Origin of the sequence: Aurantibacter crassamenti (assembly GCF_016811105.1) — a bacterium.
GTDB lineage: Bacteria > Bacteroidota > Bacteroidia > Flavobacteriales > Flavobacteriaceae > Aurantibacter_A > Aurantibacter_A crassamenti.
This window is the reverse complement of the sequence record NZ_JAFBGM010000001.1, coordinates 1,838,153-2,299,525: the sequence shown is the minus strand read 5'-3', so window position 1 is coordinate 2,299,525 and position 461,373 is coordinate 1,838,153. Positions and strand designations below refer to the sequence as shown.

Below are 461,373 nucleotides of genomic sequence, written 5' to 3'. Positions count from 1 at the left end.
AAGCCACCATAAATTATTATAAACATCATAATAAGATATCCGAAAGCCCCACCTATAAATGCCTTTATCTCATTAATTCCTTTTAAATTTTTTTGTCCTTTAAATGTAGCTGTCTTCAGTTCAAAACGATTTTCCATTGTTGCAAAATCTTGAGCTGACACCCCTAATTCTTGCAGTCGATTTAAACGAAGCCTATCTTCAAAAACACCTTCTATTTTATCAAGTATATTCGTACTTGGTACATCTTTAGTATAAAAAAAAGATTGCGCTGCAAGTTCTTCTAAATTTGCACGATTTGGAATATGCAATAACCCAACATAACCTAACCCCGCTGCAGAGTCTTTAGCAGCTTCTAATGAAATGCTATTGAAATGTAAATATGAAGTACCTTCTGAACCTACAAAGTCATTAGTAAAATAATCGCTTTCATTTAAAACACCAACAACTTGTCTTTCATTATCGTTTATTTTAGTAAGGTAGGCAATCAACAAAACCATGCCCACCATTAAAATTGGACTCAAAAATGTCATCACTACAAACGACTTGTTTCTGACTTTAGCTAGATATTCACGCTTTATTATTAAGCCTAGTTTATGCATTGACCTCTTTATCTTGAATGTTCTTTATAAATATTTCATTAGCTGAAGGTATGGTCTCAACAAAACGATTGATATTGGCCTTACTAGACAAATAAGCAAGCATTTCTTTTGAATCATTACTAGGCAACTGTAGCGTAAAATCTAGTTGCCCTTCTGCTGCATCAAACTTTGCTAAACTAATTTCAAACTTATTGGATAACTCTTTTAACAAGGCTTCACCATGAGCAACTTCTAATCCTATTTGATAAATATTATTCTTATAAGCTTTTTTAATATCAGATAGTTTTCCGTCTAGAATTTTTTCAGAATTATTTAATAGCGCTATGTACTCACATAACTCTTCAACTGATTCCATTCTATGTGTAGAAAATATTATAGAGGCTCCTTTTTCTTTTAATAAGAGAATTTCATCTTTTATAATATTCGCATTGATTGGATCAAAACCACTAAATGGTTCATCAAAAATAAGCAGCTTTGGCTCATGAAGTACAGTAACAATAAACTGTATTTTTTGAGCCATTCCTTTAGAAAGCTCTTGTACTTTTTTGTTCCACCAATCGCCAATTTCTAATCTATCAAACCAATATTTCAGGCGCTTATTTGCATCTGCTTTACTTAACCCTTTTAGTTGTGCTAAATATAGTGCCTGCTCGCCCACTTTCATTTTTTTGTACAAACCCCGCTCTTCGGGCAAATACCCAATTTTAGATATGTGTTCAGCTTTTAACGGTTCACCATCAAAAAACACTTCACCAGAATCAGGAAATGTTATTTGATTGATTATTCTGATTAAAGTGGTTTTTCCAGCACCATTAGGCCCGAGTAGACCATAGATACTGTTTTTCGGAATTTCTAAAGAAACTTTGTTTAAGGCAAGATGTTTACCATACTGTTTGGTAACCTCTTTAGTAACCAAAATGTTGTTCATGTAGGCATTTTGTTCAAAGATATACAAATCGATTAAAAACTAATTCGGAAAATTCTTGTGAGTTGTTTGATTTGCTATGCAAAATATGCACTTTACTGTACTGCTTTCTATAAAATATCAACTAACTATCTTATAAAAAACAAAACCCATCCTTAAATAAAATCTAAGGATGGGAAAAAAATTGCTATGAAAAAGAAAATTATATCGGCGTAACCGATATAAAATCAAATATACGTTTTTTATTTAAACCACAACACGCTTTTCGTTTAAGAGAACATATCTTTGACCTTCTCAAAGAACGATTTATCCGATTTCTCGGGCTTTGGTTCAAAATTCTCGTTGTTCTGCATGCGTTCAAAAAATTCTTTTTGCTCTTTATTGAGCTCTTTTGGCGTCCAAACGTTAACATGAACTAATAAATCACCACTTCCGTAGCCATTTATGTTTGAAACTCCTTTACCTCTTAATCTTAGAATTTTTCCTGATTGAATACCTGACTCAAGCTTTATTCTTACTTTTCCGCCAACTGAATCTATTTCTTTTGAAGTACCTAAAACAGCTTCAGAAATACTTATATACAAATCAAAGTGCAAATTATCACCTTCTCTTTTTAGCGTTTCATGATCTACTGTTTCAATAGCAACTAGTAAATCGCCTGAAACACCATTACCTGGTGCCTCATTACCTTTACCTGAAACTTTTAACTGCATACCTTCTTCAACACCTGAAGGTATTTTTATAGAAACTGTTTCTTCTTCAACTACCAAACCTTGTGCATCGGCGTTGCTAGGTTTTTTATCAATCATTTGGCCGCTTCCACCGCAAGCACTACAGGTAGCTGCAGTTTGCATTCTACCTAAAATAGTGTTCGTGATTTTAGTCACTTGACCATTACCATTACATGTACTACACGTTTTATACGTTACACCAGCAGCTTGTTTTTTACGACGAACCTTTACTTTTTTCTCAACACCATTAGCTACTTCTTCTAATGTAAGCTTTACACGTATGCGCAAATTACTTCCTTTGACTCTTCTCTGACCACCGCCACCGAAACCGCCAAAACCACCAAAACCACCGCCGCCGAAAATGTCACCAAACTGGCTGAAAATGTCATCCATATTCATGCCACCGCCGCCAAAACCGCCGCCACCGCCGCCTTCGAAAGCAGAATGACCAAACTGATCGTATCTGGCCTTTTTATCAGGATCACTTAATACTTCATAAGCTTCTGCAGCCTTTTTAAACATCTCTTCTGCCTGAGAATCACCTGGGTTTTTATCAGGATGATATTGAATGGCCTTTTTTCGATATGCTTTCTTTATATCTGTAGCCGACGCATTTTTACTAATCCCTAATATTTCGTAGAAGTCTTCTTTCACTTTGTTGTTTTAAATCAAAATCAGCGTGTTGGCTTATTTACCAACTACTACTTTTGGATGTCTAATAATTTTATCGCCTAATTTGAAACCCTTTTCAATTACATCAATTACCTTGCCCTTCAACTTATTTTTTGGAGCAGGTATTTGAGTTATGGCATCATGTATTTCGGCATCAAAAGTATCACCTTGCTTCACTTTTACTTCTTCTAACCCTTTAGATTTTAAAGTCTCACGAAGTTTATTACTTATTAATTCAACTCCTTTAAAAGCTTCTTTATCTTCAGACTTCGCCAATTCTGGCAATGCACGATCAAAATCATCAACTACAGGTAACATTGCAACAATAACTTCTTGACCTGCTGTTTTAAAAAGCTCCATTCGCTCTTTAGATGTACGCTTTTTATAATTCTCAAATTCTGCAAAAAGGCGTAAAAACTTCTCCTTTTCTTTAGCTAAATCTTGACGTAGTTCATCTTCAATTGAAACTTCTTCTTGTTCATTTTCCGATACTTGCTCTTCATTTTCATGAAGTATTTCGTCTAATTCTTCTGTGCTATCTTTTTCGCTCATTGCGTGTATGTTTTTTTTACTATTTACGGATGGCAAAAGTACTGCCATTTCTTAAAAAATGTCAAAATGTCACGAAGTTTATTGAAAAAACAACCAATAATCATATTAGTAGCTGAAAAACCTCAACATCTCAATGAAATTTTACTTTAAAAATGTAAGTGTGACTTGGATTCAATCTTTACTATTGGCCTTAGAATATATAGCTTGTAGCGCTAGTGCAATATTAGAATGTACAAAATCAAAACCTTCTTCTTTAATTTTCTTAGCACTAACTCGCTGACTTGCTAATAAGAGATATGACATTTCACCCAATATCGTTTTTATGAAGAACTTAGGAATATTGGGTAATAGCAGTGGTCTTTTTAAAACAATTGCTATTTCTTTAATTAATTTTTTCTGTGATATAGGGTTTGGTGCCACTCCATTATAAACACCTGACAGTTTGTTTTTTGCAGCAAACATAAAAATGCGCGCTAGATCGGTAATATGGATCCAAGATTGCCATTGTTCACCTGAACCAAAAGCTGCTCCTACAAACATTTTAACAGGTTTCGCCATTTGAGGTAAAGCACCGCCCTCTGAAGCCAAAACTAGTCCGATACGCACTTTAGCTACTGACATATTAAAAGTGTTCAATCTATCAACTTCAGCTTCCCATTGCTGTACCACTTCACCTAAAAAGCTATCATCAATTTCTGCTGTATCTTCATCATAATACTTCTCTAATGAATTTGGATAAACACCAATAGCAGAGGCTGACACAAAGGTATCGATTTCTTCAAACTCACCTTTGTTTAGTGCATTGAATAAAGTACCTATAGAATTAATGCGGCTATTTAGAATTTGCTTTTTATTTGAAGGAGTCCATTTTTTTGAAATTGAGGCTCCAGCAAGATTTATTATTGCAGAAACACCTTCAAAACATGCACTATCTATTTCACCAGTATCGGGATTCCAATAAAAGCCTTTGTAATCTTTTTTTGAAACAATTTTACTCTTGCTTGTAGTTAGGTAATTCACAGCAATACCGCTATCATGACAAAGTCTTACTATTTCTTTGCCTACCAAACCCGTTGCGCCTGTAATCAAATACTTCATAGCACAAAGGTATTGGTTTGAATCAGGTAGCACCTAGACTTTAATTCCGATTTAACATATTTAAAATGAAATACTTGCAGTTCAATTTATTTCAATTTTTTGGCACGCAACATTTCGCGTTTTCCTGGTGGCCCAGGTAACCTTTCTACTTCAAAACCAACAGCCTGCATTGCCCTTCTAACACTGCCCTTAGCAGAATAAGTAACCAAAAAAGCATCAGTTTTCATGGCATCGTACATTTTTTTGAAGATAATCTCTGTCCAAAGCTCAGGCTGAACGCGAGCGCCAAATGCATCAAAATAAACAAGATCAAAAGCACTAACATCTTTAATGTCTAAAAAGTCTTCTTCTCTTTTTTTTAGGATAAAATCTTTAGATAATTCAATATCAGTTTCCCAAGCTGCATTATGCATTTTATTAAATTCTGATTGAAAATTAATAGCATCTAAACAAGAAATATAATTCAGTTGATCCAATTCATTTTTGACAACAGGAAACTTCTCAACACCCGTATACTTAACCTTAATATCATACTCTTTACTTCTAATTAAAGTAATTAATGCATTCAAACCTGTACCAAAACCTATTTCAAGAATTGAAATTTCTTGTTCTTTAAATAGTGAAAGTCCATTTTTGATAAAAACATGTTCAGCTTCTTGAACAGCACCATGTATAGAATGATATTGCTCATTCAAATCTTCTATTTGAATGGTTTTAGAACCATCTGAAGTGATTATTACTTTTCTATTCAACCTATTTATTTCTTTAGCAAAACTCCGTCAGCCAGAAAACCATAAGTTTTTTTAGCTGCTGTTATTTTAGCAATTTCTTCTTTTGATTTACCCCCATCTTCTGCATAATGCTTTTGTTCTGCAACACTCATTTCATTAACAAAGGCACTACCATTCACTATTACCTCTTTGCCGGTAATATCAAAAGGCATAAAAAAACCGTAGTTTTTAAATTTAACCATTGCTTCTTCACCATTGTCAAGTTCTAAACGCATCCAACATCCTTTTACTTTACACACATCTAGCACTTTAGCAGTAAACTTTGTTTTTAAGGAATCTGAAGTTTGAAGATTTGCGTATTCTTTTAACATGTCAATACTAGAAATTGTATTTGCCGCTTCTGTTTTTTCACCAAACGACTCATATAGTTTCTGTGTTTTAACTTCAGAATCAGATTTTGATTTAATTTCTTGAGATGTACAAAAATTTACAGCAAATAATAATGCAGTTAAAAGGCTAAATCGATACATATTTCATAAAAAATAGATTGATTGAACAAAATTCGTCAAATTTATCTGAAAATGCTGGGGCAGATGAGAGAAATAGTTAATTTTATTCTTTAAAAGTAATTTGAACATGAAGCCAAGTACACTTGACATAAAAATAGAAAAGGCTAAGAATTCTAAAATTAGCCAAGTTGATTTCAACAATCTTGCTTTTGGAAGCATTTTTTCTGACCATATGTTAGTCTGCGACTATAAAAATGGAGCTTGGGAATCGCCTAAAATTGTTCCTTACGGACCAATTACATTGCAACCTTCAGCAAAGATTTTTCATTATGGTCAATCTATTTTTGAAGGTATGAAAGCTTACAAAGATGTAGATGGTGCTATGTGGTTATTTCGACCGATTGACAACCATAAAAGATTTAATATTTCTGCAAGTCGTATGGCAATGCCTGAAATACCAGAATCACATTTCATGGAAGGCTTAAAAGCATTACTAAAGTTAGATGAAAAGTGGATTCCGGAAATAGATGGTAGTGCCATGTACATTAGACCGTTTATGTTTGCTTCTGGTGAAGGTTTTCATGCTTCACCAGCTGATGAATATAAATTTATCATTGCATTGGCTCCATCAGGTGCTTATTTTTCAGGTAGTGTTAAAGTACTGATTGAAGAAAAATATTCAAGATCAGCTAATGGTGGTGTTGGTTATGCAAAAACCGGTGGAAACTATGCTGGTCAATTTCATCCAACGCAGTTGGCAAAACTAAAAGGATATCAGCAAGTAGTATGGACAGATGATCATACACACGAAAATATAGAAGAGGCAGGCGCCATGAATATTTTTGTTAGAATTGGTGACACTCTTATAACGGGACCTACTAGTGATCGTATTTTAGACGGTATAACTAGAAAAAGCATACTTCAGATAGCTGAAGCAAATGCCATAAAAACTGAGGTACGAACCCTAACCGTTACTGAAATTGTTGAAGCTGCCAAGAATGGCACACTCAAAGAAATGTTTGGCGCAGGAACTGCAGCAGTAGTTTCTCCAATTTCAGCTTTTGGGTACAAAGGAGAAGATTATGATTTGCCTGAAATTGAAAATGGGTATGCCGATTTAATGAAAAAAACAATTACCGATATTCAATACAATAGAGCGGCGGACAATTATGGCTGGCGCTACGGAATTGACATTTAATCTTTGAACTGTAAACAGTTCAAAATCATTCAAACATCAAATATATAAAACACAAAACCCTGACGTTGCCGTCAGGGTTTCTATCATTGATGCAGCTATACTAAACACTAACCATTAACTATAAACATATAGCGTTATCAATGACCAATATTATTATTTTAAACTTTGTGTAATGCGAGTCATAGTAAAGACGACTACATTCTATTTTAATTACACTACACAACGATATTTAACACCAAATTTAACAAATGAAAAAAACACTTGTCTTTGGAGCCTCTTTAAAAACTGATCGCTATAGTAATTTAGCCGTAAATAAACTTGTAGGCCATAACATCGATACTGAAGCTTTTGGATTTAAAGCAGGTCAAATAGGGTCTGTACAAATAAAGACCAATTTAAGCGATTTTCAAAATATTCATACCGTAACATTATATATCAATTCAAGCCGTCAGCCTGAATACTACGGGGGTTTACTTAAATTGAAGCCAAAAAGAGTAATCTTTAATCCTGGTACTGAAAATCCTGAATTTTATAAAATACTAGAAAACAATGGCATAGAAGTAGAAGTTGCCTGTACGCTTGTGCTTTTAGCCACAAAACAATACTAACTTATCTTACGAGTTGTAATCCAATTAAAAAAAGTAAATTTTAACATTTAATTCGTCGTCCTAACAACGAAACAATCTAACTTTTTATCGAATTCGCTTCAATTTCATCAGCTGAAGCATCCCTCCGAATTAACCAAAGTCCAAGAAATGTAATCAAACCATTGATTGGCAGTAGCTCATATCCAAAAACATAACCTCCTAAACTCTCAGCCGGTATTTTACCCAAAGCGAATGTAATTAATACCGAAAGCAATGCTACCAACCACACGTATGTATCTTTCACTCTGTATTTTGTTAGAATACCAAATGCGAAAAGCCCTAAGAGTGGACCATAGGTATAACTTGCTGCTTTTAAAAGTCCATCTATTACATTAGTATCAAGTACATGTTTGAAAATTATTACCACAATTATGAGTAATACACTCATAAAAATATGAGTGCCTTTTCTAATGCTTTTTTGACTGGATTCAGATTTTTTATCAATAGCCAAAAAATCAACACAGAATGAAGTTGTCAACGAAGTTAAAGCACTATCAGCACTACTATAGGCTGCTGCAATAAGCCCTAGCATAAAGGTTGCACCTACTATTATTCCTAAATTACTATTAAGTGCTATTTCAGGAAAAAGCAAATCGGTTTTTGCTTGACCATCCATCATCGGAATAGCAATTCCAAATTTATCAGCATAAATAAATAAAAGCGCACCCAATAACATGAAAATAAACGTAACAACTACTAGCGTTAAGCTAAACGAAACCATATTCTTTTTAGCGTCACCTAGATTCTTGCAGGTAAGGTTCTTTTGCATCATATCTTGATCCAGACCTGTCATACATATGGTAATGAACATACCTCCGAAAAACGATTTGAAAAAATAATTTGGAGCGAAAAAGTCATCTGTAAAAAAGGTTTTACTGTACTGTTTAAGCTCATTTGATGCTAAAAATTCGCTGAAGCTATAATCCAATTCTTGTAAAATGAAATAGATTGAAAATCCAACCGATAGTAACATGAATAGGGTTTGCAAAGTATCTGTCCAAACAATTGTTTTAATTCCCCCTTTAAAAGTATAAATCCAAATTAGTAAAATTGAAATGGTAACTGTTACTTCAAAAGGCACACCTAATTCATCAAATACAAATTGTTGTAAAACAATAGCAACAAGAAACAAACGAAATGCTGCACCTAAAACTCGAGATACAAAAAAGGAAACAGCACCCACCTTATGACTCACCACTCCAAATCTTTGCGCTAAGTATTCATATATAGATGTCAGATTCCATTTATAATATATTGGTAATAATACATATGCCACAACAAAATAGCCAACCATATACCCCATTACAACTTGCATATAGCTGAATTGAGAATCAGCTACCCAACCCGGTACAGAAATAAATGTAACACCTGAAAGCGATGCCCCAACCATACCAAAAGCAACTAAATACCACGGAGATGATTTACCAGCCTTAAAAAAATCATCATTACTATCGTTCTTTCCTGTGAAATATGAGATTAAAATGAGAAGAAGAAAATAGCCTGCAATAAGGAAAAGTATACTAGTTGGAGTCATTCTAATTGGTTTGAAAATGCAAAATACGAAAACTAGCTCCATAATTTCACAAACAACTAAATATGCATTGATAACAAATTATCCTATTCTCTATATTTTAATTTCTTGCAAATACCTGCATATGGGAATTTTTACCCCAAAAAATAATTTAATGTAAATTTTATCCTACGATAAATTATTAAAATCACAATAATTTAACAAGTGAACTACAACGTTGTAGTAGAAATTGTATTAATTTCATTTCTTAAACAAATCACAAACTCAACTTAAAATTATCAATTATGAAGAACACATTTTTGAAGAGCATTTTACTAGCTGGCGCATTTTTATGTGTCGGGCTAGCGAAAGCGCAAACAGTAAATGGTAGTGTTTCAGACTCGTCCGGACCATTACCTGGTGCCAACGTACTTGTTAAAGGCACAACAAATGGAACACAAACTGATTTCGATGGAAATTACACCCTAAACGGTGTAGATAACAACTCTACTCTAGTCTTCAGCTATTTAGGTTACAAAACCAAAGAGATTAATGTTAACAATCAATCTAACGTTGATGTAACTCTAGAAGAAGATGCAGCTCAGTTAGAAGAAGTAGTATTAATTGGTTATGGTAGTCAAAGAAAATCTGATTTAACAGGTGCTGTTGGTCAAGTAGATGCAGAACAATTGCAAGAACGCCCAGCACAATCATTAAACCAAGCGTTAGCTGGAAAAGTGGCAGGTGTTCAGGTAAACACCAATTCGGGTAGACCAGGTGGAAAAACTAATGTGAGAATTAGAGGTTTTAGTTCTATCAACTCATCAAACAACCCACTATATGTTGTAGATGGAGTTCAATTACCTCAAGGTAATTTGGATCAGTTTAGTTCAGCTATTGATTATTTGAATCCTAATGACGTTGTATCTATTGAAGTTTTAAAAGATGCGTCTTCAACTGCAATTTATGGTGCTAGAGGTGCGAATGGTGTAATTTTAGTAACCACTAAAAGAGGCCGTTCTGGTGAAGGCAGAATTACATATAATGTTGAATACAATGTGAAGCAATTTGGACCTAATCGTGCTGAAGTACTTAACGCGGCGGAGTACAAAATGATTGAACAACTCTCTTGGGAAAATTCTCAAAAATTTGACCCAGACGGATGGGCAGCGGGTAATTTTGCACAATATGAGCCAAGTTTAAAAAGAGCCGACCCATTAATGGCAGCTTTGTTTGATTCAAATGGCGATGCTATTTATGATACAGATTGGTCAAAAGAAGTGCAACAACACAAATTATCTCAAAACCATCAAGTTGGATTTTCTGGTGGAAACGAAAGAACTACTTATTCAATTTCAGTTGGTATTAATGATGAACAAGGACTTCTTAAAAACACCTATTTAAAACGTTATTCTGGTCGATTCTCTATTGATGACCAAATTAAAGATTGGATGAAAGTCGGCGGATCTTTAAGTTATAATAGTCAAACTGAAAACTTAGCCGATACCAATGATCAAGTACCGCGAAGAATGGTAGAAGATTTTCCATTCTTACCAGTTAAATATGATGGTGGTGTAAAAGATGGCTTATTTGCTGACAACAGAGATTACCCTTACGCTGAAGGTACCAGAAACTCTGTGCACTGGCTAAATAGCAACCAATACATTTTAAATACACAAACTGCCTCTGGTAGTATCTTTTCTAACATCAATTTCACTAAAGATTTAGAAATGAGAACCGTAATTGGCACAAACGTTATCACACAAGAAAACAACGAGTTTCGTGACAGTACATTAGACAATAATGAAAGTGCACAAGCATCATCAAGTAGCGCCAAAGAAACATTTTGGTCTATTGAAAACTATTTAACATACAACAAAGAGATTAATGAGAACAATTCGTTTACTGCGCTCTTAGGTGTTTCATGGCAGCAATCAAATAGTTTCTTTGCGAATGCTTATTCTAGAAACTTTCCTACCGATTTCTTTGAATACAATAATTTAGGTGCTGGTACAGACAATCTATCTGTAGCCTCCTCAGCCTCAAGAGAGGCACTGAATTCTTATTTTGGTAGAATTAACTACAACTTACTAGGCAAGTATCTTTTCACAGTTACTGGTAGAGCCGATGGATCTTCAAAATTTGGAGACAATAACAAATTTTCGTTCTTTCCATCTGCAGCATTTGCTTGGAGAGTTTCTGACGAGAATTTTCTTGCAGAAAACGAGACAATATCAAACCTAAAGTTAAGAACTAGTTATGGGGTAACGGGCAACTCTGAAATACCTCCATATTCTTCACTTTCACTTTTAAGCTCAAATTATGCTACTATTTGGTCTGGCAATCGTGTTGGCGGTACTGGACTTAACCGTTTGGCTAACCCAGATTTAAAATGGGAGAAAACTGGGCAATATGATGTAGGTTTAGAATTAGGACTTTTCCAGAATCGAATCACCTTTGAAGCCGATTATTACTATCGTAAAACAACTGACATGCTTCTTGATGCACCAGTTCCGCAATCAAGTGGCTATACACTTATAAGAAGAAATGTTGGTTCTATGGAAAATAAAGGTTTTGAATTTTCTTTAACTACAAAGAATATTGCGACAGAAAATGTGACATGGAATTCAACCTTTAATATTTCAACTAACAGAAACAAAGTATTATCTCTCGCTACTCCATCTGACATTTTTGGTGTTGGTGGACCTGGCATTACTAATGAGACAAGTATTATTAGAGTTGGTGAACCAGTTGGCGCTTTTTGGGGACTTACACGTGAAGGCGTTTGGGGAACTGACGAAGCTGCTGAAGCTGCTAGTTTTGTTAGTTATAGAAACGGTCTAACTCTTTTACCTGGTGATATTAAATACAAGGATTTTAATGGTGATAAAATCATTAATGATGAAGATAGATCTATAATTGGTAATGGATATCCTGATGCTTCTGGAACGTTTACAAACTATGTTGCTTACAAAGGCATTGACCTAACATTAGAAATGCAGTATTCAATTGGTAATGATGTTATGGATATGAACTTACATGCCAGTGAAGACAGACAAGCACTTGCGAATAGCTACCGAACTGTACTTGACGCATGGACACCAGACAACCAAGACACAATGATTGCGCAAGTGCGTGATACACGTGCAGGTTATGTAACTAATGTAGATAGTCACTGGATAAAAGATGGTTCATTCTTAAGAGGACGAAACCTGATGCTAGGTTATACTTTTCAACCTCAGCTTTTAGAGAAGCTATACTTAAACAAACTAAGAATATATGCGTCAACGCAGAATTTCTTTTTGCTTGTTAATGATGAACTTATTGGTGACCCTGAGGTATCACCGATTAGAGGTGGGGCTAGCAACAATGTTTTCTCACAAGGCATGAAGTGGCATGAATATCCAAAATCAACCACATTTGTAGTAGGACTACAAGTAGGCTTATAATCCGTTAACTTTAAAGACAAACATCATGAAAATAAATATAAAACAAAATATATACAAGATTTTAAGCTGCACCGCGGTGCTACTGCTTACGGTTGGTTGTTCTGATTTTCTAGACGAAGAAGATCCGTCAAACTTAACTCCTGATAGTTTTTACACTACGGCAAAACATGCAGAGTCTGCAATAGCAGCAGTATATGCTGATGCTAGATTCGTAGGCAATGGTGCCGGAATATTTTCTTCTAACTGGCAATTTTTAATGGCGCCAACCGGTATTACTACTACTGAAACTGCGCAAAATTCAGATTTGAACAACCTCTATTCTCTTTCATATGATGCTAATACGTTGCATGTACGTAATTGGTGGCGTGGCATTTACAAGGTAATCGCAAATGCCAACTTGGTTTTAGAAAATGTGCCAGGTATTGAAATGGATGAAGCTGCAAAAGCAAAAGTTATAGGCGAAGCAAGATTCCTTCGTGCTTGGGCGTATTTCTATGCTGTACGACTTTGGGGTGATGTACCGCTAATTACACTTCCACAAAGTTCGACTTCTGAAGATTTTTTCCCAACAAGAACTGCACAGAGTGATGTTTATGCATTAATTGTTTCTGATTTATTAGAAGCTGAAAATGCAGGGCTTTCTTGGACTGATGAAAGTGGTAGAGTTTCACAAGCAGCGGTTAAAACTTTGCTTTCTAAAGTTTATTTAACAATGGCTGGTCAACCGTTAAATGAAACTGCACGCTATGCTGAGGCAGCTACCAAGGCCAAAGAGGTAATTGATAACGCCGGCACCATTCGTCTTTTTGATACTTATGGTGAATTACATGATGAAAACCTCAACAATACAGGTGAGCATATTTTTAGTCTTCAATACAATGATTTAGTTGCCGGGAACCCAATGGGAAATATGTTTCCTAATTTTCAACCGGTTACCTATCGCGGTCCTTCAGGTACTGGTAGCACCATACCAGATATCGATTTTTATAATTCTTTTGAAGCAGGTGATTTGCGTGCGGTAGATCGCGAAGGTTCATTTTATACAAGTTATTATAGAAATGGTAATGAGGAACTTTTTGACCTTGGAAAACCATACATATTCAAGCACTTCAATGTAACGGCTAATGGAACCCTTGGTGTTGCTGGTACAGCTAAAGACAATTTAAATCTATCTATTTTTAGGTATGCTGAAGTTTTATTGATTTATGCTGAAGCAGCTAACGAAGCTGGCAGCGGACCATCACAGGCTGCTTATGATGCTCTAAAAGCAATACGAGATAGAGCACAATTAGCTACAGCCGACTTAGGGACATTTAATCAGCAAACATTTAGAGAAGCCGTCTGGAAAGAAAGATGGCATGAACTATGTTTTGAAATGAAAATTTGGTTTGACATGGTACGCCTCAGAAAAGTTTACAATGTTACTTCAGATGGATTTGATGATTTTGTAGGCCACGTGAATCCAAGTTCAGATCAAGCACTTCAAGACAAACATTTATTGTTTCCTATTCCTGAACAAGAATTAATTAACAGTCCTAACCTAGGCACACAAAACCCTGGTTATTAATTTTTGATATAAATAAACTTTAATAGTATTGAAGGAGCCACTTTTAAAAAGTGGCTCCTTTATTTTTCCCAAAGTGTACTCAAATCATTCTAGGTTGAAGTTTTTTAATAGCTTTGCACCTATGGATTTTTCTTCAAAACTTCTTGAAAATGCAGTGCATGAAATGTCACAATTACCAGGCATTGGTAAACGCACCGCATTACGTCTTGTATTACATTTGCTAAAACAACCAGAAGACCGAACAGAAAACTTAGCAACAGCATTAGTTAGCCTACGAAGTCAAATTAAGTTTTGCGTTTCATGTCACAACATATCAGATGTTGAACTCTGTGAAATTTGCGCTAGTCCTAAAAGGGATGAAAGTCTTGTGTGTGTAGTAGAAGATATTAGAGATGTCATGGCCATTGAAAATACAGGTCAGTTTAGAGGGTTATATCATGTACTTGGTGGTAAAATTTCACCTATGGAGGGTATTGGTCCACAAGACCTAACCATTAGTTCTTTAATTACAAAAGCAAAAAAAGGCATCATTAAAGAGTTAATTTTCGCCTTGAGCTCAACCATGGAAGGTGACACAACCAATTTTTACATTTATAAGCAGCTTGATAATCTTGAAATTAGCACTTCCACAATTGCAAGAGGTGTTGCCGTTGGTGATGAACTCGAGTATGCTGATGAGGTTACATTAGGCCGCAGTATTATCAACAGAATTCCATTTGAAGGATCACTAAAAGCCAATTGAACAGTATTCAATTATTGCAATAAATTAAACGTTTCGCACGTTTTTTCTTTACTTTTACAAAACATTTATCAAGATTAGCGAGTAGCTTAAGAATATGTCAAAATTTGAACTGAAATTACCAAGAATGGGAGAAAGTGTTGCTGAGGCAACATTAACTACGTGGTTAAAAGAAATAGGCGATTCTATTGAAATGGATGAAGCTATTTTTGAAATTGCTACGGACAAGGTAGACTCTGAAGTACCTAGTGAGGTAGATGGAATTCTTGTTGAAAAATGTTTTGATATTGATGATGTAGTGAACGTAGGTGATGTTGTTGCCATCATAGAAGTAAATGGTGAAATGTCAGATGAACCAAGAGCTAACTTCAATAATCAAGATTCTGATAACCGGGAAGTGGTTACAGAATTAGAAAGCAACATTGAAAACATTAAAGAAACTACAACTCAAAGCACTCCTATCAAAACAGTGAGCGCTTCTGACCGATTCTATTCGCCCTTAGTAAAAAATATTGCGAAGCAAGAGGGTATTTCAATTGACGAATTAGATACAATTTCTGGTTCAGGTTCTGATGGTAGAGTAACCAAGAATGATATTTTAACGCATCTTGAAAATAGAAAAACTACTACTAACGAAGTAATTCAAGAAGAAAAAGAAACTCCAAAAGTAGAAGAAGTTATAAAAAAGGAGGCTCCTAAAGAACAACCAGCTGTAACAACACCTTCTAAAAAAACAGCACAAGCACATCAAATTAGTACTGTGCAAAATGTTGGTGGTGATGAAGTAATTGAAATGACACGCATGGGCAAGATGATTGCTAAACACATGGCGGAAAGTGTTTCTACTTCAGCACATGTGCAAAGCTTCATTGAGGTTGATGTTACCGATATAGTAAATTGGAGAAACAAAGTAAAAGATGCTTTTGAACAGCGCGAAGGTGAAAAACTGACCTTCACTCCCATTTTCATGGAAGCTATTGCGAAAGCATTGAAAAAATATCCGATGATGAATGTTTCACTTAACGGAGACAAAGTCATTAAGAAAAAAAACATCAATATAGGTATGGCAGCTGCCTTACCTGATGGAAATCTAATTGTACCTGTAATTAAAAATGCTGACCAATTAAATATGGTGGGTATGGCCAAAGTAGTTAACGATTTGGCTGTGAGGTCAAGAAATAATGCTTTGAAACCTGATGAAGTTCAAGATGGTACGTATACTGTTACCAATATAGGTTCATTTGGTAGCGTTTTTGGCACCCCAATTATAAATCAACCACAAGTTGGTATTTTAGCATTAGGTGCGATTCGAAAAATACCTGCAGTAATTGAAACTGATGAAGGTGATTTTATAGGCATTCGTCATAAAATGTTTCTCTCTCATAGTTATGACCATCGTGTGGTAAATGGTGCACTTGGCAGCATGTTTGTTAAAGCCGTTTCTGAATATTTAGAGGCTTGGGATGTGAATAGAGAAATTTAGATTGGATTTTCATCAATAGTATTAGGCTAAAACCCTACAGCTTTATTATATCAATAATTTTAAAGTGCTTCCACCCCTATTTTCACTATTAACATTCTTCTAACACTTAAACCGTATAGTAGGTCTTAACTTTAGCGCACCAAACTAATTTTGACCAAAAACTAAGAATGAAATTTTGCACTCCCCGCGCGAACCAAATTATTCTCGCGTTCCTCTTTATAGTTCCCAACATATTATTATCGCAAGAAGCAGTTAAAAAAGAAACCATACAATTATATACCGATTGTAGTTGCGAAAAAAATTACCTCAGACAAGAGATAACCTATGTCAATCATGTTAGAGATCAGGCGCAGGCCAATGTAATTCTATTCATTTACGACATTGCAAATGGTAGTGGAGGACGTACGTATAAATTGGAATTTGAAGGCACTGAAGATTATAAAGATATTTCAAACAAACTATCTTATGATTCTAATGCCAATATGACGGCCGACGATGTTAGAAAAGGGCTATTGAAAAAAGTAAAATCCGGACTACTCAAATATGTCATAGAATCAGATATGGCTGAGCATATTAAATATTCTATTGACAATAAAGGTATGGACAACCTTCAAGATATTGACTTTAAAGACCCATGGAACAATTGGATTTTTGAGGTTTTTGGACGTGCTAGGTTAAATAAAGAATCAAGTAGAGAATCCTTTTCATATGCTGTAGGGTTTGAAAGTGACCATGTCACTGAAAAATTGCGAATTCGTACTGATTTACAGTTAAACCAAGCCAACAGTGAATACGAACAAGATGACGAAATTTATACAAGTGAACGTTTTAGATATTCGGGTGATGGTAGTATTGTTAGAAGTATATCTGATCATTGGTCAACAGGTATTTTTGCTGGCGCCAGACATGACACCTTTACCAATTTAGATTTTAGATATTATTTCTCACCAGCTATAGAATACAATATATTTCCATACAATGAAGTACTTCGTAGAGAAATCGTTTTTGCTTATAAAATAGGATACTTTCATAGTGATTACATTGACCCAACTATTTACGATAAACTAGAAGAGGGTATTTTTAATCAATCTCTTGACGTACAAGTACGTTACCGACAACCTTGGGGTAATATTTATGCAAGGCTAATAGGTTCAACATTTTTGAATGATTTCACCAAGAACCGCATTCAATTATCAGGAAGTACTTCATTACGTTTATTTAAAGGCCTTGCAGTTAGCTTTTCTGGTAATTTTCAAATCATACGTGATCAAATAAATCTTCCGGCAGGCGATGCCTCTATTGAAGATGTATTATTACAGCAAAAACAAATAGCAACCGATTATCAGCTTGGATCTAGCATCGGCCTTAGTTATACTTTTGGCTCAGCATATAATAATATTATTAATACTAGACTGTAACTTATCGAACAATAAGCTTAAATAAAGCAAAGAATGTCTTCTATTTATGACGCTTTAATCGCTAAACATTATGCTGCGTATCGCCCTACACTGCATAGGCTTATTCTTGAAAAAAGTATTGAAAATAAAACTTACGCCTTTGGCCTAGATGTAGGTTGTGGCACTGGTAACTCAGCAATAGCCCTAAGCTTCTTTTGCAACAATGTAATTGGCATTGACCCTAGCAAAAGTATGATTGAAAAGGCAGAAACTCATTCGAAGGTTTCTTACCAACATTTTAATGGTAAAAATTTAAATTTTAAAGCCAATACTTTCGATATTTCTACTTTTGCTGGATCATTGTTTTACGCAAAATCGCAATTTTTATTAGATGAAATAATTCATATTTCAAAAGACAAGGCGCAAATAATAGTTTATGATTTTGAAATTTTATTGGATGACATTTTACAGCAATTTAATTTCGTAACTCCCAAAAACGAAACTTACAATCACCAAGCAGATTTTTCAGGACTACGAGCAAATGCTATTTCAATCATAAAAGAGGAAAAAGAAATTGTGCCATTTCAAATTACACCTGAAGATTTAGCTCATCTTCTTTTGTCCACAAAATCGCAACAACAGTTCTTTATTAAATTATTTAAAAAAGATAATCCACACCAAGATTTACGCAATAAGCTAAAGTCTATCTCTAACAATAATGATTTCAAAATTAATGCCCGTATCTTTTATAAAGTCTATACCGTAACAAAAAGTATAATAGAAGATATTAATAAATTCAAATCATAGATTTCATCAAACTTTTTGAAAAGCTATCTTTGTTAAAATAATTTTTCAGATGGAATTAAACCTCACCAGACCTATTTGCTTTTTCGACCTAGAAACTACTGGTACAAATGTCGCAAAAGACCGTATTGTAGAAATATCAATATTAAAGATATTTCCAAATGGCAATAAAGAGAGTAAGACTTGGTTAGTTAACCCAGAAATTGAAATTCCTGCAGAAGTTATTGCTATTCATGGCATTTCAAATGAAAAGGTTGTTAACGAGCCTACCTTTAAAACACTCTCTAAAGAGGTTTATAAGATGATTAAAGACTGCGATTTGGGAGGTTTTAATTCGGATCGTTTTGATATTCCGTTACTAGCTGAAGAAATGCTTAGAGCTAATGTTGATTTTGATATGAAAAACATGGCAGCGGTTGATGTGCAAACTATTTTTCATAAAATGGAAAAACGCACCTTAGTTGCCGCATATAAATTCTATTGCAATAAAGACTTAAATGATGCGCATAGTGCTGAGGCAGATACTTTAGCTACATATGAAGTTTTACTTTCGCAATTAGATCGGTATCCTGAATTGGAAAATAATGTCAAAAAATTAGCCGAATTTTCAAAGCATAAAAGATTCGCAGATTTTGCCGGTTTTATTAGCTATGATGATAATGATGTTGAAATTTTTTCCTTCGGAAAACACAAAGGAAAAAAAGTTCTTGATGTTCTTGAAAATGAACCTGGCTATTTTGGATGGATTCAAAATGCTGATTTTCCATTGTATACTAAAAAGGTACTAACCCAAATAAAGCTTAGCCAATTCAATAATAAATTAGGTTAAATGCGATTTCTTTTAGTTCCCCTATTACTAGTTGCACAATTAAGTGCACAAGAAGTTTTGTTTGAAGGCAATGTTTTAGATTCTAAAACCAAAGAACCTATACCCTATGTAAACTTAAGTTTTTTGAATACTTTAAAAGGGACTTCTACAGACGAAAAAGGTCATTTTTATATTGATATACCCAAAACGTTTTTAGAAAATAAAGTACACATTTCTTCTTTAGGTTATAAAGACACCATAATTACTGCCAAGAATTTATACGCGTCTAAAATCTTCAAACTGGTTGAAAAATCATTCGAATTAGACGAAGTTGTAGTTTCTAAATCTTTAGGCGATTCTTATGTATTGAACCCAATAAGCAGTTATAGCTTAACTGGCGGGTTTGCATCATCTGCTACACCATGGGTATTAGCATTGTATTTCCCTAACATTGGCTCACAAGCTAAAGTCATTGAGAATGTTACGGTGTTCATGCAAAAAAACCCGAAGTTCAATGATCACTCATCAAAATTTAGAATTCGAATTTATGATGTAGATCCAATTACCAAAGCACCTAATAAAGATTTGGTTCGCAAAAGTTTAGTGCTTGAATCTGAGTTAGATAAAGATTATGTATCGCTCGATTTATCTAGTTTGAATATAAAAATTCCAAAAGAGGGGGTCTATATTGGCCTCGAGTGGTTATTTATATCTAACAATTGGTTTCGTAATGTTTCAAAACATCCCATTACTAAAAAACAAATAGTTGAAGACCGATTTGCTCCAACCTTTAGTGGTGTTTATGTGAAAAATCAAAACTATAGAGCAATGGTTTATGGTATGGGAAAATGGACAGATTTCACTGTTAAATCAAAAAATGGTAGTGAAAATTTTGTTCCTGCAATTAGCTTAAAAATTAAAAAGAGTAATTAATTTAGTTATAGAATTAAACGCTTAAATATTCTTTAAATGAAACTTATTTGCATTGGTAGAAATTACACGGATCACATAAAAGAATTAGCCAATGAGCGTCCAAATGACCCTGTGGTCTTTATTAAACCTGACTCTGCTATACTACCCAAAGAACAAGACTTTTATATTCCTGAATTCACAAATGAGGTGCATCATGAAGTAGAAGTATTGGTGAAAATAAAAAAAGTGGGGAAACACATTGATGCGAAATTTGCAGCTTCATACTATGACGAAGTTAGTTTAGGTATTGATTTTACAGCTCGTGATTTACAAACTGAATTAAAAAGCAAAGGACTTCCCTGGGAAAAGGCCAAAGGTTTTGATGGCTCTGCTGTGGTGGGTAATTGGGTTGAAAAATCAAAATTTAGTGATTTAAATAATCTAGAATTCTCCTTAAAAAAAAATGATGTTGTAGTACAGCACGGTAACACCAGTTTGATGTTATGGAAAATTGATGAATTAATCGCTTATGTATCTACCTTTTTTATGTTAAAGAAAGGGGATATAATCTTTACCGGAACACCTGCCGGTGTTGGTAAGGTGGCGCCAAATGACTATCTTGCAGGCGAATTACAGGGGCAACAACTATTTTCTGTAAAAATAAAATAATGATCTACAGCTTAGACAAAATTAATGAGATGGCCGATGGCGATCAAGATTTTATTAATTCGGTGGTAACCGTTTTTTTAGAAGAAGTACCCCATGATCTTCAAGAATTAGAAAAGGCATTAGCCAATCAAGACCATGAAAAAGTGTATCAATTGGCTCATAAAATTAAGCCAAATGTTGACTTATTAGGCATGGAGCAAACTCGCGCAGCTGCCTTAGAGATTGAGACAATGGGCAAAAATGCGGCAAGTATTGCTGATATTGAAAAAGTTTTTCCAGCGCTCAAAACTGATATTATTCAAGTAATGTCAGAGCTTAAAAATGATTTCAATCTATAACACATGCTCGCAGAAATTATCACAATTGGCGATGAGATTCTCATTGGTCAAATTGTAGATACCAATTCAGCTTTCATTGGTAAAGAACTCAATAAAATTGGTGTTTCTGTCTATCAGATAACCTCAATACAAGATGACCGCACGCACATTCTTAACGCCCTGCGTGATGCGAAATCTAGAGCTCAAATTATTATTGTGACCGGAGGTCTAGGCCCTACCAAAGATGATATTACCAAACATACCTTCTGTGAATACTTTAATGATGAACTAATTGAGAACAAATCGGTTCTGAATCATGTTGAAGCAATATTTGCAAAGTATATAGATACACCCATATCAGATATCAATAGGCAACAGGCTCTTGTGCCCTCTAAAGCAACGGTTTTACACAATGCGAATGGTACTGCGCCAGGCATGTGGTTTAATGAAGACAGCACGGTCTATGTGTCTTTACCAGGAGTACCTTTTGAAATGAAATATCTGATTCAAAATGAGGTAATTCCGAAAATTGCACGTGAATTTGAACGACCATACATTTTACATAAAACTATTGTTACCTACGGACTAGGTGAAAGTGCCCTCGCTGACAGAATTGAAGCTTGGGAAAATAATTTACCACATTTTATAAAACTAGCCTACTTACCTAATTTAGGTAAAGTTCGTTTGCGCTTAAGTGCCAAAGGGCCTGATAAAAACTTAATAGCAGAGGCGATTGTGGTAGAAATAGAAAAACTCACCCAATTAATTGGTGATCTTATTTACGGTACAGAAAACGAAGAAACCTTAGAGCAAGTTGTAGGTCAATTATTGACAATGAAAAAGATGACCCTTGCTACCGCAGAAAGTTTTACTGGTGGAAGAATTGCAAAAAGCATTACATCTATGCCTGGCGCATCATCCTATTTCAGAGGCACTGTGGTAAGTTATGCAACCGAAACTAAAATTGATGTGCTCAATGTTGACCCTGAAATAATAAATAAGCATTCTGTAGTTAGCGCTGAAGTTGCAAAAGCTATGGTTGAAAGCGTTAAAAAACTAATGAAAAGTGACTATGCAATTGCCACTACTGGCAATGCTGGCCCAACCAAAGGTGACTCAGAAGCTGAGATAGGTACCGCTTTTATTGCAGTAGCGGGCCCCGAACGCACCATAATAGAGAAATTTATGATGGGTAGTCAACGTGAAAGAATCGTTGAAAAGTCTGTAAACAAGGCATTTGAGTTATTACAAAAAGAAATATTAAAATTCTAGATAAGAATTTTGCCATCCCGTAAAATTGGTATAAATTTGCAGCCTGTTTAAAGAAAAAGTTAGCATAATGTCTAAAGTTTGTGAAATTACTGGGAAAAGAGCGATGTTCGGAAACAATGTTTCCTTCTCTATCAATAAAACCAGAAGAAGATTCGACGTCAATCTTTCAAAGAAACGTTTTTTTATTCCTGAAGAGGACCGTTGGATAACCCTAAAGGTCTCTGCTAAGGCATTAAAAACTATAAATAAAAAAGGTATATCTGCTGTCTTGAAAGAGGCTCGCGCACAAGGAATACTTAAATAAGTCCTTTATTAATTAAGAAGCAATGGCAAAGAAAGGAAATAGGGTTCAAGTTATTTTAGAATGTACAGAGCATAAAAGCTCAGGGCAACCTGGTACTTCTCGTTACATAACTACAAAGAACAAAAAGAACACTCCTGAAAGAATTGAGTTAAAGAAATACAACTCTATTCTTAGAAAGATGACTGTTCATAAAGAAATTAAATAATACAATTTCTACTTAGGTAGAAATGACAATAAAATATATTAGTCATGGCAAAGAAGACGGTAGCAAGTTTACAGACAAGTTCAAAAAGATTGACCAAAGCCATTAAAATGGTTAAGTCACCAAAGTCCGGCGCTTACACTTTTGTTGAATCAGTAATGGTTCCTGAAAATGTAAACGATTGGCTTTCAAAGCACTAACAAACTAACTCAAACAGTACTAACCGCCTTAACTATTTAGTTAGGGCGGTTTTTTTATGTTTTCACTTCTTATTATAAAAAAATAAACTAGATTACACCTTTACAACCCCATTTCCGCTACCTCAGAATTATCTACCATTGCTTATCTTTGAAATCTGAACTTCTAAAGAACCAATGAGCTTATTCAAAAACATATTTTCTTCAAAGAAAAAAGAGACATTAGATAAAGGACTCGAAAAGTCGAAATCCTCGTTTTTTACAAAACTAGGCAAAGCCGTTGCTGGTAAGTCAAAAGTTGATGATGATGTACTTGATAATTTAGAAGAAGTTCTCGTTTCATCTGACGTAGGCGTAGACACCACATTAAAAATTATTGACCGAATTGAAGCTCGTGTTGCCAAAGACAAATACATGAGTACTGATGAGCTAAACAAAATTCTTAGAGAAGAAATTGCTGGCTTGCTTTCAGAAACAAATACGGGTAATGAAACTGAATTTGTTATTCCTGCAGACAAAAGACCCTATGTGATTATGGTAGTAGGTGTAAATGGCGCCGGAAAAACCACCACAATTGGCAAATTGGCAAGTCAATTTAAAAAACAAGGATTAAAAGTTGTTTTAGGTGCTGCAGATACATTTCGCGCTGCCGCTATAGACCAACTGCAAGTATGGGCAGACCGGGTAGATGTACCTATAATTAAGCAAAAAATGGGAAGCGACCCTGCATCTGTTGCTTTTGATACGCTTAGTTCTGCTGTAACGCAAAATGCTGATGTGGTAATTATTGATACCGCAGGTAGACTACATAATAAAATCAACTTAATGAATGAGTTGACAAAGGTGAAAAGAGTTATGCAGAAAGTTATTGATGACACACCGCATGAAGTTTTATTGGTATTAGATGGTTCTACAGGTCAAAATGCATTTGAACAAGCAAAACAATTCACCAAAGCGACTGAGGTAACAGCCTTGGCCGTTACTAAATTAGACGGAACAGCAAAAGGTGGTGTTGTAATTGGTATTTCTGACCAATTTCAAATTCCGGTAAAATATATTGGGGTTGGTGAAGGTATAGATGATCTTCAAGTATTTAATAAATTAGAATTTGTTGATTCTTTCTTTAAGATTTAAAAAATCAAAAGTGAAAAATTAATTAGTTAATTACCTCATTTATTTTCGACCAGAGTTCTTCATCAAAAGACGATAAAGCAAAATTAGCATCGTCTGCAGCATTCCCCATTCGTATTACTACTAAACTTTTACTTGGTACAATATAGATTTTTTGGTCATTTTTACCTAAGGCAGCATATGTGTCTGCGGGTGCTGTTGGTATCAGCAATCCATTAAACTCTAGCTGGGAACTTGGCAGATGATAGGTCGTTTTGCCATTTAGCCACCATAAGTAGCCATAAGCTTCATTAATGTTTTGCGATGTATTATGCGATTCTAACACAAACTCTTTTGAAACCAATTGCTGGTCTTCCCATTTTCCTTTAGCCTGAATTAGTAGTCCGAATCTAGCCATACTACGCGTATTGCTCCAATATACATTGAGATTGTTATTTGCAATCCAACTACCCGACATACCAATTTTGTCTTTTAATTTTATATCAAAATAGGAAGTCCAATCTTGATTGCTTGCGGCGGAAACAATATCTTGTAATTTAACGTAAACATTGTGATAGGCCCACCTGTCGCCTGCATCGGCTATATAGTGAAGGTTTTCAGATGATACATCATCCCCTAGAGTATCGTCTAAACCCGAGGTCATAGTTAGCAAATTTTTAGCTGTAATTAAGTTTTCTTCAGAAAGTGATGCACTTGTCCACCCTTCGCCTAAATAATCTGAGACCTTATTGTTTATGTCTATTATACCTTCATCTTGCGCAATACCTGTCACGGTTGCAGTTAGCGTTTTACCAGCACTAGCCCAATACCAAGGTTTTGTTGCAGAATAATCATTAAAATAATGCTCAACTACAATCTTGCCATTATAGAGCATGATAAAACTTTTTGTGTTTTTTTCTTCTAAAAAGTCAATTAATAATTGTGTATTACTTTCATCCCAACTTAACTCAGATGGAGAGATAGTTTCCCATTCATCTGATCCAATAGGCGGAAAATATATTTCTTCACTAATTTTTGTTTCCTCAATTTCTTTCTCCTCAACTGGTTCCATTTTATCACTAGAGCATCCTATAAAAAATAAAATACTAAAAGTGAAAAACAATATAAATCTATGGTTCATACAACGAGCTTTATCATTAGACTTCAAATAACTACAAGGGTTTAACGCTAAATATGAAGAAATATGTTTGAAACTCTACCAATTGCATTGGCATATTGTATTTTTGCCCTTGCTTACCGAATTAGCTGTACTTCATTTGCAATTATGAGAACAAAAACGCTTAAAAAGAATAAAATTAATGTAGTCACTTTAGGCTGCTCAAAAAACGTGTACGATTCAGAAGTGCTCATGGGCCAACTGAAAGCCAATGATAAAGACGTGGTACATGAAGAAGACGGCAATGTTGTGGTTATCAATACTTGTGGTTTCATAGCTAATGCGAAAGAAGAGAGCGTTAACACCATTCTAGAGTATGTTCAGAAAAAAGAAGCTGGTGAAGTGGATAAGGTTTTTGTTACTGGATGTTTAAGTGAGCGGTATAAACCCGACTTGCAAAAAGAAATACCTAATGTAGATGAGTATTTTGGCACAAGTGAATTACCAAATTTATTAAAAGCCTTAGGTGCCGATTATAAACATGAGCTTATTGGTGAGCGCTTGACTACCACACCAAAGAATTACGCCTATTTAAAAATAGCTGAAGGCTGTGATCGCCCTTGTTCTTTTTGCGCCATACCTATTATGCGCGGCAAGCACAAAAGTAAACCTATTGAAGAATTGGTAACCGAGGCTGAGAAATTAGCAGCAAAAGGCGTTAAAGAATTAATTTTAATTGCGCAAGATTTAACCTATTACGGTCTTGACATCTATAAAAAACGAAATCTTGCCGAACTACTTGAGGGCTTAGTTAAAGTAGAAGGTATTGAATGGATACGTTTGCATTATGCATTTCCGACAGGTTTTCCAATGGAGGTTCTTGAAGTGATGAAACGTGAGTCTAAAGTGTGTAATTATATAGATATTCCGTTACAACATATTGCAGATGCTATCTTAAAAAGTATGCGCCGTGGTACTACTCAAGCAAAAACCACAAAGCTTTTGCAAGACTTTAGAACTGCAGTGCCTAACATGGCCATTAGAACCACTTTAATAGTAGGCTACCCTGGTGAAACCGAAGAAGATTTTCAAACCTTAAAAAATTGGGTGGCTGAAATGCGTTTTGAACGTCTAGGTTGTTTTACTTATAGTCATGAAGAAAATACACACGCTTTTTCTTTAGAGGATGATGTTCCCGAAGATGTAAAGCAAGATCGTGCTAACGAAATCATGGAACTACAATCACAAATTTCTTGGGAGCTTAATCAAGAAAAAATTGGCCAGACTTTTCGCTGCATTATCGATCGTAAAGAAGGAAATCATTTCGTTGGGCGTACCGAATTCGATTCACCTGATGTTGACAATGAAGTTCTTATTGATGCTACAAAACATTATTTGAAGCATGGTGAATTTTACGATATTGAAATCACTGAAGCTGCGGATTTTGATTTATATGGAACACCTAAATTATAATTCTCCATTTAAATATAGATTAATAACATTCTCATTGCTAGTAGTTTAATTTAAAACTACATACCACTATTTAATTTATTATTTTAGAAGGGTATAATCTTACACTATTAGCATTATGAAATTTGGAAAAGCAATTTTTACAATACTCCTACCCTACATATTCATTGTAAGCTGCCAAGCACAGCATGATTTTAAAATTGAGATTATTGACGATGCTGCTCTTAATCTAATTGACCCAAATGCTGAAATAAAAGTGATAGGCGAAGGTTTTAAGTGGACCGAAGGCACACTATATATTGAAGACGGAGACTACCTTTTGTTTTCAGACATTCCAAATAATTCCGTATTTAAAATTGATGCAGACGGAAACCTATCAACGTATTTGAAGCCTTCAGGTTATTTAGGAAGTGATAGTTATGGGGAAGAACCTGGATCGAATGGACTTATTTTAAATGAGAAAAACGAATTAGTTTTATTACAACACGGTGAGCGCCGCGTTGCAAAAATGAAAAGCTCATTAAATGATCCGAAACCAGAATACGAATCTGTTGCTGACAACTATGAAGGCAAACGCTTTAACAGCCCCAATGATGGTATTTATGATAAAGCTGGAAACCTATACTTTACCGATCCACCTTATGGACTACCAAAACGGATGGATGATCCTACCAAAGAACTAGATTTTCAAGGGGTGTATTGCCTATTAAAATCAGGTAAATTAGTATTAATTGATAAATTAACTCGCCCGAATGGTATTGCTTTATCACCCGATGAAAGCAAATTATACGTAGCAGTTTCAGACCCCAAACATGCTGTATGGTATCAATACGACTTAACCTCAGCAGGCACTACAGAAAACAAGAAAATATTTCATGATGTTACTTCATTAATTGGCAAAGAAGGGCAACAAGGACTACCTGATGGAATGAAAATTCACAGCTCCGGTCATATTTTTGCCACTGGGCCAGGAGGCATTTTCATTTTTGACACAAATGGCAAAGCTTTAGCAAGAATACATACGGGTCAAGCTACAGCCAATTGTGCTTTTTCTTCAGATGAAAAAAGACTTTTCTTAGCCGCTGATGATTATGTTTTAGAAGTTGCTTTAAAATAAAATGCATTGTTTATTACTGTTGTAAAAAAGCCAACAAATCTGCCATTTCTTGATGACTTAAACTTGCCTCAAAACCTTCAATCATCATTGACGAACCAAGCGAAGTAAATTTCTCAATGTTTGATTTAAGAATTATTTCTTCCTTACCTCCAATCATTTTAAGTCCAATTTCTGTATCAGAGTCTAAAAAAACAAGTCCCGTTAAAATATTACCGTCTTTAGTTTTTATCTGATGATTTAGATATTTTGTATCAAAAGCTGCATTTGGATCTAAAATATCATAAAGCAATGACTCTTTACTTTTTCTATTTACTTCAGTTAATACAGGCCCCACTTCCATACCTTGATTACCATACTGATGACACTGTGCACATAAATTGGTAAATACAGATGCTCCGTTTGTACTATTGCCTTTTAATTCAAGTGAAGGTCTCATACTATCAATGGCATCTTTTCTTTTTACAACACCTGCATCTGAAAACAATTTTTTAGCTCGATCTTGAATTTCGCTTTCCGACCACATTAATAGTGTTCTTCTTCTTTCTAAATCTAGATTTAATTCACCTAAGCTTATTACATCATTTTCTAATGCAGTTAAAAGTACGTCGTGATTATATGATTTGTACAACAATATATTTATTGCTTTTTTTCGAACCATTGGTGATAAGCTTGGCCACATTTGAATTAACCTTTTACCGATGGTATGATTATCAGAATTAGACAACTGATTTATTGCTTCTTCCTGCAACAAAACTGGCTGATTATTTTCTAACAATTTATATAAAAACTCAGCTCTAGATTCAAACACATCAAGATCTAATAATTGTAGTTGCTCAAGTCGTTTTTCAACACTACTATTCTCATCAAAAATAGTTTGACTTGCTTTGCGCATGATTCCTTTAATCTTATTTGAAATTGAAATTCCAAATACTTTACGAAGTTTACCCGACGCTCTTAATAAAATAGGTTCATTTTCAGATTCAATTTCATTTAAGGCATTCGATACTATTTGCGAACTTGACACTTTTAATTTCAATGCTCTACCTCTTTTCCAACCATCAGCTAATGCTTCTAAAAGTGTTGCCATAGTATCAGCAGAAAGATCCGTAGTATTTAAAGTATTTATCAGGGCTGAAGTTGTTTCCACTTCCTGATCTTTAGCAATGTTCTCAAAAAGTAAGCTTAGTAATTCAATATTCTTAAAAGCATCATTTCGGTTAGCGCTAATCAAAAGTTCTTGCGCAAAATCAAAACCTTGCTGCTCTACAGCTGTAGCAATTGCAATAATAGCCCATTCATCTTGCTTTGTATTTGACAATAGCTTGGAAATACCTTTTGTAATGACATCCTCATAAATACTATAGTTTTCTTTATTCAAGGTGCTCAGACAAAGAATTGCATGCAATCGAACATGTGCATTTTGATCCTGCATTAAGTTGACGATCGCATCAACTAATGCTACTTCAGTATTTATTTTTCGTTCAGCAATTTTGATAGCATTTTCTCGAACCCCTGCCGAAGTATCATGTAAGGCATTTTTTAAGATTGATATTTCTAATGCACCTAAACCTTCTAATGACCAAAGGGAATGCAACCTAGAAAATTCATTTTTTGAATTATTAAATTGATTTTCTAATAAGACTTTAGCTTCATACATTTTATTCGTAACTAATAACTGTTGAGCCATGTTACGTGACCATTGATTTGAGCTACCTAATGCTGTCACTAAACTTTCAACATCATTTTTATTAAATTCATTCGCTATTGGTTGCCAATTATTTTTCGGAACTATTTTATAAATTCTTCCTTGATTTTTACCTGAATTTAAATCCATTTTTTCTTCCATCTCATCAGGTATCCACTCAGGGTGTTCAATCACTTCACGATGAATATCAACAACAAAAAGAGCTCCATCCGGCCCAATTGACATATTAACGGGCCGAAAAGACCTATCCGCAGATGCCAAAAATTCCACTTTTTCGCGATTTCGAGAGGTTTTAAATGTGCTACCTTCTGGTGATAAAATATCAAGATGAATTAAGTTCAACACACAATCAGCAACCAAAAGATTATTATTGAATATCTCTGGAAATGCGCCTCCTCCGTAATACGTTATTCCGCAAGAACCAGAAAAATAACCCGATTGCTCCGGGTGATTAACACGAGTTTCTTGTTCACCAATAGGGTAAATACGTGAAGACCCATTTTCTTCATGATCAGAAATATTTACTAAAGTGCGGTTAGAGCCAACTGTAAAATCCTTTAGATATTTATCTTCATAAACTAAATGAGATACATGTGTTAAGTTATGCGTTTCAAACATATGCCCCCAATTATCAAACGTCAATTTATAACCTCCTGAAGAGCGCCCAACTATTTTCATTTCTTCAGCCTCGATATCAAATTTTAAATCCATACCGCGAATATCAAGAACAGCATCTGAATCATTTTTAAAATAAGGTTTACCGGAGTTACCACCGTTGGCTGCATAAATCCAATTATCAAGACCGTAGGTTAAACCATTAAAATTATGCTGTAAGTTTGCGTTACTAAAACCACCCATAACTGGTAAACGTTCGTCAATTTTACCATCATTATTCGTGTCTTTAATAAAAAGCAAGTTGGGCGGAGAAGCCACTAAAAATCCTTCTTTATATGGCATAAATGAAGTTGCTACCCCTAAACTATCATCTAGCACTTTACGCTCATCAAATTTTCCATCACCATTCACATCAATCAACTCAACCAGCCTACTCTGCACATCACTAAAAGGATAACCTGGCATTTCTAAAACATAAGTGCGATTATTTTCATCAAATCGCATTTCAACTGGATCAAATACTAACGGTTCTGATGCTACCAATTCAAGTTTAAAATCAGGGTGAATTCGAAATTCTTCTAATTCATCAGAAGTATTTGAATTACAGCCAAAAAGAAAACTTAAAAAAAGTAATTCGCTACCAAAATATTTGAAAATGCGATTGAGTTTTTTCATTTTTTACGTTGTTCTTGTAAGAAGGCTGTTATATCACCAACAGGAGCGGTCCAAATTTTATTTTCAGGATTCTTTAGATATGGCAACAACTTTTTAAGCATTTCAACTTCAGTAGTTTGAATATTTTTATCACCAATATCGTGACCAGCTAACACAAGCCACAGTCCGTTAGATTTAGCATGGTTAATTAGTTCCATAATCTCTTCAAAGGATTTCCCATCCATTTCAACTCCGGTGAGTTGCGACAAATCACAGAATGCAGGATCATTGGGCACCTCATCTAACCAAGTTCTACCTGAATTAAATTGTTCCGCTATAACCGGCACATAGCTCATTGTTTTTTCTCCTCTTCCAACAAAGGTTTGTCCACAAGGATAGGCAAACACACTTGGTGTTACGCCCAACATTTCTTCCACTTTTTTATTCGCTTCTTTTAGTTCGTTTTGCATTTGAACTATAGAATATTCTTCCAAAGCTTGATCTCTAGCCCATAAAAAATTACCCGAGCAAGGATGATTCAATGAATGATTGCCTATTTCATGACCATTTTTAACAGCAGTTTTCCATCCCTCAATTTCCTCTACCGCTAGTGAAGGAACAATATAAAAAGTTGCTTTAATACCATATTCATCTAAAAGTGGTGTGCCAGTAACTACCTGACTACTTCTACCATCATCCCAAGTTAAACTTACCGCCATTGTATTGCCTTCAGGCCATTCGAAAGCATCGGAATTTTGAGCGGTAAAAATTATTGGAAATATCAATAACAGGGCAAGGACGTATAATTTCATAATTTGTGTTTAATTTGCTATTAAGTTACATAAAGCTGCTATAATCAACACAAGATTTATTTATAAAAACTGTAGCCTAACTTAGCCAAAAAAAATGATGCTAAGCTAAATGGCTAACAATTGAAAGCAATTCTATAATCGATAAAAAACAAAGTAAACTATCTCCAAAAAATCTGAACAGCATAAAAAAGTCCCGCCTAAATTCCAACAATTGAAATTTAAAGCGAGACCAACGTAAATTGTCTAGGCATTTACTTTCCTAACATCAAAAGCTCATTACATTTTATTTCAGTAATATATCTTTTCTCTCCTTCTTTAGTCTCATAAGACCGGTGGGTTAACTTGCCTTCGACTGCAACTTGCTTGCCTTTGATTAAATAATTCTCAACAATTTCTGCTGTCTTGCCCCAAGCAACAACATTATGCCACTGCGTGTCCTCAACTTTTTCGCCTTGCGCATTCTTATAAGAGTCGCTTGTTGCAACTGAAAATTTAGCGAGTTTAGTACCGCTTGAAAGTTTTACAATTTCTGGGTCTTGTCCTAGGTGTCCAATCAACTGTACTGAATTTTTAAGTGCGTTCATAATAAATAATTTAATGTTAAACAGTTAATACAATCAAGCTACTATAACTTGACGATGCAAACATACAATGCCTTTTAACAGTGATTCGGTTGTAAAATAATTACTTTCGTTTGTAAACGTTTGTATTCATTTAAACACGCTTGTTTAACCTTAGGTTGGGCATCTATATACAATGTGGGCAAGTTTATATAAGTGAAACAGAATACAAATCCGTTCTTAATTTTGTAATTTCGCAAACTTCTAACGCGATAAAAGACAAAGCAATTCCACATTCCAAACGCTTTACACTGGTAAACCCAGCTGAAAGTCCCATTTTTTATGGTTATGTTATTCTATTGATGGGTACAATAGGAATCTATTGCAGTATACCCGGGCAAACCATTGGTGTTTCTGTTTTTACGGATCCCGTAAAAGATGCATTAGGACTATCCAGAAATCAATTTAGTAATGCATACATGATTGGTACTATTGCTAGCTCCTTAGTTATTGGTCGTGCAGGCGTTTGGTTTGATAAATATGGCGCACGGTGGGTAGCTTTCTGTGCTGCAATAGTTTTGGCAGTGGCGCTCTTTTTATGTTCGTGGTCTGTACATATGAGTACTTTTTTTAAAGAAATATTGAATCAGGACACTTGGCTTATACCATTTACCATAATGACTTTGTTATTCTTCTTATTGCGTTTTGCAGGTCAAGGTGTTTTAACCATGGCGTCTCGAAATGTTATCATGATTTGGTTTGACAAAAACAGAGGAAAAGTCAATTCATTTAGTAGTGTTGCGCTTTCATTCGGATTTTCGTCCTCTCCGCTATGGATTAACTACCTCATCGAAAATGAAGGATGGCAAGGGGCCTGGCAGTTTTTAGGATTTAGCTTACTAGTCGCAAGTGTACTAATTTTCATTCTTTTTAAAAATAATCCAGAAGAGTTCGGACTTTTGCCTGATGGAGTCAAAGAGATATCAAAAGCTGAAGCCAAAATAGCAACAGATCGAAAACAGTTTACTTTAAAAGAAGCTAAATCTACTCGTGCCTTTTGGATGTATGCCCTTATGCTATCATTTAATAGTTTTTTTATAACAGGTTTAACTTTTCATATTGTTTCAATATTTAAAAGTGAAGGTTTTCCGAAAGAAGATGCTATTTCAATCTTTTTGCCAGCATCAGTTGTAGCTGTATCAATTTCTACACTAGCAAATTTTTTGAGCGACTATTTGCAATTACGCTTGTATTTATATCTTATGATTTGTGGTGGCATTGTGGCATCAATAGGATTTTTATATTTACCAACTGCTGCGGGTATTCCATTATTGGTTACTGGTTTTGGAATGATGAGCGGTTTCTTTGCTGTACTCAACACAATTGCTTGGCCCCGTTTTTATGGTCGCGAACATTTAGGCGCAATTACCGGTAAAGTAATGTCGTTTTTAATTTTAGCAAGCGCCTTAGCACCTAGTATTTTTAGCTTATGTTTTAGCACTTTTAATTCATACCAATTATTAGGTTGGTTGGGATTAGCCTTTTTAGTGTTCGTAGCATTTGGGTCACTTAAGGCTAGAAATCCACAGTAAAATATTGACTTTAAGAGTTTTCTTCTAGTAACTTTGGTTTCAATTGACCATAGATTTTGATTATATTTATTCTCATAAAGGTTAATTCAATTCAATCTTCATATGCTGTTTACGGCACATAGAACAACTCCTAATACCACAGAAGCCAACGAATGAAATGTATCTCTGACCCAAAAGTGAAATCTGTTTTTGATAAATATCCTGCAACGGTATTACCTCAAATGAATCGACTTAGAGCTTTAATATTAGAATCTGCATCAGAAATTGAAAGTCTGCAAACAATAGAAGAAACATTAAAATGGGGAGAACCTAGCTACTTAACCAAACACGGTAGTACCTTACGCATGGACTGGAAAGCAAAGAGTCCGGATCAATACGCAATGTATTTCAAATGCACATCAAAACTAGTTACTACCTTCAAGACCATATTTAAAGACAAATTTATATATGAAGGAACCAGAGCGATTGTTTTTAAATTAAATGACAAGGTACCAGAGAAGGAAATGAAACAGTGTATAAAAATGGCATTGACCTACCATAAAATTAAACAACTACCTTTATTAGGGTTTTAAACTTCATTTTTTTAATCATAAATCAATACTATGAAAACAATGACTTGCAATCAATTAGGCGGCGCTTGTGAAATGAAATTTCAGGCAGATACTTTTGAAGAAATTGCCGAAATGAGTAAAAAGCATGGAACCGAAATGTTTCTTTCAGGCGACGCTGCTCACCTAGCTGCAATGGGTGCTATGAAAGATTTAATGCAAAAACCAGGCGCAATGCAACAATGGTTTGCTGATAAAAAAGTAATTTTTGAAGCGCTTACTAACGACTAAATCAAGAAGTTTTCATGCTATTTTTTCTCTAAAATATTTTGAATATTAGGCTTAAAATAGTTCGGACCTTTTAAAACTTTACCATCTTCTCGGTAAATAGGTTTGCCGTCTGCACCTAATTTACTCATGTTGCTGCGTTGTATTTCTTCAAAAACTTCTTCAATTTTATATTGCATACCATGTTCAATAATGGTTCCGCATAAAATATAAAGCATATCCCCTAGCGCATCAGCAACCTCAACCATATCATTATTGGTAGCCGCTTCTAGATACTCTTTGTTCTCTTCATCCATCAAATTAAATCGAAGCATATTCTTGGCTTCTCCTAAATCGGCGATTTGAACTTCTGACATTCCTAAACCAAATGATTTATGAAACAATTTAACTGCGTCTATTTTACTTTTCATATTCTTAGTTTTTCAATTAGCTTTGCGTAAAAATATGGAATATGTTCAGCAAAGGGCAAATCATTTTCGCAGTGCTTTTTATAATTGTATTTGCAGTTGCCATTTGGTACGCATACAAGGGTGACGGTCAACTACATGCTAGAAATTACAAGGGTGTAAAATGGGTTGCACTTACCTTTATTATTTTTATAGGAACACTATTTGTGATCAAAAACCTGCTAAAATAGATTTGATCACTACACCATACTATTCCTACACCACAAAAATTAACAACTTCACAACAATTTAATAATATATCATCTAATTCATACGAAAAGCCTTTAATTTTGCGTTATCTATCAAAAGGGGCAAAAAATGATGACATTCTTTAGCATATTATTAGTATTGATTGCTGTAAACGCAGTTTTAATGATATTTAGCTTAAACAGCGTAGATTCAACAGAGAGAAAACCTGAAAAAGAAATAATGAATAACGTTATTTCTAAAGCGTATCGAGTGAACTTTACGTCTTCAAAGTATAAGGAGATTATTTAAAGTACACCTTCGTATTTTATATTAAAGTTTAAGGTAGTCACCTTTTTCTATATTTATTTTCCATTTCTATTTCTTATTAATTATCGTATTTTTCGCGAATGAAACAATTACTACTTGTTTTTTTAGGCGGAGGATTAGGTAGTGTATTGCGTTATTTAATAGCGAAAACTTTCAATGGTTATTTTCAACATTTCTTCTTAGGTACTTTTTTAGTAAATATATTAGGTTGTTTAATTATTGGTATTGTTTTAGGCATTAGTGCTAAAAATAATTACTTAAACCAAAACCACACCCTATTATTAGCAACCGGATTTTGCGGAGGCTTTACTACTTTCTCCACTTTTGCTTTTGAAAAACACACTTTATTAACCGCTGGTGAGTATTTAAACTTTTCTATTTACACTATCTCTAGCATTGCTGTTGGCATTCTTGCCGTTGTGCTTGGGCTTTGGCTTTCTAAGTTGACTTAGCCCCTACTCTTTCACCAAACTTTCTCTTTTTTTTAGCTGCTATAAGCTAATACCTTTCTTACAATTCAAATTTCATTCAAAAAAACTACTGATAATTTGTAAAATTTACAATTTTCACATCTTCACCCCATCATTTCACCCCCTTTAACTATATTTTTATCATATTATTTTATCGATACCCTCAAAATTAAGGGTATAATTATATTAATCTCATAAAAATTATACAGATACCCCTATTTTTTTAGGGTATGTTATTTATATCTATAATATTTGCCATAATTAAACTGAATATTTAACCAATGAGACCGTACCCGGTCTCTTTTAAAAACCTTTAAATAAAATGAAACAGATTGAAGCAATTATTAGAAAATCCAAATTTGACGATGTCAAGAAGGCATTGCATCAAATTGAGGTAAACTTTTTCAGTTACTGGGATGTAACTGGAGTAGGAAATGAAAAGCAAGGTCATGTTTATCGTGGCATCTCTTATAGCACTTCTGACATTCAACGCAGATACTTGTCTATTGTAGTATCTGATGAGTTTCTAGATAAAACAGTGGAAACACTACTTGAAGCTGCTTATACAGGTAACGTAGGTGATGGTAAAATCTTTGTTTCAGAGATTATTGAAGCTTATAGAATACGAACAAAAGAGAGCGGTCACGCCGGAATCAACTAAATTTTTAAACTGACTAAATTATTATAATTATGGACGCAGGATTATTTACAGCGAATAATGTATGGATGATGCTAGCAACAGCATTAGTTTTCTTCATGCATACGGGTTTTGCCTTTTTAGAAATTGGCTTAACCAGACAAAAGAATACAATTAACATACTTTTCAAGAACATCTTCATTATTACAGGTGGTCTTTTACTTTATTATGCTTGGGGATTTAACATGATGTACCCAGGTTTTGAAGATGGTGATGCAGGAATTTTCGGTTTTGCTGGTTTTGGAATAGCAGCCCCAGAAAATGGAATGACACCTGAATATGCAGATGGTGGTTATACGTGGTGGACAGACTTCCTTTTTCAAGGAATGTTCGCAGCTACAGCAGCAACAATTGTTTCAGGTGCTGTTGCAGAACGTATTAAAATTGGAGCCTTTATGATTTTCACTGTTGTGTACGTAGGATTGGTTTACCCAATTGTAGGCGCATGGAAATGGGGTGGTGGATTTTTAGATTCATGGGGATTCTATGATTTCGCAGGTTCAACTTTAGTACATTCAGTTGGTGGATGGGCTGCCTTAGTTGCTGTTGCTTTATTAGGTTCTAGAATTGGAAAATTCGGTGAAGACGGAAAACCAAAGGCAATACCAGGTCACAGCATACCTATGGCAACTGCAGGTGTTTTAATTCTATGGTTAGGCTGGTTTGGCTTTAACGGGGGATCAGTACTTTCAGCAGATCCAGAATTAACTTCATTAGTACTGGTAACTACAAGTTTAGCAGCTGCAGCAGGTGGTTTCGGAGCATTCTTGCTATCTACAGTGTTATATAAAAACTTGGATTTAACTATGTTCTTAAACGGAATCTTAGGTGGTTTGGTAGGTATAACAGCGGGTGCAGATTTAATGTCACCTAATGAAGCTGTTGTTATCGGTTTCCTTGCTGGTCTTATTATTGTAGGCGGTGTTGCCTTAGTAGACAAACTAAAATTAGATGATCCAGTTGGTGCTATTGCAGTACACTTAATTTGTGGTATCTGGGGAACTTTAGCTGTTGGTATTTTTGGAGCTAAAGCTGGTGGTGAGCAACTACTAACTCAATTTTACGGAGTAGTAATTGTTGGTGCATTCTGTGTAATCACCTCTCTAATTATTCTAGGCACACTTAAAGCCATTATGGGACTAAGAGTTTCAAAAGAAGAAGAAATTGAAGGTCTTGATATTCACGAACACGGAATGGATGCATACCCTGATTTCACAAATGACTAATTAATTTAAAATATAAAAAACGGAGCGTTTTGCAGAACGCTCCGTTAATAAAACTTTCAACAATCAATTTACCTACCAATAGTAGGCTCAATTAAACAATCACCCCTAAAGGGACAATTAAAATATAAATTATGAAAGCTATAACAAATATAAAGTTCTTAAAAAATATTTTTACACTAGCACTCGCACTTTGTGTTTCTACTGTAGTATTTGCTCAAGAAGATGAAGAATCAAAACCAGCACTTGAATTTAGTGGTAGTGTTGATGCCTACTACAGAACTGCTTTTAACGATGCAGGTTTAGCCTCAACCGATCCAGGAACAGCGTTTGCAAACCAAACTGGTTTTGCCTTAGGTATGGGTAATTTAATTGCTAGTTATGGTACTAGTAAAGTTGGTGCAGTGCTTGATTTAGTTGTAGGACCAAGAGGTGCCGGAGCAACTTTTAACTCTGACATCGTAGATGGTATTGTAAATCAGGCTTATGTTTACTGGAATGTTTCAGAAAGTACAACCTTAACAATGGGTCGTTTTAATACATTCTTAGGATATGAAGTAATCGCACCTCAAGCAAACTTTAACTACAGTACTTCTTATTTATTCTCTAGCGGACCTTTCTCTCATATGGGCCTTAAAGCAGATTTTGCTTTATCTGATGATTTTAGCTTAATGGTTGGTATAATGAATCCATGGGATACTAATGATATCACTACAACAGGCGAATATTCTGTAGGAGCTCAATTAGGTTTCTACGGACAATATTTAAACTTTTACTATGATAGTGGTAAAAATGGTGGTCTAGGTACTGAGATAGATTTTACAGGTGGATTTGATATCTCAGATTCATTCTTCTTAGGAATAAACGCTGCTTACGATACTAATAGTGCAGAAGATACTGGATTCTATGGTGTTGCACTTTACCCACAAATAGCTACTTCTGATGCTTTCTCTATTGGATTAAGAGGGGAATATTTTGCTGCAACTGTAAATGGTGGTGATGATTATGATGATATTACCGCTATTACACTTACAGGCAGCTACTCACTTGAGAATTTCATCTTAAAACCAGAATTTAGATTGGATAGTATTAAAGATGGCTTTACCGATAGCGACGGTGCTGCATCTGATAGTTTAGCTGCATTCACTTTAGCTGCTATATACTCTTTCTAAAATAGTTGGTTGATTATCTAGTTTGAGTTTTAAGTGACCCCGATGTTTTTAGAGGTATTTACATCGGGGTTTTACTTTTTCCCTTTTTTAAAATCCTTTACACCAGCTAATATTTTAGTATTTAAAGCATTAACGCTGGGAACAAGAGGACAAGAATATTTTTTATTATAAGCGCAATACGGATTATACGCCTTATTAAAATCTACTATCATTTGGTCTGAATTTGGCAATTTCAAATCAATGTATCTACCACCACCATATGTTTCTTCACTATTTGTTCTGTCAGTAAAAGGCAAAAACAAATAATCTTCAAAACCTTCTTTTTCTATCAACTCTTCATTTTGATATACTTCTAACTTATGGTTCTTACCATTAAGCGAAAATGATAATATTCCATACACCACCTCTTTAGAATTTCTACCTGTACTTGTTGGCATTAAAAAAGGTAGTGCCTCGGGCGTTCGGGTAAATTTTGCAGTAACTATATAATTCGTATCAGGCTCAAAAAAATCTAGACTCACGAAATCTTTTCGAAATCGATCTGGCAACGGAGATGTTTCTGGGTTTCGATATTCTTCATTTAGCTCTTTTTGAAAATTTAAAATATCAGCAATTGCATCGGTTTGGGGTTGAACAACCTCTTTTGCAGCAACATCATGATACTTTTTTTTCTGTTTGCAGCCAACAAACAGCGTGATTGACATACATACTATTAAACAATACTTATAAAAATCCATTAGAAAAGTTTAGCATCAAAAATACAATTAATCGCGTATTATTAGTTCATGCTTTTACTACTACCTGTTTATCATTACAAGCAAGAATCTATATGAAATGATTACCAAAACGCCTTTCAAAATAATTTTATTTTAGATAAAAAAAAGAATCAAACTATCAATACCTACTCTTGTATGATATCATATCTGGCTTCTTTCAAATATTTTGCAATTAGCTCATTAAACTCTGGCGTAATTCTAAATAAAGTTGTGTTTTCTAATGCGTATAGTTTTTCTTTATCTGAATACCCTTGTTTTAATAATTCTTCAAGATAAAAAAGTGCCGTATCATTATCGCTAACCTTTGCATTATATGAAATTACATTTAAATAACTTTCATAATCCTTAGGAGCTATAATAGTCTTGAGCATCCATAAAAAATTTAACGCCTCTTCATCTGTATTTCCCTCAGATTGCTTAATAATATATAAATTATCTTCAATCAAAGCATTCAAATATCCCTCAAGGCGAACACCCATATTTCGTTCAAAAATATTCGTGCTTTTTTCAAATTTACCAAGCTCTTCTTTTTGAAAAGCCCACCAGCCTAGGTTGTTATAATTATAAGTAAGAATATCTTCTTCAAGATAATAATCGTAATCATCTTTAATCAAGTTTTCTTTAAATATAACCGCATTTTTCATGCGATTATACACCTTATAATCTTTACTTCTTCGTAATGATTTCTGCGTTGCTTTTATCGTATCTACGTACCCAACATCTTTGTAAACCCGCAGCATTTGACTTAGCCTATGATCTGCAATCAACTTTTTATTTTGCGTAAGCAAACCACTAACTTCACCTAGGTTACTACTAAAAATTGAACTTATGAATTCGCTATTTGCAATAGTTTCATCCTTAGTCATCGCAGCCAGCGTAAAATACTCAAGTGCCTTAGAAAGGTATTCTGAAGATGGCCATTCATGTCCACCGTCAAAAACCAACAATTGATTCGGAAACTTCAATCTATTCAATAACTTTTCCGTCACCAACATATCAGGATAGTTGAAATCTTTATCACCTACAATGCCTATAAAATGGAATGGTTTTTTTGTAGACAGAACTTCAGTGTTTGCGACCGAGGCGCCACATGATAAAACTCCACTTATGTTATTGACAAATGTAGGTACTACAGAAGCTAATCTTGCGCCTTGCGAAAAACCAGCTGTATAACTTCTATTTCTTTTTATTGGTAAAATTTCAAACACAGAATTAAACATTCTGTTTGCTATTATTATATTTTTAGTAATGGAAAGACTATCTCTAATATCATTGGAAGCCGCTAAAATGTAACCATTTTTCTCAGCAGCAGGCGCTAATAACTTTAGTGCTTTTTCACCTTTACCGTCAGTGTCAAAAACGAAAACAACCGGCCAGCTTTTACTCATTTCAAATGCCCTGGGTAAATAAAGTGAAAAACTTTGAGGAATGGTATCCGTTACCATGACGGAATCTATTACTACACCTTTCTTTAAAACAAGTTGCTGACCTGTTACAGAAATAGAAACGGTCAATACAATTAAAAGTAAAATATTTTTCATATCAATTGAAACATCAAAAATCTAGCCAAATTATTACTGCTCAAACAGAGGCTTTATCATAAAAAATGCAAATACTCTTTATTGCAGCATACTACTCCCCTATCAAACCTATTTCTACCCCTTCAGAATAAGCAACTTTTACTGCATTTTCACTAAATGCTTTTTTAATCGCTTTATTACAAGCAAAAGTAACTTCCCAAAAATTATCAGGTAGTACATAAGGCCTCACTGTTAATTGTATGTTGTGCGAATCAAAGTTTATAATCCCTATTTCGGGTTTTGGATCTTCTAAAATTAGTGAAACACCATCTAAAGCTTTTTCGATGATATCTTTCACCCTTGAAAAACTTTCTTCATAAGGCATTGTTACCTCAAGCTCTAAACGAATCATTCCTTTCTCAGAAAAATTAGTGACTACTGTATCCGTTATTTTCGAATTCGGTATTATTAGAATTTTATTTCCTGGAGTCAATACATCTGTACTAAATATTCCTATTTCTTCTACTCTTCCGAATTTATCTTCTACCTGAATCCAATCATTAATCTTATAAGGTTTCAGGGTTAAAATTAGAATTCCTGAAGCAAAGTTACCCAAACTACCTTGTAACGCCATGCCCACTGCAAAACCTGCCGCCGCCAAAATAGCTACTAGACCTGTTAGGTCTGCCCCCAAAACAGAAGCAATAGCAAAAAGCACAGCTCCTTTTAAAATGATACTTACTGTTGAAGATAAAAATGGTCGTAGGGTTTCTGAAAAACCTGTACGTTCAAGTGCAGCACCAACCAACTGAACCAACTTTTTTACTATTCTAAAGCCAATCCATAAAATAAAACCAGCAATTATAATTCTAGGTAAATAAAAAACTGCTTTGTCTAATGCTATTTGAAAATACTCGTTTCCTTTGTCCAAAAAATCCACAACTTAAAGAATTTACTATTAAACCATTCTTGCTAAAAACTAAAAATTCTTTTAAATATACTTATTTATCCTTTTTGGATAGGAGCTCTTGATACAACTTCTGACAAAATAATATGTGTACGCGTTTCTCCATACTGTATTAGTTTATCAATGAATTTTTCAAGATGAAACTGATCCACAAACACTACCTCCATTATAATATTCTCATTACCAGTAATTCTATAGCAGTTTACAACCTCTTTTAATGAATCTACTAAGGCTAAAAAGGGTTTTAGTTTCCCCATAAAAGCCCTTACTGTAATTATTGCTCTTAGTGCGTGACCTGTTTTTGAATGAGACACTACTGCATGATACCCTGTTAAGATTTCAAGATCTTCTAATTTCTTTATTCGCTCAGCAACTGCCGGCGGAGTCAAGCCTACCTTTCGACCAATATTAGCAAAAGATTCTCTAGCATTTACCTGTAGGCATTCTAATATTTTCCAGTTTAAATCGTCAATCTTTTCTTTCAAAGCTAAAATTGTTAAATAGTTTACAATCAATAGCTAAATTACAAAATTGCTATTGATTCTAAACACACTAATCTGTTTTTGGTCGTAACTTTATAATAGAAATTGCTATTTATTATGCCATCACAAAATCTTAGAACCGTACCGGTTTACAGAAGGTCTCTTGCCCTATGCGAAATGAGCAGGGAGATTGCTTCGTATGTTTCTTTAAATAAAGATTTACTTAAACTTTATAAATCAAATAGCCTTAGAGATATCATTGCAGATTCTATTTTGACCGATGCCATATTAATTCCTCAAAAAATAGCATTGGCTGAAAATACCAGCTGCAGAACTGAACGTCTTAGAAACACGAGCTATATCAATATAATGATTCGTAACATTAATTCATATTGTAATGGGTTGGAACATGACGGTGTAAAAGAGAAAGAATATTTAAACTTACTTAGAGTAGAAGTTGCAACATTTAGAAGCTCTTTTAAAAAGTGGCGCAGGTCATTACTTAGCGATGATCGACTTTAAATTAGGTCTTGCTAAAGCAATTTCAAATATCATAAACACTTTATTTCTTCGTTTCATATTAATTATGTCATAATTTTGAGTGCTAATTAATTTCGGAATGAAAACAACAATACTTATTCATTGCCCAGACCAATCGGGTATCATCTGTGCAGTAACAGGCTTCATACATTCACATGGGGGTAATATCATATATCTTGACCAACATGTTGACAAGCAGTCAGGCGTGTTCTTTATGCGACTTGAAAGTGATTTCGCTGAATCAACCTCATTAGTAGCTTTTGAACAAGCATTTGATAGAGACTTAGCGCAGACCTACGCAATGGAATGGAATCTACATTCAGATGATGTACGCCCTAAAATGGCTATTTTCGTATCAAAGTACAATCACTGTCTTTATGACCTACTTAGCAGATACCGATCCGGTGAACTAAATGTTGAAATACCGTTTATAATTAGTAATCACACCGAACTAAGTGAGATAGCACAACAATTTGGAATCGATTTTCATCATATTCCAGTAACTGCTCAAACCAAAGAGAATGCTGAGCAAGAACAATTAAGACTTTTAAAAGAACATCAGGTTAATTTTGTTGTACTTGCACGTTACATGCAAATTATCACCCCAAACCTCATTGAAGAGTTTCCTAACAAAATTATTAATATTCACCACTCATTTTTACCCGCTTTTGCAGGCGCCAAACCATATCATGCAGCATTTGAACGTGGTGTAAAAATTATTGGTGCTACAAGCCATTATGTGACAGAAGATCTTGATGCAGGCCCAATTATAGAACAAGATGTCACCACTGTTTCTCACACGCATAGCATTAAAGATTTTATTGCTAAAGGCCGAGATTTAGAGAAAATCGTTTTATCAAGGGCGATTAAACTTCATATAAACCGAAAGACAATGGTCTACAACAATAAAACCATCATTTTTACGTAACCTAATATAAACCCGTTTAATTAGGTAAACATGAAAAAGAGTATCATAATATTTATTATCGCATTTCAATTGATTTCATGTGGTGAGCTACAACAAGTAATTAACCAATTACCGCAACAGGGCTTAGGAAACACTGAAATTGCAAATGGACTTAAAGAAGCGCTTGATTTAGGCATAGACAAACAAGTTAGAAAACTCACAAAAACAGACGGTTTTTACAAAAATGAACTTGTAAAAATCATGCTACCGAGCGAGCTACAAAAAGTAGACAAAACACTAAGAGATATCGGACTTAGCAATTTAGCTGATGAAGGATTAAAAGTAATTAATCGCGCAGCGGAAGATGCTGTAGGGCAAGCAACTCCCATTTTTGTTAACGCCGTAAAAGGTATCAACTTTAATGATGCTAAAAATATTCTTATGGGTGGTGATGGCGCTGCTACACAGTATCTAACAAACACTACTGAAACTGCACTATACGGCAAATTCAACCCAGTTATCAAATCTTCTTTTGACAAGGTGGGTGCCGATGACATTTGGGCTAATATTATAAATAAGTACAACAGCATACCACTTGTAAAAAAAGTAAACCCAGACCTTACTGATTATGTTACGCAAGAAGCTCTAAAAGGAGTATATAAAATGATTGCAATAGAAGAAAAAGAGATTCGCACAAAAGTATCTTCTAGAACTACAGATTTGCTGCAAAAGGTTTTTGCTCTTCAAGACAATTAAAATATACGTATATCATAGCATTCTTTTGCCCTACGCGCTGCAATAATAATATATATAGGCCGTTATTTAATAAAGAACAATGGTATAGTAAGCCATAAAAAAATTATTTGAGTTAGTATTTTTTGAGTTAGTTAGTTAAAACCGGTGGGAGCACCGGTTTTTTTATTTCAAATAGTTACACCAACAAAACTTTGTGCTGAAAATGAAGTAAAATTGAATGATTATTGAGGTTGTGAAACGTAACCAATTACTAGGTTATTAAAAAGCTGTGATTCTTCAACATTTACCACATGACCACAATGTTCTATAAGCAACAAACTTGCAGTAGCTGACTTTTGAACTAATTTTTTAACGGCAGGTAGAAAAAGATAATCTTCACCACCCATTACATATAAAGTTGGAATTTTAATATCCTTGTTTCTGAAAATTGAAAGCAAAGGATTCACTTCTGAAGACAACTTAAACCAACGTAGAAATTCATTTTGGTATAACTTTCTGGCTTCCTTAATAAGTAAGGTTCTAGATTCTTTATGATTGCTATACGGCATTATTGCAAAAAAGAACATTCTGTACAACCATAAATGCGGCACTATTGACTTAAAGGTTTTACCAACCCCCATTAAAACTTTCCATCGAAAATTAAGATTCATTACAGCTCCACCTAAAACCATACTCTGCACACGATCCGGAAATTTTTCTGCAATGTTACGAATCAATATAGTGCCTAAAGAGATTCCAATAAAATGAGATTTCTCAATTTTTTCATAGTCAATGACTTCAATAATATCATTCGTCAATGAGTCAAAAGTATAGGTATCTATTTTAGCATCGTCAAAATCTGGTTTTGAATCTCCATGACCACGCAAGTCCAACAAAAGAACATTAAAATTTTGTTTAAATGCCTTAACCTGTTTGAACCACACTGATGAACTACCCCCCGCACCATGTACAAAGGTTACCCAAGTGTCTGAAGTATCATGTTGATATGTCGTGTATTTAAGCATAGTGTTCTAGTCTATGAATCTAAACGATAGCTTCGCAATGTATTAAATCTTTTGACATACTCGACGAAATGCATCAATAATTAATGAACAAAGATTGTGGACTTTGAGCATATCATCATCTAAAGGTTAAAAAATTATCAAATGAACTAAATTTTAACCTGTATATCGATTAAATACATCCAAAAACTAGTTTCGCCCGTATATTTACAAAGTATAATATGACAACTATGGAAAAGCAATATTGCAAAGTAGGCGCAATTACCCCAATGACAACTGGTGAACAAGCTATTGCACTTTTAGAATATCAATATCAAATATTTTCAGACAGAGCTTCGTCTAATACAAACCTTAGTGAGTACTTCGAGCAAAAAGCGAAAAAAATTCAAAAGGTTTTAGAAAATTTGGTTTAAGCTTAATTGAAATAATTCTTCAATTCTGTTTCCATTTCTTGCTGTAGTTTTTCAGCATTCTTGGCAGCAGCTTCTGCAAAGTCTTCATTTTTAGATGCGTAAATAATTCCACGAGAAGAATTCACCAAAAGGCCAACGTCTTTGTTCATACCATAACGGCATACTTCAAAAAGATTACCACCTTGTGCACCTACACCTGGCACCAGTAAAAAACTATCAGGAACAATCTTACGAATTTCAGCAAGGTAACTAGCTTTAGTAGCACCTACAACATACATCAGGTTTTCACAGTTCTGATACGTTCTCGATACTTCAATTACCGTTTTATATAATTCTGTACCATTAACAATTTTGGTCTGAAAATCAAATGCACCATCATTTGACGTCAATGCTAACAAAATGGTATGCTTATCTGTAAATTCTAAAAAGGGCTCAACAGAATCACGACCCATATACGGTGCAATAGTAAGCGAATCAAAACCTAACTCTTCAAAAAATGCTTTTGCATATCTTGTTGATGTATTACCAATATCACCTCTTTTTGCATCAGCAATAGTAAATATCTCTGGATGCTTTTCATTTAAATATTCAATTGTTTTCTGCAAGGCAAGCCACCCCTTCATTCCGTAAGCTTCATAAAAAGCAATATTTGGCTTGTACGCCACACAAAGATGATGCGTAGCATCAATGATAGCTTTGTTAAATGCAAAAATGGGGTCTTCTTCTTGAAGTAAATGTGCAGGAATCTTTTCTAAATCAGTATCAAGCCCTATACAGAGAAAAGACTTTTTCTTATGAATTTGTTCTACTAATTGTTTGGTCGTCATTACGTAATATAGCTTTGAACTGCGTCAGTGGTTTGGTTAGGTCAAATTTTACAACCAATACAATTGGTTTGTAGCAATCCGAATTTTAATTAGAAAATTTCAGATGCTTCTTTCAATTTTTCAGTATTCTCTACAAGACTAAGCTCATCAATTATTCTTTGCACATCACCGTCGATTATATTTTGCAAATCATACAAAGTAAGACCGATACGGTGATCTGTTACCCTACCCTGCGGGTAATTGTATGTTCTAATTTTAGCAGAACGGTCACCACTACTTACTTGTGAGTTTCTCTTGGCTGCGTCTTCCTCTTGTTTCTTCGCTAGTTCTTGGTCATATAACCTTGATCGCAAAACACGAAATGCTTTGTCTTTGTTTTTATGTTGTGATTTTTGATCTTGACATTGGGCAACTAATCCTGTTGGAATATGGGTTAAACGAACCGCAGAGTATGTTGTATTTACTGATTGCCCACCCGGACCCGATGAACAGAAAAAATCTATACGAACATCTTTTGGATCAATCTGTACATCAAAATCTTCTGCTTCAGGTAACACCATTACAGTTGCAGCACTAGTATGCACTCTTCCTTGAGTTTCTGTTTGTGGAACTCTTTGAACACGATGTACCCCAGCCTCAAATTTTAGTGTACCATAAACATCTGTACCAGATACTTCAAATTGTATCTCTTTAAAACCACCACTAGTACCATCACTTAAATCAATAACATTTGTTTTCCAACCTTTTGATTCACAGTACTTTGTATACATTCGATATAAATCCCCAGCAAAAATACTAGCTTCATCACCACCCGTACCAGCACGAATTTCAACAACAACATCTTTAGCGTCTTCAGGGTCTTTAGGAATCAACATTAATTTTATTTCCTCCTCAAGTTTCGGAATACTAGATTTAGCTTCTTCTAGTTGCATTTTAGCCATTTCTACCATTTCAGCATCACTACCATCTGAAATAATTTCTTCAGCCTCTGCAATATTGTTTGTTAATTCAATGTACACTTCACGCTTGTCTATCAAATCTTTGAGATCCTTGTATTCTTTTGTTAATTGAACATAGCGTTTTTGATCTGATATTACATCAGGTTGAATAATAAGGTCAGAAACCTCATCAAAACGCTGCTTAACTACATTTAATTTATCTATCATCTAGGGAGAAATGTTGGACTGCGAATTTACGATTTTTGTAAGTATTTCTACTGAAGGTATTTTAGAATATTTAATCTACAACAAAAGTAGTACCTAAACTAACTATAAAAGCATTTAATCCATTGCTACGATTGTAATTAACAAGCCGCAAATCTATCGCCTTTAGACCAAAACCTAACAGTTTTGTACGTGTAAAAATATCTCGATACCGAAAACCTAATCCATATTGATGGGCATCATATTTTGAAAGATCATAATCTGATGTGTAAAATTCATAAGTAGAAAGCGCCTCTTCTTTTTCAAAAAAGTAGTCTGCTGCGGTTTGATTGTAAAAACGATATGTTGGATAAAGAGTGAAGGAATCACTCAATTTAATAGGAATCTCAATGCTAGCCGTATGTGAGCTTAAGCCCCAATCATCCGTATAAAACCGATAATACGTTCGTAAAACAATTGCGTCACTAACAAAATAATTTAATCTTGCACCGATAGGAAATTTCAAACGTGAATCAGGCAATCGCTCTACATCATCAGCTAACTGAAAATCTTGAATAAAAAAGTCAGCCGTGTCATTAAAATAAACGCGTTGAAATGGTGTGCTTAGCAAACCATTTTGGGCAACAACATCCATAAAAATTGACCCTTGCACCTTTTCACTTAAAATCTGTGAGAGGCCTAATGAAAGCGCAAATGAGTTGCGGTTTTCATTTTCAAAAGTACTAAATTGATTGGTATAGGTACCGTTACCCGTTATTCTGCTATCAAAAAATCCAGCTCGCAATTCAATCGGATATTGCGGATTCCATTTATCTAAATAAACTTTTCCCCTTAACGATAACTCCGTATTTTTTTCATTGAATAAACGCGTGTAACCAGCTCCAAATCCTAAAGAAAAATAATCATATTCTGAAGCGATATAGGCATTTACATTATAGGTTGAATTTCTATTATCTGAGCTGTGCTGATAGGTTGGATTAAAATGTGCTAAAACATCTTGTTGCGATGCACCCGATGAAGCACTAAACGGACTTGCTATTCTATTCACATCACCATCAAACGGATTCACATTACTAGATGAAGCCGAAGTATAAGCTGAAATTCCCGTATCAATTGTGAGAATATCATCTTCATTTAAAGGCAATTGCACAACAATACTTGAAGTTGCATCTGACAACTGCTCTGAACCTTCACCCCCTGTTACCGCCGCATTTTGACCATCTTGATTGTAATAACTAAAAAGCAAATCAATTTCAGCAGCCTCTAACACTCTTTTTTTATACCCCGTTGAATCTTGTTGGCAGAAGCCAAAAAAACTGCACGAAATCAACATTATACTAAGGATATTTTTCAAAAATCGAGTTGTTTATTGTTTATATAGGGCACACATAAAAAATATTAATTACATCCACAACCACCACCTGACCTACCACCATTAGCACCAGAGGCACCTTCTCTGTATATTTGAAAATTGGTTTCAAAGCGCTCACAGTTTTTTGCCGACAACTGCATCTCTTCATCATTCACATAGGCCTTTTCATATTCTTTTACTACCACACATGAAGTGAAAGAGAGAAGAAACAAGGCTAAAAGAATATAATATCTCATTATTTAAATTTAAAGCTAAATAATAATTCAACTTGCTTTTCACGGATTGGTTTCAAACAAAACTCCATCGCTCTTAAACATTTTATTTTTGTCATCAACAATTATCACCTCGGTATTTGCCAATTGATTAATTAACGAAAGTCCAGTTTCTGTGCCCATTACATAAACTGCTGTAGCCAGTGCATCACAAAGTTCTGCGTCTTTTGCAAAAATTGAAACACTATTAATACCAATAGTTGGGTAGCCTGTTCTAGGATCAATAATATGTGAATAACGCTTACCTTTAAAAGTTACAAATTTCTCATAATTGCCAGAAGTAGCAACCGAAGATTCTACAATTGGCAACCAAGAAAATATTCGCTCTTTATTTAAAGGATTAGCAATACCTATTAACCACTTTTCACCACTGGCTTTTGTGCCCCAGGTTGTCAAATCACCACCTGCATTTATAATACCAGCAATTACCTGTTTAGAAACTAGAAGACTTTTTGCCTTATCTGCCGCATAGCCTTTACCCATAGCCCCAAAAGAAATTTTCATCCCCTTTTGCTTTAAAAATACGGTCTGAGCTTTTGTATCTAAAATGATTTTCTCATGCCCAATTTTTGAAATTGAATTTTTAATCTGCTCCTTTGTGGGTATATCTTTCATACTACCATCAAACCTCCAAACCTTATCTAATGAAGAATACGAAATATCGAATGCACCATCAGTGAGATTAGATAATTGTTTGGCACGTTCAATTAAATTAAAAAGTTCTAAACTTACCTTAACAGGTTTTATACCTGCATTTTTATTTATCAGTGAAGTTTCTGAATCAGGATTCCATGCAGAAATTAATTTCTCAATTCGTGTAATTTCAGCAATGGCTTCTTCAATATTAATATGACCAAGTTCTTCATTTGTAGATACTACAGTAATCTCAAATCGGCTACCCATTAATTTGATGGATTTATGCGACGAGACATATTTTTGTTGGCTTTGTAGTCCAAAAAAGACAAAACACAGTAAAAGGGTCGTATAAAATCTCACTTAAGAAAAGAGTTTAAATGTGAAATGTATGCTGCAGGTTCAACTTTTTTATAACCTGTCTGCCCAAGTACTTTTTCTTTGTTACTAAGTATTACAACTAACGGAAAATGTCCATTTGGGTTATATGAATCAGCCAAGGCTTTATTTTGCTTCTCTAAATCTTTAGGCAATTTATTAGCTTTTTTTCTTGGAAAGTCAGCACGATAAAGAATATAATTCAATTTAGAATTAGCTATAAATTCTTCAGATTTCCAAATCTCTTTATCGAGTTTAATACAAGGTGCACACCAATCTGAACCAGAAAAAACCAATAGTAAGGGTTTATTTTGTTCATTCGCTTCAGCTAGAGCTGTTGCATAATTTGCTTGCCATTCTTGACAAAAACCATTTACAGAACAAATGGCAAAAACCAAAAAAGCGAAATAGTGTATTCTCATATAAGTTCTATCTGCAACTTTAAAAATTGCTTATTCAAAAATTCGTAATATTCCGTCTGATTCTTCTACCATATAAACCTTTAGCGCCTTTGCCGGATTGGCATCAACCTTATTTAAAGGAGTACCATCTTGTTCAAATCGCGAACCGTGTACATCACAATAAAAAATACCGCCGTCTATATTTTGAAAACGTACTTGATCATAACCTTGATGACTACAAATTTGACTAGCAGCAACAAAATTACCTTCTAAATTCTTTGCAATTACAACATCATTTTTTAAAATAAAGCCGCCCTCACTTGCCAAATTTGCTGCTTCTGTAGAATTCAAATCAACTGTAAAATCAACATTATTAGGCACTTCTTTTATTTCACCTTCAACGTCATCACTTTTTGAGCAACCTTGAACACACGGAAAAGTCAATGCAAAAGCTGCACCAACACCTAAACTTCTTAAAAATTCCTTTCTTTTCATAGCTTTGGGGTATATACTAAGAAAACGTCTGAATCGTGGTAATCGTATGCATTAATATGTAAACGTACCCTGTTCGCCAGTGATGGTAAGTTTTTTTACTGAAGATTCTTCAACTTTACCAATAATACGAGCATCAACACCAAAGCTCTTAGAGATTTCGATCAAATTATCTGCAATTTCTGGTTTTACATATAATTCCATTCGATGACCGCAATTGAAAACTTGGTACATTTCTTTCCAATCTGTATTTGACTGCTCTTGTATCAGCTTAAATAATGGCGGAATCGGAAATAAATTATCTTTTACGATATGAAGATTATCTATAAAATGTAAAATTTTAGTTTGAGCACCGCCGCTGCAATGCACCATACCATGAATTTCTTTGGATGAATACTTTTCAAGAATATTCTTAATTATCGGGGCATAGGTTCTAGTTGGTGATAACACCAATTTACCTGCATCAATAGGTGAATCTTCAACAGAATCGGTCAATTTCACACCTCCAGAATACACTAGTTCTTCTGGAACTGATGCATCAAAACTCTCTGGATATTTTTCAGCTAAGTATTTTGAAAAAACATCATGGCGTGCAGAAGTAAGTCCATTACTACCCATGCCGCCATTGTATTCTTTTTCATATTTCGCTTGACCAAATGAGGCCAAACCAACAATCACATCACCCGCTTCAATATTTGCGTTATCTATTACATCTTTTCTCTTAAGCCTAGCAGTAACGGTAGAATCAACTATTATTGTACGTACCAAATCACCAACATCTGCTGTTTCACCACCTGTAGAATGTATTGTCATACCATGTTCAGCTAGGTCAGCTATCAATTCTTCGGTACCATTAATAATCGCAGAAAGTACCTCACCTGGAATCAAATTTTTATTTCTACCAATAGTTGATGAAAGCATAATATTATCAACTGCCCCAACACAAATCAAATCATCAATATTCATGATTAGTGCATCCTGAGCTATACCTTTCCAGACTGATATATCACCCGTTTCCTTCCAATACATATAAGCCAAGGAAGATTTTGTGCCAGCACCATCAGCATGCATAACCAAACAATAATCTGCATCATTAGTTAGATAATCAGGTACTATTTTACAAAAAGCCTTCGGAAACAAGCCTTTGTCAATATTTTTGATGGCATTATGCACATCTTCTTTTGAAGCTGAAACTCCTCTTTGACTATATCTTTCGCTGGTTGAAGAACTCATTTAATATTGTTTGTGGCAAAAATAGTGGAATCCTAGAAATTATAGTTTCGTTCAATAGCGAATAATTAAAAAACTATGAACTATTTGATTAACACTAACCATTTTATGATTAAATAAAAAAAGCCACCAACAATCAATTGAAAGTGGTGGCTCTTCTACACTATGGTTGGTAGTATTTTTTATTCCCAATTAGGCATAAAGGCACTTGTAAAAAGTGGTTTCTTATTATCAAGACCATTATTCTCTTCTGTTTTATAAATTCGTTTTTCTGAAACACCATCATTCGAAGTATTTACAAAAATGATAGAACCTTCATCTGGTGCATACTTCGCATCCAAATCATTAGTGCCTGAAGCCTTATCAGTATCAATTTCTGTAGCAGTATTGGCTGCTAAATCATATTCGAAAATTCGCGAATCTAATTGCCTATACCCTGTATTTTCAGCAGCTGACATATCTCTTGTATATAGTACTCGAGTAGCATCTGCAGAAAAATCTACACCTCCTAAAGCCCCTGAAACACCTGAAATAACAACCTCTACCTCAGCATCTGTAATTACATTTATCACCGCTATTTTTGCGTTATAACCATTAATATCATTGGTTTTTAAAACCACCAATTCGTTGGTTGGATTCACGGCAATTTCAGAAATAAATGCGCTCCCAGTTTGATATACTTCTTCAAGACCTGATCCATCTACATTTATTGAATACAGCTTATTAAAATTAGAATAATACAATTTAGCACCATCAGCATACCAAGTAAATTCTAACTCATCGTTTCTAAAGCCTGCAACCGGAACAGTGCTTGTAACCTGATTCAAACCAGTACCATCAGAATTCATAGTAAAAATATGAGTCTCTGCCCCTATTGTTCTTAAAAACGCAATCTTGTTTATAGTTGTATTTTTTATGGGTCGGTAACTGTTTAGATTAGAACTTGTCAACTGTACTTCATTTTGGTCTAAATCTTCATCATCATCACCAAGAGATTCACCACCTGAGAATATAACATTGTTGCCACCGATTTCCCTAACATACAAATATCTATTATCATTTGTATTATTGGTTACAAAACCACCCAATTCACTTTGAACAGGTGTATTCACCCCATCATCAGCAGAAACCTGCCAAAAATAATTACTACCTACAGCTAAATTCTCAACTAAAAAGGTTGTGTCTTTTATTTCATTATATGTAGTTATTTCATTGGTTGCACCGTTTCTTAACTCAATAGAATAATTAATTACATCAGCATCATTTTTTGAAGATGACCACAAAAATTGTGCTTGTGTTCCAATATTCTCATCTCCATCCTTCGGAAATAATAATTGTGGGGAAAGTGGAGCCAAATTACTGGCATTTATTGAATCTAATTCAAAAACTATGGCAACCGACTTACCTTCAATAATATTAGCAGCTTCAAACGCCGTTTGAAATTCTGTCAATTCAGCTTGAAAAGAATATTCACCAATTTGTATATTTTCAATTACGAAATTACCTTGTTCATCACTAAAAACAGTTGTTGAAACTGGCGATGATGAAATTTTCACATTTGCTAAAGGTGTATTATCACCTTTGGTAACGACTTTACCTGTTAAGGTACCAAAAACATTATCTTCAATAGGCTCTTCCGAACAAGATGTTACTAATAACACCATGCTTGCAGCCAAAAAACAGTTTAGAATATAATTTTTCATTTTTTATCTTTTAGCGATGAATTATCGTTTATTTGGGATTATAAAATCTGAAGGTGCTCGATCATCTATACTTTCAATTTCTTGCACTTCGTCTTTTTTTAACTTGTTTCGGCCGCCAAATTTATATTTAAGACCTAAGCCAAAATTGTAATAATAATCATCTCGCTTACCGCTGATGACGCCATCTAATTCATCTGAAAAAGCAAAATTACTTTCAGCAAACAATCGCACATCAATATTTCTAGAGGCTTTATAATTAAGACCAATGCCTGCTTGTAACTTTGGTGCTGAAATTTTAGTTGGCTTGGTAGCATCAATATGTCTTATGTCAAAAATCATACCTCCACCTCCATAAATAAAAGGTGAAAGATTATCATAGGGTAATAGATTCATCTCTAAATTCACTTGTGCTGACATGTGCTCTCTTTCAAAAGAACTTCCACCTTTAAAATTTAAATAATCGGCACTAAGCGCTAAACTATATTTAGGGCTTAAGGTTCTCAAGTATCCGACATTAAAACCTGCGGATAAAGTCTTATTACCGAGATCTCCATTTAAAACAGATGCAGCACCATTAACAGTAACAGCGTTTTTGGTGTCATCTACTGCCTGCACTCTATCATATAACAAATGTGATTCTTCAAATTCTTTTTGTGCTTTGTAGGCATCCATCAATTTTTTATTTGTTAGCCCACCTTCTTTTGATGTCCATAATCCAGCTTCAATACCTTCAATTATTAAGGCTTCAAGAGCTTTTTCTATTGCATCTTTCATTGCTAATTGAACCGGTTCATTTTTTGTAAAACCTGTTTCTGCTTCTAAAAGTCTTTGAAAACTTACATATCTAAATAGACTTGCATCAACTGATTGTGATAATATAGTTTTAGAGACATATACAGTCTTAAGTATTTTACCATTACTTGTTGATACTGCTCTTAGGTATATTGATATTCTGTCTTGTCGGTATTTGGTAGAAGCACCTGCACCGAAATATCGTGCACCTGCCCCTCCTGTAATTATATTGGTATCATAAGAAACAATACCTCCTTCTAAAAGTATACCAGCATATAATAACGGAGGTAAATTAGGTTGTGGCGAATTTGTACTTCTACCAAACTCTTCCCGAGTTGAACGTATAATATTACGTTCATTTAATAAATTACCTAGATTTTCACGTTCTATTGGTGTAAACCATTTAGAATCTTCTAATGCCTGAATAAGCATGGTAGTTGCTCCTTGGGAAACCGCTGTACTAAACGTACTACCTCCTTCTTGAGCTTTATATTGACCAGTTTGATCCTTAAAATTATAAACACCTACAACTAGTTCTTGGTAGGGTTCAGGTAAATCTCTTAAAACTTGAGTTTTAGAGGTTAACTCACCTATTCTAGCATCTTGTGGGGCATATGGCTGATTCAAATAAGCGCCACATCCTGTTAAAACAAGAGCGAGAAAGAGTATTGAAATACTTAAAATTCTTTGAAACATGGGGCAGATTTAAATTAGTTTGGGACGATTATTTGTGTCTGTTCACCTGTGATTGTATCTAAGATGTTTATAACCAGACCTTCACCTGATTCAAAGATTTCTAAGGCTAAATCGCCCACATTAAATGATCCTTCTTGCAGCTCTTCACCCAGTTGTGAACTAAACACATTTCTAGAAAGACTACTTAACAATTGATTATTCAAATTTTCTTGAAAACGTTCCAAATCCGTCTGCTCTTCTCGAGCATTTGCAGGGTCTTTAAATGAATTTTGCGATTCAGCAGAACTTAGCAACCATTGATAGTTAAAAGTATTACCACCAAATGCTGGGTTTACGGGAGTATACACCATCTGTTGTGCAAAGCTGTAGCTAGACACGGTTAATGCAAGAATAAATAATAATCGCTTCATAGGTAACTTGATTAATATCTTGTAATTTGATTTGCGTTGTTTTTCAACCTTTGGAGATATGCATTTACACGGTAAATAGAATTATCTGCCATTGATTTTAAATATTGAGTTCTAGGGTTTACAAAAAACTGTACTACTATTTCGTCCTCAACAAGGACAACAATTTGTGTGTTACTACCAATTGCCAAACGTTCTTCAATTTTTACAATTTTATCTGCATTTATATTGTTACTTAAATACAAAGAATAAAACATATCATAAAAATCATTACCCGCTTTTGTTTTTGTATCTTCTATAACCATACCTCTTAATATAAAACCGTCTTCTTTAGACTCTTTTACATCTATATTTGTTGTTGGTCGGTTTAAATTTTTTACTTCATCATCTTCACCTTCAATACCGTTTAATACTTTACGATCCTTGCTAATAATTTTATCATTTTCATAGACCAGTAAAAGAATTATTGTTCGATCACGTTCATTTACATTAATACTTGTATTTGAGAGATTTTTTTTAACCCCTGGCTCTAATATAAATCGTCCTTCTTGTTTATTTGTATTCTTATTATTTCCTGATTTAATTACCGATAACACATAGCGTAAACTTTTGTTTATCTCTGTTTTATTATGGGCTGAACCTGTAATATTAATGATACTATTATCTTGAATATCAAGATCTATTGCTGCTGAAACTTCTGTATTATAGATTTGCGAAAATGTCACCATTGGGAGACATACGAGGCAAATAAAAACTATAAAAGAATATTTCATTTTATATTTTTTTAAATCAATTGAAATTTCGAATGGTGATTGATTTTGCATTTCCTTGTAAATTCAATTGTATTTTTTCTGTCAAAGTATTACTTCCGAATATCACAACTCCTTGGTTATTTCCATCTTGGATAATATTACGTTCCAAGTTTAAACCTGAGGTGTTGCCGTACTCTAGTAAGAAATTGTTATTTCCATTTTGAAGTACATTCTGATTAAGCGTTTTTGCGGCTACATTAATGTCAGCACTATTTGAATTTCCATTTTGCACGAGATTAATTTCACTATAACCTGACTGCGAGTGAATTGATGAATTATTATTTGAACCTATTTGTTGAATGTACACGGAATTTGCTGTGGCTTGTGGCAAATTTGATTGCACTTTCGAAACCGATTGTAAATTTTCAAGACCTACATCGCTTACTAATGAAGATCCAACGTCTTCTGCAACTTCTATTTGAGCATAAAGCGTATTAAAGCCCATAAAAAGTAGCGCTATAAGAATATATTTTATTTTGATATGATGAACACTCATAATTTGGTTCGCTTTATAAGATTAAATTTCGTAAACATTCTGACCGTTTTAAAAAATAATGGTTCAACGTGTCAGTTAATCGCCTACCTGCTATTTATCAATACTTTAACTTCTAAATTAAAGTGATAATCTAATAAATGGGATGACGATTAAATCGCCACCCCATTAGAATTTCAAAAAATTGAGGGAAAATCAATTTTAATGTACATATTAGTTGGTTTGCATAACACTCATTGAGTTACCATTTCCATTTTGCATAAGATTAGATGTATGATTATTTCCCGATTGCATTAAAGTAAAATTATTACCATCTCCATTTTGTGCGAATGTACTTTTATGACCGTCGCCTAATTGAGAAATAACTGACGTATTATCACTTCCATTTTGAGTTAATAAACTATTATTTCCTAAACCATCTTGCGTAACCATAGCGGAGTTTCCACTACCAGTCATTTGCGTCAAGTTACTAACATTACCTATACCAGTTTGAGTTACCGTTGCCGTACCCATATCGGCCGATTGTAAGATGTTACTTGTATTTAAACCACCACCTTGTACTACAGTAGCTCCATTTCCTGAACCAGTTTGATCTATATCACTAATACCTTGAACAGCCTGGGTAACCGAAGCAGTATTATGATTACCAGTTTGTTCAATATCACTAAGATTTAATAATCCATCTTGGTCTACTGTTGCTGTATTAAAATGACCCGGCTGTGTAATAACACTTCCATTAGCGCCATCTTGTGTAACCGTGGCGGTATTATTATTTCCTCCTTGATCTATTATACTACTATTTGCACCAATTTGAGCAACTGTTGCTGTATTTACATGTCCAGATTGATCGATAAAACTACCTACATTTAGTGGACTAAAATCATTAAATTCAGACTGCGTAACTGTTGCAGTATTTCGGTTTCCTGTTTGATCAATATCACTCAGATTACCACCAGCTCCAAAAAATGTATCACCAGTTTGCGTAACTGTTGCAGTATTTTGATGCCCAAGTTGATCGATATCGCTTACATCTGAATCACCTGCAGTTTGTGTAACTGTTGCCATATTAACATTCCCTGTTTGAAGAATGTCACTTTTATTTCTGTTACCGTCTTGATTAACAGTAGCTTCATTTCGAATACCACTTTGAACAATATCACTATCTGCTCTTCGGCCTGCTTGAGTTACATTAGCTTTATTCAAATTATTTGTTTGGGTAATATCACTATCTGCTCTATCACCAGACTGTACTACCGTTGCATTATTTTTAAAGCCATTTTGATTAATGTTGCTATCAGCTCTTGTACCCGTTTGATGTACATCGGCAACATCTCCATCTCCATTTTGATTTATTATACTATAAGAGCTACTACCATCTTGAAAAACATTAGCATCGTTATTGTCACCACTTTGATTAATTATAATTTCACCTGTGGCATTACTATTCCATTGTTCTGCTTCAGCCTTATTATGATTACCTGATTGCGTGATTCTCGTGTCATCATTATCACCATCTTGATCTACTTTTGCCCAGTTATCATCACCAGTTACTCTAACAGTAGCATAGTTTCCATTTCCACCTGGAGTATGTTGTCTAATTTCGGCATAGTTTCGGTTGGCTCCATCCCCGGAATCACCTATACTAATAAAACCTTCGTTACTATCTCCGTTTTGTTCTACCCATGTTTCGTTATCATCACCATAAATATTAATTGCATGAGGTGGAGTAAAATGTTCAGCACCCCCATGTAAATTATTATTATTTGTACCTTTTTGCTCAACGGTAGCTTCATTTCCATCTCCAGCAATACGAACTATAGAATTATTTTTAGTCCCTTCGCTTTGCGTAATATTTACAGTATTGCCATCCGACCTACCAGGGCCAGCAATTTCAATTACAGAATTTTGATCCGTATCACCTTGTGTAACATTTGTTGTATTATTATCACCCCAAAGTCTTATAACTGAACGCTGTTCATTACCCGATTGACTGACTTCTCCTAAATTTCCGCTGCCATTTTGACTGACATTATTGTCGTTATCTTGGGCCAAGACTACTGAGCCCATCATTAGCGCCGAAGCGCAAAAAATAATTTTCTTGTTCATAATACTACTGGTTTAAAGGTTATAAATTAATTGTTTACATTATTAATTGATATACAGAATTCTGCGAACAACTATTTGCAACATTCTGCTTAAACCATGGCACACGAAAATATAGTTCTTAAGATATGTGGGGTATCAAAGAATATTAACTACTATAAAAATGTTGGGGGAAGAAAATTTAAAAAATGCACTACAAGGATTTCGTAATGCAACAATACGAGTTACTAAGCTAGTTGTATTTTAACATTTGAATTTTAAATTCTAGGTGAAATGCACCCTTTATCGATGAACGGTAAAATAGACCGCTAAAAATTATAAAATTGATATTTTGAGACGATTGTTTTTATCGTTCTACTAAAAATTTATACCGTTAAAATGCGAAAATGCATATTTAATAGTCAATTGAAGCTATTAAACTCTACGATTTTATAAGCGATACTTTATTTTGACACTTAAAACTTACCATACAAACCGAAGCCAAAGACAGCTCTTCTTGGCACATTATTACCAGAAATGGCGGTAGTGTAGTTGGCTAGCACACCTATTTTATCAGTTGCTTCAAAAATAAACTTTAAGCCATAGGCAGCATATTCTTGATCATTAACATAAAAACCAGTAACTAAATTATTAGCAGGTAAAATAACTTCACCATTCTCAAAAGATGAAGAAAGATTAAAAAAGCCTATCGTCCAAAATCGATTGAAAGGTTTGGCTCCAAGTTCGGCATCAAGCACATAACTTGAACTGTAGTCATTAAAACGAACATCAACACCTGTGGAACCTTGGGCGTAAAAACGACCAAAACTTCTACCTACATTAATTTTTGGTGATAGTGTATAGGTGTCATATCCACTGCGTAAACCTGATTCTTCAAAAAACGAACCTGTTTTTAAGCCAATATTTAATTGCCCTGATACGACCCAAGCGCTTTGAAGCAAACTATGCTTTATTCCTATGGTTATATTGCCTAAAGCAGTTTCAGAACCTTCTGCCGTCAATGGTGAAGTAGCAGAATCAACTAAACCTTCTGCTTTTATCATTTTAATGGGCAGACTAAAAACAAAAGTAGTTTTATCGCTTACCCCATATTCTGCATATAATTGTAGCGTATTATCGGTGAGCTTTCGCTCAGATTGATATCCTGGGTCACCATAAATACCAGAATATCCACCAATACTATAATAAGACAATTGGGTATACACTTCATTTTTCGACTTGGTCCAAGCGCCTTGTGAAAAAAGAGTTGCTGTAAATAGTAATGCTGTTAGTAGGGTAATATTTCTCATCTACTTAATTTTTTGACTATTTAGTATACATATAGTTATGAACCTTACAACATGTTACATATATATTGTTCCTATCGTCTTCGTATTAATTTGCAAACAACAATTCTTGATACTTAGTTAGTGGCCACAAACGATCATCCATAAGTCGTTCTAATCGATCTGAATGATAACGTATTTTATCAAAATATGGCTTTACCTGTTGGCAATATGCAATTGCTTTTTTGTGCGTATCTGTAATAGCGTTTGCAGTTTTTCTGGCCTCAATCATCTCATCACATTCTTTTTTAAGTCCTGTGATATGTTCAACAAGGCCCTCCAAAATGGTGTTTTGCGCTGCTGTCATTTTTTTATACTCGGCACCATAAATATTTTTGAGACCTGAAATGTTCGCCACTAATTGACTTTGATATTCTATACAAGAAGGCAATACATGATTATTGACCAATTCATTAAGCACTCTTCCTTCAATTTGAATATGCAATATATAATCTTCTAAGTCAACCTCTTGTCTTGCTTTTAACTCAACCTCACTTAAAACCTTCATTGTTTTAAAGAGCTCTAAACTTTCTTTAGAAGTCATTACAGCTAAGGCTTCTGGTGTATTTGTGTTATTGCTTAGATTTCGTTTTTTTGCCTCTTTCTCCCAATTAATACTATAACCGTCACCATCAAAACGAATTCTTTTTGAAGTCTTTATATATTCGCGAAGCACATTAAATACAGCCTCATCTTTCTTTAGTTTCTTCTTATTTACCAATACATCAACCTCCTTTTTAAAATCTCTAAGCTGCTTAGCAACTATGGTATTTAAAACTGTCATTGGTTTAGCGCAATTGGTTTTTGAACCAACGCCGCGCATCTCAAATTTGTTTCCTGTAAATGCGAATGCTGAAGTCCGATTTCGATCGGTATTGTCTAATAAAATTTCAGGAATTTTACCAACCACATTTAATTTTAATTCTGTTTTTTCTTCTGGGGATAATTTACCTTTCGTCACCCCTTCCAACTCATCTAGAACATTGCTCAATTGTTCACCAATAAATATTGATATTATTGCCGGCGGTGCTTCATGAGCCCCCAAACGATGATCATTACTTGCCGAAGCAATTGATGAACGCAATAATTCTTCATAAATGTCAACTGCTTTAATAGTGTTAACAAAGAAAGTCAAGAATTGTAAATTTTTCATTGGTGTAGAACCCGGACTCAATAAATTAACGCCCGTATCAGTAGCTAGTGACCAATTATTGTGTTTGCCAGATCCATTAACACCGTCAAATGGTTTTTCATGAAAAAGCACCTTAAAATTGTGACGGTCGGCTATTTTATCCATAACATCCATCAACAATAGATTGTGATCAATAGCTAAATTTGCTTCCTCAAAAACGGGAGCTAATTCAAACTGGTTTGGTGCTACTTCATTGTGCCGCGTCTTTACAGGTATTCCTAAACTTGTACATTCCTGTTCTAAATCCATCATAAAACTCAATGCTCTAGAAGGAATTACGCCAAAATAGTGATCATCTAATTGTTGCCCTTTTGCAGCTTGATTACCCAACAATGTTCGGCCGGTCAACATGATATCTGGTCGTGAGAAAGCCAAGGCCTTATCAATCAAAAAATATTCTTGCTCCCACCCCAAAGTCGCATTCACCTTGGTTACATTTTTATCAAAATACTTTGCCACTGCAGTGGCGGCGTCGTCTACTGCATTCAGCGCCCGTAAAAGCGGTGCTTTGTTATCTAAAGCCTCACCGGTATATGAAACAAAAATAGTGGGTATACATAAGGTTGTACCATAAACAAATGCAGGTGATGTAGGATCCCATGCAGTGTATCCCCTCGCTTCAAAGGTGTTTCTAATACCACCATTCGGAAAACTTGAAGCGTCAGGTTCTTGTTGTACCAATTGACCTCCACCAAATTTTTCTAATGCTCTACCATCGGGCAACAAATCAAAAAAAGCATCATGCTTTTCGGCAGTTGAACCTGTTAAGGGCTGAAACCAGTGTGTATAATGTGTTGCGCCCATACTAATAGCCCAACCTTTCATGGCCTCAGCTACTTGATCAGCAATTTTTCTATCAATCTTTGAACCTGAAATAATAGCACCATTCACACTTTCAAGTGCGTCTTTGGTAAGATGTTGCAACATGCGTTCTTCATTAAACACATATTTAGCAAAAAGTTCTGAACGTCTACCTTGTTCTTCAACTTGTACAGGTTTTCTATTTCTACTTTCAATAACAGCCTGGAATCGCATTTTCGACATAAGACAATAAATTATAGCCTGTAAAAATACCCATTATGTTATTTATAAAAAAAAGTTATTCTAATTATTATACCCACAATAAAAGAGGGGGTTATAAACAAAATGTCAATTTTTTCAACATTTACCCCTCTAGTATTAGGCTCATTCACAAAATATTATATTTTTGTTCCTCGTTCAAATTTAGTAACAACAAAACTTAAGAATTATGAGCAAAACAAAATTGGAGTACATCTGGCTAGATGGATATTTCCCAACGCAAAATATGCGTAGTAAAACAAAAGTTGTAAATGACTTTGGAGGAAAATTAGAAGATTGCGATATGTGGTCTTTCGATGGTAGTTCAACAAGACAAGCCGAAGGTGGATCTTCTGACTGTTTATTAAAGCCTGTTGCTATTTATCCAGATCCTGCACGCCGGGATGCTTACTTAGTAATGACCGAGGTTTTAAATGCTGATGGTTCTCCACATGTCTCTAACGGTAGAGCATCAATTGATGATGATGATAATGATTTCTGGTTCGGTTTCGAACAAGAATACTTTATTATGGATACAGCTACACAACTTCCTTTAGGTTTCCCTATTGGTGGCTACCCTGCACCTCAGGGAATGTACTACTGTTCGGTAGGTGGAAAAAATACACATGGAAGAGATATCGTAGAAGAGCACGCTGATCTTTGTATTGATGCTGGATTAAATTTTGAAGGAATCAACCAAGAGGTTGCTTCTGGACAATGGGAATTTCAATTATTCGCGAAAGGCGCTAAAAAAGCTGGAGACGAAATTTGGATTGCTAGATACCTTTTAGATAGATTAACTGAACAACACGGTTACTACATTGAATACCATCCAAAACCATTAGGTAAGGATATGGACTGGAATGGTTCTGGTATGCATGCGAACTTCTCAAATGAAGTATTAAGAACATGTGGTTCTCAAGAGATTTATGAAAAAATATGTGAAGCTTTCCGCCCAGTAGTGAAAGAACACATTGCTGTTTACGGTGAATTTAATGATCAACGTTTAACTGGTCTTCACGAAACTGCTGCAATTACTGACTTTAGCTTTGGTATTTCTGATAGAGGTGCGTCAATTCGTATTCCTATTATTACTGTAGAGCAAGGTTGGAAAGGTTGGTTAGAAGATCGTAGACCGGCTTCTAACGGTGATCCGTACAAGATTGCAGGTAGAATTATCAAAACAGTTAAATCTGCTAAGCTTTAGGTTCAAATTAATTGTTGATTAAATAAAAAACGGCTGAACATTTATGTTCGGCCGTTTTTGTTTTCTTCCACCTTGTGCTTGGTAATTGCACTAGGCGAATAACTATATTTAAATACCTTAATATGCATCATAGAGAACTACCACTCTCGATAACAAAAAGAATGGTTTATGTGATTGTTAAGTATACAAATGCGACATAAAGAGTAATTAACACTAACCCATCTCGCCAACCCAATCTTCTTCCGGTAGGTATAAATACCAGAGGTAAAATCAAAAAGGAGATGCCTAACATCCAAAAAATATCATTGCTCAATAACCGGTCGTCTACCACACGAATAGGTGTTATAATTGAAGTAATTCCGAGAACAGCTAAGAGATTAAAAATGTTCGAACCAATTAAATTTCCTAAAGAAATAGCTTTTTCCTTCTTGATAACCGCGATTATTGAAGCTGCCAATTCTGGAATACTGGTACCAATAGAAACCACAGTAACGGCAATAACACGTTCGCTAACGCCATACAAAGTAGCCAAACCTACAGCACCATTAATAAGTAATTCTGAACCTCCCCAAAGGGCCGTTCCACCAAGTCCTAAAAACAAGACCAACTTATATAAAGGTAAGGGCATATCATCTTCAGGAGCTTCATCTTCAACAGCCTGTTTTTGAAATCGCAACAGATAAACTAAGAAAAGAAATAAAGACACCACCATAATAATACCCTCGTATTGTTGCAATTCTCCATCGAAGTAAATAAAACCAAAGAAAAGTAACGATGCTGCCATCATAACTGGCCAATCAGTTGTGTAAAAAGTTTTACGAACATCAATACTACCTAAAAGAATGGTTATCGCCAATACCAAACCTAGATTGGCAATATTAGATCCAACAACATTACCCAATGCCAAATCTGGAAAACCATCTAAAGCTGCTTTTATACTAACTATTAGTTCTGGAGCAGAAGTAGCAAAAGACACTACCGTCATACCAATAACTATTTTAGGAATATTTAATCTTAGCGAAAGTGCTACGGCAGATTTCAAAAGCCAATTTCCACCTGCAATTAAAAGTGCAAGGCCAAGAACAATAAACAAAAGATTCTGCATTACTAAATTTTTAGTAAAGATAAAGTAGAACATTGAAATGCAACTTGACTTAGATGTGCTTTATACTTTTTTTTAGTTCTTTAAATTTTAATTCCTATTAATTCAAAATCTATTCTGAAATAATGAAAACGTATAAAAAATATCTTTTTTGAATGAAAAGCTCCTTGTGTATAGATAAAACTCAAAAAAGAGCTCTACAATTGTTTTAATTTGATACTTTATTCAATATTTTAATACCTATTTATAACTTTAATGTAGACATTAAATTATATTTTAATATACAACTCATCTTTTTAGTTACATAATCGTATTCAATTGCACAACTTTAACAGATTTTCCTTGCAAATAATATCTTCCGCGAAGTATCTTATTTAGATAATCGATTATAGAGTACTATTTACTCACCCCTTAAATGGGTACAACCTAAAACCATTCAATATGATTGTACTTGCTAAATTTCTTCTGTATTTGCTATTATTACTGATCATAATGGTAGCGTAAGTAGCTTCATATAGGCCTATATTAAAAGAGCTGCCCAATGGCAGCTCTTTCTACTTATATTTGTAAAAATCATTAGAAATGAAAAAGTCTTTCTTTCAGTTTTTGGCGAAGGTTAACAAAATACTATTACCCTCTCTTTCAAAAAAAAGAGTGGACCTTTCAAAAGCATCTAAGTTTCAATTAGCTCTTATCGGATGGCGCTACTTTGTTACTACAAATGCGCTAGATTAATAATGCAGTATTGATTTTGTTTCGTAAGATTTCAATTTCGTTCTTCCCTGTAGAAAATCAAGTTCTATTAAAAAATTACATTGCACTACAATTCCGCCCAATTGTTCAACCAATTTACAGGTCGCTTCGGCCGTACCACCAGTAGCTAATACATCATCATGTACTAAAACAGCATCGCCTTTTTGAATGGCATCAACATGTATTTGTAAAGTATCCTTACCATATTCTAGTCCATAACTTTCACTAATTGTTTTGCTCGGTAGTTTGCCTTCCTTTCGAACCGGCACGAAACCTGCATTCAATTTTAGCGCTAACATTGGTGCAAAAAAGAAGCCACGGCTCTCCATCCCCACAACTTTATCAATTTTTTTATCTTGAATGAAATTCAGAAGCTCATTTAAAGCATATTGAAAAGCCTCAGAATTATTTAACATTGGCGTAATGTCTTTAAAAACAATACCCGCAGTCGGAAAATCTTTAATATCTCGTATGTAGTCTTCTAGATTCATCGATTATGGCCTGTGAATTTTGTAGTAAATGTAAAAAGAAATATATTTGCACCCCTTTAAAAAGGGAAATAACGGCCTCGTGGCGCAACTGAATAGCGCACTTGATTACGGCTCAAGAGGTTACTGGTTTGAATCCAGTCGAGGTCACATAAAGTTTAAAGTCCATTCTAGTTTTAGAATGGACTTTTTTTTACATTAATATGTCAGATTGAGCATTCATATTTTAAATTAATAGACCAATACTAAATTTAGTAGCACAGCTTATGAAATGATACTTCTTCTGCACTCCGATTTGTATAGGCAGTTCATAAACTTAATTAACTTTTGCCAAAAAAACCCACTTCATCCCCCTGAATATATAGGTTCAATAATAAAATCAGTTTTTCAATGAAAGTAAGTCAATTTCTATTTGAGCGTTGTTTTAAGGTTTTTAAAGAATATTTTGCGCTGCAATCAATTACAAATATATATTTGAAAAACTATTACAGATCTTTAGATGACCTGTCACCAATATAGCTACTAATACTGGTTGTAAAATATCAATTCTAAGAACTAAAATCATTAATTAAATGTCATTCTCGAACTTTAAAAGGTCTAGTATAATTATGCCGCTGTCCCTTTTATTTCATTTGACGATTATTAATTGCACCTTATATTTTTTTACTCCTGAAACTTATTTTCACTTAAAAAGTATTTTATTCTATAATATAACTTGGCTATTAATCACTTTAGAATTTGATTTTTACACTATCCTCAGAAAAGAAAAGTTTCAAACCAATGTTAGAAAAGTACTTCATGTGTATATTAGCTTTGGATTATTCTACTTTGTTTATTTCGTTTTCAATCCAGAATTTAACATATCTATACAGCATCAACTATATGTCTTTTTACTTATCTGCCTCGAGTTGGTAATATACAGGTGGTGTTTCTTTTGGTTCAGAGGAAAATACCGTATTGAAGGAGGTAACTCGGTTAAAGTAGTAGTTATTGGTCTAGATAAAAATCTAAAAAAAATACGAAAGGTTTTTGATGACCAAAATCTAGGATATCGCTATAAAGGATTTTTTGATGATAATATTGTTGATAGCCCCACGTACCTAGGCAAAGTAGCAGACTGTTTTCTTTATATTTTAGAAAATGACATTGATGAAATTTACTGTATTGCATCTAAGTTTTCTAAAAATGAACTACAAAACCTCATTAGTTTTGCTGACAATAATTTAATTAAAATAAAAATCATACCGGATAATAAAAACATCTTTACGCGTGCTATGACGATTGAAATGTATGATGAAATTCCGGTTTTAAATATTAGAAAAGTCCCATTAGACACAAGCTACGCAAAGATTTCGAAACGAATATTTGATATCATCTTTTCTTCACTTATTATAATTTTTATTTTATCATGGCTTACTCCAATATTATTTGTTTTAGTAAAATTAGAATCTCCAGGACCACTTTTCTTTAGACAAAAACGACATGGCTTAAAACGGCAAGCCTTTTGGTGCTATAAATTTAGGTCCATGACCAGCTCTTTAGATGCAAACACTAAAATGACAACCAAAAATGATCTTCGTGTAACCAAAATCGGAGCTATTCTTCGAAAAACCAGTATTGATGAATTACCACAATTTTTCAATGTTTTTATAGGCACAATGAGTGTCGTAGGCCCACGACCTCATATGGAATTCCATACCCTTGGCTACGAAACAAGCATCGACAAATATCTAGTTCGTCACTTTGTAAAACCTGGCATCACTGGGCTGGCTCAAATAAGAGGCTATAGAGGTGAAATCACAGTGCCTTCAGACATCATTAATAGAATTCGATTAGACATCTTTTATGTTGAAAAATGGTCAATTTTTCTAGATTTGAAAATAATTTTTCTAACCGTTTATAATACTATTGCTGGTGATGACAACGCATACTAATTTTCAGTATTTAGATTAATTCATGGTTAGAACGAAAATAGTTTTAAATTGATTAATTAATACATTTTATCATTCTTTTGAAATAAACTTGCCGTCTTCAGACACGCTTAAGGTTTTATTAGTAAACGGACTTACTACTGAAAGATTCCAACCCGTGGAATGCTGCTCAAAAACAGGTTTGACAATTTCACCATCTACCTCCCACTCCGCTGTTATTTCTTGCATTTGTTTTTTGCTGATTGGGGCATTTTTAGTCGACCATAATTTTCTTGCCACAGCATACAAACGCCATTTCAATTTCTCTTCTTGGGGTATTTCAAATGTTTCATTTCCATTTTCTGAAAAATACACATAACCCCAATGTTCGGGTTCATGCATGTTGATAACGCCTTGCGGTGACCACACCCAATTATACTCTCGCAGATATTTACCTTCAGCATCTTTCTTTCTCGAATACCGACCATCAATCAAATCAAAATCCCAATTCACTCTTGAAAAATTAATGCGCCAAAATTTACCGCTCGGCACTTCATTAGTCTTGTCTGCTTCTAAAAGTGCTTTCCAAGGCATTGCGATTTCTACACTCCAACTAGTATCGCTATCATTCGCATTATTTAATGTGCCATTTATATGCACTGCTGATTTTAATCCATGAATATCCCAACCATCAATCACTTTAGGGCCATTACGATACGGTTTGGTAAGCCATAAATCCCAAACGGTATTCAAGGCATTCATTTCAAATTCTAAATAATTATGGGTATCCCCGTCTGGGTCAATGAACACTTCAAAATCGTTGTTATAAAAAATGACCGTATCTCGCTCTTTTAACGTTCCCCACACATGTGGCTCATTCATTTCTACATAAAAATATAAGTTTGAATCGTCCCAAGACATTTTCATCCGCGTGTCATACTTCGGCGTTTTAACACCTTCAATATCAATAAATTTTGATGTAAATTGAGCTGTCTGCCAAGTTGCTTCTGTAGCCTTACCATCAATATGAATAACGTCATTTGCCTTTTGAGCAACATAACTTCTTGGCGGTTCTTGTGCCACAATCAATGTGAAAAAAGATTGTAAGGTTAAGACAACAAATAGGACAAAGTAAGCTGGTAATTTAGTTTTAGGCATGGGATGATTTTAGTTAAATATAGCTAGAATTGTTTTTATGCTTTAGCCAAATTTTACAATTATCTTTATAACAAATTAAATTTATGGAATTTCTATTAAAACCATGGCCTTGGTATGTGTCCGGTCCATTAATTGCCCTTATAATGTTTGTGCTGATTTATTTCGGAAAGACCTTTGGTATGTCTTCAAACCTTAGAACTTTATGTACTATTGGTGGTGCAGGGAAATTTTCGGATTTCTTTAGGTTTGACTGGAAAGCACAACGTTGGAATTTAACTGTTGTGCTTGGCGCAATTATTGGCGGCTATATTGCAGTTAATTTTCTTTCTGATGGGTCCACTATGAACCTTAGCCCTGAAACAATTGTTGACTTACAAGCTTTTGGTTTTTCAAACATTGGAGAATCACTGTTACCAACTGAAGTTTACGGAATGGAAAATATTGCTACCCTTAAAGGAATGTCGATTTTAATAGTGGCTGGTTTTCTTGTTGGTTTTGGAACTCGCTATGCTGGCGGATGTACCTCTGGACACGCTATTACCGGCTTAAGTAATTTACAGCTACCTTCTTTAATTGCCGTAATTGGCTTTTTCATTGGTGGCTTATTGATGACTCATTTTCTTTTACCTCTTATCTTTTAATTATGAAGTTTTTAAAATTTTTATTGGTCGGTATATTTTTCGGAATTGTTCTTGTAAAATCAGAGGCTGTTTCATGGTATCGAATATTTGAAATGTTTAAATTTCAATCATTTCACATGTATGGTATTATTGGTTCTGCAGTTGGACTTGGAATATTATTTATTTGGGGATTGAAAAAATTCAACATCAAAAGTATTGATGGTAATGCTATTAATCTTCCTCCGAAAAACAAAAGTGTCACACGTTATTTGGTAGGTGGCGCCATATTCGGACTTGGTTGGGCTCTAGCAGGTGCTTGCCCAGGCCCAATGTATATTCTTTTAGGAACAGGTGTGTATAGTATGTTGATTGTAATTGCTGCCGCTATGTTAGGCACATTTGTTTACGGATTACTGCGTGATAAGCTTCCGCATTAATTTATACAATTTCTGCGCTTAAACCGGCCTTTAATAATCGACTACATCTCGGTTTTAAGTCATCATATTCACCAGTCTTAACTGTACATTTTCCTTTGTAGTGCACAATGAGGGAGCATTGTTCGGCTTGCTCTGGTGAATGTTCACAAACATCAACCAAAGTATCAATGACATGGTCAAAAGTATTGACGTCATCATTAAAAAGTACTATTTCATTTTGTTTTACGGTCTCTTCTTCTACTAGAACCTCTTCTAGAATTCTTTCATTCGTATCCATAAATAAATTTTCAACTAATATATAAATTTCTAAAAAATAGCTTCTTAAATTTATACAAAATTACAACGGAAATACTTTTTGAAATATTGTTTAATTCTAGTTTTTTAGAAATGTAGCAGCCACCCAATCACCATTTTGCAGGTTATTCTGAAATGTAAAACCTGATTTACTACAAGTATCAGTAATCATTGGAATGTCATCAGCATAAAATCCGCTTAAAAAGAGAAAACCTCCAGATTTGATAGCGTTAGCATAGGTTGGTATATCTTGTAGCAAGATATTTCTATTGATATTAGCCAAAATAATATCATATGTATTTGCAGTTTTGAGTAAACGTGCATCACCTTCTAAAACTGTAATATTTTTACAATCATTTCGGTCTACATTTTCTAGTGCATTTAAATAACACCAGTTATCGATATCAATTGCATCAATTTTTGTGGCGCCACGCATTTCAGCCAGAATAGCAAGCACCCCTGTACCACTACCCATATCTAAAACCGACTTCTCACTAAAATCATTCTCAAGAACATAGCGCAACATCATTTGCGTTGTTTCATGATGCCCCGTACCAAAACTCATTTTGGGTTCAATTACAATATCATATTCAAAGTCTAATTTCTCATGAAATGGTGCTCTAACGCGACATCGATTCTCAACTTGAATGGGTTGAAAGTTGGTTTCCCAAGTAACGTTCCAGTTTTCTTGTTCTATTTCTTTGAACTCGAATGATATCTGGAATTCAGAATTTTCAAGAATAGTAATTTCTTCTAAAATGTCATCTGACCAATCGGCTTTTTTAATATATGCCAAGAGTCCGTTTTCTTGTTCAACAAAACTCTCAAAATTACGTTCACCAAGTTCAGCAATCAAAATTTCAGCACCTGGCTGAACAGGATGTATTGCAAAAGTATACTCTATATAGTTTAAATTAGACACCGCTTTTTTTCTAGAATTAATAGTGAACTTATGTGTTTAATAAATGAAAACACCTCCTCTTGAAAAAGAGGAGGTGTTTTAATATTTTCAAGAATTATATTGCTTTTACAATAGCCATAAAGTCATCTGCGTTTAAAGATGCACCACCAATTAAGCCACCATCAACATCTGGTTTTGAGAATATTTCAGCTGCGTTAGCTGGCTTTACGCTTCCACCATACAGAATGGAAACATTATCAGCAATAGTCGCATCATACTTATCTGAAATAGCCTTTCTAATAAAAGCATGCATTTCTTGTGCTTGCTCTGGTGAAGCAGTTTCACCAGTACCAATTGCCCATACAGGCTCATAAGCTAAAACAATATTTTTCCATGCATCAGCTTCTAAATTAAAAAGCCCTTTGGTTAATTGATCAGCTACAATATTAAAATGATTATCAGATTTTCTGTCTTCTAATTCTTCGCCAAAACAAAATACTACACGTAAATTTTTAGCAAGAGCAGCAACAACTTTTTTCGCCAATACATCGTCTGTTTCACCAAAAATAGAACGACGTTCTGAGTGACCTAAAATTACAGTCTCAATACCAATACCCAAAAGCATATCAGCAGATACTTCACCAGTATAAGCACCACTTTCTGCAAAGTGCATATTCTGAGCAATAGGCTCTATAACTGATGATTCTAGCATCATAAATGCTCTAGGAAGATTTACAAAACTTGGTGCAACCATAATTTCAGCCTCTGTGTCTGGCACTTTAGCTTCGAGTTCACCTAACAAGATTTCCATCTCGTGATAGGTCTTGTTCATTTTCCAATTACCTGCTACTATTTTACTTCTCATCTTTTTGTATTTATTATTTTCTGAGGATTTTCATTTATAAATAAGTCAACTTTAAGTACACTGTAAATTTTACTGGTAGTTATTATTTAGCTATTCAAAAGTCAAATCATCTAAATCATTATAATGCACTTTTTGTTTAATTGTACCTTTTTCTAGAACTAATACTCCCGGATTACTTCTTACTATGGTTTTTAAGGTAGTTTCATCAGTATAATAGAAGTCAAAATCTAGCTGATATTTTTTCTTCAATTCAGCAGTTTGCGCCTCATTAGAGGCAGACATTCCAATAACTTTATACCCGTTTTTGATTGCCGTATCAGTCACTTCTTTTACTTCTAAAAAAGCTTGCAAATTACTCTTTCTTAAGTCATATGCAATTATCATAACCAATTTAGGTTCTTGCAATAAAGTAGCGGCAAAATCTTCACCATTCTGCTCCACCGTAAAATCATGCACAGGTGGCTCATAGCCTTTCTGTACTTCAGTAGTTTCAACATCTATAAACTCACCATCTACTGTTGGATAATCACCTTGGGTAACTATAATTTGCTCTTCACCATTTACCTTAAAACGCCAGGCATAATCGAAAATGGATTCTGGCGCATTTTCTGGAACTGTCATTCCTTCTGCTATATTCGCGTCAATCTTATAAGGTCTAAAATCAATTACTGGTAAATGTTTCAATACATAATTGGCATACAGGGCACAAGCAAGTAATGAAACCACCATCACAATCCGTTCTAGATTAAATGGAAATAACGGCTTAATATATTTTTTACCTACAAAGAGAATCAAAATAAGTACTAGTAAAATAATGTCTTTTGTAAATGACTCCCATGGCGTTAATTTAATGGCATCTCCAAAACATCCGCAATCGGTTACTTTATTAAAATAGGCCGAATAAAAAGTAAGAAATGTAAAAAAGATTATCATTAATAGTAAGCTCCAAACCGTAAGTTTAGCTCTATATCCTATTAATAACATAACGCCTAGCAGTACTTCTACAATGACAACTAGCAATGAAATTACCAGTGCATAATCCATCAAAATTGGTAGATTTAATACGCCTTGGCTAAAATATTCTTCTAATTTAAATGAAAAGCCTACTGGATCATTTAGTTTTATAAAGCCACTAATTATGAATAATACACCTACTATTATTCTTGAAAATGACACTAAATACTTCATGCTTTATTCGAATTTTCTTCTAAGTGAATCAAGGCAAAAATAGCATAATTAACCATGTCTTGATAGTTGGCATCAATACCTTCACTTACCAATGTTTTGCCTTTATTATCTTCTATCTGTTTAACACGCAATAATTTTTGAATAATTAAGTCGGTTAAAGAACTTACACGCATATCACGCCATGCTTCACCATAATCGTGATTTTTGTTTTGCATGAGTTCTTTGGTTGCATTGGTATGCTTATCATATAATTCAACAGCTTGTTCTGTGGATAAATCAGGGTCGTCAGCAACACCTAATTCCATTTGGATCAAAGCCATTAAAGAATAGTTTATAATACCTATGAATTCTGATTGCTGCCCTTCGTCAACCTTTTGAACTTCATTTTCTTGTAGTCCACGAATTCGTTTTGCCTTGATAAATATTTGATCGGTTAGCGAAGGAAGGCGTAAAATTCGCCATGCGCTACCGTAATCTTTCATCTTTTTTTGGAACAGTTCTCTACAGGTCTTTATTACCGCATCATATTGTTCCGAAGTGTACTGCATCTACTATATAATTTTCCGTAAATTTCGCTTAAAATATTGGAATCATCAAAGTCATGTACCGATAACTCTTGGTATTAACAGAAATGTAACCTAAAAAGCCCAAATATAAATATTCAATGACCATTAATTGCAAGCAAGAACTTATTAATCTCAGTTCACCTAAAGTTATGGGTATTTTGAACCTTACTCCTGATTCTTTTTATGACGGAGGAAAGCATTCTGACCCTAAATCAATTTTACTACATACCGAAAAAATGCTTACCGAAGGTGCCACATTTATTGATTTAGGCGCATATAGCTCAAGACCTGGTGCCGATGATATTTCTATTGATGAAGAGTTGAATAGAATGTTGCCCATTGTTGCATTGTTACTTAAAGAATTTCCGGAAGTTATTCTATCTATAGATACCTTTAGAAGTATAGTTGCTGAACGATGCTTAGAAATAGGAGCAGCGCTTATTAATGATATTTCTGCAGGTATGTTAGATGCCAAAATGATGCAAGTTGTTGCAAAATATAAAGTGCCTTACATTATGATGCATATGCGAGGTACACCGAAAACAATGCGTGAACTAACCGATTATAATGATATTAGTATTGAAATTCGAAAGTACTTCTCTGAACGAATAAACTTAGCCAGAGAATTAGGTATCAACGATATAATCATTGACCCTGGCTTCGGATTTTCTAAAACAAGACCTCAAAATTTTGAATTATTACAACATTTAAATCTTTTAAAAACCTTTGACGTGCCAATATTAGCAGGACTTAGCCGAAAATCAATGATTTTTAAAACGCTAAACATAAATGCTGTGTCTGCACTAAACGGAACAACTGCATTAAACATGTTAGCCTTAGACAAAGGCGCTAATATTCTTAGAGTTCATGATGTAAAAGAAGCGATAGAATGCGTGCATTTATATGAAGAATTAATTGGTGCTACTGCATAACCCTTTTTTTTCTAATTTTACAAAAACACTACGGATTGGATTTTTTGAATTTTATCGATTTTAAGATTACCGACTTCATCGACATAATTCTAGTCGCTATCTTACTCTATTATGTTTACAAATTGGTTCGCGGCTCGGTTGCAATCAATATTTTTATCGGAATTGTTATTGTTTGGGGGTTCTGGAAATTGACAGAATTACTTGGCATGCAAATGATAAGTAGTCTTGTTGGTCAATTTATGCAAGTAGGACTTATTGCCTTGATAATTGTTTTTCAACAAGAAATAAGAAAGTTTTTGTTGATGATTGGATCTACAAATTTTTCAAACAAGCGTAATTTCATAAAGCACTTCAAATTTTTAAGACAAAAAGAGGGCTTAACAAGCGACCTTAATTTACGAGGTTTATTAAAAGCATGTGAGCGAATGAGTGAATCTAAAACCGGAGCGCTATTGGTTATTGAAAGAACGAACTCTTTAGAATTTGTAAAAAATTCAGGTGACCAAATGAATATTGAGGTGACCCAACCAATTATTGAAAGTATCTTCTATAAAAATAGTCCACTACATGATGGTGCAGCTATTATAGCAGACAATTTCATTGTAGCTACACGGGTAGTTTTACCTGTGGGGAATGATCGCAATATTCCTTTAAAATATGGCCTACGGCATAGAGCAGCTCTTAGCATCTCTGAGAAAACTGATGCACTTGCTTTAGTTGTAAGTGAGGAAACTGGTAAAATTTCTTATGTTAAGAATGGAGGATTTGTTGATTACAAAGACATTGATGAATTGACAGAAATAATGAAAGAAGATTTAATTTAATCAAACAACTTCATCTACTAAAAATTGAGCTTCGTAGAGGTTTCTGTAATAACCACCTTTCTTTAATAATTCTTGATGTGTACCGGTTTCGACAATTAGACCAGCATCCATAACCAAAATTTTATCTGCCTTTTTTATCGTAGCTAAACGGTGTGCAATTATAATTGAGGTACGCCCTTCTGTAATTTTATCTGTTGCACTCTGTATTAATTGTTCTGAATAAGTATCTACCGAAGAGGTAGCTTCATCTAAGACTAAAATACTTGGGTTACTCACATATGCCCGTAAAAAAGCAATCAACTGACGCTGACCACTACTCAACATTGTACCACGCTCTTTTACATTGTATTGATAACCGCCAGGTAAACTTGAAATAAATTCATCTACCCCTATTTGCTTAGCTGCTGCTTCAATTTCAGCAATACTTATTTCTTTATTTTTTAATGAAATATTATTTGCAATGGTATCTGCAAACAGAAAAACATCTTGTAAAACAACTGCTATTTTACCTCGCAGGGATCCCAATTTATAATCATTAATAGCAACGTCATCAATAAAAATACTGCCCGAATCAATTTCATAAAACCTATTCAACAAATTGATAATAGTTGATTTACCAGCACCTGTAGCACCAACTATTGCAACCGTTTCACCTGCTTTTACATCAAAAGAAATACCATGAAGTACTTCTTCATCTGCTACATAACTGAAATGTACATTTGAAAACTTAATATCACCTTTCACTTCATCTTTTACAACAGTACCTAAGTCATCAATACGACTATCAGTATCTAAAATATCAAATACACGATTGGCCGCAACCATACCCATTTGCAAGGTGTTAAATTTATCAGCTATCTGCCGTAATGGCCTGAACAACATATTAATCAAAAAGAAAAAGGTAATTATAGTACCGGCATATGTCTTATCAAGGTTATCTACGCTTTGCAAAATTCCAAACCAAACTACTAAACCAATAGCCAAGGCATTTACAATCTCAGCTATCGGAAAAAATATAGAGTTGTACCAAACCGTTTTCAACCAGGCGTTTTGATGTTTTTCATTAATAGTCCTAAATTTTTCTTTTTCAATTTCTTCACGGGTAAAAAGTTGTACTATCTTCATTCCGGTTATGCGTTCTTGCACAAAAGAATTCAAATTAGATACCTGCGCACGCACTTCTTTAAAGGCTACCTTCATGGCCTTTTGAAAAACTCTAGTTGCGTATAAGATTACGGGAAGCAACCCAAAAACAATTAATGCCAACTTCCAATTCAACCATAACATAACCCCTGCTGCAGCTAACATTTTTAACATATCTGCTGCAATAACAAAGAAACCTTGACTAAAAATTTCACCAATACGCTGCATATCTGCTACTGCCCTAGTCACTAAAACACCCAATGATGAAGAATCAAAATATTTCATTTTGAAACCAAGCATCTTTTGAAAAAGTGAAACACGAACATCCTTAATTACTGATTCACCTAACCAATTTGCGTAATAGTTAAAACCTAGCTGCGAAATTACTTCTGCCACTAAAAGCCCAAACATCATTAGCGTCAATTTCAATAACACGCTAGCATCTTTAGTTTTGATGCCTTCATTGACAATATCACCCGCAAAAACCGCTGTAAGAATTGCAAAAATTGAAATTAACACTGCAGTAATAGCTACAAACCAAAAAATTAAGCGATAGGGTTTTGTAAGCGCAACCAACCTTTTGAAAAGGTTAAAATCAAATGCATTTCCAGTTTTATCTTCACTCATTAAATACTAGCTGTTTATTATTTTGGAAGGATATTTTATAGCCACCAAATATAACCCTTTTGCAGGCACTGAAGCCCCTGCTTTAGAGCGATTCTTACTTTCTAAGATATTTTTAACATCATCTAAATTCCATTTACCTAATCCAACTTCCAATAAGGTTCCTACAATAGCACGTACCATATTTCGTAAAAATCGATCCGCTGTAATAGTGAATACCAAGCGGTCATCAACCATTCTCCATTCTGCTTTTTTGAGGTCACACAAATACGTATGTACTTCTGTTTTTGATTTTGAAAAACATTCGAAATCAGAATAGCTCAGCATCAAAGTTGCCGCGTCATTCATCTTATCAACGGCTAGTGACCTATTTACATAATGCGCCTCATCTGTATAAAACGGATTCTTTTGCTGTACAAGCCAATATTCATAGGTGCGTTCTGTAGCATTAAAACGTGCGTGTGAATCATGTGGAACATCAAAAATGCACTTTACTGCAATATCTTCTGGCAATAAAGAATTTAATCGGAATACTAAATCGTCAGAATTTTCAATTTCATCACTATCAAAATGTGCAAACATCTGCTTGGCATGAACCCCAGCATCTGTTCTACCGGCTGCTACCAAAGAAATCTCTTGCCCCATAATGGTGCTAAAGGCTTCTTCAAGAACCCGCTGCACTGTTATTGCATTCGGCTGAACTTGCCAACCATGGTAGGCTTTACCGAAGTATGAAAACTCAATGAAATATCTCAAACCGATTCTTTAGCTTTGTGCATGCAAAGATAATCAAGTTATAAGTTAAGAATGACCAAAATACTTTTACTATCAGATACCCACGGACATATTGACGACAAGATTTTAAAGTATGCGGCTCAAGCAGATGAAATATGGCATGCGGGCGATATTGGCTCTTTAGAAGTCACTGACAAATTACAAGCTATCAAACCGCTTAAAGCGGTTTATGGTAATATTGACAACCATATTATTCAAAAAGAATTTCCATTAAATAATCGTTTTTTTTGCGAGCAGGTTGATGTGCTAATCACACACATAGGGGGTTATCCTCCAAAATACAATGAGCGAACCAGAAATGAAATACGGCAGAATCCGCCTAAACTATTTATTTGCGGCCATTCTCATATTTTAAAAGTAATGCGCGACAAAAAATTAGATGTACTACATATGAATCCTGGGGCTTGCGGTAAACATGGCTTCCACCAAATACGCACAATGCTACGATTTGAAATTGATGGTGCTGATATTAAAAATTTAGAGGTAATAGAACTAGGAAAACGAGGATAAGAAAAAGCCGATACAATAGCTAAACTATCGTATCGGCTTTTCTTGCCCCACAGTTACACTTTTACAAGTGCAATATTCTTATTTACTAACTTGTCTATTCAATTCTCTATTTTGTCTTTGTCTATAGCGTAATATATCTAAGTAACGTAATGCTTCGCTATTTCTATAATCTGAATATGATTTTGAAGCATATTCTACAGCTTTATCTAGGTCACCATTAATTTCATTGCTAATCGCCATATTGTAATAGGCTCTACCCGCAACTTTTTCATCATGGTTGTTTAGTTCACTTTCCCACAATTTAGCAGCGCCATCCCAGTCACCTGTTTGCGCTCTTCTTTTAGCTACAACAAAATTATCAGTGCCTTTCACAAAATAATTACGAGTCACTCTTCTGCTATAAGGTCTTATTCTTCTAGCGTAAGCATTACCAATATTCTTACTGTGCTCAACAACAGCTTCCTTTCTGTTAATTACAGTTTTAACTGCTTCAATTGGGTTAATTCCTTTACCAACACCTACAATATTCTCATTAAAACTATATTCATCTAGAATTAGCTTGCTTTTTGGGTCATATACCCTCCAACCATTTTTAATAAGTGTTCTAAGTGTTACCTCATGACCAGGTATCGGTAGTTTTATACCCAAACTATTCGGATATTCAATAGTTGTTAATTTATAATCAACTTTAGTATCTGTATCATAATATGCTAATGAAAAAATAACATCAACAGCATATTTATCACAAAGCGCCTCTACTTGGCTCCAAGTTAAAGTTGCTGGCAACACGCCTACTCCTTTTTGTAATTCAGTTTCATTTTCAATGTTCACTATATTTTCAAAACGTCCTTCAGCAATAAGTTCATCCTGCAAAGCTACTACGGCTGCCTCTGCACCATGCTTATCAAGGTTTTTTCCTTCTACGGATAGAATTTTGTCGATTTGATCAATTGTTTTGTGACCTTCAGAAGGTAGACTTCTATTGATTATTCCAATATTTTGAACATCATTCGGAATCGGAACTGGCGCAGGTTGCACCGCATTCATTGTTAATTGATTGGTAGATACGCACGATGTTGATACGGATAATACACAAAAAGATACGGCTAAATAAAGTAGATTTTTCATGGTTAAGTTTGGTTAAGTCTAACGAATCAGAATTACAATTTAGATTATAGGTGATTAGTAAAACTCAAAAATTGCTAAAATATTGTGATTCAAGGGTTTCAATAAATGCAAAAAACCCTGATGTTTCCATCAGGGTTTCTTCGCACTAATACTACTAAGATGTTTGGTTTAACGTAAACGATCAACAGATTTTACAAGATCCTCATCCTTTTTGATGGCTCTATTGGCAAGAACCAGAAAAACGATAGAAACAATAGGAATAAGCATCCCAATACCCTTCTCAGAAATGTTACTTTCTCCGGATATGTTTAGTGACCGGTAAACGAAAAATCCCAGTAAAAAAAAATTTAATATTATATTCAATCTGTTCGCTACAAATTGATTTTTTCTATTTTTATAAAGGAACACTGTACTTATGGCTAAAACAGCTGAAGCGATAAAGGTAATTAAAATAAAAGGCTCATTTTGAGCAAATACCTCTTTAGCTTGAGCATCAATCCATAGACTAAACAGAAACGGTAAAGCAGCACCTAATAGTGCCACAATAAGTAAATAAACCGTCTGAATTCTTTGAATCATAGCCTTAAAACTGTTTTGAACAGCAAAAATACGTGTCTTTTTAAAATTTATCGACTAATTATTTAAAATAATTCGTATCATTGTGTCGTTATTAGTTATAGTACTTGCCTTTAGGGAAATCAATCCCAATCAATACCCAAATAACAATACACTTCATAACTTCTTTATTTAGTATAATTTATTTACCAACTTCATGTTTGAAATTTCAGATTTAAAAGCTAAAAAGCTGCCTGAATTACAGGAAATAGCAAAAGGATTGAATGTTCCAAAATTCAAAACCTTAAAAAAATTAGATTTAGTATATCAAATACTAGACCTTCAAGCCACAAATCCTAAAGCTGCTGCTGAAATATTACCAGCAATAGAAAAGAAAGAGGAAAAACCACGACCGAAAAGGGTGGTTAAACCTGCACAAATCAAAAAGCCTATTGCGGCTAAACCAACTCAAGAAGTTAAAAAACCGCAAGGCCCTACTGTTGATAAGGTAGAAAAGTCTCAAAAAACTAGCGATTCTATTGAAAGCAAAAGACAGCAACCCAATAGGCCTAATCCTAGAAAGGATATTCAAAAAAACACTCCTGTTCATAAAAATCAGAACAACAAAAATCCACGTCATCAGAATCAAAAACAACCTCACGATAAGAGCAATTTTGATAAAGAGCTGAAAAACCGCTACAAGCAACCTGAATTTGAATTCGACAGTATTATTGAAAGTGAAGGTGTCTTAGACATAATGCAAGATGGTTACGGTTTTCTAAGATCATCTGATTATAATTATTTATCATCACCTGATGATATTTATGTATCACAATCTCAAATTCGTCTTTTCGGTTTGAAAAATGGTGATACTGTTTTAGGAAATGTTCGTCCACCAAAAGAAGGTGAGAAATATTTTCCACTTATTAAGGTGATAAAAATTAATGGTATTGATCCTCAAGTGGTACGTGACCGTGTTGCTTTTGAGCATTTGACACCATTATTTCCACAAGAAAAATTTAATCTTGCAGATCGCCAGAGCGATATCTCTACTCGAATTATTGATATGTTTTCGCCTATAGGTAAAGGTCAGAGAGGCATGATTGTCTCGCAACCTAAGACTGGTAAAACCATGTTATTGAAAAGTGTTGCAAATGCAATTGCAGCAAATCACCCTGAAGTATATTTAATTGTATTGCTAATTGATGAAAGACCTGAAGAGGTTACCGACATGCAACGTAATGTTCGTGGTGAGGTAGTTGCCTCTACTTTTGACAAAGAGGCTTCAGAACACGTTCGTATTGCTAACATCGTATTAGAAAAAGCAAAACGACTAGTAGAATGTGGTCATGATGTCGTAATTCTATTAGATTCTATTACAAGATTGGCTAGAGCATATAACACAGTACAACCAGCGTCTGGTAAAGTATTAAGTGGTGGTGTTGATGCTAATGCATTGCACAAGCCTAAAAGATTCTTTGGTGCTGCTAGAAACATTGAAAATGGTGGTTCATTATCAATTATTGCTACTGCATTAACTGAAACAGGTTCTAAAATGGACGAGGTTATCTTTGAAGAATTCAAAGGTACTGGTAACATGGAACTACAATTAGATCGTAAAATATCAAACCGTAGAATATTCCCTGCAATTGACTTGACTTCTTCAAGTACACGTAGAGATGATCTATTATTGGATGAAAACACGATTCAACGTCTTTGGATATTGCGTAAGTATTTAGCAGATATGAACCCTGTTGAAGCAATGGAATTCATTGAACAGCGCATCAAACAAACTAGAACGAATGAAGAGTTTTTGATGACTATGAATCAATAAGCTTTTCAACTTTAAATAAAAAAAATCCAATGATTAATTTCATTGGATTTTTTTTATTCCATAATTCCATTTTATCGATTTACTAAAGAATAATTATCCTTTGAAAATATTATATGCTATTTTAGTATATAATAAATGTGTTCCCCCATTAATGGTTTAGTTTTTTTAACGCTTAAAACTTAATGTATTATGAGGCACACAAAAAGATTATTTTCTTCTCTATCTCTAGTAGTACTTATTGGTTTTACCTTATATAATTGTAAAAATGAAAAAGGTCAAACACCCGAAGTTAAAGACAATCAAAAGGATTCTATCACTAAACAACCAGATGAAATTATTGACATAAATATTGCCAGAGAACACTATCTAACTTATGAAAATCGCAGGGTTAATTTAATTCAGAAATATGAAGATTCTATAAATAGAAGTGATAAGCGTTGGATAAATCAAAATATACAACAGGATGCAAATGACCCGAATGGAAAAGGTTTTGACGTTGCTAGATATGTCTACTGGGATTATAAAACCATAAAAAACTATCTAAATTATATTGAAAAAGAAGCTGCTGAAGCGAATGTTGAAATTTCAACACTGCGTTTTTATTTCTCTAATAACAAGGCCGATGAAAAATCAGCTATACACCCTCGGCAAAATTCTATAATGATATCACCAACATTGAAAGCAAATAATAGAGATTTCATTTTTGCAATTGATGATAGCAATTTAAAAAGTATTAAACCACAATTACTAACAGATGATTTCGAACTAATATTTGGCAACAATGAAAGTAACGGAAACACCAATCTATATGAAAATAGTAAGGCCCATGCTTCATTTTTACCGAATACGTCAACTGCAAATAACAACACTATACCAAATGCAATGTTTGTTGCAAAAAGTTTAACCTTAAACAAGGGAAATAGTGCTCCGCCTCCACATCATTAAAACCTATACTATTAATTGAATACTGCTGTGTGTTAGAACTACTAAAAAATAATTTTTTTATTGTGCTCTATGCCCTTACTTGGGTACTTTCAATTATTAAACTACCAAAGTACTTTGATTCAACACTAAAGTATTTTCCTATTATAATAGGTTATACAATGTGTACTGAAATTCTAGGAGCATTAATTTACAATTTTCCGGATTTCACTCTTTTTTCCGAAGAAAAATACACTTCTTATACGTTATTAATATATAATATATATGATTTAATCTTCTTTTCATTTTTCTTTTATGTCTATTGGAAATCAATATCTAATGCACAATTTAAAAATGTACTTAAGTATGGGGCATTAGCATTTATCTTAAGTCTAACGATAAATGCAATCTTTCTGAACCCAATGCTATATGAACTTTGGTATGCTTACATAATTGGCTCTACAATTCTAATTACGGCCAGCATCACATATTTGCGCGAACAATGGTCAAAAGTAAATCGCACACACCTTACAACAAATTTACTTTTATGGATAAGTTTAGGTTTGCTGATTTTTCATTTAGGTTATACCCCTATCACTATTTATAAAAACCTCAACTTAGATATAACTTTAGCCAATTATAACAACTTAAGAACTATACACATCAGTCTTATTGTACTAATGTATACTTGTTTCATGATTGGCCTATTGAAAATGAGAAGATTTAAACTTTAATTATACGCAACAAAAAAGCCTCAACGTAAACGCTGAAGCTTTTTAATTTTGTAATAGAATAAACTATAAAGCAGCAATATGCTTTGCTAATTTACTTTTCAAGTTAGCTGCCTTATTAGCATGAATCACATTGCGTTTTGCAAGTCTATCAATCATACTAGAAACTTCAGGAAACAATTTCTCAGCATCCTCTTTCTTCTCTGTACCACGTAACTTCTTAATAGCACTACGTGTTGTCTTGTGCTGATATCTGTTACGTAGACGTACAGCTTCGTTTCTGCGTATTCTCTTTAATGCCGATTTGTGATTTGCCATTCTACTTTACTATTTTTTATACTCAATATGAGTGTTTGTAGTCCGTAGGGGAATCGAACCCCTGTTACCAGGATGAAAACCTGGCGTCCTAACCCCTAGACGAACGGACCATTATTTGCGCAATTGCGGATGCAAAAATACAATTATTTTTTACTATCACAAGTACTAGACAAAAAAATTAATAAGCTTTTGCAAATAAAACTCTTTTTGTTGATAATTTGCCTGTTACCATACACACTCCTTCTTCCTCTTTAACATCTAAAGGAATACAGCGAATAGTAGCTTTTGTCTCAGTTTGAATGCGTTCTTCTGTCTCATTTGTACCATCCCAATGTGCAGAAATAAATCCACCTTTTTCTTCTAAAACTTTTTTAAATTCTTCATAAGAATTCACTTCAGTCACGTTTTCTTTACGAAAATCGAATGCTTTTTGGTAAATATTCCTCTGAATATCTTCCATTAAAAACTCAATTTTAGCAATTACCTCATCTGCTGCAACAGTCTCTTTTACTAAAGTATCACGCCTAGCTACCTCATAAGTTCCATTATCCATATCACGCTGTCCAATTGCCAAACGAACTGGTACACCTTTCAATTCATATTCATTGAACTTGAATCCTGGTTTGTGCGTATCACGATTGTCAAATTTTACAGAAATACCTTTTGCACGCAATTCTTTTACAAGTGGCGCTACTTTTTCTGAAATAGCATCTAATTGATCCAGCCCTCTGTAGATTGGTACAATTACCACTTGAATTGGGGCTAGTTTTGGTGGCAAAACAAGTCCGTTATCATCACTATGCGTCATTATTAAGGCACCCATCAGACGTGTTGAAACGCCCCATGAAGTCGCCCAAACATACTCTTTCTTACCTTCTTTATTTGCAAATTTTACATCAAAAGCTTTAGCGAAATTTTGACCTAAAAAATGCGATGTACCAGCTTGTAACGCCTTGCCATCTTGCATTAATGCTTCAATACAATACGTTTCAATTGCACCTGCAAAACGCTCGTTTTCAGTTTTTACACCTTGAATTACCGGCATTGCCATATGGTTTTCAGCAAACTCAGCATATACTTTTAACATCTGCTCTGCTTCATCAATTGCTTCTTTTTCAGTAGCATGAGCCGTATGACCTTCTTGCCATAGAAATTCTGCTGTTCTCAAAAATAATCGTGTACGCATTTCCCATCGTACTACGTTTGCCCATTGATTAATTAAAAGGGGTAAATCTCGGTATGATTGTATCCATCTACGGTATGTATCCCAAATAATAGTCTCAGAAGTTGGCCTAACAATTAGTTCCTCCTCAAGTTTGGCTTCTGGATCTACTATGATTTCGCCATTCTCGTCATTTTTAAGACGATAATGTGTTACCACAGCACATTCTTTAGCAAAACCTTCAACATGGCTAGCTTCTTTGCTTAAATATGATTTTGGTATAAATAGCGGAAAATAGGCATTCTCATGACCTGTTTCCTTAAACATTTTATCTAATGCTGCTTGCATTTTTTCCCAAATTGCGTATCCGTAAGGCTTAATGACCATACAGCCTCTAACCCCCGAATTTTCGGCTAAATCGGCCTTTACAACCAATTCATTATACCATTTGGAATAGTCTTCTTCTCGCTTAGTTAAATTTTTGCTCATTAACAGTACTTTGGCACAAAACTTGTGTTATTGATAGAAAATAGTTGGGTAAAACTAGTTATTTTTAGTATGTTCAACAATAAATTCTATAGCTATGATTAATTCTCTACCCCTCAAAAAATTTCGCACAGCGACCCTTATGGGTTTAGTGGGTATTTTAATTACCTCTTGCGGATCATATCAACAAGCTACTTATTATGACAATGATGGCATTTATGCAGATAATGCAGACCGGCCAGTAAGGACAGAAAAAAGTACACCAAATCAACAAAAAGCAGTTGAAGATAAAGATGTTTATTCTGATTATTTCGCTTTACAATCAAATCAATATGAGAATGTAATGGACGGTGAAATTTTCACAGATGTTGATTCTTATTCGAGTGTTGAGAATGATAGTATTCCGAATAGTAATTTAACTGATTATTATAATAGTGATAATGATTATGCTTCTTATGGTGGTTGGGGAGATAATGCCACAAGCGTAAATATTAATGTTTATGACAATAGCTGGGGATACGGATGGAGTTCACCTTGGTTGTGGAATGGATATGGCTACGGTGGTTACGGTTGGGGAGGCTATGGTTATGGCTGGAACCGATGGAATAGATGGAACAACTTTGGCTGGGGTGGATACTATGGCTATGGTGGATACGGTTATGGCTATGTAGGTACATGGTGCCCTCCATTTGGGTATTATAATGGGTACAATAATTATAATTACGGAAGACGATATGCTTATAACAATGCTAGGTATGGAAGAACTTATGCTTACAACAACAGCAGAAGAGGTGTTTACCGTAATACAAATACCATTACTGGAAACTCATCAACAGCTTTACGTGGGCGTTCAAATGTAACAACTTCTAGAGCTAACTCTGCTAGATATAGAAGTACAACAGCACGTTCAACTTCATCTAGAAATGTTGCTACAAGAAGCTCAAGATCATCAACTAGCGCAAGCAGAAATGTTGGTGTAGACCAAAACCGCTCATATAGAACAAGTAGAAGTACTCGTGCTACACCTAGATACAATACCAGCTCAAGAAGTAGTGGTACGTATAACAGAAGTACAACACCAAGAAGCACAACTTCAAGAAGTAGCTCAACTGCAACAAGAAGCAGAAGTACTACTCCAAGATCCTCTGCATCTAGAAGTTCAGGGTCTAGCTCAAGAAGTAGCGGTACATACAGAAGTTCTGGCTCTAGTTCACGTGCAAGTTCTGCACCAAGAAGCTCTAGTAGCCCTAGCAGGTCATCATCATCAGGTTCTAGTAGATCTTCAAGTTCACGAAGTAGCGGAAGAAGATAAGAGAAATTTGGCCCTAAATTATTCAAGAACGTTTTTTAAATAATACCCAATGAAAAGATATTTGACTTTCATCGCAATAATGTTATGTGCAATTGGCAGCGCTCAAAACTTAAATGATGTTTTAAGATATAGCTCTGAGAACCTACAAGGTTCAGCACGGTTTCAAAGTATGAGTGGAGCATTTGGCGCCTTAGGCGGCGATTTGTCTGCATTAAATGTAAACCCTGCAGGAGCCGCAGTCTTTAACAACAGCCTATTTGGTTTTTCAGGCACAAATTATAATAGAAATAATGAGGCTACATATTTTAACGGATTTGCTAGCACTAAATTAAACTCGCTAGAATTTAATCAAATAGGTGGAGTTATTGTTTTTAAAACCAATAGCGAATCTCCATGGAGAAAATTAACCTTAGCGGTTAACTACGATCTTGCTGAAAATTATGATAATGAAATTTTCATAGCAGGTAATAGCTCAGAAGGTATAGATAATTATTTCTTAGATTTTGCTCAAGGTGCTCCATTTGGCTCAATACTTTTAAGAGAAAATGAATACCTAGAAGATGCTTATTTAGATATTGGTGCACAACAAAGTTATGCTGACCAACAAGCTTTTTTAGGATATTATGGAGGAATTATTAATCCGGTTGACGAAACTGATGACAACAATACTGCATATACGAGTAATTCAAATTACACCTCTGTTAATCAAGAGCTTGTACGACAAACCTCTGGTTATAATAGTAAATTCGTAGTTAATGGTGCAACTCAATACGGAGAGAACCTTTACATAGGTGCATCTTTAAATTTTCACACCATTCTTTATAATCGTTATGATGAATTCACTGAAGATGGATACGATGCTGGTTCACCAACTCAATTTACCACCTTTGATAATTTTTTACACACTGAAGGAAATGGTTTTTCATTTAGCATAGGTGCTATAGGCAAATTGAACGATTTAATTCGACTTGGTGCTAGTTACCAATCACCAACTTGGTATCGATTAACTGATGATTTTGCGCAGAAAATAAATTCAACAGATGCAGTTTCTGATATCAACTTTATAAATTATGATATTGTTAATCTTTTTGAAGCCTACAATGTTAAAACACCAGGTAAACTTACCGGAAGTCTCGCATTTATTTTCGGAAAAAATGGCCTTTTAAGCCTTGACTACGGCTACCAAGATTTATCAAGTGCAAAAATAAAACCTACATCAGACCCTAACTTTGCCACAGTTAATAACGATATTGGAAACAATCTTAGCCAAGTCTCTTCAATTCGATTGGGCGGAGAATATCGTATTCAAAGATTCAGTCTGCGTGCAGGATACCGTTATGAGCAGAGTCCGTTTGCTGATGGCAGAACTATTGGTGATTTAAATGGTTATTCAGGTGGACTTGGAATAAATTTCAGAAAAAGCAGATTAGACCTTTCTCTTAATCGTACCGAGCAAGAAGTAAGTGAATCTCTTTTTGATACTGGTATTACAACACCAGCCATTCTTAACAAGATAAATACAAATGTAACTGTGGGGTACACTGTTAACTTTTAAAAATAGTAGTACATAAATTAAAAAGGGCCAGTATGAACTGGCCCTTTTTAGTTTATCGTTTTAATGTAAAATGAGCCTGAACTGTTTTTGCAACAATCACAGCGTCATCTGAGCGATCATATTCTAATCTAAACCAATAATCTGATGACGGCATACGGGCACCGTTATAAGTGCCATCCCAATTAGCATTCACAGCCAATTGTTCTAGAAGCTTGCCATATCGATCAAAAATATATACTGAAGGATTTGTCAACATCTCAATTCCTTTTACATTCCAAGTATCATTCACCCCATCACTATTTGGCGTAAAGAACTTAGGATATCCAACAATTAAAAATTCAATAGGTTCTGTAATACCACAACCATTCTTGTCATTAATAATTACCGTGTTTATTCCTGGAGGTATGTCATTGAAAATTGGCTCATCTTGAAACTCTCCATCATTAATGGCATATTCGTAATCACTATTACCAGCAACAATAAATTCTACACTATATACATCATGAATATCGCTTGTAATTAAATCATCAATAACACGTACTTCATCAAGAATTGGTTCACCGTGAAAGGTTATCAAAATACCTCCATCGTCTGCTACTGTTGGTGGTGTGCCAGAAGCTGTAGTTATTTCAGCAAAATATCTACCTGTATTTGGACTAGTAACTACATATTCAGCTCCAAAAGCACCTGTTCCCGTTAATGTATCATCAATTGTTCCATCGTCGTCATAGTCAACCGTCCATTCTACATTAGAAATATCAGCTCCGGCTGGTGAGTTTAATGCACTTAAAGTTATATCTGGATCACCTTCGCATGCTACTATATCTAAGCCCAAAAATTCATCCCGAAGAGTACAGTCTAAAGCACTATTCGAATCTGCCTCAACAGAACTTCCTGTGAACGTCAACATAAAATGTTCTGGTTCATCATCAAAGTTTGTGTTGAAATTATTAATAAGAATATAATAGATTTCACCCGCTTCTACATCAAGCCACTCGTCATATGTATTTTGACTTTGTGGTATACTTGGCGCTCCTGCTTGCCCATTTTCAGGATTTACACCTATACCCGTAAAATTGGTATTGTTTACTTCATAATTACATCTAATGGGTATTGCTGTACCACTGCTGATATCGCCGCAATCAACATCGGGTCCGTAAACTGCAAAATCCCATTCTGCTGCTGAAGTACCACCACTTAAAGCTATTGATTCAATATCAAAACCAACTTGACCACCTGTTCCGGCACGAAAAACATACCAAGATGTATTGTGCTCAATATTAGCGTTGCTAAGACTTCCTTTTTCTAAACAACCTGTTTCAGTTATAACTTCAGGATCAAAATCATCAATATCTCCACCACCATCTGCCATACCCATAATAGGTGCATCGGCACATACAGGTATTGCACTTCGGCAATCTGGAGAATTAGGTGAGCTTTGAGCGCTAATACTAAAAGTAAAGAATAGACACGCGAATAGGGCAATGACAAGTATACGCATAAGTGGGGCTATTGGTGTAACTGCAATCATAAGTAATAACTCTTATGAGGGGGATTTAGTATGTATTCGACGGAAAAACATTACAGTTTATCGATAAGCCAATATGCCACAATACATAAGAAGATATATTTTTTTGTTATTGATTTTTAACCATATCCATAAAATGAGAAAACAATCTTATGAGCAATGGTATTCAGACAGACACTTTTCACTACCAACTCATATTTTTAAAGAGGAATAATATGAACATAATTAAAAATAGTTAACATCGATTTAAGTTGTCTTAGCTTTAAAACAAGGCATAAAGTTCCATATTATACATATCTTTGCGTTTCGTTTAAGCCCTTGTTGGATGAAAATTGACAATACATTGAAAGAGCAATTTGAAGAAATAGGAGATGATCATGTTTCCTCATCAGAAGACACGCCATTGCGTGCAGATGCATTTGTTTTAACAGATGATGAAAAAATAGAAAGAATTCGCGAAAATATTCGTGAAGTGATGCTAACGCTAGGTTTAGACTTAGATGATGATAGCTTGCAAGGCACACCGAATAGGGTTGCAAAAATGTTTGTAAAGGAAATATTTGGTGGGCTCGACCCAAAAAGAAAACCAAAATCTTCTACGTTTGACAACAAATACAAATATGGCGAGATGTTGGTTGAAAAAAACATCACTCTGTATTCTACTTGCGAACATCATTTACTCCCTATTGTTGGCAAAGCGCATATCGCATATATATCTAACGGTACAGTGGTAGGCCTTTCAAAAATGAACCGCGTTGTAGATTATTTTGCAAAAAGACCACAAGTTCAAGAGCGTCTAAATATTCAAATTGTAAAAGAATTACAAAAAGTATTAAACACAGAAGATGTTGCATGTGTTATTGATGCCAAACATTTATGTGTAAATTCACGTGGAATTCGAGATATTGATAGCAGTACCGTTACTGCTGAATATGGCGGTAAGTTTAAAGAAGAAAGTACAAGACGAGAATTCTTAGACTATATCAACCTAGAAACAAACTACTAATTGTTCAAGATAAAATGAATTTATACGAAGAGCAATCGTTAAAAATTTACAATTCACTTTCCGGAAAAAAAGAAATCTTTAAACCTTTAAGCGAAGGCCACATTGGCATGTATGTATGCGGCCCCACGGTATACAGCAACGTGCATTTAGGCAATTGTAGAACTTTCATGTCTTTTGATATGATTTTCAGATATCTTAAGCATTTAGGGTACAAAGTGCGCTATGTGAGAAATATTACTGATGCAGGCCACTTGGTTGATGATGCTGAAGACGGCGAAGATAAAATTGCTAAAAAAGCACGCTTAGAGAAAATTGAACCCATGGAGGTTGTTCAACGCTACACCGTTGATTTTCACAACATACTTGAAAGATTTAATTTCTTACCACCAAGTATTGAACCTACTGCAACTGGGCACATTATTGAACAAATAGAAATCATCAAAGACATTCTTGAAAAAGGATATGCCTACGAGACAAATGGCTCGGTATATTTTGATGTGAAAAAATTCAATGAAACCCACGAGTATGGTAAATTGAGTGGTCGTAAATTAGAAGACATGATTGCCAATACGCGTGAGCTTACGGCACAAGATGATAAAAAAAGCCCACAAGATTTTGCCTTGTGGAAAAAAGCAGAACCGCAACACATTATGCGTTGGCCTTCACCTTGGGGTGATGGTTTCCCTGGCTGGCATTTAGAGTGTACAGCAATGAGCACCAAATACCTCGGTGAAACTTTTGATATTCACGGTGGCGGAATGGATTTGAAATTTCCGCATCACGAATGTGAAATTGCGCAGGCTGAAGCCTGTAATGGTCATTCTCCTGTTAAGTATTGGCTACATGCTAACATGCTTACCATGAACGGTAAAAAGATGGCTAAATCAACAGGTAATAACATATTACCTGGCGAAATTTTTACAGGCGAAAACAGTATTTTGAGTAAAGCTTTTGCTCCTTCTGTTGTTCGATTTTTTATGATGCAAGCGCATTATACCAGTATTCTTGATTTGAGTAATGACGCATTATTAGCTTCTGAAAAAGGATATTTTAAATTAATGGATGCAGTTGATGCAATTGACAACCTTCCAACAGGAAAAACATCTGATTTTGACGTACAGGCATGGCAGCAGAAATGTTATGACGCCATGAATGATGATTTCAACACACCTATTTTAATTGCGCAATTATTTGATGCTGTAAAACATATTAATTCAATTAAAGAAGGTAGAGAAAGTATTTCCCTTGACGATAAAAAGCTTTTGCAAAAAACAATGTTAGCTTTTGTTTTTGATGTAATAGGCCTTGAAAGTAATCAAGACACAAATGCTAATTCTGATAAGTTATCTGGTGTAGTTGAACTTTTAATTGAATTACGTGATGAAGCCAGAGCAAATAAGGATTTTGCTACGTCTGACAAAATACGAGATCAATTAATCGAACTCGGTATTCAACTAAAAGATAGTAAAGAAGGCACTTCGTTTAGCATTTTGTAATTTGAATTACAATTTTAAGTGCGATTAAAACGCAATTCAAATGTGCATTTAAATTAGTTATACATTTATTGAAAGTAGTTTTATACAAATGAAAAAAATACTGATAGCACCTTTTATTTTTCTTGTTAAGTTCTATCAGTATGCTATTTCACCCTACACTCCAGCAACTTGTCGCTACTCCCCTACCTGCTCACAATACACGCTTGAGGCCTTAAAAAAACATGGCTTGTTCAAAGGTGGATGGTTAGCATTAAAACGAATATTTAGTTGTCACCCATGGGGCGGAAAAGGCTATGATCCGGTGCCCTGAAAAGTCGGCCCTAATCATTTTATAATTCAACTTATTCATTTTAAAAGCGTTGACAAATACTATTCCCAAGATACTACCATTTCACCACTAACGTCGTTTACCTCAAAATACTCACCAAAAGCAGGATCTCCTTCTTTAAATTCAATACTTCCTTCACGCCATGGATAATGGGCATTATTATAAAAATTTATTTTATTTTTATCAATTCGTTTATCTGGGTACACCCTAACCGTAGCATTTTTTAATCCGGTAACTTTTAACCTTCTCGTGATACCTAGTTGTTCAGTTGTCATTTCTTTGCAAGAAACTACACCTGTTTCTTGTTTTACAAAAACTCGGCATTCTCTATGCCAAGAAGTAGGGAAAGTATATGTTGCATGTCCTTTATCCAATCTTGTATCATAACCCAACATTAGTGGGGCACCCTGCGGGAATTTAAAAGCTTGTTTCACCGTAGTATTTGGACTGTACCCTGAAAAGTAATAGGCATTATCGTTTCTAGCAATACAAAGCATAGGGTCTTTAATACCTGGATGCTCTTTCTTTATTTGTATTGAATAATCAAATTGTGCCATAACATCCCTTAACATTTTTGGGCCAACAAAATACGTATTCGGATCATCTGCCCTTAATAATCGACCTCCTTCAAAATGAGATGAATTTGTACCTCTTACATATGCTAAGGAACCCCCATTCCAACTAGGATCTTTGCGTATCCATACCACATCACGGGATTGATTTTCTTGTCTATACGACACCAATAGGTTTGTAAATGGGTCCGAGGGCTTAGCAACCTTGGTACCTACACCTCCTCCTGAAAATAGGGATGCATGATTAATTTTTAATGGATAGGGAGAATTAAGTTCATCTTGATTGTATGACTTTACTATTCGAAAATCACCTTCAAGAGGAGTTACACTTTCTAAGTTAAGCAACTGCTTAAATTCGATACTTGCAAAATCGGAAGGTCCATAAAATATTGCCTTTCCTCCATTGCGTATGTATTCTATCCAAAATTTTTCAGCTAAACTACCTTTATCAGGAATTATTGACAATAATATAGATTCATTAAAAAGATCAGGTTTACTTTCATTAACCTTAACTAAGTTAGTAGCAGTTATAACCGTATTTAGAGGAAGCCCGCTATTTATGGCTTGTCTAATAAACCAATCACCATAGTACATTTCAGATAATCGATTCGATTGATTTTTAGCCCAATCATGATATTCATCAAATGGATATACCCATACGAGGGGTCCAGGTTTAGTTGGTGCATCCTCACGAGCATCAAGAATATGCGGTATGACTTCATTGGGTACTTTGTCAGGCATATTACCAAAAGAATCGTCAATGGTTAAAAAGTTAAGATGTGTTGGCAATGCCATATGCCCTTCTTTGTCAATACGTGCTACCGCCATTGGCAAATAGATATCATGAGGTTCTCGACCGTATCTATCTAGCCATGGACTGTTCATCCACCAAGGATCATGGGTGTAATAACGAAACAAATAACGATTATCGGGTAGATCAGCAATTCGTGACATATAACCCATAAGTTCTAACCCAAAATCGCCATCCAAGGCAGCCCAAGGTGAATTTGGCGGTGGTAAAATGTTGAAACCTCCATGATAAATAGCACGAAGATCAACCCCATCTTTAGCCAAATCTACCCCCGTGGCAATATTTGTACCACGCGTCTCAATGCGATACTTTGGACATTCTTCTCTAAAAAGCCTCCAAAAATCAAGTATCTTCTTTTGAGTACCCTTTAATTTCTCAACCTGAAACCCTGATCCCGAAAAAATAGTTCCTGTTGACGACCATGGTTCCATGCCAAAACCGAAACCATTACTTAACCACAAATAGTCATAACCTAAGTCGGTTAAAAAATGTTGGCTTTGTCTTCCAAAAAAAGTACCAAAAGGTGTATTGTCGGGTATTCCTTCCGGAAATCCAGCATAAGCTTCCGAATCAGCTTTTAGTACGGCATAAGAGGAAACAAAAGTTTTTTCTCCCATTGCACCTCCCTGAACAATTTCTGGATGTTTTTGATATTTAAATGGAGATTTCGCAAATTCGGGCCCTGGATCAAAAGTGGCACCCACACGGATAGTTTTATTTGTAAATTCTTCTCCTACACTTTTTAGAACCTTTATAATTTCCTTTAGGTCACCATAGGTAAATTCAGGGGCATCATCCATATATACATATGCACGTTCATGTATAGAAAGTTCTTCTGGACCAGAACCTACTTCATGCTTTGTATTAGGATTACCAATATATTTTGCCCATTCTAACGGCTGATTCATTTCACCTTTATAATCAAGTATTTCTGAACCATCTGCTGTCCATAACATAATTGATATTGTATCAGTATGCTTTAACAAAGATGACCATTGCGAATACATTGTATATGCAACTTTACTATAATACTTTCTGTCTTTCTTTTTAAAGGGTTTTAAGGATGCCTCTAAGGTTATATTATTAAATTTTTTGATTCCTGAATCATCTGGAAGTGCTTCAAAGCTTGATGTTTTTTTAGAAGGACTACTACAACCTATAAAAAGTATTAATAATAGTATTCCTAATGGGTATTTAAAATTTTTATAAAAATTTGTCATAAAGTACTTTTTAATGATTTAACCAAAAAGGAGACATTGGTATTTCCTCCGAGTAATATAGATAACAATTGGGATTATCTAACCATGCATATCGCGCTTCTAATGGTCTCGCAACCTTCTCAGTTGTTAAATAAATTTCATTCTTACGTATTTTAGCCCTTGCTTCTGTAAATTCCCCATCCGATCCTGTCAATTCGAAACCACATAAATTATCATTAGGAAATGGTCTTAAATTGCTAATATCTTTATCAAATCGTATTATAAAAGTATCACCGTTTACATGATGAGACATATACTTAGGTGATTCTATTATCACATTATTTTTATATACTTTTGAAAGAGCCTGAAGCGCCAATCGATAGCCAAAATCTTGTTTGTTGGCTGGATGAACATCAAAAGGGTCACCAATATCATATGAAACAACCATAGAGGTGTTTGGTAGATTAAGTGCTTTTGACTGTGCTAAACGTAAAGCAGCTCTAGTATTGGATATACCAGGATTTTGCCACGAAGGTTCGTAATTTGGTAATTGTACAAAAATAAATGGCGCATCGGCAACTTTCCATCTATTCCTCCATCCTTTTATTAAAGCCGGAAACGCCATTTTATAATATTCAGATCGTCCCACATCAGAACTTCCTTGATGCCATAAAAACCCTCGAATTGCATAAGGTATTATTGGAGCTACCATTCCATTAAAAAGATATGAAGTTGATCCGGAATGAACCTTTGCTAAATCATTAATAGTTTCCTTTGGTGACAAAATTTGCCACTTTTCGGATAGGTTTAATTGCTGAATTCCATCTAAACTTTTTAGATAAAATTCCTGACCCTCAACTTTTGGTATTCCCCAAGGTTGTGCAATACGTACTAGTATGATATTTTTCCCTTTCTGAAGTAGATTGGATGAAAATTCCGCCTGAACTCTTTTTGGATATAAAAAATAATCAATCTCTTTACCATTCAAATAAACATGAGCCTGACGATTCAAATAGCCCAATGACAAACACCACTTAGAACTTTGCTCAGGATTAGAAACCACTATCTCCTTTCTTAACCAAATCCATTTTTTTGAAATACTCCCTAATCCTGTAATGTGATTAATTGAATCCCAACGCTTTTCATCGTTAATGGAACTCGAAAATTTAGATGCTTGTTCTAATCCAGAATTACTTACCATCATTCTTGAGGCAATATACTGTTTCCATGCATTATCAGCTTGTGCTACCCATTTATCTTCATTATATTCCAATGGTATTTTGGGCAGTACTATGGAATTTTCAAAACTCTGCAAACTCTGCCTATCCATCCACGGGGATATAGCCGTACCCCCCCACGAACTGTGTATAATGCCTATAGGCACATTAAGAGATTTATAAAGTTCCTTCGCAAAAAACCATGCAGTAGCGGAAAAATTAGGAAGTGTATTTTCCGAAGGAAGTTCCCAATTACCACTTCTGAGATTATCCAACTCAACTGGAGATGGTAACTTAGGTACATTGAACATCCGTATCTGTGGATAGTCTGAGTCTTTTAACTCTTGTTCAAAATTTTTAATTTCTGAACGGGGAATCCATGGCCAACCTCCCATTGGATGCTCCATATTAGACTGACCCGATGCAAACCAAACCTCCCCTATCATTATATCTCGTAATATAATCGTATCTGAATCCGACTCAATCTTCATTTGATATGGCCCGCCTGCAGACATTGAAGGAATCTTCAGCATCCACTTGTTTGATGTATTGGTTACTGTCGTTACCGCTTTGGAATTTATTCTAACAGTAATAATTTCACCTGGGTTTGCAAACCCCCAAACAGGAATTTCCACGTCCCTTTGCAAAACCATATGATTAGTAAAAATCTTTCCAGGCCTTATTTGGGCATTGACATTTATGCTGGTTACTAGAAACATGCAGCATAAAAAAAGTACTATTTGATATATATCAAATTTCATCTTTAAAAAATAAAACTTCATTAATGTAAGTGTGTCCGATATCTTTTAATTGTAACAGGCCCTAAAAGACCCGAAACCTTTAATGGTACATCCTTCCATGGAATTAAATTTTTATTTGCTTTAACTATATTAGTTTGGGTAAAAGATTCACCAGTAACTGCATCACCAGTCAGTCTATTGGACCATGTATTAGCCACCTCTATGGTAATCTTATTATCACCCTCAAGAATAGTATTAGTGATATCAAATCGATGCGGTTGAGTCCAGGTTATGCCCAATGATTTGTCATTTAACCATACCTCACCTATTTCAGCTAATTGACCTAGATCCAAATAAACTCTTCCTTTATCCTTTGACTTTTTAAATTCAAATGTATTATGGTACTTGGCAATACCAGAGAAGTATTTAATACCCTCATTCTTAGCTTCCGTCCAGGAAATTAGTTCTGGAAAAACAGCTGTTTTAGGTGCACCCCAATTTTCTGTAAACTCTACATTCCACTTACCAGATAAATTGGTAATATTAGGGTGGTTCTCTACTTCTATCAAATCATTGTCTGAATTTTCCAAGGCAAAATTTCCTTTATCTAGAAAAACAATGCCATCCTCTGTATAGTGTATTTTTGGAAGATTTTCAGATTCAAAAATCCTTTTGTATTGAGCATCAACATTTCCATCCTTGAAAACAATAAAATATGAATCATGAGGAGCAAATGTAATAGGCAATGTAATTCTATCTTTTTGTTGGTCGTAAATGGAAATTGAATTGACATCACCAGATACAGGATTCCAGATTTCAGGTACTTTGCCCAATTGTCGGAAAGAGCAATTTCTAGTAACCCATTGGTCAGTAGTATTTCGCACAAAATAAAAATCAACATCTTTCTTTTTATAATGTATATAATCTAAAGGGGCTTTCCTCTGATCCACATGATTGTCTAAATAATCAAAATCTGGAATAACTCCGAGTGACCTTAAAACCTGTAATGGCGTACTTTTTGCATCTATTATTCCTTTACTATCTTCTTGATTCTTGACTGTATTTACCCATAAACTATTAACTTTAGCTTTTAATGATTCTAAGGTGTTTTTATTTACTAAACCGATAACATCCAAAGGTTTTTCACCTACTATAACAGCACCCATTTTCGCCAATACTTCTAACTTTTTTAAGGTTGGAGGGCTCAATTTATCATCAGAAATGTACAATAAGCTATAAGACCCAACACCTGGAAGTACCAGTTTTCCATTTTCAACAGTAAGTTCCTTCAATAGAATTTCTGTATTGATTACCTCATAATCATATCCCTTTCCGATTGAAAATGGCGTGTTTTTTGGCATTACCAGATTAGGTATTTCTTCTCCATAATAATACAATACATCGGCAACAAAATCGGTATGCTGTAGTACAGAAGATACTCTGGCCAAATAATCATTAAAGGGTTTTACCTTTGGCCACCAAACCCTTTTATCATTATAATGGGTACCTGCCAAATAAGCTATTCCAGGAAAACCATACTCACTAGGATTATGGGTAAATCCATGAATTACGAGCCTATTCATACCCTCGGCAAAAGCTCGATCAGCAAAAGGTTTCATCAAGGCAGGCGACTCCTGCCAATCCTTATAACTGGTAAATGCTTCTTCTTCAACCCATCCTTTTTTATAAATATGAGAAGCCGCCGCAATTTCCTTTACTAGCCACACCATATCAACGCTATCTTTATTCATATATGGCCGTTCATACCAAAACTCACCTCGGGGTACATCTAATGCCCCTAGAGCTTTCAAAGTTTCGACTGGAATATGGTGCATATGACCGGGGCCTCCCGACTCAGAACATAGTTTTATGCCGTATTGATTACATATTTCTTTGGCTTTTCCATAATGGTTTTTGATCATTAATTCGGAAAAAGTCTCAGCATAATCATGATTAAATTTCTTAAGTAATATCGAATCAAAAATCTCTGGAGCAAAAAGGCTTGGAAGAAACTTATGTACATCGTAACCATTCACGTGTTTAAAACCTTGAGGAAAAGATTCAGTCCATGCAAATTCCTTTGCCTCATAACTAGCTAAATACAAATATTTTAGCGCAGAATCACTTAAATCATTCACAAGTGGTTTTAATCTATCTATAAAATATTGAATATGCATTTGGGTAGCTACAGAATCAAAATGATCTATTATAGGTCCTTTAGAATTATCACTTGGCACTGCTAATTGTTCCCCTGAATTTGAACTTATAAATCGATAAACATCCCAGTCACCATCTTTAGGTTCCCAATCAAGAATTTCATTTTTCGGATTGAAATACTTAGTAAGGTTTAAAATTGCAGTAGTATCAATTATATCCCTAGCTTCCGAAGGAACTGCAATTACTGATATTTCATTATAGTATTTGGGTTTTCCGTTTCTTGCGTACTCAATAATTCTTGGATTACCATTCTTATCCGGAGAAATGACAGGAAATGGGAGTGATATTTTACTTGATTTATCGGACCTTATTTCGGTCATGGAATAGTATATAGTCTTTGCTGCATGTTTTGGATTTACCCAATTTCCCCCTGCGTTCCAGCTACTAGATAAACTTATTCCAACTTCAAGATTTAATTTCTCGGCTTCATTTAAAGCAAACTTTAAAGATTTTAAAGACTCTTCTCCCATAAAACTTGGACCAGCAGGAACCATATTATTAGGATTACCAATAGGCCTCACTCCAATATCAAAAATATCCACTCCAGCCAAACCTGCATGCTTAATAGCCCTTAGTTCTGTGTACATTCGTAAAGTGTCCACATGTCCATTAAGCCACCACCAATACACTTTGGCACGTGCCGAATCATTCGGTTTTTCAAAACCATTTTTTAATAAATTATAGGTGCTATTTGCAACAGATTTTTTGCTCTTTTGATTACAAGAAAATAGGCTTATTACACATACAAATAGTACTAGAAAAACTATTATTTTATAAAACCGCACCCAAACGATAACAGAACCTACATTATTAAAATTTCTATTTTTCATTATCTATTTATTCAAGATTAATGCCCTAATTCTATATTGAAATTTCTTCCATACAAAACACCTCTTTTAATTGAGTTACAACTGGATTGTTTTTCGGGTGTACCACCATTAAATCAGCCATATAATCCCACCATCTTTGCATCAAATCAAGGTTTTGATGATTTTCAATTGAATCGCACTGCATTTCTTGATAAGCAAATAATGCATGTGTCTCTTCATCTACCCAGATACGATATGAATTAATTCGCTGCTTTTTAAATTGCTCCACTAATTCTGGCCATATTAGATCGTGTCTTTTTTTATATTCTACTATGCAACCTGGTTTTAATTTCATCTTAAATGCCCTGTATTTCATTTAGGATTACTTTATAGTGTTCATAAATATTAATTTTACTGGCCCCTTAAGTCCTGAACTCAACAACGGAACATCCTTCCATGGAACCTTGATTTTATTGAGTCCATTTATACTAGTAGCTTTAATATTAGTATTAGTAAAATTCTTCCCTGTTACAGCATCACCTTTTAGGCGATTTGACCACGTATTTGAAACTTCAATTTCTAATAAATTCTCTCCAGCTTTTAACACTTGAGTAACATCGAAACGAAAAGGTTTTGTCCAAGTGATACCTAAATTCTGACCATTTAACCACACTTCCCCCACATTAGTCAAATCACCTAAATCCAAAAATATTCTTTGGTTATCAGCCGTACTCGAATTTATTTCATAGGGGAAAGTTTTAACGTACTTTGCGGTTCCAGAGAAGTACTTTATGCCTTCCACATCAGATTCGGACCAAGGAATTAAATCTGGTAAAACTATTCTTTCTGGTGCATCTTGTACTTTTGGAAAAAATAATTCCCAAGCTCCAACCAAAGATTGTTCTTTTATGCGGTTGGAAATATCTATATTCTTTTCACCAACCTTAGTATTAAAATCACCTTGAGTCATAATTAAAGTTCCTTCTTTAGAATACTTTAAAATAGGTGGATCCTGCTCATGTGATGAAATACTAGAGTAACTAGCTTTAGAATTTCCTTTTGATAAAACAATGAAAGCAGAACCATAAGGTGGTAGCGTCAACGGCAAACGAATTCCGTTTTCAGTATTCTCATATATAGATACACTATTAATATTACCCGTTACAGGATCCCAGATTTCAGGAATTTTATCTTTTTGACGAAAAGTACAATTCCTAGAAACCCATTTGTCAGTTGTATTGCGGACAAAATAATAGTCTGAATCTTTCTTCGAATAATGAATATAATCTAGTACATTGAATGTGTCATCAGCATAAGAAAAATCGGGGGAAACATCCATTAACTTTAGTAATTGATCTACAGAGATTCCACTAAAAACTTTATTTTTTATTGTCAATGCAGTAGAAGTAGTATTACTTAAATCAACCCACAATGCATCAATTTCTGAATTGATAGCTTTTGGAGATAATATTGCCTTTCTCTTAATTACACTTTTGGGCTTCTCAGAAATAATTTTAGCGCCCATTTTGGCAAGCTGTTTTAACTTAAGCAGAATCTCTGGCATCATCTCTTGTTCAGGTGCTAATGCCAAGACCTTAAATTTTGCTCCAGTAGGCAAAATTAACTGCCCATCTACCACAGTAGTTTTCATCAATATCTCGCTATTGACTACCTCGTAATCGTAACCAGGCCCTGCATAAAATCGACTATTTTTTGAACCTGCAAAATTAGGAACAGCACTTCCATAGAAGTACAATACATCTGCTTTGAAATCGGTTTTTTGAAGCACATTTGATATTCTTGACAGATATTGGTTAAAGGGCTTTACCTTGGGCCACCATACTCGTTTATCATTATAATGGGTTCCAGCATGGTACACCCATCCTGGGTTACCAGACCCTCTGGGATTGTGAGTGCTACCATGAACAACTACCCTATTCATCCCCTCACAAAAAGCTCTATCACCCATAGGCTTCATTTCATAAGGACCCTCCTGCCAATGTTGAAAAGATGTAAAAGCCTCTTCCTCTACTACTCCATTTCCATAAATATGTGATGCAGACGAGACTTCTTTTACTACTCTAAGTATATCTATTCCTTCATCATTCATACGAGTGTGATTTATCCAATACTCACCTCTAGGGAGGTCCATTACTCCTAATGATTTTAATGGTTCTACAGGAACATTATGAAGTGGAAATCCTGGACCACCAGATTCTGAATTAATTTTAAGGCCATGTGCATTTGAAATTTCCTTTGCTTTTCTGTAGAAATTATCAATCATTAACTCAGAAAGTGTATATTGAAAATCACGTTTGATATTTTCAGGAAAAGGTCCTTCCAAATCGCGATCATTAAAAAGCACTGGTAAGTATTTATTTATTTCGTAACCATTTAACGATTTAAACTTTTGAGGAAGTAATTCTGTCCACACATTACCTAAAGCCTCGTAACTAGCTAAATACAAGCTTTTTAAAGATGAATTTGAAAAATCATTACCTAAAATGGTTTTTAACTTATTTATAATGTAGTTAAAATGAAAGGCTGTTGCATCAGCATCAAAATGATCAATTATAGGTCCGTGTGAATTTTTACTAGGTAATTTTAAATTTTCTCCCGAATTAGCACAGACATAGCGATAAATTTCATATTCCCCTCTAGGTGCCTCCCAATTTAAGCGTTCAGTTTTTGGATCAAAAAAGGCAGTAATATCAATTACCTTTTCAACCGTTTCTTTTTTAGAGGTACAATTTTTTGGAACCGCCAATACTGCGATTTCCTTATAATAAACAGGCTTACCTTGTTTGTTTCGTTTAATATTTATTTCCTGTTGATCTTCTTCTAATATTATTTTTCCCTTTTCCATAGTTCTTACCAACTTTGGAAATGGCAATTTTACACCCTTTTTATTAAAATTAATCTTCGAAAAATATATCGATTTTGCAGCGTACTCTGGAGTAATCCAAGTTCCTCCAGCATTCCAACTACTAGCCATATTTAACCCTACTTCCATTTCCAATTTCTTGGCTTCGTCCAATGCTATTTTTACCGCCCTAAGAAAATCATCCTCCATGAAAGTAATCTCCCCAGCTGGTACTTTTGAATCTTCTGGCCCCCTATTTGGAACGCCTATTTCAAAAATGTCAAAACCTGAAAGACCAGCTTTTTTCATGGAATTAATCTCTTCTTTTATACGAATTGTATCAATATTTCCATTTATCCACCACCAATAGGTTTTAGGCCAAGCTTTCATTGGAGGATTTGCAAATTCTTGTTTGAGATTATTTGATTTACTGTTTTGAGCATACAGCATATGCATACTGCTTGAGATGAAAAGAGCAAATAATATTAAACTAAGATGTTTGAACATAAATTCTTATTTAAAAATTCTTATTACTTAATTTCTATATTTTAATATCCGCAGAAAACACTTTTTACTATACAAAGAATATTATAAAATGGACAATATAAAATCGTCTTTTGTGTCTCTACCCCATTCCTCCAAGGAATCTTGGCATTTTTTCACAACTGATGCTAGTAAAGGTTCATCTACTAAATTTTGCATTTCACCTGGATCATTTCCTATATGAAATAATTGTTCTTCCCCTGTACTATATATTGAATATTTATAGGGACCCAATCGTATCATTCGGCCTTTTCTGGATTTGTCTTTTACAAAATCCGCAAGTTCGACTACCGTATAATCCCTCCATTTAGGTTTATTTTGGCTGGCCAATTTGAGAAGACTGCTACCAGAAAATTTATGAGCTACTTCTATTCCTGAATAATCTAATAGTGTCGGTAAAATATCAATTTGCGATACTGAATTTTGACAATCCACCATTCCTTTATTTTTCATTTCGGGCCAAGACACAATTATTGGAACAGTGGCTGATTCTTCATAAAAACTGAGTTTTGCCGCCCATTTATGAGCTGCTGCACCATCGCCATGGTCTGATGTAAAGACAATCATTGTATTTTCCCAATATCCATTATCCTTTAATGATTGGAGAACTTTTCCAATCTCAACATCAACCATCTCGGTAAGCTTATGATATGCATTTAGATAACCTTTCCATTCTATAGAATCGAATTCCTGATTAGCAAACATAGTTTCAACCCCGTATTCTTTATGGTGTTTTCTTTTTTCCGAAATAAACTTCGGTTCACCTTTTTCTATACCATGATTATGCGGTAAAGGTGGTAGAATATCAATAAAATTAGGGTTTTGTCCAATAATTGGCGCCAACTTTGTTTTATGTCCATAATATCTTATTTCCAGTAAAGAATCATTCTTTGAAGTCCATCCATCCTTCCGTGGATACATACAAATATCATGTGGATTGTGATAACTTATTGTTAAGAAGAGTGGTTTTTCTTTATTATAATTTTCTAAATAAGAAACTACGGCCTTTGTAAGTGGGGGATCAGTTTTAGACCCTAAACCATGATGTTGCTCACTAGAGTTCCAAAACGGGAGAACGGTATAGTCTTGAATACTTTCATTTTTTTCACCATTACTTTGAGGATATGGCTCTGGCAAATGCCATTTTCCAGCCCATACTGGTTCATAACCATTTTGTCGAAATATCCGTCCTGAATTTGGAATGCTCGTATTTACTGATTGCCCATTCCACTCAACGCCAGTTTGATGCGGCATTTTACCCGTTATTATACTACTTCTCGCAGGACCACATACGGGAGAGGTACAATATGCTTGTTCAAATCTAATTCCGTTAGCCGCTATCTCATCCATTGCGGGCGTGTTTAAATATGGATTCCCTGATGCACTCAACATTTTTGCATGTTGTTGATCGGTCATTATTACAACTATATTTGGTTTTTTAGCTTGGTTAAAAACCCTAGTTTGAGACCAAACGGTTGTAATTGAAGTAATAACTAAAAAACCTACATAACAACACTTTTTAAAATACATAATGAACCGATTTAGTTTAAACATATACTTTTAATATTATGCCCGCCTCTATAAAAAATTATAGAAACGAGCATAAGAACTAATCTAAAAACAACTACTAAAACAACTAATTTAATATCCTGGATTCTGTTTCAGATTTGGGTCTATATCCATTTCTCGTTGTGGCAATGGCATTAACAATTCATCTTGGGTGACAGAAAAGTTAGTGCCTATTTTTTGAAAATATGAATTGAGTACATCCAATGACCTGCCAGTACGCACTAAATCAAACCAACGATGTCCTTCACTTAGAAATTCAACACGACGTTCCTTTTCTAAGGCTAATGCAAATTCTTCTTTTGAGAGTCCACTTAAATCGTCTAATCCCGCACGGTCTCTTATCGCATTTATAAAAGGATAACCTTCACCAGTTCTATCTAACTCATTTAAGCATTCTGCATACATTAGCAGTACATCCGCATATCGCAATGGTGTAAAATTAATACCTCCGTCTTCTGCTAAGCCAACAGTAAAATCAACAAATTTTAATCCATATTGAAGCTGTTCATAAGTACCGTCTAATAATAAAAGTGAATCCTTAATAGATAGCTCCCTTCTTAAATCACCATCTTCATAACTATCTCGCACATCTAAAGTAGGTACTATGATTCCTGATCCATTCATATTTCCGGGGAAAATAGCAGCGTTAAAACTAGGCGGTGTAAATAGTCTGGAAAAATCATTTCCTTCACCAATGTTTCCTGAAGTATATTTTATTTCAAAAATAGATTCTTGTAGTTCATCATTATTATTTGAAAACATACTTCCATAATCATCTTGAAGATCGTAACTACCGGAATCAATAACCAATTTTAAAGTTGCAAGTGCTTCAGTAAAATTATTCTGTGTAAGGTAAACTTTACCTAACAATGCCTCTGCTGCACCAGAAGATGCCCTAGATTTGCTTAACTCCACTCCTTGAAGCAATGTACTTGCTTGCTCCAAATCAGAAATAATTAAACTGTATATTTCCGAAATTGGACGTCTGGTCATATCAAATGTCGCAATTTCATCAGGACTATTGAATACGCCTTCTATTAAAGGTAAATCTCCAAATAGTCTAACAAGGTTAAAGTAGTTATAGGCGCGAAGAAAATATGATTCACCCTGATATTGTCTTTTTAAAGACTCATCTATTTCGAGATTTTCAATTTTCTCTATAACAGTATTACACCGAACAATTGTTTTAAAACTTAAGTTCCAAACAGAGTTTATCTCAGTATTCGCCGATGTAAGCCTCATTTCATCGCATTCGAATTCTGAAGCAGTAGGAGAGGTCCATTGTACATATGCATTATCCGTAGTAAGCTCTGTAAGTTTCAGTAATGATGCATTATAAATATTTTGCAGTTCAGAATAATTTCCTAGTATGGCAGTCTCAAAATCTGCTTCAGTTTGATAGAATGAAGCTTCATTAGCCAAATATTCTGGTTCTAACTCGAGAAAATCAGTACAAGAACTTAAAACAGTCAGCAATGCTATTAATGTGATTCTATATATTTTCATGATTTCTATTTTTTTTGATTAAAAAGACAATTTTAGTCCCACAGTAATGGTTCGAGCAAGTGGATAAGTGAAGTAATCAATTCCTGAACTTGCAACATTGCTTCCTGAGGTGCTTGATTCAGGGTCATAGCCTGGATAATCAGTAAATGTAAATAGGTTTGCTACATCTGCATATAATGCTAACTTACTAAGTCCGATTGCTTTAGTAGCATTCGATGGAAAATCATAAGAAAGATTAACATTTTTTATCCTGGTAAACGAAGAATCAAACAAAAAGTGTGAACTGGTACCAAAACCATTTGCATAATTACTCCGAATAGCTCTAGGTTGAAATCCATTACCGGGTTGCGTTTCCGATACCCACCTACCTAAAGATATATCGGCAATTTGATTTTGTACACCAGCACTGTTTAAGACCGAAGATCCGCCCTGAAAATAGGTTGATGCACCTTGAGAACCAACTAGAGAAATTCCTAAACTAAGATTTTTATATGTAAACCTATTATCAAAACCCCAAGTGAAATCTGGAAAAGGACTTCCAACAATTTTTCGGTCATCACTATCTATTGTACCGTCGTTATTAACATCTTCAAAACGAAGGTCGCCTGCTTGAGTTTCTGGGTGTTGTAAAGCAGCCCCTTGAACCTCAGCAGCATTAGCAAAAACTCCTATTGCATTAAGCATATAAAAACTAGAAATAGACTCACCTACTTCGGTAATCTGATACGCATTATTTGAAATACGCCCATTTTCAGTTGCCAATTTCAGAACTTTATTTTGGTTAGCACTAAAGGTTGCACTACTTGTCCATGAAAAATCTCCCGCTTGAACGTTAACAGTATTAAGACCAAATTCTATACCTTTATTCTCAATATCTCCGATGTTTTGAGTAGCACTTTGAAAGCCGGTTGCTGAAGGCAATTGAACAGCGAGTAATAGGTCAGTTTTTAAATCCTTGTAGGCATCAACGTTAATTGAAATTCGGTTATCAAACATTCCCAAATCTAAACCGATATTGGTCTGCTTAGATTTTTCCCAAGTGAGATTATCATTTGAAAGTGTACTAGGTACTAAACCAGGAACCTGGTTCCCATTTGCAACATAATTTGATTGTGCTAATAAACCTATATGATTGTAATTACCAATTTGATTATTTCCTGATATTCCATAGCTAACCCGTAGTTTTAAATTATTTATGAAGTTTACGGAATCCATAAAATCCTCTTCAGAAATGTTATAACCTGCAGATACGGATGGAAATGCTCCCCATTTATTGTTTCCACCAAATCTCGAACTTCCATCTTTTCGAACTGTGGCCGTTAACAAATATTTACTATCATATGAATAGTTTAGTCGCCCCATAAACGAAAGTAATGACCATTCTGAGATAATTTGCCCCCCTGCATTAACAATACCTGCAGAGATATAAGGTACATTTTCAGTTGGAAAATCAGATGCACCGACAGAAAGTCTTTCAAATCTGTCTTTTTGCACAGTAAATCCACCTAATACATCAAAAAAGTGCTTATCATCAAATGATTTTTTGTAATTCAAAGTATTCTCATTAAGCCAATTGATGGAATTAGTTCTATTTGCTCCTGCATTTGCAGGATAATTTAGGGTAGTGAAATTTGGAATTTTAGATGACCTCCAAATATCTATTTGACCAGCAGTGTAATTTAAACCTATACTTGTTTTAAAAGTAAGACCATCGAGCAACTTATATTCTAAGTAATTGTTCCATAAAATATTAGCGGTCCTTCTTTTGTCGGAGAAGCCACTAAGTAAATCAAGTGGATTTGCTAACCATCCTAAACCATCTGTTACATCGGCTTGATTAAAATAGGGTTGACCAGCATCATCATAAACTGGAATAGTTGGTGATGCTGCTAATGCCGCCATTATAAGACCTCCAGTACCATAGTGGCCCTCACTATTAGGAAAACGACCGTAACTATATGAACCTGTCAAAGATGTTCCAATTTTAATTTTATCTGAAATATTAGAATCAATATTGGTTCGAACATTAAAACGCTTGAAACTTGATGTTTCAATAATGCCCTCTTGATCAAAATAGCCACCTGCAATAAAAAACCGTGTTTTATCATTTCCATTATTAAAAGACACTTGATAGTTACGAACAGGGGCAACCCGATAAATTACATCTTGCCAATCAGTATCCGTAGCAATGGATGATGGGTTTCTAAATTCTGGTCTAACCTGACGTGAGCCAGCTCGTAATTCATTTGGATCACTTGCAGATCCCCCAGCAAATACATGTGCATTATCTCTACCTTGTGCCACATATTCTGCATATTGCTGACTGTTCAACATATCAAGTTTATGACCTATGGATTGCATCCCTAAAGAAACTTCAGCACTTATTTCTGATTTTCCTGCCTTACCTCTTTTTGTGGTAATTATTACAACTCCATTCGCCCCTCTTGAGCCATAAATTGCAGTGGCCGAAGCATCTTTTAAAATTTCAATTGATTCAATATCCGATGGGTTGATTGAACCTAACGGATTGATTCGTTGTTGTGTATTATTTGCAATACCTGCTGATGAATACAGATTTCCACCGTAAGATCCAAAATCAGAATTACCACTGCTTCCTACAGGAAAACCATCAATAACATATAAAGGTTCATTTCCTCCAGTAATAGAACTCATGCCACGAACTAAAATATTTACATTTCCTCCTGGCGCTCCTGAGGTTTGTGAAATTTGGACTCCAGCAACCTTACCTTGAAGCATCTGATCAAAACTTGCTATAGAGGGTTGATTAACATCATCCATAGCTACTCTTGTGATGGAACCTGTGAGATCCTTCTTTCGTTGCGTACCGTAACCTACAACGACAACTTCGTCTAGTTTGCTTACATCCTCCTCAAGAATAATATTCAAATTATTCTGCCCATCAACAATTACTTCTTTTGTGATAAAACCCATATATGAGAACACTAAAATGACTTCCGTTGAACTAGCAGAAATTGAAAAATTTCCATCAAAATCTGTCACAACACCATTGACCGTATTCTTTTCCAGAACGTTTACGCCTGGAATAGGTGTACCAATGGCATCCACAACATTTCCAGATATAGTTGATTGTACTTCAACCTTTTCATCTTCGTTTAAGCTCTCTACATTGAATGCCAATACTTGCATTACATTAAAAATGAGAAGAAAGAGAACCATGAGACCAGGTTTAAAAAACCTCCCTCGTGCATTTAAATTTTTCATAAGGTTCATATTAATTATAGTTAGTTAATAATTGGGTTATTCTTGTGAAACGATTACTGATTCTATATTTAAATAATTTGCAATTTTTGCAATACTCTTAGCATGTTTACCGATACCCAAAGCAAAATGATGAGTAGGGCCTTCGGCCATCCACTTGTAAAGAAAAGAACGAACATCGGGTTTAAAATGACCTCGTGTATTTGTGTTTCCGGTTGGAGGAATTGCTCCCTTAACCGATTGCCCTTCGGCTATAATAAATTTGAATTTTCCATCAAAAGTTGAATTTATTGAGAGCATTGTGATGGGCCCCTCCTTTATTTTAAATTCTACTCCCGCTCCATTACCAGGTTTTCCGTGATATTTTTTAAGACTCCGTAGAATTGGTTTTCCTTCAGCGATTGATATATTGTGAGGTCCGTCATGGCCAACTAACACAAAATCTTCATTAAAATCTATTGGATGGAACTCAGCAAAACTTCCACCAATGCCCAATCTATCCATTATCAACATCGCTATCAATGTCTTCAAATCAGATTCACCACACATTGGAAAACCATTAGAGGTAAGTATCGAATTACCAACAATTAAATTGGACATAACGGTCCTTAATTCACTGTCTTTAGGTCCATCATAATAATAAGCTAAGCCATCTATATCTCGCTCAATTACAAACTTTTCTAACGCAATACTTACTTTTGCTGCAACACGAAGATCTTCATCCCTGAGTTTCATAGAAATTGGATCTGATACTGGATCGGGGGTAGCAAAAAAATCTAAAATTAATTTCTCCTTTGCTTTAATTTCTTCCTCTGTTACTGTATCATAGCAAGACATTATTTCATTGGCTTCACATTGCACTACATGCGACCCAAATATGGAAGTTAGCATTGTAGCATCCGTGTGCATATCTAACATTGCATTTAAAGGATGACCAATATGCCCTAGGTGAACATTTTTAAGGTCATGTAAAACTTTAGCAATTCGACAATACTCCTCAATTTTTTCATCAACATGACTATCATCGTAAAGAGTTCCGATAATCATTTCGGGCACCTTCTTACCCATACGAGCTGCAACACCTGCAAATTCAGGTACAGCGCAGACATCGTCATTTACTAATTGCATATAAGTAGATGCTTTCGAATAATCTAATGCCTTACGCGGTTGCAATGCCACAATTACTATTGGAATTGAAAGGGTTTTAACGATAATTCCAAAAGTACCTGATGTTGCATAGGTTAACATATTGCAAAATATTAGGTCTAAATTGGCAGCTTGTATTTCCTTCAATTTTTGATAGGCCTTTTTTGGGTTATCTATCATACCAAAATCAATTACTTCACATTCGTTATTACTCAGCTTATCTAGGAATACTTTATGTTTCCCCATAAGCTCATCTAAAAGTCCTTCGAACTGTCTCCAATAGACATCGTATCCAACTCCAAAAACTCCTATACGTTGCGGTTCTTTTTTAATATTTAATTTCATATAAAAATCTATTAACGCTTATTTATAATTTCTTAACGCACTATCTTAATTTATTCAAAAAAAAATTATATACTTGGCAAATATTTTAACTGCCTAATTTTAGGCATCATAATCAAAAACAATATAAAGGCAATAGGATACATAAGGCCAGAATAAATCCACATTGGATCATACGAATAATTTTCAATTATTTTACCCATCAATGGATTTACTATTACTGAGGACAATGCTCCTGCCGTTCCTGACAATCCAATAACTGTTGAGGTAATTGTTTTGCCAAAAGTATCGCTAATTGTTGTTATGTAATTGGTTATCCAAAGTCCGTGTGCAAAAAATGCTATTACCATAATTAAAATAACCAATTCTTCTGTTGGTACATATTTAACAAATAATGCTGACAACGTGAGAATAGCAGCTACCCCCATTATTCCCTTTCGAGCCCAATCAAGACTTCCGGTTTTCCTATATATTTTGTCTGAAAAGTAGCCTCCTAACATATTTGACACTCCTAAAGCCAAAAATGGAATCCAAAAAAGTTCACCAATCTTTTCTAAATCAACACCTCTTGAATCACTTAAATACTTAGGAATCCAAAACATATAGTAGTAAAAAATTGGATCTAATATGAACCGTATAAGTATAAAAATCCAAACTTCTTTTATTTGTAAAATTTTGCCCACAGCCTTGAAAGTATGAGACCAAGATTTCACTTCTTTTTCTTTTAAAACAGCAACATACTCTTCCTTCTTCTTTGGTATTAAAAACCACACTACCGCCCATATTAAACCAAATACTCCAGTCACTAAAAATACACCTCGCCAACCTATTGAGGCCATTAAGTATACGCATAATGGTGGTGCTACAACGGCACCTAAAGCAGCCCCACCTATAGCAATTCCATTAGCTAAAGCTTGTTTTTTCTTTGGCACCCATTCTACAACAGCTTTTATAGCACCAGGAAAAGCACCGCCCTCTCCTAACCCTAGAAAGAATCTAAAAATTCCAAAATGAAAAACATTCGTTGCTATACTATGCAAAGCCGTTGCCAATGACCAAATACCTACTGAAAAACCAAGCCCCTTGCGACTTCCAAAACGATCGATTAATATCCCTCCTAAAGTGAACATTATAGCGTAACTAATCAAAAACCCAGTATTTATAAAACCATAGTCGGTATCAGAAATTGGAAAGTCTTCCTTAATTTTGATAATAGATACGGAAAGCACCTGACGATCTAAAAAACTTAACGCCGTTGCTATAAATACCATAAAAACGATAATCCAAGGAAGATATTTAGAACTATTTTTCATCTTAACGCACTAAGTTATATTTTCATCAAATATATACGAATTTTATTAATAAACAAATTAATCCAATATTTTTACATTAAATTCATAATTACAGTCAAATGAAAAGCGGAATTCCCAAATACAAAAGTATTAGCAAAGAAATAATTCAGAAAATAGAATCTGGCGAATTTCAACCTGGCGATAAGGTACCGTCTGAAAATGAATTAATAGATATGTACGAAGTAAGCAATACTACTGCTAGAAAAAGCTTATTGGAGGTAGAGTTAGAAGGTTGGGCCAAGCGAATAAAAGGTAAAGGGACATTTGTTTTAAATCGTTCTGAGGATAGACATATTACACGTGTACTTGGTCCTTTTCACGCTGTAAAAGAAAGTTTCAATGAAAATTTAATACGGGAAGGGTTTACTCCACGAAACGTTGTATTAGAAAAAACAATTTTGGATGATGGCATCTCATCAAACATTAATAATCACCATTATATCATTAAAGGCCCTGTATTAAAAATACATAGATTGCGCTATGCTGATGACATTTTATTAAAAGATGAAGTAAGATATATCTCCCTTACTCTTTGTCCGAAAATAAACATGCACGATTTAGACAATCGTTCATTAATTTCTATGTATGAGAACATTTACGATTTACAACTAAAAAATGTAGAACGCACATTAGGTAATACAATTATCTACCCTCTTGATCAAAAATATTATTTTGAAAATGAAATTCCAATGGCAGTTTTTGTTTTAGATGGAGCTATATTTTGTAATGACGGTGAAATTGTAGAAATGGAACAATCTTATTATAGAGGCGACAAATATAAATTTAGTATCGTGGCTAAACCTCAATTTTCAATCAACAAAAATTAGTTTAGACATGCAACAATCAAAAATTGCAGATAATCGAATTCCAATTGAAAATCTATATAGAAAGTGTTGAATATGTAATTGACGTCACTCAAATACTATTTTCTACTAACCACATAATGATGACTAATTCATATCTTAGCCTTTCAAAACAAATACTATGCTTTTTTTAGGTATTACTTGGAACCCAAGCGACACAATTTTCTCCATTGGCCCACTTCAAATAAAATATTATAACCTTCTCTGGATTACAGCTTTTGCCCTTGGTTGGGCATTAATGAAAAAGATTTTTCAAAGCGAAAATAAATCGATGGAGAAACTAGATTCGCTTTTTATTCATACGGTAATTGCCACAATGTTAGGCGCACGTTTAGGCCACGTGTTCTTTTATGATTGGCCGTATTATAAAAATCACTTATTAGAGATTTTACTTCCGATTCGTGAAGGTTCTGACGGATTTGAATTCACTGGCTTTACTGGTTTAGCAAGTCATGGTGCAGCAATTGGAATTATAATTGGTATGATGCTATTTATTCGAAAATGGCCAGAATTTACATTATTAGGTATACTGGACCGAGTAGTTATACCAGTTTCTATTGGCGCTGTTTGTATTCGTGTTGGTAATTTTTTCAATTCTGAAATTAATGGTAAACCTGTTGATGAATCATTTGCATTTGCCACAAAGTTCATTAGAGATACCGATGATATGCATCCGTCAAAAGTATTAAGCGTTACAAAGCAAGATAATTTGAACGCTGCCTATAAAGCATTAGAAACTGACCCTCAATATTCAGAATATATAGCGGCAATGCCTTTTAGACATCCTGCACAATTATATGAAGCATTTTGCTACATTTTTGTTTTTCTAATTCTATGGTACTTATTCTGGAAAACCGATAAAAAAGAAAAAGCCGGATTTTTATTCGGAACTTTTCTTGTACTACTTTGGACGATTCGTTTCTTTGTTGAATACGTTAAAAAAAGCCAAGGTGGTTTTGAAGAATCACTTGGTATTTTATCAACCGGTCAATGGTTAAGCGTACCGTTTATTATCATTGGTTTGTACTTTATGTTACGACCTAAAAAAACAGCTTAAATCTTACTATTATGTTTAAGATGAATCGTTTTCAATATTTGTTTTTTGGACTTATCACTTTGCTATTCATACAAACTTCCTGTAAAGACAAACAAAAAAATAGTATTAAAACACAAGAAGTAACTTTTACTAAAGAAGGAGAATTAAGCATATTTAAAAAGGAAAATGACTCACTACTAGCGACGCTAAACATTGAGTTTGCAGAAAATGAATACGAAACACAAACGGGGTTAATGTATCGTAAGGGCATGGAAGACAATCAAGGCATGCTTTTTATTTTTCCAAATGAAACCATGCATTCGTTCTACATGAAAAACACTGAATTTCCGATAGATATTATTTTCATCAAAGCTGATTCTACTATTGGAAGTTTTCAAGAAAATGCAGAACCATTTAATGAAAACGGACTTTCATCTCAAGTTCCTATACAATATGTTTTAGAAGTAAATGCTGGGCTATCTGAGAAATGGTTATTAGAGGTTGGTGATAAAATTGAATTTAGCAAAAACTAAAATTTGACTGTTAAAGTAAATGAACTGAATATACCCACACTAAAAGGTCATTCAATTGCTTTATGCCAGTTTATTCCAGAAAAAAGCATTGATAAGACGCTGGTAATTTCTTCTGCCACAGGTGTGCTTCAAAAATATTATTCCAGATTTGCAACCTTTTTTTCGGAGCAGGGTTTTACCGTTTACACTTTTGATTATTACGGCATAGGTAAATCGGACTCATCTACTAAATCGCTCAAACAAAACTCATTTAACCTAAAAAGTTGGGGGAAAAATGATCAAGCAGCGGTTGTGTTGCATGCGAAAAACCAAAACAAAAATGCAGAACTAATTTTAATCACTCATAGTATTGGTGGCCAAATTATGGGTTTTAATCCCAACTATCATTGTATTGATAAAATAATAATGGTCGCTTCGCAAAGTGGGTATTGGAAATATTTCAGCGGTATTCATCTTCCGAAAATGTATTTACTTTGGAATCTTATAATTCCCGTATTGACGCCTATTTTTGGCTATTTTCCTGCTAAACATCTAGGCCTTTTTGAAAATCTTCCTAAAAACATGGTTTATGAATGGGCTAAATGGGGACGTCAAAAAGATTATATGATGCATTTTCATAATGCGGATGAATACTATTTCGATAAAATAAAATCGCCGTTGCTTGCATTAAGTTTTACTGATGATAATTACGCACCAAAAAACACGGTTGATTGGCTAACCAAACAATATTCTAATGCAAAATCAGAAAGGATACATTTTGAAAAAGCTATAAATTCGGACATGGTTAAGCATTTTGGTTTTTTCAAAAATAAATTCAAAATCCCACTTTGGGAAATGACCTTAAAATGGATTCTTGATGGAACAATACCGCATGAATAAATTGTTGCTTTTTGGTGAAACTACTGAACGTTTAACTTTTAGAAAGTTTAACCTTTCAGATTTTGATACATGGCTACCGTTTCACGAAGACCCCCGTTCATCACAACACTGGAACGGATTACCTAAAGCCCCCAAACAAGCTTGCACCGAGCAATTTAATCGTCTTTTTGAACGGTATGATTCTAATTTAGGAGGAATGAATGCTTTGGTTGATAAAACTACTGGTGAACTAATTGGAATGGCCGGACTACTTGTACAAACCGTTGATGAAATACAAGAATTAGAAATTGGCTACTCCATACTTCCTAAGTTCTGGAAAGAAGGATTTGCATCTGAAGCTGCAATGAAATGTAAAACACATGCTTTTGAAAATCATTTAACTAATTCTTTAATTTCTATCATCCATATTGATAATATCCCCTCGCAGAAAGTTGCCAAACACACTGGAATGGAATTAGATAAAACCACGACTTATAAAAATAACCCAGTGCATATTTTTAGAGTTTCAATATAAAAATGATCGTCTTACAATTAAAAATTCAAAATTTTTTTGGTTTTAAGTTTATCCGAATAATCGAAACAAATACATCCAAATCACTTGACCATGAACAATTTAATAGCAGCTTTTTTGACTAAAGAAAAATGATTTATTATATTTAGACAAATTATTTGCACAATGCGAAAATTTTTGCACACAACCACTAACTATTGATTTATAAACCATGAATAAATTAAAACTATTTACGCTACTTTGTATCACTGGTATTTTTTTAATCAGTTGCAATCAATCTGCAAAAAAAACGTCAGCTGAAACAAATGAGCAGGGTGAGACAGCACCAGATAGTCTTACTTTACAAGCTATGACCAATTATGAGAACCTATGTAGTAGTTGTCATGGCAGCAACATTTTATCGTTTGCTGGGCATCGTTGGAAGCATGGAAAAGTAGGAGATAGTATTTTTAAATCTATAAAACATGGTTACGAAGGCACTGAAATGATAGCTTGGGAAAACGTTCTATCTGATGATCAAATTACCAATCTGACCAATTATATCCTTAAAGAAATTGAAAATGTTGAGCGCTACGGTGTTCAGGAAGAACAAGGATTAGTATCAGATACTATTCAAACCGAATTATTGACAATTAAATTAGATACCATTGTTTCAGGAATGGTGCAACCTTGGGGAATGGTGTTTCTTCCTTCAGGAGATTTATTGGTTACTGAACAATCTGGTGAATTGTATCGCGTAGATAAAACATCAAAAAAGATACCAGTTACAGGTTTACCAAAATCAAAATACAGAGGACAAGGTGGTTTGTTGGATTTGGAATTGCATCCAGATTTTGAGAACAATAATTGGCTTTATGTTAGTTATTCTGATTACGTAGTTAAAGGCAAAGACACACTCGCAGGTACAGCACTAAGTAGGTTTAAATTTGCTAACGATAAGTTGACCAATGAGGAGAAACTCTTTGAAGGACATCCGTACAGTGATGCGGGATCACATTTCGCTGGTAGAATTGAATTTGATAATGACGGTTATTTATTTCTATCTGTTGGTGACCGCCGTAAGGAGAATGAAAATCCACAATTTTTAACCAACTATAATGGAAAAATTCACCGTATGATGGATGATGGAAAAATTCCATCTGATAACCCGTTTGTTGGTCAAGATTCAGTAATGCAAACGATATATAGTTATGGACATAGAAATCCGCAAGGTTTAGCGCTTAATCCTGAAACCAATAAGATATGGGCACATGAACATGGTCCACGAGGTGGTGATGAAGTAAACATTATAGAGCCCGGTAATAATTATGGCTGGCCAGTAATCTCTTATGGAATTGAATACGACGGTACAAGATTTACCCAATTGGAAGAAAAAGAAGGAATGGAACAACCCATTTTATATTGGGTACCTTCAATTGCACCATGTGGGGCAGCTTTTGTAACAACGGATAAATATCCTGGTTGGGAAGGTGACTTCTTGGCTGGTTCGCTACGATTTAAGTACCTCAACCGTTGTATTGTTGAAGGAAATAAAATAGTTAGAGAAGAGCCTTTGTTTAAAGGCATTGGGCGTGTTAGAAATGTTCGTGTCGGACCTGATGGTTATATTTATGTTGCTGTTGAAGAACCTGGATATATTTTTAGATTGATGCCTATTTAAAAAAGGTTCAACGAAATAGTTTCATGCGGTAACCCAATTCTATAAATGAATGATTCTACCCTCTTCAGCAGATTGGTATGCCGCATATATTACATTTACGCAATCAACAGCAAGATCAATTCCAGAAAGTGGTTCACGGTTTTCCTGAATAGCATGAATAAAATCTTGTATTTCTTGAGCAAAACCGCGAAACCAATCTTCATCACAACTTGGGCGGTTCCACCCTGCTTTGGTCTCTAGTTTTTCTGTAAAATTCTCACTTGCGAATGTATTTGGATCTACCGCATAGGTCTCAATAACATCATTTGCTGTCATGTTGGCTTTTATAACACCATCTGTCATATAAGCGGTTACGCGGGTGTTGAGTCCACCCAGCCCTACATCACTGACAAGTACCGTTGCTCTAGACCCATCATCAAAGCGAATTACAACATTGGCCCAGTCTTCAACATCCACAGGGTTCGAACTAATCCATTTATGCGCATTTGCCTTTTGTGCTCGCTCAGAAGCTTTAGTGTGAATAAGATCCGCTGTATCTGCTACTACAGAAACGGGTAGAATACTTTTGCCATTTCGCTGCTGCCCTTCCCATTGTTTTAGATAAAGGCACGCACCAACTGAATGTGCTCCCATTCTGAGCAAAGCACCACCACCCATATATTTCCACTCTTTTGAAAACACCGAATTAGAACCCGAATGGTTTTCTTCTGCCCGCAATTCTAAAACTGATCCTTTTGAGGCTGCTATTAAATTTCGCATTTTAACAATTGGTGGCGCATAAACCCAATTCTCGGCATAACAAAATCGCACATTATTGTCTCTAACTGCATTACGAACAGCCTCGGCATTTTTACTTGCTCCTGTTCTCATTTTAGAGCGAGCAACATGTAAACCGATAGGTTCAGGATCTCCTGGCTCTCCGAAATAACCGGTTAAAGGTTTCTCCATGATAATGTGCTTACCTGCTTCTGCGGCCTTAATAGCGATATCATGATGGGTTGCAGGAGGCGTACAAATGTCAATAACATCTATATCCTCTCGTTCTAGTAATTTTTCTAACTCGTTCGTAGAAAAGGGAATGTTTTTATCACGAGCAAACGCTTCTGCGCTTTCAAGTGTTAAAGAACAAACACCTCTAATTTCAACTAAACCAGGAGTCAAATTCATATAATTTCCATGATGCATACGTGCACCATACCGTGCCCCTACTATTCCTATTCCAAGTGTTTTTGCCATTTGATAAAATGCGATTAATAATTGTATTGTTATGTCAGATAGAATTATTTTTAATTCGACATAATTTACAATTTCTAAGAAACAAAAAGGAATGATTTTAAGTCTAATTTAATTCCAAGTGCTTTTAATTTTTCCTTTGGGTTTTTATTAAAAACATGGGTTGATTTTCATGTACGTCACTAACTTCAATTGGCGAAACTGCTGCAAATTCGGCTTGTATAGATATTTCATCATAATAAAATATTTTAACTCCTCCGTGTAATTCGAAACGGTCTTTACTTATTATTTTCCCTTTGCCAAAATTTGATGCTTTTTTATTTATGGCTGTGAAAATCATACAGCCATTATCAGTGAGTTGATTGTAACAATCTTGAATTAATTTTACTCTTTCTTCGGCTTCTAATAAATGAATTAATGCGTGACAAAATATTCCGTCGTATAATTTATTATCAAAAGGCATATTTGTAACAGAACCATGATGTATGACCATACCGGTTCCATAATGTTTTCTTGCAAGGGAAATAGCTGTTTTTGAAATTTCAATTCCATTTACATTGATTCCATTATCAGTAAAAACTTGTGCATTTCTACCATACCCAATTCCGGGAATAAGAATATTATTAATCCCTTTTTTTACAAAATAATCTTTTGCTAAAACGGCAGATTTCGAGGGAATAAATCCCCACATTTCTTTTTTCTCCTTAAAGCTTTTTTCCCAAAATTCTTCCATGATTTTATTGTTCACACACAAATTTTATCTTTCATTATTTGGCACATTACTGCTTCTTTTTGCACAATTTTTATAACTTCAGAAGTATTTATTTGTAATCCCTCTATCCGCAAAACTGTATGCCCGCATGGAAAAGGCAATCCTGTTTCATCCAAATCAAAGTTAATTTTCAAGTCTTCGAATTCTTTTTTAATGCAATTAATAATACGTTTTGCTTGACGTTTATTGCTAATCGTGGTTATAAATACTTCTACCATTCTTTAGTATTAAAACTGTTCATTAGTTAATTCCATATTAACCATAGCACCAGCAATATTTCCTTGTGCTACTGCATTGGCTACAGATCGCATTTTAATAGTATTATCACCACAAGCAAAAACACCTTCAACTGTAGTTTTACTAAAGACATCAACAGCGATATAGCCAGGTTCCGTTAATTCACATCCGAGCAACTCGGGAATATCTAAATGTTGTTTAAACGGAATTGATGCATACAAGGCTGAAAAATTTTCTATGCTATTATCTTGTAAAATGACATTTTTAATTTTTCCATTTACATGTACTATTTCCAAAATATCTTTTTCAATAATTGTTATGTTATACTTTTTGAGTTTTAGCAATTGCTCTTCATTAAATTCAGCTTTTCCTAAAGTTAAAATGGTAAGGTCCTTGGTTAAGTTATTCACCAATGAAGCTAAATGAATAGCTTTGTCACCATTAGCAATTATTCCTGTTTTTTTGTTTCGAATTTCGTAACCATGACAATATGGACAATGTACAACCGAAATACCCCAACATTCTGAAAAACCTTTAATTCCCGGCATGATATCCGTAACACCTGTCGCAAAAATTAACTTTTGTGCACTAAACTCTTTACCTAATTTCGTACGAATGTTAAAGCGATTTTCTACTTTTTTTCCACTAATTGCCACATCTTTTAGCAATTTAACCGTTTCATACTTGAGAACTTCAGATTTTGCTATTGCGGCTATTTCATCTGGTTTTACACCATCGTTTGTAATGAAATTATGAGATTTTGGTGTTTGGCGATTACACGGTAATCCGCTGTCTATAATTAGAACATTACGTAATGAACGCCCTAAAGCCATAGCAGCAGATAGGCCGGCATAACTCCCACCTATAATTATTACCTCAAAATCTATAGTATTTTTCATAGTATTCCAATTTATTAAACGCAACATTGTCGCAATAGACTTGTGACAAATGTAGTATCTTTTTTTATTAATGCAATAAAGTCGCAATAAATATTTAACTTTGTTGAAATGAAAAGAAGAAATACCCCAACAAAAGAAGCTGTACTTTCTGTTTTGAATGCATCTACCAAAGCAATGAGCCAAGATGCTATTGAAAAGAAAATTGATGTAGAAATTAACAGAGCAACAATTTACAGGGTATTAAATCGATTTTGTGAGGATGGTGTATTGCATAGAATTGTAGCAGATGACGGTAAACAATATTTTGCTTTATGCATTAAGTGTGACGAAAACCAAAAACCCTTACATCATTTTCATTTTCGTTGTACCAACTGTGATACCATAGAATGCTTACCAGTGCCCGTCCATTTTTCTATTCCAAAAAATTATCATGTAGAAAGTGTCAATTGCGTACTTACCGGTTTATGTAAAGATTGTACATAAGTCGATTCTTACTTTTTTACTTGATTCCAAAGATTTAGACTTCATTTCTTGATTCAAGTCAATGATTTTATTTCAGGTTCTGCAAGACCTTTGTAAAAGAGGCTACAAACGTAAAAATTAGTATAATGAACAAATCTGAAAAATTCTGGAATTCCCTATCAAAGAATTATGATAAAAAAGCGAAAGACCAGACTTATGATCAAATTTTAAAACGTAGTCCAAAATATTTAAATCCGGATGATATAGTTCTTGACTTTGCCTGCGCCACAGGACTGTATTCAATAGCGTTCGCTAATCATGTGAAAAAAATTGAAGCTTTTGACACTTCGTCAAAGATGATTGGTATCGCGAAAGATAAACTTCAGACTTCTGGTATTGAAAACGTCAACTTTTCACAAACTACCCTTTTTGATGAATATTATAAAGAAGGCACTTTTGACACAATTTTTGCATTCAATATTCTACTCTATTTTGAAGACGTAGAAAAAGTACTATATCGAATGAACTCACTTTTAAAACCTGGTGGTACTATTATTACTTCTACAGCTTGTTTAAAAGAAAAGAAATCAATAATTGCTGTTTTTTCAAGTAGTGTAATATTTGTTTTAAAAAAATTACGAATACTACCCTATTTAAAGTTTATAGGTATTGATGAACTGAAAAACTCCATTACGAATAGCGGATTTAACATTATAGATTCCGAAATTTTGATTGAAAAACCTGCTATAGAATACTATATTGTCGCAAAGAAAAATTAATAGACTAGCTCTTACTGCTGAATTATTCTTTTACGAATACGACTTAGCGTTTCGGGTTTAACACCAAGATAACTCGCCAATTGATACTGTGGCACTCGATTAATCAAATCTGGCCTTTCTTTTAAAACATATAGATATTTTTCTTCTGGGGTTTTACCAACAAACTTTTCAAAATCATCTACTTTTTCGCCCATCATTTTTTCAAATTCGACACGACAAATTGCTTCAAATCTTGGAAATCGTTTGTACAATGCTTTTTCTTTTTCGGTATTCAAAACGGCAACTGTAGTTTTTTCTGAACAAACAAAAGAATGATTTGAAGGTTTTTGATTTGACAAACTATTAAAGTTGGCAACCGAATGTCCCTCGGTAAAAAAATCAGTAGTACGATCTTCCCCATCACTATTGGTTGAATACTTTCGCACACAACCTTTAATTACAAAATAGGAGTCTTTGGCTACTTGACCTTGTTGCAATAAAAAATGACCCTTATCAAACGACCTAATCGGGAAACTTTCTTCAATTGCTAAAGCTTCTTCTTCCGATAGCTTTGTCAATTGATTCATTTGTGCTACTAAAATATTAGTCATTATATTTTTTTATAGGCCTATATCAAGCTGTGAAATAAAGCACACCCCACCTAGATTTTATGCTAGTTAATTTAATCAATCTCTATCAAAATGATCATTAAAATAAACAAAATGATATTTAATAGCATTTGCCCAATACTCCCAATTATGCGACCCTGGGCGTTCTATATAATCGTGAGCTATATTTCTCTCCACTAATTTTTCGTGTAAATTTTTATTTACATGATAAAAGAAATCATCATAACCACAATCGAAAATTATATTTAAATCCCCGTTTAATAAGTACACCATATTAATTACTGTGTTTTCTTCCCAAACTTCTTTATGCTCAGCATACGTACCTAAGCGCTTTGCAATATCCCAATTATTAGGAAAAGGTCGAATATCAACCCCACCACTCATACTACCTGCTGAACCCCAAACATCTTGATGTTTAAAAGCCAGGTAAAATGCCCCATGGCCACCCATACTTAAGCCTGTAATTGCACGTCCTTTTTTATCAGCTATGGTGTTATACTTTTTATCTACGCTTTCAACTAACTCTTTTGAAACGTAGGTTTCGTATTGTATTTTAGAGTCAATGGGACTATCAAAATACCAACTTGTTACATCACCATCAGGGCAAACAATTATCATATCATACTCATTTGCGTAAGCCTGAATTTCCGGAACTTTTGCAAACCAATCTGTGTAGTTACCACTAGCACCATGCAGCAGATATAAAACTGGTTTTTCCGCTTTTTCTTTCGAATAATTATCAGGCGAAATAACCAAGTTCGGAATGGTTTTGTTCATGGCTTTGCTAAAAACCATAAGCGTGTCAATTTGAGCACGAGCTGTAGTTATACATAATGCACTTATAAAAAGATATGCTACAGTTACTTTTAAGTTATTCATTATGAAGTTTATTATTGATTTGTAAAACAAAAATAAATAGGGTTTATATAATGCTGTGAAAAATAGCTTTATATAAACCCCATAAAAAAAATTAATTAAAAATTATTGCAGTGACTACACCTCTTTTAATTCCCTTAAAATATGTTCAATACTCTTTTTTGCATCACCAAAAAGCATCTTCGTATTGTCTTTGAAAAATAATGGATTTTGAATACCCGCATACCCAGGATTCATACTTCTTTTTAGCACCACCACATTCTTAGTTTTAGCCAAATTTAAAATAGGCATTCCGTAAATTTTACTAGCAGGATCATCTAATGCCGATGGGTTTACTACATCATTTGCGCCTACGATAATAGCTACATCTGTAGTGTCAAGATAATTGTTGGCATCATCAAGATCTAGTAACTTGTCATAAGAAACATTTGCCTCTGCAAGTAATACATTCATGTGGCCCGGCATTCTACCTGCAACAGGATGAATTGCATACTTAAATTCAACATCTTTATCTTCTAATACTTCTTCTACTTCTTTTAATATCTTTTGCGCTTGAGCTACTGCCATTCCGTAACCGGGCACCACACATACTCTTTGTGAGTAGGCCAATTGCACTGCTAAATCGGCTGCTGTCACTTCTTTAGCATTTCCATGTACTTGTTTTTCTTCACCTTTTGAAGAAGAGAAATTACCAAAAATTACACTCAATAATGGTCGGTTCATGGCCTTACACATTAACAAGGTTAAAATAATACCAGATGACCCTACCAATACGCCGCCAAGAAGCATTAATTTATTATCTGTAATTATACCCGAAACGGCTGCTGTGATTCCTGTTAAAGAGTTCAAAGTTGAAATTACTACAGGCATATCTGCACCTCCAATTGGCGCAACAAACACCACTCCGTATATAAACGAAATCACAAGAAATGCAATTAATTCTGGAGTGGAAAGCACACCGAGGTACGAGAAATAGAATATAGCTCCGAGGGTAACGATAAGTAGTAGAATATTTACAACAGTGCTAAATGGTATTTTTAAATGTTCATCTTTTAGTTTCCCACTTAATTTTCCATAAGCAATCATACTACCGCTAAATGCGACTAGCCCTAGAAAGAGATTGAATAAAACAACTCCTAAATCTGAACCTTCACCTTTTGATCCATTATTTATTAACCAAACTAATGAAATAAGTCCGGCAGATAATCCACCAAACCCATTGAACAATGAAACCATTTCTGGCATTGCTGTCATTGCCACTTTTCGGGCAGAAATAATTCCGATAATGGCCCCTACCAAAATTCCAATACCGATAAACAAGTAATTATTGTTCTGTGTTTCTAGCGGATAAATTAGTGCAACCACAACGCCTAAAGCCAATGCAATTGCTGCTAATGTATTTCCTCTACTTGCAGAATCTGGATGTGATAATTTTCGAAGACCAATTATTAATAAAACCGCCGCGATAAATAAGATAAAATCAAGTACTACCATTGCTCTTTTATTTTTTCTTTTTCTTGTTGAACATTTCCAACATTCTACCTGTTACAGCAAAACCACCTACTAAGTTTATGGTTCCTAATACAATACCAACTGTTGCTAGTATCAATGCGAAATAATTGGTAGGCTCGGTAACACGAATTAATAATATTGCACCAATCAATACCACGCCACTAATTGCATTTGAACCTGACATTAATGGGGTGTGTAATACCGTTGGAATTTTAGATATCACTTCAAAACCAAGAAATATGGCAAAAGTCAAGAGATATATTATCTCAATGTTCTGCTCTATAAAAGAAATAATTGCTTCCATTTTCTATTTTTAAATTTGTCTAGCTATACAAGAAGAAGTAAAAATTTCATCTTCTTCTAAATCCGTTCTTAATTGTAATTCACTAGTTGAGATATACTTTAAAAAGTTAAATACATTGTTCGCAAAAAGCGTACTTGCATCAACAGCTGCTGCATCAGAAAGATTTGAATCACCAACAATTTGTACGTAATTGGCGGTTACAACCGTTTTATTATTTTCTGAGTACTCACAATTTCCACCAGCATCAGCAGCTAAATCAACTATTACACTACCTCTACGCATAGTGTCTACCATTTCTTTGGTAACAATAACAGGTGCTTTTGTACCTCTAACAGTAGCTGTACATATTACAATATCTGAATGTGAAATAGCATCAAACATCATTTGCCGTTGTTTATCTATATACTCTTGACTTTGCACAGCCCCATAACCTTGATCTGTTGCTTGGTTTGCTCCTTCAACTTTTAAGAACTTACCACCTAAACTTTTAACTTCGTCTTCGGTTTCAATTCTAGTATCAATGGCTTCAACAATTGCACCTAATCTTTTTGCTGTAGCAATGGCTTGTAAACCAGCTACACCAGCGCCAATAACAAAAACTTTAGCTGGTTTAATACTTCCAGCTGAAGTAATCATCATTTGTAAATATCTTGGCAACAAATCAGCTGCACGAAGTACTGCTTTATAACCTGCTATTGATGACATTGAAGACAAGACATCCATAGACTGTGCTATTGAAGACCTTGGTATCATATCAAGACTAAAGGCCCAAACATTTTGAGCTTTTAGTTTGTCTGCAACATTTTTATAAATATAAGGCTTGAAATGCGAGATGTAAATTTGACCTTTACGAAGTTGCTTCATCTCTTCGTCTGATAAAGAGGTGTATGAAATTAAGATATCAGCTTTTTCAAATACTTCACTTCGCGAACAAATTGATGCTCCTTCAGCTTCAAAATCTGCATTTGCGATATATGAATTGCGTCCTGCTTTGTGCTCTACCACTACAACATAGCCATTCGCAATGAACTTTTTTACCACCGCAGGCACTAGCCCTACCTTACTTCCAACAATTTCTTTTAAAACTCCAATTGTCATATTATCGTTTTTAATTGAGCAAATGCAAAATAACCTAAATTATACGATGCTACCTTTCATAATGCTGTAACAATTTAACCTTATCCCTTATTTTTTGTGATATTATTTTACCCTGACTATTTTGAATAAATTTGAAAAGGCTAATTAAGCACAGAAACCATAAATTACTTTATTCAATTTTTACATGAGCAAAAAGGAACATTGGGCCATCTTTATTGATAATAATTCTGATAAAAATAATTTTATCGCTTGCATACTAAATAATGAGCCACCAAAAGGATTTCATATTTTAGAGCAAACCGAAGGGGCCTTATTTTCAAAATTAGCTTTAGCCAAATTAATTGATCTTGAAGATCGTCACGGAAATAAATTAGTCACCAGTTCTACAACACAGGCTTTAAAAACAATGTCTAGCGGAGAACAAAAAAAAGCATTACTAGCACACATATTAGCGAGTAAACCCGATTATATTATTTTAGATAATCCGTTTGACAATCTAGATGTAAGTTCTCAAGCTGATTTAAAATCAACGTTAACTGCAATTAGTAATACGGTTTCGCTGGTGCAAATTATTAGTAGAAAAGCCGATTTACTTCCTTTTATTGAAACCTACTTTAAACTTGAGGCTAAAGATTTACTTCAACTAGACACTTTACAAATCTCAAATTCTGACACAACTTCGATTTCAAAAAGCATCCCCCCTCCTATCCATTCAATCGATTATGAAGCAAAAACACTTATTGAATTAAAAGATGTACATGTTTCATATCTAGACAAACAAATTCTAAAAAATATAAACTGGAAAATACAGAAGGGTGATTTCTGGGAGCTAAAAGGAAATAATGGAACTGGTAAAACAACCATACTTTCAATGATTACAGGTGAGAACCCAAAAGGTTATGGTCAAGAACTTTTCATTTTTGGTACAAAAAAAGGTAGTGGAGAAAGCGTTTGGGATATTAAAAAGAAAATCGGCTACTTCACCCCTTCAATGACCGATAAGTTCACAGGCTACCATTCTGTTGAAAATATGATTATCAGCGGTTTAAACGATTCAATAGGGCTTTATACGAAACCTACTGAGGTACAATTGCGTACCGCAAAACAATGGTTAGAGCTTATTGACATGTGGGATCTTAGAAATGCCTTATTCCATGATTTAAGTATGGGGCAAAAAAGATTAATCATGTGCGCTAGAGCCATGATAAAACACCCAATACTATTAATTTTCGATGAGCCAACTGCTGGACTCGATGATAAAAGTGCATCACTATTTGTACGTTTGGTAAACAAATTTTCAAATGAAAGTGAAACTGCAATAATCTTTGTTTCACATAGAACAGAGCCAGATTTAAATCCGGATTTTATCTATGAGCTTACTAAAACCAAAAATGGATCAACAGGAAGCAAAACAAAAAAGGTCCGCTAATTAGCGGACCTTTTTTTTATTTTAATATAAAATTATTTTAGTCTTCTTTCTCACCTTGAAATGACTTACTCAAGGTATCAAACATTGTTGGTGTCGCAATAAACAATGAAGAATAAGTACCTATAAGAACACCAATTATCATTGCGAACATAAAGCCTCTTAATGATTCACCACCAAAAACAAAGATTGCCAACAACACAACTAATGTAGTTAATGATGTATTCAAAGTACGACTCAATGTACTATTCAATGCTAGGTTTATATTGGTTCCGCCTCGCCAGCCTTTTTCATCAACTATCTCACGTATACGGTCAAATACAACCACGGTATCATTCAATGAATACCCAATTACAGTCAAAATTGCTGCTATGAATGCTTGATCAATTTCCATATTGAAAGGCATGATTTTTCCGAATATTGAGAACACACCCAATACCACCAGAACATCATGAAAAACTGCAGCCACAGCACCCAATGAAAATTGCCATTTTCTAAATCTAAATAAGATGTATAAGAATACTACAGCCAACGAACCAATTATTGCTAAGAATGCATTCTTTTTAATATCATCAGCAATTGTAGGCCCAACCTTCATAGATTGCATAATACCAACAACTTTATCATCAGCACCAACAACAAAATCATCAAATGACATTCCGTCTGGTAAATATTTTTGTAATGAAGTGAATAATTTGTTCTGAATTTCATCATCTACTTCAATACCTTCAACATCTACTTTATAAGGTGTAGTTACTTTTATTTGATTTGCATCACCAAAAGTTTTCACTTGAGTACCACTACCAAATACAGTATTTAACTCTGAAGCTATTTCAGAAGGGTTAACTACTTTCTCAAAACGTATTTGATATGAACGACCACCAATAAAATCAACACCTTGTTGTAATCCGTTTGTAGCCAAAGAGATTATACCAACTATAACCAAAATAGCAGAGAAGATATAGGCAATCTTACGTTTACCCAAGAAATTAATATTGATATTCTTGAATAGGCCTTTAGTCAAACTAGTACTAAAATCTAATCTTCTTTCTCTACTACTTAAATACCAATCTACTAACAACCTTGTAATAAAAATTGCTGTAAATAATGAAGTAAGTATACCTATTAATAAGGTTGTAGCGAATCCTTTAATTGGGCCAGTACCAAAGATGAAAAGTATAACTGCAGTAAGACCTGTAGTAATGTTTGCATCTAAGATTGAAGATAATGCATTACTAAAACCATCTTGAACGGCTTCACGTTTGCCTTTACCTTTATCTAGTTCTTCTTTAATTCTTTCAAAAATAAGAACGTTCGCATCTACTGACATACCAATAGTTAAAACAATACCAGCTATACCAGGTAATGTTAATACTGCTCCTAAACTAGTCAGTACTCCAAAAATTAATAGAATGTTGAATAGTAATGCAATGTCAGCGAAAATACCGGCTTTTCCATAATAGAAAATCATCCATAACAATACAAATGCCATTGCAATCATAAATGACATAAATCCGCTATTGATTGCTTCTTGACCCAAAGATGGCCCAACAATTTCTGACTGAATAATTTCAGCAGATGCTGGAAGTTTACCAGCACGTAAAACGTTGGCAATATCTTTTGTCTCTGTAATTGTAAAATTAGGACCCGTAATACGCGTACTACCTCCTGAGATCGGACCTGATGAAACACCCGGTGCAGTATATACTTTGTTATCTAATACAATTGCAATACCCGTTTGGTTATTGAATGCATCACCTGTTAGATTCTCCCATTCTTTAGCTCCTCTAACATTCATGTTAACGCTAATAGCAGGCTTGCTATATTCATCAAAAATATCACTTGCATCTGAAACAACATCACCACTCATTCTCGGCACACCATCTCTGCTTGACTTCACTGCAAAAAGTCTAACACGTTCTGCATTCTCTTCTGCTGGTCTTTCCCAGAAAAATTTCGTGAATTGTATTTCTGTTGGTAACAACCTTCTTACTTCAGGCATTCTTAAATAAGCACCAACCTCAGCTGTATCTTTTACTGCAGCAGAACCAACTGCATACCCTAGTGGTGCAGGTTCAAATTTGCTTAATAACGGATTGAATTCATTTGCTATGTCTAATGAATCTTGTGCAACATCAGATAACAATGAATCAATTTCTGATTCTGTTTTAGATATTGTTTCCTCAGCTTTTTGAGCTGGTTCTAAAATATCTTTAAGTTTCAAGTTTGCATCATAAAAGAATTTCATGACATTTTGGTTTCCTGATTCGTAGGTTTCCCAAAATTCTAATTGCGCAGTACTTGATAATAAATCTTGTGCTCTTGCTATATCTCTTGCTCCTGGTAGTTCAACTAAGATTCTACCTGAGTTACCTTCACGTTGAATGTTTGGTTGTGTTACACCAAAACCATCAATACGCTCACGTAATACTTCAAAAGCAGATTCTACAGACTCATCAACCTTAGTTCTAATTATTCTTTTCACAGAATCATCGGAAGCCTCATCCATACTACCAATTTCATCGCTTAAACCTTTGGTGAAAAAGATATCTGGTGAAGCTAGTTTAGAATCCCCTTTGATATTATCCCAAGCATCAAAAAATAAATCGAGATAAGTATCATCACTATTTTTAGATGCTATATCAGCATCTGCTAATGCTTTATTGAATACAGGGTTCTTTGTATTATTAGCAAGACCTTTTAATATGTCTTTTACAGAAATTTGTAGCGTTACATTGATACCACCTTTAAGGTCAAGACCTTTATTTAGTTCTTTTTTCTTGGCATCATTATAATCAGTATAACCAAAAATTGAATTATCTCCAATAGAATCAAGATAAGTAGCTTCCAAGGCTTCCCTTCTGGCCACATAACCATCTTCGCTTTCTGAAATTCTACTACTGGCAAAAATTGTTGCCTCTTTTTCTACTTTATTTGTAACAAACGTATAGGATAGTTGGTAGATACTAACTAATCCGAACAAGAAAGCAAAAAGCTTTATAAGTCCCTTATTTTGCATTATTTAGGTAAATTAATTGGTTTTTTTCCTTACAGCCTGCAAATATATGGTTTTACTAAACGATTAGACAACTTTATTAAAATATATTAGCAAAGCAAAAGGGCGCACCGTTTATCGGTTACGCCCTATTAACATTAATTTTATTTGTATTTATTATAGTTCTAGCAGACCATTTGTCTTAGAAACACCTTCAGCACTTTCTTTCATTTTAGCCTTCTCAGCATCGGTTAAAGGGATATCAACAATCTGCTCAATTCCATTTCTACCTAATAAAACAGGTACACCAATACAAATGTCATTTAAACCATATTCACCTTCTAAAAAGGTTGAACATGGAAACATTTTTTTCTGATCACAAGCAATTGCCTGAACAAGTCCTGATACAGCTGCTCCTGGCGCATACCATGCACTTGTACCTAGAAGACCTGTAAGTGTTGCACCACCTACTTTAGTGTCTTCTGCAACTTGCGTTAAACGTTCTTCAGATAAAAATTCAGAAACTCTGATACTATTTCTTGTAGCATGAGAAGTTAATGGAACCATACCCTTATCACTATGACCACCAATCACCATACCATCTACATCTGAAATTGGTGACTCTAATGCTTCAGCTAAACGGTACTTGAAACGAGCGCTATCTAAAGCACCGCCCATACCTATTATCTTATGCTTCGCTAAATTTGTTGTTTTATGTACCAAGTATGTCATAGTATCCATGGGATTACTAACAACTATAAGGATAACATTTGGTGAATGCTTTATTAAATTAGACGAAACAGTTTTTACAATACCTGCATTTATTCCTATCAGCTCTTCACGAGTCATTCCTGGTTTTCTTGGAATTCCTGAAGTTATAACCGCAATATCACTATTGGCTGTTTTAGCGTAGTCTCCTGTTGTACCCGTAATCTTGGTATCAAAACTATTTAAAGATGCCGTTTGCATTAAATCCATTGCTTTACCTTCAGCATATCCTTCTTTGATATCTAACAAAACAACTTCAGATGCAAAATTCTTAATTGCTATATATTCTGCACAACTTGCGCCAACTGCTCCGGCGCCAACTACGGTAACTTTCATACTTTTTTAATTTTAAAGTGAATCTATATTTAATTCGGAGCACAAAAATACTGATTTTAAAAGAACCTTGTATTTTATAGATTCATTAATCGGATAAAATAGTCAATTCAACGATCGTTAAAGTGCAACCTTGTCTAAAAAAAAGGGTTTTCATCGAAATTCGTCAATCATATCGAGAAAATGATACCGTACATCGAACGACATGAATATTAACTATAGTGATTTCGTTTTATATATGTCCCTATTTTGAAACCTACTTATTATGAAACGTTTATATTCTTTATTAGCCATACTAGCCATCATCTTTGTAGCAAACTGTACACGAATACCTGAAAATAATAATCCAATAATCGGAGTCTGGAATGACAACAGCATTTCACTAGCCGATAAAAGTAGCGAAACAACACATCATGAATGGATTTTCAACGATGCATATCTAGGCAGATTTCAAAGCTACAATGAGAACAAAATAAGTTTTAAAACAGATTTTAAATGGTCAGTAAAAGATGATGTTTATACCATATCATATCCTGGCACTGATTTACCTTCACATACGGTAAGCATGAAAGGATCCACAGAAGGCGATATGTTAGCACTTCAAGATGGAATCCCTTTGGCCATTAGAGAAGAACAATTGTAACCTACAATTCGTAACCCTTTTTAACCCTTAAATTACCCCCGATGTTCTTTACCAGTGAGCATTGGGGTTTTGTTTTATCCAATTAAACTAAGACAACTCCCTAATTAAAAACACCTATAACAATAGTAGTAATCATGGTTACGGCTTAAATAATTATACAAACTACTTTTTAGCTTATACAATCATATAAATACACATTTCAGGTTCACACTAATTGAACTTGCAATCTTGATGAAGTTTAACTTAGGTTGAAATTTTCATTTGCATAAAAGATAACTACATTGATGCATTAAAATCACTTTAATTGTAATTGAAAGTATCGGCCATCATATTCTAATCAACTTCTTTGTGACAATATTTTTCTACATCAATTTATGACCACTGTAAATTCTTCATTTAAATTATTGTTTTAACTACTAATTTATCTACTTCGGATTTAAAAAATACAAGAACCAAAAAGCACAGTGTATTTCATCGAATCGTTAATCGATAAAAACCACCAGAACAACGATCGATAAAATGCAACATTGTTAAAAAAATATGACATACATCGAAGATGGTCTTAAAAGTAGGTCACACATCGAAACGCACAAATAATTGATACAATTGTTCCGTTTTATATATGTCGCCTAACCCCGAAACCTACTTATTATGAAACGTTTAAACTCTTTATTAGCCTTACTAGTAGTAGTCTTAACAATGAGTTGTTCTGACATACCGGAAAACGATAATCCTATAATTGGAATATGGAATGATAAGAGTGTAGCTTCTGCTGCCAAAAGCGATGATTCAACTCATCATGAATGGGTTTTTAACGATGCTTACCTTGGTAGATATCAAAGTTACACGAACAACGTATTAAGCTTTAAAACTGATTTTAGATGGTCTGTAGAAGACGATGTATACACCATAACATATCCTGGAACAGATATGCCTACCACAACGGTTAGCATGAAAGGATCGCTACAGGGTGATATGCTTGAATTTCAAAACGGAAGTCTTTTGGCCATAAGAGAATAATTGTAACCTACAATTCGATACCCCCATTTCTTACCCTAATTAAAAACCCTGAACTTTGCATTGCGAAGCTTCAGGGTTTTATTTTTCAACTGATAATTTGCATATAAAATAGCAATACTAAAAAACCCCAGTGTTAAACTGAGGTTTCTAAAAAAGTATGTTCAATTATTATACATCAATATTTGCATAAACTGCATTCTTCTCAATGAACTCTCTACGAGGTGGCACTTCATCACCCATCAACATAGAAAACACACGATCAGCTTCAGTTGCATTATCTATTGTAATTTGACGTAATGTTCTAAACTCAGGATTCATGGTAGTATCCCATAATTGTTCCGCGTTCATTTCACCCAAACCTTTATAACGTTGTATACTTACACCTCCGCTATAACTTGCTGCTATCTCATCACGTTCTTCATCACTCCAAGCATAACGTTTTTTCTGCCCTTTCTTAACTAAATATAAAGGTGGTGTTGCTATATAGATATGACCACTATCAATCAATTCTTTCATATATCGGAAAAAGAAGGTCAAAATTAGTGTCTCAATATGACTACCATCAACATCGGCATCACACATGATAACTACTTTATGGTAACGTAGTTTTTCAATATTCAAAGCCTTACTATCTTCATCTGTTCCGATAAAAACACCAAGGGCTGTATAAATATTTTTTATTTCTTCGTTATCAAAAACACGATGCGGCATCGCCTTTTCAACATTCAAAATCTTACCACGTAATGGAAGTATTGCTTGAAAATTTCTATCACGACCCTGCTTGGCCGTACCACCTGCCGAATCACCCTCAACTAAAAATACCTCACAGTTTACAGGATCTTGATCAGAACAGTCAGATAATTTTCCTGGCAAACCACCAATACTCATTACTGTTTTACGCTGCACCATTTCACGCGCCTTAGTAGCTGCATGTCTAGCTTGTGCCGCAAGAATCACTTTTTGAACAATTACTTTTGCATCGTCTGGATTCTCCTCTAAATAGTTCGTCAACATTTCAGAAACAGATTGACTTACTGCTGCAGAAACTTCACGGTTACCCAATTTTGTTTTCGTCTGACCTTCGAATTGAGGTTCAGCAACCTTCACCGAAACAATTGCGGTTAATCCTTCACGGAAATCATCTCCTTGAATTTCAAATTTTAATTTATCAAGCATTCCTGAAGCATCAGCATACTTTTTCAAAGTACCTGTTAACCCACGACGAAAACCTGAAAGGTGTGTTCCTCCTTCATGTGTATTAATATTATTTACATAGGAATGCAAGTTCTCAGTATACGAAGTGTTATACACCATGGCAACCTCAACAGGAATACCATTTTTCTCGCCTTCCATTGAAATCACATTCTGAATCAACTGCTCACGATTGCCGTCTAAAAACTTAACAAACTCTTTTAAGCCTTCATCAGAATAAAATGTTTCAGATAAATAACCAGACTCACTTTCTTCATCTTTTTGGCGTTTATCCATTATACTAATGGTAACACCTTTATTTAAATACGAAAGTTCACGCATTCTATTCGAAAGCGTTTCATAGCTATATTCTATAGTTTGGGTAAAAATAGATGTATCAGGTAAAAAAGTAACCTCAGTACCTCTTTCTTCAGTTTCACCAATACTCTTTACAGGGTATAGCGCTTTACCTTTAGAATATTCCTGCTCCCAGATTTTACCATCTTTATAAACAGTTGCTCTTAAATGTTGTGATAATGCATTAACACATGAAACACCAACACCGTGTAAACCACCAGAAACCTTATAGGAATCTTTATCAAATTTACCACCAGCACCAATCTTGGTCATTACTACTTGTAGTGCCGAAACTCCTTCTTTCTTGTGAAGTCCTACCGGAATACCCCTACCATTATCTCTAGTAGTTACAGAATTATCTTCGTTTATAATGACACTAATAGCATCACAATGGCCACCCATTGCCTCATCAATAGAGTTATCAACTACTTCGTAAACCAAATGGTGTAGTCCTCTAACACCAACATCACCAATATACATCGATGGACGCATACGTACATGCTCCATACCCTCCAGCGCCTGAATACTATCTGCTGAATACTCCTTCATTGATGCACCTTCTTTCTTTAATGCATCTAGAGGATTTTCCTTTTCTTGATCTTCGTTTTTGGCTTCTTCGCTCATAAATTATCAGGTTGTATTTACTTCAAATTTTGCAATCTTACAAATATATGGAATACCCTATGACATATAGTCTTTTCACGTTTTTTAAACATTGAAGTTATTAACAACTATTGTGGAAAATTCAATACCTTAAAAAGCACCGTTTTTTGAAGAAAAAATATAATCCTTAATTATTTCATACCTAAAGTTAAAACCCTGCTAATTAGCAGGGTTTTTAAACAATCTTAGTAAGTTTAATTACTATTTTTTATATGAATCTGAATGCACATTCATAATTGCTCTACCAGAAGGTTCGTTCATATTTTTAAACGCCTCATCCCATTCTAAAGCAATTTTAGTACTGCAGGCAACACTTGGTTCTTGTGGCACACTTAAGGCAGCCGTATCACTTGGAAAATGCCCTTCAAAGATTGAACGGTAATAAAATTCTTCTTTGTTTTGTGGTGTCTGAATTGGAAATCTAAATTTAGCATTAGCCAATTGCTCATCGCTAACTTCTTTTTCAACAACTTCTTTCAATGTATCAATCCAGTCATAACCAACACCATCACTAAACTGTTCTTTTTGTCTCCAAGCTACACTTTCAGGTAACATATCTTCAAAAGCCTTACGAACAACCCATTTCTCCATTCGCTCACCATTAATCATCTTATCTTGTGGGTTGATGCGCATTGCAACATCCATAAACTCTTTGTCTAAGAATGGTACACGACCTTCAATTCCCCATGCCATTAAACTTTTGTTTGCACGTAAACAATCATACATATGTAACTTGTCAAGTTTACGAACAGTTTCTTCATGAAATTCTCTCGCGTTTGGTGCTTTATGAAAGTATAAATAACCACCAAAGATCTCATCAGCACCTTCACCAGAAAGCACCATTTTTATACCCATCGATTTAATAACACGTGCCATTAAATACATTGGTGTAGAAGAACGAATGGTCGTAATATCATAGGTTTCAATATTGTAAATCACATCTTTTACAGCATCTAACCCTTCTTGAATTGTGAACTTAATTTCATGATGAATTGTACCAATAAAATCAGCAACTTTTTTTGCTGCTGCTAAATCTGGAGAACCTTCTAAACCAACTGAAAACGAATGCAATTGTGGGTACCACGCATCTGATGTATCATCAGATTCTATTCGCTTTTGCGCATATTTTTTAGCAATAGCAGAGGTTACCGAAGAATCTAATCCACCAGAAAGTAAAACTCCATAAGGTACATCAGACATTAGCTGTCTATGCACAGCTGCTTCTAATGCTTCTTTAACTTCTTGAATACTTGTTTCGTTATCTTTTACTGCATCATAATCGCTCCAATCACGTTTGTACCATTGCACAAACTTTCCATCTTTACTTGACATATAATGTCCTGGAGGAAATAATTCTATTTTACTACAAACACCCTCTAAAACTTTCAATTCAGATGCTACATAAAAAGTTCCGTTTTGGTCCCATCCGATGTATAAAGGAATAATGCCCATATGATCACGTGCAATAAAATACTCATCTTTTTCAGCATCATAAATTGCAAAACCAAATATGCCATTCATTTCATCAATAAAATCAACACCTTTTTCTTGGTACAATGCTAAAATAACTTCGCAATCTGAAGCTGTCTGAAAATCATATTTACCTTCAAATTGTTTTCTTAAATCACGGTGGTTATAAATTTCACCATTTGCTGCTAAAATCAATTTTCCATCAGGACTCAATAATGGTTGCTTACCAGACGCTGGATCAACAATTGCCAAACGTTCATGTGCTAATATGGCTTTATCATTTGAATAAATACCACTCCAATCCGGACCACGATGCCGAATTTTCTTAGACATTTCTAATATTTGAGGTCTTAAAACCTCAGCTTCTTGCTTCAAATCGAAAGCACATACAATTCCGCACATAATCTAAAAGTTATCTAATTTAAAGTCAAAGATGCGCCATATAATTAAATATTGAAACACAAAAATTCATATAGGTTACAAATTGTAATCATAAGATTGATTTTTAATACATATACATACTTATCACTCACCCATTGACATTACATTATAGCATTCTGTAAGTTGGGTATATTTAAACGACTTTATAGTTGTAGATAAAATATTACGAATTAGTTTTAACTTTGCTAAACTTGGGATAAATCCAAGAAAAAAAATAGACACATTATGAAAAACTTACTTACCATCGCTTTTATGGCGATTACATTAGCATTTTCAACACAAGCGAATGCACAAAGCTTTAACGGACTAGACAAGAGTCCGGCTGACATTGAGACTTTCCCTTCGGGCCATAAAAACCTTGATAAGTCAATAAAAGTTGTCTACAGCAGACCACAACTGAAAGGACGTTCTGTTTCTGAATTAGCGAAAGCTGGCGAAGTATGGCGTACTGGTGCTAATGAAGCTGTTGAAATTACTTTTTACAAAGAAGCTACTATTAGTGGAACTAAAATTGCTGCAGGTACATATTCTTTATTTTCAATTCCTGGTGATGCAGATTGGACAATTATTTTAAATAAAAGTTTAAACCAATGGGGAGCTTATAGCTATGATAAGTCAGCTGATGTTGTACGCGCAAAGGCAATTAAAAGTACAAGTGGCGAATCTCTAGAAGCATTTTCAATAGTTTTTGAAGAAGCAGTAGGCGGTACAAATTTAATTTTAGGTTGGGGTACAACTAGAGTGAGCTTACCTATTAAAATTTAACATTAGATAGATTCTAATAAAAAAACCGTTCACTTCTGTGAACGGTTTTTTTTATATCTAAAACTTTTACTTTAATAAAAGCGAATCAAAATTCTTTTATTACAAACTATATCATTCGCGTACCCGCAAGCGTAAAAGGTCCTTGTTCTGAAGTGCCTGACCCAGTTAATTTATCTCCATCAACAAGTACTTTTACTTCAACACGTGAACCCTCAATATATAACGCAAACTTTACCTCATCATCTTTTACCTCAACATCTACAGTAGTTAAAGTACCACCTGGTAATTCAATATTTACAACATAAGCTCCACTGGCTTTTGTTATATGCATAACACCTTTTGAATATGCTGGATCTACATCTGGTACGCTATAGGCCCAAGTACCAAGAACAGCATCATTAAGTTCAAATGCAACTTTATTAGACTCAACATTAGAACTCGCTTGTAGCGTGTTCACGCAAAAGACCAAAGAAAAAAATGTGAATACCAAAGAAGTAAATTTTAATAATTTCATTTCTCAAAATTTAAGTTTAACTCAAACACTATGTTTGCGCCTAACAAATGTAGGCTTTTTGTTAAATTGACCAAACATCATTACACCAAATAGGAAATGTCACTTGTCTTGCTTAAGTTTATTCCAATTAAAACTAGAACAAAAATGAAATCAACAAAAAAAATATTCAGAATCTTTTTAATAATTATGCTCACAACGGTTAGTAATTCGTATGCGCAAGACGCACAAAGAGAATTTTATCAACTAAAAATTTACTCTTTTGACAATGCAGAGCAAATAAAAGCTACAGATACCTACCTTGAAAATGCATACCTACCTGCTTTAAAAGAAATTGGAATTTCTTCAATTGGTGTATTCAAAGAAAGAGACTCTGTTATTAGTAAAACCTATGTATTAATTCCATTTAATTCTATGGATGATTTTCTTTCGTTAAATTCTAAGTTAGACGCTAATGCACTGCATACAACTAAAGGAAGTGCATATTTACAAGCACCACATGACAAACCAACATACCAAAGAATAGAATCAATACTTTTAAAAGCATTTATTGATATGCCTAAAATGGCCGAACCGAATTTAGATGGTCCACGTGAAGATCGCGTATATGAAATGAGAAGCTATGAGTCTGCAACAGAAAAATTACACGTAAATAAAGTAGACATGTTTAATGCAGGTGGAGAGGTTCCATTATTTGATGACCTTGGCTTTAATGCTGTTTTTTATGGGTCGGTTATTTCAGGACCCAACATGCCAAACTTAATGTACATGACTACCCATAAAAACAAAGAAGCCCAAACAGCAAATTGGAAGTCTTTTGTAGATTCACCAGTCTGGGCAAAGCTTAAAGTTAGACCTGAGTATCAAAATAATGTTTCAAAAAACACGAAATATATGTTGTACCCAACGGAATACTCAGACTATTAAAAAGTAGGATTAGTTAGTTCTTTTCTTTTGAAATGATGAATTCAACACGCCGGTTTAATTGGCGATTTGTTTCATTGTTGTTATCCATCAGAGGCACTTCACTACCGTAACCTTGCCATGAAATTCGATCCTTTGAGATACCAGCAGTAATTAGATATTCAGCTACTGCTGCAGCTCGTTCATGGGAAAGCTGTTTATTGTACATTGGTTTTCCGACATTATCCGTATGTCCATGTATTGCAATAGACAACATGGCGTTTGCCTCTAAATGTTGGACTACTTTTTGAAGTTCAATTTTAGATGGTGCTAATAGCACTGATTTATCAAACTCAAAAAGCACGTTTTTAAAAACATAGCTTTTATCAAGTTCTATGTTTTTGGTTTCTTTTCCATTAGAAATTGCTACAAGTGCAGATTCAGATAATGGCGGTTCTTGTAATGCAACCGAAACCATATCTATATAATAATAAGCGCCTTGATTCGCGTTACGCTTGGTTCTAAACATTCGCGTGCGCTTATTACTTTTAAAGTTACCAATGACGATATATTTCTCAGCACCTTTCGCTTTAAATTGGGTATGAACTAAAATCCAATCTTTAGTATCTGAATAGAAATTACTGTAGCCAATTTCTAGATAATTATATTCATAACCTTCTTGCTTATACAAATGCATTTTAGACAACTCTTTCTTAATCGGCACATCTAATTTCTTATTTGAAAACAATACTCCAAATTCTTTAATTGCAAAATCTGAACGTTCGGCTAAACTTACATAAAATGACACCCTATAGTTTTTGCCTTTTACTAATTGCTGATCTAATTCTACCTGAAGATATTCTCTATAATCTTCTGGTGCATACAGATATAATCCGGCGTATCCTTTACCAAAATTTGAAGGTTGAGATCCGTTAAAATTTTCAGGGGTACCCATAGCCGTGCTACAAGAATTAAAATAGTCTGTAGAGCCTATTGTTGGGGCTGACCAATCATGAAGGTCATCTTTTAAATTTCCGAGCTTTACTGGGCATTTATCATAAAATTCAAAACTGGGGTTTTTAACCAAGTTTTGACTCACAACAAGTTGGCACAGTAAAATGCAAAAGCCTGTGACAATATGTTTTCTTGAAGAAATAATCTATTAGCGGTTTTTAACAATCTTAAAAATAGCAATTTACAGTGCAACAACAACCTCATTACCAAATATTTACAATATGCAAGCGCAATTAATCCAAACTATCGATATAATCTTCAATTAGTGAAATACCCTCCGTATGTTTAATTGTTGTACCGGTATAAGGCATAGAAAAATTCGGAAAACCACTATTTATTCGTTCTATAATATCAGCCTTCTTTGCACTAATATTTGTATTTGTATAGGGTGTTTCAAATCTAAAATCGAGCGTTTCTACCACGGGGTTTCCATTAAAACCACCTGGTTGATGACAATGTGCACAATTAACCTCCATATATGCTCTGGCTCTATTTTCAACTGTTTCGGAGGTGCTTTCCCAATCTGGTAAAACTGCAATTTGATTAACTGCAGGGGCTCCTGTCAACATATTCTTGTCAACAAAATATTCTATTTGATTTTTACCCAAATATTCAAAATTCATATTTCGCGACTTCGGACCAATAGGAAAAGTTGTACCATTATTATTGTGACATTGAATACAGGCTGTCATATTCGGCACTTCATAAGCAACACTTTCCCACTCACCTTCTGTGTTTTTATAGTCTACCAAGACCACTTTCACATCATCAGATTCCTCTAAAATAGCTTCTGTTTGAGCATCATTCCAAATATATTCACCCATCACCCAACTACCATTCTTTTTAATTAAAACTCTAGTTTCAATTATCTTCTTCCCTATAGTTGCATCTCTCTCATCATTTAAATAATAAAAGGTTTTAGTAATAACCGTGTTATCCGGAAACGCTAACAAACCTTCGCCGTTATAGGTCATTTTGGCGTTTTTAGGAAGCGAAATTGAGCGCAACTTATAGGCGTAATCGGTGTACAAAGGTGTGATTAAACTATATTCATGTGCCGTTCTATTGAATTTTAAATCTTCAAGCGGACCATCAAATACTTTTAATTCTGATAAATTAGGTAATAATTCAGCAACTGCGTATTCGCGATCATCAACATATGGGTCAGTCGAGTTTAACACCTCATCACCGTTGATTACTCCGTCGCCATCACAGTCTGCTGCAGCCCAATTTGCATTTGTAGCATTGTATTCATCATAATCGGCATCGTGCACTGGGTCACAAGGATTATTTTTATCTGTGCCATCTGCAATTTCTTCAGAATCTAATAAACCATCACCATCAGTATCTAAATCATCAATATAAGGATCTGTACCGTTGGTAACTTCTGCACCATTGGTAACACCATCATTATCACAATCAGCAGCGGCCCATATTGAATTTGAAGCACTAAATGCTGTGTAACCGGAGTTACGAATCGGGTCACAAGCATTATTCTTATCTGTGCCGTCTGTAATCTCTTTGCTATCTAAAATACCATCACCATCAGTATCAACTTCAGGCACAGGATTTGTTGTTGGACTATCAGATGAACATGATAGTAGCCCAATAAAAACGAACAACAATAAAATTTTGAAATTCTTAGATTCAAACATTGTAGAAAATTTTCTTTTATATAGCATTTCAAAAATACCCAAAAGCCTATTAATAAACCAGTAGAACAGGCTAACTGTCATCTATTAACGATAAACGAAGTTTATAATTTCAGTAAAGTCATTATACATTCAAATATGCATTTGTCTCAGTAAGAATAAACCACTAAAAATCAAACTTATAGGTTGCTCCACCTAAGATTTGGAGCCCTTGAACTTGATAATTGGCCCATCTTTGATAATTGTTATTGGCAATGTTTGCTGCCTTTACAAAAATTGACAACTGCTTATTTAAACGATAACCTATATGTGCATTCGCATCAAAATAACCATCTAACTCAATTATCTCTGAAGCAAATAAATTCGCCGGTGTACTTGGCACGGCTACAGATGAAATATCGCTACGCTTACCAACATAGAATAGATTAGCACCCATATACCATTTTTCACCAATTTGATAATCCATAAAAAGACTTCCTGTTAAATCAGGCAAATTCCAAGCTGGGTTATCTGTTTCTGTGTTATATGAATAGTATTCGGCATTTATGCCTAAGGCGAAATTTCGATTTACATCTACATTCAACTCCCCAAAAACACCAAAGGTTTTTACATCATCATAAAAAACATCAAAAGAATTTCCAAAAACATATGGCCCTTCGCCTCTAGAGGCATTTGAAGGATTTAACTTAAACAATGGCAATCTGTTTTCAGCTTTATAAGACCCTTTAATATTGTAACTTAAATTAGCAAATAACTGGCCTTTTAAACCAACATAAGCATCATACTGTTGATCTGTTGGCTGCATAGATAAAGTTGGCGACACAAACGGATTTTCATCAATGAAACCGTAATATGAATTTTGACGTAAATCACCAACAATACCACCGTAAGCAATCGCAACATCATCTAACAAACGATACGATGCAGTTACATCAGGATAAATATGAAAACTACCATCACTATTTTCTAAGTCCATTCCGTAAATAAATTTTGCCCCTAATCTTAAAGTCAAATTATCTCGCAAAATTTTTAAATTCGGATTTAAACCAACTTGTAAATTGTTGTATTTTATTTCAGGTGTATTATCCGTATTATTTAAACTAGCATTTTCAAACTTACCGTTCACCCAATCTACTTTTGCCCCTAAACTCAATTCTTCATCAGTAATTGGAAAGTCAAAAACTGGTTCAAAAACTACTCTATTTTCTCCTGATTTATAACTATCCCAAAAACGACGATATAATAATTCGCCACTTTTGAAAAAAGAATCGGCCATATTGAGTTTGGTACTTACCTCACCCATAAAATAATTCTGACGCGCGTCTTTTTCATCTACAGTTACCAAATCTAGTGCGCCTTCAGGTGTACCATACCAGTTGTATAATTGATGTTGAAAACCCACATTAGCAACCCAGTCAAAATCACGATCACGTTGTGAATACGACGCATCTAATTTTGAATCTGAAAATTTATTATCAAAGAATACATCGTCAAAATCACCGCGTGACGAATTATGAGTTAACCCCAAATCTAAACGGTCTTCACGACCTATTGCTCTACTTGTATAAAAATCGGCTAACACATTTCCCGGATTACCCGCACCTACTGAGGCATAAGAATTAAATAGAATTGGCGGTGGAGTTTTTTTAACTGTAGCAGCTTTACCTTTTGCGGGTGTAAATGTTGATGCAACCGGAACAGAAAAAATAGTATAGTCTATTTTCTTTTTTTGAAGCACAATTGAATCGTTCATTTCAGGTAACGATTTTATCTTAAATGCATCCGAAATTGTAGGCGTATAGGCCTTTGTTACCGTTACTGTTTCAGTGCCTAGACCTTCTTCGTCTTCACCCTCATCTTCTTGTGCATGCACGCCTAAACCCAAGAAAAAAACTGGAATAAAAAATATAAATATATGCTTGTACATAGTTGTTCTCAATTTCATTGTATTCTAGTTACCATTCGGATTAACTGAAGAATTGCTTTGCGCTTCTTTCGCCTTTATTATCGTCAACTCACTTTTTGCTTCAGAAACAATTTCTGGGTATTGCGTAAAATTAGAAGTGACATTTTCAAGAATATAAGTGGCTTGATATGCATCACCTAAGGCATAAAAATTCTTAGCCATGAGCACCAGTCCTTTTCCGCCCCATTCTTTATAACTGGCATAATCTTTAGCTAGTTTTTGCACAGAAACATTTGACCCTTCGTGGTCTTGTGAATTGAATTTAAAGTAGGCATCATAATACAAAGCCTCGGCCGCCAGACTACCTGTGGCAATTTTCATCACTTCTTGGTACGCACTTTTAGCTCTCGCTTCATCATTGGTTGCAATTGCTGATCGAGCAATAAAAATTTGAGCATCACTTTTAATACGATTGTCAATTGCTGATGTAGCTAAAACTTTCTCAGCATACGCCATGGTTTGACCATAATTTTTCTGCTGATAATAACCCTTCATCAAATTGCTCTGCGCAAATATTTTATTCTGCTGAATGTTTGCCTGATTTTCTAAGCGCTGCAAATATGGTAATGCCGTAGCATAATCTTTATCTCCAATATAAATTTCACATACTCTTGTTAGTGCTTGTTCGGTGTACTCACCCACCCCATTATCCGCTACAAATTTATAATGCGGTAAGGCTTTTTCTTTTTGTGATTTTCCAAAATACAATTGCGCCAAATTGAAGTTCGCATTTATATTATGAGACCCGTTCGGAAACTCTTTTAAATATTTCTCGTAGCTTCTAATTGCTGCATCTTGATTTCCATCACGTAATTGCTTTTCTGCAGATTCATACGTTGCATTATCTAATTCAGAATCAGTAACCTCTACAAAATCTAAATCTCTAACCCACGCAGCATATTCATCTACACGACCCGTATCAACATAAATTAACTTAGCTGTTGCAACGGCTTGTATCGCTTCTTGTGTTTTTGGAAATTGGCTTACAACCGATTTAAATCGTTCTAATGCATTTTCATTCTTGCCTGAGTTATAATACACCAAACCTTGACGCATCATCGCTTGAGGTACTAAAGAACTACCGCTGTATTCATTAATAAGACGACCATACGCTTGCAAACCTTGATTTTCTTGTCCTGCCGTTATATAGGTATTTCCTAGTTCATAAAGCGCATCGTCTTTTAAAGTAGAATTAGAATAGGTTGACACAAAATTGGTCAACTCTTGAATTTTAGTCTCTTGCCTACCAACAAAACCATAGCTAATCGCTTTATGGTATGCTGCATAGTCTTTTTCAGGACCTGTTAACTCCAAGGCTTTGTTATAGGTTTCTATGGCCGGCCAATATTTGCTGGTTACAAAATAACTATCACCCATTCGCAAGTACGTGTCATACAATTTATGAGTATCATTTGTACCTGATCCAGCATAACTATTATAACTCGCTATTGCTTGCCCATAATCTTTCAACTTAAAATAAGTATAAGCAAGATTATAATCCAATTCATTTTGCTCTGTAGTTCTTGATGCCTGCGGACTTGATTGAAAACGCTTAAAACCCGCTAAGGCATCATCAAATCGATTTAACATATAATCAGATTCCGCTTTCCAATAATTTGTTCTAGCTGTAAACAATGCATCCTCTGCACTATCTAATGACTTTTGAAAAGTGGCAGATGCACCATCATAATCAGCATCGACAAAAAGTTCAACTCCTCTGTAAAAAGCAACTTTTTGATAGGTAGCTTTACTTGCATAGTTTCTGTTCTTCTCAAGTAAATCCATAGCGCCTTGAAAGTTTTTTGATGTGATATATGAATCAACCAAAAGGCTCTGCATTTCTTGGGTATTTTTTCCGTTCGGATATTTTTCTAAATAATCTGAAATAACTTGAGGTACGGGTTCATATGCATTACCAATTTCGTAACTCAAACGTGCGTAATTCGAGTAGGCATCTTCTTGGATCTCTGCACTGAAATCCATTTGCGAAGCATTTCGAAAAGCATTTAACGCTTCCTGCTTTTTATCTAATTTCAAATAACATTCAGCTAAGTGGTAGTATGCATTTTGCGAAACACTATTTGTGCCGCCAATAATCTTATTGAATTGTTGCTCGGCACCTGCGTAATCGCCTTGTTTATAATGGGCATATCCTAATAAATAATAATCCGTATTACTCCATTTACCTCGTTTGCCTTTGTATTCTTCTAAATACGGAATAGCATTATCATATTGCTTTAAATTGAAATAACTCTCACCAATAATTTTATTTAGTTCAGAAACCTCTTTGCGGTCTGCCTTAGGCAAATACCCTTTCGCAAGTGATATCGCTTCTTCAAACTTACCAAGCTTAAAATTCATATCAGCTTGGTAATAACTCATTTTTTGTTCGAGAATTTCTGGGTCAGTAATTTCATCAAAACGTTCATTCGCCCCTTCATAATCGTCTTCTTGATATGAAATATAGCCTAAGTAATATTTTGCTTGTGATCCGTACGTTTGAGAATCAACAACTTTATTTAAATATTTTTCTGCTTCTTTTGTTTTCTTAGAAGAATACAATGAATAGCCGTAATTGAAATTAAAGCGTTCCATCTCACCTCTTGAAAGTGCACCTTGATCTACACGGTTATACCATTTTAAGGCATACGGATATTTGCCCGTCTCAAAATAATATTCTGCCACATCAGCAAAAGCATTGTTCCGTTTTGTTGAAGTTGGGTATTGTTCAACAAAATCTTCCATCAAACGATCCGCGCCCAATTGATTGAGACGCACAGCAGCATTTGCTTCATAATATGCACTATTGGCTTTTGTTTCGCCATCTTGCGCAGTATTCTTTACTTTTTGAAATAAAGTTTGCGCAGCTTGATACTGTTCATTGTTGTACAATGACAAAGCATCTTGATACATCTTTTGATTGTGAGTGTAGATTTTGGTCTCTTGGGCATTCCCTATAAAAACCATCCCCGAGAAAACGAAGATTAAAGCAGTTATTTTTTGTAGCATAGTGTTCTGACTAACCTTGTATTAATTTTAATAACGTCAAATATTGTACCTAAGTATATTTACAAATGCTTTTCGCTGTTGAAAATGCACTACCAGCACTGCAATAATCGCCTATAAAACATGCTAATTCAATTGTGTTCAACACATTAACTTGCACTAATGACGCATTCACACTACAAAGGAAAAATATTTATGATTCGGATGGAAGGGTGTTCAGTTATAACTTATTACTTTTATATCAACAAAGTTCAGTGATTTTGCTTGAAAGAAACACTTTTCAAAAAAGCAATATTACCATAATACACAAACCTAAACAATGTCTGAAGTAATTCTTGAACTCAAAGATGTAGCAGTTTTTCAAAAGGAAAGCCTTGTACTCAACAACATCAGCCTTCACGTCAACAAAGGTGATTTTGTTTATCTCATCGGTAAAACCGGAAGTGGTAAAAGTAGTTTCATGAAAACGCTCTATGGTGACTTGCCGTTGCAACAAGGTACAGGAAGTATTGTTGATTTTGACCTGACAAAACTAAGAGAAAAAGACATTCCTTTTTTACGTAGAAAATTAGGTATTGTTTTTCAAGATTTTAAATTATTACCAGACCGAAATATTTACAATAATCTACTTTTCGTATTAAAAGCAACAGGCTGGAAAGACAGCAAAGCCATCGACAATAAAATTAAAGAAGTTCTTGAAAAAGTTGGAATGCAAACCAAAGGTTTTAAATTTCCGCATCAAGTTTCGGGTGGTGAACAACAACGTGTTGCTATTGCTCGCGCCTTACTTAATGACCCTGAATTAATTATAGCCGATGAGCCTACCGGAAATCTTGATCCACAAACTAGTGTTGAAGTCATGAAAGTACTGCAAGATATCAACAAAGCAGGCCGAACAATTTTAATGGCAACTCATGATTATGCTTTGATTTTAAAATTTCCTTCTAAGACTTTAAAGTTAGATGGAAATCAAGTTTTTGAAGTAATTCAAAGAGCGGGTAGATAGTTTTATTAGGGTTTAAAAATGTTTTTTTAACCAATAATTATCGTGAAGCACCACCATCAATAGTTAAACAGATTCCTGACACATAACGTGCCTCATCAGAAGCTAAATAGAGATAGCCATATGCAATATCAATGGGCTGCGCTACTGATTGTAATGGAATACTTTTTTTTATTTGATCTAAGTGCGCTTCGGGAATTTCTTTTACCATTTCTGTCATGGTAAACCCTGGTGCAATTGCATTTGCAGTAATTCCGAATTTCCCCAATTCAATCGCCCAAGTTTTAGACATTGCAATAACACCCGCCTTTGTTGCCGCATAATTTGTCTGACCGAAATTACCTCGTAAACCAACGTTTGAAGCAGCACTGACAATTCTACCATACTTTTTATTTTTCATATAACCAGCTACAGCCTGTGTACAAATAAATACCCCTTTTAGATTAACTTCAATTACAGCATCCCACTCCGTTTCACTCATCTTCTCTAGTGTTCGATCACGAGTGATGCCTGCATTATTTATTAAAATATCAATCGTACCATATTTGGCGAAAATCTCTGAAAAAAGCTTTTCTACAGCCGATTTGTTTGTTACTGAAATATTATGGTATTGCGCACTACCATTTGCAGCATTAATTTTGTCTGCAACTGCTTGCCCATCAGCTAAAAGATCTATAATAATTACCGTTGCACCTTCTCTTGCAAAAAGCTCAGAAACAGCTTGGCCTATTCCTCTAGCGCCGCCTGTTACAATTGCAATTTTATCTTTTAATCTCATGAAGTTTTTTGAATTTTAAGTTAGCGGGAAACTATTTGCAAGATACTTTAATGCATTTTAATTGCCTACTAACCTTTAAAATCTTCGGCGCTGACCTGAATATTGCATGGCCTCTCCTTTTCCAAAACCATAGCTAAAACCTAATGCAACAAAAGTACCGCGCATACCCCTACTATATACTTCAGAATCATTTTGAGCAATGAGACTTTCATTTATTCGTGATGCAAACAAATCACGAACACTCAAATTTAATACTGCTTTACCTTTCATTATGTTTTTACGAACCCCCATATCCATAAAGAGGAAATCACTTCGTACGCCTTGTACTGTTTTTACTTCAGATTGATAACTACCCGTTGTCTCCACTTCAAAATCAGCTGGCAACTTAAATTTAGCCATTAATTTTGATGTCCATTGATCGCCATTAAAATCAAAAACAGTACTCTCAAAAGTTCCTTCACGTACAAACTGACTCCAATTAAAATCACCATTTAAAGTCATCCATTTAGCGGGACTATATTTACCATTGAATTCAATACCCGTTGTATTATTTTCTCCAATATTTTCTGGTCGTACCGTATTCACATTGCTTTCAATAATTGAGATACGTTCTATAACATCTGTTGTATATCTGTGATACACACCGAAATTTAAAGAAGCTTTTCCTAAAATGTAAATGCTGTTTATCTCGTAAGAATCGGTAAATTCAGGTTGCAAATCTGGATTACCCTGACGGATATTAAAATTATTTCTAATATTGAAAAACGGATTTAGATCCCACATTCTAGGTCTGTAAACTCGTTTAGAATAACCAGCTTGTATAGACACTTTATCACTGAACTTATAAGACGTGTGGGCACTTGGGAAAAAATTTGTGTAATCACGATTATTCTCTTGATTTGTGTTTGCCAGTAACGTATTCAAACTGGTTTGTTCTAATCGTAAACCTGCCATTACACCCCATTTTTCACCTTCATAAGAACCTGTACCATAAAGGCCTAACACATTTTGTTTAAACTCAAATACATTGGTTAAACCTGGATCTAAAACAAAATTAATTCCTTCTAAATTGCTAACCTCAAAATCGTTTGCCACATCATTCAACACATATTGAGCGCCAGATTCTAATTTCCAATTTTCTAAAAATGGTTTTGTATAATCTAGCTTAAACGTGTAAACCGCCTCTTTAAAATCAGTTCGGGTTTTTTGTTGCGAATCATCATAATCACCACTTACTCGCGTATTAAAAAACTCTGAAGACTGATCTTTTGCAAAAAAGCTACCCAATGAGCTGAATACTAAATTGTGATCTTCATCACCTTCAAAATCTTTTTTATACTGTAGTTCAAATTGTAATTTAGGATTGGTGGCCTCAGTTATTTCATTTCGTTGCCATTCAGAAACTATTTGGTTGGCACCTGCAATTTCACTAAAATTTGTTGTGGAAGGTTGATCCTCTTTTTCCATGGCAAAATTACCAGACAAGGTTAACACATTGGTGTCATCAATATAATAATCAGTACCCAAAACAATATTATAGTAGGTTTCATTTCTATATTCTGTTCCGGTTGAAACTATAGTTGTATCACTCACCAAATCAACATTTCTGTTAATTTTATCTTGTGGTAATTCGCGAATACCAAAACCTATTTGCGTGAACAAATTGAACTTTTCACTTCTACGGTTCAAACTCACTCCAATACTATGTGCATCTGGCGCCCCTGTATTTACAGACACAGATCCATTGAAACCTTTACGTTGTTCTTTTTTAATAACGATATTAATGATTCCTGATGTTCCTTCAGCATCATATTTCGCAGACGGATTGGTAATTACCTCTACCCTATCAATCATATCAGCAGTAATGGTACCCAATGTATTGCCTTGCTCACTAGCAATAACTGAAGGTTTTCCATTTATAAGTATTTGTACCCCTTGACTGCCACGTAAACTTATCTCGCCTTCAATATTTACATTTACTGATGGTACATTGTTCAATACTTCCATTGCACTTGCACCTGTTGAACTCAAATCTTTACCTACGTTAAAAACTCTTTTGTCTAATTTGAATTCTGTTCGCGATATTTCACCTTGAACAACAACTTCTTGTAATTGTTCAGCATCCTCTTTCAAAACTACATTTCCTAAATCAATGGTACTGTTTTGAGCAGGTGGTTGCGCAAAAGTCATTGTTTGAAAACCTAAAAAACTGACTTCTATATAAAAATTATCTGCTTCAGTTTCAAATGTAAAACTACCATCTTCAAGTGTGGTGGTGCCATCAATTGGCTTCTTAGTTTCAGCATCTGCAATTAAAACAGTTGCAAACCCTATAGGCTGTTGATTTAGTTCTTCAAGCACAACACCTTTAATTGTGGTACTTGATTGTGCAAAAACATACCCAAAATTTAATAGTAAAAATGTGAACAGAAATAAATTACACACTTTATTTTTCATAACATTCCGATTTTCATTTGATTCTATAAAATTTAGCATTTTAACTCATATTGTCATTTCATATTCTTTAAACGACATAGGTTATCATGCAAACGACATATCTTTTTTGTTCTGACGTTTACCTGTATAAACTTGTCGATGGCAGTATTTTAATTTACTACTTGTTTTAAAATCCTATTTTTATAATATGGTGCCCAAAAAATTTTCATTAAATAGCCTTTCAAAAGAAGTCATTTTTCAGGTAATACTGAACATTGTCTTGTTTTTGTTTTTTTCATTTGACAGAAATGAACCTCAAATTCCCGAATTCAAAATAGTTGCTTTTTTGAATTACGCCTTAGGGGCATTGATTATTAATTTTGTGCTTTTACCGCACTTTTTTTATAGAAAAAAATACTTCTTTTTTTTCTTATATGTTGCCATAATGGTAGCTATAATTATTGCTGTTGAAGAATTAATTCTTGAACGCATTTATTACCCCGACACACGTGGTCAACATTTTCCTGGAGTAATTTATAGCCTATTAGATGTTATGCCTGTTATTACAATTTTAGCTGGGTTTAAATTTGCTTGGGATGCATCAAAAAAACAATTGGAAGTGGAGGAGTTACGTCTGTCTATTCGAGATAGTGAATTACAGTTTTTAAAGTCACAGATTAATCCGCACTTCTTATTCAATAATCTAAACAATCTTTATTCGTACGCGATTATGCAATCGCCAAAAACACCATCAATAATTCTTGAACTTTCATCAGTGTTGCGTTACATGTTATATGATTGCAAAGAAAAATACGTAGCCTTGTCTAAAGAAATAGAACATCTGAAGAATTTCACCAAACTGAATGAATTGCAAATTGAAGAACGTGGCACCGTAACAATAAACACATCAACTACCGAAACTGGTTTTAAAATAGCCCCATTAATTTTAAATGTTTTTATTGAAAATGCTTTCAAACACAGCACAGCAAGTCAATCAAAAGACATTAATATTAAAATAGACTTAACTGTAAATGATGCAGGTATTCTAGATTTTAAGTGCAACAACACTTTTCAACCAGTAGGAAATACAGATAGTCTATCAAAAGGTATTGGTCTACAAAATGTAAAAAAACGATTGCAACTTTTATACCCTGATGCACATGAATTACAAATTAGCGAAAGTGAAAACAATTACGGCGTATCTTTAAAAATGCAATTAAAAACAGTTTAAAAAATGATAGACTGTATTATCATAGAAGACCAACCACCAGCTCAAAGAGTACTCCAAAAGTATATCGGTGACATGGATAACATGAACTTGAAAGCCACATTTGCTGATGCTATTCAAGGTTTGGCTTTTTTAAAAACAGAATCAGTTGATTTAATTTTTTTAGATATTCATCTTCCAAAAATATCAGGAATAGATTTTCTAAAAAGTTTAAATAACAGACCTAATGTAATTTTAACTACGGCCTTTTCTGAGTATGCTTTAGAAAGCTATGAATATGCTGTTTTAGATTATCTTTTAAAGCCTTTTTCTTTTGAACGTTTTGTTCAAGCTGTATCTAAAGTCACTATTTCTCAAACTGAATTATCACAAAAAGAAAAAGAGCTGAATAGTACTGATTCAACAGACATTATATTTATTAAATCAGGATATGAACATATTAAAATCAATATAAGTGATATTCTTTTTATTCAATCTGATGCTGATTACACAGAAATTTTCACTGTTGAAAAAAAGCATCTTTCGCAAGAACCACTTCGTCATTGGGAAGGAATTTTAGATTCTAAAAAATTTATTCGCATTCATAAATCATACATTATTAATATTGCTCGAATTGAAAAAATATCAGGTAACCTTGTTCGCTTAAATGAAAAAACAGCCCTACCAATTGGCCGTGCATTTAAAGAAGATTTTATGAAACGTGTTCTACATTAACTTTTACAAAAAACTAGGCTATGAAAAATTTAAAAAAAGAAGATATTCAACAAGAAGTATTTGATTTATATGATGATTATGCGCACAATCGTGTAAGCAGAAGACTTTTTTTAGACAAACTATCTACTTATGCTGTAGGTGGATTAACGGTTTCATCTTTACTTAGTTTTATATCGCCTGATTACGTCAAAAAAATACAAATTCAACAAGACGACACGCGTTTAAAATCTGAATATATTAATTATGATTCACCTGCTGGTGGAGGCACTATAAAAGGACTTCTTTCAAGACCCGCATCGGCTACTGAAAAACTTCCAGGTATTATCGTAGTACATGAAAACAGAGGTTTAAATCCGCATATTGAAGATGTTGGCAGAAGAGCCGGTTTGGCTGGTTTTATTTCTTTAGCCCCCGATGCTTTAACTCCATTGGGTGGATACCCTGGAAACGATGATGATGGCCGTGAATTGCAACGAAAAAGAGATAGAAACGAAATGTTAACCGACTTCAAAGCTGCTTTTGAATATCTAAAAAAGCATCCGGAGTGTTCTGGAAAAGTAGGTGTGGTAGGATTTTGTTTTGGTGGATGGATTTCGAATATGATGGCGGTTGAGGTGTCAGAATTAGGTGCTGCAGTGCCTTTCTACGGTGGTCAACCAACTGAAAATATTGCTCAAATAAATGCACCACTCATGCTGCATTTCGGAGAATTAGATAAACGTGTCAACGAAGGTTGGCCCGCTTATGAAACTGCTTTAAAAGCAAATGGAAAAGAATATGAAGCTTTTATTTACGAAAATGCAAACCATGGTTTTCATAATGACACCACGCCAAGGTATGATCGTGAAGCGGCAGAATTAGCATGGAATAGAACTATAGACTTCTTTGAGAAGCATTTGAAGTAATAAGTACTAATTCTATTTTGGCAAGTGATGAATAAGGGATGTTGCCTACTGGTTTTATTATCTTCAGTTATAAAATCAGCCACAACTATTAAAACACAAATATTATTCCAGCAATACTTGTTTGTTAAAGGCCTTTTGTAACTTTAAGATGTAGATACTTTTCAACATAGCCATGTCAGCACAAGAAATACAGCATTCTGATTATCGAATACGCAAACTTATCGGCGCTTTGGGCTTAGCACTACCCTTTCTACTTCCGTTGACAGAAGGCCAATTTTTATCGTCGATAAGCCATTATTACTACCTCTCTTTTTCATCATTATTATTCATCATAATCTTATCTAGTTTTGGTTTGTTTTTAATTTCATACAGAGGTTATAAAGTAGATGCAACAGAAAAAATAAGCGATGATATGCTCACTAATATTGGTGGAATTGCAGCATTGATTGTTGTGTTTTTTCCCACCTATTGCTCAAGCAGTGAAAGTATACCAATTAATGATTTGTGCGTTTCAAATAGCTACCCTCTTTTAGGTCATAATGACAAAACAACAAATACGATTCATTTAATAAGCGCAGCAGTTTTTATTTTTACAATGGGATGGATGTCAAAATTCAAATTCACTAGAGGAAACAATACTACAAACAATAAAATTTACGCGATTTGTGGTAACATTGTATGGGGCACTTTAGTTCTTTTATTCATGCTTTTTATTGCTGATTTAATACAAGATGGCTTTAAAATTACCAAATACGATGTTTATATTTTAGAAACTATTGCAGTAGTACCATTTGCAGTTTCATGGCTAATAAAAGGAAAAACCATGGAACATATTAAAGAACTATTCATTAAATAATTTGAACTCAAAAGCCATTGAAAACTTCACTAATAAGATTACTATTATTTATTTTTTCTATTGCCCTAATGAGTTGCAGCAATGAACCAGAAAAAACTGTTAGACCAAATATTCTTTTTATAGCCGTTGATGATTTACGTGCAGAACTTGGGACTTATGGCAAAGATTATGTGATTTCACCAAATATAGATGCCTTGGCGTCAGAAGGATCACTTTTTATGAATCACTATGTACAAGTACCTACTTGTGGTGCTTCTAGACATTCTTTATTAACAGGTTATCGCCCGTGGAAGCCCATTCATTTATCAAATAATGCTATTGAAAAAGAGCTTTCAGATAAACCTATAGATTCGTTACCAGAAACATTCATTCATCGCTTTAAACAAGAAGGTTATCATACGGTCGGAATAGGAAAAATTAGTCATTCGGCAGATGGATTTGTTTATGACTATGAAGCTACGCCGTCAAAAAAAAGAGAATTACCACAAAGCTGGACTGAACTTCTCTTCAACGCAGGAAAATGGAAAACGGGTTGGAATGCCTTTTTCGCATATGCAAATGGTGAAAATAGACAAAGTTTAAAAAAGCAAGTAAAACCCTATGAAGCTGGTGAAGTAGATGATGAAGGATACCCTGACGGACTCACTACAAATCTAGCGATAGCAAAACTTCGCGAACTCAAAAATCAAAATAAACCATTTTTTATGGGTGTTGGCTTTTTCAAACCGCACTTACCGTTTAATGCGCCAAAAAAATATTGGGATTTATACAATCGAGATTCACTACTTATAAGTGACAACCCTAATATTCCAGAACATATAAATTTAAAGAGTTTACATGAAAGTGGAGAGTTTAATCAATATGCCTTAGGCGATGAAAAAGCTAGTCTCTCAAAATCTGTATCTGAAGCATATGCTCGAAAATTAAAACATGCCTACTTAGCTTCAATTAGCTATATCGATGCACAGATAGGAAAGCTTACTCAAGAGTTAAAGGCTACTGGTCTTGATAAAAATACCATCATCGTGCTTTGGGGTGATCATGGATGGCACCTAGGCGACCAACGTGTATGGGGTAAGCATACGTTATTTGAAAATGCATTGAAAAGTACCTTAATAGTGAAATCTCCATACTTGACACACAAGAATAAAAGGGTTAATCAAATTGTAGAATCCGTAGACATTTATCCAACTTTATTAGAATTAGCGAATATCCCTTTAGAGCAAAAATTAGATGGAGATAGTTTCTTAAAATCAATGGACGAAAAAGATAAAGAGGATGTTGCTTATAGCTATTTTAAACAAGGCATTTCACTGCGTACCAAGGATTATAGACTTACTAAATATTATAGCAATGACAACCCTAGAATTGAGTTGTATGACCATAGACAAACTGACAAAGAACACATAAATATAGCAGCTGAAAATCTTGATATTGTGGAAAAATTACTCCCCCTTTTAGAACAGGGAAATGCAGGGCTATACAGCGAAAATTAGAGTCTATCCATCTTTACTTAAATTCTCACAAAAGTTTTTCTTATTTTGCAGTTCTTAACATAAAAATAACAATGGTTGTACTCGGTATTGATATTGGTGGCTCTGGCATGAAAGGGGCTTTAGTAGACTCAGAAACAGGCAAAATGTTGACCGAACGGCATCGAATACCTACTCCTCCATCAAGAAAACCTAAAGAAATGGCAAAGGTTGTGGCTGAAATAGTCAAACATTTTGACCATAAAGGTCCAGTTGGAGTTGGTTTTCCAACGGTTATTAAAAATGGCATTTGCATGTCTCCGGGTAATCTACATAAAAAGTGGCTTGATGTTAATGTAAAAGAATTATTTAGTACCGCTACAGGTTTAGACGTAACTGTAGTAAATGATGCTGATGCCGCTGGTTTTGCTACGGTAAACTACGGAATTGGCAAAGGCAAACAAGGCCTGGTTCTTATGATTACTATTGGAACTGGTTTGGGTAGTGGAGCTTTCTTTAATGGTGAATTAATTCCGAATTTTGAACTTGGGCAAATTCCATATAAAAAACACAAAAAAATAGAACTCTGGGCCGCTGATTCGGCGAAAACCAGAGACGGACTTACCTATAAACAATGGGGCAAACGTTTTAATAAATTTTTGAAGTATGTAGAATTAATTATTTCGCCTGATTTAATTATTCTAGGTGGTGGTATATCTAAAAACTTTAAGGAATTTAAAGAATACATTACAATTGACACCACAGTAGTACCCGCAGAATTACGAAATTCCGCAGGCATAGTAGGCGCCGCAGCTGCTGCCATACATAAAAATTTAAAAGATATTTAATATACTTTCAAACAACTCTAAATTAAAAAAACCTGAACTTTTGTTCAGGTTTTTTTATGAGGCAACTATACTTCAATTATTTGCTAATAATTTTTGCTCCCTCTGGTGCTTCAAAATAACCATCTTTTAAGTTCTGAACATATTTAATATCAGTTATTTCAATTTTAGTTATATACTCGCCTTGTTGTTGGTTTTCTAATGTCCAATGAGTTTTAAGTCCGTTAGGCAATAACACTCCACTTACATTTACTAATTCACCGACCTCCATAAATTTCTCTGGATTGTGTCCTCCATCCTTAAAATACTTTGGATAAGAAACTATATATCTAGTTGCTGTTAACAAATGACTTTCTTTATCGAATTGTAAAATATAATAATCATCAGGTGCATCACCAGTTCCCGCTTCAAAAGTTACTTTTACCACATCATTAACTTTGCCTTTATAGCTTGTTTCTGGTAATAATTCTAAATTAACACCTTCACCATCGAGAATAAAAGGGTGTCCAAATAGATATAATGGTGTTAAGGCCCAAAACTTGGTATCGTAAGCAAACGCCGTAGAATCTTTTGCTTGCACCCAAGCTGTAGATCCATCCCATCCAAATTTTGCATCCTTATCAGTTGTACTTGTATGCAAAGCTCTGTTATTCCATACATCAACAACTTGATAACTATCACGAACTGTACTGCCATCTAATGGTTGATAGTTAAAGCGAAAAGATAAAGCTCCGTTGCTATACCATTTATACAGCCCTCCATGGGCCTCCATTGCCTGCCAGACGATTTTACCCGCTTCACTACCTGCTAACCTTTCTTTTGCTTTTGCAACTCTGTTAGCAACCCAAGAATCAGGAACTATTTCTTTTGTTTCTAAGGTTATTTCTGTTTTCTTTTCAGTAGTTTTTGATTCATTTTTACAGCCTACAATAAAAAGTAATGCTATTAAACTAACTGCTTTTATTATTATTTTCATAAGCTCACATTTTAATTAAGCGTGGGTAGTCGGAACATAAACATTCTCATTACATAACAAAGCAAAAAAAAACCTGAACATATGTTCAGGTTTTTTGTCTTACGCTATTTTATTTCGCTTTCGATCTACTTCAGTTAAATAAATCTTACGTAGCCTTAAATGTTTAGGCGTTACTTCAACGTATTCATCTTTTTGAATGTATTCTAATGCTTCTTCCAAAGAAAACTTAATTGCCGGAACAATTTTAGCTTTATCATCTGCTCCTGAAGAACGTACGTTTGAAAGCTTCTTAGTTTTAGTGATATTAATTGTCATATCATCACCACGTGAATTCTCGCCAATTACTTGACCTTCATAAATATCTTCACCTGGATCAACAAAAAACTTACCACGATCCTGTAATTTATCAATAGAATAAGGAATTGCTTTTCCTTTTTCCATAGATACCAAAGAACCGTTTTGACGTTGTGGAATATCACCTTTCATTGGCTGATACTCTAAAAAGCGGTGTGCCATAATTGCTTCACCAGCAGTTGCTGTTAACAATTGATTACGTAAACCAATGATACCACGAGAAGGAATTAAAAATTCACAAATCATACGATCACCTTTGGCTTCCATACTCGTCATCTCCCCTTTTCGTATTGATACCATTTCTACAGCTTTACCAGAAACAGTTTCTGGTAAATCTATAGTTAATGATTCAATTGGCTCACATTTAACCCCATCAACTTCTTTGATAATAACTTGAGGTTGACCAATTTGCAATTCGTACCCTTCACGACGCATGGTCTCAATTAATACAGATAAGTGTAAAACACCACGGCCGAATACTAAAAACTTATCAGCACTATCAGTTTCATTAAGACGCAAGGCTAAATTCTTTTCAAGTTCACGCTCTAAACGCTCTTTAATATGTCTTGAAGTAACAAATTTACCATCTTGACCAAAAAACGGACTATCATTAATAGTAAACAACATACTCATTGTTGGTTCATCAATAGCAATTGTTTTTAAACCTTCTGGGTTTTCTAAATCTGCTACTGTATCGCCAATTTCAAATCCTTCAATACCTGTTATAGCACAAATATCTCCGGTTGTCACTTCTTTTACTTTTAGTCTTCCCAAACCTTCAAATATAAAAAGCTCTTTTATTTTTGATTTTACAATACTACCATCCCTTTTAACCAAAGAAATTTGTTGCCCTTCTTTTAAACCACCTCTAATTAATCTTCCGATAGCTATTCTTCCAGTAAACGAAGAGAAATCTAAAGAAGTAATTAACATTTGAGTGTTGCCTTCTGTAGGCTCAAAAGTTGGAATATGCTCAACAACCATATCTAATAATGGCTCAATATTATCTGTAATATTATCCCATTCAGTACTCATCCAATTATTTTTTGCCGAACCATAAACGGTAGGGAAATCTAATTGCCATTCTTCAGCACCTAATTCAAACATCAAATCAAAAACCTTTTCATGAACTTCTTCAGGAGTACAGTTTTCTTTATCTACCTTATTGATTACCACACAAGGTTTCAAGCCTAAATCAATCGCTTTTTGCAGTACAAAACGCGTTTGTGGCATTGGACCTTCAAAGGCATCAACCAACAATAAAACTCCATCAGCCATATTCAATACACGCTCAACCTCACCACCAAAATCGGCGTGACCAGGTGTATCGATAATGTTAATCTTGGTATCTTTATAAACCACAGAAACGTTTTTAGAAGTAATTGTAATTCCTCTTTCACGTTCTAAATCGTTATTATCCAAAATCAAATCTCCAGTGTTTTGATTTTCACGAAACAACTGGCAATGGTACATAATCTTATCAACCAATGTGGTTTTACCGTGGTCAACGTGGGCAATAATGGCAATATTCTTTGTTACAGACATAAGTTCTAATTTCAGCGTGCAAAGATACTGCTAATTTTAAAGCATTGGCACAATCTCATACAAATTTTATTTGATTGATTTTGAGAAGGTTGTCATACTATATTCAATCAAAAGTTGGCTTTCTAGATTTTCTTTTAGTTGGCACCCAACCAAAGCTGAAATTTAACAAAGTACCATATCCGTCCAAAACGCCATCACCTCTATAGTAACCTGCCCCTAGTTCAATATTAAAATTAAAGCCTTTTTCGTAGGTACGTTGAATACCATAAACCCCGCCGTAAAATGCCATAGCAAAATCATCTGCCCCTTGTAGATTGTTTGAAATTTGCAAGGGTGCCCAAAAAACACTGCGCGCAGCTGAAATATAATTACCAGAATTACCACTTACATTTTTCCGCATATCTATTCTTCTAGTTAGATTATGATAATATCTCAGCCTTGTGTGCCAAGCAAAACCAAATGAATAACCCTCAGTATAATATGCAAGCGATGGTCCAAAACTTGTTGATGCAGTTACATTTTTAAAAAGTCCTAATTCATAACTAATACCCGGTCCAACAAGGTTTAGCTTAAATTGATGTCGTTCTAAATTTATAAGGCCTGAGCCTTGTTCATTGAGTTTACGTACTTGTCCGCTAGTCAAAATAGGTATTGAAATAAGTAAACATAGGAGTAGATTTTTGGCCATGATTTTTGATTTACTTTTCTAAATCTAAAAAGTAACATTGTGTTTAATGCTATCTTTATGCAAAATTTAAGATATGGACCTTTCTAAAATTCATCAACTCAAACATACCGATGGTGACAACTTTTTTCTGCTTTCAGGCCCTTGTGCCATAGAAGGAGAAGATATGGCACTTCGAATTGCAGAAAAGATAGTTACGATTACCGATAAACTTCAAATACCATACATTTTTAAAGGAAGTTTTAAAAAAGCAAACCGTAGTCGTGTAGATTCGTTTACAGGCATAGGTGATGAAAAAGCCTTGAAAATACTTCGTAAGGTTTCAGAGACTTTCAAGATTCCTACAGTTACCGACATTCATAAAGAATCTGATGCAGAATTGGCCGCAGAATATGTTGATGTTTTACAGATTCCTGCTTTTTTAGTTCGTCAGACAGATTTGGTGGTTGCAGCAGCAAATACTGGTAAAGTTGTAAATCTGAAAAAAGGACAATTCATGAGCCCTGAAAGTATGCAACATGCAGTAACTAAAGTCACCGACTCTGACAACCAACACGTGTGGATAACAGATAGAGGTACGATGTTCGGATATCAAGATATGGTGGTGGATTTCAGAGGAATACCCACAATGCAGCAGTTTGCACCCGTTGTTTTAGATGTCACCCATTCTCTGCAACAACCCAATCAAACATCTGGTGTCACTGGCGGAAGACCTGCCTTAATTAATACCATTGCTCGCGCAGGTATTGCAGCTGGTGTTGATGGCATTTTTATGGAAACTCATTTCGATCCGGCCAATGCGAAGAGTGACGGTGCTAATATGCTTCCGCTCGACCAATTAGAAAAACTTTTGACCAATTTGGTTGCTCTCAGAAAGACGGTCAACGAATTTTAATTATTTTACAGTCTTATTAAAAAAGAAGTAAATGAAACGCAGGTTATTTTTTAAAAATGCGGCTTCCGCATCAATCGGATTAGGGCTAACTAGTTGTACAACAAACGAAAAATCTGTTCAGCCTTCCGCAAAAGACCTCGAATTTTGTGTTACAATTGAAGATAATGTGCTCAACTTTTTTTCAGAGGACATAAAGGAATCTATTAAAATTGTTCATATTGCCGATACGCACCTCTTTAGAGATGATGAGCGGGGTGAACCCTATAAGAAGTATAGTCAACGTATGGCTAAAGCTTACAATCAAACTAGTCATTTTAAAACAGGTGAATCGATTAATCCTGAATTAGGATTTGAAGCAGCCTTAAATTTCGCTGTAGAAGCAGAGGCTGATTTAATCACATTGATAGGCGACATATTTAGCTTTCCGTCTGAAGCTGCAATTGAATGGGTACAGGCAAAATTGAAAGCTATTAATATTCCTTATGTATATGTGGCTGGCAATCACGACTGGCATTATGAGGGTATGGAAGGAAGTTTAGAAGACTTAAGAGACCAATGGATTGAAAATAGACTTTTACCGTTGTATCAAGGTGAAAACCCACTAATGACATTTCGAGATGTAAAAGGAGTTCGGTTTGTTATTATTGATAATTCTACTTATCAAATCAATGATGACCAATTGGCTTTTTTTAATGAACAAGTGGCTAGTGGCATCCCCCTTATTCTGCTAGTACATATACCTTTGTACGTTCCTGGGAAATCAATCTATTATGGATGTGGATCACCACATTGGGGAGCAGCGATAGATGCAAATTTCGAAATAGAAGGACGACAAAAATGGCCAGAATCAGGACATACAGAAACAACCTTTAACTTTCATAAGGCTGTGTTTTCAGCCCCAAACCTTATGAGTGTATTTGCTGGCCATATACATCGTTTTTCAATGGAATCACTAAAAGGAAAACCTCAAATTATCACCGATGATAATGCCAGTGGTGGTTATTTAGATGTCAATTTTCTACCCCTAAACCCGAAAGATAAATCGCTTATGTTTTAGCGTTAAAATAAAATTTTACATCATTTTATTAATGATTGTATTATTTAAGTCGCTGTTTATCATCCAATAATTTCTTACGAAGTAGTTCATAAGGCAAGTCTTGTACTGTAAAACCTTGATCTATTGATAATGCAGCAGCAGTTGCCGCAGATTGCCCTAACACCATAAAAACGGGTTCCATGCGAATAGATCCGAAGCCAATATGTGTCGCACTCAAACAAATAGGCACAATCAAATTACTACATTCTTCCTTTTTTGGAACAATAGATCTATAACTTATAGGATAAGGATCAAAACCATGCGCTTCAACATTTCCCTCGTTTTGCACATAACCATTTGCATCTACATAGCGTTGAACATGGTGAGAATCCATGCCATAGGCGCCTAAACCAACAGCATCTTCAGCAACTTCTATTGCTTCACAGTTTTTTTGTGTCATCACATAATTGCTAATCATACGCCTAGCTTCACGAATATATAATTGCTGTTGCCAGCCATCAGCACTTTCGAATTCGTCTTTTGTGGTACCCCAGGTCGAAACCTCATCACGAACTTCCTTTGGAATTCTTGGATGATAGGCCAATGACCACATTAAGCCCATTTGATAGTTCTTATGGTCTTGTACAATCTTCTCGCGTTCTTCATAAGTACCTTCGGCATATTCATAATTCCTACCTATAAAATCAGTAGAAAATCCAAATCTATTATTAGTGTCGGTTTTTCTATTGGGCATATCAGAATTAATCCAAGGGACAATAGCATTTCCAGTATACATATCTTTTACAGCTCCTTTTCTTGCCTCATAATTTCTAAATAGTAATTCATAATTTAATTCATCATAATTTTCAGGTTTTTGAAAAGGAATTCGATTTTCAGGATGATTGGTAATACACATTCTAAAACAATACGCCTGAATTTTTGTATCACCTTCGCCATCAACTCCGGGTTTCTCATTAATGTTTGGCAAAAGGCCACTTTTTGGGTCACCCTTTATTACATAGGGATCTACGCGGTCAATAAAATTATGATTATATGCATTTGCAGATATAGTACCAGCTAATGTTCTGCTTATTTTATTTGCTTGTACACCGTTTAATGATTCACCATATTGCGCATTACTTTCTCTACCAATTGTATAATTTACACCCGCTGCCGCCATTAAATCACCTTCATATGTTGCGTCTATAAAAGCTTTTCCGATAAAGACTTTCCCGCTTTCCATTGTGATTGATTTAATTGCTCCATTTTGCATTTCAACCCCTGATACCCTATTCAATCTTTCGTTATACACTACTTTAACTCCTTCTTTCATCAGCATATCCATATATACTTTTAGGGCGGCGGATGGTTCAAATGTCCACATAGTAGCTTCGTTGTTTTCTGTACGAGTTTGACCCCCGTCTTTGTATTCAGATTTTTGCTGCCACTTCCAATTTTCAGGATTATCATAATACTTTTTGATGTTTTCATAAAACTCGCGCGAAATACCACCAATAGCCTGTTTATTACCGATATCTGTTTGCCCTAATCCGCCTGTAGTTAAACCCCCAATTCTGTTCGAAGGTTCAATTAGTAACACAGATTTCCCCATACGACTCACTTGAATTGCAGCTGAAATACCAGCCGAAGTACCCCCGTATATTACAATGTCAGCTTTATTCTTTTTAAGTATTAACTCTGAATTAGTATTGAAGCTCATTAAGACTATTGACATTACAAATACTAATGCAACAATCAGTTTGTGGTTTAATTTCATAGTATATCTATAATTTGGTTTGAATTTATTTCTTTGTGAGATTGTATTGATAAAGATTGCAACTAATGGTGTAAACAAACTTAACTTAATCATTGTTTATAATTCAACTTTAATACGCAAAATAACTTCAACTCTAATATGGAAATCGGAATAGAAATAATTAATACAGACTTTCTCAACTTAGTCCCTAATCACAGGTATAAATTCATTTCCAAAATAATTTCTAGTTTTAGTAAATTCTCAGTTTTATAACGCAGTTAATTTCACCTATTCTATAGCCATATTTTACTCAAGCTATAGCAAAACAACAAAGTAATTACAATAATCTTAATAAATCTAAGTTGATGGTTAAACAATAAGTATGATTCAATGACCAAGCGATTATTAGCAATTATTATATTGTATTCATGTGTCAATTTTAATATCACATCTCAAATGCCCAATACTTTTGGGCAGCTTACTGATAAGGAAAAGCATCTAACAACCTATGATAAAGACCTTGATGCAAATGCCATTTTTCTATATGAGAGAGGCGATAATTATTTTAAGGTTGTTGATAATTCTATAAGACTTATTAAAGAGTATCATGTAAAAATCAAAATACTTGACGAGGAAGGTTTTGATTGGGGTACAGTTGAAATTCCGTTATATCATCACGGTAGTAGTAGAGAAAAAGTAAGTAAGATAAAAGCTGTGACTCATAATGATAATAAGCAATTTAATCTCTTACCTAGTGAAATTTTTACCGAAGAACAATCTGATCGTTGGATAATTAAAAAATTTACTTTCCCTAAACTACAAGTAGGGAGTATACTTGAATATTCTTATACTATTGAAACCCCTTATGCTTATAACTTCGAAGGTTGGAAATTTCAAGCTTCCATACCAAAAATCTATAGTGAATTCAATGCGAAAATTCCAGGGAATTGGAATTATAATAGAGCCCTTATTGGGAAGCTTAAACTTGACACCAATGACTCACAAATAAAAAAAGACTGTTTTCACATTGATGGCTTAGCTAAAAGTGCAGATTGTGAAGTGCTGAAATATTCTATGGTGGATATTCCCGCATTTAAAGAGGAGAAGGGGTTTATGTTGGCGTCAAAAAATTATCAATCTAGAATCGATTTTGAATTATCAGAATACAATCGTTTTGACGGTACTTCAGATAAATTCACAAAGACTTGGAAAGATGTAGATTATGAATTTAGATCAGATAAAGATATTGGTAGACAGCTTACTAAAAAAGGCTTCTTCGAAAGAAACGTTCCTGAAGAATTATTAACTGAAGGTACAGATCTTGAAAAAGCAAATAACATTTACAAGTTTATTCAACAACATTATAATTGGAATGGCAAGTATTCGACCTATGGAAAAGCACGTGTAAAAAATGCTTTTGAAAATAGAAAAGGTAATGCCTGGGAAATTAATATGTCACTAATTAACTTATTGAATTCTGCGGATATACCAGCTAAATTAATGCTTATTTCAACAAGAGAACTTGGCTTACCTAAAAAAGTTCACCCTGTAATGAGTGATTTTAATTATATACTAGCTCATGTTAAAATCGATGAAAACATATACCTATTAGATGCTACAGAGAAATCAACACCTTTCGGCATGCTACCTTTTAGAGCATTAAACCTTTATGGGAGAGTGATGGATTTCAAAAATGAAAGCTATTGGTCAAATATAATTCCTGAACAAAAAAACACTATTCAAATTCGATGTCAAATAACATTTAATTCAAAAACTTTAAAACCAGAAGGTGTATTGGATTTTAATAATACTGGTTATTTTGCTGTAAACAAATGGGAGTCCATCAATGCCGCTTCAAATGAAGATTATTTAGATGGTATAAAAAATTCTGCTATAAATGGATTTACAATTTTAGACTATAATCTTGCAACAGATAAGTCTAATGATAAAAAAGTTTCTGAACGAATAAAATTTGAAATTGAAAATCCCTTAAAGGGCGATAAGGTATATTTTAATCCTTTCTTAATATCCTTCTTCAAATCAAATCCTTTTAAATTAGAAACAAGAGATTACCCAATTGATTTTGGCTATCCTAAAAGTTATAAATACCAAATAATTATAAAGCCTCCCTCAGGGTATAAGATAGGCCAAATTCCTAAAAGCGCATTGATTAAATTTGATGATTCTATTATTGAATTAAAATATCTATCTAGTCAAAATGAGAAACAATTAATTATAAAATTCCAACTAAACTTAACGGGCACTCAATTTGCTCCAGAAGATTATAACGCCATTAAACAACTATTTAGTAAAGCGGTTGAATTTCAAAATAAATCTATTGTAGTGTTTGAAAAGGAATAAAGCAAACCAATAAAATTGGTACTTTAGCTCAAAATAATTCGTTTTATGCACTTCAACAAACTGGCTGTATTTCTAAGTATATTCATTCTTGCCGCATGTACTACTAAAAAAGAATCTCCGAAAAAGGACAAACAAAAACCGAACATTGTTTTTATTATGTCAGATGATCATGCGTATCAAGCAATTAGCGCATATGACGACAAACTTATTAAGACTCCGAATATTGATCGCATAGCAAACGAAGGCATGCTATTTACCAATGCTACTGTTACCAATTCCATTTGCGCGCCGTCAAGGGCTGTAATACTTACTGGTAAGCATAGTCATATAAATGGTAAAATTGATAACCGCTCCCCTTTTGATACTACTAATGTTACTTTTCCGCAGCTACTGCAAAAAGCAGGTTATCAAACTGCCATGTTTGGTAAATTGCATTTTGGAAATAACCCAAAAGGTTTTGATGAATTTAAAATTTTACCTGGACAGGGTGATTATTACAATCCAAAGTTTATTACTACTAAAGGGGATACTACTATAACTGGTTATGTTACCGATATTATTACTGACCTAGCTATAGATTGGTTTGATAATCGTAGAGACACTGAAAAACCATTTATGTTAATGTATCTTCATAAAGCTCCACACAGAACTTGGATGCCAGCTGAACGACACTACAAAGAGTTTACAAAAAAGACATTTCCATTACCCAAAACACTTTTTGAAAATTACGTAACACGAGAAACTACAGCTGCACCCGCAGAAATGAATCTTTTAAAACACATGCAATTAAGCTATGATTTAAAGTTGACTGATAGCGTTGCAAAACAATTAGATATCAAGAACTGGAATGCAATAGGAAACCGAATTGGTAGACTAAATCCAGAACAAATAGTAGCATGGGATGCCATCTACGACCCAATTAATGCAGACTTTGCTAAACGTTTTCCAGAAATGAATGATAGCACATTAATGGTTTGGAAATATCAACGCTATATGCAAGATTATCTCGGAACTATTGCTGCGGTTGACGAAAATGTTGGGCGTTTACTTAATTATTTAGACGAAAAAAATCTTAGTGAAAATACACTTGTTGTTTACACTTCTGATCAAGGTTTTTACTTAGGAGAACACGGTTGGTTCGATAAACGTTTTATGTATGACGAATCTTTTAAAACCCCTTTATTGATTAAATGGCCCAACGTAATAACTGCTGGAACCACTGAGCAAGAAATGGTGCAAAATCTAGATTTCGCACAGACATTTTTGGAAGTTGCAGGAGTTACAGCACCTAAAGACATGCAAGGTGAAAGCCTTGTACCACTATTGAAGGGTAACAAAGAAAAATGGGATAGAGAAGGAGTTTATTATCACTATTACGAGTACCCAGGAGAACATGCGGTAAAACGGCATTATGGGCTTGCGACTAAAGAATATAAATTAATCCACTTTTATTATGATGTTGATGTTTGGGAACTTTACGACCGCAAAAAAGACGGTTCGGAATTAAACAATGTTTATAATGACCCAGCATATGCAGATGTGGTAAAATCTATGAAAACAAAACTAGATCTGGTTAGAGAAAAGTATAAAGATTCGGATTCCCTTAGCAATCAATATATCGAATTGTATAAAGAAAACGGGTGGATAAAATAATGAGTAGTGTAAAATAAAAATGCAAAAACAAAACGCTATTAGTTATTTGTAGAATTTTTTGTTGCGCACTAAAAAAGCCTCCTGCAAAATTTCGATTAAGATTTTATCATTAATTTCTTCTAAAGATTTATAACGTAATGACTTCATCATTTTTCTACCAGCTATGGTCATATATTCCACATTTTTGGTCAAATGTGCTGCATTCCAAAATCCCACATCAACATAATCTTTAGATTGATTAAGATAACAAAAAGGTTTTCCTTCAATATAATAAAATGGAATTCGATATTTGTATTTCAAATCTACCTCGAAAATTGTCATTTCAATTACGGATTGTAAATGCAATAACATACCTCTAAAAGGTTCAGATTGGTTTAATATGTATGCTTCAGAAGGATTCAAACTATTATTTAAGTCAGCAAATTACAAAATTGGTCAATGTAATTGTTTTAAAAATCGATGACCTCATATTACTTTTGCTGAAATATACCCCTAAGTTTTAAAACAGAATCTTTCTCATATTTTTTGAATTGGTGGTATTATTTTTTATCAAAAAAGTTAGCATAACCACTATCATCATCATTAATAAGTCCATCCCCATTAATATCAATACCTGTTAGTGGCCAACCATAAGAAAACGCTCCGTTAGCAAGGTTAATCTTTGTCAATCTAGAAACATAAGCACTTCCTAATTCATTGGTGTAATTACTGGTACCATCTATACTATGATTATAAGTCGCTTCATATTCAGCCAAAATAATACTATTATCCACATCGTTATATGTCCATTTTCCTTTTTGACCTATCACATTATCATAAGCAACAGAATTTGATTCGCAGGTATCATAAGCTGCTTGATAATTCATTCCTACAATTGATTCATCTGAATTAAATTCATAGGTGCCATCCGCTTTAAATTCATATGAGCGACCATTTATGGTAGTACAATATGAGAAATCTAATGTGCCTCCGTTAGCACAAGCAAGCGAATCATCTGTACAATCTTCAACGCCAACTGCCGTAACGATGGTGTCCCCTTCTGGAGGATAACTCTCATGCTTTGTATAGTCCCAAACACCTGTGAAATCAGTACTATTTCCCCATTCAACAACAGTCATACAAATCTGCTGTGCATCACTTATATTACCATTAGCATCGTATACAGAAATATAATAACATATCTCACCATCTGTAATTTCACTGCTAAAATCGACATCTAAAAGGGCATAAGAAAACTTAGCTGACTGCATTGCGTATTTTTCAATCCTATTTTTGGCATACTTATTTGAAACACCACTTTTAGCAAACTGATCATTATCTGCAAGGTTTACATCATAATGATTGCTTGCTGAAGAAAAAGCACTTACACCATCAGAATTTGTAACCACACCAAATTCTATATAAGCCCCAACAACATCTGCATCAGAATCGACAAACAAAGGAAGTTCAAAACCTTCATCTAAAAGTGCAATATTTCCATTAGTTGGTTCAACTGGATGTAAAGTTATGGTACCTTTTTGACTTGGTGCAATACCCTCCGCTTTGGTACTTCCTTTTATAATTACCTGGTTCGATAATTCTTCGGCAATTACATGATTATTACCAACACTATCATCATTTTCATCGTCATCATCTTTTACGGTTTCCTTTTCTTCCATTTCTGGTTGTACTACGCTATCATCCGTCTCACTACATGAACTAATAAATAATTGAATACATAATAACAATATAATAGATAAACTAAACTGGTTTTTCATAAGAATAAATTTCTTTGTTGATTAACTAAATTGGTTACTTTCAAAGCAAACCCAAACAAGAATACAATAATCATATACATTATAAAATACCCATTAGTGGGTATTTTATAATTTGATACCAATTAAACTAGGTCATTTTAGTGTAAAATTTAAAACTATAGTAAACCAACTACAGAAATAATTGTTTAATTACTTAAATAGCTCATTTTAATAAACATTTTAAAATATGCAACGGCATATAAAATATCCATTTTTTGATATCTTTAAACAAAACCAACTATCATGAAAAAACTATTTTGTATTTGCTTTTCTATCTTCTCATTTTATTTAATTTCTGCTCAAGAACATTCGCACAGCAACGGGCATGCACTTTTTTATCCTAATATTGATGGCTATGTTTCTTTAAAAACTGATTTTCATATTCACACAGTCTTTTCTGACGGCAATGTTTGGCCAACGATTCGGGTTCAAGAAGCGCTTCGTGAAAATCTCGATGCTATTTCTTTAACTGATCATTTAGAATATCAACCTCATAAAGATGATATACCACACCCAGATAGAAACCGCTCATATGAAATTGCATTAGCTGAAGCTAAAGAACATGACTTATTAATTGTTCGAGGTTCAGAAATTACTCGTTCGGCCCCTGTCGGCCACAACAATGCCATTTTTATTGAAAATGCCAACCCATTATTGACAGACAAAGCAGAGAAAGCTTTTTCGGAAGCTAAAAAACAAAATGCATTTGTTTTTTGGAACCACCCAGCATGGCACCGTCAAACCCCAAAAGGAAACCCTATTTTAAGTAACTTTCAAAAAGAACGAATTAAAAAAGGTGAGCTACACGGTATTGAAGTTATAAACCAATACGATTATTCAAAAGAATCTTTGGCTCTTGCACTTGAACAAAACTTAACCATAATGGGTACGAGTGATGTTCACGGACTTATTGATTGGGATTATACCGAGAAAGGAAACAATAGACCTATCACCCTAGTATTTGCCAAAGAAAAAAGCTTGAATAGTATGCAAGAAGCTTTATTTGCAGGAAGAACCGTTGCCGTTTATAACTCTCTATTGATTGGTAAAGCTGAATTCTTGAATCCATTACTAAAGGCAAGTATAAAAGTGCATTCTGCTACTTATCTCAAAGAAACACAGGTGCTAGCCATTGAGATAGAAAATATTAGCAGCAGTGATTTATTATTTGAAAATTCAATGCCATTTTCTTTTTATAGCAAGTCGCCTATATTTAATGTGGCTGCCGGAACAAAAGAAACGCTGCAGATAAAAACGCTAACTGAACTTACAGAACTAAACCTACGACTTACTGCGTTAGGTGCATATACTGCACCTGAAGAACACCCAGTTATTGAGTGGAAAGTTACTATTAGTGAATAATAATAATTTTTATTCGTATTCTAGTAAAAACGACTTTTTGACAGTTAAAAAATAGCTGCCAATAGCCTATTTATGGCTATTTTCGGCACTTTTAATATTCTGAATAACTAGCACTATTTTGGTATGAATTTTGTATAATTACTACTAAATAGTAGAGGTACACAAGCTATATAGCTAAGGTATATCGTCGTGGGGTCGAATACTGCTTGAATTGTGTACCTTTGCTATCTTTTTTTATTGATGATTGCGTTAGGGATAGTAGCGACATCTTTTTTGTTTTCTTTCGACATCACTCGAGATTACAACAAAAAAATACAGCGAATAGCCCGCTCGAACGCCATTAAAAAGTTCATTAACATTTTGGGGCCGACTGGTTTTGACAGCGAGACCAATGGCATTGTAAGCATGTCGAGCGCTGAGAAACAGCTCGTTAATATCATTTTTCACACTTTTAATTGGCGATAATAACTACGCTCTTGCCGCTTAATCTGAATTATAGTAAGATTAGCCTCGTCTCTACTAGGTAGAGAAGCGAGATGTTCGTGAATAGCCTCTGTCGACAGCGATTCAATTACGAGCACCATAAATGTCGATATAAGGCTACTAGTTCTTTGATAGTAGCACCAAAATCTTAAGAAGATAAGCGTTTGTTAGGCCGTTTCCGGTCAGGCTTGCGTCGAAAATTAAGCGGAAACTAAACATGTAGAAAGCACTGGCGTTGCTTGTTTGGACGGGAGTTCGATTCTCCCCGGCTCCACTAATACTCACAAATGTATTGTAGACAAAATCCCATCAAGTTAGCTTGTTGGGATTTTTTGTTTAGCGTTGATATTTATTTTTGCTACAACCCCTACCCTCTAACAAAAACCATACAATGTTGCCAAGGTAGATTGTCTATGTTTTTCTCCAATTTCATACCTGCTGCTTTCATTTCTTTAACTGCTTGTTTTTCGGTCATCTTATGCAGCTTTTTAATGGGTACATTTTCGTCTTCACCTCGATACTCAATAAGGTAAATTTTTCCATCAACATGAAGGGCTTTTTTTATGGAAGTAATCATTTCAAAAGGATAATCGAACTCGTGATACACATCAACCAAAAGTACCTTTGCAACAGCATTTTCCGGAAGATTTACACTGCGCTCACTACCTTTTATGATTTTAATATTTTTATGATTTCCGTTTTCTTTTTTACGCTCGAGTTCAGCTAACATTTCATCTTGAATGTCAACCGCATAAATTAGTCCACTAGTTATACTCGGTGCCATTTGAAATACATGATACCCTGAACCTGCACCAATATCAGCTATAGTATCATCTGCTTCAATATTTAAATTACCAAGCAATTTAGACGTGTTTTCTTCAGCTTCACGCTTGGGCCGATCAAGCCATGCCATACCTTGAAAACCCATCACATGTGAAATCTCGCGACCGAGATACCATTTTCCAGTACCATTTGGGTCACCCAGTTTGTAGGTATATTTCTCGTTTGTTACACCTTCTTGTCCCACACATTGAAACACTGAAATCAACAAAACAATAATTATCGGTACGAAACTAAATTTTTTCATTTGCTACATCAATTTTGTGCCTTGTATCATAATTGAAGATTTAATTGATTGCTCTTTTAAATGCAAGAATTTTTTTCGCTCTTCATCATTTTTGAAATTATCAAAATCGGCTTGCGAATCAAATTCCACCAAATGAATTTCATAAGGCTTCTCAATATTTCTTTCAATTACTGAATCATTTTGAGGTCGTATTCTTAGTGTTAGCCTACCGTTATATTTTAAAATTGTTGGAATAGCCATCTCCTCAAATTGATGAAAAACTTCTTCTTGTCCTTCAATTATATAAATCAATTGTGTAATGTAAATCATAGCTTTTTATATGGATAATTATCTTCCAACGGATTCAACTTTAGCTTTTTAACTTTATTAAATTACAGTAATTTAAGAACATTATCTCTTCAAAATATGACTCCTATTTTTTATTGATTTTTTTACAAGCTTTCATCATAACATCTTAAGCCGTATTTTAGAGTACTCAGTTCATTTTAGGTACTAATAGCATAAATTCTTCCTTACAACAATTACGTTCAAAAAAACAAAACAAGCCTTAATACCACCAAACAAAACGATGCAGTTAAAAATCAAATATAACATCTTAAAAAAGTACTTCAGTATTTCTAAGCAATTGTTAATTATACTTCTCTTGGCTTCCTGTAAGAGTGAGTCGCTATATGAAGGTCCACTGAGTCCCGAAGAATCTATAAAAACTTTTCAGTTTGCCGATAATTTTAAAGCAGAAATTTTCGCAGCCGAACCATTAGTTATCGACCCTGTCGCCATGCAATATGATGGCGATGGCAATGCTTATGTTGTGGGTATGTTAGACGCTTATAAGCCCGATGCGGTAAAAGGAAAAGGTGAAATTGTTCTACTAAAAGACACCAACGATGACGGCCAGGCAGACACCTCTACAGTTTTTATTGACGGTCTTAGAGAGGCTACTAGCATACTGCCATGGAAAGGTGGTCTGTTGGTTTGTGCCGCACCAAACATCACCTATTATAAAGATACTGACGGAGATGGTCGCTCTGATTTTAAAGAGATTCTTTTCACAGGTTTTTTTAATAAAAATGAAGAGGCACAAATTACCAACCTTCGTTTTGGCGTTGATAATTGGATCTATGCAAATAATGCTGGGCAGGCCGGTGAGATTAGTTTTAGCCGAAAGCCAAATGCGCCAAAGCTAAATATTCAAGGTGCCGATTTTCGTTTTCGTTTGGATCGAAATCAATTTGAACGTAGTACCGGTCCTGGTCAATTTGGACTTGCCATTGACGATTGGGGGCACCGATTTTTCACCGCAAATTCATTACACATTCGTGAGGTGGTTGTACCCATGAGATATCTGGAAAGAAATCCGTTTCTGCCATCCTCAGCTAAACTTTCAAATCAAAATATTTCCGACCATGACCCACTTATGAACCAGTTGAGTGAAACACCCTATTGGAGACAAGAACGTACAAATCGACGCAACAAAAATTATCAAGAAAATAATCTTGACCGTGTAGAATATGCACGTGATCATTTTACAGGAGCTTCGGGTGGCACCTACTATGGTGGTGATAAGTTTTCCAAAACCTACTACGGAAATATTTTCACTGGTGATGTTGCGGGTAATCTTGTGCACCGTGATATTCTTGAAGTTGTTGATAGTGTTCCTTATAGTGCTGCTAAACGTGGAGCTAATGAAAAAGACAACGAATTTATGGCGACTACAGATTCATGGTTTCGTCCTTCAAATTTATCGGTGGGGCCTGACGGATATTTATATCTGATGGATATGTACAGACAACATATTGAAACACCAATGTCGATACCAGAAGACTTACAGGAAACCATGGACTTTGATGCTGGTAACACCTATGGTCGTATTTACAGAATAGTTCCCACAGATGCAGCGCCATATAAAGCAGTGTATCCGAATCTTACAAAAGCAACATCTTCTGCCTTGGTTAAAACCTTAACGCATGAAAATCGGTGGTGGAATCGTACAGCACAACGACTGCTGTTAGAACGCCAAGATAAAAGTGTGGTACCTGAAGTGAAAACTTTATTCGCCCAAAATGAGAATCCAAAGGTTAGATTAAACGCGCTATATGTTTTAGAAGGAATGGATGCTTTGGATGCTACCATAGTGAATACAGCATTGCAAGATTCATCGTCAGGCGTGCGTGAAAATGCAGCCATACTTGCCGAACGATTTCCAGAATGTTTAGCACAGTTGCAAGAACTAATTTCTGATACTTCAATTCGAGTGGCTTTTCAAGCAACCTTAAGTTTAGGTGAATTTAAGGATGCCTCCGTAATTAACACACTAACAAAAACATTGCAATTACACGGACAAAGTTCATGGTTTAGAACGGCAGTTTTAAGTTCAGAAGTTGGGTCTAGTGTTGATCTAATAAAAACTTTAGACAAGAATTCATTTTTTAAAGAAACCGCCTCGTGGAAACTCGATTTTTTTGAAACTTGTTCGCAGATAATCGGAGCTCGCAATACAAAAAATGAGGTTTCAACTATATTAAATATGTTAAGCAAACCTACCCTTTCAAATTCAATTGAATGGCAGTCCGTTGGAATCAAGGGATTGGTAAAAGGTCTCAAAAATTCAAAGGATATTGATGATTCAATACAAGAAAAACTAAAAATCATTGCAGCAAAAGCTGATAGTAATCCTTCGCAAGCACTTGAAGACTTAAAAGATTTGTATGCGAATTAAATAGTAATTTATAATCGGTAAACGCGTAAAAATAGTGGCTGCAAAAAAAGTAGGTGTAGCCACACAAAAAATTAATTTTAAATGACCAACAACCAACATTCAAGAAGAAAATTTATTACTACATGTTTTAGCACCGGTAGTTTATTTTTCGGTGGATTATTATTTCTAAACTGTCGCGATAAAAAGGAATCTGCAAATAAAGAAAGTGAAATCACCAAAGAAAGTACTTCTGAAGATCCTTGCAATGACCTACTAGATATTAGTGACGCTGAAATTAAAAAGCGTGAAAGTTTAGGGTATGTTTTGCAATCGGCAGTGCCTGATAATTCGTGTCAAAACTGCGCACTTTACATTCCACCGAAGCCAGATAAAAAATGTGGCGGATGCCTCTTATTTAAAGGACCCGTTTATGCCGAGGGTCACTGTGTGCAGTGGGCTGCTGTAACTTCTTAATTAAAAAAAATGTAATCTCCTCCCCTATTAAATTCGTTTATATGTCCACATCTAAAAAAGGTTTTTCTCGTCGTAAATTTATTGCTGGCACTAGTTTGTTTGCGCTCGGCACCTCTTTAAAATTAAATGCAATTACCGAAGTTTCAAGTATTAAAAAAGAACCGATAATTGATATTCATCAGCATACGCATTACGTGCAACGTACCGATGAACAATTGCTTGCACATCAAAAAGCAATGGGTATTACCACGACCATACTTTTACCTGCCGGGCGACCTGTAAATTCCCCAGCGACACACCAAGGCGTGGCCAATGGCCTTCAAGCTGAGGCTGGTGGAAATGCGGAGTGTTACTTATTTGCAAGACAACACAAAAAAGCATTCCGATTTGGTGCATGTGCTGTTCCAGATATGAAAGATGCCCTTTATGAATTAGAGAAATATTTAAAGTTAGGTGCGGTAGTTATCGGTGAATTAAAATTTGGAGTGGCCTGTGATTCGCCAGAAATGCAAAAAATTTACCAATTGGCTCAAAATTATAATGTGCCAGTTCTTATGCATTGGCAGCATGAAATGTACAATTATGGCTTTGATCATTTTTATAAGATGTTGGAGAAATATCCGAAAGTAAATTTCATTGGGCACGCACAAACTTGGTGGGCTAATATTGATAAAGACCATACGGATCAATCCATTTTATATCCTAAAACGGGAGTAACTGCAGGGGGAATTACAGATCGCTACCTCAGCGATTACCCAAACATGTATGGTGATCTTTCAGCGGGCTCAGGTCTCAATGCTCTAAAACGTGATGAAGCCCATGCAAAAGTATTCTTAGAGAAGCATCAAGACAAATTACTATATGGTAGTGATTGTGCAGACCCCACGGGTTCAGATCCTCAAAGTTGTTCCGGCACATTAGATATTGCTGAAATTCGCAGATTGGTTTCAAAACCCACGGAACGAAAAATATTATACGAGAACTCGAAAAAATTATTCCGTTTGTAAACTTATTTATCAAGACCTAAGAAAAGTAAATACTGGTTGAACATTACAAGAGAATTGAGTAACTTTTCAAAAAATTAAAACAAACCAACTTATGACTAAAAGAACATCACTTGCCACTTTGGTATTTATATCCGCATTCGGATTTTCACAAACCGTAGTAGCGCAAGATGCTCACAATCACGACCACACTCATCATGCACATGAACATGCCGATTTAGCGCTCAATCATGAGCATGAGAATATACAATCTGATAATTACAAGGGGCCCGCAAAACTAGTAACTGGTCAAGGCGAATTCATTTTTTCTTATGACGAAGCTTTAACCGCTGCTTTTCCGAAAGCTGCTCATGAATTTGAACCAAAAATGCACGGGGGTTTTAATGAAGATCCCGAAACTGGAATTGTGTATACCGGAATACCAGGCTACGGACTTTGTTCAATTAGTTCAGACCTTACCCAATGGAATGTTATTGGTACAGATGCACGCTTAAAAGACAACATACATGGTATTGTATTCTTTGTGCATAAAGGCACAAAATACCTTGCAGTAGCGCAAAATGGAAAAAGAGTTCTGGTACTTACTCTAGATGGTACTATTGTTAGTGAAATAGTTAAGCCTACCGGAAACGAATTTAAATTTGCACCCGCTAATGATTTTTTTGGCTCGAAGGATAGTGATTTTGGTGTAACTGATGTTACTTATTTAAAAGGCACAATTTACGTTGCTCATGGTTACTCAGCTGGTGATTTTGTGATGACAATAAAAGAAAAAAAAGGTGTTTGGAGCTGGGGCAAACTTGCCTGGGGTGGCAAAGGTGATGCGCCCGGCCAATTTAAAACAGCACATGGTGTATATGCTCATGACAATCATGTTTTGGTTGCCAACCGAGCAGCAGGTCAAGTAGTGAAATTTACCAAGAAAGGTAAGTTTGTAGAAACGTTTAATGATATTCCAGCTGAAAGTTTGGTTTGTAATGTCTCTTACAAATCGGAACATTTTTTCTTAAACGCATTGAGCGCAATTGGCGAACAGAAATCGGCTCCTATTTATGTACATACGGGTGAAAAACTAGTATCAACAGTTATACCTGGTAATTTAGATATTCCGGTATTAACAAATATTCACCAAGTATGGCCTCATTTTGTTGAAGATAGTAATGGAACAAAACAACTTTATTTACTGGTACATGGTTGGAACAAAGGTAAGTTTGCAGTGTTGCGATTAGAGTAATAATTAAGAAAAAGTAGAACTTAAGACCTGTAGAATTAATTGCCCATTTTTCAACCCCTTAATGTGAATTGACATGCTAGGTGGATTTATTTAAAGTAGTGTTTCAAATTTAAAATACTATAATTATTATTTAAATCCGCTTGGCTGCAACTCCATTTAAGGTTGGTAGAAACCATCAATTTTTAGATATCTTAAATACTGTTGTATCCGTTAGTGTTTTCATAAATGCAATAATATCCTTAATCTCTTGCTTAGATAAATCTAAAGGTACATCTGATAAAGTTTGATTCGCTACTTCCAAACCCATTCCTGCACCACCACCTAGATTGTAAAACTCTAAAACTTCTTCTAAGGTCGCGAATAGACCATTGTGCATATACGGCGCAGTTAAATCTATATTTCTAACTGAAACGGTTTTAAAGGAATTTTTAAAATACGGGTGATGATCAATACTCAATCCATTTGCAAAACGCCCTAAATCTGTATCTAGCTTTGGGTTAATAGTATCAAAACCCTGTGTGATTCCTAAAACTTCTGATTCTGATTCTAAATAAAAAGGTGGAATTGTACCATTAAATATTGGTGCAAAATGACAACTACCACATGCTCCTTTACCCATAAACAAATTAAAACCCCGTTTTGCATTCTCAGGATACTCGCTTGTTTCATTACGAACATAGGTATCGAATGGGCTATTTATAGAAATTAAAGAGTTTACATACGCTGCGATTGCGTTACTTATAGAACGCTCATTAATATCCTGTTTTTGAATACCGCCATAAGCTTCTTTAAATAATTTCACATAATTAGAATCTCTATTTAACTTTCCAATTATAGCGTCAAAATTTGTATTAAACTCCAATTCATCATCAATAACATGTGTTACTTGTTTTTCTAGATTAAACTCTCGCATGTCCCAAAAATACCTTGTGGAGTATCCTGCATTAATTACAGTTGGAGAATTTCTGGCAGTAGTAAATCCTTCTTGATTTGACTTGCTTTTTGGTAAGCCATCTGTAAAACCTTTGCTAGGATTATGACAGCTTATACAAGACATTTCCTTATTGTTCGAAAGTTGCGAATCTTCAAATAACAACTTACCTAATTGTATGGTTTTAGGGTTATCTAATGGTAGATAAACTAATTCTGAATAAAAATTAGTTTTGAGAAAATCAGGATCAAAAATATTCTTAGCCAGATAATTTTTCGCATGTTTTTTATAGGGTTCTAACTTAATCTTAATTAAGTTTTGAAACTCCAACAAACCCGCATACAAAGGGTTAACTACTTCGGTTAAAAAAACCAATCTATCAAAACTATTAAAATCGGTATTGGATGTTAATAGTTTTTTTCCCTTTATAAATAGTTTTTTTACGGACTCGAATTTAGAACTCGCCTCTGGAGTCAGACCTTCTTCAAAGAATAAAAAAGCAGTTTCCATACTTTGCAAACTCACAAAACTTTCTTCCAATGCATTAACAGAACCTGGTGTATCAAAACCAGTAACGCCTAAAGTAAAAATCCGTACCATTCCCGACCGAATACACTCAATAATCTGACTAGATTTTAAATGTAAGGGCAAGTGAATATTTGAAATAAAACTTACGCGATTTTCGAGTTCATTCGCCAACATTTTTATGTGTTGAAAATTCTCTTTTGAAGCGTCTTCAAAAACCGCTTCATCTAAGGCTTGTAATCCGCAAGGTTCAATTATTTTTTCTGCTTGAAAATACTCGCTTACTTTTGGTAGCGGTGCGCCATTAATATAAGTTCCATTATAAGAGGTTTCATAATAGTCAAAAATAAACTCTAGCTTTTTATAAGCCAATCTCGTTTTTTTAACTTGTTCTTTAAGTTTTAGTTGGTCCGTAAAGGTTGTAGTATTAACAAGAACCGCTAATACTTCTACCTCTTCTTGAAACTTGTGAAAATTGCTTTCATATAATGCCGCTACATTTTCAGTAATAGATTGATTCTGTTTTGGTAAAGTTTTATACCTACCAGACAACAGCAAAAAGCTAATTAAAATAGATCCTAATAAAATGCTTGCTTTTTTCATTTAGAACTAGAATGCTATTTTACTTTATCAAGCTTTTCGCGTATCTATGGTACCCTTCCCCTATTAGAAATCATTCAAATAGAACTAAAAAAAAGGATTATTTTAATTGTGATATACCTTCTAATTATTCAATTATCACAGATTCTGTATAGGTGTTTTTGTTGGTGATAATTTCAACAACATAGGTTCCTTTTGTCATCTTAGCAACATCAACAACTGCTTTTCTGCTCTTTTTTACTTTTTTTCCAATGTTGTTATAGAACTTAACTTTCTTTAGACGCTCATTAGTATTTACTATAATACTCACCAAACCATTATCGGAATTATAAGAAAGTACATCACTTTTATGCGTAACTGCTTTAGATTTCAGCGCGATACCTTTTTTATTGATGGTGAAATAATCATCAACCTTATCATTTTCTCTTATAAACTTTACAGTCAGATTTTGTCCTCCTAATCCATCGTCTTCAACTTCCATAACACAAGACCCTAATTTGTTTAACGATACAGACATGGCTTGATGATCTAAATCTCCACCAGATATTTTACCAGCAGATCCCGTAGTTATATACACAGCACCTTCTGTAGTTTCATTAGTTTTCTGGTATATTCCATCGCCTTCTGCTTTACCATCGCCACTACCAGTTGCTCCAACCGTATGACCGCCGCTTGTAATTTCATCAGGGTTAAATGTGTTGGCAAATCCATAATGACCGTTCAAAAAATAGGAACGTTCATAAGAATGACTATGACCGTTTAAAATAAGATCTACGCCGTTATCCTCCATCATTGGCATAAAATTATTTCGCATTTCAATAAGTCGATCTTCTGTATCAGAATCGTGAGAACCTTTAGTGTAAATTGGATGATGAAATAATGTTACAATCCAATCTTGAGTTGTGTTCTGAATATCGGTTTGTGTCCAATTGTACATGGCGCCCCCTATATCGCGACTTGTATGGTGAGAGTCTAATATTATAAAATGAATATTGGCATAATCAAATGAATAATAAGCTTCTGTACCCGATGCAGTTCCACCAGCTTCTGCAGCCGTTGGGAAAGTAAAAATATCATAATATGGACCAGACTGTTTAGCTGAATCAGCCGTCTTTCCATCATGGTTTCCTAAGCAAGACCAGGCTACAGATTTTTTGAACATATCATCGTAAATATCAAAAAAGGCATTTTGATACTCTACATCTGTCCCTGTACTATAAGCGTTATCACCTAAAAACAACATCATATCTGTTTTACCAGTATTCTCTGAAGCAGCATCAACATATTTGTAATACGCATCTCGTACATTTCGCTGATTATTGTTTGCAGTACCTGCATCACCTAAAATCCATGCACGTACAAATTGTTTGGTACCGGCAGTAGGTGCAGTAATTATGTACATATCACCAGAAACACTTTCAGATAGTACTTTTGATTTGTTACCAATATTGAAATAGTATTTTGTATTTGGTTCTAAACCGGACACAGTAACTTCGTGTTCTGTAGTTAAAGTTGTATTTGTTTCATTTTTAGACAGTGAACTTAATTGCGTACCGTAATTTACTACGGACTCTGTGCCAACATCGGTTCTCCATTTTACAACTACACTAGTTGGCGTGCCACTTTGCAAATAAGGACCTCTTTCTACTGCTATTGAATTAGTTTCTTTCGGTAGATTAACATAATTAATCGCAGCATTCAACTCTTCAATAGCGACTTGATTACTAGCAGTTTGTGAAAATGAAAGCGTAGTAGACAGTATCAATAACAAAAGGACACTTTTTTTAATCATAATTTCTGGTTGTTTAAACTTTCTAAATTCTTTATTTGGTCTTTCAATTCTATTATTGACGTCATATGTTGATATTTTGAGTCTAGATTAGCTATTGCACTTGTTGCTAATTTCAAAGCTATCTTCGCTTCAAAAGGCTTATCAATTTCTGATAGATACTTTGCCTTTTTATAATACCAAAACTCTTTTCGTTTGTATTGAAGGATAAAATAATTATACTGTTCTATTGCATTTTCAACTTGACCAAATTCTTTTAAAAACTCTAATTTTTTAAGTTGAAGCGATAATGTATTGGGCCCTAGTTCTTGCAAACCAAATTCAATAACATCTAAAGCGCCCTCATAATTTTTGTTATTCTCGGCAAGTATAATATTCGCGTATTCCAATATATCTTCTGGCCTTACGTCAATCATATTATTCATAACATAGCGATAAGCCTTAATCGACTTTTCGTATGCTTTAAGTTTGAACAATATTTTAGCTTCTAACTTTTTTGCTATTACATCAATACTATCAACATCTAAATAAATTTCTATTTGTGCTAATGCATTACAGTAATCTTCAGTTAAATAATGAATCTCAGCCATCCTAAGTTTTAGATCTTTATTGGAATTTCCTAAAGATTCAGATTTAACATAATCTGCTAAGGCTTCTTCATAATCTACATGTTGTTGATATAAAAACCCTCTTTCATAGTAAAGTCTATAGTTATTAGGGTTCTCTAATATCTCTATCGTTTTTATTAAAATTCGCTCAGATAAATTACCATGTGAAAACATTTGAACCGATAGAAACAAAAATGCAATAACAATTAATTTTCTATTCATTACGAAAACACCAAAGTTTAGATATGTCACCTTTAAAAGTATTGAAGATTCGATTATTGAATAAAAACAAATGTACCCAATATTGCAGTAATAGACAGTCTCACAAGTGATTTAGAATCTTAAATAAAGTATAAAAAAATGTTAACTAATCTAACCTTTGTCCATCTTTTAACAACACTTCTTTTAACTTTTTACTAGTTAATTTCAGTATACCCCACAAAAAAAGAACGGTTCTAGAACCGTTCTTCTCAAGGTTTATAGTATAACTAATGGTTACTTTTTACGCCAAAAAATACGATTTAGTTCAAATGTTTTTTTGGTAAAGGCCAAACTTGCCAAATTGAAGAATTCCCCCGAATATCCCTTCCCAGCAAGCCGGCCTATTTTATCCAGTTATAAGTGCATGAAACTAATTTCTTGAAACAAACCTAAAACCATTAAAAAAGAATCCCTTACGGAAAACCGTAAGGGATTAAAAATTTTTTGATTGCAAAATTGCAACTACATATTTGATATGTATTTTTATTCAAAACATACCGTTTAAGTCATAATATTTGTGTTCAATTGTACAGAATCATTTGTATTCTAAACAAAATCTGACTTAAAAATTAGTGCTTCACCAACAAAATTTCGAATTACATTGTTGATAAACTGATGAAATCAGCCCTAATTTCACAATAAATGCGATAAAACATGCCCCAATTGGTTAATGTTAACATAAATTTTCACTATATACCAATAATTAAATTCAATTTGTTATATTCCGCCAGTAAACGCAATAGCATTAATTTTATAATAAAATGGAATTACTTAAAGAAGCACTTGAGCTCGAGAATATGAAGATGAGCAATATGTCAACCAGTGATAGAGTTGTCGCTTCAAGAGCGGCGAAAAGATTGATTCTAGAAATCAATGAAATCTATAAGGAAACGAAAGATCCGGAACTTATGGATATTATGAAAAGATTGACCGAAAAAAAGAAAAAAATAGAAAAAAGGCTAAAGGGTAGACCGGCGGCATAACATTTTTTTCGTCAAACTACATTTGATACCCTCAAATTTTGATTCGTCAAAGTTTGAGGGTATTTTATTTCAACAAAACAACAATATTCTCATTACCAACAACTTACATTGTACTATTTATTTCAAATTAAGAAAATTCTTATAACGTGAATACCGAATAAATACCCAATAGTGGGTATTGTTTTTACATGAATCATCTGCTAATTTTAATTCAAACTTTAAACTAGTATGAATTCATCCATTAAAAACAAAATAAACCAGTTGTTGGCGGGTATAAATTCAAATGAATTGAGATTAATTCAGCAAGATTTTGGTCTAACTGAAACAGAATTATATTATTTACTTAGTCTTAGTATTCGCTATAGACAAAACTCAAACTTTATTCTAAATAAACTAGGGCTAAAATAGTCTTGTTAAATTTATAGGACCCTTTATGTAAGTGTAGCTGTAGCTCGGGGGAAATACAGTTATATGAAGTAAGGGGTTCATATTTTTAGATTCTACAAACTATATCGATTTTAGAACCAAATCATCGATGTAAAACAATGCTACTGGTATTAATCTACACTATTAGGCGTTTACCGTATTTTTTAAGAAGAAGACAGAATTCTGCGGAAATTTGTTGAAAATATATGGTTTGAAGACAGTTATAATAAAGATTAAGAAAGAATTTGATAAAGCCGACACGCTAGCCTTAATCAGCTGCTTAGTTATTTCTATTACGGTTTTCTTTATAATGAAGGTACTAGGTAATCCGTACGGTTTCTAACACAATAAATAACACAACTATAATTGTAAGAGTGCCGTTAAGCATTTCTTTTCGGCACTCTTTTTTTTAAAAATCAGTTTGAAAAACCTTTTTCATTGGCATCCATTTTTCGCCTGGTTTGGCAAAGGGTAAGGCCTGTTGATACTTCCACATCAGTTCTTCCCATTTTTCATTGTCAGCATATTTAGCATCAATAATTGCTTTTTTCTCAAAAGAAAAATCATCATCAGCTTCAATAATCATAAACATTCGATTGCCCACCCTATAAATTTGCATTTCCTGTATACCTGATTCTTTTATACTAGTTAATATATCAGGCCAAACATCTCTATGATACTCTTCATATTTTTCAATAAGCTCTGGGTTATCTTTTAAATCTAGTGCCAAGCATTGTCTCTGCATAATGTTCAATTTTAATATATTAATCTTCTGTAATTACTCCAATTTCAGCGTATGAAGTTTTAAAGTCCGCTACCTGTCCTGAAATTTCATGACTAGCGCCAGGATCTACCTTCACGCCTCTTAATTTAATAAATCTAGCTTTTGTACTTTTAAATTCAACGCGCTGCTCAAGGCGACTGTTTACTATATTCGAGAATTCTCCTTTTGCAGCTAACTTCCAATTCTTACCATTAGTGCTGGTAAAAAATTCATAGTTGGTAATTATTCCTGTTGGATATCTATCTTGATTTGGCCAATACGTGAAGCCTTTTATTGAATATGTATCTCCTAAATCAATGGAAACATCTTGCGGGGTTTTTACGTTTGAATCCGTTGCCCAATAGGTATTTGGGTCTTCATCAAATAACAAATGTGCTTTACGCAAATCTCCTGTTGTTGAAGTGAGTACTTTCCATGGTTCTTTTGGAATATCATAATAAGTAGTTACTGGTTCAGTCTGCATTTGACTTTGTGAATCATACGCAATGACTTTTAAAGTGGTGGGAGAATTTACCAAGAAAGACGCTTCATACTTTGTAGAATTCTCAGAAGGAATACTACCATCGGTCGTATAATATACTTCAACTTCTTCATCTGGCACTGAAATAGTCACCATACCTTTTACATCTCTTGAAATTTTAGGAGCGACCAAAAAATTTGGAGCTCTATATAATTCAAGATTTGAAATAACTAATGGGCCTTTTGCCATTTTGAAATCAACTCTAACCTTTGTTGCCTTTATAGTTTCAAATTGTAAAATTCTTCGAAATCCTATGGTAGTCTGCCCGTCAATTTCAATCCACTGATCGTCGACCTCAGCCTCAACTATAAAATTTTCTACACGCTGCCCTAAAGGAATGTACTCTTGCAATAACAGCCGATTTATTTCTGTAGGTGTATCAAATGCAATAGTAAGAGTGCCACTCACTACCCCATCATCAGTAGCCCAATAGGTTTCCGGATTTCCGTCAATGGCATTTTCCGCTGCATAGTTTGAACTATTTCCACGGACATTTGAAGCACTAATCTTAGCTCCTGATGTTGTAAGTTCTTTGGCAAAATCTTTATCAATCTGCGTTTTTAGTGTCATTAATTGTTCTACATCTTTTTCATGAACTAAACCACGACTATCCACAGGTAGATTCAATAAAAAATTTCCGTTTCTACCGATTGATTCATAATAGGTACGCACCAAACGTTCTAATGATTTTACCTGATGATCTTCTCTTGAATGATAATACCAACCTGGGCGAATTGAAGTATTTACTTCTGCAGGAAGCCAATGTGTTCCGTCTTCATGTCCTGATCGTAGTTCAACGTACCTAGGCCAACCTGGGAATATTTCATCACGTTTCATAATGCTCCAGTTTGTTTCATTGGCCCAGCCTTCTTCTGTGCCTACCCAACGAATATCAGGACCACCATCACTAAAAATTACTGCATTTGGTTGTAGTTCTCGTACAATGGCATGGGTTTTATCCCATTCATAATAGGTTTTATTATCAATTTTGCGAGTTTCATTTGCACCGCCATAATACCCTGAACCACCATTTGCACCATCAAACCAAACTTCAAAAACATCGCCATAGTTCGTTAAAAGCTCTCGCAATTGCGCATGAAAATCTGCTACATACTCCGGTTCTCCATAATTAGAAGCATTCCGATCCCAGGGTGAAAGATATATTCCTAATTTTAAACCATACTCTTTGCAAGCTTCTGACAAATCTTTAATTAAATCTCCATTGCCATCCTTCCACGGTGAATTTTTCACCGAATGTTCAGTGGTTTTTGTAGGCCATAAGCAAAAGCCATCATGGTGTTTGGCGGTTATAATAATGCCAGTCATGCCCGCTTCTTTTGCAACCTTCGCCCATTGTCGCGTATCTAACTCGGTGGGGTTAAATTGCTCTGGTTTTTCACCTCCTGTACCCCACTCCATATCTGTGAATGTGTTCATATTAAAATGAACAAATGCATAGTATTTCATATCGTGCCAAGCCAACTGTCTTTCAGATGGCAATGGCCCTACTGGTTTTGGAGGCTCTACTTGTTTACATGAAAAAAATAAAATGAAAATAAAAAGTAATGGCACTCTTAAAAGAATCGCTTTCATATGTACTTTATAATTTTCTAAATGTGATTGTATATTCATTAATTGTATTTTATTGTTTTGCTTTTATTTGCTCGGCTCTTTCTTCCCAAACTTTCATATCTCTTACACGCCAATGCTCTTGGCCTTTGGCATACGTTCTTTTTTTATTAAACTCCAATCCTTTTTGAATCTCTTCCAAGGCCATAGTATACAAATGCATTTTATCATAAACACCTTGTTTTATATTTCTTCCCCAAAGTTCATTTCCTCCTAGATCAATCATTTTCTGAGCTAAAACAAGCGCGTCGTTATATCTTATATTTTTCATATCTAGATACCAAGCAGCCATTCCATACGCATCAACATCTTTAGACTTTCCTGTCAATAATTGTTCATCAATATATTTTAAAGTTTTAGTGTCAATACCTGTATGAATATCAAAATTAATTGAAATATCAGCCCATGATATATATACTTTTGCATTGTTCGGCACAAGATCAATATCAATAGTAAGTGCCTCATAAAAGCGAGCAGACTTTTCTGGTATTACAACAAAACGAGCTATATCTTTCTCAAGACTATAATTACCACTACCGTTTAATGTAGTATCAGAATTAATAATAACTACCCATTCCTTTTCATTCGGAATCGTAAATAAAGAATATGTACCTGGCTCTATTGGCTGATTACCCACTAGTACTGATTTATCAAAACTGATTTTAGTACATTTTCCAGCTCCCGTACGCCAAACTTTATTCCATGGCACCAATCCTCCATAAATCTTTCGTCCTCTTACAGAAGGTCTTTCGTATTCAACCTCTACTTTGGTATCTCCTACTATTTGTGTGATGCTTCCTTTTGGACTTGGTGAAGGAAATTCAAACTGTGCCAGTATCAAATTAGGAGTAATACATACCAAAATAACCAACAATAACTTCAACTCTTTTTTCATAAGACTCAATTTAGCGAATCAAATACCAAGAATATGATTTCGCAGGAATATTTACATTAATATCCATTTCAAAATTACGATTAAGCTGATGTGGTATTTCCAATCCACCATTTTCAGAAACTAAGGCTTCTTGTGTCAACCCTGTATAATATAATGGAATCTTAATTTGTTCTTTTATTGGTTGTTGGGTAGGATTAAAAAGTAACACAAACCCTTTGTTCTTTAATTTCGAATCAACATGCATAAAACCATCCCAAGAACGTCCATCAGGCCTGCGCAGATGAATTATATCTGCATTTAGTATTTGCCTATATTTTTTGTAGTGTTTTATCTGCTCAATCACCAAGGCTTTTGTAGCATTGGTATCATAAAGTCGTGGACCTCGATAACATGCCTGTACCCCTGCCCCATAATTCTGAACCATGTGTGCTTCATAAGCATCTTGATGTTCTGATAGTGGTTCTAAAGTTGCCTCTGCCCCTCCACCATGATACTCAGTAAGTGGCACAAAGGTCCAAGACATAGATGGTGTTTTATTCCAAGTACCATCATAGATATTTTGTCTTCCTAAAATTATTTGTTGATCTCTAGGCAATGACCAGTTTACCTCACGATATCCAATTCCGCATTTATTAGATCCTTGAAGAAAATAAAAATCAGGTGCATTTAAATAAATGTCTTTCTCTTTTAACCAATGATAAAAATTTCTACTCATTGACCACTGTACCCATTGTGAATCTTCATAACCTTTATGAAATGCGTGAGTTGTTGAAGCACAAAAATCACCAGGATATGGACCATCATGTTCTAATAAATCAAAACCAGTTTTAGTAAAAAATACTTTTAATTTTTCAAGATAATCATGCCCCCATTGACTTGCTAAACAGGGTGCATTGTTAAATTTGGTACCACCTGGCAAACCAGTTTCTTTATTAATTACATCAACTTCAGCACTAATACTTCTACTTGAAAAAAGCGAATAACCTCCTAACTCAATTCCCTTTTTATGCGCATAATCAGCTAATTTTTTAAATTTTTTAATATTAGTTGCGGTAGTATCCTCCATATTCAAACCGCTACCAAAACTCAAAATTACCATTTCATAACCTGTTTCAACACATTGATCAATAGCCGTTTTTACAGCTTTCGGGTCTGTCGTTGTTAAATGCATGAAAATAGGATTCTCACTTGACCATGGTGCCAATACCCTATACATTTTACGAATACCTAAAGCATTACGTTCTCTATTATATTCATTTTGTAACAACTCATAGGTTCTGAAACTTTTAAAATTTTCCCCTTTAGCAATTGATTGATTGGGGCCACCTTGAAGTTTTGATTCTAAAAGACATTGAGTTTCCATTTTCCAATTCACTTGTGAAGTGTATTCCGGATCTTCAACCCAATGTGTAGTTTGGTCTGCTTGGTCTGAAGTAAATCCACCAAAAGCATAATCACTTTCAACGTGTATATTAGGGCGCAACCACTGATCTGGTGTTTCAACAGGGTTTTGTAATTCAGGAAAAGCTAGAATTTCACTTTTAAATCGATTTAAAACCATTTCAACATTACCCTGATTTGCTATCGTTATTCGTTTAGAAATGAGTGGCAATCCATCATAAATTTCATAATGTACGAATACGAGCACGCCTTTTAATTCTTTTGCGGGATGCACAAATTTCAAGGTCAGTTCTTTTCCTTTTGGTGTTGTTGCTTCAGCTGTGTTCCATCTCTTTTTAGAATTCCATTTCAATTGTTGCGTGATATCTTTTATCTCATACGATTCAAAGCGAAAAGAAGTAGGATCTACTTTTAAATCATCAATCCATTCTTGCAAAAGATATCCGTGCTCTTTGAGGCCAACTAAGCCACCAACTGCATATATCTTATCATTAATAGTAACCTCAGCTTCTGGTTTTATACTTCGAATATAAGTTTCGCCGGTTACTAGATTTTTATATTCTGTGGTTGCCGCATTGGGTTCAATAGTAATTTGCCTAAATGTAAGGCCATTGGTAAGAATCAGATTTTTACCTTCTAATGTTACCGAAGAAGTATAGCCAGTGTTATCAATTAGCCAATCTTTCAGCTCTATTGTTTGACCATAAACGGAGAAACTGGCAATCAAAAAAATAGCAAAAAAATGAATATTCCTCATTCGCTTTCTGGTATCAAAATTTCTGTTTTCAAGCTATCTTTATTAACAGAATTCAATGCCTCATCAGGATAGGGAACTACTAAACCTGTATCTCGTTTTGAAGGCATTTGCGCTTCTACTTCTCTTAAATAATCAGATAAAATTTTTGCCAATTCTTTAGCTTTTTCTGGCTGTTCTTCTATCAAATTTTTCGTTTCACCAATATCTACATTCAAATCAAAGAGTTCCATTTTTGAATCTATATGGTAGTAAATGAATTTCATGCCACCGTTTCTTACAGCACTAGTTGCACCAACACCTGGCCCAGAAGGACCCCATTCATTTGGGTAATGCCAAAACAATGATCTACCAGTATCTTTCAACTCCCCTTCAAGTACTGAAACAAAACTTTTTCCGTCAATTTTCTGCACCGTTTCTGTATTCTCAATTTGAGCCATTTCTAAAATAGTAGGATAGAAATCTTCTATAATTACACGAGCATCACTCATAGAATTTGGTGCTACAATTTCTGGCCATTTCACCAACATTGGTTCGCGAATTCCACCCTCATATACTGACCCCTTTCCACTATTCAGTGGTTTATTATGTGTATGTGGCTCTCCTGCTCTTGAATGCGCACTAAGCCCTCCATTGTCTGACATGAAGAGAATTATAGTATTGTCCGCAATTTCTTTTTCTTCTAGATAGTCCATGATATCTCCAAGACTTTTATCCATACCCTCAACCATACTTGCGTACTTGGCTTCAACTGAATCTAAACCTTTTTCTAAATACTTCTCATAATATCTTGGGTCTTCAGTTATTGGCGTATGCACTGCATAATGCGCCATATACAAAAAGAAAGGTCTTTGCGTGACCACAGCAGAATCCATGGCAACAAGTGCCTCTTTTGTAATCGCTTCTGTTAGATAAATATCTTCACCATAATATTTTTCTAAACCAGGAACAGCCCAATTTTCTTTTCCCTTTTTTCCATTTCCAAAATTCTCTATCCCTAAATAACTCTCTGGGGCACCTGCAGCATGACCAGCTATATTCACATCAAAGCCTAGGTTTTTTGGATCAGCACCTGGCGTATCCATTGCTCCGAAATGTGCCTTACCCGCATGTATTGTAAAATAACCTTCATCATGCAGTAGTTGTGGTAAGGGACTCGCATAAACCGATCTTGGAATTCCAGTAACTGGACTTAGTCCATTTACATTCCATTCTGGAAATTTGAGAATTTTATGATTTGCCTCCATGGGCTGAATTGAGTCTTTTTTAAGTGTCCAATTGGTAACTCTATGTCGGGCAGCATTCATACCCGTCATTAAACTAACCCTACTTGGTGAGCACACGGGAGTTGCATAGGCTTGGGTAAATTTCATTCCCTCTAATGCAAGCCTTTCCATATTTGGAGTTTCATATATATCATTGAAATCAGTACGCTCTACATGAAAAGCTACCGATGTATCTTGCCACCCCATGTCATCAACCAAAAACAAAACGATATTAGGAGGAGCCTGTGTAATCTCATCGGGTTCACAACCACATAAAATAAGGATTACAAATAATTTCAGATAGGTTTGGTAATATTTCATTTAGAATGGCTTGGGTCAAATTTAAGCTTCAAACTATTAATTATGTTAGATTTTAACTTTTATCATTCAAGATTTATCTCCCAGTCATCAGTTCGGAACGCACTTGCAGGAAGACCTTCATTATTGAATAGATTTGGCAAAGCGGTATCGGTAAAAGCAAATCTCACAGCAATAGGCTTTTTGACTTTTGAAGACCGCAATACTACATTTTCACCTTCAATTTTCGCCTTTGCTTCATAAAATACCTTATCAGCACCTGCCACGTAAAACTCTTTTAGATTTTTTCCTTTCTTCATCAATCCTGATTTAGAATAATCAAATAGCAATGTGACTTTATTTTTATTCACTTCCATTTTACTGAAGATAGGTCCGCTATAAACAATATCCTCTTGACCATAGTTTTTTGCTAGAGCCCAGAGCGCTAATCGCTGACCAACATCTTGTTTATTTATTGGGTGGATATCTTTTAAGTTACCGATATCGTTTGTTACTACCATACCCGTTTTTGGCACTTTCAACATTGTTTGTAATTGCGCATCGCGCACAATAGCTGCTGCCACATTTAAAACAGAATCATATTCATACGGTGCAATTTGTGTGAAATAAAAAGGCAATTCTTTATCCCATTTTTCTCGCCAGTTAGAAATAAGTAACGGAAATGACTTATAATATGAAAATGGATTAGCTCTATTTGATTCGCCTTGATACCAAATAAAACCAGCAATATTGAATTTTGTAATAGGATTAATCATTGCATTAAAAGATACGCCCGGTTCTTTTGGCCACCATTCATATTCTTTCAATTTACTTGCAGCCTTTTTTAATTCATTATCCTTTAAGATTTTATCTTTCTCAATCCAGACTTCAACAGGAGTGCCCCCCCAACTAGAGGTTATTAAACCGATTGGCACTTCTAAGTTTTCTAATAATTTTCTTCCGAAGAAATACGCTACAGCACTAGACTTTCTCATAGTTTCAGGGGTGCATACTACCCATTCACCTTCTAAATCATCTTGTGGTGTATTTGACTTTTTTCGCAACACAGAAAAAAAGCGAATATTAGGATAGTCTGCTTTTGCAATTTCTTCGTCTGCATTTACAAGTCCCGCATCGGGCGTCCATTCCATATTCGATTGCCCAGAACCCAACCAAACTTCACCAATTAATATGTTTTTAATAACTACTTCTTCATGACCACTTACCGTCAAAGTATAAGTACCACCCCCCTTTGGTGTAGCAATTTTTGTAGACCATGAACCTTGGTGTGCTTTTATCTCGATCGGAGTGTTATTCCATGAAGCAGTAATTGTTATCGTTTCATTTGTCTGTGTGGTCCAACCCCAAATATTAACTTCTGCATTTTGTTGCAAAACCATGTTGTCTGACAAAATTGAAGGCATCCATAATTTACCAAAACAAATTTGCGCGGTAAAAAAGCAAAGAAGTATCAATATATTCTTCATAATAGCATGTATTGGTTTGGTTGTTATTTATGTAAGCAATTTCTAAAATCGAGTTGTGAAAACCAAGTTTACTGATGGGCTTTATTTAATTTCTTTATTCATCGTTAAAAACCGCCAATTGTTTCCATTCTTTATTGTCAAAATTCGCATCGTTTTGTTGCTGTAAACCTTCGGTGCTTCTTCCGTTATTAATTGTAGCATGAAGTAACTCTTTCAACTCAGCTACAACTTCAGGTTTATCTAAATACAGATTCTTTTCTTCTTTTGGATCTACACTCAAATCAAACAACTGCACTTGAGGTAATTGCGCAATATCTTTATCATTTGGTTTAGGATAACTCCAACCCCCGGACCCGGCAGCCATCACCAATTTAAACTGCCCTTTTCTAATGGCAAAACTGCCATTAATTGAACTATGAATAGTAGTCTCTCTCATGAAAGCTACAGCAGTATCATTTGAAAATAATGGAATCATTGAAAAACTATCCTCTCCTTCATTAGCATTTAAATCTGAACCTACAATTTGAGCACATGTTGCAAAAAAATCAGTGGTGCAAATGGTCTTATCGGAACTTCTACCAGCCTTAATTTTTGCAGGCCATTTAACGATAAAAGGTACTCGGTGACCACCTTCATATATATCGGCTTTGTGACCTCTATACATCGCACTAGGATCGTGCCCTTTTTCTGCTAAAACATCGAAATCAGCCTGTGGTGAACAGCCATTATCACTCGTAAAAACTACAAGCGTATTATCAGCAATCCCTTTCTCTTCAAGAAGCGCCGTTAACTTACCCATATAATCATCAATTTGCATAACAAAATCTGCATACGGATTCAAGTCACTTTTACCCAACCATTCTTCTGTTGGTAGTATAGGTGTATGCGGAGAAGGCAATGCTAAATAGAGAAAAAATGGTTTATCAGTAGCTGCCTGATTTTGAATAAAGTTAAACGACTTTCTGAAAAAATTTGGCGTAACATCATCATGAATAAAATCATCGCCTGTTGGCCCTTCACGCCACCATGTGTATTTTCCTGTATCAACCGTAACCTTCTTTGGAATTGTAGTTGGTGTGCCATTTTCTACATACACATACGGCGCCATATCTAAGGAACCTGAATGCCCATACGAATATTCAAAACCTAAATCTTTTGGTCCATTTTTTATTCGTTTTGAAAAATCAATATTTTCATAATCTGTGGGGTTCCATCCTGTACCACCAACACTATCTCCTTGTTTTAGAGCCCAGTCCCAGCCCAAATGCCACTTACCAATAAAACCCGTTGTATACCCAGATTTCTTTAACAATGAAGCTACCGTAGCTCTATTATTTGGAATTAAAGCTTTTGAAACCCCCGTCAGTACTCCTTCTTTTAAAGAGCTTCGCCAATTGTATCGCCCCGTTAAAATACCATAGCGTGTTGGGGTACATACTGCTGACGATGTATGTGCGTCAGTAAATTTCATTCCTTCTGAAGCAAGAAGGTCTATATGTGGTGTTGGTATTTTACTCTCCGTATTAAAAGTATTAATATCTCCATAACCTAAATCATCAGTTAGCACATATATAATGTTCGGAAGTTTTATCGGCTCCTCCGGATTAATCTCTTTTACCGTTTCTTTACAGCTAAAAAAAGCTAGTAAAGCAATAAATGTAAACAGTTTTAAAAAGTTAGTTGCGTTTTTTTTATTCATTATTAAAAAGTACTATCAAAAATTATTTTTCGGTTTGCGGTGGTTACACTCTCTTCTTTAGGGACTCCAATTCTATACTTAACAAAGACCTTTTTGTTATTTTATTAGGTGTTAAAATATCAGTTCAACCTGATTCAAAACAAACTTAATATAAACTTCATTCAAATATCTGTAAAAAGTATACCAGTATCATACGAAATCATTTGAATTACAATTGAGAAAAACTTCGCTATCAACACAACCTCTTTACTTTTTATGGAATTTTTCAATACTAACTTGAATAGCACAAATTCAAGATATCGGTAATGCTGTCAAACCTTTAACAAGATTTAAGTATTCAAAAAGCATATCACACTTCAAACCCTGGTTTTATAATGCTTTTGTAAGAAAAGTAAAATTCCGCAAAATCAGGCCTATCATATTATTAAATGTACATTTTTTTAACATAAAATCTATAAAATGCAAAAATAGTATCAATATCTGTATAATTTTTATTGGATTTACTTAAAAAGTAAAATTAGATTTGGAAGACTCAATTGAGAGAATTAGACTACTCTCATTCAACCACTTAAACTATAACACTATGAAATTAAAACCAATCCATTGCCTATTTGGCAAAAACTTACAACTCTTGTTGTTTGCCCTTGCGGTATCACAGATTTGTTCGGCAAATGTTCCTTTGAAAGCAAAGGTCAATTCAATCAAGATTTCAGTTGAATCTATTCAAGACTTAACAATTACAGGTACAATACTTGACCAAGACGGCGTGCCATTGCCAGGTGCAAGTGTTGTTGAAAAAGGTACAACAAATGGTACTCAAACAGATTTTGATGGTAATTTTTCACTACTAGTAGGAGACGACAATGCTATATTACTAATCTCTTACATTGGTTATTCTTCACAAGAAGTTTCCGTAAACGGTCAAACAAATATTAATGTCAACTTAGAACAAAGTGCTTCAAACCTAGATGAAGTAGTTGTAGTTGGATATGGTACCCAAATAAAAAGACAGGTAACTGGATCGGTACAAACTATTGAGGCTGCCGACTTAGCTGATTTACCTGTATCTCAAGTTACTCAAAAGCTTCAGGGTAAATTGGCCGGGGTACAAATCAATCAAACTACAGGTAAACCCGGTCAAGGAATGTCGGTAAGAATTCGTGGACAATTATCTGTATCTGGGGGCAGTGACCCATTATATGTTATTGATGGTTTTCCAATATCAGGAGGCATAAACTCTTTGAATCCTGATGAAATAGAAGATATCACTATTCTTAAAGATGCTGCTTCAACATCTTTATACGGTTCTAGAGCTGCAAACGGTGTTGTTCTGATAACTACTAAAAATGGCACACCGGGTGAGACCCATGTCAGTTTCAACACATCAACTGGTATTCAGCAGGTGCCACAACGTGGAAGAATTGATATGATGGATGCTGTTGAGTTCGCGCAATTCAAAAAAGAATATTATGAAGATCAGGGCGATCCTGTACCAGAAATCTTTCAAGATCCTTCGCAATACATTGGTAAGAATAATGATTGGTACGGAGCTCTATTAAGAACCGCACCTGTTCAAAACTACAACCTCACGATTACTTCAAATAAAGAAAATCTTCGCACTGCAGTAGTTGCTGGTTTCTTTAAACAAGAAGGTGTTGTTCTTAATTCAGATTACGAGCGTTATTCACTTCGTGCGAACTTAGATTATGATATATCAGATAGAGTTCGAGTCGGATTTAATATTGCGCCTTCCTTTATAAAAGATAATACCCCGCGTAGTGATGGCGATAGAGGAACTGGTATTCTCTTTAATGCACTACACACATGGCCAGTAATGCCAATTTACAACCCTGATGGAACTCGAACTACATTTAATCGTTTTCCTGCAGATACCGGTAATATCTTTTCTTATGCAAACTGGTTAACATCCGCAGAACAAATCAAAAACGAAACTAAAGATGTGAACATTCTGTCAAATGCATTTTTAGAGTATGAGCCAATTGATGGACTAACGATTAAGACCAGTTTAAACGCTGAAATTTATAATCGTGAATATGAATTTTTCAGTCCGTCAACGGCGACCTACAGAATAAACCGACCGATACCTACCGATGCTGAAGCTATTTGGGAAGATCGAAATGATTTCTCATATCTAAATGAAAACTTAGCTACATACACTAAAAGCTTTGGAGATCATAATGTTTCACTTTTAGGAGGATTCACTTATCAAAAGTTCAGAAGAGATATTAGCAGAGTTCAAGCAAACACTTTTTCTGATGATCGTTTACCCACCATACAAGGAGCAGCAAATATAGATAGAGGCAACACCTATGATAGAGTGCAAGAATGGAGTTTAGTCTCTTTTCTTTCTCGATTCACTTATAACTATCAAGGTAAATATTTACTTACTGCTGCCATTCGTCGTGATGGTTCGTCAAGATTCGGTGCAGATAATCGCTGGGGTAACTTTCCTTCAGTATCTGCAGGGTGGATTGCTTCTGACGAAACCTTCATGGAAAACTATGATGCAATATCAATGTTAAAATTGAGAGCAAGTTTTGGGGTAACTGGTAATAATAATATCGGTAATTATACGCAATATGCCTTAATTGATAATACCGTGAATGCAGTTTTTGATGATGCATTAGCACCAGGTTCTGCTGTAAATTCACTTTCGAATTCAAACCTAGGCTGGGAGACCACCAAACAATTTGATATAGGTTTAGACTTAAGCCTTTTCAACGACAGAGTCTCATTTGTTTATGACTACTATACCAAAAACACTACAAACTTATTGTACAATGTTCAAGTACCTCGAGAATCTGGTTTTTCAGAATTCAGTGATAATATTGGTGAAATTAAATTCTGGGGACATGAGTTTGCTTTAAATACCGTTAACACAACAGGCAAATTCAAATGGACCACCAGTGCAAATATTTCATTTAACCGCAATGAAGTAGTATCATTAGCAGAAGGCATTGATAGAGTATATGGATTATTTCACATCACCAAAGTAGGTGAGCCTTTCGGACAATTTTATGGCCATATTGCAGACGGAGTTTACTTAAACCAACAAGATTTAGATAGTTCCCCTCAAGTACCTGGGCGTTCTACAGTTGGTAGTATTAAATTGTTAGACCTAAATGGTGATGGTACAATTACTCGTGGTGGTGATGAAGATGATCGTGCTATTATGGGCAATCCGTTTCCAGATTTCACCTATGGCATCACAAATACAATTAAATACGGAAACTTTGACTTTTCTATTATAGGTACTGGCTCACAAGGCAATCAAGTTTTAATTCGTCATTTATATAGTACAGCGAATCTTGATGGTGTATTCAATTTAGTAGATGGTGTTAAATATCGTTTTAGATCAGAAGAAAACCCAGGCTTAGGATTCTATGGTACCACAGTAGGCGGTGGAAATGTAACAGGTATTGAACGTGACTGGATGAATAGTCGTTTTGTAGCGGATGCTTCGTATTTCAATATTCGAAATATCACATTGGGTTACACATTACCAGGTGTTAAAAAGTTTTTCGAATCTGCTAGAATTTATGGTTCTATTCAAAATGTTCACATATTCACAAAATATTGGGGCGGACCAAACCCTGAAATTAGTGGCGAACGTGACGGTGATGGAGATGGTGGAAATTTAAGTCAAGGTGTGGATTTCTCTGGATATCCAGTACCACGTATATTCAGTCTTGGATTGAACCTTAACTTTTAACTGAAGTTCTATAAAATGAATTATCCTATAAAAAATAATAAAATGAAAAAAATAATATTAATTCTAGCGGTACTAGGATTCACAATGATTAGTTGTGAAGACGAATTGACCATTTTTCCAGAAGACTCTCTGAGTGTTCCCACGTTTTATAAAACAGAAGTAGATTTTGAACAAGCTGTGAATGGAGCATATGTTCCTTTACGAGGAATCAATGACCGTTCAAAAGCGTTCTTAGCAGAGATGCATTCTGACAATACCTATTATGCACGTAACACTGCTTTTGGGGCAACAGAACAGCAAGAAGATATTGCAGATTTTGCAATACCTACAGACAATGGCATTACCACAAATAGTCATGTTAGCAACGTTTATGTTAGCAATTATGAAATAATTGCACGTGCTAATCAAATATTGGCAACAATTGATGAAGCGGAGTTTGATGATGCTGCAAAAAGCAACTTGAAAGGTCAGGCATTGTTTTTAAGAGCCTATGCATATTTTGATTTGGTGCAATTTTTCGGAAGTGTTCCATTACACTTGGTTCCAGTTTTATCTCGTGAAGATGCTGCATTGCCGTTGTCAAGTTCTGAAGATATATATGCGCAAATTATTGAAGATGCTCAAGGAGCAATACAGTTACTTCCTTTAAAATCACAACAAGAACCAGGCAGAGCTACTTCTGGTGCGGCAAGAACATTATTAGGCAATGTACATATCGTTCGCCAAGAATGGGGAGAAGCTGAAATTCAATTACAAGCCGTTGTAGATAGCCAAGAATATGATTTAATGCCTAACTATGAAGATGCCTTTTCTGGCAACAGTGATAACAAAAACAATATGGAATCTGTTTTTGAGGTACAATACAAAGAAGGCCCTGAAGGATTGAACGGTAATTTTCTTTACAATTTCTTACCAAGACCTATGACCGCTGATGAGGTAGGTTTGGTTACGGGTACATCAAACCCACAGCCTTTAAATGGTGAAGGCAACAACATACCAACACCTGACATTATTGCGGCCTATGAAGCTGGCGATTTAAGAAAAGACGCTTCTATTTTATATGTTACTGCTAGTGAGAGTTTTTGGAGAGATGGTGTATATCCTATTATTAAAAAGTATGTTGAACCGCATGCTTTAAATGGTAATCACGGTATGAACTGGCCCATATATCGCTATTCAGAAGTTTTATTGTTCTTAGCAGAAGCTCTTGAAGAACAAGGCAAAGCAGGGGCAGAAGCACATTTAAGTACGGTACGTACACGTGCTGGGTTAGGTGCTTATTCAGGTGATTTAGGCGAAGCAATTTTTAATGAACGCAGAGTAGAACTTGCTTTTGAAAACAAGCGCTGGCTAGATTTAGTTAGAACTGGTAGAGCTGTAGAGGTTATTACAGCCTATGGTAACAGAATAAAAGCAACACCAAATGATTATTATTACCCTGAAGGTGCTGCACCAAGAAGTAATGCCTTCTCAAACATAAGTTTGACGTACGGTCTTCCTGCATCAGAATCATCTTTGAACCCAAATTTTTAACTAGATAAATTAAGGTGTAAAAAAACCAAACCACCTTGCCAAATTAGTTGTTGTATTGAGTTAATTGAGTTAAATCCGAAGGACTTGTTCTTCGGATTTTTTTTTGAGAACTAATACTCAACATTGAAAACATAAAAGTTGATTTTAATAGGATTGAATTGGAAGGCTTAAAAAAGACAAGAACTTATTAACTTTAGCATTCCAAATAAAGCATGTATTCAATAATTGACATAGAAACAACCGGAAACGGAGTTGAAGGTAATCGAATAACAGAAATTTCAATCTTCAAATATGACGGTCATACCATTGTAGACGAATTCACCTCACTGGTAAACCCTGAAATGCCCATCCCCTATTTTATAACAGGTCTAACGGGTATTGATGACGATATGGTGCGCAATGCACCTAAATTAGCCGAGCTTATTCCTAAAATAGTTGAGATTACAAATGATACCATATTTGTAGCTCACAGTGTCAATTTTGATTATAATGTCATCAAAAATGAATTCAAAAACTTAGGTCATGAATTTGTAAAAAAGAAACTTTGTACAGTTCGACTATCCAGAAAACTCTTCCCAGGGTATACCTCTTACAGTTTAGGCAAACTTTGTACAGCATTAAACATACCTTTAAAAGATCGTCACCGCGCTAGAGGTGATGCGCATGCAACTGTACTTTTATTTGAAAAACTATTACGTGCTGAAGGTGCAACAGCCGTATTTAAAACTTTTCTAAATTCAAAGTCACAAGAGGCTACCTTGCCTCCATTACTTTCAAGAAATGTGTATGACGATTTACCAACAAAGCCAGGTATATACTTTTTCAAAGATTCAAAAGGAAAAATTATTTATATCGGGAAAGCCATTAATATTAAGAAGCGAATTTCAAGTCATTTCTATGATAAATCTGAGAAAGAAATAAAACTTTGTCGCGAAATTGCTCATATCGATTTTGAACTTTCAGGAAGTGAAATTTTAGCTCTTTTGATGGAATCAGCAGCTATAAAACATTACTTTCCGAAATACAATTCAGCACAAAAAAGGAAATCACAGCAATACGGCATTTTCACTTATGAAGACCAAAATGGCATCAAACATTTAGCACCAAACAAATTAAAAGCAATGCCGAATGCCTTAGCAACATTTTATAGCATTTCAGAATGTAGAAATTATTTAGAAAACGTTTGTCGTGATTTTAATTTATGTCCAAAATATTGTCATCTTCAAGAAGGTGTTAGTACATGTTCTCACTACAGTATTGTTAATTGTGAAGGCATTTGTCGTGGAAAAGAGAATGCTTTAGACTACAATTTAAAAGTTGAGAATGCAATCGCTTTCATGCAAACAAAAAAAGAGAATTTCTTTATCAAAGAAAAAGGTAGAACACTTGATGAAGATGCAATCATTTTAATTAAAGATGGCATTTATAACGGCTATGCATTTATTGAAAAACAAAGTGCAATTACTACTATAAATGACCTTGAACATCACATCAAATTACAAAGTGACACTATTGAGGTGCAACAAATTATATACTCTTATTTAAATAAAAACAGCAATAATGTTTACTCTTATCAAGATGGAGTTATTGTTTCATAGGACGCCTTTTAAGCATCAGAATAATAAAGAAAAACCACAAGAATACCAGTACAATTCCACCAACTGAATACATCCAAATTAAATTCAACGTTCTCTTTTTATAGTATTTAAAAAATCAAACTTTTTGTGTAATTATTTAGACGGTTTAGTTTGTCAAAATAAAACATATAAAAGTCTTCACTTATAAAGACGATATAAGATCAATTGTGTTACACTTTGTTGTGAAAATTATAATGTAGTAGGACAAACAAATTCAGTTACCGCAGCACCTTCATTCTTTAATGCACCAAAACCACCTTCGATATTAACTAAATTATGAAAGCCTCTACTTTTCAAAATGGAAGCAGCAATTACCGAACGGTAACCCCCAGCACAATGCACATAAAACGAATCATCTTCTGGCAATTCAGAAAGATGTTCATTTAATGAGCTCAAGGGCGCATTATTGGCATCAACAACATGTTCAGAAGCATATTCACTTTCTTTTCGAACATCAAAAACAAGATGTTTATCTAATTTAATTTTAGCTGTGGCCTCTGTAGCCGTAACTGACTTAATTGTATCAAAATCTTTACCGGCATTTTTCCAAGCTTCAAATCCGCCATTGAGATATCCGATAGTACCATCAAAACCAACCCGAGATAAACGTGTTATTGCTTCTTTTTCTGTTCCTTTAGGTGCAATCAATAAAAGTGGTTGGGCAACATCGCCAATTAGAGCGCCCACCCATGGTGCAAAATCACCATTTAAGCCGATAAAAATAGATCTTGGTACATGGCCTTTAACAAAATCATCTTGATGCCGTACGTCTAATATCAATGCTCCTGTTTCATTTGCAGCAGTTTCAAAAGCGTCGGGCGATAAAGCGGTAGTACCTCTATCTAAAACATCAGCAATATCTTCATAACCTTCTTTATTCATTTTCACATTCAAAGGAAAATATTGTGGTGGCGGTAATAAACCATCCGTAACTTCTTTTACAAATTCTTCTTTGGTCATATCAGCACGTAACGCATAATTCATTTGCTTCTGATTGCCTAAGGTATCAACAGTCTCTTTCATCATGTTTTTACCACATGCCGATCCAGCACCATGCGCAGGGTATACAATTACATCATCAGCCAGTGTCATAATTTTTTCACGAAGACTATCGAATAATATTCCAGCCAAGTCTTCTTTGGTCATATCAGCAGCCTTTTGAGCTAAATCTGGTCGACCTACATCACCTAAAAACAATGTATCACCCGAAAATATCGCATGATCTTTTCCATTTGCATCTCTAAGTAAATACGTAGTACTTTCCATCGTATGCCCAGGAGTATGTAAAGCTATAATCACAATATTGCCCAGTTTAAATTCTTGTCCATCTGTAGCGATGGTAGCATCAAAAGTTGGGTTCGCATTAGGTCCAAAAATTATTGGCGCTCCTGTTTCTTTAGAAAGCGTAACATGACCACTAACAAAATCAGCATGAAAATGTGTCTCAAAAATATACTTGATTTTTGCATTGTTCTTCTTTGCCCTGTTTACATAAGTTGTGACTTCACGTAGCGGATCTATAATAGCAACCTCACCATCACTTTCAATATAATAAGCACCTTGTGCTAGACAACCCGTATAAATTTGCTCAATAACCATGACCTAATATTTTAATTATATACTCAAAATTAATTTATACTGCTTTTAAAAAAGCTGATATAAATCATTTTAGATTTTTTTGATATGCTACTGTACTACGAAACTGTTTAAACGCTTCAGGGTCATCAAAACAAGCAACGGCCTCTTTAGTTCTTACAAAGAGAAAATCTTTTTGCAAGGCATCTATAATACCACTGCTAAAAATTATATCTCTTGTTGGCCCAATTGCACCAGCTATAATAAACTGCAACCCCCTAGCATGTATTTCATCAATAACCTTTATCAACATAGCCGAAGCACTAGAATCAATATAATGTATTGCTTCTGCATTTAAGATTACACCCTTTAATCGATCACCCTTTGCATCAATAAACTTAAACAGCTCTTCTCTAAAAAAGTTCTTATTGCCAAAATACAATTGCGAATCAAACCGAACGATTAATAAATCATCACGAACAATGATTTCATCTTCAAAACGATTTACATTCTTGTAATAGTCGGAATCTTTTATATTTCCTAACGCTACAAAATGCGGTTTTGAAGTTCTATATACCATTAACAAAAGTGAGATGAGTACGCCAGTTAATATTCCTTCCGGAATCCCAATAAACAGGGTTATTAAAAAGGTTAGGAGTAATAAGGCAAATTCATCTTTGCGGTTTTTCCATAATTTCTTAGGATAACTCACGTCTAACAAACCAAATACTGAAACCATGATAATAGCACCAAGAATAGCCTTTGGTAGATAATAAAATAAAGGTGCCAAAAAGAATAAGGTAATGACCACCAAAATCATACTAAAAAAGCCGGAAAAATTTGTTTTACCTCCGGCCTCACCACTAATAGCTGATCTTGAAAAACTTCCTGTAACCGGATATGATTGAAAAAATGATCCCAACATATTTGAGGCACCTAATGCAACAAGTTCTTGATTGGCATCAATAGTATTTTCATTTTTCTTTTCTTCTAATGCTGTGCCGATTGAGATAGCTTCTAAGTAACCTACCAATGCGATGGTCAAAGCAATTGGCCACATTGTGAGAAAATTATTAAAACTAATTTGTGGCACTTTAAAAGATGGTAAACCTGTGGGAATTTCACCAACTATTTTTACATTGTTTGCATCTAAATGAAGAAAATGTACCGCTAATGTTCCTAAAACAACAGCAAATAATATCGCTGGAATTTTTTTACTCCATTTCTTTAAAAGCACAATTAGTAATATACCTGCAAGGCCAATAGTTAAATCATATAAATTTAGTTCACCAATTTTGCTAAATACATTACTAACTAATTGAATAAACTGCGGACTATTTTGCACATCAACCCCTAGTAAGTGCTTAACTTGGCTAAAGATAATAATTAACGCAGCGCCAGAAGTAAAACCACTAATAACAGGTTTTGATAGAAAATTAACCAAAAAACCCATTCGTAAAAAACCCAATAATAATTGAATTACACCTACTGCAAAAGCTAAAAAAATGGCCATTGCAATATAATTCTCTATTCCTGTGATAGCCAACGCTCCTAAACTTGCAGCTACCAAAAGTGAATCCATTGCTACTGGGCCAATTGCCAACTGCCTAGATGTTCCTAAAAAAGTATAGACAAACAACGGAAATAACGCAGCATATAGCCCGTATACTGGTGGCAAACCAGCAATCATAGCATAAGCCATTGCTTGCGGAATAAGTACGATTGCAACGGTTAAACCAGCGGACAGATCTTTTCTGAAAAATGTCCAATTATAGTTTGGAATCCATTGCAGAAATGGAAAGAATTTTTGCATTACTCAAATTTAGTGATAATCTTCTGACCGAACCTTTTGACCCTTAAATTGTGTCACAACACTTTTTCGAAACAGACACTATTGTCAACCCCAATATATTGACCATAATTATCAATAATAGTATAATTATTCTTCTTGTATAATGCAATTGCTTCAGGTTGACGTATACCAGTTTCTAAAATGCATTTTGTAAAACCCAATTCTTTCGCCCACAATTCTAACTCTTTTAATACTTTAGAAGCCAAACCTAAACCACGATATTCGAGCAGTGTGTACATTCGTTTTACCTCCATTGATGTGGCATCATATTTTTTAATTGCTCCACACGCAACAGCTGTTTTTTCATAATAAAAAATCACCGCATATTTAATAGAATCAATCTTATTAAATTGATTATAAAATGAGTGGTCTTCGCCGTCGCGTTCTGCTAGCTCAGCATCAAGTTTTGCAACCAATTTTACAAAGGTAGTGTCAGATGAATTTGATCTTTGAATAGTCTCCATTAATGATCTAGGTATCAAGTATTAAATAGGATGCATAAACTCTGAATTTGCATATTTCTAATTTAGAAATTTCAGTTTATCATCTCCTATTTTATTACGTGGATTAAAAAATAATCGTCGCAAAAAAATTCATGTTTCGTATTTAAAAACAAGTGATAAAAACGATGCCATTTATCTTTAACAAAGTTAAATATTTACATCTTACAAATTGTTATCACCTAATATTTCGACTGTTTCAATTGTAACATTACCTGAAACCAAAGCAGCATATTCAAATAAAAAAACCGCTATACATTTGTTGTCTTTATCTCATTTAATTCATCAGCTAAAAAATGAATTTTTTATCTTTCAAATGACATCATCACATCGAATAACAACAGATCAATTAGATCTTTTAGTAAGGGCTTTTAGTGATCTAAGTTTCAAGTAGTAACTAAATACTATAACTTTTATTTATACACTTAAAAGCTAAAAAACAAACTTGATTTTTAGATACAAATTGCTTCTACACAAACTACTTTCACTCCTGATTAATTATAGCTTATCGCAATCATAAATAATTAAAACTAGTGTGAGCATAATTTTAATTTTAGAATAATTATTTACTTAAAAAACGTGGTTACTACTTATTCATTGATATCTAACTTATTTATCAATAACTTAAAAAGCAACTAATTTTCATCAAAAAAAATGGCACTGTCTTTTATATTTAAAAGCCTTAAGTGAAAACATTATCAATTAAGAAATTTTAAAGAATAATCTTTTTGCATAAAGAGAAATTACAGCCTTAATATTCATAAGTTAAACAGGATCAACTAGATCTTTGAGTAGCCTTATTTAACGATCTAGCTTTCAATAAGTAATTGCAATTTAAAACTAGAAACACATTGTTTAAATCTAGAAATTCAATTTGTATTTTAGTACCACCAACAGTTTATAATCAACGCTAAAATTATCGTGTTAATCACATCTGTGGGCATTAAATAATTTTAAGAACAATCCATTTTTATGATTTGAAATATTTGACTTTGTAAAGAAAATATTTTAAATAACTTGACTAAATAACTCACTAAAAAAACGCTCATTTTTAATTTAAGCTAATGCGGTTTTTTAAAAAGTACATTGCAAACGTTTTGATTAAAATCAATTGATTTGTCAGCCAATAAATAATACAATATTTTCAAACCCATTACGCCAAATCTTCACTAATTTCTTAGGATCAATTAAATCTTTGAGTAGCCGCAATTAACGATCTAGTTTTCAGGTAACAAATAGACTTTAAAAACCTTTGGTGAATCGTTTAAAATTTGAAATCCTTTATGCAATTTATCAGCATTTACCGCATAAGGATAAAATGAAATTGGCTCTATACAAATCATATTTGACACTTCTGTCCAGAGCATAAAATTGCCGAAACCTTCGGTTTTTATCACCAGATTTTTTTTGTCTTTTAATACGACTTTTTCGCAATCAGAAACTTGATAAGCACGATTACCTACCGCCAAAACATCCTCTAGTGAAATACTTTTATTTTCATTTTCGACAGTCGGACTTTCACTGTGTAATTTAAATGCCGGATGATACCCCAACATAAAAGGCATTCCTTTTTCACCGTCTATGGTAAAGCTTATTTCTAATCCGTTTTCAGAAAGTGTAAACTGCTTTTGAAATGTAAAATTATAAGGCCAAGACAAATCTTTAACTGCAGATTTTTCAGGAAATTTAGAATTCTGAACAGCTGTATTCGCTATATACGTTTTTACATAATTCGCTGAAGTTTCGCTAAGTGATTTCAACTCATACTCTAGCTCACGCAACAAACCATGTTGATCTTGAACGGCATAGCCTCTTTCCGTTTTTACTTGAAAATCAGCTTCACTTGTAGGGCCAATTATGGGAAACATTTCTGTATCGGAATTTCGCCATCCGGGACTACCCTTTTGATGAATGAATTCATGACCATTTACTACATAACTAACCAACTCGCCACTTTCAATATTTACTCTTGAATTGTTTAATACTAATTTTTCCATCTTACTATTAATTTATATTCCCACCAACTGTGAGTCCGCTCGGCACTGCTTCTGGTATTTCTTTATCAAATTCCTCATCATTCAGTGTGTTTAAGAACGAAATTATTAATGACATTTCTTTTACTGATAATTTCAATTCATGAACTAACGGGTCAAACTTCTCTGCCGGTACATCCGCATTTCTTTCTTTACCATTTGCTATATCCTCATAAAACTCTAGCACCCTCTTTAAAGTTGTTAAACTACCGTTATGCATATATGGCGCCGTAAATCTGAGATTACGCAAACTGGGTGTTCTAAATGCAAAAGTATCTTGAATGCCCTTATCAATTTCAGATAGTTTATTATTTCTGGGTACACCTAAAACATGGGGTAGATAATCAGAAAACATTGGTCCGTTATGACAATTAATGCATCCAACAGATTTGAATAGCTCGAAACCATCTTTCTCTGAAATATGAATTGCATCTTTATCACCACGCATATATTTATCGAATCGAGAATTATTAGCTACTAAGGTTCGCTCAAAAGCAGCAATAGCCTTAGATAAGTTAGCTATTGTAATTGCATTTACACTATCAAAAGCTGTATCAAATAGTTCGCGATATTCTGGTATCGATTTTAACCGATCGATAACAACATTCAAAATTTTATCTTCTGAAAAGTTATTGCCGCGCATTTCTTCTAATGCCCTAATAGGCTCTAGAGCTTGCATCTCTAGGCTTTTCACTCTTTCATCCCAAAACATAGATGCCTTCTCTGGGTCATATCTATTATTCACATCTATACCATTGAACGCCGAATTAAGAATAGTTTGCGCATTTCTTTTTACAAAAGGAATATCATTGGGACTTTTAAACCTCCTTCTAGAACCTAAACCGCTCGCATTTGGCCCAATGGACAGATCTAGAAACTCTGCATAACCCGTATTTGGATGATGACACGTAACACAGGCTACATCTTTATCACCTGAAAGAATTGGATCATAAAAAAGAAGCTTACCTAATGCTGCTTTTTCATCTGAAAATTCATTTTTATCAGGAGATTTCACCAATAAAGGCAGGGCTGAAACACGATTTAATAGTGCTATTTTTCTTTTTTTAAGCGCCGCTTCATCTGATGCTTTTTCATTAGCATTTTTACAGCCAATTATTAAAAAAGCAATGGATACGCCTATTATAAATCGAATCTTAAACATTTGAAACTCTTCCTTTACCTTAGTTTAAGGTATAAATCATTTTTGAAAATTCAATAAAACTATCATCAACGTTGCATACAATACAAAGATTAAGCCTTATAGCAACTTCATTTTGTTGAATGGTATTATTTCAAATGATTGAAACCTATTCAAACTTTATGGACTTTACCGGTGAAATTTTTGAGATAATTAATGAAGGAATCACCAACATTAAAAAGCAAAGTATTAAAACACCTAAATTTAAAAGTAGTACAGTTGTGATATCTATATGCACTGGCACATAATCGATATAATATTCTTCTGGGTTTGGAAACTTAATCCATTTGAATTGTTGCTGCAGTAGCAAAAGGCTCAGTCCAATTAAATTACCCCAAAATAGTCCAATACCAATTAAATAGGTTGCATTGTACAAAAAGACCTTTCTAACCATCAAATTAGAAGCTCCCATAGCCTTTAAAATACCAATCATTTGAGTGCGTTCTAAAATCAAGACTAAAAGCGCTGTAATCATATTAATACCGCCTACAATGATCATTATACCAATAATCATAGCAATATTAAAGTCGAAGAGACTCATCCATTCAAATGTATCAAAATACTTGGTTTTTATATTTTGAGCGTCTAATTCTGATACGGTTTGCCCGTAAATCTCTTTACTTTTTTCATCAATGTCATCAAAATTTTCTAGAAAGACTTCAAAATTTCCTATTTGATCTGCCTCCCATTTATTCATTCGCTGAACATGCCGAATATCTGTGAAGAAATAAGTGCCATCAAATTCTTCAAACCTACTATCATAAAGACCTACAATTTTGAACTTTCGTTGATTGGGGCTAGACAAATCGTCTTCCTTAGGAAAAAATGCAAAAAATGAATCACCAACATCTAGCTTTAATCTATTTGCCATGAGCCTTGATAAAAGCACCTCATCATTTAATTTTCCGGAATAATCTGGTAAGCGACCACTTACAACAAATTCATCAAATAAACTCCAATCATAATCAGTTCCCACACCTTTAGCAATTGTACCTTCAAAAGTTTCTTCGGTTCTAATTATCCCTCCTTTTGTTGCAACGGCCTGCACATGAGAAATACCTTTAATATTCTTAAACTCAGGATAAAATTCTTGGTTCAAAGAAACAGGAGAAACTGAGATATCAGAATTATTATTGTCGTAATTTTGAATTTGTATATGGCCATTGAAGGCGGTAAGTTTTTCACGTATTTTATGCTTGAGACCTACCCCAGTAGCGATAGCCATCAACATCATAATAATACTAATGGCAATCGCGATTATTGCGATTTTTATTATTGTAGCGGATATACTAATTTTATGCTCCGTACCAGTAATAAGCCTTTTAGCGATAAAGAATTCTAAATTCAAAAGATGCCGGTTTTTTCCAATTTCAAAAATACAGTTTTATTATGGGTTTTGATTCCCATAATCATAGTCAGTTCATGTGGTAATCAAAGCAAAACGCAAAACACCAAAACTGATTCTGTAAAAGTAAAAAGTGAGTTAACGCAATCGCGCATAATTGTTGGGGCTAATAATTTAAATGCATACTTGCCGCAATTGAAAGGTCAGCGTGTGGCAATTGTAGCCAACCAGACTAGTGTTATTTTTAATAAAAACAGCCAATACACACATTTAGTTGATTCGTTACTAGCACATCATGTAAATATAAAAAAGGTTTTTGCACCAGAGCATGGTTTTAGAGGCGCTGCGGATGCTGGTGAGCACGTAAAAGATGGAATTGATGCAAAAACTGGCCTGCCTATTATATCACTTTACGGAAAAAACAGAAAACCAACTCCATCACAATTAGCAAATGTTGATGTCGTTATTTTTGATATTCAAGATGTAGGGGTACGCTTCTACACTTACATTGCTACATTACAATTGGTAATGGAAGCCTGTGCAGAAAGTAAAAGAAAAATCATTGTTCTTGACAGACCTAACCCTAATGGTCATTATATTGATGGCCCTTCTATGGAAACCGAAAATCAAGGGTTTTTAGGTATGACTAACATTCCGTTGGTTTATGGAATGACAATTGGTGAATATGCCAATATGCTCAATGGCGAAGGTTGGCTTTCTGGATCAAAACATGTTAACCTGACAATTGTTCCTTTAGACAAATACAACCATTTGTCTGAATACGAAGCACCTATTAGACCTTCACCGAATTTACCAAATGCTACAGCTATTAACCTCTACCCCAGCTTAGGTTTATTTGAAGGAACCAATATAAATGCCGGCCGTGGCACCGAATTTCAATTTCAGCGTTATGGCGCCTCATTTCTTGATAAATCACAATACAGTTTTGTCTATTTTCCAAAGCCAAATTTCGGATCTAAAACCCCAAAAGAAAATGGTAAAAAATGCTATGGAAAAGATTTATCTAAAACACCAAGAATTTCTGAAGTATCTTTAAAATGGATAATTGATGCTTATGCGAATTGCACTGATAAATCTTTATTTTTTAATACTTCTGGTTTCACAAAACATGCCGGCACAGAATTACTTCAAAAGCAAATAGAAGATGGACTTTCTGAAGATGAAATAAAAGCAACATGGCAAGAAGATTTGGAAGCTTTTAAATTGATTCGAGAAAAGTATTTACTATACGATTAAAACAAATACTATTTTTCTACACTAGTAGTCGGCTTTCTGTATTTATGAAAGGGCTGCTTTAATAACACGGTAAGCTTACTGTTCTCATCTTCATTAGGAAAAGTATCTACCCCATAGACAATGTCTTTCGTATCTAATTTCATAAATGTACCTAACAATCGATCCCAGATTGAAAAAATGTTACCGTAATTTGAATCGGTATAGGGCAACATATTATGATGATGCACCTTGTGCATATCTGGTGATACAATCACCCAACTTAAAATTTCATCAACTTTTTTAGGCAGACTAATATTTGCATGACCAAACTGCGTTGCTACTAGTGATAAGGATTGATATAGCATAATTACCCCCATAGGCGCACCTACTAAAAACACACCAAAAAGCGTGAAAGCGTAGCGAATTAAACTTTCTAGAGGATGATGCCTATTAGCTGTGGTTGTATCTACCTTATGATCTGTATGATGCACTAAATGCACCATCCACAAAGGTTTGACATTATGCTCTACAAAATGCGCTAAATATGCTCCAATAAAATCAAGCAACATAACGCCAAGAATTGCATACATCCAAATTGACATTTCTGGTAGCCAATTAATTATTCCGAAATCATTAGCAATTGCCCAGTCACTTGTTTTCAACAACAAAAATGCCAGTAAGAAATTAATTAGAACTGTGGTAAAGGTGAAAAACAAATTAGGCCAAGCATGTTTCCATTTTTTATAGTTGAATTTATAGAGTGGCACTAAGCCTTCCAGAATCCAAAAAAAAGTGAGTCCACCCACTAAAATTAAACTTCTGTGCGCTGACGGAATATTTTCAAAGTAATTTAAAAGAACTTCCATATTTCAAATATAATCAACTTCGCAATTAGATGTACCCCAACTATTTTACATCCAAGATTATGGTTTTATGGCTTTTTTCATAGCCTCAACAATATTATATGCAGCGGGACAAATTGCCACATTCTTTAGGGTAAGATTACTTATTTGCTGAAATTTTTTTCGATCCGTATGCGGAAACTCTCTACATGCTTTTGGCCGAACATCGTAAATACTACAATAATTCTGCGCATCTAAAAAACTACAGGGCACGCTCTGCAGCACATAATCGTTCTCTTCATCTACGCGCAAATAGGTCTCAATAAACCGCTGTGGTTTCAAACGTAAGTATTTGGCAATTCGCTCAATATCAGCATTGGTAAAAAGTGGCCCGGTAGTTTTACAACAGTTTGCACAATCAAGACAATCAGTTCGTTGAAATTCAGATTCATGCAAATCTTGCATTACATAATCTAAATTTTTAGGCGGCTTCTTCTTTAATTTAGAGAAGAACTTTTTATTCTCAGTATGTTTTTCTTTTGCCTTTTTTGCAAGATCTTTTAGTTGCTTATTCACTCTTCAATAGACTTACTGCGGTTTCATATAAATCACGGCTCCAGTTTTCAGAGGCGGTTGCAATCTCTGCAGATAATGATTGTTGCTTTTCAATAATTTTTTGTCCAACCGCCGTATTGTAGTATGAATTCAACTCTTTTTTCTGAGAATCACTCATTTTCGTTCGATCTTGCATTAACTGTTTACCCGTATCCGTTTCATAAAAATTAATCATTTGCGCAAAATCTTCATCTGTAAAATTCGATTTATATATTGGCACTAAAAACGATTTCATATCAGCTATTGCTTCGGCTTTATTCTCCTTTAAATACCGCCAACCTTCAGCATTTTTTTCTGTCTCAGGATACTGTTTACCTAACATTAACAACAATTGATCATAGGCATAGTCATATTGATTTAGACTACCATTTGCCTTCAAATATGTTGCCGCCAAAGATTTATCTAAACTATCTTGAGAAGATACCATTAAACCTACAAGCATAAAAAGTCCTAAAAATAAGCGCTTTACCTTTTTCATAATGAGATGTGGTTTAAAAATGCCACATTTGCATGCAAAGTACAAATAATTATGACTACCGATGTTTTTGGCAAAGCCTTGCTTGATTATCATTCAAGTAATTATCCTGAAGATATTACCACACATTCTTCATTAGATGAAGAAGATGTAATACCGCTACCTTATCTCTTTAGAGATTTTAAAAACATGCCCAAAATAGAACAATTAGCACTTGAAAATTGTAGGGGTAAAGTGCTAGATATTGGCTGCGGATCAGGCAGTCACAGTCTATATTTACAGAAAAACGGTATATCTGTAACAGCTTTAGATATTAGCGAAGGTGCCATTGAAGTTAGCAAAGCCCGTGGTGTAACGAATACTATTTTATCTAACGTAATGAATTATTCATCTGATAAATTCGATACGCTTTTGCTTTTAATGAATGGTATTGGCATTGTTGGTGAATTACCAAAATTGGATGCCTTTTTGAACCATGCAAGACAATTATTGACTAAAGATGGGTATATTTTACTAGATTCTAGCGATATTATATTCATGTACGAAACCGAAAATGGTGATTATGATATCTCAGATGTAGAAAATTATTATGGAGAAGTAGAGTTTACAATGTCATATCATGGAGAAAAAAGTAAACCCTTCAAATGGTTATATGTAGATTTTGACACTTTAAATGCATCAGCAGAGCGTAATGGTTTTCATTGTGAACTGTTATTTGAAGGCGAACATTTCGACTATTTGGCTAAGTTATACCCCACCACATAATAGTGGGCATGAAAATTGCGTTCTTAATTAAAAGCAAATGATTGATATGCGAAAAATTGGTTTTTACTTGCTAACTCTTGGTTTACTTATACTTACCAACTGTTCTAAGAATTCTGACAATGACTCTGAATCTCAAAAAGTAGATAAATCATTAAATCTAAAGACCACAGGCGACTCTGCAAATGACATTCTTTCGAATGACACTTATACAAAACTTCTTATAGAAATTGGATATGTCACTGACTTTAAGCCAACTACAGAATCAATATCAAACTTTACTGAATTTTTAAAAGAATACACCTTTAAAGAAAATATTGAAGTTAAATATAAAGAATTGCCTTCACCCGAGAAAGATTCTTTGTCTTTAGAAGAAATATCGGAGCTTGAAATGGAGAATAGAACAGCATATACTAGTGGTGAAACTTTGGCTATCTACATTTATTTTAGTGACGCACCATCTGCTGAAGATAATGAAGACGAAGATTTAGTTACACTTGGTGCGGTTTATAGAAATACTTCTATGATAATTCATGAAGCTACGGTGAGAAGATTGTCTGCACGTAGTTTCTCTATAACTACGGCTGACATTGAATCTGCTACAATGAATCATGAATTTGGGCATTTATTCGGATTAGTAGACCTGGGAACTCCTCAAGTAAATGACCATAACGATCCTGAATCTGAAAACCATTGTATTGTAGAAGGATGTTTAATGCGTGCTGAATTACAATTTGGCAGATCTTCAAAGAAAGGCCAATTGGCCGCTTCTAAAGCCTCAAATTTAAGTGGACTAAAATCTGGGTGCTCTTTAAGTGGTAATTCGGTGCTACAGCTCTTATCAAATAAATCAGCGAAAGGTTCGGCTACCGTGCCCCTTGATACAGAATGTATGCTTGACCTACAAGCAAATGGTGGTCGTTAATTTAAATTAACAAGTTCCGTGTTTATCACTTTGACAATTACATCAAAGTAGGTTTAAACAAGCAATTATTTAAGGGATATTCAAGTACTTATGCGTTTGTAATGATACTTTCCATTTCGGATTCTTCATTACATAATCAACAATTAAAGGAACAACTTTATCACGCACACTCCATTCGGGTTGTAGATATAATATACAATCTTCGTTCACTAAAGCAGCTTGCTCTTCAGCAAAAATTAAATCATGTTTATTGTAAACTATGGCTTTTAGCTCATGTGCTGCTGCATGTACGGCAAGTGTTGGTAATTTATTTTTCTTTGGAGATAGACAAATCCAATCCCAAATACCAGTCAATTCATAGGCACCTGAAGTCTCTATATGCGTTTGTAAGCCTTTTTCTTTAAGTGCTTGAGTTAACGGAAGCATATTCCACATTAAAGGTTCTCCCCCTGTTACCACAATGGTATCAGAATAGTTTGAAGCATTTTCAACAATACTATTGATCGCTGTTGGCGGGTGCAAATCAGCATTCCAGCTTTCTTTTACATCACACCAATGACATCCAACGTCACAACCACCAATACGAATAAAATATGCCGCTGTACCTTTATGAAAGCCCTCACCCTGAATGGTATAGAATTCTTCCATTAGCGGAAGCATTCTACCCTCATTCACCAATACCATTGCCTCTTCTTTTACCATCGTGCAAAGATAATGCATTCATTTACAGAAATAGTTTGGTTGTAATTGAAAAGATAAGAAGCGTATATTTAAATCTAATTCAAAAATGTAGGTCTCTAATTTTATAATAGATACTGTACAATTTTAGTATATTCCATGTCGTAAATAACAAACTTACAATCGATTAACCTCAAAATTATACATCATAAGTATTTCTAAACCGATGAAAAAAATATCCGCAATACCTCTTTTACTCATTCTATTATGCTTTTTCACCTCAGCAATACAATCTCAAAAAAACACAGAATGGCCTAAGGATATGCCATGGTGGAAAGCAAATAACTTAAGACTCATACAAACCAATTTACCTGCTTATGAGGCCGAATTAAATGTGGATTCACTTATAACTGATTTGCAAAGTTTTTCAGCTAATGTGCTTTTAATAAACGCTGGAGGCATCATGGCGTTTTACCCCACTAAGTTAGACTTTCAGTATACCAACCCGTACATGCAAAAAAATATGTTGCAAGATGTGATTACAAAATGTCATGCAATCGATATTAAAGTTATTGTGCGTTTTGATTTTAGTAGAGCTCACGAAAGTATTTTCAAAGAACACCCAGACTGGTTCTATATATCACCCAAAGGTGAGCGAATCATTAATGATGATATGTACGTTATTTCTATTAACGCCCCGTATCTTCAAGAAAAATCAATAAAAATTGTTGAAGAAGTCATTGACACCTACCCTATTGATGGTCTGTTTATTAATATGCCAGGCTATGCGACTAAAAATAATTACGAAGGCACTTACCATGGAATTGATCAAAATGAATATGATAAAAAACGGTTTTCAGATTATAGTGGCGGATTAACATTACCAACTGAAGAAAATACTGATGATTCTGTTTTTCAAAAATATCTCGAATTCAAAGATTTCACTGGTATAGATTGGCGCAAAAGAATGCATGCAATGGTTAAATCTAAAAGTGACCAGATTGCAATTTGTACCTATAGAGATAAATATGTAGATATTATTAGGCACGAATCACATCCGGAAGGACTGCCATATTGGCCATACAGCGCAAGTGACAATGTTAACAATGTTGTGAATTCGTACCCTAATCATATAACTAGTAACGCTAGTATTCAGCAGATTTCATTTCAATCTCGCTATAATGCCGTAGAACCTGAAGAAGTTGCCATAAGATTATATGAGAATATTGCAAATGGCTCCGGTTTGGATATTAGTACGATGGGCGATTTTAGAGATTATGAAGATGAACGAAACTATGAGATTATTCGTGAGGTCTATGCACATCATAAAAAATATGAACCTTATTATGGAAACTATCTTTCAGTATCTGAAATAGCTGTTATTTCCCCAGGGTATTGGCCGGGCGGAGAACCCATGCAAGAATACCGTGGAATTCAATTAATGTTGAATGAAGCTCATATTTCATATGATATTATTGAAGACACGCAAATTGAACATCTCAAGGAAAAGATTAAGAATTACAAAGTCATAATTCTACCGGAAATAACCAAATTATCAAATGAAGCACTTAAAGTAATTACGGAAGCAGTAGCCCAAGGCACCAACTTAATCGCCACGAACAAAAGTCTTACTCAAAATGAAGACGCGTTGCTAAATCTGTTTGGTGCTAAAGCATTAAATAGTAACAATGATGGCAGCGGAAACTATTTAACACCCGCCGATAAATCGCTCTTTAAAAGCTTTACCAAACAGTCTATGCTTTTCTGGAAATTTAATCTCGGATTATATGATTTTTCTGCCGCGGATAAAACCTATTTATCTATTCTCTCAAAAGGAAGGCCCGGGCCACCTGAAAAAATAGGAGGTCATGACTTTACTGGCAATAATGCTATGGCGGTAAAAAATCATCCGAATAGTAAAACTGCGATACTCCCAATAAATCTCGGAAAAATCTATTATCTACATGGGTACGAACAACATAAAAACATTCTATTAGATATAATTGACTACTTACACCCTAATGTTTCAAATCTTTTAGAAACAAATGCGCATCCTCGTGTAGAGACAATTTTGCAGCAATACATATTGAATACGCCAGAAAATAGAAACAAAAAAGTTGCCGATGGCATGCTACTTCATCTTGTAAATATAACTGGCTATAGTGGCAATACGTATTTTGAACCTCTGCCGGTATCTAATATTGATTTTAAGTTAAAGTGTGATTTTAAGCCCACTAGAATATTTTCAATGGCTAGTGAAAAACCGATATCATATGATTATACAGATGGGTATTTAAGCTTTTCAGTAAAAGAACTTAATCAATATGACGGAATAGTTATTGAAAAATAAGTGTTGTTTCAACCATTAAACTTTATTTATCATTTAACCATTGAAGGTAATTCTGATAAATTCTGTCTCAGCTTAATATGAGTCTAGGTTTCTTGTTATATTAAAAATGCCCTATTTTTATCAAAAATATACAAATGAGTACCAAGGAAGATTTCTTTGCCCACATTGAAAAAGGATACACCACCAAAGGTGACTTTATTACAATGGGTGCAGCAATGTTAGACGGAGCAGCTGTAAATAAGGCTTTTGTCAAAATTCCGTTAAAGACCTTAAATCGTCATGGATTAATTGCTGGTGCTACTGGTACGGGTAAAACCAAAACCCTACAAGTCTTAGCTGAGAATCTTTCTGAAAAAGGAATACCTGTTTTATTAATGGACCTTAAAGGTGACCTTAGTGGCCTTGCTCAACCGAGTCCGGGGCATGCTAAGATTGACGAACGTCATGAGCAAATTGGCTTACCTTTTGAAGCAAAAAATTTTCCTATTGAAATATTATCGCTTTCTGAGCAAGATGGTGTAAAACTACGTGCTACGGTTTCTGAATTCGGACCTACTCTATTATCGCGAATTTTAGACCTTACGGAAACGCAAGAAGGTATTGTGGCTGTTGTTTTTAAATACTGTGATGATAATAAATTACCACTTCTTGATTTAAAAGATTTCAAGAAGGTTTTGCAATATGCAACTGGCGCTGGCAAAGCAGAATTCACTAAAGATTATGGTAGAATTTCAACCGCTTCAACCGGCACCATTTTAAGAAAAATAATTGAACTTGAACAACAAGGTGCTGAAATGTTTTTCGGTGAAAAATCATTTGAAGTTGATGATTTAACTCGAATTGACGAAAATGGTAGAGGGTATATCAATATTTTGCGACTTACTGATATACAAGACCGGCCAAAGCTCTTCTCTACTTTTATGTTAAGCTTATTGGCAGAGATATATTCTAGTTTCCCAGAACAAGGTGATAGTGATAAACCTGAATTAATTCTTTTTATTGATGAAGCTCATTTAATATTTAAAGAAGCTTCAAAAGCGCTTTTAGATCAAATTGAAAGTATTGTAAAACTTATACGCTCAAAAGGTATCGGACTTTATTTCGTAACTCAAAATCCAACAGATGTACCTAACGAAGTACTTGCCCAATTAGGTTTAAAAGTACAACATGCATTACGAGCATTTACTGCTAGAGATCGAAAAGCAATAAAATTAACTGCTGAAAATTATCCTGAATCTGAGTTTTATAATACTAAAGAAGTACTGACATCTTTAGGTATTGGTGAGGCGCTAATTTCTGCGTTAGATGAAAAGGGTCGCCCTACTCCACTGGCTGCAACTTTATTACGAGCACCAATGAGTCGTATGGATGTTTTAACTGATAGCGAATTAAGATCAGTGATTAAAAATTCAAAATTGGTATCAAAATATAATGACGTTATTGACCGTGAAAGTGCGTATGAAATTTTAAATGAAAAAATAGAAATAGCAGAAAAAACAGCAGCCAAAGAAAAAACAAAAACAACGCGTAGAAGTACTTCTACAAGAAAGAGTACCCGACAAAACCCGATTATAAAAGTATTAACTAGCGCCACTTTTATTAGGGGAGTATTGGGCGTTCTTAAAAAAGTTATGCGATAAAGCCATTACAGTTTTAACGCTTCAATAAAATTCTAGAATGAAAAACATTAAGTTTCTGTCTATAATCTTAATCATCTTTGCAATTATTAATTGTAAAGAAAAAAGAGATACCACTTTTCTAATACGCCATGATAGTATCGGAAAATTAAATAAAACTAGCCTGGCTCGCGATATTGATGTAATTTTTGATCAAGATTCTGTGGTAAAAGATACGGTCGCTTTAAAATTTGGCAACGGGGCTCAAAAAATAAAAATTTACGAAAAAGGTGGTAAGCATTTGTTAACACTAACACCAACAAATGATTCTATTCCGATGATAGAAAATGTGCGCGTTGAAGATGCACGTTACAAAACCGATAAAGGCGTTGGTTTGTTAAGTACTTTTAAAGAAATAAAAGATAGTTACACTGTTAAAAAAGTTATCACATCAAGAAATAATGTACTCGTGTTGATAAAAGAAAGTGACACCTATTTTACCATTGACAAAAAGGAACTTCCATCAAGTCTTCGTTATGCCACGAGCACAAATATTGAGGCCGTTCAAATACCAGATAATGCAAAAATCAAATATTTAATGATTGGCTGGAATTAAACCTAACTAATTAGCTTTTGCTTCTTTTCTTCTGTCCATTACTACGTCACTGTATTGCGTAATCCACTCTGTAAGTTCTATTAATTTTTGCAGATATGCATGTCCGAAATCGGTTAACTTATACTCGACCCGAATAGGAACTTCAGGGTACATTGTGCGTTCAAGATATCCGTCGGTCTCTAAATTTTTCAATCGTTCACTCAATACCTTATTTGAAATTCCAAAGACATACTTTTTAAGTTTATTGAAACGTAAGACTTGCGAGTATCCTAAATTTAGAATTATTAATATACTCCATTTATCTGATGCTAAAGCCATTACATCACGTATTGGGCAATACTCTTCAGTTCTTAAATCAATATGACCAAACATATTTTTTATCTTTTTTTTGGCTGCAACCTTCTGATTTTCAGTAATAGTTTCCATATGCTTACCTTGTGCGTTTTTTGATACCAAATAAATTGTCAAAAAAGAATATTAAATTTGGTTTCATTAAAAGAGTAAGTTACTAAAAGTAACCATATTATAAAAATGAAAAAAACACTCAATCGAATTCTTCCAAAAGCCTACGGCTATTACTTTAATTTTCTAGCTCTTATTTCAAGTGAAACAGCTGCAAAAAAAGCTTTTAAATTATTCTGTACACCAAGAAAGGGTAGAGTTTTAGCGCATCAAAAAAACTTTTTAGATTCTGCAAAATCAGAAATAATTGAAGCAGATAGTGTACAATTTCAAACTTACCATTGGGAAGGTAAAAAAGAAACAGTTCTTTTACTACATGGCTGGGAAAGCAACAGCTTTCGTTGGAGAAATCTAATTTCTATTTTACAGAAAGAAGATTTCAATATTATTGCTGTAGATGCACCTGCGCATGGTTATTCTACTAGCAAGACTTTCACTGCAGTTTTATATGCAACTGGTATAACACCCATAGTTGAAAAATACAAACCCAAACATATTCTAGCGCACTCAATTGGTGGAATGAGTGCACTTTATTATCATTCTCAAGCAGATGAGAACGGTATCGAAAAAATAGTGACATTAGGCAGTCCCTCAGAATTTTCGCCTTTCATAAAAGGCTATCAAGACTTTCTTGGGCTGAATTCAAGAGTAATGAAAGCAATGGATAAACATTTTTTCAACCTATTTGGTTTTCATATGAACGAATTTTCTACGGCAAAATTCGCTAATAACTTTAAAATAAAAGGACTACTAATTCACGATATTCAAGACAAAGTAACTGCCGTAAGTGGTTCTGAAAAAGTTCATGAAAGTTGGAAAAACAGTACATTAATAAAAACTACAGGACTAGGGCATTCATTACATCAAGATGAAGTTAGCGATAAAATAATCGCCTTTTTAAAGTCATAAGAAAAAGGTAATTTTATTTCAAAATATTTCAGATGAAAGAAGTTACCCCATTTCATATCGCTATACCAGTATATAATTTAGCTGAATGTAGAGAATTTTATCGTGATGTACTCAATTGCGAGGAAGGCAGAAGTAGTGACCACTGGGTAGATTTTAATCTATTTGGGCACCAATTGGTCATTCACTATAAGCCCAAATTAAAAAACGAAGTAACACATAGAAACCCGGTTGATGGACATAATGTACCCGTACCACATTACGGCGTAGTTTTACCTTGGGATACTTTTCAAAAATTTGCAAAAGAGCTTAAGTCAAAAGGCATAAAATTCGTTATTGAACCCTACATACGTTTTGAGGGTCAAGTTGGCGAGCAGGCTACAATGTTTTTCTTAGACCCCGCTGGAAACGCACTAGAATTCAAAGCTTTTAAGGATATTGAACAATTGTTTGCCAAATAACTTAAGTTGCAAATAGCCTGTTAGTGTTTTAAGGATATTGTTTTACCCGTCTTGGCACTTTCTCTTGCAGCTTCTAATATTTCCATTGCTACAATATTATTTTTTAAGGAATATAAGTTGTCTTGTGGTAAAGTAATTTCTTTACGTACAACAGCAGCCAAAACCGAAAATGGATCCGCATAAGGCGCTGGACGCTCTTCTAATACTTCATGCTGTTCTTTATCTTTTTTATTAATTCTGTACCGCAAGTTGTGGCGATCTTCACTTATGATATAACCTGTTTTACCATAGACCTCCATATCTTTTCTACCCATTGGCCAGTTCCATGAGGCCTGAATGATGCCTTGCATTTTAGGATACGTTACAACAATAGTTGCTTCATCATCAACTTTAGGATAAATATCAGGCTTAATGGTTTGAGTGATTGCAGTTACACTTAGAGGGCGTTCGTTATTCATCAACCATGTTATTAAATTAGCACCGTAACAACCAAAATCCATAAGTGCTCCACCACCGTTCAATACTGGATCGGTAAGCCATTCTAAAAACTCTTTATTAACTCCAATTTCTTTGGGGCCTTCATGACCATCATGAACCACAATTTTTCGTAACTCACCTATTTCTCCTTTCTTAACCATATCATAAGCTTTATGATTGGTAGGATACCATGTTGTTTCATAATTTGTGAGTAAATGAATATTGTGCTTTTCTGCTAAGGCTTTCATTTTTTGCGCATGTTCTAAGCTGACGGCTAATGGTTTTTCTACCATAACATGAATTCCTAGCGGAGCAAAAAACTCTACTACAGGTAAATGCTCATATATAGACCCAAAAGCTGTTACCGCTTCTGGCTTTTTTGCGGCAACTAATTCTTCCATAGTAGTATAAACCATATCCATAGAAAAACCATGATTGGTTGCAAATCGATTTGATAATTCTTTATTTGGCTCAACAATACCTACAATCTCAATATCATTCAAATGGGGTCTACTCCACAGCCAATTTACATGCGAATGTGACAAACCAATAACACCAATTTTCAAAGGCTCTTTTTCTTGCCCAACCATAGGATTACTATAACAAAATGAAAAAATAAAAAGAAAAGTAAACAAGGTATTTTTCATTCGGATAATTGTTTTAAGTTGATTAAACGAGATATAAATTTGAATACAACTTCTATACATCGTTATAAAAGTCACCTTTAATTCTGATGAAATGTTTGGGAAACAAAATCTAAAACTTTAGGAAGTGACGCTCGCCAATATGACCAGCTGTGCCCTCCATCACGAACACGGTACTCATGTGGAATTTTCTTTTTAGCCATTGCAATATGCACCAAACTATTTCCTTCAAAAAGAAAATCATCATCACCACAATCGATATACCATTTTACAGATTTAATGTCTTCAACAGGCACGCTATTTATTAAATTGAGCGCATTATTTCTTTCAAAATAAGCTTTCATATCAGCGTTTGAGAGCTTCTCTTTTCTGCGCTCAAATTGAGATTTCAAATCTTCTAATGTAAGAGCACCAACATAAGCACTTAAAGGACACGCAGATGAAAATAATTCGGGATGATGAAGCGCATACATGAATGAGCCCCCGCCGCCCATTGACAACCCAGCCACTGCTCTATATCTTTTTTCACCCTTAATTCGATACTTTTTTTCTACATGAGGCATAAACTCTTTGAAGAAAAAATCTTCATACAACCAATCACCTTGATTAAAATACCCCATTTTTCCGGTGTCGGCATCAGGCATAATAATAATCATTGAAGTAGCAGTTCCATTTTTGATCGCCTCATCTGTAATTCTTAAAACTTCACCAAACTGAACCCAACCTGTATGGTTATCTGTGGCGCCATGCAATAAATAAAGTACTGGATAGCTTCGCTCTGAAGTTTCATAATCTGGCGGAAGATATACAGCATAATTTCGCTCCATATCTAATATTTTACTAGACATTGATAGGTTATCAAACACCTTTCCGGTTTGAGCAAATACTGTGAATGAAATACAAAGAAGAATTAAACTAACACAATTTCTAATCATGATGTACACTATTTATTTTAGTTGATTAAACAAGATAAGAAAAAGGATACGTTTAAATTTATTCACATCATTTTTTAAAATTTAAACATGTTGATCTATCAATATGGCATTGCCATCTGGATCCATCACTATAAAATTTGCAGGCCCTTTAGAACTCTCATCAGCCTCAGTCGCTAACTTCACACCGTGATTCTTTATATCTTTTTGAATATCACGAATGTCATCAAAAGATGCTAAAGTATTTGCATTCTGGTCCCAACCTGGGTTAAAAGTCAAAATATTATTCTCAAACATTCCTTGAAAAAGTCCAATTAAAGAATCTTCATTTTTCATTATTAAATAATTCTTTTCCACATCTCCTGCAAAAACTCCAAAACCTAACTTCTCATAAAAATCTTTTGAAATGCTTAAATCTTTTACAGCAAGGCTAATTGAAAATGCTCCTAGTTTCATATTCAGTTTTTTTAATGTTCAACACTTAAATTTAACCAAATAATTTATAATTATTTATATGTGAGGTGCTATGAACATTGTCATGATGATGATTTCTAACTACATCGTTTTACGCTAATATTGATGACAATATTTTATTCTTCGCCAATTTGCACTTTATAAAATTTCCAAGCTTCATGAGCCACCTCTCTACCTAATTGCAAACCTGCTACATTATCTGCCTGAATATGATAACCTCCTAATACCCTAGAAATTCCTGCCATTTCTGCCGTTTTAGTAAATGTGGGAAACTTTAAAGTAATAGTATCACCTAACACATCTGGTTCTGTCATTGCACCCGCTACTAAGATGGCTTCTGAGCCAAACTTTTCACTGCCAGTCCATAACTTTAATGCTTCAGCGCACCCTCCACTAATGGTACTATGTCCGGATGTATAACTTGGAAAAGGTGGACAAAGAAATATGGCCGGAGAATAAGGTCTCCATTGTGAACCATCCATTTCAATCATTCCAACGCCTTCACCACCCCAACCTTTAATTTTTTTACCAGCAAAATATTCGTGGATTAAGGCAAATGGTCTTGCGAAGTCATAGTACATTTTTGAATCCCATGAAGCTATAAACGCATCCATTGCAACCACTTGATTGTAAAAATACATTTTCACATCTTGATCAAGTGAATGATTATCTCTTCGAGAAACATCTTGAGCAAATTTTAACCAATGACCTGCTTGTTGAACTGATTGTGGCCCATCACGCATAAATTCTACTAAAGCTTTCTGATAATCTGTTAAATTGGCTTGCATTTCAACAACTTCTTTTACCTCTTCTTCTAGTTGCTTTGAACCGATTAAAGGTGGCGGACCTGGGCGAAATTGATCACCTGATTTTAAGGCTATTGGTTTCACCTTATCCCAAAATGGCGTTAAACAACCAGGAGCAAATTTACCCCCCATACCATCTGAAAAATATTTTGGTTGCCATCGATTTAAATCAACATTTTCATCTACAGAATTTACCGGCTCATAGCCCACATAGTTAAAATATGGTTCACCATTAGACCCCTCTTCTTCGGCGTACTGATTTGCGCCATCACCCCTTCTAGCTTCAATGATAGCTTTAGCTGCCAAGTTTCCAATACCTTCAGGTGTATTTGGGTCTAGCGATTCGTTCATAGGATCTAAACCCAATTCTTTCATAAAACTTGCGAACAGCTCTTTGTCTGAATAATAATATTCACTCATTGTTCTAAAAGCTGCATAACTAATAGCAATTTCTTTATTTGCCAACGTGTGTTCATCAATTGGTCTACGATTTGTATTGTTTAGATACACAGGTATTGCTTTCTCATCATACCTTGACCATGCATCAAAAATTGAGACAAAAATTAAACCTAGATAACGTGAAGTAATTGTAGGTCTGGGCTTAAACTTTTCGGTATCATTAGCAGTCGCAGTTAAGGCCATTTCACCCCATTTATATGCAACGTTCTCAATACCTAATGGTTCTATAATTTTTATGGTGCTTTTTTGCACCGACTTGTTTTGGCCTTGCTTGCAGCCAACAAATAACAATACTGTTAAAAAAAATAATACTGTTTTTTTCATGGTAATCAACTTGATTGGTTTGGTTTGGTTTGGTTTGGTTTGGTTTAAAAAATATATCCTACTTTTTGAAAGAATAACAAAAATACGAAATTGACAATGTATGTTTTATTAGAGTTTTAACGAAGCTCGGAACCCTCTGGCTGCATAATAAGACTCAGCACCATTATGATACACAAATACAGTATCGAATCTAAAATCGCCAAAAATTGCGCCACCTAGATTTCTTATTTTATCTGGTGTTTTTAACCAACTTGATGTTTTAGTATCAAAGTTTTCAATCATTTGCAACCCTCGATATTCAGCTTCAGTAGTGATAGTTACACCCATGGCCTTTGCCATATCTACGACATTATTTTTTGGTTTGAATTTTTTTCTAGATTCTAATGCTGCTTTATCATAGCACAAACTCCGACGCCCGGCTGGACTCTCTTTTGAACAATCATAAAAAAACAAATCTTCAAGCGAATTTTCTAGTATTACAATATCTGGTTCGCCTCCTGTTTTTTCCATCTCATTTAGAGACCACAAAGATTCTGTATTTGCTTCTAACTTTTTAAGTACAGAAGTCCAATTTAATCCTTCATGGCGATGCATATTTTGCGCAAATCTTACTTTTAATTTGGAAAGAATTTCTTGCGTTTGTTCTGAAGTTAGTTTTTTATTCATGAGCACCATTTAACGCGGCCATCTAATCAAGAGTTGATAGCTATTATCGAAAATAAATAATAATGAGGCTAAAAAATATTGCATCCAATTCTAAAAAAACTGAAGACTGGGTTTTCAATTATAGAATATCATAAAAAAAGGTAACTATAAATAGTTACCCGCCTTAGTCAAATGTTCATAATAATTTAAAGAGCTAATGCCCCTGCTACTGCAACAGTATAATCGTTCTCAACAGAACTACCACTTACCCAATTATTGCAAGCATTTATACTTTTCAATTCACAAAAAACGCAACGAATATTTTTAAGCAAAACCGCCATTTGCACCAATAATTTGTCCGGTAATCCAATGTGAATCATCACTAACTAAAAACAATATAATTTTTGCAATATCTTCTGGCTCTCCAATTCTATTAAAGGCAGACATTGATGCTAATCTATTTATTACTTCTTCACTTTTACCTTGCTTAAAAAGCTCGGTATTTACAGGACCTGGCGCAATACAATTCACGCTTATTTTTCTTGAACCTACTTCTTTTGCAAAAACTCTTGTTAATTGATCTACCGCAGCTTTGGTTGCAGAATAAGTTCCATATGAAGGCAACATTACACGAGTAGTAGTACTTGAAAAATTAATGATTTTACCACCCTCACTTAAAAGCGTAGCCGCCTCGCGCATTGTATTGAAAACTCCTTTTACATTAATATCAAATATTCTACTGAAATCTTCGTCTGTTGTGTCTTTAACAAGCTTGTAAATCGCAATTCCGGCGTTATTAATTAAAACATCAATTCGGCCAAATACAGAAATAGCTTCTGAAAATAATCGTTTCACGTCTGTAGGTTTACTTACATCAGCTTGTATTGCAATTGCCTTACCACCATTTTTTAAAATTGCACTCACAACCCCTTCTGCTGCTTCGGTATTGCCTGCATAATTTACAATAACTTTTGCCCCATTACTTGCTAATGTAATAGCAAGCTGAGCTCCAATACCTCTTGAAGAACCTGTTATCAATATTACTTTACTCATTATTGTTTTGAAGAAAATTTGTTTACAAACTTAAAGACTGTTTTGATATTTAGCTAATACTGCATGAATATAAATACAATCCACTTATAGAAACCCTACTTTGAAAATAATACTACTTGCTTCTTCTTGCCTGGCTTCAAATACGCTAATTCTAATTTTTTTTTAAACTCAACTTTATGTGATTGAATAGGCCTATTTCCTTGCACATAATACCATTCAGCTAATTTTTCAATTACACGATACTATTTACATAAGAAAAACACCTTAATTCCGTTATTAATTAACATGTAATATTCTCAACTTACTAAACCTCAACATTATGAAAAAGATTTTAGTAGTCAGTTTAATTTTTGCTTCAACATTAATTATGAGTAGTTGTGATTATGATGACAGTGAAGATATAGATGTACTTACGCCAAATGATAATCCTGAGAGCATAATTGAAAATCCAACTCTAAAAATAGACAAAACCCGCAAATATGCGGGTTTTATTATTTTTCAATTAAACTATTTCATATTCTATTTATTGCGGTGACGCTCTCTTGCTAATAACGTATTTTTCAACAACATTGCAATTGTCATTGGCCCTACCCCACCTGGTACTGGAGTAATATACGATGCCTTCTTACTTACATTTTCAAAGTCAACATCACCAGTAATATAATAACCGCGTTCTCTTGTTTCGTCAGGAACTCTAGTAATACCCACATCTATAATAACAACATCATCTTTTACCATTTCTGCCTTTAGAAATCCTGGCACACCTAATGCTGAAATAATAATATCAGCCTGTGTTGTAATTTGACTGATGTTTTTTGTGCGACTATGGGTTAAAGTAACTGTAGAATTTCCTGGGAAGCTTTTTCGACCCATTAAAATACTCATCGGCCTACCAACTATATGACTACGACCAATTACTACAGTATGTTTTCCTTGGGTTTCTACATTATAACGTTCTAGCAATTCTAAAATACCAAATGGCGTAGCAGGTATAAATGTACTCATATCTAAAGCCATTTTACCGAAGTTCATTGGGTGAAAACCGTCAACATCTTTATCAGGGTCTACCGCCATTAAAACGCGCTGCGTATCTATTTGAGGAGGCAATGGAAGCTGTACAATAAATCCATCAATATTAGGATCAGCATTTAGCTCATGAATCTTTTTTAATAATTCTTGCTCAGATGTAGTATTTGGCAAACGTACCATTGTTGATTCAAAACCTACACGCTCACATGACCGTACTTTACTACCAACATAGGTTAAACTTGCACCATCATTACCCACTATTACTGCTGCTAGGTGAGGCACCTTTTCGCCTCGCTCTTTCATTTGAGCTACTTCAGCTGCAATCTCTTCTTTTATTTGATTCGATATTTTTTTACCGTCTAAGATTTCCATACAAACTTTATTGGTGCTAAAAATTGATATGGATTTAAAAAACACACCAATCTAAATAATTTATCTTTTCTTGCTTTTATAAAGCAACTCTTTTTCTTTTAAAACTAAATAAATAAAATTAGCGCATTCCGTTCATGCCGCCCATCATCTGCATCATCTTTTTACCACCGCCACCTTGCATCATTTTCATCATTTTACTCATCTGATCAAACTGCTTCAACAATTGATTGACGTCTTGCACCTCACGACCACTACCTTTTGCAATTCGCTTTTTACGACTTACATCTAATTTTGATGGATTTGCACGCTCATCTGGGGTCATTGAATGAATTATTGCTTCTATATGCTTGAATGCATCATCATCAATATCTAATCCTTTTAAAGCTTTACCAGCACCAGGAATCATACCCATTAAGTCTTTTAGATTCCCCATTTTCTTGATCTGTTGAATCTGGCTTAAGAAATCATCAAAACCGAATTTATTTTTGGCAATTTTCTTCTGAATCTTTCGCGCTTCCTCTTCATCAAACTGGTCTTGTGCTCGTTCAACAAGTGAAATAACATCACCCATACCAAGAATACGATCAGCCATACGATCGGGATGAAAGACATCTATAGCCTCCATCTTCTCGCCGGTACCAATAAATTTAATTGGCTTATCAACTACTGACTTAATTGAAATTGCCGCACCACCACGAGTATCACCATCCAACTTTGTTAAAATAACACCGTCAAAATTCAAGATATCATTAAAAGCTTTTGCCGTATTTACAGCATCTTGCCCAGTCATTGAGTCAACAACAAACAGCGTTTCTTGTGGCTCTATTGCTTTATGAATGTCTGAAATTTCAGCCATCATCATTTCATCAACTGCTAATCGACCTGCGGTATCAACAATTACAACATTGAACCCTTCAGCCTTTGCTTTAGCAATACCAGCTTTAGCAATTGCTACTGGATCACTATTATCGCGATCTGAATATACCTCAACACTAATTTGCTCACCTACAACATGTAATTGATCAATAGCAGCAGGCCTGTACACATCACAAGCCACCAATAAAGGTTTCTTAGATTTCTTCGTTTTAAGATAATTGGCCAATTTACCAGAAAAAGTGGTTTTACCAGAACCTTGAAGACCAGACATTAAAATAATCGAAGGATTACCTGAAAGATTAATTCCTTCTGTCTCTCCACCCATCAATTCAGTCAATTCGTCTTTAACGATTTTGACCATTAATTGACCTGGTTGCAATGTAGTTAGTACATCTTGACCTAATGCTTTCTCTTTTACCCTATTGGTAAATTCTTTTGCAATTTTAAAATTGACATCGGCATCAAGTAAGGCTCTACGAACCTCTTTTGTTGTTTCTGCTACATTTATCTCGGTAATCTGCCCATGCCCTTTGAGTACATGTAAGGCTTTATCGAGTTTTTCGCTTAAATTATCAAACATTGTCTTGTTACATTTTGAAGAAAGACAAATTTAACAATAACTCAGAGAAACTTAGGTAAATATCAACTAAAAAAGCACGTGTATCATACACGTGCTTTTCATTAGTGTGGGGCAATAAGTAGGGTTCCGGTTTTATTTACTTTTCGAATGTGAGTAAAATTACTTCCGCATCTTCACTATTCGTATGTTCCAATTCTATCTTAGTATCCGTATATTTTTTCACCTGCCAATCTTCACTCAATTTTTCTAACAATTCTGAAGATGAAAAATGTATTTTAAAATTGACTTCATCAGTTTCATCATCGGTACTAACGGTTTTAATCTGCCAAGCACCAGAAAGTGAACTATTACCATCTGTAGCGCCTAATGTTCCACCCTCATTAAAATTAAAAGTGTACGCCTCAAAATCACTTGTTTGATCATTCACTGAATCAAAATAGTATGAAAGCTTCCAATCACCAGCCATTACAACTGCTTTAATATCTATAATGTCAGCTGATGTGACTTTTTCTTCTTTTATGTCTTCATTCTTTTCACAAGAATTTGACACAAGTAATAGCGCTATAATAGCAACTAGGTTAAGTTTTATTTTACTCATTTGTGCGTTATTTGGGTTAAACGAAAAATGGTTTTACTAAAGGTCTATTTTACTGCTGAAGTTCTAATATGCTTATTGTTCCATCTTTATTATATGTTTTTAATTCAAGGTAATTAGAAGAATAATTTACGATCTCCCAGGCAGCAGTTAGTTCTGTGTATGTACTTTCTTTACCAAAATTCAAGTAAATCATTAATTGGTGTTCAGAATTTCGTAATACTCGCCAAATACCCGAATTAGCTACCGATGTTTGACCTATAGAAATTGATAATTGATTACTCTCTAAAAAATCAATTAAATCACCTTCAAAACGAGCAGTTAACTCTTGTTGATTGTTGGTATAACTGTACACATGCCAATACTCATTTAACATAGCATCTCTAACTTCCAACACGTTATCGTCATCAATATTTTCTTCACAAACGCGTTGCAATATAAGTTCATAATCTACTTGTTCAGTTTCAAAATGTAATCGAGCTTCATCAATATTTTTTATGGGCCACTGATAACTTACACTTGGCTCATCAGCAATCACAATGACCAAACTCATTTTATCATAAGTATCTATGATAACTTTCCATGTTCCCTCAGAATTACTAATTCCGTTGTTTAATGCTACCGTTCCATCCGCGTTAAAGCGAAACTTATATCCAAATAACTTATTGTTTATTTGATTTTCAGCAGTTACTCTATTGATAACCCACTCGCATTGCAAAAGCACTTCCCTCAATGGATTTGAAACAGGTACTTCTAAATCACAATCCGTTACTAGTATCACCTTACTGTGATCTTCTGTAAAGAATTTAATCTTGCCCTGCTTAATCTCATATACAGACCATACCTTGTTGAAATCATGAAAATCATCAAAGTGAATTGATACTTGTAAATTATAGTCTACAACGCTTGAATTCCATTCGCCTTCTACAACATTACCAGCTTTATCTGTAGCTTTTATCGTACCATTAATATAAAACACAAGAGTATATTCTTTATACTGTGCTATTTGATTTTCAGCATTCTTCTCAAATTCATGAATTGTCCAAGGGCATTTGACCAAAAGCTCATCTAGGCTTTCTTTAGTAAAATCATCATCATTATGATCATTGTCATCGTCTTCATCACAACTATCTATAGCACTCGTAATAGTTGCAGTTAATTCTTCAAGTGTATTTACAACTTCTATTGTGCCGTCATACATTACAAATGAAATTGGAAATTCTATACTCAGCCTATCATTGTCACCCATACCAGCCAAAAACCGACTAAGTTCAAAATCACTCTGAAGCATATAGCTCTGAAGTGTTTGTACGTTAGTTTCAAATTTATAAAAGGTAACTGGGTAAACTATATCAAGGCATTCAATGTTATCATCAGCTCCACCTTCTACACATTGTTTGGTGGCAGTTTGTAAATCTTCGTTGTTATTTATCGTTACTTCAACATAATCACTCATGGTGATTGTCACCGGAAACATAATTTCAAGATAATCTTCATCAGTGTCAACAGCGTCAAAACTCTCTTCAATTTGCTGAAGATTCTCTTGAGAGTCTATTGTAAATTCAATTCCGTTTATTGCAACACGATATGGAAAATTAATATCAAAACAACTGGATTTGTCAATGATATTATCCCACGATCCATCATTTGATACGGTACGGGCTATAAGGTTTGTGGTCGAAGAACTTACGGACATAGAATTTTGTTCTTCCGCTGGTGGCTCTATATGATTTTCTTTTTGACAAGAGGCAAATGCAAGCACAAGGACTAATATGCCGAAGTACAAAACACTTTTAAAAATCTCTCTCATAGCCATTTAGAATATGTGGATTCCCTCTTAAAACAATACGGATTGAAAATACCCTACCCGTATTTCGAATATTTTAAAATATCTTTGGTAAAAACCAAACTATTGAAAACCGAATCAAATACCAATATATGTAATGAATCTGTATTTAATTCAGTATTCAAAAGTAATTCTAAAACGGTTTTTAACTTTATATATTATAAATTCGGAAACGAAGAAAAGGCTAACGATGCCGTACAAGAGGCTTTTGTAAAGTTATGGGAAAACTGTGCAAAAGTTACGCCCGAAAAAGCTAAATCATTTTTATATACGGTTGCTAACAACTTATACCTTAATGTTCTTAAAGCTGAAAAGGTACGATTGAAATATGCTGACAAGTCTTTAAAATCAACCAATGAGTCTCCTGAATTTATTATGGAGGGCAATGAATTCAAAGAAAAACTTGAAAATGCATTAAATGCCTTACCTGAAAATCAACGCACAACTTTTCTTTTAAACAGAATTGATGGTAAAAAATATGCCGAAATAGCTGAAATGGAAGGTGTTAGCGTCAAGGCTATAGAAAAACGCATTCACTTAGCACTCAAATCATTACGAGAAAAAATAGATGGTATTTAGCTTTTATATGCTGTTAAACAATGTTTTTGCGCTACTAGTAGTTCATAGTAACGAGAAGCTATTAAGAAAAAAGTAGGGTTTTTACTGAATTAGGTGTTATTAAATTATAAAGCTTGAAATAATGCAAGAAAATCACTTAGCAAAATGGCTTAACAATGAGCTTTCTGAAGAAGAGTTAATAGTTTTCAGGCAATCTGAAGAATATAAGTCTTATCAGAAAATTGTTGCTGCCACTGATAACTTAAAATCACCCGATTTTAACGTGGACAAAGCTTTGCTTGACTTTCAGAGTAGAACAAAGGCTACTGAGCCAAAAGTTATCGCCATGCGTCCTTATAAGAAATTCTTTAAGGTAGCAGCTGCCATTGCTCTACTTTTGGCTGCTTCTTATTTTTATGTAAATACTCTTGGCCAGAATATAACAACCCAATTTGCAGAGAATAAAGAGATAACATTACCTGATAATTCAGAAATAGTATTAAATGCCGATTCTAATATTTCATATGATGAAAAGAATTGGAATCAAAAAAGAAACATCAACCTTGATGGTGAAGCCTTTTTTAAAGTAGCGAAAGGCGAAAAATTTACTGTAGCTACCGATAACGGCTCGGTTACCGTTTTAGGAACACAATTTAATGTTGAAAATAGAGCAGGATATTTTGAAGTATCTTGTTATGAAGGCTTGGTAAGTGTAATTTATGACGGCAAAGAAACAAAGTTACCTGCCGGAAATTCATTTTTAGCCATAAATGGTAAAATCACTAATCTTGATGCTATTAAAAATGGTCATCCTTCGTGGATAGATAAAGAAAGTACATTCAAGAGTATTCCGTTGAAATATGTGCTAGATGAATTTGAAAGACAACATAATATCACCGTAAAAACTCAAGACATTAATTTAGATCAGTTATTTACAGGCACCTTTAGCAATACCGATATAAATCTAGCGTTACAAAGCATAAGCGTTCCTTCGCAATTAAAGATTAAATTAGAAGGGACAAAAGTGCTCTTCTATGCCGAAAACATGCCGTAATTATAGTATCGGAAGACTACTTGCGCTATTGGCATTATTATTCGTACAATTTGCCATTGGGCAAGAAGTAGCAGCATCAAAAGTTTACCTCACCACGTATTTACAGAAGTTAGAGAATCAATTTAATATTAAGTTCTCGTATGCAGACGCGAATATTCAGTCAGTAGAAATTATTGAGCCAACTGAAATAAACCTTGGGCCTATACTCAAGAGCCTGCAGAATCAAACACAAATATCTATTCAAAAACTCAATGAACGCTACTATGCATTACGCAGAAGTAGTCTAATAGACATCTGTGCTACTGTACTTGACAACTTTGAACAAAACACAGTGATGGGCGCCACCGTAGAGGTTTTAGAAAATAACCAAACAACTGTTACAGATTTAGAAGGTAATTTTGCATTTACCAATATTCCTAGAACTGCAGTACTTCAAATTAAACATATTGGCTTTAAAACACTATTCGTTACTGCTGAAGAATTAATGAATCAACAAGAGTGCACCAAATTACTACTCGCTGTAACGTACCAGCAACTTGAAGAGGTAGTTGTATACAAATTTCTTACTACGGGTATAAAAAGGCAATTTGATGCTAGTATCAATATAAATCCTGTAAAATTCGGAATTCTTCCAGGTCAAATAGAACCCGATGTACTTCAAACTATTCAAGCATTACCTGGTATTAAAAGTATAGACGAAACAGTTTCTGATATCAATATACGTGGAGGAACTAATGATCAAAATCTTATTTTGTGGAATGGCATAAAAATGTATCAATCGGGTCACTTCTTCGGGTTAATTTCTGCTTTCAATCCTTATTTAACTGACAAAGTTAACGTTATAAAAAATGGATCCAGTGCAGCTTATGGTGGTGGTGTTAGCGGTATTATTGATATGCATACAATTAACAGAATTGAAGAACAATTCACGGGTGGTGCTGGTATAAATCTTATTAATGCCGATGTTTTTGGACAGCTTCCTATATCAGACAAATTAGCCATTCAATTTTCAGCCCGTAGATCATTAACCGATTTTTTTGACACCGGCACTTATGGTCGTTTTCGTGATCGAGTTTTTCAAGATAGTGATGCTATTGAAAGTGATGAGAACTTTTATTTCTATGATTTTACTGCTAAAGTTATTTATGATATAAATGAAAATCAAAAATTAAGATTTAGTCTTATAAACACAAATAATAGGCTTGATTATTCTGAAACGAATAATATGAATACGACTAACACAAATAGCGTTTTAGACCAATACAATCTATCATTTGGCGCAAATCTTGAAAGCAAATGGACGGATAAATTCACGACCAACTTAAATATTTATCAATCGCAATATAAATTAAATGCTAGAAATACCGCCATAAACAATGGCATGCAACAGCTTTTACAAAACAATAAAGTTCTCGAAAACACTCTAAAACTAGAATCAAAATACAAGCTTAAGTCAAACGTATTATGGAGTAATGGGTATGAGTTTAATGAAACTGGAATTCTTAATGAGACCTTTGTAAATCAGCCACTCTTTGAAAGTTCAATACTAGATGTGCTTGAAAAACATGCCCTATTCAGTGAAGTTACCTTTAGCTCTAAAGACAAAAAATGTTTTACAAATGTTGGGGCTCGAATAAATTATTTCAACAATATTGACACTTTCTCCGAAACAATAATTGAACCTAGATTAAATATGAATTATTCTTTTGCTAATAATTTTAAAATTGAGGTTCAAGGTGAATTTAAAAGTCAAGCAATAAATCAGGTAATTGATTTAGAACAAAATTTTTTCGGAATTGAAAAAAGACGATGGATACTTTCTGATGGCACTACCCTACCTGTAACAAAAAGCAAACAGGGATCAATTGGTTTGAATTATGACGAAGAGAATCTTTATGTAGGTCTTGAAGCTTTTTACAAACAAGTTGACGGAATTAGTACTTCTACACAAGGTTTTCAAAATCAAAATCAATTCAATGGTCAACTTGGTAAATATGATATAAAAGGAGCTGAATTTCTTATAAATAAAAGAGCCCAAGATTATAGTGCATGGTTAAGTTATACGTATAACATTAATGATTATACTTTTGATGGTGTGGTACCACCTAAATTTCCGAACAACCTAGATGTACGGCACAATTTAACTTTAGCTGGATCTTATACGCTACACAATTTAAAAATGAGTTTAGGTATTAACTATAGAAGCGGCAAACCCTTTACACAACCAGATGCTGACAACCCAATTGATAGCACGTTTTTTCCGGCAAGTATAAATTATCAACCAGCCAACAGTAATAGGCTTCCAACGTATTTCAGGGCTGATGCTTCTGCTATTTATAATTTTAAATCGAACAGAAATTTTAAATCATCTCTTGGCATTTCGGTCATAAATTTCACGAATCGTTTAAATGTATTAGACTCATATTATAGAATTGATGACGCTGGTGAAATTGAAACCATTAAAAGCACCTCACTTGGCTTAACGCCAAATCTTAACTTCAGAATATCCTTTTAGGAGGAATTACAATTGGTGCTTGCTGAAAATCAAAATTCAACATGCGTTGAATAACTTCATAAAGTTCTGGAAAATCATTCAAGAATACCTTAGGGGTTTCAACATAGCTTTCTACTGCAACCGAAAAAAACTCTTGTAGATTGGTTAAACCATAGGCTCTAAAATACTCAGAGGCTGCTATCTTTTTCTGAAAATCTTCTTGCGCAAATAGTTCTTTAATTTTTTTCAATCCTACTCTGAACCTTCGAGCTTCCCAAGTATTCTTTTTTACCATCTCAAAACATAAGGCATGGGCAAATTCATGCATTGCTAAATTGATATTATCATCTGGAATACTAAATCCTTTTAGAATGGTATCCGCAGAAAAAATAACCGATTTAAAGCCCGGATTATATTCACCTAAATGATGCCTTTTGTTTATTCTAGAATAATATTTTGAAGGATAAATAATGACTCGCAATACAGATTGTGTCATTCGATAATTTTTCAATCCAAGCATCATAAAAACAGCCGAAGCACTTAATAATAACCGCAGCTCATCTTGTTTTGCAACATCGCCATAAAACACAAATTTCTTTCTACTTCTAAACCAAATAATACGTTGATCACATTTTTCTTTGATTTTTTGAGGGAGTTTATGATAAATAGGAAAGGCGTTACCGAGAAAATTTTTCTCTGTAATAGTCAGTTTTTTTAATCGGATAAAAGGGTTTATATGATATAGACCCAACGCATAATATATGATATAGCAGAGATAGCCAAAAATATAAATACAGAAAAGGACACCAATATATTTAGGAATCACCATGCAACCTAAACTACTTAAATGAATTAAAATTGCTTACATAATTCATATGCTGTACAAATTACTTATGCAAAATCTGTCCTTTTTTCTCTAATGTAGTTTTTAGTTTTTGATAGTCTATTTCTTGAACTGGTAAATTATTATCAATTGCCAAAACTGCGGCCGCTGCGGCTGACTGTCCTAATATCATAAATACGGGTTCCATACGCATTGACCCAAAAGCAATATGACTAGATGAAACACATACAGGAACTAATAAATTTTCACATTCCTCTTTTTTAGGCACAAGCGAACCATACGAAATTTCATAAGGACCACTTGTATTCACACCAATATCACCTTCGTTCTGCACAAAACCATCTTCTTTTATATAACGTTGAACATTATGAGAATCCATAGTATAAGAGCCCATACCTACTGAATTTGGTGTCGGACGCTTTTTCAATAATTCATTTTCTGTCATTACATGTTTACCAATCATTCTGCGGGCTTCTCTAACATAAATTTGATGTGGCCAATTACCATTATCTGTAAACTCATCTTTTGCAAGACCCCATTTTTGCATTTCAGATTGAATATCATTTGGAATTCTTGGGTCATTTGCAACAAACCAATAAAAGCCTTTTTGATAGTCTTCATGCTCCTGAATGATTTCTTTTCTTCGTTCATATGAGGCTTCCGGATAATCATAGTTCATTCCAATATTATCACTGCTCAGCGGACCATGATTATTGGTATCTGTTTTGTAATTCGGAATGCCATCAAATTTCTCAAAGAAATCTTTTCGCCCGGTTGCTAATGACCTCGCCAATAATTCATATTGTAAAGGATCATAATTTTCGGGCTTCGGAAACGGCAGCCTGTTTGCATCATGGTTGGTCATACACGTTCTAAAACAATAGGCTTGAATTTTATTATCTCCACTATGCTTAGCACCTGGAGCTTCTGCAGAAACTCTTGGCAGAACACCACTTGAAGGATCGCCTGGAACTACATAAGGTGAGATATCAGATAAAAACCAATGTTTATGATGTAATACTCCTGTTTGAACACCATTCCATTCTTCACCATAAACATCACGCCCTTCTCTACCAACATGATAACTTACACCAGCCGTAGCCATTAAATCACCTTCATAAGTGGCATCTAAAAACATTTTTCCGGAATATGTTTTGCCGCTCAAAGTTGTAATTGAAATGATTTTTCCATTTTTGATTACTACACCATTTTCGCGATTTAACCATTCATCTCGGTCAACTTGAATTTTAAATTCTTTGATATAATCTTCGAAAATATTCTCGGCAACATGTGGTTCAAATATCCACATGGTTCGGCTTTCACCATCCATTGCTCTTGTTCCTTGACCCTTATTGCCATAAGCCTCTTTTGCTTGCCAATTCCATGCTTCTTTTTCATCGTAATGCATAAAAACACGATGGTAAAAGTCTCTTGACAAGCCACCAATCACACTTTTATCACCAGTATCTGTCCATCCCAAGCCTCCAGAAGTTAGGCCACCCAAATGTTTATCTGGAGAAACTACAATTACAGACTTCCCTGATTGCTTTGCCTCTACTGCCGCTATTACAGCAGCAGAAGTACCACCATAAATAATTATATCTGCGGATGATTCAGTTTGCGTGTTTTGACTTTGTAATGAATTTGGAAGTGCTAATAAAATTGTCAGCACTAGTATGCGTATGGGTGTAGTTATTTTCATAGTTCGAATATAATAAATATAAGAACCGGCAATGTAATTATCAGCAAATGAATTTGCTGAGACTTTGTGATGCTAAATGAGGCTAAATTAAAAAGTACAACGCACTACACACCTACATTCTTTCAGGCACTTCAATACCCAATAGTTTAAATGCTGATTCAATGACTTCACTTACCTTTTTTGATAGTTGTATGCGTAAGACTTTTTTCTGCTCATCAGTTTCACCTAAAATAGAAACCTGCTGGTAAAATGAATTAAATTCTTTTACTAAATCGTAGGTATAATTTGCAATTAAAGCAGGACTAAAATTCTCTGCAGCTAACTGAATAGTATCTGGGAATATTTGAATCTGCTTTATCAATTCTTTCTCTTTAGGATGTAATTCTAAGGCATGGTCTAATGCCATTGAAAGATTAACATTGGTTGTACTAGCTTTTCTTAAAATCGATTGAATTCTAGCATAGGTATATTGAATAAATGGCCCTGTATTGCCTTGAAAATCTACAGACTCTTCCGGATTAAAAAGAATTCGTTTTTTAGGATCAACTTTTAAAATGTAGTATTTCAAAGCACCAAGACCTATCATTTTATAAAGCCCATGTTTTTCACTATCAGAATAGTCTTCTAGTTTACCTAGTTCCTCCGAAATTTTAGCCGCAGTCGCTGTCATTTCTTCCATTAAATCATCAGCATCAACTACAGTACCTTCTCTACTCTTCATCTTTCCACTAGGTAAATCCACCATTCCGTAGCTCAAATGATGTAAATTTTTAGACCATGAAAACCCTAGTTTTTTCAGTATTAAAAACAAAACTTTAAAATGATAGTCTTGTTCATTGCCCACGGTATAAACCATACCCTTAACATCAGGGTAATCCTTTACTCGCTGAATTGCAGTACCAATATCTTGGGTCATATAAACTGCGGTACCATCAGAACGTAATACAATTTTTTCATCAAGGCCTTCATCGGTAAGGTCTATCCAAACACTACCATCATCTTTTTTAAAGAAAACTTCATTTTTAAGCCCTTCAGCAACAAAATCTTTTCCTAATAAATAGGTATTACTTTCATAATACAAGTTATCAAAATCAACCCCTAAATCTTTATAGGTTTGTTCAAAACCATCGTAAACCCAGGAGTTCATCGTTTTCCATAGTGTCACTATTTCTTCGTCACCGGCTTCCCACTTAAGTAGCATTTGTTGCGCTTCCAATAACAATGGTGCTTCTTTTTCCGCTACTTCTTTATCAACGCCACTTTCTACGAGTTTAGCAATTTCTGCTTTGTAGGCTTTATCAAAAGCTACATAATAATTTCCTACTAACTTGTCACCTTTTAAACCGGTATTCTCTGGTGTTTCACCTTTTCCAAACTTCTGCCAAGCCAGCATACTTTTACAAATATGAATGCCTCGGTCATTTATAATTTGTGTTTTATATACTTTTTTACCCGCTGCTTTAAGAATTTCTGAAACTGAATATCCTAAGAGGTTGTTTCTAATATGCCCTAAATGCAAAGGTTTGTTAGTATTGGGCGAAGAATATTCTACCATCACAGCACCTGGATCGCTATCAGCGACAAATCCGAAATCAGTTTGATCTTTAATTGTATGAAAGAAATTAAGATAAAAGGATTCACTTATAACCAAATTCAAAAAGCCTTTGATAACATTAAAACTGGTTACCTCAGCAAGTTCATTTACAAGGTATTCGCCTATTTGATTTCCAATTTGAACAGGATTTCCTTTCAATACCCGTAACATCGGAAAAACTACTACAGTTATATCTCCTTCAAAATCTTTACGTGTAGGCTGAAATTCTACTGAAGGTAATTCAGTATTAAAAATGGAAAAAACAGCTTCTTTGACTTTGGATTCTAAAACGGCTTGAATGCTCATTAACTATAGATTTATCGGCTGCAAAACTAATCATTTTTACCCTTTTATCACCAATATTATGGGCAATAGCTACTGTTTGATGAATAATTAATTTTTAGGTAAAAAGACCTCAGCCATCATACAACGTGCACTGCCACCGCCACAAGTTTCAATTGTATCTAAAGAGCTATGCAGTATTTTACTATGTTTTTCTATTGATTTAATTTGGGCTGCATCTAAACTTTCGTAGGCAGCTGAACTCATTACCATAAAACGATGACCATTTTCACCAAGTACTTGCAGCATATTCCCGGCAAAATGGTGCATCTGTTCTTCAGTAATACTAATTATTTCTTTTCCATCTCTTTTAAAGTGTTCGATTACATTTTTTCGTTCTTGTTTATCGTCGATGGACTCCGAACAAATAACAGCAAAAGTTTCACCCATTGCCATCATCACATTAGTATGGTAGATAGGCAAACGTTTTCCGCTTACGGTCTGGTTAGCAGTAAATACTACAGGAAAACAATCAAAATCTTCACAGAATTCAATAAACAATTCTTCATTTGCACGTTCAGATAATGCACAATATGCTTTTTGATTTACTCTATCTAATAATATACTACCAGTACCCTCTAAGTATACTTCTACCTCTTCAGCAGAGGTGTAATCAATAACATCGTTTATTACAAAACCCTTTTCTTCTAGAATATTAAAAATATCTTCACGGCGTTCTTTTCTTCTATTTTCAGCAAACATAGGATACACTGCTACTATACCATTATCATGAAATGAAATCCAATTATTGGGGAAAATTGAATCGGGCGTATCTGGTTCAAGATTATCATCAACTACTATAACATTAACACCATTGTTACACAACACTTTAACAAAAGCATCAAATTCAATTTGTGCCTTTGCATTGATTTCTGCATTTTTCAGGTCTAAATCTTCTTGAAAATAATTATTCACTGCCGTTTGTTCGTTCATACGAAAACTGACAGGCCGAATCATTAATATTGAATTTGTTATTTGCATTTCTTTATAAATTTATTCTCTTACCAAAGGCAAAGTACTACAGCGTAACAAACCTTCTTGCTTTGAAATTTCTGCATAAGGAATTTCTTCAACGGTAAAGCCTTGTGCTCGTAGCCAGGTGTTTAATCTGGTGAAATTTTGTTCAGAAACCACTACTTCTGGTGAAATTGAAAATACATTGCTAAACATTTGATACATTTCATCTGCGTCAATTTCAAAGATATTTTCTTTTCCAAAAAAATCAACCAACCATTGATATTCTTCTTCAACTAGAAATCCGTTCTTATGTAAAATGGCTTTTCCTTTTCCTAAAGGTTGAAAACAACAATCTAAATGCAGTGCATTTTCTCGGGCATTTATAGATTTTCGCAGTTCAAAAGATTTTATTTTTTTATCAGGAAATATATCAGCTATAAAATCAACAGCTGCTTTGTTGGTGCGCGCGGTAATCCAATCTGAATAATCTGCAGCAGTATACGTACCTATAAATATAAAGTCATTCCATGGCATTACATCGCCTCCTTCTACGTGAACCTCTTCTGGTGGTCGAATTATATCTTCTGATGGAATTTTATCTAACACATGTAGAATTGCTTCTATTTCTTCTTCTCGGTCTGGAAGGATATTTGCTAATATTAATTTTTGTCCAATTACAAAAGCGATATCACGCGAGAAAATCTGATTGCAATTTTCTAAAGTATCCGGTCTATAAACCATAACTCCGTATTTCTTGAAAACTTTATCAAATGCATCCATTTCAAGAATCATATCAGCTTCTTTTGGATAGGTCCCGGCTAATATATGTTCTAGAGACTTTGGGTCATACGCTTCTTTTGCAGTTGGAGTTGGACCACAACTTTTAGCCGTACCTAAGAGTACTGTCTTTAACCTAGAAATTTCATCATTAATATTCAAATGCAACATACAATTGCTTTTTTCAATAGTACTACTAAATAAAAAAGCCCTCTTTTTTCAAAAGGGCTCTTATTGTTTTATTTAAAGGTAGCAATCTACCGTTGGTCAAGATTAACAAACGGACGAAGATTTTCACCAATATAAACTTGTCTAGGTCTACCTATTGGTTCATTTCTAAGACGCATTTCTCTCCATTGTGCTATCCAACCTGGTAAACGACCTAATGCAAACATTACTGTAAACATTTCAGTTGGTATGCCCAGTGCTCTATAAATTACTCCAGAATAGAAATCTACATTTGGATACAATTTTCTCTGTACAAAATATGGATCTTCTAAAGCTTCTTTTTCAAGACCTTTAGCTACTTCTAAAATTGGATCTTCTATACCTAAATCTGCTAATATTTCATCGGCAGCTTTTTTAATAATTTTTGCTCGCGGATCAAAGTTTTTATAAACTCTATGACCAAAGCCCATTAATCGGAAAGGATCAGATTTATCTTTTGCCTTAGCCATATATTTCTTAGTGTCACCACCATCAGCTACAATTGCCTCTAACATTTCTAGAACTGCCTGATTAGCACCACCATGTAATGGCCCCCAAAGTGCAGATATACCTGCAGAAAGTGAAGCAAAAAGTCCGGCATGAGATGAACCAACTATTCTAACAGTTGAAGTAGAACAATTTTGCTCATGATCAGCATGCAATATCAATAATTGATCAAGTGCGTTGATAATAACATCATTTTTCACATATTCTTTGCTAGGCTTTTTGAACATCATTTTATGAATGTTCTCAACATAACCTAAACTATCATCGCCATAATCTAACGGAAGTCCTTTTTTCTTCCGCATAGTCCATGCTACAAGTACTGGAAATTTGGCCAAAATACGAACAATTGCACCATACATCTCATCTTTAGATGTTACGTTTACCGAAACTGGATTAAATGCAATCAAGGCACTTGTTAAAGAAGATAATACGCCCATTGGGTGTGCAGACTTTGGAAAAGCATCCAAAATCTTTTTCATTTCTTCATCAACATTTGATTCATTTTTAATGTCAATATGAAATGCTTCTAGCTGCTCTTTATTTGGCAACTCTCCAAAAATCAATAAATAACATACCTCTAAAAAATCTGCTTTCTCAGCTAATTCTTCAATTGAATAACCACGATACCTTAAAATACCCTTTTCTCCGTCTAAGAAAGTAATTTCACTTTCACAACTTCCTGTATTTTTATACCCAGGATCAATAGTAATCATCCCCCCTGTAGCACCCCTTAAGGTCTTAATATCTATAGCAAGTTCATCTTCAGTTCCCTTTATTACAGGAAACTCGTATTTATCGCCGTTGTATTCTAATGTAGCTTTATCTGACATTCTTTTGATTTCTTATTATTTAACCAACCGTAAAGTTACGGAAAACGTCTAATCTTAACAATTAACGCATTCTATTTATTTAACAATATGCCACACAAATACCAAAGTTTTGAGTATTAAGCAACAAAACACTAATCATTCATTTGGTATAAGCGCTCATAGTACTCGTCAACCGATTTTTGCCATGTAAATCGCATGGCTTTAGCATTCTTTTGAATTTTTTGCCATTGCGGTTTATCATTTGCATATATATCAATTGCCAAACCAAATACTTCAACCATATTTCTGATTTTATCATCATACGTTTCACCATCAAAACTGAATCCGGTTTCAAGATGGCTCACAGTATCTTTTAATCCACCTGTATTATGAACTAAACATGGGTTTCCATTACGCATTGCCAACATTTGACTTATACCGCATGGCTCAAAAAGACTTGGCATAAAATAAAGGTCAGACTCTAAGTAAATGGAGTCTATCAAATCTTCTGACTGGCCATTCGTAAAAATAAAATTCTTATGCTCATAACTTAGCTCTCTAAAAGTTTCTTCGTAATCTGGAGCTCCTGTACCTAAAAGCATAAAAATACCATCAATTTCTTCTAGCTTTTTTAAAATTTCAACGAAAGCTTCAGGTGAACGTTTAACGAAATAAAATTTTTGTTCTGTAAGCCTAGCAACACTTGAAGCTATAAATTTTGGTCGATTTCCTTTAACATACTCCATCACCTTCTCACCTGTATGCGCTAGAAAATCTGATTTATACTTTTTATCTTCATCTTGCAACCATTTAAAAAGTGCAGAAACAGTATTTCTGTACAGAAGTCCTTTTTCGGCTGCGCGAATGTTTTTATAATTTGATCCATTTAATATTCCGAACAAACGATTTTCATCATCCGCTTTTTTCAAATCATCTTCTAGACCCTCACCCCCAATGAATTCTGGCGGTCTGCTTGGCAATAGCACATCAATTTTATACGAAGGGGAAACTGTATGTACAGCGTCTGCCAATCGAATACCTACAGCCATTAAGTTAATACAATCATTATATCGATAATCCATCAATCTTCCCGCTTCATATGATACAGTCGGAAACCAATTCTGAATTGAAGCATAATTATTTTCAAAAGGACGTATACCTTGAATCGCTAAATTATGTATAGAATAAACATATCGATATTGCTGCAATGATTTGTACGTAGGAATGTATTCTTTGATAAACAACAGTAAACTTGAATGCCAATCGTGCATATGCACAATATTCAGTTCACCAAAGGCATTTTTTTTCATAGCCTCAGCAACTGCAGCACAGAAAATAGTAAACTTCAAGAAATCAGTATAAAAGGGTTCTTCTGGATCGTCATGATATATGTGTCCAATTTCGCCAGCTTCAATTTCAGGATGGTGAATCACATAATGCTTTAGATTTTCAAACTCCTTTTTAGGTGTTACTTCATAAAGTTCCGCAAAATACACGGTATCTCTAAGTTCAAATTTAAGTGTAGATAATAAGACTCCATCTTGATGCAATCGTGAATAAGATGGAACTACAACATGAACCTTATCTCCTCTATTTGCAATTTCTCTGGGCACATCACGAACAACATCACCCATTCCACCGGCTTTACATTTTTCAAGAGCATCATTTTCTGCAGCAACAAATAGAAAGTTGTTCATATATTGGAAGGAGTTAGCTAGTTCATTTTCATATTTAATTAATCTATAAAAAGGTAGGCAAAGTTTTAAAACCTCACAAAAAAAAAGCCCTTCAAACCTAATATTTATAGGCTGAAGGGCTTTTCTACTGAAAATTTGATTTTTTACTTAATCTTAAAAGCCTTTTCTTGAGGATAATAAGCCATACTACCTAACTCTTCTTCAATTCTTAAGAGCTGATTGTATTTTGCCATACGATCTGATCGTGAGGCAGAACCCGTTTTTATTTGTCCTGTATTTAAAGCCACTGCTAAATCTGCAATAGTATTATCTTCTGTTTCACCTGATCTATGACTCATTACTGAAGTATATCCTGCATTTTTTGCCATATTTACAGCAGCAATGGTTTCAGTTAAAGTACCAATTTGATTCACTTTAATCAAAATTGAATTGGCGATACCATTTTCAATTCCTCTTGAAAGCCTTTCTACATTTGTAACAAAAAGGTCATCACCTACAAGTTGTACCTTATCACCAATTTTATCAGTTAGTGCTTTCCAACCGTCCCAGTCATTTTCATCCATACCATCTTCTATTGAGATAATTGGATACTTTTGACTTAAATCAGCCAAGTACTGTGCTTGTTCTTCAGAAGTTCTTACTACTCCTTTATCACCTTCAAATTTCGTGTAATCGTATTTACCATCTACAAAAAATTCAGCCGCAGCACAATCTAAAGCTATCATTACATCATCACCTAGTTTGTAACCAGCTTTATCAACTGCTTTTGCAATAGTATCTAAAGCATCTTCAGTACCACCTGCTAAGTTCGGAGCAAAACCACCTTCATCACCAACAGCAGTACTAAGGCCTCTATCATGAAGTACCTTTTTTAGGTTATGAAATATTTCAGTTCCCATTTGCATAGCATGGCTGAAATTTTTAGCCTTTACAGGCATAACCATAAATTCTTGAAATGCAATTGGAGCATCTGAATGTGATCCACCATTGATGATATTCATCATTGGTACTGGTAATGTATTTGCACTTACCCCACCAACGTACTTATACAATGACTGTCCTAATTCATTAGCAGCTGCCTTAGCTACCGCTAATGACACGCCTAAAATAGCATTAGCACCTAGTTTCGATTTATTTGGCGTTCCATCTAAATCAATCATAGTTTGATCAATAAGATTTTGATCAAATACTAACATACCTAATATTTCTTCAGCAATTAATGTGTTCACATTATCTACCGCTTTCATAACTCCCTTACCCATAAAGGCATCCCCACCGTCGCGTAATTCAACAGCTTCATGCTCTCCAGTTGAAGCTCCAGAAGGAACCGCAGCTCTACCCATCACACCATTTTCTGTAACAACATCCACTTCAACAGTTGGGTTACCTCTAGAATCTAAAATTTGTCTTGCATGTACGCTAAGAATGATACTCATATATAATGTTTTAAGTTGTTTTTTTGTAAAATCAAATATACAAAAGACTGACTTTAAAGTCTACGGTCTTTTAATGATATTAGATGGAATAACGATTTCTTAACTATGAAACCTTTTCTGTTGCGGTTTTCTTAATTAAATCATAGAATTGATCGAAAAGATATTCGGCATCATGCGGACCAGGACTTGCTTCTGGATGATATTGCACAGAAAATACATTCTTATCTTTCATGCGAATACCTGCTACAGTTTGATCATTTAAATGAACATGTGTTATCTCTAGGTTAGCATTTGCCTCAGTCTCTTCTTTATTTATTGCAAAACCATGGTTTTGAGAAGTTATTTCACCTTTACCAGTCAGCAAATTCTTAACCGGATGATTAATACCTCTATGACCGTTATGCATTTTATATGTTGATACGCCATTCGCTAATGCAATTACTTGATGACCTAAACAAATACCAAAAAGCGGATTACCACTGGCTATAATATCTTTAGCTGTATTTATTGCATCTGATAAAGGTTCTGGATCACCAGGGCCATTTGAGATAAAATAACCATCTGGCTGCCATGCGCTCAACTCTTCAAAAGTTGCATTATACGGAAACACTTTTATGTATGTATCTCTCTTAGCTAAATTTCTTAGTATATTTTTTTTAATTCCAATGTCTAATGCTGATATACGATATGTAGCATTTTCATCTCCATAATAATATGGTTCTTTGGTTGAAACTTTTGATGCTAGCTCCAGACCTTCCATACTAGGCACTTCAGCGAGCTTCTTTTTTAATGCCGAAACATTTTCAACGTCAGTTGAAATTACCGCATTCATTGCTCCATTATCACGAATATAATTTACCAAAGCTCTGGTATCGACATCTGAAATACTAAATAGATTATTCTTATTTAAAAAATCTTCTAGGCTTGTATCTGCATCAGGTCTTGAATAATTATAACTAAAATTTTTACAAATTAAACCTGCGATTTTAACACCGTCTGATTCTATCTCATTGGCATTTGTACCATAATTACCAATATGCGCATTTGTAGTGACCATAAGTTGGCCAAAATAAGATGGGTCTGTAAATATCTCTTGATACCCAGTCATACCTGTATTAAAGCAAACTTCGCCAAAGGCAGTTCCTTCTTTATCTCCTACAGCCTTACCATGGAAAATTGTACCATCGGCTAACAATAATATCGCTCTTCTTTTAGACTTGTACTTCATCTGATTAAATTATTATTCTCAGTTCTTATTGGTGTTCTATTTACTTAAATACAAATTAAAAAATACATTCATTTATATATTTTTCATCTTGCTACCTAATGCGCCACAAAATAATATAAAAAAAGGATAAACTATTAAGTTTATCCTTTTACAAATATTATAAGTAATCAACATACTATTCTTCTGAATCGTCTGATTTAGTTTCAACAGCAACAGGTGGTGTTTCTGTTTTCTCTCCACTACCTCTTCTACTTCTTCTAGTAGTTTTCTTCTTAGGCTTACCTGCATTGTAAAGTTCATTGAAATCTACAAGCTCAATCATTGCCATATCAGCGTTATCACCCAATCTGTTACCCAACTTTATAATACGAGTGTAACCTCCTGGTCTATCACCAACTTTTTCAGAAACTGCTCCGAATAACTCACCAATAGCATACTTATCTCTAAGATACCTAAAAACGATACGTCTATTATGTGTACCTTTTTCTGCAGACTGATTATTTTCAGCTTTTGATTTCGTAATCAATGGCTCAATAAATTGCTTTAAAGCTTTAGCCTTTGCAACTGTAGTATTGATACGTTTGTGCTCAATTAAGGAACAGGCCATATTAGCCAACATCGCTTTTCTATGCGCTGTCTGTCTTCCTAAATGATTTATCTTTTTACCGTGTCTCATTATTTTATGCTATGTATTTCTCCAACTGAGGGCATATCCCTTCCTGTAAGAAATATCAGTTAATCTTTATCTAATTTATATTTTGCTAAGTCCATTCCAAAATTAAGTCCCTTGTTAATAACAAGTTCTTCTAATTCAGTTAATGATTTCTTACCAAAGTTTCTGAACTTCATTAAATCATTCTTGTTGAAAGAAACTAAATCACCTAAAGTGTCAACCTCAGCTGCTTTCAAACAATTCAATGCTCTAACCGAAAGGTCCATGTCTACCAATTTGGTTTTCAACAATTGACGCATGTGTAATGATTCTTCATCATATGTTTCAGTCTGTGCAATTTCATCTGCTTCAAGCGTAATACGCTCATCAGAAAACAACATAAAGTGATGAATCAATACTTTAGCACCTTCAGTTAATGCATCTTTTGGATGAATTGAACCATCAGTAACTATTTCAAAAACTAATTTTTCATAATCAGTTTTTTGCTCTACTCTAAAGTTTTCAATGCTATATTTAACATTTTTTATTGGAGTAAAGATTGAGTCAATTGCTATTGTACCAAGTGGAGCACCTGATTTTTTATTCTCTTCTGCTGGCACATAACCTCTACCTTTATCAATCACTATTTCCATATTGATGCTAACTTTAGCATCCATATTGCAAATAACTAGGTCTGGGTTTAATACCTGGTAACCAGAAATGAATTTTTGAAAATCACCAGCTGTAAATTGCTCTTTTCCACTTACGGAAATAGCTACAGTTTCAGCTTCTGAATCTTCTATTTGTTTCTTAAAACGAACTTGTTTTAAGTTTAAAATAATTTCGGTAACATCTTCAACAACACCTGGAATAACAGAGAACTCATGTTCTACATTGTCAATTCTTACCGATGTTATGGCGTGGCCTTCTAAAGATGAAAGCAATACCCTTCTTAATGCGTTCCCGACGGTCAATCCATAACCAGGCTCTAACGGACGAAACTCAAATTTCCCTTCGAAATCTGAAGAATCGATCATTATTACTTTATCGGGTTTCTGAAAATTAAATAATGCCATGTGAATCAGTGTTCTTATTAATTATTTAGAGTAAAGCTCGACGATTAGTTGTTCCTTGATATTCTCAGGAATTTGTATTCTTTCAGGAATAGTAACAAAAGTACCTTCCATTTTTTCTGAATTCCAAGTTATCCATTCGTACACACTGCTATTAGCAGAAAGTGAGTCTTGAATTGATTGTACAGATTTTGATTTCTCACGAACACCTACAACATCACCAGGTTTTAAAGAGTAAGAAGGTATGTTTACCAATTCTCCGTTTACTGTGATATGTCTATGTGAAACCAATTGTCTTGCACCACTTCTTGTTGGTGAAACACCCATTCTGTAAACAACGTTATCTAAACGTGATTCACATAATTGGAGAAGAACCTCACCGGTTACTCCTAAACTTCTGTTTGCCTTAGCAAATAAATTACGGAATTGCTTTTCTAAAATACCGTAACTGTATTTTGCTTTTTGCTTCTCCATTAACTGAACAGAATATTCAGATTTTTTACCACGGCGTCTTGCGTTACCATGTTGTCCTGGAGGATAATTTTTCTTTTCAAAGGACTTGTCGTCCCCAAAAATCGCTTCGCCAAATTTACGTGCGATTTTACTTTTTGGTCCTGTATATCTTGCCATCTTCTTTTTATTAGAGGTGTGATTATGAATTAAGGCTTATCCTTCGATAATCGTCATAACACCTCAGTGAATGAATTAATTAATATGTACTTAAACTCTTCTTCTCTTTGGAGGTCTACATCCGTTGTGAGGCATAGGTGTAACATCGATAATTTCAGTTACTTCAATACCTGTATTATGAAGTGTACGTATTGCAGACTCACGACCATTTCCTGGTCCCTTAACGTAAACTTTCACTTTCTTTAGTCCTGCTTCTTGCGCTACTTTAGCACAATCTTCTGCAGCAACTTGGGCAGCATACGGAGTGTTCTTTTTAGAACCTCTGAAGCCTAATTTACCTGCTGAAGACCAAGAAATAACATCGCCCTTTTTATTGGTCAATGAAATTATAATATTATTGAAAGAGGCTGTTATGTGAGCCTCACCAACACTGTCAACAATTACTTTACGTTTCTTCGCTGACTTTGTACTTGCTTTTGCCATATTTTTTAGTTTCTAGCTGTTAGTTGTTAGTATTAGAATCCTAGACTTTTACATTTCAAACAGATTCAATCTAACTACTAAATACTAATGACTTTAATTATTTAGTTGCTTTCTTTTTATTTGCAACAGTTTTTCTCTTTCCTTTTCTCGTTCTAGAGTTGTTCTTTGTACGTTGACCTCTCAACGGAAGACTTGATCTATGACGTATACCACGGTAACAACCAATATCCATCAAACGTTTGATGTTTATTTGCGTTTCTGAACGTAGTTCACCTTCTATTGTAAAAGTAGAAACGGCTTCACGAATTCGACCGATTTCATCATCATTCCAATCCGACACCTTAGTATCTTCATCTACTTTTGCAATGCTTAAAATTTCTTTAGCTCTACTGTTACCAATACCGAAGATATAGGTAAGGGCGATTACGCCACGCTTTTGTTTGGGTATATCTATACCTGCAATTCTTGCCATAATTATCCTTGTCTTTGTTTAAATCTAGGATTCTTTTTGTTGATAACGTACAATCTGCCTTTTCTGCGCACTATTTTGCACTCGGCACTTCTCTTTTTTATGGATGCTCTTACTTTCATTGTAATCCGTTCTAATATCTATAAGTAATTCTCGCCTTTGTTAAATCATAGGGGCTCATCTCAAGCTTAACCTTATCACCAGGAAGTAATTTGATATAATGCATTCGCATTTTACCAGAAATATGAGCTGTCACTACGTGACCGTTTTCCAACTCTACTCGAAACATTGCATTTGACAATGCTTCAATTATACTTCCATCTTGTTCTATTGCTGCTTGTTTAGCCATCTATAATTATGCTACTTTTCTGTTCTTACCTGTTTTCATTAATCCGTCATAATGCCTATTCAACAAATAAGCATTTACCTGCTGTACTGTATCTATAGCCACACCTACTAAAATTAATAGTGATGTACCACCATAAAATAATGCCCAACCTGCCTGCACATCTAACACCTTAACAATTACTGCTGGTAATACCGCCAATAATGCTAAGAATATAGAGCCTGGCAAGGTAATTAATGACATAATTTTGTCTAAATAATCACCGGTTTCTTTCCCTGGACGAATACCTGGAATAAAACCACCGCTTCTTTTTAAATCATCGGCCATTTTATTAGTAGGTACTGTAATCGCTGTATAGAAAAAAGTAAATACTATAATTAAAAAACCGAATAAAATATTATATGCCCAACCAAATATATCAGCAAATTGAACTTCAATCCATTGACCTACCGTGGTATCATTAAACATGCTACCTAACATACTTGGTACAAACATTATTGCCTGTGCAAATATAATAGGCATTACACCAGAAGCGTTCAATTTTAACGGAATAAATTGTCTAGATCCCATTACATTCTTTTCATAACCTCCAGAAGCTGTTCTTCTAGCATACTGTACTGGTATCTGACGCATTGCCATTACCAAAAGTACACAAGCCAAAATAACTAAGAACCATATAATGACTTCTACTAAAACCATCATCGGTCCGCCAACGCCATTCCATCTTGTTACTGCTTCTTGTACAAATGATTGCGGCATAGAAGCAATAATACCTATCATGATTAATAATGATATACCATTACCAATACCTTTATCTGTAATTTTTTCACCTAACCACATTGCAAATACACAACCTGACACTAAAATAATTACTGCTGGAATCATGAAATCTAAACCACGACCCATTAAGAAAGCAGAATCAGGAACTCCAAATGCAGAAAGACCAAATAAGTATGTTGGTGCCTGTACAATACAAATACCAATCGTTAACCATCTAGTAATCTGACTTTTTGTTTTTCTTCCACTTTCACCTTCTTTATCTAATTTTTGCAGATAAGGAATAGCTATACTCATCAATTGCACAACAATTGAAGCAGAAATATAAGGCATAATACCTAATGCAAATACTGAAGCATTAGCAAATGCACCACCAGTAAAGGCATTTAATAGACCAAAGATACCTTGATCAGTTCCTGTACCGTCAACCAATCCACCTAATTGACTAGAGTCAATACCTGGCAATACGATTTGACAGCCAAAACGATATACCAAAAGAAGCCCAAGAGTCATAAGAATTCTATTTCTTAGCTCCTCAATCTTCCACATATTAGATATTGTCTCGAAAAATTTCTTCATGGTGTCTGGGTATGCTTATAAATTTATTGCTTCTCCGCCAGCTTTTTCAATAGCTGCTTTCGCTGTGGCAGTAAACTTATGTACTGAAATTTTTAAGGAAGCTTTTAATTCACCACCTCCTAATATTTTCACCAAGTCGTTTTTACGAGCTAACCTATTTTCAATTAAAGTATCAAAAGTGATAGTATCTTTTACTACTTTATTATCAACAAGCTCTTGTAATTTATCAAGGTTTATACCCTTGTATTCTTTACGATTAATGTTGGTAAAACCAAATTTAGGAACACGTCTTTGCAATGGCATTTGCCCACCTTCAAATCCGATTTTCTTAGAATAACCAGACCTAGATTTTGCACCTTTGTGCCCTCTAGCGGCAGTTCCACCTTTACCAGAACCTTGTCCTCTTCCTAATCGTTTACCTGCTCTATTGGTAGATCCCTCTGCGGGTTGTAGATTATTTAAATCCATTTACTTATATATCTTAAGCTTCCTCTGTGGAAACCAAATGTTTAACTGTGTTTATCATTCCAAGTACACTAGGCGTATCATCGTGTTCTACCACTTGACCTATTCTATGCAACCCTAATGCCTCTAATGTCCGTTTCTGGTTTTGAGGCCTCTTAATGTTACTTTTTACTTGCTTTACTTTAATCTTAGCCATCTTAATTCGAATTTAGTAATTGGTATTTTGCAGTTATATTAAACAACCTTTCAACACTATTTACCTAGTACATTGTACTATTTATTATCCTTTATAAACTTTATCTAAAGAAATATTACGTTGCTTTGCAACAGTACCCGCATCTCTCAATTGTAATAAAGCATCAAATGTAGCTTTAACAACATTGTGCGGATTAGACGATCCTTGAGACTTTGAAAGTACATCTTGCACTCCTACAGCTTCTAATACCGCTCTTACTGCACCACCTGCAATTACACCTGTACCATGAGAAGCTGGTTTAAAGAAAACTCTTGCTCCTCCAAATTTACCTTTCTGCTCATGAGGTACGGTTCCTTTATTTAAAGGTATGCGAATCAAATTCTTTTTAGCATCTTCTATTGCTTTTGCAATTGCCGTTGCTACTTCTTTTGATTTACCAAGACCGTGACCTACTACACCATTCTCATCACCAACAACAACTATTGCCGAAAATCCGAAGGCACGTCCACCTTTTGTAACTTTAGTAACCCTTTGAACACCAACTAAACGATCTTTTAAATCTAGACCTCCTGGCTTAACGGTTTCTACGTTTTTGTATTTCTGGTACATATATTCTTTAAAATTTAAGTCCTGCTTCTCTTGCGCCGTCAGCTAATGATTTCACTCGACCATGATATAGATTTCCACCTCTATCAAAAGCTACTTTATCAATACCTGCTTTAGTTGCTTTTTCAGCTATTGCTTTACCAACCATAGCTGCTATTTCACTTTTAGTGCCTTTGGCTTTCGCCAATTCTTTATCTCTTGAAGATGCAGCAGCAATAGTAACACCACTGTTATCATCTATAACTTGAGCATAAATTGCACTGTTGCTTCTAAATATAGAAAGACGTGGTCTTTCTGCAGTTCCAACAGAAACTTTTCTAATTCTTCTTCGTATTCTGAGTTTTCTTTCAGACGTTGATAATCCCATGTCTATATATTATTAGGCTGACTTACCAGCTTTTCTTCTTAATTCTTCACCAACAAACTTGATACCTTTTCCTTTGTAAGGTTCTGGTTTACGGAATGATCTAATTTTCGCTGCTACCTGACCCACTAATTGTTTGTCAAAAGATGTTAGCTTTACAATAGGATTCTTTCCTTTTTCAGATACAGTTTCAATCTTTACTTCTGGAGCAATATCTAAAACTATATTATGCGAAAAGCCTAATGCTAGATCTAATTTCTGTCCTTGATTACTAGCTCTATAACCTACACCAACCAATTCTAATTCTTTGGACCATCCTTTAGAAACACCTTCCAACATATTGGAAACCAAGGAACGATATAAACCGTGTCTTGCTTTGCTTTCTTTAGAATCTGAAGGACGAGTTACCCATACTTGAGCATCTTCTACTTTCACTTCAACCGCTGAATATTCTTGTGTAAGTTCTCCCAATTTCCCTTTAACAGAAATCACACCATCTTTAACTTCGACGGTAACTCCCTCGGGAATTGCAACTGGATTATTACCTATTCTAGACATTTTCTAATACTTCTTTATTCGATTAATATACGTAACACAGCACTTCGCCGCCTACATTTTCTGCCTTTGCCTGCTTGCTTGTCATTACTCCATGAGAAGTAGAAACAATTGCCACACCTAAACCATTCAAGACTCTTGGCAAATCTTCTGAAGCAGCATATTTACGAAGACCTGGTTTACTAACACGTTGTAATTTTTTAATTACAGCTTCTTTTGTAAACTTGTCATATTTCAAAGCAATCTTAATTGAACCTTGAACTTTATTTTCTTCGAATTTATAACTTAAGATATAACCTTGATCGAATAATATCTTGGTAATTTCTTTCTTTAAATTCGATGCAGGTATTTCAACAACTCTATGACCAGCGCGACTAGCGTTGCGTATTCTTGTTAAATAATCTGCTATAGTATCTGTTACCATTTATATATATTGCGGTGACGGTTTTCAGCACAATTGCTAAACCTGAAACCAGTTAATGTTTTTACCAACTTGCTTTTTTAACTCCGGGTATTAACCCTTTGTTTGCCATTTCACGGAACATCACCCTTGAGATACCAAAATTTCTCATGTATCCTCTAGGTCTTCCAGTCAATTTACATCTATTACGCATACGCACTGGAGATGCATTTTTTGGTAACTTCTGTAATGCTTCGTAATCTCCAGCTTCTTTCAAAGCTTTCCTTTTCTCAGCATAAATTGCTACCGTTTTTGCCCTTTTTCTTTCACGGGCTTTCATTGACTCCTTAGCCATATTAGTTCTTTTTAAAAGGTAAACCTAATTCGGTTAATAATGATTTTGCTTCTTTATCGGTATCAGCCGAAGTCACAAAAGTAATATCCATTCCGTTAATTCTATTGATTCTATCAATATTTATCTCAGGAAATATAATTTGTTCAGTAACACCAAGACTATAGTTGCCACGACCATCAAAACCACTTGCTTTGATGCCTTGAAAATCTCTTACACGAGGTAGTGCACTTGTAACCAATCTATCTAAAAATTCATACATGCGCTCACCTCTTAAAGTAACCTTCGCACCTATTGGCATGCCCTTACGCAATTTGAATGCCGCAACATCTTTCTTAGAAATTGTTGCTACTGCACGTTGACCAGTAATATTAGTCAACTCTTCAACCGCATGGTCAATTAATTTCTTATCTGCAACTGCTGCACCTATACCACGACTAACAACTATCTTTTGCAGTTTTGGTACTTGCATAACATTGCTATACCCAAACTCTTGTTTCAACGAATCAACGATTCGCTCGGTATACTCTTTTTTTAATCTTGTTACGTAGGACATAATTAAATTACTTCTTTCGATTTCTTGGAAACACGTACTTTTTTACCGTCTCTCTCTTCATATCCAACTCTAGTAGTATTACCATCTTTATCAAGTAATGACAAGTTAGAAATATGAATAGGTGCTTCTTTTTTTACAATACCACCTTGAGGATTTTTTGCACTAGGCTTTTCATGTTTAGATACCATATTAGCACCTTCAACAATTGCCTTATTTTTTATTTTGTCGACACTGACAACCTTGCCTTCAGTTCCTTTATGGTCACCTGCAACAATCTTTACAACGTCTCCTGTTTTTATCTTTAATTTCATCGCTTTCAATTTTTAAAGTACCTCAGGTGCTAATGAAACAATTTTCATAAACTGCTTATCACGCAATTCTCTAGCCACTGGTCCGAAAACACGAGTACCTCTCATTTCACCAGTCGGATTTAACAATACACAAGCATTGTCATCAAATCTGATATAAGAACCATCTGGTCTTCTAACTTCCTTTTTGGTTCTTACAACGACAGCAGTTGAAACTGCGCCCTTTTTGATACCACCGTTCGGAGTCGCCTCCTTTACAGTAACAACAATTTTATCACCAATAGAAGCATATCTTCTTTTAGTACCTCCAAGAACACGAATGGTTAAAACCTCTTTCGCTCCTGTATTGTCCGCTACCTTTAATCTTGATTCTTGCTGTAACATAATTATTTAGCTCTTTCCAAAATTTCAACTAACCTCCAGCATTTGTTCTTGCTAATAGGTCGGGTCTCCATAATTTTTACGGTATCACCTTCTTTACAATCGTTCTTTTCATCATGCGCAACATATTTCTTTGTGCGCAATACGAACTTACCGTACATTGGGTGCTTAACTCTCTTTACTTCTGCAACTACAATAGATTTCTCCATTTTGTCACTTGTAACGACACCAATTCTCTCTTTTCTTAAATTTCTTTTTTCCATAAAGCAGAACCAGTTATTGGTTATCCCTTTTAGTTAATTCCGTTGCCAATCTAGCCACAGTTCTTCTTACCTGTCTAATCTGAAGTGGATTTTCTAAAGGTGTGACTGAATGAGCCAACTTTAAATCCGCATATTGCTTTCTATACTCGGCTATCTTTTCAGATAGTACTTCGACCGACATTTCTTTTATCTCTGATTGTTTCATCTCAATTCAAAATTAATCTTGGATCGAATAATCCCTAGCTATAATAAATTTCGTTTTAACAGGTAACTTCTGTGCAGCCAACCTGAGGGCTTCTTTTGCTATATCAATTGGCACACCTGCAATTTCAAACATCACTCTTCCTGGCTTGACCACTGCAACGAAATATTCAGGAGCACCTTTACCTTTACCCATACGTACTTCTAATGGCTTCTTGGTAATAGGCTTGTCTGGAAATATCTTAATCCAAAGTTGCCCTTCTCTTTTCATATATCTTGTCGCTGCGATACGCGCTGCTTCTATTTGACGTGAAGTCAAAAAAGCTGCATCCAAAGACTTGATGCCGAACATACCATTCGAAAGCTGGTGACCCCTGCCGGAGATGCCTTTCATACGGCCCTTCTGCATTTTTCTGAACTTCGTTCTCTTCGGTTGTAACATTACTCTGTTGCTTTAAAATTACTTTCTACGACGTGGTTGTTGTTTTCTACCACCATCTTGCTTTCCTCCTTTTCCTGATTGGCCTTTTTGCATGCCTACCAATGGAGATAATTCTCTTTTTCCATATACTTCACCTTTCATAATCCAAACCTTAATACCAAGGCGACCATATGTTGTGTGAGCTTCATGAAGGGCATAATCAATATCTGCTCTAAAAGTAGATAATGGAATACGACCATCTTTATATGTTTCTGAACGTGCCATTTCAGCACCATTCAAACGACCTGATATTTGAATTTTTATTCCCTCAGAGTTCATACGCATTGCCGCAGCAATTGCCATTTTAATAGCTCTTCGAAAAGAAATTCTGCTTTCAATTTGACGTGCAACACTTGCTGCAACCAAATTAGCATCAACTTCTGGTCTTTTTATTTCGTAAATATTAATCTGTACTTCTTTACCAGTAATTTTCTTAAGCTCTTCTTTAAGCTTATCTACTTCTTGACCACCTTTACCAATGATGATACCAGGTCTTGCAGTAGTAACAGTAACTGTGATAAGTTTAAGAGTTCTTTCAATAATCACTCTTGACACACTAGCTTTTGCAAGTCTTGCGTGAATATATTTTCTAATCTTATCATCTTCAGCAAGCTTGTCGCCGTAATCATCGCCACCGTACCAGTTGGATTCCCAACCTCTGATAATGCCTAGACGGTTTCCTATCGGATTTGTTTTCTGTCCCATTCTAACTTGCTGTGTTATTATTTGAACCAAGAATCAAAGTAACATGGTTCGAACGTTTTCTAATTCTATGTGCTCTTCCTTGAGGTGCTGGTCGTAGTCTTTTTAACATACTACCACTATCAACACGTATTTCTTTTACAAATAAATCTGCTTCTTCAACATTAGCATCTTCATTTTTAGCTTGCCAATTCGCAATTGCTGAAAGTAAAAGTTTTTCTACTTTTCTAGAAGCTTCTTTTGAATTAAACTTTAATATAGCTAAAGCCTTTTCAACTTGAACACCTCTTATTAAATCTGCTACCAATCGCATTTTTCTTGGCGATGTTGGACAGTTATTTAATTTTGCAAAAGCAACTTGCTTTTTCTCAGCCTTGATTCTTTCGGCCATTTCTCTTTTTCGAACTCCCATAGCTTACTTCTTTCCTTTATTCTTAGCCCCTGCATGTCCTCTAAAAGAACGTGTAGGCGAAAATTCTCCTAATTTATGACCAACCATATTCTCAGTAACATAAACCGGAACAAACTGTCTTCCATTATGAACCGCAATTGTCATCCCAACAAAATCAGGAGTTATCATTGAAGCTCTAGACCAAGTTTTGATTACTGACTTCTTGCCAGAACTCGCAGCTTGCTGTATTTTCTTCTCTAAACTATAGTGAACGTAAGGTCCTTTCTTTAATGAACGTGCCATTTCTTTCTAATTTTATTTCTTTCTACGTTCTATGATATACTTGTTTGTGCTCTTAGTCTTAGACCTTGTACGATACCCTTTAGCAGGTATACCATTTCTTGATCTTGGATGACCACCTGAAGCTCTACCTTCACCACCACCCATTGGGTGATCGACTGGGTTCATTGCAACTGGTCTAGTTCTTGGTCTTCTACCCAACCATCTACTTCTACCAGCTTTACCAGACACAAGTAATTGATGATCAGAGTTACTAACAGCTCCTATAGTTGCTAAACAATTAACAAGAATTAATCTTGTTTCACCAGATGGCATTTTTACAGTTGCAAACTTACCATCTCTCGCCATTAATTGAGCAAAAGTACCTGCACTTCTAGCCATAACAGCTCCTTGACCAGGTCGTAATTCAATACATGATATAATTGTTCCTAATGGAATGGCACTTAATGGTAATGCATTACCTATTTCAGGAGTAGCTTTTTCGCCAGATTTCAACTCTTGACCTACTTGTAGACCATTTTGAGCAATAACGTAGCGCTTTTCACCATCACTATATTCTAACAAAGCAATAAATGCAGTTCTGTTAGGATCATATTGAATTGATTTCACAGTTCCAGCAACATTATGCTTTTCCCTTTTGAAATCGATAACACGATATCTTCTCTTATGCCCACCACCTCTATGGCGCATGGTCATTTTTCCTTGACTGTTCCTACCACCAGACTTTTTTAACGGAGCAAGCAAGCTTTTCTCCGGCTTATCAGTAGTAATGGCGTCAAAACCATTTACTACTCTAAAACGCTGTCCTGGGGTTATCGGTTTTAATTTTCTAACTGACATTCTTAATGCTATAGATTACTGTAAAAATCGATTATATCACCTTCAACTACATCAACGATAGCTTTTTTATAGCTATTCGTTTTTCCATGCTGAACACCTGATCGAGTAAAACGTGTTTTACGTTTTGGTCCGTAAATCATGGTTCTAACTTTCTGAACAGAAACTCCGTATGTAGCTTCTACTTCTTCCTTGATTTGTATTTTGTTAGCCTTAAGCTCAACAACGAAACCATAACGATTGAACAACTCACTATCAGCGGTCATTTTTTCAGTTATAATTGGTTTTATTAATACACTCATGATTTACTATTTATTTAAATTCGCGATAAGACCTTCAACCGCTCCTTCACAAAGGATTATATTATTCGCGTTCATAATCTTGTAAGTACTTATTTCTGAGCTAGTTACAACCTCTGAACGGGTCAAATTACGCGAAGACAAATATACACTATTATTTGAATCACCCAACACCACAAGAGATTTTTTATTTTCTAATCCCAAAGACTTTAAAACTTGCATAAAATCCTTCGTTTTTGGAGACTCAAAACTAAAGTCCTCAACAACTAAAATAGCCTTGTCTTTTGACTTCATACTCAATGCTGATTTACGAGCAAGACGCTTAACATTCTTGTTCAACTTTTGAGTATAATCTTTAGGTCTAGGGCCAAATATTCGACCACCACCTCTAAAGATAGGCGACTTAATACTACCAGCTCTTGCTGTACCAGTACCTTTTTGCTTTTTAATCTTACGAGTACTACCCGCAATCTCTCCACGTTCCTTTGCCTTATGTGTACCCTGTCTTTGATGTGCTAAAAATTGCTTAACATCTAAATAAACAGCATGCTCATTTGGCTCTATTGCGAAAACATCGTCAGAAAGGTCTGCCTTTCTACCTGTTTCTTTTCCTTTAATATCTAAAACCGCTACCTTCATTATTTCTCAATGGTTACGTAAGCATTCTTATGACCAGGTACACAACCTTTCACTACGATAAGGTTTTTCTCAGGCACTACTTTCAAAACTTTAAGGTTCTGAACGGTAACTCTATCATTACCCATTCTACCTGCCATTTTCATTCCTTTAAAAACTCTTGCAGGATATGAAGCTGCACCAATAGAACCCGGAGCTCTTAATCTGTTATGTTGACCGTGTGTTGCTTGACCTACACCAGCAAAGCCATGACGTTTTACAACACCTTGAAAACCTTTACCTTTTGATGTACCAATAACATCAACAAATTCACCTTCTGCAAATAGGTCTACATTTATTGTATCACCTAATTTGTGTTCCCCATCAAAACCTTTGAATTCAACGACTTTTTTCTTGGGAGAAGAACCAGCTTTTTTATAATGACCCATTTCGGCCTTATTAGCTCGTTTCTCTGCCTTGTCATCGAAACCAAGTTGAAGAGCACTATACCCATCAACTTCTTCAGTTCTGACTTGGGTAACTACACATGGCCCGGCTTCAATAACGGTGCAAGGAATATTTTTCCCATTCTCGTCGAAGATGCTGGTCATGCCTACTTTTTTTCCTATTAACCCAGACATTTGATTTAAATTTTAGACTTGAGATTTCAATTTTAAAACCCCTCCTCTGTTTATACTCTTTTTTTTACCTAACTCATTTGACAAAAAAAACAGGGTCAAAAATTATTCTACCCTGAATATATTTTTGTTTCCGTTTTTCCATTGCACGCAGCTCTGGACATGTCTATTCCCACTCTCGTGGAAACATATTAACTATACTTTTATCTCAACTTCAACTCCACTAGGAAGTTCAAGTTTCATTAGAGCATCAATAGTCTTTGATGAAGAACTATAAATATCAAGAAGTCTTTTGTAAGAACTTAATTGAAATTGCTCTCTTGATTTCTTATTCACGTGAGGTGAACGCAAAACCGTAAATATCTTTTTATGTGTAGGCAACGGAATTGGTCCTGTTACAACTGCACCGGTTGTCTTAACCGTTTTTACGATTTTCTCAGCAGACTTATCTACTAAATTGTAATCGTAAGATTTTAACTTTATTCTAATTTTCTGACTCATCTTCTAAAAATTAAGCTGTTATGCCCTTTGCTGCCTTTATTACTTCTTCTGAAATATTTGATGGAGTTTCAGCATAGTGTGAAAATTCCATTGTTGATGTTGCTCTACCTGAAGACAAAGTTCTCAAGGAAGTAACATAACCAAACATTTCTGAAAGTGGAACAGTACCTTTAACAACTTTAGCACCTGCTCTATCACTCATATCACTAATAGTACCTCTTCTTCTATTCAAGTCACCTACAATATCACCCATATTTTCTTCTGGAGTGATAACTTCTAACTTCATGATTGGCTCCATAATTACAGCACCAGCAGCTTTTCCAGCGGCTTTGTACCCCATTTTAGCAGCTAATTCGAAAGAAAGTGCATCTGAATCCACAGGGTGGAAAGATCCATCTTTCAATACTACTTTCATAGTATCCATTTCAAATCCAGCCAAAGGACCATTCATCATTGCTGCAGCAAATCCTTTTTCTACAGATGGAATAAATTCTTTAGGAATACGACCACCTTTAATTTGATCAACAAATTGCAATCCTTCACCTTCGAAATCATCATCAGCAGGACTCATTTCAAATACAATATCACCGAACTTACCACGACCACCAGATTGCTTTTTATAAGTTTCTCTGTGTGCAGCCATTTTAGTTAACGCTTCTTTATATTCTACTTGAGGCTCACCTTGGTTCACTTCAACTTTGAATTCACGTCTTAAACGGTCAACAATAATATCTAAGTGAAGCTCACCCATACCAGAAATAATAGTCTGACCTGAAGCTTCATCTGTTTTTACTTGGAAGGTAGGATCTTCTTCAGCTAATTTAGCTAAAGCCATTCCCAATTTATCTACATCAACCTTAGTTTTAGGCTCTACAGCAATACCAATTACCGGATCAGGAAAGTCCATACTCTCTAGAACGATAGGATGCTTTTCAGCAGACATTGTATCACCAGTTTTAATATCCTTAAAACCTACAGCTGCACCAATATCACCTGCTTCGATAAAATCGATAGCATTTTGTTTATTTGAATGCATTTGATAGATACGAGAAATACGCTCTTTCTTACCTGAACGATTGTTCAATATATAAGAACCAGCATCTAAACGACCAGAATATGTTCTAAAGAAAGCTAAACGACCAACAAAAGGATCGGTAGCAATTTTAAATGCTAAAGCAGCAAATGGTTCCTTAACACTAGGCTTACGAGATTCTTGCTCACCTGTTTCTGGATTTGTACCTATAATCGCCTCTTTATCTACAGGCGAAGGTAAATATCTACATACAGCATCTAACAAGAACTGTACACCTTTATTTTTAAAAGAAGAACCACATATCATTGGAATGATTGCTCGATCCATCACAGCAGCTCTTAAAGCAGCATGTACTTCTTCTTCAGTAATAGAATCTTCATCTTCGAAGAATTTCTCCATCAATTCCTCATCATATTCCGCAACAGCCTCTATCAAAGCAGCTCTATACTCACGTACTTCAGCTTTCATTTCTTCAGGAATATCAATCACGTCAAAAGTGGCACCAAAACCTTCTTCATGCCAAACAATTGCTCTGTTTTTTGCCAAATCAACGATGCCTCTAAAATCAGCTTCATCACCAATTGGCAAAACAATTGGCACCGCATTAGAACCTAACATCTCTTTGACCTGCTTACAAACCATTAAGAAGTTAGAACCCTGACGGTCCATTTTATTTACAAAACCAATTCTTGGAACTTTATAATTATCAGCAAGCCTCCAGTTAGTTTCTGACTGAGGCTCAACACCATCAACAGCACTAAACAAGAAAACCAACCCATCAAGAACACGCAAAGATCTATTTACCTCAACAGTAAAATCTACGTGACCCGGAGTGTCAATAATATTAAAATGATACCCTTTTGCATCTGCAGTAGGCTGACCATTTTCCATTGGAAATTGCCATTCACAAGTTGTTGCCGCAGAAGTAATTGTAATACCACGTTCTTGCTCTTGCTCCATCCAGTCCATAGTAGCAGCACCATCATGAACCTCACCTATCTTATGACTTACACCCGTATAAAATAATATACGCTCGGTAGTTGTGGTTTTTCCAGCATCAATATGCGCCGCAATACCTATGTTTCGTGTAAATTTTAAATCTCTTGCCATTACTGATTAAAATCTAAAGTGAGAAAATGCTTTATTTGCTTCTGCCATCTTGTGCGTATCAACTCTTTTCTTGACCGCAGCACCCTCTTCCTTAGAAGCCGCTAATACTTCAGCTGCCAATTTCTGAGCCATACCTTTTTCGTTACGTTTTCTTGAATAGCTAATCAACCATTTCATAGCTGTAGAAATCTTACGATCAGGACGAATCTGCATTGGAATCTGAAAAGTAGCACCACCAACTCTACGACTGCGCACTTCAACATGCGGCATTACGTTTGAAAGTGCATCTTTCCAAAGCTCTAATGAAGACTTCTCTTCATCAGTCTTTTTCTCTTCTACGATATCCATCGCATCATAGAATACACTAAAAGCTACGGATTTCTTTCCATCCCACATCATCATATTCACAAAACGCGTAACCAGCTGATCATCAAATCTTGGATCTGGTAAAATTGGCCTCTTTTTTGCCTGCTTTTTTCTCATGGTATATATATAAGGTATAAGATGAAATTATTCATCTTTTAACTTTCTCTATTTTTTTGGACGCTTAGCACCGTATTTTGATCTACGTTGTGTTCTTCCTGCAACACCAGCTGTATCTAGCGCTCCTCTAACAATGTGATATCTCACACCTGGTAAATCTTTTACTCTACCACCACGCACCAAAACAATTGAGTGCTCTTGAAGGTTGTGACCCTCTCCTGGAATATAAGCATTCACTTCTTTACCATTTGTCAACCTTACCCTTGCAACTTTACGCATTGCTGAGTTCGGCTTCTTTGGAGTAGTAGTGTAAACACGTGTACAAACCCCTCTACGTTGTGGACATGATTCTAAGGCTGCCGACTTACTTTTCTTCGTAATTGTCGACCTTCCTTTTCTTACTAATTGTGATATCGTTGGCATACTAAATTGTATATGTATAAAACTTACCCTCATTTAAGGGACGGCAAATGTAATACTATTTCATAATAATTCAAATCCTAAACGAGTAATTTTATTTTTTTTTCTCAAACCCATGAAAAACCCCTAAAAAACAGCAATAAACAAACAATCATATAAAATGCATGCATAATAAATGCGATTATTTAAAAAATACACCCAAAAAACCGCAATCAAATTAATTTTATTCAACCAGTAGATTCTAATTTTGCATTATTACTGTATTTTTAATCATTTAATTGAACTATTCGTATTCTATCACAAAAAAGATCAAGAAAGTTGTATTAACACCACCATCTCTTAAAGTTTTATTAATATTATTTTGGTTTATTAACATGAATATGTGATTTTTGCGCTTAGCTAATTCAAATAAATATAACAATGAAAACAAAATTTAAAGGAATTTTAACAATTCTATTGGCTTTGGTTGTGCATTTTTCTTATGCGCAAGACAAGTCAATAACTGGTGTGGTTAGTGACCAAGATGGCGTACCATTACCAGGAGTAAACATTCTTGTTCAAGGTACTACAAATGGTACTCAGACAGATTTTGATGGAAATTACACCATCAACGGTTCTACAGGTCAAGTACTTGTGTTCTCGTATATCGGTCAAAAAACTGAGTTACGTACCATTGGCGCTTCGAATACTGTAAACGTACAAATGAGCGATGATGCTGAAGCACTTGAGGAGGTTGTAGTTACAGCTTTTGGTACTGGTGACAGAAATGCGAAGGCAACAGTTTATGCCAACCAAACTGTTAAATCAGAAGACTTACTTTCTGTACCAAACAAAAATGCATTAGAAGCATTAAGAGGAAAAGCAGCAGGTGTAAATCTTTCTACTGCTTCAGGTTCTGTTGGCGCTTCTACAAGAATTGTATTAAGAGGTTCAGGTTCGCTTACTGGAGACAACAATGCCTTAATTGTTATTGATGGTGTTGCAATTGATAACACTTCTACTTCTGGAGGTTCTGATTCAGCAACGACAGGGTATTCCGATTTTGGTAATAGATTCAATGACGTCAATCCTGACGATATAGCATCTGTAACTATTTTAAAAGGTCCTTCAGCAACTTCACTTTATGGGTCACGTGGTGCTTCAGGTGTTGTTCTTATTACTACCAAAACAGGTAAAGGCAAGAAGATGCAGGTAAATTACAATGGTTCCACCTCAATGGAAACAGCGATTATTAATTTACAACGCCAAAGTAAATTTGGACAAGGATATGACAACTTACATTTAGATTCTGGAGAAAACTGGTCTTGGGGGCCTGCTTTTGATGGTGTTGTAAGACCATGGACTTCGCCAATTGATGCTGATGGGGATGGATCATTAGAAGCTTTAACAAGACCATACAGTGCAGTACGTAATCAATTGAAAGATTTTTTCAACACTGGTTTTACTGTTACACAAAATGTAAACATATCAGGTTCTAATGATGGATTTAGTTATTATGTTTCTTTGGGTAATACCGATCAAACAGGTATACTTGATAATACTTCTTATAAAAGAAACAATATTTCTTTTAACGCCTCTGCAAAACTAAGCGATAGGCTTAAGTCCGATTTTAAAGTTAGTTATGCTAATGTTCAACAAAATACAGCGCAAGAAGGAGCTCGGGCTTTTGAAGGAAACAACGCCTTTGCAATGGCAACTCAATCTCCGGTAAACATCCCATTTACCGAATTACGAGACTATAATAGCCCATATCATGATCTTAATGGATACTGGGGATCATATTCCTCTGTAAACCCATATTATATCTTAAACGAATATGGAAATGAGGGAGACATCGACAACTTTTTGGCGAATGCCTCTTTAACTTATAACTTTTTAGATAACTTATCTTTAACAGGTCGATTTGGTGCCAATATTGTTAATACACAAACCGATATATGGACGCCAACTTATACAAGAGGTGAACAATTGGTTTGGGCCGACGACTTAGAAATTACAACCCGAAATGGACGGCATAATTCTTTAGGAGAATACATTAACTCCAATACTCAAGTAGAAAATCTTGATGCTACAGTAATGTTTAATTATGATACGGAGTTTACTGAAGACCTAAAATTAACGGCTACAGCAGGATATAATTTCTTTCAAAGAAGTACTGAGCGCTTAACAGGTAGTACAGTAGGTGGATTAGTGGTTCCTGACACATATAATTTATCAAACAGTAGTCAGCAGCCTACTTCAAGTATGCGTAGAACTAAGTATAGAATTTTCGGAGTTTTAGGTAATGCTACTCTTGGATATAAAGATGCTGCGTTTTTAGAATTATCTGCAAGAAATGACTGGTCGTCTACGCTTCCTACAGCAAACAATTCCTTTTTATATGGTGCGGTTGGTACTTCTGTAGTGGTAACGGATTTATTTAATATAGAAAATAACGTTTTAAATTATGCCAAACTAAGAGGTAGTTATGGTACATCTGGTAAGGATGCTGATTTATACCTACTAAACTCTTACTTTTTGGGTAATCCACAAATAGTAGATTTAGGTGATTTTGCACTAAACTTACCAAAAGATGGTGTTCCTGGATTTACAATTGGAAACAGAATTGGGAACCCGGGATTAAAACCTGAACTAACCACTACTTATGAAGTTGGTGCAGATTTAGGATTTTTTAAAAATAGAGTTAGTTTAGCTTATACCTATTATCATTCAATTCACGATGATCAATTGGTTACAATAAGCCTACCACGGTCAACAGGTTACACTCAGACTGTAAGTAATATTGGTAGAATGGAGAACAAAGGACATGAATTAGCATTTACTTTAAAACCAATTAACGGTTTGGTTGACGGTTTAGATTTTGAATTGTTTGGAGCTTTTTCTACTAACGATAATGAGGTTATTACAATTACAGATGATATCGATGAATTAAACATTGGTACTTTTGGTTTTGCTGCAGGTACTACAGTTAATATGGTTGCCAAAGAAGGATTGCCATATGGTTCTTTTAAAGGAAATGACTTTAAGTACAATGATCAAGGTCAAGTTATTGTTGATGGTAATACTGGTTTTCCTGTATATACTGATGATGATGTAATTCTAGGAAATAACCAACCTGATTATTTGCTAAATTTTGGTGCCAATGTAAACTACAAAGGATTTGGGTTTAGGGTTTTATTTGATAAGAAAAAAGGAGGCCTTTTTGCCTCACACACAAAGTATCAAACAGATTTTAATGGAACTAACGTAAACACTACAATCTATAATAGAGAACCTTATATTATTCCAAATTCAGTTGTTGATAATGGTGATGGTACTTTCTCTGAAAATACCGTTCAAATTACCGAGCAAGATTATTTTACTAATTATGATGCGCCAGTTTCAATACATTTAATTGATGCTAGTTTCTTAAAATTAAGAGAGGTAGAATTGAGTTATACCTTTAATAATGCATTCCTAAAAGATACTTTCTTTACTAATGCAAGAGTATCTTTATTTGGTAAGAACCTTATGTATTGGTTTGCTGACAGTAACAAATATGCTGATTCAGAAGTTAACGGAATTAGCACTAGTTCAAATGGCAGTGTTAGTACTACAGGTAATGCTCAAGGTATTGAAACAACTCAAACACCTTCTTCAAGAAGTTTAGGACTAAGCTTACAATTGTCATTTTAATAAAAAAAATAATACGATGAAGAACATAAAAAACATATTTCTTATTCTATTATTAACCCTAAGCTTTTCATGTAGTGATAGTTTAGAAGAAGTTAATATAGACCCGAATACTTTTCCATCTGCTGGTGACGCACAAGTTTTGAGTTCCGCTATTGCATTTATGGGATATATTGTTGAACAAGATTTAAATTATAGTGAATCTTTCGTTTGGAGCCAATACTATACATGGGGTATAGGAGTATCAATTGGAAATGAAGAACGTTTCGTTTCTGCTAGTGGTGATTTTAATGGTTACTGGCAGCGAGCATATGCGAATTCACTTACTGATTTAAATTCAATTACTAAAAACAGTAGTTCTGCCGCATATAGAGGTATAGCGAATGTTTTAAAAGCCCACTTATTTCAAGGTTTAGTTGATCATTTTGGTGATATTCCATTTACAGAAGCCATTTCTGGTGCAATTGAAGATGGCTCAAATTTAACACCTAATTCAGATTCAGCTGAGTCAACTATATATCCAGGATTAGTTACAATGTTGGATGAAGCGCTTGCAGATTTAGCCTTAGCAGAATCAGGGACAGTTGGAGAAGATGACTTTATTTATCAAGGTGATATAGCAAAATGGACAAAATTTGCCAATTCATTGAAATTGAGAATCTTAATGAGAACTTCTGAAGTAAACCCTCAAGGAGCTGCCATACAAGCCTTAATTAATAGTGGCACTTTTATTGAAACTGTCAATGATATGCCTTTCATTCCATTTTCTGGAGTTTCTGGTGATCAAAATCCAATGTTTGCGAGAGCTGAATTTGGTGTAGGTATGTTTTACTTTGCTAGTAACGCATCGCTAAACCTACTTCAATCACTTAATGACCCTAGAGCTGATGTATTATACACCAAAGCGACTACAGGGGTTTCTGAAGGCGCTTTACGCGGAATAGATCAGGGAACTATAGATGATGAGCCATTTACTGCTCCAGCGTCTGATTATAGTATGGCTTCTGAATATGCTTATGGAGAAACAAAACCAGCTATTTTAATGAGTCCTTGGGAAGTTTGGTTCTTAAGAGCTGAGGCGGATGCACGTTATAATACAAGTGATAACGCAGAGGCAGCATTCTCTACAGCTATTGAATTAAACTTTAACTACATGGAAGTTGCAGACCCTGCTACTTATATTAGCACCTTAGATTTTGCTAGTGCTGCCACATTGGACGCTCAACTTGACCTTATAGGTATTCAAAAATGGATATCTCTAAATGGGACACAAGAAGATGAGGGATGGATTGAATCGCGAAGATTTGACAGACCTTCAAGCAGACTATTTACTGATGGAATTTTTCAAACGCCTCCATTATCTGTATTACCTAGTGGAACATTTCCTTCTGCGTGGTTATACCCAGAGTCTGAAAGAAGTTTAAATCCAAATGCATCACCACAAAGAAGCATTACAGATGCCATTTTTTGGGATAATTAAAAAAAAAGAAAAGATGAAAAAATATAAATTAATAGTATGTACGTTCTCAATCTTTGGATTGTTATTAACTAGTTGTGACCCTAGTGTAGAGGCTCCTGGTGCAGATGATGCATCAGTGGTAACCTACTTACCTCTAATTACCTTAGTAGGCGAAGATGTTGTTCTTGACTGTAATGCAACTTCATATTCAGACCCTGGTGCTGCGGCATCAGCTGCGGGAGCGCCTATAGAATTAGTAACAAAAGTAAGTGGCAAATATTTCGGAGGAACATCAGTAGATGGTACCGACAGTTACTCTGTTGCCTATAGTGCTTTTAATGTTGATGGAATTCCAGCTACTGGGTTTAGATCAGTTTTATGGCCTGAATGTAATGGTGATTTAGTTACAAGTATAGCCGGGATGTATACGGGTACCGTTGCAAGAGACGGAAGCACTCCTGATGGTTACTCAGATAATGGTCCATTTATCATTAAGGACTTAGGTGATGATAGATACGCAATATCTGATGCTCAAGGTGGTTGGTATGAATATGGTAGAGCTATTGGTGTGTCATATGCCACACCTGGCATGGTACTTAAAGCCAATAATATTGCGGCAAATGATTTTACTAGTGAAGGTACTGTTACTACAAATACTTTTGGCGGAGATAATACTTTTGTTAGCTTAATTGTAGATCCAGTTGCTAAGACCTTAACCCTTACCGTTGATTGGAGTTTTGGCTATACATTTGAAACTGTCTTTACTCAAACAGATATTTACTACTAATTAAAAAAACTTAAAAAATGAATTATAATATAATTTTAAAGAAATTAAGCTACTTATTTCTAAGTTTTGCTTTAATAAGTTCTTTTGTATCCTGTGAAAAAGTTGAATCTGTTCCAGATGAGAGTGATATCGCTATTGGTGCATTAACTGGAACTTGGGTGGTTAATATAGATGTAGATGGTGAAACTGCTGCTGAAGACATTTTAATTACCACCTATAATACTGCAGCCAATTCTACAGATTCGATGTGGTTAGATGATTTAGAGCATTATTATGGATTAAAGGCCAAAGTAAATCTTGACTTTAATTCCATGACTTTTTCTGGCACAGATTTAGACGAACTTCATTTTGAAGTGAAGGTTAACATAACAGAAGGCACAATAACAAAGGGTGGTGCAACTACTCCAAGTGGTGAAGTGGTAGATAGTATTTCTTTTAATGCTGAATTTTCAGATAGTCCAGGTGTAATTTTTAAACATTACGGATATAAAAGCACCGCTAAAATAATCGATTTACCTTAACTTATTAGGTCAAAATTATTCCCATAAACCACCCTTAATCAGGGTGGTTTTTTTATTTACCTTTACCCCATGCAAACAACCGATCAAATCTATGGTATAAGAGCCATAATAGAAGCTATAAATGCTGAAAAACCAATTGACAAAGTCTTTCTTCAAAGAGGACTTAGTGGTGATATAGCTAAAGAACTTGAAGGCTTAGTGCGTAAAAATGGCATAAACATGTCGTATGTGCCAATTGAAAAACTAAACCGACTAACTAAAAACAATCATCAAGGGGCTGTTGCGAATATTTCGCCAATTGATTTCCATGATTTTGAAACCCTGATTGAACAAGTACTAAATTCAAAAGAAGCTCCACTCCTACTCTTACTTGATCAAGTCTCTGACGTTCGTAATTTTGGTGCAATTATTAGAACTGCCGAATGTACCGGGGTAGATGCTATAATTATTCCCAAGCATGGTGCAGCTCCTGTTACAGCAGACACTGTTAAAACTTCTGCTGGGGCTGTTTTTAAAGTTCCAATTGCTAAAGTTGACCATATTAAAGATGCTGTATATTTTTTACAAGCGTCTGGCATCAAAGTAATAGCCGCTACTGAAAAAACAGACAAAACTATTTACGAGTTACGCTTAAAAGAATCTTGTGCCATTGTTATGGGCGCTGAAGGAAAAGGTATTTCACCTTCAACTTTAAAAGCTGTTGATGAGAAAGCCAAGCTACCGCTACTGGGCGAAATTGCTTCTTTAAATGTTTCTGTTGCGTGCGCTGTTTTCTTATATGAAACGGTACGTCAACGTCAGACTTAATAAAGTTAGGGTTATATCTATCTTCTGACGAAGGCTATTTATTAAAGGTTTTCATCACTGGAATCTTTTTTTAGATGATATGTTATTTTAATTACATCCACATCATCGACAATATTTTCTTCGGGGGCTTTTTCGATGAAATTTCCATTTTCATCGAAATGTTGTAAAAACAAATCTTCCTCTTCATTATAATCATCTTTTTCCCAAGCATATTTTTTGGCAGATGGAATTTGCGTTCTAAGAAAAATGGCGAAAACAAAACCTACAACAAATCCACCCAAATGACCTTCCCAAGAAATACCTTCTTTTATCGGAAATATATACCAAAGTAAGCTTCCATAGATAAAAACAACAACTAGTGAAAGTGCAACTAAACGATAATACTTTGTAAATATGCCTTTGAAGAATATGAAACTAACCAATAAATAAATCACACCACTAGCACCAATGTGATACGAAGGCCTACCAATTACCCAAGTAAATAGACCTGATAATAAAACACCCAATACCAAAACTTTCAAGGCATGTTCGCGATAAAAATAAAACAACGAAGCTAACAATACGGCTAACGGAATGGTATTATTATATAAATGTTCTATTGAACCATGTATAAAAGGACTAAACAAAACTCCTTGAAGCCCACTTATTCTTCTTGGGTATATGCCATGATCATTTAAATTAATTTTAAAATTGATTTCTACCCAAAAAACAATCCATATCATTAGTATCGCCAGCATTGGCGCGAAAACGACTGAATTAGTGTATTTAAAATAATGGTGTTCTGACATAGTTAATTTCTAGCAATAAACCTTCCAATGTAATAGTAACTGATAAATTGTCACTTCTTATGCAAATTAAATGCACTCATTAAAGCACTATTTATATCTTTAAATTAGCGATTATAAGTTTCTTTTAACCAAGAACGTCAATTTCTGCAATTATCTTACTTTTATATCATGAATCAACCGTTAGCGGAAAGAGTACGACCCAAAACATTAGAAGATTATATTAGTCAAAATCACTTGGTGGGCGAAAAAGGCTCGTTGACTACTCAAATTAAAAAAGGGTTGATTCCTTCTTTAATTCTGTGGGGACCACCGGGTACTGGCAAAACTACCTTAGCCAATATTATTGCCAATGAAAGCAATCGCCCTTTCTATATTTTAAGTGCTATTAGCAGTGGAGTTAAAGATGTAAGAGAAGTAATTGAAAAAGCAAAACAAAGCGGTGGCTTGTTTACTACAAAAAACCCGATTTTGTTTATTGATGAAATTCATAGGTTCAGCAAATCGCAACAGGATTCACTATTAGGAGCAGTTGAAAAAGGTTGGGTAACACTTATTGGGGCTACAACCGAGAATCCAAGTTTTGAGGTGATACCTGCCCTACTCTCGCGTTGTCAAGTATATATTCTGAACCCGTTTGGTAAAGATGATTTAGAAGCTTTATTACATCGTGCTATTGAACAGGATGATGTTCTAAAATCGAAAAAAATAAACCTAAAAGAAACCGAAGCACTTTTGAGACTTTCTGGCGGCGACGGTAGAAAATTGTTAAACATTTTTGAACTTGTTGTTTCTTCTGAAGATAAAAAGACAATCAATATAACGGATAAACTTGTTCTTAGTAAAGTGCAACAGAATACTGTACTTTATGATAAAACAGGAGAACAGCATTATGATATTATCTCTGCTTTTATAAAATCAATTAGAGGAAGTGACCCAAATGGAGCAGTTTATTGGTTGGCTAGAATGATAGAAGGTGGTGAAGATGTGAAATTTATAGCACGAAGAATGTTGATTTCTGCCTCTGAAGATATTGGCTTAGCTAACCCTACAGCTTTAATAATGGCAAACACCACATTTCAAGCTGTAAGCACAATTGGCTACCCAGAAGCACGTATAGTTTTAAGTCAGTGTGCAATATATTTGGCGACTTCTGCCAAAAGTAATGCGAGTTATATGGCTGTGGGAAAAGCACAACAGGTTGTAAAACAAACTGGTGATTTATCAGTGCCTTTACATCTTAGAAATGCACCCACTAAATTAATGAAAGACCTTGGTTATGGTAAAGAATACCAGTATGCACATGATTATGCGAACAATTTTGTAGCTAGTGAGTTTCTACCTGACGAAATAACAGGAACTTCTTTTTATACACCTGGCAAGAATCAACGAGAGAACGCAATTAAAGAGTTTCTTAATAATCGATGGAAAGATAAATACGACAACTAGAATTTAATATTCAATTCTTCTCGAATCAAATTCTCACCTTCATATCGCTCAAAATACCATTTTCCGTTTTCAGAATAAACTACTCCATTTGCTGCATTTCCATATGCTAAATAATGATTAGCTTTTGAAGTTTTCAAAATTTTCATAAGAATTTTTGGCGTACTATCAACCAATTGAAAACCATTTGAAATTTCTTGAGCATACAAAACCGATTTATTTTGCTTCTCATTAACAACCGGTAAGCTTTTTTGTGCTTGAGCAGCTTTAGACGTTGAAACTTGTTCAACAGTGGCCTTTTCATTCTTGGCCATCGTAACATTAGAATCAACAGGTTCAACACTTTTATAGGTTTGTTTTGTTCTTGTAGCTTCTTCAATAAGCACACTTTTATCTTGATCCTTTGTATCCATTTTAGGATTTTTAGGCTCCTTTAATTCCTTAACATCATTCTTAAAACTAACGGTTATTGGTTCGTTGGTTTGACCTTCATATTTATAATTCATAGTATCAAACGAGGTCATGGCATCGGTTATAGCTTCTGAATAGCTTATCTTATAATCTTTGTCTTTGCTCTTACCTACTTTAGACACAAATACTTCTTGTCTATTACAGTCGTTTAAAACTACAGTTGTCTTAGTACTAAACAAAGAAGAATCTTCTTTAAGCTTCATAAATAATGCTGAACACTGATTGTTCGCCAAATCTTCTGGCATGGCATCTTCCCAAACAGTTGTAAATCCTTTTTTTGTAAAAAGATACTTAACCAAAGTGTTAGTTTGATACTGATTCTCTTTTTTGAAATCTTCAAACTTTTTTGGTATTACAATGTACTTGTATTTATTAAGGCTCGTTTGCGCCATAGCCAGATTACTACTTCCGAAAAGAAAAACCGCTAAAACTATGTATGCTACTTTTGTTGATTTAAACATCTATCTTTTTTAATTTATGTATTGCAACACTATCCAAAAATATTTTGAAACACTATTGCTATCTTATACCTAAGCATGCAAAAGATATACCAAAAAGATAGGTTGAAGAAAAACTATTTCTTCCCCCAAGATATAATATTTAATCCGAATTGAAAAGATTGGTAATTGCTATTAGCTAAATTCTGATAACCAAGAAGATTATCTGCTAAAACATAAAAGTTTACAGGGCCTGCTTGTAGATTTAATCCTAGACCGATATTTGTAAATGAAAATTTATCGACAGTATATGATGTTTTTAAAGCTAACACACTACCTATTCTACGTTGATAAAATACAGATAATGCAGTTTGCGGACCTCTAGGTCTATTTACAGCGTATAAATGACCACCAACACTATTCGCATATCGTGTACCCTTATTACTACTAGAGGCATACGGACCACAATCGCAATTCGCTCCAGTGGCCATTTGTTCTCCCCAATTGTATCTTAAAGAAGCATTTAATTTTGTAGGGCGAAACATGATATAACTATCATCACTTTCTTCAAACGGAATCAATTCTTCTACTTCATCAATTAATTCATCCCAGAAGTCTTGATCTGGATCTGATAACGCATCTGGTAAAATCACTTCAACACCCTCTACAGTAGCTTTGCCCTTTAAAGAATAACGTTTTACATCATTAGAATGATTGATAAATCCAAGATCTAGAAGACTTGCTGTAAAAACTGTTTGATCATTAATATTATATGTAAACCCAAGATCTACACCAAGACCTAGGTTTCCTCCAAAAAAAGCTCGTTTTGTAATTGTACTGGCAATTGTACCATCTCTTTCGGCATCACGTAGTGCAGGCAAGCCTGAAATACGCCATTCCATATCAGAATCTAATGTACTTGAATAAAAATTGTTAACTCCTTCATTGGTTACAAAATAACCTTTATTACGAGTAGAATTAAAATCGAAAATACTAGAATAGACTTTTGCTCTTACCCCTATTGTTAGCTTATTACTGATTCGTTTATTTAGACCGATATGAAAAACATTAAGTAATTCACCTCTGGTTTTTAAATCACTTAAATCAAATCGTTGATTCAAATTATCACCATTGCCTTCAAAGCCCAATATTGCTAAATCACGAAACCAATAACCGATAGCATCACCTTCTGTATAAATACCTAAGGAATAAAAATTATCTTCATTTTTACCTCTGAAGCCTACATTAAGATATTCAATTTGAAAATTACCACTAAGCTCATCAGCGGTTGACATACCATAAATTATCTCTCTTGTAAATTTCTCTGTAAAATCAAGACCATCATCAGCAAATACATCATTAGCAGCTATACCACTAGATCCAGCCTGAAAAGAAATATTTGTTAGCGGAATACCCGTGTACCACTTAAAATCGACATCAACCCCAGGGTTTACCATCAACGACTGTGGTATTTCATTAAAATCATAGAGCAACTGTCTATTCTGACCTTGTGCAAATGCACCTATCAATAAAATTGCAGCTATTAAAATATCTGTTTTTCTCATTTAACCGAGAGTGTAAATTTTCCGCTTGATTTGATTGTTACTTTAGGGTCTGGCAGACTTGAGGTACTTGAAGTATCACCATTTACATTTTCGGCTGTTACCCGTATTGCAGAAGTATTTCTAAGTATATCTAAACTTCTACCTGTACCGCCATACGGAATTTCTCTTAAAACTGGCTCCACAGGGGGCGCTGGTGTAATAGTAAAGAATTCAGTATCTAAAACGTTGCCACCATCGTCTATAAACTCAACAGTAATATTTAAATCTTTACTGGTCGTATTTTCAACTAAGTAAGTAACGACTCCGTCAATTACTCTATCAGCAAAAAAGGCATCTGAAAACCCATCAAAATTAAAGTCTTGCGTGTAAAAATTAGCAGCAACCGCCCTGTTAATAATACTTTCAGGGGCTTCAACATACAAAATACTTCCTTCTAAAACTGGTTCAATTTGTAAATCGTCAAATTGATCAAAGTTCAACTCTTCAACGCATGATTGAAGTGAAACTAAAATTAACAATCCAAATAAAAAATAGCAAAGCTTTTTCCCCATCTAAGAACTACACTTCTAAAAATCTAAATGATTCTGGTTATACGTAGTATAACTCTATAAATAAGATTTTATTTCATGTAAATGGTCGATGATTGGGCATATTTTATGCTGTGGTTGTTTATGCGAATTAATATGTAACGTATGAAAACCTGCAGCATTTGCCCCCATTATATCGGCTTCTAGATTATCACCAATCATTAGTGCCTTGAATGATTGCACATTAGCTCTTTTTAACGCTAAATCAAATATAAGTTGATTGGGTTTCTTTACACCTGCCATTTCTGAATCAATAATCTCATTAAAATAGTTGAGTATATTTGAGTTTCGCATCTTTTTGTGCTGAACCTCATGAAAACCATTAGTTATGATATGTAGGCGATACTTTGGTTGTAAATACTCTAATATTTCAGTGGTACCAGGCAAAAGATGATTAAAAGAAGAGAGGTGCTCAATATACGCTTTAGACAATATATTAATAGTATTATCTGAAACCTCAGCCCCCAATTTATCAAAAACAGTTTTTAATCGTTGATATCTCAAATCACTTTTACTGATTCTTTCTTCTCTATACAATTTCCAAAAAGCGAGATTCTGAGGAATATATACTGAAAGAAACGCGTCTAAATCAATATCGATATTTGTCTCTTTAAATATCTTACTAAAAGTTAAGGCCGAGTTTTTATCAAAATCCCATAACGTATGATCTAGATCGAAAAAGATATCCGTTACTTTGTTTCTAAACATTCTGCGAACTTATTACGGATTCATAAAAAGTAAGCCAATTTACTTTGTTTTCCCCACCCAACAGTTCATTAGAAAAAATAGTAATAAAGTCACCTTTTACTTTTTTCACTTCACTAGCCAATTCAGTAATAACCTTTATCATTTCACTACTTTGGTCAAAGTTAACTAGGGAATAATCATGAACTGCAAATGAATGTACACGTATGGGTTGTTGAATTTCAAGATTAATATCATAGAAGAAAAAAGGAGTACATGTACCAGCTCTAAAACCTACTTCGTGTGTATAGCCCATGGTATAATCATCACTAAATTCCGCTTTCACTAAATTTCTATAAGTCATCGGAATATCTACTCTATTGTAACGCATTCTAGAGGAATTCACTGGTCTATTTATTACGGATTCAAGTCTTGTTTTTTCACGCTTTAATAAGTCAGTATTGGCAAATGAACTATATGAAGCAGCCAATGAAACGGTACTGTAATCTGCCATTGACTTTATTAAGAATTTAAATTTATTATTGGTAGGAGCTACATTTTTATCAAAAGTAGAGTAGTCTGCAAATTGAAAAAAGAACATACTTTTTGTTTGATGCTTCTTATGTATTTCAACTAAAGTAGTGAAATTATCGTAAGGATCTTTCTGTCCAAAAACTACTCCTAATCGATTAAAAACTCGCCGTAATTTTAAGGTGCCTAAATCCATAATAAAAGCAGCGCCCCCCCTTACCACACCTCTGTAAGCATAACTATGAGAAGTAGTGACATCAATCACAGAAGTATATTTAAACTCTTTTGCTTTGTGTTGTAAATCAGGAAAACGAGTTTTAAGTTCTTGCAACAATCTTGAAACCCAAATATCTACAACGGGTTGTTTCAGAAATCCGTTTTTGAAGGCTACGCTTTCTTTTGGAGGAAACCTACCATGAATATCTTTTACATGAGGAATATATTCTTCATATCGACTCAACAAATAGAAACTGGCTGAGAAAATATCAAAAGGCATGTCACTACGTTCACCTGCTCTAAAAAAACAGGGAATTCCATTCCAATCCGCACAATTAATTTCTATATCATTTATTCCTTGTTGAAATAATAAATCATTACTTCTAATAAAGAATTCATTTTGCAGTGGCTGCTTGGTATACGTAATTTTAGGCCCAGAATGCTTAATAAAATCTTCTACTTTAATCGTAAATAAAACTTCAATACCTAGCATTCTGCTAAATACATGCTTCATTATATAAGTGAATCTTGGTGTTATTTTGTGCGTATATACAAGTAGCATATTTATCTAGCTAGAAATGTTCAGTAATTTAGGTAAGCAACAATACAATTACGAAGGTATTTATTTTACTTTCAATGGATCACCACTACTTGACTCTTTTTACAAAAGACCTTCATCAGCAAAGCTATAATAGTCTTTTTGCGTAACGATTATATGGTCAAGAACTTTTAGGTCTAATGCAATAGCTGCCGATTGTAATTTTAAGGTTACCTCTTTATCAGCATTACTCGGTTTTAATGTGCCTGAAGGATGATTATGAGATAAAATCAGTGCTACTGCACCCAATTCTAATGCTTTTTTCATCACAATGCGAACATCTACTAATGTACCTGTAAGGCCACCCTTACTTAATTGAGATATATGCAAAACCTTATTCGCGTTGTTTAAATATAATATCCAAAATTCTTCATGCTCTAATTCACCAATAATCGGACTTAAAATTTCGAAAGCATCTTTGCTACTCGTAATTTTTGATATTTCTAGAACGGACTCACCTCTTCTGCGCCTTCCCATTTCTAATGCGGCTGCAATTGTTACTGCTTTGGCCTCACCAATACCTTTAAATTTCATTAATTGTTTGGGAGAAAGTTTACCTAGCTCATTAAGGTTATTATGAACAGATGCCAAAATGCGTTTTGAAAGTTCAACAGCACTTTCATTTCTACTACCTGAACCAATTAATATTGCAATTAATTCAGCATCTGAAAGTACTGAACGCCCTTTTTGCACCAATTTTTCTCTAGGCTTGTCAGCATCAGACCAGTTTTTTATTGAAAAAGATGTTGACTTTTCTTGCATTCTTAAAAATAGTAATTTATCACTTGCACTCGAAATGCATTTTGAAAATTACTGTTTTAGCAGAATAATTAATACCTGTTAGCATCGAAAAATTAATCTTCTATTAATTCTTTTATTTGCTGTAAATCAAGTCCTCCATAATTACCAGAGCTCATTAATAAAAGCACAGCGTTTTCATAACCTTGACTAAAAACAAAATCTTTAAAAGCTGCAGACTCTGTAAATATTTTTAAATCGGTTCTTTGAAATGCTTCTGAAATTTGTGTTGGCGTGACCTCCTTTAATTTCTTAATTTTAACTGATTCTGGCAAGTAAAATACTGAAGCAACATCTGCCGGATCAAGAGCACCTTTATAATCTTTTAAAAACTCAGGATTAAAACTGCTATACGTATGTAATTCTAGACAGGCAATTACTTTTCTATCTGGGTATTGTTCTTTTACAGCTCTTGTTGTGGCAGCAACTTTACTTGGCGAATGCGCAAAATCTTTGTAGACAACGCAAGTATCATTCTCTGCTATTTTTTCAAGTCTTTTTGATGCTCCTGTAAATGTTGCAATGGCTTCATAAAAATCATTTTCATCTACACCCATATTTTGACAAATCCATTTGGCACCCGCAAGATTGCTTAAATTATGCTTACCAAACACCTCAATTGGCATAGGACCTTCTGGAGTTTCTAAAAGTGTTTGTCCATCTTCAACTGTATATTGAGGAGTTTCATATGGCAATTTTCGAATAGCATTCTCTGAAGCTTCAACAACTTTTTTAACTTCTGGGTCTTCTACATTATATGTAATGCTTCCGCCTTTTATTATACTATCGGTAAAAATTGAAAACTGTTCTACATAATTTTCAAAAGTTGGAAATACATTAATATGGTCCCAAGCTATTCCGCTTAACAAAGCTATATTTGGTTTGTATAAATGAAACTTTGGTCGTCTGTCAATTGGTGATGATAAATACTCATCACCTTCTAGAACTATAAAATCATTCTCTTCAGTTAAATGCACCATACGCTCAAAACCATCCAACTGCGCACCAACCATAAAATCTACCTCACGATTATGATAATTTAAGACATGCAATATCATTGATGTAATGGTTGTTTTTCCATGACTACCACCAATTACAACACGCGTTTTATTTTTTGATTGTTCATATAAAAACTCAGGATATGAATATATTGTTATCCCCAGCTCTTGTGCTTTCAATAACTCCGAATTATCTGGCTTCGCATGCATACCTAAAATAACAGCATCTAACTTTGAATGTATTTTTTCTGGATACCAACCAAACGCTTCGGGCAACAAACCCTTTTCAGCCAATCTACTTTTTGAAGGTTCAAAAATCACATCATCACTACCTGTAATACTATAACCTTTATGCTCAAGTGCTAATGCTAAGTTGTGCATGGCACTACCGCCAATAGCAATAAAATGAATATTCATTATTGAATTTTAAGCTACAAATATAATCATTGAATTATATGTTTTCAGCTTGTCTGTTTTTCATTTTTGTAGGAAAAATCCGTTTAAATGTGTGATTATTTCGATGAAATGTCTGTTTTTGATCAATTTTAACATAAATCGTAGGATTCACCTCACCTTTTAAACGTTTCACAACATTATTTGTAAACACCAATACAAGGCGCATACTTTTGTTCGTTCGTATGCTGTAATTGAAGGCTTTAAACAAAAAACAATGACCTACCAGAATTTTAATAAAAGAATACTTGTTCTGTCGGTATTTCTATTTTTCTTGAGTTTTACTCAGGTGAATGCACAATGTGCTGGTGCTGATAATTCAGTAACAGTATGTAATAAAGAGCAAGATACAGACAATAGAACCTATGACCTATTTGCAGCTTTAGGGGGTACGCCTCTTGCTGGAGGTACATGGACAGCACTTGCAGGATCAAACTCCACAGCTTTAAATGAAGCTACTGGTGAAGTAGATTTATGGCAAATTTATATTGCAGGAACACATCAATTTCAATATGACAATCCACTTTGTGGAGAATCTGCTATTGTTACTTTATCGTTAGGGGGATATCCTGGACAAGATAATATAGATGGTGGAGCCAATGCTTGTAATAATGAAAATGATGTTAACCTATATAGCTTCTTAGGAAGTAATCAAGATGGTCAAGTTCAAGATATTAATGGTGTTTGGTCTGAAGATGCGCCTACAGGTGCATTAACAGATAATACTTTTGATGCCACCCAAGTTACACCTGGTGAGTATACATTTAGATATACCAGTATGGCTGTTGGTTCTTGCCCTGCGCGTGAAGCGGTTGTTATTCTTGAAGTACATAGAGTACCTGTTGTAGGCACCCCTGAGACTTTAATTTTCTGTTCTGAGGATGACTTTTCGGGATTTACCAATTTTAATCTACACAACTTACTAGTTGGTGAAGATATGAATGGTACATGGAGTCAAAATGATGTTGACCTTCCGAATCAGTTTGTTGATATTCAAGATATTTATAACACCTCAGGAGCAGGGGTTTATACCTATGAATATTCCATTGTACCGACTAATCTTGTTTGTGACATTGCAACAGTTTCGGCAACAATTAGAATTAGAAATACATTTGTGGCATCTGTTTCTGGTGCTGATTACTGTATTGGCTCACCTTATATTGTAAATGTTAATTATAATGAACTTTTACTACCAAATGGTTCATATGACATAGATTACACAGTTACAGGAAGTACTGGCAATTACGACTTAACAGCATCTGCAGCCGATTTAAATGGTGGCTCTGGAAGTTTTACCATGACATTACCTAGTGATGTACCAGTAAATGAAACTTTAGATTTAGTAGTAACCGGAATTACAGACTCATCAGGTGCTGAAATTTGTGATTTGGTAAATACTCCACAAACTACTTTTAGCATCATTGATGTTGATGGTCCACCTTCAATCACTGCTGAAGCCAATCAAACTTTTTGTACAAACGATTATACAGCACCCGGACCTACACTTGCTGATATTCAAAGCACAACAACAGGTAACGTTGCCTTCTTTGAAACAGAAAACAGCACAGATCAATTACCAGACACCACTGCACTAATTGATGGTGAAGATTATTTTTTAAGTAGTACAGATTCAACCAACAGCTGTATTGTTGCTACTAGAGTTCAAGTAACGGTGGCATTAATAACACCAACTGACCCAACTACCTCTGATTCAAGTCCAATTTTTTGTGGATCTGATAATCCAACTATTGCCGACTTACCGGTTGATGCCCCAAATGGCGAAACTGTACTATGGTATGATGCAGCCTCAGGAGGAACAGAATTAGCAGCCACTACTGCATTAACAACTAGCACTAGTTATTTCGCTACATATACATATTCAAGCGGTTGTGAAAGTACAAATCGTGTTGAAGTAACTCCAACCGTAGTTGCAGTAGAATCAGCTTCGCTACAATTTACTTCATTAGCGTTATGTGCGTTAGATCAACCTAGTGTTGCACAATTAAGAGAAATAGAAAATTCAACTGATTTTGATGTGCAATGGTATGATCAACCACAAGATGGTACACCCTTGGCCGATTCAGAGCTTCTTGTTTCGTTAACAACATATTACGCAGAAACCTCTGATCCTGATACCGGTTGTAGCCTACCAGATAGAGTAGCAGTTACCGTTGATTTATCAAATTGTGATCCTGTGGCCTATGACTTTTTTATTCCAGACGGATTTTCCCCAAATGGAGACGGACGAAATGACACATACTTTATTCCGAATATCGAACTTATTTTTCCTCAGTTCACATTTGAAATACTCAACCGTTACGGAACTTCTGTTTTCAAAGGAGATATTGACAACCCAGCGTGGGATGGCGACCAAGGTAGTGGTGAAGCACCTAACGGTATTTACTATTACATCGTAAACTATAACAAAGATGGCTTCGAACCTATTCAAGGTCGATTGTATTTAAACCGCTAACCACACCAATCATTTACTTCAGTTAAGATGAAAAAAACAATATACATAAGCATTTTCTTGTTCTGCGTTCAGTTTGCGCTACGTGCACAACAAGATCCACAATACACGCAGTACATGTACAACATGAGCGTAGTTAATCCTGCCTATACCACAAACGATTTAGGACGGTTGAATTTTGGTACTCTTTACCGTTCACAATGGGTGAGCGCTGTAGGTGGGCCATCTACCCTTACATTTTTCGCACATGTACCTGTTAGCGAAAAAATTGAAACCGGTATTTCATTAATTTCTGATAAAATTGGTGATGGTGCTGTAAAAGAGAACAATCTGTATATCGACTTTGCCTATATTTTAAAGTTAGACGATGTAAGTAATCTGTCACTAGGTCTTAAAGCAGGTGTAACAAATTTTGAAACTGATTTTAGTGGATTCAGACTTCCTGAACTACAAGATGACCCTAACTTTAATGAAAACATAAATACCAGTTTACCAAACATCGGTATTGGTGCTTTCTATAATAGAGAGAATTTTTACGCAGGTCTATCTATTCCTAATTTGCTATCCTCTAAATATATAGATTCTGAAAATGGAGTTAGCATGCTTGGATCTGAAGTGATGCATGTATTTGCAACAGCAGGTTATGTTTTTGAGGTAAGTGATAACCTAAAAGTTAAGCCATCGGTAATGTCTAAAATTGTAAAAGGTTCACCGCTTACAGTTGATGGCTCTTTGAATGTATTATTTAACAATCGTTTTGAAGTTGGCGCATCATACAGACTTGAAGATTCTGTTAGCGCAATGTTTAATATGACGGTTTTACCATCACTTCGTATAGGTTATGCCTATGATTATACCTTATCGAACCTAAGTGACTTTAGCGCGGGTTCACATGAAATATTTATTCTTTTTGACCTTGATTTATTAGGTCTTAACAAGGGTTATGACAAATCTCCAAGATTCTACTAGACAACAAGTTATGAAAAAAATAATATATACAATTCTGTTTCTCATTTGTGCTCAAACATCATTTGCACAAGATGATTTGAAACGTGCCAATACTTATTTTGAGCGTGCATATTACACTGATGCTATTCCTCTTTATGAAGAATTAGCAAAGACAAATAAAAGCTCAGTAGTAGTAAAAAACTTGGCTGACAGTTATTACAATACCTATCAACTGCCTAATGCTGCAAAATGGTATTCATATCTAACTTCAGTTTATGGTGATAATTTAGATGAAAGCTACTTCTTTAAGTATAGCCAAACGCTTAAAGCTATTGGTGAATATGCAGAAGCAACTGAGGTTCTTATGGACTATTATGCATCTAAAAATGATACGGAGCAAGTAAAAATATTAGAAGGGCAACTTAAGCATTTAGAAAATGTTGATGCAATTGGCGATCGTTTTACATTAACTAACGTTGCACTGAATACTCCTAATTCTGAATTCGGAGCATTGAGAGTAGATGATAACGTAGTTTATGCAGCAGCCAAAAAATCTAAAATTCCTTTGAGTGCAAAAAAATATCGATGGAATAATCAAAACTACCTAGATATGTATTCGCACCCAATTAGCGAGTTGACTTTAGGTGACAGTATTAGTACAGATTACTCTTCTACCATTAATACAAAAATGCACGAAGCTACTTTTGCTATTACTAAGGATAGAAAAACCATCTATTTCACACGAAATAATTATTTAAAAGGAAAAAGAGGTACAGACGGTGATAAAATTTCTAGACTAAAAATTTATAAGGCTACTTGGAAAGATGATAAATGGCAAGATTTTACAGAACTACCCTTTAACGGAGATGATTTCTCTACCGAACACCCAGCTTTAGACCCATCTGAAAGCACATTATATTTTGCTTCAGATAGACCAGGCGGACATGGTTCTTTAGATTTATATTCTGTAGCTATAAATGAAGTTGGAGAATTTGGTGAACCACAAAATTTAGGAAAAGATATTAATACATCTCGAAAAGAACAGTTTCCGTTTGTTGATGAATCGAACAACTTATATTTTTCATCAAACGGTCATGCAGGTTTCGGATTATTAGATGTTTTTGTTTCAAAAAAACAAAACGGCACATTCCAAAAACCGGATAATGTAGGTAAGCCATTAAACACAGGTTATGATGACTTTTCATATGCCATGGATGCGAATTCAAAAGAAGGGTTCTTTGCATCTAACAGGCCTGACGGAAAAGGTAGTGATGATATTTATCGTTTCTTAGAAACTAAACCATTAGTCATAGAAGACTGTAAACAATACATTGCAGGTGTAATTACTGATAAGACTACTAAAGAAATAATTCCTTTTGCTGAACTAAATCTATTAGATAGTACTGGTGAAATTATTGAAACGCAAACAGCTTCTGAAAATGCAGAATTCAAATTTACGGTAACCTGCGAAACAGAGTATACGGTAGTAGGTAGAAAAACGAACTACAAGGAAAACTTAAAAAAGGTAACTACAGATAATGAAAGAAGCAGTACTAAAGATGGTTCTTTAGAATTATTGACATTTGCTGAAATAGACCGACAAGAGGCTATTAATATTGGCAAAGCCAAAGAAGAAGAAAAACGACTTGCAGCTTTAGCAGAAGAAGAAAAAATTAAAGAAGCTGAAATTAAAAAGCAAGAAGAAATTAAAGCGAAAGAAAGAGCTGAGCAAGAACGTAAAAATCGTATCGAGCAAGCAATTGCTAATGAACCACTTATTGAGAGAGATGGTGATAGAATAATTATCAAAGCAGAGCCAAAAATTTACTTTGATTATGACCTATGGTACATACGTCTTAAATCAAAAGAAACGCTAGATAAAATAGTAACTATCTTGGAAAAACATAAAGGTATTCAACTTGAAATTGGCACGCATACTGATATTCGTGGTAACAATGATTACAACCAAGAACTTTCTCAAAAACGTTCAAATTCTGTTTATGAATATTTAGTAGAAAGCGGAGTTGACAAAAAACGCTTAAAAGCTAAAGGCTATGGTGAAACACAAACCATTGTAAAATGTGCAACAGAAGAAGCGTGTATTGAAGAACAACATGAAATTAACAGACGTTGTGAGTTTGTAATTGTTGATTGGAAATAAAAACTTAATTAAGCCCAAACTACACCATTTTATATATTGTTAGTAACAAGACCCCAACGGTTATATAACCGTTGGGGTCTTTTCATTGCTCAGTATTCTGATTACCTTCGTGAAAAACCATTCTCAGAAAAAAATCTGATGGTTCTGTTGCAATCAAAAACTGTTCAAAAATCTCTCGACCTCACGCGATGAGACAAATCGAAACGCTATGAAGATAATTTTAAAAGGAAAAAAAGCATTAGTTGGTGGAAGTAGTGGTGGTATTGGTAAAGCAATAGCACAACAATTAGCAGAAAGTGGTGCAAGTGTTACACTCATGTCACGAAATGAAAATAAACTTCAAAAAATACTATCTGAATTACCTACTGACCAAGGCCAAAAGCATAATTACCTACTAGTAGATTTTTCTAATTTTGAAGCATATAAAAAGATAATTTCCAATTTTTTCGAGTCTAATTCAGTTGATATTTTAATAAATAATACTCAAGGACCTGCCGCAGGTAGTGCTTTAGAAAAAAATATTGACGATTACCAACAAGCTTTTAACCTTTTATTCAAAACAGTTGTTTTTACAACTGAATTAGCCCTTAAACAAATGCAAAAAAACAACTGGGGAAGAATAATTAATGTTGCTTCTGTTTCTGTAAAAGAACCACTTTCTTATTTAGCCTTATCAAATTCTATTCGGGCCGCTGTGGTAACTTGGGCTAAATCATTAGCTAATGATGTCGGTAAAAATCAAATAACCGTTAACAGTATACTTACCGGGTATTTTGACACTGAACGTATAACACAACTAAATGCTAAAAAAGCAGAGCAATTAGGAATTTCTCAAAATGAAGTCCGCTCAGAAATGGAATCTAGAGTGCCGGTTCAACGCATTGGAGACCCTAATGAATACGGATATTTAGCTACTTTTTTAGCATCTGAAAAAGCTGCATATATCACGGGAGTTCAAATTCCTATTGATGGCGGATTATTAAAATCACTTTAAAAGCTCATTTATCCTTTTTCCTAACCCAAAATAGCACTTCACTCATTTTTAATTGTTTGAAGTGAATTATGGAATCATCTTTGCCTTTACCTTTGTAATTGAACTCAGCTGATTCATTTAGAACATTCTACTTTTTGGGCTGAATTCGTATTAAATAAATAAAAGATGAAAAATGCTGTATTGCTTATAACCATAATTCTATTTGCACAATTAACTATGGCTCAAGAAAATAGCGAAACTTATACTTCTCTTTGGAATCCAGTTGAAAAACTTGAAAATGAAGAATTAACAACGTCTGCACTTAAAATTGTTAGAACAATTGCTACTAAGGCGAAAGAAGAAAAAAATGGTCCGCAAATAATTAAAGCCTTACTGCACCAATCAAAATATGTACTTATTTTAGAAGAAGATGCACGATTAAAAATTGTAAATGATTTTAAAACAGAAATTGATAAAGCTGAGTTTCCAACCAAAAATATTTTAGAAAGCTATTTGGCAAATTTATATTGGGACTTTTTTCAAGACAATCAATATCAATTTTATAACCGTACCAAAACTGAAACTAAAGTTGACCAAGATGATTTTCGCACCTGGGATTTAAACACCCTATTTCAAGAAATTAAAATTCATTTTGATGCCTCACTTAAAAACGAAGAGGGCCTACGAGATATAGCATCGTCAACTTTTGATGTTATTTTAAACAAACATAAAGGCTCTGAAATTTACCGTCCATCGCTGTTAGATTTATTATCACATTCGGCCCTTGAATTTTATCAAACCAATGAAACAAATATCACTCGCCCTGCTGATAAATTCGAAATAGATAATCCACAGCTACTTTGTGAAGCATTTCAGTTTACAAAACTTGAAATTGACACTACTGATCAAACCTCAACGCAACGGAAAGCGCTACAAATATACCAGCAGCTTTTACAACATCATATAGACGATTCAAAAAATGAAGCCCTTATTTATATTGACATTGAGCGATTAAAATTTATTTATGAAAACGCTGTTTTTGAAAATAAAAATGAACTTTATTTTGAAGTTTTAACCAATTCAGTTGAAGCATTAAAACAAAATGAAAATGCGGCGCTGTATCAATATGAAATAGCTTGGTTGTATAAAAATATGGGGCAATCTTATAATCCAACTGGTGACATATCAAATCGTTGGAAATTAAAAGAAGCGCTAGAAATTTGCGAATCTGTTTTAGAAAAATATCCTGAAAGTAAGAGTGCTGATAAATGTAAATCGTTAAAATCTCAAATCTTAGCAGAGACTTTACGATTAAAAAATGAGCAACATATTCCGGTAAATACGCCTTCCCGCTTATTGGTACATTACAAAAATCACAATCTTTTACAATTGTCGGCTAGAAAAATTTCGCAGGATCAACTTGAAAAATTAGATGACATTTGGGAACATCCGAAGAAATTAGCATTCCTTAAAAAGTTACCTATCATAAAAGAATGGGAGGCTCCATTAAAAAATGAAAAAGACTATCAAGAACATAGTACTGAAATTATCTTACCTGCCCTGCCAAATGACCAGTACGTTATTTTGGCAATGCCCAAAGAAAACAAATATGGCACTTTTGCTTATAGTCCGGTTCAAGTAACCGACTTTGCATTGGTTGAGACTAGAACAGCCACTCACCAAAACTTTCAGGTTATTGATAGAAACAATGGCTCGCCAATTTCAGGAGCCAATTTAAAATTCCGTTATCAAGTTCGACATGACGGAGCTCATAAAAACAAAACTTTTATAAGTGATAAAATGGGAATGGTTTCTATCCCTTTAACCAAAGAAAACTGGAACGATCTAAGTATTCATATAAATCATAAAAAAGAAACAGCATATTATAATGACTTTTATGTAAGTAAAAAGTATAAACAAGGAAAATTTACGAGTGATTATAAGGCCTTTATTTTCACGGATCGAAGTATTTATCGCCCTGGCCAACCCTTATTTTTTAAAGGAATTGCAATTAAAAGAGAATTGGGTAAGTCAACCGTTTTAGAAAATGCCAGGGTAAATGTGATTTTGAAAGATGTTAACTATCAAGAGGTTTCATCACAGCAGTTCGAGACTAATGAATATGGTTCGTTTTCAGGAGAATTTATTTTACCATCAAACGGTCTTACAGGAAACTTTTCTATTCAAATAAATTCAAAGAAACTTGCTTTGTCAGGTGCTACAAATTTCTCAGTTGAAGAATATAAACGACCAAAATTTGAAACTTCTTTTGAACCCATTACTGATACGTTTAAGGTTAATGATAGTGTAACCGTTAATGGAATTGCAACCGCGTACGCCGGTAGTTCTATTACAGATGCGAATGTGGTGTACAGAGTAAAACGAGTAGTTTACTTCCCGCGTTGGTACTATTGGTCTAGGCCCTATTTTAATAGTACGCCGCAAGAAATTGCCCATGGAGAAACAAAAACAGATGCTTCAGGGAAATATGAAATTAACTTTAAGGCATTACCTGAGAATAATAGCAAAGCCAAAGATTTACCAACTTTCAGCTATGAGGTAACGGCAGACGTTACTGATATAAATGGAGAAACGCACAGCACTACAACAACTGTTCGCGTCGGTTACCATACCATGACTGCAAATATGTATTTACCTGACCCACTTGATAAAGAGGCAGAAACTATTGATTTATCAGTTTCAACTAGCAACCTCAACGGACAATCGGTGCCTGCAAAAGGTAGTTTAAAAATGTACAAATTAACGCCTCCAGAAAATGTATTGCGCAGTAGACCTTGGGTAGCACCAGATTACCAAGGTTTTTCAAAAGAGGAATTTAAAAATATTTATCCGCATGATGCATATTCAAATGAACATGACTACGCCCAATGGAAAAAAGGAAATTTGGTTTGGGAATCAACTTTTGATACGGGTGAATCAACGGAAGTAAATTTGGGTAACCTGAAAAAATGGATGTCTGGTAAATATGTCATTGAACTTGAAACGAAAGATAAGTTTGGCCTAGACGTAAAAGATATAATTTACACTACCCTATTTAGTCATAACGACAAGAAACTTGCTGACAACCAACTTTTTCAAATCAAGACTGATAAGCAGAGTTATGCCATTGGAGATAAAGTTGAGATAACACTTTTAAGTAGCGTTAAAGATTTAGACATTACTGTTTTTGTTGAAAAAAATCATAATATAATAGACACTAAACTGATTCATCTTAATAATGATTCTAAAACTTTTAGTGTACCCATTACAACCGATGATTTAGGCGGATTTTCAATCAATTATAGTTATTCTGCTTTTAATGAATATCACTCAGGTAGCCAAAATATCGCTGTGCCATATCCTCAAAAAAATCTTGAAATAGAAACTTTAACTTTTCGTGATAAGTTAAAACCAGGTACTGATGAATCATGGTCGTTTAAGATAAAAGGTTCGAAAGGTGAAAAAGTAGCCGCTGAATTATTGGCGAGTATGTACGATGCTTCTTTAGATGCTTTTAGAGGACACTACTGGGGGTTCAATCCTATTTACCGACCAACATATTACGCATCAACATACAGCAATGCACAACGCAGTTTTGGCACTGCTTCATTTAGTGTATACTACGATACTAACGGAATACAGAGTTATACCCAGCAGCGTTTTGATTCTTTCAATTGGTTTTATTTTTATTTTAATAGTGGTCATAATTTCGGAGGATTTAGAGAAAGTGCTGTTGCCTACAAGAGAATGGCTGCTAACGCACCAGAATCTGAAATGATTATGGAAGACAATGCATCTTTAGATGAAGTTGTTATTACCGGATATGGTTCTAAAAAAAAGAAAAGCATTACCGCCGCAGCTACTGAAGTTTCTGAAGAATCCTTGGAAAATAACAAAGAATCAGATGACAATTCTGAGGAAGTCCAGATTCGTAAAAACTTGCAAGAAACTGCCTTTTTCTTTCCGCAGTTACAAACGGACAAAGATGGAAACATTAGCTTCAATTTTACAACTCCAGAAGCATTAACCAAATGGAATTTGCAATTGTTGGCGCATACCAAAGATTTACAAAGCATCTATACCACAAAGCAAACAGTCACTCAAAAAGAATTGATGTTTATACCCAATGCGCCACGTTTTCTTAGAGAAGGGGATGAAATTGTAATCAGCTCCAAAGTTGCCAATCTTACCGATATGAATTTATCAGGTATTGCATCACTTGAATTGATCGATGTAGTAACAGGAAAAGATGTTACAAAAAAACTATTGATTTCTCCCCCTTCGGGAGAGATGCCAAAGGCTGAAGGTAACTTTCAAGTAGATTCTTTAAGCAATACTCAAGTTTCTTGGCGATTGAAGATTCCCGAGAATTTGCAGGCCCTACAATACAAAGTAATTGCGAAAGCAGGAGACTTTAGTGACGGAGAGCAGAATTTATTACCTGTTTTGACCAATAGAATGTTGGTCACAGAAACCCTGCCGATGTGGGTACGCAGTAATCAAGCTAAAACTTTTATACTAGACAAACTGAAGAACAACTCGTCAACTTCGCTAAAACATCATAAGTTGACTCTAGAAATGACTAGCAACCCTGCATGGTATGCGGTGCAGGCACTCCCCTATTTAATTGAGTACCCACACGATTGTAATGAGCAAATGTTTTCTAGATATTATGCAAATACTTTAGCAAGCCATATTGCTAATTCAAATCCGCGTATTCAAGAGGTATTTGATCAATGGCGAAATTCAGATGCACTTTTGAGTAACCTTGAAAAAAATCAAGAATTGAAATCATTGTTGATTCAAGAAACGCCGTGGTTACGCGATGCCCAGTCTGAAACCGAACAGAAAAAACGAATCGCACTTTTGTTCAATTTAGACAAAATGAAAAACGAAAGAGCGAATGCTTTGCGAAAGTTGCAAAACAATCAAAAGTCTTCTGGTGCTTGGCCTTGGTTTAGCGGCGGACCTGATAATCGTTTTATCACGCAGCATATCATTGCTGGTTTCGGACATTTGAAAAAACTATCTGTTACATCAAATGATGCAGAAACGCAACAAATGATCAAAAAAGCAATTGCTTATTTAGATGCTCAATTTGTTGATGAATACAATAGAATGAAGCGATATACTTCTAATTTAAAAAACGATCATTTAAGCCAAACACAAATTCACTATTTATACATGCGTAGTTTCTTTGCAGATGTACCTTCTAGCAAAAATGTCAAAGAAATAACATCCTACTACAATGATCAGGCTCAGAAATACTGGATGAACCGTGGTTTATATTCTAAAGGAATGCTAGCATTAATCCTCCATAGAAATGAGGATGTAAAAACAGCTTCAAAAATACTGAGGTCTTTGAAAGAGAATAGTATTACATCGGAAGAATTGGGCATGTATTGGAAGGAAAATACCGCTTCATGGTATTGGTATCAAGCACCAATTGAAACTCAGGCTTTGATGATTGAAGCTTTTGGAGAAATTGAAAACGATATTAATACGATTGACAATCTGAAAATTTGGTTACTGAAGAATAAACAAACCAATCAGTGGAGTACTACCAAAGCTACAACCGAAGCAGTTTATGCTCTATTGCTACAAGGCAGCGATTGGCTTTCCGTTTCTGATGCTGTAGCAGTTCTAGTAGGTGGTGAAAAAATTGAACCTTCCAAATTAGAAAATGTAAAAATAGAAGCAGGTACTGGGTACTACAAAACCGCATGGAATGGCTCTGAAATTACACCCAAAATGGCAGAAGTTCAGATTACAAAAAAAGGAGAAGGTATTGCATGGGGCGCTATGTACTGGCAATATTTTGAGGACTTAGACAAGATAACATCTGCAGAAACTCCATTAAAGTTGAAGAAAAAACTTTTCTTAAAAAAGAATACCGATACAGGTGAAGAATTAGCTGAAATTACTAAAAGCACAGATTTAAAAGTTGGTGATTTGGTTCGGGTGCGCATTGAATTAAAATCGGATCGTGATATGGAATTTATTCATATGAAAGATATGCGTGCTGCTGGCTTTGAACCCACCAACGTAATTTCGACGTACAAATGGCAAGATGGTCTTGGCTATTATGAAAACACAAAAGATGCAAGCACCAATTTCTTTATTGACTTTTTACCTAAAGGCGTGTATGTTTTTGAATATGATATACGGGTAAACAATGCTGGTGAATTTAGCAATGGCATAACTACTATTCAAAGTATGTATGCACCTGAATTCTCAAGTCATTCAGAAGGTGTTCGCGTTGAAGTTGACTAAATTTTTTGTTTCATATTTATCAAATTAACTAGTTAACTCATTGAAAGTATACATAGCCTAATTTCACTTTTTATTTACTGGTTTATAACTATAGTTTAGAGCTATAATCATAAACCAAATAATATGAAAAATGCAATACAGATTTCAATTGAAAAACCTTGTACAAAAAAATTTAATAATTTTAGTATAACAAAAAAGGGAGGATTTTGCAACGCTTGTAAAAAAGAAGTAATTGATTTTACTACAATGAACGAGTTTGAATTAATCAAAGTACTGACTGATGGTTCCGATAAAATTTGTGGTAAATTCAAATCTTCGCAACTCAAAAATTATGAAAAAAACGCACTAACTATGATACATACCAATTCAATATCAAAGCGCTTTGGCATCATGGGCCTTTCATTATTTGCATTTTGTGCTACTTCTAATTCACAAGCACAAGAATTAGCAAGTTTAGAAACAACCGTTCAAACTGAGATTCGTATTGATAATAGGCTCACCACAACTGAAACAATTGTCATAGACCAACACACAATCACCGGTACCGTACTTGACGAAGAAAACGTACCACTACCCGGTGTAAATGTTGTTTTGAAAGGCACTTCGGAAGGAGTCATTACAGACATTGATGGTAAATTTGAATTCCCATCGGCTTTAGACGTTGGCGACATTTTAATTTTCAGCTATATCGGTTATGAAACGAAACAGTACAAAGTAACTGAGAGTAATTCAGAAACAGTAGACATCAAAATTACTTTTGATTCATATGACGTAGAGCTTATGGGTGAAGTTGTAATTGATGGCCCTTATAAAACAAAACGTGGCATTTTTCATAAGTTGACTTCGGCCTTCAAAAAATGAGAATTGCCTTCACAATTCTATTTTTAATCAGTTCGTTGGCATACTGTCAGCGAACTGATTTTGATACCGCAAATTTTAATAAAGCAGATAGTATTGCGCAACTATATTATGGCGAAAGTTTAAAAAACTTTCCAATTCTTAGCCATAAACTTACCAAAGATTTAAAATTAGATGTTGAAAAATTCAGGTCAATTTACACTTGGGTTTGTATGAATATTGAAAATGATTACAGCTCTTACTTAAGAACCACTAAAAAGCGTAAAAAGCTAGCTAAAGATAGAGATGCATTGCTTGAGTGGAATAAAAACCATGTACCCAAAGTTTTAAACAAATTAGTAAAAGAACGAAAAACAGCCTGTACTGGGTATGCCTTTTTATTACGGGAATTAGCAGATTTAGCAGGCCTTAATTGTAAAATTATAGATGGTTTTGGCCGTACAGCCACTTTAACTTTAGACGCAAATAGTTTACCAAATCACTCATGGAATGCCATTGAATTAAACGGCAAATGGTATTTATGTGACCCTACTTGGTCTGCTGGCAGAATTATATTAGAGGAGGATGGACCACAATTTGAAAGCAATTATTTTGATGGCTACTTTTTGGCGGACCCTCGCGTATTTGTTAAAAATCATTATCCGCTAGAGTTAAAATGGACACTTTTAAATAAACCACCAAGTTTTAACGAATACATAAAAGGACCCATAGTCTACAAAGAAGCTTTCAACCCTCAGATTATTCCACTAACACCAGAGCATATGAGGTTTGAAACTGTTAAGAATAAGACTGTAGTATTTACAATAGAATCAATTGATGGAGAAATTGCTGATAATGTTCAGCTGCAAATTGATGCTGGTAATGGAAATAGAAGTACAATTCCGAAGATAACAACCGAACAGAACAAACTACTTCTAGATCATGTTTTTACCAAAACAGGTGTCTTTGATGTACATATACAAGTAGCAGACGCTATTATTGCGACTTATGTTGTAAAAGTAAAGCGAAAATAAGGCCAAGTTCAATTCTTTCTTAAAGTACGTTACAATTATACATTTATTCTTTTTTTTTACTACATTTAAAATGTAATCAACTCAAAACCTTACTGTTATGAACACAAAACTATTTATGGTACTAAGAATTATTTTCGGTGTTTTATTAGTAATCTTTGGATCCGAAAAATTTTTTCATTTTATGCCTCAACCAGAAGTTGCTTTTTCAGATGCCGTACTTAATTACATGGGCGCATTAATGAATACTAATACAATATACCTCGTTGGCCTTGTTGAATTAGTTGCTGGTTTAACGCTAATCTTTAATAAGTTTGCAGCGTTACTAATGATAATTTTGATGAGCGTTTCAATAAATGCTGTACTATTTCATGCAACTATATCACCAGGTGACATTTACGGAGCTATAGTTCTACTATTATTAAATATTGTAATGTTATTTGGTTATAAAAACCAGTACAAAGAATTGCTTTATTAAAAAATATAGGAGATTGTTTTCTTAACGGAAAACGTTTTTATTTGCTTGATTTCGGGGGATATTTTGAAAGCATTTTATCAACCAATTCAGCTAAATTTTCTTCTCGAATAGCCGGAGGAACATTTTCTTTATACGTATTTTGACAATTCGCCTGCCAAAAAAGCTGGTCTCTTTTTGCATCAACAAAATCAAAACGAATTTTTCGTTGCAGCTTATTTTGCCCAACTGGTATACCGACTGAAACGCCGCCACCTATATTTCTTCCGCCACTACCAACCCCTACTCCAATTGAAGAATTCTGTGGTGCTTGAAATGATTCACTTGTAATATTGATTAAAAAATCAGGCTCCTCTGAATATACCATACCTTTAATTTGCAAGGTTATATCCATAATATTGAGCAACCGTTTTTCATCAAGTTCACTTAAACCAGTATTTAAATCAGAATAGTAGTTATATGTAGTATAGTTTGTGAAATCGGTATCCTTATCAAAATCATAGTTCACCTTAGTAGCCCCACACGAAGTGCAAAGAACTAAAAGGAAGAAACTAAGTATAAGTCGCATCACATCTTTTTATACCACAAATCCCCTTTAAATATGGGACAAAGTAGTTATTGATAGTAGGTAAAAATAATGAAAAAAGGAACCTGAATAGGTATATTAAGCTTTAATTCGATGAATTGTTCAACATAGCCCAAAGCCTATCTTTCAATTCAGTTATACCTTTCTGTGCTACTGATGAGATAAACATATATGGTACGTTCTTCAATTCTTTATCTAATTCAACCCGAATCTCTTGTATCAATTCATCATCTAACATATCACTTTTAGAAATGACAACAAGCCGTTCTTTATCTAGTAATTCAGGGTTATAGCGCCGTAATTCGCTTAAAAGAATATTATACTCTTTACCAATATCATCACTATCAGCAGGCACCATAAACAAAAGGGTTGCATTACGTTCAATATGACGTAAAAAATAATACCCAAGACCTTTACCTTCGGCAGCTCCTTCGATAATACCTGGAATATCGGCCATTACAAAACTTTGAAAATCTCGGCACTGAACAATACCTAAATTTGGTTTCAAAGTTGTAAACTCATAATCGGCAATTTTTGGTTTTGCTGTGGTAACAACAGAAAGTAATGTTGATTTTCCTGCATTGGGAAAACCTACTAAGCCCACATCAGCTAATACTTTCAACTCTAATATTACTTCAACTTCTTGACCAGCAACACCTGATTGTGCATATCGGGGAGTTTGATTTGTAGAAGTTTTAAAATGCCAATTCCCTCGGCCTCCCATTCCGCCTTCAATCAATACTCTTTCTTCACCATGCTCGGTAATCTCAAACATAACCTCTTCTGTTTCCGCATTTTTGAAGACAGTACCTAACGGCACATCCAAATAAACATCCTCACCATCAGATCCAGAACTGCGCTGTTTTGATCCATGACCTCCATGACCTGCTTTAAAATGTCTTTTGAATTTAAACCCTACTAAAGTCCAAAGATTTTGATTGCCACGAATAATTATATGACCTCCTCTACCACCATCGCCGCCATCTGGACCGCCTTTGGTAATGAATTTTTCGCGATGTAAATGCACAGAGCCTTTACCCCCATTACCAGATTCAGCACGAATTCTAACGTAATCAACAAAATTACCTTCGGTCATTGAAAAAATTTATGGTTTAACGCGAATTATATATTCGAAAATCTATTCGTACCCGATTCAAATACTATAGCTCTTCTATAACTTTACCTAAGCGCATGGTAATTTCATCAATAGCACCAATACCATTGACACTGTGAAACTTACCCTGTGCTCCGTAAAAATCTTTTAGTGGAGCTGTTTTTTGATTGTATTCATCAAAACGATTACGAATCTTACTTTCATCTTGATCGTCACTACGACCACTTACCTTACCGCGCTCTAAAAGTCTTTGAATTAAGATTTCATCATTTGCCTCTAAAGCGATAGTGGCATTAATTCTCATTTCTTTAGTAGATAAGAACTTGTCTAAAGCCTCAGCTTGTGCAGTTGTTCTAGGGAAACCGTCAAAAATGAATCCGCTGGCATCAGGATTACTATCTACTGCATCTTCAAGCATTTTAATTGTAACCTCATCGGGTACCAAATCACCTTTATCAATATATGATTTTGCCAACTTACCTAAATCAGTATCATTCTTCATATTATAACGAAACAAATCTCCTGTAGAAATATGTTTTAAGTTATACTTTTCTTTTAAAAATTCAGCTTGAGTGCCTTTACCTGCGCCCGGTTTACCGAATAGTACTAAATTAATCATATGTTTATGGTTTAGCTGGTATACTTCTTTTAAATTACGCCCCAGTTCATTATAATCGAGTCCGTAACCTACAATAAATTTATCAGGTATTTCAATACCTACGTAATCAATTGCATATTCACCATTGTAAATTTCTGACTTATAAAAAAGGCTAGCAATTTTAAATTCTTTCACATTAATGTTTGAGAACATGTGAATTAATTCTTGAAGTGTGCGACCAGTATCAATAATATCTTCTAAAATAATCACACTTCTACCTTCAATATTCTCAGAAACGTCTAATAAAGTTTCAACAATACCAGTAGAGGTTAAACCGCCATATGAGCTCATTTTCACAAATGAAACCTCACATGGGTGCTGGTATGCCTTTAAAAAATCAGCAACGAACATAAATGCACCATTAAGCACACCAACAAAAATTGGAGTCTCATCTTTATAATCAAGCGCAATTTTATCAGCAAGTTCTTGTACAGCTGTCAAGATTTGCGCTTCGCTTATAAAAGGTTTAAAATATTGATCGTGGAGCTTTATCACTGCATATTTTTATAGGACGGCTAATATACTGAAGTGAATTAAACTATTCATGTTCTAGCATGAATTAAATTATGTTTTGAAGGCCTTTTTTGATAAGATACCTATGGTTTTGCGAAATCGGTGTATTTTTGTGGTATCACCTTCAAATAAGGCGAAGTAATTGACAATGGAATACTTTTCTTCAGATTTTACCTTAGGAATATTAGGCGGAGGTCAGCTCGGCAAAATGATGTTGTATGAAACCCGTAAATGGGATATACGTACCAAAGTAATGGATTCTTCAGAAGAAGCGCCATGTAAAATAGCATGTGACCAATTTGTTATTGGAAATCTTTTAGATTTTGATGATGTATATAATTTTGGGCAAGATGTTGATGTGATCACTATTGAAATTGAGAATGTAAACTTAAATGCCTTAGAAAAATTAGAATCTGAAGGTAAAAAAGTATACCCCCCTACAAAGGCTTTGCGTATCATTCAGAATAAAGCAAAGCAAAAATTATTTTATATTGATAACAATATTCCGACTGCTGATTTTCAAAGATTTGCCTACAAAAGTGAAATTGAAGACAGTATACTTAATGGAGGATTGAAGCTGCCGTTTATATGGAAAGTAGCCCAATTTGGTTATGACGGTCAAGGGGTGAAAGTAATTCGAAAAATTGAAGATCTTGAGGCTTTGCCACCCAATGAATGTATTGCTGAAGAAATGATAAATTTCAAAAATGAGCTTGCAGTTATTGTTTCTAGAAGTGCTAGTGGTGAAGTAAAAACATACCCCGTAGTTGAAATGGAATTTCACCCGGAAGCTAATCAAGTAGAATATGTTATTTGTCCGGCTCGAATTTCTGATGAAGTAGCCCAAAAAGCACAAGAGATTGCGCTTAAAGTTTCGCAAAAAATTCAACAAGTGGGTTTATTGGCTGTTGAAATGTTTCAGACGCAGGATGACAAAATATTAGTAAATGAAGTAGCTCCAAGACCGCACAACAGCGGGCACTATAGTATTGAGGCTAGTTATACCAATCAATTTGAACAGCATATTAGAGCTATTTTAGATTTACCGTTAGGTAATACGGCTAGTAAAGTTGCAGGTATTATGGTAAATCTTGTTGGCGCTGAAGGTCATACTGGTAATGTAGTGTATGAAAATCTTGATGCTATACTAAAGATGGATGGTGTTACGCCCCATATTTATGGCAAAAAACAAACTAGACCGTTTCGTAAAATGGGTCATGTCACTATTGTAAATCAAGATATTGACGAAGCACGTCGTGTTGCACAAGAAGTAAAAGAAAGAATTAAAGTAATTAGCAAATAATATGAGTAAAGTAGCTGTAGTAATGGGAAGCACTAGCGACCTACCGGTAATGCAAGATGCCATAGATATCTTAAAAGGTTTTGACATTGAAGTTGATGTTGATATTGTTTCAGCACATCGTACACCTGAAAAACTTTTTGATTTTAGCAAAAATGCACATACAAATGGTTATTCGGTAATAATTGCAGGTGCCGGTGGTGCAGCACACTTACCAGGTATGGTTGCGTCAATGTCGCCTTTACCTGTAATCGGTGTTCCTGTTAAAAGCAGTAATTCTATTGATGGTTGGGATTCTATCCTGTCTATTCTTCAAATGCCAGGTGGCGTTCCTGTAGCAACAGTTGCCCTTAACGGAGCTAAAAATGCAGGTATTCTCGCTGCTCAAATTATTGGCAGCTCAGACAAATGCGTGCTTGACAAAATTATTCTCTACAAAGAAGGTCTAAAGCAGAAAGTAATTGAAGGCGCAAAATCAGTAAACAATAAATAGACATGAAAAAATTCATGCTATTATTTACAATACTAATATTCTCTTGTCAATCTAGCCATGATGTTGAAGAAATAAAACTTACAAAACCTACCATGGTCAGTATTGCTCCAGATAGTGTTGCCATTAAAAAATTACAAGAAAAGTGGGGTGACGAGGAATTTCCGGTGTTTATAAACGATGTTATGTGGTATGATAGTGAGTTAATGATGTTGGTAGATAGTCTTGATATCAAACAAATTAACAGTGAGAAAAGAAAGATAAAGCTTATTGGAGGAGAAAACCATTGGCAGATTGACATGGATACGACCGAACTAAAATGGCTATACATATATTTTGATGGTACAGAATTTTTAGAGCGAGATGCCATTACCATGAGAGAATTACTAAGCAGCAACTAAAATCTTAACGTAAACTTTAAAATGCAAAATCCACTTCTTATACCTTTTGATCAGGCACCATTCTCTAAAATAAAAAACGAACATTTCAAGCCTGCTTTTCTAAAAGCTATGGATGATGCACGTGCTGAAATAGATGCAATCACTTCAAATTCTAACGCACCTACTTTTGAAAACACGATTGAAGCACTAGAATTTTCAGGACAGCAATTAGATAGAGTTTCAAGTGTATTTTTTAATCTGAACTCTGCAGAAACTAATGAAGAGATACAAAAAATTGCTCAAGAAGTTTCACCGCTACTTTCTGAATTCGGAAATGACATCACATTAAATGAAGCTTTATTTGCTAGAATAAAATCAGTGTACCAACAAAAAGACACTTTAGATTTAACGGTTGAACAGCAAACATTACTTGATAAACGCTATAAAAGTTTTAGCAGAAACGGCGCTAATCTTTCTGAAGACAAAAAGAACAGATTACGCGAAATAGATGCCGAACTTTCAAAATTAAAATTAAAATTTGGTGAAAACGTACTTGCTGAAACCAACAAGTATGAAATGCACTTAACCGATGAAAATGATGTTGAGGGTTTGCCTGATGGCGCAAAAGAAATGGCGGCTCAACTAGCCAAGGCAAAAGAAAAAAATGGCTGGTTAATCACCTTAGATTACCCTAGTTATGTTCCTTTTATGAAATATGCTACCAATCGCAAGTTGCGAAAAGAACTTTCTTTAGCATTTGGCAGCAAAGCATTCAAAGGTGATGAATTTGATAATCAAGAAATTGTTTTAAAACTTGCCAAATTACGTTTTGAACGAGCCAACCTTCTAGGCTATAAAACTCATGCCAATTTTGTTCTAGAAGAACGCATGGCTGAAACTCCAGAGAAAGTACAATCATTTTTAAATGAGTTACTTGAAAAGGCAAAACCAGCTGCAGAAAAAGAATACAAACAACTTGAAGATTTTGCTAAAGATTTAGATGGAATAGACACACTTCAAAAATGGGATGGCAGCTATTATTCCGAAAAGTTAAAACAGAAATTGTTCAATTTAAACGATGAACAATTAAAACCTTATTTCAAATTAGAGAATGTTATCTCAGGTGTTTTTACAGTTGCTGAGAAGTTATTCGGACTACAATTTGAGGAGGTTTTTGATGTAGACAAATATCATGAAGAAGTAAAAACCTTCCGGGTTTATGACGCTGATAAAAACTTTATTTCGTTGTTCTACGCTGATTTTCATCCGCGAAGCGGAAAACGTGGTGGAGCTTGGATGACTTCCTTTAAATCACAATGGAAAAAAGATGGTAAAAACGTAAGACCGCATATTTCAAATGTTTGCAATTTCACGCCCTCCACAGAAACAAAACCTTCATTATTAACTTTTAATGAGGTGACAACATTGTTTCATGAATTCGGACACGGACTACATGGCATGCTAGCAGATACCACCTACCCTAGTCTTTCTGGCACTTCTGTTTATTGGGATTTTGTTGAGTTGCCTTCGCAGGTTATGGAGAATTGGTGTTATGAAAAAGAAGCCTTAGAATTGTTCGCCAAACATTACGAAACAGGTGAAGTAATACCTATGGATCTCGTACAGAAAATAAAAGAATCTGCAACTTTTCAAGAAGGTATGGCTACGCTACGCCAATTAAGTTTTGGTCTTTTAGATATGTCTTGGCATGGTACTGACCCAACCAATATTTCAGATGTTAAAAAATATGAAGACGAGGCTTTTCAGGGTACTAGTTTATTTCCTGAAACACCAGAAACTTGTATGAGTACTGCATTTGCTCATATTTTTCAAGGTGGATATTCGTCTGGCTATTACAGTTACAAATGGGCTGAAGTACTTGATGCTGATGCTTTTGCATACTTCAAAGAAAAAGGAATTTTCAACAAAGAGGTGGCCACTAAATTCAAAGAAAATGTACTTTCAAAAGGTGGCACTGAAAACCCTATGGTTTTATACAAAAGATTTAGAGGGGCTGAGCCTAAAGTAGAAGCACTACTAGAAAGAGCAGGGTTACTAAATTCAAGTAAATAGCTTAAATAGAAAATAGTAGTCTTTTTCTCCACACAACTTTAATATATTTGTAATATATTATATACGAATAACGCTGTCTCTTTCTTACGGAGAAACAATTGCTTTGTTATATATGTACTAATTATACGTATTCGTAAAATGAGTAATAAAGACTCCAATAATTTTAAGCCTAACGAACTTCTAGAAAAAACGCATAGAATATCAGACATAGGTATTTTTGAGTTATCGGTAGTAACTGGAGAAATTTATTGGAATGATGTATTAAAAGAAATTCATGAAGTAGATCAAGACTTTGTTCCAACTTTAGAAAACGCATTTGATTTTTTAGAAAATCAAAAAGCAAAGATTCTAATAGAAGAAATATATGCTAAAGGCATAAAAGAAGGTAAGTCCTTTAATTTTGATCACGAGATAATTACAGCCAAAGGCAATAAAAGATATTTACGTACATACTGTCAACCTGTTTATAAAGACGGGACTTTAACAACCATTTTTGGAAGCTCTATTAATATCACTTCTCGTAAAGATTCAGAACTTGTATTAGTTCAAAAAAACAAACTATTATCTATTGCTGAGCAAATGACCAATATTGGTTATTGGGAATGGAATGCTATTACTGATGTGGAGATATGGTCAGACAATCTTTATAAAATATTTGGTCGTGCTAAAGGTGGCAAAATAACCTCCAACACCTACGAAGAATACATACACCCAGAAGATAAAGACTATGTGGTAAAACATTTTTCATCAGCTATACAAAATAAAAACTATCCTAGTCTAACACATCGAATTATTGTAGACCAGGTAATTATTAAAACTGTTCGATCATTTGGTGAAGTAATTTGTGATGAACAAGGTGAGGTTGTCAAGATGTTTGGCACTTGCCAAGACATTACTGAAAGCAATAGCAGGGAGCTTGAGCTGTTAGAAAAAAATCAGCAATTGGCACTTGCAGAAAAAATGACATTGGTAGGAAATTGGCAATGGAACCCCATAGCAAATGAGGTACTATGGTCTGATAATCTATATAACATATATGGAGTTGCTAAAAATGAATTAATAACATTTGAAACATATATTAATTATGTTCATGAAGAGGATAGGAATGAAGTAATTTCCAAACTTAATGCGGGCATGCAAGATGGAAATTTTCGTAATTCTACTTATAAAATACAATTGAGAGATGGCACCATAAAAACCATTAAAACAGTTGGAAAAATAATCACCAATGAAAATGGTGATGTGCTAAAAATGTTTGGCACTTGTCAAGATATTACTGAAAGTAAAAATATTGAGCTTGAGTTGTTGCAAAAGAATAAACTGATGTCTATTTCAGAAGCAATGGCGCAAATTGGCTTTTGGCAATGGAAACCAGAAAAAAATGAATTCACTTGGTCCGACAACCTTTATAAAATGTTTGGTTTTGAGGTAGGAGCTAAAATAAGCCTAAAGTTATTATCAACTCGCATACACCCCGAAGATTTAGACATGGCAGAGCATTACAGGTCTAAAATAATTGAAACAAAGACATTTGAGAATTTCTATTATCGAATAATATTAGAAGATGGCACCATCTACAACCATTATATCGTGGGGCAAGTCGCAACTGATAATAACGGCCAAATAATCGAGGTAATGGGTTCAACACAAGATGTTAGTGAAATCAAAAAAAGAGAATCCGAATTATTAGAAAAAAATCACCAATTAAGCAATGCCGAGGAAATGGCAAAGATTGGAAATTGGAAATGGAATGCTATTAAAGATGAATTTATATGGTCAGAAAATTTATATAGAATCTTAGGTTTTGAAATGGGCACAAAAATGAGTCTAAAATTATTGTCCACTCGAGTACATCCAGACGATAAAGAAAAAATAAGTGCAATTACAAAAGAAATTCTTAAAACTAAAAAGCTCAACAAATTTACGTATCGTATGATTTCAGATGATGGCACAATCAAAACTTTTGAAGTGATTGGTTATGTAATTACTGATCAAAATGGTCACGTAACTGAACTAGTTGGCACGACGCAAGATGTTACAGAAATTAAAAGAAGAGAAACTGAGATACTAACAAAAAACGAACAATTAAGTATAGCAGAAGAAATTGCAATGATTGGTAACTGGGAATGGGATTTAACTAACAACTCATTAATATGGTCAGACAACTTATATAAAATATTTGATTTCGAGTATGTCATCCCAATGACTCATGATTTATATTTAGAGCGAATACCTCTTGAAGACCAAGAAATTATTCTCCAAAACACGGTGGAAAGCATTAAAAAAAAGAAATTTAATAAAATTAGCCATCGCATAAAAAAAAGAGATGGATCCATCATTTTCGTTGAACATTCCGGAAAAATAAAAACTAATGATAATGGTGAAGTAATTAAAGTATTAGGGACTACTCAAGATATTACCGAACAAAGAAATGCTGAATTAAAAATCATAAATGCAAATATTGAACTAGAAAATTCCGCCAAAAAACTAAAAATTCAAAACGATCAACTCGCTGAATTTAATCATATCACTTCGCATAATTTACGATCACCAGTTAGTAATTTAAATGCATTAATAAACATCTATCAAGATGAAACTAGTGAGATAGAAAAAGCAATATTATTTGAAAAGTTTGAAATTGTAATAGACCACCTTACATTAACTTTAAATACGCTTGTTGAATCATTGAGAATAAAGAGTAATCAATCAATTGAAAAAGAAAAAATTTCGTTTGAAGAAATTCTTAAGAAAACCGAAGAAATATTAGTTGCTGATATAATGCAATCAGAAGCAACCATAGAAGGAAATTTCTCAAATGCCCCTGAAATTATTTATAATAAAATTTACATAGAAAGTATTTTTCTAAATTTAATAGGGAATGCCATTAAGTATAAATCAGAAGATCGAGCACCTAAAATTAGGGTGACAACGGAAAATTTAAATGGAAAAATAATACTAAAATTTAAGGATAACGGTTTGGGCATTGATTTAAAGAATAATGGTCATAAACTATTTGGATTAAATAAAGTTTTTCATAGCCATCCTGATGCAAAAGGATTTGGATTATTTATCACTAAAGCCCAAGTAGAAACAATGGGCGGAACAATATCAGCTGAAAGTGAAGTAAATAAAGGCACTACATTTACTTTGAACCTTAACTAAAATTAATATGCGCAATAATTTAAATTTATGCTTGGTAGATGATGATGATATTTTTCAATTTACCATACAGATTAATCTAAAATCATTGAATGCTACAAACAATATTATTGCGTTTAAAAATGGCGCAGAAGCATTTGATTTTATACTGTCTAATATTGAGAATGAAAATAATCTGCCAGACATTATTTTTCTAGATATTGATATGCCGGTAATGGATGGCTTTCGGTTCATAGAAGAATATATAAAGATTAAGCCACAAATAGAAAAAAATATAGTTATTTACATGGTATCTTCTTCGGTGGACCCTGTGGATATTGAAAGAGTAAAAAAAATATCTGAAATTTCTGATTACATCATAAAACCAATTAATAAACAGCTTCTAAAGATTATCCTCCAAGAAAATTAACAGATGGGTTGATTATAAATTTTCTATTTCCTGATAAGCATGTTTAGAATAACTGGAAATTCCGAAAAACCACATAACTAACTATTAAACTATTCTTTTTCTTTCAAAGCGTCATAACCACCTTCCAAATTAATCACATTAGTGAATCCCAATGATTTTAGTTTTTCTTGGGCTTTAGCACTTCTACCTCCCATTTTACAGTACAAATAAATAGGCTCATCCTTAGATACCGAATCGAATTGAGTTTTAAAATCAACATCAAACCAATTAATATTCAACGCATTATCTATATGACCAGCAGTATACTCTTCAGGAGTTCGTACGTCAACTAATATCCCGTTTTTGATATCATTTTGTGAAAATTCTGTGATAGGTTTTGTTTTACTTTGAGAACAGCCTATTAGCATAAGAAAGAAAAACGGAAGAGATAATATATACTTCATAAATAACTGATTTTATCAAAGATAGAAAATTATGCCAGCAATAAAATATGAATACCAGAACGAAAATATGAAGCTAATTAAATCTAATTCTATTACTTTTGGTGGTGACAATAAACAAATGCCAACAAATCAATTATTTCCTGAGACTTGGGTCGATTCTTATGCCGACTACCTTTTCAACTATGCTGTTGGTAGGGTGAGTGACGCTGAAATAGCAAAAGATTTAGTGCAAGAAACCTTTTTCGCTGGTTTAAAATCGGCCAAAAACTATAAAGGGGATGCCGCTGAACGCACGTGGTTAATTGCAATTCTCAAACGAAAAGTAATTGATCACTATCGTAAAATAAATTCTAAAAAAGGCAAAGCAGAGGTTCGTATGAACTACAATGCCTCTTCTGATTCAGAAGGAGATTGGCTTGAAGAACAGGTAGCTGACCCATTTAGCAATTTTGAGAATGATGCTATTGAAAATGAAGAACTTGGACTTGCAATACATGATTGTGTTTCTAAACTTCCTAAAAAACAATCTATGGTTTTCAAAATGAAAACTATTCAAGGCATGAGTACTGAAGACATTTGTAATGAACTTGACATTAACCCGTCTAATTTGTGGGTAATGATTCACAGAGCGCGTACTGCGCTAGTGGGTTGTTTAAATCAAAACTGGTTTGAATTATGACATCTTGTGAAAAAGCAGCAGTAATTTGCAACAAAGCACAATATAATGAAGCATCTTTTTTAGATAAATTAAAGCTTCGATTTCATTTATTTGCTTGTAAAAATTGTACAGTGCATTCTGAAAAGAATGCCAAATTGACTTCTATTTGTGAAAAAGCTAAACTTCGAAGTCTTTCAGAGCAAGAAAAAGTTCTTATGAAAGAATTCTTAAAAAAAGAAAGCTAAAAAATTTCCCTTAACACCCAGGCTATTGCCAACCAAAAGATAGGTAAAGATTCTACCCAAAATGATGCATAATACTTACTTCGAGTTTTAGAAGTAATTAGTACAGCTAGAATTAATGAAAGACTAAGACTGATCTTAACCAGTATCTCAATTAACTGCAGATTGTCTTTAAAAAATGTCAACATTAAAATAATCACCACCAAAACCACTCCTATTTTTTTAGTATTTCTCACGCCATAACGCTGTGGAACCGTTTTCAATTCAGGTGGATCGTAACGAAGATCTCGAATTTCAAATGGTAACAATAAAACGAGAACCATTAAAAATCGTTGTATTGTTTCAATTTCAACATCCCAATTAATATTAGATTCTATTTGAAAAATTGGCAGTAAAACTGTAGCACCAGACCAAACTAATGCTACAACAACAATTTTAAATCCGCTTAAACTTCTTAAATTCTTGGCATGAGGCAACACCGGAATTGCATAGAGCCCTGTTAAAATAGAAAGAACTATTAGCCCAATCCAAGTATCATAATTTAAATAATAAGCATGAAAACAGGCTAAACCTAGTGCTATAATACTTAAAAACTGAATATTTTTATGGTACCTGTTGGCTACTAAAATATACTTCTCGGCTTCCAACCCATACTTCACAAAATTATAACTAGCGATTGACCCAAAAAACAGAAAAAGTGCAAGGTCAATATCAATAGATATATTCAACATATACCCTGACAACCAGACTAAAGAATATACCGATAAAGCCACATGAATACTGGCATCAAGGTAGAAATCAAAAATACGTCTGAAAACATTCACAGTATAAAAGTAACTAAACTGTTAATAAGCTATGGTTTTAGTTAAAAACTTTGTCTTATAGGTATCGAAAACCCACCAAGTTTAATTTGATTAATACCTATTTTTGTTCTCTTTCTTTTTTAATATAACTATGAGAACAGATTTGTTTGCCCTCCGTCATATTGGCATTAGCGAAAACGATTATCAAAAAATGTTTGATAAAATTGGGGTAGCTAATCTTGACCAATTAATTTCTGAGACTATTCCTAATGACATAAGGCTCAAAGCGAAATTAGATTTACCACCTGCACTAAGTGAAAATGAATATTTAGTTCATCTACAAAATTTAGCTAAAAAGAATTCTGTTTTTAAAAGTTACATCGGTTTAGGATATCATGAAAGCCTTACCCCCTCTGTTATTAAAAGAAATATACTTGAGAACCCAGGTTGGTACACCGCTTACACGCCTTATCAAGCTGAAATTGCACAAGGTAGACTAGAGGCATTACTTAACTTTCAAACCATGGTCTGTGATCTTACAGGAATGGAGTTAGCAAATGCATCGCTTTTAGATGAAAGTACAGCCGCAGCCGAAGCCATGGCGCTGCTTTTTGATGTACGTTCTCGTGAGCAAAAGAAAGGTAATGTGATGAAATTCTTTGTTTCTGAAGAAGTTCTACCACAAACACTTTCAGTTCTACAAACACGATCTACACCTTTACATATTGAATTGGTCATTGGCAATCATGAAAATTTTGATTTCTCAACTGACTTTTTTGGTGCCCTATTACAATATCCCGGCAAACATGGTCAAGTGCATGACTATACAGATTTTGTTCGCAATGCTAATGAACACGGTATAAAAGTGGCAGTGGCTGCAGATATTTTAAGTTTGGTGATGTTAAAAGCACCAGGCGAATTTGGAGTAGATGTAGTGGTTGGCACAACCCAAAGGTTTGGAATTCCATTAGGTTATGGCGGACCACATGCTGCATTTTTCGCCACTAAGGAAGCTTACAAAAGAAGTATTCCTGGGCGTATTATTGGATTAACTAAAGATATTGAAGGCAAGCCCGCTTTACGCATGGCCCTTCAGACACGTGAACAACATATTAAACGTGATAAAGCCACTTCAAATATATGCACTGCCCAAGTACTATTAGCTGTTATGGCCGGCATGTACGCTGTTTATCACGGCCCTAAAGGATTACAATATATTGCAGAGCAAGTACATGCTAAAGCCAAATACTTACGTTTAATTTTAAGTGAAATCGGAATTGAACAGATAAATTCAAATTATTTTGATACACTTAAGTTACGAGTTAAAAATGCTCCTGAACTTTTAGTTAAGGCACAAGATCAGGGCATCAATTTAAATTTTATTTCTGAAAATGAGATTTCAATCGCTATTAATGAGGCAACTACAATTGATGACATCAAAATACTAGGGTCACTATTTGGTGCTTCAAATGAAAATGTTTCGTTTTCTTCTGAGGATCACGAAAGTATAGGGTACAATCTTAAAAGAAACACGCCATTTTTAGAAGATACTGTTTTCAATTCCTATCATTCTGAAACCGAAATGATGCGGTATATTAAAAGATTAGAACGCAAAGATTTAGCACTTAATCATTCAATGATTTCATTAGGCAGTTGCACTATGAAATTGAACGCGGCATCTGAAATGCTTCCTTTAAGTTGGGCTGAATGGGGAAATATTCACCCATTTGCGCTAGTTGAACAAGCTGAGGGATATCAAATTATTCTTAAAGAGCTAGAAAACCAACTGAGTGTTATTACAGGTTTTGCTGCTACTTCATTACAACCCAATTCAGGTGCGCAAGGTGAATATGCAGGACTTATGACAATTCGAGCGTTTCATGCTGCGAATGGTGAAGACCACAGAAACATTTGTCTTATTCCGGCTTCAGCTCATGGTACCAATCCGGCTTCAGCTGTAATGGCAGGCATGAAGGTAGTTGTGACTAAAACTGATGATAAAGGCAATATAGACGTTTCAGATTTAGAAGAAAAAGCAATACTACATAAAGAAAATTTGGCAGCTTTAATGGTTACATACCCATCAACACATGGTGTATTTGAATCTTCCATAAAACAAATTACAAAACTAATTCACGACAATGGTGGCCAAGTTTATATGGATGGTGCCAACATGAATGCACAAGTTGGCTTAACAAACCCTGCTACAATTGGTGCAGATGTTTGCCATTTAAATTTACATAAGACTTTTGCTATTCCACATGGTGGTGGAGGCCCTGGTGTTGGGCCAATTTGTGTTGCTAAACAGTTAGCACCTTTTCTTCCTGGAAATCCTGTTATCAAAACTGGTGGAGCTAATGCTATCAGTGCTATTTCTGGGGCTCCTTGGGGTAGTTCTTTGGTTTGTTTGATATCCTACGGATATATTAAAATGCTTGGAGAAGCTGGTTTAACCCAATCAACTAAAATAGCCATCTTAAACGCAAACTATATTAAAGAACGATTGAACGGTAAATTTGATGTGCTTTATTCTGGTGAACAAGGTAGAGCAGCACACGAAATGATTGTTGATTGCAGACCTTTTAAAATGAATGGCATTGAAGTGACAGATATTGCCAAAAGATTAATGGATTATGGTTTTCATGCACCTACAGTTTCATTTCCGGTCGCGGGCACGCTTATGATAGAACCAACTGAGAGTGAGAGTTTGGCAGAGCTTGATCGCTTTTGTGATGCTATGTTGGCTATTCGAGAAGAAATTGACGAAACCACATCAGATAGTCCAAACAATGTTTTAAAAAATGCACCGCACACATTAGAAATGCTTACAAAAGACGAATGGCAGTTTCCGTATAGTAGACAAAAAGCAGCTTTTCCTTTAGAATATATTGCTAACAACAAGTTTTGGCCGTCTGTAAGGCGCGTAGATGATGCCTATGGCGACCGTAATCTTATTTGTACTTGCACGCCTATTGAAGCTTACGCCGAGGCTTAAAAATAAGCTTGAACACTTATAAATAAAGGCTCTTGACAATTTCAAGAGCCTTTTTATTTTAATTCATTTTAAAATAAGAACATGCTGAACATCATAAGATTTGATTGGTCTAAAAACAAAAAAATTGTGATTTTACTACCTTGACATTACTAGACCAAAAATTAGTTCCTCATGAATATCGGTATCTCAGGTACAGGTTGTTATATTCCGAGCCAGATTACGGAAAATGATCATTTTTCCGAAAATGAATTTCTAAATTCTGATGGCTCAGCATTAAAGCATTCCAATGAAGTAATCATTCATAAATTCAAATCAATTACTGGTATCGCAAAAAGGCGATATGTTGATAATAATTTAAACACTTCTGATATTGCTTCAATTGCTGCTGAAAAAGCTATTGAAGATTCGGGTATCAATAAAGAAGATCTTGATTATGTCATTTTTGCGCACAACTTTGGAGATGTTTCTTATGGAAAATCACAAGGAGACACACTACCCAGCTTAGCATCTCGTGTTAAACATAACCTCAAAATTAAAAATCCGAGATGTGTTGCTTATGATATGCTTTTTGGTTGCCCAGGCTGGATTGAAGGTGTTATTCAAGCCAATGCCTTTATCAAAAGTGGTATAGCCAAAAAATGTTTGGTTATCGGTGCTGAAACTCTTTCAAGAGTTGTAGATAACTATGATCGTGATTCTATGATATATTCTGATGGAGCGGGCGCCACAATAATTGAGGCTTCTGAAAATGGGGGTAAAATTCTTGCCCATGCATCTGAAACACATGCAAACGGGGAAGCTTATTATTTGTTCTTTGGAAATTCTTACAACAATGAACTTGAGGAAGATCGCCGATATATAAAAATGTATGGTAGAAAAATCTACGAATTTGCTTTAACTGTTGTACCTCAAGCAATGAAAAATTGTCTTTTAAAAAGCGGACAAGAAATCACGGCAGTAAAGAAAATTTTCATTCATCAAGCAAATGAAAAAATGGATGAGGCAATTGTAAAACGGTTTTATGAACTTTTCAATATGGATATGCCTGATGGAATTATGCCAATGAACATTCATGAAATGGGAAATAGCTCAGTTGCAACCATTCCTACATTATATGACATGGTACGTAACGGAAAAATAGCTAATCAATCGATAGAAAAAGGAGATGTTGTTATCTTTGCAAGTGTTGGCGCTGGCATGAATGTAAACGCCATCGTTTACCAAGTTTGACACTATTCAATCTATGTACGAAAAAACATTTCCGAATAAGCGCTTTCAGCATACATTAACTTTTCTTCAAAAACACATTACTACAGAAGAAACTATTTTAGATTTAGGTGTTACCAATCCGTTTTCTAAAATAATGACAGAACAAGGGTATTCTGTAGAAAACACCAATGGAGAAGATCTTGATTTAGCCTTTGAAAGTGTTATAAACTCAAATGCAAAAGTTGTTACAGCTTTTGAGATATTTGAACACCTAATCGCTCCTTTTAATGTTTTAAGAGAAATCAAAGCTGATAAATTGGTTGCAAGCATCCCTTTAAAACTATGGTTTTCGCCAGCTTATAAAAGCAAAACTGACCCATGGGATAGACATTATCATGAATTTGAAGATTGGCAATTTGATTGGCTACTTGAAAAAGCAGGATGGGAAATTAAAGACAGCGCTAAGTGGACGAATCCTGTCAAAAAAATAGGCATAAGACCATTACTACGTAGTTTCACCCCTAGATATTACATTGTTTATGCTGAAAAAATACAGGTACAAGAATCCAATTCAAAATAATATTATTTCTTAATTACTGAATTCAAGATTTCATTTTTGACAAACTAGTAATGAACTATTATATAATAATTCCGGCGCATAACGAAGAGGTTTTTTTAGCAGATGCATTGAATTCTATATTGCGACAAACATTGTTACCCAAAAAAGTAATTATTGTAAATGACAATTCTACTGATGGCACTGAAACTATCATAGACCAGTTTATTGCCAACCATTCTATTTTCAATAAACTAAACACACAATCTTCTACTGAACACATGCCAGGTAGTAAAGTGATAAATGCGTTCAAAAAAGGCTTAGAGCAAGTAGATGATAACTATGAATTTATTGTAAAATTTGATGCAGATATAATATTGCCGGAAAACTATTTTGAGAAAATAGCGTACATTTTTCGAGGAAACCCTAGAGTAGGTATTGCCGGCGGATTTGTTTATGAAGAAGATTCAAATAATGAATGGAAATTAAATCACCCTATGAATAAGGATCATGTTCGCGGTGCATTTAAAGCCTACACCAAAAATTGTTTTAGCGCCATAGGCGGATTAAAAAACGCTATGGGTTGGGATACGCTTGATGAGCTGTTAGCACGTTATCATGGCTTTCACATATTCACTGATGACTCACTCAAAGTAAAGCATTTAAGACCCACAGGAAAGGCTTATAACGCAAAAGCCAAATTACTTCAAGGAGAAGCCATGTACACTATGGGTTATGGGTATTGGATTACTTTTATAGCCTCATTAAAAATGGCTTGGAAATTAAAAAAGTATACCGCCTTCTTTGACAACATGGAAGGTTTTTATAATGCAAGATCAGCGAACAAACCTTTTCTTGTCACTAAAGACGAAGCCAAGTTTATACGTAAATATCGTTGGAATAATATAAAACGTAAAGTGTTTTAAGACATAAAGCATAAAAAAATGCCACTCAGAGAGTGGCATTTTTTTATGCTTTAATTTTATGCTGGATATTATATCCCTAATTCAGCTTTTACATCAACCAAAAGGTTTTTACCATTAGCTACAATTAGTCCACCACCTTGTTGGGCATCAATTACATAATCAAAACCTTGTGCAGCAGCTACCTTCTCAATTGCAGCTTTCGCCTTATCAGAGATAGGTGCAAAAAGCTCAGCTTGTTTCTTCTGAAGCTCTCTTTGAGCAGCTTGATTTGCTTCTTGAATATTCTTTTGAACACCTTGAAGTTCAATAGCTCTTTTTTCATTCTCTTCTTTAGATTTAGAAGCAGATTCATTTTGATACAAAGTTGCTTTATTTTGAAATTCTACCATTGAACTTTCAATATCTGCATTGTATGTCTCTGAAAGCTTTTTTAATTCGGCTTCAGCACTCTTCATTTCTGGCATTGACGTTAATAATAGAGTTACATCAATATGCGCTACTTTACTTTGTGCATTAACGAATCCGGTTGCTGCGATGAATAATACTAGCGCTACCGCTATTTTTTTTACTTGTTTCATTTGAGTATACTATTTTGAGTGTTAATTATTTGTGGTTAATTATTTTTTAAATTCAACTATCGTCTCGACTTTCAGAATCAGAATCATCCTTTTTTCTATCTTCTTCTTTCGCCTTTTTCTCTGCTGCTCTTTCTTCTAACAGCTTCTTTCTTCTTTCTTCATATGCTTTCTTACGTTCTTCACGTAATTTTATTTGATCAGCTCTCTTTTCATCTGCCGACTTAGCTCTTGCTTCTTGCGCTTGCTTTGCCTTTTCTTGTCGTTCTAGAAGCGCATCACTTATTCTTTCTTCAGCTGCCTCACTATCAAATTCTTCTAAACGACTTTTCTCTGCTTTTTTATTTGGTTTGCTAACCTTTCTTGTACGTGCTATTCCTCTAAGGATTAAATCACTAATATCGTGCCTTTTTTCAGAATACAACATTACGACATCCGCAGATTTATCAAAAATAAAATCGTATTTTTTATTTGCTCCAATCTTCTGCACCTCATTAAAGACTTGATCTTGAATCGGCTGTATTAACATTCTCTTCTGAAGCACTAAGTCACCTTGTGGTCCAAAACGATCTTGTTGATATTCTACCATTTCTTTTTCAGCAATAGCAATATCTTCTTCGCGCTCTGAAATTAACTCATCTGTTAATAATACACGCTCAGCCATCAAATCTTTTTTCATTTGATCAACAGCACTTAGCTTTTGCTCTACCTCTACTTTCCACTTCTGAACCTTATTTTCTAATTGTTCAGTTGCGTCACGGTACTCTTCTACATTTTCTAAAATGTATTCCATGTCTACATATGCAATTCGAACTCCACGTGCTTGAGCAATGGCATTCGATGAAAACAGCACTATAGCCAAAAGTAAAAGAACGTTTGATTTTGTCTTCATTTCTTAATCGTTTTAAACTATAGAAAATATCGTGCCAAATTTACTAAAACTTTTAAAATGAGTCGTTTAGCTATTGACATGATTAATTTTCTGAACTAAATTTATTTGTTTAGAACTGTTGACCAATGATGAAGTGCGTTTGTAATCCACTTGGGCCGCTAGCACCAGGAGCAAGACTTTCGTCAAACCCGTAGCCAAAATCAATACCCAATAGACCAAACGCTGGCATAAAAATGCGAAGCCCCACACCAGCCGACCGTTTTAGTTCAAACGGATTAAATTCTTGAAAATTGTTGAAACCACGCCCACCCTCTAAAAAAGCTAGTCCGTAAATGGAAGCAGATGGCTTTAAAGTAAGTGGATATCTCAACTCTAATGAAAATTTATTGTAAACAATTGCACCTTCTTGATTACCAGTAATAGGATCTACAGGCGTCAATGCTTGGTTTTCATAACCTCTTAGCTGTACTACATCTCTACCATCTAAAGTAAAGTTTCCTAAACCATCACCACCAACAAAGAAACGTTCAAAAGGCACATTGCCTATATCATGATTGTATGCTCCTAAGAATCCAAACTCTACGTTTGTACGCATTACCAAATCACCAACTAACGTAGTATACCAATCGCCTTTAAACTTTATTTTATAGTACTCTAACCATTTAAAGCGCTCTTCTTCTAATCCTTCACGTTGTGTATTTAACACACTAAGTAATGGATCTGCTGGGTCAATAGCACTTCTTTCTGAAATTTCAGTTAACAAATCGGTACTTTCTTTTGTAATTGCACCAAAGTCTTTGTTACTGAACAAAGAATACGGCGGAGTCACTTTAGCTGTAAATTCAAAATTAGAGCCTCCTCTAGGGAATATACGCCCACCTTCTTGTGAGTTTCTTGAAAGTCCAAAAGTATAGGTGAAAGAATTTGACCTACCGTTACCAAAACTAAAGAGACCTATATTATAATCATCAAAATCATACAATTGATAACCAACTGAATGCGATATCGTGAAGTAATCATCTGGCCATTGAACTCTTTTAGCCAAACCTAAGGTAATACCAGTTATAGAAAAACCACGATCTGGATCCCTTTCTATACTTCCATTAGAATTATAAGATGCTGCAAACTGTTTTGTCTGTGAGGCATTAATACTAAATCGTACCGGTTTTTTACCACCAAACCAAGGTTCTGCAAAATTCAGACTATAAATACGATAGGTTCTACTTGCCTGCAAACGCAAAGCAAAGGTTTGACCATCACCCATTGGCACAGGCTTATACTCTTCACCCTTGAAAAGGTTTTTCATTGAAAAGTTACTAAATGAAAGCCCTAGCGTACCAATGAATCCACCACCACCGTAGCCACCTTGCAATTCAATTTGACTTGAACCCGCTTCAATTAAACCATACTTAATATCAACAGTACCTTCATTCGGCTGTGCATTTAATACATCTGGTTTAATTTGCTCAGCATCAAAATAACCCAATTGTCCTAATTCTCGAATACTTCTAATGATATTCGACTTATTATATTTTTGACCCGGTCTTGTACGTAATTCTCTAAAAATTACATGATCATTTGTTCTATCATTTCCTTCAACTGTAACATGATTTAAAAAGGTTTCTTTTCCCTCAATAATTCGTATTTCAAAGTTAATAGTATCATTAGCAGCAGAGATTTCTACTGGATTGATACTCGAAAACAAATACCCATTATTTTGATAAAGGTTGGTAATATCAGCTGCATCCGGACTAGAATCATCAGCAATACGCTTTCTTAATTCAACCCCATTATAGGTTTGCCCTTTTTTAATGCCCAACACCTGGCCTAACTGCCGGTCAGTATAAACACTGTTACCAACAAAATTAATATCACCGAAGTAGTATTTATTTCCTTCTTCTACTTTAATCTTTATAGCAATATTATTCTCATCTATTTTAATTAATGAATCAGAAATTACTCGTGCATCACGATACCCATTCTCGGCAAATTTATCAATCAATAGACCTAAATCATTTTGATAATCTTCTTCAATGTATTTTGATTTTTTCCAAACACGATAAAACAACTTCTGTTTGGTTTTTTTCATTGATTTACGAAGCTTTTTTGCAACAAGTTGCTCATTGCCTTCAAACTCAATACTCTTGATTTTTACTTTATCACCTTTATCAACGTTAATAACCATTTTCTGGGTATTGGAATCAATGGTATCTTTAGCAGTAATAATGTTAACCTTAGTATTTAAGTATCCTAACTTTTTATACTTGTTTTGAAGATAGTTTTTAGTATTGGCAATAAGACTTTCAGTAATCTTTTTTCCCTTTTTTAAATCTGTATCTTCTAATATCTTTTCTACTTTTCTTGGTTTTACACCGTTAACAGTAATTGCCGAGAGTGTTGGTCGCTCTTTAATTTCAAGCTCTAAGAAGATTTTATCATCCTTAATATTGGTAATATAAAAATCAATGGCACTAAAAAGCTCAAGCCCCCATAATTTACTAATTATAGCACTAATCTGATCACCAGGCACCGTTATTGGTTGCCCAACTCGTAGACCAGTATATGTTTTTACGGTTTGTTCATTATAACTCTGTAGGCCTGTGACTTCAAGCCCTCCTAGTATATACTTTTTACCTTCATCATACGAGGCTTCTTGCGCCTCAATACCCGAAACGGTAAAAAATATTAGAAGTGAGAATAATAGTTCAAAAAGATTGAACCTTTTTGAGTAGTTAATTGAGTTGTTCGCTAGTTTTTCCAAATCTTCGTTCTCTATTCTGGTAATTCTTAATGGCTTCCGCTAAATGATGCTCATTAAAATTGGGCCAAAATACATCAATAAAATATAATTCTGCGTAGGCTATCTGCCAAAGTAAAAAATTGCTTATCCTATGTTCCCCACTGGTACGGATAAGCAAGTCTACGTCAGGCAAATTTTGCGTGTAAAGATGAGTATTAATAATGGTTTCATCAATATTTTCAGGTGAAATTATATTATTTTTAACTTTGATTGCAATCTGCTTCATAGCATTTGTCAGCTCTTCTCGTGAGCCATAACTAAGTGCCAAAGTAAGCGTGAGACCCGTATTCTTCTGTGTTTTTAAAATAGTCTCCTCTAATTCTTTTTGTGCTTTTTGGGGCAAAGATGCAATATTGCCGATTGTATTCAATCTGACATTATTTTTGTTAAAAGTTTTAAGTTCTTTTCTTAATGAAGAAACCAAAAGTCGCATTAGCGTATCAACTTCAAGTTTAGGTCTGTTCCAGTTTTCTGTTGAAAAAGTATATAAAGTGAGGTACTCTAGACCTAGTTTAACGCAATTCTCTACCGTAGAACGTACTGTTTTTACGCCATTCTCGTGACCGAATACACGTAATTTTCCACGTTCTTTAGCCCAGCGGCCATTTCCATCCATAATAATGGCTAAGTGACGAGGCAACTTTTCTTTATCTATATCTTCGATGGTGGTCATACCTTGGAAATTCTTACTCAAAACAATCTTGACATGGTTTTCTGCCGAAGGTGTAAGTTAATGTTAATCCAGAGAAAACATACCAGTCATCACTAAAAATATTACCAAAATCAACATCTAATTGATTACTAATCAATTTTGATTTAGAGGGGTTACTTGCATCTAAATTATCAGTAAAAGTATACCGAGCTCCTATTTCTACCCCTAATATAAAAAATTGATTTAATCTGTACTTAGCGCCAACTGTCATTGGTATTGCGAATGATCCGTCAGTTTGATTAAAGTTAATTAACTGACCTGCATCAAAATAATTAAAATCATATCTAAAATATGTAACACCTGTATATAAATAAGGTGTAAACGCATGACCTAACTTATGCAAATTGTATTCTACAAAATTAAATTCTAAACCCAAAGAGGCTTCAGTTATGGCATTTTTTACCACATAACCGCGTTGCCTACGAGAAGCAATACTAGATTTGTTATCATCTGCCGTGAATTTACCATGTACAACACTAGCTCGCCATGCATAGCGCTTACTTTTATTCCACTTAAATAGACCGCCATATGCAATACCAGATGGTAAAATAAAATTAGTGCGACCAACATCTCCAATATTATTAGCACCACCTAAAAACGCCCCAACCTCATAGGTTTGTGCTGAGATTTGGCTAACCAACAAAACAAAAATTACAACGATTAATCGTTTCATGTAACTCAAAAATTTACAAACAAAACAATTGCTATTACTCTAAATAGAATTGTTTCATTCATGTTCTCAAATGATAAACAGGTTTTGATCTCATTTATTGTTGTGACCACGTTCAATTACGGCGATCTTCACCCCATAACAATTTATTACGTAATGTTTTCAAAAAGCTCTCAGAAGTGTATTCAATCATCTTAATTGTGAAGTCGGCTCGCTTCACTATTATTTCTTGTTCATTTTCAATGGAAGCCAATCTAGAATCTAATGATACTAAATGATTCTCTTCTCTACCTGAAACCTTTAATCGAATAACAGTATCGTCAGAAATTACAAGTGGTCTTGCATTTAAATTATGTGGTGCTATGGGCGTTAACACTAATGATTTAGCTGAAGGCACAATAACCGGACCTCCACAACTTAGCGAATATCCTGTAGAACCCGTAGGCGTAGATATTATTAAACCATCTGCCCAATACGAAGTTAAATACTCATCATTCAAATGTGTTTCAATAGTAATCATTGAAGTGGTATCTTTTCGACTGACACTTACCTCATTTAGGGCAAAATTCATTGTTTTAAACTCGGGTATTTCAAAATCTGCTGTAACTTCTACTAAACTGCGTTCAACTACCCTATATGAATTACTAAGAAATTCTGTAACAACCTTTCGCACTTCCTCTTTCTTGAAAGTTGAAAGAAAACCCAACCTACCCGTATTTACTCCAACAATCGGAATACCTAAATCACGCACAAATGTAGTCGCACGTAAAATAGTACCATCTCCTCCAAAGCTAACAAACATATCAAACGAACTGTCTAAGCCTTCTTCTGTGGTAAATGTTTTATATTGTAATGCAGTATTTCTGGTTGATAAAATTGACTGAAAGTCTTCTTCTACAAAAACCACAGCATTCTCTTTTTTAAGTTCAAGCAACAATTCTTCGACAGCATCTAAGGCGTCATCTTGATTGGTTAAACCATATATGGCAACTTTCACGTGATTCGATTTAAACGTTTAAATACTTCTCTAGGTAGTCTGACCGTTGTTTAAGATCCTCAATGAATTGGTCATCATGATTTCCGAATAATACATTATAGTTATAACGTCTAAACGTCTGCAGCACTTCATTGAGATCCGTGGTGCCAATTTTTAAAGTTATTTGAATCACATCATTGCGAATATCTGTAATAAATGCACCAATTACCCTAGTATTATTACTTTCTACAATCTGGGCAATCTCACTAAAAGAATAATCTTTTATACCGCTAGCTAAAACTATAATACCACCTGGTTCAGTGAAAAAAGGAGTATTAATAAAAAAAGCACAGATATCAGTTAAATCATAATAACCTAATACTTCATTCTGTTCATTAAGAATAGGAATCAAATTAGCTTCATTTCTAGCAAAAGTCTCTAAAACATCGAGCCAATTGGTTTCTTTTCTAACAAAAAAAGATTCCATATTATAACGATAGTCTGCAAGCTTTTTATCCGCTTCAAAATCATGAACATCCTCATCACTCAAAACACCTAAAAATTGATTTTTTTCAGTAACAGCCACATGAGAATATGTACTATCATGAAAGAAATCAACGATTTTAGAAATCGAGTCTTCCACCGCAAAAACGGCAATGTCATTAATGATATGGGTTCGTAAAGGCATAACTAAAATTATTGTTGCAAATTACTAATTAATATAACAAAAGGCGTGCCTAATTCGTAATTTTGCCACATCAATAATAGGATAACGTATTTATGACAAAACTTAGTGTTAACGTAAACAAAATAGCCACGCTTCGCAATTCGAGGGGTGGTAATGTGCCAAATTTACTAAAGGTTGCAGCTGATATTGAGTCTTTTGGGGGTCAAGGCATCACCATTCATCCGCGCCCTGACGAGCGCCATATTCGTTATCAAGATGCTAGAGATCTAAAGAAAATAGTCACTACAGAATTTAATATTGAAGGTAACCCAAATCAGAAATTTATTGATTTGGTTTTAGAAGTAAATCCTACGCAAGTTACTTTGGTGCCTGACGCTGTTGATGCTATTACCTCAAATGCTGGCTGGGATACTAGAAAACATGCTGATTTTCTAACCGAGGTAATTGCTACTTTTAGAGCAAAAGGAATTCGAACATCAATCTTTGTTGACCCTGACACTAAAATGGTTGAAGGTGCTGCCAAAACTGGAACTGATAGAATTGAACTTTATACTGAAAGTTTTGCTGAAGAATTTGCTAAAGGCAATAAATTAGCAATTACACCTTTTGTTAAAGCCGCTAAAACCGCTTCTAAATTTGGCGTCGGCATAAACGCAGGGCATGATCTAAATTTAGATAACATAAAATTCTTTAAAGAAAACATACCAAACCTGCTAGAGGTTTCTATTGGTCATGCGCTAATATCTGAATCTCTTTATCTAGGATTAGATAATGTTATAAATATGTATTTAAATCGATTGAAGTAATGGAAATACTGCATTCTAAAATTATAGGAGAAGGCAAACCATTGATAATCTTACATGGTTTTCTAGGGATGTCTGACAACTGGAAAACACTTGGATCTAAATATGCCGAAGAAGGATTTCAGGTGCATTTAGTTGACCAACGCAATCACGGTAAAAGCTTTTGGTCAGACGAATTCAACTATGAAATTTTAGCAGCAGATATTGTAGATTATATGACACACCACCAAATTGAAAAGGCTTATATAATTGGCCATTCAATGGGAGGTAAAACCGCAATGCAATTGGCCTGTGTAAATTCTGAAAGAGTCGAAAAATTAATTGTTGCTGATATAGCGCCAAAATTTTATCCGCCACACCATCAGAATATAATTGACGCACTTAACCAATTAAATTTATCAGCGATAGACTCGCGATCACAAGCTGAAGCTGAATTAGAAAAGCATTTAAGTGAGTACGGTGTACGGCAATTTTTATTAAAAAACCTCTATTGGGTTGAAAAAGTTAAATTGGGCTGGCGCTTTAATTTGAAAGTGCTTTCAAATCGCATGGAAGAAGTTGGTGAAAACATTGAGTCTGGGTCAATTTTTGAAGGTCCAACGCTGTTTTTAAAAGGGGAACGATCTGAATATGTTATTGCATCTGACGAAACTGTTATTAAAAATCATTTCCCGAAGGCTACAATTGAAACCATAGCTAAAGCAGGTCATTGGCTGCACGCAGAGAATCCGAGTGAATTTTTCACAAAATCACTATCTTTTCTAAAAGCATAAACAGTATATTTAAAACACGTATAAAATTATAACATCATGAATTTAATATTAAGAGTATTACTAAGTGCCGTGGCAGTGGTTGTCTTATCTAAAATTTTACCAGGTGTAGGCGTAGACAGCTATCTTACGGCTATAATTGTAGCCATAGTGCTTGGTCTGCTAAATTTTATTGTAAAACCCATATTGGTAATTCTAACTTTACCAGTCACTATTATTACGCTTGGCCTTTTCTTATTAATTGTAAACGCTTGTATAATTCTATTGGCTGATTACTTTGTTGAAGGATTCAACGTTTCCAATATTTGGTGGGCCTTAATTTTTAGTTTGCTTTTGAGTCTTTTCCAATCAATTCTTTTTTCTTTCCTTAAAAAGGATAAAAAGCAATAAATATTGATGAAAGACATTGGCAACTAGCCTCTTAAAAACTTGTCGTACTTAAGAAAATATACTAATTTTGCATCCCGCTAAAAATGGGATTTAGGAAAAAAAGATATATGAATATTACGAAAGAACAGGTCGACGATTTGAACGCCATAGTTAAAGTGGCCATCACTAAAGACGATTACCAAGAGAATGTCGAGAAAATATTAAAAGATTATAGAAAGCAGGCTAATATACCTGGTTTTAGAAAAGGCCAAGTACCTATAGGCCTTATAAAGAAACAATACGGCAAGGCTGTTTTAGTTGATGAAGTCAATAAATTATTACAAGACAACCTCAACAAATATCTTACCGAAGAAAAACTTGATGTTTTAGGAAACCCTTTACCAAAACAACAAGATAATTTTGATTGGGACAAAGAAGAGTTCGACTTTGAGTTTGAATTAGGTCTTGCTCCTAGTTTTGAGGTGTCATTACAGACAAAGAAGCCTATTACAAGTTATAAAATAGTCGCTGATCAAAAGATGATTGACGAGCAAGTTGAGCGTATTCAAAAACAATACGGTAAGCTTGTAAGTAAAAAAGAAGTTAGCAAAGTAGATGAAATCAGCGGCCTTTTCAAAAATGAAGCTGAAGAAATTGAAAACAGATTTGTTATTGAGCTTGACAAGGTTAAGAGTAAAAAAGCAACAGATGCGCTTGTAGGCAAAAAAGTTGGTGATGTTGTTACTTTAAGCACTAAAGGACTTTTCAAAGAAGATCATTTACTTACACATGCGTTAGGTGTTTCAGCTGAAAAAGGTGAAGGCTTAAACATTGATGTTGAATTTGAAATTCAAGAAATCAACGAACGCGAACCAGCAAATCTAGACCAAGAATTGTTTGATAAACTCTTCGGAAAAGACACTGTAAAGTCTGAAGAAGAATTGAAAGCTAAAATCAAAGAAGATTCAGAAAAGCAGTTTGAACAACAAGCAGACCAAAAGCTTTTGAATGACATTACTGAATATTTTATTGAAAATACAAAGTTTGATCTTCCGGTTGAATTCTTGACTAAGTGGATTAAAATGACTGGGGAGAATCCGTTAACTGAAGATGAAGCAAGCGAAGAGTTTCAAAAATCTGAAAAAGGCTTACGTTATCAATTAATTGAAGGCAAAATCATTCAAGAGAACGAAATTCAAGTTCAGTTTGAAGAGCTTAAAGAGTTTGCTAAAGGTTTCATCAAATCACAAATGGCGCAATATGGGCAATTGAACCCAGAAGAAGCTGAATTAGATTCAATTGCAGCTAGAGTGATGGGCAACCAAGATGAAGTAAAACGCCTTTCTGAGCAGCTAATGAGTCAAAAACTACTTACTTTATATAAAGAAAAAGTTAATTTAAAGACGAAAGAACTTACATATGACAAGTTTGTAAGTGAAGTTTACGGATCTTAAATTCAGTTTATCGAATTAATAAGTCCTTCGCCCTTAATTACACGCTTTTGAGTACAGCTGAAACAGCGATCTTATTATAAATTAGTATCTTTATCGTGCCGAACTTTATGCTTCGGCACCTTTTTTTATTTAAATATCACTCAAATATTACATGGACTACGGAAAAGAATTTAAAAATTACGCCATAAATCATCAGGGCATCAGCAGTACCCATTATGATAAAATAATGAGTAGCATGTACCCGGTGAATATGACACCTAATATTATAGAAGAACGGCAAATGAATGTTATTGCCATGGATGTTTACTCAAGATTGATGATGGATCGCATTATTTTTCTTGGTACTGGCATTAATGACCAAGTTGCAAACATTGTTCAAGCACAATTATTGTTTTTAGCTAGTGTAGATGCTACTAAAGACATACAAATTTACATCAATTCACCTGGCGGTAGTGTTTATGCTGGTTTGGGCATTTATGACACTATGCAATTTATTAGTCCAGATGTGGCTACTATTTGTACAGGAATGGCTGCCTCAATGGGTGCAGTTTTACTTTGTGCTGGCGAAAAGGGCAAGCGTAGCGGATTGAAACATTCACGTGTAATGATTCACCAGCCTATGGGTGGTGCGCAAGGTCAGGCTAGTGATATAGAAATTACCGCAAGGGAAATTCTTAAGTTGAAAGATGAATTATATGAAATCATCGCTGAACATTCTGGCCAGACTATTAAAAAAGTACATGATGATAGTGATCGAGATTACTGGATGAAAGCTGATGAAGCTAAGAAATACGGTATGATTGACGAAATATTAGTTAGAGAGAAGGAATAAGTTAGTATGGCAAAGGAAAATTTAGAATGTTCGTTCTGCGGAAGGAAAAAACCAGAGACCAATCTTTTAATAGCTGGTCTAGATGCTCATATCTGCGATAGATGTATTGAGCAGGCACATGGTATAGTGGCGGAGGAATCAAAGCAGTCGAAAACGAATGATCTGTCTTCCGAATTAATACTAAAGAAGCCTAAAGAAATTAAAGGATTTCTTGACACTTTCATTATTGGCCAAGAGCGAACTAAGAAAGTGATGTCTGTGGCGGTTTACAATCATTACAAAAGACTATTACAATCAAGTTCTAATGATGATGACGTAGAAATTCAGAAAAGTAACATCATTATGGTGGGGCAAACCGGTACTGGTAAAACCCTAATGGCTAAGACTATTGCACGTATGTTAAATGTGCCCTTAGCTATAGTTGATGCTACGGTTTTAACCGAAGCTGGTTATGTAGGTGAAGATGTTGAAAGTATTTTAACTCGCCTATTACAAGCTGCAGATTACAATCTTGAGAAAACCGAAAGAGGTATCGTTTTTATTGATGAAATTGATAAAATTGCACGTAAAAGCGACAACCCATCAATAACTAGAGATGTTTCTGGTGAAGGTGTTCAACAAGGTCTTTTGAAATTACTAGAAGGTACTACGGTTAATGTTCCACCTAAAGGAGGAAGAAAGCATCCTGATCAAAAATTCATAGAAGTTAATACTGAGAATATTCTCTTTATTGCTGGTGGAGCTTTTGACGGAATAGAACGTGCAATATCTAAAAGATTGAATCTACAGTCAATAGGATATAGCGCTACTAAAGCCGAAGAGAACCTAGACGAAGCTAACATTTTACAATATATTATTCCTAAGGATTTAAAAGACTTCGGATTGATTCCTGAGATAATAGGAAGGCTTCCTGTCTTAACTCATATGAATCCGTTAGACGAGAAAACTTTGCGCGCCATTCTTACTGAACCTAAGAATGCCATTATAAAGCAATATGAAAAGCTATTCGCAATGGATGGCATAACCTTTTCTATTACTGATCAGGCATTAGATTATATTGTTAAAAAGGCTATTGAATATAAGTTAGGCGCAAGAGGGCTTCGTTCATTATGCGAGGCTATTTTCACTGACGCAATGTTTGAAATGCCTACTAGTGGTGAAAAAGAATTTAAAGTAAGTAAGCCTTATGCTGAAAGCAAATTGAATTATGAAACCATCAAAAAACTGAAGGCAGTTTCATAATACATTACATAAATACAGTCCATAAAAAAACCTCGGAATTGCTTCCGAGGTTTTTTTTATATCATTTTTTGTAGCCAAACTCTAGACTACTTTTCTTTCTTTAAATTTTACTTGAGTAACATTGGTCAATAAATCTTGACACACTTTACTGATAATTTTTTCATCAGTATACAACTCATGACCAAAATTTGGAATCACTTCTAACTCCGCGCCAACCTTTTGTGCCCAAGACTCTTTTGGCATAAATGAATCATTACCTCCAAAAATTATATTCATCGGACATTCTGGTTTTGCTTCTTCTTCACGAATTCGTGTTGGAGAAACAGTGTACAATGATTTCATTGGCAAACCTCTTAAACCGGCTCTCCACGCAATTGTTCCACCTGTACTAAAAGCTAAATAATGAGATGCTTTTCTTTCTTTACGAATTAAATGTGCTACAGCAGTATCAATACCTCCATCTACAAATGCTTGATGCAAGTTTTCTTTATCATTTACTGCTAAATCTATATGTGCTAACTGTTGCACATCATAGAAAACAATATCATAATACTGTTGAAGATACCCCAAGTAAGAGGTAATCCATAATCCTTTTTTCACTCCCCACATATCCGATAAGACGACTAGTCTCTCTGCCATAATTTTGTTGTTTTTGTGTGTATAATAAGATTTAGATTGGCAAATTGAACATTAAACGCATGAATTCAGCATTTATTTGTTCATCGGATGTAAAACTTCGACATAGGCCTCTTTTGCACCTAAATATCTTAATGGTAAGTTAAAAAAGTAAATCTTAACCGTTCATTTTCAGCAATTCTTCAATGTAATCTCGTCTGTTAGACAAGCGTGGAATTTTGTGTTGACCTCCTAATTTATCATTTGACTTTAACCAATCATAGAATAAATTTTCACGTGCAACATGAACGCTAGGTAAGTTGAGTGTTATATTATTATAACGTTTGGCCTCGTAGTCAGAATTCAGAGATTTTAATGCATTATCTAAAAGTTCGGTGAAGTAATCTAGATCTTCTGGTGGTCTTCTGAATTCTATAATCCATTCGTGTGCTCCCTTTTCTTTGCCCACCATAAATATTGGCCCTGCTGTATAATCTTTAATTTCAGCACCAGTTTTTTTACAAATACTCTTTAACGCCTCTTCAGCATTTTCTATAATTAATTCTTCGCCAAATACATTAATATGGTGTTTTGTACGCCCCGTTACTTTTATTCGATACGGATTTGTAGAGGTAAAACGTATGGTGTCACCTATTTTATATCGCCATAAACCTGAATTGGTGGTAATTATTATTGCATAGTTCTTACCAATTTTAACTTCCCACAACGGAATAGCTTGCTGCCCTTCCGTTCCGTATTCATCCATAGGAATAAATTCATAGAAAATACCATAATCTAACATCAACAATAAATCATTCGCACCATTACGATCTTGAATTGCAAAAAACCCCTCAGAAGCATTATATATTTCGTAGTACTGAAAACTCTTTCTCGGTAGTAGTTTTTTATACTGCTCTTTATACGGGTTGAAACTTACACCGCCATGAAAATATACCTCTAGATTTTCCCAAACTTGAAAAAGATGATCCTTACCTGTTTCTTGAATTACATCATTCAGCAAAACGAGCATCCAAGAAGGCACACCAGCTAAACTAGTTACATTCTCTTGTTTGCTTTCATGAATGATAGCTTTGAGCTTATGTTCCCACTCACTCATTAATGAAACCTTATTACTAGGTGTGCTACTAAATTCTGCCCACAAGGGCATGTTATCAATTAGTATGGCAGACAAATCTCCGAATAACGAACCATTATCTTCATAGAGCTCTTTACTACCCCCTAAACGCAAGCTCTTACCCGTAAACAATTGAGAATTTTCGTTATTGTTCAAATACAAGCATAACAAATCTTTACCAGATTTATAATGACAATCTTCTAATGCTTCAGCACTAACCGGGATAAATTTGCTTTTCGCATTAGTAGTTCCGCTACTTTTTGCAAACCATTTAATAGAAGTAGGCCAAAAAATATTCTGTTCGCCGCGTCTTGTTCTTTCTATAATAGGTTCTATTTCTTCATATGATTGAATAGGTACTCGCTCTTGAAAAGTCTGATAATTACCTATAGATTCAAATTCATACCTTTTACCAACCTCTGTATCTTCAGCAATTTCTAACAACTGCCGCAATACTTCTTCTTGTACTTCTTCAGGATATTTTAAAAATAACTCTATCTGGTGATAGCGTTTTTTCAAAAGCCAAGAAGCAATAGAATTGAATAATGGTATTGACATTTTTAGGTATATTTAGCCTTCTAAATTAATGTATTAAACTATCATTTTCAAGTAACAATATAACGCATGCAATACGAGGGAGTTCTACGAAAAATGCAAACTGAAATCGGAAACCCGATTCAATATTTTATGATTTTTGAGAACGATTTCTTGAATGTAAATCAAATACTTGACAAACAACTACAAATTGATTTTATTAAATATCAATGTTTAAGTTGCGGTAAAGACAAACCAATATACCGACAAGGATTTTGCCAAAGTTGTTTTTTCGAAACCCCTGCGGCAGGTGATTGGATTATGCGACCTGAACTTAGCACAGCCCATCTAAATAAAGAAGATCGAAATCTTGAATATGAGAAAAAAGCGCAGTTACAACCTCACATTGTTTACTTAGCAAACTCAAGCAATGTAAAAGTTGGAGTTACTCGAAAAGCTCAAGTACCCACTAGATGGATTGATCAAGGTGCACATGAAGCAATTGAAATTGTTGAAGTACCGAATCGGTATTTGGCCGGCATTACAGAAGTTTCATTGAAAGACCATGTTGGAGATAAAACCAATTGGCGTAAAATGCTCACAAATAATGTAGATGATGAGAATCTAGTGGAATGGCGAGCCAAACTAAAACAATATATACCAGCCGAAGCACAAGAATATTTTATAGAAAACAATACTGAAACAAATTTAGATTTTCCGGTACTTCAATACCCAGAAAAAGTTAAGAGCCTCAACCTAACAAAAACACCAAATTTCTCAGGAGTATTAAAAGGTATTAAAGGACAGTATTTGATATTTGAAGACAATACAGTCTTTAATGTGCGCGGTAGCGAAGGTTATTATGTTGGACTTTCAATTAGTTAGTCCCTTCTTTTTTCTTTTTACCTAAAAAACCACCTAGAATATCTTTTGCCTTTTCTTTAACCGCTTCCTTTTGCTCTTCTTTTTTCTCAGTTGCCTCGGTAGAATCAGCTTTAGTTTCAGTAGTTTCTTTGTCTTTATTACCACCTAGTATTCCTGATAAAACCTCTTTTGCACTTTCTTCTTTAGATTTATTTTCAGCAGGTGCTTCACTATCATCTTTATTTGAACCTAGAACACCTTTCAACAAATCTTTAGCTTTGTCTTTTCCTTTATTAATTAATTTCTGTTTCTCAATCTCTACTAGTTTTGAGGTCAGACTTTTTACGCCACCTGTTAAATCTGTTGTTACATCAGGACTCGCATAATTACCTCCAATATTGGCAGTAACAGGAATGGTCAAGTCTTTCAATGAACTATCATCAATTTTTGCTATTAGGCTATTAATTTCACTACCTAAATATTTTGCTGGCACCTCAATTGAAGCCGCATAATTTAATTTTTGATCAAATGTGTGACTACCCGATACATTCATATTTATATCTTGATATTTTACAGTAAAAGGCTTCACCTTTACTTCACCATTTTCAAAAGTTAATGCTGTTTTCAACCCTTTTAAATCTAAATTCTCTGGTTTTAGAAAACTTAACTTCTCCCCTATTTTGCTTAAAAAAGCTGCTTTTTTAGGATCCAATTCTGATTGTAATAACTCTGCCAAAACGTCTCCGGAAATGGTTGCCATATCTGGCGTAAAATCATCATTTAATTTACCTGAAATTTCAATTTCAGAATCTAATGCTCCACGCAAAATACCAGCAACTGGGGCTAAAGTTTTAAATAAATCAAATGAATCAAAAGTTTCACTGATTTTAAAATTCTTAATGTCAAGTTTCATTCCAAAATCAGGAATCTCATTTTTTGTAGACACTTTTCCGTTAAAACCCATTTTTCCATCAAACATTGAAGAGGTCATATTTTTTAACGTTGCGGTTTCATCTTTAATTAACAAACTTCCTTTTACATTTTTTAAGGTAAGATTATCATATAAAACCGTTGCTGCACTTGCATTAATCGTACAATCTAAAAAAGAAGGAATTTTCAACGATTCTTCACCACTAGCAACAGGTTCAGAATTTGTTTCACCGATAGTATCTTTCGCTTCTACTACATCCGCAGTCATAAAATCATTTAATGAAAAAGTATTTGAATTTAAATCAAAATCACCTTTTACCTTTTCATCATTAAACATAAAACCCAACAAATTATCTATAGTACCTGTGGCGTTAAAATCTGTCTTACCAGTACTACCTTGTAATTCATTTAAAACAACTTTATTTGGTGTAAAAGTCAATTTTGTAGCGGCAATCTTTACCGGATTTGCCATTTCTTCAGAATTGTATTCAAAGTCTTTTAAACTAAAGATGCCGTCAATTTTAGTGTTTTCATATTTCTTTTTTTCAATTGACGCCATATCAAAATTGGCGTCAATATCAGCATCTAATAATCCTTTTAAACCTAAATCTGCTGGTACCGGATATGCTTTTGAAATATTAGCTAAATTCATTTTACCATCAACCTGAGCGTCAACTTTCATATTACCCGTTAAGTCTCTAAGTTTTGACACCATGTTGAACTTATCTTCGTCAATCATAAATGAAAGCTTATTGATATCAACATACGTATCTGCACTAATACCAGTTGCATTATTTACCGCAACATCAATAAAAATATTACGAACCGTTTTAGGTAAATCGGGATATTTAAATGAAGCATTATTGGAATTTACCTTGATGTTAAATTTAGGAATGTGTGTTTCATCAACTATTCCTTTAAACTCACCAGCTAAGATAAAATCACCCGTTGTCTTTATATTATCAAGGCTTTTAGAGTATTCTTCAGGAATAACTGCTAAAAAGTTTTTAAACTCTGATGATGCAGTTTTAAAGTTGATATCTATCTCTTGGTTCGTATCATTGATTTGTACAAAACCGTCAAAAACCAATGGTAATTGATTTACTAATGCTTCATTTTTCAGAAATGAAAATCTCATTTTTTCTAAATCAACACCAATAAGAGCATCTAATGAAAGCTTATGATTTTTTAAATAATAGGTACTATCCATACCAAATGAAACAAGTGCCGTAGTTTTGGTATTTAATTCTGATGTAGCTAATGAAAGATCACCTGTACCAGAATGATTTAACTCAGATATCATTAAGTTTATATCTGAACTTCTATCATCATACAGAATCTTCGAATTTTGAATACTGTATTCATCCATTGCTAGTGTAAAACTAGATTCAGAAGTGGTACTAGTTGTCTCAGCCTCGGTACCGGTATTTTTAGCAATGTCATAATTAGCATGCTCTTCTGCATCAACCTTGATATTTACGTTTGCGCCGTCAACAAAAAATCGGTCAATTTTAATAGGTTCATCAGATTCTTTAAAAAATTGACTTATACCTAGTTTTAATTCAACTTCATTGGCAGCAAAAAGTGTATCACCTTCAAATGGCGCCTTATTAATTAAAGACACTTTTTCAAGTGTAACAGTTGCATTCGGAAAATTGCTAAACAAACTTAAATCTGCATCAGTAAAATCAAGGGTTGCGTTGACATTTTCATTGACTTTATTTTTTATAATATCGTCAATTTTACCTTGTAGAAAAAAAGGTGCAGCAACAATTAGAATTACTAACAATAGTAGAACAACACCAAATATCTTAAAAACCTTCTTCATGTAATTGATTTTAGGGCAATTATATAACTTAAAAAGGTGGACAATATTTCAACCAAAAGGTTAAGAATTCACTAAACTTCTAGTAATAATTCTTCTCCAATTTTTAGTCCGAACCTTTTTCTCATAAGATATACGAAGAAATAGAGTAAAGGGGTGTCAAGAAATGCTATAAATATCTTAAAAAGGAACCCAGATACCACCAAACCAAAGAATAGGTGCCATGGCAGTACTTTAAATATGCATAATAATCCAACTACAACGAATGTGTCAATAAATTGAGAAAGAAAGGTTGAGAAATTATTACGCAACCAAAGGTGCTTACCCTTGGTTAATTTTTTCCAAAAATGATAAATTGCAATGTCTATATATTGAGCGGCAAGATACGCTAGCATTGACGCTAACACGGCCAATGGCGATAGTGAAAACACTTGACTAAATATTTCATTACTTAATGGCGAAGACTCAATAGCTGGAGCCACATCGGCTACCAAAATAATACCCATGGAAAAAAAAGAAGCAAAAATTCCTGCAGTAACAATCTCATTCGCTTTTTTCTTACCGTAAATTTCAGAAATTAAATCAGTGATTAAAAACGTGATAGGATACGGTAATACACCCACAGAAATCTCAAAAAGTGAAACACCAAATACCTCAACATCACCAAAGGGATTCCAATAAAAGAACTTTTGAAAAATTAAATTTGAAACCACTAAAGACGTAATAAACAGTGCCCCCAGATACAAATAGATCCGATATGCTAGTTTTTTATCCTTAAGGCTCAGTTTCTCAGTCAATCTATGTTTATTTTATTTCTAGTACAAATGGCATTCTTGCCTGAACGCCTTTTTGTTGCATTACTGATTTAAACTGTTTCAAAATAGAATACGCTTCAACACCTACTTCTTCTTCTATAAATTCTTGTTTTACTTTAGCACTTGCCCCTCCAAAATCTTCCATAAAGCGCTCTAAACCACTTTTGTATTTTGGGTACTTTCGAATACCATATTCTTCTAGGTTACTCATTTTTGCCGCTTCAGCGATTGCATCATTGAGATTACCAAGTTCATCTACAAGACCTAATTTTTTGGCGTCTACCCCACTCCAAACTCTACCTTGTGCCATACTATCAGCTTTAGCCATTGTAATATTTCTACCTTTTGCTACGCGTGACAAAAAAGTTTCATAAGATTCCTCTACACCCTCTTGAAATCTTTTTCGAAATACATCGGTCATTGGCTCAAACACTGAATAATCAACAGAGTTTTTATTTGTACCAACTTGCTCTGCATTAACACCAATATCTTTTGCCAACCCTGTAACATTAGGTATAGTACCATAAACACCAATAGATCCAGTTATAGTCGTTGGTTCTGCGTATATTTTATCAGCACCACAAGCAATATAATACCCCCCAGATGCAGCCATATCTCCCATAGAAACAATAACTGGTTTCTTTTCTTTTGTCAATTCTATTTCACGCCAAATAATATCTGATGTCAAAGCACTGCCACCTGGTGAATTTACACGAAGCACTATGGCCTTTACTTTATCGTCTTCTCTTGCCTTAATAATTGCTTCGTTAATTATACCTTGTCCGATTACATCAGGGCCACCTTCACCATAGAGTATTTCACCTTGTGCAAAAATTACGGCAATTTTATTATCGCCTTTACGCGTTATTTTCGAATTTGAACGCACCACATAATCTTCTAAAAGAACCGAATTTAAATCATCATTTTCTTTCAAATCAAGAGTTTCACGCAGTTTTGCTTCATATTCATCATAAAACAATGTATCATCAATCAAGCCTGATGCTTTTGCGTATTCCGTAGTTCTTCCTCCTAAAGTATCTGCAATAATATTCAGGTTTTCAGTACTAATATTTCGACCAACTGAAATATCTTGTAGCATTGAGTTCCATAATGAACTTATTAATTCTTTAATTTGAGTACGATTGGCATCACTCATTTCATTTGACAAAAATGGTTCTACAGCACTTTTGTATTTTCCATGCCGAATAACCTCCATTTTAATGCCTGATTTTTCTTGTAAGTCTTTGTAAAAAAGCACCTCAGAAGACAATCCTTTAAAATCTAAAACACCAACCGGATTCAAATATATTTTATCTGCAACACTGGCCAGGTAATAATCTTTCTGCATATAAAAATCAGCATATGCATAAATAAACTTACCACTTTCTTTAAAATCTTCAAGTGCTTTACGAATGGCTTGTGTTTGGGCAAGACCGGCTAAAATAAAATTATTTTGAATACTAATTCCTTTAATGTCTTTATCACTTTTCGCTACTTCTATGGCATGTAAAATTTCATCAAGACCTTGTGATTCTTCAAAAATTCCTGAGAAAGGATCTACATCATTATTACCTGTATAATCGCTTATGGGTCTATTTAATTGTAATTCTAAAATGGAATTATTTTTGATACTAACATTTTGCTCAGTATTACCCAAAATGGCTGCAAAAATGAAGAACATAATAAAGACAATTCCGAATGCAATAAGGCATCCAAAAATTGCCGCTAATAGATTTCTCAGAAAATTCATAGATTCTTTATTATTAGCTGCCAAAGATAACTATTGTGAAATTCTTTTTAATTAATTTGGTTTTCTATTATGGATGATACAAATACAGTTTATCTCTCATTAGGAAGTAATCTTGGTGACAAATTGAGCATGCTTCAAGAGGCTATTTATCGCATTGATAAACAGGTTGGTAAAATAAGTGCGGTATCACCAGTGTACCAAAGTGCGGCTTGGGGTTTTGAAAGCGATGATTTTTTTAATATCTGCTTGGCCGTCTCTAGTAAACTGACAGCACCTAGATTGCTAAAACAATTAATGGACATTGAATCTTCATTAGGTAGAAGTCGAACTGACGGAAAAGGATATTCTGCCCGATGTATTGATATTGACATTCTATACTATAATAGAATGATACTTAACAGTGAGCAACTCACCCTACCCCACCCTAGTTTACAAGATAGGAGATTTGTTCTTCGACCATTATCTGATATTGCGCCGCAATTTTATCATCCGATTTTAAAGAAAGATTCACGTAACTTATTGCAAGAATGTAAGGATGAAATTATACCAAAGAAAACCAATTTGGTGCTTTTCAAAAATAGAACAGAACTTTTTTCGCAGTTGCAATTTCTTGCAATAGAAGGAAACATTGGAGCTGGAAAAACTACACTTGCGAAAAGAATTGCTAAAGATTTTAATGCCAAACTAATTCTAGAACGTTTTGCAGACAACCCCTTCTTGCCAAAATTCTATGAAGATCAAAGCCGTTATGCTTTTCCGTTAGAGATGTCTTTTTTAGCAGATCGCTATCAGCAATTCATTGATGACACCACGCAATTAGATCTTTTTAAAAAATTTATGGTCAGTGATTATGACATTTATAAATCTCTAATTTTTGCAAAAATAACCTTGCAAGAAGTAGAATTTTCATTGTATCGTAAAATTTTTGATTTTATGTATCGAGAGGTTAAAAAACCCGATGTATATGTTTTTCTTTATCAAAATACGGATCGCCTTTTAGATAATATAAAAAAAAGAGGCCGTGATTATGAACAAGAAATTTCGTTTGAATACCTTGATAAAATTAATAGAGGGTATTTAGATTACATAAAAAGTCAGCCAAGTCAAAATAGTCTGATTATAGATGTAACCGATTTAGACTTTGTTGAAAATGAAAAAGATTATGAAACGGTAATGAATCAGATACAACAATATGTCATGAACTGGTCTTTTTAAGTATTCAGTTTTGACCAAATATCCCAAACTGTAACGCCAACACTTACTGAAATATTTAAAGAGTGTTTTGTGCCAAATTGCGGAATCTCAAGTACTTCATCACTGGCATCAACAACTTCTTGCGCTACACCTTTTACTTCATTACCAAAAATTAAGGCATACTTTTTTGTGTTTTCAATTTCTAGACTATTTAAAAAAGTGGCGTTTTCAGCTTGTTCTAACGCTAGTACGTGGTAGCCATTATCTTTTAAACTAGAAATCACCTCCATAGTGTTTTCAGCGTATTCCCACACTACACTCTCTGTTGCACCTAAAGCTGTTTTTCTAATATCTTTATGTGGTGGTGTAGCTGTAATTCCACATAAATATATTTTTTCGACTAAAAATGCATCTGCTGTTCGAAATACTGAACCAATATTATTTAAACTTCGAATATTATCTAGTACAATTACAATAGGTGTCTTATTCGTTTCTTTAAACTCTTCAATTGTTAACCTATCTAATTCTTCGTTTTTTAACTTACGCATTTTGTGAATTGAATTGTTTGTACTTGATAAAAGTTAATCAAGTTTTTGTGGTTCTTGGGCTCTAAAAGTTATTCCAAAATATCAACGATCACCGAAAGCACCAATCAAAAATGTTATTTTCGTTTTAGTTGACATTTTAATGTATGTCGATAGGCAAAAATAAACGAAATCTACCGGTTTGGCTAGCACAAAAAAAATCAAGAAGGTTACTCCTTTAATGAAACAGTACAATACCATCAAGACTAAATATCCTGATGCGTTATTATTATTTCGTGTAGGCGATTTTTACGAAACGTTTGGTGAAGATGCTGTTAAGGCATCCAAAATATTGGGTATTATTTGTACCCATAGAAACAATGGTGGTGACAATATTGAATTGGCAGGTTTTCCTCATCATTCATTGAACACTTATCTTCCGAAATTGGTCAAGGCTGGGCAACGTGTCGCAATTTGTGATCAATTAGAAGATCCCAAGTTGACCAAAACCATTGTAAAAAGAGGTGTTACTGAATTGGTCACACCAGGCGTTGCTCTAAATGATGATATCCTTTCGGCTAAATCAAACAATTTCTTATGTGCAGTGCACTTTGGAAGAAAATTATTAGGTGTCTCATTTTTAGATATATCAACTGGTGAATTCTTAACGTCACAAGGTAGTGTAGAACAAATAGACAAGTTGTTACAGAATTTTGCACCAAACGAAATACTTATTTCAAAGGCTCATAGAACTGAATTTCAAGAAGTCTTTGGAGCAAATTACCATACTTTCTTTGTTGAAGACTGGGTGTATCAAGAAGATTATGCTCAAGAAACTCTTAATGGTCATTTTAAAACTACTAGTTTAAAAGGCTTTGGAATAGACCATTTGCAAGAAGGTATTATTGCTTCAGCTGTAGTTTTACATTATTTATCTGAAACCCAACATCGACAATTACAGCACATCAATACCCTTCAAAGAATTGCTGAAGAAGATTATGTATGGATGGATCGCTTCACCATCAGAAACCTAGAGCTTTACCACTCTACAAATGCCAATGCAGTAACACTTATTGATATCATTGACCGTACATTATCACCAATGGGTAGCCGATTAATGAAGCGATGGCTAGCTCTGCCTTTGAAAAATATTGAAAAAATTAGACGAAGACACCAAGTTGTTTCTTTTCTACATAACGATGAAATAGCTCTTGAAAAGCTAAAAAGCTGGATTAAGCCAATGGGCGATATTGAACGTCTAATTTCTAAAGTTGCAACAGGCAAAATAAACCCGCGAGAAGTTGTACAGCTTAAAAACTCATTATCCACCATTACACCCATTAAGCAGTTTTGTGAGGCAAGTAAAAACCAAGCACTTCAATTAATAGCTACAGCATTAGATACTTGTGAACCTTTACAAGATAAAATTAAGGCGATGCTAAGTGAAGAAGCCCCAGTTAACATTATAAAGGGAAATGCCATTGCAAAAGGTTACTCAGATGAGCTTGATGAGTTGAGAGGCTTGGCCTTTTCCGGCAAAGATTATCTCAATAAGATGTTAGCCCGTGAAACTGAGCGTACCGGAATAACATCACTTAAAATAGCTTCAAATAATGTCTTTGGATATTATATAGAAGTACGAAACACCCATAAAGATAAGGTTCCTGAAGAGTGGATTCGCAAACAAACCTTAGTGAATGCTGAGCGCTATATTACCGAAGAATTGAAAGAATATGAAGCAAAAATTCTAGGTGCTGAAGACCGTATTCAAAATCTTGAACAACAACTTTTCGCGCAACTAATTGTCTGGATGCAAGAATACATAGTAGTTGTTCAGCAAAATGCACAGCAAATTGCCAACTTAGATTGTCTTTGCAGTTTTGCGCAACTGGCAAAGGACAACAATTATGTAGCTCCTGAATTAGATGACTCTACCTCATTGGAAATTAGAAATGGACGTCATCCGGTTATCGAAAAACAGTTACCACCTGGTGACACTTATATTCCTAATGATGTATTGCTTGACCGTGACGACCAACAAATAATAATGATTACAGGGCCAAACATGAGTGGTAAATCTGCTATTCTACGGCAAACAGCACTTATTGTTCTTTTGGCTCAAATGGGAAGTTTTGTTCCAGCAGAATCTGCTAAAATTGGATATGTAGATAAAATATTCACACGAGTGGGCGCAAGTGATAATATTTCAATGGGCGAATCTACTTTTATGGTTGAAATGAACGAAACCGCCTCAATTCTGAATAATCTTTCTGAACGTAGTTTAGTGCTACTTGATGAAATTGGTAGAGGTACTAGCACCTATGATGGTATTTCTATCGCATGGGCTATATCTGAATACTTACATGAGCACCCGGCTAGGGCAAAAACATTATTTGCTACGCACTATCATGAACTAAATGAGATGGGGGAAACTTTTGAACGTATCAAAAACTACAATGTTTCAGTAAAAGAACTTAAAGACAAGGTGCTTTTTTTACGAAAATTAGTTGCGGGTGGTAGTGCACATAGTTTTGGTATTCATGTAGCTAAAATGGCTGGCATGCCCCAGCAGGTAATACATAGAGCCAATAAAATCCTTAAAAAACTAGAGAAATCACACTCAAGTGAAGAATTGACTGAGAAACTTCAAAGTGCACAAGATGAAATGCAGCTAAGTTTCTTTAATCTTGATGATCCTTTACTCGAACAAATAAAAGAAGAAATTACACATCTAGATATCAACACATTAACTCCGGTTGAGGCCCTTATGAAATTGAATGAAATAAAACGCTTGCTTACCAAAAACAAGAAGGCAACAAGTTAATTGGCGATCTCGTTATTTTTCATAAAAATTCCTTTGCATTTTATATAATTGTATTAAATTTGCATCCGCATTACAAAGTAATGCACGTTCTTAAAAAATGTCAATTCGTTGACAATTGAAATTACCAAACGCGAAAGTAGCTCAGGGGTAGAGCATCACCTTGCCAAGGTGGAGGTCGAGGGTTCGAATCCCTTTTTTCGCTCAAGAAAACGCTGCTAGTCAGCGTTTTTTTATTCATGTACTAGCGAGTACATTGAGGCTCGAGTGGTGGAATTGGTAGACACGTTGGACTTAAAATCCAATGGACATTAGTCCGTATGGGTTCAAGTCCCATCTCGAGTACATTTAAAAACCTCAACATCTTAATTATTAGATAGTTGAGGTTTTTTATTTTAAATTTTTCCCAACCAAATCCCAACGGTATTAATATTATCTTTATTTCGTCATTACGTTGCCAGTAATTGACAATATTTGAACAAAGTAAAAGGGTTGCAGTAATTTGCATCCCTTTTTTTCTTCTCACGTGTGTAATGACCTCGGAAAAATCTTTAAATCAAGTTTAAACTGGGAGCAAACTGTCGTCAAACGGTCGATTTTGAAAAAATATTGATTAATCAAGTTTTCGTCGTCTTTTCATCGTTTGTTAATTAAAATTGGTTAATAAGGTTCTGCTCCTGTATAGTTGCCAAGTAAGTATTTTAAGATTAATCCGTATATTGATTTTTTTACAAATGATTATTAATATTATTTATCAACAATCATTTTTAAATTGGAAATAATCCATAATTTTGGATTATGTCCAAAATTATATTTCGTAATTATGATAAAAATGCTGTTCGTCAACTATTGAAAGAAGTTGGCAAGGAACGCTATGATTGTGCCCTAAAGGATGCTGGTATTACACAAAAGCCATTAACTTTAGAAGGATTTTATTTTGAGTACGAAATGAATACAGATAATATTGAACTTAACCTATATTATCGTTACCCTTCACGAATCACTATTTTAATTATGCCGGTTTTGGGCTATTGGGCTGTGCCAGATGGCGGTTGGGAAATTTTAAGAAAATAAAGTATTTGAAAAAATATTGATTATACAAATTTTGTAAGGCAGTTATTATACATTATCAGTTCACACTCAACATAAAAGAATTAAGATAAAATATAACTAAAAAGCTTGGAAGTTTTCCAAATAATCATCTACTTGACTCAATAACAAATGATTAAATATTTATATTTCCTTAATTTTTTAAAATTTTAAGAGTATGTATTCGACAAATCTTGTAGGGAATAAGAGAAAACATTATGTAAAATAAAAAGAAGAAATTACAACACTCCTGTTTTTTATAGTATAACCCAACCATTAACTGGATTGGAATACCTTCATTTTTAGTCTTTTAACACAATTTTATGTAAGTTTATCAGTTATATTGTGACTATACAATTAATAGTACATACTTTAGTATTTACCTGAAAACTAAAAGAAAATTTTAATTATTTTAAAATAATTTTTATTTTGAATCAAATAGTTACGTATCATTGTATAAAATATGTGTGATGGAAGAAATGAATAAAATGATAGATGCACATTTTGATAATCTTAATCAAAATGATTTTGATAAAGAATGGGACGAGATAATTTCTAATTCTTGTTCAAAAGGTTTTGACTTAGATGACATAATCCTTTATCAAAAGGAGTTCAAATACTCTGCGAATTTAAAAATTCCAAATAAGATTAAATTTAATTTCGATATATTAATTAAAAATCCGAGTTTTAACTCGGATTTTTTATTTTACACAAATGGACAACGTAGCATTTTCCTTCGATTCTTATCGGTTTGATAAAGTTTTAATTGATTTTCAGAAACTAAATACTGAAAATATTAATATTCAGTTTGAACCTTCAGGCATATTTTATAAGGATCTATCTAAATTTGACCTCTTAATTAAGTTTACAGCTACCTCCGGAGACAAGGATATATTTGTTGAAATATTTTCCGTAGGAACATTTAAATTTGAAAATGCTAAGGAACTTAAAGATATTCCAACATTCTTTTACAGAAATGCAATTGCCATATTCTTTCCTTACTTAAGGGCGTATGTTAGTTTAGTATCAAATCAAGCAAATCACACAGCATTTATTTTACCGACCCTAAACCTTTCAAATTTAGAAACGCCTTTAAAGGCAAATACTATAATAAAATAGGGTTTGCGTTCAGTTAAAATATATCATACAGTTGATGACCAAGGGGACCCTGACTACATTGAAAACAATGTTCCATTTAAAAGTAATTCGGAAAATTGTTGGGCTGGAGTAGGTTATTATTTTTGGGAAAATTATATTGAACATGCCCATTGGTGGGGTAAAACACATTACAAGGATAATTATGTAATTTGTGGATGCACAATAAATATTGAAGAGAGGAATTGTTTTGATATTTATGGCAATACAGCACACTTAGAGTATTTAGAAAAACTTAGAGATAAATTAACTTTAGTAGTTAAAAAAAGTACAATCACTTTAGAAAGTATAATAGAATACGCATCAAGGCACAATTTATTCCCTTATACTATTGTAAGGATGGCTGAAGGTAATAAAAGTAATCTACCACAAGATTCCACAAACTTGCTAAAAATAAAGAATACTAGAAACCCTTCTTTCTTAGTTTTAAAACCAAAATTAGTCCTGTTTATGCGCGACCCTGCAAAGTGGGATTTGTCAAATCTCAAAATTGAATTTCCAGATAAATATGTTGAAGGTTATTTGGGTTAAATTCATTCTTAATCGTTCATTTGACTATATCGACTTAGTTTATCTCCTGAAACAAAACTACTGATACCTGTTATCCTATTTGTAGGGGCGTAGTATTCAACTTCAACCCAAAACAAAGACAAAGAATAAAGGGCGTATCTAGTTTGCTGTTCTGTAACTACATCTACAAATTGCGCCATAGTAAATACTATATCGTATTTATCATGGTCGGATAAAATGTTAAATTCATAGATACCCATTAACCAACTTCATTTATTCTCAACATCATATCACATTTGTGCAACTCACTTTTAAGGCTGTCAACCTCTTTTTGTAATCGCTTGTTTTCCTTTTCCAGTTGGGTGGTGTTTGGTGTACAAGATAATATTAACAGAAAAATAAAAAGTAAAGGTTTCATACCTACAATATAGTGAGGTTTTCAGAAAAGTAAAACAATACGCGCGCGCGTAGTTGTTGAATAATCTCTTTTTAACCCTTAATACATGTTGTGATTGCCCAAAAATCTTTGACTGCATATCTTCACCATGCACATCTTTTTTTATAGTGTAAGATTAGTTAGATATTATGTTTATGAATCTTGTACAATACGCGCGCGAACAGATACCAATGAAGTTTTTTAATGTGTAAAAAATGCTTGTATTTTTATATTAATTTACGCAATGAATATAATTATTAGAAATAAATACTCTAATTATGTACTATAAAACACTGTTGCACTATTGCTTAGAGCAACACTAAAAACCTTTTTTTTGCATATTGTATTTAATGGATTAATTACGCTTTTAATCGATAAACTCAATTCAGATTTAATTAAAAAGTTACATTTATGTTATGAAAAAAGCAATATTATTTTTAGTTATAGCACTAGTGCTATGTTCCTGTCAAAAGGATGAATCACCGATAAAGTTGGATGAAACTAACGAAGAGGTAAATGAGACTACAGATGAAGAATTAAGCGAAGAAGCTGACGAAGAGGTGGGTGAAGAAGATGAGCAAGAAGTTGAAATAACGCCAGAAGAAATTGAAATTAAAAAAGGATTTGTATTTTTTAGTGGTGGTTTTGTCGCTCCTGAGGTATCGGAGAAAATATTTGTACCTGACTGCGATAATACTAAAACACCAAGTGAATTAATAGTTGAAATAGTAAATGACAGCACTGGGATTGAAATTAAAGAAGGTCTAGACATAGATATTGAAGGTGATAAATTTAATGTAACTGAAACTTTAGAACTATTAGAAGGCAGTTATACGGTTAAAGACCTTTATCTAGTATCAAAAGAAATGGACACACTTTTTGTAGTGCCAGATAAGTTTGATCCAAATTATAATTTTGCAGCATTTGTAGAAAAGCCTTTACCTTTTAATTTAACGGTAGAAGCAGATAAAACCATAGTAGAGACTATTGAAACTTTGTGTTATACGTGGAAAGAATTTAGTTTTAATGGTCAAGTTGGATGGGATGGAAGTTCACAAGCCCTTCACCCTTTATTATTCTTTAATGATGGTTGTGAGGATTTAATTATCACTTATGAAAATTATAACGTCCAATCTGTAATAAGAGAGGATGAGCCTTTAGTTATTCTGATTAAAAATTATGGAAATGCGACGATTAGTTTTAATAAGGTTTCAGATAATTCTTTAATATCTAAAATAGAATTAACATCTAGTAGAGAAAACATCAACTTCAACTTTACTTACAATATAAAAAGAACTACTTATAATTCAAAAACAGGAGAAGCCACAATTAGTTTAGGTGTTTTTTACATAATAGAACCAGATGTTAAATTCGATTCCAACAATGACGGTGTTATGGATGCGGATGATGCTATTGTAATAGGTGAGCGGTGTATTTAATTTAAACAACACCGTTAAATACAACCAATATCTAGCGGTGTCTAATCAACAATAATTAAACAGACTAATTATGAAGACTAAAACAAAAGCAATTAGCATAAAGTATTGTTATATTTTTTTTGCTTAAAATAAAGGTCAATAATTCACATTAATTATGCTGTTTTTTCCTGGTTTTGTATGCTAAAAAAAACTTTGTTAAAATCTTTGTTAACACCTATATTCATTGAGTTGATCATAAGGAATAAGGGTGTCTAAGTTCCTTAATAAGTAAAACACTATTCCTTAAACTTAAACCTTTGATTTTTGTTGTCGAATTTCCATTTCGTATAATGGCTTATTAGGTCGTGAAGGTGCTTATCCTTATAGCTACTATTATTGGTTATTTTGTATTTATTCCAAAGTTTGAACATTAACCCAGTATCTAAATTTTTAACGATATTAATATCCTGTATAAAAGATAATATTTTCTTTTGGTTGGTTTTATCTCTTTTGGTTTTTGGCTGCTCTATTAAATTAATAGTTTCAAATAATTTTATAACTCGGTTTATGTTTCTTGGATCATTTAGTTTTTTACCGTCTGTTAAGTATTCTAACGGGTCAGTTTTACCAGTAGATAAAAGTTGATAATAATACCTACAATAACGCTCTAAGGTCTTAATATTAGTTTGCACAAAGTCCAGTAATTCATTTTCTATAGGCTGCCCAATGTCTTCAATTATTTTTTTTAGTTGCTTATCGGTTGTTATACGCTTTACACCAACCTCGATATTTTCCCAATTATTATAAAGCTGCTCGGCTATGTTCTTTTTTACTTCTTTTTTACTTTGTGCAATGTCGGAGGTGTCAATAGTAGATAGTAAATATTTACTATCAATATTGATTTTTAAATTGTAGTTGTTCGTTAGGTAGTAGTTAAATTCATAGTGAGTAAATAAAGAAACAAACTTTGTATACACCTCATAGCCAAGGTAGTACGTATTTATTTTTCGGTTACTGTAGTAAAAATTATTATCGTTGGTTAAATCGTTGTAAGTATTGAAGTCATTAATATTATTGTTTTTTAATATTTCTAACTTCTGCGAATAGTCTTTTTTTTCGTTCCAGTACTTGGATTCCTGTTTGTTGGTTTTTTTATAGTAGTGGTAATTCTTACGGTTTGTATCTGCATTTCTAAAACGAGCAAAGAATTGTTTTAAAGGTTCTGGGCTTGGGGTGAATTCTGTTTCAATAAAAACAACATCGGTAAAACCTAATTGATTGATATTAATACCCTCATCAATTAAACCAGTAGTAAGAACAATTTTTATACTATCGGTAAATTTACTTGTATTTATTATTTCGGTGTATTGGCTGCTTTTCTTTATTCTTTGACTTGAATACAAAACCAGGATTTCATTTTCAATGAACTTTTTATTTTTGATAAGTTCCGTTTTTATTTCCTGTATGGTCTGCGTACTGTTTACCCTAAAAATCACTTTACCTTTTACATTCTCTAAATGCTGTAAAACTATTTTTTCAGGTCTTCTATTATCTACACGTTGCACAATCTCAACGGGGCGTTGTTGTTTTTTTGTTACCGATACCAAAGAGTAACCAACATCAGTAAATAAATTGTTTGGCGTTCCTGTTAATCCTATTACCTTTTTATATTCCAGTAAGGCGGTAAGTTCATTTATTGTAGTTCGCTTGTAAGAGTTACTTAAAAACAGGTTGTGAACCTCATCTATCACTATAAAATCAAATTTGTTACCGTTTACAAGGTGCTTAGTTCCCTGCTCATAGGTAGCAAATACAAGTTGTTCCGTTTTTGCTTTTGTATGCTCTAAAGGTTCACTTTTACCAGTCAAAGCAACGATATTTTTATAGTCGTATGCCGATTGTTCTACAATTACGGTAAGGGGTGCTAAAATTAAACATCGTGCATTAGGTCGGTGCTTTTTAAAGTCCAATAAAAAAGAGGTTGTTTTTCCTGTTCCCGTTTCTGCTCTAAGTATGACCTTCTTTTTTTTATCTGCTATATTTAAAACCTTTTCTAATACTTCGCTTACATAGTTTTCAATCTCAAAATATGCATCGTAATTAATTAGTAAATTTTTACTTTTTAGATAGCTGCAATACATTAGCCTATCTTTTGCAGTTCTGCAATTCTCTTTTATTAAATCCAGTTTTTCGGGTGTAGGTAAGTTTATTAAATCAAATAAAGCTGCAAAGATTTCTTTATCTGTAATGTTGGGGTTTTTTAGTCGTTTTAGGGCATCTTTAACAATACTTTGTTGAGGTTTTTGCTCCTTATACCCTTGTTGCTTTAAATCGCTTAAAAACGCGTTAAAATCATTATCGTATTTAGTGTATAATACTAAGCTGAACGGGTCAAATACTTTGCGGTTAGAAAAACTACTACTATGATTGTAAAATATATTTTTTTTTGGGTCGGTGCTACCGCTGCTGCTGCTTGTGGTATTAAAATGTTTGTATCGTTTTGCCCCGTTAACTTTAGAAAAACCACACGATAAAATTATATTATCAATAGGGTTATTAAAATTAAATTGTTGCTTAATACTGCCATGTACTGCGGTTGGTGATTCAAATACATAGTTCTTTATATTGTTGTAGGTGGTGGCTTCCAGTTCTTGTATTGCATAATCAAAAGTATAGGGGTTTGAATTATAGGTTCGGACTTCTTTTTGTTCTGCTAAAAATCGTATTTGTCTAAACTTATTTTGTGCTACATCAAAAACAACTGCATAACCCATTTTAAGTAAATAGTTGCTTAAATAGTTTGTTATAGCGTTACCAATTTTATTATGTAGTGCGGTTTCCGTTTTATTAACATTGCCTAACATTGGCACGTGCAAAATACCTGCAATACCTTTTTGACTATTAGAACGCCAAACCAGTAAAGCTACCTTTTGAAGTTCATCAAATACAGCTGCATTAGTATAGGCATCTTGTAAGGGCTTATTTTCTTCATTCTTTACGTCTATGTCAAAGAATAAGAAAGGTGCGGACATAGTGCAATATTGCCCACTTGTACCCCCCTTGTAAATGCCTTTTAAAATTGGCGGTGCATCAAACTTTTTGTTGGTGCTTATGTAAGTATTAAGCCGATTCAATAAACCATTTAACCCGTAGTAAGATATTACGCCCTTATGAGCATTTGGTTTTCTGTCTGTATAATAGGGTTCAATTTCGGTAAAATAAGGCTGTAAAAAGCTAAGGTTAGTTTTCACAACCTTATGGCTTACCGTAATATTTAATGATTTTTTAAGTACGACCGTATTAGGGTCGCTCATAGCTTACCACATATCGGGGTTACTAGATAGGAATTGTACACCCTTACTTGCGGTTGTAGGACATAAGCCTAAACAAATAACCTTAATGCGTTTTTGGTCTTCAAGTTCAACCTTTAAACGACAAACATATTTTTGGTTAACGCCTGTTGTTTTATCAATAGTTGCAGCCGTTAACGGCTCAATAAATGTCGTACTAAGTACGCGCCTTATTGCATCGTTTTTAAAAATTGGTCGGTAATTTGACACCTCGAAACTACTTGCAATTTTATTATGTTCCAGTACATCGGGAAACCTAGAAAGTGACTTTAAATAAGCTATTAAACGCTCTTTATTGTTATATTTGCCTTGTCCGTCGCCAAACGAATTATTAAGGCTTTGATTATGATTTTTCATATTCTTAGCCTTTTTTATAATTCAATAAGTGTTGATTCTAACTCACTACGCTTGTAGTAAACTTTTCCTGATATTCCGTAAGATTGTAATTTATTATCGCGCGTCCATAAGTATAAGGTACTAAGGTTGATTTTTAGTAGTGCTGCGGTTTCTTTACGCGTTAAAAATTCCGTTGGTGCTTTGGGTTCAAAACTTTCTTTAAGTTCGTTTAACCGCTCTTTTACTTTGTTGTCGATTAGATCAATTAGTGCGTTTGGCGTAGTGCCGATAAACTGTAATTGCTGCATTTATTTACATTTAAAAATTTAACAATTGCTAAATCTTTACCATTGTAAAAAAACGATACCTTTGAAGTTCTCACATTCCAAGGGCTTTAGATTTTACAATAGTAGGTCTTTAGCCTTTTTTGATTGAATCAAAGTTAAATTGATTTAAAATATTATTCTGATTTTGTACTGCTAGGTTATTAACATACTCAAAAACCTTAATTATTTATCAATCAACTACTTACAACTAACACTTTCTAAAATAACTTTTATCCTAAATTATTATACTGATAATCAATATTTTACACTATTCAAAATCCGAGTAAGTGGATAACTTTTATTTAATTCCTTTTATAATAATATTTTAAGAGTGTCTTGTCGCTATATCCCGTATGAATAAGTGCATTTAAGCCTTTAACAACTTCTTTGTCGCTGTTTTCAAGGCAGTCACTAATCTGTTTAATTGAATTTAAAAACTGGGATAATGGTACTTCATTTTTTTTGAGCTTTAAATATTTTTCAGAACTAGAAAGATGAACTTTTTTTGAGGGGTTATTATTAATTTTATTGATAAAAGAGAAAAGCGTTAGAAATTTTTTTCTTTTTCTCTCACTAATTTCTATAGCAAATGATTGTAATTGATAAAGAAAAATGGATGGATTAAGATTGTGTTTCGCACAAAACCGAAAAAGTGCTTTTTGATTCCAATGTTTTTTTTGTTTCAAATTTTTCTGTAAAAACGAATAAATTGAGTTCAATTTTAATTGTGATAATTTTCTGAACCCCTTCCCCGTTTCGATTTCACTAAATAGTTTTATGATTTCATCTTCCAGCATCTGAACTAATAATTTTACGTTGCCATTTTAAATATACTATAAATTGATTTTTTTAAGTTTTATTTTTCAAACTCTGCCCGTATTATCTCGCGCTCTTTGGCATTGTAAAGATTGAAATATTGGGTATAAATTAACACTGCTTTTAATAAAGATTTGCTTATAACTCTATTGGTTTATTACGTTAGATACAACTGATAGTTGAGGTTCTTTTTTTGCTTTTGCTTTTTGCTTATCGTAATAGTCGGCTATCTGTTGAGCGTAGTCGTCGTTTGATTTACCCATGTAGGCAAGTAGATTTTTTTCGGTGCTATGTTGAGTTATCTGCATAATTAAGGGCGTTGGTAATTCCCCGTATAGATTGGTTGCAAATGATCGACGGCATACATGACTAGATATAAGTTTCCATTTAGGATATTGACCTACTTTTTTACGTTTGGTTTTTTTATCCATTAAAGAGCCTGTTATCAATTCATTTATTTCTGCCTTTTCACATACTTTTTTTATGTACTCATTAAATTTCTGTGATGATATTTTTTGTGGTAACCCGTATTTAATAATTTCCTTAGTGGCATCCAAAACAGGAATACTAACATTTTTTCCAGTCTTTTTTTGTTTCAGTTTTATTAATTCCAAACCGTCTTTTACAACAAAGTTCTTTTCGGTAATATTGAGCAGGTCGCTTACTCTTTGACCTATACTACACCCCAATAAAAGCCATTTGCGAGCGTTTTGCAGATGCGGTTGCATTATATCGGCTTTCTCTATTTTTTTGAGTTCTAAGGGCGTTAAATAAATAACAAATTCGTTACTAGGTTTACCACTTTCAATTTTTCTAACCTGTTTAGATATTTCAATACCGTTAATATCTGCATCATAACAGACGGTTTTTAGATTACCCATAGTTCTAAGGGCATAACTTTTCGAATACTTGCAATCGTTTAGTAAGTAACTTAAAAACTCTTTACCTAATGATACGTTAACCTCTTTAACCTTGTAGTTGTTACCGCCTTGAAAATCCTTAAATATTCTTAATAAGGCTTCATAACTGTTGATACGACTTTTTGAAAGCCCTAATTCATTTAATTGATTTTTTCTAATATCTGCGGTATCTATTACGTGTTGTATGGCATCTGTTACCAGTTCACTTTTACCAATTGGGTTTATACGTTTAAAATGAATATCAATTTGAGTACCTAACCAATTAGAATTTATTGTCGTGCCGTCTTTTTGTGCTTCATTTACACAGTCGAAAATATAGGCACTTAGTTTTCTAAGGTCATTACTTAGTTTTTTGTTGTTTGCCTTAGCCTGCTTTGGCAGGTTGGTATCTACGCTCCATTCTTTTGGGTCGATAATAAGACCTGTCTTTTTTTCAAATACTTTATTTCTACCTAATGATAATTTCAAGGTAATTGAAGCTTTAGGGCTGCTCCCTCTTGCGCGGTATTTTATGGTTGCCATGGTAAGTAGTATTTGAACATATCAAATATAATTATTTTCCCAACCAAATCCCAACCATTTAAACATCATTAACAATCATCAACAATCATTTTAGATTATCAATATACCTCATAAATACCTTAATACATTGTATTTAAAACTATTAACCCTGTATTATCTATAGTTGAAAATTAGACGTAATTGTATGGGTTCAAGTCCCATCTCGAGTACATATAACCCTGTTAATCATATGATTAACAGGGTTTTTTTATTCCCTATCATAGGGTTAACACATTAAGTAGGTCTCAGTTCAGAATTTTTTTTACTAGGATTATTTTTCAATAGCAGAATTTGTTGCGGGTTCTTTTGGTATGGTAAAAAAGAAACTTGTGCCAATGTTAAGTATACTAGTAGCCCATATAGTTCCTCCATTTTTCTCTACCATTTCTTTACACAGGTTGAGGCCTAAACCCGTTCCTTTTTCGTTATTCGTTCCGTAGGTTGTATAGGTATCCGCGACATTAAATATCATACCCAATGCTTCTTTACTCATACCTATTCCGTTGTCTTTAACACAAATCTCCCACATATTGGTCCGATCCAAACTATCAATGAGAATAATACCGTTTTCTGGAGTGAACTTTAGCGCATTGCTGATTAAATTTCGAATGACAATTGAAATCTGATCTTTATCAGACCATGTTATTACATCACTACCTAAATTGTTTTTTAATGTAATATCCTTCTTTTCAGCAATTTTAGTAAGTAAGGCTAAATTTTCTTCAACAATTTCTGCAATGTCGTTTATTATTGGTTTGGTTACTGAACCATTCATTTGCGAATGACCCCAGGCAAGTAAATTGTTTAATGTAAAAGAAATACTATTTACATTTTGCCCCATTTTAGGCACAAAACCCATAAAATCTTTAGTATTAATTTCTCCTGCATCGACTAAATCAAACATCATTTTAAAAGAATTAATTGGTCCTTTTAAGTCATGTGCAATTATCGAGAACAGCTTACTTTTAGTATTATTGGCCTCTCTAAGAAATTTCTCTTTTTTCTTTAACTCACTTGTTTGTGATGTAAGTTTTTGATTTAGTTCATCTTGAACCTTATTAGTAAAATGCATTATAAAAATGATGACTAAGAATGCTAAAATTATAAAAAGAGCCCCATAGAAATACAACTTTTGTTCGGCAACTTTTTTATTATTCTCCGCTAAATATCTTTCCTTTTCTTGATCAAATTCTAGGTTAGATTTCAATATGCGCAGTTCTTTTTCATTTTTGTTTTTACTAATTGTATCTGAAATATTTTTATATTTTTCTAGATACGCTAAAGCTTCAACAGGTTGATCGGTTACTTTTTTAATTTCATATAATAGCTTTAAACTTTCTTCTCGCTCATCAAGAATATTTATTTTTTCACTTATTTCTACAGCTCTAGAAGCATATATCTCTGATGTTTTATATTGCTCTAAACCGAAATATGTTTTTGCAATACCATTATATAAAGGAATTTTATATCTCGGTTGTTCTATCGCTTCATGGATTTTCTCACTCTTCTGAAACCATGAAAGTGCTGCCTCGTATTGTTTTTGTTGTAGGTAAATATTTGCCTTTAACTCATAGGCATATGTTAACCATTCTTTTAATTTTAAATTTTCAAACAGCCCAATACATTGGTCCACATTTTCAGAAGCACTTTTTAAATCTCCCGTTTCAATGTAAGTAGCAGTTAAATTAGCAAGGGTCATTGCTGATATTCTATCATCACCAATTTTCTTATTTAATTCTTTTGCCTTTAGTAAAAACAATAGGCCCTGCTTATACTCTTTTTGTAAATTATAAAGATTAGATGTGTTTACATAAAAGGTAGACAACCAACTATCGTGGTTATTATTTGAAGCTATTTCAATTCCCTCCATATAATGACGAAGTGCACCGGCGTAATCTTCTTTATACTCATGCTCTATAGCTAGTAAGCTTTTAGCTCGAAGTAATAATTCTAAGTTATTAATTTGCTTTGCCTTTGCGAGTGCAATTGAGAAGTTTTCTACAGCCTGATTCTGCTTGCCATTTTCGGAATAGTATGTTCCTAGATTAACATGACCTTTTACTTCACCCTTTATAAAATCAATAGATTTACTTAACCGAATAGTTTCTTTAGATAATACTTGTAAACTATCTAAATTATATAAGCTAATTTGTCTTCCTAAATCATATAATAAATTAATATAAAGCGTGTCTTGCTCATAATTCGACTGCTGTTTTAATTTTTGAATTTTAAATGCTAAACTATCTGTTTTTTGCTCTTGAGCGAACAAAAACCAACTACTTAAAATAAATAAGACAAAGGCCGTTGAAAATGCTTTGCACCTCATACCTTCATTTTTCATTAATAGCTGTTGCATTGAATTCTTCTATACTTCCATAAATATTCAAGAAAATTACGTGGATTAATTTGGTTCACATATTCTTAGTTGTCAATCACTCATAATTGTAGGTTAAATCTTACTTTAGTGAAGTCTATCCTTTGAAATTTATATGCTTTTTAAAAAACCTTTATGTTTGATTTCACTTTTCTACTGCTCTAAAACCACTTTAGGACAAACCTTAATTTCTTTGTTTTCGCTCTCCTATATGATTTATGCCCTGTTCGCGTTCAAAAGCAATCATTTTTTTAGGCCTAAAATTAAGTATCAGCGCTCTTCGCTGGCTATGCGTACTATTACCATGGCTATAGTGAAGTGTAAACCCATCATGAAATGTGCAACCACCTATTTTGAGCGGAACACTTTGCGCTAACTTAGTTTCAGTTTCACAATACAAAGCCCCACCATTAGGTAGGTTCTTATGCTTAAGAATTGGCGCACCTTCAGTTTTTGGAATAAACCACATGCATCCGTTTTCTTCAAATACTTCGTCTAAAGCTATCCAGCAACTTGCCGATCTTTTATCAGGCATATCTATCCAATAGGCTGCATCTTGGTGCCATGGTGTTGGTGTATTGGTATGTGGTGCCTTATTTATCATCATATCAAAATCCAGCTCCATATCATCACCTAAAAGATTTTTTGCCCATATCATGGCTTTTTTATAGGCCGAATTATTTAATAGTTCAGTAGCAACAGTACTTGGCCTCATTATCTGGGTAATGCGTTCAACCTTTTTATCAGTATTCTGCTCTATTCCTGCAAGGTCGCTTCGTAAATGAGCAGTTCTTATGTTGTCTTTTAACAAATCATCATAAATACCACGCAATTCTTCCACCTCATCCATAGAAAGCAATGATGCAATCTTCAAAAACCCATTTTTAGCAAAACTTATCTTTTCATTTTTCATTACTTATTTTCTTTATTCAAATATGAAATTAAAACATACAATTATCTACCATTTTTATACTATATTACTTTTTTATACAATTAAAAATGAATTCCAACAACCAAGAACGTACTGTTTTTAATCTTCAAGAATATGGAATATCTAGAGGTTTGTCATTTGGCCATTATAGGTATAACGAGGTAAAACCGGGCTTAAAAAAACATCAGCATCCAAAAGCCTTAGAAATCTGTTTTTGCATGAAAGGGAAACAACATTATAGTCTCAAAGGCAATGTTTTCGCTCTAAATGGAAATGATATTTTTATTGTTCCCCCAGATACTATTCATAGTACAGGGGAATATCCGGAGGACAAGGGAGAATTATTTTGGATTCAAATTATAGTAGACCCCAAATATGGTAGAATTTGCAATCTGCCCGAAGACCAGGCTAATTATTTACTAAGTACCCTTCATCAAAATTCTGAGCTTATATTTAAGGGAGCATTTCAACTTAAATACCTGTTAGAGAAATTGGTTGTTCAGCTTGATAGTTTTGACGCGATGTTATCTAAAATTATGGTCAATCAGATAATTTCACAAATTCTATTGGAAACAGTAATCTTATCAAAACAACCGCAGGAAACTACACCTTCAGCAAAACTTAATATGTTAGACACGTTCATTCAACAACATATGCATCGAATTATTTATGTAGATGAAATGGCTAATTTGATTGGTGTGACTACTGGATATTTTAAAGCATGGTTTAAATCGAAAACAGGAATGCCTCCTAAAGAGTACGTCAACCGATTAAAAATTGAACATGCGAAAATAGATTTAATTAAATGTAAGTCTGTCACTAAAGTTGCGTTCGACCTCGGGTTTAGTTCTTCTCAATACTTTGCCACTACCTTCAAAAAATTTACTGGAACTACTCCGCGCTCTTATATAAATTCGCAAAACAATCTTTCAAATAACACGAATCACTAATGTGTATACGGTACTGTTTCTGTACCATCTAATGGGTATCCCCATTTTTCAACATAGTCTAAACCCGGTAGAAATTCATCACCTGTTTCCTCTAATCGTTTTGATAGTTCATTTTCTAAATCGTTTTGCAAGACAGCGTATGAATCATTACCAACCAAATTATTTAATTGATATGGATCTTTTTCATTATCAAATAATAACCAAGGCCCATTTAGATCTCTAACATAGGTATGTCTTATTGTTTTAAGTGCCCGATATTCGCGCCCACCATGTTTTATTCTATTCCATTGACCAAAGGGTTGCACACACGTTAACAAGGTTGCTTCACCCATATTTTTTCTTCCTTCTAAATAAGGTCTAAAATTCAATCCTTCTACTGTGTCAGGAATTGGTATTTCACATAAACCTAAAAGTGTCGGCAGTATATCTTCAGAATTCATTAAAGCATCTTTTTCACCTGCTGAAATTTTAAGTTTATCAGGAATGTAATACAGCATAGGTACTCGAGCTGATTCTTCATAAGGTTGTTGTTTTTTATAGGCACCATGTGATCCTAATAAATCTCCGTGATCGGCCGTAAAAACAACAATTGTATTATCAATCTGTCCTGAATCTTTTAGATTTTTCATCACTTTACCAATCATATCATCAAGTGCAGCAATATGAGCATAATAGCCTGCTAAATCTTTTTTTGCTTGTTCTTTTAAACTATCGGGCACGTTTTCACGAAGCTGAATTTTGGTCGGATCGAAGCGATTTCTATATTCTTCAGGAGCGGTATGATATGGTGCATGCGGAGTACCATATGACAATACCATTAAGAAAGGATTTTTAGTAGATTTTCTTTCTTTTATATATACAATTGCTGCATCGGTCTGCTCAAAAGTGTCATATCCATCCCAAGTTTTTCGATTTGGGTCGTCATTATCATAATATACCGATTCATTGTAGTTGTGTGTGCATTCATTACCCTTCCAATACTGAAATCCTTGTCTTCTATTACCTGGGGCAACATTCTGTAATCGACCATGACCATCTAAATGCCATTTTCCGATATACCCTGTATCATAACCTTGTTTCGCAAATATCTTTGCCATGGTTACGGCATTTGTATCTAATTGAACATCATTCATAAAAACCCCATGCGTCAGTGGTCTTTGCCCAGTCAATAGAGAAGCACGAAAAGGTGAACAAACTGGCATACCCGAAACCGCATTTTTAAAGTTAACACTCAACGCCGCCAAACTATCTAAATAAGGAGTACTAACATTGGGGTCACCAGCATAACCTGTTGCTTGCGCTCTCCATTGATCCGTTAAGAGTATTAGTACGTTGGGTGGATTCTCTTGCTCCTCTTTAATTAAATTTTCTTTTTTACTATTACATGTTATAATTAAAAATAGTATTGCAACTACCGTTGCTAGACTTTTAAAAAACTTCATTTTATTAGCTTTTAATTCAGTTTAACTTAAGTATTATTTCTGAGCGCAATTAAACAGCAAAAACATATTAGCATTTACAAAACCTAATGCTGGCATATATTACAATACTACTATTTAAATTTGATTTAAAATCAACAACTTAAAACAACATTGCCAATCATAACAATACAGTATTTTGTTTATAGTACCTTACTCACAATTGCTTTATTAATTTAATATCTGTATTTTCTCCTCTACAAGACAAATTTCTATGAAGTCTAAACTAATAATTGTGTGTAAAACAATTCCGAGGTTTGGTTACATCTATTCTCAAAAATTAACACAACTTCGAACGAAATATGAAGCATAACAATTATTTATTTTGCTTTCTAAGTATCATATTTTTGAGTGCTTGTAGCGAAAAAAAGAAAACGAGTAAGCCTGCACAAAATGAACACCCAAACGTATTATTTATAGCTGTTGATGATTTGAATAATATGCTTGGCATACTTGATAAGTATTCCCAAACAAAAACCCCGAATATTGACAAATTAGCTTCTAAGAGTGTTGTATTTTCAGATGCGCATTGTCAAGCCCCCTTATGTGGACCTTCTAGAGCTTCTATAATGACAGGGTTAAGACCATCTACCACCGGAATTTACGGTATGATTGATGACAATAAAATTCGCTCTGAAAACCCAGCTACAAGTGATATTGTAATGTTACCAGAGTATTTTAAAAACTATGGATATCATACCATGGGAATTGGAAAGTTATTTCATAGCCATGCTCCTGATAATATGTTCGATGAATCTGGCGGAAGGGTTAAAGGGTTTGGACCAACCCCTGAAAAACGCTTTGTTTGGGATGGTTTTGGGAATTCAGATAGGCAAAAATATGGTAGAACCAGTACCGACTGGGGCGCTTTCCCTGAAGCAGACTCATTGATGCCCGATCATCAATCAGTAAATTGGGCAAAGAAGCGACTTGAAAAAAAGTATAGTAAACCCTTTTTTTTGGGAGTCGGTTTTTTACGTGTTCATGTACCTTTATATGTACCTCAAAAATGGTTTGACATGCATCCGTTAGAGAATATAAAAACATTGCCTTATTTAGCCGATGATTTAAATGATATTCCGCCAATTGCACTAAAAATAAATGACCTACCTATGATGCCGACAACCGATTGGGCAATTAAAAGTGGTGAATGGCCTAAAATAATTCAAGCCTATTTGGCTTGTATAAGCTTTGTAGATTATGAAATAGGTAGACTATTAAATGCTCTTGAAAATAGTGAATATGCTGATAACACCGTTATTGTTCTATGGTCTGATCATGGTTATCGTTTAGGAGAAAAAGGAACATTTGCCAAACATGCATTATGGAATACCGCAACTAAGGCCCCTTTACTATTTGCTGCACCCAACCTTCCTAGAGGAAAAATTATTGACGAACCAGCAGAAATGCTTTCCATTTACCCTACGCTTTTGGAGTTATGTGGACTTCCTGCTTATAACCGAAATGAAGGAGTGAGTTTAGTACCTAAAATGATTGGAAATGAGAATGATAAATCCGTGGCTATCACAACCTTTGGCATGAATAATCACACTATTAAATCTAAAAATTTCAGGTACATTCAATATGAAGATGGAGGTGAAGAATTCTACGACCATATCAAAGATCCTAACGAATTTACAAACCAAGCAAAAAACCCAATTTATCAAGAAAAAATAGAATTATTAAAAGAATATTTACCCAAAACAAATGCATCTTGGGATCCTAATTCTTCGTATACCTTTCAACCCTATTTTGTAGAACAAAAATCAAGAAATAGTGGTTTATAAAAAGACCTTATTCATTCTTTTTCAATTGATACAAATATAATTGGCTTGGTTCTGGCCAAGGTTTGTCACGAGGTTTATCACGGTTACGATTAATAGTTTCCCATTTTAGCATAAAACGTAAATTGCCTTCTTTTGAATCACCTAAATCTTCAGTGGTTCGAACTTCAAGACCAGGAAAAGTTCCTTCAATTTTTAATCCTGTACTAAAAGGCGGTGATTTTATTACCTTACCAATATTTTCAAATTCTTCATTTAAAAGTATGGTTCCATTTCCATACTTAATATGCCAATATTCTATTTCATACTTATTATCAGCCCGCTTTTTAAAATTTTTAATCTGTACTTCAGTATTTATACTTCCATTACCAGAAAATTCCCATCGATAATCCCAATTAGTTATTTTTTTATAGACCCATTTTTTATTTTTAATTTGAGCAATATAAAACTGAAGATTTCCTACAGAATCGTATTTATGATAAGCAAAAACCGGTTTATTTTCATCATCTAAAACCAATTTTGCTGCTAAGTTTATAATTCCGCCTTTAGGTGGAATAGGATCAACAATAACTAGCCTTTTATCCGCATTGGCGGGCAGTTCAAACTTTTCATCAAAAGCATTATACCAGTTTTTTAAATCTGGACTTTTCATGTACGATAAATCATGATTTGTGGAACAATCTGGCGTATCACGCCAAACCCAATAAACATGATACCAACCATCTTTCATTACCGTAGGTTGCGTTTGATATGCATTCATTAGTCCTTGACCGTCAGTTAATGGTACATCTAACAACCTTGACCATCTTTTATCCTCTACAGAATAGATATTATAAATTTCATTTCCATTTCCGCTACCACCATCTCGATAATGATATAATAATTCATTTTCCTTGGTCATCATAAAATGAGGATAAGTAGTTCTTTGTTCTTCGGTACCGACCATTTCAAAAACCTGCTCAAGGGTTGAAATATCATATGGTTTACTACTTCTGAAATACGTTAACGGATGCACATGTACGTTTCCTGACAAATGAATGAAACCAGCCTTATCAACACCCAAGGTTAATGAATTATGGCTATCCCAACCTACAACTGTACTTGTTCCTCTAGAGGTTTCTCGGTCTGTTGCCGGTAGCACATATAATTCAAATTTATCTTCAACTAAATTACGTTGCCCCACAACAGTATTTCTATTTGCATTATAATATGCTATATATTGACGCTCACCAGAAGTAAATAGGCTAAAACCTACAGGATGACCTGCCCATACATTATCAATAGAAATGACCTGTTCAATGGTTTCTGTGAATGCCATTTCATCAATTATTATATCTTTTTTTGTTTGTTGAGATAGTCCAAAAAAGTGCAGTACAAATGCAAGGAATAAACTGAGTTTTATTTTCATAATTTCATTCTTATTTAGAATAATAATCCTTAAAATTAGAACTTTATCTGAAGATAATTGGTTCATCAATACTTTTCAAAAAATGATAACAAGATAACTTGTATTTATTTGATACGAATCAACTTTATTAGTGTTTAAATGGCCTATTTAGAAACTAGAATATCCTCCACTATTTAAAACAAAAGACAGATAGAAATTAAAATTTTATTTCTTTTCACCACACAGCTTTAAATTTAAATAATTATAAAGCCAAATACTAAAAATCAGCCCCGTGTGTTGACGCACGAAGCCATATCTTAAGCATTAGTTTATAATTAAAATGAATTGATAACCAATTTAATTTCGTGTTTTCCTGGATCCAATCGTACTGTATCAAATGCAGCGTTTACCTTTTTTCCGTTGTGCATTAGTTCCTTTCCCGGGGCCGGTTTCATTTCAAATTCAGCGACCATATTGGCAGGAATCTCAATTTCAAATACTTGTAATCTTGGTGTTTTATAGGTGTATTTTGCAGCTATGCTCCCTTTAATTGTAGGCACTACAATAGCACTATTTTTTAAATCACTCATTTGTGGTTTTATTGTAGCAATGCCAAAACCTGGAGTTTTTGGCTGAATACCCCAAAGGCCCCGGGGAATTGCATTTGCCGGAACAGCACCCCACGCATGATTCCAATCCAAATTATTCTTATACTTTAAATCCCAAGCTTCTAATGTAATCGTAGAACCAATACGAATCATGTTGTACCAACTACGATCACTAGTATCTGTTAATAAATCTAAAGCGTAATCAGCTGCACCTGCATTATAAAGACCATCCATTAAATACTGAGAACCATATACACTACATGCCATTCCTCTAGATTTCACATGCTCAACTACAGACGCAATATGTTCTTCTGGCACCATATTGAAGGCTAAGGGTAGCATATTAGCATGTAAAGCAGCGTGGTCTGTACCAATACCATCTATATAAACACCTCTATCTTTATCAAACATTTTTTCGTTGACCGCTTTCTTCGCTTTTAGCGCACGAAATTCATAAGCAGTTGCTTCTTCAGATTTGCCTAATGCATTTGCAAATTCTGCCATGATTTTCATATTCTGATAGTAGAATGCATTTACCACCGTATTAAAATCTTTAAAAACATAGCCATCTCTTTCGCCTTTATTTGAAGGGTCACCACCCCAGCCCGCAGATGGCCAATCAACAATATCTCTAAAAGTTTCTTTCATCTTTTTAGGAAACCCAAGATTTGCCATTAATTCTGGTGTCATTTTAGTCGATGTTATTAGACCATCTTCATTAGCTAACTCATAAAGTGTTTTATACTTTAATTGCTCATAGTATTTCTCAATTAGCTCAGTATTGCCCGTATACATATAATCCGCATAAAACATGAGTGCAACATGTTGCTGCCACTCCGTTGGCCATGTAGGATGCTCCATAAAATATTCTATGGTTTGCCGAGCAATTGCATACTCACGATCTGTTGTATAATGACTCAATTGATTTAAATATGCATCGGCTTCATACGGTATCCGTTCTCGATCACCATCAACATACAAACCATTAAATGTGGTAGCTTTTATTGAGTATTTACATAAATCCCAAACTTGATTTAAAATATCATCTGAACTACTAAAATCACTAGTGGTATTATCCCAATAGCTATGATGCGCTAATTGTGTAAAATTATCAGCGTTAATTAGTTCTTTAGCTCCATCTATTTCTGCATATCTGAAGGGCATTAATACAGGAAAACCTTCAGGTAATGCTAGCGCCTTTCCGGGCAATGTATTTCGCTTATTTACTTTAACCGGAAGTTGATATTGCGTTTGACCTTTTTTTACAGGAACAATAATTTCTTGATAACGAATGTGGCTTTTCTCAAACGGATTTCTATTAATTTTTCCTTCTGCCAATTGTTCACCTATTCTAAAAGTAAGGTTATGATTTGTCTTCGCATTGTAAGTAAAATCAATTGTTGCGAAAGCAGCCTTACCAAAATCTATGAAATAGGTTTCACCTCGTTTTTCAAAATTTATAGGTTTTATTTTATCAATTTGAAAACTATTAGGTGTCGTAATGGTAGCTTTTGAATCTCCCATCTTAAACGACTGACTTTTTGAATATCTTGAAAGTCTGTTATCTTGATCCCAAATTCTCACTTTCCAGAAATACGTATTTCCACTTACTAAATCATCTCCATCGTGTTCAATTTCAGATGAATGATTGGTGCGTATTTGTTCACTATCCCAGACATCTCCAATATTATTAATTGAGTTTTTTTCAGATGAGGATACCAATAATTGATAAGCAGATTGTGATACAGCACCCTTAGGCACCACCCAACCAAATTCAGGTTTAGAATCGATTATTGTAACGCCTTCTGTATTTCGAATCCATTCAACCACCAAATCACTTGGACCTGCGGAATAATCATCTGACAAATCATCAATTAATTGATTTGTTTTTTTACGAAAAGTTTTAAGTTTATCAGCATATTTCGAATCAGATGCAAGATTATGAATCTCTTTTGGGTCGTCTTTTAAATAATATAATTCTTCAATTGATTGATCATTCACGTATCGAAAGTATTTCCAATCTTTAGTGCGAACTCCTTCACTAGGAGGAATATTCTCAAACTCCCAAATATGCTCTAGCAACACAGTATCGCGTTCAAAGTTTTTCACACGGTTGGTAGCAATTGGCATTAGACTTTTACCATGCCATGTTTTAGGTTGTTTAATATTTGCTAAATCTAAAATGGTAGCTGGCACATCAATATTTAATGCCAGCACATCGCTATCTTTTTGCTTCTTTTGTCTTGGATCAAAAACTATTAGTGGCACACGAACAGAGTTGTCATATAATAACCATTTACCCGCTAGTTGGCGTTCTCCTAAAAAGTAACCGTTATCACCCATTAGAATAATTACGGTGTTTTTGTCTAAGCCTTTTTTCTTAAGCTCTTCACGAATCTTAGCTATTTCTCTGTCAATCCCTGAAAGCATTCTATAATAACCCTTTACGCTGTGCTGGTACTTTTCAGGCGTATCGTAACGCCACGTCCAACGCAAACGGTTAAAACCATCACGTACTATTTTAGGTTGAGCCTCAAAATATTTATCCTCTCCGAGTTCAGCATCAGGTATTTTTATATTCTGCAGTAAGGCATTGGATTCTTCTTGCCAAAAATATTGGTCTTCAGCAGAGTCGTGAGCATGTGGCGCACTAAAACTTAGAGAAAGGCAAAAGGGTTCACTTGTATTTGTGCTTGATATAAAATCTAAGGCTTTTTGTCCGGTATATCTAGTTAGATGAACAGTGTCTTTATCTAATGTTTTGTAATAATACCCTCTTCTATCATTATATGCATTGTTTCTATCATAGGATTCGAACTCATCAAATTGTTTATCTAAACCATCATAACGCACCCCGTATTTGCCGTAAAATGCCGTTTTATACCCATTTTCCTTAAGCATTCTTGGGTAAGAATCGGTCATGTACGACTCCCTTATATTTCCTGTTTGAAAATTAAAACTATGTGTTCTTTCGTAAAGTCCAGTCAAAATACTAGCCCTACTCGCCGCACAAATGGGTGTAGTAACCATGGCATTTTTAAAGTAGGTTCCTTCTTTTGCTAGCTTATCCATTTCAGGAGTAGCAATAAGATTATTTCCAGCATAACCTAATGCATCAAAACGCTGATCATCAGTTAGAATAAATATTATATTGGGTTTTTCTGCTTCTTGTTTTTGAATCGTTTTTTGTGCCTTTAATGGAAGTATACACCCACAAAAAATGAATGTAATTAAAACTTTAATCCTCATAAGTTCAGTGTTTGCTTTAGTTAGTTTGTGAGATTTTAACCAATGTATAGAAAAAATCCTAACCAAACTTATGTCTTATAGAACTAAAACCCATTCTGCACTGTACTGGAATACCTTTATTTTATAACAAGATATGCTCTTACAAAGAGATGATTTGTAGAATAGAGGTTTCAATCTAACTATAAATTAGACAGCACATATTTATGCACATTTAACGTTGCATTCTTTTTAAAACATCAATAATTTCTGAAGACCCCATTCTTTCGGTATAGTTTGCCTCTACATGTGCAGCTTCAATTATTTGATTGGAGTTCACAATAAAAGTAGCAGGAATGGGAAGTGTTTTTAATCTGTCGCCATTCAAAAGAGTCAAATCACGACGACTATGATAATCGGCTCCTGGATCAAACTGAAGGTTGTAAGACTTTATTACATTTTGATTAACATCACTTAGCACTTCGAAGTCCAAGTTGTTTTTCTCAATAGCAGTTAAAGCCTCATCTGGATTCTGCGGACTTATTGCCAACAAAGTAGCGCCTAAAGATTTAATTTGAGGTAATTTATTCTGTACTTCTCTTAAATCTAAATTACAAATAGGGCACCATTCACCACGATAGAACTTAATGATTACCGTACTAGTTTTTAGCATTTCAGAAAGTGAAACCTCTTTACCTATTGCATTTAATAAGGTAAAATCTGGCGCTTTCTCACCTACTGATAAACCTTTAGCGTTAGCTGCATTTGCTATAACTAATTTTTGAAACTCTTGTAAATCACCCATATTGTAATGTTAAATTCAAAGGTATATAAATAGCTTTATGTGAATTAATTTTAGTTACTAAAAATTTGACAACAAATTGAATATATTTCAAAAAGTTGATTACAACTTTTTGTTCATTATCACTATAATTGTTAATAAGAATTGGCAGTTTGACTTGGTGGCAAAGTACCCCTAGTTTTATTTTTACAGACTTTATTATACTATGAGAAAGTTAGAAATAGGAGATAAAGTTTATAACATAAAACAAAATGGTTTTATGGATTTTGTTCGGTATTCCTTTTCAGAGGTGGTTGCCTTAACTAAAACCCTTGCAGTACTTAAAAACGGTGTGAAGCTCATCAATCAACCCAAAATTTCTTACATAGCTGAGGATATTGGTTATTCTGTTTCTAGACAAAAAGGTGTTCATTGGCATATAGCATCTTTGCAAGCCATTCGCAATGCTCAATTGGAAAACGAAAAAATTGAGGCACATGATTGGTTTGAAAACAAAGAGTTTAGCTTAGAAGAAAAAAAATGGCTCTACCAAGAGTTTAAAACGCTCAAGATTTCTTAACCATAGTATTCAAAATAAGTGCTGAGATAATCATGATTAAGCCGATAAAACTATAGAAAGTATACACTTCATTAAACCACAATACTCCTATTGAAATAGTAAAAACAACTTCAATATATTTTAAAGGAGCAACTAGATTAGTTTGCGCAATTTGAAATGCGCGAGTCATATATAACTGGCCCATAAAGCCAAAAACGCCTAAAAGCAATAGGAATAACCATTCAATTCCTTCGGGTTGAATCCAAACTGAAATAGCCAAAATTCCACCTACAAGCGTACCCACAAACATAAAATAATTAACTACCACTAACGGGTGATCTGCTTTTCCAATTTTTCTTAAGATAACATAGACCATGCCGCTAAACACAGAAGCTGTTAGTATTAAACCTAAACCTGTTGAGTTGATATTCGAATCAAATCCTTTCAACACCAACACACCAGCAAATGCAACTAAAAAAAATAACCATTGAACTTTTTTTAATTTTTCTTTTAAAATAAAAACGGCAAATATGGCTGCAAAAATAGGTGCAATATAGCGTAAGGAAACAGCAGTACCGACTGGCAAATGTTTTAATGAAAGAAAATAAAGTGTCATTGCTATCAAACCAACAACAGCTCTTAACATCATTAATCTACGTTTATTTCCTAATATCGGAATTCCTTTAATTATTATAAAAGTTGTTGCTAAAACGAAAGAACCTAAACATCTAAATAATACAATTTGAAACGAAGGAATACGATCCAAATACTTCACTGAAACATTCATTAATGCAAATGAAAAGGTACTTACAATCATAAAAAGTATTGCCTTTTTTACATCTCTACTTGATTGTTTAGCTAGTATACTATTTGACAAATCGCTTTGTTTTATGGTCAGCGAACTTGATAAATGAATTTTTAATTTAAAATATCAGGACCTCGCATAATAATAATTAGCAAGTTAAAACTAAATCACTATACTGTCGTTTGTTTGCAGAAATACAACAAAGAACTCGGCTTTATTTAAATTGAATTAAAACATTCGCTAACAAAAAAGGCCGATGCGATTCAACACAAGTAGTTTAAATTTCGTTTTATTATTAAAATCATGTTTAGCAATGAATAATTTCTAACCAACGCAAATCACTCCCTTGTTTGTATTTACTATCTTTAATATTCAGACAATTATAAATGAAGAAAAAACTTCTTAAAGTAATAGTTGCTTTAATTATAGTGCCTATTCTAATATTTCTGATTTGCCACCATACCATTACAAGTTCTGCCTATGGCAAAACTTATGATGAAATAACCGTTATACCCACAAATAAAGTTGGGTTGGTTTTAGGCACCTCTAAGAAGTTAAGTTCTGGAGACCTAAACCCCTATTATGAATACAGAATTCTAGCTACGGTTCAATTATTTAAGGCTAATAAAATTCAATTCGTTTTAGTAAGTGGTGATAATGGTAGTCGATATTATAATGAACCAACTACTTTTAAAAAAGATCTTGTAAAAGCTGGAATTCCTGCAGATAAAATATTCTTAGATTATGCCGGCTTTCGAACTTTAGATTCAATGGTTAGAGCAAAAGTTGTTTTTGGATTAGATAAAGTCACTGTTATCTCGCAAAAATTCCATAATGAACGTGCAATTTATCTTGCGGAACGAAAAGGACTTAAAGCAATTGGATATAATGCAAAAGATGTGTCTGGTCAAAATGGACTTAAAGTACATGTTAGAGAGTACTTTGCAAGAGTTAAAGCATTTTTAGACATGCTTATTAATACGCAACCAAAATTCTTTGGTGATAAAATTGAAATTAAATAGTAATGTTGATAACAACATATTTTTATAATTTAAGAGCCGATAAAAACTTTGATGCCAAATATTAAAACACTTCTTAAAAACTTAGGACCAGGACTTTTATTTGCATGTATGGCAATAGGCACCTCACATCTAGTTCTTTCAACTAAGGCAGGTGCCCAATACGGTTGGATTATGATTATACCAATTGTGCTAGCTAACATTTTTAAGTATCCTTTTTTTGAATTTGGAGTTCGATACACTAACGTTACCAATAAAACGCTCATTGAAGGTTACCTCAACCGAGGCAAAGGGTATTTATGGTTCTACGCGGCAATTACTTTAGTTACAACTTTTACAATTTTAGCCGCACTCTATACGGTTACTGCCGGTTTATTTATCAACCTTTTTAAAATTTCGGATGTCTCATTAACGACAGTCGCATTGGGCCTCTTCATATTTATAAGTGCACTATTAATAGTGGGCAAGTATCGTTTCTTAGAAACCTCTCTAAAATATATTGTGGGAATCTTATTCGTCGCCTTAATAGTTACAACCGCACTTGTTATTTTCAGAGGACAAGTTGCCGAAGTAGAAGGATTTACACCCACCCCCATTTTTAATGAAGCAGGAATTTTATTTTTAATAGGATTAATGGGATGGATGCCAACCACTGTAGAAGCATCAAGTTGGGTAAGCTTATGGAGCATTGAAAAATGGAAAACTCAAAAACAAAAACCATCACTCAAAGAGTCACTTCAAGAATTTAATATTGGCTATCTGCTAACGGCGGTTTTAGCAATTTTTTTCTTAACCATTGGCTGTATGACGCTTTATGGCTCTAATACTGTACTTAGTGATAAATCAGTGGCTTTTGCGAATCAAATTGTAGAGTTATTCACAACGCACATTGGATCTTGGGCCTACGTTTTTATTGCAGTTTCAGCCTTTGCAACAATGTTCAGCACCTGTATGACTGCTCATGATGCAACCGCTAGAGTATCCCTTGATATACTGGGGTTACTTCACAAAAAACCTAAAGAATTAAAAGGTAAAACAAATTTTGCATTAGCAGTAATCATTCTGGCAGTTGTCAATTTTATTGTAGCCGCAGCATTTGGCGCAAACATGTTACAATTGGTTGCTTTAGCAACTTTTGTCTCATTTGTTGTCGCTCCTATTATTGGCTATATGAACTTAAAAAATGTGATGAGCGCTGATTTACCTGATAGTAAAAAACCAAAAAAATGGTTGCTTAGCTTAGCTTATTCTGGCATCTTATTTTTAGCATTTTTCTCTATTTATTATTTTATTGTCGTTCTTTTTTAAAGAATAATCACCGCTGTTTAATTGCAGCGAAATCAATACAAATTCCACAATATCACAATCTTCTAGTTTATTTTTTTACGCAGCATCTTGACAATCAATCAATTTGTTAATGATTAGTTAAATAAATTTTTAGGGTGGACTTTTTAAGAGTACGTTATCGTACCTAATTAGTACCCCAAAATTTATTTGCTATGAAATCCTTAAAAATGCTTACACTTTTACTAATCTTACTTTTCTGCTTTAACTGTTCGAATGATGAAGTAATTACTACACCACCTGACAGTCAAGAACAAACGTACACTATTACTGAACAAGAACAATCTGATGACCATAATGATTCATCTGACGACGTACAAACTGATAATTCAGAAACTCAAACTATTGAAAATATAGACATTAGTGAAGGTTTACCTGAAAATGATTTGGAAAATCATCCGATGCAAGACATAGCTAAACCAAACTATTTACAGACTATTATTGACCCTTCATTTGGCACAACAATAAGACGTATTAGCAATGCAGCTGACGGCCAAGTAATAAAACCGATGTACAGCACTATTCAAGCGTGGAATGCTGATGAATCTTACATGATTTTGTATGACAAAAACAACGGTGTACATCAATTACTAAATGGAATGGACTATACTTTTATCCGCAATCTTGATGATATTTACCCTGATGATTTAGAACAAATTTATTGGGATTTTAATGACCCAGACACCTTCTATTACGTAGATCGACAAAGTAGTGACTTTATACAATATAGTATTAGTCAAAAAACAAAAGCTATTCTTGTAAATCTAGGTGAACTTTCAGGCTGTTCAGGTAATATTGGTTCAGGTAATGACGTGCAAATGATGTCATGGGATTCTGATGTAATTGGATTTAGATGTGATAACACAGCAGCATATTATTATCGTATTTCCACAAAAGAGCTTACTACTTTTAACCTAAATGATGTAGAATATACTGCCCCAATGCCACTTGCTAGTGGCAACGGTTTTTATCATAGTACTAATATTTATAATACTACGGGAACTTTAGATAAAACCTTGAATGAAAACAAAACTGAACACTCTTGTTTGGGAAAATTGATTAACGGTAATGATGCACATTTTGCTATTGCTTTTTCTGAGGGGCCACAAGGCGGCTGCTTAGGTAATATAATTGCCCATGATATCGCAACTGGCGAATGTTTCCCCGTGATTAGTGAAAGCCAAGGATACCCCTACCCACTTAGCGGCACTCATATTTCAGCTGTCTCTCATAAAAATCCAGGTTGGGTGGCTGCTTCATTAATGGGGTATGATCAAGATGGCCAATCTTTATTAGATCAAGAGCTGGTAATTGCCAGAGTTGAAAAAGGCAATGTGAAAGTCTATAGAATTGGCCATCACCGTGCAGATGAAGATGAATTTGATTATTGGGGCGAACCTCATGCTGTTATTAGTCCGACTGGTACTCGCGTAATTTTTGGTTCTGATTGGAGCGGATCTGACGACGGAAAATCAGTAGATACGTATGTGGTAGAATTACCTAGCTTCAAATAATTACTTGCAAAATAATACTGAAGTACTTGTTGTGTCAACTTTTAAAAACTATTAAAAGTTGACACAATATTTTTATTTAGAAATTGCATCAATATTCGCAACAACAATAAGGGTTCGATCATTTTGCTTGTGCAAAAAGTCAAGACAATAAACACCGTTTTTACAGTTGTTTACCAATTGTGATTCTCCATAGCCCGATGCACTAATAATGTTTGCTGTTGGCACTCCATTTGCAGCTAAATAACCTCTAATTGCATCTGCACGACTTTGTGACAGCTTTTTATTTGCACTGGTACTCCCTTTACTATCTGTATGTGTTTCAATTCGAAATTGCATTTCAGGAAAATACTTTGAAGCTGCTACTGCTTTATCTAACTCTAAAGCAATATCAGAAGTCACTAAACTCTTTCCTGTAGCAAAGTAGAAGTCTTTCATCTTAACAACAGCTTTGTCTTCTTTTTGTTCAACAACGTCATCAACATGGGCTAACTTAATGTTCAATGGTTTTTTACCTAATTCATCTGTTTCTGCTTTACCGAATTTCTGATAAAAAGTTCCATATTTCTCTTTATGAACTTTTAAAGATGTATTTGCACGCCAAGGCACTTCTAATTGATAGGTTCCATTCGCTTTAGTTTTCACCTCACGTATCAACTTACCTTGTTCGTCAATTAAACTTACAATTGCTTCAGCTAAGTAATCCTCATTTTTAGCGCGTACTACTCGCCCATGGTATGATAATGTCTTAAGACCAGGTGTACCCGTAACCTTGAAACCGTATATGTCATCATTACCTTTACCACCAGACTTGTTTGAAGCAAAATATCCGATAAGACCCTCGTCTCCATTTTCTTTAATAATAAAACCAAATTCATCTGATTTTGAATTGATACCAGCACCCAAATTTACTGGAACTCCATAGGTGTTATCTGAATTTATACTGGATTTATAAATATCCATTCCGCCTAAACCATAAAAGACATCTGAAGAAAAATATAAATTTCCATCATAGATATAAGGCGCAATCTCATTACCTGGAGAATTTACGCGCGGGCCCAAATTAATAGGCTCTGACATAATTTGTCCGTTATTAGTATTCACCACATAAATATCTGTACCACCGTAACCATCTTCAAAATTTGCTGAAAAATAAAGCTTCTCTGCAGCTGAATCATAAAACGGATAATAAAAGGAGATGCTCATATCTTTCAGTAAATATCTGAAAAACCCGTTATCATATACCATACCTATTGCCAATGAATTTTTGCCTTTATCGTCAAAAGAAAGATTATCACCCTCAGCATTGGATAACACATAAAATATTCGTTTTAATTCTTCAGAATAATAGGGTGTAGACTTATGAAATTTAGTTTCTGGCAAACCATCAAACTGATTCGGATTTTGAATATTTCCATTCTTTGCAATGTTTGCCACGAAAATATCTAAATACGATTCACCTGAAGGTTCATATACCTTTTTCGACTTAGCACTTCGACTTGAACTAAAAAGTAATTTATCTTTATAGAATGTGGGTGAAAAATCTGCCTGCGGACTATTTGCATCTAAATTAAAAATGAAAAAACCGGATCCTTGCCCTAAATTTGAATCTAAAAGCTCATAATTAAAGTCTGCATTTTCTATCCACTCACTTGAATATGATGTACGTTTTGTTTCTAAAAAAGCTCGTACTTTTTCACGTTCAGAAGTCTTTGCCATACTCTGCAACATACTATTAAAACGACTATTAGACATTATCGTATCGTTCTTATGAATGTCTAAATACAGCTTTGTTGCATTCAGATAATCTGAAGTTCTAAAATAAGAATCCGCTAAATTTAAGAGTTGCGAATTACTTATCAATTCACCATCAACCATTTGCTTTTTATAGGCTCTAATGGCTGCTTCATAATCATAACTATAGAAATAAGCATCACCTCTTGACATCTTCTTTTCTTGACCAAAGGAAGAAAAAGCCATCAATATTAACACTAAAAAAACACCTAACTTATGCATAACGTTAATTCAATTTAGAAAAATCTCGGTGTATCTATTTGTTTAGGTTTACCCTTTAATTTTGGATCTTTACTAGTACCATTGCCACCTGAACCTTTACCTAGATAAAACTTCAAAATCACTTCGTGAGAACCGCTATTAAACTGTCCTAAAGGATTGGTATTATAGTCATACGAATAGCCTAAAAACAAACTACTATTTATTTGAAAACCAGCCAAGGCACTTACTGCATTATCTATTCTATAGGAAGCCCCGGCAGTAAAACGCTCATTAATTAAGAAGTTTCCAGAAATATTTAAGTTTACAGGTGCACCAGCTATCACATTAGCCAAAAGCGCAGGCTTGAATTTCAACGATTCTGAAAGATCAAATACGTAACCCCCAATAAAATTAAATTGTTTTTTATCCTCAATAATAGTAGCTACCTCATCATTGTAAATACCATCCGTTAAAAAATTAGGTATTGAAACTCCGAAGTACCAAAGGTCATCTTCATACAAAAATAAACCAGCACCAATAGTAGCATAAAACTTATTTATTTCTTCTCCCCCTAATATAGGTTCTCCCGGGTTTTTAAAAGTACCCTTATTAAAATCTACACCCAAAAAAGAGCCACCAACGTCCATACCAAAAGACAACTTTACATTATCTGTAACGTTTAATTGGTATGAATAAGCAGCCTCAACATAGGTTTGTGTGGCAGGCCCTAATTGATCACTTATCACATTAAAACCGACACCCATTTTCTCATTAGACAAAGGAACATTAACACCAAAACGCATTGTTCTTGGCGCACCTGGTATATCTAACCATTGTGCACGATACAACCCTGAAATTTCAGGTGTTTCAGTAGTACCCATATACGCCGGGTTAAAACTTCCTACATTATACATATATTGGGTGTACTGTGGTTCTTTTTGGGCATGGGTACTATGTATAGCACCAATTGCCATTACCACAGCCAAAAAAATATATTTATAACTAAACTTTTGCTCTTTGCTATAAGTCATTAGTGTCGTATCATCTTATGAGCTGTATCCAGCCCTTTTTGGTTTGTGAACCATTTCCATCACTTACATCTACATTCATAATATAAAAATAAGTGCCCTCTGGTGAATCTTTACCTTTCCAAGATCCATCCCAAACCTCTGCCGTGGTCATATTGTTTCCTTCAAAAACCAAATTACCGTACCTATTAAATATTTGAATATTATAACCTACTGTTTGCGGTAGTTGTGTTTCAAAATTGACTAAGTTGATTTCAAGAAAATCATTGGTACCATCACCATTAGGTGAAAATTGATTGTATAAAAATCCTACTTCGGCTGGGGTTGGCAAACTTACATTTACAGTAACCGTCATTGAATTGTTATCAGGATTGGCGTCTGTTGGTGTTGAACGCAATATTCTTGCCATATTCGTAAATGTACCTTCTATTGGAACATTTACTGTAATTGTTAATTCAATAGACTGACCTATTGTTAAAGATTCAATCGTCCAAATACCTGTATTAACATCGTATTCAGATCCTGCTGCTTCATGGGATACATATTCAAAATGACTATCTACTCCACTCGGAATAATATCTTCAACTTGAATATTATTGACCGTATCACCATTGGCAGACTGATTTGTCACCTTAATGGTGAAAACCACCATTTCATTTATCAGTGGATTTTGACTTAGTGCGGTCTTTTCTAATATTAAATCAACCCCTTCTGGCAAATCAATATTTACCTGTGCAGTAGCCGAATTATTACCTTCTGTTTCATCAAAAGGTATTGACGCTAATAAGGTTGCCGTGTTTGTGTATGGCCCACCTTCTATAATCAAAACCTCCATTGATAAGGTGGCACTTTCCCCAGCGTCTAGTTCTGGAATATCCCACTCTGAAGTGGTTAAATCATAAGCACCTGTAGATGCTATTATTTCATCTTCATTTAATTGAAAACCCAATTCAATGAAATCTCCTATTTTAATTGATCTTGCTTTTCTATCTGACAAGTTGGTTACAGTAACCGTAAAAACAACATTTTCGCCTAAAACTGCATTCTCATTGTCTACTGTTTTAAGAATTTCTAAATCAATAGGGTCACCACAATTAGGTGTTTCATTTGGATCACAGGCATCATCTGGGTCTGACCCATTGGTCTGCTCATCTAAATCTGAAATACCATCACCGTCGGTATCACAAACACCATTAAACCTATTCGGTAAACAAGGATTTAAATTTGCTGGATCCTTTTGATCTACAATACCATCATTATCAGAATCAGCAATATTTGAATCTAAAGCATCAATTATTCCATCTGAATCTTCATCTAACGGATTTTGAATATCATCACCTACTTCAACATTATCATTGATACCGTCATCATCTGAATCTATCTTATTTGGATCCGTACCTAAGATAGCTTCTGTACCTCCAAATAGACCATCGCCATCATCATCAGTATCACAACTACTTACAGAAATAGTCACTACCGAAGATTCAGCTTCACATGGCGCAACTGCACCAGTTGTTGTATAAGTAAATACGTAAGTACCATCAGGTTGCCCAGCAAAATCTATTTGACTATTTCCACTTGTCAAACTACCTCCACCTGGTTGTGCAGTTACGGCCCACTGCCCAGCATCTGCACCAACTAATTGACCATCAAGATTTAAGGTGGTTACCCCAAAGGTAGCATCATTACAAGAAGAAGCGTCAGAAGGTGTACCCGCGGAAGGTTGTGTAATTACTACGGCATTTACCTCAACACGTTCAGTTTTACAACCATTTTCGGTTGCCTCAACCCAAAAAGATCGAGATGTTGTTACATTAGGGGTGAAACTAGCCCCAGTGTCTAAAACACCTGAACTGGTAGCAGAAGTATACCAATTGATTACTGGATTACCACTTGTAATTGTAGTTGTGAAAGTAACCGGACCTGCGCCGCAACGTTCCTGATCTTCAGGTTGTGTGATTACAGGCGTATTAAATTCTTTAATATTAATTGTTAAGGTTGGCCCTGCACAATTATCTGTGGCATTCCAATAGAAACCATAATACACACCTCCATTAGGATTAGCAATATCTGCAGCGGACAAATGACTAGTTTCAACTGAAGTATCTGAATTTTTACTCCACCTTAGATTAGGTTGTGGATTGGTAACAAAATCATTTAAACTGACAGTTACATCATCACAAAATGTTGTTTCTGTTGCTGTATTAAGTGTGGGTTGAGCTACACCCGCGCAAGGATTACAATCTTCGACTAGTATTGTTGCTTCTACCGAATCATTAGCACAAGAACCTGCACCGGTTACCGTATATCTAAACTTATAAGTATCAGCATCAGCATTATTAAAATTAACAACATTACTTCCATTTATGTTAACAGTTGTAGCGCCTGCAGTCTGTACCCAAGAACCACCTGCATCTTCACCGGTTATTGCATTCGCTAAATTAATGGCGGTGGTACCGAAGGCATTGCTATTACATCTACTAAGACCCGCGGTTGCTGTACCTGCCTCTGGTGAATCATTAAATGTAACCGTGACCGCCGTTGAAGGACTTGCACAAGTATTTCCATTATCCCAATAAACGGCATAATAGGTGCCATTTGCTGTAACCGTTGAATTCGATAAAAGTTGATTGGCAGCAGTTGGTGCAGCAACGGTACTCCAACGCAAAGCTGAAGTTCCTGGAGGGGTGCTTGTAATTAATGTATTTAAATTCAAGCTTGCGGCATCACACAAATCAGAAGAAGCCGTATTTCTTGTTGGCGCAGTGGCGCCTGCTGTACAATCATCATCTATAATGGTAACTGTAGCTGTTTTATTGCTTTGATCTATTGTTATTAATGGCACACCATTGCTCATTGGTGGGTTATCAATGCTTACAAGTGTCATGATAACAGTTTCATCGCCCTCCGGATTATTATCGTCTAATGGAACTACATTAATGTTACGAAATTGAGTTTCAAGCAAATCTTGAAAAGTAACAGCGTTACCCGCTCCATTTATAGCACCTCCAGTTAGATTATAATCAGAACCTGTTCCAGGACCACTTGCTGTTCCCGTTAATGAAACAGTTATATTAAAGAGAACATCTCTTCCCTTTGGCTTGGTCATAGTCACCCTAAATTGACCATTAGGACCACTACCTTCTATAGTTGTTGGCACGTATTGACTGGCAACTAAATCCATGGAGACTACAGCAGAATCATTATCAGTGATGCTTATCGTAGCTATATTGTTAAAATTATCTACTATATAATTCGAACCGTTGACTAAAGTAACGGTAACCGTTTCATCACCTTCAACTAAATTATCATCAACAATTCCCGTAAGATTGATTAATCCCACTTGTTGACCTGCAGGTATAAATACTGAACCAGACAAGGCTGTATAATCACTTCCGTTTGAAGGTCCAGCAACCGGATTTGCAGTTCCTGTTACAGTGTAATTTATTGTCCTATCACCAGCTAAATAAAATCCACCTAAATTTACCCGAAATTGTCCTCCTACACTTCCCACTTCACTAGCCGGACCATTAACAACTTCTATACTTGCGATTGCTTGCGCCTCTGCTTTTAAAGATAAAAACAACATAATCAACAAAAACAAATACCCAATATGGTTTGAGTATACCAAAGGCAAGCAATTTTTTTTCTTTTTCAATTTCATCTGTGCAATTCTATTATTAAAAATAGGTCAGATGTAATGCGCTTAAATTATATATCAACTATACAATTAAAGTTCATTTCATAGACTGTTCTTTGAACGTTCTCAATTCAATTCACAGCGTTTAGGTTGGTTTAAGCAAAATTTGGTATCAATATTACTAAAAAAATAGTCTAACTCCTTATTTTAAGGTTGAAATCAACCTTTTAAAGTTAAACTACCTTATATACGGACGAAAGGCTGTTATGGTTTGGAAATTGATGTAGTTTCTGGATTTGAATCAATCTTTCTTACAAGACCCTGAAGTACCTTACCCGGACCAACCTCTGTAAACAGGGTCGCCCCATCCTTTATCATATTTTGAACACTTTGTGTCCATTTTACTGGCGCCGTTAATTGCGAAATAAGATTCTTCTTTATTTCGTCAGAATCATTAACCGATGTTGTAGGAACATTTTGATAAATAGGACAACTTGGTTTCTTAAATTGGGTCATTTCAATTGCTGACGCTAACTCTTCTCGTGCTGGCTCCATTAATGGGGAATGAAATGCACCACCCACAGGTAATACCAATGCTCTACGAGCACCAGCTTCTTTCATTTTTTCGCAAGCTGTATTTATTGCTTCAATCTCTCCTGAAATTACTAATTGACCTGGGCAATTATAGTTAGCTGCAACTACAACTCCATCAATTTCTTGACATATTTTTTCAACTATTGAATCTTCTAATCCTAATACTGCGGCCATAGTGCTCGGCTGAATTTCACATGCTTTTTGCATTGCTTCCGCTCGCTTCGCAACTAAGGTTAAGCCATCTTCAAAACTCAAACTACCATTTGCCACAAGCGCTGAAAATTCACCCAATGAATGCCCTGCTACCATATCTGGTTTGAAATTATCACCACATACTTTACCTAAAATAACGGAGTGTAAAAAGATAGCCGGTTGGGTTACATTGGTTTGCTTTAATTCTTCGGTAGTACCGCTAAACATAATATCGGTAATTGAAAAACCTAAAATATCATTTGCGCTATTAAAAAGCTCTTTTGCTAACGGATATTCTTCAAATAAATCAAGACCCATACCCACAAACTGAGCTCCTTGTCCTGGAAAGATGTATGCATTCATTTTCTTAAATTTTCTGGCGCAAAAATAGACAATCTCTACAATTATCTCTATTTAAACCAACTAGAATATGTTACATAATTATTTGCTATGCGATCTATTTCACCTGAACTCAATTCCGGACTAATATCTTTAATCTTCTTAGCAGGCATACCTGCAAAAATACTTCCTGAAGGTACATGTGTTCCTTTAGTAAGTACAGCACCAGCCGCAATAATACTATTACTTTCGACTACACAGTCATCCATTATAATACTACCCATTCCCACTAAAACATTATCATTAATTGTACAGCCATGCACTATTGCATTATGACCAATTGAAACATTATCACCTATGGTTGTTGGCGATTTTTGATAGGTACAATGTACAACTGCACCATCTTGAACATTCACCTTATTGCCCATTTTTATATAATGAACATCACCCCGAAGCACGGCATTATACCACACACTACATTGTTTGCCCATAGAAACTTCACCTACAATGGTCGCATTTTCTGCAATAAAGCAATCTTCACCTATTTCAGGTGTTTTTCCTCGTACCGTCTTTACTATCATAATTTTAACTATTGAAAACTAAAAATAGGCTAAAAATTCTTTCTTTTTAGATGCCGATACTAGAAGTTCTTTTCCGTTTGAAACCACAACACTACCTCCTTTACCTTTTTTATATTTCGTAACCTCATTTACATTTACCAAATACGATTTATGAATGCGTGCAAAAGCAAATTCTATCAATGCCTCCTCAAAATATTTAAGGGTTTTACTAACCAAAATCTTCTTGTTTTCTAGGTATATTTCTGTGTAATTATCGTCTGCCTTACAATATAAAATATCTTTGACATTGAGTACTTGAAAGCCGTCTTGTTGCGGAATCGTAATTTTGCCTTCTACATTTTTCAACTTTGGCTTCAGCACTGTATCTTCTAATGCATTTTCTTTTGAAATAATTTCTGCTACATAATCAACCGCCTTTATAAGCTCATCAATATTAATAGGCTTCATTAAATAGTAAGCTGCGTGATTATTAAGCGCATCAACTGCATATTGATTGTACGCCGTTACAAAGACTGTTTCAAATGTTCTGTCAGGCACTTGATCCAATAAATCAAACGCATTGCCAAAAGGCATTTCAACATCTAAAAAAACTAAATCAATTGTTTTTTCTTTAATTAAACTTAGTCCTTCTTGAATACTTGCAGCCTCACCTATTAATGATATATTCGGACAATATTTAGTCAAATACGTTCTCAATATTTCGCGGCTATTGGCCTCATCTTCTATTATAATTGCTTTTAAATTCATTAGTCTTTTTTAAGGGTAAGAATCACCTTGGTTCCGCTACCTGTAGTTTCTAAATCACCAATTGACACATCAATTCGATCTTTATACATATCATTCAAAATAGCAACACGTTTTTTAATATTACCCATGCCTTTTGATTTTTGCTTTTTTTGATTCTGAGTTTTCAGCTTTGCAGATTCTTTTCGCCCTATTCCATTATCTGATATGATAATTTGAATACAATCTTTATTAATTTTGGCTAAACCAATCTTCAAATATCCTTTGTCCTCTTTATAACGAAGGCCATGCCAAATAGCATTTTCGATATAGGGCTGCAGTAACATAGGTGGAATCTCAAATTCAGAAACATCAATATTTTCATCAATCTCTAATGCATAATCAAACTTATCAGGAAACCGTGAGTGCTCTAATTTCACATAAAGCTCTAACAATTCTAATTCTTTAGAAAGCGGAATAAAATCTTCTTCTGAATTTTCTAAAACCGAACGCATTAGGGTTGAAAATTCACTTAAAAACCTATTTGCACTACGCTCATCGCTTTTGGCGATATAATTATTTACAGAATTAAGTGCATTAAAAATAAAATGTGGATTCATTTGAGAACGCAATGATTTCAATGCCAAGAGATTATTTGCTAATTTTTGCTGCTGATTACTTCTGTAGAAAAAAAATGCTGCAAGCCCCATAAGAACCAACCCCGCAATTAATGAATAAATTACCCATTGTTGTCGTTTAAAACTTTCTTGCACAAGTTGCTGTTCAGTAACCGCTAAGGCATATTTACTTTGCGAAAGTTCGCGTTCTTGTTCTAAACCACTAATTCTACTTTGGCGCGAAGAAATTTCCCTATTAAACCTTGCAGCTCTTGAAATTTCCTGCTCTTTTCGCCGATATAAAGTATCAACCACGGCTACATATTCTTGATATGTTTTATATGCTTTGAAAAAATCACCTTTAGACTCATACAATTCAGATAGCTTTCTTGTAGCATCTTTCTGAACAATTAAGTCATCTTCACGATCTGCCTCAACTATACTTTTCTCTAAATATGGAATTGCTTCTTCATATTTATCTTGCGCAATGTAAGCTCTTCCTATTTTATAATTAATACGTTGCGAAGTAATAGAATCAAACCCCACTATTGTAGATTTTTGTGCAACCACCGGAGCAGGAAGACTGTTCAACTCATTTAGTGTATTCTTCCGCAGCTTTATCTCCTCATCATATCGATTCTTATTATTATAAAAATCAGCTACCTTTTCTTTTTCTTGTATTGCGCGCTGTGGTGCTTCTTTACGGGCCAATTTCAGTGAATTATTGTAATACCCTTCCGCTTCAACTGATCTGCCTTCTTTGGCATATGCATCAGCTATTTTTGAATTCAAATCAGTTACTTTAGGTGTAATTTGGTTTTTATTTGCAACTTTTAAACCCTCTTCATAATAGGCCACAGCTTTGTCTATAGAATTCTGCATCTTAAAAACATCACCCAAGCCTTCATAGAGTTCTGTGCGCTGATACGGAATCATATTCTTTACGTCTAAAAGCGGCTCTAGCGTATTTCTGGCATTATCTAATTCATTATTTAATATATAAATTCTACCAAGCAGTAAGGCCGTTCGTGTAGTTTTATTGGCTATTTGAGCATCCTTAAAATTTTCAATTGCTAAATCGTATTGCTGATAATACTGATAAACCTCACCCAGAGTAGTTAACGATAAGGCTAATTCCTTTTTGTTAGCCGATGCACCAAGTTCAGAAATGGACTGTGAGATAAAGTCGATACTTTTTTCAATATCAATTCTTTTATAATGGTTTGCAGAATCAATAAAAGATTTGTGCTTTGTCACCACTGATTTAGTGGCTGTCCTTTTATATAAACCAGCGTTAGAATCACTATCATAATCGCTGACCAACACCTTAATATCTTCATCATTTTTAATGATGTAACGTAAGGTTTCAATATCAGATTTTCTAAAAATCAGCTCATCACCTACTGAGACGATGATGCTAAACTCACCCTGTTTATTGGTTTCAGTATAAGCTCCCTTATCTGTAGATACTTCAACATTAGATATAGGTGCATAACTTTCTTTAGCCAAAACAGACCCTTTAACTTCAATGCGAGCACCACGCTCAGATTGCTGCGCAAAAACAAGATTAGTGCCCAAAAAGAGCATAAATAATATGAAGAAATATTTTTTCATTTGACTAGTACTACAACGTAAACTTAGACGATTTATGCGATTATAAAAAATGATTACTTCCCAAAAACAAGGGTTTTACACACCTAAAATTACAGCTCACACATTAGAAGTTATTGTTTACTCATTCAAAAGGTCGTTTTACTCATTCTTCATTTTTTATGAAAAAGTATGCCTTTAGTTTAGCCTTAAATTAATAATGATAGATATTATGAAAAATACAAAACGTTTAGTAGCTCTTGGCCTCATGGCAATCTCAATGACAACAGCTTATAGTTGCGAATTTGCATCTAAAAAAGCTACTTCAGAACCCTTAATAGCTCAGGCAGTTATCAATGAGAAAGAAGAACCCAACAATACCGTAAAAATTGCTTTACTATTAGATACTAGCAATAGTATGGATGGACTTATCAATCAAGCAAAAGCACAACTTTGGGATATTGTAAATGAATTTACACATGCTAAGTGCGGAAATGAAAAAAGACCAAACCTTCAAATAGCGCTTTACCAATATGGAAATGACAATTTATCTTCTCAAGAAGGATATATTCAACAGGTATTGAACTTTAGCAGCGATTTAGACGAAATTTCAGAAAAGCTGTTTTCACTTACCACCAATGGCGGTGAAGAGTATTGTGGTGCTGTAATTAATACTTCTCTAAAACAATTACAATGGGGTAAAAATGCCGACAACTTAAAAATGATCTTTATTGCGGGCAACGAACCTTTTACACAGGGAAAATTAAACTATAAAGATGCGGTTACCAACGCTAAAGAAAAAGACATTGTAGTAAACACAATTTTCTGCGGAAATTATCAGCAGGGCATCAATACTGATTGGAAACAGGGCGCCTCACTCACCGGAGGCGAATACATGGCTATTGACCATAACCAAAAAGTAGTACATATTGACACCCCTTATGATGACATCATTATCAAACTAAATTCAAAGTTGAATAAAACATATATTTCGTATGGTTCTTTAGGTGCTTCAAAAAGCCAAATGCAACGTACGCAAGACGCTAATGCGGCTGAAATGGAAGAAGCTGTAGCTATTAAACGAGCAGTTAGTAAAAGCTCGCGACTATATTCAAATTCAAGCTGGGATATGGTTGATGCGGTTGAAAACAATAAAATAGATATTTCAGAAATCAATGATGACGAATTACCAAGTGATTTAAAAGGTAAATCACCTAAAGCAATTGAAAGTTATTTAAAAGACAAAAAAGAAGAGCGTACTCAAATTCAAAATGAAATTCAAGAGCTTAATAAAAAGCGTGAAGCCTATATCGCTACAAATCAAAAAGAAGATTCAAAAGGAGCATTAGAAAATGCTATGCTAGGTGCAATTAAAAAACAAGCAGCGAAAAAAGATTATAAGTTCGACTAAACTATAATCAAATTCAATAAAATTATTTAAAATAGTAGATTGGTGTAGTGTAGTTTGGGCCCGTTATGAACATACAGCGGGCTCATTTTACTATTAGTTTGCAGCAGGGCAATAACAATCGTATTTTCTTTCACTCTGACCAAAGTCATAACCCAAAGTTATTTGATGAAAACCGCCATTGTCTAAACGTATACTTCCCATTTGGTATGAATAGTTATACGAAACCATGAAATTTTTGATGTTAGCACCTACTATTGGTGTAACCAACTGTAATCTTTGCTCACCAAAATCAGCTCCATTTTGAAATTGAGCTCCATCAAAACTTCGTCTGTAAGAAAGTCCACCCCAAACTCTTCCAAAATCTACATCTCTGTAAACTTTAGCGTTAATATCTATGGATTTCTCTTTGGTGAAATCAGTCATTTGAAACAATACTGAGGGTTCAAGTTGCCATTCACTCTTTCCGAAAATATATCCGGCAGAAACTAGGTATCTTCTTAAATTATCGATTACAGGCACATCACCCAATCTACCAAAACGATACAAACTTCGTTCTGAAGCCAAAAGGTTCAAAACTGCAAAATGGGCGTAAAATTCCATCTTACTATATGAAATACCTAAATCTAAGTTAAAATATCCTTGGCTAATTTTAGTGCCAATTATCGCTGGATCATAATCCACCGAACGAAATTCACTCTCATCTAGGCTACTTTGTAAATACGTTGGACTTAGTCCAAAAGACAATTGATCTAAATAACGTGCATCACCTCCAAGTTTCAAGTGGTGGGCATAGGTAAGTTTAAATCCTGTTTGAGCGTGATAGCCATTTGCATCATTATAAAATGTAGCACCAACACCGCTACTGGTCTCCCCTATTCTAAAATGGGCATTTAAAGTCTGTAAATTCGGAGCTTCTTCAACACTAAACCACTGTTTACGTACTGTACCACGTATTTTACCTCCTTGACCAATACCAGCCATTGACGGGTACACCAAATAATAGTTATCTGCTAAATAATCGAAATAAACAGGAATACCTTCTTGGGCTTTTGAGGTAAAAACAAAAGCTAACAATGTGAATAATAGCAATAAACGCTGTCTCATACAATGAAGATGTGGGAATATTAAAGCTGGTTGAATCTACAAATATAACGGTTGAAATATAATATTAGTATTTGTTTCTACACCTTCACATTCTTCATTTAGAACACAATTTCAATTACAATACTAATTTCATCGACTTTTAGTAAGGCTTTGCATATAAATTCGACTAAAAATCGATAATTTCTACAGTAGTATTTTGCTTTTTCACTGTAGCATTAAAAGTAACGGGTAGTTGCAATACTAACTAAGTGGAATAACGTATTTTTGTGAAAAATTAAGCCTTATGACGGAGTTCAATATAACCGTATCAGAAACAAATAATCCTGCAATACTCAAGTTTGAGACCAATCATATGCTCACGAATGGCAAAAACTATGAGTTTAAAAACATTGACGACGCTCAAAATTCACCTTTAGCGCAGCAGTTGTTTTACCTTCCTTTTATCAAAACCGTATATATTTCAGGTAATTTCATCGGATTGGAACGCTATGACATTGTTGAATGGAGTGATGTTAAAGATGAAGTTGCTCAACAATTGGTTGATTATTTAAATGAAGGCGAACCTATTGTTAATGAAGCAGAAGATACTGAGAATATAGCAGCTACTGTTTATGCTGAAGTTACGCCCAACCCTGCAGTTATGAAGTTTGTTTGCAATCGAAAAATAGTTGCTCAAACTTTCGAATTCAAAAATATTGATGAGGCTAAAGATTCTGAACTGGCTAAAAAGCTTTTCCATTTTCCGTATGTAAAGCAAGTCTTTTTTGATGAAAACTACGTTTCGGTAACCAAATATGACGTTGCTGAGTGGGAAGAAATTAATATGGAATTGCGTGAATTTATACGTAACTATTTATCAGAAGGCAATGCTGTAGTTTCAACTGAAGCAAAAGCTATTAAGAAAGACGAAACAGAAGAAGTACAATCAACATTACCTGAATTAGACGACACCTCTTTACAAATTGTGGCTATTTTAGATGAATATGTAAAACCAGCAGTAGCTAGTGATGGTGGTAACATTCTTTTTCAATCTTATGAAGAGGATACAAAAACAGTAAATGTAATTTTACAAGGTGCGTGCAGTGGTTGCCCATCTTCAACCTTTACGCTTAAAAATGGCATTGAAACCATGTTGAAAAATATGATGGGTGATAAAGTTAATGAAGTAGTGGCTCTCAATGGTTAATGAATAGTTAACATTGCCCAATTTGCCGATATTTTAGTAACTTACGTATTCACATAAAACACTAGACATGTCTATATTAAAAGTAATTGAAATATTAGCGAATTCAGATAAAAGTTGGGAAGATGCTGCAAACAATGCTGTTGCACAAGCTTCCAAATCTGTAAAAAACATACGATCTGTATACATCAATGAGCAAAGTGCTACGGTTAAAGATGGTAAAATGGACAATTTTCGAGTAAACGTAAAGATTACCTTTGAGGTTAATTAAATAAATTTTTTAGATTAGAAAAGGCGCCTATTTGGCGCCTTTTTTGTTTTCACAAGATCAGTTTTAACTCTAACCAATGAAGTTTTGACGCACATAGCGAATTACACCTAATCTTACATGTAGTTTCACTTTCTTTGCCTAATCATTATAATAAATTTTATTTAAGCTTTAAAAAATAATACCCTTTTATGGAAGAATTAGTAGACTATCAAAAACATATTGACTATGCAATCAAATGGCTATGGGAAGCACTACCGAACCTAATAGTCGCTTGTATAATTTTATTTGTTGGAATATGGGTTACGCGGTTAATTAACCGGATGGTTACAAAGTTTTTTGATAAAAAAGATTATGATCAAACCCTGGAAACCTTTTTACAGAGCTTTATTCGCATTGCTTTAAAAGCCGTAATTTTCGTATTGGTAATTACTCAACTTGGTGTACAATCAACTTCTTTGGTTGCAATTCTTGGTGCAGCAGGTTTGGCCATTGGTTTGGCCTTACAAGGTTCATTAGCCAACTTTGCTGGAGGTGTACTTATACTACTCTTTAAACCCTTTAAAATAGGCGATTTTATTTCTGCCCAAGGAGTAGATGGAACGGTAAAGGAGATTACAATTTTTACAACCAAATTAAACACCTTTGGAAATCAGGTAGCAATTTTACCCAACGGTCAATTGAGTAATAACAACATTATAAATTACAATACTGAAAGTACCCGAAGAGATAAGATAGACGTGGGCATTGGCTACAGTTCCAACATTAAAAAAGCAAAAGATATCTTGTTACAAATATGCGCTGAAAACGAGAATATTTTAAAAGAACCTATGCCTGAAGTTTATGTAGGTGAATTAGGTGATAGTTCAGTAAATCTTACATTGCGTTTTTGGGCCAGAAATGATTTATTTTGGGCGGCACATTTTCATGTAATTGAAGAACTGAAATATCGTTTTGACGCAGAAGAAATTGAAATACCATTTCCACAGCGTGTTGTTCATACAAACAACTAGCCCTAAGATTTTGGTTTCATTACAATGAAATCCTTTAGATAAAAAGGCTCAAAATAAGCTACGTCTTCAAATTCAGAATTAACAAACTTTAAATGTGAAAGCGGGCACATATGTTTTGCAGAAGGCACAGCATCTAATTTATATTCAAAATTAGAATTTGTCAATATATCTTGACATTTTTGAGCCCCGCTTCCGGCTAATAAAACTTTGCCTTGTGCTGCATATGAATTGAAACTGTCGACATCAATAATCTCAGCTTTTGTTTCGCGTAGCAATTTCAAATTGTTGTCATATACTTCAGCATAAACTTCCATTCGCCGTGCATCTAATAACGGAATAATGAAGTCATAATCATCAATTTTACATTGATGAGCCATACTTTCTAAGGTTGGAATACTAATTAACGGAATATCTAAAGAAAAACATAAACCTTTGGCCGCAGAAACACCAATACGAAGCCCTGTGTAAGACCCAGGCCCTTTGCTGACTGCAATGGCATCAACATCGTCAAATGAAAGTTTAGCTTCTTTAATCACAGTATCAATAAATACATGCAGTTGTTCTGAATGCGAATAATTGGGCGTATTCTGCTCTTTTATTGAAAGCAGTTTTCCATCTTTAGCAATACTAACTGAACAGTTCGTTGTTGCTGTTTCTATATTTAAAATTGTAGCCATAATAGACAAAGATACTGCCAAATATAAAAACCTGCTAGAATCAAAAATGAGACTAGCAGGTTAAATTATTTCTTAATGCTCTTAGTTTAAATCAATGGGAATACCAAAGTAGAATTCTAAGACTTTAAGTCTAAATATATAATCATACTTTGTACGAACTACATCCGCTTCAGCATTATCAACTCGTGATTGGGCTTGGCTAAAATCGAATGCGTTCATTAAACCAACATCAAATTTTTCTTTTGAATAATTATATGCCAATCGAGTTGCATCTAAAGTTTTCTGTGCTGCTTCATAAGCTTTAGCAAAACTTTTAACATCAACATAAGCCTGATTAATACTTGTTTCAAGCACCAATTTGTCTTGCTCTAATTGTAATTGCGCCCTTTGCACATTAATTTCAGAACGTCTAATATTATTCTTATTAATAAACCGATTAAAAATAGGTACGTTTAATTGCACACCATAAGAAATACCATCATTTAACCACAACTGATCTTTAAAACTATCTCTTTCTAGCAAGCCCGTTATATTATTAAAATTTTCTTGATCCGAATAACGAGTATTATAGTTAAAAAATGCTCCTAAAGTTGGCAGTAATGCCCCTTTAGATATTTTTAAATCTTGTTCTGCAAGTGTCACACCACTTTCAGAAAATTTTATATCATTTCGAAAAGTTAGTGCGGTTGCAAAAATCTCTTTTGGAGTTTTATTTAATACTTCTGAAGGTGGTACTTCTATTTCAATCTCGGCAACATCAAAATTTTCATAATCTGTTATTTGTAATAATTGCGCCAAATTTATGCGAGAAATTAGAACTAAGTTTTCAGTATTTACAATTTGTTGCTCTAGTCCGGCAGCTGTAGCTTCAATTTCTAACAAATCACCTCTTGGTACAACTCCTGCTTCTACAAGTTCCGTAATCCTTTTTAAATCTTGCTCGGTAACAGCATATTGTCCTTTTTGAGTAATAAGAACCTCTTTATTTGAAATAATATTGAGATAAGCATTAGCCACTGCCAAACGTATGTCATCTTTTAAATCGTCTAAACGATATTGATTTGCTAACGAATTCATTTTAGCTCTTCGAAGTCTATTGATATTTCTTAATCCGTTAAAAATACTAACGGTAGAAGTTACACCTCCGCTAGCCGTTAATATTGTTGTAGTTACTGGCTGATTATTTGTTGGGTCAAATGATAGACCTGTATTTGCCGAAGAACTAAGTTGCGCATTTGCATCTGGTAGAAAATTACCAAAAGCATCAGATTCGTCTATATAGACACTTTCTAAATCCAATTCATATTGTGCAATTGTAAGGTTGTTTTCCTCGGCGTATTGTATACACTCCGCGAGCGTCCACTTCTTTTCTTGGGCTGAAGTTGCGTACGCAAACAACACCAAAAATATGGCTGTTAGTTTAAGTTTCATTTTTTTTGATTTTATATTCTTGATTGATGATATTAATTACGTTTCGGTCCTTTTTCAACTTTAGCGACCTCATTCCAAATTTTAATTTTGTCTTTATCTGTAACACCTGAAAGTACCTCAACATTAATTCCGTCACTCACTCCTAATTCAAGCTCTCTTTTTTCATATTCATTTTCGCCAATTTCTATTTCTACATAAGGCTGCTCTGAATCTTTTTCAAACTGTAATAATGCTTCTTTGATTGCCAAAACACTATCTTTCTGTTCAATTACTATTGACGCATTAGCACTATAACCTGCTCTTATATAAGTGTCTTCACTTACCTTTAAATCGCCTTCAATTTTAAACTGAACGGCTCCGTCAACTTCAGTTCCTTTGGGGGCCACAAAACGTAAATCAGCATCAAAATTTGAGTCTTCCATTGCACCTAAAGCAATTTTTAGTGGCATACCTACTTTCAATTTGTCTACTTCTGCTTCGTCTACTTCTCCTTCAAAAATCATTTTAGACATATCGGCAATTGTAGCAATTGTTGTACCCTCATTGAAATTATTAGTTTCAATTACTTGATAACCCTCTTCAACGGGAATTTCTAAAATTGTACCTGTAACCGTAGCCCTAATATTTGTATTTGCAGATGCAGCACCGCCTGCAGAACCTTTGCGAATAATTTGATAATCTGCCTGTGAATTTTGCAATTCTTGATTTGCCTGATCAAATTGTAATTGCAAGCCATTAAAATCTTGACTAGATATTACACCCTTATCAAACAAGGTCTTATTTCTATTATACTCTGTAGTTATATTCTTTAAATTAATTTCAGCATTTTTAACTCGCCCTCTAGCTTGGTTTAAAGACTGTTCATTTGGCACGACTTTAATTTTCGCAATTAGGTCACCAGCTTTTACATGAACACCTTCTTCCAAATATATTTTTTCAATAATACCGGAGATTTGAGGTTTAATATTTATTTCATCCTCAGGTACTACTTTACCTGTCACCACAACCTTATTGACGATATTCTCTTTAGTTAAAGTCGAGGTTTCAAATAACTGTGCTGGGGTACTATTCTTTTTAATGAAATAAGCCGTAGCCCACAAAACTGCTAGCACCAAAAGGCCGATTAACGTGTACTTTACATATTTGTTCATTGGTCAGTAATTATATATTTATTATTCTTCTCTTAAAGCGTCTATTGGTTTTACCTTTACGGCTCTATTCGCTGGTATTAAACCAATTAAAACACTCAGCACGACCAACAGAAAAAACGATATTAAAAATTGTGGAATTGAAAAAATCGCATTTGTTATTGGCACATTTTCCATACCTTCAAAAATGACATTAGCCCCAGCTAAAATCGCTGTTGACAATGTAAAACCTAGCAAACCTGCAAAGACTGTTATTAAAATAGCCTCCAAAACAATTTGTCTTTTTACCACCCTAGGTGTAGCACCTAAAGCTCTTCTTATACCTATTTCTTTAGTACGCTCTTTTACCGTAATTAATAATATGTTGCTCACTGCGATTATACCCGCCAACAAGGTAAATATGCCAACAAAAAACGAAAATCCATTAAGCACTCCGGTAAAGGCAGAAACACTATTAAATATTCTAGACATATCAAAAGACCCAATTGCTCTTTCATCATCTGGGTGAATACTATATTTATTCTTCAAAAGTTTTTTTATTTTAGCTTCTATTGGTGGCACGGTGTATTCAGGGTAAATTGTCATTGCCATAAAACCTACTTGATTTCCACCACCAAAAGTCTTCTTACAGGTTGTAAAAGGAATAAACACGGCATTATCTCCGTCAATATCAATATTCTCATTTTTCTTATAAATACCAATCACGGTAAAGAAAACGCCATTCACACGAATACTATGACCTATTGCTTCTTCACCTTTATCAAAAAGTTGTTCGTAGGCCTCTTGTCCAATAACACATACCTTTTTACTGTATTCTATATCCTTATTATTTAAAAATCTGCCTTCAACAATATTCTTTTTTGTTACCTCATCAATTAAAGGATAATCGCCCAAAACCGAAGAACCACTTGTGCGCCCATTTCTATAAACAGAAACTGGCGTATTATACCCACCTAGTTGAATTCTTGGTGAAATAATATCAATTTCAGGAATTTGTTTTTTTAGCAACTCAACATCATCCGTGGTGAACCTTATGCGTCTTCCGCGTTCAAAACCTTTATACGGCTCTGAAGTCTGTTGGCTCCACATAAACAAACTATTACTAGAAGTACCCTCAAATATTTTATCAAAGCTATTACTCATTCCGTTCGTAGCACCGAGTAATAACAAGAGAATAATCATAGCAAAGAAAACGCCCAACATGGTCAAGAATGTGCGAAACATATTCTTGCTCAACGTATTGAGAATCTCTGTCCATAAATCTCTATCTAATAACCACATATTATTTATCGCTTAAAGCTACAATTGGTTTAACTCTGGCAGCTTTTATTGCTGGAATTAGTCCTGCTAACATACCCGCAACTACTAATACAATAGTTGCTATTATAATGGTTGACATATCTACTGATGGATCTTTAAATGCCGGCGCATCCATCAAAGGCCCTACAAGAGACAATAATCCGGTGGCGAATAGCAATCCGATTAATCCGGATAAGGCGGTAATAAAAACAGACTCTAACAAAACCAACATTATTATTTGCTTTGGCTTTGCACCCAATGCTTTTCTAATGCCTATTTCTTTTGTTCTTTCCTTAATAATAAAAACCATGATGTTACCAATACCCACAATACCTGCAATTAATATAAGTAGGCCAATAACAACGCTCATTATCTGTAATATTCCAGTAAATTGACCAATATCATTAAAGGCTTCAGCTGTATTCCAAATACGAAGACCTGCTTGATCATCTGGTGAAATTTTATGCCTACGTTTTAACAACACCGTAATCTTATTTGAGAAATCCATTGCCTCATCAAGATTAAAATCAGGATTATACGTCAGCATAATTTGATCTATATCACTGGTATTACTGTATATTCTTTGATAGGTTGTAATAGGCGCATAAATCATACTTTCTGCACCTTCATCTTTATCATCAGTGAATACCCCCACAATCATAAATGGAAGACCATTTATCTCTATAAACTTACCAAGTGGGTCTTCTTTTTTATATAAATCTGTGGCAACTTTTTTTCCTATAACTGCAACTTTAGCCCCTCCTACTACATCACTTTTATTGATATATCGACCTTGTGAAATGTTGACTTTTTGAATAAATATGTGCTCGTTGTTAATTGCCATAACACGGTAAGATCCCGTTTCTTCTTTATAGCGTGCACTTGTACTTCTTTCAAAAACTGGCGTAATAAACTCGAAATCACCTTTAAAACTTCCCTTTATATAATCAACGTCATCATTTGTAAATTGAATTCTTCTACCTTTCTCAAAACCAGCATATGCTTTTGATGTTGTACGTGAATGTATGTAAACGGCATTGCTTGCATTATCATTGAACTGGTCATAAAAACCATTCTGCATTCCGTTTACGGAAGCCAATAATAATACCAATATGAATATACCCCAAGCGACCGAAAAACCGGTGAGAAAAGTTCTCAGCTTATTGCTTCGAATACTATGAAAAATTTCTTGCCAAATATCGCGATCAAACATACTGCGAAGCTCTTACCTGATCTACTTTTTTATCTTCAACGATAACACCATCTTTTAAATGAACAATGCGCTTACACATATCAGCAATGTCAGGTTCGTGTGTTACTACTAATATTGTATTGCCATCATCGTTAATTTTCTGTATTAAATCCATTACTTCATATGAAGTTTGACTATCTAATGCCCCGGTAGGTTCATCAGCCATTAATACTTTTGGTTCAGCAGCTAAAGCACGTGCAATTGCGACTCGCTGTTTTTGCCCACCTGAAAGCTCACTTGGCAAATGACCTGCCCATTCTTTTAAACCAACTTGCTCAAGATATTTTAAAGCTTTTTCTTGTCGCTCTTTTCTATTTACACCTTGATAATACAATGGAAGCGCCACGTTCTCAACGGCAGTTTTATAATTTATCAGGTTAAAGGATTGAAAAATAAACCCTAAAAATTTATTTCGATACTGGGCTGCCTTGGTCTCGTTAAGGTTTTTTATAGGAACACCATCTAAGGTATAACTACCTTCATCTAGCTCATCTAACATGCCTAAAATATTTAACAAAGTAGACTTTCCAGATCCTGAAGAGCCCATAATAGCTACAAGTTCGCCTTCTTTGATATTAAAATTTAAGCCTTTTAAAACATGTAGAGAATTGCTTCCCATTTTATATGACTTATGAAGATCTTTTATTTCAATCATTTTTGGTGGTGTTAGCTGTTTTGGAAATGAATCTGTTAATTAGACAGTTAAGTTCCAATTTTGTTACAAGAAAGGGTATTTAAATTTTGTTAAAAAAATGCTTTAGTTAGGTTTGTGCAATTCTAAACATAGTTAACTCGACACTTCTTCGGTCTTTAGAATATTCCATACTTTTATTTTGTCATCTACCTCAACACCAGACTTTACTTCAACAAAAATTCCGTCACTAACACCGAGCTCAACATCTTTTCGCTCAAACTTTTGATCACCATTCTCCACTTCTACAAAAGGCAATTTTGTTTTTGGATCGAACTGCACTAAAGCTTCTTTAACCGCTAAAACACTATCTGCTTTCGCCAAAATAATAGAAGCATTTGCGCTTAAACCAGCTCTAATAAATGTGGAGTCTTTCTTATTAAGCGTTCCTTTTATTTCAAATTGTATCGCACCATTTTCGGCTACACCCTTGGGCGCTATATAATCTAGCACCGCATCAAAAACTATATTCTCAATAGCCCCAACTGTAATTTCTAAAGGCAAATTTTCTTTTAACTTACCAACTTCAGATTCATCAACCTTGCCTTCAAAAATCATTTTCTCTATATCTGCAATCGCTGCTATAGTAGTACCTTCATTAAAAGTGTTACTTTCTATTACTTGGTTACCCACTTCAACCGGAACGTCTAAAACCATACCACTAACGGTAGATCTTATTAAGGTATTTGCAGAACTACCCAAACTTTTGGTAGTTCCCGTTTTTACAATATCATACCTATTATTGGCTGCTCTAAAAGACTGTTGCGCTTGATCAAAAGCCAATTGGGCGCGTTCTAAATCTACTTTAGAAATTACACCTTTATCAAATAATGATTTTTGACGATCTAGGTTTCTTTTTTGATCATTCAATGAAATTTTCGCTTCGTCTATTCCATTTTTAGCGTTATTTAATGCATCCAAATTCGGAACAACTTTAATTCGACAAAGCAAGTCTCCCGACTTTACATAATCTCCACCTTCAACAAATATTTCTTCAATAACACCTGAAATATTGGGTTTTATCAAAACTTCTTCTAATGGCAAAATACTACCCGTTGCTACCGTCTTTTTAATGATAGTTTGCTTTGAAGCTGCCTCGGTTTCATAAACCACAGGGTCTTCACTATTTTTCTGATATAAGTAATACATAGCGCCACCGAAGGCAAGGACTATGGTTAACAATATGATAATTACGACACTTTTTTTCATTTGATTAGTTGATTGATGTTAAATTCTTTTAAGTTGACTTCTAGTCAATAAATTTTATAATGTTTTTTCTCATTTACCGATTCTCATTATTCTGAACGCAACGCTTCAATTGGGCGGACTTTTATCGCACTATTGGCAGGTATAAAACCAGCTAATAAGCCAGATACCATTAAAATGATTAATGCGATTGTTATTACACCAAGATTTACACTTGGGTTAATGAACATCATCACTGGCCCGTTCATATCTAACAAATAATTTACTCCAAAAATCACGAGGGTTCCAAAAACAATACCCGCCATTCCTGAGATTATAGTTAAGAAAACGGACTCCATTAAAATTTGCTTTTTAATAGACCAAGGCCCTTCGCCTAACGCTCTGCGAACTCCTATTTCTTTTGTTCGCTCTTTAACTACTATTAGCATGATATTACTCACACCAATAATACCAGATAGCAAGACCAAAACACCAACGAAATATGCGATAAATTGGATTGCCATAAACAATCCACTTACTCTTTGAAAACGTTCATTTAAATCGAAATGGCCAACGGCTCTTTTATCATCAGGATGTATAAAATGATTTTCTTTAACTACTTCAAAAATTTGTTCTTTAATATTGGTTATTGGCACATTATCTTGAGCAGTGATTGCCATCCAACCTACGTTATCACCTCTATTAAAGGCTTGAGAGAAAGAAGTAAATGGAATATATATTTCTCTTTGCGCTTGATCGCCATTGCCATTATTATTTGATTTTTTATAGGTACCTATAACCATAAAATTGACGTTGTTTATCTTAATATAGGTTCCTAGATAATCTTCATCCTTCTCATACAAACTACGTCTAACATCAACACCAATCACAGCAACTTTACGTCTTTCATTAATATCTGATTGATTAATAAAACGTCCAGAAATGATGTCCATTGGATCCTGCTTGATGATCTCTGGATAATCACCATAAACGGTAAATGCACCGCTTTTAAGGCCGCGTATTACATTATTGGTTCCGTTAAAACTACCAAGTTGATTGCGCGGAGACACAAAGCGTAAGCCATCTACATTTTCCCAAATATCAGCAACATCACCTGTTTTATAATAAAACATACGGTCTTTTGGCAAGCCTTTATATGCTTTGGTAACTTTTTGTGTCCACATAAAAAGTGTATTGGTAGCAATATTGCCAAAATCTGCTCTTATGCCATTTTCAAAACCCTTACCAGCTGCTAGTAGAATAATGAGAATAAAAATACCCCAAAACACACCAAAGGCAGTAAGTGCAGTTCTAAACATATTAGTAGTTAGCACCTGCAGTATTTCTTTCCAACGATCTTTACTAAACATGGTTTTAATTTCTTTTATTCGTCTCTTAAGGCTTCAATTGGTTTTATACTAGCTGCTCTCCATGCCGGAAAAAATCCTGCTACAGCTCCGGCAAAAATTAATAATAACACAGTAGTAACTGCGACATTAAAATCAATTGAAGGGTTGAGCACATAATCGACTTCAACCTTTGGCCCAATAAACTCTAACAAGCCCATGCTAAAAATCAATCCACCAAAACCAGAAACTGCAGTAACAAAAACAGCCTCGTGTAAAATCATCCAAACAATAGACCAAGGTTTTGCTCCCAATGCCTTGCGTACACCTATTTCTCGTGTTCTTTCTTTCACTATAATTAGCATAATATTACTTACACCAACAATACCAGCAATAATGGTACAGATGCCTACAAACCAAAAGAATAATTTTATCCCTTTCATCATCCCCATAAATCGTTTTACATTTTCTAGGGTATTAAAAGTATTTATAGCGCTACCATCATCAGGAGCTACAGTATGTACCTGCTTTAAATAGGTTTCAATCTCTGAATTAAATTTATTAGAGGCAGCTAGTGTTTTCTCAAAAGTAGCTTGTGGTTTAAGCGTAAAATACATCATACTCAGACTATCACCTCTATTAAAAACACGTTGCCCAGTGCTTTGGGGTATATATAATCTGCTCTCGTCAAAATCCCCGCCTTTATCACTAAAAACACCAACTATCTGAAAAACTAAATCAGAAATTTTTAGCTCTTTTCCGACCGGATTTTTCTCATTAGGCATTAACTCTTCTCTTATCTTCTTACTGATAATAGCAACTTTAGCGACTGAAGCATCGTCTTTATAATTAAGAAATCGCCCTTGAAGCATTTCAGCATTCTCTATTTGTTGGTAATTTGGCGCCACTGCCTGAACTTGATATGCACCAGATTCATTCTTGTAATTTATACTAGCATTAAATATTCTTAGGTTCGGTGATTTAAACTCTAGTATATCACTGTATTTGCTCTCAATATAATCGTAGTCTCTATTACTAAGTATAATAGGCCGCCCCGGATTTAAACCTTTATATTCTTTGGTTGTTACTTGGGTCCAAACGCCAAGTAAGTTATTAGCATCGCCCTCAAATTCGTTAGCGATACCATTTTGCATGCCTTGTCCAAATCCCAATAAAATAACGAGAATAAAAATTCCGGAGGCAACAGAAAGACCCGTCAAGAACGTACGTAATTTGTTCTTACGGATGGTATCAAAAATCTCTTGCCAGCGTTCGATATCGAACATAAGTTGGTTTTAGGTTGTGGCTGTTATAAAAATACTTTTGTATAACATTAAGACTACCACAAGAGAACTTTGTTACAGTTTGAAATATAAAATAATGTTAAAGTAGAAAAAAGGACAATTACGAAGACATCTTCTTGTACACAAAATAAAAAAGAACACCTACTAAAATATAAGGGATAGCCATAAGATAAACTATACCATTATTTACACTTTCAGCAATGGCAACATTCTCTTCACTATCTAAAACCGCCCTACACATAGCGCATTGTGCCTGAGTCAATTGCGAAAAAGACAGCAGAAAAGTGAAAGCCAAAATACTCTGCTTATTTCTTCGTTTTTTACGCGCTAAGTTATTTGGATTAATTTCTTTATCCATTGACAGTAATTTAGTGCGATTTAATTCAGAATTAAACATAATAAGGAGATATCATTAAGTACACTATAACACCGGTAACAGCAACATATAACCAGATTGGAAAAGTAATTCTTGCCAGTTTTCTATGTTGTTCAAACTTCTTTAAATAGGCTCTAGCATATGTTTTTAATACTAAAGGAATAATAACTATAGAAAGAAAAATATGCGAAATTAAAATAAAATAATAAATATATTTAATTGTACCAGTACCACCAAAGGCAGTAGATTCAGAGGTCATATGATACGCCACATACATTACCAAAAACGCCAATGACAAAGCAATACAAGTAGTCATTAATTTTTGATGCAATTCTCGTTTGCCATTTTTAATGGCCCAAACAGCAACGATTAATAATACAGCGGTAATACCATTTATTGATGCATATATTGGAGGAAGAAATCGTAATGGCTCTACATTAGGAAGCTTTACTTTAAACAATAATACAACAACAGCAGGAATCACAATTGATACAATAGTGATGTATCTATTGAATCTTTTCTCCTTAATTAAAGTTTCATTATCCATCTTACTCCGCAAATAATTTTTTAATATCTTCTTTTAAAATGGAGATTTGTTCTGTTTCACCAGATGCATTTTCTCCTTGTTCTTCGGTAATCATTCCTCTATAATAGATAATAGGATTACCAAACTTATCCATTCTAGAACGTATAAAACCTCTTTTATCAACTAAAGCAAATAAACCAGAATGTTCAAAACCTCCAGGTGCATTTGTTGCTTCAGCAGCAAAAATATTAAAACCTGAATTTGCCAATACATAAATAGCGTCTTGTTCACCGGTCATTAAATTCCAATCTAAATCAACGATTCCGTATTTTTCTGCATATTCTTTTAATACATGCGGACGGTCATACCTTGGATTGATACTAAATGATGCAACACCAAAATTTTCTTCATCCTTAAACTCTTCTTGTAAGGCAACTAGGTTTTCAGTCATCACAGGACAAATAGAAGGACATGTAGTAAAGAAAAACTCAACCAAGTATACTTTACCTAAATAATCTTTATCAGTTACTAATAAGCTATCCTGATTAATAAAACTAAATTCTGGCACTCGTCTTTTTTTACCATTTAAGGTTACAAACGATAGTTGCTCATCACCATTTTTAACATTCATTCGATCGTTCTGAACAACAGTACCATCTTTAATACGATCCACAATTTTTGGTATAAAAATTATACCAAAAACCAATACGACTAATGAAACCCAAACATAACTATACTTATTCTTCATTATTTGTTTCTATCGGCATTATTCTTTTTCAAAGCGAGCCTATATTCAGCCAAAATGATTTTTACATCATCTTCCATCTTATTATTCAAATCAGCAACTGAAGTTGTATTAAAACCAAATTTAGTTCCATCATCTTCATCATCATCTCTTCCGCGTAGATTACCGTCCTTATCAATAATAAACACATATGGTGTACCTAAATCATCATCTAAGCTTAAATTAGTTTCTAGGCTGCTAAAAACATCATTAATCTGATCTTCATTAGAAAAAACAAAATGCCATTTTTGAATATCAACAAGATGACCTAATTCTTTTTTTAAGGCTGTAATTTTTTCTTCAGCACCTTCTGGCACTATCATTACAAATTGAAAGTCTTTGAATTTATAAAACCTTTTGTAAATTTTTTGGTTCAAATTAAAGGCATTACCCTTCTTATTTTCAATAGTATTACCCAGAAAACCGAGTATCGTAATTTTATCATTGAATCCAATAGTTGGATCTATCTTATTAATACTTGAAATATTTTGAGTCAGTACCGGTAGTTTTCCAAAGTTATATACCCCTGAAGCGAAGAATAAATATATAACCACGGGTAGAACGAACAATGCTATTAAAACAAAGGCTTTTTTCATAATTATAAGGCTATTCAAAGATACAACATCGCAAAAAAAAGACGGCTTAGTGCCGTCTTAAAATATTATAATTTAACAAATGGTTTGCTTAGAAATTCCAAGTAACAAAACCATTTTTAAAAACTTCATATATATAGTCAGCTTCTAACAAAAGAATAAGCAATAGATAAAAAACCAAGAATATTGGTGTCCAAACTACTGATCTTCTCAATGAGCTCTTTTCATCACGCATATGCATGAAATCCCATGTAATATAATATGCTTTTACTAATGTTAATATGATGAAAATCCAATTTAAAACCTTCATACCTAAAAAGTATGTATGCGTTAAGGCTTGTGGTTTAATTATACCTAATGCAACTTCTATTGCAGTAATAATTGTTAGAAATATAAGTACACCCCAAATCTTTTGTGTATTAGACTTGAACTTAATTAGACCTCTAAAAATTGCTAAATTGTGTGCTTGCGCCATGCTTAATAATATTAAATAATTTCTACTCTCGTGGAAATAATAATAAACTTATACTAGATAAAAGAATGTAAATACAAATACCCACACTAAATCTACAAAGTGCCAGTAGAGACCTACTTTTTCTACCATCTCATAATGTCCTCTGCGCTCATAGGTTCCTAAAATCACATTAAAGAATATGATTAGATTAAAAATTACCCCAGAGAATACGTGAAAACCATGAAAACCTGTTATGAAGAAAAAGAAATCAGCAAACAATCTGCTTCCGTATTCATTGTGAATTAAGTTAGCGCCTTCTACTACTAATCTTCCTTCCTTTATTTTATTTAGAGATTCTTCGCGATTAAGAACGGTTTTGTGACCCATATGTTCACCTTCTTGATGAATCGACTCGGTACGAATTACGATATTCGGATTAGCCTTTAGACCTGCAACTACTTCTTCTAAATTATAACTTGGTTGATATCCTTCATCAAAAAACCAAATTCCGTTTTTATTTTCATGTTGCGTTCTTGAAGTCGGAATAGTTTTAGCAAAATCAGATAATGAAGCTCTTTCACCTGTATCAGCTTTTACAAATTGTAAAATACGACCACCTCTTGTTTCTACAGCACCATGATCACCATTAATGAAAGTAGCCCATTCCCATGCTTGAGATCCAACGAAAATAGCACCACCGATAATGGTCAATAACAAATACCATATAACGGCGTTTTTCTTCATCTTATGACCAGCGTCAACAGCTAATACCATTGTTACCGATGACATAATCAGTATAAAGGTCATAAAAGCTACATAGTACATTGGAAAATTACCATGAAAAAATGGAACGTGTGTGAACACCTCATCCGCTATTGGCCAAGTTTCAATAAACTTAAACCTTGAAAAACCATAGGCTGCTAAAAAACCCGAAAAAGTTAATGCATCGGAAACTAGAAAAAACCACATCATCAATTTTCCGTAGCTGGCATTTAGAGGTTGGTTTCCACCCTCCCAAACTTTTTCATTCGTACCCGTTGTTACCGTAGAATTCATATAAAAAGTATCTGGTCAATTAATTGTTGGCAAATTTACATCTTTATTCATTTATTTGAAATTTTTATTTCCCTTATAACTTCAAATAATTACTGATTTAATGAAAATAATTGCCATTTATTCTTATTAATAATCTGACTTATTAACTTTTAGACATTATTAAAGCTCTAAATGCAAACTGTCAATTATATTATTTATTACTAAAACACCCCGTAGATTTTAACTAAAAGCTGATATTTTACTTAACAAATGTCATAAACATCACCAAATAAAGCCATAGTAAGTCAAGAAAATGCCAAAAAGTGGCACCTAATGACAATCCTAAATATTCAGATGAGGCGTATTTACCTTTAAATTGATTATACAACACAACCAATAATGATATAATACCTGCTAAAACATGAACAATATGTGCCCCTGCAAGCACATATATATATGATGATTTTATAGTACTCGATGGACCCGTAAAATAATCACCTTGCGCGACTAGTTGTGAAAACCCATTGAATTGTAATACAATAAATAACACACCTAAAGCCAATGTAAGAAGCAACCAATTAAGACATGCTTTTGTCTTGTCAGCTTCAATTGCCTTTTTGGCCATTATATAAGTAAAACTACTTAAAATAATAACCGCGGTACTGATATAAAACATAACCGGCAATTGCAACTCTGCCGACCAATCATCACGTGAACTACTTACAATATAGGCACTTGTGAGGCCCGCGAAAACCATTAGCAGGCTAGCGAGACCAAACCAGAGCATCATTTTCTTTGCTCTGCTATTTTTTTCTTCTAAACTTAAATGTGTTACATCTTTTCTCACTTCACCTATTTTAAACTAAAGAACTTATATATTTATCAGCCACATACACCAATTGCATTAAGGTAATATAACTCACACTGGCTAACATCAACTTACGCGCCGTCTTATTATCGCGCTTATTATACAACTGAAATGCAAAGAACAACATCACCAAGCCTAATAAAAAGACTATCACAGCGGCAGTAATTGACAATTGCAATCTTCCGGTAATACCTAATACAGGTACTATTGATATAATAATCATCCAAATTGTATACATTACTATTTGCAAAGCAGTACCGGTATCTTTTTTACCTGTTGGCAACATTTTAAAGCCTCCTTTTTTATAATCATCATCCAACATCCAACCTAAAGCCCAAAAATGCGGGAATTGCCAAAAGAATTGAATCATAAATAAGGTACCCGGCTCAATTCCGAATTCATTAGTTGCCGCTACCCAACCCAACATAAATGGAATTGCACCCGGAAAAGCACCAACGAAAACCGATAATGGCGTTTTCGTCTTTAAAGGGGTATAAACACTAGTATAAAGAAAAATTGAAATTGCCCCAAACATTGCTGTCTTCGGATTCAGTATATATAAGGATATGATTCCGATGATGGTTAAGATTACTGCAATTATCAGCGCAGTATTGACAGACATTCTACCTGCTGGGATAGGTCGATTCTTAGTTCGACTCATCAAAGCATCCAAATCTTTTTCAATAATTTGATTAAAGGCATTTGACGCCCCTACCATGCAGTAGCCGCCAAATGCTAATAGTAAAATTGAATTTAGTTCAATTTCGTTAGCTCCTAAAAAATAGCCAGCAATAGAAGAAAAAACAACGCTAATTGCTAATCTCGCTTTGGTGATTTCTTTAAAATCGGAAAAAACCAACGATAAGGTATTCGTTTTAGCCGTATTGACCGCAGTCTTCATCTTCACTTTTTAGTAAATGCAAAGATACGCCCCTATTGAATTTTCTGCAACCAATTACACATGTTTATCCCTAAGTATTTAATTTATAGCGTACAATGTCAGAATATGCACTTTGTACCAATAAAAGAAGTAAAAACAAAAAACCCTGATGTGTATCACATCAGGGTTTCAATATTTTCTATTAAACTGATTAAACAGTTAGTAGTTTATTGTAATTTAAAAGTAATAGGAATACTAAATGGTACACGTACAGCACGTCCTCTTTGTTTACCCGGAGTCATTTTTGGAAGCTTACCAATAATTCTAGCTGCTTCTTTCTCTAAGTTTTTATCTGGCCCACGCATTCTAACGTTACCAATACTTCCATCCTTTTGAATAGTAAACATTACACTTACTCTACCTTGAACACCCATTTCTTGAGCAATTTCAGGATAACGGAAGTTTTTACCAATATGCTTCTGCATCATTTTTTGAAAACAAGCTCTTTTATCAGACTCACCTTCACACCCTGGAAATACAGGTACATCTTCAATAACTGCGAAAGGCACATCTAAATCTTCATCAACTTCTTCAACAGCAACATCTTCAACTTCAATAATCTCTTCTTCTTGACTAGTTTCAGTAGATTCAATAACTGTTTCTTCTACTTCTACCTCATCTTCTACAACTTCAATTATCTCAGGAGCTGCTGGAGGTGGTGGAGGTGGTGGCGTTTTAATCTGCTCAGTCATCGGAACCTCTTCATCTAAGTCATCATCAACATTCATAGAAATGTCATAATTCGTATCATCTTCATAAGTTTTCCACTCCAAAGCACGCCATGTAATTAACATTACTAAGGCTAAGCCTATAACAAAATACATTCCACTATTATTTGAGAGGTCTGCTTCCGGATTCTTTTTTGGTTCCATTTTCTATTGAATTTAGTATTCGCTAATTTAATTAATAATTCTATTTATGCAAAATTTAAACACCCTATTTAAAATTGTTACGTATCCCATTTTAATAAACCCTTGTTACTAAATATGAAATTACATACTAAGACACCAATTAAACCACCTAAACTATTGGCTAAAGCATCTAATATATCACCTTCTCTATTCGTTGTAAATTTATACTGTATTACCTCAATAATTATACCAAATATTACAGTAAAAACAAACAACAACACAAATGACTTGCGTTTACTTACTGACCATTTTTTTTGTTCTCTTAGACTAAAAACACCCAAAAACGCTGCTGTAGAATAGAATATGAAATGTACTATTTTATCAGCATAGGGTATATTAAAACTATATGAATCTGTATCAATACCAGAAAACGAAGCTAGACTAGAATAAGTAACAAATACTAACCAAATAAAGAAAGCAATGGTAAAAAAAGGTTTTTTAGGCACCCACAAGCTCTTTGTAAGCATCTGCACTCATTAAATCTTCAACCTCTGAAGGGTTATTAAATTTGATTTTTACCATCCAACCTTCACCGTATGGATCTGAATTTACTATTTCAGGAGCATCTTCTAAAGCTTCATTGAAAGCAACAATCTCACCGCTTAAAGGCTGAAAAAGGTCAGAAACTGTTTTTACAGCTTCTACTGTACCAAAAACTTCTTCACGATTAAGAGTCTCATCTAAAGTTTCTACTTCTACATATACAATATCACCTAATTCACTTTGCGCAAAATCAGTAATACCGACTGTAGCCACATCACCTTCTATTTTGATCCATTCATGATCCTTTGTATACTTTAAATCAGCGGGTATATTCATCCTAAGTTTATTTGTTTGAAGCAAATGTAAAGGATTATGAATAGGTATTCAAAAAATATAATCGCGTATGAAGTACTAATTCAATTATTTTTATTTGAACACTTTTTAGTAGTTTTTACTTGATAAGCTGAAAATTAATTTCCGAAGTTATATCGTAATGTAAAACCGGTATTGATTGTAGTCTGTGGAAAGGCCGTAGATACAGCGAACTTTGAAAATGAATGATCATAGAAGAACAACGCATTTAAGTTTTTACTTAAGGCATAATCTGCAGTAAACTTAATTGAAAAGAGGTTTTGACCAGAAGTAATTTGATTATTATCAATATCAAAATTTCTAATGATGGTAATATTATTTCGCATGGTCATATCTGCCTTTAGGTTTAAATCACCTTTCAAACGTGTTTTATTACCACCAATATTGGTAACCATTTGTACATCTTTTATGCGATAACCAAGACCAAGTGTATATTCTTTACCATTGTTCTCTGTCAATAAATTATTATCAAAACTCAAAGACAACATTCTGTCTGATCGTACTTCTGCTAAAACACTAACAGAATTTTGCATTTCAAAATCAAGTCGCACCAATGGATTAAACATATCCATCATAGTTACGTTACCTATTATATTATCAGGCAAAACATCTTGAGTTTCAATATCTATATCACCATTTTGCTTTTCTAGGTTTGATTGAAATGATGTAATACTATAAACAGCTTTATATCCATGACTTAAAGAAAAACGCTTGAATTTCTTTTTAAACCATTTATTTTTCATCAGACCGGTATACTTCACATTCCAATTCGGAATCGGAATTTGCTTAAAAGAATCCATATTTACATCACCGGCGTCTTGACCAGAATATGCTGCAAAGAATGCTGGTAATAAAACCTCTTGTTGTGTTTTACCAAAACGTTCTGGATATCCATCATCATCTACTCCATCACCACCTACACCAGCACTAGGGAAACCTCTTTCAGATTCTATCCTATTTGCTATTATTATTCTATTTTCTTTAAATTTCTCAAAATTTTCAGACCTAAATTCATCGCTCTTTGAAAAGAACGTACCTATCATCATAGTAGAAATACTGAAATTACCCAATTCATTAATTAGAGAATTTTGCCCCCTACTCCAAGCATTAATATCATACGTTTCTTGATAGCTGTTAGAGTATTGACGATTGGCCATAAGATCAATTGTCAAATCTTTCATAGGCTGCGCCGTTGCTGTAATATCTAATTGTTTGTTGGTGTTCTCTAAATATTGTTGATTGAATTCTCCAAAACCAGTTAACCAACCTCTTCGTGCTGCCTCAAAACGAACATCAGCCTGACTACCAAAAACAAAACCTACTGATGGTCTTAACGTACCCATAAAACCAACAGATTGCGTATAACCCGGTAAAACTTTTCCACTATTTTCATTGTAATTAATATTCAAACGCTTTACCATCGTCACAATATCTACAGCGGTATTAAATAAGCCACTTGTCTTATCTTTTGTTTTATTCGCCTTTGACTCATCATCACTTTTACGAACCGGTGCTTTTCTAGTTGTAGACTTTCCACTTTCTTTTTTCAAACCTAAAAGATCATAGAACTTTTGCAAGGTTAAGGCTGCGGTTAAGTTATGTGTACTTGCATTTTGTACGGTATTAATATTCTCACCTGCAACTTCTAATAATGCATCACCACCACGTTGCCAGTCAAAATTACTGGTATAGGTATACTGTGCATTTATAAAGTCTAGTGCTGGTATTTTTGCAAACGGCAGCTCATAATTCAATTGCATTTGTTGGGCATGCCTGTTAGGCTCACCAATGTCAAAGAAACCATCCCATAGCCCTAAAGTCTTATCAATATCTGAATCTGGATTACCAGGTTCATTAAAATAATTTCTAATGATATTATTGTTTGAACCCGTAAGCTGTAATCGTATAGACTTGGTTAACGTATAATTGACATTGTACTGCCAATCAAACATGTAATTACGTTGCTGTAAAAACGGAAGCTCTAACTTCTCTACACCGGGTTCAAAAACCTCACGAAAACGTTGCTGATTGAACTGTCGGTTAATATTCGAATTCAGTGAAATACTTGCAGGTAATAAACTAAGATTTATCTCTTTAAGCCATTGCCAGTATTTACCAGTTAACATGGAATCCTTTTTTGCAAAAGGCGCTACCTCAACTGGTTTAAAATTATGACTATACACAAAACCAGTAGCCACATCTTGATCTCGTAAACTAGCTATTTCAAAATCACGGTGTTCTGTTTCATTATATGAATAGTTGAATGTGAAATTCTCTATATCATAAAAATTAGCATCAGCTTCTTCACCTCTATCTTTTCGAACTCCAATTAAATTAATACTTGTTCTTTTGGTATACTCTTCAGCTTGTTCTTTTACTCTAGCGGCATCTTCGGGAGTTTCAGCTGTATCAATTAAGTCATCTAATTTTAAATCATCATAAACCGGATCAAATTCTGGAGTAATAATTTCTTCGGATATACCATAATTAAAAGGTAATTGTACTCCCCATTTTGGCGGAAGCAATTGTCCCACATTCACATTTGTAACCAAATCATAAGAGGTTGCATCTTCTCTAGCACGCTCGTTTGGCATTTGATCTATAGTACCAAAACCTGAAGTACTTGTAGACCCCGTAGCTGAAAAATTTGCAAAATCGGCAATGTTACCATCTACTGCTAGGATTGCCGCCCAACCACCTTCATTATCTAAACCTGCTAAACGTAATTCATTAAACCACACTTCACCTCGTGCCGGTAAATCATCTGTATTTTTGACACCCACCATCATACTACGAATACTTCCTAAAGACGGATTACCTTTTAACCCGATACGTATACTACCTTCAGGTCTTGGGTCGAATTCATTTACTGGAATGATTTCTCCATTTACTACATCAAAATACTCAACCTCAGTCAAAGGTGAATTCTGTCTGTTATTTATTCTTGAAGATTTTACTTTATTCAGATGGGCTAACTCTATATTTAATTCATTGGCTTCTGGCCAAATATCACGATCAGTCAAAGAGCCATCAGGATTAGTGAATTCAAGCGGCAATTCTATTTGATAATAGTTTTGAGAAAAGTCAGTTCCTATCCGAAGAAAACCTACAATTGGTTTTTCGCCATCCGGAAAATCAGTACTAACTATTTCCTCTGCATGAATGAACATTTTTAATTTTTTATACTGACGTATATCTATGTTCAAATTTTTGAAAACACCTCTTGAATCTTCAGATTCTAAATTGCTAAAATTAAAAGATAGCGATTGTTCGTTTTGACGAATAATAGTATTGTTATTATTTAACTGCTCACGTATCACTCCGGGAGGAAGCACATAAGGCACTGGACTTCGATTACTATTTTCTTCAATATTAACGGTATTCACATCAACTAAAGTACCGTCATCTGAGGGGTCTGTATCAATGGTATCATCTTGCAAGTTTTTAGTATATGTTCGCCAATCACCACGTACTAAATCAAGTGTTGCAAAACGTAAAACTACATCACTATTAAAGCCAGTTAAGTACATTCGCATAAAGCTCATTGACCTAAAATCAGTGATACCACCTACGGCATCTGAGAAATCACTTAACGGAATTTTATACTGAATCCATCTACGTCTTACTGTTGTTTCATTTGGCAATGTAGGCGTTTCTCTTTCCTCTAAAATATCGGTTATATACTTATCATTTTCAGTAGCACCTGGTTTTATTGGAATGCGATATTCATAATAACTATTCACCGTATTCATAGTTAAATCGCGATCTAAATCTTCAACATCTGGCAATGTTGTTGAACCACGATTTGTATTACTAACTGCTACCGGTGAGTTACCATCAGGATTATTAAAATCTTTATATCGTTCTAATATACCACCAGTTCTATTCAGGTAATATTGAAAATTATCTAAGGCTGGATCATCACCTGGGTTATTATAAACAGCAGCTTCATCAGCATCACTCAAGCCGTCATAACCTACATCTTGCAAAGCCCTATTTGCTTCACTAGCATCAAATGCATAAACTAATGCCTGTGTTTGCGGTACCTGCCCCCAAGATGTGGGTGCTGGAGTTTCAGTAGTATCACCATCTGGCAATCCGTTTTCATATTGTTTTTTACCATCTTTAAGAATATCTTCAGAGATATTACCAAGATTAAGTACTAATTCACCAGGGCTATTTGAGATACCATCTACATAAGGATCTAATACCCAAAATTGAATAAACTCAACGTTTGATTGTTCAAAATCGGTACTACTTAATGAACGCATGATTCCGGCCCATTTATCATTTGCAGTTCTTGACTCAAAACTTTCAATAGTATTATCAATAGGCGATGCATTATACGGCCCTCTTTCATTTGGATAATACGCTAAATCTAAAGTACTTTGAACAGTAGTTTGTCCTTGCGCAATATCATTATTTGGGAAAACCTCATCAATAAAAATTCGTCGCGTCTCATTGGTAGAAATATCATTATCGCTGATTTCATCAGGACGTTGATTGGTATAGAAGATGGGATCAATAGTATACCAAGCCATTTTTGCTCTTCCAAATCCATTTTCAAGATTTTGAGCAGAAGTTGGCGAATCACCCTTTAAATTACCATCAACAAATTCTAATGGCGTACTTGCTAAACTCCACCCTAAAGAAGCACGAATATCAATTAAGGCTTGCGCACCCTCAAAGTCATCAAGATATGTTGTTGTTTCACCTTGAAAATCTGCATTTTTAGGTGAATTGGGTTTAAGCGCAGCTATCTCGCCTCTTATTGAAATATTTGACGGAATATCTGTATCAATATTTGGCAGTTTATTCACCAATCGCGTTAAAAACGGAACCTCAGTTGAGAAATTACCGTTCATACCATAAATTGTATTGTTTACAGGCTCTACGCCAAAATTAGATTTTTGTGTAAGTGGTCTTTCATTTAAATTTAACAAGGTAGCACCCATCACAAAATTCTTATTGAATTGATGCTCAACATTGACTCCTGTAAATCGGCGTGTTTGTTGCCCAAAAACAGCATTGTTTTCAACTGAAATATTAATAGGTGTATTTGAAGCTTCTAAGCTAGGATCTAAAATCTGAACTGTACCCGCTTGATAATTCACCGTATAATCAATACCCTCTTGTAATTGACGACCACCAGCAGTAACTCTAACTGATCCTCGTGGCACATTGAAGGCACCAATCGGAATTCCGTTATTTCCTTCAGACTTATACCTACCCTTTAATTGAAATTTGTTTTTTTCTTGCTCTTGTTGTGCAGCAGCCTTTGTAAGCTCATACATATCTCTAAATACGTATTTTGCTTGGTTACTATTATATGTAGTTTCATTATCATAATCACCACCGCCACCAAGTCTATCATATAGGTATTCTCCAAATGGTTCAACAGTTGTAAATATTATTTCGCCGCCATCTGAATTTATGGTTAAACCTTCAACAAAATCAAAGAAACCATCACCACCTGGCTGTATATCATTATAAATATTAAGCCTATCAAGATTAAATACATCTAAAAGAATATCTTCTTCTAAACCATCAGGCCATGATGCATCGTCAACTGGAGTAATATAATTTCTAGGCGTTGGATCTTCATATAAAATATTCAATTTGAAATCTTCTTGGCTCAAACGAAAAGCTCCGGTTGCGTATATATTTTTCATCATCAAATCCCATATAGGATCTGATATATTGGTAATGTTACTTTTAAGAAGTTTCAAAACCAAGGTATTATTTTCAATTATCGGGTTAACATCTTGCGACAATGTTGTTGCGTCAATTCCGCCATTCGCAAATTCACCTACTTGATAAACTTGACCATTGTATGTGTACTGAAATGCAACACCTAAAACCTCATCATTACTCAAACGCTGATTCAATGAAATGTAACCCAATTGCGTATTAAATGTATAATCACGATTCTGCTCTAACTTTCGGGCATTCTCTAAAATTGCATAATCAAAACCTTGATTAGCAACAAAACCACCTGTAAAATTAAAACCACTTTCGACAGTTGCTATATCTCTAATTTTATCATTTAAGATACCGCCAGCACCAATTTTGCTTGGATCATAATCATTACTACTATTTCGTGGTAATTCAGTAGGCAAATCATTAAAGAAACCAGCTGGATCCCCATTAGCAATACCAATTCTTGTGTTATCCGGATTCGGTTCACCTAAATCTTGTATTGCAACAACATTACGCACATTCAACGTTTGCTGTCTTCTATTGGTTACCCATACTTCTAAACGCGTAATCTGAACTTGACTACGTATAAAAGGATAACTTTCTAAAGCATCATCATACGCATCTCGAAAATATTGTGATAAGAAAAAGTGTTTATTCTCGTCATAATCAGCAGCATACAAAGCGAAATCATTTAATGTACCACCGCCTTGGGCAACAACCGTATTATTCTGTGAACGCTGCTCTGAGAAAACTGCAGTTACCTTCGTTTTTCCAAATTGCAATTGTGTTTTTACACCAAAAAGGCTCTGTGCTCCTTGAATTAATGAACTATTCAAAGGCATATTTACATTACCAACTTCAATACTTTGAATAATATCATCTTCAGTAGGCGTATAATCTAACTTTACAATGTTTTGAAAATCAAAAGTTGCTTCAGTATCATAATTAGCAGTTACTTGCAAGCGCTCTCCAATTTTACCAAGCATACTTAAACTGATACGCTGATCAAAATCAAAAGAAAGATTAGTTCTGTTTCTTGGAGATAAAGAAGGGTTATCATTTTTCTGCCAAATAACACCTAAATCCATGGCGACAGAACCTTGTGGAATTACTTCTATAGTATTTCCACCAAAAACGGATTCAAAAAAGTTATTGTTGATGTAAAAGTTAGGGAGTAAGTTTTTTCTTGCTTCTTCGCTTCCTTCTTTTTTACCAGAAAAAGCATCAGATTTTTCCTTGAAATAATCTTTAATACCTTCTTGACGAACTAATTCAAAATATTGTTCAGGACTTAATATAATAGGATAACCAATATCAAATTCACCTACTTTTTCAGAATAAATATAAGCGTCAAGTGTTGGGTCATAATTGTACTTAGAAACTATGCTTTGCGGATTATCCATTTTCAAGCGCCCAAGCGCGAATCCCGTTTTTACGGAATCAACTTCTTGTTCAGCCTCATCTGTATCTTCGGTTTCTTGCGAATAAGAAATACCGTTCACCATTAAGAAAATGGCGGATAGAAAGATAAGCTTAAATGGATATTTAAGTTGGTTTTTTGCCCCTTTTTTCAAACTTGCTACAAATTTTTGAGCGCCTGTTTAATTGTCTCTTCAACACTCAGCGTTGGTTCTTGACCAAGTACTTTGTCAACAGCCTTTTCAGCCTGCTTTCTTACAAAGCCGAGAACCTCTAAAGCAGATAACGCTTCATCTCTATTTGTATTGTTCGATGAAAGGGAAACTTCATCGATGTTGTAGATTTTTAAAATCTTGTCTTTTAGATCCAAGATTACCCTTTGCGCCGTCTTTGCACCTATACCTTTAATACTTTGTATAGTAGCCACGTCACCTGTTGCAATTGCATCACGAATCTGAATAGGAGCCAATGAAGACAACATAGTACGTGCTGTACTAGACCCAATTCCTGAAACCGATAATAGTAAACGAAAAATTTCTCGCTCACTCTTTTCGGCAAAACCAAACAACGTATGCGAGTCTTCTTTTACTTGTAAATGTGTATAAACTTGAACACTTTCAGAATCAGGTATTTTAGAAAATGTATTCAAAGAAATATTAACGAAATAACCTACACCACCGCATTCAACTATTAAATGCGTTGGGTTTTTCTCAATTAATTTTCCTTTGAGGTGATGAATCATACTACGTTGTTGGTTGAAAAAAAATCAAGTTCAAAAATTAAATTTAAATAATAAACTCAAAAATCACTTTCTTACTTTTTGCTTCTTGCTTTTTTACGTTTTTCTCTTTCTTGCGAATCAATAACTGCAACTGCTGCCATGTTAACTATTTCATCAACACCAGCACCTAACTGCATTACATGAACCGCCTTTTTAAGACCTACCATTATTGGGCCAATAGAATCTGAACCATTCAACTCTTTTAAAAGTTTATAAGTAATATTCGCTGATTCTAAATTCGGAAAAACTAATGTATTTACTCTTTTACCTGCTAACTTAGAAAAAGGGAAACGACTTTTATGCAACTCTTGATTTAATGCAAAATCTATTTGCACTTCACCATCTACAATTAAGTCAGGATTCTTTTCATGTAAAATACGAACTGCCTCACGCACCTTTTTGGCATTTGGGTGTGAAGATGAACCGAAGTTAGCATACGATGCCAAAGCCATTACTGGCTCAAAACCAAATGTGATAGCAACGTTAGCAGTCATTTGCGCAATTTCAGCAATTTCTTCAGCTGTTGGATCTATATTTATTGATGTATCTGCTAAAAATAACGGACCACGTTGTGTGTTCATAATATTTACAGTGGCAACTTTCTTCACTCCGGTTGCGCGTCCTATTACTTCAAAAACAGGAGTCACAACCTTAGGATATGCTTTAGAATATCCTGAAATCATTCCATCAGCATCTCCTTCAGCAACCATCATTGCACCAAAATAATTTCGCTCACGCATTCTTGATTTGGCACTATATAAAGTTATTCCCTGACGCCTTCTTGCTTGCCAATGTTTCTGAGCATATTCATTTCGCTTGGCTAAAGATTCACTCATTTGCAAATCTATAATCTGAATATCAGCATCAAATTCTAGATCTTCTTTTAAATCTAAAATGGTTTCACTATTACCCAATAAAATAGGAATTGCTATTCCTTCTTCATGTACAATCTGCGCTGCTCTTAGAACATCCATCTGATCTGCCTCAGCAAAAACAATTTTCTTCGGATTAGATTTTGCCCGATTGTGCAACATGCGCACAACTTTATTATCGTTACCTGAGCGCAACCAAAGCTCTTCTTTATACTTCTCCCAATCTACAATAGGATTTTTTGCTACACCACTTTCCATGGCTGCTTTTGCAACTGCTGGTGGAATTTCAATAATTAATCTTGGATCAAAAGGTTTAGGTATTATATATTCTTGACCGAATGACAAACGTGTTTCACCATACGCAATATTCACTTGCTCTGGCACAGATTCTTTTGCCAATTTTGCTAAAGCCACAACTGCAGCTTTTTTCATTTCTTCATTAATTGAAGTCGCTCTAACATCTAGGGCTCCTCTAAAAATGTATGGAAAACCTAAAACATTATTAACTTGATTAGGATGATCTGACCTACCAGTAGCCATAATAACATCTGGCCTAGTTGTAACAGCCAATTCATATTCAATTTCAGGATCCGGATTTGCCATTGCAAAAACTATAGGCTTCTTAGCCATAGACAATAACATTGCTGGCGAAACTACATTAGCAATTGAAAGTCCGATAAAAACATCGGCGTCTTTCATCGCATCTTCCAAAGTGTCTATTTTTCTATCTGTGCTGAATTCTGCTTTTTCTACCGAAAGACTTTCACGATCGTTACGAATAACGCCTTTACTATCTAGCATTACAATATTGTCATCACTTGCACCAAAACTTTTATAAAGTCTTGTACATGAAACGGCTGCTGCTCCTGCTCCGCTAACAACAATTCTTACTTCACCAATTTTCTTTCCGGCTATCTCTAAAGCATTTAAAAGTGCTGCCGCAGAAATAATTGCAGTTCCGTGTTGATCATCATGCATCACCGGAATATCTAGTTCTGCTTTCAACCTTCTTTCAATTTCAAATGCTGCAGGAGCACTAATATCTTCCAAATTAATTCCACCAAAAGTTGGTGCAATCATTTTTACAGTTTCTATAAATTTATCTGGGTCTTTTGTATCTACTTCAATATCAATTCCATCTATATCAGAAAAAATCTTGAACAACAAAGCTTTACCTTCCATTACAGGCTTAGAAGCTTCAGGACCAATATCACCTAAACCTAATACCGCTGTACCATTAGAAATAATGGCAACCATATTACCTTTTGAGGTATATCTATAAGCTAGTTCTTTATCTTTTTGAATCTCTAAACATGGTTCAGCAACACCAGGAGAATAAGCCAATGCAAGATCTCTTTGCGTGGCATAGGGTTTTGTAGGTACTATTTTAATTTTGCCCGGTTGCGGTTTTGCGTGATAAATTAACGCTTCACGCCGCATCTTTTCATTACCCATAATTCTAGATTTAGATTGACAAAGTTAGAACAATACATTCAATATAAGGCACGCCAAATCAATCTTAAATGAATCTTTATAAACACTTAAACCTGATGAAGAAATTCTTTAAAAAAAAGAATTTTTATCCACTTAAATTTCAATTTTGATAATTGCGTACTGTAGAATTCTATTTAGGGTAGCGCATCAAGTTCTGCTTCATTTATATTTAATCGGAATGATAAAACTGCAGCGATTACGAAAAATACGCCACCAAAAAGCATAGCATTAATAGCATCACCACCGAGGAAGTTTTTAAAAATAGCACCAAAGGTTAAGGTTTCAATTCCCATAGGTATTACAATCATCATATTCAAAATACCCATATAAACACCACGCCTGTCTTGTGGTACAATTTTAGAAACCATAGTGTACGGTATTCCCATCATTGCGGCCCAACCTATACCAAAAAGTACCATCGGAAACAACACGTAAATTGGGTCTGAAATATAAGGTATACTCAACAAGGCAATTCCTGAACCGAATAAGCTTGCAGCGTAGATTTTTTTACCTCCATATTTTAATGTCAAGGGAACCAAAGCTAGTGCTACCACAATAGTTGCAATATTATAAGTCGTACTCATTTTTGCCGCTTGTGCCGCTGCAGATGACAAGTCAAAACCCATTGTTTTCTGTATCATTGGCGTTATATATTGCCAATACACAAACAAAGCATACCATTGAAATAGATAAACAGCCGATAGTTTCCACATGAAAAGAGGCATCGCTTTTATTGCACTAGAAATCTCAACAAATGGCATTTTAAATCGTTCTAAAAAAGACAAAGCTTTGTGCGAATTAATTTCTTCCATTTCTTCTTCGGATGGTGGAATTTCAGGCGTCTTTAATACAGACCATAAAATTGTAGCAACCGATAAAACGGACCCTATAAAGAATGAATAATACAACCATTTCGGAATGCTTCCGACAGCATCAACCGCTCCACCAAACCAATCTTGAAATAAGAAAATTGAAGCATTTGCCAAAACAATACCAGCACCTACAAAAAGACTCTGCATTTGATACCCCATGCTCAATTGCTTTTTAGGCAACTTATCACCAACAAAAGCACGATAGGGCTCCATAGCCATATTGTTACCAACATCTAATATCCAAAGTAAACCAACTGCAAACCACAAGGCCGGACTCAATGGAAACGCAAACAAACACAAACTACCGATAATGGCACCAATCAAGAAAAATGGTTTTCTTCTACCCCATTTTGGCGACCATGTTTTATCAGAAATCGCACCTATAATTGGCTGAATAATCAACCCCGTTACGGGTCCGGCAATATTTAAAATAGGAAGCATTTCTTCTTCTGCACCTAAAAATAAAAAGATGGGATTAATTGCACTTTGTTGCAAACCAAAACTGAACTGTATACCAAGAAAACCAACGTTCATATTGAAAATCTGCCAAAAACTTAAGTTGGGTTTCTTGATGATATTCATAACGTAATTGGTTTGGTTAAATTATATAGTGCTTAACAAGATAATACTTTTAATAGCTTCATTTTTCAATAAACTGTGAATCGTTATAACTGCGAGTGACTTTTAGCTTTAAAAAAGTTGCAAAACTTTATCGCTTGCATCTGAAAAATTAATTTTCATCTCAGCTGAATTTAGCTTAATGTATAATTCAGCCCAGCTATTGTTGTTCGTCCATTTTAAATTTAGAACATCATTTGTCGTTTCAATAATCTCAAATTCACCATCAAAGGCATTATGCGTATTTCTGAATTGCATTAATTTTTGCATTTTCAAAAACATATCGGTTTTTAGAATCTGGTCAATTTCACTTTTAGTAAAATAATGCCGATTAATATCGCGGCCAACATTTGTCTGTGATAACAACTCCATATCGTTTGCGCCTGCTAATAAACCAACATAATAAACTTGAGGAATACCAGGTACAAAAAACTGAATAGCACGTGCCATTAAATATTGTTTCTCGTCTTGCGCTAAAGCATCAAAATACGTACAATTTACCTGATACAAATCTAAGTTACTAGCAGCTGCGCCAGTAGCTTTTCTACTTGTAGCTTTACTATTTACATGAATTTGTTCCACAATTTGATCCAAATCTTCATCAGCAATTAAACCAGAAATATCAGCTTCACCTGCTACATCTACTATACCGATTCCATCATGCGTATCTAATACAGTAATTACATTTTTAGGTGCAACCGCTAACCATTTCTTTAAGTTAGTTGATCTTTTATTAAAAAGACAATCTAAAACCAAAACCGGAAGTGCAAAATCATAAACGAAATCTACACGCTTTGCTATTTCAATTTGAGTTTTATAAAATGAATGAATTTCAACTAAAACTTCTATCCCTTTTGATTTGGCTTTTTGCGTCAAATTCGCAATAAACTCATAGGTCTCATCAATCATAAAACATGAAGTGCCTGGCTTTTTAATTGCATAACCTGCAGCATCTAAACGAATCATTGTAATACCAGCTTTATGAAAAGTATCAAGTATGTTTTCTAAATAAGCCTCGCCCATTTTTGAAAGCACATCAATATCTATTTGATTTGCTGTAAAAGTGGTCCAAACTGAAACTTTAGTACCATCCCTTAATTCAAAATCAGTAAATGGCGAACCAGGTCTAGGTCTATATATTTTTAAAATATCAGCAGGGTCGATTCCCGTTTTAAAAACCTTGTCTTTGGTTAAAATCAACTCAGCAAATTCAGATTGCTTTCCATTTAAAAGGTAGTCTTGAAATTGTTTTGATTTTGCAGAAATATGATTGACGATTAAATCGGACATCACATCAACATTTCGGGTCAATTTTTTCACACTTTCCCAATCACCAATTCTGGGATCAACCTGCGTATGATCGATAGGATCAAAGCCTGCATCTGCACCGTCAATAGGATTGAAAAATGGTAGTATGTGAATGCCACCAAATAATCCTTTAAACTCATTTTCTACTAATGAATTTAGCTCATCAATGTTTTTACAACCTAGGCGATCTACATAGGTTATTAGTTGTATTTTATTCTTCATCAAACTAGTTGTAACCCCTATATTATGAAAAAAAATGGGGTTATTTTTCTAATAATTTGAAAAATAACAACTACAACCTTGTAGTATTAATCAATAATTTTAAGATCTGGAATTTTGACTAAAAAAGTGCTGAATTTTCTATTTTTAAAAGGATAGCTAAACCTTAATCGAGAAATTTAATATTTCGTTTTAATCCAGAATATTTCGTTCTTTTTACAGCTGATTTTTGAAATATTTTTCTAAAAACATCTTCTGTAATTTCTTCCCAATCTTTTTTTGTCATGGATAATAATTCAGGATGTGGATTAAAGAGTGGCTCTTTGTGCGGTTTTGAAAAACGATTCCAAGGGCAGACATCTTGGCAAACATCACAACCAAAAACCCAGTCATCAAACTGACCCTTTACAGAAGTAGGAATTTCATTTTTCAACTCTATTGTAAAATACGAAATACATTTACTGCCATCTACTACATAGGGCTCTACAATTGCCTCAGTTGGGCAAGAATCTATACACGCAGTACAGCTACCACAATGATCGGTTACCGGCGAATCATAGTCTAACTCTAAATCGATTATTAACTCTGCAATAAAATAAAACGAACCCACTTGTTGCGTTAGTAAATTACTGTGCTTACCAATCCAACCAAGTCCGCTTTTTGCCGCCCAAGCCTTATCTAAAACCGGTGCAGAATCTACAAAAGCGCGCCCCCCTACTTCACCTATTTCTTCAGAAATATACTCTTGAAGTTCTTTTAATTTTGATTTTATAACATGATGATAATCATGCCCATATGCGTACTTAGAAATTTTAAAGGTGTTTTCAGTTTGCTCTTCTTCCGGATAATAATTGAGCAGCAAAGAAACTACAGACTTTGCTCCATCTACTAATTTGGTAGGGTCTAATCTTTTATCAAAATGGTTTTGCATATACCCCATTTCGCCATTCATATTCTTATTGAGCCAATTCTCTAAACGTGGGGCTTCTTCTTCTAAAAATTCTGCCTTGGAAATACCACATGACAAAAAACCGAGACGCTTGGCTTCGGCTTTAATTAATTCAGAATATTTCAATTTAGAATTCACGAGGATAAAAATAAGACAATATCACTGAGCACAGGCAACTTGAACATGTACTTATTAAATCATTCTAACGTACGTTATAAGAGGTTAGCTTAATAATTAACTTGATATGTATTGATTGTTAGCCCATCATTAAATGATTCACTTTCAACTAACTTTAATTGATATTGTTTTTTCGAAGAACCAAACAATCGAATACCATCACCCAAAATAAGTGGATTCAATTTTATTTTTACGATATCTATCAGTTCATTCTCTAAAAGCCAGCCCGCAAACTTACCACCACCACACATATAAATATCGGTCTCGGACTTTTGCTTTAGATTTTTTATGATATCGATATCTAATTTACAAACATGAACTTGGTCGCTTTGGTTTTCGAATTGTAACCCAAATGAAAAAATATAATGTTGCATGTGAGGATATGCCGGCTGGCCAGGCACCAAACCATATTTATAACCAAATTCATAGGTTTTACGACCCATGATTACGGTTTTAAAATCTTTTAAATCTTCTAAATATTTATTTACACCTTCACCAGCAGCGGTAAAACCACTGATATCTTCATTAGGACCTGCAATAAAACCATCTATTGAAATTGCTACGTAGTAAATGATTTTTTTCATTGTATAGCTATAAAAACAATTTATTGCACCCTATTCTTTTCTTCCTCTGAACCAGTACCGCGTTGTCTAGAAGATTTTAATTTACTATTTCCAAAACTTCTGGTATAAGTTAGCATAAAAACGCGATTAAAAATATCAAAAGTATTTACTGTATTTAGGTTTTGTTCTGGTATATTGGTTGTAACTGTCCATGCTACCGCATCAAACAAATCATTTATTTTAAACGCTAACGCACCACCTTTTTCTCCAAATGTTTTTTGAATTCCAACATTTACACTATAATACTCTTCCAAAATTGATGTACCTGTAAAACTCATTATTGATGGACTATTATAGTTAAAATTAATTTCTGAAGTTAGGTTTTTTGCCATGTTAAATGACTGTGTATGATTTATATTAAACGTATTTCTATTAAATTTAAATACGGCAGCATTAACAGTATTGGAAATATTGGTATTAAAAAAAGATATATTATTCTGTATTTTCCACCAATTGGTTACCGTAATAGGAAGCCCTAATGTTAGCGTAAAAATTTTGGAATTATCTAAATTCGTTGCGCCAAAAATTAAACGCTGATTTTCTTCATCAAACCTTGATTGAAAATTGGAAATAGTTCCTTTTTCAATCGAATATTGTGCTGAGAATATTATGGATTTATAGTTGACATCAAATTTAAACGCATTAGAAATTGCAGGTTGTACTGCAGGGTTTCCAGAAAAAAAAGTGGTAGGATCTATAAAAATAACAAATGGAGCCATATCATTAAATTTTGGTCTTGTTATCCTCCTAGCATACGACATATTTAATCCTAAGGTATCACTTATCTTATGCGATAAATAGGCTGTTGGAAATAATTCACCAAACGACCTATCTACCACTTTCCCTTGCTTTGCCGAAATTAATTCAGAATCGGTATGTTCATAACGAAGCCCCAGTTGCAAACTGGTTTTTTCATTAATAGAATAATCTACATTAGCATATCCTGCAAGTATTCTTTCTTCTAAATTACTTACATCAGTAAGACTGGGGTCTTCAACTAAATTCTGCCCTTGAAATGTACCAATCAATACATCATTATCAAAATCGTTAAACGCCCCTTTCATTCCAGCATCAAGTGTTATCTTATCACTAAGCTGATTATTATAATCCAATTTACCTACTACTATGTTAATTGGAGTTGACTTATCACTTTGAGTAAGCTCTTCCCTTAAAAAATTGTTATCAGCATCAAAAAAGCTATTTGTATAAAACGTTGGGTTCTCCATTCGATATTTTAAATAATCAAAATCAAAATTGATACTCTCATTATCATTAAAATTATGTTTCACATTAAAACTCGACCCAAAATGTTCTAGCTGGTTGCGCTCTGTATTTAATAACTCAACAAATGAACTGGGGCTGCCATTTTCTACTTCATTACTTAAGTTAATGGCTTCCATTGTCCATTTGTTATCATTAGCCCAAAGTAATACCCCCAATACAGTATTGTCTGATGCTTGATAATCTAAACCTGCACGAATGGCGTGATTTCGTTGTACTGGTTTTCGATCTGTTGTTGTTGAAATATCTACTATAACACCATCTTCTCGAATATACCTTCTATAAAAATCAAAGAATTGACCTTGAGAATCTCTTAAAAAAGAATAATTTCCAAAAAGATTGATTTTGCCTTTTCTGTAATTAAAATTGATATTATCAGAAGTAATTGACCCATTACCAATCCCATATGATAATGCATAGGAACCGTTAAGACCAACATCCGTCTGTTCTTTAAGAACAATATTTATAAAACCGGCATTACCTTCGGCATCAAAATTTGCTGGTGGCGTAGTAATTAATTCAATAGTTTCAATGTTATTCGCGCTCATTCCTTGAAGTAACTGTACAAGACTTGTTGCTGGCATATAACTTTGCTTACCATTAATCATAACTACAACGCCACTCTTACCCACTAATGAAATAGCATTGTTTTGTCGATCAATAAGAACTCCTGGTGTACGTTCTAAAATTTCAAGAGCAGAAGAACCAACCGATAAAATACTGCTGGACACATTTATGACCATTCGATCAATTTTTTGGTCATATAGATTTTTTTTAGACGTCACAGTAACTTCATCTAACTCAACTCCTTCGAATAGCACAAAAGGTGGTAGTTCTAATTCCGAAATACTTTCAAAATTAATTTCATCTGATGTATTTGTTTTAAATCCAACCATACTTGTTGTGACAATGTATTTCCCTCCTTCAACATTTTTAAGGGTAAATGAACCATTGTCATCAGTAATAGCACCCATAACCAAAGTAGAATCTGAAGTTTTAAGTAGTAATACATTTGCAAATGCTATTGGATTACCTATCTCATCGTGCACAGTTCCTTTTATTTCCTGACTAAATCCATAATTTATAATTGCTCCGAAAATCAACGTTAGCAAAAACTCTTTCATTCTATAAAACTTGTAGATTAAAATTCGATTTAGTAATCCGTTATATTAATTTCATATTACCTCGGCTGCAGGTCTGGATCGATACCTAACATTGCTTTTGCTAGAAACTCACGTGAGATATAAGCATTCGCAGGATGAATCTTACCCAATCGTGCATCTCGGAACATACGCTCAAAACCCGCTTTATGCAGTAAACCATATCCTCCCATAATATCCATTGCCTTATCTACCACTTTCCAAGAACCTTCGACAGAGCGACATTTAGCTGCAACTATTTTAACGCCCCAAGCAGGACCATAATCTTTACCCTCACTCCATTCACGTGCAACAGTATCTAAATGAGGACCGATACCCTCAATTTCCATAACCATTTCACCTACATCATGTTGAATCACCCCATTATAGGCCATTGAAGGGCGATCAAATGAAATTGATTTTTTCTGCGGAAGCTTCTCTAAAACCATATTTAAGACTCGTTGCGCTAGACCATAATAAACATTTGCAAAACCCATTAATGCCCAGCAGAATATACCCAACACAAAACCATCCATACCTTTAAAACCTGTTGGAAGTTTTCTAACAATCATTGCATCTGGCACAAATACACCATTCAAAATTGTATCATCAGAACGTGTAGCGCGCATACCTAAAACATCATCCCAAGATTTTTTTATTTCATAATTTTTAGCATCCCTAGGCATAAAAGCATGTACAACTAAGGGGTTTTCTGGATCACTATTATCTTGCCCATGAAAACCTAAATAATCCCAAACAGGAGTCAAACTACCAAACATTTTATGACCTGTAAATTTATACCCGCCCTCTACTTTTTCAGCTTTACATGTAGAATAGGTTCCGGGGGAATCATTACCAGATTCGCCATGACCAGCAGCAAACACTTTACCTTTTCCTGCTTCTTCTAATAACCATTGAATTGAAGTATCACCAGCTCGCCATAAATCTGCAACGAGACCTGTCCAATATACATGCATATTTAAGGCAAGCGCTGTAGGGGCTGCGTGATATGCTAATTTTCGAGTGATTTGTTCTACCTCATCTAACAACATACCATAGCCACCAAATTCTTCGGGAACCGCAATTAATAAATACCCAGCATCTTTAAGTTCATCAAAATCTTCTTGAAAAAACAAATTATTGGCGTCGTAATGTGCCGCTCGCTTACCACAGTTTTCAAATATGGTTTCGAATTTTTCTATGAGTTCTATTTTATCTTTACTTTTTGTGTTCATCGTGTGTCTTTTTAAAATTATGTTTTAACAAACAATATTTAATTTCTGTCAAAGAATCTGTATACCGTTATTTCAATTTTTAGGTATAACAATATTTGAAATAAGCGATTAAGATTTTTAACCTTAAAGCCTAATTCAATTGTAATTTTTCAATAAAAGAGGGGGGAAATTTGAGCTACAACATTAATCAAAAACTCAAACATTTGATTTCTATAAAGTTACTCATCAGAAAGCGGTATTAATGTAAATTTTGTATCTAATGATAGAACATATGTATCATTGGTATAAATCGGATGACTAATACAACTAAAGCGAAGCAATCATCTCCTTAAAAAAGACACAAATAGCCATTAAAAGAACAAACCAACCAAAACCTTTTTTAAGATTTTCACTATTAATAAAAGTCGCTAGATAAACGCCTATAAAAATACCTGCGCTTGAAATTAAAGTAAAAATCAAAAGGAATACCCAGTTGATTTCTAAATACTCTATACCACTAAAAAATCCGATTAATGATTTTAAAGCAATAATAAACAAGGAAGTTGCAACCGCATTTTTCATTGGTAGTTTTACCATAAATACAAGTACTGGAATAATTAAAAAGCCTCCACCTATTCCCGCTAAACCTGTCAGAAAACCAATGATTATTCCACCTAAAATCAACAAGGGATAATTATAACTTACCGCTGTTTTTTCATTAATCAATTTTTCTTTTTTACGAATCATTGTAAGCGATGCTACCAGCATTAACCCTGAAAAAAGTAACATAACACCCATGTTCTTTGTCACAACAAATTCACCAATTATTGCTAAATTTTCAGGAATCATCGGCACTACAAATCTGCGTGCAATAAATACTGTGATAAAAGCAGGTATCGCAAAAACAAGTGCTACTTTAAAATCAATTAATCCATTTTTAAAATTTTTTAATGCTCCAATCGATGCGGATGTACCTACTACAAATAGTGAATATGCCGTTGTAGTTATGGGACTAATTTGAAATAAATAGGTGAAAATTGGAATAGCCATTATTGAGCCCCCTCCGCCCAATAGACCCAAAACTAAACCAATAGTTAATGCGCCAAAATATCCCAAAATATGAACGATTTCCATTCGCTGTGGATTGCTATATTATTTGCCCTCTTTTATATAACCCCAACCCAACTGTTGTTTTGCAACAATCTCGTAAATACCATCAGGAACTGTAGTAACACCCTGAATTAAATCAGCCTTATTTTTATTATTCCTTTTTAAAGTATTCTCGCAAACTACAATTGAGACATTGTCATTTTTAATAATATCACGAAGCGTCTCACCTGCAGCTGAAGAATTGTTATCTACCATCTTATAAGCACTGCTATATATCACCATTTCAAATTCAGAATTCGGATAGCTCTCTGACATTAAACGTAAATGACGCGCTGCTGATTTATGTACATCCGTGTTTGCACTAGTGACGTCAAAAACAACCTTTATCGGTTTTTCTTGTGCGAAACCGATATTCAACATAAATAAGGCCAATGCTAACTTTATAAATTTCATCATCGTATTGTTTTCAGATTATTAATTGCTGGCAAAAATGTATCCACAGCCATTTTCTTGAGCTCTGCCCAATGCCCATACTCCTGATGGTACTACTTGAATTCCGGGTTGCACTGCATCGAGCCATTCTTGATATACTTCTTTTGCATCAAGTCCCATTTTTTGTGCAACTACACCGCTATAAACTGATAATGCCAAATTGCATACACAGAATAATGCTCCTCTTTGTTGCATATCTTTTATACCTTGAATAACAGGCATCGGAAAATCGCCTTCTTTTGGTTCATAGTACGGATTTCGTAAAGAAGGTGCTTGGGTAGCATTATCATTTACGCCGAAAACCTCACCCAATTTGTACTTTTTCCAAACTTCTGATTTCAATGCAAAAGGAATTGCATTATGTCGTAGCACTGTCATCGCTGTTATTTCAGCATCGCTAGCCCCAGTTTCATTGTTTGACAAATAGAAAGCCCAGTTCCAAATAATAGGAAAACCGTTATGTGGTGTAGATCCATCATAAACTATTCTATGTTTTCCTTTAATATTTTTAAACCAGTCATCTGCAGCGGCAAACTTTTTATCATCAAAAGATGACATGCTTGCATGCATTGGGTTTGTAATCATTGACAACGTACTAGCTGTAGCACCCATGAGCACTGCGCCCATAAACTTTCTTCTAGAATTTAAATTTGCTGTTTTCATCTGTATATATTTAATTAATTAATATTCTATTTCGTATTAAACATTCCTGCTTGTATTGCCAACGCGCCGGCTGGCTCCTTCACTAAAAAAGTCTACAAGACATTTTTTCACGTTCGACCCTATTTAGATTTAACTATATTGAATTCACTTTTATAGTATTCCATAATGGGCTTAAACGGACCTAATTGATGTTGTGACACTGAAAAAGTATCGGCATACGGAGGGTATGGCGTTGATACTGGTTTTTTCTTTAGGTCAGGAAAATCTTTATTTCGATTTACTTTTTCTGGTCGTGATTGTTGATTTATAAACCCCGCAACATCGTAAGCCTCCTCATCTGTCAAAACCGGATTTTCATAGGTTGCACCATAAGGCATATTGGCCTTAATAAATTGTGCGGCTGTAATCACTCTAGTCATTCCTGCACCATTATTGTATGAATCATTCCCCCAAAGCGGTGGAAATTCATAAGCCATACCGTTCGCTAACCATTTGCCTTGACCATTTTTTTCATGGCACACAATGCAATTTGCATTAAACACTTTTTTGCCTTTGATAAGATTTACTGCTCTATCTGGTATATCAATTTTAACAAAACCCTGACCTTTTATTTTACCATCAGCTGGTGCGAATCTGCTTAACCAATTCATGTACGCTATTAAAGCCAACATTTCTTCACTTTCAGTGGGGAGAACAATTCCATTCATGCTACGTTCCATACAGCCATTGATTCGCTCTACTATCGTACCTATCTTATTTTCTCTTCCTCGAAACTGTGGAAACCGCTGTTTAATTCCAATTAATGGAGCGGCATATGGTTTTGTACCTGACCATAAGTGGCAATTTGAACAAGACAAATTATTGCCAGCATATGTCTTTTCAGTTTTCGTGCTTGCAGGACCGATATATTTTGAAGTATTTCTAAACACCTCAAAACCTGTTTTTATTATTTTATTTTCATCTGAATCATTTAGCCGTGTAACATCATAATTCATAGCGTAGATACCCATGTTAGAAGTATCATTTTCGTTATGCTTAAATACGTCATAAAACCAGAACCAAAGCAAAGTGCAGGCAACGAATAATAATGTTAGAATAGTCATATTCAAACCACCCACATAGAGTTTGTTATTCTTGCGGAATATATATTTTCTTAAGGCTACTTTTATACGCATGATCTTTTATCAAACCTATTATGCTTCCAAAAATTTGGGCAATATTATGCCTGTAGACATAAGAATGTCTATCATTAATTTTAAAATTTATGGGGGAGTTAATTAAGTAGAATTCATAAGAATTCTAACTATGAATTACTACTATAAAACTACAATAGCTACTTTGAATGAAATGTAAATTTTGATTCAAAGGTTCGCACAAATGAACCAAGAATGTACTTTCTTAATCAAATGATGAAACAAATGGTTCAGAAATAGACACACCATATTCTTTGGCTTTTAATAATACGCTAAAACCACTTTCTAAATATGTCTTAAAGCAAGTTACCTTCCTGATTTATCTTAAGGTTCTTTTTTCTAACCCCATTACCAATTTGAATTTTATATACTTTTCTAACGTCATTACCCTGTGTATAAAAAACATTATACACACTACCCAATACATACCAACCTGGATATTGATTAAAAATAGTATTTCTAACAGGTATAGGAAAAATTACGTTTGTAAATCGACCGTAAGACTCCAAAATTTTTCCTTGACCATCATAAATGGCTGAAATTTTTCCATTTGATTTCCTAAAATTAACACGATACGTTTTTCCGCTACCTTTGAAAATTGATGATTTTGATAAATTAAACAGTGCTACTGTATTTTGTAAATTAAGTACTGTTGGTGAAACTGTACCAACCTGCATTTTATTCAGGTAGGTTGAATTTAAAGTAGAAGAAATAACGTTCTCCAATTTTATTTTTTGTTCTAAACTACTAAAGTCACCTTGTGGATATATTGCCACGGTGAAACTTAAAATAAATGTGTAAATAAAATACTTTTTCATGATGTTATACTTTTAAGGATTTATAATACAGCAAAGATTCCTCAAAACATTAGATAGTAAATAACACCACTGTTGCAGTTATTTTAAAGTTTATTTAGAAGTGTAATAAACATAATTTAAAGACTTTAAATTATGTTGTATTTACCTTTAAAAGGTTGTATTTACGGATGGTAACAAAAGTCGGCAGGTGGTATCGAAAAAATAATTTATTCGCTTTAATCCAACCGCAAAAAACCCATCAGATAAGAATAATAATTAATTGTAATGGCCCAAGTTCATTTTATCGAGAATGTTCAAAAATCGAGGTTCGGAGCGAAGATTTATAAAACTGGGATCATATTTTATTTCATATAAATAACTGCATCGCCTTTCTAATGCAACTTCAAGATACTCAAAAGCTCTTTCATTATTACCAAAGTAAGCGTGCGCTTGCGCATCCGCATATAAGACAAATTCGTTGAAATTCGAAACCTGCCCATATCGTTTAATGTTATTTTCAGTATAATAAGAATATACCCCTTTCAATCCGTTAATATCATAGGCTAACTCCAGCGAATCAATAGTTGTGTTATTTAAATTATAATAGGTTACTAGTTCATTAATAGCTTTATTTTTATTTCCCAGCGCGTCGTAGACATGAAAATTAATCCAATACGAATACATATTCTGCTCGTTTATTTCCTTCAATTTGGATGTTTCCTCAAAGGTCTTTTCATATTTATCGTCATTCAAATAATATTGAGCACTTTTTAGAACACCCACATACGATAATGGATCTAGTTGTAGCGCCTTTTCTATAAAATTTCGAGCTTTTTCAGGCTCACCCTTTACACTATATAAAAATTGTGAATAATGGATGTATGCGTCTGAATTATTTGGATTTAATCGTATGGCATGCTGGAATTCCTTCTGTGCTTTTTCCCAGTTCCATTCGTACATACAAGCCAAGGTGCCCAAAGCTACATGAGCCTCAGAAATGGTACTATCTAGCGCTAATGCTCTTAACGCTAATTTCTCGACAAGTTCTACAGAATTATCTTTATACAAATTTTCACCGGAGAATAAATAAACCGTTGCTAATGCTGCATGTGCTAATGCAAACTCCGGATCTTTTTCAATTGCTTCTCTTAAGTACTGAACACTCTTTTCTCCTTTTCCATGTAAGTGATTCTTCATATTAAAAAAATGCTTCCCTTTTTGATAAAGGTTGTATGCCTCGATGTCGGTTGTAGGTATCTTTTCAATTTGGCTTATTTGAGCTGGAGAAAGAACCACCTCTAATTCTGTGGCAATTTGTTTAGATATTTCTGATTGAATATTAAAAATATCTATTAGATCTCTGTCATAAGTATCTGACCATAAAAGTTCATCTTTTTTAGCATCAATTAATGAAACAATGACCCGAACTTTATCTTCGTATTCTTGAACACTAGCCACCAATAAATGTGAAACATTAAGTTCTGTTGCAATTTGCGGACTAGTTTTCGTTGTTTCTCTATATTGAGCCGTACTAGTTTCTGAAATTAATTTTAGTCCAGTAATTTTGTTTAAATGACTTTGTATGGATTGTGCCACACCTTCTGCAAAATACTCACTTTCTTTATTATCACTTAAGTTCTTAAATGGCAAAACAGCAATAGATGATTTACTTACCTCGTTGACCAAATTTTCAACGTGATGATTAGTCTTTGATACTGCATTTATCAAAAAATAACCTATAAAAATCAAGGCAATAGAAGCTAGTATAATCAAAACTTTTTTATTGTTAGCCAACTTGCCAATATCCGATATATTTTTACTTGCTTCCGCCCTGCCGTCTACAACATATGATGTATTAGCAGCTCTATATTTAACTTCACCAGGCGGATAACCATAATAATCTTTAAAACAAGTATTAAAATAGGTTGGACTACTAAATCCTACCCTATAAGCGATTTCAGATACATTTGCTATTTTCTCCTGCAGCATCTCCATTGCTTTTTGAAGTCTATACTCACGGATAAATTGGCTGCAAGATTTGTCTATTAAAGAATTAAGCTTTCTATGTAATTGGGATCTGCTTATTCCTATTTCAGCAGCTAATTCCTTTACACCAAATTGCTCATTTTCTAAATTACGTTCAAGAATATCATTTAATTGGTTGATTAATGATTCGTCCATAGAAATGTTCTTTTCTTTTTTCATAATTTTTTGAAAGCTTAAAACAATTTCGAGGTTTTACTATTAGAAAATATTTTTATTCTAAGCCATATTAGCAAGCTTAGCAAACTCTGTTGGTAAAATTTTGTATCGCTTTCTGAAAACTCTTGTAAAGTAAGTAGGGCTATTAAAACCAAATTCATATGCAATTTCAGCAACAGTCTTATTGTTATTCTTTAAAGTTCTTAATGACCGGCGCAAACGCATTTCTCGAATCAGTTGATTGGGAGCCATTTCAGTTAGTGCTTTTATTTTTCTATAGGATTGAGTTTTACTAAGACCCAATTCAAAACTGAGTTGCACACTAGTAAAATCTGCATTTTGAATTTGTTCATTAAAAATGTTCCATAATTTAGCATAAAAGGCTAAGTCAGTACTAGTTAATTTACGCACATTTGTACCAATCGATTCTTGTTGTTTAGCTATTTTTCCTGCTAATTCTAATGTAACACTATCTATATGTATGGTTCTTGTTGTACCTAAATCATTAATTGAAACTAGGGCTCTTTTAGCTTCTTCAAACAATTCGTTGCCTTTTTCATCTACCGGTTTACCAGTTACAAGAGCTAAATTATATTCGAGTTTATCCTTAAAAGTATCGAGGCACTCACGAATGGCTTTTACTGCTGCAATAGATTGACTAGGATTTACAAAAGAGACCAAAATACCCGCTTCAGGTAGCGCAATTCTTTTACCCTCATATGTTTCAATAAAACTATAAAGTTTATCTAGTACATGTACTTGAATATCCTCAAAAAAAACAGGGCAAATCATAATTATACTCCGATAGCCCGTATCTATTTCTCCCGTTAATGTAAGGGCCATATCATTTTCATCTTTAGCACCTTCACCTAAAAACACTTTGAAATCAATTTCGCTGGAAAGTTCGATGACATTACAGGCACCAATACCGTGAGCTGCCAAATGAACATTTTCACAGGCCTTTTTATTGGGAGCATCTAATAAGCAAAAAACCTTTTTCTCCGAAAGGTTTAAAAAATACTTGAGACTGGTAACACCAAACTTACTCTGAACCGCAATATCTTTATGGTGCCCTTTCATCGCAGCAATTTCATCAAAAGCCTCATCTTCTACTACGTGTATGTCCATAAATAGTGGCATGTACTAAAAATACATAATTTCCTATCAAATGGCGTTTAATCTAGCGAAGGAAGTTGGAAGCACTTCATACCGATTTCTAAAGACTCTTGTAAAATAAGTAGGACTATTGAAACCGAGTTCATATGCAATTTCAGCCACTGTTTGCTGATTACTTTTTAGTGCTTTCAGTGATTTTCGCAACCTAAGTTCTCGGATTAATGTATTTGGAGACATACCTGTGAGAGACTTTATTTTTCTATAGGTCTGCGCCTTGCTCAAGTTTAAAAGCTGACCTAGGTTATCACTTTTAAAATCGGCATTATTCAATTCGCTGTTTAGAATTTTAGACAGTTTTTCGCAAAACAATAAATCGGAGGTGTTTACTATTTTTACATTTGCATGATTTACTTTCGGAGTATTAGATTCTTTTTGTGATAGTGCTTCGGTAATAGCATCCATATAGACTACTTTACTTAAACCAATCCAACATAAAGTGCGTACTCTTTTTTTCGTTTCTTCAAAAAGATCTACTCCTTTTTCATCAACTGGATTTCCACTAACCAAAGCCAACCGATATTCAAAATTATCGGGAATAGTCTGTAGCAATTTGGCAATGGCCATAGCAGCAATAATGGCATCAGAAGCTAATAAAAATGAAGCCATTGTTTCATCATTATTTGGTTGACGCACTATTTTTCCATGAAATTTATCTATTAAACGCCTAGCTTCTTTTACGTAATGGAGGTAATTCCCTGAAAAATCTGAGGTACTAATCAACATAATAGTTCTAAACCCCGTATCGATATCACCATCTGCCGTATATGCCAAATCCTCCTTTTGCGTGCTGCCACGCGACATGAAAATATTGTATTCATCATCAGAAACTTCAATAATATTACAAGCAGTCATCCCGTGCGATTCCGAATGTGTTTTATGACAAGCTTCTTTATTTGGGCCTTCCATTAAACAGAAAACCATTTTGTCTTTTTCGTTTACCCAATACTTTCGTTGTATTACTCCAAAACGTTCTTGAATGGCTAAATCATGTAAATGTGCTTGAATTACATCTTCAACTGTAAAATTATCGGATTCAACTTTGTGTATGTCCATATAAAGCGGCATATCTCAAAAAAATTTAGATGGTTATTTTGCTAAAAATCTGATTATCATAAATATACAAAAACAAAAATTAGTGCAATGGAACGTTTTATTCTAAAAATAGTACAAATGATTCTTTAAAAGCATATGAGACAATTTGGGAATTAGCCCAACAAATTCTATAACACTTTTGGATTTTTCATAATTCCTTAGATGAAAATAACGTAAGCGATTATCCAGTAAATTACGATTAGCACTTTTTTTCATAATGCTTTATTTATAATATTATGATTAATTTCCAATGACATTACTGCTTATACAATCTACCCCATTGGGCACAATATCTATATCAACAGCACCTCCATTATCAACATCTAAATCACAGATACATTGACTGATAGCCGTGAGATCAGAATTGCCCGTTAAGCGTAAATCCTTTAGATTAGTCTCCGTGGAACAGTTAAGAATATTAGAATTGTTATTTGAAGGTATAAACGGTACATGATTGAACTTGCTCAGCTTATTATTACTAACGTCTAAGCCTGTTAAATTCACCAGTTGTTTAATTTCTGTTGGCAAAGAAGTTAGCTGGTTACTACTCAAACCTAGATTTTCCAAATTGGTTAACTGCCCTATTTCTATGGGCAGGCTACTTAGTTTGTTGCCGAACACAAAAAGAGTCTTCAAACTACTCAACTGCCCAATTTCAGCCGGAAGATTACTCAAGAAGTTAACGTTTAAATTAAGAGTCTCCAGATTATTTAACTGACCAATCTCTTTAGGAAGGTCGCTTAGATTGATTTGAGCATGTAACATCTTCAGATTTCTCAATTGCCCTATTTCTTTCGGTAAGGTTTCGATCTGCATATTACTAATGAGCAGTCGTTTTAGGCTAAATAATTGCCCAATTTCTGGCGGTATTGTTGTTAATTTTCTGTTGTTTATTTCTAATTCAATTACAAAACCATTTTCATCTATGGTAATCTCTGGCCAATCGCTTAAATTGTCTGATTCGTTCCAATTTAACGTGTTGTCAGGATTGAGCTCTGAGATAAGCAATAGGATTTCTTTCTGACTAAGGAGCACGTCTACAGTTACCAGATAGGTTCGGCTTGTGCCATCTTCGGCTGTGACTGTATAGTTAATAGGCGAACTGAAGTCTTGTGGACCTTTAGGCTCGTATATCGCGTTTTCCGGAATTTCCAATTCGGGTTCCAAGGCGGTTATTTCTGTTCCATTTGGCATTTCCATGGCAATAGCTTTACCCTCCTCATCAATTTCGCCTGGAATATCAACAGTAACTCCACTATTCACAATCCCTGTAAATCGAAAACTGGTTAACTGTTTATCACTACTTAATACCAGTTCTGGTTCTGGCTCGGGCTCAGGCTCAGGTTCCAAATTCTCCTGTTGAACTGGTGCTGGGGTTGGAGTTGTTTCATCTTTGCTACAACTGGCAACACCAATTATAAGAAGCAGCAGCATAATGATGCTCGCTTTTATATTTGCCTTCAAAACTGCCTGTATCGATTTCATAATTTAAGTTTTAAATTATTATGATACAATGATATCAAGCTCAGGAATAAAGGGTAATCACTATTTTTTCAAAATCTAGTACTAATTATGAATCGCGAAGTAAATACAAGCACTATTTTTGCATAACATGCAATATATAATTTTTAAACAATTGATTGTTAGCTATTTATTCTGTTTTGCTGGAGAATATCCAAATTCTTCTTTATAGGCACGACCAAACCAAGAAGGATCTTTAAAACCGGTTTCATATGCGATTTCAGAAATGTTTTTATTAGTGGTTTTAATGAGTTCCTTGGCTTTTTGTAAACGTATGGATCGAATAAAAATAGCCGTAGACTTATCGGTTATTGATTTTAACTTTCTATACACCTGAGACTCGCTTAAATGCATTTCTTTTGCCAATTGTGTTGGGCCGAAATTAGCATTGTCAATATTTTCATGTATTCGCTGTATAATTTGTTGTAAAAATTTAGTTTTTGGATTTTCGACTTTCGCTTGTAACAATGATATTAACCCATTCTTCTCCAGCTTATTAATTAGCTTTTTTCTATTTAAAATAAGCTGATTTAAGCGTGTAAATAGTTCTTTCTCATCAAAAGGCTTAGCGAGATATGCATCAGCACCATATGAAAGCCCAGTCAACCGATCTTCAGTAGTTACTTTAGCAGTTAAAATAATTATAGGAATATGATCTGTTCGTTCATCCGCCTTTAAAGTTGCGCAGACCTCAAAACCATCTTTTCCAGGCATCATTACATCAGAAATAATTATATCAGGAATATGTTCAAATGCTGCATCTATTCCTAAAACTCCATCTTTTGCATGTAGCATTCGATACGCCCCTCTCAAACATGTTTTAATATAATGCGCTACATCCAAATTATCTTCAATAATTAGAACCAACGGAGCTTCTTTGTTACTTTCAATATGTAATTTATCATTCTCTAAGGTAATTTCAGGTTGAATTAGAAACTTTGCTCCATTTACTTTCGGGTCTTCAACAGCATGCGCATCTTTAGTTATAGGCAATTGTATTGTAAATGTGCTTCCTTCACCAAACTTACTTTCAACCCCAATTGAACCATTCATAAGCTCAACAAATTCTTTGACTAGAGAAAGGCCTATTCCTGTACCCTCTTGATCACGAGAAGTAGTATTATTAACTTGATAAAAACGATTAAATAGATGTTCTTTTTCCCTTTCAGCTAACCCAAGACCATTATCTTTCACTTTAATAACAAAAACGTCATTTCCTTTTAACTTAGCTTTGTTTAGATGAACTATAATTTTACCCCCTGCATTTGTAAATTTTATAGCATTTGAAAGTAGGTTAGAAATAATTGAAGAAAGCATATGTGTGTCAACATCCATCTGTAAACCGTCAATTTCAGAATACACAGTAAGATTAATTTTTTTTGTCTCCGCCAAGGAATGAAAACTCTCACTTACATATTTAACAAACGGAACCACATTAATTTGTACGATTGTCATAGTCATTGAACCACTTTCTACTTTTGCTAAGTCCAATAATTCATTAACCAAATGCAAAACATTTTTACCATTACGATATATCATTTCTAATGATTGGTCCATATTATTATATGATGTCTTGGCATAGTTTTCTTTAATAGAATCTACCATTCCAAGAATAACCGTTAGCGGCGTACGAAATTCGTGAGTAATGTTGGCGAACATTTTTGCTTTATGAGCATTAAGTTCTTCCAATTGATCTCTTTCAACAGCTTTTTTATATTGAATTTTATCTAAGTACGAAAAAACAGTAATAAACAGAATGCTTTCTAGGGTGACTATTGGCATCATAATAAAGGTGTTGTCAAACAAAATCACAAAAAAGTTCCCAATTATCAACATCAGGCTACCAATTAATATCAGCATTGTGTGTAATAATCGTTTAGCATACATCATATAAGAAATTAAAATCCCATTAATTGCAATCAGTGTAAATATCTGAATATCGATAAGTATTTCATGATATTTATAGAAAGGAAAAAACACTATGAGAGTGAAGTAAATTACATAAAAGACAATCTGTCCATTTAAAAATGCTAAATAATAAGGCAATAACTTTGGGTAGTTTTTACGAACGTTTACAAAATAAAAGGTAAATAATGCATGAAAAAATATGCCAAAAATTGCTCCCAATTGGTTCAAGTAGAAATAAAGGTGAGGATGCCAATCGGCCAGTATTTCTTGAAAAATAAAGATGCGATGAATTGTATTTATACCTAAGAAAAAAAGATATGCCGCATATAGCAAATAATATAAACTTTGAGTTAAAAAATACCGAATAATTGCAAAAAGAAACACTGAAAATATTATCCCAAAAAGAGTATAAAACCAAAAATCGTATACTTTTTGAGAACGATCTCTATTTTTATTAGTTGTAGAAAGTAAAAACGGCTCCGCTTTATGTAAACTAACCTTAACAGGAGCATAGAGCGCATTAAGTCCAAAAATAGACATGGGCCTATTTAGCAGATAGAAAGGACGCTCTAGATCTAGTTCTTTAGTTTCAAGAAAAACCCTGCTAAGATCATTAAGTGAAACACTATTCACTTTAGGAATAGTACGGCCCAATTTATATAAAGCATACACACCGTTCTTTATAGGAACATATAATTGTAATTCATCTGCAGTACCAAATTGAAGTTCAAAATATTTATCAATTGACGGCAACTGTGTGTTATTTAAATAGAAACGTGACCAATAATGGTATCCCATTCGTTCGATTGGTACTTCCGTTTTATTAAAACTGATTTTCTGAATTTCAGAAAAAGATAAGTATGGCGCTGAGTCAATATTCTGGGCATATTTAGGAGAAATTTCTAAATATGTTGGTGAAGTTTCTTCTCTAGTGTTTTGTTCGGCCGCTACAACATCTTCATTGACATTCTTATTTAAATGCTGCCCGAACCACAAACCTATTACAATAAGTATAACCACCAAACCCAATGTATAGGCAGACCGTCTTAAAAGACCATTGGAACGCAAACGTAGATATTCTAATTTTGGCAAGTTTTAATTTACTTAGATTTTGACTAAAACTTATAATATACAATATCTATTTTTTCCAAAGCCTATGCGCGCAAATTTGTGTCTATAGTATTGTAAAGTGTATACATTGCTTAAATTTCATTGATTAAAATCAATCCGGCTTTAAGTATGAATTTAGGGTAGACTTTGTACACAATTTTAAAGTATTTATACACCATGTATGAATTTTAATGAAGCAGTATAGCAACAGATACTTTAAGAATTGACTTGAATTATTTGTATTAACCCCTATTTTGTTTAAGATTTCTTTAATAGCGCATAATAGATTTTGTTACTAAAAAATTATATTTAGAATAAACCTGGTTGTATACCGCCCTTTACCCTACCTAAGTGTTTATAGGCCAATTCAGTCACCTCTCTACCTCTAGGGGTTCGCATTATAAAACCTTGTTGTATAAGAAAAGGCTCGTATACTTCTTCAATAGTTTCTGAACTTTCAGAAACTGCCGTTGCTAATGTTGATATACCTACAGGGCCTCCTTTAAATTTATCGATAATGGTTGTGAGAATTTTATTGTCCATCTCATCCAATCCGTAGGCATCCACATTTAAAGCCTTTAAACTGTACTTCGAAATTTCCATATCAATTTCGCCATTACCCTTTATTTGCGCAAAATCACGAACACGTCGTAAGAGGGCATTACAAATTCGAGGTGTTCCTCTACTACGACCCGCAATTTCAATAGCGGCATCATTTGATATTGGCACATTCAAAATTTCTGAACTTCGCTGTACTATTGTAGATAGTAATTCAGTATCATAATATTGAAGTCGGCTTTGAATTCCGAATCTAGCACGCATAGGCGCTGTTAGCAAGCCTGATCTGGTTGTTGCACCTATTAATGTAAACGGATTCAAATTAATCTGTACAGAGCGTGCATTTGGCCCTGTTTCAATCATGATATCAATTTTATAGTCTTCCATAGCAGAATACAGATATTCTTCAACTATCGGACTCAATCTATGGATCTCATCAATAAAAAGTACATCTCTGTCATCAAGATTGGTTAATAACCCTGCTAAGTCCCCAGGTTTATCTAATACTGGCCCTGAAGTAACTTTTATACCAACCCCCAATTCATTTGCTAAAATATGTGCAAGTGTAGTTTTGCCCAAACCCGGAGGGCCATGAAATAATGTATGATCTAGGGCTTCACTTCGCTGATTTGCTGCCTCAACAAAAACTTTGAGATTTTCAAGTACTTGTTCTTGACCTGTAAAATCATCAAATGAAATAGGCCGTAAAGCTCTTTCAACATCAAGTTCAGCTTGCGAAAAATTATCGCCTGAAGGATCTAAGTTCTCGTTCATAGTTTCAAAGATATATAAACGACTTGAAACTACTTTCATTCATGCATTCGCATATGTATGATTTCAACATAAATTCGTAATTTCATTCTATGCAAAAAACTCACTACACTGCTGGCATACTTCAGTACATTCCCGTTTTCTACGTTATTTGGTCTGACAATTTAGTCACCGCTTCTGAACTTAATGTTGTTCAAAAAGCGCTTTCAGAAGATAAAAGCCTCTCAAAAGACGAAAAGAAACAACTTGAATCTTGGTTGAATCCTAAAAATCCTCCTTCAGATAATGAGTTAAAAAATTGGAATCATATTGTTTCTAATTCTGATGTAAAATTAGTGGAGAGTGAAACTTACCCTTTGGCTGCCTTTAGTCAAAAGGTGGTTTGCACGTATCATGAAGTTTGTCCGTTCAATGATAGCCTAAAGGATATTGAAGTTAATTTGGGAATTCAACCAAATCACTATAATCATCTTTTTGATGTAGAGGTTATTCAAAAAAGCACTTCAGATTTTTATGACGCTAGCGAAATCGATATTATTTTGAAAGGCAAGCACGCCAAAGTAGTTGATGGTTTTAGGGCTGATTTAAAGGATCCTATTTTTAAGTGGGATGTGCATCGTAATAAAGAAGAATTTAGAGAAGTTGTTTTAAATCAAGTTAAAACTTTAGCTTCTAAAGGTTATGGTGCAATGGCGTATCCAAAAGAATATGGTGGTAAAAATGACATGGAAGGTTACGCCTATATGTTCGAAAATATGATGTATGTAGACGGAAGTCTAACAATAAAATTTGGAGTTCAAGTCGGATTATTTGGTGGTAGTATTCAAAAATTAGGAACTAAAAAGCATCATGATTTATACTTATCAGATGCGGGTTCTTCAAAACTACTAGGTTGCTTTGCCATGACAGAAACAGGTCACGGTTCTAATGTACGGGGAATTAAAACTACTGCAACGTATGACAAAAATACAGATAGTATAATTATTCATACCCCGGGAAAAAATGATAACAAAGAATATATTGGCAATGCACTTCATTCTAAAATGGCTTCTGTTTTTGCCCAACTAATTGTAGACGGTAAAAATGAAGGTGTACATGCTATACTAGTACCACTACGTGATGAAAACCATAATGAACTTCCCGGAATTACAGTAGAAGATAACGGATATAAATTAGGTTTGAACGGTGTTGATAATGGTAAAATCTGGTTCAATCAAGTTTCTGTACCCCGAGAAAATCTTTTAAATAAATATGGCAACATTAAACCTGATGGTAGTTATCATTCTGATATAAAGAACCCGAATAAAAGATTCTTCACTATGCTAGGCACTTTAGTAGGTGGACGAATTTGTGTGGCTAGAGCAGGTCTTGGCGGTGCAAAAATGGCGTTGGCTGTTGCTGTTAAGCATGCCCTTAAAAGAAGACAATTTAATGACAGTATAAAAGTTCAGGAAGATTTATTAATGGATTACCCATCACACCAGTTACGATTGACTCCATTAATTGCAAGTGCTTATGTTTATCATTTTAGTTTAGATAAGATGATGTCTATTTACTGTGATGAATCACAGCCCGACAAAAGAAAAGTAGAGACACAAGTTGCCGGACTCAAATCTATCATTACTTGGTATGCAAATGAGACAATTCAAGAATGTAGAGAAGCTTGTGGAGGAAAAGGATACCTTATTGAAAACAGAATAGCTGACCTAAAAGGCGATGTTGATATTTTTACAACCTTTGAAGGTGACAATACTGTTCTTTTACAATTGGCTGCAAAAGGAGTACTCTCTGATTTCAAATCTGAATTCAATAGTGCCGGATTCACTTCAGTGCTCAAAATACTGGGCATTCAGATTAGCGATAAATTGACAACTATAAACCCTGTGTACGCTAATAAAGTTGATAAGGATCATTTATATAATCCTAAATTTCATAAGCATGCCTTCAATTATAGAACACGAAGATTGACTTATACTTTGGCAATGCGTATTCGAGGTTATATTAAAAAAGGAGTTCCTTCTTATCAAGCTTTTATGAAGGTGCAAACGCATATTCTTGCCTTAGGTAAAGCCTATAGTTGTGAATTGGCCTATAATACCTATTGCGAATATGTCGAGAACATTGATGATGCTAAAAACAAAGCACTTTTTATAAAGTTAGGCACCTTGTTTGCATTGCAAGAAATACGTACTGATGCTGAATGGTTTTTAGAACAGGGTTATCTTGGGGGCACTAAATCAAAAGCAATTCGACAAAGAGTTGAAAGATTGTGCACAGAACTACGACCACATATCGGTGTACTTGTTGATGGCTTTGGTATTCCTGAACATTGTATGAGCGCCCCAATAGCTCAATAATTGTTTTTTGGAAAGATGTATTTAAGCATCAATTTAAGTAATCCAGTAGATCCTAGTTACATTTAAGAACTAATTTTCTTTATGCAATTGAGATTTATCTAAAAATTTAATAATAGATACACTTGAACTACCATATAGGTGTGTTTTCGCCGTTCCACGCGAAGACAATTCAAATTCAGAAAGTGCATTTACATCAGCATTAGAAGAACCTTCTATATCTAATTTCACCTCAGAAGCTTCAAGTCGTGACCCTTTAAAATTAGCACTATCAAATAAGTTGATATTCAATATATCTGAAGAGCCTTCCATTCTAACAGATGCATTTTTACGCATCTCTATGGAGTTTGTTTCTGAAACTGAATAAATTCTAGCATCAACACGCTCTTTCAAATTAATACTAACCGAATCTGCTTCTATATTTAAATCAGCAGAACTGTTTCCTTCCATATTAATATCAACTATGGCAGCACTCGCTAACAGTTCTAACTTAGAAGAATTATATGTACTAATTTGCAATTCATCTTGCACTGTAATTTTGTCTTTTACAACAAGCTTACCTTCTTGTAATGTGATACCATCTAAATCACGAAAACGAATAATTATATCGAATTTCTTTTTAGAGGTCACTTTATAAAAACAACTTATTTCTAAGGTATTACCTGTTACTTTAAACTTAAGAATATCTATTAGATTATCATCAGCCTCTATAAAATACCCAGGTTCATCAGATTGTTGTAGGGTAATATCTAAATCATCTTTTAATTCAATTGAACTAAAATCGGGTAGTACATCTTCAACTACTACCACATTTTTATTGCCTTTTATTTTCGGTTTTCTTTGAGAAAATCCTTGAAAACAAAATACTAGGGAAACTATTATTATTAGATTTTTCATCTTAGTGTCTTGATAATTTTATCTGCTTTACATTTCTGAAAGCTTGTTTAAAGATATTATAAAAACTGTTAGTATAACTATCTACGAAAATTATGCCATAAAAAAACCCTGAGTCTGTACAAGACTCAGGGTTCAAATATAAACTGTTATAAATTAATGATGCAACTGTTCTTCACCCTCTTTCATTGGTACCGTCTGAGGTACAAAATCTTGTCCAGGAATAATATACTCACCATTGTCATCTACTTTACTATAATCATAAGACCAACGATAAACGTGAGGTATTTCACCCTCCCAGTTACCATGAATATGCTTTACTTCTGTGGTCCACTCTAAAGTAGTAGCCTGCCAAGGATTCTTAGGGCCCACTTTTCCGTAGAAAATACTTCTTACAAAATTGAATGCAAATATAAGTTGTGCCCCTGCAGTAATTAAAGCAAATACTGTCATCAATACTTGTACATCTGTTAATTCATCAAACATCGGAAAAGCTGTATTCTCATAATATCTACGAGGAACACCTGCCATACCAACAAAATGCATTGGGAAGAAGATACCATAAGAACCTACTGCCGTTATCCAAAAATGGACATAACCCAAGTTCTTGTTCATCATCTTACCTTCAAACATTTTTGGGAACCAGTGGTATACACCTGCAAATAAACCATACAATGCCGATATACCCATTACCAAGTGAAAGTGAGCAACTACGAAATAGGTATCATGAACATTTATATCAAGTGTACTATCTCCTAAAATGATTCCGGTAAGTCCACCCGTAATAAAGGTTGATACCATACCGATAGAAAAAAGCATGCCCGTATTCAATTGTAAGTTACCTTTCCATAGCGTAGTTATCCAGTTAAAGGATTTTACAGCTGATGGAATTGCAATTAATAATGTTGTAAACGTAAATACTGATCCTAAAAATGGATTCATACCTGACAAGAACATATGGTGTCCCCAAACAATTGTAGACAAGAATGCAATTGCTAGAATAGATGCAATCATCGCGCGATAACCAAAAATTGGTTTACGAGCATTTACAGCCATTACTTCTGATACCATACCCATTGCTGGTAATATTACAATATATACCTCAGGATGCCCTAAGAACCAGAATAAGTGCTCATACAATACTGGTGACCCACCTTGATAGTGTAAGACTTCACCTTGAATAAAAATATCTGATAAAAAGAATGATGTTCCGAAACTTCTATCCATCAACAATAATAAACCTGCTGATAATAAAACTGGGAATGATATTATACCAATTATAGCTGTTACTAAAAACGCCCAAATTGTTAATGGTAACCTTGTCATTGACATACCTTTTGTACGCAAATTCAAAACAGTTACAACATAATTTAAAGACCCAAGTAATGACGAAGCAATAAATACTGTCATTGAAACTAACCATAAGGTCATACCCAAACCTGAACCAGATTGCGCCATTGGCAATGCACTTAATGGAGGATAGACTGTCCATCCTGCAGAAGCTGGCCCTGATTCAATAAACAATGAGCTTACCATAATAACACTTGACAAAAAGAAAAGCCAATAAGAAATCATGTTCAAAAAGCCCGAAGCCATATCTCGTGCTCCAATTTGTAGTGGAATTAATAGATTACTAAAGGTACCACTCAAACCTGCCGTTAAAACAAAGAATACCATTATAGTACCATGTATGGTTACTAATGCTAGATACACATCTGCATCCATAACACCACCTGGAGCCCATTTACCCAATACCGCTTCAAAAACACCAAAAGACTCACCTGGCCATGCCAATTGCATTCTGAACAAAAGTGACATACTAATGCCAATAAAGCCCATTATAAGGCCAGTAATCAAATACTGCTTAGAGATCATCTTATGATCTTGACTAAATATGTATTTGGTTATAAAGGTCTGTTTATGGTGATGATGCCCGTGATCATCTCCATGTTCGTCCTCGTGTCCGTGTCCTAATTCTGACATAATCAGTTATTTATAAAATTTTGTGTGTTTATCTTTTATTCTGTAGCTGCCATACTTTGACCAAAAGTCTTCTGTTCAGCAATCCACTTATTGAAATCTTCTTCAGACTCAACAATAATTTTCATTTGCATGTTGTAATGTGATTTTCCACAAATCTTATTACAAATCAAAAGAAAATCATATTCCCATGGGTCAGAATTTGGCTCACCATTCGCTGCCTTTTCTGCTCTAATTTTATTAGCTCTTTTTACTTTCTCCACCACATCTGGATCTCTTCTCATTTCTTCTGTGGTAGTAATTGGCGTAAATGAAAACTCAGTAATCATACCTGGAACACAATTCATTTGTGCTCTAAAATGAGGCATATAAGCTGAATGCAAAACATCTTGTGAACGCATCTTGAAGTTAACTTTACGACCAACTGGTAAATGTAATTCTTTAACTATAACATCATCACTAGCATACGTGTCACTTTCATCTAAACCTAAGATATTAGCTTTATCAATATCTATCATACGTACATTAGCATCACCCAACACATTATCTTCACCTCCGTAACGTGCTGTCCAATTAAACTGTTGCGCATAAAGCTCAACTATAAGTGGATTATCTTCATCATTTACATCTGTAATAACTGTCCAAGTATAAAGTCCCCAAAGAATTAATCCTGCCAAAACGATAGTTGGAATAATTGTCCAGATCATTTCTAGCTTATCATTATCTGCAAAGTATAATGCCTTTTTACCTTTTTCGCCTCTATATTTAAATGCAAAATAGTGTAGCAATGCTTGAGTAATTGTTTGTACAATAAAGATTAGCACAAACGAAATCAACATTAACAAATCATACTCAGCACCATGCGCAGAAGCTGCTTCTGGTAAAAGAACCTTAGTATACTTCCAGAAACTAAATATTGTTATGCCATAAATGAATATCAAAAAGGCAAACATCAAATAACCATTGTATTTGTTGTCTAAATCTGAAGCAACTTGGCCCCTATCTGTCTTGGTTTGTGATAGCTCGAATATTTTGGCCATTTGCCAAACAGCAATAGCTACTAAAACCAAAACAATTAAAATCAAAAATGTATTCATCGTATGACTTAATTATACTTTAAAAACTAATAATGAAAATGTCTACTTTCTTCAATAAACGGATTACGTTTAGGTTGTAATGGAGCAGTTGTAAGTGCTCGGAATACCCAAAATATAAACAATCCACCAAAGAATAATATACCTCCTATTTCTGGAATTCCAATACCCCAATGTGTACCAACTGTTGCAGGCATAATGGCATTAAAAATATCCATGTAATGACCCGCCAAAATAACAATACCTGTTAAACATACAAACCAATTCATTCGTTTGAAATCGCTATTCATAAGCAATAGAACTGGAAACAAGAAGTTCATAGCAACCATTCCGAAAAATGGTAATCTATAATTTTCAATTCTTGTTACATAGTATGTTACTTCTTCAGGAATATTCGCATACCAAATCAACATGAATTGTGAGAACCATAAGTACGTCCAGAAAATACTAATACCAAACATGAATTTTGCTAAATCATGAATGTGACTATTATTTACATCTGGTAAGTACCCTTTAGATTTAAGATAAACTGTAACCATTGCAATAGTAGTGATGCCTGAAACAAACATACTAGCAAAAATATACCAGCCAAATAATGTACTGAACCAGTGTGGATCAACGCTCATAATCCAATCCCAAGACATCATTGATTCTGAAACTAAATAGAAAACTAAAAAGCCTGCAGACCATCTGAAATTCAATTTAAAGTTTGAATTATCATCCGATTCATCTTGACGTAATGACAGTTTTCTAGAATACTCACGATAAAATATCCAACCACCTAAAAAGATAGCTGCTCTTAGTAAAAAGAAATATGGATTTAAAAAACCTGCCTTTCCTTGTAATAATTCATCATGCGCAACAACTTCTGGATCCATCCAAACAAATAGGTGATTCATATGAGCAACTGACATCGCCAATATTACAAATACAATTATTCCACCGGGCACAATATATGAGGTTATACCTTCCATCACTCGAAATAGTAATGGTGACCAACCTGCTTGTGCTGCACGTTGTATTGCATAAAAAGCTAATGCACCTAATGCAATCATAAAGAAAAAGAATGCTGCTACATATAAAGCTGACCATGGTCTATTCTTCAATTGTGCTAATGTGTGTTCATCATGAGCCGAATCGTGATGAGCTGCCTCCCCATGACCTTCTGTTGCATGAGCTGCATCTTCACCATGTGACGCACCATGACCATCATCATGACTTGCAACAATAGCTTTAGCTTCTTCTACTGTACTTGGCGCAGAAAGAAAACCTGTTATTATGAACAAGGCCCCAACAGCCATCATAATAAAGGAACCTATTTTTAATCGATTTGAAAATGTGTACATATCTTGTATGCTAATGTATTATTTTGTTAAATCTTGTTTCAGTTTCACAACGTACTCTGAAACCTGCCACATTTCTTTTGTATTCATTTGAGCGGCATATGAACCCATTGAGTTCAACCCATAATGAATTGTATGATAACTTGTACCTACCGTAATATTTCTTGCTGCATCAACATAACTAGGTACCCCTAATATCTTTTCTCGTTTAACCAAGTTACCTTGACCATCACCTTTGTTACCATGGCATACTGCACAATAAATGGCATATAACATAGCACCTTCAGCTAAATTTTCATCCTTATTCAATGAATCTAAAGGACTACTCATTAACCTAGCGGCTTCTTTACCTTCAATGGTATTTTCATTACTATACGGTAACCAGCCTCTAGGAATTGTATTAGCTGGCGGCACCATTGCCTCCTGCCCGTTTGGTAATATACCTGCCTCACCATAAGCTTCATAACCTACAGGAACATACATATTTGGAAAATATTGATAGTTAGGTGCGTTGTCACTCTTACAAGAAGACACGAACCAAATCAATGCAAATACGATTACTATTTTGCTAAAACTGTTCATATTAATGAAGGTTTTTCTCGGTCATATTGATTTCTACAGCACCTGTATCAAGCAATAAATCTTTTAACTCTTTTTCATTACCATGTACTTCAATTTCCATTACGAAATGGTCATCAGTAGTACGTGGATCTGGATTCTCTGCTTCTTTAAAAGGCCACAATCTACTTCTCATGTAGAAAGTAATTACCATAAGGTGAGCAGCAAAGAAAACCGTTAATTCAAACATGATTGGCACAAATGCTGGCATGTTTTCTATATAACTAAAACTTGGTTTACCACCAATATCTTGAGGCCAATCAACAATCATAATATTGTTCATCATCCAAATTGCAACACACAACCCCAAACATCCATACATAAAAGATGTTATAGCAATTCTTGTTGGAGCTAAGCCCATTGCTTTGTCTAGACCATGAACTGGAAACGGACAATAGACTTCTTCAATATGATGTTTAGCGGCTTTCACTTTTTTGACAGCGAGCATTAACACATCGTCATCATCATAATATGCCTGAATAACTTTAGATGCCATATCTATTTATTGTTATTTAAAATTCTTGCTTGGCCAGCCCAATCATCACGCTGTGCCCTTCCAGGGAATGATTCAGTAATAGAATCTAATAGATTATACTCTTTCTCTGTCATTCTACCAACTTGTGCAAATGTGTATATGCCAATTTGGTTTAGTGTCTTTTCCATTTGCGGACCAATACCTTTAACTTTTTTCAAGTCATCAGCAGTTTCTTTAGTAGCATCAAATGTTCCAATAGAACTTAATAAGTCTGAAATACCAGTCTTATCATCCTTAGCAGGAACCACTTCACCCATTAAGACATCATCGGTAATTACCTCCTCTAACTTTGTCTCAATTACTTTTCCACCTTTTTTAATTTGATACAATGGTTGACCAGCATCTCGTAATTTTTTATATCGATCACCTGAAGATTTCAAAATTGATTTTACTTCAGCTTGTGCAATTACTGGGAACGTTCTAGCGTATAATAAGAATAGTACAAAGAAGAATCCAATTGTTCCGATAAATATACCAATATCAACAAAGGTTGGCGAGAACATCGTCCATGAAGATGGAAGGTAATCTCTATGTAACGATGTCACAATAATTACAAAACGCTCAAACCACATTCCGATATTTACCACTATAGAAATAAAGAATGAGAACATGATACTTGTTCGCAATTTCTTGAACCACATAAACTGTGGCGAGAAAACATTGCAAGTCATCATTGACCAATATGCCCACCAGTAAGGACCAGTTGCTCTATTCAAGAACGCATATTGCTCATATTCTACACCTGAATACCAAGCCATAAATAATTCTGTAATATATGCACAACCAACAATAGATCCAGTTAGCATTATTACAATGTTCATCAACTCAATATGTTGTACTGTGATATAATCTTCTAGACTACAAACCTTACGCATGATAATCAACAAGGTGTTTACCATTGCAAAGCCAGAGAAAATTGCACCAGCAACAAAGTAAGGAGGGAATATTGTTGTATGCCAACCTGGTATAACCGAAGTAGCAAAGTCAAAAGATACAATTGTATGAACCGAAAGTACAAGCGGTGTTGCTAAACCTGCTAACACTAAAGACACTTCTTCAAATCGTTGCCAGTCTTTTGCACGACCTGTCCATCCAAAACTTAATAGACCGTATATTTTCTTCTGAAATGGTTTAACAGCTCTATCACGTATCATTGCAAAATCTGGAAGTAAACCTGTCCACCAGAATACTAATGAAACTGATAAATATGTAGAGATTGCAAATACATCCCAAAGTAACGGCGAGTTAAAGTTTACCCACAATGAACCAAATTGATTTGGAATAGGTAATACCCAATACCCTAACCATGGTCGACCCATGTGAATTACTGGAAACAATCCTGCTTGAATTACTGAGAAGATTGTCATTGCTTCTGCTGAACGGTTAATCGCCATTCTCCACTTCTGTCTAAACAAAAGCAATACTGCAGAAATTAAGGTTCCGGCGTGACCGATACCTACCCACCAAACAAAGTTAGTAATATCCCAAGCCCAACCAACGGTCTTGTTCAAACCCCAGGTACCTATACCAGTTGAAACTGTATATACAATACATCCTACTCCCCATAGAAACGCTGCCAATGCAATGGAAAAAACTATCCACCAATGCTTGTTGGCTTTACCTTCTACCGGCCTTGATATATCTACAGATACATCATGGTAGCCCTTGTCTCCAAGAACTAGCGGTTTACGTATTGGTGCTTCGTAATGCGACGCCATAATTTATTTTATTATTACTATGCTTATTCTCTAATTATGCTTCGTTTGTATTTCTCACTTTTACGTGATAAAATACATTTGGTTTTGTACCAACACTTTCAAGCAAGTGATACATACGATCACTTTCTTTAAGTTTTGCTATTTCACTATCATGATCATTGATATCACCAAACTTCATAGCCCCACTACTACAAGCGGCTGAACATGCTGTTTGGAATTCTCCGTCTTTTATAACACGACCATCTCTTTTAGCATCTAGAATAGTTTTCTGTGTCATTTGAATACACATAGAACATTTTTCCATAACACCTCTTGAACGAACATTAACATCTGGATTAATAACCATTTTACCCAAATCATTGTTCATATGATAATCAAACTCATCATTGTTATTATACAAGAACCAGTTGAATCTACGTACTTTATACGGACAGTTGTTTGCACAATATCTTGTACCCACACATCTGTTATATGCCATATGATTCTGACCTTGACGACTGTGTGATGTTGCCGCTACAGGACAAACAGTTTCACAAGGTGCATGGTTACAATGCTGACACATTACTGGCTGAAAAGCCACTTGAGGATTTAAGGTTGGTTCTTCTAATTCACCAAAACCACTTAATGAACCTTTATCACCTGAAAGACCATCAAACTCTTCTTTCTTGATATTGTCTTCTTCAAAAGTAGCTTCAGATGAATAATATCTATCAATACGCAACCAGTGCATATCTCTTGATTTTCTAACTTCTGCTTTACCAACAACAGGAACATTGTTCTCTGCATGACAAGCAATAACACAAGCACCACATCCTGTACAAGCATTAAGATCAATTGAAAGATTGAAATGATGCCCAATTGAGCGATCAAAACTATCCCACAAATCAACACTTGTAGCTGGCACCTCATTGTGATCTAAAGACACCATAGGAACTTCGTTCCATTCAGAATGATCCTTAGTATTAAAAACCTCTAAGGTTGTTTCTTTAATTATATCTCCGCGCCCCATAAGCGTGTTATGCAACTGCACACAAGCAAACTCATGATTTCCTGCGGATTTTTCAATCGTTACGGATTGAACATTCTTAAAATCTTGATAAAGTGGATACGCATTAACACCCGTTTGCATTTCTGCTTTCAGACCAACCTTTTTTCCATATCCAAATGAAAGACCAACTGAACCAGCTGCCTGACCAGGTTGAATTATTACTGGCACATTATTTACTGATACTCCGTTTACTGTAAGCTTAGCATAACTACCATCTAATCCACCATTTGCTACATTCTCATTAATGAAGCCTAATTTGGCTGCATCAGATTTAGAAACAGTAACATAATTATCCCAAGACACTCTAGTAATCGGATCTGGAAATTCTTGCAACCATGGGTTACCAGCTTGTTGACCATCTCCCATTCCTGTTTTAGTGTACAGTTGCAATTCCATGCCAGCCATATTAGCACCAGCTAAACTTTGAATAGCAGAGGCAATAGAAACAGTAGCAACTTCATCAGCAGCATCTATATCTTCATCACCAACTTCTTTATCCTTAACACTACTTAATCCAATAACCGGATCAATATCATCTTGTGCAGTTAAACCATCAAAACTTGAAGGATTGTAAACACCATCTTGTAAGGCCTTATTCCAATCACCTCCATTAAGTACTGATGTACTCCAGGTTTCTTTTATATAATCATAATAGCTTTTATCACTACCCATCCAATTCAAAAGAGATGACTGTAATTGCTTGGTATCAAACAACTCAGTTATTGTGGGTTGCATTAAGCTATAATGTCCTTTTTTCAATTCTACATCTCCCCATGATTCTAAATAGTGATTTGAAGCCGCTGTATATTGTGTAATCTCAGTTGTTTCATTCCAACTTGTAGAAAAAGCAACAGATAAGTCAACACTTTCTACACCTTCTTTAAAATCTGCCGTATTTGGCAAACTATACATTGGGTTAACTCCATCGATAATTAAAGCACCAACACTACCTGATTTCATTGAAGCTATCAGAGCATTTAAAGCTTTACTATTACCTTGACGATTATATCTTGGCGCCTTTGCATCAAAAGCCTTACTACCTAACATTTCATTAATAGCAAGAACAACAGTCTGCACATTAATATCATCTATTCCAGAAACAACAACTGATCCACTCATATCCTTACGGATTAATGCAGCAGTATCATCTATAGCTTTTTGAACATTTTCCGGCAACTCACCACCTGCTGATGTACCATTTAATTTAGCATATAACTTAGCTAAAGCAATCATTTGTTGCGACGGAGTTAATGGAACACGTTTATCAGCATTCGCACCTGCTAAAGACATATTAGCTTCAAACTGAATATGCTTTGACATTTTACCATTCTTAGGCACACGACCTTTTGCATAACCCGAATCATAACCACCACCTTGCCAATCGCCTAAGATATCAGCACCGAAAGAAACGATTACATTCGCTTTTTCAAAATCATAGTCAGCCATTGCTCGCTCACCATATCTCGACTCAAAAGCAGTTAGAGCAGCATCTTCAGAAACAGCATCATAAGTAACATGATTTACATTTCCGAAAGCTTCTTTAAATTCTTCAACTAATCTATTGGTAGATGGACTAGCATAAGTTTGCGTCAATAAAGCTATTTGCTTTCCTGAACTTTTTAAGGTTCCCAATTTTGCTTTAACAGCAGCATCTAAAGCTGACCACTCAATGGGCTCACCATTAGCTATTGGACCTTGTAATCTCTTACTATCATATAAAGACAAAACAGATGCCTGTACTCTAGCATTACCAGAGCCAGCAACCTTCGCCTCGTTATTATTCTCAATTTTGATTGGCCTACCCTCTCTAGTCTTAACTAAAATACTAGCAAAATCAAATCCATCAGCAATTGTAGTTGCATAGTAATTAGCAACACCAGGAATTATATTCTCTGGTTGAACTACATAAGGAATTGATTTTATTACCGGACCCTCACAAGCAGCTAAAGATGCTGCAGCAGTACTGAAACCAACATACTTTAGAAAATCTCGTCTATTGGTTGAAGTTTCAGACAAAGTCTCCTTATCGCCCAAAAACTCATCAACAGGTATTTCTTGAACAAACTCGTTTTGTCTTAGCGTCTCAACAATGGAATCGTTCGGATTTAATTCCGCTTCGTTTTTCCAATATTTTTTGTTTGATGCCATACGTATATCTGTAATTAGCTACTTAATTCTTGTTTAATAATGACATTTTCCACACTCTAAACCACCCATTTGAGCAGCCGTCAACTTCTCTACTCCGTACTTCTTAGAAAGCTCTTCATGAATCTTAGCGTAATATTCATTGCCTTCAACTTTAATATTCGTCTCTCTATGGCAATTTATACACCAACCCATTGTTAGCGGTGAAAACTGTTCTACAATTTCCATTTCTTCTACTGGTCCGTGACAAGTCTGACACTCTACACCAGCAACCGTTACGTGCTGTGAATGATTGAAATATGCAAAATCAGGCAAATTATGTACACGAACCCATTTTACCGGCTCGCTTTCACCTGTATATTTTTGATTTTCTTCATCCCAACCAACTGCCTTATATAACTTTTTAATTTCGCCAGTATAGAATTCATTAGTATAACCATTCGCTAAGTCATCTTGGCTTGGCCCTTCAGGATTTCCTTTGTATTCATAAATTGATTTATGACAATTCATACAAACATTTAATGAAGGAATACCAGAAGTTTTAGAAACTCTAGCTGAAGAGTGACAATATTTACACTCAATTTTATTATCACCTGCGTGCACTTTATGAGAAAAATGAATTGGTTGTACCGGAGCGTATCCCTGATCAACTCCAACTTGCATCATATAACCATATGCAAAATAAGCACCCGACAGCAACAATAGAATAACACAAACTAGCACTAAAAATTGATTCTTAACAAAAGCCTTCCAAATAGGTAAGCGCTTTTCTTTCTCTTCAACCAACTCTACACCATTTGCTGAAGCAATTTTTTGCAAAGTTTTATTAACCAAAACAAGCATGATAACTAAAAGACCAAAAACCAAGGCCAATGCACCAAGTATCACTTCATTAGAAATACCACCAGAATCACTTTGAGAAACCGCTTGCCCTCCTGCAGCTGCAGCAGTAGCGACTGGCGCAGCAGGCTTAGCCGCAGTATACGCCAATATATTATCAATATCTTCATTGCTTAGCGTTGGAAAAGCTGTCATTGCTGCATTATTATATTCAGCATACACCTTATTAGCATAAGAATCACCAGAAGCAATCTTACCTGCGCTATTTTTAATCCAACTATACAACCATTCTTTATCTAAACCTTCATCATCAGCTAAACGTGTTTCTACATTTGCTAAAGCAGGACCTGTCATTTTTCTATCTAAAGCATGACAAGCTGCACAATTTTGATTGAACAATTGCTTCCCCTTAACAGCATCTCCATCTACAGCCGCCTCTTCTTGGGCGAAAAGCGATAGCGAAAAAAGTAAGAAAAATACTATACTTACACTAAAAACTCTAGAAAACTGATCTCGGTATTGAACCTTTTTCATATTGGTAATGTTGCTTTCGGAATCTTGGCATGATATTTTATTATAAACGTAATCAACGTTTTTTTATTTAACATCTACCCTTAATTTGATGGCAAAAGTACGACTTAGTCTTTATTTGGAAAATGTTAAGTTATTTATAATTTATAATTTATAATAATTCTAAATAATATTATTTTACATGAAATATTATTGAATAAATTACCTTTGGACAAGCAATTAAAAATCAATGAAATAGCACAAATGAAAACACTTTTCACCACAATAGCCATATTATACTCGCTTAATTCCGCTCTTGCTCAAACGGGTCAAGTACACATAGAACAAGATAAAAAAATAGAAGAATTACTAAAGCTGTACAAATCTGCAAACTCAAGTTCTGAGTATTATCGCATTCAAGTTGGCTTTGGTTCACATGCAAAAGCGCAACGAATTAAATCAGAGGTAGAAGTAGACTTTCCGGATTTATCTTCAAAAATTGATTTTGATTCACCTACTTATAGAGTACGTGTAGGAAGATTCAAAAACAAACTAGATGCAGAACGCAAGTTTATAGAGGTACGCGCTAAATACCCCGATGCAATGTTATTAAAACCAAAAAAATCGTCTAAATAAGACGATTTTTTTTTGCTTTACTATTAATTAAATATCCTTTAATTATTTTAATTTCTTTTTAACTGCTACTTCCTGGAAGCATTCAACAATATCTCCCTCTTTAATATCATTGTAGTTTTTAATCTGAAGTCCACAATCATATCCTTTTGCAACATCCTTAACATCGTCTTTAAAGCGCTTCAAAGAACTAAGCTCACCTGTATAGACAACGACACCATCACGTATTAAACGTATACCACCGTTTCTATATATCTTACCACTGGTAACCATACAACCTGCAATGGTACCAATCTTAGAAATCTTGAATGTTTCTCGAATTTCTGCATTACCAGTAATCTCTTCTTTGATTTCTGGCGAAAGCATTCCTTCCATTGCGTCTTTCAAGTCATTAATTGCATCATAGATAATTGAGTACATTCTGATATCGATTTCCTCTTTATCAGCTATATCTCTTGCATTACCCATAGGTCTAACATTAAACCCTATTACAATTGCATCAGATGCTGAAGCTAATAACACATCAGATTCTGTAATTGCACCAACACCTTTATGAATGATATTTACTTGTATTTCTGCAGTAGATAATTTCTGGAACGAATCTGTCAAGGCTTCAACTGAACCATCAACATCACCTTTTAAGATTATGTTAAGTTCTTTAAAGTCGCCTAAGGCAATACGTCTACCAATTTCATCTAAAGTTATATGACGTTGTGTTCGAACAGATTGCTCACGTTGCAATTGCGAACGTTTTGTTGCAATTTGTTTCGCTTCTCTTTCATCTTCCATTACATTGAAACGATCACCTGCTTGAGGTGCACCGTCTAAACCTAATATAGAAATTGGTGTAGCCGGACCAGCAACTTGCACATCTTTACCACGCTCATCATGCATCGCTTTTACTTTACCACTATGGGTTCCAGCTAATACATAATCTCCAATTTTCAACGTTCCATTCTGCACCAATATTGTTGATACATAACCACGACCTTTATCTAAGAAAGCTTCTACTACAGTACCTGATGACATTCTATCAGGATTAGCTTTTAATTCTAATAATTCTGCTTCTAGTAAAACTTTTTCAAGTAATTCTTTTACACCATCACCTGTTTTAGCTGATATATCATGAGATTGTATTTTACCTCCCCAGTCTTCAACCAAAAGATTCATCTGAGCTAATCCTTCTTTAATTTTATCAGGATTGGCAGCAGGTCTATCAATTTTATTTATCGCAAAAACTAACGGCACACCAGCAGCTTGAGCATGACTTATTGCTTCTTTTGTTTGCGGCATAATATCGTCATCAGCAGCAATTACAATTACAGCAATATCAGTAACTTGAGCACCCCTTGCACGCATCGCCGTAAAGGCTTCGTGACCTGGAGTATCTAAAAATGTGATTTTCTGACCATTTTCTAGCTGCACACCATATGCTCCTATATGCTGTGTAATTCCACCACTTTCACCAGCAATTACATTTGCTTGACGAACATAATCAAGTAAAGAAGTTTTACCATGATCAACGTGCCCCATTACCGTAACAATTGGTGCACGAGGTTT

400 protein-coding genes, 4 tRNA genes and 1 other RNA gene (2 of these 405 only partly in view) are annotated in these 461,373 nt (G+C 34.4%); 148 read left to right on the top strand and 257 right to left on the bottom strand.

Features of this window, described 5'->3' with window-relative positions; genetic code table 11:
* The 7 genes from JQC67_RS09445 to JQC67_RS09415 form a co-directional block, all read right to left on the bottom strand.
* On the bottom strand, positions 1-599 hold the 5' portion of the coding sequence (locus JQC67_RS09445; protein WP_203252565.1) for an ABC transporter permease. The gene continues 742 nt to the left of window position 1, outside the view; the window shows 599 of its 1,341 coding nt (coding positions 1-599); it begins with the start codon at positions 597-599; its stop codon lies off the left edge, out of view.
* Positions 592-1,527 (bottom strand): ABC transporter ATP-binding protein, encoded by a 936-nt coding sequence (locus JQC67_RS09440; protein WP_203252564.1) that lies wholly within the window; start codon positions 1,525-1,527, stop codon positions 592-594. Before JQC67_RS09440 ends, JQC67_RS09445 begins: the two co-directional genes overlap by 8 nt.
* A gap of 266 nt (positions 1,528-1,793) precedes the next feature.
* Positions 1,794-2,909, bottom strand: a complete 1,116-nt coding sequence (dnaJ, locus tag JQC67_RS09435; protein WP_203252563.1) for a molecular chaperone DnaJ — start codon at positions 2,907-2,909, stop codon at positions 1,794-1,796.
* A gap of 33 nt (positions 2,910-2,942) precedes the next feature.
* On the bottom strand, positions 2,943-3,479 hold the full coding sequence (locus JQC67_RS09430) for a nucleotide exchange factor GrpE (protein ID WP_203252562.1): 537 nt from the start codon (positions 3,477-3,479) through the stop codon (positions 2,943-2,945).
* A gap of 171 nt (positions 3,480-3,650) precedes the next feature.
* Positions 3,651-4,577 (bottom strand): TIGR01777 family oxidoreductase, encoded by a 927-nt coding sequence (locus JQC67_RS09425; RefSeq protein ID WP_203252561.1) that lies wholly within the window; start codon positions 4,575-4,577, stop codon positions 3,651-3,653.
* Between the two features lie 86 nt (positions 4,578-4,663).
* Entirely contained in the window at positions 4,664-5,329 is a 666-nt protein-coding gene (gene mnmD, locus JQC67_RS09420) for a tRNA (5-methylaminomethyl-2-thiouridine)(34)-methyltransferase MnmD (RefSeq protein WP_203252560.1), read from the bottom strand.
* Between the two features lie 5 nt (positions 5,330-5,334).
* Positions 5,335-5,838: a DUF4920 domain-containing protein gene (locus JQC67_RS09415; protein ID WP_203252559.1), complete on the bottom strand. Its 504-nt coding sequence runs from the start codon at positions 5,836-5,838 to the stop codon at positions 5,335-5,337.
* 106 nt (positions 5,839-5,944) lie between these two features.
* On the opposite strand from JQC67_RS09415, the gene JQC67_RS09410 reads away from it, so the two are divergent.
* The gene (locus JQC67_RS09410; protein ID WP_203252558.1) at positions 5,945-7,015 is read left to right on the top strand and encodes a branched-chain amino acid aminotransferase; all 1,071 of its coding nucleotides are present in this window, start codon (positions 5,945-5,947) and stop codon (positions 7,013-7,015) included.
* A 248-nt stretch (positions 7,016-7,263) separates the two neighbouring features.
* Entirely contained in the window at positions 7,264-7,623 is a 360-nt protein-coding gene (locus JQC67_RS09405; RefSeq protein WP_203252557.1) for a CoA-binding protein, read from the top strand.
* A gap of 76 nt (positions 7,624-7,699) precedes the next feature.
* Here JQC67_RS09405 and JQC67_RS09400 read toward each other — a convergent pair whose 3' ends face one another.
* Positions 7,700-9,196: a sodium:solute symporter gene (locus JQC67_RS09400; RefSeq protein ID WP_203252556.1), complete on the bottom strand. Its 1,497-nt coding sequence runs from the start codon at positions 9,194-9,196 to the stop codon at positions 7,700-7,702.
* A 281-nt stretch (positions 9,197-9,477) separates the two neighbouring features.
* Here JQC67_RS09400 and JQC67_RS09395 point away from each other — a divergent pair, with 281 nt between their 5' ends.
* The 15 genes from JQC67_RS09395 to ftsY all read left to right on the top strand — a co-directional run bounded on the left by JQC67_RS09395 (position 9,478) and on the right by ftsY (position 24,426).
* Positions 9,478-12,621 (top strand): SusC/RagA family TonB-linked outer membrane protein, encoded by a 3,144-nt coding sequence (locus tag JQC67_RS09395; protein ID WP_203252555.1) that lies wholly within the window; start codon positions 9,478-9,480, stop codon positions 12,619-12,621.
* A gap of 25 nt (positions 12,622-12,646) precedes the next feature.
* Positions 12,647-14,188: a RagB/SusD family nutrient uptake outer membrane protein gene (locus tag JQC67_RS09390; RefSeq protein ID WP_203252554.1), complete on the top strand. Its 1,542-nt coding sequence runs from the start codon at positions 12,647-12,649 to the stop codon at positions 14,186-14,188.
* Between the two features lie 121 nt (positions 14,189-14,309).
* Entirely contained in the window at positions 14,310-14,930 is a 621-nt protein-coding gene (gene recR / locus JQC67_RS09385) for a recombination mediator RecR (protein ID WP_203252553.1), read from the top strand.
* A 94-nt stretch (positions 14,931-15,024) separates the two neighbouring features.
* Positions 15,025-16,410, top strand: coding sequence for a dihydrolipoamide acetyltransferase family protein (locus JQC67_RS09380; protein WP_203252552.1), 1,386 nt, complete (start codon positions 15,025-15,027; stop codon positions 16,408-16,410).
* Positions 16,411-16,577: 167 nt separating this feature from the next.
* Positions 16,578-17,828 (top strand): DUF481 domain-containing protein, encoded by a 1,251-nt coding sequence (locus tag JQC67_RS09375; RefSeq protein ID WP_203252551.1) that lies wholly within the window; start codon positions 16,578-16,580, stop codon positions 17,826-17,828.
* Between the two features lie 33 nt (positions 17,829-17,861).
* Complete coding sequence (locus JQC67_RS09370; protein ID WP_203252550.1) at positions 17,862-18,614, top strand: class I SAM-dependent methyltransferase; 753 nt, start codon at positions 17,862-17,864, stop codon at positions 18,612-18,614.
* Between the two features lie 49 nt (positions 18,615-18,663).
* Positions 18,664-19,440, top strand: coding sequence for a 3'-5' exonuclease (locus JQC67_RS09365; protein ID WP_203252549.1), 777 nt, complete (start codon positions 18,664-18,666; stop codon positions 19,438-19,440).
* A complete protein-coding gene (locus JQC67_RS09360; protein ID WP_203252548.1) occupies positions 19,441-20,352 on the top strand; it encodes a carboxypeptidase-like regulatory domain-containing protein in 912 nt (303 codons plus the stop codon).
* A gap of 36 nt (positions 20,353-20,388) precedes the next feature.
* A complete protein-coding gene (locus tag JQC67_RS09355; protein WP_203252547.1) occupies positions 20,389-21,000 on the top strand; it encodes a fumarylacetoacetate hydrolase family protein in 612 nt (203 codons plus the stop codon).
* Entirely contained in the window at positions 21,000-21,338 is a 339-nt protein-coding gene (locus tag JQC67_RS09350) for an Hpt domain-containing protein (protein WP_203252546.1), read from the top strand. The genes JQC67_RS09355 and JQC67_RS09350 overlap by 1 nt, the downstream gene beginning before the upstream one ends.
* Positions 21,339-21,341: 3 nt before the next feature.
* A complete protein-coding gene (locus tag JQC67_RS09345; RefSeq protein ID WP_203252545.1) occupies positions 21,342-22,589 on the top strand; it encodes a competence/damage-inducible protein A in 1,248 nt (415 codons plus the stop codon).
* Positions 22,590-22,656: 67 nt separating this feature from the next.
* Entirely contained in the window at positions 22,657-22,893 is a 237-nt protein-coding gene (rpmB, locus tag JQC67_RS09340; protein ID WP_203252544.1) for a 50S ribosomal protein L28, read from the top strand.
* 22 nt (positions 22,894-22,915) lie between these two features.
* Positions 22,916-23,098: a 50S ribosomal protein L33 gene (gene rpmG, locus JQC67_RS09335; RefSeq protein WP_203252543.1), complete on the top strand. Its 183-nt coding sequence runs from the start codon at positions 22,916-22,918 to the stop codon at positions 23,096-23,098.
* 44 nt (positions 23,099-23,142) lie between these two features.
* Positions 23,143-23,295: a DUF4295 domain-containing protein gene (locus JQC67_RS09330; protein ID WP_203252542.1), complete on the top strand. Its 153-nt coding sequence runs from the start codon at positions 23,143-23,145 to the stop codon at positions 23,293-23,295.
* Between the two features lie 174 nt (positions 23,296-23,469).
* Positions 23,470-24,426 (top strand): signal recognition particle-docking protein FtsY, encoded by a 957-nt coding sequence (gene ftsY / locus JQC67_RS09325; protein ID WP_203252541.1) that lies wholly within the window; start codon positions 23,470-23,472, stop codon positions 24,424-24,426.
* Positions 24,427-24,448: 22 nt separating this feature from the next.
* Here ftsY and JQC67_RS09320 read toward each other — a convergent pair whose 3' ends face one another.
* A complete protein-coding gene (locus JQC67_RS09320; RefSeq protein ID WP_203252540.1) occupies positions 24,449-25,543 on the bottom strand; it encodes a serine hydrolase domain-containing protein in 1,095 nt (364 codons plus the stop codon).
* Between the two features lie 144 nt (positions 25,544-25,687).
* Here JQC67_RS09320 and rimO point away from each other — a divergent pair, with 144 nt between their 5' ends.
* Together rimO and JQC67_RS09310 are read left to right on the top strand one after the other, a co-directional pair.
* Positions 25,688-26,992: a 30S ribosomal protein S12 methylthiotransferase RimO gene (gene rimO / locus JQC67_RS09315; RefSeq protein ID WP_203253237.1), complete on the top strand. Its 1,305-nt coding sequence runs from the start codon at positions 25,688-25,690 to the stop codon at positions 26,990-26,992.
* Between the two features lie 115 nt (positions 26,993-27,107).
* A complete protein-coding gene (locus JQC67_RS09310; protein ID WP_203252539.1) occupies positions 27,108-28,106 on the top strand; it encodes an SMP-30/gluconolactonase/LRE family protein in 999 nt (332 codons plus the stop codon).
* A gap of 13 nt (positions 28,107-28,119) precedes the next feature.
* On the opposite strand, the gene JQC67_RS09305 is transcribed toward JQC67_RS09310, so the two are convergent.
* From JQC67_RS09305 to JQC67_RS09295, 3 genes are all read right to left on the bottom strand, one after another.
* Positions 28,120-31,101, bottom strand: coding sequence for a PVC-type heme-binding CxxCH protein (locus JQC67_RS09305; protein WP_203252538.1), 2,982 nt, complete (start codon positions 31,099-31,101; stop codon positions 28,120-28,122).
* Positions 31,098-31,892, bottom strand: a complete 795-nt coding sequence (locus JQC67_RS09300; RefSeq protein WP_203252537.1) for a polysaccharide deacetylase family protein — start codon at positions 31,890-31,892, stop codon at positions 31,098-31,100. The genes JQC67_RS09305 and JQC67_RS09300 overlap by 4 nt, the downstream gene beginning before the upstream one ends.
* Positions 31,893-32,143: 251 nt before the next feature.
* The gene (locus JQC67_RS09295) at positions 32,144-32,476 is read right to left on the bottom strand and encodes a single-stranded DNA-binding protein (RefSeq protein WP_203252536.1); all 333 of its coding nucleotides are present in this window, start codon (positions 32,474-32,476) and stop codon (positions 32,144-32,146) included.
* 140 nt (positions 32,477-32,616) lie between these two features.
* Here JQC67_RS09295 and JQC67_RS09290 point away from each other — a divergent pair, with 140 nt between their 5' ends.
* The 3 genes from JQC67_RS09290 to JQC67_RS09280 all read left to right on the top strand — a co-directional run bounded on the left by JQC67_RS09290 (position 32,617) and on the right by JQC67_RS09280 (position 34,883).
* Positions 32,617-34,044: an MFS transporter gene (locus JQC67_RS09290; protein ID WP_238934552.1), complete on the top strand. Its 1,428-nt coding sequence runs from the start codon at positions 32,617-32,619 to the stop codon at positions 34,042-34,044.
* Positions 34,045-34,196: 152 nt separating this feature from the next.
* Entirely contained in the window at positions 34,197-34,616 is a 420-nt protein-coding gene (locus JQC67_RS09285) for a DUF1801 domain-containing protein (RefSeq protein ID WP_203252535.1), read from the top strand.
* Between the two features lie 30 nt (positions 34,617-34,646).
* On the top strand, positions 34,647-34,883 hold the full coding sequence (locus tag JQC67_RS09280; RefSeq protein ID WP_203252534.1) for a DUF1059 domain-containing protein: 237 nt from the start codon (positions 34,647-34,649) through the stop codon (positions 34,881-34,883).
* 17 nt (positions 34,884-34,900) lie between these two features.
* Here JQC67_RS09280 and JQC67_RS09275 read toward each other — a convergent pair whose 3' ends face one another.
* Positions 34,901-35,290: a pyrophosphohydrolase domain-containing protein gene (locus tag JQC67_RS09275; protein WP_203252533.1), complete on the bottom strand. Its 390-nt coding sequence runs from the start codon at positions 35,288-35,290 to the stop codon at positions 34,901-34,903.
* 354 nt (positions 35,291-35,644) lie between these two features.
* Between JQC67_RS09275 and JQC67_RS09270 the strand changes: the two genes are divergently transcribed.
* From JQC67_RS09270 to JQC67_RS09250, 5 genes are all read left to right on the top strand, one after another.
* Positions 35,645-35,824, top strand: coding sequence for a hypothetical protein (locus tag JQC67_RS09270; RefSeq protein ID WP_203252532.1), 180 nt, complete (start codon positions 35,645-35,647; stop codon positions 35,822-35,824).
* A 98-nt stretch (positions 35,825-35,922) separates the two neighbouring features.
* Entirely contained in the window at positions 35,923-36,294 is a 372-nt protein-coding gene (gene crcB, locus JQC67_RS09265) for a fluoride efflux transporter CrcB (protein ID WP_203252531.1), read from the top strand.
* A 340-nt stretch (positions 36,295-36,634) separates the two neighbouring features.
* Positions 36,635-36,973 carry a P-II family nitrogen regulator gene (locus JQC67_RS09260; protein ID WP_203252530.1) on the top strand — a complete coding sequence of 113 codons (339 nt, stop codon included), beginning with the start codon at positions 36,635-36,637 and terminating at the stop codon, positions 36,971-36,973.
* A gap of 29 nt (positions 36,974-37,002) precedes the next feature.
* Complete coding sequence (locus tag JQC67_RS09255; RefSeq protein WP_203252529.1) at positions 37,003-38,235, top strand: ammonium transporter; 1,233 nt, start codon at positions 37,003-37,005, stop codon at positions 38,233-38,235.
* 131 nt (positions 38,236-38,366) lie between these two features.
* Positions 38,367-39,404: an outer membrane beta-barrel protein gene (locus JQC67_RS09250; protein WP_203252528.1), complete on the top strand. Its 1,038-nt coding sequence runs from the start codon at positions 38,367-38,369 to the stop codon at positions 39,402-39,404.
* A gap of 71 nt (positions 39,405-39,475) precedes the next feature.
* Here the strand turns inward: JQC67_RS09250 and JQC67_RS09245 are convergent, their stop codons facing one another.
* From JQC67_RS09245 to JQC67_RS09230, 4 genes are all read right to left on the bottom strand, one after another.
* Positions 39,476-40,108, bottom strand: a complete 633-nt coding sequence (locus JQC67_RS09245; protein ID WP_238934549.1) for a DUF1684 domain-containing protein — start codon at positions 40,106-40,108, stop codon at positions 39,476-39,478.
* Positions 40,109-40,305: 197 nt separating this feature from the next.
* Complete coding sequence (locus JQC67_RS09240) at positions 40,306-41,721, bottom strand: alpha/beta hydrolase (RefSeq protein ID WP_203252526.1); 1,416 nt, start codon at positions 41,719-41,721, stop codon at positions 40,306-40,308.
* A gap of 91 nt (positions 41,722-41,812) precedes the next feature.
* Positions 41,813-42,640: a mechanosensitive ion channel family protein gene (locus tag JQC67_RS09235; protein ID WP_317198366.1), complete on the bottom strand. Its 828-nt coding sequence runs from the start codon at positions 42,638-42,640 to the stop codon at positions 41,813-41,815.
* Between the two features lie 65 nt (positions 42,641-42,705).
* Complete coding sequence (locus JQC67_RS09230) at positions 42,706-43,152, bottom strand: Lrp/AsnC family transcriptional regulator (RefSeq protein WP_203252525.1); 447 nt, start codon at positions 43,150-43,152, stop codon at positions 42,706-42,708.
* 114 nt (positions 43,153-43,266) lie between these two features.
* Between JQC67_RS09230 and JQC67_RS09225 the strand changes: the two genes are divergently transcribed.
* The 3 genes from JQC67_RS09225 (at position 43,267) to JQC67_RS09215 (ending at position 45,352) form a co-directional block, all read left to right on the top strand.
* A complete protein-coding gene (locus JQC67_RS09225; protein WP_203252524.1) occupies positions 43,267-43,671 on the top strand; it encodes a hypothetical protein in 405 nt (134 codons plus the stop codon).
* A gap of 97 nt (positions 43,672-43,768) precedes the next feature.
* Positions 43,769-44,617, top strand: coding sequence for a formyltetrahydrofolate deformylase (gene purU / locus JQC67_RS09220; RefSeq protein ID WP_203252523.1), 849 nt, complete (start codon positions 43,769-43,771; stop codon positions 44,615-44,617).
* A 30-nt stretch (positions 44,618-44,647) separates the two neighbouring features.
* Entirely contained in the window at positions 44,648-45,352 is a 705-nt protein-coding gene (locus tag JQC67_RS09215) for a DUF4197 domain-containing protein (protein WP_203252522.1), read from the top strand.
* A 221-nt stretch (positions 45,353-45,573) separates the two neighbouring features.
* Here the strand turns inward: JQC67_RS09215 and JQC67_RS09210 are convergent, their stop codons facing one another.
* Complete coding sequence (locus tag JQC67_RS09210) at positions 45,574-46,356, bottom strand: alpha/beta fold hydrolase (protein WP_203252521.1); 783 nt, start codon at positions 46,354-46,356, stop codon at positions 45,574-45,576.
* 227 nt (positions 46,357-46,583) lie between these two features.
* On the opposite strand from JQC67_RS09210, the gene JQC67_RS09205 reads away from it, so the two are divergent.
* A complete protein-coding gene (locus JQC67_RS09205) occupies positions 46,584-46,766 on the top strand; it encodes a hypothetical protein (RefSeq protein WP_203252520.1) in 183 nt (60 codons plus the stop codon).
* Positions 46,767-46,768: 2 nt separating this feature from the next.
* On the opposite strand, the gene pyrF is transcribed toward JQC67_RS09205, so the two are convergent.
* The 16 genes from pyrF to JQC67_RS09125 form a co-directional block, all read right to left on the bottom strand.
* Entirely contained in the window at positions 46,769-47,593 is an 825-nt protein-coding gene (pyrF, locus tag JQC67_RS09200; protein WP_203252519.1) for an orotidine-5'-phosphate decarboxylase, read from the bottom strand.
* A gap of 89 nt (positions 47,594-47,682) precedes the next feature.
* Positions 47,683-48,759: a peptide chain release factor 1 gene (prfA, locus tag JQC67_RS09195; protein WP_203252518.1), complete on the bottom strand. Its 1,077-nt coding sequence runs from the start codon at positions 48,757-48,759 to the stop codon at positions 47,683-47,685.
* A 70-nt stretch (positions 48,760-48,829) separates the two neighbouring features.
* Positions 48,830-50,089, bottom strand: coding sequence for a DUF3570 domain-containing protein (locus JQC67_RS09190; RefSeq protein WP_203253234.1), 1,260 nt, complete (start codon positions 50,087-50,089; stop codon positions 48,830-48,832).
* 65 nt (positions 50,090-50,154) lie between these two features.
* The gene (locus JQC67_RS09185) at positions 50,155-50,364 is read right to left on the bottom strand and encodes a DUF4266 domain-containing protein (protein WP_203252517.1); all 210 of its coding nucleotides are present in this window, start codon (positions 50,362-50,364) and stop codon (positions 50,155-50,157) included.
* Positions 50,365-50,403: 39 nt separating this feature from the next.
* Positions 50,404-51,303 carry an FAD:protein FMN transferase gene (locus JQC67_RS09180; RefSeq protein WP_203252516.1) on the bottom strand — a complete coding sequence of 300 codons (900 nt, stop codon included), beginning with the start codon at positions 51,301-51,303 and terminating at the stop codon, positions 50,404-50,406.
* Between the two features lie 89 nt (positions 51,304-51,392).
* Entirely contained in the window at positions 51,393-51,833 is a 441-nt protein-coding gene (locus JQC67_RS09175) for a thioredoxin family protein (protein WP_203252515.1), read from the bottom strand.
* 30 nt (positions 51,834-51,863) lie between these two features.
* Positions 51,864-52,307, bottom strand: a complete 444-nt coding sequence (locus JQC67_RS09170) for a QcrA and Rieske domain-containing protein (protein ID WP_203252514.1) — start codon at positions 52,305-52,307, stop codon at positions 51,864-51,866.
* Between the two features lie 51 nt (positions 52,308-52,358).
* Positions 52,359-53,537, bottom strand: coding sequence for an AIR synthase related protein (locus tag JQC67_RS09165; RefSeq protein ID WP_203252513.1), 1,179 nt, complete (start codon positions 53,535-53,537; stop codon positions 52,359-52,361).
* A 179-nt stretch (positions 53,538-53,716) separates the two neighbouring features.
* Positions 53,717-55,237: a carboxypeptidase regulatory-like domain-containing protein gene (locus JQC67_RS09160; RefSeq protein ID WP_203252512.1), complete on the bottom strand. Its 1,521-nt coding sequence runs from the start codon at positions 55,235-55,237 to the stop codon at positions 53,717-53,719.
* 21 nt (positions 55,238-55,258) lie between these two features.
* Positions 55,259-56,725 (bottom strand): CsgG/HfaB family protein, encoded by a 1,467-nt coding sequence (locus JQC67_RS09155; protein WP_203252511.1) that lies wholly within the window; start codon positions 56,723-56,725, stop codon positions 55,259-55,261.
* A gap of 14 nt (positions 56,726-56,739) precedes the next feature.
* The gene (locus JQC67_RS09150; RefSeq protein WP_203252510.1) at positions 56,740-57,135 is read right to left on the bottom strand and encodes a curli production assembly/transport component CsgF; all 396 of its coding nucleotides are present in this window, start codon (positions 57,133-57,135) and stop codon (positions 56,740-56,742) included.
* An 11-nt stretch (positions 57,136-57,146) separates the two neighbouring features.
* Positions 57,147-57,905 (bottom strand): CsgE family curli-type amyloid fiber assembly protein, encoded by a 759-nt coding sequence (locus JQC67_RS09145; RefSeq protein WP_203252509.1) that lies wholly within the window; start codon positions 57,903-57,905, stop codon positions 57,147-57,149.
* Positions 57,906-57,921: 16 nt separating this feature from the next.
* The gene (locus tag JQC67_RS09140) at positions 57,922-58,440 is read right to left on the bottom strand and encodes a hypothetical protein (protein ID WP_203252508.1); all 519 of its coding nucleotides are present in this window, start codon (positions 58,438-58,440) and stop codon (positions 57,922-57,924) included.
* A gap of 210 nt (positions 58,441-58,650) precedes the next feature.
* A complete protein-coding gene (locus JQC67_RS09135; protein WP_203252507.1) occupies positions 58,651-60,543 on the bottom strand; it encodes a hypothetical protein in 1,893 nt (630 codons plus the stop codon).
* A gap of 452 nt (positions 60,544-60,995) precedes the next feature.
* Complete coding sequence (locus tag JQC67_RS09130; protein ID WP_203252506.1) at positions 60,996-61,829, bottom strand: hypothetical protein; 834 nt, start codon at positions 61,827-61,829, stop codon at positions 60,996-60,998.
* A gap of 85 nt (positions 61,830-61,914) precedes the next feature.
* Positions 61,915-64,101, bottom strand: a complete 2,187-nt coding sequence (locus tag JQC67_RS09125) for a glutamine synthetase III family protein (RefSeq protein WP_203252505.1) — start codon at positions 64,099-64,101, stop codon at positions 61,915-61,917.
* A gap of 205 nt (positions 64,102-64,306) precedes the next feature.
* Between JQC67_RS09125 and JQC67_RS09120 the strand changes: the two genes are divergently transcribed.
* Positions 64,307-65,323 carry a glutamine synthetase beta-grasp domain-containing protein gene (locus JQC67_RS09120; protein ID WP_203252504.1) on the top strand — a complete coding sequence of 339 codons (1,017 nt, stop codon included), beginning with the start codon at positions 64,307-64,309 and terminating at the stop codon, positions 65,321-65,323.
* A gap of 166 nt (positions 65,324-65,489) precedes the next feature.
* Here JQC67_RS09120 and JQC67_RS09115 read toward each other — a convergent pair whose 3' ends face one another.
* Positions 65,490-66,428: a calcium/sodium antiporter gene (locus JQC67_RS09115; RefSeq protein WP_203252503.1), complete on the bottom strand. Its 939-nt coding sequence runs from the start codon at positions 66,426-66,428 to the stop codon at positions 65,490-65,492.
* A gap of 579 nt (positions 66,429-67,007) precedes the next feature.
* Here JQC67_RS09115 and JQC67_RS09110 point away from each other — a divergent pair.
* Entirely contained in the window at positions 67,008-67,160 is a 153-nt protein-coding gene (locus tag JQC67_RS09110; protein WP_203252502.1) for an SsrA-binding protein, read from the top strand.
* On the opposite strand, the gene JQC67_RS09105 is transcribed toward JQC67_RS09110, so the two are convergent.
* On the bottom strand, positions 67,157-67,669 hold the full coding sequence (locus JQC67_RS09105; RefSeq protein WP_203252501.1) for an adenine phosphoribosyltransferase: 513 nt from the start codon (positions 67,667-67,669) through the stop codon (positions 67,157-67,159). The genes JQC67_RS09110 and JQC67_RS09105 overlap by 4 nt on opposite strands.
* 73 nt (positions 67,670-67,742) lie before the next feature.
* Between JQC67_RS09105 and JQC67_RS09100 the strand changes: the two genes are divergently transcribed.
* A tRNA-Arg gene (locus tag JQC67_RS09100) sits at positions 67,743-67,816 on the top strand.
* Between the two features lie 422 nt (positions 67,817-68,238).
* Positions 68,239-69,600, top strand: coding sequence for an undecaprenyl-phosphate glucose phosphotransferase (locus JQC67_RS09095; protein WP_203252500.1), 1,362 nt, complete (start codon positions 68,239-68,241; stop codon positions 69,598-69,600).
* 69 nt (positions 69,601-69,669) lie between these two features.
* Here the strand turns inward: JQC67_RS09095 and JQC67_RS09090 are convergent, their stop codons facing one another.
* Positions 69,670-70,734 carry a carbohydrate-binding family 9-like protein gene (locus JQC67_RS09090; protein WP_203252499.1) on the bottom strand — a complete coding sequence of 355 codons (1,065 nt, stop codon included), beginning with the start codon at positions 70,732-70,734 and terminating at the stop codon, positions 69,670-69,672.
* An 83-nt stretch (positions 70,735-70,817) separates the two neighbouring features.
* Here JQC67_RS09090 and JQC67_RS09085 point away from each other — a divergent pair, with 83 nt between their 5' ends.
* Together JQC67_RS09085 and JQC67_RS09080 are read left to right on the top strand one after the other, a co-directional pair.
* On the top strand, positions 70,818-71,375 hold the full coding sequence (locus JQC67_RS09085; protein WP_203252498.1) for a YeeE/YedE family protein: 558 nt from the start codon (positions 70,818-70,820) through the stop codon (positions 71,373-71,375).
* A gap of 2 nt (positions 71,376-71,377) precedes the next feature.
* The gene (locus JQC67_RS09080; protein ID WP_203252497.1) at positions 71,378-71,791 is read left to right on the top strand and encodes a DUF6691 family protein; all 414 of its coding nucleotides are present in this window, start codon (positions 71,378-71,380) and stop codon (positions 71,789-71,791) included.
* A gap of 1 nt (position 71,792) precedes the next feature.
* Here JQC67_RS09080 and JQC67_RS09075 read toward each other — a convergent pair whose 3' ends face one another.
* The 5 genes from JQC67_RS09075 to JQC67_RS09055 form a co-directional block, all read right to left on the bottom strand.
* Positions 71,793-72,068 carry an ATP-dependent Clp protease adaptor ClpS gene (locus tag JQC67_RS09075; RefSeq protein WP_203252496.1) on the bottom strand — a complete coding sequence of 92 codons (276 nt, stop codon included), beginning with the start codon at positions 72,066-72,068 and terminating at the stop codon, positions 71,793-71,795.
* 96 nt (positions 72,069-72,164) lie between these two features.
* A complete protein-coding gene (prmA, locus tag JQC67_RS09070) occupies positions 72,165-73,007 on the bottom strand; it encodes a 50S ribosomal protein L11 methyltransferase (protein WP_203252495.1) in 843 nt (280 codons plus the stop codon).
* A 94-nt stretch (positions 73,008-73,101) separates the two neighbouring features.
* A complete protein-coding gene (gene tpiA, locus JQC67_RS09065; protein ID WP_203252494.1) occupies positions 73,102-73,851 on the bottom strand; it encodes a triose-phosphate isomerase in 750 nt (249 codons plus the stop codon).
* 90 nt (positions 73,852-73,941) lie between these two features.
* A complete protein-coding gene (locus JQC67_RS09060) occupies positions 73,942-75,039 on the bottom strand; it encodes a BT_3928 family protein (protein ID WP_203252493.1) in 1,098 nt (365 codons plus the stop codon).
* Positions 75,036-75,587, bottom strand: a complete 552-nt coding sequence (locus JQC67_RS09055; protein ID WP_203252492.1) for a DUF1599 domain-containing protein — start codon at positions 75,585-75,587, stop codon at positions 75,036-75,038. Before JQC67_RS09055 ends, JQC67_RS09060 begins: the two co-directional genes overlap by 4 nt.
* A gap of 116 nt (positions 75,588-75,703) precedes the next feature.
* Here JQC67_RS09055 and folP point away from each other — a divergent pair, with 116 nt between their 5' ends.
* Together folP and JQC67_RS09045 are read left to right on the top strand one after the other, a co-directional pair.
* A complete protein-coding gene (gene folP / locus JQC67_RS09050) occupies positions 75,704-76,537 on the top strand; it encodes a dihydropteroate synthase (RefSeq protein ID WP_203252491.1) in 834 nt (277 codons plus the stop codon).
* A gap of 35 nt (positions 76,538-76,572) precedes the next feature.
* Entirely contained in the window at positions 76,573-77,361 is a 789-nt protein-coding gene (locus JQC67_RS09045) for a diadenylate cyclase (RefSeq protein WP_203252490.1), read from the top strand.
* Here JQC67_RS09045 and JQC67_RS09040 read toward each other — a convergent pair whose 3' ends face one another.
* Positions 77,362-79,131, bottom strand: coding sequence for an ABC transporter ATP-binding protein (locus JQC67_RS09040; RefSeq protein ID WP_203252489.1), 1,770 nt, complete (start codon positions 79,129-79,131; stop codon positions 77,362-77,364).
* A gap of 6 nt (positions 79,132-79,137) precedes the next feature.
* Positions 79,138-79,884: a tRNA pseudouridine(38-40) synthase TruA gene (gene truA / locus JQC67_RS09035; RefSeq protein ID WP_203252488.1), complete on the bottom strand. Its 747-nt coding sequence runs from the start codon at positions 79,882-79,884 to the stop codon at positions 79,138-79,140.
* 51 nt (positions 79,885-79,935) lie between these two features.
* Between truA and JQC67_RS09030 the strand changes: the two genes are divergently transcribed.
* Positions 79,936-80,433: a metallophosphoesterase family protein gene (locus JQC67_RS09030; RefSeq protein ID WP_203252487.1), complete on the top strand. Its 498-nt coding sequence runs from the start codon at positions 79,936-79,938 to the stop codon at positions 80,431-80,433.
* A 78-nt stretch (positions 80,434-80,511) separates the two neighbouring features.
* Here JQC67_RS09030 and JQC67_RS09025 read toward each other — a convergent pair whose 3' ends face one another.
* Together JQC67_RS09025 and JQC67_RS09020 are read right to left on the bottom strand one after the other, a co-directional pair.
* Positions 80,512-81,561: a DUF6340 family protein gene (locus JQC67_RS09025; protein WP_203252486.1), complete on the bottom strand. Its 1,050-nt coding sequence runs from the start codon at positions 81,559-81,561 to the stop codon at positions 80,512-80,514.
* Between the two features lie 168 nt (positions 81,562-81,729).
* Positions 81,730-82,140 (bottom strand): DUF4293 domain-containing protein, encoded by a 411-nt coding sequence (locus tag JQC67_RS09020; RefSeq protein WP_203252485.1) that lies wholly within the window; start codon positions 82,138-82,140, stop codon positions 81,730-81,732.
* 193 nt (positions 82,141-82,333) lie between these two features.
* On the opposite strand from JQC67_RS09020, the gene rho reads away from it, so the two are divergent.
* From rho to JQC67_RS09005, 3 genes are all read left to right on the top strand, one after another.
* Complete coding sequence (gene rho, locus JQC67_RS09015; RefSeq protein ID WP_203252484.1) at positions 82,334-83,950, top strand: transcription termination factor Rho; 1,617 nt, start codon at positions 82,334-82,336, stop codon at positions 83,948-83,950.
* 189 nt (positions 83,951-84,139) lie between these two features.
* Positions 84,140-84,895 (top strand): hypothetical protein, encoded by a 756-nt coding sequence (locus JQC67_RS09010; protein ID WP_203252483.1) that lies wholly within the window; start codon positions 84,140-84,142, stop codon positions 84,893-84,895.
* Between the two features lie 29 nt (positions 84,896-84,924).
* On the top strand, positions 84,925-85,605 hold the full coding sequence (locus JQC67_RS09005; protein WP_203252482.1) for a hypothetical protein: 681 nt from the start codon (positions 84,925-84,927) through the stop codon (positions 85,603-85,605).
* A 63-nt stretch (positions 85,606-85,668) separates the two neighbouring features.
* Here the strand turns inward: JQC67_RS09005 and rpsT are convergent, their stop codons facing one another.
* The 3 genes from rpsT to proS all read right to left on the bottom strand — a co-directional run bounded on the left by rpsT (position 85,669) and on the right by proS (position 87,571).
* A complete protein-coding gene (rpsT, locus tag JQC67_RS09000) occupies positions 85,669-85,920 on the bottom strand; it encodes a 30S ribosomal protein S20 (protein WP_203252481.1) in 252 nt (83 codons plus the stop codon).
* 38 nt (positions 85,921-85,958) lie between these two features.
* Positions 85,959-86,030 (bottom strand) — tRNA-Glu (locus JQC67_RS08995).
* Between the two features lie 68 nt (positions 86,031-86,098).
* Entirely contained in the window at positions 86,099-87,571 is a 1,473-nt protein-coding gene (gene proS / locus JQC67_RS08990; protein ID WP_203252480.1) for a proline--tRNA ligase, read from the bottom strand.
* Between the two features lie 94 nt (positions 87,572-87,665).
* On the opposite strand from proS, the gene JQC67_RS08985 reads away from it, so the two are divergent.
* Both JQC67_RS08985 and JQC67_RS08980 read left to right on the top strand, forming a co-directional pair.
* Complete coding sequence (locus JQC67_RS08985; RefSeq protein ID WP_203252479.1) at positions 87,666-88,880, top strand: hypothetical protein; 1,215 nt, start codon at positions 87,666-87,668, stop codon at positions 88,878-88,880.
* A gap of 49 nt (positions 88,881-88,929) precedes the next feature.
* Positions 88,930-90,435, top strand: a complete 1,506-nt coding sequence (locus JQC67_RS08980; RefSeq protein ID WP_203252478.1) for an OmpP1/FadL family transporter — start codon at positions 88,930-88,932, stop codon at positions 90,433-90,435.
* A gap of 52 nt (positions 90,436-90,487) precedes the next feature.
* On the opposite strand, the gene JQC67_RS08975 is transcribed toward JQC67_RS08980, so the two are convergent.
* A complete protein-coding gene (locus tag JQC67_RS08975; protein ID WP_317198365.1) occupies positions 90,488-91,966 on the bottom strand; it encodes a T9SS type B sorting domain-containing protein in 1,479 nt (492 codons plus the stop codon).
* A 322-nt stretch (positions 91,967-92,288) separates the two neighbouring features.
* On the opposite strand from JQC67_RS08975, the gene folE reads away from it, so the two are divergent.
* The 3 genes from folE to yidD all read left to right on the top strand — a co-directional run bounded on the left by folE (position 92,289) and on the right by yidD (position 94,775).
* A complete protein-coding gene (gene folE / locus JQC67_RS08970) occupies positions 92,289-92,969 on the top strand; it encodes a GTP cyclohydrolase I FolE (protein ID WP_203252477.1) in 681 nt (226 codons plus the stop codon).
* A 14-nt stretch (positions 92,970-92,983) separates the two neighbouring features.
* On the top strand, positions 92,984-94,465 hold the full coding sequence (gene cysS / locus JQC67_RS08965) for a cysteine--tRNA ligase (protein ID WP_203252476.1): 1,482 nt from the start codon (positions 92,984-92,986) through the stop codon (positions 94,463-94,465).
* 88 nt (positions 94,466-94,553) lie between these two features.
* A complete protein-coding gene (gene yidD / locus JQC67_RS08960) occupies positions 94,554-94,775 on the top strand; it encodes a membrane protein insertion efficiency factor YidD (RefSeq protein WP_203252475.1) in 222 nt (73 codons plus the stop codon).
* A gap of 59 nt (positions 94,776-94,834) precedes the next feature.
* Here the strand turns inward: yidD and JQC67_RS08955 are convergent, their stop codons facing one another.
* The 10 genes from JQC67_RS08955 to JQC67_RS08910 form a co-directional block, all read right to left on the bottom strand.
* Complete coding sequence (locus JQC67_RS08955) at positions 94,835-97,396, bottom strand: hypothetical protein (RefSeq protein ID WP_203252474.1); 2,562 nt, start codon at positions 97,394-97,396, stop codon at positions 94,835-94,837.
* Between the two features lie 10 nt (positions 97,397-97,406).
* The gene (locus JQC67_RS08950; RefSeq protein ID WP_203252473.1) at positions 97,407-99,239 is read right to left on the bottom strand and encodes a sialate O-acetylesterase; all 1,833 of its coding nucleotides are present in this window, start codon (positions 99,237-99,239) and stop codon (positions 97,407-97,409) included.
* A 134-nt stretch (positions 99,240-99,373) separates the two neighbouring features.
* Entirely contained in the window at positions 99,374-102,379 is a 3,006-nt protein-coding gene (locus tag JQC67_RS08945; RefSeq protein ID WP_203252472.1) for a glycosyl hydrolase, read from the bottom strand.
* Positions 102,380-102,410: 31 nt separating this feature from the next.
* Entirely contained in the window at positions 102,411-102,734 is a 324-nt protein-coding gene (locus JQC67_RS08940; protein ID WP_203252471.1) for an L-rhamnose mutarotase, read from the bottom strand.
* A gap of 6 nt (positions 102,735-102,740) precedes the next feature.
* Positions 102,741-105,728 carry a glycosyl hydrolase gene (locus JQC67_RS08935; protein ID WP_203252470.1) on the bottom strand — a complete coding sequence of 996 codons (2,988 nt, stop codon included), beginning with the start codon at positions 105,726-105,728 and terminating at the stop codon, positions 102,741-102,743.
* An 81-nt stretch (positions 105,729-105,809) separates the two neighbouring features.
* Complete coding sequence (locus tag JQC67_RS08930) at positions 105,810-107,294, bottom strand: sulfatase family protein (protein WP_203252469.1); 1,485 nt, start codon at positions 107,292-107,294, stop codon at positions 105,810-105,812.
* Positions 107,295-107,405: 111 nt separating this feature from the next.
* A complete protein-coding gene (locus tag JQC67_RS08925; RefSeq protein WP_203252468.1) occupies positions 107,406-108,839 on the bottom strand; it encodes a RagB/SusD family nutrient uptake outer membrane protein in 1,434 nt (477 codons plus the stop codon).
* A gap of 18 nt (positions 108,840-108,857) precedes the next feature.
* Positions 108,858-112,082, bottom strand: coding sequence for a SusC/RagA family TonB-linked outer membrane protein (locus JQC67_RS08920; protein WP_203252467.1), 3,225 nt, complete (start codon positions 112,080-112,082; stop codon positions 108,858-108,860).
* A 36-nt stretch (positions 112,083-112,118) separates the two neighbouring features.
* Entirely contained in the window at positions 112,119-113,570 is a 1,452-nt protein-coding gene (locus JQC67_RS08915) for an L-fucose/L-arabinose isomerase family protein (RefSeq protein WP_203252466.1), read from the bottom strand.
* Positions 113,571-113,635: 65 nt separating this feature from the next.
* Positions 113,636-114,880 (bottom strand): MFS transporter, encoded by a 1,245-nt coding sequence (locus JQC67_RS08910; RefSeq protein WP_203252465.1) that lies wholly within the window; start codon positions 114,878-114,880, stop codon positions 113,636-113,638.
* Positions 114,881-114,978: 98 nt separating this feature from the next.
* On the opposite strand from JQC67_RS08910, the gene JQC67_RS08905 reads away from it, so the two are divergent.
* From JQC67_RS08905 to JQC67_RS08880, 6 genes are all read left to right on the top strand, one after another.
* Entirely contained in the window at positions 114,979-115,746 is a 768-nt protein-coding gene (locus tag JQC67_RS08905) for a GntR family transcriptional regulator (protein WP_203252464.1), read from the top strand.
* Between the two features lie 157 nt (positions 115,747-115,903).
* Positions 115,904-116,839, top strand: coding sequence for a prolipoprotein diacylglyceryl transferase (gene lgt / locus JQC67_RS08900; protein WP_203252463.1), 936 nt, complete (start codon positions 115,904-115,906; stop codon positions 116,837-116,839).
* An 11-nt stretch (positions 116,840-116,850) separates the two neighbouring features.
* Entirely contained in the window at positions 116,851-117,351 is a 501-nt protein-coding gene (locus JQC67_RS08895; protein WP_203252462.1) for a DUF192 domain-containing protein, read from the top strand.
* A gap of 3 nt (positions 117,352-117,354) precedes the next feature.
* Positions 117,355-118,230: an alpha/beta hydrolase family protein gene (locus tag JQC67_RS08890; protein ID WP_203252461.1), complete on the top strand. Its 876-nt coding sequence runs from the start codon at positions 117,355-117,357 to the stop codon at positions 118,228-118,230.
* The gene (locus JQC67_RS08885; protein WP_238934546.1) at positions 118,208-118,744 is read left to right on the top strand and encodes a GNAT family N-acetyltransferase; all 537 of its coding nucleotides are present in this window, start codon (positions 118,208-118,210) and stop codon (positions 118,742-118,744) included. Before JQC67_RS08890 ends, JQC67_RS08885 begins: the two co-directional genes overlap by 23 nt.
* Before the next feature lie 208 nt (positions 118,745-118,952).
* A complete protein-coding gene (locus JQC67_RS08880; protein WP_238934545.1) occupies positions 118,953-120,401 on the top strand; it encodes a PQQ-dependent sugar dehydrogenase in 1,449 nt (482 codons plus the stop codon).
* 39 nt (positions 120,402-120,440) lie between these two features.
* Here the strand turns inward: JQC67_RS08880 and JQC67_RS08875 are convergent, their stop codons facing one another.
* From JQC67_RS08875 to JQC67_RS08860, 4 genes are all read right to left on the bottom strand, one after another.
* Complete coding sequence (locus JQC67_RS08875) at positions 120,441-121,637, bottom strand: Gfo/Idh/MocA family protein (RefSeq protein ID WP_203252460.1); 1,197 nt, start codon at positions 121,635-121,637, stop codon at positions 120,441-120,443.
* Between the two features lie 124 nt (positions 121,638-121,761).
* On the bottom strand, positions 121,762-122,367 hold the full coding sequence (locus tag JQC67_RS08870) for a class I SAM-dependent methyltransferase (protein ID WP_203253230.1): 606 nt from the start codon (positions 122,365-122,367) through the stop codon (positions 121,762-121,764).
* A gap of 11 nt (positions 122,368-122,378) precedes the next feature.
* Entirely contained in the window at positions 122,379-122,624 is a 246-nt protein-coding gene (locus JQC67_RS08865; protein ID WP_203252459.1) for a hypothetical protein, read from the bottom strand.
* Between the two features lie 9 nt (positions 122,625-122,633).
* Positions 122,634-123,542 (bottom strand): NAD(P)/FAD-dependent oxidoreductase, encoded by a 909-nt coding sequence (locus JQC67_RS08860; protein ID WP_203252458.1) that lies wholly within the window; start codon positions 123,540-123,542, stop codon positions 122,634-122,636.
* Between the two features lie 108 nt (positions 123,543-123,650).
* On the opposite strand from JQC67_RS08860, the gene JQC67_RS08855 reads away from it, so the two are divergent.
* The gene (locus JQC67_RS08855; RefSeq protein WP_203252457.1) at positions 123,651-124,025 is read left to right on the top strand and encodes a Fur family transcriptional regulator; all 375 of its coding nucleotides are present in this window, start codon (positions 123,651-123,653) and stop codon (positions 124,023-124,025) included.
* A gap of 116 nt (positions 124,026-124,141) precedes the next feature.
* Positions 124,142-124,783, top strand: a complete 642-nt coding sequence (locus tag JQC67_RS08850; RefSeq protein WP_317198375.1) for a class I SAM-dependent methyltransferase — start codon at positions 124,142-124,144, stop codon at positions 124,781-124,783.
* An 11-nt stretch (positions 124,784-124,794) separates the two neighbouring features.
* Here JQC67_RS08850 and JQC67_RS08845 read toward each other — a convergent pair whose 3' ends face one another.
* The 5 genes from JQC67_RS08845 to JQC67_RS08825 form a co-directional block, all read right to left on the bottom strand.
* On the bottom strand, positions 124,795-125,373 hold the full coding sequence (locus tag JQC67_RS08845) for a Crp/Fnr family transcriptional regulator (RefSeq protein WP_203252455.1): 579 nt from the start codon (positions 125,371-125,373) through the stop codon (positions 124,795-124,797).
* Between the two features lie 75 nt (positions 125,374-125,448).
* Positions 125,449-126,270, bottom strand: coding sequence for an alpha/beta hydrolase (locus JQC67_RS08840; RefSeq protein WP_203252454.1), 822 nt, complete (start codon positions 126,268-126,270; stop codon positions 125,449-125,451).
* 114 nt (positions 126,271-126,384) lie between these two features.
* Complete coding sequence (locus JQC67_RS08835; protein WP_203252453.1) at positions 126,385-127,761, bottom strand: NAD(P)(+) transhydrogenase (Re/Si-specific) subunit beta; 1,377 nt, start codon at positions 127,759-127,761, stop codon at positions 126,385-126,387.
* 7 nt (positions 127,762-127,768) lie between these two features.
* Entirely contained in the window at positions 127,769-128,083 is a 315-nt protein-coding gene (locus JQC67_RS08830; protein ID WP_203252452.1) for an NAD(P) transhydrogenase subunit alpha, read from the bottom strand.
* Between the two features lie 9 nt (positions 128,084-128,092).
* Positions 128,093-129,181: an NAD(P) transhydrogenase subunit alpha gene (locus JQC67_RS08825; RefSeq protein ID WP_203252451.1), complete on the bottom strand. Its 1,089-nt coding sequence runs from the start codon at positions 129,179-129,181 to the stop codon at positions 128,093-128,095.
* 184 nt (positions 129,182-129,365) lie between these two features.
* On the opposite strand from JQC67_RS08825, the gene JQC67_RS08820 reads away from it, so the two are divergent.
* The gene (locus JQC67_RS08820; RefSeq protein ID WP_203252450.1) at positions 129,366-130,610 is read left to right on the top strand and encodes an ATP-binding cassette domain-containing protein; all 1,245 of its coding nucleotides are present in this window, start codon (positions 129,366-129,368) and stop codon (positions 130,608-130,610) included.
* Between the two features lie 37 nt (positions 130,611-130,647).
* Here JQC67_RS08820 and secDF read toward each other — a convergent pair whose 3' ends face one another.
* Positions 130,648-133,626: a protein translocase subunit SecDF gene (gene secDF, locus JQC67_RS08815; protein ID WP_203252449.1), complete on the bottom strand. Its 2,979-nt coding sequence runs from the start codon at positions 133,624-133,626 to the stop codon at positions 130,648-130,650.
* A 153-nt stretch (positions 133,627-133,779) separates the two neighbouring features.
* The gene (locus tag JQC67_RS08810) at positions 133,780-134,706 is read right to left on the bottom strand and encodes a malate dehydrogenase (protein ID WP_203252448.1); all 927 of its coding nucleotides are present in this window, start codon (positions 134,704-134,706) and stop codon (positions 133,780-133,782) included.
* 262 nt (positions 134,707-134,968) lie between these two features.
* Between JQC67_RS08810 and JQC67_RS08805 the strand changes: the two genes are divergently transcribed.
* Positions 134,969-135,346, top strand: coding sequence for a hypothetical protein (locus JQC67_RS08805; protein WP_203252447.1), 378 nt, complete (start codon positions 134,969-134,971; stop codon positions 135,344-135,346).
* 651 nt (positions 135,347-135,997) lie between these two features.
* Positions 135,998-136,366: a hypothetical protein gene (locus JQC67_RS08800; protein WP_203252446.1), complete on the top strand. Its 369-nt coding sequence runs from the start codon at positions 135,998-136,000 to the stop codon at positions 136,364-136,366.
* 168 nt (positions 136,367-136,534) lie between these two features.
* Here JQC67_RS08800 and gyrB read toward each other — a convergent pair whose 3' ends face one another.
* Together gyrB and asnB are read right to left on the bottom strand one after the other, a co-directional pair.
* Positions 136,535-138,463, bottom strand: a complete 1,929-nt coding sequence (gyrB, locus tag JQC67_RS08795; RefSeq protein WP_238934705.1) for a DNA topoisomerase (ATP-hydrolyzing) subunit B — start codon at positions 138,461-138,463, stop codon at positions 136,535-136,537.
* 315 nt (positions 138,464-138,778) lie between these two features.
* A complete protein-coding gene (gene asnB / locus JQC67_RS08790; protein ID WP_203252444.1) occupies positions 138,779-140,449 on the bottom strand; it encodes an asparagine synthase B in 1,671 nt (556 codons plus the stop codon).
* A gap of 264 nt (positions 140,450-140,713) precedes the next feature.
* Between asnB and JQC67_RS08785 the strand changes: the two genes are divergently transcribed.
* Positions 140,714-141,253 carry a DUF2911 domain-containing protein gene (locus tag JQC67_RS08785; protein ID WP_203252443.1) on the top strand — a complete coding sequence of 180 codons (540 nt, stop codon included), beginning with the start codon at positions 140,714-140,716 and terminating at the stop codon, positions 141,251-141,253.
* 106 nt (positions 141,254-141,359) lie between these two features.
* Here JQC67_RS08785 and JQC67_RS08780 read toward each other — a convergent pair whose 3' ends face one another.
* Positions 141,360-141,767, bottom strand: coding sequence for a hypothetical protein (locus tag JQC67_RS08780; protein WP_203252442.1), 408 nt, complete (start codon positions 141,765-141,767; stop codon positions 141,360-141,362).
* Positions 141,768-141,911: 144 nt separating this feature from the next.
* Between JQC67_RS08780 and JQC67_RS08775 the strand changes: the two genes are divergently transcribed.
* Complete coding sequence (locus JQC67_RS08775; RefSeq protein ID WP_203252441.1) at positions 141,912-142,691, top strand: NIPSNAP family protein; 780 nt, start codon at positions 141,912-141,914, stop codon at positions 142,689-142,691.
* Between the two features lie 13 nt (positions 142,692-142,704).
* Here the strand turns inward: JQC67_RS08775 and JQC67_RS08770 are convergent, their stop codons facing one another.
* The 4 genes from JQC67_RS08770 to JQC67_RS08755 form a co-directional block, all read right to left on the bottom strand.
* Complete coding sequence (locus tag JQC67_RS08770) at positions 142,705-143,766, bottom strand: OmpA family protein (protein ID WP_317198364.1); 1,062 nt, start codon at positions 143,764-143,766, stop codon at positions 142,705-142,707.
* Positions 143,767-143,914: 148 nt separating this feature from the next.
* Complete coding sequence (locus JQC67_RS08765) at positions 143,915-145,336, bottom strand: hypothetical protein (RefSeq protein ID WP_203252440.1); 1,422 nt, start codon at positions 145,334-145,336, stop codon at positions 143,915-143,917.
* A 163-nt stretch (positions 145,337-145,499) separates the two neighbouring features.
* Positions 145,500-147,278 carry a TonB-dependent receptor gene (locus tag JQC67_RS08760; protein ID WP_238934544.1) on the bottom strand — a complete coding sequence of 593 codons (1,779 nt, stop codon included), beginning with the start codon at positions 147,276-147,278 and terminating at the stop codon, positions 145,500-145,502.
* 6 nt (positions 147,279-147,284) lie between these two features.
* Positions 147,285-150,308, bottom strand: a complete 3,024-nt coding sequence (locus tag JQC67_RS08755; protein ID WP_203252439.1) for a tetratricopeptide repeat protein — start codon at positions 150,306-150,308, stop codon at positions 147,285-147,287.
* A 316-nt stretch (positions 150,309-150,624) separates the two neighbouring features.
* Between JQC67_RS08755 and JQC67_RS08750 the strand changes: the two genes are divergently transcribed.
* On the top strand, positions 150,625-151,311 hold the full coding sequence (locus tag JQC67_RS08750) for a cell division ATP-binding protein FtsE (protein WP_203252438.1): 687 nt from the start codon (positions 150,625-150,627) through the stop codon (positions 151,309-151,311).
* 37 nt (positions 151,312-151,348) lie between these two features.
* Here JQC67_RS08750 and fabG read toward each other — a convergent pair whose 3' ends face one another.
* Together fabG and JQC67_RS08740 are read right to left on the bottom strand one after the other, a co-directional pair.
* Positions 151,349-152,086 (bottom strand): 3-oxoacyl-ACP reductase FabG, encoded by a 738-nt coding sequence (gene fabG, locus JQC67_RS08745; RefSeq protein WP_203252437.1) that lies wholly within the window; start codon positions 152,084-152,086, stop codon positions 151,349-151,351.
* A 75-nt stretch (positions 152,087-152,161) separates the two neighbouring features.
* The gene (locus JQC67_RS08740) at positions 152,162-154,543 is read right to left on the bottom strand and encodes a TonB-dependent receptor domain-containing protein (protein WP_203252436.1); all 2,382 of its coding nucleotides are present in this window, start codon (positions 154,541-154,543) and stop codon (positions 152,162-152,164) included.
* Between the two features lie 424 nt (positions 154,544-154,967).
* Here JQC67_RS08740 and JQC67_RS08735 point away from each other — a divergent pair, with 424 nt between their 5' ends.
* The 6 genes from JQC67_RS08735 (at position 154,968) to ppgK (ending at position 160,545) form a co-directional block, all read left to right on the top strand.
* Positions 154,968-155,753, top strand: a complete 786-nt coding sequence (locus JQC67_RS08735; protein WP_238934541.1) for a sensor histidine kinase — start codon at positions 154,968-154,970, stop codon at positions 155,751-155,753.
* 3 nt (positions 155,754-155,756) lie between these two features.
* Positions 155,757-156,464, top strand: a complete 708-nt coding sequence (locus JQC67_RS08730) for a LytR/AlgR family response regulator transcription factor (RefSeq protein WP_203252434.1) — start codon at positions 155,757-155,759, stop codon at positions 156,462-156,464.
* Between the two features lie 20 nt (positions 156,465-156,484).
* Positions 156,485-157,369, top strand: a complete 885-nt coding sequence (locus JQC67_RS08725; protein ID WP_203252433.1) for a dienelactone hydrolase family protein — start codon at positions 156,485-156,487, stop codon at positions 157,367-157,369.
* Between the two features lie 172 nt (positions 157,370-157,541).
* Positions 157,542-158,225, top strand: a complete 684-nt coding sequence (locus JQC67_RS08720; protein ID WP_203252432.1) for a hypothetical protein — start codon at positions 157,542-157,544, stop codon at positions 158,223-158,225.
* A gap of 68 nt (positions 158,226-158,293) precedes the next feature.
* Positions 158,294-159,721 carry a sulfatase gene (locus JQC67_RS08715; RefSeq protein WP_203252431.1) on the top strand — a complete coding sequence of 476 codons (1,428 nt, stop codon included), beginning with the start codon at positions 158,294-158,296 and terminating at the stop codon, positions 159,719-159,721.
* 71 nt (positions 159,722-159,792) lie between these two features.
* Positions 159,793-160,545, top strand: a complete 753-nt coding sequence (gene ppgK, locus JQC67_RS08710) for a polyphosphate--glucose phosphotransferase (protein ID WP_203252430.1) — start codon at positions 159,793-159,795, stop codon at positions 160,543-160,545.
* Between the two features lie 76 nt (positions 160,546-160,621).
* Here the strand turns inward: ppgK and JQC67_RS08705 are convergent, their stop codons facing one another.
* The 3 genes from JQC67_RS08705 to JQC67_RS08695 form a co-directional block, all read right to left on the bottom strand.
* Positions 160,622-161,518, bottom strand: a complete 897-nt coding sequence (locus tag JQC67_RS08705) for a LolA-like protein (RefSeq protein WP_203252429.1) — start codon at positions 161,516-161,518, stop codon at positions 160,622-160,624.
* A gap of 99 nt (positions 161,519-161,617) precedes the next feature.
* Positions 161,618-163,417, bottom strand: a complete 1,800-nt coding sequence (gene typA, locus JQC67_RS08700; protein WP_203252428.1) for a translational GTPase TypA — start codon at positions 163,415-163,417, stop codon at positions 161,618-161,620.
* 103 nt (positions 163,418-163,520) lie between these two features.
* On the bottom strand, positions 163,521-164,105 hold the full coding sequence (locus tag JQC67_RS08695; RefSeq protein ID WP_203252427.1) for a hypothetical protein: 585 nt from the start codon (positions 164,103-164,105) through the stop codon (positions 163,521-163,523).
* Between the two features lie 73 nt (positions 164,106-164,178).
* Here JQC67_RS08695 and kdsA point away from each other — a divergent pair, with 73 nt between their 5' ends.
* Complete coding sequence (gene kdsA / locus JQC67_RS08690) at positions 164,179-164,997, top strand: 3-deoxy-8-phosphooctulonate synthase (RefSeq protein WP_203252426.1); 819 nt, start codon at positions 164,179-164,181, stop codon at positions 164,995-164,997.
* A 31-nt stretch (positions 164,998-165,028) separates the two neighbouring features.
* Positions 165,029-166,054, top strand: a complete 1,026-nt coding sequence (locus JQC67_RS08685) for a metallophosphoesterase family protein (RefSeq protein ID WP_203252425.1) — start codon at positions 165,029-165,031, stop codon at positions 166,052-166,054.
* A 40-nt stretch (positions 166,055-166,094) separates the two neighbouring features.
* Here JQC67_RS08685 and JQC67_RS08680 read toward each other — a convergent pair whose 3' ends face one another.
* Complete coding sequence (locus JQC67_RS08680) at positions 166,095-167,810, bottom strand: FAD-dependent oxidoreductase (RefSeq protein ID WP_203252424.1); 1,716 nt, start codon at positions 167,808-167,810, stop codon at positions 166,095-166,097.
* Between the two features lie 369 nt (positions 167,811-168,179).
* On the opposite strand from JQC67_RS08680, the gene JQC67_RS08675 reads away from it, so the two are divergent.
* Both JQC67_RS08675 and JQC67_RS08670 read left to right on the top strand, forming a co-directional pair.
* Entirely contained in the window at positions 168,180-170,150 is a 1,971-nt protein-coding gene (locus JQC67_RS08675) for a DUF3857 domain-containing protein (protein ID WP_203252423.1), read from the top strand.
* Positions 170,151-170,195: 45 nt separating this feature from the next.
* A complete protein-coding gene (locus JQC67_RS08670) occupies positions 170,196-171,803 on the top strand; it encodes a sulfatase family protein (protein ID WP_203252422.1) in 1,608 nt (535 codons plus the stop codon).
* 42 nt (positions 171,804-171,845) lie between these two features.
* Here JQC67_RS08670 and JQC67_RS08665 read toward each other — a convergent pair whose 3' ends face one another.
* Both JQC67_RS08665 and JQC67_RS08660 read right to left on the bottom strand, forming a co-directional pair.
* Positions 171,846-172,205 carry a DUF1801 domain-containing protein gene (locus tag JQC67_RS08665; RefSeq protein WP_203252421.1) on the bottom strand — a complete coding sequence of 120 codons (360 nt, stop codon included), beginning with the start codon at positions 172,203-172,205 and terminating at the stop codon, positions 171,846-171,848.
* Positions 172,206-172,342: 137 nt separating this feature from the next.
* Positions 172,343-173,560: a hypothetical protein gene (locus JQC67_RS08660; RefSeq protein WP_203252420.1), complete on the bottom strand. Its 1,218-nt coding sequence runs from the start codon at positions 173,558-173,560 to the stop codon at positions 172,343-172,345.
* Positions 173,561-173,842: 282 nt separating this feature from the next.
* Here JQC67_RS08660 and JQC67_RS08655 point away from each other — a divergent pair, with 282 nt between their 5' ends.
* Both JQC67_RS08655 and ssrA read left to right on the top strand, forming a co-directional pair.
* Positions 173,843-174,961: an Sb-PDE family phosphodiesterase gene (locus tag JQC67_RS08655; protein ID WP_203252419.1), complete on the top strand. Its 1,119-nt coding sequence runs from the start codon at positions 173,843-173,845 to the stop codon at positions 174,959-174,961.
* A 362-nt stretch (positions 174,962-175,323) separates the two neighbouring features.
* Positions 175,324-175,721: a transfer-messenger RNA gene (ssrA, locus tag JQC67_RS08650) on the top strand.
* A gap of 90 nt (positions 175,722-175,811) precedes the next feature.
* Here ssrA and JQC67_RS08645 read toward each other — a convergent pair.
* Both JQC67_RS08645 and JQC67_RS08640 read right to left on the bottom strand, forming a co-directional pair.
* Positions 175,812-176,531, bottom strand: coding sequence for a class I SAM-dependent methyltransferase (locus JQC67_RS08645; RefSeq protein WP_203252418.1), 720 nt, complete (start codon positions 176,529-176,531; stop codon positions 175,812-175,814).
* A gap of 3 nt (positions 176,532-176,534) precedes the next feature.
* Positions 176,535-176,840 (bottom strand): hypothetical protein, encoded by a 306-nt coding sequence (locus tag JQC67_RS08640; RefSeq protein WP_203252417.1) that lies wholly within the window; start codon positions 176,838-176,840, stop codon positions 176,535-176,537.
* Between the two features lie 259 nt (positions 176,841-177,099).
* Between JQC67_RS08640 and JQC67_RS08635 the strand changes: the two genes are divergently transcribed.
* The 4 genes from JQC67_RS08635 (at position 177,100) to JQC67_RS08620 (ending at position 181,941) form a co-directional block, all read left to right on the top strand.
* The gene (locus JQC67_RS08635; RefSeq protein ID WP_203252416.1) at positions 177,100-179,250 is read left to right on the top strand and encodes a PVC-type heme-binding CxxCH protein; all 2,151 of its coding nucleotides are present in this window, start codon (positions 177,100-177,102) and stop codon (positions 179,248-179,250) included.
* Positions 179,251-179,331: 81 nt separating this feature from the next.
* On the top strand, positions 179,332-179,703 hold the full coding sequence (locus JQC67_RS08630; RefSeq protein WP_203252415.1) for a high-potential iron-sulfur protein: 372 nt from the start codon (positions 179,332-179,334) through the stop codon (positions 179,701-179,703).
* A 41-nt stretch (positions 179,704-179,744) separates the two neighbouring features.
* Positions 179,745-180,710 (top strand): amidohydrolase family protein, encoded by a 966-nt coding sequence (locus JQC67_RS08625; protein WP_203252414.1) that lies wholly within the window; start codon positions 179,745-179,747, stop codon positions 180,708-180,710.
* A gap of 91 nt (positions 180,711-180,801) precedes the next feature.
* Positions 180,802-181,941: an NHL repeat-containing protein gene (locus tag JQC67_RS08620; RefSeq protein WP_203252413.1), complete on the top strand. Its 1,140-nt coding sequence runs from the start codon at positions 180,802-180,804 to the stop codon at positions 181,939-181,941.
* A gap of 175 nt (positions 181,942-182,116) precedes the next feature.
* Here the strand turns inward: JQC67_RS08620 and JQC67_RS08615 are convergent, their stop codons facing one another.
* The 3 genes from JQC67_RS08615 to JQC67_RS08605 form a co-directional block, all read right to left on the bottom strand.
* Positions 182,117-184,000, bottom strand: coding sequence for a cytochrome-c peroxidase (locus JQC67_RS08615; RefSeq protein WP_203252412.1), 1,884 nt, complete (start codon positions 183,998-184,000; stop codon positions 182,117-182,119).
* Between the two features lie 124 nt (positions 184,001-184,124).
* Positions 184,125-185,789 (bottom strand): metallophosphoesterase, encoded by a 1,665-nt coding sequence (locus JQC67_RS08610; RefSeq protein ID WP_203252411.1) that lies wholly within the window; start codon positions 185,787-185,789, stop codon positions 184,125-184,127.
* Entirely contained in the window at positions 185,786-186,616 is an 831-nt protein-coding gene (locus JQC67_RS08605; protein WP_203252410.1) for a tetratricopeptide repeat protein, read from the bottom strand. The genes JQC67_RS08610 and JQC67_RS08605 overlap by 4 nt, the downstream gene beginning before the upstream one ends.
* 800 nt (positions 186,617-187,416) lie before the next feature.
* Here JQC67_RS08605 and JQC67_RS08600 point away from each other — a divergent pair.
* Positions 187,417-187,638: a hypothetical protein gene (locus JQC67_RS08600; protein WP_203252409.1), complete on the top strand. Its 222-nt coding sequence runs from the start codon at positions 187,417-187,419 to the stop codon at positions 187,636-187,638.
* 835 nt (positions 187,639-188,473) lie between these two features.
* Here the strand turns inward: JQC67_RS08600 and JQC67_RS08595 are convergent.
* The 7 genes from JQC67_RS08595 to JQC67_RS08565 form a co-directional block, all read right to left on the bottom strand.
* Positions 188,474-188,809, bottom strand: a complete 336-nt coding sequence (locus JQC67_RS08595; RefSeq protein WP_203252408.1) for an L-rhamnose mutarotase — start codon at positions 188,807-188,809, stop codon at positions 188,474-188,476.
* A gap of 19 nt (positions 188,810-188,828) precedes the next feature.
* A complete protein-coding gene (locus JQC67_RS08590; RefSeq protein WP_238934539.1) occupies positions 188,829-191,000 on the bottom strand; it encodes an alpha-L-fucosidase in 2,172 nt (723 codons plus the stop codon).
* Positions 191,001-191,010: 10 nt separating this feature from the next.
* Entirely contained in the window at positions 191,011-191,892 is an 882-nt protein-coding gene (locus JQC67_RS08585; protein WP_203252407.1) for a DUF2911 domain-containing protein, read from the bottom strand.
* Between the two features lie 10 nt (positions 191,893-191,902).
* Positions 191,903-194,050 (bottom strand): alpha-galactosidase, encoded by a 2,148-nt coding sequence (locus tag JQC67_RS08580; protein ID WP_203252406.1) that lies wholly within the window; start codon positions 194,048-194,050, stop codon positions 191,903-191,905.
* Positions 194,047-195,633, bottom strand: coding sequence for a sulfatase (locus JQC67_RS08575; RefSeq protein ID WP_203252405.1), 1,587 nt, complete (start codon positions 195,631-195,633; stop codon positions 194,047-194,049). Before JQC67_RS08575 ends, JQC67_RS08580 begins: the two co-directional genes overlap by 4 nt.
* 62 nt (positions 195,634-195,695) lie before the next feature.
* Positions 195,696-197,096 (bottom strand): sialate O-acetylesterase, encoded by a 1,401-nt coding sequence (locus JQC67_RS08570; protein ID WP_203252404.1) that lies wholly within the window; start codon positions 197,094-197,096, stop codon positions 195,696-195,698.
* A gap of 94 nt (positions 197,097-197,190) precedes the next feature.
* The gene (locus JQC67_RS08565) at positions 197,191-198,795 is read right to left on the bottom strand and encodes a sulfatase family protein (RefSeq protein WP_203252403.1); all 1,605 of its coding nucleotides are present in this window, start codon (positions 198,793-198,795) and stop codon (positions 197,191-197,193) included.
* 583 nt (positions 198,796-199,378) lie between these two features.
* Between JQC67_RS08565 and JQC67_RS08560 the strand changes: the two genes are divergently transcribed.
* The 3 genes from JQC67_RS08560 to JQC67_RS08550 all read left to right on the top strand — a co-directional run bounded on the left by JQC67_RS08560 (position 199,379) and on the right by JQC67_RS08550 (position 205,659).
* Positions 199,379-202,528, top strand: coding sequence for a SusC/RagA family TonB-linked outer membrane protein (locus tag JQC67_RS08560; RefSeq protein WP_203252402.1), 3,150 nt, complete (start codon positions 199,379-199,381; stop codon positions 202,526-202,528).
* A 42-nt stretch (positions 202,529-202,570) separates the two neighbouring features.
* Positions 202,571-204,061 (top strand): RagB/SusD family nutrient uptake outer membrane protein, encoded by a 1,491-nt coding sequence (locus JQC67_RS08555; protein WP_238934537.1) that lies wholly within the window; start codon positions 202,571-202,573, stop codon positions 204,059-204,061.
* 212 nt (positions 204,062-204,273) lie between these two features.
* On the top strand, positions 204,274-205,659 hold the full coding sequence (locus tag JQC67_RS08550; RefSeq protein WP_203252401.1) for an exonuclease domain-containing protein: 1,386 nt from the start codon (positions 204,274-204,276) through the stop codon (positions 205,657-205,659).
* 228 nt (positions 205,660-205,887) lie between these two features.
* On the opposite strand, the gene JQC67_RS08545 is transcribed toward JQC67_RS08550, so the two are convergent.
* The 6 genes from JQC67_RS08545 to JQC67_RS08520 form a co-directional block, all read right to left on the bottom strand.
* On the bottom strand, positions 205,888-207,297 hold the full coding sequence (locus tag JQC67_RS08545; protein ID WP_203252400.1) for an MBL fold metallo-hydrolase: 1,410 nt from the start codon (positions 207,295-207,297) through the stop codon (positions 205,888-205,890).
* Positions 207,298-207,361: 64 nt separating this feature from the next.
* Positions 207,362-209,086, bottom strand: a complete 1,725-nt coding sequence (locus JQC67_RS08540) for a SulP family inorganic anion transporter (RefSeq protein WP_203252399.1) — start codon at positions 209,084-209,086, stop codon at positions 207,362-207,364.
* Positions 209,087-209,139: 53 nt separating this feature from the next.
* The gene (locus JQC67_RS08535; protein WP_203252398.1) at positions 209,140-209,589 is read right to left on the bottom strand and encodes a GNAT family N-acetyltransferase; all 450 of its coding nucleotides are present in this window, start codon (positions 209,587-209,589) and stop codon (positions 209,140-209,142) included.
* Between the two features lie 1,253 nt (positions 209,590-210,842).
* On the bottom strand, positions 210,843-211,622 hold the full coding sequence (locus JQC67_RS08530) for an aldose epimerase family protein (RefSeq protein WP_203252397.1): 780 nt from the start codon (positions 211,620-211,622) through the stop codon (positions 210,843-210,845).
* A 7-nt stretch (positions 211,623-211,629) separates the two neighbouring features.
* The gene (locus JQC67_RS08525; RefSeq protein WP_203252396.1) at positions 211,630-212,820 is read right to left on the bottom strand and encodes a cytochrome-c peroxidase; all 1,191 of its coding nucleotides are present in this window, start codon (positions 212,818-212,820) and stop codon (positions 211,630-211,632) included.
* Between the two features lie 145 nt (positions 212,821-212,965).
* On the bottom strand, positions 212,966-214,204 hold the full coding sequence (locus JQC67_RS08520; protein ID WP_203252395.1) for an ABC transporter permease: 1,239 nt from the start codon (positions 214,202-214,204) through the stop codon (positions 212,966-212,968).
* 3 nt (positions 214,205-214,207) lie between these two features.
* Here JQC67_RS08520 and JQC67_RS08515 point away from each other — a divergent pair, with 3 nt between their 5' ends.
* Entirely contained in the window at positions 214,208-215,458 is a 1,251-nt protein-coding gene (locus tag JQC67_RS08515; protein WP_203252394.1) for an exo-beta-N-acetylmuramidase NamZ family protein, read from the top strand.
* An 8-nt stretch (positions 215,459-215,466) separates the two neighbouring features.
* On the opposite strand, the gene JQC67_RS08510 is transcribed toward JQC67_RS08515, so the two are convergent.
* The 3 genes from JQC67_RS08510 to JQC67_RS19190 are packed head-to-tail and all read right to left on the bottom strand — an operon-like array spanning position 215,467 to position 217,372.
* Complete coding sequence (locus JQC67_RS08510) at positions 215,467-216,303, bottom strand: sterol desaturase family protein (RefSeq protein ID WP_203252393.1); 837 nt, start codon at positions 216,301-216,303, stop codon at positions 215,467-215,469.
* A gap of 57 nt (positions 216,304-216,360) precedes the next feature.
* A complete protein-coding gene (locus JQC67_RS08505) occupies positions 216,361-216,855 on the bottom strand; it encodes a YkgJ family cysteine cluster protein (protein ID WP_203252392.1) in 495 nt (164 codons plus the stop codon).
* Positions 216,848-217,372 carry a DUF2059 domain-containing protein gene (locus JQC67_RS19190; protein WP_203252391.1) on the bottom strand — a complete coding sequence of 175 codons (525 nt, stop codon included), beginning with the start codon at positions 217,370-217,372 and terminating at the stop codon, positions 216,848-216,850. The genes JQC67_RS08505 and JQC67_RS19190 overlap by 8 nt, the downstream gene beginning before the upstream one ends.
* Before the next feature lie 51 nt (positions 217,373-217,423).
* On the opposite strand from JQC67_RS19190, the gene JQC67_RS08495 reads away from it, so the two are divergent.
* Both JQC67_RS08495 and JQC67_RS08490 read left to right on the top strand, forming a co-directional pair.
* Positions 217,424-218,134, top strand: coding sequence for a class I SAM-dependent methyltransferase (locus tag JQC67_RS08495; RefSeq protein WP_203252390.1), 711 nt, complete (start codon positions 217,424-217,426; stop codon positions 218,132-218,134).
* A 37-nt stretch (positions 218,135-218,171) separates the two neighbouring features.
* The gene (locus JQC67_RS08490; RefSeq protein WP_238934535.1) at positions 218,172-219,056 is read left to right on the top strand and encodes a hypothetical protein; all 885 of its coding nucleotides are present in this window, start codon (positions 218,172-218,174) and stop codon (positions 219,054-219,056) included.
* A gap of 69 nt (positions 219,057-219,125) precedes the next feature.
* Here the strand turns inward: JQC67_RS08490 and JQC67_RS08485 are convergent, their stop codons facing one another.
* Entirely contained in the window at positions 219,126-219,758 is a 633-nt protein-coding gene (locus tag JQC67_RS08485; RefSeq protein WP_203252389.1) for a 7-carboxy-7-deazaguanine synthase QueE, read from the bottom strand.
* A gap of 202 nt (positions 219,759-219,960) precedes the next feature.
* On the opposite strand from JQC67_RS08485, the gene JQC67_RS08480 reads away from it, so the two are divergent.
* The 3 genes from JQC67_RS08480 (at position 219,961) to JQC67_RS08470 (ending at position 224,316) form a co-directional block, all read left to right on the top strand.
* Positions 219,961-222,084 carry an alpha-amylase family protein gene (locus tag JQC67_RS08480; RefSeq protein ID WP_203252388.1) on the top strand — a complete coding sequence of 708 codons (2,124 nt, stop codon included), beginning with the start codon at positions 219,961-219,963 and terminating at the stop codon, positions 222,082-222,084.
* 134 nt (positions 222,085-222,218) lie between these two features.
* Entirely contained in the window at positions 222,219-223,724 is a 1,506-nt protein-coding gene (locus JQC67_RS08475) for a helicase HerA-like domain-containing protein (protein ID WP_203252387.1), read from the top strand.
* Between the two features lie 37 nt (positions 223,725-223,761).
* Positions 223,762-224,316 carry a hypothetical protein gene (locus JQC67_RS08470; protein WP_203252386.1) on the top strand — a complete coding sequence of 185 codons (555 nt, stop codon included), beginning with the start codon at positions 223,762-223,764 and terminating at the stop codon, positions 224,314-224,316.
* A 6-nt stretch (positions 224,317-224,322) separates the two neighbouring features.
* Here the strand turns inward: JQC67_RS08470 and JQC67_RS08465 are convergent, their stop codons facing one another.
* Positions 224,323-224,784, bottom strand: a complete 462-nt coding sequence (locus JQC67_RS08465; protein WP_238934534.1) for a winged helix-turn-helix transcriptional regulator — start codon at positions 224,782-224,784, stop codon at positions 224,323-224,325.
* 63 nt (positions 224,785-224,847) lie between these two features.
* Here JQC67_RS08465 and JQC67_RS08460 point away from each other — a divergent pair, with 63 nt between their 5' ends.
* Together JQC67_RS08460 and JQC67_RS08455 are read left to right on the top strand one after the other, a co-directional pair.
* Positions 224,848-225,687 (top strand): alpha/beta fold hydrolase, encoded by an 840-nt coding sequence (locus JQC67_RS08460; RefSeq protein ID WP_203252384.1) that lies wholly within the window; start codon positions 224,848-224,850, stop codon positions 225,685-225,687.
* 32 nt (positions 225,688-225,719) lie between these two features.
* Positions 225,720-226,145: a VOC family protein gene (locus tag JQC67_RS08455; protein WP_203252383.1), complete on the top strand. Its 426-nt coding sequence runs from the start codon at positions 225,720-225,722 to the stop codon at positions 226,143-226,145.
* Positions 226,146-226,165: 20 nt separating this feature from the next.
* On the opposite strand, the gene JQC67_RS08450 is transcribed toward JQC67_RS08455, so the two are convergent.
* From JQC67_RS08450 to JQC67_RS08425, 6 genes are all read right to left on the bottom strand, one after another.
* The gene (locus tag JQC67_RS08450; protein ID WP_203252382.1) at positions 226,166-227,269 is read right to left on the bottom strand and encodes a Gfo/Idh/MocA family protein; all 1,104 of its coding nucleotides are present in this window, start codon (positions 227,267-227,269) and stop codon (positions 226,166-226,168) included.
* Between the two features lie 77 nt (positions 227,270-227,346).
* Positions 227,347-228,201 (bottom strand): alpha/beta hydrolase, encoded by an 855-nt coding sequence (locus JQC67_RS08445; protein WP_238934532.1) that lies wholly within the window; start codon positions 228,199-228,201, stop codon positions 227,347-227,349.
* 81 nt (positions 228,202-228,282) lie between these two features.
* The gene (locus JQC67_RS08440) at positions 228,283-228,654 is read right to left on the bottom strand and encodes a VOC family protein (protein WP_203252381.1); all 372 of its coding nucleotides are present in this window, start codon (positions 228,652-228,654) and stop codon (positions 228,283-228,285) included.
* Between the two features lie 134 nt (positions 228,655-228,788).
* A complete protein-coding gene (locus JQC67_RS08435) occupies positions 228,789-230,261 on the bottom strand; it encodes a vanadium-dependent haloperoxidase (RefSeq protein WP_203252380.1) in 1,473 nt (490 codons plus the stop codon).
* A 108-nt stretch (positions 230,262-230,369) separates the two neighbouring features.
* Entirely contained in the window at positions 230,370-230,927 is a 558-nt protein-coding gene (locus JQC67_RS08430) for a DUF4256 domain-containing protein (protein ID WP_203252379.1), read from the bottom strand.
* Between the two features lie 303 nt (positions 230,928-231,230).
* On the bottom strand, positions 231,231-231,959 hold the full coding sequence (locus tag JQC67_RS08425; protein WP_203252378.1) for an SDR family oxidoreductase: 729 nt from the start codon (positions 231,957-231,959) through the stop codon (positions 231,231-231,233).
* 319 nt (positions 231,960-232,278) lie between these two features.
* Between JQC67_RS08425 and JQC67_RS08420 the strand changes: the two genes are divergently transcribed.
* Entirely contained in the window at positions 232,279-232,494 is a 216-nt protein-coding gene (locus JQC67_RS08420; protein ID WP_203252377.1) for a hypothetical protein, read from the top strand.
* Here the strand turns inward: JQC67_RS08420 and JQC67_RS08415 are convergent.
* The 4 genes from JQC67_RS08415 to JQC67_RS08400 form a co-directional block, all read right to left on the bottom strand.
* Positions 232,479-233,360: a bifunctional 5,10-methylenetetrahydrofolate dehydrogenase/5,10-methenyltetrahydrofolate cyclohydrolase gene (locus JQC67_RS08415; RefSeq protein ID WP_203252376.1), complete on the bottom strand. Its 882-nt coding sequence runs from the start codon at positions 233,358-233,360 to the stop codon at positions 232,479-232,481. The two genes, JQC67_RS08420 and JQC67_RS08415, sit on opposite strands and share 16 nt — an antisense overlap.
* A gap of 118 nt (positions 233,361-233,478) precedes the next feature.
* Positions 233,479-234,816, bottom strand: a complete 1,338-nt coding sequence (ffh, locus tag JQC67_RS08410) for a signal recognition particle protein (RefSeq protein ID WP_203252375.1) — start codon at positions 234,814-234,816, stop codon at positions 233,479-233,481.
* Between the two features lie 136 nt (positions 234,817-234,952).
* On the bottom strand, positions 234,953-235,414 hold the full coding sequence (locus JQC67_RS08405; RefSeq protein ID WP_203252374.1) for a hypothetical protein: 462 nt from the start codon (positions 235,412-235,414) through the stop codon (positions 234,953-234,955).
* A gap of 49 nt (positions 235,415-235,463) precedes the next feature.
* Complete coding sequence (locus JQC67_RS08400) at positions 235,464-237,221, bottom strand: hypothetical protein (protein ID WP_203252373.1); 1,758 nt, start codon at positions 237,219-237,221, stop codon at positions 235,464-235,466.
* Positions 237,222-237,323: 102 nt separating this feature from the next.
* Between JQC67_RS08400 and JQC67_RS08395 the strand changes: the two genes are divergently transcribed.
* The 3 genes from JQC67_RS08395 to JQC67_RS08385 all read left to right on the top strand — a co-directional run bounded on the left by JQC67_RS08395 (position 237,324) and on the right by JQC67_RS08385 (position 241,384).
* Positions 237,324-237,836, top strand: a complete 513-nt coding sequence (locus JQC67_RS08395; RefSeq protein WP_203252372.1) for an RNA polymerase sigma factor — start codon at positions 237,324-237,326, stop codon at positions 237,834-237,836.
* Positions 237,837-237,957: 121 nt separating this feature from the next.
* Complete coding sequence (locus JQC67_RS08390) at positions 237,958-238,869, top strand: FecR family protein (protein WP_203252371.1); 912 nt, start codon at positions 237,958-237,960, stop codon at positions 238,867-238,869.
* Positions 238,850-241,384 carry a TonB-dependent receptor gene (locus JQC67_RS08385; protein ID WP_203252370.1) on the top strand — a complete coding sequence of 845 codons (2,535 nt, stop codon included), beginning with the start codon at positions 238,850-238,852 and terminating at the stop codon, positions 241,382-241,384. Before JQC67_RS08390 ends, JQC67_RS08385 begins: the two co-directional genes overlap by 20 nt.
* On the opposite strand, the gene JQC67_RS08380 is transcribed toward JQC67_RS08385, so the two are convergent.
* The 41 genes from JQC67_RS08380 to rpsL form a co-directional block, all read right to left on the bottom strand.
* A complete protein-coding gene (locus JQC67_RS08380) occupies positions 241,368-242,192 on the bottom strand; it encodes a zinc-dependent peptidase (protein WP_203252369.1) in 825 nt (274 codons plus the stop codon). The two genes, JQC67_RS08385 and JQC67_RS08380, sit on opposite strands and share 17 nt — an antisense overlap.
* A gap of 58 nt (positions 242,193-242,250) precedes the next feature.
* Positions 242,251-243,909: an FAD-dependent oxidoreductase gene (locus JQC67_RS08375; protein ID WP_203252368.1), complete on the bottom strand. Its 1,659-nt coding sequence runs from the start codon at positions 243,907-243,909 to the stop codon at positions 242,251-242,253.
* A gap of 112 nt (positions 243,910-244,021) precedes the next feature.
* Positions 244,022-245,809, bottom strand: coding sequence for an arginine--tRNA ligase (gene argS / locus JQC67_RS08370; protein WP_203252367.1), 1,788 nt, complete (start codon positions 245,807-245,809; stop codon positions 244,022-244,024).
* Positions 245,810-245,896: 87 nt separating this feature from the next.
* The gene (gene ctlX, locus JQC67_RS08365; protein WP_203252366.1) at positions 245,897-246,826 is read right to left on the bottom strand and encodes a citrulline utilization hydrolase CtlX; all 930 of its coding nucleotides are present in this window, start codon (positions 246,824-246,826) and stop codon (positions 245,897-245,899) included.
* 12 nt (positions 246,827-246,838) lie between these two features.
* Positions 246,839-247,750, bottom strand: a complete 912-nt coding sequence (locus tag JQC67_RS08360) for a dimethylarginine dimethylaminohydrolase family protein (protein ID WP_203252365.1) — start codon at positions 247,748-247,750, stop codon at positions 246,839-246,841.
* A gap of 86 nt (positions 247,751-247,836) precedes the next feature.
* Complete coding sequence (locus JQC67_RS08355; RefSeq protein ID WP_203252364.1) at positions 247,837-249,123, bottom strand: citrate synthase; 1,287 nt, start codon at positions 249,121-249,123, stop codon at positions 247,837-247,839.
* A gap of 131 nt (positions 249,124-249,254) precedes the next feature.
* Complete coding sequence (locus JQC67_RS08350; protein ID WP_203252363.1) at positions 249,255-250,799, bottom strand: glycogen synthase; 1,545 nt, start codon at positions 250,797-250,799, stop codon at positions 249,255-249,257.
* 143 nt (positions 250,800-250,942) lie between these two features.
* Positions 250,943-252,235: a phosphopyruvate hydratase gene (gene eno, locus JQC67_RS08345; protein ID WP_203252362.1), complete on the bottom strand. Its 1,293-nt coding sequence runs from the start codon at positions 252,233-252,235 to the stop codon at positions 250,943-250,945.
* A 103-nt stretch (positions 252,236-252,338) separates the two neighbouring features.
* Positions 252,339-253,463 carry a glutamine-hydrolyzing carbamoyl-phosphate synthase small subunit gene (carA, locus tag JQC67_RS08340; protein WP_203252361.1) on the bottom strand — a complete coding sequence of 375 codons (1,125 nt, stop codon included), beginning with the start codon at positions 253,461-253,463 and terminating at the stop codon, positions 252,339-252,341.
* 175 nt (positions 253,464-253,638) lie between these two features.
* The gene (rplQ, locus tag JQC67_RS08335) at positions 253,639-254,139 is read right to left on the bottom strand and encodes a 50S ribosomal protein L17 (protein WP_203252360.1); all 501 of its coding nucleotides are present in this window, start codon (positions 254,137-254,139) and stop codon (positions 253,639-253,641) included.
* Positions 254,140-254,198: 59 nt separating this feature from the next.
* Positions 254,199-255,191: a DNA-directed RNA polymerase subunit alpha gene (locus tag JQC67_RS08330; protein ID WP_203252359.1), complete on the bottom strand. Its 993-nt coding sequence runs from the start codon at positions 255,189-255,191 to the stop codon at positions 254,199-254,201.
* A gap of 21 nt (positions 255,192-255,212) precedes the next feature.
* Positions 255,213-255,818 (bottom strand): 30S ribosomal protein S4, encoded by a 606-nt coding sequence (gene rpsD / locus JQC67_RS08325; protein ID WP_203252358.1) that lies wholly within the window; start codon positions 255,816-255,818, stop codon positions 255,213-255,215.
* A 90-nt stretch (positions 255,819-255,908) separates the two neighbouring features.
* Positions 255,909-256,301: a 30S ribosomal protein S11 gene (gene rpsK, locus JQC67_RS08320; RefSeq protein WP_203252357.1), complete on the bottom strand. Its 393-nt coding sequence runs from the start codon at positions 256,299-256,301 to the stop codon at positions 255,909-255,911.
* A gap of 97 nt (positions 256,302-256,398) precedes the next feature.
* Entirely contained in the window at positions 256,399-256,773 is a 375-nt protein-coding gene (rpsM, locus tag JQC67_RS08315) for a 30S ribosomal protein S13 (protein WP_203252356.1), read from the bottom strand.
* 2 nt (positions 256,774-256,775) lie between these two features.
* Positions 256,776-256,892, bottom strand: a complete 117-nt coding sequence (gene ykgO / locus JQC67_RS08310; protein ID WP_013621733.1) for a type B 50S ribosomal protein L36 — start codon at positions 256,890-256,892, stop codon at positions 256,776-256,778.
* 11 nt (positions 256,893-256,903) lie between these two features.
* Positions 256,904-257,119, bottom strand: a complete 216-nt coding sequence (gene infA / locus JQC67_RS08305; RefSeq protein ID WP_013305172.1) for a translation initiation factor IF-1 — start codon at positions 257,117-257,119, stop codon at positions 256,904-256,906.
* A gap of 6 nt (positions 257,120-257,125) precedes the next feature.
* The gene (gene secY, locus JQC67_RS08300) at positions 257,126-258,472 is read right to left on the bottom strand and encodes a preprotein translocase subunit SecY (protein ID WP_203252355.1); all 1,347 of its coding nucleotides are present in this window, start codon (positions 258,470-258,472) and stop codon (positions 257,126-257,128) included.
* Positions 258,473-258,487: 15 nt separating this feature from the next.
* Positions 258,488-258,940 (bottom strand): 50S ribosomal protein L15, encoded by a 453-nt coding sequence (gene rplO, locus JQC67_RS08295; protein ID WP_203252354.1) that lies wholly within the window; start codon positions 258,938-258,940, stop codon positions 258,488-258,490.
* 13 nt (positions 258,941-258,953) lie between these two features.
* On the bottom strand, positions 258,954-259,133 hold the full coding sequence (rpmD, locus tag JQC67_RS08290) for a 50S ribosomal protein L30 (protein WP_203252353.1): 180 nt from the start codon (positions 259,131-259,133) through the stop codon (positions 258,954-258,956).
* 84 nt (positions 259,134-259,217) lie between these two features.
* Positions 259,218-259,742, bottom strand: a complete 525-nt coding sequence (rpsE, locus tag JQC67_RS08285; protein ID WP_203252352.1) for a 30S ribosomal protein S5 — start codon at positions 259,740-259,742, stop codon at positions 259,218-259,220.
* Between the two features lie 7 nt (positions 259,743-259,749).
* Positions 259,750-260,106, bottom strand: coding sequence for a 50S ribosomal protein L18 (gene rplR, locus JQC67_RS08280; RefSeq protein WP_203252351.1), 357 nt, complete (start codon positions 260,104-260,106; stop codon positions 259,750-259,752).
* Between the two features lie 12 nt (positions 260,107-260,118).
* Positions 260,119-260,661, bottom strand: a complete 543-nt coding sequence (rplF, locus tag JQC67_RS08275) for a 50S ribosomal protein L6 (protein ID WP_203252350.1) — start codon at positions 260,659-260,661, stop codon at positions 260,119-260,121.
* A 22-nt stretch (positions 260,662-260,683) separates the two neighbouring features.
* Entirely contained in the window at positions 260,684-261,082 is a 399-nt protein-coding gene (gene rpsH / locus JQC67_RS08270) for a 30S ribosomal protein S8 (RefSeq protein ID WP_203252349.1), read from the bottom strand.
* Between the two features lie 61 nt (positions 261,083-261,143).
* The gene (gene rpsN, locus JQC67_RS08265) at positions 261,144-261,413 is read right to left on the bottom strand and encodes a 30S ribosomal protein S14 (RefSeq protein WP_203252348.1); all 270 of its coding nucleotides are present in this window, start codon (positions 261,411-261,413) and stop codon (positions 261,144-261,146) included.
* Between the two features lies 1 nt (position 261,414).
* Positions 261,415-261,966 carry a 50S ribosomal protein L5 gene (gene rplE / locus JQC67_RS08260; RefSeq protein ID WP_203252347.1) on the bottom strand — a complete coding sequence of 184 codons (552 nt, stop codon included), beginning with the start codon at positions 261,964-261,966 and terminating at the stop codon, positions 261,415-261,417.
* A gap of 2 nt (positions 261,967-261,968) precedes the next feature.
* Positions 261,969-262,277, bottom strand: coding sequence for a 50S ribosomal protein L24 (rplX, locus tag JQC67_RS08255; RefSeq protein ID WP_203252346.1), 309 nt, complete (start codon positions 262,275-262,277; stop codon positions 261,969-261,971).
* A gap of 12 nt (positions 262,278-262,289) precedes the next feature.
* Positions 262,290-262,658: a 50S ribosomal protein L14 gene (gene rplN, locus JQC67_RS08250; protein WP_013993867.1), complete on the bottom strand. Its 369-nt coding sequence runs from the start codon at positions 262,656-262,658 to the stop codon at positions 262,290-262,292.
* Positions 262,659-262,660: 2 nt separating this feature from the next.
* Positions 262,661-262,918, bottom strand: coding sequence for a 30S ribosomal protein S17 (gene rpsQ, locus JQC67_RS08245; RefSeq protein WP_203252345.1), 258 nt, complete (start codon positions 262,916-262,918; stop codon positions 262,661-262,663).
* A gap of 13 nt (positions 262,919-262,931) precedes the next feature.
* A complete protein-coding gene (gene rpmC, locus JQC67_RS08240) occupies positions 262,932-263,123 on the bottom strand; it encodes a 50S ribosomal protein L29 (protein ID WP_203252344.1) in 192 nt (63 codons plus the stop codon).
* A 12-nt stretch (positions 263,124-263,135) separates the two neighbouring features.
* Positions 263,136-263,561, bottom strand: a complete 426-nt coding sequence (gene rplP, locus JQC67_RS08235; RefSeq protein ID WP_203252343.1) for a 50S ribosomal protein L16 — start codon at positions 263,559-263,561, stop codon at positions 263,136-263,138.
* A gap of 18 nt (positions 263,562-263,579) precedes the next feature.
* Positions 263,580-264,305 (bottom strand): 30S ribosomal protein S3, encoded by a 726-nt coding sequence (gene rpsC, locus JQC67_RS08230; RefSeq protein ID WP_203252342.1) that lies wholly within the window; start codon positions 264,303-264,305, stop codon positions 263,580-263,582.
* Position 264,306: 1 nt separating this feature from the next.
* Positions 264,307-264,714 (bottom strand): 50S ribosomal protein L22, encoded by a 408-nt coding sequence (gene rplV / locus JQC67_RS08225; RefSeq protein WP_203252341.1) that lies wholly within the window; start codon positions 264,712-264,714, stop codon positions 264,307-264,309.
* A gap of 3 nt (positions 264,715-264,717) precedes the next feature.
* On the bottom strand, positions 264,718-264,996 hold the full coding sequence (rpsS, locus tag JQC67_RS08220; protein ID WP_203252340.1) for a 30S ribosomal protein S19: 279 nt from the start codon (positions 264,994-264,996) through the stop codon (positions 264,718-264,720).
* 12 nt (positions 264,997-265,008) lie between these two features.
* Complete coding sequence (rplB, locus tag JQC67_RS08215; protein ID WP_203252339.1) at positions 265,009-265,833, bottom strand: 50S ribosomal protein L2; 825 nt, start codon at positions 265,831-265,833, stop codon at positions 265,009-265,011.
* Between the two features lie 8 nt (positions 265,834-265,841).
* Positions 265,842-266,132: a 50S ribosomal protein L23 gene (rplW, locus tag JQC67_RS08210; RefSeq protein WP_203252338.1), complete on the bottom strand. Its 291-nt coding sequence runs from the start codon at positions 266,130-266,132 to the stop codon at positions 265,842-265,844.
* A 6-nt stretch (positions 266,133-266,138) separates the two neighbouring features.
* On the bottom strand, positions 266,139-266,768 hold the full coding sequence (rplD, locus tag JQC67_RS08205) for a 50S ribosomal protein L4 (RefSeq protein WP_203252337.1): 630 nt from the start codon (positions 266,766-266,768) through the stop codon (positions 266,139-266,141).
* Entirely contained in the window at positions 266,768-267,385 is a 618-nt protein-coding gene (gene rplC / locus JQC67_RS08200; RefSeq protein WP_203252336.1) for a 50S ribosomal protein L3, read from the bottom strand. The genes rplD and rplC overlap by 1 nt, the downstream gene beginning before the upstream one ends.
* A 192-nt stretch (positions 267,386-267,577) precedes the next feature.
* The gene (gene rpsJ / locus JQC67_RS08195) at positions 267,578-267,883 is read right to left on the bottom strand and encodes a 30S ribosomal protein S10 (protein WP_008613600.1); all 306 of its coding nucleotides are present in this window, start codon (positions 267,881-267,883) and stop codon (positions 267,578-267,580) included.
* Between the two features lie 10 nt (positions 267,884-267,893).
* Complete coding sequence (gene fusA / locus JQC67_RS08190) at positions 267,894-270,026, bottom strand: elongation factor G (protein WP_203252335.1); 2,133 nt, start codon at positions 270,024-270,026, stop codon at positions 267,894-267,896.
* A gap of 6 nt (positions 270,027-270,032) precedes the next feature.
* Complete coding sequence (gene rpsG, locus JQC67_RS08185) at positions 270,033-270,509, bottom strand: 30S ribosomal protein S7 (protein WP_203252334.1); 477 nt, start codon at positions 270,507-270,509, stop codon at positions 270,033-270,035.
* Between the two features lie 48 nt (positions 270,510-270,557).
* The gene (gene rpsL / locus JQC67_RS08180; RefSeq protein ID WP_153757444.1) at positions 270,558-270,932 is read right to left on the bottom strand and encodes a 30S ribosomal protein S12; all 375 of its coding nucleotides are present in this window, start codon (positions 270,930-270,932) and stop codon (positions 270,558-270,560) included.
* A gap of 417 nt (positions 270,933-271,349) precedes the next feature.
* Between rpsL and JQC67_RS08175 the strand changes: the two genes are divergently transcribed.
* From JQC67_RS08175 to rlmB, 5 genes are all read left to right on the top strand, one after another.
* Positions 271,350-274,604: a SusC/RagA family TonB-linked outer membrane protein gene (locus JQC67_RS08175; RefSeq protein WP_203252333.1), complete on the top strand. Its 3,255-nt coding sequence runs from the start codon at positions 271,350-271,352 to the stop codon at positions 274,602-274,604.
* Between the two features lie 16 nt (positions 274,605-274,620).
* The gene (locus JQC67_RS08170; RefSeq protein ID WP_203252332.1) at positions 274,621-276,081 is read left to right on the top strand and encodes a SusD/RagB family nutrient-binding outer membrane lipoprotein; all 1,461 of its coding nucleotides are present in this window, start codon (positions 274,621-274,623) and stop codon (positions 276,079-276,081) included.
* A gap of 13 nt (positions 276,082-276,094) precedes the next feature.
* The gene (locus JQC67_RS08165; RefSeq protein ID WP_203252331.1) at positions 276,095-276,847 is read left to right on the top strand and encodes a hypothetical protein; all 753 of its coding nucleotides are present in this window, start codon (positions 276,095-276,097) and stop codon (positions 276,845-276,847) included.
* A gap of 17 nt (positions 276,848-276,864) precedes the next feature.
* On the top strand, positions 276,865-277,368 hold the full coding sequence (locus JQC67_RS08160; RefSeq protein ID WP_203252330.1) for a lipid-binding protein: 504 nt from the start codon (positions 276,865-276,867) through the stop codon (positions 277,366-277,368).
* Positions 277,369-277,437: 69 nt separating this feature from the next.
* Positions 277,438-278,175 (top strand): 23S rRNA (guanosine(2251)-2'-O)-methyltransferase RlmB, encoded by a 738-nt coding sequence (gene rlmB, locus JQC67_RS08155; protein ID WP_203252329.1) that lies wholly within the window; start codon positions 277,438-277,440, stop codon positions 278,173-278,175.
* A 41-nt stretch (positions 278,176-278,216) separates the two neighbouring features.
* Here the strand turns inward: rlmB and JQC67_RS08150 are convergent, their stop codons facing one another.
* Entirely contained in the window at positions 278,217-278,963 is a 747-nt protein-coding gene (locus tag JQC67_RS08150) for a rhomboid family intramembrane serine protease (protein WP_203252328.1), read from the bottom strand.
* Between the two features lie 168 nt (positions 278,964-279,131).
* On the opposite strand from JQC67_RS08150, the gene JQC67_RS08145 reads away from it, so the two are divergent.
* Positions 279,132-280,409: a replication-associated recombination protein A gene (locus JQC67_RS08145; protein WP_203252327.1), complete on the top strand. Its 1,278-nt coding sequence runs from the start codon at positions 279,132-279,134 to the stop codon at positions 280,407-280,409.
* Here JQC67_RS08145 and JQC67_RS08140 read toward each other — a convergent pair.
* The 7 genes from JQC67_RS08140 to JQC67_RS08110 all read right to left on the bottom strand — a co-directional run bounded on the left by JQC67_RS08140 (position 280,406) and on the right by JQC67_RS08110 (position 287,708).
* The gene (locus JQC67_RS08140) at positions 280,406-281,338 is read right to left on the bottom strand and encodes a hypothetical protein (RefSeq protein ID WP_203252326.1); all 933 of its coding nucleotides are present in this window, start codon (positions 281,336-281,338) and stop codon (positions 280,406-280,408) included. The genes JQC67_RS08145 and JQC67_RS08140 overlap by 4 nt on opposite strands.
* 113 nt (positions 281,339-281,451) lie before the next feature.
* Positions 281,452-282,879 (bottom strand): DUF5723 family protein, encoded by a 1,428-nt coding sequence (locus JQC67_RS08135; RefSeq protein WP_203252325.1) that lies wholly within the window; start codon positions 282,877-282,879, stop codon positions 281,452-281,454.
* The gene (locus JQC67_RS08130) at positions 282,876-283,430 is read right to left on the bottom strand and encodes a hypothetical protein (RefSeq protein WP_203252324.1); all 555 of its coding nucleotides are present in this window, start codon (positions 283,428-283,430) and stop codon (positions 282,876-282,878) included. The genes JQC67_RS08135 and JQC67_RS08130 overlap by 4 nt, the downstream gene beginning before the upstream one ends.
* A gap of 54 nt (positions 283,431-283,484) precedes the next feature.
* A complete protein-coding gene (locus JQC67_RS08125; protein ID WP_203252323.1) occupies positions 283,485-284,174 on the bottom strand; it encodes a YjjG family noncanonical pyrimidine nucleotidase in 690 nt (229 codons plus the stop codon).
* Entirely contained in the window at positions 284,167-285,411 is a 1,245-nt protein-coding gene (locus tag JQC67_RS08120; RefSeq protein WP_238934530.1) for a polysaccharide deacetylase family protein, read from the bottom strand. Before JQC67_RS08120 ends, JQC67_RS08125 begins: the two co-directional genes overlap by 8 nt.
* A 147-nt stretch (positions 285,412-285,558) precedes the next feature.
* Complete coding sequence (gene radC, locus JQC67_RS08115; RefSeq protein ID WP_203252321.1) at positions 285,559-286,257, bottom strand: RadC family protein; 699 nt, start codon at positions 286,255-286,257, stop codon at positions 285,559-285,561.
* Between the two features lie 92 nt (positions 286,258-286,349).
* Positions 286,350-287,708, bottom strand: a complete 1,359-nt coding sequence (locus JQC67_RS08110; protein ID WP_203252320.1) for a UDP-N-acetylmuramate--L-alanine ligase — start codon at positions 287,706-287,708, stop codon at positions 286,350-286,352.
* 253 nt (positions 287,709-287,961) lie between these two features.
* Here JQC67_RS08110 and JQC67_RS08105 point away from each other — a divergent pair, with 253 nt between their 5' ends.
* From JQC67_RS08105 to JQC67_RS08070, 8 genes are all read left to right on the top strand, one after another.
* A complete protein-coding gene (locus JQC67_RS08105; RefSeq protein ID WP_203252319.1) occupies positions 287,962-290,217 on the top strand; it encodes a gliding motility-associated C-terminal domain-containing protein in 2,256 nt (751 codons plus the stop codon).
* Between the two features lie 27 nt (positions 290,218-290,244).
* A complete protein-coding gene (locus JQC67_RS08100; RefSeq protein ID WP_203252318.1) occupies positions 290,245-291,183 on the top strand; it encodes a PorP/SprF family type IX secretion system membrane protein in 939 nt (312 codons plus the stop codon).
* Between the two features lie 10 nt (positions 291,184-291,193).
* Positions 291,194-293,323 carry an OmpA family protein gene (locus JQC67_RS08095; RefSeq protein WP_203252317.1) on the top strand — a complete coding sequence of 710 codons (2,130 nt, stop codon included), beginning with the start codon at positions 291,194-291,196 and terminating at the stop codon, positions 293,321-293,323.
* A gap of 208 nt (positions 293,324-293,531) precedes the next feature.
* On the top strand, positions 293,532-294,317 hold the full coding sequence (locus JQC67_RS08090; RefSeq protein ID WP_203252316.1) for an SDR family oxidoreductase: 786 nt from the start codon (positions 293,532-293,534) through the stop codon (positions 294,315-294,317).
* 165 nt (positions 294,318-294,482) lie between these two features.
* Positions 294,483-300,569: an alpha-2-macroglobulin family protein gene (locus JQC67_RS08085; RefSeq protein ID WP_203252315.1), complete on the top strand. Its 6,087-nt coding sequence runs from the start codon at positions 294,483-294,485 to the stop codon at positions 300,567-300,569.
* Between the two features lie 123 nt (positions 300,570-300,692).
* Positions 300,693-301,430, top strand: coding sequence for a carboxypeptidase-like regulatory domain-containing protein (locus JQC67_RS08080; RefSeq protein ID WP_203252314.1), 738 nt, complete (start codon positions 300,693-300,695; stop codon positions 301,428-301,430).
* On the top strand, positions 301,427-302,440 hold the full coding sequence (locus tag JQC67_RS08075) for a transglutaminase domain-containing protein (RefSeq protein WP_203252313.1): 1,014 nt from the start codon (positions 301,427-301,429) through the stop codon (positions 302,438-302,440). The genes JQC67_RS08080 and JQC67_RS08075 overlap by 4 nt, the downstream gene beginning before the upstream one ends.
* A gap of 97 nt (positions 302,441-302,537) precedes the next feature.
* Positions 302,538-302,915, top strand: a complete 378-nt coding sequence (locus JQC67_RS08070) for a DoxX family membrane protein (RefSeq protein WP_203252312.1) — start codon at positions 302,538-302,540, stop codon at positions 302,913-302,915.
* Positions 302,916-302,952: 37 nt separating this feature from the next.
* Here JQC67_RS08070 and JQC67_RS08065 read toward each other — a convergent pair whose 3' ends face one another.
* The 3 genes from JQC67_RS08065 to JQC67_RS08055 all read right to left on the bottom strand — a co-directional run bounded on the left by JQC67_RS08065 (position 302,953) and on the right by JQC67_RS08055 (position 305,765).
* The gene (locus JQC67_RS08065; RefSeq protein ID WP_203252311.1) at positions 302,953-303,480 is read right to left on the bottom strand and encodes a DUF4136 domain-containing protein; all 528 of its coding nucleotides are present in this window, start codon (positions 303,478-303,480) and stop codon (positions 302,953-302,955) included.
* Positions 303,481-303,583: 103 nt separating this feature from the next.
* Positions 303,584-304,594, bottom strand: coding sequence for a GTPase ObgE (obgE, locus tag JQC67_RS08060; protein WP_203252310.1), 1,011 nt, complete (start codon positions 304,592-304,594; stop codon positions 303,584-303,586).
* A gap of 64 nt (positions 304,595-304,658) precedes the next feature.
* On the bottom strand, positions 304,659-305,765 hold the full coding sequence (locus tag JQC67_RS08055) for an adenylate kinase (RefSeq protein ID WP_203252309.1): 1,107 nt from the start codon (positions 305,763-305,765) through the stop codon (positions 304,659-304,661).
* Between the two features lie 166 nt (positions 305,766-305,931).
* Between JQC67_RS08055 and JQC67_RS08050 the strand changes: the two genes are divergently transcribed.
* From JQC67_RS08050 to JQC67_RS08025, 6 genes are all read left to right on the top strand, one after another.
* Complete coding sequence (locus JQC67_RS08050) at positions 305,932-307,086, top strand: 5-(carboxyamino)imidazole ribonucleotide synthase (protein WP_203252308.1); 1,155 nt, start codon at positions 305,932-305,934, stop codon at positions 307,084-307,086.
* A gap of 1 nt (position 307,087) precedes the next feature.
* Positions 307,088-307,576 (top strand): 5-(carboxyamino)imidazole ribonucleotide mutase, encoded by a 489-nt coding sequence (purE, locus tag JQC67_RS08045; protein WP_203252307.1) that lies wholly within the window; start codon positions 307,088-307,090, stop codon positions 307,574-307,576.
* Positions 307,577-307,578: 2 nt separating this feature from the next.
* Positions 307,579-307,974 (top strand): hypothetical protein, encoded by a 396-nt coding sequence (locus JQC67_RS08040; RefSeq protein WP_203252306.1) that lies wholly within the window; start codon positions 307,579-307,581, stop codon positions 307,972-307,974.
* A 21-nt stretch (positions 307,975-307,995) separates the two neighbouring features.
* Positions 307,996-310,026 carry a M3 family metallopeptidase gene (locus JQC67_RS08035; protein WP_203252305.1) on the top strand — a complete coding sequence of 677 codons (2,031 nt, stop codon included), beginning with the start codon at positions 307,996-307,998 and terminating at the stop codon, positions 310,024-310,026.
* A 138-nt stretch (positions 310,027-310,164) separates the two neighbouring features.
* Complete coding sequence (locus JQC67_RS08030) at positions 310,165-313,188, top strand: PAS domain-containing sensor histidine kinase (RefSeq protein WP_203252304.1); 3,024 nt, start codon at positions 310,165-310,167, stop codon at positions 313,186-313,188.
* Between the two features lie 7 nt (positions 313,189-313,195).
* Complete coding sequence (locus JQC67_RS08025; RefSeq protein WP_203252303.1) at positions 313,196-313,594, top strand: response regulator; 399 nt, start codon at positions 313,196-313,198, stop codon at positions 313,592-313,594.
* 89 nt (positions 313,595-313,683) lie between these two features.
* On the opposite strand, the gene JQC67_RS08020 is transcribed toward JQC67_RS08025, so the two are convergent.
* Positions 313,684-314,037, bottom strand: a complete 354-nt coding sequence (locus tag JQC67_RS08020; protein WP_203252302.1) for a rhodanese-like domain-containing protein — start codon at positions 314,035-314,037, stop codon at positions 313,684-313,686.
* 118 nt (positions 314,038-314,155) lie between these two features.
* Between JQC67_RS08020 and JQC67_RS08015 the strand changes: the two genes are divergently transcribed.
* Both JQC67_RS08015 and JQC67_RS08010 read left to right on the top strand, forming a co-directional pair.
* Positions 314,156-314,716 (top strand): sigma-70 family RNA polymerase sigma factor, encoded by a 561-nt coding sequence (locus tag JQC67_RS08015; RefSeq protein WP_203253223.1) that lies wholly within the window; start codon positions 314,156-314,158, stop codon positions 314,714-314,716.
* A complete protein-coding gene (locus JQC67_RS08010; protein WP_203252301.1) occupies positions 314,713-314,940 on the top strand; it encodes a hypothetical protein in 228 nt (75 codons plus the stop codon). The genes JQC67_RS08015 and JQC67_RS08010 overlap by 4 nt, the downstream gene beginning before the upstream one ends.
* On the opposite strand, the gene JQC67_RS08005 is transcribed toward JQC67_RS08010, so the two are convergent.
* Entirely contained in the window at positions 314,937-315,761 is an 825-nt protein-coding gene (locus JQC67_RS08005) for a UbiA prenyltransferase family protein (protein ID WP_203252300.1), read from the bottom strand. The two genes, JQC67_RS08010 and JQC67_RS08005, sit on opposite strands and share 4 nt — an antisense overlap.
* A 130-nt stretch (positions 315,762-315,891) precedes the next feature.
* On the opposite strand from JQC67_RS08005, the gene gcvP reads away from it, so the two are divergent.
* The 4 genes from gcvP (at position 315,892) to JQC67_RS07985 (ending at position 321,426) form a co-directional block, all read left to right on the top strand.
* On the top strand, positions 315,892-318,735 hold the full coding sequence (gene gcvP / locus JQC67_RS08000) for an aminomethyl-transferring glycine dehydrogenase (RefSeq protein WP_203252299.1): 2,844 nt from the start codon (positions 315,892-315,894) through the stop codon (positions 318,733-318,735).
* Between the two features lie 171 nt (positions 318,736-318,906).
* Positions 318,907-319,965 (top strand): 3-oxoacyl-ACP synthase III family protein, encoded by a 1,059-nt coding sequence (locus tag JQC67_RS07995; RefSeq protein WP_203252298.1) that lies wholly within the window; start codon positions 318,907-318,909, stop codon positions 319,963-319,965.
* Positions 319,966-319,978: 13 nt separating this feature from the next.
* The gene (locus JQC67_RS07990; protein WP_203252297.1) at positions 319,979-320,524 is read left to right on the top strand and encodes a methyltransferase; all 546 of its coding nucleotides are present in this window, start codon (positions 319,979-319,981) and stop codon (positions 320,522-320,524) included.
* 50 nt (positions 320,525-320,574) lie between these two features.
* On the top strand, positions 320,575-321,426 hold the full coding sequence (locus JQC67_RS07985) for a glycosyltransferase (RefSeq protein WP_203252296.1): 852 nt from the start codon (positions 320,575-320,577) through the stop codon (positions 321,424-321,426).
* Positions 321,427-321,494: 68 nt separating this feature from the next.
* Here the strand turns inward: JQC67_RS07985 and JQC67_RS07980 are convergent, their stop codons facing one another.
* From JQC67_RS07980 to JQC67_RS07950, 7 genes are all read right to left on the bottom strand, one after another.
* Positions 321,495-322,004 (bottom strand): OmpH family outer membrane protein, encoded by a 510-nt coding sequence (locus JQC67_RS07980; RefSeq protein WP_203252295.1) that lies wholly within the window; start codon positions 322,002-322,004, stop codon positions 321,495-321,497.
* A gap of 52 nt (positions 322,005-322,056) precedes the next feature.
* Positions 322,057-322,893 (bottom strand): OmpH family outer membrane protein, encoded by an 837-nt coding sequence (locus JQC67_RS07975; protein ID WP_203252294.1) that lies wholly within the window; start codon positions 322,891-322,893, stop codon positions 322,057-322,059.
* Positions 322,894-323,002: 109 nt separating this feature from the next.
* Positions 323,003-325,654, bottom strand: coding sequence for a BamA/OMP85 family outer membrane protein (locus JQC67_RS07970; RefSeq protein ID WP_203252293.1), 2,652 nt, complete (start codon positions 325,652-325,654; stop codon positions 323,003-323,005).
* Positions 325,626-326,366: an isoprenyl transferase gene (locus tag JQC67_RS07965; protein WP_203252292.1), complete on the bottom strand. Its 741-nt coding sequence runs from the start codon at positions 326,364-326,366 to the stop codon at positions 325,626-325,628. The genes JQC67_RS07970 and JQC67_RS07965 overlap by 29 nt, the downstream gene beginning before the upstream one ends.
* Positions 326,367-326,379: 13 nt before the next feature.
* Entirely contained in the window at positions 326,380-327,078 is a 699-nt protein-coding gene (gene porG, locus JQC67_RS07960; protein ID WP_203252291.1) for a type IX secretion system protein PorG, read from the bottom strand.
* 112 nt (positions 327,079-327,190) lie between these two features.
* On the bottom strand, positions 327,191-328,072 hold the full coding sequence (locus JQC67_RS07955; protein ID WP_203252290.1) for an NAD kinase: 882 nt from the start codon (positions 328,070-328,072) through the stop codon (positions 327,191-327,193).
* Positions 328,073-328,082: 10 nt separating this feature from the next.
* Positions 328,083-328,739, bottom strand: coding sequence for a CBS domain-containing protein (locus tag JQC67_RS07950; protein ID WP_203252289.1), 657 nt, complete (start codon positions 328,737-328,739; stop codon positions 328,083-328,085).
* 92 nt (positions 328,740-328,831) lie between these two features.
* Between JQC67_RS07950 and JQC67_RS07945 the strand changes: the two genes are divergently transcribed.
* The 6 genes from JQC67_RS07945 (at position 328,832) to clpX (ending at position 334,209) form a co-directional block, all read left to right on the top strand.
* Positions 328,832-329,545, top strand: a complete 714-nt coding sequence (locus JQC67_RS07945; RefSeq protein ID WP_203252288.1) for a pyridoxine 5'-phosphate synthase — start codon at positions 328,832-328,834, stop codon at positions 329,543-329,545.
* Positions 329,545-330,315 (top strand): alpha/beta fold hydrolase, encoded by a 771-nt coding sequence (locus tag JQC67_RS07940; RefSeq protein WP_203252287.1) that lies wholly within the window; start codon positions 329,545-329,547, stop codon positions 330,313-330,315. The genes JQC67_RS07945 and JQC67_RS07940 overlap by 1 nt, the downstream gene beginning before the upstream one ends.
* A 36-nt stretch (positions 330,316-330,351) precedes the next feature.
* A complete protein-coding gene (locus tag JQC67_RS07935; protein ID WP_203252286.1) occupies positions 330,352-330,702 on the top strand; it encodes a phage holin family protein in 351 nt (116 codons plus the stop codon).
* A 107-nt stretch (positions 330,703-330,809) separates the two neighbouring features.
* A complete protein-coding gene (gene tig / locus JQC67_RS07930; RefSeq protein WP_203252285.1) occupies positions 330,810-332,135 on the top strand; it encodes a trigger factor in 1,326 nt (441 codons plus the stop codon).
* Between the two features lie 151 nt (positions 332,136-332,286).
* The gene (gene clpP / locus JQC67_RS07925) at positions 332,287-332,967 is read left to right on the top strand and encodes an ATP-dependent Clp endopeptidase proteolytic subunit ClpP (RefSeq protein ID WP_203252284.1); all 681 of its coding nucleotides are present in this window, start codon (positions 332,287-332,289) and stop codon (positions 332,965-332,967) included.
* A gap of 6 nt (positions 332,968-332,973) precedes the next feature.
* Positions 332,974-334,209 carry an ATP-dependent Clp protease ATP-binding subunit ClpX gene (gene clpX, locus JQC67_RS07920; RefSeq protein ID WP_203252283.1) on the top strand — a complete coding sequence of 412 codons (1,236 nt, stop codon included), beginning with the start codon at positions 332,974-332,976 and terminating at the stop codon, positions 334,207-334,209.
* 81 nt (positions 334,210-334,290) lie between these two features.
* On the opposite strand, the gene JQC67_RS07915 is transcribed toward clpX, so the two are convergent.
* Positions 334,291-334,848 carry a dienelactone hydrolase family protein gene (locus tag JQC67_RS07915; protein ID WP_203252282.1) on the bottom strand — a complete coding sequence of 186 codons (558 nt, stop codon included), beginning with the start codon at positions 334,846-334,848 and terminating at the stop codon, positions 334,291-334,293.
* 154 nt (positions 334,849-335,002) lie between these two features.
* Positions 335,003-336,517, bottom strand: coding sequence for a GH3 auxin-responsive promoter family protein (locus tag JQC67_RS07910; RefSeq protein WP_203252281.1), 1,515 nt, complete (start codon positions 336,515-336,517; stop codon positions 335,003-335,005).
* A gap of 66 nt (positions 336,518-336,583) precedes the next feature.
* On the opposite strand from JQC67_RS07910, the gene JQC67_RS07905 reads away from it, so the two are divergent.
* On the top strand, positions 336,584-337,378 hold the full coding sequence (locus JQC67_RS07905; RefSeq protein ID WP_203252280.1) for a DUF2797 domain-containing protein: 795 nt from the start codon (positions 336,584-336,586) through the stop codon (positions 337,376-337,378).
* On the opposite strand, the gene JQC67_RS07900 is transcribed toward JQC67_RS07905, so the two are convergent.
* The 3 genes from JQC67_RS07900 to sppA all read right to left on the bottom strand — a co-directional run bounded on the left by JQC67_RS07900 (position 337,371) and on the right by sppA (position 342,677).
* Complete coding sequence (locus JQC67_RS07900) at positions 337,371-340,115, bottom strand: AsmA-like C-terminal region-containing protein (RefSeq protein ID WP_203252279.1); 2,745 nt, start codon at positions 340,113-340,115, stop codon at positions 337,371-337,373. The genes JQC67_RS07905 and JQC67_RS07900 overlap by 8 nt on opposite strands.
* 71 nt (positions 340,116-340,186) lie before the next feature.
* Positions 340,187-340,897, bottom strand: a complete 711-nt coding sequence (locus JQC67_RS07895) for a queuosine precursor transporter (protein ID WP_203253222.1) — start codon at positions 340,895-340,897, stop codon at positions 340,187-340,189.
* 19 nt (positions 340,898-340,916) lie between these two features.
* A complete protein-coding gene (gene sppA, locus JQC67_RS07890) occupies positions 340,917-342,677 on the bottom strand; it encodes a signal peptide peptidase SppA (protein ID WP_203252278.1) in 1,761 nt (586 codons plus the stop codon).
* Positions 342,678-342,746: 69 nt separating this feature from the next.
* On the opposite strand from sppA, the gene folK reads away from it, so the two are divergent.
* Positions 342,747-343,892, top strand: a complete 1,146-nt coding sequence (folK, locus tag JQC67_RS07885) for a 2-amino-4-hydroxy-6-hydroxymethyldihydropteridine diphosphokinase (RefSeq protein ID WP_203252277.1) — start codon at positions 342,747-342,749, stop codon at positions 343,890-343,892.
* Here the strand turns inward: folK and JQC67_RS07880 are convergent.
* On the bottom strand, positions 343,889-344,419 hold the full coding sequence (locus JQC67_RS07880; protein ID WP_203252276.1) for an RNA methyltransferase: 531 nt from the start codon (positions 344,417-344,419) through the stop codon (positions 343,889-343,891). The two genes, folK and JQC67_RS07880, sit on opposite strands and share 4 nt — an antisense overlap.
* Before the next feature lie 217 nt (positions 344,420-344,636).
* Between JQC67_RS07880 and mutS the strand changes: the two genes are divergently transcribed.
* The 7 genes from mutS (at position 344,637) to JQC67_RS07845 (ending at position 349,991) form a co-directional block, all read left to right on the top strand.
* Positions 344,637-347,219: a DNA mismatch repair protein MutS gene (gene mutS / locus JQC67_RS07875; protein WP_203252275.1), complete on the top strand. Its 2,583-nt coding sequence runs from the start codon at positions 344,637-344,639 to the stop codon at positions 347,217-347,219.
* A gap of 130 nt (positions 347,220-347,349) precedes the next feature.
* A tRNA-Gly gene (locus tag JQC67_RS07870) sits at positions 347,350-347,421 on the top strand.
* A gap of 56 nt (positions 347,422-347,477) precedes the next feature.
* Positions 347,478-347,561: transfer RNA gene (locus JQC67_RS07865), tRNA-Leu, on the top strand.
* Positions 347,562-348,014: 453 nt separating this feature from the next.
* Positions 348,015-348,290, top strand: a complete 276-nt coding sequence (locus JQC67_RS07860; protein WP_203252274.1) for a hypothetical protein — start codon at positions 348,015-348,017, stop codon at positions 348,288-348,290.
* A 485-nt stretch (positions 348,291-348,775) separates the two neighbouring features.
* The gene (locus JQC67_RS07855; RefSeq protein WP_203252273.1) at positions 348,776-349,060 is read left to right on the top strand and encodes a hypothetical protein; all 285 of its coding nucleotides are present in this window, start codon (positions 348,776-348,778) and stop codon (positions 349,058-349,060) included.
* A complete protein-coding gene (locus JQC67_RS07850) occupies positions 349,020-349,424 on the top strand; it encodes a protein-export chaperone SecB (RefSeq protein ID WP_203252272.1) in 405 nt (134 codons plus the stop codon). Before JQC67_RS07855 ends, JQC67_RS07850 begins: the two co-directional genes overlap by 41 nt.
* A gap of 3 nt (positions 349,425-349,427) precedes the next feature.
* On the top strand, positions 349,428-349,991 hold the full coding sequence (locus tag JQC67_RS07845; RefSeq protein ID WP_203252271.1) for a hypothetical protein: 564 nt from the start codon (positions 349,428-349,430) through the stop codon (positions 349,989-349,991).
* Between the two features lie 8 nt (positions 349,992-349,999).
* On the opposite strand, the gene JQC67_RS07840 is transcribed toward JQC67_RS07845, so the two are convergent.
* On the bottom strand, positions 350,000-350,230 hold the full coding sequence (locus JQC67_RS07840) for a hypothetical protein (protein WP_203252270.1): 231 nt from the start codon (positions 350,228-350,230) through the stop codon (positions 350,000-350,002).
* Between the two features lie 592 nt (positions 350,231-350,822).
* Here JQC67_RS07840 and JQC67_RS07835 point away from each other — a divergent pair.
* Entirely contained in the window at positions 350,823-351,845 is a 1,023-nt protein-coding gene (locus JQC67_RS07835) for a hypothetical protein (protein WP_203252269.1), read from the top strand.
* Between the two features lie 275 nt (positions 351,846-352,120).
* Here JQC67_RS07835 and JQC67_RS07830 read toward each other — a convergent pair whose 3' ends face one another.
* The 7 genes from JQC67_RS07830 to JQC67_RS07800 form a co-directional block, all read right to left on the bottom strand.
* Complete coding sequence (locus JQC67_RS07830) at positions 352,121-355,138, bottom strand: DEAD/DEAH box helicase (RefSeq protein ID WP_203252268.1); 3,018 nt, start codon at positions 355,136-355,138, stop codon at positions 352,121-352,123.
* Between the two features lie 3 nt (positions 355,139-355,141).
* Complete coding sequence (locus JQC67_RS07825; protein ID WP_203252267.1) at positions 355,142-355,531, bottom strand: hypothetical protein; 390 nt, start codon at positions 355,529-355,531, stop codon at positions 355,142-355,144.
* Positions 355,532-355,545: 14 nt separating this feature from the next.
* Positions 355,546-355,818, bottom strand: coding sequence for a helix-turn-helix domain-containing protein (locus tag JQC67_RS07820; protein WP_203252266.1), 273 nt, complete (start codon positions 355,816-355,818; stop codon positions 355,546-355,548).
* Between the two features lie 320 nt (positions 355,819-356,138).
* Entirely contained in the window at positions 356,139-356,633 is a 495-nt protein-coding gene (locus JQC67_RS07815) for a hypothetical protein (protein ID WP_203252265.1), read from the bottom strand.
* A gap of 165 nt (positions 356,634-356,798) precedes the next feature.
* Positions 356,799-358,094: a tyrosine-type recombinase/integrase gene (locus JQC67_RS07810; RefSeq protein ID WP_203252264.1), complete on the bottom strand. Its 1,296-nt coding sequence runs from the start codon at positions 358,092-358,094 to the stop codon at positions 356,799-356,801.
* Between the two features lie 310 nt (positions 358,095-358,404).
* Positions 358,405-360,459 (bottom strand): tetratricopeptide repeat-containing sensor histidine kinase, encoded by a 2,055-nt coding sequence (locus tag JQC67_RS07805; protein ID WP_203252263.1) that lies wholly within the window; start codon positions 360,457-360,459, stop codon positions 358,405-358,407.
* Positions 360,460-360,691: 232 nt separating this feature from the next.
* Complete coding sequence (locus JQC67_RS07800; RefSeq protein ID WP_203252262.1) at positions 360,692-361,420, bottom strand: phytanoyl-CoA dioxygenase family protein; 729 nt, start codon at positions 361,418-361,420, stop codon at positions 360,692-360,694.
* Positions 361,421-361,506: 86 nt separating this feature from the next.
* On the opposite strand from JQC67_RS07800, the gene JQC67_RS07795 reads away from it, so the two are divergent.
* Positions 361,507-362,388: an AraC family transcriptional regulator gene (locus JQC67_RS07795; protein ID WP_203252261.1), complete on the top strand. Its 882-nt coding sequence runs from the start codon at positions 361,507-361,509 to the stop codon at positions 362,386-362,388.
* Here the strand turns inward: JQC67_RS07795 and JQC67_RS07790 are convergent.
* Complete coding sequence (locus tag JQC67_RS07790) at positions 362,385-363,830, bottom strand: sulfatase family protein (RefSeq protein ID WP_203252260.1); 1,446 nt, start codon at positions 363,828-363,830, stop codon at positions 362,385-362,387. The genes JQC67_RS07795 and JQC67_RS07790 overlap by 4 nt on opposite strands.
* 383 nt (positions 363,831-364,213) lie before the next feature.
* Here JQC67_RS07790 and JQC67_RS07785 point away from each other — a divergent pair, with 383 nt between their 5' ends.
* Complete coding sequence (locus tag JQC67_RS07785; RefSeq protein WP_238934528.1) at positions 364,214-365,653, top strand: sulfatase; 1,440 nt, start codon at positions 364,214-364,216, stop codon at positions 365,651-365,653.
* Between the two features lie 7 nt (positions 365,654-365,660).
* Here the strand turns inward: JQC67_RS07785 and JQC67_RS07780 are convergent, their stop codons facing one another.
* From JQC67_RS07780 to JQC67_RS07770, 3 genes are all read right to left on the bottom strand, one after another.
* Complete coding sequence (locus JQC67_RS07780) at positions 365,661-367,058, bottom strand: BNR repeat-containing protein (protein WP_203252258.1); 1,398 nt, start codon at positions 367,056-367,058, stop codon at positions 365,661-365,663.
* A gap of 314 nt (positions 367,059-367,372) precedes the next feature.
* Entirely contained in the window at positions 367,373-370,894 is a 3,522-nt protein-coding gene (locus JQC67_RS07775) for a sulfatase-like hydrolase/transferase (RefSeq protein ID WP_203252257.1), read from the bottom strand.
* A 211-nt stretch (positions 370,895-371,105) separates the two neighbouring features.
* The gene (locus JQC67_RS07770) at positions 371,106-371,675 is read right to left on the bottom strand and encodes a peroxiredoxin-like family protein (RefSeq protein WP_203252256.1); all 570 of its coding nucleotides are present in this window, start codon (positions 371,673-371,675) and stop codon (positions 371,106-371,108) included.
* 202 nt (positions 371,676-371,877) lie between these two features.
* On the opposite strand from JQC67_RS07770, the gene JQC67_RS07765 reads away from it, so the two are divergent.
* The gene (locus JQC67_RS07765) at positions 371,878-372,231 is read left to right on the top strand and encodes a pyruvate kinase (RefSeq protein ID WP_203252255.1); all 354 of its coding nucleotides are present in this window, start codon (positions 371,878-371,880) and stop codon (positions 372,229-372,231) included.
* Here the strand turns inward: JQC67_RS07765 and JQC67_RS07760 are convergent.
* A complete protein-coding gene (locus tag JQC67_RS07760) occupies positions 372,218-373,087 on the bottom strand; it encodes a DMT family transporter (RefSeq protein ID WP_262896950.1) in 870 nt (289 codons plus the stop codon). The two genes, JQC67_RS07765 and JQC67_RS07760, sit on opposite strands and share 14 nt — an antisense overlap.
* 314 nt (positions 373,088-373,401) lie before the next feature.
* Between JQC67_RS07760 and JQC67_RS07755 the strand changes: the two genes are divergently transcribed.
* The 3 genes from JQC67_RS07755 (at position 373,402) to JQC67_RS07745 (ending at position 376,892) form a co-directional block, all read left to right on the top strand.
* On the top strand, positions 373,402-374,037 hold the full coding sequence (locus JQC67_RS07755; protein WP_203252254.1) for a SanA/YdcF family protein: 636 nt from the start codon (positions 373,402-373,404) through the stop codon (positions 374,035-374,037).
* A gap of 51 nt (positions 374,038-374,088) precedes the next feature.
* On the top strand, positions 374,089-375,342 hold the full coding sequence (locus JQC67_RS07750) for an NRAMP family divalent metal transporter (protein ID WP_203252253.1): 1,254 nt from the start codon (positions 374,089-374,091) through the stop codon (positions 375,340-375,342).
* 191 nt (positions 375,343-375,533) lie between these two features.
* The gene (locus JQC67_RS07745) at positions 375,534-376,892 is read left to right on the top strand and encodes a hypothetical protein (protein WP_203252252.1); all 1,359 of its coding nucleotides are present in this window, start codon (positions 375,534-375,536) and stop codon (positions 376,890-376,892) included.
* A gap of 72 nt (positions 376,893-376,964) precedes the next feature.
* Here JQC67_RS07745 and JQC67_RS07740 read toward each other — a convergent pair whose 3' ends face one another.
* From JQC67_RS07740 to JQC67_RS07710, 7 genes are all read right to left on the bottom strand, one after another.
* On the bottom strand, positions 376,965-378,905 hold the full coding sequence (locus tag JQC67_RS07740) for an OmpA family protein (RefSeq protein ID WP_203252251.1): 1,941 nt from the start codon (positions 378,903-378,905) through the stop codon (positions 376,965-376,967).
* A 14-nt stretch (positions 378,906-378,919) separates the two neighbouring features.
* Positions 378,920-379,915, bottom strand: coding sequence for a PorP/SprF family type IX secretion system membrane protein (locus tag JQC67_RS07735; protein WP_203252250.1), 996 nt, complete (start codon positions 379,913-379,915; stop codon positions 378,920-378,922).
* 10 nt (positions 379,916-379,925) lie between these two features.
* Positions 379,926-383,576 (bottom strand): T9SS type B sorting domain-containing protein, encoded by a 3,651-nt coding sequence (locus JQC67_RS07730; protein WP_203252249.1) that lies wholly within the window; start codon positions 383,574-383,576, stop codon positions 379,926-379,928.
* A 240-nt stretch (positions 383,577-383,816) separates the two neighbouring features.
* Positions 383,817-384,701, bottom strand: coding sequence for an ACP S-malonyltransferase (gene fabD / locus JQC67_RS07725; protein ID WP_203252248.1), 885 nt, complete (start codon positions 384,699-384,701; stop codon positions 383,817-383,819).
* Between the two features lie 47 nt (positions 384,702-384,748).
* Positions 384,749-385,258, bottom strand: a complete 510-nt coding sequence (locus JQC67_RS07720) for a gamma carbonic anhydrase family protein (RefSeq protein ID WP_203252247.1) — start codon at positions 385,256-385,258, stop codon at positions 384,749-384,751.
* 18 nt (positions 385,259-385,276) lie between these two features.
* Positions 385,277-386,005, bottom strand: a complete 729-nt coding sequence (locus JQC67_RS07715) for a LytR/AlgR family response regulator transcription factor (protein WP_203252246.1) — start codon at positions 386,003-386,005, stop codon at positions 385,277-385,279.
* Complete coding sequence (locus JQC67_RS07710; protein ID WP_203252245.1) at positions 386,005-388,212, bottom strand: tetratricopeptide repeat-containing sensor histidine kinase; 2,208 nt, start codon at positions 388,210-388,212, stop codon at positions 386,005-386,007. The genes JQC67_RS07715 and JQC67_RS07710 overlap by 1 nt, the downstream gene beginning before the upstream one ends.
* A gap of 208 nt (positions 388,213-388,420) precedes the next feature.
* Here JQC67_RS07710 and JQC67_RS07705 point away from each other — a divergent pair, with 208 nt between their 5' ends.
* A complete protein-coding gene (locus JQC67_RS07705; RefSeq protein WP_203252244.1) occupies positions 388,421-389,599 on the top strand; it encodes a vWA domain-containing protein in 1,179 nt (392 codons plus the stop codon).
* A 93-nt stretch (positions 389,600-389,692) separates the two neighbouring features.
* Here JQC67_RS07705 and JQC67_RS07700 read toward each other — a convergent pair whose 3' ends face one another.
* Positions 389,693-390,703 (bottom strand): PorP/SprF family type IX secretion system membrane protein, encoded by a 1,011-nt coding sequence (locus tag JQC67_RS07700; RefSeq protein WP_203252243.1) that lies wholly within the window; start codon positions 390,701-390,703, stop codon positions 389,693-389,695.
* Between the two features lie 283 nt (positions 390,704-390,986).
* Between JQC67_RS07700 and JQC67_RS07695 the strand changes: the two genes are divergently transcribed.
* From JQC67_RS07695 to JQC67_RS07685, 3 genes are all read left to right on the top strand, one after another.
* Entirely contained in the window at positions 390,987-391,889 is a 903-nt protein-coding gene (locus JQC67_RS07695; RefSeq protein ID WP_203252242.1) for a NifU family protein, read from the top strand.
* Positions 391,890-391,956: 67 nt separating this feature from the next.
* Positions 391,957-392,157, top strand: a complete 201-nt coding sequence (locus tag JQC67_RS07690) for a dodecin family protein (protein WP_203252241.1) — start codon at positions 391,957-391,959, stop codon at positions 392,155-392,157.
* 188 nt (positions 392,158-392,345) lie between these two features.
* Complete coding sequence (locus JQC67_RS07685) at positions 392,346-393,167, top strand: mechanosensitive ion channel family protein (protein WP_203252240.1); 822 nt, start codon at positions 392,346-392,348, stop codon at positions 393,165-393,167.
* A 2-nt stretch (positions 393,168-393,169) separates the two neighbouring features.
* Here the strand turns inward: JQC67_RS07685 and tsaB are convergent, their stop codons facing one another.
* The 40 genes from tsaB to ruvB all read right to left on the bottom strand — a co-directional run bounded on the left by tsaB (position 393,170) and on the right by ruvB (position 444,104).
* Complete coding sequence (tsaB, locus tag JQC67_RS07680; protein ID WP_203252239.1) at positions 393,170-393,844, bottom strand: tRNA (adenosine(37)-N6)-threonylcarbamoyltransferase complex dimerization subunit type 1 TsaB; 675 nt, start codon at positions 393,842-393,844, stop codon at positions 393,170-393,172.
* Positions 393,845-393,925: 81 nt separating this feature from the next.
* Complete coding sequence (locus JQC67_RS07675; RefSeq protein WP_203252238.1) at positions 393,926-395,275, bottom strand: TolC family protein; 1,350 nt, start codon at positions 395,273-395,275, stop codon at positions 393,926-393,928.
* A gap of 32 nt (positions 395,276-395,307) precedes the next feature.
* Complete coding sequence (locus JQC67_RS07670) at positions 395,308-396,426, bottom strand: efflux RND transporter periplasmic adaptor subunit (RefSeq protein WP_203252237.1); 1,119 nt, start codon at positions 396,424-396,426, stop codon at positions 395,308-395,310.
* Positions 396,427-396,447: 21 nt separating this feature from the next.
* A complete protein-coding gene (locus JQC67_RS07665) occupies positions 396,448-397,704 on the bottom strand; it encodes an ABC transporter permease (protein WP_203252236.1) in 1,257 nt (418 codons plus the stop codon).
* 1 nt (position 397,705) lies between these two features.
* Positions 397,706-398,935 (bottom strand): ABC transporter permease, encoded by a 1,230-nt coding sequence (locus tag JQC67_RS07660; RefSeq protein WP_203252235.1) that lies wholly within the window; start codon positions 398,933-398,935, stop codon positions 397,706-397,708.
* On the bottom strand, positions 398,928-399,629 hold the full coding sequence (locus JQC67_RS07655) for an ABC transporter ATP-binding protein (protein ID WP_203252234.1): 702 nt from the start codon (positions 399,627-399,629) through the stop codon (positions 398,928-398,930). The genes JQC67_RS07660 and JQC67_RS07655 overlap by 8 nt, the downstream gene beginning before the upstream one ends.
* A 132-nt stretch (positions 399,630-399,761) precedes the next feature.
* Positions 399,762-400,874 carry an efflux RND transporter periplasmic adaptor subunit gene (locus tag JQC67_RS07650; protein ID WP_203252233.1) on the bottom strand — a complete coding sequence of 371 codons (1,113 nt, stop codon included), beginning with the start codon at positions 400,872-400,874 and terminating at the stop codon, positions 399,762-399,764.
* 86 nt (positions 400,875-400,960) lie between these two features.
* The gene (locus JQC67_RS07645) at positions 400,961-402,220 is read right to left on the bottom strand and encodes an ABC transporter permease (RefSeq protein WP_203252232.1); all 1,260 of its coding nucleotides are present in this window, start codon (positions 402,218-402,220) and stop codon (positions 400,961-400,963) included.
* Between the two features lie 14 nt (positions 402,221-402,234).
* Positions 402,235-403,482 carry an ABC transporter permease gene (locus JQC67_RS07640; protein ID WP_203252231.1) on the bottom strand — a complete coding sequence of 416 codons (1,248 nt, stop codon included), beginning with the start codon at positions 403,480-403,482 and terminating at the stop codon, positions 402,235-402,237.
* A 118-nt stretch (positions 403,483-403,600) separates the two neighbouring features.
* Positions 403,601-403,858 (bottom strand): hypothetical protein, encoded by a 258-nt coding sequence (locus tag JQC67_RS07635; protein WP_238934526.1) that lies wholly within the window; start codon positions 403,856-403,858, stop codon positions 403,601-403,603.
* Positions 403,859-403,889: 31 nt separating this feature from the next.
* Positions 403,890-404,423, bottom strand: coding sequence for a DUF420 domain-containing protein (locus JQC67_RS07630; RefSeq protein ID WP_203252230.1), 534 nt, complete (start codon positions 404,421-404,423; stop codon positions 403,890-403,892).
* A 1-nt stretch (position 404,424) separates the two neighbouring features.
* A complete protein-coding gene (locus JQC67_RS07625; RefSeq protein ID WP_203252229.1) occupies positions 404,425-405,150 on the bottom strand; it encodes an SCO family protein in 726 nt (241 codons plus the stop codon).
* Entirely contained in the window at positions 405,150-405,782 is a 633-nt protein-coding gene (locus JQC67_RS07620; RefSeq protein ID WP_203252228.1) for a hypothetical protein, read from the bottom strand. Before JQC67_RS07620 ends, JQC67_RS07625 begins: the two co-directional genes overlap by 1 nt.
* An 88-nt stretch (positions 405,783-405,870) precedes the next feature.
* The gene (locus tag JQC67_RS07615; RefSeq protein ID WP_203252227.1) at positions 405,871-406,254 is read right to left on the bottom strand and encodes a cytochrome C oxidase subunit IV family protein; all 384 of its coding nucleotides are present in this window, start codon (positions 406,252-406,254) and stop codon (positions 405,871-405,873) included.
* 48 nt (positions 406,255-406,302) lie between these two features.
* On the bottom strand, positions 406,303-407,289 hold the full coding sequence (locus JQC67_RS07610; RefSeq protein ID WP_203252226.1) for a cytochrome c oxidase subunit 3: 987 nt from the start codon (positions 407,287-407,289) through the stop codon (positions 406,303-406,305).
* A 238-nt stretch (positions 407,290-407,527) separates the two neighbouring features.
* Positions 407,528-408,115, bottom strand: a complete 588-nt coding sequence (locus JQC67_RS07605) for a cytochrome c oxidase subunit 3 (protein WP_317198363.1) — start codon at positions 408,113-408,115, stop codon at positions 407,528-407,530.
* A gap of 10 nt (positions 408,116-408,125) precedes the next feature.
* Entirely contained in the window at positions 408,126-409,037 is a 912-nt protein-coding gene (cyoE, locus tag JQC67_RS07600; RefSeq protein ID WP_203252225.1) for a heme o synthase, read from the bottom strand.
* Between the two features lie 206 nt (positions 409,038-409,243).
* Entirely contained in the window at positions 409,244-409,948 is a 705-nt protein-coding gene (locus JQC67_RS07595) for an energy transducer TonB (protein ID WP_203252224.1), read from the bottom strand.
* A gap of 77 nt (positions 409,949-410,025) precedes the next feature.
* Complete coding sequence (locus tag JQC67_RS07590; RefSeq protein WP_203252223.1) at positions 410,026-410,454, bottom strand: VanZ family protein; 429 nt, start codon at positions 410,452-410,454, stop codon at positions 410,026-410,028.
* Entirely contained in the window at positions 410,426-410,806 is a 381-nt protein-coding gene (gene gcvH, locus JQC67_RS07585) for a glycine cleavage system protein GcvH (RefSeq protein WP_203252222.1), read from the bottom strand. The genes JQC67_RS07590 and gcvH overlap by 29 nt, the downstream gene beginning before the upstream one ends.
* A gap of 134 nt (positions 410,807-410,940) precedes the next feature.
* The gene (gene sov, locus JQC67_RS07580) at positions 410,941-418,116 is read right to left on the bottom strand and encodes a T9SS outer membrane translocon Sov/SprA (RefSeq protein WP_203252221.1); all 7,176 of its coding nucleotides are present in this window, start codon (positions 418,114-418,116) and stop codon (positions 410,941-410,943) included.
* 5 nt (positions 418,117-418,121) lie between these two features.
* Positions 418,122-418,703 carry a Holliday junction branch migration protein RuvA gene (gene ruvA, locus JQC67_RS07575; RefSeq protein ID WP_203252220.1) on the bottom strand — a complete coding sequence of 194 codons (582 nt, stop codon included), beginning with the start codon at positions 418,701-418,703 and terminating at the stop codon, positions 418,122-418,124.
* A 71-nt stretch (positions 418,704-418,774) separates the two neighbouring features.
* Positions 418,775-421,069: an NADP-dependent malic enzyme gene (locus JQC67_RS07570; RefSeq protein WP_203252219.1), complete on the bottom strand. Its 2,295-nt coding sequence runs from the start codon at positions 421,067-421,069 to the stop codon at positions 418,775-418,777.
* Between the two features lie 173 nt (positions 421,070-421,242).
* Positions 421,243-422,562: an MFS transporter gene (locus JQC67_RS07565; RefSeq protein WP_203252218.1), complete on the bottom strand. Its 1,320-nt coding sequence runs from the start codon at positions 422,560-422,562 to the stop codon at positions 421,243-421,245.
* A 108-nt stretch (positions 422,563-422,670) separates the two neighbouring features.
* Positions 422,671-424,128, bottom strand: a complete 1,458-nt coding sequence (gene gtfA / locus JQC67_RS07560; protein ID WP_203252217.1) for a sucrose phosphorylase — start codon at positions 424,126-424,128, stop codon at positions 422,671-422,673.
* Positions 424,129-424,291: 163 nt separating this feature from the next.
* A complete protein-coding gene (queG, locus tag JQC67_RS07555) occupies positions 424,292-425,212 on the bottom strand; it encodes a tRNA epoxyqueuosine(34) reductase QueG (protein ID WP_203252216.1) in 921 nt (306 codons plus the stop codon).
* A gap of 89 nt (positions 425,213-425,301) precedes the next feature.
* Positions 425,302-425,835 carry a dihydrofolate reductase family protein gene (locus JQC67_RS07550; RefSeq protein WP_203252215.1) on the bottom strand — a complete coding sequence of 178 codons (534 nt, stop codon included), beginning with the start codon at positions 425,833-425,835 and terminating at the stop codon, positions 425,302-425,304.
* Positions 425,836-425,855: 20 nt separating this feature from the next.
* Positions 425,856-428,279, bottom strand: a complete 2,424-nt coding sequence (locus JQC67_RS07545; RefSeq protein WP_203252214.1) for a TonB-dependent receptor domain-containing protein — start codon at positions 428,277-428,279, stop codon at positions 425,856-425,858.
* A 56-nt stretch (positions 428,280-428,335) separates the two neighbouring features.
* Positions 428,336-429,529: an acyl-CoA dehydrogenase family protein gene (locus JQC67_RS07540; protein ID WP_203252213.1), complete on the bottom strand. Its 1,194-nt coding sequence runs from the start codon at positions 429,527-429,529 to the stop codon at positions 428,336-428,338.
* 306 nt (positions 429,530-429,835) lie between these two features.
* Positions 429,836-430,642: a sulfite exporter TauE/SafE family protein gene (locus JQC67_RS07535; RefSeq protein ID WP_203252212.1), complete on the bottom strand. Its 807-nt coding sequence runs from the start codon at positions 430,640-430,642 to the stop codon at positions 429,836-429,838.
* Between the two features lie 18 nt (positions 430,643-430,660).
* Entirely contained in the window at positions 430,661-431,074 is a 414-nt protein-coding gene (locus JQC67_RS07530) for a DsrE family protein (RefSeq protein WP_238934524.1), read from the bottom strand.
* An 18-nt stretch (positions 431,075-431,092) separates the two neighbouring features.
* Complete coding sequence (locus JQC67_RS07525) at positions 431,093-431,773, bottom strand: Tat (twin-arginine translocation) pathway signal sequence containing protein (protein ID WP_203252211.1); 681 nt, start codon at positions 431,771-431,773, stop codon at positions 431,093-431,095.
* A 119-nt stretch (positions 431,774-431,892) separates the two neighbouring features.
* The gene (locus JQC67_RS07520; RefSeq protein ID WP_238934523.1) at positions 431,893-432,948 is read right to left on the bottom strand and encodes a c-type cytochrome; all 1,056 of its coding nucleotides are present in this window, start codon (positions 432,946-432,948) and stop codon (positions 431,893-431,895) included.
* 314 nt (positions 432,949-433,262) lie between these two features.
* Positions 433,263-433,784, bottom strand: a complete 522-nt coding sequence (locus tag JQC67_RS07515) for a hypothetical protein (RefSeq protein ID WP_203252210.1) — start codon at positions 433,782-433,784, stop codon at positions 433,263-433,265.
* A 255-nt stretch (positions 433,785-434,039) separates the two neighbouring features.
* A complete protein-coding gene (locus JQC67_RS07510) occupies positions 434,040-435,968 on the bottom strand; it encodes a helix-turn-helix domain-containing protein (RefSeq protein ID WP_203252209.1) in 1,929 nt (642 codons plus the stop codon).
* A 57-nt stretch (positions 435,969-436,025) separates the two neighbouring features.
* Positions 436,026-437,093, bottom strand: a complete 1,068-nt coding sequence (locus JQC67_RS07505) for a nickel-binding protein (protein ID WP_203252208.1) — start codon at positions 437,091-437,093, stop codon at positions 436,026-436,028.
* Positions 437,094-437,129: 36 nt separating this feature from the next.
* Positions 437,130-438,194, bottom strand: a complete 1,065-nt coding sequence (locus JQC67_RS07500; protein ID WP_203252207.1) for a nickel-binding protein — start codon at positions 438,192-438,194, stop codon at positions 437,130-437,132.
* A 279-nt stretch (positions 438,195-438,473) separates the two neighbouring features.
* The gene (locus JQC67_RS07495; protein ID WP_203252206.1) at positions 438,474-439,718 is read right to left on the bottom strand and encodes a leucine-rich repeat domain-containing protein; all 1,245 of its coding nucleotides are present in this window, start codon (positions 439,716-439,718) and stop codon (positions 438,474-438,476) included.
* Positions 439,719-439,880: 162 nt separating this feature from the next.
* The gene (locus JQC67_RS07490) at positions 439,881-442,754 is read right to left on the bottom strand and encodes an ATP-binding protein (protein ID WP_203252205.1); all 2,874 of its coding nucleotides are present in this window, start codon (positions 442,752-442,754) and stop codon (positions 439,881-439,883) included.
* Positions 442,755-443,081: 327 nt separating this feature from the next.
* Entirely contained in the window at positions 443,082-444,104 is a 1,023-nt protein-coding gene (gene ruvB / locus JQC67_RS07485) for a Holliday junction branch migration DNA helicase RuvB (RefSeq protein ID WP_203252204.1), read from the bottom strand.
* Between the two features lie 89 nt (positions 444,105-444,193).
* Between ruvB and JQC67_RS07480 the strand changes: the two genes are divergently transcribed.
* Positions 444,194-446,458, top strand: coding sequence for an acyl-CoA dehydrogenase family protein (locus JQC67_RS07480; protein ID WP_203252203.1), 2,265 nt, complete (start codon positions 444,194-444,196; stop codon positions 446,456-446,458).
* Positions 446,459-446,527: 69 nt separating this feature from the next.
* On the opposite strand, the gene JQC67_RS07475 is transcribed toward JQC67_RS07480, so the two are convergent.
* From JQC67_RS07475 to JQC67_RS07435, 9 genes are all read right to left on the bottom strand, one after another.
* On the bottom strand, positions 446,528-447,352 hold the full coding sequence (locus tag JQC67_RS07475) for a GIN domain-containing protein (RefSeq protein ID WP_203252202.1): 825 nt from the start codon (positions 447,350-447,352) through the stop codon (positions 446,528-446,530).
* Positions 447,353-447,505: 153 nt separating this feature from the next.
* The gene (locus tag JQC67_RS07470; protein ID WP_203252201.1) at positions 447,506-449,332 is read right to left on the bottom strand and encodes a cytochrome c oxidase subunit I; all 1,827 of its coding nucleotides are present in this window, start codon (positions 449,330-449,332) and stop codon (positions 447,506-447,508) included.
* 35 nt (positions 449,333-449,367) lie between these two features.
* Complete coding sequence (locus JQC67_RS07465) at positions 449,368-450,426, bottom strand: cytochrome c oxidase subunit II (protein WP_203252200.1); 1,059 nt, start codon at positions 450,424-450,426, stop codon at positions 449,368-449,370.
* Between the two features lie 26 nt (positions 450,427-450,452).
* On the bottom strand, positions 450,453-451,769 hold the full coding sequence (locus JQC67_RS07460) for a quinol:cytochrome C oxidoreductase (RefSeq protein ID WP_203252199.1): 1,317 nt from the start codon (positions 451,767-451,769) through the stop codon (positions 450,453-450,455).
* Between the two features lie 18 nt (positions 451,770-451,787).
* Positions 451,788-452,348, bottom strand: a complete 561-nt coding sequence (locus JQC67_RS07455; protein WP_203252198.1) for a c-type cytochrome — start codon at positions 452,346-452,348, stop codon at positions 451,788-451,790.
* Position 452,349: 1 nt separating this feature from the next.
* Complete coding sequence (locus JQC67_RS07450) at positions 452,350-452,880, bottom strand: DUF3341 domain-containing protein (RefSeq protein WP_203252197.1); 531 nt, start codon at positions 452,878-452,880, stop codon at positions 452,350-452,352.
* A gap of 2 nt (positions 452,881-452,882) precedes the next feature.
* Positions 452,883-454,637 carry an NrfD/PsrC family molybdoenzyme membrane anchor subunit gene (gene nrfD / locus JQC67_RS07445; RefSeq protein WP_203252196.1) on the bottom strand — a complete coding sequence of 585 codons (1,755 nt, stop codon included), beginning with the start codon at positions 454,635-454,637 and terminating at the stop codon, positions 452,883-452,885.
* A 34-nt stretch (positions 454,638-454,671) separates the two neighbouring features.
* Positions 454,672-457,833, bottom strand: coding sequence for a TAT-variant-translocated molybdopterin oxidoreductase (locus JQC67_RS07440; RefSeq protein WP_203252195.1), 3,162 nt, complete (start codon positions 457,831-457,833; stop codon positions 454,672-454,674).
* A gap of 33 nt (positions 457,834-457,866) precedes the next feature.
* A complete protein-coding gene (locus JQC67_RS07435) occupies positions 457,867-459,204 on the bottom strand; it encodes a cytochrome c3 family protein (protein WP_203252194.1) in 1,338 nt (445 codons plus the stop codon).
* Positions 459,205-459,444: 240 nt separating this feature from the next.
* On the opposite strand from JQC67_RS07435, the gene JQC67_RS07430 reads away from it, so the two are divergent.
* Complete coding sequence (locus tag JQC67_RS07430) at positions 459,445-459,816, top strand: SPOR domain-containing protein (protein ID WP_203252193.1); 372 nt, start codon at positions 459,445-459,447, stop codon at positions 459,814-459,816.
* A gap of 42 nt (positions 459,817-459,858) precedes the next feature.
* Here the strand turns inward: JQC67_RS07430 and infB are convergent, their stop codons facing one another.
* On the bottom strand, positions 459,859-461,373 hold the 3' portion of the coding sequence (infB, locus tag JQC67_RS07425; RefSeq protein ID WP_203252192.1) for a translation initiation factor IF-2. Its footprint extends 1,302 nt past the window's final position; only the last 1,515 of its 2,817 coding nucleotides appear in the window; its start codon lies off the right edge, out of view; the stop codon is at positions 459,859-459,861.

Coding starts and splice junctions, on each gene's coding strand:
- JQC67_RS19190 (WP_203252391.1), bottom strand. CDS start 217,372: ATGAAAAAGGTAAAGCGCTTATTTTTAGGACTTTTTATGCTTGTAGGT.
- JQC67_RS09415 (WP_203252559.1), bottom strand. CDS start 5,838: ATGTATCGATTTAGCCTTTTAACTGCATTATTATTTGCTGTAAATTTT.
- JQC67_RS09110 (WP_203252502.1), top strand. CDS start 67,008: ATGAAAAAGTCTTTCTTTCAGTTTTTGGCGAAGGTTAACAAAATACTA.
- JQC67_RS08885 (WP_238934546.1), top strand. CDS start 118,208: ATGGAACAATACCGCATGAATAAATTGTTGCTTTTTGGTGAAACTACT.
- JQC67_RS08550 (WP_203252401.1), top strand. CDS start 204,274: ATGTATTCAATAATTGACATAGAAACAACCGGAAACGGAGTTGAAGGT.
- gtfA (WP_203252217.1), bottom strand. CDS start 424,128: ATGAAGAATAAAATACAACTAATAACCTATGTAGATCGCCTAGGTTGT.
- JQC67_RS07435 (WP_203252194.1), bottom strand. CDS start 459,204: ATGAAAAAGGTTCAATACCGAGATCAGTTTTCTAGAGTTTTTAGTGTA.
- JQC67_RS09430 (WP_203252562.1), bottom strand. CDS start 3,479: ATGAGCGAAAAAGATAGCACAGAAGAATTAGACGAAATACTTCATGAA.
- JQC67_RS09105 (WP_203252501.1), bottom strand. CDS start 67,669: ATGAATCTAGAAGACTACATACGAGATATTAAAGATTTTCCGACTGCG.
- JQC67_RS08875 (WP_203252460.1), bottom strand. CDS start 121,637: ATGGCAAAAACACTTGGAATAGGAATAGTAGGGGCACGGTATGGTGCA.
- JQC67_RS08945 (WP_203252472.1), bottom strand. CDS start 102,379: ATGAAAAATAGAAATTTTAATAATGTAGGTTCTGTTATCGTTTGGGTG.
- JQC67_RS08095 (WP_203252317.1), top strand. CDS start 291,194: ATGAAAAAAATAATATATACAATTCTGTTTCTCATTTGTGCTCAAACA.
- JQC67_RS09125 (WP_203252505.1), bottom strand. CDS start 64,101: ATGTCGAAAATGCGATTCCAGGCTGTTATTGAAAGTAGAAATAGAAAA.
- JQC67_RS09150 (WP_203252510.1), bottom strand. CDS start 57,135: ATGAAGCGATTATTATTTATTCTTGCATTAACCGTGTCTAGCTACAGC.
- ruvB (WP_203252204.1), bottom strand. CDS start 444,104: ATGAACGAGAACTTAGATCCTTCAGGCGATAATTTTTCGCAAGCTGAA.
- JQC67_RS08165 (WP_203252331.1), top strand. CDS start 276,095: ATGAAAAAATATAAATTAATAGTATGTACGTTCTCAATCTTTGGATTG.
- JQC67_RS08515 (WP_203252394.1), top strand. CDS start 214,208: ATGCCGGTTTTTTCCAATTTCAAAAATACAGTTTTATTATGGGTTTTG.
- JQC67_RS07505 (WP_203252208.1), bottom strand. CDS start 437,093: ATGGACATACACGTAGTAGAAGATGAGGCTTTTGATGAAATTGCTGCG.
- JQC67_RS07450 (WP_203252197.1), bottom strand. CDS start 452,880: ATGGCATCTAAAGTTATTCAGGCATATTATGATGATGACGATGTGTTA.
- JQC67_RS08360 (WP_203252365.1), bottom strand. CDS start 247,750: ATGTTGCATTTGAATATTAATGATGAAATTTCTAGGTTAAAGACAGTA.
- JQC67_RS09425 (WP_203252561.1), bottom strand. CDS start 4,577: ATGAAGTATTTGATTACAGGCGCAACGGGTTTGGTAGGCAAAGAAATA.
- JQC67_RS08440 (WP_203252381.1), bottom strand. CDS start 228,654: ATGAAACTAGGAGCATTTTCAATTAGCCTTGCTGTAAAAGATTTAAGC.
- gcvH (WP_203252222.1), bottom strand. CDS start 410,806: ATGAATATACCCGCTGATTTAAAGTATACAAAGGATCATGAATGGATC.
- JQC67_RS09155 (WP_203252511.1), bottom strand. CDS start 56,725: ATGTTTCAAAGAATTTTAAGTATTTCAATACTCTTTCTCGCTCTTGTT.
- JQC67_RS08865 (WP_203252459.1), bottom strand. CDS start 122,624: ATGGTAGAAGTATTTATAACCACGATTAGCAATAAACGTCAAGCAAAA.
- crcB (WP_203252531.1), top strand. CDS start 35,923: ATGAAACAATTACTACTTGTTTTTTTAGGCGGAGGATTAGGTAGTGTA.
- tsaB (WP_203252239.1), bottom strand. CDS start 393,844: ATGGCTACAATTTTAAATATAGAAACAGCAACAACGAACTGTTCAGTT.
- JQC67_RS07510 (WP_203252209.1), bottom strand. CDS start 435,968: ATGAAAAAAGAAAAGAACATTTCTATGGACGAATCATTAATCAACCAA.
- rplO (WP_203252354.1), bottom strand. CDS start 258,940: ATGGATTTAAATAATCTACAACCCGCAGAGGGATCTACCAATAGAGCA.
- JQC67_RS08010 (WP_203252301.1), top strand. CDS start 314,713: ATGACATCTTGTGAAAAAGCAGCAGTAATTTGCAACAAAGCACAATAT.
- rlmB (WP_203252329.1), top strand. CDS start 277,438: ATGCAAACAACCGATCAAATCTATGGTATAAGAGCCATAATAGAAGCT.
- clpX (WP_203252283.1), top strand. CDS start 332,974: ATGGCAAAGGAAAATTTAGAATGTTCGTTCTGCGGAAGGAAAAAACCA.
- JQC67_RS09040 (WP_203252489.1), bottom strand. CDS start 79,131: ATGAGTGAAGATAAAACTGGAAATGCATTTGATTTTAACCTTTTCAAA.
- JQC67_RS08485 (WP_203252389.1), bottom strand. CDS start 219,758: ATGGTAAAAGAAGAGGCAATGGTATTGGTGAATGAGGGTAGAATGCTT.
- JQC67_RS07800 (WP_203252262.1), bottom strand. CDS start 361,420: ATGAAAAATGAAAAGATAAGTTTTGCTAAAAATGGGTTTTTGAAGATT.
- JQC67_RS07645 (WP_203252232.1), bottom strand. CDS start 402,220: ATGTTTAGTAAAGATCGTTGGAAAGAAATACTGCAGGTGCTAACTACT.
- JQC67_RS07665 (WP_203252236.1), bottom strand. CDS start 397,704: ATGTGGTTATTAGATAGAGATTTATGGACAGAGATTCTCAATACGTTG.
- clpP (WP_203252284.1), top strand. CDS start 332,287: ATGGACTACGGAAAAGAATTTAAAAATTACGCCATAAATCATCAGGGC.
- rplF (WP_203252350.1), bottom strand. CDS start 260,661: ATGTCTAGAATAGGTAATAATCCAGTTGCAATTCCCGAGGGAGTTACC.
- JQC67_RS09185 (WP_203252517.1), bottom strand. CDS start 50,364: ATGAGATATTATATTCTTTTAGCCTTGTTTCTTCTCTCTTTCACTTCA.
- JQC67_RS08355 (WP_203252364.1), bottom strand. CDS start 249,123: ATGTCAGATAAAGCTACATTAGAATACAACGGCGATAAATACGAGTTT.
- JQC67_RS08475 (WP_203252387.1), top strand. CDS start 222,219: ATGAGTACCAAGGAAGATTTCTTTGCCCACATTGAAAAAGGATACACC.
- JQC67_RS08510 (WP_203252393.1), bottom strand. CDS start 216,303: ATGGAAGTTCTTTTAAATTACTTTGAAAATATTCCGTCAGCGCACAGA.
- JQC67_RS09400 (WP_203252556.1), bottom strand. CDS start 9,196: ATGACTCCAACTAGTATACTTTTCCTTATTGCAGGCTATTTTCTTCTT.
- proS (WP_203252480.1), bottom strand. CDS start 87,571: ATGAGCAAAAATTTAACTAAGCGAGAAGAAGACTATTCCAAATGGTAT.
- JQC67_RS08390 (WP_203252371.1), top strand. CDS start 237,958: ATGCAAGAAAATCACTTAGCAAAATGGCTTAACAATGAGCTTTCTGAA.
- JQC67_RS07935 (WP_203252286.1), top strand. CDS start 330,352: ATGAATTTAATATTAAGAGTATTACTAAGTGCCGTGGCAGTGGTTGTC.
- JQC67_RS08385 (WP_203252370.1), top strand. CDS start 238,850: ATGCCGAAAACATGCCGTAATTATAGTATCGGAAGACTACTTGCGCTA.
- sppA (WP_203252278.1), bottom strand. CDS start 342,677: ATGAATTTTCTGAGAAATCTATTAGCGGCAATTTTTGGATGCCTTATT.
- JQC67_RS07635 (WP_238934526.1), bottom strand. CDS start 403,858: ATGGATAAAGAAATTAATCCAAATAACTTAGCGCGTAAAAAACGAAGA.
- JQC67_RS07470 (WP_203252201.1), bottom strand. CDS start 449,332: ATGTCAGAATTAGGACACGGACACGAGGACGAACATGGAGATGATCAC.
- rplE (WP_203252347.1), bottom strand. CDS start 261,966: ATGTCCTACGTAACAAGATTAAAAAAAGAGTATACCGAGCGAATCGTT.
- JQC67_RS08620 (WP_203252413.1), top strand. CDS start 180,802: ATGACTAAAAGAACATCACTTGCCACTTTGGTATTTATATCCGCATTC.
- rplP (WP_203252343.1), bottom strand. CDS start 263,561: ATGTTACAACCGAAGAGAACGAAGTTCAGAAAAATGCAGAAGGGCCGT.
- folK (WP_203252277.1), top strand. CDS start 342,747: ATGGATGATACAAATACAGTTTATCTCTCATTAGGAAGTAATCTTGGT.
- JQC67_RS08615 (WP_203252412.1), bottom strand. CDS start 184,000: ATGAAAAAAGCAAGCATTTTATTAGGATCTATTTTAATTAGCTTTTTG.
- secY (WP_203252355.1), bottom strand. CDS start 258,472: ATGAAGAAATTTTTCGAGACAATATCTAATATGTGGAAGATTGAGGAG.
- rplD (WP_203252337.1), bottom strand. CDS start 266,768: ATGAAGGTAGCGGTTTTAGATATTAAAGGAAAAGAAACAGGTAGAAAG.
- eno (WP_203252362.1), bottom strand. CDS start 252,235: ATGAGTATCATTCTTAGCGTACATGCAAGACAAATTTTAGATTCTAGA.
- fusA (WP_203252335.1), bottom strand. CDS start 270,026: ATGGCAAGAGATTTAAAATTTACACGAAACATAGGTATTGCGGCGCAT.
- rpmD (WP_203252353.1), bottom strand. CDS start 259,133: ATGGCTAAGATTAAAGTAAAGCAAGTAAAAAGTAACATTAAGAGGCCT.
- JQC67_RS07715 (WP_203252246.1), bottom strand. CDS start 386,005: ATGAATTTAAAAGCAATTATAATAGAAGATGAGGCCAATAGCCGCGAA.
- JQC67_RS09390 (WP_203252554.1), top strand. CDS start 12,647: ATGAAAATAAATATAAAACAAAATATATACAAGATTTTAAGCTGCACC.
- JQC67_RS09080 (WP_203252497.1), top strand. CDS start 71,378: ATGAAGTTTTTAAAATTTTTATTGGTCGGTATATTTTTCGGAATTGTT.
- rplX (WP_203252346.1), bottom strand. CDS start 262,277: ATGAAATTAAAGATAAAAACAGGAGACGTTGTAAAGATTGTTGCAGGT.
- JQC67_RS07430 (WP_203252193.1), top strand. CDS start 459,445: ATGAAAACACTTTTCACCACAATAGCCATATTATACTCGCTTAATTCC.
- ffh (WP_203252375.1), bottom strand. CDS start 234,816: ATGTTTGATAATTTAAGCGAAAAACTCGATAAAGCCTTACATGTACTC.
- JQC67_RS08610 (WP_203252411.1), bottom strand. CDS start 185,789: ATGATTAAAAAAAGTGTCCTTTTGTTATTGATACTGTCTACTACGCTT.
- JQC67_RS07795 (WP_203252261.1), top strand. CDS start 361,507: ATGAATTCCAACAACCAAGAACGTACTGTTTTTAATCTTCAAGAATAT.
- JQC67_RS08730 (WP_203252434.1), top strand. CDS start 155,757: ATGATAGACTGTATTATCATAGAAGACCAACCACCAGCTCAAAGAGTA.
- JQC67_RS09165 (WP_203252513.1), bottom strand. CDS start 53,537: ATGAGTTCTTCAACCAGCGAAAGATATAGTCAAAGAGGAGTTTCAGCT.
- JQC67_RS08415 (WP_203252376.1), bottom strand. CDS start 233,360: ATGGAAATCTTAGACGGTAAAAAAATATCGAATCAAATAAAAGAAGAG.
- JQC67_RS08740 (WP_203252436.1), bottom strand. CDS start 154,543: ATGAAAAATAAAGTGTGTAATTTATTTCTGTTCACATTTTTACTATTA.
- pyrF (WP_203252519.1), bottom strand. CDS start 47,593: ATGACGACCAAACAATTAGTAGAACAAATTCATAAGAAAAAGTCTTTT.
- JQC67_RS08070 (WP_203252312.1), top strand. CDS start 302,538: ATGAACACAAAACTATTTATGGTACTAAGAATTATTTTCGGTGTTTTA.
- JQC67_RS08525 (WP_203252396.1), bottom strand. CDS start 212,820: ATGTTTAAGATTCGATTTATAATAGGCGTATCCATTGCTTTTTTAATA.
- JQC67_RS07770 (WP_203252256.1), bottom strand. CDS start 371,675: ATGGGTGATTTACAAGAGTTTCAAAAATTAGTTATAGCAAATGCAGCT.
- rpsJ (WP_008613600.1), bottom strand. CDS start 267,883: ATGAGTCAGAAAATTAGAATAAAGTTAAAATCTTACGATTACAATTTA.
- JQC67_RS09210 (WP_203252521.1), bottom strand. CDS start 46,356: ATGCTTAAATACACGACATATCAACATGATACTTCAGACACTTGGGTA.
- JQC67_RS08920 (WP_203252467.1), bottom strand. CDS start 112,082: ATGAAAAATTTAAATGCACGAGGGAGGTTTTTTAAACCTGGTCTCATG.
- JQC67_RS09245 (WP_238934549.1), bottom strand. CDS start 40,108: ATGTCAATCACGCTGTTTGTTGGCTGCAAACAGAAAAAAAAGTATCAT.
- JQC67_RS09330 (WP_203252542.1), top strand. CDS start 23,143: ATGGCAAAGAAGACGGTAGCAAGTTTACAGACAAGTTCAAAAAGATTG.
- JQC67_RS07655 (WP_203252234.1), bottom strand. CDS start 399,629: ATGATTGAAATAAAAGATCTTCATAAGTCATATAAAATGGGAAGCAAT.
- JQC67_RS07615 (WP_203252227.1), bottom strand. CDS start 406,254: ATGGCGCAAGCACACAATTTAGCAATTTTTAGAGGTCTAATTAAGTTC.
- prfA (WP_203252518.1), bottom strand. CDS start 48,759: ATGATAGATAAATTAAATGTAGTTAAGCAGCGTTTTGATGAGGTTTCT.
- JQC67_RS08530 (WP_203252397.1), bottom strand. CDS start 211,622: ATGGAAAAATTAGTATTAAACAATTCAAGAGTAAATATTGAAAGTGGC.
- JQC67_RS07965 (WP_203252292.1), bottom strand. CDS start 326,366: ATGACCACCATCGAAGATATAGATAAAGAAAAGTTGCCTCGTCACTTA.
- JQC67_RS07735 (WP_203252250.1), bottom strand. CDS start 379,915: ATGACTTATAGCAAAGAGCAAAAGTTTAGTTATAAATATATTTTTTTG.
- rpsL (WP_153757444.1), bottom strand. CDS start 270,932: ATGCCAACGATATCACAATTAGTAAGAAAAGGAAGGTCGACAATTACG.
- rplW (WP_203252338.1), bottom strand. CDS start 266,132: ATGAGTGTATTAATAAAACCAATTATAACTGAAAAAATGACCGCTGAT.
- JQC67_RS08825 (WP_203252451.1), bottom strand. CDS start 129,181: ATGACAATTGGAGTTTTAAAAGAAATTGTTGGAAGTAAGGTAGGGCTA.
- JQC67_RS09030 (WP_203252487.1), top strand. CDS start 79,936: ATGACCAAAATACTTTTACTATCAGATACCCACGGACATATTGACGAC.
- JQC67_RS09120 (WP_203252504.1), top strand. CDS start 64,307: ATGAGCAAAACAAAATTGGAGTACATCTGGCTAGATGGATATTTCCCA.
- JQC67_RS08140 (WP_203252326.1), bottom strand. CDS start 281,338: ATGTTTAAATCAACAAAAGTAGCATACATAGTTTTAGCGGTTTTTCTT.
- JQC67_RS07460 (WP_203252199.1), bottom strand. CDS start 451,769: ATGTACACATTTTCAAATCGATTAAAAATAGGTTCCTTTATTATGATG.
- purU (WP_203252523.1), top strand. CDS start 43,769: ATGAAAACAACAATACTTATTCATTGCCCAGACCAATCGGGTATCATC.
- rplB (WP_203252339.1), bottom strand. CDS start 265,833: ATGTCAGTTAGAAAATTAAAACCGATAACCCCAGGACAGCGTTTTAGA.
- JQC67_RS08085 (WP_203252315.1), top strand. CDS start 294,483: ATGAAAAATGCTGTATTGCTTATAACCATAATTCTATTTGCACAATTA.
- JQC67_RS08765 (WP_203252440.1), bottom strand. CDS start 145,336: ATGTTTGAATCTAAGAATTTCAAAATTTTATTGTTGTTCGTTTTTATT.
- JQC67_RS08450 (WP_203252382.1), bottom strand. CDS start 227,269: ATGAAAAATACCTTGTTTACTTTTCTTTTTATTTTTTCATTTTGTTAT.
- JQC67_RS08540 (WP_203252399.1), bottom strand. CDS start 209,086: ATGCAAAAATTCTTTCCATTTCTGCAATGGATTCCAAACTATAATTGG.
- JQC67_RS09140 (WP_203252508.1), bottom strand. CDS start 58,440: ATGAGTGTTCATCATATCAAAATAAAATATATTCTTATAGCGCTACTT.
- JQC67_RS08420 (WP_203252377.1), top strand. CDS start 232,279: ATGAAAAAGATTTTAGTAGTCAGTTTAATTTTTGCTTCAACATTAATT.
- JQC67_RS08755 (WP_203252439.1), bottom strand. CDS start 150,308: ATGCTACAAAAAATAACTGCTTTAATCTTCGTTTTCTCGGGGATGGTT.
- JQC67_RS08925 (WP_203252468.1), bottom strand. CDS start 108,839: ATGAAAATATATAGAATCACATTAATAGCATTGCTGACTGTTTTAAGT.
- JQC67_RS09190 (WP_203253234.1), bottom strand. CDS start 50,089: ATGTTGATTTCGTGCAGTTTTTTTGGCTTCTGCCAACAAGATTCAACG.
- JQC67_RS07480 (WP_203252203.1), top strand. CDS start 444,194: ATGCAAAAAACTCACTACACTGCTGGCATACTTCAGTACATTCCCGTT.
- JQC67_RS09060 (WP_203252493.1), bottom strand. CDS start 75,039: ATGAAGTATTTAGTGTCATTTTCAAGAATAATAGTAGGTGTATTATTC.
- JQC67_RS08150 (WP_203252328.1), bottom strand. CDS start 278,963: ATGTCAGAACACCATTATTTTAAATACACTAATTCAGTCGTTTTCGCG.
- JQC67_RS07675 (WP_203252238.1), bottom strand. CDS start 395,275: ATGAAACTTAAACTAACAGCCATATTTTTGGTGTTGTTTGCGTACGCA.
- JQC67_RS08080 (WP_203252314.1), top strand. CDS start 300,693: ATGAAAAATGCAATACAGATTTCAATTGAAAAACCTTGTACAAAAAAA.
- JQC67_RS09225 (WP_203252524.1), top strand. CDS start 43,267: ATGCCATCACAAAATCTTAGAACCGTACCGGTTTACAGAAGGTCTCTT.
- JQC67_RS07825 (WP_203252267.1), bottom strand. CDS start 355,531: ATGAAAAATCATAATCAAAGCCTTAATAATTCGTTTGGCGACGGACAA.
- rpsC (WP_203252342.1), bottom strand. CDS start 264,305: ATGGGACAGAAAACAAATCCGATAGGAAACCGTCTAGGCATTATCAGA.
- yidD (WP_203252475.1), top strand. CDS start 94,554: ATGAAAAAAATACTGATAGCACCTTTTATTTTTCTTGTTAAGTTCTAT.
- JQC67_RS08400 (WP_203252373.1), bottom strand. CDS start 237,221: ATGAGAGAGATTTTTAAAAGTGTTTTGTACTTCGGCATATTAGTCCTT.
- JQC67_RS08980 (WP_203252478.1), top strand. CDS start 88,930: ATGAAAAGATATTTGACTTTCATCGCAATAATGTTATGTGCAATTGGC.
- tig (WP_203252285.1), top strand. CDS start 330,810: ATGAATATTACGAAAGAACAGGTCGACGATTTGAACGCCATAGTTAAA.
- JQC67_RS09145 (WP_203252509.1), bottom strand. CDS start 57,905: ATGAAATATTCTTTTATAGTTTTTATTTGCCTCGTATGTCTCCCAATG.
- JQC67_RS08855 (WP_203252457.1), top strand. CDS start 123,651: ATGAAAAGAAGAAATACCCCAACAAAAGAAGCTGTACTTTCTGTTTTG.
- folE (WP_203252477.1), top strand. CDS start 92,289: ATGAAAATTGACAATACATTGAAAGAGCAATTTGAAGAAATAGGAGAT.
- JQC67_RS07940 (WP_203252287.1), top strand. CDS start 329,545: ATGGAAATACTGCATTCTAAAATTATAGGAGAAGGCAAACCATTGATA.
- JQC67_RS08910 (WP_203252465.1), bottom strand. CDS start 114,880: ATGAAAAATAGTTCTAAATATCTTCCTTGGATTATCGTTTTTATGGTA.
- JQC67_RS08455 (WP_203252383.1), top strand. CDS start 225,720: ATGAAAGAAGTTACCCCATTTCATATCGCTATACCAGTATATAATTTA.
- JQC67_RS08490 (WP_238934535.1), top strand. CDS start 218,172: ATGATTGATATGCGAAAAATTGGTTTTTACTTGCTAACTCTTGGTTTA.
- JQC67_RS07910 (WP_203252281.1), bottom strand. CDS start 336,517: ATGTCAATACCATTATTCAATTCTATTGCTTCTTGGCTTTTGAAAAAA.
- JQC67_RS08895 (WP_203252462.1), top strand. CDS start 116,851: ATGTTTAAGATGAATCGTTTTCAATATTTGTTTTTTGGACTTATCACT.
- JQC67_RS09310 (WP_203252539.1), top strand. CDS start 27,108: ATGAAATTTGGAAAAGCAATTTTTACAATACTCCTACCCTACATATTC.
- JQC67_RS08065 (WP_203252311.1), bottom strand. CDS start 303,480: ATGCGACTTATACTTAGTTTCTTCCTTTTAGTTCTTTGCACTTCGTGT.
- JQC67_RS09260 (WP_203252530.1), top strand. CDS start 36,635: ATGAAACAGATTGAAGCAATTATTAGAAAATCCAAATTTGACGATGTC.
- JQC67_RS08685 (WP_203252425.1), top strand. CDS start 165,029: ATGAAACGCAGGTTATTTTTTAAAAATGCGGCTTCCGCATCAATCGGA.
- JQC67_RS07545 (WP_203252214.1), bottom strand. CDS start 428,279: ATGAAAGAGTTTTTGCTAACGTTGATTTTCGGAGCAATTATAAATTAT.
- carA (WP_203252361.1), bottom strand. CDS start 253,463: ATGAAGTACAAGTCTAAAAGAAGAGCGATATTATTGTTAGCCGATGGT.
- JQC67_RS08660 (WP_203252420.1), bottom strand. CDS start 173,560: ATGAAAAACCAGTTTAGTTTATCTATTATATTGTTATTATGTATTCAA.
- JQC67_RS07700 (WP_203252243.1), bottom strand. CDS start 390,703: ATGAGACAGCGTTTATTGCTATTATTCACATTGTTAGCTTTTGTTTTT.
- JQC67_RS07595 (WP_203252224.1), bottom strand. CDS start 409,948: ATGGAACCAAAAAAGAATCCGGAAGCAGACCTCTCAAATAATAGTGGA.
- JQC67_RS08695 (WP_203252427.1), bottom strand. CDS start 164,105: ATGGCCAAAAATCTACTCCTATGTTTACTTATTTCAATACCTATTTTG.
- JQC67_RS08545 (WP_203252400.1), bottom strand. CDS start 207,297: ATGGTTATTGAGCAAATTTATACGGGTTGTCTAGCACAAGGTGCTTAT.
- JQC67_RS08145 (WP_203252327.1), top strand. CDS start 279,132: ATGAATCAACCGTTAGCGGAAAGAGTACGACCCAAAACATTAGAAGAT.
- JQC67_RS07900 (WP_203252279.1), bottom strand. CDS start 340,115: ATGAAGAAGGTTTTTAAGATATTTGGTGTTGTTCTACTATTGTTAGTA.
- JQC67_RS08035 (WP_203252305.1), top strand. CDS start 307,996: ATGCAAAATCCACTTCTTATACCTTTTGATCAGGCACCATTCTCTAAA.
- rpmC (WP_203252344.1), bottom strand. CDS start 263,123: ATGAAACAATCAGAGATAAAAGAAATGTCGGTCGAAGTACTATCTGAA.
- JQC67_RS09305 (WP_203252538.1), bottom strand. CDS start 31,101: ATGAAAAAACTCAATCGCATTTTCAAATATTTTGGTAGCGAATTACTT.
- rpmG (WP_203252543.1), top strand. CDS start 22,916: ATGGCAAAGAAAGGAAATAGGGTTCAAGTTATTTTAGAATGTACAGAG.
- JQC67_RS08785 (WP_203252443.1), top strand. CDS start 140,714: ATGAAAAACTTACTTACCATCGCTTTTATGGCGATTACATTAGCATTT.
- JQC67_RS08090 (WP_203252316.1), top strand. CDS start 293,532: ATGAAGATAATTTTAAAAGGAAAAAAAGCATTAGTTGGTGGAAGTAGT.
- JQC67_RS09095 (WP_203252500.1), top strand. CDS start 68,239: ATGTCATTCTCGAACTTTAAAAGGTCTAGTATAATTATGCCGCTGTCC.
- rpmB (WP_203252544.1), top strand. CDS start 22,657: ATGTCTAAAGTTTGTGAAATTACTGGGAAAAGAGCGATGTTCGGAAAC.
- JQC67_RS09440 (WP_203252564.1), bottom strand. CDS start 1,527: ATGAACAACATTTTGGTTACTAAAGAGGTTACCAAACAGTATGGTAAA.
- JQC67_RS09115 (WP_203252503.1), bottom strand. CDS start 66,428: ATGCAGAATCTTTTGTTTATTGTTCTTGGCCTTGCACTTTTAATTGCA.
- rplR (WP_203252351.1), bottom strand. CDS start 260,106: ATGGGATTATCAACGTCTGAAAGAAAACTCAGAATACGAAGAAGAATT.
- JQC67_RS08820 (WP_203252450.1), top strand. CDS start 129,366: ATGAGCAAAAAGGAACATTGGGCCATCTTTATTGATAATAATTCTGAT.
- JQC67_RS09205 (WP_203252520.1), top strand. CDS start 46,584: ATGGAAAAGCAATATTGCAAAGTAGGCGCAATTACCCCAATGACAACT.
- JQC67_RS08860 (WP_203252458.1), bottom strand. CDS start 123,542: ATGAAAAATACTATAGATTTTGAGGTAATAATTATAGGTGGGAGTTAT.
- JQC67_RS07880 (WP_203252276.1), bottom strand. CDS start 344,419: ATGCGTAAGTTAAAAAACGAAGAATTAGATAGGTTAACAATTGAAGAG.
- JQC67_RS07660 (WP_203252235.1), bottom strand. CDS start 398,935: ATGTTTGATCGCGATATTTGGCAAGAAATTTTTCATAGTATTCGAAGC.
- JQC67_RS08575 (WP_203252405.1), bottom strand. CDS start 195,633: ATGAAATATTACCAAACCTATCTGAAATTATTTGTAATCCTTATTTTA.
- JQC67_RS07995 (WP_203252298.1), top strand. CDS start 318,907: ATGAATATCGGTATCTCAGGTACAGGTTGTTATATTCCGAGCCAGATT.
- JQC67_RS08445 (WP_238934532.1), bottom strand. CDS start 228,201: ATGATTAGAAATTGTGTTAGTTTAATTCTTCTTTGTATTTCATTCACA.
- folP (WP_203252491.1), top strand. CDS start 75,704: ATGACCATTAATTGCAAGCAAGAACTTATTAATCTCAGTTCACCTAAA.
- JQC67_RS09160 (WP_203252512.1), bottom strand. CDS start 55,237: ATGAAAAATTATATTCTAAACTGTTTTTTGGCTGCAAGCATGGTGTTA.
- JQC67_RS07535 (WP_203252212.1), bottom strand. CDS start 430,642: ATGGAAATCGTTCATATTTTGGGATATTTTGGCGCATTAACTATTGGT.
- JQC67_RS07625 (WP_203252229.1), bottom strand. CDS start 405,150: ATGAAGAATAAGTATAGTTATGTTTGGGTTTCATTAGTCGTATTGGTT.
- JQC67_RS07750 (WP_203252253.1), top strand. CDS start 374,089: ATGCCAAATATTAAAACACTTCTTAAAAACTTAGGACCAGGACTTTTA.
- JQC67_RS08580 (WP_203252406.1), bottom strand. CDS start 194,050: ATGAGGAATATTCATTTTTTTGCTATTTTTTTGATTGCCAGTTTCTCC.
- JQC67_RS07820 (WP_203252266.1), bottom strand. CDS start 355,818: ATGCAGCAATTACAGTTTATCGGCACTACGCCAAACGCACTAATTGAT.
- JQC67_RS07805 (WP_203252263.1), bottom strand. CDS start 360,459: ATGAGGTGCAAAGCATTTTCAACGGCCTTTGTCTTATTTATTTTAAGT.
- JQC67_RS09365 (WP_203252549.1), top strand. CDS start 18,664: ATGGAATTAAACCTCACCAGACCTATTTGCTTTTTCGACCTAGAAACT.
- JQC67_RS07525 (WP_203252211.1), bottom strand. CDS start 431,773: ATGAAAACAGCAAATTTAAATTCTAGAAGAAAGTTTATGGGCGCAGTG.
- JQC67_RS08640 (WP_203252417.1), bottom strand. CDS start 176,840: ATGATTTACATTACACAATTGATTTATATAATTGAAGGACAAGAAGAA.
- JQC67_RS07495 (WP_203252206.1), bottom strand. CDS start 439,718: ATGAAATCGATACAGGCAGTTTTGAAGGCAAATATAAAAGCGAGCATC.
- JQC67_RS08560 (WP_203252402.1), top strand. CDS start 199,379: ATGAAATTAAAACCAATCCATTGCCTATTTGGCAAAAACTTACAACTC.
- JQC67_RS08590 (WP_238934539.1), bottom strand. CDS start 191,000: ATGAATATACAATCACATTTAGAAAATTATAAAGTACATATGAAAGCG.
- JQC67_RS08830 (WP_203252452.1), bottom strand. CDS start 128,083: ATGGAAGCAATTATTTCTTTTATAGAGCAGAACATTGAGATAATATAT.
- JQC67_RS08480 (WP_203252388.1), top strand. CDS start 219,961: ATGAAAAAAATATCCGCAATACCTCTTTTACTCATTCTATTATGCTTT.
- cyoE (WP_203252225.1), bottom strand. CDS start 409,037: ATGAAGACTGCGGTCAATACGGCTAAAACGAATACCTTATCGTTGGTT.
- JQC67_RS09215 (WP_203252522.1), top strand. CDS start 44,648: ATGAAAAAGAGTATCATAATATTTATTATCGCATTTCAATTGATTTCA.
- JQC67_RS08175 (WP_203252333.1), top strand. CDS start 271,350: ATGAAAACAAAATTTAAAGGAATTTTAACAATTCTATTGGCTTTGGTT.
- asnB (WP_203252444.1), bottom strand. CDS start 140,449: ATGTGCGGAATTGTATGTGCTTTCGATTTGAAGCAAGAAGCTGAGGTT.
- JQC67_RS07860 (WP_203252274.1), top strand. CDS start 348,015: ATGTCCAAAATTATATTTCGTAATTATGATAAAAATGCTGTTCGTCAA.
- JQC67_RS08760 (WP_238934544.1), bottom strand. CDS start 147,278: ATGAAATTGAGAACAACTATGTACAAGCATATATTTATATTTTTTATT.
- JQC67_RS08105 (WP_203252319.1), top strand. CDS start 287,962: ATGACCTACCAGAATTTTAATAAAAGAATACTTGTTCTGTCGGTATTT.
- JQC67_RS07690 (WP_203252241.1), top strand. CDS start 391,957: ATGTCTATATTAAAAGTAATTGAAATATTAGCGAATTCAGATAAAAGT.
- JQC67_RS07520 (WP_238934523.1), bottom strand. CDS start 432,948: ATGCGTATAAAAGTAGCCTTAAGAAAATATATATTCCGCAAGAATAAC.
- ykgO (WP_013621733.1), bottom strand. CDS start 256,892: ATGAAAGTAAGAGCATCCATAAAAAAGAGAAGTGCCGAGTGCAAAATA.
- JQC67_RS09020 (WP_203252485.1), bottom strand. CDS start 82,140: ATGATTCAAAGAATTCAGACGGTTTATTTACTTATTGTGGCACTATTA.
- rpsS (WP_203252340.1), bottom strand. CDS start 264,996: ATGGCACGTTCATTAAAGAAAGGACCTTACGTTCACTATAGTTTAGAG.
- JQC67_RS09295 (WP_203252536.1), bottom strand. CDS start 32,476: ATGAACGCACTTAAAAATTCAGTACAGTTGATTGGACACCTAGGACAA.
- JQC67_RS08735 (WP_238934541.1), top strand. CDS start 154,968: ATGGTAGCTATAATTATTGCTGTTGAAGAATTAATTCTTGAACGCATT.
- JQC67_RS08375 (WP_203252368.1), bottom strand. CDS start 243,909: ATGAAAATAACTACACCCATACGCATACTAGTGCTGACAATTTTATTA.
- JQC67_RS08015 (WP_203253223.1), top strand. CDS start 314,156: ATGCCAACAAATCAATTATTTCCTGAGACTTGGGTCGATTCTTATGCC.
- secDF (WP_203252449.1), bottom strand. CDS start 133,626: ATGCAAAATAAGGGACTTATAAAGCTTTTTGCTTTCTTGTTCGGATTA.
- rimO (WP_203253237.1), top strand. CDS start 25,688: ATGAGAACAAAAACGCTTAAAAAGAATAAAATTAATGTAGTCACTTTA.
- JQC67_RS09135 (WP_203252507.1), bottom strand. CDS start 60,543: ATGAACAAGAAAATTATTTTTTGCGCTTCGGCGCTAATGATGGGCTCA.
- JQC67_RS08775 (WP_203252441.1), top strand. CDS start 141,912: ATGAAATCAACAAAAAAAATATTCAGAATCTTTTTAATAATTATGCTC.
- rpsN (WP_203252348.1), bottom strand. CDS start 261,413: ATGGCTAAGGAGTCAATGAAAGCCCGTGAAAGAAAAAGGGCAAAAACG.
- JQC67_RS08595 (WP_203252408.1), bottom strand. CDS start 188,809: ATGCAGAGACAATGCTTGGCACTAGATTTAAAAGATAACCCAGAGCTT.
- JQC67_RS08675 (WP_203252423.1), top strand. CDS start 168,180: ATGACCAAGCGATTATTAGCAATTATTATATTGTATTCATGTGTCAAT.
- JQC67_RS08845 (WP_203252455.1), bottom strand. CDS start 125,373: ATGACTAATATTTTAGTAGCACAAATGAATCAATTGACAAAGCTATCG.
- rpsG (WP_203252334.1), bottom strand. CDS start 270,509: ATGAGAAAAAAGCAGGCAAAAAAGAGGCCAATTTTACCAGATCCAAGA.
- rplC (WP_203252336.1), bottom strand. CDS start 267,385: ATGTCTGGGTTAATAGGAAAAAAAGTAGGCATGACCAGCATCTTCGAC.
- JQC67_RS07945 (WP_203252288.1), top strand. CDS start 328,832: ATGACAAAACTTAGTGTTAACGTAAACAAAATAGCCACGCTTCGCAAT.
- ruvA (WP_203252220.1), bottom strand. CDS start 418,703: ATGATTCATCACCTCAAAGGAAAATTAATTGAGAAAAACCCAACGCAT.
- JQC67_RS08430 (WP_203252379.1), bottom strand. CDS start 230,927: ATGAATAAAAAACTAACTTCAGAACAAACGCAAGAAATTCTTTCCAAA.
- JQC67_RS07565 (WP_203252218.1), bottom strand. CDS start 422,562: ATGAATATCATCAAGAAACCCAACTTAAGTTTTTGGCAGATTTTCAAT.
- JQC67_RS08625 (WP_203252414.1), top strand. CDS start 179,745: ATGTCCACATCTAAAAAAGGTTTTTCTCGTCGTAAATTTATTGCTGGC.
- JQC67_RS09170 (WP_203252514.1), bottom strand. CDS start 52,307: ATGAAAAGAAAGGAATTTTTAAGAAGTTTAGGTGTTGGTGCAGCTTTT.
- JQC67_RS09075 (WP_203252496.1), bottom strand. CDS start 72,068: ATGGATACGAATGAAAGAATTCTAGAAGAGGTTCTAGTAGAAGAAGAG.
- rplQ (WP_203252360.1), bottom strand. CDS start 254,139: ATGAGACACGGTAAAAAGATAAATCATTTAGGAAGACAGACAGCGCAT.
- JQC67_RS07550 (WP_203252215.1), bottom strand. CDS start 425,835: ATGAAAAAAATCATTTACTACGTAGCAATTTCAATAGATGGTTTTATT.
- JQC67_RS09275 (WP_203252533.1), bottom strand. CDS start 35,290: ATGAAAAGTAAAATAGACGCAGTTAAATTGTTTCATAAATCATTTGGT.
- JQC67_RS08880 (WP_238934545.1), top strand. CDS start 118,953: ATGAATAAATTAAAACTATTTACGCTACTTTGTATCACTGGTATTTTT.
- JQC67_RS09255 (WP_203252529.1), top strand. CDS start 37,003: ATGGACGCAGGATTATTTACAGCGAATAATGTATGGATGATGCTAGCA.
- rpsE (WP_203252352.1), bottom strand. CDS start 259,742: ATGTACCAGAAATACAAAAACGTAGAAACCGTTAAGCCAGGAGGTCTA.
- JQC67_RS09285 (WP_203252535.1), top strand. CDS start 34,197: ATGAAATGTATCTCTGACCCAAAAGTGAAATCTGTTTTTGATAAATAT.
- gcvP (WP_203252299.1), top strand. CDS start 315,892: ATGAGAACAGATTTGTTTGCCCTCCGTCATATTGGCATTAGCGAAAAC.
- JQC67_RS09405 (WP_203252557.1), top strand. CDS start 7,264: ATGAAAAAAACACTTGTCTTTGGAGCCTCTTTAAAAACTGATCGCTAT.
- recR (WP_203252553.1), top strand. CDS start 14,310: ATGGATTTTTCTTCAAAACTTCTTGAAAATGCAGTGCATGAAATGTCA.
- JQC67_RS07980 (WP_203252295.1), bottom strand. CDS start 322,004: ATGAAACAAGTAAAAAAAATAGCGGTAGCGCTAGTATTATTCATCGCA.
- rho (WP_203252484.1), top strand. CDS start 82,334: ATGTTTGAAATTTCAGATTTAAAAGCTAAAAAGCTGCCTGAATTACAG.
- JQC67_RS07475 (WP_203252202.1), bottom strand. CDS start 447,352: ATGAAAAATCTAATAATAATAGTTTCCCTAGTATTTTGTTTTCAAGGA.
- fabG (WP_203252437.1), bottom strand. CDS start 152,086: ATGAGATTAAAAGATAAAATTGCAATTGTAACAGGCGGCGCTAGAGGA.
- purE (WP_203252307.1), top strand. CDS start 307,088: ATGAGTAAAGTAGCTGTAGTAATGGGAAGCACTAGCGACCTACCGGTA.
- JQC67_RS08585 (WP_203252407.1), bottom strand. CDS start 191,892: ATGAAAAAAGAGTTGAAGTTATTGTTGGTTATTTTGGTATGTATTACT.
- JQC67_RS07465 (WP_203252200.1), bottom strand. CDS start 450,426: ATGAATACATTTTTGATTTTAATTGTTTTGGTTTTAGTAGCTATTGCT.
- JQC67_RS07850 (WP_203252272.1), top strand. CDS start 349,020: ATGGACAACGTAGCATTTTCCTTCGATTCTTATCGGTTTGATAAAGTT.
- JQC67_RS07905 (WP_203252280.1), top strand. CDS start 336,584: ATGCAATACGAGGGAGTTCTACGAAAAATGCAAACTGAAATCGGAAAC.
- ctlX (WP_203252366.1), bottom strand. CDS start 246,826: ATGCAAATAACAAATTCAATATTAATGATTCGGCCTGTCAGTTTTCGT.
- JQC67_RS07570 (WP_203252219.1), bottom strand. CDS start 421,069: ATGGGTAATGAAAAGATGCGGCGTGAAGCGTTAATTTATCACGCAAAA.
- JQC67_RS08110 (WP_203252320.1), bottom strand. CDS start 287,708: ATGAATATTCATTTTATTGCTATTGGCGGTAGTGCCATGCACAACTTA.
- JQC67_RS08100 (WP_203252318.1), top strand. CDS start 290,245: ATGAAAAAAACAATATACATAAGCATTTTCTTGTTCTGCGTTCAGTTT.
- JQC67_RS08535 (WP_203252398.1), bottom strand. CDS start 209,589: ATGGAGACTATTCAAAGATCAAATTCATCTGACACTACCTTTGTAAAA.
- JQC67_RS08380 (WP_203252369.1), bottom strand. CDS start 242,192: ATGGTGATTCCTAAATATATTGGTGTCCTTTTCTGTATTTATATTTTT.
- JQC67_RS08135 (WP_203252325.1), bottom strand. CDS start 282,879: ATGAGAAAAACAGATATTTTAATAGCTGCAATTTTATTGATAGGTGCA.
- JQC67_RS09410 (WP_203252558.1), top strand. CDS start 5,945: ATGAAGCCAAGTACACTTGACATAAAAATAGAAAAGGCTAAGAATTCT.
- JQC67_RS08435 (WP_203252380.1), bottom strand. CDS start 230,261: ATGAAAAAAACAGTATTATTTTTTTTAACAGTATTGTTATTTGTTGGC.
- JQC67_RS08705 (WP_203252429.1), bottom strand. CDS start 161,518: ATGAAAATAATAATAAAAGCAGTTAGTTTAATAGCATTACTTTTTATT.
- ftsY (WP_203252541.1), top strand. CDS start 23,470: ATGAGCTTATTCAAAAACATATTTTCTTCAAAGAAAAAAGAGACATTA.
- cysS (WP_203252476.1), top strand. CDS start 92,984: ATGAATTTATACGAAGAGCAATCGTTAAAAATTTACAATTCACTTTCC.
- JQC67_RS08630 (WP_203252415.1), top strand. CDS start 179,332: ATGACCAACAACCAACATTCAAGAAGAAAATTTATTACTACATGTTTT.
- JQC67_RS08075 (WP_203252313.1), top strand. CDS start 301,427: ATGAGAATTGCCTTCACAATTCTATTTTTAATCAGTTCGTTGGCATAC.
- JQC67_RS08170 (WP_203252332.1), top strand. CDS start 274,621: ATGAAGAACATAAAAAACATATTTCTTATTCTATTATTAACCCTAAGC.
- JQC67_RS08835 (WP_203252453.1), bottom strand. CDS start 127,761: ATGGTAGTACTTGATTTTATCTTATTTATCGCGGCGGTTTTATTAATA.
- JQC67_RS09320 (WP_203252540.1), bottom strand. CDS start 25,543: ATGAACCATAGATTTATATTGTTTTTCACTTTTAGTATTTTATTTTTT.
- JQC67_RS09010 (WP_203252483.1), top strand. CDS start 84,140: ATGAGGCACACAAAAAGATTATTTTCTTCTCTATCTCTAGTAGTACTT.
- JQC67_RS07540 (WP_203252213.1), bottom strand. CDS start 429,529: ATGAACACAAAAAGTAAAGATAAAATAGAACTCATAGAAAAATTCGAA.
- rpsK (WP_203252357.1), bottom strand. CDS start 256,301: ATGGCAAAAGCAAGTACAAAGTCAGCGAAGAAACGTAAAGTAATTGTT.
- JQC67_RS07515 (WP_203252210.1), bottom strand. CDS start 433,784: ATGAAAAAGTATTTTATTTACACATTTATTTTAAGTTTCACCGTGGCA.
- JQC67_RS09090 (WP_203252499.1), bottom strand. CDS start 70,734: ATGCCTAAAACTAAATTACCAGCTTACTTTGTCCTATTTGTTGTCTTA.
- JQC67_RS08805 (WP_203252447.1), top strand. CDS start 134,969: ATGAAACGTTTATATTCTTTATTAGCCATACTAGCCATCATCTTTGTA.
- JQC67_RS08025 (WP_203252303.1), top strand. CDS start 313,196: ATGCGCAATAATTTAAATTTATGCTTGGTAGATGATGATGATATTTTT.
- JQC67_RS08800 (WP_203252446.1), top strand. CDS start 135,998: ATGAAACGTTTAAACTCTTTATTAGCCTTACTAGTAGTAGTCTTAACA.
- JQC67_RS08040 (WP_203252306.1), top strand. CDS start 307,579: ATGAAAAAATTCATGCTATTATTTACAATACTAATATTCTCTTGTCAA.
- JQC67_RS07950 (WP_203252289.1), bottom strand. CDS start 328,739: ATGCCTTTACGAACCCATATCATTAATGACATTGCCGTTTTTGCGGTG.
- JQC67_RS07610 (WP_203252226.1), bottom strand. CDS start 407,289: ATGAATTCTACGGTAACAACGGGTACGAATGAAAAAGTTTGGGAGGGT.
- JQC67_RS07730 (WP_203252249.1), bottom strand. CDS start 383,576: ATGAAATTGAAAAAGAAAAAAAATTGCTTGCCTTTGGTATACTCAAAC.
- JQC67_RS09175 (WP_203252515.1), bottom strand. CDS start 51,833: ATGAGAATACACTATTTCGCTTTTTTGGTTTTTGCCATTTGTTCTGTA.
- rpsD (WP_203252358.1), bottom strand. CDS start 255,818: ATGGCAAGATATACAGGACCAAAAAGTAAAATCGCACGTAAATTTGGC.
- JQC67_RS08495 (WP_203252390.1), top strand. CDS start 217,424: ATGACTACCGATGTTTTTGGCAAAGCCTTGCTTGATTATCATTCAAGT.
- JQC67_RS08810 (WP_203252448.1), bottom strand. CDS start 134,706: ATGAAAGTTACCGTAGTTGGCGCCGGAGCAGTTGGCGCAAGTTGTGCA.
- JQC67_RS09355 (WP_203252547.1), top strand. CDS start 20,389: ATGAAACTTATTTGCATTGGTAGAAATTACACGGATCACATAAAAGAA.
- JQC67_RS09270 (WP_203252532.1), top strand. CDS start 35,645: ATGATGACATTCTTTAGCATATTATTAGTATTGATTGCTGTAAACGCA.
- typA (WP_203252428.1), bottom strand. CDS start 163,417: ATGTCTGTAACAAAGAATATTGCCATTATTGCCCACGTTGACCACGGT.
- JQC67_RS09350 (WP_203252546.1), top strand. CDS start 21,000: ATGATCTACAGCTTAGACAAAATTAATGAGATGGCCGATGGCGATCAA.
- JQC67_RS07790 (WP_203252260.1), bottom strand. CDS start 363,830: ATGAAGTTTTTTAAAAGTCTAGCAACGGTAGTTGCAATACTATTTTTA.
- JQC67_RS09380 (WP_203252552.1), top strand. CDS start 15,025: ATGTCAAAATTTGAACTGAAATTACCAAGAATGGGAGAAAGTGTTGCT.
- JQC67_RS07640 (WP_203252231.1), bottom strand. CDS start 403,482: ATGTTCGATATCGAACGCTGGCAAGAGATTTTTGATACCATCCGTAAG.
- JQC67_RS08720 (WP_203252432.1), top strand. CDS start 157,542: ATGTCAGCACAAGAAATACAGCATTCTGATTATCGAATACGCAAACTT.
- fabD (WP_203252248.1), bottom strand. CDS start 384,701: ATGAATGCATACATCTTTCCAGGACAAGGAGCTCAGTTTGTGGGTATG.
- rpsT (WP_203252481.1), bottom strand. CDS start 85,920: ATGGCAAATCACAAATCGGCATTAAAGAGAATACGCAGAAACGAAGCT.
- JQC67_RS08715 (WP_203252431.1), top strand. CDS start 158,294: ATGAGTTGCAGCAATGAACCAGAAAAAACTGTTAGACCAAATATTCTT.
- JQC67_RS09395 (WP_203252555.1), top strand. CDS start 9,478: ATGAAGAACACATTTTTGAAGAGCATTTTACTAGCTGGCGCATTTTTA.
- JQC67_RS08935 (WP_203252470.1), bottom strand. CDS start 105,728: ATGTTCAAACATCTTAGTTTAATATTATTTGCTCTTTTCATCTCAAGC.
- JQC67_RS09025 (WP_203252486.1), bottom strand. CDS start 81,561: ATGAAAAATCTACTTTATTTAGCCGTATCTTTTTGTGTATTATCCGTA.
- tpiA (WP_203252494.1), bottom strand. CDS start 73,851: ATGAGAAGTAAAATAGTAGCAGGTAATTGGAAAATGAACAAGACCTAT.
- JQC67_RS07915 (WP_203252282.1), bottom strand. CDS start 334,848: ATGGCAGAGAGACTAGTCGTCTTATCGGATATGTGGGGAGTGAAAAAA.
- JQC67_RS08405 (WP_203252374.1), bottom strand. CDS start 235,414: ATGAGTAAAATAAAACTTAACCTAGTTGCTATTATAGCGCTATTACTT.
- JQC67_RS07745 (WP_203252252.1), top strand. CDS start 375,534: ATGAAATCCTTAAAAATGCTTACACTTTTACTAATCTTACTTTTCTGC.
- lgt (WP_203252463.1), top strand. CDS start 115,904: ATGCTTTTTTTAGGTATTACTTGGAACCCAAGCGACACAATTTTCTCC.
- JQC67_RS09085 (WP_203252498.1), top strand. CDS start 70,818: ATGGAATTTCTATTAAAACCATGGCCTTGGTATGTGTCCGGTCCATTA.
- radC (WP_203252321.1), bottom strand. CDS start 286,257: ATGCAAGAAAAGTCAACATCTTTTTCAATAAAAAACTGGTCTGATGCT.
- JQC67_RS07440 (WP_203252195.1), bottom strand. CDS start 457,833: ATGGCATCAAACAAAAAATATTGGAAAAACGAAGCGGAATTAAATCCG.
- JQC67_RS08635 (WP_203252416.1), top strand. CDS start 177,100: ATGCAGTTAAAAATCAAATATAACATCTTAAAAAAGTACTTCAGTATT.
- JQC67_RS08330 (WP_203252359.1), bottom strand. CDS start 255,191: ATGGCATTATTTAATTTTCAGAAACCCGATAAAGTAATAATGATCGAT.
- JQC67_RS09055 (WP_203252492.1), bottom strand. CDS start 75,587: ATGCAGTACACTTCGGAACAATATGATGCGGTAATAAAGACCTGTAGA.
- JQC67_RS09130 (WP_203252506.1), bottom strand. CDS start 61,829: ATGAGAAATATTACCCTACTAACAGCATTACTATTTACAGCAACTCTT.
- JQC67_RS08350 (WP_203252363.1), bottom strand. CDS start 250,799: ATGAACAACTTTCTATTTGTTGCTGCAGAAAATGATGCTCTTGAAAAA.
- JQC67_RS08840 (WP_203252454.1), bottom strand. CDS start 126,270: ATGAATAACTTAAAAGTAACTGTAGCATATCTTTTTATAAGTGCATTA.
- JQC67_RS07835 (WP_203252269.1), top strand. CDS start 350,823: ATGAAAAAAGCAATATTATTTTTAGTTATAGCACTAGTGCTATGTTCC.
- JQC67_RS08985 (WP_203252479.1), top strand. CDS start 87,666: ATGATTAATTCTCTACCCCTCAAAAAATTTCGCACAGCGACCCTTATG.
- JQC67_RS07590 (WP_203252223.1), bottom strand. CDS start 410,454: ATGCTTACAAAGAGCTTGTGGGTGCCTAAAAAACCTTTTTTTACCATT.
- JQC67_RS08915 (WP_203252466.1), bottom strand. CDS start 113,570: ATGAAATTAAATATTAAAAAAGAACCGCAACGTATAGGAGTTTTTGGA.
- JQC67_RS08565 (WP_203252403.1), bottom strand. CDS start 198,795: ATGAATAAAAAAAACGCAACTAACTTTTTAAAACTGTTTACATTTATT.
- JQC67_RS08570 (WP_203252404.1), bottom strand. CDS start 197,096: ATGAAGAATATATTGATACTTCTTTGCTTTTTTACCGCGCAAATTTGT.
- JQC67_RS08425 (WP_203252378.1), bottom strand. CDS start 231,959: ATGAGTAAAGTAATATTGATAACAGGTTCTTCAAGAGGTATTGGAGCT.
- JQC67_RS08130 (WP_203252324.1), bottom strand. CDS start 283,430: ATGGGGAAAAAGCTTTGCTATTTTTTATTTGGATTGTTAATTTTAGTT.
- JQC67_RS08680 (WP_203252424.1), bottom strand. CDS start 167,810: ATGAAATTAAACCACAAACTGATTGTTGCATTAGTATTTGTAATGTCA.
- porG (WP_203252291.1), bottom strand. CDS start 327,078: ATGAAACGATTAATCGTTGTAATTTTTGTTTTGTTGGTTAGCCAAATC.
- gyrB (WP_238934705.1), bottom strand. CDS start 138,463: ATGAAGGAGTATTCAGCAGATAGTATTCAGGCGCTGGAGGGTATGGAG.
- JQC67_RS09180 (WP_203252516.1), bottom strand. CDS start 51,303: ATGGGTAGCCGATTTGAGATTACTGTAGTATCTACAAATGAAGAACTT.
- JQC67_RS07765 (WP_203252255.1), top strand. CDS start 371,878: ATGAGAAAGTTAGAAATAGGAGATAAAGTTTATAACATAAAACAAAAT.
- JQC67_RS07650 (WP_203252233.1), bottom strand. CDS start 400,874: ATGAAAAAAAGTGTCGTAATTATCATATTGTTAACCATAGTCCTTGCC.
- JQC67_RS09240 (WP_203252526.1), bottom strand. CDS start 41,721: ATGAAAAATATTTTACTTTTAATTGTATTGACCGTTTCTATTTCTGTA.
- JQC67_RS07990 (WP_203252297.1), top strand. CDS start 319,979: ATGTACGAAAAAACATTTCCGAATAAGCGCTTTCAGCATACATTAACT.
- JQC67_RS08670 (WP_203252422.1), top strand. CDS start 170,196: ATGCACTTCAACAAACTGGCTGTATTTCTAAGTATATTCATTCTTGCC.
- JQC67_RS09250 (WP_203252528.1), top strand. CDS start 38,367: ATGAAAGCTATAACAAATATAAAGTTCTTAAAAAATATTTTTACACTA.
- JQC67_RS08125 (WP_203252323.1), bottom strand. CDS start 284,174: ATGTTTAGAAACAAAGTAACGGATATCTTTTTCGATCTAGATCATACG.
- JQC67_RS07855 (WP_203252273.1), top strand. CDS start 348,776: ATGGAAGAAATGAATAAAATGATAGATGCACATTTTGATAATCTTAAT.
- JQC67_RS09280 (WP_203252534.1), top strand. CDS start 34,647: ATGAAAACAATGACTTGCAATCAATTAGGCGGCGCTTGTGAAATGAAA.
- JQC67_RS08470 (WP_203252386.1), top strand. CDS start 223,762: ATGAAAAACATTAAGTTTCTGTCTATAATCTTAATCATCTTTGCAATT.
- JQC67_RS08555 (WP_238934537.1), top strand. CDS start 202,571: ATGAAAAAAATAATATTAATTCTAGCGGTACTAGGATTCACAATGATT.
- JQC67_RS07985 (WP_203252296.1), top strand. CDS start 320,575: ATGAACTATTATATAATAATTCCGGCGCATAACGAAGAGGTTTTTTTA.
- ppgK (WP_203252430.1), top strand. CDS start 159,793: ATGGTTGTACTCGGTATTGATATTGGTGGCTCTGGCATGAAAGGGGCT.
- JQC67_RS07710 (WP_203252245.1), bottom strand. CDS start 388,212: ATGAAAAAATATTTCTTCATATTATTTATGCTCTTTTTGGGCACTAAT.
- JQC67_RS08030 (WP_203252304.1), top strand. CDS start 310,165: ATGAGTAATAAAGACTCCAATAATTTTAAGCCTAACGAACTTCTAGAA.
- kdsA (WP_203252426.1), top strand. CDS start 164,179: ATGGACCTTTCTAAAATTCATCAACTCAAACATACCGATGGTGACAAC.
- rpsH (WP_203252349.1), bottom strand. CDS start 261,082: ATGGTAACAGATACTATAGCAGATTATTTAACAAGAATACGCAACGCT.
- JQC67_RS08605 (WP_203252410.1), bottom strand. CDS start 186,616: ATGAATAGAAAATTAATTGTTATTGCATTTTTGTTTCTATCGGTTCAA.
- JQC67_RS08645 (WP_203252418.1), bottom strand. CDS start 176,531: ATGAAAAAATTTAGTTTCGTACCGATAATTATTGTTTTGTTGATTTCA.
- JQC67_RS09345 (WP_203252545.1), top strand. CDS start 21,342: ATGCTCGCAGAAATTATCACAATTGGCGATGAGATTCTCATTGGTCAA.
- JQC67_RS07670 (WP_203252237.1), bottom strand. CDS start 396,426: ATGAACAAATATGTAAAGTACACGTTAATCGGCCTTTTGGTGCTAGCA.
- JQC67_RS08905 (WP_203252464.1), top strand. CDS start 114,979: ATGAAAAGCGGAATTCCCAAATACAAAAGTATTAGCAAAGAAATAATT.
- JQC67_RS08050 (WP_203252308.1), top strand. CDS start 305,932: ATGGAATACTTTTCTTCAGATTTTACCTTAGGAATATTAGGCGGAGGT.
- JQC67_RS07780 (WP_203252258.1), bottom strand. CDS start 367,058: ATGAAAATAAAACTCAGTTTATTCCTTGCATTTGTACTGCACTTTTTT.
- JQC67_RS07720 (WP_203252247.1), bottom strand. CDS start 385,258: ATGATAGTAAAGACGGTACGAGGAAAAACACCTGAAATAGGTGAAGAT.
- JQC67_RS07500 (WP_203252207.1), bottom strand. CDS start 438,194: ATGGACATACACAAAGTTGAATCCGATAATTTTACAGTTGAAGATGTA.
- mutS (WP_203252275.1), top strand. CDS start 344,637: ATGAAACAGTACAATACCATCAAGACTAAATATCCTGATGCGTTATTA.
- JQC67_RS09300 (WP_203252537.1), bottom strand. CDS start 31,892: ATGAAATTATACGTCCTTGCCCTGTTATTGATATTTCCAATAATTTTT.
- JQC67_RS08870 (WP_203253230.1), bottom strand. CDS start 122,367: ATGGAAGAATTTTGGGAAAAAAGCTTTAAGGAGAAAAAAGAAATGTGG.
- JQC67_RS09360 (WP_203252548.1), top strand. CDS start 19,441: ATGCGATTTCTTTTAGTTCCCCTATTACTAGTTGCACAATTAAGTGCA.
- JQC67_RS08020 (WP_203252302.1), bottom strand. CDS start 314,037: ATGAAGTATATATTATCTCTTCCGTTTTTCTTTCTTATGCTAATAGGC.
- JQC67_RS08160 (WP_203252330.1), top strand. CDS start 276,865: ATGAATTATAATATAATTTTAAAGAAATTAAGCTACTTATTTCTAAGT.
- JQC67_RS08780 (WP_203252442.1), bottom strand. CDS start 141,767: ATGAAATTATTAAAATTTACTTCTTTGGTATTCACATTTTTTTCTTTG.
- JQC67_RS07830 (WP_203252268.1), bottom strand. CDS start 355,138: ATGAGCGACCCTAATACGGTCGTACTTAAAAAATCATTAAATATTACG.
- JQC67_RS08600 (WP_203252409.1), top strand. CDS start 187,417: ATGGAATTACTTAAAGAAGCACTTGAGCTCGAGAATATGAAGATGAGC.
- JQC67_RS07695 (WP_203252242.1), top strand. CDS start 390,987: ATGACGGAGTTCAATATAACCGTATCAGAAACAAATAATCCTGCAATA.
- JQC67_RS07840 (WP_203252270.1), bottom strand. CDS start 350,230: ATGGGTATCTATGAATTTAACATTTTATCCGACCATGATAAATACGAT.
- JQC67_RS07815 (WP_203252265.1), bottom strand. CDS start 356,633: ATGCTGGAAGATGAAATCATAAAACTATTTAGTGAAATCGAAACGGGG.
- JQC67_RS08940 (WP_203252471.1), bottom strand. CDS start 102,734: ATGAAATACAGGGCATTTAAGATGAAATTAAAACCAGGTTGCATAGTA.
- JQC67_RS08750 (WP_203252438.1), top strand. CDS start 150,625: ATGTCTGAAGTAATTCTTGAACTCAAAGATGTAGCAGTTTTTCAAAAG.
- JQC67_RS07705 (WP_203252244.1), top strand. CDS start 388,421: ATGAAAAATACAAAACGTTTAGTAGCTCTTGGCCTCATGGCAATCTCA.
- JQC67_RS08975 (WP_317198365.1), bottom strand. CDS start 91,966: ATGATTGCAGTTACACCAATAGCCCCACTTATGCGTATACTTGTCATT.
- JQC67_RS08725 (WP_203252433.1), top strand. CDS start 156,485: ATGAAAAATTTAAAAAAAGAAGATATTCAACAAGAAGTATTTGATTTA.
- JQC67_RS08460 (WP_203252384.1), top strand. CDS start 224,848: ATGAAAAAAACACTCAATCGAATTCTTCCAAAAGCCTACGGCTATTAC.
- rplN (WP_013993867.1), bottom strand. CDS start 262,658: ATGTTACAGCAAGAATCAAGATTAAAGGTAGCGGACAATACAGGAGCG.
- rplV (WP_203252341.1), bottom strand. CDS start 264,714: ATGGGAGTTCGAAAAAGAGAAATGGCCGAAAGAATCAAGGCTGAGAAA.
- JQC67_RS07685 (WP_203252240.1), top strand. CDS start 392,346: ATGGAAGAATTAGTAGACTATCAAAAACATATTGACTATGCAATCAAA.
- JQC67_RS08930 (WP_203252469.1), bottom strand. CDS start 107,294: ATGTATTTTAAAAAGTGTTGTTATGTAGGTTTTTTAGTTATTACTTCA.
- JQC67_RS07810 (WP_203252264.1), bottom strand. CDS start 358,094: ATGGCAACCATAAAATACCGCGCAAGAGGGAGCAGCCCTAAAGCTTCA.
- JQC67_RS07755 (WP_203252254.1), top strand. CDS start 373,402: ATGAAGAAAAAACTTCTTAAAGTAATAGTTGCTTTAATTATAGTGCCT.
- rpsQ (WP_203252345.1), bottom strand. CDS start 262,918: ATGGAAAAAAGAAATTTAAGAAAAGAGAGAATTGGTGTCGTTACAAGT.
- JQC67_RS07630 (WP_203252230.1), bottom strand. CDS start 404,423: ATGGATAATGAAACTTTAATTAAGGAGAAAAGATTCAATAGATACATC.
- JQC67_RS07775 (WP_203252257.1), bottom strand. CDS start 370,894: ATGAGGATTAAAGTTTTAATTACATTCATTTTTTGTGGGTGTATACTT.
- JQC67_RS07740 (WP_203252251.1), bottom strand. CDS start 378,905: ATGCATAAGTTAGGTGTTTTTTTAGTGTTAATATTGATGGCTTTTTCT.
- JQC67_RS09370 (WP_203252550.1), top strand. CDS start 17,862: ATGTCTTCTATTTATGACGCTTTAATCGCTAAACATTATGCTGCGTAT.
- argS (WP_203252367.1), bottom strand. CDS start 245,809: ATGAGCATTCAAGCCGTTTTAGAATCCAAAGTCAAAGAAGCTGTTTTT.
- JQC67_RS07530 (WP_238934524.1), bottom strand. CDS start 431,074: ATGATGAAATTTATAAAGTTAGCATTGGCCTTATTTATGTTGAATATC.
- JQC67_RS07975 (WP_203252294.1), bottom strand. CDS start 322,893: ATGAAGACAAAATCAAACGTTCTTTTACTTTTGGCTATAGTGCTGTTT.
- JQC67_RS07620 (WP_203252228.1), bottom strand. CDS start 405,782: ATGAAAAAAGCCTTTGTTTTAATAGCATTGTTCGTTCTACCCGTGGTT.
- obgE (WP_203252310.1), bottom strand. CDS start 304,594: ATGACCGAAGGTAATTTTGTTGATTACGTTAGAATTCGTGCTGAATCT.
- JQC67_RS08120 (WP_238934530.1), bottom strand. CDS start 285,411: ATGAAGCATGTATTTAGCAGAATGCTAGGTATTGAAGTTTTATTTACG.
- rpsM (WP_203252356.1), bottom strand. CDS start 256,773: ATGGCAAGAATTGCAGGTATAGATATACCCAAACAAAAGCGTGGCGTA.
- JQC67_RS09375 (WP_203252551.1), top strand. CDS start 16,578: ATGAAATTTTGCACTCCCCGCGCGAACCAAATTATTCTCGCGTTCCTC.
- infA (WP_013305172.1), bottom strand. CDS start 257,119: ATGGCTAAACAAGCAGCAATAGAACAAGATGGAAGTATAATTGAAGCA.
- nrfD (WP_203252196.1), bottom strand. CDS start 454,637: ATGGCGTCGCATTACGAAGCACCAATACGTAAACCGCTAGTTCTTGGA.
- JQC67_RS08955 (WP_203252474.1), bottom strand. CDS start 97,396: ATGACAAATTTTTATAAAAATTTTAAATACCCATTAGGAATACTATTA.
- JQC67_RS08655 (WP_203252419.1), top strand. CDS start 173,843: ATGAAAAAACTATTTTGTATTTGCTTTTCTATCTTCTCATTTTATTTA.
- JQC67_RS07455 (WP_203252198.1), bottom strand. CDS start 452,348: ATGAACAGTTTTAGCAAAATAGTAATCGTATTTGCATTGATTTGGTTC.